We start from the raw sequence: 461,373 nt of genomic DNA on the forward strand, positions 1-461,373 counted from the left end.
CCGTGCGGCAGCAGCACCCTACACCCAACCATTCACATATCCATCATATTGTGAAGAAACAGCGTGGACAGCGACTGCGCATTTAGCTACCGTTGCCCATCGCATATTTCCTATACTACTATCTTAGCAGGTTCTCACATGGTTTTGCGTGCAAAAAAATGCGTAAATCATGCAGGCTCCCTGAATATCCACGTTGGATCAAACATGTGGTCAAAGTTTGTAATCTCCATTTCATCCTCACTCAGCGGCTCAAGTGCAATGGATAATTTACGTATAGACTCAGTATGCAGGCGTGAAATAGTACTGGGGTCTTTATGCATCTTTGTCGCTATCTCATGCAATGTTAATGTGTTTCTGTCCAGATACTTTTGATTGATGACCATTTGCTGATCGTCACTCAAAACCTCGCTGACTGCTCCTTTAACCATACTTACAATGCGTGCATACCTCAGCCCGTCCAATGAACCATGCTTAATCAAACGATTAGTCGATAAATTGGCTGTGTTTGGCACCAACTCGTCACGGCTAAGAGCTACTCGACACATTCTCTCTGCATACTCATATGATCTAAAGTCTTTCAATAACTCAGTTACCCTGTCCTTTTTCATGTCTTTCCCTCCTTCAGTTCAGTTAATGGCACAAAAGCAACTTCTCTGTACCCTTCATGCAGTTTGTATTCTTCGTATAAGTGAAATGATGGCTTTGTCCAACGTCCAATACTCCAACCTCGTCTATCAAAGTCGAAGTAGACCAGCAATGAACCTGTCGCCTCTTCGTCCTTTAGTTCAATCATCACCGCATATGGATGCTCTATACCCGGATGATTAAACCAATAATGCTGCATCACGCTTTTATCTCGCTCAAGCATGTGAGGAAAAGGCAGCCGTTAGGCTACCTCTCCTTTACCAAATACTATTGCTTCTAACGCCGCGACTCTTTCCTCAATTGTCTTTCCTGCCACTTGCTGACCAGCGTCCCCTTGAGCCACTCCGTCGGTTGTGTCCTCTTGCGTTTGAAACTGCGTAGGCAATTCTACGATGTCTGCCTTTTCCACACCGCCAGATTGTGCCAGATCCTCATTAGCACGTTTTTGTTCTTCGGCTTCTCTTCGAAACTGCTCGGCCTCTTGGGCCGTTACCTCCCGGTACTTACCTTTTTCCAACCATCCGAAGGTGATTTCTTCATCCGTTTCAGCCAATTTAGCCTTAAACTGTGACCCTTTATTATCCGTTTGTTGTACGTCATAGATAGCTGGCAATGATTTTTTATATACTTCTACAGCCTTGGCAAGTTCTCCAGATGTATTGCTATTAATTACTTTAATTGCTGCAGATGTACCCACAGCAGCCTCAGCTCGTAAGTCATCAATGTGACTGTTCAGACGTGCAATTTCTTGAGCAGCTGCATCCCGTTTTTGTCCAAGGTCTGCAATCTCCTCTTGAGCCGCTTGCAAATCCTTTTTAAGGCTGTCTGTTTGCTCGTAAAGATCATCATATTGCTTCTGCAGATCATCGCGTTCTTTCTTTAGTGATGCCGCATCTTCCTGCGTGCGTTTGAGTTCTTCAAGATATTTTGTGTCACGATCAGACATCATTTCTTGTACAGCAATTCTTAAAACCTGGTAAGCTCCTTCGTTACTGCAAAGCTGACGCATTTTCATGCCATCTACTTCAAGTCCGTCCAGTATATAAGCAATTTCAGCATGCGCTTCTTCCTCTCGCTGGCTATATTCAGCAAGCCGCGCTTCTTGCTCAATTTCCTGTTCAAGATCCGCTATTTGTTGAGTAAGCACTGCCACCTTGTTTTGGTCAGCTGCTGCGAGTTTTTGCTGTTCCGTCCGTAATTCATACCGCAAATTTTCTAGCTGTTGTTGTTTGTCCACCTGTACACACCTCGTTATCCGATTATTTTCATCTATATACTATGATTATACCACATCTAGTGCCGTTATAGTACATTTTTCGCACTATTACACAACATTTCGTATGCAGTTGGCACTTGACTATCTCAAATATTTACGTATGGCGACCATCACAATTGCGTAAATCAATAACGCCGCTATTAAATCCATGTTATGCTCCTACCTTATCCGGTGGTTTGCCTATGAATCTATGACCATCCGTTTTAAACCACGTAGCAGGCTCATAGAGACCTTTTAACTTTCGACCTAGTATTCGATCATCCATGACCGGTAACACGCCTATACGAGTCCCAGAATCGTCCAAAAGGGTATATCCGTCTTTGTGATTGATCCAACATGCTATCATGCTGCTTCTACCTCCCATACTTTGATAACGATTCGTGGTCGTTCGGAATAATACTTACGGGTAATGAGGGCAACAACTCGGTTATCATCTTGCCAAGCTATTTTATTTAGAGCATCAAAAATTCCTTTGACACAATTATCAATATCAGGCTTGACTATAGGGAATAGTTTTCCTTTCAGCGCTTCATCTCTTTTCTTCTTGCTCCAGCTTTGTGGTACTGGATAATAGAATGCGATCTCTGTTCCTACAGGTCCTGATAATGGCTTATCAAACTTCTTTCTCGCCAAGTAACCAATCTTAGTTTTGTAGGTGAGGTAATTTTGTGCTGACGGGTTTTCCCACTTGCTCCGTTGCGTCATACGAACTGCACCCATTGGCGTTATGTTTACCTCAAACGTTATCATGCTGCCTCATCCTCCTGTGCTTTCTCCCACTCTAACTCTGCTAACCCTTTACGTATGAATTCATCCCAGTCTTTGTCCATTAGGTCATAGTCGTCTATTGGATTCATGGGGTATCCTCCAGTAGTGATGGGTTTTCATAGATATTGCCAATGATTGAGCAATGTCGGGTTACCTCAAACCCTGTCCATCCTCCGTTACCTGCATTTGCCTTGTATAAACTGAGGGGTACTGCCTTAAACCTCGCTTGGTTTGAGTCATAACAGATGATTGCGACTTCATTTTGCCTAAGTGCGTAATCTGGTGGAATAACATCTCCCTCGTATATCTCTTTACCGTTACGGTCTTTTAGTCCGGTATATTGCATGATCACTTTTTCATCATCCGAGAAGCCACGTACATATTGCCCATCTAACGGATTAAATGCCGCCACCTTGCCTTCTGGATCAATAGTCACCTCATAGTCCATTTCCTTCACGAATACGTCCCACGCTCTAAATTTGATGGGTCTACTCACTTGTATCCTCTCCTTTCAAAGCTGCCGCGATTGAATTAATAACATCCGTCCCATCTTTCGCTATCTCTTCTAAATCCAAGTGACTGGCAGGTACAGTGTCGGCGGCTAATATTAATTCTTCGACGAACGTTTCCGCCTCTTTCAGTGCCTTATCCTTAATCTCTATCTGTTGTAGGAGGTAGGATATATATTCAGGAGCGTTCGCGACGAAGTTCGCGTTATTCTCATAGTTGGGGAAATAAGCCACACCATCAGGTACACTTTCGTATTCTTCATACATTTGACAAATATAAACAAACACTTCGCCATCAGCCGGAATAATCCGTACAGCATCGTCGGTTGAAAACCATTTCCCCGGTGTAGCTGCTGCCAGTGCTGTACGTATCTCTTTTATCTTCTTATCCATGGTTTAGACCTCCCACGTTCCATATGACCAACGCCCTACATGCCCACCACAATCTTTGCAGGAAGCTTCTTTTTCAACAACAAAATGGTCTTCGCGATAGGTATCCTCAATATTTATTTTTGCGGAATCACAATGATGGCATTTTAAAGGGTATCCATCCTCAGTGATGTACCCATCCGAACTCTGTCTGTTGATATATTCGCCGATATCTTCAAAAACTTCACTTTTATCTGACATATCCCTTATTCCTTTCCTTTTTCGGATAATCGAACCGTAATCGTCCCATTTACAAAATTAGAATCTTGGTTGATTACAAGCTTATGAAGCCCGTATTCATCACGCATTTCCTTAGCCAATTCAAAAATCTTCTCATCCAGTAACTCCGTAAATCTTTCGATTGTCATTTCCATATCCCTTATTCCTCTCCTTGCCCTTTAGGGGCTGTGATTTTATTCGGCTGCCGCTTCGCTGGGCTGTTCGGTCGATTCGGGGGCCTTCGGCCTTAGTAGTTCCTTCGCTGCTTTTTCGCCTTCTAGCGTGAGCCAACCCAAGTCCATAGTGACGCCCCATTCATACCAGTTCTTTCCTGACCATTTCTCTAATAGGTACCACGCTCTTTTATGATGCATATAAAAATCAGGTTCATTAATTAGCACTCTTGGAGTTGTACGTCTTCCTTGTGTACACGGATTATGAATAGCGTAGTTGGCGCATCGGTTATACACGTCCAACAAAAACCTTTTCTCATCCTCTTTCATTCCTCTATCCCCTCTCCTTGAGCTATTAGAGCTGCTAAACAGATGGCTTCCTGCGCCGTCGTGGCAGGCACTTCAATTGGACCCGAATCTGCATCATTCCAAAATGTGCAGCTGTACTCCGCTGGACTAATTTCGAAGATTTGTGTTCTGCTCAGAGTCATGATCGGATATTTTTGTGATACTTCCCATGCTGCGCCTATGTCAGTGCTGTACATTGCTGGTGACGTTGAATAACCTTTACTATTGATGATCATCCCCGGTCTGATTCGATCCGCCTTATATCCCATCACAGCCGTAGCAACCCATATATCTCGCTCTTGTGGTTTCATACTATTCCATTTAGCTATTACTTCATCTCTGGTCATAGGGTATCTTCTTCCCTTCTTATTGGAGTCTATAGTCAAAATCCTTGAATTTACAGTATTGCTTTAGGTTCATCATTTCCGCAGTTCCCACCGCCCCCTCACGATTCTTGGCGACAATGATTTCGATAATGTTCTTTTTCTCGGTATCTCGGTTGTAATAGTCGTCCCGGTATAAAAAGGATATGGTGTCTGCGTCTTGCTCAATGTTTCCTGATTCCCGTAAATCTGACATCATTGGGCGCTTGTCCTGGCGCTGCTCTACATTTCGGCTGAGTTGAGCCAGTGATATAACCGGACAATCATTTTCACGTGCCATCTGCTTAAGGCTGGAACTGATGTAACCAACCTCATCATTACGATTACTGAAATTTTTCCCGCCTTTAATTAGTTGCAGATAGTCGATATATACAATCAAATCTGGGTGCCTCTTTTTCAGCTTTCTGACCGCTGCACGTATTTCTTGAATGCTCAGTCCTGGACGATCGTCTATAAATACATTCATTTCAGTCAGCACTGATAATCCAAGAGTGTATGTCTCCCATTCGTCGTCTCTCAGTTGTCCGGTTCGGATGCGTTCACCGTCTATGTAGCACTCTGCGGCTATCATCCGGTCATACAATTGCATCTCAGGCTGTTCTAGGCTGAATATAGCGACTGCAAGGCCATCCTTACCGTTTCTAACGGCGTTGTTTAGGAGGAAGGCTGTTTTACCCATAGAAGGTCTTGCAGCCACTATATTGAGCGTCTGCTTCTGCCATTTGCCTGTTATCCTGTCCAACTCTGTGCCAACCGTACTGACTCCCAATGCTTGTCCGTTGTACTTCTTGTCATTCAAAAGTTCGAAGTGGTTCATGAGACCATCTTTAATATGCGAGAAGCCTTCTTTATCACGAGACTGGTCACCGATTTTCTCAGCAATGCTCATTAGCTCTGCTGCAAACTCGGTAGGATCTTCATGGCCACCGCTATATACTTCTTTGACAGCAATCATTCCGGTTCGCATTAAATACTTTTCCTTCACAATGCGTTCATGAGAAGCGAAGTCCGAAACGGATGGAACCGACTTGCTCAGGTCAACCAAATAGCTCATGCCACCAACATCCTGCAAGGCTTGTCCCATACGTGAAGTTATAGACACAACGTCTATCTTTTTATTTTCTTCTCGTAATGAGAGCATGTTTTCAAATATGACCCTATGACCCTCGTGATAAAATGCATCGGGCATTAGTAGAGACTCGTATATTAAATCTGGAGCTAACAGAATGGATCCAAGTACAGATTGTTCTGCCTCTAAGCTGAAATAACTCATTGAGCCTCAGCCCGTTTCTTTGCCAATAACCTCTGCGTCCAAGCCTGTCTGCTTATACCTTCTCTGACCCATGGCGGATCTTTCGGTATATCTTTGCGTTCTTCATCCTGCCTGCGGATCATCTCACGTGTTCTCTCAATTTCCTTATTAGCTTCAATTCTCTCATTCGCTTTTATTAAAGTAGGTATGCCAGGAGCGAAGTCTTTTCCCAAGCTTAGATAGTCACCCAAGTTAGCCATTACGGTTTCGTAGTCATATTGCTGTAGTTTATCCACCCAGATATCTACAACCGATTTATCAATCTTCCAACTTGGGAAATATGCTGCTGTTTTCTTTACGATATCAATAGCTTCCCTTTTTTCCATCTACCCCAGCTCCCTTTCTAATTCATCAAATATAGACATGCGACTGCTTTTTGCTCCTTTACTTTTATGCTTCTCTTTAATGGCATTGGTATAAAAGGAAAATGAATGAACCTTGCCGCCGTCTTCAACCTTTTTAGCATGTTTCTCTTCCATCACCTCTATAATCAGGTCAACCTGAACTCCTTTGTTCAGCAATTCAGTAACAGTAGGCCATTCTGATGGTTTCAAACCCATGCACTGATGAATACGCCCATATTCTTTATTCACTTTTTCAAAATCATTATTTTCGTCAGTAGTAATATCTTTAAGATTATCTTTAAAAGAATATATATCTTGGGGGGGTAAATAGCCCCCTGGGGGTGGTGACTGATTAGCCCCCACAGTGGGTTCTATTTCGTCACCTGGGGTCTTTTTAGCCCCCTGGGTACTTTTTTTGTTAGAATCCCATTCTGCAGTATTCGTATTAATTCCAATCACTCGTGCTTTAACGTGTGTACTTTCCTCAAACACTCTCACAATCTTCATATCAATGAGCTTATTAATCTCTCGTTTAACCTGATCCTTTCGGATGCCTGTTCCCTCTGCAATAAATGCATTTCCTAGTTCATGGCTTTTTCGATGGAATCCATATGTGAACCTAAAGATGAACATGATTATGTTTGCTTGGGATCCGTTTATCCTCGTTTTATAAAGTGCTTCTAATAGTTCATGCGCTATCAGGGTGTAACCATTCTCTAGCTGAGCAGCCATATAGGATCACCGCCTACATCGCTTGTTTGTCTTGATTACCTGAGTGGCACGACCATTTTTTCATGTACTCATTAACTGCCTTGTCTAAAAATTGCTGCATTGGTATTCCGTGCTCTACGCAGAATAATTTCAACTTTTTGTGTTCCTGCGGATCGAGACGGTAAGGGATGTTTTTTGTCTTGGTGTATCCTGCCATTATTATTCACTCCTTCAAGTCTCATTGACGTCATTATAACACGTTATCGTTTATTTTGTAACGTTATCGTTATATTTTAGTTTATACCGTTTACTTATCGCCTACTATACGTATGATAGGAATAGGTGATAAGTGATGATTAAAAGTAATTTGCCAATGCTTATGGCAGGTAAAAAAATTAGAAGTATAAACAAATTATCTAAGGAAACTGGCGTGAGTGCCCCGGCTTTGGGTCGCCTATACGATGGGACTAACATCCGCATTGACTATTCAACTATTGAAGCACTCTGCGCCTATTTTGAAATTGGTATTGGTGAGCTACTGGAGTACGTACCAGACGAGGACTAAGCCCCTCTATTCTCTAACCGGTCCATCTTTTGCTTAATGCGGTCTATCTGCCATTCGTAGTGCATGACATCTCCGTAATTGTTGTACTTTTCAGCCTCGTCCCGTTTCTCAATCGCGTGGGCGAGGTCAAATTTTAATAGTGTGTAATCGTTGTTAGCTGCCATCTTTACTTTCCTCCGAGTCTTTTATGAGGCGATCAAGGTAATATCTCGCCTTCTTCAAATCTTCCAATCCATTCTTATGTTCATAGCGAGAGATATATTTAATTACGTTGCCTGCTAGAAATCCTCTGTAAGCCACAGGAGACATTTTCGCATGCATGAAGTCAATTGGTTCAACGCCACCGAAGGAGTAGTGAGACGGGCGTATAGCGTCACTCATGGGCAACTCTCCCTATGCTCAAAGTGTTAGGTTCGATATGCTCAATCAACATATGCCTATCTATACTGACTACACCCACATATAACAGTAATGCGCATAATATAGAGGTATAGGCTCTTATCATGGGGTGTTTCCTTTATCTTGCAGGAGAGTGTGATACGCTTTGGTCATTTCGTCCAGCTTCTTCAATGTTGCTTCATACTCTCCACGGCTTACGCAGTTCGCTTGTAGTCCTTCATATGCCTTCTCAGCGGCGGTTAAATCATCATTCCAGCCCATTGCAGCTTTCTGGAACCGTTCGTATTCCCTTTCAAGTGCTGCATATTGTTGGAGCCAGTAAGGAAGAGCCACAGAAAACTCAGATGCATTATATGGGATATCGCTATCACCATACCTCTCTAACAGTTTCATATCCTCTTGCCAGTTACGTTGTTTATCTGTCATTGTTGTTCCTCCCCAGCCTTCAAATGCTCCTGCACCCTCACTTTAGGCACGCTCAATACTGCAAAGGCTCCAAACTCTCCCAGTGTGTCATTACCTTTAATCGCATCCTCAGGAATCCAAATCTCACATTTGATACGATGGTACCCTTTGTGTTTCCCTCGCTTAGATGGTGCGTATATTTGGGCTTGTCCTGAGAATGGAGCTACCACCCACAGACGGTCGTCACGGGGGTTCTCCTGCATGGACTCACTGAGATGCTTTGGATCAACGTCAAACATTACATTTCTGGTTTCGTTTATCATGGTATCTCTCCCTTATAGGTGTTATTTCTGTTCCATCCTTTTCATGAAATAAAGATGAAGCATTCTGTTTAGGTCCTTCTCAGTTATTTCAAACTCAATCATTTGTCCTGGAAGCTGTATGACCGCTGGAACATTGTCATTTTCGTTTAGCTTCAACTCATACATAAAGGTTCCATTTGGCATCTATATATCCTCCCTTAGTGGGTGACTGGATAATGTCATATAAGCAGCCTCTGCCCTCTGGCGTGGGCTGGCGTTAAGTAATTTTGCGATTGAATAAATATTGTAATGGTCGGCAGCACGATCACATATAAGTGCGCCTAAATGCCGAATGTATGTGTCTGTGTCTATTTCCAGCGCTTTAGCCTGTACCTCCAGAGAGGCGGCAAGATTGGAACAGTAATTGCGGTAACGCCCTGTTGAGTAGCTGCCATCCGGTTTAATCCATGGACCTGAGTCTCTGACCAACTTCCAACCGAGTTGTTGCATCTCAATAAGACTGAGTTCCTTATTAAGCTGCTGGTCTGTCATATCCTTTACCGACATATCTATCATCCTCTCATCCCTGACCCACCATTGATTCCAACATTTCGTTATCTACTTCCAGCATCTTGATTTTTGCCTGTTGTATGTTCAGGTTCCTCCGTGCCTCTTCCAGTTCCTTGGTAAGCCGGGCTATTGTCCGTTCCCTCTCTGCCAGTTGATCGCGGAGAATCTTATTTTGTTCAAGTAATAGTTCAGCCCACGCTGGTGCTCCTGCCAAAACCTCGCCTACTACTCCATCAGCAGCAGCTGACAACTCACACACAATCCAATCACTATCCAACTGGTAGATATCGTTATTATCTTGATCGTATGTCAGCCCTGAAATGTTGGCTTCTTTCAACTTCAAAGAGACAAGTTCAAAATCTATCTTACTCATGACTGTTCTTCCTCCTTAAATTCTTTTTTGAACGCTTGTGACAGCAACTTGTATTTATCCGTATCCCACGTGCAGTATCTATAGTGGATGTAGCCCTCTATATCCTCGTATAGGGCAAATACGGTATCTCCGTCCTCGTCCACGTAAAATCGCTCTATGCGGCGTTTGAGGTGTATTATCCCAACTTATTCTCTCCTTATAGGGGTATAGGGTAAGAGGCTGTTATGCCTCATCCTCCAAGAGTGGGGTAAATGCATTCCCAATCATAATCAGCAAACTTCACTTCTTGATATTTGATAATCTCACCCTTATGGACCTCAAAATCTTCGTTGAACTGCATCCCACTTTCGAAAGCATATATTTTCATATCAATCTGATATTCCTTCGATAATTTGGATAAACCTTCGACGTCCAGTCCCCAAGCAGCCTGAAAGCTCTCGAGCAACAAAATTGAATCATCAAAATACCATGTAATCCTGTCACTATCTATGAAGTTGCGGCGCGTTCCTTTCAAATGAAACCCTTGAGATGTACCGACAGCAGAGATATTTAAGCTATCTTCATCCTCTTCCACTTTAAGAGTTGGGGCTATACCTCCCATTATCATTGAAATAGAATGACCAATTGGTGTTAAAGCCTCTTTCAAAAACTTTGAAATGTTTTCTTTTTCCCCACGTACTTTTAATGTTCCAACAGACCAATTTGGCATGTGTTATCTCTCCTTTATAGGTAGTAGGATCACAAACTGTATTCTTTAATCCACAATCCGTCTTTGTACACCGCTACGCATGGATGATTATGAGAAAGCAAGTCTCGTGCCTTTCTCATCGCTAATCGCAATGTGTAATTACCTCTCACCGTCGAAACGTGCTCACCATCATCGTTGTACAACTTTAGTTCAAACATGTGTCTATCCCCCTTATGGAGGGCTGTTCCCTCCTTCTTATCCCCTATGGGGCTTAATCGTTAATGCCAGGCACCTTAATACCTGCTATTTCAAGAGCCTTTGCCATACCTTTTCGATATATTACGTTCTCCGTGTCATATTCAGCTAAATAACCTTTTGGTTCTTTGAAATGTGCAAGCATCCGTTCTTCCATCGTTAGTTGCACTTCATAGCCGATGTATAAAGCGCGGTTTAGCATGTCTAATGTAATGCCATCCATCGATCCGTTTTCTTTTGTTGCAGTTACGAAATCCCTTATCACACGTTCTCGTGAAAAGTTTTTAATTTTACTTTCAATCGACTCTGCCTGTGCTTTGGTTAAAATTGCTTTATCCATGTGTTTGTCCTCTCTGCCCTTGGGGGCTATAGATTTCTTGCTTGATATATTGGAGACATATCAGGTGCATATTTCATTGCTTTGATATGGTCTAGTAATATGGGTTGCCATACTCTCTTATTGCTGTGGATTCGTTCATGGCAGGCATGGCATACCAGTACACAGTTATCTACCTCATATCGGCCTCCACCGCCGCCCATGCCGCCGTATATGATGCGATGAAGGTGTAAGCCCGGTCCCGGCTTGCCGCACAGCAGACAGCAATTGTGTTCGCCTACGGATGTGTCACGATCGGATACAGCGGATCGTACCTTGTCCTTACTAATGGATTCTGGATCAATAAAACGTTTCTTCTTAGGTCGTTCTTTGCGGTTATGGTGAGCCAGAAGATTTTTGCGATGTTCTGGTATAGGTTTCTTGCGTTTCGCGAGTGCCATAACTACCTCCTAAAATGGTCCGTCAATAGGCTCGGGTAATGGGCCGCCATCGTCATAGAATGGATCTTTATCACGGTCATATTTGTTCATATCATCACGCTCCTGCTGGATAGTCGTTAAGTTGATTAATCAAGGTACTGGCTTCTTTTTTGGTTAGGTCTTTGATGCTCTCTTTGCCTGAGCTCACTTGTCTGATCATCAGCCTGAAATCTTCCTCTGATATCTTTTTTTCATTTTTTATACGGTGACTGTATTTAACTTGAGCTTCACTAATAAGCATGCTTGTAGGCGTTCTATTATCGTTGTTAGGCGATGAATTATTATTAGTTGTCGGCTCAGGTTCATCCTGAACTACAGATTGAACTACAGGATTTTGAGGTTTCCCAGAAGCAGTAAACCCCTCAGGTAATGCCCATTCCGGAAGTGTTGGAGTATCCCAGTACCCCTTGATGTATTCGTCTTTGCCGCCCGACACCTTCACTTTAACGTTGGCATAATTCTCGCCACGCTCTTTCAGCGGTATCCTATTTTGATCAAGCTTGTACAAGTAGCGACCTATGCCCCACTGTACAGCTGCTCGCTTCATAGCGCCTGACAATCCACCTTTAACGGCGTCCATATTGCTGTCGTCTGACCCGTCCCATTTGGTTATCCATTCATCACCGATTTTCACCGATATGCCGCAAAGCTGGCTTCCTTGTTTCCATTCTTTGAATTCATTTTTCCAGCCTGTAGGACCAAATATTTCATCAAGTCGATTCATAATGGCTCTGTTCGTCACATATACAAGGACAAATACAAAGTTACCATTTGAGGTTTTTTGTCCACGATCTACACGCCACTCAATTTCATCCGGTGGAAATGGAGCCTGTAGGGACTTCATTATCTCCTTCGAATCCATCTGTATCATCCTCCAATTCATAGGTGGCTTTTACTTTTCGAGGTATATAATTCTCTGGGTCCGTTGGTGCATAGTGCTTGCTTCTATAGAGATAGTCGTTTATTTCTTCGATATTGTGCCAGCGCGTGACACGCATAAAGTCAGTGCTCATATTCCCTGCTATGTCGATGAAGTATCCTTCTTTGTGCTGTAACACATAGTAGGTCCGTTCATCCGATTTTTTCATACCATTCGACCTTTCGTTGTGGTATAATCACGATACTTACTTTTGATGTGTGCTTGATCTGTGCTGCCGTTGCTTCGGCAGCTTTTTCTTTTTTATAAGCTATCGCCATGTTTTTCAGGTACACCCTCAGCAACGTTTTTGTTAGCGTCCCGCGTTGTTTTGCGATCTTTGCCAGTTCTAGAAACACCCTGCGATCCGTCATCCTTCTTCACCTCCACAAGTTTGACCTCACCTCCCCAACCGTAATGCTTTAAAATATCGTCTACATTGCGAAACCTCATGCTGTGCGTTTGCCCTCCCGGTCCTCTGGGTGAAACATCTTGTCCAATTCAAATGCGCGCTTCTCGTAAATCACGTCAGGTCGTTTCAAGTCGAAATCTACTGCCCACTGGCTGTCCTGTCTTCCGTTCTCCATTTCATCTGCTAGTTGATTGAGCCAGAATGACTGATCACGTAGATATGCGATGTACTCAGTTCTGGTCATGTTAGCAAGCCCCGCCATATACTCGTCTCCCTCCTGCTTCTTTTAGAACCCAGTTCGTCACGCACCCATCGTCAAGGAACAAATCACCATCTACAATGATGTAACTGTCTATGCTGGTATGAATCTCACAGCCGCATCCGCATTTGCACACCACTGCGTTGGTTGATTCAGGACGTTTAAACGGGAACGGGGTAACTACGCGGTTTTCAATCTCCTTTGGATGTTTAGCCACTTTTCTTCTCTCCCTCCAGGTTGGTTACTCGATGTCCGTATTTTTGGTTAAGCAATATAATTTTGCGTGTGAACTCTAACCGTGTGCGCTCACTCATAACTGGCATGCTTTTTAATTCACCATTGGTAAAATTATCTTTCATTCCGCAGCCTCCTAGATGTACAATGGGTTGTGGTTGTTCTTACATATGCGTCAAGATGTTGATATTTTTGACGGGCTAAGTTCTACTTAGGTCGTTCTGTAAGGGGGTAGATTTAACCAACGTCCTTTTACTGAGGTATTACCAAGTTAGGAATACCCTCATTTCAGATGTAAGCTTCTGGTTTGAATGAGCTTGCAAACTGTACAGCTTCTTTAAAGTCAATACGTCGAATGCAATTGTACTTAGGAACATCGAATTTACGCTTAAGTTGCTTCCAGATCATCCGACGATACTTACCTACAACCTTGCGGAATTCCATATCTTCATCTTGGTAGCGATCTTTAGCAAGAGAAGTCGATTTACTTGCTACTGCACTGTGAAGCATGGAGCATTCAGCGTTAGTCAAGCAGACAGAATCACGAACCTCTTGAACCATTTCTGTCATTTCGGCAAACCGTTCATCTACATGGCTTTCGATGTTCATCATGCGATTAAGCATTAATTGAAGTGACTTATTGGATTGCTCTTGTGATTCCAGCGATTTTTGAAGGAATCCGTATACAGGTACTAATTGTGTTTGCTCGATTGGTTTACTCATTTATAACGCCTCCGATTATTCGACCACTTAAGGCCGTTTTTATTTGGGTAGTGAAGCTTTCCAGCATTTCAATGCTTTCGCGAATCTTCTGTTTGGTAATGGGATCAGCCGCTGAGAGTGCACCTTCCATTAAGGTTGTTATAGCTGCATCTTCCAGAAAACGATTGATCTTGGATCGAATCTGTAGAACATTTACATCTGCTTCATGCTGTAATTTCTTCCGTTGCTTCTGCGCTTCGATTTCATCAAAGTCTGTTGTATCTCGAAGCTCAAATTTTTCGAGTTGTTGTCTTGCTTCTTGATAACCAGCGCGAAGATTATTGTTTTGAAACTTCAAGTCCTCCAGTTCACGTTTGATGGTTTCAGGGACCACTTCAACGGAATTAGTGATGACTTTAGGCGGCTGGTTCTTTGCCTGTTGCCACAGGTGTTCAAAATGATTGGCTGAGTTTTTCGCTGTCTCAGCTTGCTTCTGTACTTGTTGTAATGCTTTCTTCACTTCTCTAAGCTCACGAACGGTCATTTCATCAACTGTTTTTTGTTCGCCAGTTGAGGGTATTTCGTGTGCTTGTTTAGTGAATTCTTCGCGGTCAATGGATTCGGGAAGTGACAGCATTTCGAAAATCTTTCCAGTAGACAAATGCGACGACGTCGTCGCTTTTCCAAATTGTTCAAAAGCCTGAATCATTCTTTGTGCAGTTCTTGGAACAATGTCCAGTGATTGAAGCCATGCTTCCCATTGCCCATGTACAAGGTCGTTATCCCTGACATGTTTGAGTCTCTTTCCTATTTCAATCACAGCTTGTCCAGCAACTTGTTTGAAGCTGTTTATTTCAGCAGTGATTTCAATTAAGTCTGACGAAAGTGAAATTTGTGTCACTTGATCACTCCCTTTAAGCAGTTTTTCGTTTTTGCTTCATTTTGTGGCAATCATCTTCAAAAAAAAGATCTGGAAATATTTTTTCAGCTGGAATCTTGAAGTGCCTTTCCATTTTAACCATTAGCTTAGCTGTCGGGTTTCTTAAACCAAGTTCCATCATGCTCAGATATTGTCTAGAGATATCTAAGTTTTTTGCCACATCTTCTTGGGAACCTTCGGACTTACGTAGTTCAGCAAGCAATGACCTTTTCATAGTGACCATTTTACACCGCCTTTCATGTTTCAGCCACGTTTTGTGGCATTTCATGTTTATAATATAACTCTCTATTTTGTGGTTGTCAATATGTTTTTGCAACAAATTGTGGCTTTGTTTATCTAAAAAAACTTTATTGCAACTTTTCGTGGCATTAATTTTATTTGACACATTATGTGGAGTAAAATACAGGAGGGATTCAATAAATGAATATAATTAAAGGAGAGATAATCAAATTGCTGCCGGATCGCCTTATTAGCTTGAGGAAAGAGAAGAAATTGACTCAAGAGAAAATCGCGGAAAAATTGGGCATTACAAGATCCGCCTACTCACAATACGAACTCGGAACTAGGAACCCCGATCACGAAACATTAAATAAAATGGCTGACTTTCATAATGCCTCAATTGATTACTTAATGGGCAGAACTGATATTCGAACGCAGATATTAACAGAACCTTCAAGAGAACTAATTGATTCACTTGATTTAGCTGATGAAGACATAATTAAGAAATTTAATTTTCAAGTAGATGGAGTGGAATTAAAGGAAGACGAAGTTCACAGATTTATTGCGTTTGTCAGGGCAGAGAGAGCTATGAAGAACAAAAATCATGATTCTCAGAACGATGGAGATGATCTTTAACACATTCTGGTTTAACATTGGTGTTCCTAATGTTGTTAAGTACAAACTCAGGATTTAAACCAATTTCCTCCAATATTTCTTTTGTGATGTTAAAAACGATCCTCTTCTCCATGCGTATCAGCTCCCGTTGCATAATTGCTATCAGTATAATTCATTTTAAGGGAACGCGTGTTCTTATTCAAGAATAAAATAACAGTGAGGCATGATCATGGTATATAAGCCTGGTCGCTGCCTGCTAACTATACGTTTAAAGGAGAAACGTAAGACACAACAATGGTTATGCGAACAGATCGGAATGAGCAAATCTCAAATATCCGATTATGCAACAAACCGAACAATGATGTCTTACGGAACAGCCATGACCATTGCCGGGGCTATTGGCTGCCACATGGAAGATCTGTACGAACGCATAGATAGCAGTAGCAGATGAGTGACGAAAGTCGCTCTGACCGGGATAACAGTACACTCATTCACGTACTGTGAAGCGCTAATATTGCGCTACAGGTTAAACATATCATATATTGGTGAATTCTGGCGAGAAAAAACCTATTGGAAATATCGGGAAATGACGATAATATAGATGAATTGGTATATCATAATTTTTCAAAAGGTGGTTTATAAATGCGGCTCATCTTTTATACTTTGTCATTCGCTGTAATTTTTATGTTAGTTGGATGTGGTCAAAGTGAGTTTGAAAAAAACATGAATCAAGGAAAAGAATATTTAAAAAGTAAACAATACAGTTCAGCAATAGACAGTTTTAACAATGCCCTAATCGATAATCCTTCAAGCTCTGATGCAAAAACACTATTAGAAAAAGCAAAAGAAGATCAAATAGATTCCACAATGAAAGAAAAACTAACTCAGTATATGAATGAAAATAAAATGATAGTTTTAAAATTTGTGCTTGAGCGAAAACAACAGAAGATAGAAGATTTAACTGTAGAAAAACAGGATGAAAAGCTCCATAGACTTATAGATATTCAAGAAGAGGAAAGAAAACTAATATCAAAATATCAGGATTATAAGAGTATAACTGATACTCATGAGAAATTACTTGAATCAATTGCTGCGGCAATCGACCTTCAATCCGATACTGTCACACTTATGAAATATTTAGCTGATAAACCAAACGATTATCAAATAACTGACGAAAAAGCATCAGAAGCGCAGGCTAATTTAAAAACAAACTCTGATCTGAGTAATGAAAAATTAAAAATGTATACAAATTATTTAGGAGAGTTACAAACTAAGTATGAGGTCGATATTTCTGAGAAGAATGAGGATGTCAAAACTCAATAATATTTTATCAGTAATTCAATCACCATGAATAAAAGCTCTGCTAACCTTAATGGGTCGGCAGAGCTTCGTTATGTATACATAATATTTGAATGGAAATTGAATTGCAATGAATAAACTTCGTATGATACCATAAGAATAGAAAAAGGGAACGGTTGCAGCCGCTCCCCTGTACGACAAGTCCGCTATAAGAGCGGTCGGCATAAGGTTTTAGGTACAGGAATAGACCGTTGACCTTACCACAGGGCGGTCTATTTCCGTTTATGGAAAGAAAGTATCAGAATCACCAATGTTGCAAATTGAATCATCAACATCAGCGTGTCTTTAACTTCCATGGCTTCACCCCCTTTACAGGAGATTAGCCGACCGCCCTTGATAGCCGTTATGTCGTACAATCCAGATTATACCACATTAGTCCTCTATTAAGAGGGCTTTTTATTTTGCCATGTTAACCTTACAATCAAAGATAAGACAGTTAGGAGGCACACTATGAGAGTAGCAATATACATCCGGGTAAGTACCGACATGCAGGTTGAAGATGGCTTTTCCATCGAGGGACAGCGTACAAGGCTCACAAGCTATGCAGCGTCTCAAGACTGGGAAATCCACGACTTTTACATAGATGAGGGACAGTCAGCTAAGGACCTTAAACGTCCTGAAATGGAACGCATGCTTTCAGATATGGAAGAACATAAATTCGACGTGGTACTCGTTTATAAGCTTGACCGTCTCACGCGTTCTGTGAGCGATCTGCACGACCTTCTAAAACGCTTTGACAAGCATAGTGTAAAGTTCAAATCAGCCACCGAAATATTCGATACTACGACTGCCATGGGTCGTCTATTTATCACAATCGTTGCTGCGATGGCTGAATGGGAACGCGGCACCATCTCTGAGCGTGTACGCTTCGGCATAGAGCAAATGATATTGGAAGGTAAGCGGCCTGGTGGTGTCCTGCCATATGGATATACACAGGACAGCGAATTAATAGAGGAAGAAGCAGAAATAATCCGTTATGCCCGTAAGCTGTATATGAGCGGTCTTGGCTACCAGTCAGTTGCAGTCAGACTCAATCGTGAAGGAAAGCTTCGTCGTGGAAAGCTGTGGACGGCCGCAACGGTAACTTATACCTTAGAAAACCCTTTTTATGCTGGCATCCTACGATTGGGTTCCAAACTACCAGGAGGAAACTACGTTAACCACGGACGTGACGATAGGGTTAAATGTTTGTATGGTGATGGGGACCATCCCGTTATCTTTACGCGTCTGGAATATGAAGAGACAAAAGAATATATGAAGCGTAGAACTAGCGGAGGATTCAGCCGGGTACAAACCTATTGGTTTTCCGGCGTACTACGTTGCGGACGCTGTGGAGCAGCTATGTTTGGTAAGATGTCAAACAAGCGCAAAAGAACCGATGGCAGCCTTGTGCGCACGCCTTATTATATCTGCTCTAACAAACACGCCAATAAAAGCTGTGACATGCCTACATTTAGACAGGTACATGTGGAACATCTATTTATGGAGTATATTAAGCAAGTCACCACGGATCAGGAAACCGTAAAACAGGTTGCAGCTACAATGCAAAATGATGAGATTAAAATAGTAGATGAAATTGCTTTGGCTAAGAAAGAGTTAAAAAAAATTGCTGACCGACGCGAGAAGTGGCAATACATGTTCGTCGAAGGTCTTATAACTAAAGATCAAATCCGTAAAAGAATCACTGAAGAAGATGCGGCCGAAGAAGAAATTAAAAAACATTTGGCAGAAAATAAAAATATGATGTCTGCTGTACCTAAATCAGATGATTTAAAAGAGCTTGATCAATTGTGGCCTGAGATGGATGATGAAGAAAAGAAAGATATGATTTTTACATTGTGTTCTAAAATAGTGTTGCATACAGATGAAACGAATGTTAAAGGAGTAAAGAACAAATTTTTCGATGCTTATATTGGCGAGGTCCTTTATAATTAATTATGAATTTATAGCGCTCTTTTATGAGCGCTTATTACATATGAATACCACATTGTATTATATAGAGATCCATCATGTCCCGTGTTCATCGCTTGCAGCATATCCAACGCCTCACTCCCTCTGACCTCACCCACCACAATGCGGTTAGGCCGCATACGTAAGGATGAACGAATCAGATCACGAATCGTGATTTCTCCCTTCCCCTCGGTGTTCGCGTTCCGTGTTTCCATGGAAACTAGGTTGGGGACAGTCACAATTTGTAGCTCTGCCGAATCTTCAATCGTAATAATCCGTTCAGAAGAAGGGATGAACTGGGATAATGCATTCAGAAAAGTTGTTTTACCAGAGCCCGTTCCGCCGCTTATAAAAATGTTGTACTTGCTACGTACCAAGTCTTTGAGCATAGCGGCGACTTCTGTATTGAGTGCACCCATTCGTATCAAATCATCCATCGTCATGGGACGCTCGGGAAACTTCCGTATGGTCATCGTCGGACCCTTGAGAGCAACTGGCGGCAGCACGATATTTACACGTGATCCGTCCTTTAGTCGGGCATCCACAATGGGAGAAGCCTCATTCACAATTCGGTTCACCCCGGCTACAATCGTCTGGATCAAATCCTCCAGTCGTTCGCGGGATTCGAATTGATCGGGCACCTGAATCACCTCACCTGCCCGCTCCACGAAGATTTCCCGATGACTATTGATCATAATTTCCGTTACGGTCGGGTCGTCAATCAACGGCTGGAGCACATCCAGCCCACGGAAAGAGTTGAAAATTTTGCGGACAAGTGCATGCTTTTCTCGGGAAGTTAAGCTCGCCAGCTCTACGTCGTGTAAAATTCGCTTTTCGATATGCCGTACTAGATCTGTATCCTTTACCGAGGACGTTACGTCCAGCCCGTTACGAATATCCGCGCGCAATGCCTTAAATTGTTCCTCATTCATGTCATCATCCCCTTAAGACCAAGCAAGCGTCGACTGTGCTGCGCTCTCCATATCCAGCAGCTCGCGGCACAAATGACGAATTTCCCGCTGATAAATCGGTGAACTAAGCAGCAGCTCACGGTGCTGCATTTGTTTCCATGAAGGTATATAGGGTAACGCTCCGTTCAGTTCCATGAAGTCACGAGGTAACGAGTTGATCATAGTTCCCATGTAGCGATTCACCACAAAGCTGGTTTTGCATATCATGGCTTCAAGCCCTTCAGGCTGTGTAGTTTCTAAAACATCCAGCCATAATCCGCACTTGTGCATACTCATTAAATCGTCAGCCAGCAACCAGATCAGCTTATGACTAGCTTCAAGCACGGCTTGAGCCCGCTCACCATGTTCAGAATCGCAATCTACAATCACTACATCATACTGCCCGCTTTCAGCAATCGTTCGAATGAGCTCTTTCGCTTCATCACAAGTCATGTCTGTCAATTCCTTGCGATTATAGACAGGTTGAAACGTATCAGCCTGAATTTCAGGACAACGCACACAATACGAAGCCAAAGATAACGAAGTGCCCTCATTTCCCTCCGACTTGAGATCATACAGCAGTCTGGACAGTCCTTCTCCTTCTCCTTGTACTCCGCTAGAACTGTCTGAACCAGTGAACAACGAACTTGAATCCACCGTTTCCAGATTCAAATAGAATACCGAATATCCCTCATTCCCCAGCTGCTTGGACATATTGAGTGCGGCCGTTGTCTTGCCCAATCCACCTGAAGCTGCCACCATGCCGATAATCATTCCACCTTCCCGACTGTTTACGCTTTTCCGACCATTCGACCTCTGTCTCGCCGTTTCCAAAATAATACCGACCAGTTCAGATAAAGGCTGATATTTTAATACAGGCTGCCCATATTCACTTACTTGTTCTCCCTCATGTAATACCAAACAAGGAATATCCGCATCTTCCCGAGCTGTCCATAGATTCAGAAAGGGCATTTCACCTACTACCACATCTGGTCTTTTCATTCCGCTAGTTTCCATCATGTATTGATGAAATGCCTCCGGCTGCGAAAAAGCCGTTATTCTGAGCCTTCTGGCGTACTCGCTTCCGTGAACATAATTCAGCAGAGGCTCAATATAATCCCGGCCTTCTACGGCCAATACCACTTTTACCGGAACCAATATGCTCATCCCCTTTCCCAACACAACAACGCAAAAAAGCACCGTTCATCCATCCGTAAGTACATACGGTTGGTGAACGGTGCTTCCGTCACGTGCAATCTATTTATTGGTAGAATAGCATAGCACCTGTGTTAGAGCAAGTATTTTTTGCGCAAGTATTTTCTTAGAATTCTGGTACTAGGAGAAGGCGGGCAGTCTAGCCCCGCCTCCTACGATCTTCAACTTAGTAGAATTTGTGGTGACGACGATGACAGTCATGATGGCGATGATGACGACGTTTCCGGCAATGACATTTCTTATCAAAGTCTTCATGTTTCCAGTGGTCACGTTTAAATTTTGGTTTAAACTTAATGACAGTCACCTTAATGATTTTCTTAAAAACACGTTTTTTTGGCTTTGGAAAATGACAATCATGCTTACGATGTTTATACATTCAAACTCGCCTCCATTTCTTTGAGATAGAATATACTATGGAAGCAGTGAATAACCGGTAACCAGCATATGACTATTTATGAATGGATTGGGCATTTTAATAATCTGTCTCCAGCTTAATATCCGGATCATAATCCGCCACGATAAGAACATCCATATGACGTGCTTGACGGAGAATCCTCGTCACAACCGCAGTCTTCCCCCAACAGCTACTTCGGGAAGACTGTCCCACGATGAGCTGCGTACCTGAATATCCTTCTACTGGAGCAATCAAAATGTCAGCAATCTCGCGTCGGCTGGAAACAAGCCGAATTTCAAAGGTTCCCCCCAGTCGGTGGGTCAGCAGCTTTAGTTGTTCCAGACGAGGGTTCAATCTCTCCGGTATACGCTCACCGATATGAACATAAGTCACAATCCACACAGCCTTCAAACGAAATGCGATACGAAAACCGCGGCGAATCAACCTTTCAGCATTTTCGCTTAGCGTCACGCCTACAAAAATCACTTCCTCCCTGCGCCACGGTCCCCGAAGTGACTCGTGTCGATCCCAGGATTCCAGCCGCTCATCTACATCATCTGCCAATTCCCGCAAAGCAAGTTCTCGCAACGCTATCAGATTACCCAGCTTAAAAAAGTGGCTAAGTGCCTGCTCCACCTTCGCAGGAGCGTAAATTTTGCCCTCACGCATACGTTGCTGTAACGATTTGGGAGCCACATCAACAAGCTGGACTTCATCGGCCAGACGCATCATATGGTCGGGGACAGTCTCTCTCACCCGAATGCCAGTAATTTGTTCTACTGCGTCATTCAAGCTCTCCAAATGCTGCACATTCATTGTGGATATAACAGAAATACCTTGCTCCAAAATGGCCAGTACATCCTCATAACGCTTAGATCTCAGACTTCCCGGAACGTTGGTATGTGCCAGCTCATCAACTAGCACTACCTCAGGATTACGCCTGAGAATGGCTTCAGTGTCCATCTCTTCCAAATGTGCACCATGACGCTCGATAGACTGACGGGGGATCATCTCCAGAGATCCTACCTGGGCTAGTGTTTCTGCTCTTCCGTGCGTTTCCAGCAATCCGATAACCACATCAATCCCGCTTTCCAGCAGATCATTTCCCTCTCTCAGCATGGTGTATGTTTTGCCGACCCCCGGAGCAGCCCCAATATATACTTTGAGCTTGCCCCGCAAAATTTTGGCTTCCTCAGCCTGTACTTCCTCAACGCTCAAACGATGATACGGATCATTATCCCCTTCCTCCTGTCTCATCGTTGGCAAAATCCGTTCGCCCTCCTGCTCGGCTCGGTCTGCAATCAACAGCAAATCCATATTTTTCATTCGTTTTAAAATTCCGTTCACCAGTGAACCTTTGACCAACTCCTGCCACGGAGTCTGCCGAGAATGCCCCATAACAATTCGAGTAACATTGTGAGTCACCGCATAATGGATAAGTTGACGTGGCAGCCTTCTGCGGGAAAAGAGCGGGATTTCTTCAAATGTCGATCCGATCTTATCGGCCAACTGCTCAATGGAACGTTTGAAGGCTGCTGATTCCTTGGACAGCTTGCGCTTCGAGCTGACAAAAGAGACCACCAGCATATCTCCACCCAACCGCTTGGCCACCTGTTCTCCCCTACGTACATAAATGGACCCATTCCAATGATATTGGACAGGCACCAAAATACGCTCTGCTGCTCCTGACGCCCCGTGCAAGCCTAGCTCCTCCCGGTGCCGTTCCAGCGAATCATTCACATCCTCTGCCACCAATCGCAGAGCGAGCTCACGCAATTTACCCAGATTTCCCCGGTGAAACATCTCTGGATTGGGCGTATGCATGTAACCTTTCGCCAACCGTTCCAGAATCATCTCCGGGGTAGCATCAATTAGACGAATTTCATCCGCCAGCTCCAATGTATCAACCGGAACCGTATATTGCGCTTCAAAGCCTGTCAGCTGGTATACCCACTCCGTGATCCCTTCGAGTTCATAAACATTAACCGTCGTAATGACGCTAATTCCCATGTCCAGCAAATACCGAATATCCTCGAGCCTTGTTGGAAACGAGGCGTCTTTTCGGTTATGATGTGCCAAATGATCCACCAGCACCACCTCAGGATTTCGTGCCACCAAAGCTTCCAAATTCAGATCCTTTTGCTCTTCGCCATCCTTCATCCAATGAATACTGGGTACTCGCTCTAGCGAGCCGACCTGTTCCACGGTCTCACGCCGTTGCAGAGTCGATACCGCACAAATTACAACATCAATCCCTTCATGCTGCAGCGATTGTCCCTCCTGCAGCATATGATACGTTTTGCCAGAGCCACTGACCGCACCAATGTATATTTTGAGTCTGCCTCGATGCAATTTGTTAATGGAATCCAGTATCTCCTCTGGTGATTTACGTTTGAAGCTCTCCAATTTCGTTCCTCCCCGCAGCGTAACAGCTCGTTCCGAATCCTTCTGTGTGATTGTAAAGAATGTACTCCCGTGTCCCGGTTAATTCAAGATGACCCAACAAGCTTGCCTCAAAAAAAGCCGCACAGATTAGCATAAGCGTAAAAAAGCGTGCATTCAGGCACTTTATGCCCGTCTGCACGCTATTTTGAGTAATTCATATAGGATCACTTCCTACGAGACTCACTTGCTATTTTCGCCAACAATTCCCCGTTGTTGAAATAACTTTCGCCATACCACACCATGAGACGGGGAAAATAGAAAAGCCAAAAGCAGCAACACACCCGATACACACAGCATACATGCCGCAATAGAAGCATCTAACACAGTTGCTGTATAAAAGCCTACGATCGAGCTAATGGCTCCAACTCCCACGCTGTATGCAATCATACGGGACAGCTTCTCCGTCAGCAAATAAGCGGTAAGAGGCGGTACAACAAGCATGCCAACCACTAGAATTGCACCCACACTCTCAAATGACGCCACTGTCGTTAGTGATACGAGACTCATTAGCAGATAATGAAAAAAAACAACCGGAATACCCAATGAAGCTGCCAATGCGGGATCAAAGGAAGTGACTTTAAATTGCTTGAAAAAGCCCCCTACCACGAGCAGATTGATCAAAAACATTGCGCCCGTAATCCACACAGCCCTCGGACCTATATCGAAGCCAGCAATCTCTATCGTATTCCACGGGACATAAGCAATTTCCCCATACAAAACGTGGTCCATATCCAGATGAGCATTGGAAGCAAACACACTGATCAGTAAAACACCGATAGCAAACAATGTTGTAAACACCACGCCAATGGCAGCATCACTTTGCAGACCGCTTTGTTGGAATAGCTGAATCAGATACACCGTTAGAAGACCCAGCACGGCCGCACCAAACATCATCCACACCGAATCCCTCGATCCGCTGATGAGAAAGGCAATGACAATACCAGGCAGTACCGCATGACTGATGGCATCACCGATCATAGCCATTTTCCGAAGCACGAGAAAGCATCCGACGATACTACATCCCCCTGCCACTAACATTCCCGTCAGGATCACATAAAATGAACTCATAGGGCACGCTCCTCCCTGGGCTGTGTTCCAACTCCCTGCTCCAGACTTTTTCTGGCGTTTAACCGAACGATAGCCTTGGAAATCATTCCACGCTGCGGCGCAAAGATCAGACTTACACCAAATACCACAGTCGCACACAACACGCACAATGGTCCTGTAGGCAAATTTTGTCCCAGAGAGCTAATAACAGTCCCACCAAGACCCGCTATAGCACCAAACAAGCCTGACAGGCATACCATAACACCCAGCTTCTCTGTCCAGTATCTTGCCGACACGGCCGGGGTAATCAGCAGGGCAGCCATCATAATGACGCCCACAGCTTGAATGCCAGTCACCACCGCAATGACAATCAACAGCATTAACAACTTATCCAGTAAGCCTGCCGGAAAACCAAGTCCACGAGCAAAGCCGGGGTCAAAGCTGAGCAGCTTAAATTCCTTGAAAAATAATAAACATATTCCAATGAGCACCACCGAAATTACCGCCATTGTATAGACATCAGACAACACCATTGCCGCAGCCTGGCCAAATAAAAATTTATCCAGCCCACTTTGGTTGCCTGCGCCACTATGCTGAATTTCAGTCAACAACATAATGCCGAAGCCAAAAAATACGGACAGCACCGCTGCAATCGCTGAATCGCTTTTAATTCGCGAATACCGGGTTAACGCACTGATGGCAAAGGTAGCAACAATCCCTGCAATGGCTGCTCCAATCATAAATCCAAACACGGATTTTGTACCTGTGATCATAAAAGCCACACATACCCCCGGCAAAGCCGCATGTGCCAAAGCATCTCCCATAAGTGATTGCTTACGCAAATACATAAAACTGCCAATCACCCCGCTGCTTAAACCGAGTAAAATACATCCAAGCAAAATCCATTGCATGTTCGGGTCTGCCAAAAGCGCTGCCAAGCTTGTCATACTGCTCACCTCACTCCGAGTATCGTGCCGGATTCCGAACCTGTTTTGAGTATACTCAGACGCCCGCCATACGTACGTTGCAGATTTCCCTCGGTAAAAATATCTGCGGTCTCTCCAAATGCCATCAGATGCCCGTTCAACAGCATAACCTGGTCAAAATAATCCGTGACCGTAGATAAATCATGATGAACGACAAGCACGGTTTTCCCCTGCTGTTTCAGATCGTTAAGCAATGAAATGATAGCTTTTTCTGTTGCAGCGTCCACACCGACAAACGGTTCATCCATAAAATAAAGCTGAGCGTCCTGCGCAAGCGCTCTCGCCAAAAAAACGCGTTGCTGCTGCCCGCCAGATAATTGACTAATCTGCCTGTCTGCAAATTTGCTCATTCCAACCTTGTCCAAACTCTCCATCGCAGCCTGACGATCTGCTGCTCCCGGACGTTTAAACCAGCCCAGTCTGCCGTAACGTCCCATCATAACCACATCTAGAGCATTCGTCGGAAAATCCCAATCCACCGACTCCCGCTGCGGTACATATCCAACCTTGAGCAGCTGTTGCTTATAGGGCTTGCCGTAGACCAGCACCTCGCCCCTGAGCTTTGGAATCAGCCCAAGCACGGCCTTGATCAGTGTAGATTTGCCAGCCCCGTTGGGGCCGATAATACCAATCAGCTTACCTTCCGGCACCTCAAAGGAGACATCGAACAAAACGGGCTTTTTTTGATAGGCTACCGATAAATCACGAACAACAAGTGGTGAATGTCCCATGTGTCTACGCCTCCTTATTTAAGAGCTCTAACGATCGTATTCACGTTATGCTTGACCATTCCAATATACGTTCCATCTTCTGTCCCCTCTTCACCCATAGCATCCGAATACAGCTCGCCGCCAACCTGTATGGTATGACTTTGCTGAGCTGCACCCTGAATAACCGCATCTATGGCCTTTCTCGGAACACTTGATTCTACAAATATGGCTTTAATTTTATGCTCCACCAGATAATCTCTCAGCTTGGTCACATCTTGTGAGCCCGCCTCTGATTCTGTACTCATGCCTTGAAGGCCTCTTACTTGAATCTGGTAAGCGTCTCCGAAATAGCCAAATGCATCATGTGCCGTGACAAGTACGCGCTGAGCCTTCGGTATACTGGTAATCTGCTCTCTCGTGTAATCGTCCAGTTTTCGTAGCTCAGCGAGATAAGCTTCGGCATTGGCCTTATAATCCTCCGCATGAGCAGCATCAAGTGCCGACAATTCATCTCTGACGGTTTCTACCGCAGACATCCAGTTTTGTACATCAAACCAGATATGTGGATCATACTCAGATCCCATTTCTGGGCTAGCTGCACGCAATTGATTTTGGGCAATGTTTTTGGACACGGGTATAACAGGCTTTTGCTTGCTGATTTTCTCCAGAATGTCCTGCATTTTTCCTTCCAGATGCAACCCGTTATAAAAAATGATGTCGGCTTCATCCAGCTTACGCATATCTCCCTGAGACGCCTTGTACAAATGTGGGTCAACGCCTGACTTCATAATTCCCGTGACCTCCACATGAGCACCTCCGACCTTCCCGACAATGTCAGAGATCATACCGATGGTAGTGGTAGCCTTTATTTTCTGTCCCGCCTCTTTCGTAGCTCCCTGTTCTGTCTTCTTGGCATCTGTACATGCAGTCGCTAGAACCAGAACTAGAGACAACACTCCAACCGTCGCTACCCATTGTGGCAAAGCCTTCTTAAACTGCTTGTTCATGTTTTAAAATCCTCCTTTTAATATTTGTTTTAGGACAAACTATTTCCTTGAGACAATTATTTTTTATCTATACTATATTTTAGAGTATACACTAAAGTTTTTACCTAAGGAAACATTTTTGAAATATAAATCTTAACTATTCTTTTATATCGTTCGATTTTGGCTCTCCGAATGTGTAATATATAGAAGATATCCGGTCGTTATACCAAAGAAACCATACAAAGAAGGTGCAAGTCATGGACCCAACAGGATACAGCCCTTACCGGAACAAACGTCGGCAAATACAGTTACGAAAAATACTGCTCATTTTTATGCTGGTGTGTTGTCTGTTTGCCCTAACTTCCTGTGCTCGGGGTGACATTCATGTAGATGTTCATCTAGATCAAAGTGTAGATATGGATGCAACGTTCAGTGTAAACAACCAGACACTGATGATGTTGGACAATCCGGGGCTGCTCGATCGATTAGTTCAACGTATGCAAAGCAATAATGTAGACGTACAGCCGCTATCGGAACAAGGGAGAAAGGGATATCAAATAAAGGGGCATTATCAAGGGGATTGGGGTACAAACCAAAAAAATCCCGATCAGGGTTTAAACCTGCCTGAGGGATTAGAAATAAATCGCGCAGTGAGCCAGCATTTTTTCACAACCAATATGGATCTTACGCTTAAGCTCGATTTGCCTCGGATGCTTCCTGAAGAAGCTCGTGGCCTGAGTGATAAATTAGAACAAATGAATGTGTTCGCACGCAAATTACTAGAACGGCAACTGGATCTTAACTTCAGCCTATCCCTGCCCATCCAGCCTGCTTCCAGCAATGCGGACCGTGTGTCGGATGATGGGAAAACACTCTATTGGGACATTGCTCCATTAGAGTCAAACGAGCTAAAATTGTCGGTCAACGTACCCAATGTACGTCATATCGTGTATGTATCGGCTACGGGCCTCATACTGATCGCGGTAGCTGTGATATTACTGATTCGTAATTATCGTCGTAAAAATAAACATAAATAAAGCAACTAAAAAAATCGTTTCCTAATTTCTGGTGGGGGGATCTGACATTGATCCTCCTCATCCTTGCCAAACCAACGATATCGGTTACGCGCTACCCAGTTATAGGCTGCGTTGCGCACAAAGCGGGGAATCAAGATGAATACATAGGCCAGCGGGTATGGAAAACGAAGGCGTTTGGCAATCCGTAAAGCTGCAGTTGACCTTGTATAATACGTACCGTCTTCAATCAGCACGAATGTATCCAGTTGATCTGTAGACAGTCCACCTGCACGTAAAAGTTCTTGCCCTACCTCGGATTGCAGGGAACCAAAATGGAATATTCCCTTAGGATCACGTTTGATAATGAAGCGGGTTGCTCCCTGACAAAAGTGGCATACCCCATCCACCAATACAATGGAATGTTCGGTATGGACATGATCAGACTGGTTCATCAACGCATTTCACCTCCACAGAGAAATCAACGGCATGAAAACGCAACGGTTCGATTATAAACAAAAAAACGCCGAAAGTATCCGACGCTTGTCTAGAAATGTATAATCCTTGCCTGTTCGAAAAACTAGCTCAATGCTTTCTCAAACAGCTGTTTTGCATTAATTTGCTCTAAAAACTCATCATGGAACTGATCCATACACTTGCAGATAAAATCCTTATGGCATACCGGGCAAGGCGTCGTTAGCAGTCGACTAATATTCGTCAAAGTCCACTCCGGATTACGTTGAGAAAAAACGCGGCACTCCGTTCCATCGGCCAAACTCATTTTAAACTCATAAAGCCCTTCCTTTTCGTTGCTACCAGCCAGCGTGAAATTAACAATATTCGGTCTGTAAGACATCATATCACCCGTATTTTTCAAATTTGTTTCGTACCTGATGACCAGAATCACCTATGACATCTTAATGAATTTTGGCGATGATGTCAAATGGACGCCATTCTCAGCGAATCAAGATTTAGGTACAAAAGCCGCCGATCAATCGGCGGCCGTGTGTGAAATTTTTAAAAATGCGGTCAAATGACGTTGAGTTCAACATCAATGTTACCGCGAGTGGCTTTGGAGTACGGACAAAAATCATGTGCTTGGCGTGCCAAATCTTCAGCCTGGGAACGCTCAATCCCCGGTATTTTTACATCCAGACGCACCGCTAACTGGAAGCCCCCGTCGCTTGGGTCCTTGCCAATCGATACGTGGCTGGTGACCTCTACATTGTCCACCTTTACCTTGGCTTTACGGGCCACATTTGCCAACGCACTTTCATAGCATGCGCCATAGCCTGCCGCAAACAGTTGCTCCGGATTCGTAGCGTCCCCACCTGCGCCACCCAGCTCCTTCGGTGTGCTCAGCTTATGCTTCAATACCCCGTCTGAAGAAGCCACTGAACCGTCTCTTCCACCATGTACCGTTGCTGATGCTGTGTATAACGCTTCCATGATTTCATCTCTCCTTCTTCCATCTTATTGGCATTCCGCAGGAATCCTCGTCATGTTAATACATGATTTCCTTCTCGTATGTACTTTAAACGAGCCACGCAAAATGAATCATTTAAAAAGGGATGATAACTCGTTTATTTACCGTATTATTTACCGTTTAGTTCCACCTATTTTGTGTTTACACTATATGTTATAAGCCCCTAACACCTAACTTGATGGACCGCCTACATTTAGAAAATCCAAAACGACCAAGCTGCCCCTTGAGAGCAATATAGCTTGGTTTTTTCCATTGTTTAGTCTTAATTAAGATGGCCAATTGCTTCAAAAATACGATGATTTTGCTTGACCACACAAAAGTTGCACTAGACAAAAACTATTGTGGGTGTACAATAGGGATAACGCAATCGCTATGTCACTAATAATATATTTCAATATGAACAAAGAAGGTGAAGCGTATGAAAAATTCAAAGGGAAACTTCGCGGAAATCGCTTCACTATCAGAAGTGAATCGTTCTTTGAGCATCCCGAAGGATGGGACCTGGTTTCGGAAGTTTCTTGCCTTTGCTGGACCAGGCTATATGGTTGCTGTCGGCTATATGGACCCTGGCAACTGGGCTACAGACATCGCTGGTGGATCAAAATTTGGCTACACACTACTTAGTGTCATTCTAATCTCCAACCTGATGGCCATTCTGCTGCAAGCCTTATCTGGCAAGCTCGGTATTGCTACAGGTAAAGATTTGGCTCAAATGTGCCGGGATGCTTACAATCGCCCTGTCGCGATCGGCTTATGGCTTTTATGTGAAATTGCCATTGCAGCCATGGATTTGGCCGAGGTCATCGGTTCGGCCATTGCCCTGAAGCTACTGTTCGGTCTCCCGTTACTATACGGAGTCATCATTACCGCATTTGATGTTATGCTCATTTTGCTGCTGCAAAATAAAGGTTTCCGAGCATTGGAAACCCTCGTTATTGTATTAATGGCCACGATTGCCGGCTGTTTTGGCATTAATCTCATTTTGGCACAACCGGAATGGGGCGGCGTATTGGGTGGCTTTGTACCGGACTCACAAATATTGACGAATCCAAGCATGCTGTATATTGCCATCGGTATTATGGGAGCTACCGTAATGCCACATAACCTGTATCTGCATTCTTCTATTGTACAAACCCGCAAATATGAGCAGACATCAGCAGGTAAACGGGAAGCTATTACATTTGCAACTTGGGATTCCAGTATAGCGCTCATGTTCGCTCTATTCATTAATGCAGCCATCTTGATCGTAGCAGCTGCCGTATTCCATACAGCAGGAAGAACAGATGTAGCAGAGATTAGTGATGCCTATTATCTGCTTTCGCCATTGCTGGGAACCACACTTGCGAGCATACTGTTTGGAGTAGCGTTACTTGCCTCAGGTCAAAACTCGACCGTGACAGGTACTTTAGCCGGACAAATCGTGATGGAGGGCTTCTTGAATCTTCGTCTCTCACCTTGGTTGCGTCGTCTGGTGACCCGTCTTATCGCGATCATTCCAGCGGTCATCGTCACTGCGATTGCAGGTGAAAAAGGTGCGGAAGAGTTGCTTGTGCTGAGTCAGGTTATTTTATCCATCCAGCTTCCTTTTGCCATCATTCCATTACTGCTCTTTACCAGTGACAAAAAGATTATGGGTGAATTTGCGAATAAAATGTGGCAAAAAGTACTAACCTGGATCGTGACCGCTATCATCATTATCTTGAATGTAGTGCTTATTATTCAGACAATTACAGGTTGATAGACTGTTTGGATGTAACCAGTAAAAAAAGAGGTATTCCAGGAGGCAAAATAGCCATTGGAATACCTCTTTTTATCATCATTTATTTCTCCAGCATGCTTAGAATCAACTCTGCATTCTGTTCAACAAATGTAGCATCAAGCATGCTTTCATGATCCCCGTACCCATCACAAATGGAGTACTCCCCAATTGTAGAATGCTCCCACATTCGGATATCTCCACGGATATGTTTACTTTGACTCTGAAGAGATTTAATAACATGAATTTGAGCCGCAACTTGTCCGGAATTCTTTAAATTATCTAGATAAGCATAGTATCTTTGTATCTTCTCTCCAACATGGAGATGAAAAAATTCTCCTTCGCTTTGCAATTGTGGATATTTTTCCAACATAAGGTCTACCGTTTCTTTTGCATATTTACGACTCTCTTCCGTTGTAAGCCGCTCTGAATTTATTTCTGTAATGTAGAATGAGTCCAATAAAATGAGCTGGCCAACCTTATCTCCCTGTTTTTCAAGGGCCTTTGTAATCTCAAAAGCCAAATTCCCTCCTGCTGAAATCCCCAGAAATACGTAAGGCCCCTCAGGCTGAACTTCTTTTATAAGGTGGATATATTCTGCTATGAGACGGTCCTGTTCAATCTCAAGAAAATTAAAACTATACAATCGATAGGAACCAAGGAAATCTGCAAGCCTTTGATATACAACCCCTAAAGCCACTACCGGAGGGAAACAAAATATGTTCCTGTCTCTCTTTCCCTGTGGATTAAACAACATTCTTTCGTTAGAAAGGTCGCTAATCTGCGTCTCAGATGAAGAAACTAGGGAGGCTAATTCTCGAATAGTCGGTGTCACAAATATCTGTCGAATCGGAGGCTCTATTCCGTGCCCTGTAGCTAGTCTCGCCACAAATTTAATTACACTTGTCGAATCTACTCCCAGTTCAAATAAAGAATCGTCTACACTAATGGAACTACACTCCAAAATCTCTTCCCAAATTCGTACCATAATGTGCTCCATCTCCGTCACTGGAGCTTCATATTTCTTTTGAAATATGGTTTTACCCGATGGCTCTGGCAGTGCTTTCCGGTCTAATTTGCCATTAGGTGTTAAAGGAATTTGTTCAAGACAAATAAAATGGGTAGGCACCATATAATTTGGCAATGCACGACAAATACCTTCTTTAATATCCTGAATGCTCAAACTTGGTTGGGCCACAATATACGCACACAGTACTTTATTTCCTCTTGAATCAGGAGTATATAAAACCACTGCTTCCTTTACTCCAATAATTTGAAGAATTTGATTTTCAATTTCGCCAAGTTCTACACGATAACCGCGAATTTTTACTTGCTGATCGTTACGTCCCAAAAATTCAATATATCCCTTTGAATTCAAAATTCCTTGGTCTCCAGTGCGATATAATCTTCCAAACTTTGGATGATTAAAGAATGAGACTGCTGTTTTTTCTTCTTCATGAAGATAACCTTTGGCTAGACCAACACCTCCAATGTACAGCTCACCTTTTACACCTACTGGACAAAGTTCCTGATCGTAATTCAATACATAATAAGTTTGGTTGGCTAGTGGCATTCCGTAAGGTATGGAGGCCCAATCTTCATGGACTTCATATACAGGATAATAAATGGACCAAATAGAAGCCTCTGTTGCTCCCCCCATACTTACTACATTCGCGTGAATATATTGTCTGCGAATTTTATCCGGTAGACTGAGAGGTATCCAATCTCCACTAAGAATGGCCAAACGCAAAGAACTGTTTTTCTTACGTGCTCCAGACGACCGGTACATACTATTCCAGTAATGACAGCTTTCCTCTTCTTCTCCCAGCACATGGTCCAACATCAAGTCCATTATAGCGGGAACGGAGTTCCAAATTGTAATTTTATGTTCCTCTAGTGTCTTGGCAACTTCTGTAATATCACGTTGATCATCAATAAGCACTAAAGCCGCTCCAACCGCTAATGCTCCAAATAGATCATAAACCGATAAATCGAAACACATGGATGATAATCCAATAATACGGTCCTGCTCATTCACATTGAATTTACGATTTATATCTTGCACTGTGTTCGCTACCGCCCCATGTGAAACAATGACTCCTTTAGGCTGGCCTGTACTGCCTGAAGTATAAATCACATAGGCAACATCATTAGGATCATGTTCGACCTGAAGAGCTTCACCAGAATATACTGCTAATCCTTTCTTAACGTATAGATCCGGTTTCAACATTAATTTACAACCACTGTGATTCCTAATATATTCACAACGTTCCTTCGGATAATCAGGATCAATCGGTACATAAGCCGCTCCTGCCTTCAATATACCTATAATATTCACAATGGTTTCAATACTCCGATTGGCTAATACACTAATAAAATCACCACGGCATACGCCATATTCTTGTAAATAGCGTGCCACCCTATTCGAGCGTTCATTTAATTCCTGATAAGTGATATGACTATTTTTATAAATCACTGCAATTGCCTCTGGCCAGCGAACGACCTGCTGTTCAAACAAGGAATGGAGTGTAGTCCTTGGAATCTCTTCACAAGTATTATTAAAGGCTGCAGTCAGAAGATGATTTTCATGTCCCCAAGGAAAACGATTTCCGGCATCTGAGCTTAAGGAAAATTCCAGCAGCATAAAGTACTGATCAAACATCGCTTTAATGAATTCTGAATCAAACAGTTGTTCAACATAATCCCATGTGATCGTGAGTCCACCATCTACTTCCAGGACCTGATAATCTAAAAAAACTTGAGAGGTTTGAGAAACCGCTGTTTTTACATCACCCATATAATAAACAGAATCATCAGTACCTTTCCCTGTATCCAGTAACATGCTTGTGAATACAATGGGCATCGCTGCCTTATGAGTTTCAGCACCACGTTGACGTATTATTTCCCTGATGAATTGAATTCCATCGTAGTGCCTATGTTCGAGCGCCTCCATCAACACGTTTTGCACGGATTCAGTCTGTTCCCAGAAAGATTTCCCTCCTTCAAGCGTGATGTCAAGTAACATAACGGATGTAAAGTCCCCTATCATCTTATACACATCTTTATGAAATGGATAACGATTAAAAATGGTACAATTGAGCGCCAATTGGGATTGATTACTCCAGTATGACAACACTTTGGCAAATACAGTACACAGCACTGCAGTTGGTGTCACGTGATTTTTTTGTGAAACTTGCTTTAGCTTTTCGTAAAGCTCCCTATTGCAATGTTTGGTTACCCTTTTGAATCGCGGTTGTACAATCAGGCTCGGTGAGGAAACATACGGTAAAGCAGGAGGACCAGGAAAACATTCCAGTTTATCCGTCCAATATTGCCGATCCCTTTTATATATTTCCGAGGATTTGAAACCCGTATAAGCCATCATGTAGTCTCTGAAAGTAATGTCCACACCTTCCAAATCTAAATCTGGATCATGATAAAATTTCATAATTTCCTGATGAATGAATTGAAAGCTTGCCCCATCCGTTATTAACATGTCATAACCGATAAAAAGGTAAAACCTTTCTGCAGAACATTGATAAGCCTTATACTCAAATAGAGGCCACTGATCGGTCTTGAAAATGTAGTGAGACATGCGCTCTCTTTCCATCAGTATTTTCTTTTCCTGGGCTTCCTTGGAGAGATCCTGTATCGGGATAACCTCAATATGATATTCCGGAACATAATCTAATATTTGTTGCTGTCCGCTCGGCAGGATAATCGTTCGCAACATAGCATGACGTTCAATAACTTTTTGCAGTGCTCGATTAAACCGATCCATATCCAATGAAGTTTCCAACTCAATATATACATGTGTCGACACTCCGCCCATTTCAAAATGGTCCTCGCGTCCCATCAGATAAGCCATCTGCACATCCGTTAACGGAAACGGTTCATACATATGCTCTGGATCAGGTGTTAACTCCGGATACACGATGGCCTCTTGTGTATCTACACCTTCCTTGATCCGTTCCGACAGCTTCGCTATAGTATAATGCTGCAGGAAGTCTCGTAGATTCAAATCGATTCCCATTTCCCTGCTTATTCTGGTTCGGATTTGCACCATCAGAATCGAATTTCCACCTAGTTCAAAGAAATGATCATGGATTCCTATTCGTTCGACGCCCAAAACCTCTTTCCATATTTCCGTCAGTTTCTGCTCTGTTTCATTACGTGCTTCTTCGTATTTCGAATCCATTTGCTGCTCCACATCCGGGATCGGCAGCTCTCTTCGATTCACCTTGCCATTAGGAGACAACGGTAGTTTCTCAAGTTCCATATAATGCGACGGCACCATATAATTCGGTAGTTCCCGTTGTAAATATATTCGCAGCTCCTCTGGGGTCACTTCCTCCTCATCTGGAACATAGTACGCACATAGAAATACGTGATTGCGATGGTCCCTTTGTTCCATTACCACTGCACTTTGGATGAATTCATGTGCCAGCAGACGTCCTTCAATTTCCCCCAGCTCTACCCGGTACCCCCGGATCTTGACCTGCTGATCCTTCCGTCCCTGAAATTCGATATAACCTGCCGGACGCCATATGCCATAATCCCCCGTTCGGTACAATCGACCCAGCTCTGGATGTTCCACAAACGATTCACGGGTTTTCTGTTCATCATTCAGATAACCTGCCGCAAGCCCCATCCCGCCAATATACAGTTCCCCTTGTACATCCGCCGGGCAAGGCTTCAGTTCATAATTCAGCACATACATCTGCTGGTTCGCTAGCGGTCTGCCATAAGGTATCGAGGCGGTCTGACCATCCCATTCCCTGATTGGATAATAGATGGACCAAATCGAGGCTTCTGTCGCTCCTCCCAGGCTAATCACTTCTGCATGCGGGCAATGTCGTTTGATTTTCTCAGGCAACTGTAGCGGTATCCAGTCCCCGCTAAGCAACACCGTTCGAATTCTATCATTGTAAAATTCAGCCGTGACGCTGGCGAGCACCATTTCCATAATTGCCGGTACAGAATTCCATATAGTGATGCCCTGACGCTCTATCGTGTAGATTACGTCTTCCACATCCCGCTGATCGTCAATCAATACCAATGCCGCTCCGGCTGCCAAAGCACCGAACAGATCATATACAGACAGATCGAAACACATAGAGGACAAACCTATCATCCGGTCGTGCTCATGGATGCCGAATTTATGATTTATGTCCTGAATCGTATTAGCTGCTGCTCCGTGGGTTGTGATTACGCCCTTCGGTCGGCCTGTGCTGCCCGATGTATAGATCACATATGCCACATCGTCCGGATGATAATCCAGCGGAAGTGCTTCGTCAGAATATTTTGCTACGCCGGCTGTATCGTATAACTCCGGTTCTACAGTCAGCTTACATTGACTGTGCTCGTGGATGTAGTGACGCCGTTCTTCCGGATAGTCCGGATCCACCGGTACATAAGCTGCTCCAACCTTCAAAATACCTATAACATTAGCAACGGTTGCAATGCTTCGGCTTGCCAATACGCTGATATAATCACCACGACATACCCCCTGCTCTTGCAAATAGCGGGCAATCTGATTCGAACGTTTCTGCAGTTCTCCATACGTGAAGCTTTCATGCTTATACATTAAGGCCACTGCTTCTGGAGTACGTGCTGCCTGCTTCTCGAACAGCCCGTGCAAGGTGCTGTATGGTATCTGCATCTCTGTATTATTGTAACTCTCCAGCAGCTTTATTTCTTGTTCGGTACTTTTCACGCAATCGGTATGCAGAGTTAATGTATCAATATATTGCTTGAACATTGAATGAATTACATTTTCATCAAATAGTTGCTCAACGTAGTCCCAAACAAGCTTTAACGAACCGTTATCTTCAAAAAGTTGGTGATCCAAGTAAACTTGAGATGTCTGCCCAGCACCCATTTGTATTTCTCCTAATTCATACCAGCTAACTTCACCTCTTTCTTTGGTCCCCAGCAGCATGCTTGTAAAAACAATTGGCATAACAGCACGATTACCATAATTATGGTATTTAGATATTTCTCGTATTAATTCAATTCCATCATAATGCCGATGCTCAAGTGATTCTAAAAGACGTTCTTGGATCTGTTTCGCCCTATCCCAATATCCCTTTTCAGACCTAAAATCAATTTCTATAAGAATTACGGAAGTAAAATCCCCAATCATGTCGTTCACATCTTGATGAAACGGTAGTCTATTGAAAACGGTCAAGCTCACGGCTAAATGAGGCTGATTACTCCAAAAGACCATCACTTCTGCATAAGCAGCAAGAAGAGCCGCTGTAGGCGTGATGTTGTACTGATACGCCTGTTTTTTAATTTTCTCCCAGGTTTCTCTATCGATCTCTTGCTCCAGACGGCAAAAACGAGGCTCAGTCACACCGGAGGGATCTGCTTTCAAAGGCAGCTCCGGAGCTGCAGGAAAATCGTCTAATTTATTCAGCCAATACAGTTTGTCCTGCTTATAGGTTTCCGAATTTTTAAAATCCTGCAATGCCAGAATGTAGTCCCGAAATGTACTCTGCAACTGTGTTGGCATCCAATTGGGCTCATGATAGAATTTAACCAGCAGCTTACCTATCAGTTGGATACTTGCTCCATCCGTAATCAACATGTCGTAGCTGATAATCAAATAATGAATTCCTTCAGATAATTTAAAAGCTTTATATTCAAAGAGTGGCCATTGGTCTGTTGGAAATACATAATGAGACATTCGCTCTCTTTCTGACACTATCCGTTCTTGTTGCTCAGACGAACTCATATGGGTAAGGTCAATCACTGTTATTCGATATTCCGGTACGTTCTCCAGGATAACCTGCTCTCCGGTAGGAAATACGACTGCACGCATCATGGGCTGATATTGAATGACCTGTTGTAATGCAACATTAAGTCGGTCTATATCATAGTCGGTTTTAATTTCCGTATATCCATGAGTCGATACTCCGCCCATTTCAAAATGGTCCTCACGTCCCATCAGATAGGCCATTTGCACATCCGTTAGCGGAAATGGTTCATACATATGCTCCGGATCAGGTATCAATTCCGGATACACGATGGCCGCTTGTGTATCTACACCTTCCTTGATCCGTTCTGACAGCTTCGCTATGGTATAATGCTGCAGGAAGTCTCGTAGATTCAAATCGATTCCCATTTCCCTGCTTATTCTGGTTCGGATTTGCACCATCAGAATCGAATTTCCACCCAGTTCAAAGAAGTGATCATGGATTCCTACTCGTTCGACGTCCAATACCTCTTTCCATATTCCCGTCAGTTTCTGCTCTGTTTCATTACGTGCTCCTTCGTATTTCGAATCCATTTGCTGCTCCACATCCGGGATCGGCAGCTCTCTTCGATTCACCTTGCCATTAGGCGATAACGGTAGTTTACCCAGTTCCATATAATGCGACGGCACCATATAACTCGGCAGTTCCCGTTGTAAATATATTCGCAACTCCTCTGGGGTCACTTCCTCCTCATCTGGAACATAGTACGCACATAGAAATACATGATTTCGATGATCTCTTCGTTCCATCACCACTGCACTTTGGATGAATTCATGTGCCAGCAGCCGGCCTTCAATTTCTCCCAGCTCTACCCGGTACCCCCGGATCTTGACCTGCTGATCCTTTCGTCCTTGAAATTCGATATAACCAGCTGGACGCCATACGCCATAATCTCCCGTTCGGTACAATCGGCCCAGCTCTGGATGTTCCACAAACGATTCACGGGTTTTCTGTTCATCATTCAGGTAACCTACCGCAAGCCCCATCCCCCCAATGTATAGTTCCCCTTGTACATCCGCCGGGCAAGGCTTCAGTTCATAGTTCAGCACATACATCTGCTGGTTCGCCAGCGGCCTGCCATAAGGTATCGAGGCGGTCTGTCTATCCCATTCCTTGATTGGGTAGTAAATGGACCAAATCGAGGCTTCTGTCGCTCCCCCCAAGCTAATCACTTCTGCATGTGGGCAAGTTCGCTTTATTTTCTCAGGCAGCTGTAGCGGTATCCAGTCCCCGCTGAGCAACACCGTTCGAATTCCATCATTGTGAAAGTCAGCTGTTACGCTGGCCAGCACCATTTCCATAATAGCCGGTACGGAATTCCATATGGTGATGCCCTGATGCTCTATCGTGTAGATTACATCTTCCACATCCCGCTGGTCATCAATCAGTACCAATGCCGCTCCGGCTGCCAAGGCACCGAACAGATCATATACAGACAAATCGAAACACATGGAGGACAAACCTATCATTCGGTCGCGCTCATGGACGCCTAATTTATGATTTATATCCTGAATTGTATTGGCTGCTGCCCCGTGTGTTGTGATTACACCCTTGGGGCGGCCTGTGCTGCCGGATGTATAGATTACATACGCCACATCGTCCGGATGATAATCCAGCGGAAGTGCTTCGTCAGAATATTTTGCTACGCCGGCTGTATCGTATAACTCCGGTCCTACAGTCAGCTTACATTGACTGTGCTCATGGATGTAGTGGCGCCGTTCTTCCGGATAGTCTGGATCCACCGGTACATAAGCTGCTCCAGTCTTCAAAATACCTATAACATTAGCAACGGTTGCAATGCTTCGGCTTGCCAATACGCTGACATAATCACCACGACATACCCCCTGCTCTTGCAAATAGCGGGCAATCTGATTCGAACGTTTCTGCAGTTCTCCATACGTGAGGCTTTCATGCTTATATATTAACGCCACTGCTTCTGGAGTACGCCCTGCCTGCTCCTCGAACAACCCGTGCAAGGTGCTAGGCGGAAAAGTCTTGTTCGTATTGTTGTATAATCGGATAGCTTCCTCATTCTCTATTTCAATTTTCAAATTTGAAGAATTCATTGTATTTAACAAAAGAGAATCAATGATTTGCGTAAACTGCCTGAACATATCTTCAATCATTTCTGGCGCAAACAATTCCTCTACATAATCCCAAAATACCCATAATTCATCCGATACTAATGTTGCCTGAAAATCAATATAGACCTGTGAAGTTTGCGTTATTCCCGTTTTCAAGTTTCCTAATTGTTCAAGACCAGGTGTGCGCTCTGTCTTATTTTCAGAAAGCACAGAAGTAAAAACATACGGAATTACTGCCTTTCCATGTCTAATCCCATGATGTCTCACAATATCTCTAATAAACTCAACACCCTCATAGTGACGGTGCTCCAACGCATCAATTAAGACAGACTGAACGGCTCTGGCCTTCTCCCAGAATGACATACCCGGTTTAAATGAAATGCCAAGCAGAAGGTTTGATGTAAAGTCACCTACTATATGTTCTACTTGCTCATGAAAAGGGTAACGATTGAAGACCGTAAGATTAATGGACAGGTTCTCTTGATTGCCCCATGTAGAAAGAAGATATGAATAAATGGTCGCAAGCAATGCGGATGGAGTCACTCCATTTTGTAAAGCCAGCTGTTTTAAAGAAACCCACTGTTGTTGATTGTATATCTTCTCTTTTCTTTGGAATTTTGGTGTTTTTATTTGTTCTGGATCACATTGTAAAGGAAGAACAGGCGCTAATGGAAAATCTTCTACTTTATTAAGCCAGTATTTGCAATCCAGCTCATGTATTTCAGATTGCTTCAAATCTAAATAAGCAAGAATATAATCGCGGAAGCTGAAGTCCAATTTGGGCAATTCGGCATTTGGATTGTGATAGAAATACATCAGATCACGACCGATAATATCCATACTTGCTGCATCAGCAATGAGCAAATCTCTGCCCATACACAATAGATACTTATCATTCTCAAGCAGGAAAGCCTTAAATTCGAACATCGGCCACTGTTCAGGAACAAACACATGGTGTGACATCCGGCTTCGCTCCAGATGAATTCGTTCCTCTTGTTCTCTTCTTTTCAGGAATCGAAGGTCTTCTATAACCATTTGATACTCAGGCACATCTTTAAGAATAACCTGCTCGCCGCTTGGCATGATAATCGCCCTTAGCATTGGGTGTCTCTGAATGACTTTATTCAAGCATTCATTAAAACGCACCATGTCAACGTCAGTCTCCACCTCGGTATATACATGAGTGGAAACGCCGCCCATTTCAAGTTCATCATTTCGACCTAGAAAATATGCCATCTGAATATCAGTTAATGCAAAAGGAGCGTTTAATTGTTCTAAATCGGGAAGCACTATCGGGTATATTTTTTCACTAACCTCTCTTGTTCCACATGTTGCGCAATGATTGATAATTTCCAAGAGATGATTTTTAAAATTTAGGGCAACTTCGGCCAGGGTATCTTCATCATACTCATACTCATTGTATATAAAAGAAACTTTCAGCTCGTCTTCCATGACTGCTGCGGTTATATCAATGGAGTAACTTCGCTCTGATTGTGGATCAAGCATTTGGCCCTGAGGCATATTAGAAAGCGTAAAAACTTCCTGATCTATACTTTGGGAAAATTCCCCTAAATAGTTAAAGCAAACTTCTGGATTGAGTTTCCACTTCATTGATTTTTTGTGTTCCAGAGCAGTAATATATTTTAACAGACCATATCCGATCCCTTTTTTTGGGATTTGGCGTAATGTTTGTTTTACATGTTGAACAATATCCTGAACAGAACAAGATGGCGGAAGATCAATTACTACAGGATACATCGTTGTAAACCAACCGATCGTCCGGGAGACATTAATATCAGAAACTATGTCTTCTCTCCCATGCCCCTCCAAACCGATTAGAATCTGAGTATGATGTGTCCAATCTCGGAATGCACTCCCTAACGCAGCTAACAATAAGTCATTAATTTCCGTATTGTAAGCCTGATTAGAATGACGAAGCAGATTGTCTGTGTCCTGCTTGGATAGTTGAATATTTATCGATCTCGAATCCTTGATAAAGTTAGTTGGACATGTGTGATCCTTAGGCAGAGGCTCAATATGACGCTGATCCATATTCATCCAGTATGGAATCTCATCAAGTAGTACCGGACTGTTCGCATACTCCTCCAGTGCACTAGCCCAGCTCTTATAGGAAGTTGTCTTATACGGTAATGAAGGCTTTTCTCCAGAACTAAGCTGTTTATAAACCTGTGTGATATCTTCCAGCAATACTCGCCAAGAAACACCATCGATTACCAAATGGTGAGCAACAATAAGGAGATGATCTCCTTCTATGGTTTGGAACAGTCCCAACTTCAGTAGAGGACCTGTAGTTAAATCCATATTCTTTTGAATCTCTTCTGAAAAATTTGAAATACGCTCCCTTACATCCAGTTCACTTGATAGATCCACAACCTGCAACCAAGCTGACTCTTTCATGTCCTGATTTGTTTGTACAATAGAGTTTTGCTCGCTTGCATACACCATACGTAGAGCATCATGATGATAAATGATATAATTCATCGTTTCTTGAAGAATGTCAGGTTCAAATTCTTCTTTTCTATACAACATAAAAGACTGATTCCAGTGATGACGTTGTATCCCCTGATGTTCAAAAAACCACTTTTGAATTGGCGTAAGCGGAACGATCCCCTCAACAACACTCTGATCTACAACTTTTGTTTGTATAGCTAACACCTGATTTAATTGTGCAATCGTCGGATTCGCGAAAATATCTTTGATCCCGATATGCACATGATGACGTTGTAAACGTGACGACACTTGAATGGCTTTGATAGAATCTCCCCCGAGTGCAAAAAAATGGTCATGAATGCCCACTTTTTCTACCCCCAGCACTTCTTCCCATATCTCTGAAGTCACGGTTTCAATATGATTTCTTGGCGGTGTGTAGCTAGCAGATACCTTTACTTTGATGTCCGGTACTGGTAAATTCCTACGATCAATCTTTCCGCTTTGCGATAGAGGAAATCTATCTAACTTTATAAAATAAGACGGCACCATATAATCTGGAACCCGTTGGATAAGATATTCTTTTATAGAATTTTCATTGATAGATCGGGACTCCATAATATATGCGCATAAATGTCCATTATTTTTGGCATCCATATATACTGTGACTAATGCCTGCTGTATACCTGGATATTGATGCAGAACGTTTTCTATTTCTCCAATCTCAATTCGATACCCACGGATCTTAATTTGAAAGTCTTTTCTCCCCATGTACTCAATATTCCCATCACTCTTCCATCTTGCTAAATCGCCTGTTTTGTACATTTTTTGACCTACTCTAAATGGGTCCCTTACAAATTTCTCTTCAGTTGCTTCTGGAAGATTCACATATCCTGCTGCTACACCTGTACCCGAAATACATAATTCTCCTGCTACTCCAATTGGCTGCAATTGACCATCCTGATCTATTATATGCATTTGAATATTATCGATTGGCTTGCCGATTGGTATGGAATCCATCTCAAAATCAGAAGGACAATCAAAATAAGAATCATGTATAGTGCCTTCAGTCGGTCCATATAGATTAGAGAAAACAATGTTTCTATCTCTTCTCCATCTATCGTTAAACCGTTGAACATGCCAGCATGTCAGTGCTTCTCCACTGGTGAATACTTTTTGTATAGACGATAAACGCTGAATATGTCCCTCTCCATATTCCAAATAGTCTAAAAATGCATGTAACATGGATGGAACAAAGTGGATCACAGTTACTTTTTTTTGTTCAACTGTGCGGATTATGCTCTCAGGATCTTTTTCAGCTCCAGGCTCCAATAAACATAGGGTGGCAGCGCCCTGGAAATACCACCAGCACAATTCAAACACAGACACATCAAAAGTGTAAGTTGTTTTTTGCATAATAACGTCCGCTTCTGTGATCGAATACTTTCGTTGCATCCACAACATATTGTTGACAACGGACCGATGCTGAACTATAACCCCTTTTGGTTTGCCAGTAGAACCTGATGTGTACATAATGTAAGCAATATCCTCAGGTTTATTAACACAATTTAGATTGGTGTCATCCTCGTTATCAGACAAGCCTACATCCATAAGCAGGATTTCTGTTTCAAAACCTGAGAGGCATTCCTTCCACTTTGTCTTTGTTAAGACAAGGTTAGTTACGCTGTCTTGTAGCATATAACGAACCCGCTCTTTGGGATAATCGGGATCGATAGGTATATAAGCACCACCAGCCTTATGAATCGCTAGTATAGCTATGATCATTTCAAATGATCTTTCAACCATTATTCCAACGCTCCGATTACTACCTAACCCCTTGCCTCGTAGTATTCTGGCTAGCTGATTGGCACGTTTGTTAACCTCTTCATAGCTCATTTTTTGTTCACCCAAGATAAGGGCAGTTTTATTAGGATTAGCTATAACTCTATCTTCAAAGTATTCGTGTAAACATTGTTGACCAGAAAAAGCCTGGTCTGTGTTGTTGAATTCTGTTAATATACGTTCTTTTTCATCTGGTGTGAGAATTGAAATGTTTCTAACGAGTATGTGTGGATTTTCAGTGATGGCAGTAGTGACCGCACGAATATGTCCGGCAACCTTTTGCATATCTTCATGCGAATAGCAAAATGCATTATACTTTAAACATACAGATATTTCTTCGGAGGGGATAATAATGATATTGAAATCATAGTTTGTTTGGTCCTTTAATTCAAAATCATAAATTTTCAACTCATGCACATGCTGTCCGTCTAATAAATTGAATTCCAAAGGCACATTTTCAAAAACTACAATATGATTGATTAAATTCTCTTTCAATGGTGTAGCCGCTTGTATCTTCATCAGAGGATAATGACTGTGCTCATGGGAGTCAATCATTTGCTTATGGATGAGTATCAACAGGTCTTCAAAATCGATATCTTGCTCAAATTTTATTCTTACTGGATTGGTATTAATAAATATTCCGATCATTTGGTCGATTCCGGAAACTGCTGCATGCCTTCCTGAAACGACTGTTCCAAAAACCACATCATTGGTATCATTATATCTTTTTAGCACAATACTCCAGATTGCTTGAATGACAGCATTCATTGTTACACGATAGACAAGTGCCAATTCCTTAAGTTTTTTAGTCATTTCTCGATCGAAGGTAAACTTAACTTGTTCCTGCAAGTAGCCTTCCTTTTTCTGTTTGGGTTGCCATGGTAGAGCAGTGGACTGTTCAATCCCCTCTAAATATTGGTTCCAGTATAAACTTGCAGAATCTTGATCCTGATGATTAAGCCATTCGATATAATTTTGAAAAGAGTGAATTTCCCTTAGAACAGGAGATCTTTGCGCGGATAAGGCACTATATATTTCAAAAAGCTCTTGTACAATCGCGCTCAAGCTCCAACCATCTACAATAATATGATGAAAGCTTAGCAGTAATCGAAAATGTTGCAGATTCGTCTGGAATACCGCAAGCCGAACAAGCATTTCAGCAGTTACATCGAAGCCTTTCATTTTTTCCTCATCGGCATAATGAGAGATATACTCCATTTGGCAATCATGATTTTTTTCAGTTAAATCCTGAAAAACAATTTTATGTTCCAGATGGTCTACGACCATTTGAATGGGTCGCTTCGCTTTATCGACATTAAAAAGCGTACGGAAAACATCATGTCGCTGTACAAGCAATTGCATACTCTTATTCATAATATCTAGTGAGAGAGGCCCTTCCACACTGAAAAAAAGCTGAACTATAAAATTCCCCTGATTTTCTTCACGCAATGTATGATATAGAATTCCTTCTTGCATCGGTGTTAGCGAATAAATCTTTTGTAAAAGTTGTTTAGACGACATGACTAGTTCCCCCTGTTAATTGATCTTAGAATTCAACTCTGTTTGAAGTTCGTGCAGATCACTTGCGGAAATCCCTAATTCGTCATAGCCATTTTGGATCACAGTAGTATTCACAGACTGGGCCTGCTTAGATTGTCCCTTTATAATAAAGGTGCTTAAATCCGCTACGCTCGGATACTGGAATATATCTTTGGTAGTTACTGTAATATCTTTCACTCGGAGTTGCGCCGAAATTTGAATCGCTTTTATTGAATCTCCTCCCAATGTATAAAAATCCTCGACTACACTTATGTTTTCAATCCCCAACACCGTTTCCCATACACGGGCTATCGTCTCTTCAGTACTGTTCCTTGGACGTATCGCTTGATTCTGAAAAAGCTGGCTTGTATCAGGAATTGGTAGTTTTTTATGATCCACTTTGCCATTTGCGTTTAAAGGCAACTTCTTTACCTTTACAAAATAGGCAGGGATCATGTAATTTGGCAATCTTTCGGATACCCATTGCCTGATTTTTTCGGTATTCATTTCTTGATCTGCCGCAAAATACGCACATAAGCGCTTATCTCCTTGTTTATCTGCCTGCTCCATGATGAATACTTCTTTAATGGCCTGATTTTCAAGGATACACTTTTCAATTTCACCTAATTCAATTCGGAACCCCCTAATCTTTACCTGATGATCATTACGTCCTGTAAATTCAATTTCTCCGTTTGCAAGTCGTCGCCCTAAGTCACCTGACTTATATAATCGTTTATCATGCAGATAGAAAAATTTCTCTTGAGTTAATTGGTCATTGTTGAGATAACCTCGTGCGAGACCTTCTCCAGCAATACACAGTTCCCCAGTTGCCCCAATTGGCTGTTGCTGATTATCCGAATTAAGAACAAGCACCTCCGTATTCTTAATGGGTCGGCCGATCGGGATCGTAAACATCTCCTCATTAACTTCTTGAACTTCATGATACATCGCATAAACGGTACTCTCTGTGGGGCCATACATATGAATAATTTTCCCTTTACCCATCAACTGAAAAGCTTTATTTACATGTACTATGGATACTCGCTCGCCACCAAAAAGTACCTTTCTTACATTGGCCAAGCAATGAATTTCAAGGTCTACGAGTGTATTAAAAAGAGCCGTTGTCACAAAAAAAACGGAGACACTCTCTTTTAAAATCAATTGAGCTAACTCAGATACATTAAGCATTGTCTCTTTGTCTATTAAAACAAGTCTTGCTCCATTCAAAAGACTCCCAAATATATCAAAAATAGAACCATCAAAAGCAAAGTTGGACAATTGGAGAATGGTATCTTGTGGTGTAATTTGTACATAATCTGAACCCTTCACAACTCTCATTACATTGATATGTTCAATCATGATTCCTTTAGGTATACCGGTCGAGCCAGAAGTATACATTACATAAGCCAAATGGTTAGCCTCTGATATGCGTAGTGGGTTACTCTTATCACGATCATTTGTTTGTTCCAGCACGTCCTCAAGAACCAAAATCCGATGTCTTTCGGAACCTTCCAGTTGTGCTATTAGCTTTGTAATTAAAGAAACGTTTGATCGCGAAACTACAATGATTGATAAGTTCGCATCCTGCACAATAACCTTTAACCTCTCACTTGTATTTTCCGGATCAAGAGGAGTATAGCCTGCATTGGATTTCAAAATGCCTAGTATCCCAACAATCATCTCTGGTGAACGCTCAGTAAGCAGTCCAATTAGTTGATCAGGTTGAACACCTATATCTTGCAAAACATAGGCAAGCTTGTTGGCTTGCTTATTTAACTCACCATATGATATATGAGTTTCTCCATAGGTAAGGGCCGTTGCAAATGGCGCAACTTCAACTTGTCTTTCAAATAAATCTGCAAGTGTTTCTGTACCGCTGTGCTCCATACTCTTTGAGCTTCTCAGTGCAATAAGTTCGGTTTCCTCATCAGCACTCAAAATACAAATATTTTTCAAGCAAGCAGAAGGTTCACTATAGATTTTCATTGCGACATTATATATATGATTTGCCATTCTTCTCACAGTATCTTCAGAATGAATATTGGAATTATAGATAAATGTTATGTTTGTTTCATCTCCCGGAAGCACTGTAATACTTAAGTCATAATTAGTATGTTCTATAACATCAACTTCCTTAATATTTACATCCACTTCCGCTAACAGATGTTTCCATGAGGAATTTAAAGGCGTATTATCAAACACATAAATATGATTAAACAGGCTTTGTCCGATCGACTGATTTTGAATCTGTGAAAGTGACAAGTGCTCATAGGGCTTAGATTTTAAATTCAGATGATGAATATGCTGTATTAGTGAGGTAAAAGTTTGGTCTCCCGCTGATTGTATACGTAAGGGAACTGTATTAATAAACAATCCTAGCATTCGCTCAACTGCTGGGATCTCTGGTGGCCGTCCTGCAACAACTGAACCAAATACAACATCGTTACTATTATTATATTTTTGCAGCACAATCCCCCAAAGACTCTGATAGACCGCGTTTAATGTAACTTGGTTGTTTCGAGCCAATTCTTTCAAGAAATTGGACAGTCGACGCTCTAATTGAATAGAATGTTTACCCAAGCTATAATTTTGAACTGATTTTTTTCCATTACTGCGTGTCTGATCTGGTAGAATGGAGCATTCTTCAAATCCGCTTAAATAATCTTTCCAGTATTCAAGAGCACTGTCTTGGTCTTGTATTGCCAACCATTCTATATACTGACTATAAGGCTGCTCCATACAAATGGTTTGACTTTGTCCTTTAACTAAACCAGTATAGATTTCGAATAATTCGCAAAGGATTAAATCAGAGCACCAGCCATCCATTAAAATATGATGAAAAGTGAGTATACAAGTACTTTCACTAGAGCTTGTCTGGAGCACGGACAGCCTAATGAGCGGATCTACCGTTAGATTGAATCCTTGCTGACGATCCTTTTGTAAATAATGCTGAATCCACTGTTTTTTATCCAGATTTGATATATCAGCTCTGCTTTTATAAACAAATTGAAGAGGTCTTTCCGTCAGCACTACCTGAAGTGGCTGCTTGACCTTTTCCAATAAGAAAGTAGTTCTTAATACATTGTGCCGTTGGATAAGTGTCGAAAAACTTTGCTTCATAAGTTCAACATGAAGATGACCTTCCATGGTTAGAATTAGCTGTACTAAATAAGTGTTGGGATCTGTATCTGACAGAGAATGATATAATATGCCTTCTTGCATGGGGGACAGCGTATATATATCCTGAATTTGTTCTTTTGAAAACGGGTTCACTCTACTCACCTGCCTAATCTAGTGTTTAGAATTTAAGGAACTGCGAAGCACATCATAAATCATATCTAAATCCTCTTCCTTTAAATTTTTTAATGTAAAATCACTTGGAGTGCGCAACTGCTCCTTCTTGTCTATACAATGCTGAATAGTCCTGATAAGATGCTTTTCATATCTTCCCGCCAAATGTTGGATTTCTTGTCCACTAATCCGTGCACTATCATAGCCGATAGAAAGATGCAATTGATCTCTCGTGATATACCCTGTTATTTCAAGTGCATAACACAGTTCATTATTAGGGCTGATATTCCCTAATCCCTCGGGTCCAAAGGAAGCTGCACTGCTGTAAGAAGAGAGTTGGAAATATGGAGAACTTGAGATTGGGTCAAGTTGACCTAAATAATTAAAATTAATTTCTGGCTCAATAGAAAATACCAAAGGTGCCCTCAAACTTTCCGGGCTAAGATATTTGAGTACCTCATAGTCCAAACCTTTATTTGGAATACTTCTAAGATTCTCTTTGGTTTTTATAATCCATTCAGACAAATTGTCAGGCTCATACATACATAGAAGCACTGGGCACTGAGATGTGAACCAACCGACTGTACGTGTAATATTCATATCAGGTAAAATATCTGTACGGCCATGGGATTCCATATTGATTACAACTTGTTTGACTTTAAGCCAGTCATACAGAGCTATCCCTAAAGCAGTTATCAAAACATCATTTATATCGGTGTTATATGCATGATGGACTTGGCCAAGAAGCCTTTTTGTGTTTTCTTTTGACAGAGCAAATTTTAAATTACGTTTGTTCCTTTGTGTTGACACCTGTACTTGATCATTTTTCCACAGTAATAATTCTTGATTAACTTTTGCATTGAAATTCAGCCAATATGGGATGTATTTTACTATTTCCCTACTATCCGAATAATTTTCCAATGCTTCAGCCCATTTTTGGTATGAATCTGTTTTTTCTTGCAGTATAACCACCTGTCTGCCTTTAATAATTTGCTCATAGGACTTTGAGAAATCTTCGATTAATATACGTAAGGAAATTCCGTCCATCACTAAATGATGTATCGATAGCAGCAAATGATCTCCTGACTCGGATCTGAACAGTCCTAAATGTACTAATGGCCCCTTCTCCAAACTTTTACTCCCTTGAATCTCTGAAATTTGGTCAATAATAAATTTTTCTTCATCCTCATGCGGCACGTCGAATACATTGAAATTGAATACCTCGGGACTCACGTCCATGTTCACCTGTTTTAAATTACCGCTCTCCATCTGATAAGTCATTCTAAGCGCGTCATGGTGCTCAACCAGTGTTCTCAAAACTCTGAACAATGCTTCTGTTTCATAGCGTTCCGGATTATAAAACAGAACAGATTGATTCCAATGATGCTTATCAGTTAACTTTTTTGTAAAAAACCAATGCTGAATAGGGGTAAGGGGGACATTCCCCAAAATTTTGCCTTGGTCACTCTTACGGTGAATCCGTTGAATGGACTGGCCAAATTGTGCAATAGTAGGCTGTTTTAAAAGAAGATGACTACTGAGCTTTAGATTATGGGAGTTCAACTTTGCAGATAATTGAATGGCTTTAATTGAATCACCACCCAAATCATAAAAGTTATCATATATACCCACCTGGCCTACGCCAAGAACCTCGCCCATTAGTAGGCATAAAAGTTCTTCTAAATCAGTGCGAGGCTGCTGAAGATTAGGTTGCTCCGATAAATCCCTGGTTGGCATAGAAAGAGCTTTTCGATCCACTTTTCCATTAATGGTCATAGGAAGTTCAGATAAATAAATAAAATAGGTAGGCATCATATAAATCGGTAATTCTTGCTTGATAAACTGACGCAACTCCGCCGTGCTTATCGTATTTTGGGCTACATAATACGCGCACAACTGCAACTGATCCTGCTCATTCTGAATAGCCTGCACCACTACTTCTGTGATTTCTTTATGTTTAAGTAGAATCGCCTCAATTTCTTCTAATTCGATCCGATGTCCACGTATTTTTACTTGCTGATCTATCCTCCCACGATATTCCAAATTCCCGTCAGGAAGCATCCGAACTAAATCACCAGTTCTATATATTGTTATTTCCGGAATTGTTGGATGTTGGATGAATTTTTGTTTTGTAAGCTCTGGACGATTCAAATAGCCTCTTGCCAGCCCACAGCCGCTTATGAAAAGTTCCCCGATTTCTCCAGTATCAACAGGGTTCAGTTGCTCATCAAAAATAAAAAAATGCGTATTCGGCAATGACAAGCCAATAGGAACTGAATTACCTTCAAAATATGCTGAAGGAGCCATCCATAAAGAAGCACATATGCTCGCTTCTGTGGGCCCGTATGCATTCACATAAGTTGTACACGGACTCCATTGATTTACCAAATTACTGGATGATGACGATCCGGCTGTTATCAGCAACCTTAAATCCGAAATATGTGAAGCTTCCAGGTACACTGCATAACTTGGAGGCAGTGTTAAGACGGTAATCATATTTTCTGAAACATAAGTTTCAAAATCGATGGGATCATGTATTATTTTCTGAGGAATAATATATAAGGTTGCCCCATTAAAAAGTGCCATGAAAAGTTCCCATACAGAGGCATCAAATGAAAAGCTGGCAAACTGACCGATTCGATCTTTTGAAGTAATATGGAACTTATTTGTCCAAATTGACTGCAAATTTTCAATTCCCTTATGTTCTAATAAGGTTCCTTTAGGCTGTCCTGTTGAACCTGAGGTATAGATTAAATAGGCGAGATCGCTCGAGCAAACATTCCGCTCCAAATTATCAGTCGAGCGATTGGAATACAGTTGTTCAGTCACTACTAATTTACTTAATCCTGGATGATTAGGAGTTCCTAAATGCTGCTGTGTAAGCAGCAACTTCACATTGCTGTCACTTAGCATGAATCTAATTCTCTCCTCAGGGTAACCTGGATCAATTGCCAAATAAGCTCCTCCAGATTTAAGGACCGCTAATACTGCAATGATCATATCGACGGAGCGTTCCATCATAATGCCAACAATGCAACCAGTACAAACATTATGCTCAACCAGTACTTCAGCTAATTGATTGGATTTTTCATTTAATTCGCGATAAGTTAGGCATTTTTCACAACTGACAACAGCGGGATGATCTGAATTAGCTACTACTTGCTTTTCAAATAGACTGTGGATAGTCATATGTTATTCCTCCCTGCCGAGGTTCCATCTTCTATTTACTTGAGTCCAACTTCAATGGAGTGCAGCATAACCTGACTCGAATTTAGTTTGAAATATTTTTTGATTTTCCGGAAATTCATATCACCAATAGAACACAACCCCACCTGCTCCAGTTCAGCTACTTGAGTAAACAGTTGCACCATAATACCACAGTCGATAGCAGCATACAAATAGCCCATTCCCCCATATTTCGGCATCGTTACCTCACTGTCATAAACCATAAATACAGAAAAAGCTGATGTGCTAAATATTTCTTGATTTTGGGCATAATGAGCTTCTTGTGTGATAACACAGGCGCTGCTTACCATTTGTAGCATATTACGTACTGGATTATAGTAATATAAGCCTGCCTTCACCTTTTCTATGCGGGCCTCCTTAACATAAATGAATATATCGATTGGATACAATCCACCATCAGTTGCGTAAAAATAGCGAATCTCCCCATTAGTTATCGTCTGCTTAAAAACAGAGATTAGCTTTGAAAATGTTTTAAATGGAAGTTTGCGATTTATATCAAAATTACGATAAGATCTGCGATTTACAATCTCTTCTGTGAATGAAACATCCTCTAGAGGAAGTTCATACTCCATAACATTCGAAAATGAGCGTTCAAGCTGTTTTTGTTTGAAGTGATTGTAACGTTCCGGATCAATGAAAGTGTCTTCGTGGTGAGGATTGTGTACAAGATAATTATGCGGATAAAGGAGCTCTTGAGGGGATAAAATAGAATTTACTAATATGCGTTCATTAATTAAATGTTTAATAAAATCAACAAGGTGTTCCTGATTTAAATGAGAATAATGCTCGATAAGAGATTCCAGCTTTATGCCTTTTTGCGTTATGTAGTACAACTCAGGGAATAATTCAAGTGCTATACCAGAGAATATGGAATGCTCAATTTCAACAGCGTCCTCTGTTTTGCACCAACGAACGGATGGAGACCAGAAATACACAGTTTCATTCTGGATTAATTTAGATAATTGCACAGGGGCTTGCTTATGCATAATAGTTCCTCCTCTAAATATGATCATTTATGGTATCTGACCACTGACTTATTATGCTGGTTGTTTTTTATGATTGAATATCCATTCCATTTCACTATGCCTGCCGATACACCAACGACGGTACAATTGTCGGGAACATTTTTTAATACTACTGCACCTGCTCCTATTTTGGAGGAATTGCCAATTCTAATAGGGCCTAATACTTTAGCTCCCGCCCCTAAAACAACCCTGTTTCCAATAGTAGGGTGTCTTTTCCCCACATCTTTCCCAGTGCCTCCTAAAGTAACATTTTGATATATCGTCACATTGCTTCCTATTACAGCAGTTTCACCTATTACAACCCCAATACCATGATCTATAAAAATCCCATCCCCCATCTTCGCGCCTGGATGTATATCTATTCCTGTAAAAAATCGTCCCCAATTAGATAACATTCGCGCAAATAAATACAAATGAACCTCAAAAAGGAAATGGGATAATCGATAGAATATCAGATCATGAAAACCTGGGTAACATAATACTATTTCAAGCCAACTATTTGCCGCTGGGTCCATTTCTCTAATAAACCGGATATCCTTGATTACCTTGCTTAACATTTCGGATCACTCCCCTTGCAGAAAGTACCTTTCCGATGAAAATGTAAGCATCATTATTGACTGTTCATATATTTCCACCTCTCTAATAGAATAGAAAACATTAATAACTATACATTTTTTAAAAAATATAAAATACTAAATATTTAGTATGTTACACAAGAAATATTCTACCTCCATATTTTCGTAAAGTAAATATGGAATTAATGTTTCTCAGGCTAAATTTATAATCGCAAACTGTATAAATTTAATCAGATTTAATAAATAAAAAAACTTTATTTCGCCAATACGGCTTCTTTTGAAGAGACACAGTGAGGAACGCAAGTAGGCAATAAACCTTTACATCATTGGATTGTAATGATATAATCCGACTATAATCCTTTACTAAATATTTAGTATAAAACATTTAGCAATAAAGTTATGGAGGAGATATCATCATGAGTACAACACGTGTAATGGTTCTTGGGCTCTTGCTGCAATATGGAGCAATGTCAGGATATGAAATACAACAGAAAATGCAATCAGCACAAACGGATAAATGGGCTTATGTGCAACCAGCTTCCATATATCATGCTCTAAAAAAACTGGATTCAGAAGGAATTGTACGTTTAGAAACATTAGAACAGACAGGAAACCGGTCCAAAGCTATATATGCTATCACGGAGGCTGGAAAAAATGAGTTTAGTCGGCTTTTAATCGAATCATTTAAAGAAACTTCTGTTGTGTTTCCAACAGCCCTGTACACAGCTTTGACTTTTATGGATGAGGCTGGCCTCCATGAAATAGAAGAAGCTTTAAGTTTTCAGCATCAAGCCATTGAAAAAATTTATAAAGAAATGAAACTAGGCCAGGAGCAAAAAGCTGAACTTATGGATATCCCTGTAAACGTCATGTTAATTTTCAAAAATATTTATGATCAATGCGAGCTGCAATTAAAATTTGTTAAGCAAATTAAAGAGGAAATCAGAAGAAATTTATAGGAGGATGTAATGATGAAAATAAGTAAAGGAGCGCACTATAAACAAAAAGCTGCTCTAACGGTTGTCGGATTAGCTGTGTTCATTGACATGTTAATCTATGGATTAGTCGTCCCCATTTTGCCAAGATACGCAGATTCTCTTGGAGCAACTCAAACCGAAATTGGATTTTTATTCAGCAGTTATGCAATTGCACTGTTTATAGCTACTCCTATTTTTGGTCTGTTAACGGATCGAATTGGGAGAAAGACTCCTCTGTTATGGGGGTTAATTGGACTCATAGCTTCCACTTTAATGTTCGCCATAGCCCACACCTTCTGGCTGCTTGTACTGGCACGTGCTCTTCAAGGGGTCGCAGCCGCCATGACCTGGACAGCAGGGCTCGCTCTGCTGGCTGAGCTATACCCATCTGAAGGACGCGGCAAAGCCATGGGCTTGGCGTTGTCTGGGCAAGCCGCTGGAACCCTTCTCGGACCGACAATAGGCGGTTGGTTGTATCAATGGGGAAGTTACCAGTTCCCTTTTTACTTTGCCATCGCATTGGCCGTCGTCGATGCTGTACTTCGACTAGTACTCCTGCACGATATTCCGGAAGAGAAAAATGAAAAGTACTTATCTCCTTTTTCGTTCATGAAAAATAAAGATTTGCTTTTGGTTATCGGGGTTGTAATTATCGGTGCATCCGTCCCAAGCGTACTTGAGCCAACATTACCGTTACACCTACAGCATAATTTTAACGCTAATCCAGGAGTTATCGGACTGTTATTTGCTATTCCCACACTTGCTTATGGCCTGGCAACCCCCTTTATAGGTCAATTCTCCAGCAAGATCGGCTATAAAAATGGAATTCTCCTCGGTCTACTTATGGTATCCATTGCTCTTCCTCTAACTGCACTTCCAGCAATATTATCACTTCAAGCTGTTATTTTAGCTGTTTTAGGAGTTAGCATGGGTATGGTTCTTGCTCCCTGCTTACCTCAACTTGCTGATATTTCTCAACGAAGTGGAATTCATTCTTATGGAATTACTTTTGCTCTCTATAACACGGCATACTCGATTGGTCTAATGATCGGCCCTATTTTGAGCAGTACTCTCACCGATTTAATGAATATTAAATTATCTTACTTAGTCATTGGTATTATTGTATTAATATACATGTTGGTACTCGCTTCAGCCTTAAGGAAAGCCAAAAATTCATCAAACAATATAAAACTAAGTAAATAAGTAAACAACAAATTCATATCACCTATAAGAAATAAAATACTTCCTTTGCAGCTATCCATCCCAGAGCACCCTAATCCATAGAAAAAGGTATCCCTCCAAACTTATCGCTAGGGGATACCTTTTTCGTCCATCTATGACTTAACTGGCTTAACCTTCATTAGCGCTTCAAGCGCGAGATTCAGCTTGAGCACGTTCACACGCGGCTCGCCGAACACCCCGGCGCTGCGGCCTTCTGTCTGCTCCTGCACCAGCGTCTTCAGCTGGTCCTGACCAATCCCCGTCAAGCCACTAATACGCGGAATTTGAGCCTGTGCCGCCTGTGGGGAGATGTGCGGGTCTAGACCGGAGCCGGAGTTCGTAATCAGGTCCAATGGAACCTGACTGACGGGTACATCCGGATTATGCTTCTGCCAATCCGCAATAGAATCCTTGATCCGCTGCACCAATGCCGGGTTCGAGGGTGCGTAATTACTTGAGCCTGAACCAGCCCCATTGTAATCGATACTTGATACCCGACCTTGGAAAAACGCCGGATTGGTAAAGGACTGCCCAATCAGCTCAGAGCCGATTACCCGCCCCTCCGTGTCACGAAGCATACTGCCGTTTGCTTGCTGCGGAAACAGGACTTGCGCCACTCCTGTACTAACTAGCGGATATGCCAATCCGCATAATAGGATCATTAGCACAGAAGTTCGTAAAGCCACTCCAATAACCGCGCTTCCTCGCATCTCATGTCTCTCCGGTTGATTTTCCGGCACTGCCTCCGTCCCTGTACGCTTGTTATGACCTTGTCCGCCAGATCCGGCTTTCTCATGTGCAGCAAACCTGCGTCCAGACAACATCCGATAAAAACCACTCATGTCGCTCACCCTTTCTGCGCTAAATCCACAAATGTACCAGCAAATCAATGGCCTTAATGCCGACAAACGGTACCACCATACCGCCCAGGCCATAAATCAGTAAATTCCGTCCCAGCAAACGATCCGAGCTCATTGGCTTATACTTCACGCCCTTCATTGCCAGCGGAATCAGAAGTGGAATAATGACTGCATTAAAAATAAGCGCCGATAAAATAGCCGAGAGCGGGGAACCCAGTCCCATGACATTCAGTGCACTCATTTGTGGAATAGCCAGCATGAACATCGCCGGAATGATAGCAAAATATTTAGCAACATCGTTCGCAATACTGAACGTTGTTAATGCCCCGCGTGTCATAAGCAGTTGCTTTCCGATGGCGACCACCTCAATAATTTTGGACGGATCAGAATCCAGGTCCACCATATTAGCAGCTTCCTTGGCCGCGACCGTACCGCTATTCATGGCAAGACCGACATCTGCCTGGGCCAGCGCAGGCGCATCATTGGTTCCGTCTCCAGTCATGGCAACCAGCTTGCCCTGCTCCTGCTCACGGCGGATAACCGCAATTTTGTCCTCCGGCTTGCTTTCTGCTACAAAATCGTCCACACCTGCTTCACGTGCAATTGTAGCAGCGGTCAGCGGATTATCACCGGTACACATAATCGTGCGGATGCCCATTTCCCGAAGCTGATCGAAGCGTTCCTTCATGCCCGGCTTCACCGTATCCTTCAAATAAATAATGCCGTATATCCGATCATCCAGCGCCACCGCTAACGGTGTACCTCCTTCTGCGGCTACCTGATTTGCTTTTTCCTCCAGATCAGCCGGAACACTGCCTTTTTGCGATACAATCCACTGCCGGACAGAGTCCACGGCGCCTTTGCGTACTCTTCGTCCATCGCCGAGATCCAGACCACTCATCCGGGTTTCTGCCTTGAACTCGATAAAGGTCCCACCTGCTGCCAAGGATTCATCCAACGTGTACTCCTGCTTGCGCATCAATTCCAGCACCGAGCGCCCCTCAGGTGTCTCATCCTTTAGTGAACTCATCGCCGCCCATTTCGCTAACTCTGCCTTTTCTACACCATCTACCACCACGAATTCACTCGCCATCCGGTTTCCGAAGGTGATGGTACCCGTTTTATCGAGAATCATCGTGTTGATGTCCCCGGATGCTTCTACCGCCTTGCCTGACATGGCCAGCACGTTAAACTGGGTAACCCGGTCCATACCGGCAATCCCAATAGCCGACAAAAGCCCGCCAATCGTGGTCGGAATCAGACAGACTAGCAACGAAATCAGCACGGGAACAGGCAAATCAATCTTAAAATGACGGGCTATCGGAGCCAGTGTCACCACCACAATTAGAAAAATAATCGTCAAACTAATCAGCAATGTATTCAGCGCAATTTCATTTGGCGTTTTTTGCCGCTGTGCACCTTCCACGAGCGAAATCATTTTATCAATAAACGTCTCACCCGGCTCAGTCGTAATTCGCACCTTAATGCGGTCACTGACCACCCGCGTCCCGCCAGTTACCGAGCAAAAATCACCGCCCGATTCCTTAATGACCGGAGCTGATTCTCCCGTAATCGCAGATTCATCCACCGAAGCCAGGCCTTCAATGACCTCACCATCACTTGGAATCATTTCGCCCTGAGAGACGATTACCACGTCACCTTTACGCAATGCTGTCGAGCTGACTACCTGAATCTCATTTCCGACAAGCTTATTAGCTTGCGAGTCCTGCTTGGATTTTTTCAAGGAAGCAGCTTGTGCCTTCCCCCGTCCCTCCGCGAGCGCTTCGGCAAAGTTAGCAAAAAGCAGCGTGAACAACAGAATAATAAATACAGCCAAGTTAAAGCCCATTTCCTTGCCGACTCCAAAATAACCGGGAAGCAGCAGCATGAGCAACACAACCAATGTACCGATCTCTACGACGAACATGACAGGATTTTTCATCATGATCATCGGATTTAATTTTATAAAGCTATCCTTGACCGCCTGCTTCAAGATGCTTCTATCCAGCATGCGTTTGCGTTCTTCCTTCATGATCAAGCACCCCGTTCATCCATTCTCATTTTTCATCACATGGTCAAAAATTCAGCTACAGGACCCAATACGATCACCGGCAAAAAGGTTAACGCACCAATCAACAGAACAACTCCGATGAGGATGGCTCCAAACAGCTTGTTGTCCGTGCGCAGTGTGCCTATCGTCACCGGGGTCGGGGCTTTGGCATTCAACGAAGCTGCCACAGCCAGCAATGCAATCATGGATACATATCGTCCAAAGAACATAACTGCTCCTGTTGTAACATTCCAGAACACGTTGTTATCTGAAAGACCTTCAAATCCTGAACCGTTATTTGCCGCAGATGATGCATATTCATAGAGAACCTGAGTCAACCCGTGATATCCGGGGTTAGAGACCGCATCGTATCCCCAATGACTCATAAACGCAAGCGCAGTTGGAGCTAGAATAAGAAACGGATGTACCAAAATGGCAATCGCAATCAGCTTCATTTCCTTGCCTTCAATTTTCCTACCCATAAATTCCGGGGTTCTTCCGACCATCAAACCGCATATAAATACCCCAAGAATTGCATACATCAGCATATTCATCAGCCCGACGCCCTTGCCGCCAAAAATGACGTTTAGCATCATTTCTCCCAAAGCAGCCATACCACCTAGCGGGGTCAGTGTATCATGCATATTATTGACCGAACCTGTCGTTGCCGCTGTTGTAACCGCAGTGAATAGTGCCGATTGTCCAATGCCGAAACGAACCTCTTTCCCTTCCATGCTTCCCTGAGATGCATCCATACCCAGTGCCTGGATTAACGGATTACCTGTCTTCTCCGACACATACGTTATGGATAGAAAAATAAGGAACAAGACCATCATCGAGCTAAAAATAATCCAGCCCTGCTTGCGATTACGGGCAAACAATCCAAAAGTATACGGCAGCGAAGCCGGCATTACCCACATTGCTAAAATTTCCAGTACGTTCGTCCAAGGACTTGGATTCTCAAAAGGATGAGCAGAATTAGCTCCCGCAAAACCGCCCCCGTTCGTGCCCAAATGCTTGATGGATTCCAATGAGGCAATGGGTCCCATAGCAATCTGCTGCTGTGTACCGCTTAAAGTCGTAATATCCGCCGTGGACTGTAGCGTCTGTGGTACTTTTAGTCCCACCAGCACCAGCGTAAGTACAAAGGCAAGCGGCAGAAAAATCCGTATGTTGGCTTTAATAAAATCTTGAAAAAAATTACCCATTCCTTCACCGCGCCGCGTCAGTCCCCTCATAAAAGCCGCAGCAACCGAAAACCCCGAAGCAGCCGAAGTAAACATCATCATCGTGACGAACGCCATCTGTGTCAGATACGTAAGCCCGCTTTCTCCGCTATAATGTTGGAGATTCGTATTGGTCATAAAGCTGATTACCGTATTAAAGGCCAATGATGCTTCCATATTACTGTTTCCAACCGGATTGCCTGGGAGTATAGCCTGCAAGCGCAATAGCAGGTAGCTGATCCCCACAAGCACCACATTGGTTGCAATGAAACTCATAGCATACGTGGTCCAACGCATGCTGTCCTGTTTCTTCAAGCCTACAACCTTATAAATCAGCTTTTCCGTTTCACCAAAAATCCGATCCGTCCGATTCGGTTCATTCGAGAATACGTGATACATATAGGTGCCCACCGGCTTTACCAAGAGCAGCAATATGACGATCACAACTCCAATTTGCAGTAGCTCCATCCTCTATTCCTCCTTATAATGCTCCTGCATTTGGAACAACAGACCTGATTCAGAACATCCAATGAGTGCACACGTTTGCGAAAATCTACACCTCTGATGCTTCATTCTTGATCTGCTGTTCCCGCCTGCTCGATCCTATAGTTGACTAGAACTTTTCAGGATTCAGGAGTGCGTAGATTAAATACACGAACACAATAGCCGTGAGTCCTAGCACAACAATCATCCTCTTCGGCCTCCTTTTGAGGTCTGCGCATCACACCAGCGTACAAACAGCAGTATCACTCCATAACTCACAGCCATTATGAGCAGCATGTATAAATCCATCATGTTCATACCCTCCGTATCGCTCTTCAGATCGTCATTTCCGATTCCATCATAAAATCATAAACCAGCTATGTTATAAGTGCTTATCCGTTCAGCAGGAAACCCACCTCTCCGTTCAATGTGTAGATCACATGGTCCGCTCCCAATCCCCGATAAATTCCTTGTGGATTACAGCCGTGCGTAATAACATAGATCAATTCTGATGTTAGTGGCCGACATATTTGCAGGAAACGGCAAGTCAGATTCAAGCTGTTTTCGAACAAATACACACTACCAATTTCTTTTTTAGGAAAATTCCATTTTCCCGCTTGCATCGTATTGATGCGCACAATGTGCTCCACACCCATTTTTTTGAGCTGTCGTTCCTCCTGAGTGCTATTTGTGAGAACTGCAAACGCCAATTTTTTAAACATAAGCAATTTCACAAAACTTCTGCCCGCTTCATTCGGTGCAGTGACAATAATTAACCGACCTTCCATCAGTAGCTCCTCTCCCGGTATAAAAAGACAACAAAAAGAAGCCGAAGGAAAAAGGCTTCCTCCGGCTTCATACATTCCATGATAAAATAAACCATGGCTGCACACGGCGGTTTGTTGCCTCTCCCTGTACGCTTACGAGGTTAGCTGTCGGATTCGGACGTGAGAGTCGCCCTATTTACGGCACTTGGCCGGAAAATTCACCCCATGAGACACACACGGCTTGCAAAACCGTACATACTCGTTGGTTCCCCCGCTTTTGCAACTGCAAAATTCAGCGCTTTAGACAATTCGTTGTTGCTTCATTGGTGTTAATTTGAAATTACGTCTTGAATCATACACCCGTGCAAGGAAGACTGTAAAGCTCAACGGCGGGGCTATAAATCACCCTTTTGAGCATAGGAGATTAAGAATAACGCTTACAAGGCATCTATGCTTCTCGTATCTCTTTAAAACTCTGTATTTCACCCCTTTTTGAAAATGAAAGGCATGTCAATATTAGCGTAGGGTATGGCTTAGTTACTCCTTATTTGCAAAAAAGAAAGAAAATACGCTATATGTGCCAGATAATTACCGATTGAACCCGTTTTTATGAGAAGAAACACCTCAATTAGCTCCATTTGAAGTGCGATTTACCGTTTTGAACAAAAGACGATTTTACAATGGTCCAATGCCCGTATACTCTTCTGGACTTGCAACCCCTTGTTGAGTTGCTTACAATTTAATTGCAGAATATTGAATGAGGAGGGATATCTTGACCGTATATAAATATGATGCACAGACCCTACAAGGGGTACAAATTCCGTTATCCACATACGAAGGGAAAGTTCTACTTATCGTGAATACTGCCAGCAAATGTGGGTTAACCCCCCAGTACAAGGCGCTACAAGAGCTATATGACCAGTATCATGAACAGGGGCTCGAAATTTTGGGATTTCCCAGCAACCAGTTCGCCAAACAAGAGCCGGGCTCCAGCGAGGAGATCTCTGAGTTTTGCCAAATCAATTACGGTGTGACCTTCCCCATGTTCGCCAAGACAGATGTCAACGGTGATCAGGCACATCCTCTATTTCGCTACCTGACCCACACTGCTCCGGGAGTATTAGGCTCCAAAGCGATCAAATGGAATTTCACTAAATTCTTAATTACACGAGAAGGTAACGTATTTAAGCGTTATGCGCCGCAAACCACTCCAGATAAGCTTATAGGAGATATAGAGAAGCTTTTGCGGAAAAACTGACATCTTTCTTCATTAAAGTTAACGAGCGGTCCGCTGTCCATATGACCGCTTCTGTAACAGAATGATATAACGAAAAATATTTAACAAAAAAAGCACCCCTTCACGTAAAACGTGTCAGGATGCTTTTTCAACTGGGTATTACACATAATGCGGTCGAGAGGACTCGAACCTCCACGGGCGTACGCCCACTACCCCCTCAAGATAGCGTGTCTGCCATTCCACCACGACCGCATGTCATAATGTATTGAGGCAACAGATTTATTATACTCTCTCAGCAACAATTTGTAAACAATAATATTATAATTATTTTTAGTGTAACTTTATATAACATATATAAGCAATAAAATTATTTAATTTGACATGAAAGAGCTCAAAGTGTAAATATATACTACATAAATAATCGAACTATTATTATATAAATAAGATTAGAGTCAAATAAACTGACACAAATATTCACCTAAAGGAGGCGAACCATCCTGCATAAAGGTAACCGATTGCTAAACTACGCATTGTTGTTGGACCCTTCCCTACCCATTGGTGGTTTTACCCGTTTCTACGGACTGGATGAACGTTTCCGTAACGGAAACTTGAACAGTCTACAGGATCTGAAACATTTTATGCGAGACGATTGGTATCCTCAAATTACATCCCTTGACGGCATGGCCATCAAAAGTCTGTATTCAGCCATCCAGCAGAATGACGGTTGGCGGATCGCCCTTATTGATAAAATGCTGTACACCCAACATCCTTCCTCGCAGTATGTGAAAAAATCGCGACTTTCTGGCCAGCGTCTGCTCAAGCTCACCAAGGCTCTTTATCCTTGGCTTGCATTTGACCAACTGGAAGACACACTCACTCAATACAATGCAATTGGCACACTCGCTACTGTCCACACTTGGATTAACTTCCTTCTTGGAACCGATATAGAACAGACCATTCACGGCTATTTTGCCACAGCGGTATCCTTCTGTATCGAAGATGCCTTCAGACTGCTCAATCCTCCTTACGAGGAAAAGAATCCTCTTATCGATCACATGACCAGCGAGTTGCTCACCACCTGGAAGAAATTTAACGAACCTACGCCAAGCTTATTTCAGTCTCACCTTTTCCATAGCCATCAGACCAGTTCCTACATCACTCAGCCACCCTATATGAGCCATAGTAGCCAATTGAGTGCATCCAGGCCCTTTTCCTCCTCCATCCTATTCAAACGCCTTCCAGCCTCCCTCTGATGCGTCGTTTTACCAGTCTAGCAGTCACATTAAAAATACTCTGCCCTTTTCTCAAGCGGCAGAGTATTTTTAATTCATGTATCCAAATTCATACCACTCACAGACTATAGTCGGATTATTTTCACTTTTTGCACTTAATTAAGTAATTATTTTAATAAAATAACGCATTTAAGATTGTATAAACACGTATAAAAGTGTATCATAGTTTTAGATGGTTAATTCTAACATGTTTACTGATGATTATTATATCACACCAATTATTCTGCAAGAATCCGTAAGGGGCGATTTCTCTTGAACAACAAAATGCCTGTCACCTCCTTCGGGTGGGCCATCAAACAAAGGCTTGTCGAGCTTCGACTGGATCAGAAAACATTTTGCGAGACACACAATATTCCACCTTCACGCTTGTCCAATCTGATTCACGGCACCCGTAAAGCACAAAGGTACAGAAAACAAGTTGCTGCAATTCTGAATATCGACGATAACGATTATAAGGAGGCGACACCACACTAAACCCAACAAGCATTCCAGCATCCGACGCGCCGCCATATTATCAGGAAATCAAATAAACCCGTAAACCGAACCCCTCAGTCCGTTTTACGGGTTATCCACCCAGGCGCTTAGCCATAGATTATTCAAGTTTCGCTTTGTCCTTCTCCCTTTTTTGCTTACGGTATTTCACAAATTCAACATATTCTAAAATAAAGTTCTGTTCTTCTGTTTCAAGATCTTCAGCCTGGCAATTCAATGGCCCCATCACCCCAAAAAAATAAGCAGCCTTCTGCTCCTGAAGCACGCCTTCCCCCGGCTTAATTCCTTTCATCAACCAGTCGAGCGATACATTAAAAAAGTCCGAAATCTGAATCAAATGGGCGGTACCTGGCGTTGTTTTTCCTCTTCTCCAATCACCGAGATTCCCTGAGCTGATTTTAAGCTTTTCACAAAATGCCTTTTTGGTCATTCCCCGATCCTTAATTAAAGCTTCAATCCGCTGATAAATAGTTTGATCTCCCAAAACGTTTCCCCTCCGAAACTGTAGCTTTTTTCTAATTATTTTTCAATTGTACACATTAGGACATCCTTATCAAACCTCACAGCAAACATTAATCAGTAGTTGAATTATGCTGGTTTTTCTCTTTACGAAAACGGGTAAATTCAATATACTCAAGTATAAAATCTCTTTCCGCCTCACTTAGCGATTCCCCCTGGCAATTCAGTTGCCCTGAAGCTCCAAAAAAATAAGGGTCCTGCGACTCCTTTAGTACTTTACTCTGCACATCTCGACCCAGCATAATCCAATCCAGACTAGCATTAAAAAACGAAGCGATTTCAATGAGTTTATTCGTGCCCGGTGTCGTTTTTCCTCTTTTCCAATCTCCAAAGTTTCCTGTACTAATGCCCAACTGCTGGCAAAACGCCTTTTTCGTCATACCTCGTTCCTTAATGAGCTCCTCAATGCGTTGGTAAATAGATTGCATAGAAGTTCCTTCCTCCCTAGCAGGCTCTCCAAATAACGATATCATGTACCCTGTTCCCATTTCAAAGATCACGTATGCTAAAATTACCGAATTATGTATGTTGGTTTTCATTATACCACAATATGCAACAAAAACCGCCTGTTTTCCGAAGAAAGGGCGGTCTTTAAGTCAGTTCGCTTACGCCAATCAATCACGTAGCAGAGTTGTCGATTTTAAGTAAAATCTGCTTCAATTCGTTCAACGTTTCACTCAAGTGCAATAATTCTTCTTCCGGCAGATACACCAGTCTCTCTTGAATTTTATTAGAGAAGGTATGAAATACCTGTTCACAAAAAGCATCGCCTTCTTCTGTAATGGCTACGTTCACGACTCTACGATCCGAGTCACACGATTGGCGGTCAGCCAACCCATGCTCCACCAGCTTATCCAGAAGAGGAGTCATATTCGGGCGTGAGACATTAAGTTGTTTGGACAAATCGGATACTGTAGACGAACGCACTTCACGCAGAAGCATGAGCACCTGAAAGTTATTAGGCGACAAATGCAATGGAAAATCAAGCGGACCGTAGGTGAAAAATTTCTTCTTCACAATCGGAAACAAGCCCAAAATATTTTCTGATATATTTCCTAACAGTTGAGTGTCCATATTTTTCACCGTCACTTCATAAGTTTATATATTTATTATTCTATAACATTATGGCGTCATATTATACTATGGAATCATTATTTCATCATAATCATTGTTTAATTGCATCAATGCACAAATAAAAAAAGCCTCTAACGCGAGAGACTTTTCCGTTTATTCCATTGATGCGGTCGAGAGGACTCGAACCTCCACGAGCGTACGCTCACTACCCCCTCAAGATAGCGTGTCTGCCATTCCACCACGACCGCATAACAAAATATATATGGTGAGCCATGAAGGACTCGAACCTTCGACACCCTGATTAAAAGTCAGGTGCTCTACCAACTGAGCTAATGGCTCATGCTTTCATCCAAGCTGTCCGCCATTAGACCAGACCTCAGGAATTCCCCTTAAGCATGCAACATGTAGTCTATAAAGACAACAATGACCCGTAGGGGATTCGAACCCCTGTTACCTCCGTGAAAGGGAGGTGTCTTAACCCCTTGACCAACGGGCCTTATTAATGTACACCAACTTGGCGACAAGAAAGAGTATATCAAATAGAATTGTAAATGGCAATACTTATTTTTAAAAATTTTAAAAAAGCTATTTTATATATTTATAAAATGCATGTTCACTTACATTAACTTATATATGATCATTTAACCCCTGAAAAATCATGATAAATGATTGCAATATCACTTACAATTACTTATAATCACTTACGAGATACCGAAATGATTATATATCAGAGGAGCTTTCTATGTATCAGGAAGAACGAATGTTAAAAATCGTCGATTACTTACAGCTTCACAAGCGTATTTCGGTGGATGATATTTGTGAAATTTTTAATGTTTCACGGGATACGGCCCGTCGAGACCTGGTAAAACTTGAAGAGCATCAAAAAATTATTCGCACCCGCGGCGGCGCCCTACTCCCTAAACTGCATCACGATCCAATTGGAAATTATAACGAAAGACTGCTTACCGTATCTGAGGAGAAACAAGTGATCGGACAATTGGCTGCCAACATGGTACGGGACAGGGATCGTATTATATTAGATTCCTCTACCACCGTACAGGCGTGTGCAGAAAGGCTGAATGTGCAGGAATGTTCGGTTATCACCAATTCAATTAATCAGGCTGACGTACTATCTGGAAAAGACGGTGTCTCCATTCATCTGTTGGGAGGCCGCCTGCAAAAAGAACACCGATATGTATACGGCTCGTCCGTAATCGCCACTTTGTCTCACTATTTTGTAGACAAAGCTTTTATCGGGATTGGTGGTATATCAGCTCACGGACTAAGCCTGATTCATGAAGAAGACGGTATGCTGAAGCATCAGATGATGAAACAGGCGGATCAGGTGATCATCCTTGCGGACCATTCGAAATTCGGAATCAATTTCCCGTATCGTTTTGCTGATTTGTCTGAGGTTAATATCGTGATCACCGATCGCTTGCCAGAATCAGCGATGCTGGAAATTTTGCAACACCATGATATCGAAGTTGTTGTCCCCTCATAAATTTGAAGCCAATCGCTCTAACTAGACGCAATATGTATAACAGAGATATCAGAAGACAGGAGCTGGAGAGAAATGAAACTGTTTGCGATTGATATGGATGGAACGCTATTGAACGAGGAAGGAAAAATAAGCAAAGCCAACGCAGAGGCAATCCGCAAGACACAGCAGCAAGGTGTTCAAGTGACAATTGCCACTGGCAGAGCCGCTTATGATGCCTGGACAAAGTTAGAGGAAGCAGAGCTGGTTACTCCTGTCATTGGAGCAAACGGCGCCACTGTACACGATGCGCATCGTCGCCAGTTAACCTCTACTCCTATGGGCCGGAGCGAAACATTTGAAGTGCTGAGCTGGCTCGAGGGTAACGACTTCTACTATGAGGTCATGACAGACCGGGCCATTTATTCTCCACAAAAGGGACATCAGCTACTTGCTGTTGAAATGGACCGCTTGCTGAGCGCCAACCCAGATATTTCACTGGATACTTTATTACATGCAGCTGAAAAGCAATATGAACAGACCGGGCATACCCGCATCGCTTCATATGAGCAGATTCCACTGGATGTAGAGATATATAATGTGCTCTGTTTCTCCTTTGATCAAGCCAAATTGGAATGGGGGCGTGAACGTTACCGAGATTTTCAAGGTCTGAACATGGTCATTTCCTCAGATCGTAACTTTGAAGTCGAGCATAAGGATGCGTCTAAAGGTAATGCATTGCGTTATCTCGCGAATCATCTGAGCATCCCCATGCAGGAAGCGGTAGCGATCGGAGACAGCTATAACGATATTTCCATGCTGACGATGGCTGGGAGAGGTATCGCCATGGGCAATGCAAAAGACGATATAAAGGCAGTCTGCTCCGACGTTACCCTGACCAATGTGGAAGATGGCGTTGCTCATGCTCTGTTGAACTTACTCAAAACCGTCAAGGCTGACACTGTGAAATAGAAGGGATTGGCTGCTACGTTACTTAAAAAGCAGATCTAAACGAAAAGGACGCTCGCAAGCATCATTACCATGCATACGAGCGTCCTTATTCTACTTAAAATACCAACGGAGAGAGAGGGATTCGAACCCTCGCACCGCTTACGCAGTCTAACCCCTTAGCAGAGGGTCCCCTTATAGCCACTTGGGTATCTCTCCATGGCTCCCCGAACAGGACTCGAACCTGTGACAACTCGATTAACAGTCGAGTGCTCTACCAACTGAGCTATCAGGGAACATTACTGTAAATTATCATACAGTATGGTTAATTTACCATGAATCAGGGGGTTACGTCAAGTGTCAACAAGCGAAGTTTACCTCCACATTTTCCACAGCGATATCGCTGTGGGTTCATTTTACGCTTGCGCATATACTCCTGTTGACAGGAAACACACACCAGCTTGTAACGATAAGGCTGAGGTTTTCTTCCCACTCTTCCCGGCAGAGTCTGACAATGCCTGCTCCCTCCTACACGGGCCAGCCATGCTTTGAAATCAGCATCACGATGCTGATAGCCCATTCCGCGCAGATGTAGATGATAATGGCACAGCTCATGCTTTATTATTTTTTCCACTTCAGAGCGTCCATAAGCGGCGAGTTGATGTGGATTAATTTCAATATGATGACTTTTCATAAAATATCGACCGCCTGTAGAAGACAGGCGCGAGTTAAAGGTGGCTTGATGCTGAAACGGCACGCCAAAGCTCTCCAGCGAGATGCGCTCTACCCATTCTTGAAGTTCTTTATTACTCATGGAAGGGTTCATGGAAGGGTTCATTGAATTGCTCAGAGACTCGGACTCCATCTTTATGGTTTCCCTCCTTTGCTCCATACTGACAAGCATATTATAAAATAACGGCCGAAGTCTAACGCTGGTTCATTAAGCACACTTTAGGTATCCACCCCATATGCTAAACATACAGATGTAACGCAGAGGAGGAGATCGGCTTGCCTCAATGGCTTAGTAACCAGCTCATGCGGGCCTTTTACAAGAAGGACCGACGCCAAATTAGACTGTTGAATGATTGTTGGTTTTTTTATCATAAAGCACCTGGTATAGAATTTGATGCCAACAACGGATAGAATCAGAAACATCCAGAAATGGAAAACCGGAGTCTCCGATATGATTCGGAGATTCCGGCTTTTTTTATACCCTCACAAAATGTCATATAGCTTTATTTATAGCACTATGCCTGTGACTGCGCATCTGCGGGAGGTTTCATGGTCAGACCTACCCTGCCTTTTTTCAAATCAACATTCAACACCCACACTGTTACGTTATCACCAACAGATACAATATCCATTGGATGCTTAACAAAACCACTGCGCAGCTGTGAAATATGAACCAACCCATCACTTTTAATACCGATATCAACAAATGCACCGAAATCAATGACATTGCGGACAGTTCCTTGAAGTTCCATACCCGGTGCCAGATCCTCGATCTTCAACACATCCTTGCGGAATACAGGCAATGGCAGCTCGTCACGCGGGTCACGCCCCGGCCGCTGAAGGCTGTCCAAAATATCCCGCAATGTTGGCACACCAACTTCCAGCTTCGCTGCCAACTGCTCAATATTAGACACATTCAGCGCTTCTGTCGCAGCTTTCGAACCCAGATCATGGGCACTGATGCCCAGTTCCGCCAGCAGGCGGTCTACGACAGCATACGATTCAGGGTGGATCGGCGTGCGATCCAGTGGATTTTCGCCACCTGGTATACGGATAAAACCAATGGATTGCTCGTAGGTTTTTGCACCAAGACGCGGCACCTTCTGCAACTGACGACGGTTGCTGAATTTACCGTTTTCCTCACGGTACTTAACGATGTTCTTAGCAATGGTCGCGTTGATCCCTGCTACGTAGGACAGCAGCGCCGAGGAGGCTGTGTTCACATCCACACCAACGTGGTTAACAGCCGATTCTACAACGTCCTTCAAACTTTCATCCAGATGTTTCTGCGACACATCATGCTGGTATTGGCCTACACCAATGGCTTTCGGCTCAATTTTGACAAGCTCAGCCAGCGGGTCCTGCACACGACGCGCAATAGACGCCGCACTGCGCTCAGCTACGTCCAAATCAGGGAATTCTTCCTGTGCCAGCTTGGAGGCAGAGTATACGCTCGCACCTGCCTCATTGACGATCAGATACGCGAGGCTGCTGTCACCAATATCCGCGATAACTTCGGCTACGAATTGCTCTGTCTCACGTGATGCAGTTCCGTTACCAATGACAATCAACTCGATATCGTATTTGGCAATCAGCTGTTTGAACGTTTCTGCAGCCTCACGTTTCTTGTTGTTTGGCGGTGTCGGATACGTCACAGCCACTTCCAGCAGCTTGCCTGTGTCATCGACAACCGCCAGCTTGCAACCTGTCCGATAGGCTGGATCGACTCCAAGCACACGACGCCCCTTAATCGGAGCTTGGAGCAACAGGCTGCGCAAATTGCCTGCAAAGATAGAGATGGCCTGCTGCTCGCCCTTCTCCGTCATTTCAGCGCGCACTTCACGTTCGATAGATGGCGCGATAAGCCTTTTATACGCATCCTCAATGACACTGCGTAGCAGGTTCTCTACAACAGACGATCCTTTAATCACTTGACCTGCTACATAATTGTAAATGGAATCTGGCGCTACCTCCAAACCAACCTTAAGAATGCCTTCCCGCTCCCCGCGATTAATCGCCAGAATACGGTGAGGTGGCATTTTCTTAGCCAGCTCACGATAGCTGTAGTAATTTTCATACACAGACTCTTGCTCGGTATCCTTTGCTTCAGAGGTCAACATTCCATGATCCAGTGTATATCGGCGCACCCATTGGCGAATAGCCGCATCATCAGCTATATTTTCGGCCAAAATATCCATGGCTCCTTGGATGGCAGACTCAGGGGTTTCGACTCCCAGCTCAGCATTCACATAGGATTCAGCTTCTTTCAAAGCATCACCCTGCTTCGGCTGACCCCAAATCCAGATGGACAGCGGCTCCAACCCCCGTTCCTTTGCCACACTGGCGCGAGTCTTGCGCTTTTGCCGATATGGACGGTACAAATCCTCCACTTCCTGAAGCTTAACCGCAGAAGTGATAGCAGCCTGCAGCTCTTCAGTCAGCTTGCCCTGTTCATCAATAATGCGGATGACCTCTACCTTACGATCCTCCAGATTACGTAAATACAGCACACGATCTTCAATTTCACGCAGCTGATTTTCATCCAGCTCCCCTGTCATTTCCTTACGATAACGCGCGATAAAAGGAATGGTATTTCCTTCATCCAATAAACTGATCGTTGTCCGGATTTGCTTGAGTGCCAGCGACAGCTCTCTCGCCACTTGTTTGACAATCCGTTCTTGGCGTTCTGCTTCGTTCGGCTCCTGCCCAATTTCCGTCTTCATTTCCTCGTTAGACAAACCTATCCCTTCTTCCTCACAGCTCTTGTCATACATCATGTCTTTTATTATCACAAAAAATGATTCAAAGCGCCAGCAGGTGACGTAAAAGCAAGCCCTACCTGTACTTTTCTTCGGACATGCAAAAGGACAGCGCTAGAGCGCTGTCCTTTCCCGTTTCACTCGTCGTTCCATCATACTAAAAATCAATCAAACCGAGACTGATCTGTAGCGAGTCGCTCACTTTGCGCATGGTTTCTTCATCCAAATGGGTGATTTTGTCGGTAAGCCTTTGCTTGTCGATTGTCCGGATTTGCTCCAGAAGAACAACAGAATCACGATCAAAGCCATGCGTCGCCGCGTCGATTTCCACGTGTGTAGGCAGCTTTGCCTTCTGAATCTGTGCAGTGATGGCTGCTACGATCACGGTAGGGCTAAACCGGTTGCCGATATCATTTTGAATAATCAGCACAGGTCTGACGCCACCTTGCTCGGAACCGACTACGGGTGAAAGGTCTGCAAAAAAAACGTCGCCGCGCTTTACGATCAATATGGATTACACCCCGCTAACTGTACGGCCCAAGGTGCTGTTTGCATCTTCCTCCGCGTGAAAGGCTTCGGATGCCATGGTCAGGTTAATTTTAGCCATTTCCATGTATCCACGCTGCATAGCTTCACGAATGTAACGTTTTTTACGTTCACCTACATAAAGCTTCATTGCCTGCCTGATAAATTCACTGCGGTTGGAATTTTCCATAGCTACGATCCCGTCCACTTCCTGCAAGAGATGATCTGGCAAACTGATCATTATTCTTTTGGTGTTCTGCAAATTGGCCAACTTCTCTTCCACCCCCAAAACCTTGTCGCCATTGTACCATTATAACGTTATTCCCGGTAATTTATTCAAACGGAATATAAGAGAATGTATATGATATTCGTATATCATCTATGCTGCATTCCATTATAAACTACGCAGTTCGTTTTCGTACAGGCGTTTGATCCCCGAAATACAAGTGTCAGCGGAGCCTAATGCGTCTTTTGACAGTTATAGCGCTCTTTTCTTTCCTTTGTACATATTTCGGGACGTTCTACGAAAACTCCTGCTTTTATCCGGTAATTTGCGTTATGAAATTAATTCCAGTGGGTTGGAAGAAGCGAGTTCACCCGAACGACAGGAACATGATCTCGCATGTAAACACGCGGTACCCTGTCTGCGATCATGCAGATCACCTCATAGTGGATCGTACCAAGCTTGGATGCCAGCTCATCCGCCGCAATGATTTCGCCGGACTGCTGGCCGATGAGAACAACCTCTTCGCCGGTTTGGATTTCTTCCGCATCCTCTGCGAAAGATTGTAAGGATACCATACACTGGTCCATGCAGATCGTACCGAGTACAGGGACGCGACGACCGCGTATCAACACTTCAACCTTCCCACTTAGCATGCGAGAATATCCATCCGCATAACCGATTGGCAGTGTGCCGATCCGCTCTTCACTAGAGGTCACATACCGGGTACCATAACTAACTCCCCATCCAGGAGGAAGCGTCTTGGTATAAACCACCGCCGTCTTTAATGACAATACAGGCAACAGTTCAATGACTTGCCGGTTAACCTCATCAGACGGATACAAACCGTATATACTGATGCCAATCCGCACCATATTGGGGGAAAGGGAAGGGGTATCAATGGTGGCCGCGCTGTTGCCCGTATGTATAATGGGAATAGTAATACCTTGTTCCCTTAGCGCATCCGCCACGCCCCGAAACCGATCATATTGTAGCAGTGTATAGCTTTTATCTTCTTCATCCGCGCGGGCAAAATGGGTGTACATGCCTTCCAACAGCACCTGCTCTAATTCGTGAGCCTGGCGGACAAAAGCCAAAGCCGCTTCTCCAGGCAGCAGACCGAGTCTTCCCATGCCGCTGTCTATTTTGATGTGCACCTTCAGCTTGCGTTCGCTTCCTTGGCGGTCCAGTCTGCGGATACCCTCCAGCACTTCCTCACTAAACACAGTCAATGAGATATCATGCTCCCAAGCCGTTTGGACAGCTTCAGGCGAGGTATAGCCGAGTACTAGGATCGGCAGTCCAACCCCCGCATGACGAAGCTCCAGAGCCTCATCCAGAAAAGCGACGCTCAAATAATCTGCACCAAGGCGTTCCATTTCCTTTGAAATTTCCACGGCACCATGTCCGTAGGCATTAGCCTTGACACAGACCAGCATCAGCTTATCCGCAGGCAATGCCTTGCGAAAGGCTTCATAGTTGGCGCCAAGGTGATCCAGGTTGATTTCGGCCCGGGTCGATCTGTATTGTGCTTGCAAAATCCAGTCACCTTCTTCAATTGTTAGCCTGTAACGTAACCTTTTACCATTTGGAGTGTAGCAAAATCCTTGCTTCCAAAGGTTAATGGTAATGTTCAGAGACGTGGCTGTCAATGGCAGGGGGACTTTGCCAGCCTCCTCTACCATCTTTACAATAGAACAGGATATACAAGCGATGCACATCTTAGACTGCGAATGAACAAAAGACGGATACGGGCGGCAGCAGAGCTTTTTACACTCTAGACCGTCTGCATCCGTCTATAAAATTTTATTTACCCGATTGATCCTGTATAGAAGCGGCAATTTGTATCATTTCGCTCACAGGCAGGTCAGCACTGGTGATTCTGAACTCTATTCCATCATTCATCCAGGTCATCGTCTGTTGTTCGCTTCCTGTCAGCACGGCAAAGCTCCCTCCAATATCAACCAGTTCGCCTGCGGAAAGTGCGACCGCCCGATCTTTTGGACGCGCCTCCACAATGGTATAGTTATACGTTCCGCTATACCGCAACATCACTGCATGTGTACCATTATCCTCCAGCTCCGGCGTATCCTTAATCTGTACTCCGGCTGGCGTGTAGGACGGTTCAATCAAGCCGAATTCACCCAATACAGCTTCTGCGGCATCCGTTCCTGCTGACGTTCCGGTTGCAGCATCCGCTGTGCTCGGTGTTTGTTGCTGCGCCTCTGCGTTAGCTGCTGCTTCCGGCTTGGACGTATCGCCTGTGACAGCTCCGTCGCTCTTCGCTTCACCAGACGGTTGCTGAACATCGTTTCCTACGGTTCCCTGCTCTTGTCCAGATCCACTGGATGTCACGCCAGTCGTCCCTTCTAACGTACCGGAAGAATCGGGCAGACCGCTGGAATCGACTGCCCCTGAAGATGGCGATTCCTCGCTACCAGCACTCGTTTTTCCGGAAGCCATATTCCGCTCCATATCAAAGGAATCTTTGTCAAACTTCGTATCAAAAGCGAATTGATCGAATTTCAGATCAACAACCACCTTGGCATTCGCATCAGATACCTGTACCTGGGTAGGGGCATAGTTGTTTTTGGATAGCCAAATCTTTTGCCTTACCAGCGCATGGCTGTTGTAGTTCGCAGCCACATCAAACACATAGGATTTATCATCGGTAGCCAGCTGACGGGAGGCATCACCGATAATGCTGCGAACCAGCGTTTCATATAAATATACCTGACCCTGATTGTTTGGCCAGTCGCTTTTGAAACGGAAACTCTTGTTCAGGCTGGGGGTCAGTACAAATACACCCTCATCATTACGAAGCACAATTTGCGTAACATCCTTTTTCTCGTTCGTCATGGCAATGCGGTAATAGGACGGCTTGCGGTAGGAAATATCGACCTTGTATTCCTGCGGCGTGTCGCCGGTATGCAGCGTCATCAAAGCTGTACCGTGGTAGCTGTTCAGGTCGCTCACCACGTCACTCAAATCTTTAACCACATCGTCTGCGCTCTTCTTGCCGCACCCGGCCAGCAGCAACGTTACACACATGACCATGGCAAGCATCCATGAAATCCGGCGCATGTCATCAACCCCTTCAGCACATGTTTTAAATGAATTAGTACATGTCTATGAAGGACTTGTTCGATTTATGCAGACTGGCATGACAAGCTTGAGCGTATCCTTGTGTAATGCTACAAAATCTTTTGGAGACTAACCATAAATTCATATAGGAAATAAACCGAAAAACCAATCAAAACTACGCCGGCACAGATCGTAACCCACTTGATGGCAGTTCGGTTCATGGCTTTTCGTGTTGTTGCTACGAGGGTCATTAAGCCTAAATCATGGACAAGAATACCAAACAAAATACCTAAGCCAACAATCAAAAATTGACTTGTATTAGAACGATCAAACGAACTTGCCAGCACAGTCCCAAAAACACTTACCCAGAACACTAAATTCCCTGGTGAAACAGCTACAAGCAGCCCATTTTTATAGGAAGAAAATAATGACTTTGTCTTTTTCTCTCCTTCTAGCGTAATATCATGATCCGCATTTTTAATGCTGTCGTACCCTACGTAGCACAAAAATATGGCTCCAACCAGCCACATGATCACCTGTACAACAGGTAAGGACAGAACAGAGGCCAGACCAAAATATAAACCAATGATTAATAACAAATCAATGGTCATTCCCCCAAGCCCAACAATCCATCCATGCATGAATCCATTCTTTAGCCCTTGCTTCGTCATTTCAACCGTGATGGTACCTACAGGTAGTGCTATTGAGAAACCTAGTAAAACATATGTAATAAACAATGCCATTTCAAAACCCCTTTCAAATGTATAAAAATGATATTCTATACCCTAAAAAATGACAAATAAATAAAATTTGAAGAATAAAATGAGCTAGTAACACATGAGACTTATTTTGTACAAAATCGGATGCATGGACCAAGTTTGTCCATTGAGTATTGAGGGTTCAGCGCTTATCATTGCTTTTGTGATAATAATTCTCATTTGCAATATTATGAATCATTCTATTATACGGAGGTTGCTATGATCAACAAGAATTCTACGATTAACAAAGAACCTACTCGACAATACACTTCTCTGATCTGTCTATTCTCTCTTATGGGGGCATTGCTGCTGGGGTGCGGCGCATCAGACAACAATCAGACTGCAAACAGCAACACAGCAGCATCAACAAAAACATCGGAAGCAGCCACAACTCGTGCCTACACAGACTATAAGGGACATACAGTAGACATGCCCACGACTCCTGGGCGCATTGCTTACTTCGGAGAAAACTATGGGGATCTATTGGTTTTAGGCGTACAGGCTGTTGGTACATCGACTTCTATGATCGAGGGAAAGATATATGAAAAAAAAGTTCAGAATGTATCGGACCTAGGATTTCCCATTGATTTAGAAAAAACATTGGCTCTACAACCAGACCTAATCATCACCGCCGATACGGACGAAAAACAATACGCAGCGTTATCAAAAATTGCACCTACAATTATGTTCGATACCTTTGCTCCGCTGAACGAGCGTTTGGTACATCTCGGAGACATTGTGAACAAGAAAAAGACTGCTGAAGACTGGCTTGCCCAATATAAAATCAAGGAAGCAGAGATGTGGAGCAAACTTCAGGCGAAAGGTGTAAAACCGGGTGAAACAGCTTCGGTCTTTACCTACTATCCCGGTGACCGTTTGTTCGTCATGGCACGGACAGGCTTGTCGCAAATACTGTATGAAAAAAATGGTCTCAAGCCTACTCCTCTTATTCAGAAAGCACTGGATGAGGACAAAGGATTCGTGCAATTATCACAGGAAGTAATCGGACAATACGCTGGAGATCGGATTTTCATACTAAGCACTCCAAGTTCAGAAGCCCAGCAATCGACCGAACAATTAATGAAAAGCAAGCTGTGGCTTCAGCTCCCTGCTGTCAAGCAGGGACATGTGTACATGCAGGACATTGGCAAAACCGAAAGTGATGCTTCTACTCGAGAATGGCTGCTGGAGGAATTGCCCAAGCTCATAAAATAAGATTGGAGAAGCCTATCGCCCTTGTTGATAGGCTTCTTTTTTGTTGAACCTAAAGGAGGTATACTTATGCATATATGATAACCATTCTCAATAAAAGGAGTATTATACCGTGAATCAGCCTTCTTCGTCTGTAAATTCACCCCCTCCCAACTCACTGCTTTTTCATTTTAAGGAAATTGTGTTGGCTAGTGAGTCTAGTGATGGACTAACATCTTGTCCAAGTTCAGATCACTGTCTGCTTATGTTTATCGGCGGGGCTGGAAGGGTGGATATTGGTCAAGAACAATATGTATTCCATTCAGGTCATGGGTATTGGTTAACTCCTGGGGAATCCTATCGAATCGCTCCCTTGGAGGGAAGTGTTTCTGAATACTACAAAATCACGTTCAAGGTCATTGCTATGTCGTTGGAGACACAATCAGACATGACCTTGGCTGAAAACGCAACGGGCATGCCATCCATATATCTTGGCTCCGTCCTGCCAGAACCGCGTGAATACGTCGTTTCCTCTTCCTCCAAGCCTATTCAGTTGGCTGAAGAGTTATTTTATAGCACCCAACAAACAATACAGCCGCATAGCCAAACCTCTGCATTGCGTCAGCAAATCATGTTTCAAGAGCTGCTCTTGCTGTGGCAGGAAGCCCACGTCCCTATTAAGCATAGCGATGACTTTAATCTGACATTGCCCGCATCGGTGGAAAGTACCCTTGCATATATGGAAAAACACTACGAAAAGCCCATTACCGTCAAGCAGCTTGCCGAACAGGCGAACGTTTCCATATGGCAATACTCCCAGTTGTTTCGCAAAATAACGGGCAAAAAGCCGCTGCATTACCTCACTGAGCTGCGCCTGACTCATGCCAAGCGGCTGCTGCTGGAATGCAAACGGCCTTTACGTGAAATTGCCCGTCAGGTGGGTTTCTCTGACGAATATTATTTTAATCGGCGTTTTAGACAAATGACCGGGGTTCCCCCTGGCCAATATGCGCTATCCGCTCCCGGTTCTGTGTGCGTTAAGGATTGGACAGGCCACCAAATTCATATCCCGCGCCAAGCGAGCCGTATCATCTATCATGGAGAAACGATGGGCGATCTGCTCGCGTTAGGAGCCAAAGCCATCGGCGGAAGTCTGCGGCTTAGTGAATACAGCGTCTATAAACATCGTCTTGGGAACGTGACTGATGTAGGACTTCCGCTAGATACCCACTTGACCAGCGCTCTTGATCCTGATCTGATTATCATCGCCAACTCGGATGAACAGGAATATGAGCGCGTTGCAAGCATCGCGCCCACCGTCACCTTTAACTCCTTTGCCGCCCTGGAGGAACGGCTGCGTACACTTGGCGCCTGGCTCGGTAAGGAACGAGAGGCCGAACGCTGGTTAGCTACCTTTGCCGCTCGTAATCTGGCAATGTGGAACCAACTCAGTGCGCATATCACAGCCGGAGAAACCGCCTCTGTCTTTATTTTCGATCATGGCGATCGGCTCTTTGTCATGGGCATGTCCGGATTCTCATCGGCCCTTTACCACCCGCATGGCTTCCAACCCGCAGAGCCAATCCGTAAGGTGCTCGACGAGGGACTAGGCTTCGCAGAAATTGATCCGAACGAATTGCCTGATTACGCTGGCGACCGCATTTTTATGCTCGTCCCTACGGCACCAGACTCCAAGCATACGCTGGAATGCATGCTCAACAGCCCTCTCTGGCACAGCCTCCCTGCTGTGCGTCAAGGCCGGGTATATTTCGTAGAAGCAGACCGCTGGAACTGGAGCGATGCCATGACTCGGCAAAAGCTGCTCACTGCACTACCCAAACTGCTCGTTCATTGATACTGAAATGCTGCTATTTTTTCTAAAAATGCTACATGAGTCCTTGAATAGTCCCATCTGCCTCCAGCGACATATGCTCAGCTGCTGGAGATTTGGGCAGTCCTGGCATCGTCATGGTATTACCTGTTTCCACGACTACAAAACCTGCGCCTGCAGACAATGATACGCTGGACACGTGAATGGTGAACCCCTCCGGCGCACCTAGCAAGGAAGGTTGATCTGAGAAAGAATACGGCGTTTTGGCCATGCATACAGGCAGTTGTCCAAAACCAAGCTGCTCCATACCAGCCAACGCCCGTTTGGCGACAGGCGTGTAAGCCACCTCTGCCGCACCGTAAAGCTCCTTGGCAATGACACTAATTTTCGCTTGTAAATCAAGCGTATGATCATATAGCGGTGCAAAATGGGCTTTGTCCTTCTGAAGTAAGTTCAGCAGGCTTTGGGCCAATTTTTCTCCCCCTTGGCTTCCCTGCGCCCATACTTGTGAAAGCTCTGCGGGTACACCCAGCTTGCGGCATTCCGAGAAAATCAAATCCAACTCGGCTTCGCTGTCTGTTACAAAATGGTTAATCGCCACCAGTACAGGCACACCAAACTTTTGCAAATTCCGTACATGTCGGCTCATATTGGCTAATCCGAGTTGCAATTGCTCCAAATTTTCCGCATCCAGCTCATGTTTAGCTACACCGCCGTTATATTTCAGCGCTTTGGCGGTTACAACCAGCACAGCCGCATCCGGCTGCAAGCCGGACTGGCGGCACTTGATGTCAAAGAACTTTTCCGCTCCCAGCTCAGCCCCAAATCCCGCCTCTGTGACGACGACCTCTCCCAGCTTCAACGCCAGCTTTGTCCCCATCAGACTGCTACATCCATGGGCAATATTAGCAAAAGGTCCACCATGCACAATAACCGGAGTGCCCTCCAACGTCTGCACCAGATTAGGCTTTAATGCTTCCCGAAGCAGCACAGCCATAGCTTCCACCGCGTGCAGCTCCTCTGCTGTTACCGCCTCACCGGCTTCGTTATAGCCAATTACCATCCGACCCAACCGTACTTTAAGATCGTCCATATTTTCACTTAAGCATAGTACCGCCATGACTTCGGAGGCCGAGGTGATCAGAAAGCCGCTTTCTCTTACCGCTCCATTCCTCGTTCCCAATCCAGTTACAATACTTCGCAAGCTCCGGTCATTCATATCGACAGCCCGTTTCCACACAATTCGGTCTGGCTTCAGCCGCAAAGCATTTCCATGGAACAAATGGTTATCAATCATCGCTGCCAGCAAATTATGCGCAGCTGAAATGGCATGGATATCCCCTGTAAAATGCAGATTAATATCTTCCGCCGGAACAATCTGGGCCTGTCCTCCCCCGGTTGCTCCCCCTTTCATCCCAAAGCAAGGCCCAAGGGACGGCTCACGCAGTGCAGCAACGGTTTTATGCCCCATCGTATTTAGTGCCTGTGCCAGTCCGATGGTTGTCAGTGTTTTTCCTTCTCCAGCCGGGGTGGGATTCATCGCCGTAACCAGCACCAGCTTTCCATTCGGGCGATCCTTTAATTGCTCCCATAGAGTTGGATTCAGCTTCGCTTTATATTTGCCATACGTCTCCAGATGCTCTTCTTCAATTCCTGCTTCTTTGGCAACATCAATAATCCTCTTCATCCTTCGTTATGTACCCCCCGTTTTATAAGTCTGAACAATGGTGTCAAACCCTTTATCATTTCATTCTACCAAAGTGTACCGTTTATTGCGCTATGATTCATTTCATCGCAAGCGTTGCTATCCTGTGAGTTATAAAAAAAGGCATCCCCTGCCCGCATGAACTTTGAGGATACTCTTTTGGCATGTCCTAATCAGCATAAATCCTCTAAAAGTCAGGACAGCTTGGGACTACAAACCATCCATATGTAAACGCTCAACTACTCTCTACTTTATAATGCTTTTCTAGCAGTTCCTTAAAAACATCAATCGGGTACTTGTATTGATCCGTTTTGAACACAATTCGGTTATTCCATTGATTCTTTTCCAGCTCGCATCCATGCTCCATATCCAGTTCCTTCATAATAAATATAATCTCATCTAAGGTTACCATCACACTATGTCTGTTCGTCGTAGTCGCCAGCATCTGCTCGCCTTCCTGTATGTATGCCTTAACGATCTGTTCATCAAACCCTTCGCTGATCATTAATTCCTTCAAGGTTTGTACAAAAAGAGCTGGCAGATTTTTGTACTGCGATTTTTTAATTCCAAACAGCGTGACGCTTAAGCGGGAAATATCATGCATAAACACAATATTTTTTCTGCGATTTAGTAAGAACAATCTGGCATGCCAACTATTCAAAGGCGGATAAATATCAACTTGAAGTGGTTCAGTCTCCCATTCCTTCAGCAGTTTTTCTGTTCCCCGTATAACAAACATCATTGCTCTCCTTTATTGACGGTCCTGTACCGTAGCTCATGATCTGGCATACCTAGTCTCTCACATTAGGCATACCCCGGATATTATAACTCCGTATTCCAAACATCGGATTATAGACTATTTCAGTATGATATAGGAAGGCGGTGAATTTCCAGTAGCTTAATTGCATCTTACGCTGGGGATGGAGAAAAAAATCTACTTGAGTGCCTTCAGGTTGAGAATATTAATAGTAATTTTGGAGAAAGGCTTGCTTCTACAAGGTTTCCACTTTTATCTAAAAAAGAATAGTTAATTCTAACTGAGAAAAGAATGTAGTAGAGTTAGGTCACATGTCAGCAGATTAACTGCTCAAGCCAAAATCATAAGAAAATCTGTATTAAAAAGCTGACTTCACGGGATAAGAAGTCAGCTTTTTACAATTTAGGCCAAAGCCTTTTCTAATTATTCACAAATGTATTGCGGTTTAAATAGAGTTTTTTATTCTTGTCTACTAACTATACTTTTAATATTTTCTTTAAATGTACTTAGTTTTTGCCCATCAATATATGGATTGTTTTCTGCGTCAATACTATTAAGACTAGCTTGTTCTTTTAACGCCTGATTGACCGCATAAACGTTTCCGTTTTTAATGTCAAATTTACCTTGATATTCACCAGCCACAAAGTAAATTGGATTAATTTTAGGATCTTGTCCCTTTTTCAAAAATAAAACGAGTTCATCGCCTTGCTTAAGGTAGGGATTGTCTGTTTTTTCAACAATATTGTCTGTTTTTATTCCTAATTGGGTAATAACAATATTTTTTTCTGATTCTGTTCCTTATTAATAAAGATCATTAATACCAAACACATCTTCGCTAGGCTGTGGAGTGTAAATTCCCCAATTATCATAGCATTGTGGTGTAGTTAGATACATCAAGCATTTACTAAAGTCTTCATCTAGTCCTAAGACATGTCCTAGCTCATGAGCAGCTACTGATTGTGCCTTCTGAGAAGAATAACAACTAACATTATTGGACTGAGCAGAAAGATTCTGAAAACAAGAACTTGATTGAATTGGGCTGCGAGTTAGCAGAATCATAGGACCATGCAAAAAACCGAAAGACCTTCCTACATAGGAAGGTCTTCATAGGCCCTCTCGTACCCTGCCGGATCGGCAGAATGTATAAAAGGGGGCGGTGGATACGATTTTAACCTAACGTTTTTTCTCCTTACAAAAACAGCATTTTATTTACTGATTTTCTCTATCACTTCAAGTTCTTGCGTGGAATAATATTTCTTATCATATTCTGTTAAGTAAAATGCTTTTGGTTCCTCTGAAACTCTTAACACAATAGATTGAAAATCATGCTCGTGAAATTGAGTATAATTTTTATTATAAAAATAATCACTCTGTCTTAAATCGTGATTGATATGATATGGGTATAATCCGTGTTCCTTAGAAGCAAACCAAACGTTTTCCAACGTCATGCCCTTTTTTGTAGCTTGTCCATTTTGTTCTTTTTCCGTTTTCATTTGATCCTTCATATCCATTCCTAACACTCTCCTATTCTAAGCTATCGTCTATTCCTTTGGACTATTTCCCGAGCTTGGTCAATCGTGTAACCCTTACGAATATAATAATTCTCTTCCACATACTCCATGTGTCGATCAACCTTTTCTGGCATTGTTTCAGGACTCCAACCTTCTTGGATAGCTCTTCGAAGAAAATTTAACGGTGACTTAACTGGACGTGGTGACTGTCTCATAATAAGTAATAATTCCAATACTCGTTCAAAAGGTAACGGTCTTAGTCGTCCGTCCATTTGCTTGCTTAAAAGTTACATTTACGTATACGTAAATGTAATCGTATATGTATACGTAAATGTTTATAATTTGAGAAACAGACCGCCCCAGGTCAAAGGATGCGGTCTGCCCCATAAAGCCCACCTTGTAAGCCGCCGCCTTTATTTAAAGCGACTGCCCGAGAGCCGTGTTACCAGCACGGTTCTCCTGAAACAAGTATAACACCTCGCTCAAATGGAATAAATGCCTTTTGTGGGCGTTCATTTCAAATAAGGATTTGGATGAAATAGGTTTTGCATACACGCCCTAATAAAAGAGGCTATCTGCGATCCACGCAGATTGTGTTACGAACCCTATCCCAAGTATCAGGAAGAAACTGTTTACATATAATTGACTTAGCTAAAATACCATCAATTAAGCATTGGTTTGATCCAATGTTTCAATAGAAGTAAAGCTATTCAGAATCTCTTTAGCTATCAGCAATCCAAAGCAGAAAACAATCTCTTATAAAATTGTTACAAAAGTAGGACGCTTACCATGGTACAGCTGATTTTTCAAGAAATATAGCTAGCCTCCAAACAAGATGATGGACACAGGATAACTATTTTAGGTTTTTCAACTTTTCATCATGTTGGAGAGCTTGGAAACAAACAGCCTTTAACGCTCCTCCAAAAATTCCCCTATTCAAATTCGTTGGATATTTTTTATGGAAATCCCCTCCACCACTCTATATAATTCAGATACAGTTCGCCACACGAGCTAATCTAAAAATTAGGGGTGTTCCACACCTATGCCACAGCATATTTTACTTATTGAAGACGATCTATCTATTGCTGAAATGCTGCTTAAAGCACTCACCAAGGAGGGCTACAATTTAACCACCGCCTCTGACGGGGAAGAAGGGCTTATTGCCTTTGAAAGTCATACTTACGATCTGATCCTCGTGGATTTGATGATGCCGAAGGTTGACGGTATGGAGGTAATCCGGCAAATTCGTACCCGCAGCGCCGTGCCGATTTTGATTATGTCGGCTAAGGACAGCGATGTGGATAAAGCGCTTGGACTGGGCTTCGGGGCAGACGATTATGTTGCCAAACCTTTTTCAATGCTTGAGATGACAGCTCGTATTCAGTCCGCGATCCGCAGATCGACTACCTATGCCCGTCTGCAACAGCAGGAGGAACAGCCGCAAGCACAAGTTTTGACCTATGGAAATCTACGCATTGATTTTGATCATTTTACAGTCATTCGCGATGGAAATGAAATTCAGCTAACAGCCAAAGAATCCGATATTCTGAAGCTGTTTGCATCCAATCCGAACCGGGTATTTACGAAAGCTCAATTATACGGGTTTATTTGGAAAGACGATTATATGGGTGATGAGAATGTGATTAACGTCCATATTCGTCGCCTGCGTGAGAAAATTGAAGAAGATCCCTCCCACCCTGTGCACATTAAGACGCTGTGGGGCATCGGCTACAAATGGGAGAATGGTTGATATGAACATCGAAATCATTTCCGAATGGATTGTCGTCCTCATAATGTCAGTCGTTATCATATGGCTTTGGCGGGAACGTGTAGCCTATAAGCGCAAAATAAAGGATATCCGAATCGCCCTAGAGCGGATCGTGACCGTGAATCATGCGGAAAAACTGCTATATGTCACAGGTGACGTGGAACTGCAGCGACTCATGACGGAAATCAACCGACTACTAGACTTAAATCTGAGGGTATCAGCCGATTACAACCGGGGCCAAATCGCTATGCGCAAAATGATTTCGAATATTTCACACGATCTCAAGACCCCGCTTACCGTTGTGCTTGGATATGCCGAGATGCTGGATGGCGATCCGGATATTTTGCCGGAAGAACGTATAAAGCTGTTATCCAGAATTCATCAAAAGACAAGCGAAGCGATTGAGTTGATCGGAAGTTTTTTTAGTTTGGCGAAGCTGGAAGCCAACGATACGGACATTCCACTGACCCGACTGGAGATAGGAGAACTGTGCAGACGCAGCATTTTGGAGTTTTATGATCTGCTGACGGCTCAGGGTTTTACGGTACATATTGACATCCCGGAGCATCCCATCCATGCCTTGGGGAACGAAGGAGCCATTGGGCGGGTGCTGAGCAATCTGATTTCAAATGCCATTCGCTACGGGGCAGAGGGTCGAACGCTAGGCCTGACGCTGTCAGAACAGCAGGATACGGTGCGTATAGAGGTGTGGGATCGTGGAAAAGGCATACAGGAGCCGGAGCAGGATAAGGTTTTTGAACGCATGTACACACTTGAGGATTCGCGTAATAAAGCGGTACAGGGCAGTGGACTGGGTCTTACGATTGCCAAGCGCCTGGTTGAATGCATGAATGGAGAGATGCAATTGACCAGCAAGCCTTATGAGCAGACCGTCTTCTCTTTTACCTTGAAGAAGATCAACTATTAAGCGAACTGCTCAACTTAATAAATTTGTAAGGATTACGAAAGAAAAATGAACATTTCGCCCTTTATTCTTGAATTATCAATAGCACACGAAGGGAGAACACCCATGACTTACATATTACGTACACATCAGCTGACCAAAGCCATGAAGGGCAATGAAATTGTAGCAGGGGTCAGTATGAATGTGCGCAAGGGGGAAACCTATGGCTTTCTCGGTCCCAATGGAGCGGGCAAGACGACGGTGATGAAAATGATTACCAACCTGCTCAAGCCGACCTTGGGCGAGATTGAATTGTTCGGTGAAAAGCTAACGCCACAGTCTTATCATCTGCTCGGACGGATGGGTTCGATTATTGAATATCCGATTTTTTATGAAAGGCTGACAGCTCAGCAAAATCTCGAACTTCATTGTGAATACATGGGCTATTATAATAAGCAGGCTGTCCGGGATGCACTGGAATTAGTGAATTTGCGGAATGCAGATGACAAGCCGGTAAAAGACTTTTCACTCGGAATGAAGCAGCGTCTCGGGATTGCCCGAGCCATTGCGACCAAGCCTGAGTTACTCATTTTAGATGAACCGATTAACGGTCTGGACCCGGTGGGAATCAAGGAAATTCGGCAGTTATTCCATATGCTATGCAAGGAATATGGGATGACGCTGCTCGTGTCCAGTCATATATTAGCGGAAATTGAGCAGATTGCGGATACAATAGGCGTGATTAATCACGGACGGCTGATTGAGGAAGTTTCGATGGAACAGGTACGGGATACCAATACGGAATATATCGAATTTACGACCAATGATTGTAAAAAAGCAGCCTACATCCTCTCCCACCATCTGAGTCTAAATAATATAAAGGTGCTTAATGAACAGAGTATACGTATTTACGATACTAGTGTACCGCAGAAGCAAATTACGAAAACGCTCATTTTAAATGATGTAGAGGTCGATTCCATTCATCAGAAGAGCAGTACGCTGGAAGACTACTTTTTACGTCTGTTACATGGAGGGGATCACCATGCTTAAATTGATACAGTTGGAGATGAAAAAGCTTCATCTGGCGGGTTATATCCGTTCAGCGCTGATCGCCAACGCTTGCATTCTAGGGTTGCTCAGTACTATTGCACTGGACAGCCAAAATGAAGGAGTACCCGAATTTACACAGTACGCTCAGCTTCTCGATCTTATGGACAATATGGTGAGGGCAACGTTTATTGTATTTGCCTCCGTTCTACTGTGCCGTTTTATCGTAGGAGAATTTAAATCCAAATCGATTACAATCTTGTTCATGTATCCGATTCATCGTCAAAAGCTAATGATCGCCAAGCTCTTGATTGTGCTGCTGTTTACATTCTTGTCTATTGTAATCTCGGAAATCATCATTACGGCTGCGATCCATTTGCTCAACCAGTTTGTCATAATTGTTCCGGATAAGCTCACTCTTTCCATACTAGCCGAGCAATCAGCGCGCACGCTAATCAATGCCGTTGCCGCCAGTTTTATGGGATTGGTTCCGCTGTATATGGGAATGCGAAGATACTCTGTACCCACGACCATTGTGACCTCGATTCTGATTGTAGCACTGCTTTTCTCCAATAATAACGGTGCTACCCTTAGCTCCATTGCCCCCGTGCAAATCAGCTTCTCTGTGCTGGGAATACTTGTGGCTTATGCGGCAATTCGGCGCATTGAGTATAAGGATATTGCCTAGTAATCAGGATTAAACATAGAACGCTTTCATAAAAAGATGAAAATCCTTGCTTGATATACACACATTTTTCACTGGACTTCATTCCAAAACAGGTATATCCTATAGGAGAAATTAAAAAACGGAATAAGGATCTTCGGGGTAGGGTGAGATTCCCAACCGGCGGTATGGCTCATGGAGCTAAGCCCGCGACTCTGTATCTGGCAACAAGATACGGACTGATTTGGTGAGATGCCAAAGCCGACGGTAAAGTCCGGATGGAAGAAGATCGAAATATGAACATGCCGCAAAGTCGATGAATACTGCATTATGGTTGTGCAGTGACTTCATTTAACTTGCATCAAACGGCAAGTTTATTTGATCAACCCCCGTCTTGCATGGCCTTCGCCATGGACGGGGGTTTTTGTGCCACCGGTCCTGTATTCGCAAGGAGCTAAATAAGTATGAGTCAATCATCAACTGTACTAACATCCAAGGATTTTGATCGTAGCTCCCACATGAAAAGCGGTTTTTGGCTAGTCGCGATTGGAGCGGCCTTGTGGGGCGCAGACCCGCTGTTTCGTATTATTTTGTTAAAATCATTTACCTCAGCACAAATCGTACTGATGGAGCATGCGCTACTCTTTATCGCTCTGACGCCGATGCTGTGGAAGCATCGCGAGGAGCTTAAAACGATACGATTTCGTCAGGTTTTCGCTATTTTGTTTGTCTCATGGGGTGGCTCGGCACTGGCCAGTGTGATTTTCACCATGGCACTCAGCAACGGTGATCTGAATGCCGTACTTTTACTTCAGAAGCTTCAACCTTTGGTTGCTATTATTCTGGCCCGCGTGATATTGAAAGAAATGTTACCGCGTCATTTTGGAATATTAATTGTCATCGCTCTGTTCGGGACGTATCTTCTGACCTTCGGTTGGTCGCTTCCCTTTGGACATGTTCATGATTTTGTTCAAGTTGGTAGTCTGCTTGCACTGGGTGCAGCGATTCTGTGGGGCGGTTCGACCGTTATGGGCAGCTACTTGCTCCGTTCGATGAAATATGAAACGGTAACCTCCCTTCGCTTCATGGTGGCGCTCCCTCTGCTCATTGTTCTCACCTCTGTGGAGCATGCTCCGTGGAATATGCCTACAGGTACATGGGCGGGCGCAGCTGTAATTATCAACTTGCTGCTGCAGGCATTGCTTCCGGGTCTTCTCAGCTTATTACTGTATTACAAAGGCTTAAGTACAACCAAAGCTTCTTATGCTACGATGGCAGAATTGAGCTTTCCTATGGTAGGTGTTGTGATTAACTGGATCGCTTTCCAACAAATCGTTACCGTAGCGCAATTAACTGGTTTTATGCTTATCTGGGTTACACTCTTTATGATTTCTCGTCAGCAAAAAAATTAACAGATCCATTTGCTTTATACTCACCTCAAGCCTCAAGCCAAATCATGAAGGTGCTTTTGCATCTCTGATTTGGCTTTTTATGTATGCATATTCATACCGTGATTAGCCCTTAAGAACTATTTTTTAAAAAATGTACCTAAAACATGCCTTGATTCATCATTTTTTAAGATTACATCTATAAAATTAGTCGATTTTTGTCGAATAAAACAATGTAGTGACCATCAGACACAGAGGAGAAAAAACATGACTAAAGAAAAACAAACAGTTCCGTGGTGGAACAGGTTTCTCAAGCAGTTTTATTTAATGAGGACAAAATTAATCATTTCTTTTTTGGCTGTGTTATTGATTCCGAGCTTACTTATTGGATACTTTTCTTATCAGGGGGCTACGACACAGCTCAGTCAGCAAATGGCTAATTCCGTATACACGAATCTGTATCTGATCCAAAGCAATGTCAATCAGTATGTATCCCCGATCATGAAGGACGTGGACGTCCTTACCAGTGAAATCCAAGCTGATTCCATTGGTTCCGATCAAGAAGCCCTTCAGAAAAAATTGGATGACATCGTCAAAGCTCATCCTGAGTTAGATGCCGCGCTCCTTGGCAATGCGAAAGGAGAATATATCCGTTCTCCGCTAAAAAAGGAGGCTGATTATGATCCTAGGGAGAGAAAATGGTACAGAAATGCGATGCTACATAAGGGCAACATATTTGTCGGTGTTCCAGTTGCCAGCGTTACGACAGGGAACCTAGTAGTTAATGTATCGGCAACGCTGAAGAACGGTGAAGGGGCTGTTGCATTGGCTTTGAATCTGGACAAGATGGGGGACAGTCTGCAGTCTGTTAAGATAGGCGAACGCGGAGGACTCATCATTGTTGATTCTGATCATAAGGTTGTATCTGGAGCTGGAACAGCCTTTGACAAGACTGGCAAAAAACCGGCTGACACTATGGAGGGACTTCCCAAAGTGGCGGCAACCGGAGAAAATGATACTCCTTCCGTGTCGCAAATTAAATTTATGAATCGGGATGTGCTGGCCTTTACACTTAAGGACCCTCTCACTGGATGGAATATTGTTGCATTATCGGATCTGGAGGATTACAGTGATGCAGCCCAACCGATTCTGAGGCAAAGCCTGATTGTAATTGTTATTTCCATACTGGCCGCTGCGATCATCATAGTGCTGATGATCCGCTCATTCCTGATCCCTCTCAAGAAGCTGCAAGCAGGAACACGGATCGTCCGTGATGGAAATCTGACCGAACGTGTAAATCTGTCTAGGAAGGACGAGTTCGGCGAGCTGGCACAGAATTTTGACCAGATGACACATTCCTTGCATTCGATGGTCTCCGAGGTCAACCAAACGTCCTCCCGACTTGCATCCTCTTCCCTGATAATCAAGGAGAGCACAGAGCAAACGACGGAGTCCGTACAACATGTAGCGGAAACGGTTATGGAATCCGCGGAAAATGCAGCGACCAGCGCCGAAGCATCCGAGCAAACCGCCAATGCTGTTGAAGAAATGGCGAAGGGTGTCAGCACGATTGCCGAATCGGCAAGCTCCATCGTGGATTCAGCAGGACAAACCGAGCAGGACGTAGCTCAAGGCAGTCAAATGATTAGCCATGTACGGACACAAATGGACCGCATTCTGGAAGCTGTAAGCCAAACGGCTAGCCTGATGGATGAGCTATCCCAGCTCTCAGACGATGCGAAGCAAATGAATGCAGCTATAGCTGCCATTGCCAAGCAAACTAATTTGTTGTCCCTGAACGCATCTATTGAAGCCTCCAGAGCAGGCGAAGCTGGGCGTGGATTTGCCGTAGTCGCTATAGAGGTACGCAAACTGTCGGAACAGTCCAAGGAAAGCGCTGATTCCATCAGTCAGATCATTACGCAGATGCTCGATTTGATTCAACGCTCTACCGCCACGATGAATGGCAATGTTCGTAATCAGGTGGATGAAGGATTACGAATTAGCCAAGATGCAGAAGGTGCATTTACAAATATTGAACGCTCTACTTCTCATATCGTGGAACAAATTCAAAGTGTGTCCGCTGCTGCTGAACAAATCTCAGCCAGTACAGAGGAGGTTTCCGCCACTGTTACCCATTTGGCAAGCCTATCCCGCAATTCGGCGGACAGTTCGCAGACAACCTCCGCTGCCGCTCAAGAGCAGATGGCAGCCATGGAGGAAATCGCATCTTCCTCACAAGAGTTATCCAACATGGCACAGGATCTGCAAGAGCTGGTTAAGCGATTTAAGATTTAGCCTACACATTGCATCGTTGCAGTTTCATGCTAGTAAGATGGGCAGCAGTACATCTAATTACTAGAGGATTTTTCAAAAATCCAATAAGCGACTACCAATGAACAAGGTATAGATTGAAATGGTATAGTTCGTCAATATCTTTGCACTTTGGAGCGACTGGAATCGAATTTTCCAAAATCCTGACTAACAAAGCCTTCGTCCGCATACAAAATACGGGCGAAGGCTTTTTCGTTGGTTCCTTTAGACAATGTCTCGTATTTACCTATATGCTCATCTGCCCCGTTAGTTGGCGGCGTCTATCCCCTTCTGGATCATGTTCCACCATAATATTCTGATGAAAAATGGCTGTAGCTCGCTGTTGCCTGTCGTACATCGGCCATGCTCTCTCAGGTAGCATAGGCTCCCCATCACGTGCAAAAGCAACCCATGCCTGCTGCATATCATAAGCAAGCTTCTCCATGGAAGGTTGAATCTCTAAACCCAGCTTACCCAGCAGCTTCAGGTTATCGAAAACAAAAGCAATTTCTGCACCGTGAACCGCTTGTCCAAAGGTAGGATGGCCCGGCAGTGTCCAATCAAAACGATACATCCATACAGATGCATACACCGACTGTGCAGCGGCAAGAGCCAACGCCGGACGCCAAAAAATGAGATCGGTCAACATTTGTGCCTGTCCCTCAATGGTAACTGGAAAAGGTTCAATCAGGTCGCCAATGTCGGACATACCTGTCATCATTTCCAATGCCTGACGTGCTGTTAGCTTGTTCATCAGATGGGATTCTTTGCGGATAAAATAGTTCCCTTCATGCAAGTTCGTTCCAATCATAACAGATACCTGTTTTGCTGAACCTTGGGCGATTGCCGACAGAGGTACATCCGGCAAGGTCACCCCGTCTACAACGGGTTGATAAATCATCGCCATTCCTGGCCCGATGACTTCATGTGTTTTGGCCATAGCGAGCATCAGCGCTTCTGTCGGCAGCGTAAACAATCGCTCAGGATGCTGAGTGTCCACACCCAGTTGCTGCAAATACACAGCCGCCACTTGCTCGGCCTGTGCAGTTGGCAACACCTGCGCTGCCCCGCTCTGCAAAATTGCACGCTGGAACAATCCATCAGCAGCTGGCATCGCCAATAAAGCGGCAATACTCATCGCGCCTGCCGATTCACCGAACACCGTTACTTCATCCGGGTTGCCGCCAAAGGCAGAAATATGATCCCTAACCCATTTCAGCGCAGCGATTTGATCCAACAGTCCGGCATTTGAGGTCAGCCCATTTCCCTTTGGAGTCAAATGCAAAAATCCTAACGGCCCTAACCGATAATTGACCGTAACTACAACCACATCGCCGTTCTTCGCCATGCGTTCCCCGTCATATAAAGGGATAATCCCAGACCCAGTGACAAAGGCACCGCCATGAATCCACACCATCACCGGGCGTCCCTTCTCAGGAGCCTTCGAAGCTGGTGTCCAAATGTTCAGGTACAAGCAATCCTCGGACTGCTCCGGCGGTTCCACCAGATTTCCAGTCATACTTTCAGCGGAGGGCATGGGTTGCGGACAGATGGGGCCGAAACTCGTCGCAGTTCGTACACCCTCCCAAGGCTCCAAAGGCTGTGGCCCATGAAAACGTAGTTTTCCAACAGGAGGCTGTGCATATGGAACACCTTTCCACACATGATATCCATTCTCTGTTTCTCCACGTAATTGACCTAGACGAGTATGTACTGTATTACTTTCCATAATGAAACCTCCTTTATCTCGTATGTTCAACATAACGGTATAATATCAATCTTTACATATCTCTATTATACCCTTTGTGCAGGACCAAACCAAAAAATACCGGAAGCGCTTTTGCGCTCCGGCATTTTGTAAACAGGATGGGCGATCGTGATTAGTCCCGAACCTCTTCTTTTGGAATCAGCTTGTAAATTTCTTCGCTTTCCATTGAATCAATCAATCGGTCTAGCCACTTGTAATAAGCCACAGCCTGCTTCATTTTCATACGGTCTTGCTGTAGAATCGCCTTAAATTCCTCGTATTCTTCACCCTGCGCCATCAATTTGTCCAGTTCATCAATGGCTTTGCGCAGGACGAGTAAATTTGTTTCTACTGCTTTTCTCCATTTAATAGCGAAGAAGTCAGTAAATGTTTGATACCAATCATACTCGACTTCATACAAGTCCTTGCGTGAGCCCTTGCTCCATACCTTGTTCACCATTTTCAGATCCAACAACGTTCGAACTCCTGTACTCATGCTCGTTTTGCTCATTTCCATTTCACGGCCCATCTCGTCCAGCGTCATCGGTTTATCCGCAAAAAAAAGCAAACCGTACAAATGCCCCGCAGACAGAGTAATCCCATATAGGTCCATGTTTTTACCTATAGCTTCTATGACACGTTTGCGAATTTTTTGCAGCGAAGCCTGCTGCTCATCACCTAACTGGTACAAGCTCATGCTTGCAACCTCCTAATTTTAGAGCATTTTGCACAACCTAGTATGAACGACTTACCCGTAAAGGATTAGCTTTGACGCAATATATGAAATCTTTCAATACGCAATGAAATGTTTCAAAAGCAAAGCTTCTGTCTATATTACAACAGCATGATCGTTCAAAATCATAATTCGCAAAATTGCTAATGATAGTAAACTTTTAAAATTATGGATATACATAAATCTTTTTGTTATGGTCATATTTCATTGTCTATTTTAAAAAAAGCACTATCAGTTGTAAAGTTCCGAATGATTGAGCATTCTAAAGAACGAAGGAGCATATCGAAGAAAAGTTTGTACAGTTTTTTCTGTACGTACTTTACGAACAGTTTTTTTGTTTGAAATGTAAGCAATGCTTCTGTTACAATTAATTTTGTCATTAACCGTTCAGGATGTACAGAATTATGATTTTTATACTCAATCCATCATGCAACATGGGGTTAATACCAAGCAAAGTATAGAAAGAAGAGGTGTATGTATGACGATTTTGGAAGTCAAAAATGTCAGCAAACTCTTTGGTCCTCACGCAGAGCAAGGTGTTCCGCTCCTGGAGCAAGGCTGGGGCAAAGAAAAGCTGGCCAAAGAAAAACAGATTACTGTTGGTGTTAATAAGGCCAACATGGAAATTAAGCAAGGTGAAATTTTCGTAATTATGGGGTTATCAGGTAGCGGCAAGTCCACTTTGGTGCGAATGCTAAATCGCTTGATTGAGCCTACCTCCGGTGAAATTCTGGTCCACGGCAAAGATCTCCGTAAGATGAACAAAGAACAACTCCGCGAAGTTCGTCGTAAAACCATCAGTATGGTTTTTCAAAAGTTCGCCCTGTTCCCACATCGGACTGTATTGGAAAATGTAGAATACGGTCTTGAAATTCAAAAGGTAGATAAAGCACAACGCCAGGAAAAGGCACAACAAGCGCTGGAACTGGTTGGTCTTAAAAACTGGGGCGATAAGATGCCCGATGAGTTAAGTGGCGGTATGCAGCAGCGTGTCGGTCTGGCACGGGCACTCGCGAATGACCCTGAAGTTCTCCTGATGGATGAAGCATTCAGCGCATTGGATCCTCTCATTCGCCGTGACATGCAAGATGAGCTGCTGGAGCTTCAAGATAAAATGAAGAAAACAATTGTCTTTATCACCCATGATCTGGATGAAGCGCTGCGGATTGGTGACCGGATTGCATTGATGCGGGACGGAGTGGTCGTGCAAATTGGTACACCGGAAGAAATTATGATCCAACCAGCTAACTCTTATGTAGCCCGCTTCGTCGAGGATGTGGATCTGTCCAAAGTATTGACGGCTGCTCATGTCATGCTTCGTCCAGAAACCATCACTATGGACCGCGGTCCTCGTGTAGCTCTGGAATTGATGCGAGAGCGTGGGATTTCCAATCTATTCGTCATTGATCGCACCAAAAAGCTACTGGGTGTTATTAATGCCGAGGATGCTGTTCATGCTCTGCGCAACAATCTGAAGATTGAAGATATTTTGATCACTGACGGACCGCAGGTTACTGCTGAAACTGTCATTAATGATCTGTTTGAAATTACAAGCTCGTCCAAGGTGCCACTGGCTGTCGTCGATGACAAGCAGAAGTTGCTGGGCGTTATCGTCCGTGGAGCTTTACTGGGTGCACTAAGTGGAGATGTACCTACTACAAAGGAGGTGAATGCCCATGATACCGAAACTGCCAATCGCTGAGTGGATTCAATCCATTGTAGACTGGATGGGTATTCATCTGGCTGGATTGTTTAATATTATTTCTTCGGTTATAGAAGCCGTAGTTGGCTTCTTCTCTGGCTTGTTTATGCTTCCGCACCCTCTGGTGTTCATCGTGATCATCGGAATTATTGCCTTTATGATTGGGCGGGTGCAGCTTACACTATTTACTGTCATCGGCTTCCTGCTGATTGATAATCTCGGCTATTGGAGCGAAACGATGAATACGCTCGGACTAGTCATCACGTCTGCGCTTGTATCCATTGTTATCGGGATTCCGATCGGAATCTGGTGTGCATATAGTAAATCAGCATCACGCATTATCACGCCTTTGCTTGATTTTATGCAGACGATGCCTGCGTTCGTGTACTTGCTCCCGGCGGTTACCTTTTTCAGCTTGGGTGTTGTACCAGGTGTTATCGCATCAGTTATCTTTGCGATCCCCCCAACCATTCGCATGACCAACTTGGGGATTATGCAAGTATCGGATGAGCTGGTTGAAGCCTCTGATGCATTTGGTTCAACATCAGCGCAAAAGCTGTTTAAAGTACAGCTGCCACTGGCATTGCCTACCTTAATGGCTGGTATTAATCAGACGATTATGCTGTCACTGTCCATGGTTGTTATTGCTTCCATGATCGGTGCGGAAGGCATCGGTGCAGTTGTGTATCGTGCTGTGACCCAGCTGCAAATTGGTAAAGGTTTTGAAGCCGGCTTGGCTGTGGTCGTTCTAGCTATTGTGCTTGACCGCTTTACACAAAACCTGTTTAAACCGACGAAAAAAAGCAAAAGTCGTGTATCCAGCAAGCAAAAAGTATGGATCACCTCAGCAGTTACAGCAGTTATTCTGATCGCTGGCGCATCTCAATATTTTGTTGGAACTGATCATTCCGCTGCTGGTAAAGGTAATGCTGCCAATCCGATTGGCGCAGAGGTTGATTATAAAATTATTGGTATTGATGCCGGGGCAGGCATTATGAAGTCGACGGCTAAAGCAATTCAAGACTACAATTTGTCTGATTGGAAGCTAGTCGAGGGTTCTGGTGCGGCTATGACGGCCACACTGGACAAAGCCATCAAAGCGAAAAAACCGATCATTATTACCGGTTGGACTCCTCACTGGATGTTCAACAAGTATGATCTCAAATATTTGGAAGACCCTAAAAAGTCTTATGGTGAAGCTGAGGGTATTCATACGATTGCCCGTAAAGGTTTGCAGCAGGATGCTCCTACTGCTTATGAGTTTCTAAAACGTTTCAAATGGACAGCGGAAGATATGGGTGAAATGATGGTTGCTATCCAAGGCGGAACCAGTCCAGAGCAAGCTGCCAAGGATTGGGCAGAGAAACATGCCGACAAGGTTCAGGAATGGACTCAAGGACTGCAAACTGTCAATGGCGATACCTTTAAGCTAAGCTATGTAGCTTGGGATTCGGAAATTGCGAGTACGAATTTGCTGAAATATATAATGGAAAACAAATTGGGTTATAAAGTAACCGCACTGCAAGTTGAAGCAGGTCCTATGTGGACGGGTGTCGCTAGTGGTGATGTAGATGCCTCCCCGGCTGCATGGCTGCCGTTAACGCATGCGGATTACTGGACTAAATACAAAGATAAGCTCGACGACCTAGGTGCGAATATGACTGGTGTTAAAACCGGGTTGGTCGTTCCAGCTTACATGAATGTTAAATCAATTACTGAATTGCAGGGGAACGGAGCCGAAGCGGCTCCGGCTTCCGCCGCTACTGGGGACTTTGGCAAGGAGGTCGGCTACCGTATTGTCGGTACCGACCCTGGCGCCGGACTGATGAAGCTGACTGCTAAAGCTATCAGTGACTATGGATTGTCTGACTGGAAACTGCTTGAAAGCTCTGGAGCTGCTATGACCGCTACACTGGATAAAGCTATCAAAGCCAAGCAGCCTATCGTTGTAACCGGTTGGACTCCTCACTGGATGTTTAACAAGTATGATTTGAAATACTTAAAAGACCCTAAAAAAGCATACGGTGATAAAGAAGAAATTCATACCATTGCCCGCAAAGGCTTGAAACAGGATGCTCCTGTGGCTTATGAATTTCTAAGTCGTTTCAAGTGGACTGCTGATGATATGGGTGAAGTGATGATCGCAATTCAAGATGGTACTCCCCCACAGCAGGCTGCCAAGAACTGGGCTGATAAGTATCCTGATAAGGTACAGGAATGGATCAAGGGCTTGCAGCCCGTCAACGGCGATCCCCTGAAGCTGAGCTACGCTGCTTGGGATTCTGAAATTGCCAGTACGAACGTATTGAAATATGTATTAGAACAAAAATTGGGCTATAAAGTAACAGCGCTGCAAGTGGAAATCGGTCCTATGTGGACAGGCGTGGCTGGCGGAAGTGTAGATGCTACCGCAGCCGCCTGGCTTCCATTGACGCATGCTGATTATTGGGCTCAATATAAGGATAAAGTAGATGACATCGGAACCAGTATGACTGACGTTATGTCCGGACTTGTCGTTCCATCCTATGTACCGATTGATTCTATTGAGGATCTTAAAACGCAATAATACTTCTTCCACTTTTAAATCATACTAATAAATAAAAGGCAGATCAGGGTTACTCCTGATCTGCCTTTTTGATTAAAATTGCTCTCAGCCTTTAAGTGTAAATCCTTCTTGTACGGGCATATCGGCATGCTGCGCTGTCGTCTGATGCTGTCTAAAGAATAACGGATAGATCACGAAGGCCACCAGCAGACTCACACAACCAATGACGCCCAGAGCAATCAAATCCTTAAAGATGTAGGTGATATCCAGTCCCTTGAGAGTAATGTTCCGTACAGCGTCCAAATAATACGTTAATGGCAATATTTCAGCAAGCCCTCGCAAGAAGCCGGGCATTGCTTCCAATGGCCACGTATAGCCTGACAGCATAAAGGAAGGAACAGCAATGAGCATCAGGGTTTGTGTCGCGTCTACTCTGGTCTTGGAAAAGAGACTGAACAGGAAACCTAACCCACACAAAGCAAAGTTAAAGACCAACGATACCAAAATCAATGGCAGTACCTGTCCCCTAAACGGAATATCGAAGCATAGAGCGCTAATACTGAATACAGTCAGCACATTGAAAGCTCCCGCCGCATAATAGGGTGCCAGCTTGGCAATAGCCAAGCGCCAAGGGGTATTTTTCCATGCGCCAAATCTTCCCCAAGTCCCTGCTTCCTTATCCCGCGTGCAGGACAACGCAATACCTAGCAGCAAACACTGCTGGAGAGCCGCAGAAATAACCCCCAACGGCATGAAAAGCTTATAATCATATACCGGGTTAAATAGCACTCTGGATCGGAACGGGATGGTAGTTAGCGTCGAGGCAGCCTGATCGGCGTTCATCCCTTTTTGCTTCATGGAATTAAGCGACACTCCCGCGCTCACGCTACTAATGACCTGATTGGCAATCCGACTGGCACTATTGGAATACATCATATTACTGCCGTCAATCAGCGTAAGCACAGGTGGATTTTCCCCATGCTTAAGCCGAGTGGTAAAGTTGTCGGGAATGACAATTCCGACCTTAGCTTCCCCGGTCTCCACCTGGCGGACTACATCATCCTGATTGGTCACTTGCCGTGTAACGGCAAATGAATCAGTCGCATCGAACGCCTGAATAATCTGGCGACTAAGCTGTGAATTATCTCCGTCATATACTGTGACAGGCATCTCGGTAATCCGCTGATGCGAATACAGGAAGCCGAACAGTATCGTATACACAATTGGCGTAATCAACAGAATAGCCATAAAACGGCGGTCCCGGAAGATACTCAGCCATTCCTCGCGAAACACATCGCGGATACGAAGTCTTTCCTGTGAATCCTGCATATTACTGCGCCCCTTTGCCTGTAAACAGAACCGTGGAGCCTGTTGGAACCGAAGCCGCAAGATCCGGTAATGCTACCTTCACACCAAAGGAACGGACATCCTTATCACCAGAACTTTGGCTCGGTTTTTGAATGGCAAAGTCTGCAGCCGATTCTAACAGAATGACTTTACCCTTCAGCTCCTTGCCACCTGACAGTAATTTAATTTGAACTGTATCCCCTGCTTGAAGACCGTTCAGAGACGTTTCCGGTACATAGAATTTAGCCCAACGCTGTGTGGATGTTTCAATGGTATAAACCGGGAATCCTGCGCTAGCCATCTCACCCAAGCTAAGCGACTTGGATTTTATGATCCCATCCTCAGACGCACGCAGCGTAGTATAGCTCAAATAGGTCTGAGCCTCCTGAAGTGCAGCTTCCGCTTGGGCTACCTGTGCATTGGCACCTTCAACCGCAGATTGTGCCTGCTCTACCGTCGATTGCGCCGCCTTCACAGCGGATTGCGCTTGCTCTACTGAAGCCTGAGCAGCTTTGACATCTTCCTGTTGCACAGCAACTTTGCCTGCTCCTGCCTGTGCTTCCTTCACTGCAGCCAAGGCTTGACGGTATTGAGCTTCAGCTGCCGTAATTTCCTCCTTACGGCTTCCCTCACGTGCCATATCCAATTTTTGCGACTCTGCATTATACTTGGCCACTGCCTGTTGATGTTCCAATGTCGCTTGATCCAACGAGGCCTGAGTTGCTGCACCGGCTTCTTGAAGCTTTTTGGCACGCTCCAGATTTTTAACGGTCAGGTCCAGCGTTTCCTTAGCTACCTTCACAGATGCTTGCAATTGCTCAAGCTCCTGTGGTCTTGCCCCGCTCTTGAGGGCATCCAGTTTTGCTTTGGCGGCGTTAGAAGCTGCTTTGGCCTGTTCAATCTGGCTGGAGGAAGCCTCAGCGGTCACACTGACCGCTGTCGTGCCTTGGCTCTTCTTGGCCTGAGCGGCGCTCACGGTAGCCTGCGCCTGACCTACTCCTGCTTGAGCCTGCAATACGCTGGCTTTCGCTTTGGACACATTGCTCTTGGCTGCCAGCAATGCAGCCTGTGCTTGCTTCACCTTATCTTCCAGCTCACGGCTTTCCAAATGGGCTAGCACTTGCCCTTTTTTTACCTTGTCGCCCTCATTCACCAGCATCTGATCAATACGTCCTGCCATCTTAAAGCTGGCATTGAGCGTATCTGATTCTACATAAGCCGTCGGGATTGAAGAAGACTCATCTGCGGACAGGCTACTGCTCCCTCGTGGGAAGGCAGTCAAAGCATAGATTCCTACAGCGATTAAAATAATGAGTACGATATAAATCGCATATTTTTTAGCTTTCATGTTCTCATCACTCCACTTATCTATTTATTTAATGTTGCATACCCAGCGCGTTACATACAAATACTTCGATACTTTCGCGAACTTCCTGCGGATTCATCGTTTCGCCCCATACCATCGACCGCATCGGAGTAAAAATGTAAATGCCGAATAAACAATTTGCAGTCGTTTTTGCATCCAGCTTACTCGAAATTTTCCCATAGAACTTGCCGGAATCAATCTCTGCCTCCATAAAATCAAAATAGTCTGCCAGCACTTGCCTAATATTAAAATGCTGTTCCTGCGAGACCCATCCCTTACTGACTAATAGACGGCAAAAATCCGGCTCTCTCCCAATGAACTCAATATGTACTTGGATCAGCTTGTGAACCCTCACTTCTACCTGATCCATAGGAATCTGAGCCATCGCTTCATGGATATCCTGGACAAAACGCTCCATCCCCATCTTCAAAATGTAAATGTACAATTCTTGCTTGTTTTTAAAATTGTAGTACAGGGTTCCTTTGGCTATGCCACATACCTTGGCAATTTCCTCCATATTTGTTTCATTAAAACCTCGTTCGGAAAAAGCCTTGAGTGCACCGTTAAAAATAATTTCCTTCGTTTGCTGTTTCATGCTTCCTCCTTTTTTGAACTGACCGTCCAGTACAAAAATTATGTATTTATTATAAGCCCATTTTCAGTTATCCAGCAATAGGAAATGTGTAAAAATGACTATTTTAGACACTTCGTCTAAACGACCATTCTAAAATGGAAATGCAAAAACGGATCGAATAAGTGAGGGGGTCACTCATTCGATCCGTTATTTCATAAAATCGGCTAATAAGGGGGCACATCCTATGGATTATCAGCCGATTTTAAGGGAGGGCCGACTATTTCTTCACCGTTTGATTGTATTGCGCAATTTTGCCTGTAATTTCTTGTGCAGCTTGGTCCAGCGCCTGTTTTGGCTGCTGCTGGCCACTCAGAACAGCCTCGATCGCACCTTCGACGATTTGACGCGCTTCAGGGAATACGCCCATTACTGCGCCTTGTGTAGCAGTGGATTGTGCCGATGCGTGCAATTGGTCAACGGCCGTCTGGAATTGCGGATATTTTACCATGTTATCTTTGAGTACCTTCTCGTCATAAGCTGCTTTCGTAATCGGGAAGTACCCTGTGTTCACACTCCATTGTGCCTGTACTGCTGGAGAAGCGACGAATTTAATGAACTCCCATGCTGCCTTTTGCTGGGCTTCGGGCTTGTTGTTCATGATGTATAAGCTCGCGCCACCTACAACCACGCCGCCTTCTTTTGCTTCATTGGCTCTTGGCAGGAATCCTGTGCCTACTTCGAATTTATCGCCAACCTGCTCCACAATATTACGCAGCGAAGCGGTAGAATCCAGCGTCATTGCAATTTGTCCTGCGGAAAAAGCTTTCGCCGTATCGTCCGAGTTACGTCCTAAATTGGATACGACCTTTTCATCAATCATTTTCTTCCACCATGTCAGTGTTTTTACACCGGCATCCGAATTCAGCAAGGATTCTGTAGCTGCTTGCTCGCGTCCATTGCCATTATTCACATAGTCCGCGTTCTGATTGGCAAACAGTTGCTCCATAAACCAGCCGTAGATAGCAATGGATGCACCGGATTTACCATCCTTACTCAAGGCTTTGGCAGCTTTCTCGAATTCATCATACGTTTTCGGAGGATTAGCTGGGTCAAGTCCTGCGGCTTTGAAAGCATCCTTGTTGTAATATAAAATCGGGTTTGACGTATTGAACGGCATCGCGTTCAATTTACCATCAATCGTGTAGTATCGTGTAATATTCGGTTCAAGCTGCGACAAATCGAACTTATCTGCATCAATAAATTGTTGTACAGGCGTGATCATTTTAGAGTCGATCATGAATTTACTGCCGATTTCGTATACTTGAATGATGTCCGGTCCGCTATTAGAACCCAGCGACGCTTTCAGCTTGTTCAAGCTGTCATCATATTTACCTTGATATACTGGCTCTACCTGAATGTCCTTATGACTAGCGTTAAAGTCAGCAGCGATCTGCTTGATCGCCTTTTCACCGTTGCCGGACATTGAATGCCACCAAGTCAGTTTTATAGGTGAAGCCGCTGCAGCCCCATCATTACCATTACTCGGCTTCTCCGCCGCTGTATTGTTGCTACAACCTGCTGCAACTACCATAGCAGTCAGAATAAGCAGGGTCAAAGCACTTTTCAAACGAAAAAATCTCATAATCTCTCTTCTCTCCCTTTGATTAAATGATTCTTGAATGAAATGTTCGTACTCTTGTGCGTTAAAGCTTTGTATATAGGCTGCTTGCGCAGGTGTTGCTGTCTTTTGCATCTATGATTAGCCTTTAAGCGCACCCGCTGCCATTCCACGCACCAGCTGTTTGAGTCCAAAGATCAGCAGGAGCAGAGACGGTAAAATGACAAGTGCTGTACCCGCAAACACCAGATTCCATGAAGTCGATTCCTGAAACTCCAGCATGGATATGCCGATCTGTACGGTACGCATATTCTCGCTATTTGTGACCAGTAAAGGCCAGAGATATGAATTGTACATGTTCAGGAACGAATACACAGCCAGTGTTCCGAGTGCAGGACGCGATAACGGAAGCACATGGAACAGGAAATATCGGATATGTCCGCACCCATCCATACGAGCAGCCTCGAACAGTTCCTTGGGAAGCTGGAGGAAAAATTGTCTTAACAGGAATGTTCCAAATGCCGTCGCCAGAAATGGAACCGTCAATCCTTGATATGTATCAAGCCAGTTCCAGCTTCGCACCGTCAGATAGTTAGGAATAATGGTAACTTCCCAGGGGATCATCATTGTCGCGACAAACATGCTAAAAATGAAGTTTTTTCCCTTGAATTCCATTTTGGCAAAGGCATAGGCCGCCAGGCTGGCTGTAATCAGTTGTCCGATCATCGTCAGACCCGAAATGAGAAAGGTGTTGCCGATAAAGGCTGCAATCGGAACGATTTCGAACACTTCAGTAAAATTGGCCATATGAAAGGAATGCGGGAAAAAGCTTGGTGGGTAAGCGCTCGCTTCCTCGGGTGACATGACCGCCATAAAAAATGTATAAATCACCGGATACAAAATCAGAGCGGCTGCAATCGTAAGCAGCACATACAGTAATGTTGAATTCAGGTGTTGTTTCATTGGTAATGTACCTTTCTTTCCACCCATTTAAACTGAATCATCGTAAGCACCAAAATGACGGCGAACAAGACAATCGCCTGCGCACTCCCTGTTCCGAACCGGAAATTAACGAAAGCTTCCTGATAAATGGAATATACAAATACATTTGTACTGTTCACCGGACCGCCTTTGGTCAAGATATTAATTTGGGCAAAAGACTGGAAGGCACCAATGATAGAAACTACAGTCACAAAAAAGATCGTCGGTGATAGCAGCGGCATAGAGATACGCCAGAACGTGACCAACGGTCCGGCTCCGTCCATTTTGGCACTTTCGTACATGTCGTCTGGAATCCCTTGAAGTCCGCTCGATAAGATAATGTAATTGAAGCCAAGATTCATCCAGATGGTCATTATGGCTACGGAGAACAGCGCCCAATCCGGGCTGGTCAACCACGGAACCGGATTGATATGTAACAGGGAAAGCACATAGTTGAACATTCCCAGTGTGGGATGGAAAAGAAATTTCCAAATGACCGCAGATGAACCCACCGACAACACCATCGGTAGCGAGAAGGCAAATTGGAAGATACGCATCCCACGTAACTTACTGTGTGTAAGGGCAGCGAGTACCAGCGCCAGTAAAATACCCACAGGTACCGTCAATAGCGCAAAAAGCAGCGTGACCTTAATCCCCTGTAGAAACTGACCTGAGCTGAAAAGCATAGCAAAGTTATCGAACCCCACATAATCTGCAACGTTTCCTGCGGGATCTGTAGAATGTAAGCTGAGATAAACGGACTTTATCATCGGATAAAACATAAATAGCGCAAACAAAATAAGCGATGGAGCCAAAAAGGTATACGCCAGCGCGTTTTCGCGCAGTCTTTGAATTTTTAGCGAACCCGTGCGTATGCGAGCTTTAGACGATGTCCGTTGCTGGCTCCTCGTCCCCAGTCCCAAAGATTTGTTAAGTTCACCCAAAACGGAACGCCCCTTTCTTTTAAACCAACCTCAGTAAGTGTATCGTTTTGATGTAAAGGGAACATCAAGTGGACTGGAGTAAAATGTTAATGTTTTTACTCTTTGTAAAACCAATCCTAATTGGGTACTCGCACAAGGGCACAGGCTCCTGCATACGATATATCATTATTATGAGTATGGAGGTCAGAGGCGAATGTCGTACAATACCGTCAGTCCGCAAACTTTATATCAAGCTAGACCGGAATTCCAACAAGAACTTAAAAAAGTCCGCGATCAATTGCATTATCAATTGAGCCCCTACATGAATCACACGGTTAGGGTACAAACGATGGATCATCATGTGTATGAAGGAACGATTGTGCACATGGATGCGGATCATTTGTATCTGAGAGTCCCTCAGCAGTATCACTCACCCTCCTCAGGCACCCCAGCCCCTGATCGTTCCTATGCCTACAACAATGTCATTCTGCCGCTGGTGCTATTTAATTTGTTGGTTATAGTCCTGTTGAGCTAGCGCTTAATCCATGCAATCTGTCTAACTAAAAGACAAAAAACCTCCAAATCCGTAAGTAGCCTACCCTTGGCACATTACGTAGTTGGAGGTTTTAGTTATTTGTGTTCTTATAATCATTAGTTCTCACAGGAGATGCCTGCTTCCTGCTCTAGTACAGCTACAAAACGCTCTATACGATCTTCATTCGGCAGGTGGCAGAACACCTCATTTACACCCTGATTAATCAACAGGATGCTCCCCTTAGTATCTGACAAATCCTTTTCCAGCTTAGCCTGCGAAATATGGTGATAATTAATGAACTTGATCCAAGGAATACCCATAGTGGAGGAATAAAAGATGATTCGTTGGGACGTTACTGCCATTATCCCATGAAGCGGTATCTTCTCAGAGCTTTGTTGCAAATCATACGTACACCTAATACAGGATCGGATATGTTCGCCAGCTTCCAACGTTAGACTAATGGCTCGCAGCTCTTTTTCATCTGTTTTCATCCCGTCTCATCTCCTGTTCGAAGTTCAGGAACGAGTCGCAGCTCCATGAAACTTCAGATCAGCTTTAGCGGCTTATCTCGTTGACCTCTTCCATTTTTCGTCAGATTAAGAACTGGACAATGACCGATCTTCACTGCACATTAAAACCAAGGATGGATATGTACAACTTAACATGCGCACAGGATGTTATCAACAAGCAAGCTAGCACTGTTATTGAGCAAAATTCAGAAATGAGGAATGGTATACGCTTCTTCTTGGCAAGCTAATGTGAGAATACGTCAGAACGGAGAAGAAGCCTGATGAAATATAACCGTTTGCTATGCGCTGGAATCGCTGTTTCTTTGCTGTGTATCAGTTCTTGCCCCACTCCATATATGAATGCACAAAACACATCATATGCCTCCCCCGCTCCTACAAAGGGAAGAGCCTATTACGAAGAACGGGGCGACATTGTATGGGAAGTTCCTACCCATCGTAAGCTTATCGCTCTCACATTCGATGACGGACCGGACGAAAGCAATACGCCTGCCATTCTCGATTTACTTCAAAAATATGATGCGAAAGCGACCTTTTTTGTCGTTGGCAGTCGTGTAGAAAAGCTGCCACACCTTGTAAAACGGGAACGAGAGGAAGGACATGAAGTTGGCAATCATACCTTCCTTCATTCATCCTTTCAATATATCTCCCGCAACAAAGCTCTGTCCGAATTGGACCAAGGTCAGACGAGCATCGTTCAGGCAACTGGTGCGGGGACCCATCTATTTAGACCACCAGGCGGCTCCTATAACGATTCACTCGTCAAGTTATCCAAGGAGAAGGGGCTAAAAATTATTTTATGGTCCTGGCATCAGGATACTCTAGATTGGCGAAAGCCTGGTGTATACCGTATCGCAGATAAGGTGCTTCGTAACGCCCGTAACGGCGACATTGTCCTCATGCACGATTATGTACATCAAAGTACACAAACCGTTGAAGCCTTGAAGATTATTCTCCCTGAGCTCAAGAAAAGAGGTTATTCCTTCGTCACTGTATCTGAATTACTCTCTAATCGAGAAAAGCCGGATGGGCTGATTGAGGTGAATAAGTGAAAGAGCAAGGAAAGTGGGCTCGCCGTTGACTATGCAAAAAGTATGCAGGAACGAAATGGGAATTAGGTAATACAAGAGACCTCTCACAAGTTTATTTAACTTGTGAGAGGATAATCCCAACCTCAATAGTGAGCACCACATCTTATTTTACAGCTATACCGTTCAGTTCAATGTTTTGGAGGCCAGCCATTGCATCATCGTTGTTTTCTTTCCGTTAATCACCTTCGATACTTCGTTGTTATACACGTAAATCCAGGACCAGTGGCCATTGTATTCATACGGTGTTTTATCACTCTTCTTGTACAAACCAGAAGTATCCACTACGTTATCAAACAACGACATATGGACATCCTTTGCTCCGGCATTCACTAAACGGTTGTAGGTCGGAATCATATAATCGTTGGGTGGAACCACAGTATCGGTTTGGGCAGCCACAAACCAGATCGGCAGATCCTTCATATCGTTAATTTGTTCGTCGGTGATTAGGCTATCCTTTAAGGCTTCACACGCCACCACGGCTGCTGCAAAATAGTCTTTATAATCACGGATCAGCAACATAGTCATATATCCGCCGTTGGAGTCTCCACCAATGTAGATTCGATCTGTATCAATGTCTTTGTTTTTGGCCACGTATTCCTTAATTAAGGACATCAATGCTTGCTCATACTTCGAGGTTCCGTCTCCAAAGCCTGTAAAACCATCCATCCAGTAGGTTGGAGTCTGAGGTGCCAGCACATAAGCCCCGCCAAAATACGATTGAATATCCTTAGAAGCAAAATTCGCTGCTTTATTACCCGAAATCGGAATCGTCGGATCTGTACCTCCCTCTCCCATACCGTGCAGCCAAATCACCAAAGGGTTTTTCACCTTGTCTTTTGCCGGTGCATAGCTCGCGTAGGTTAAAGTAACCCCATCAGAAGTAGCTTTACCAGTGGTAAATTGATCAACCAGCTGCCGTATCTCTCCTGCAGAGGTATCAATCTTCAAGCCGGAAATCGTGCCTGATTTGGTTTTTATAGCTTTTTGCTGCGTGATCGTATATTTGTTATCATTCCATGCGTTAAACCCCGAACCCGCCGCATCATAATGAATGGCAGAGCTTAGAGTTACCGCTGGGCCGATTTCCATTTCCAACACAACGTAGCTTCCTGTTTTACTTACAGGGTTGCCACTTTTGTCCGATACATAGGCCTTGGTGACCTTCCGGTTGCCTTTCTCAACAAAGGCATTTACCAACCTATTGTCGCTTCTTTCCACATATACCTTAAATGTATCCTTGGTTATCGCATCTTTGGGTACCGGCTTACCCAGATTAACAATGATCTTCGTAATGGTTGCTCCCCAATCCTTCACCTCCGCAACCGTCCGGTATGAAGTAGGCTGCATCTTGGCATCCTTGGCAGCCCATGCACCGTTGCTGAATACAAGGGTCGTACCGACAGCTAAAGTGAATAACATAGTTGTTTTAGCAACCTTTTTAAACTGTTTAAACATGATGTCTTACCTCCCAGATCCATTGATAAAACGCTTACATTATTAATTTTAATGATTTTTTTATTTTCATCCTGCCTTTTTTTAGCCTAATTCAGGTCAATTACTGACTCCTTGCTTCAGAACGCCTCTTGTGCTTTTTACGATATTGATGCGGTGTCGCTTGATAAACCTTTTTAAATACCCTGGCAAAAGACTTCTCGTTTGGAAATCCGTGTTCCAGCGCAATTTGTATAATAGAATGGTCCGTATTCATAAGAACACGGAAAGATTTCTCCAGACGGATGGCATTGATATATTGAAATAGCGTCATACCTACATGCTTTACAAAAAAACGGGACAAATATTCGGGAGACAATCCAAAAACCTGAGCTATGGAATCCAGGGATAGACTCTGATCGTAATTTTCTTTGATATAATCGGTTATCAACGTCAGTCGCTCCAAATATTTATGAGTGTTAAAGCCAGGGATCGATTCGTTGTCAATTTTAAAATGCATTAATAAAAGGTACACCAGTTTATAAGATAGCGACGTTAGATGGATATGTACTAAAGGGTCATTGTGCTGGTTGAGGTAAGCTACAAATAATGTGTTTAACAGATCACGCAGCTCCTCAAAATGCTGTAATCTCTGCTCATTGGTTTCGAAAATGGATATACAATCGAATGAAATGGGATTACTGTCCTTAGTATTTTCTCGAATAAATCCAGAAGGAATCAAAACGGTTATAGCCTCTCTACCTTTGCCCTTAGCCACAGAAAAGGAATGAATAGCATTCGAATTAATGAGCACAATATCTCCTTCTTTGGAGCTATAATTCATGCCATCTATATAGATATTGTCAATTCTTCCTGAGAGTACATAAGATATTTCGATGCTGTCGTGCCAATGCCTAGGTATGTATGCTGGTTCATTGGAGGAATGAACTATAATTTTTAATGGAAAATGATTGTCTGCCTGGACCAGCTCATATTTGTATTCCAAGTTTGTCGCTCCTCTCAGATGTGAACATAATACCTCCCTCTCTCCATAAACAAAAAAAACCTAAGATAACAAAATACATAAGATCCTTGGATCTTAACATTTTGTTCCTTAGGTTTTGCCTGCGTAACAGTAACAATCCTAGTGCTATTCATTCTCATTTAACTAAGCTAAGTATATAGAGGGTTGAAATTCATGTCAACGCTTTCATGCAAGGCGTTCAACCTCCCAACAAAAAAGAACGAGCTTCTATAGCCCGTCCCTTTATTTATGATCCTGTTTTTTGAACTTTGAAGATCATATTTAAACCAAATCCAATCAGCACGAGTCCCGTGGCCTTATCGATAATATTCTGAACTTTGGGTGACATTAACCATTTTCTTATGTAATTTAACAATAATACGATTGTAGTAAACCATAAAATCGAAAGTAGAGCGTAAAGAGAACCCATCAGTAAAAACTGCAAACTGGGATTATAACCTGGTATTACACCCGCATATTTGACTACTTCAAATGCTACGGCTGACTTTATTAATATGAAAGAAAGCCATCAGCCATATTTCAATACCTAACATTCATCCTTTTGAAGCTAATGTGCAATTCGATCACTGTTGTATCCGACTCAAAAGGATGCTCCCAATAAAACTGGCGCGGATGCCATGGTAATGTGCTTCCATTTGCGGACCCGACTTTCAGGAACAGAAAGAGCAGCGGTGATATCCTTAAATCGCATCGTCCCGCTGCTCTCCAACTACATGTGTCTGACTTTGTCCCGTTCAGGACTTCTCTCTCTAGGCATTCTGCATTTCACTGCCTCTATAGCTTAGGTCTCTGAATAATTAGACAAACTGACTGGATAAAAGACATAAACCTTAAGCCATTTGCTGAATAAGCTACTACTAAGTAACAATATTAAGGCGTCAACTTTAATATTGTCATAGTTGTATTAATATTATTGTGCAACTGAGCAGGAGTTGCGTTGGCATTTACCAATTGTATTGTAGTTGGAACTGTTGTAACGGTTACAATAACCTCAGCAGCGGTAGGCCCCCCACCATTACCTGAGAAAGGTAAGGGTGTTATAGGAGTTCCGTTAACGGTGAGATTGAAGTCCGCATTACCTTGGTTGTGAATAGAAAATGAGATAAAGTAGCTCCCCGTCTCGTTAATTGTTATCGTTGGAGATGGAGGAGTGAAAGTAAATGCACCACCAACATTCGCTAAAACCCCAGTAAAGGTAATTGGTGAGTTACCCGGAACTGTGTCAGTTCCCGTACCAGGGTCAGCTCGGAAAACACTTAAGAAGTCTGATATCCCGGCGCCTGCTGGCCCTGCTGGCCCTGCTGGCCCTGTCGCTCCTGCTGGCCCTACTGCTCCTGCTGGTCCCGTTGCTCCTACTGCCCCTGCCGGCCCTATTGCTCCTGCTGGTCCCGTTGCTCCTACTGCCCCTGCGGGTCCGGGGATTCCTTGAAAACCTTGTAGCCCTTGCTGGCCTTGAGCACCTGGAACTCCCAGTGGACCTGGCAGTCCTTGGGGTCCCTGAGGTCCTTGAGGCCCTTGAGGTCCTCTAATCCCTTTAACAATGACCTTCGGCAAAACTTTGACCTTTTTAACTGCACATCTTCTAAATTTTCTCCGATGCATTCTCTTTTGCCAACAATAATGTCGAAACATAATTAATGGTCACCTCCAAAGTCTAGTCAAATTAGCTTATTGTGCAATTAACCAAAAAGATTGGGCTGTTGACTTCATCTAGGAAAAGATAGGCATAGGCCTGTCCGTATGCTCCAACTCGTTGACCATGATCTTGTACCATTGGTGACCGTCCACTATGTTCCCGGTGCGTTCGATCCAAATGATCGGGTCGATGTAACCAAACCGCACAATGGACTGCTTTAACTTCTCTTATTCAACATCTCCCGGCTAAAGGTCAACCCGTGGGTTATATGCTTTTTCAACAAAAAAGAACTAGCTCAACAGCTAGTCCTTAATGATTGGTTTGAAAAATACTACCTTCTATTATTTTTGGGTAAATGCGATTTTTAATCCGATAAGTGTAAATAACGAGCCTTGAATATAATTGATTTTTTTAGAAAAGGATGGATTTCTCCGTAGAAAGGAGCCTACTTTTCCAGCAAAAATACTTATCAAAATAAAAAGCACTAAAGTTTGCATTAAAAATACTACTCCAAGAACTAGCATTTGAGTAGAAACATTACCACTTTCTTGGTTTACAAACTGAGGGAGAAAAGCCAAGAAAAAAAGTGATATTTTGGGATTCAATACATTCATGATAACACCTTTTTTATACAATGACTTGTAATTTAAGGTATCTCCACTCTTAAGTTCAAAACTCGTATCTTTTGCTCTAAATGACTTATACGCCAAAAATAATAGATAAACTGCTCCAGCGTATTTGATTACTGCAAACGCCAAGGAAGATTGATAAATTATTGCCGCGAGGCCGAAGGTTGCTGCAAAAATATGAACCAACAATCCCGTGCAAAGGCCTAAAGTAGTAAATATCCCTGCATTCCTACCTTTTGCTATGCTCTGTGTCAGTGTGAACACGTTGTCGGGGCCCGGCATAATGGTGAGAACAATTGCTGCTCCCAAAAAAGCTAATATAGTTTGAAGCTCCACAAAACTTCCCCCTTTGGATAATTTGAATACATACTACACTACAATAAAGGGATCTGACAATTGAGTTGATCGCGAAAGGACGCGCCCATTGTTGTATTCTCTGGATTCGGATTGGGATCATTACAAAGCATACATATTCGTGCCCTGGGTTTTTCTTCATGAATCCGTTCCTATTCAAATATTAAAGAAAATCAAAAAGGCCGACACATTGGTCAACCTCTGCATACCAGAAAACCTATTTTCTTTTTAATTTTCACCTGTGCGAGTTATCAATTAGAGCAAATGATCGAACGTAAACTGCCGAATTACATAAAATCTGCTGTAAGTTGCTTGAGCACTCATGGTGTAGCAATGGTATAGAAAAGGGCTCCCTCTCGGGAGCCCTTTAAATAGCGGTATTACAGGGTTTTGAGACCCTTATTACATCATGCCGCCCATCTTTGATTTACTCGCGCAGAGGAACGTCATAAAACTTATCTTCTATTGTATAGCTTGTTTGGGCTTATCTTCAGAAAGTTTTATTCGTCTACATCTGCCCTCATTCGCCAGAACTGGTATTTTTCATGTGATTTTTTTGAGATTCAAGCAGCCATGTTGCCACACACCATTCGGTCTCATCAACAATTTCCTTTTATTGTATATTGAGGCATAGGAAGTAGCAATGATCTTTCTGAATTTTAATATTCTAAAAATATCTCACCTTCTCTTGGCGGCATAGGTATGCTCTATCCCGCTCCCAACTCTCCAGAATGACGATATCCCGTAGTGTAGACTTATCCGGCCCCAGAATATAGTTATTTTGCTCTAAAGCAAGCAACTAACTTTTTATGCTTTCTGTACACCTCCGCGTCTTTATCTCCAGATCTAATATAGTTACGGCAGCCTGCTGAAAAGTTGTAGACTGAACGGCGATGTTAAGCTAACGTGGCAGGTTAACCTAACAAGCAGACTGCCAATTACGTTTGAAAATACCCAAACGTGCTGCCGGGTTGACATTCAGAACTGGTCTTGTGAATCTGGTGGAGTTAAAGGGAGTGCTAGTTGTGTCTCATCTATTTTTTTGAACAAGCATTGTATTGAAGAGCCAGCGAAAATTCCATCTGAAATACTGAGCTAGATGCCAATCTTCATAGCCATTTAATACACCTTTATTTAACCAGTAAGACTCTGGTTTTCCGCTCGTCGCAGCTTCAGACACATAAGCGATCGTTTTTTCTAAAAAGCGAATGACATCTAGGATTTTATCTGGAGTGGACACATCTCCATGCCCGGGAATGACAGTATCTACCTTCAGATCTCTTTGAATGCGTCTAAGGATGCGTATCCAAGCGTATGGATTACCGTATGGCATGACCGGAATCGTCTTGTTGGTTATTAAATCACCAGCAATCAAGGTTCGTTCTTCAGGCACGTAAATAACGGCATCGCTTAAAGAATGGCCGCCTCCGTAGGATAAAACTTCGACAGTGTGTTTTGCTCCTTTTATAACTAGTTTATCGTCAAAAGTTATCGTGGGTATCACCCTACGAAGGGAAGGGATAGCATCATACAGGGCTCTCTGCACGGAAAGATCATAGCCGATTTCGGTTAACATGTGCGGATTTTTTTCTTGTGAACGTACTTGATGTAGGCTATTTATTAACTTCTGAATGTTTTGTTGCATTAGATCAATATTCACTTTACCCATTTCAGATAGCAAATCTCTTGTCCAAACGGTAGATATAAAATCACTTTCCATGAATTCCTGATTGCCATTGACATGATCTCCATGGAAATGAGTATTGATCACATATTTAATTGGTTTATTCGTTAATTGTTCTGCGGTTTGACGTAACAAAGCACCAGAATGCGGTAGGTTGGTTGTGTCCACAACAACGGTCAAATCCCCAATGTCAATAATTGCCGCATTCCCCAGCGAACCACTACCAGGTACCGAAATAGCACCCCAGATACCTTCCGCTGCTTGTTGAATCGTGAAATATTTGTTGTTCATTGTTTATGCCTCCATCAAAATAAGTTTGACACCATTTCCTTTTATCTTTAGTTTTTTTTATGTTTCATGTATATCAATTAGCAACTTTAGCTTACAAGTTAGAGTCAACTAGAAATCAAGCACAAATTTCTGAAATGAAGTTAGAGGTGCAAATATCGACTTCGAGTTGACTTAAAGATGTATAATAGTTTTAAATTTTGGTTTAGAAAAAAGGAGTGTCATAAAAAAACAATGCTTACTATAAGTCAAGTATCAGAAAGAACGGGGCTAACTCCTTATACGATTCGCTATTATGAAAAAATTGGAGTGCTACAGGAACCAAATCGAAGAAATGGAAGGACACGCATTTATACTGAAAGTGAGGTTTCATATATACAATGTTTAATTAGATTAAAAAAATTGGGATTGTCGCTTGAGGAGATTACGGAATTTACCCGTGACGGATGTGTACTGGATAAAATTCAAAAAGGGGCAGAAGTTGCTAATTTTACTCCTGCCTTACACATACGGATAGAAATTCTTGAAAAGCATCTGGTGGAACTGGAATCCAAGCGGCAGGAACTTGAGTGCATGATTTCCCTTGCTAACGAGAAGATAGCCCTGTACCAAAAACTTACGAAGACGATATAGTAATGTAGAAAACCTGGTTCACCACCAGCATATACGATGGCAACAGAATTGATTGAACTAACGGGAAACGTTAGTTCAATCAAATAGCGATAGTCTAGGGCTTTATTTTCCCGTCCTATTCTACCGTTGTTTCTTTTATTGTAGTTATCAAAACTTTATTTTCAACATACATTTAAAGTTGATTCATATCAGTTCCGCCTTAAATGTCCGTCTGTAAGCAATTTTTCAACTAAAAAGCTCTGCCGACCTTAAGGTTAGCAGAGCTTTTTAATTTATTTAGAGTATTCACTTACTTCAAACGTCAGGATACGATCATATAGCATATAATCTTTACGGCTGCTAAACGGGCCTTTATTGTTATCGTGCTTATTAATGGCATATGAAGCCGATCCAGAACCTGCTTGTTTAGCCTCATACCACGCAATAAAGTCATTGACCTCTTTCATACTCAAATCAAATTCCTTCTCTAAGCCAGTTGTCATGGTGACTACTAGAATTGCACGATCCCCGTTCGGAGTCGGTTCCTCTGTTCCTGGGTTAGGAGTGGAACTTGATAATTTAGACATCATCTCTAATTCGCCAAGATGTATATACTGACTTCCATTGTTTGCTGTAATATTAATTCTATAATCCTTGTATGAGTTAGAATTAGAAAAAGTGAATTTTTTTGGAGTGCTATCTACCCATTCAGTGATATTTGACTGAGTGTCTAGCACGTTCCAAGTAACCCCATCATTTGAGCCTTCAAAAGTCCAATCTTTAGGGGCGCGGTCGGTTGCCGTTGTCTGTGGATATATAACGTATTGTTCAATAACTTCAGGTTTAGGAAAGTCATATCTTAACCAGGCAGGATTTTCATTAGATCCCCAAGCACTAGAGATAGTTGCAAAATCCCCGTCAAAAGATCTATATGCGTATGAAAATTCGTTGCTCGCACTTGCCACTCCAGATGGCAAATTGTTAGATGTCATTTTAGGAATTAAATTTTCTGAATACTCTGCTTCAGCTGCAAAGACATTCGATAAGGGTAAAGATAATAGAACTAAAAATAAAATCGTTATACATGCTTTCTTCATTAAATAATCCTCCAATAGGTTTAATAGAACTAAGAATAATTTAATTAAGGAATTGTGTCTAAACATAAACTTGCTAATCTATAAATACATTCTAAATATTTTCATATTTATTTTTTATTGGGTATTAAAAAAGCTCATACCGGTCAAATACCAGTCGAGCCCTTCTTGACATCTACTCTAAATTCAAATTGATTCTGCATGTAATACGCTCCGGCAAATCTTAACCGAATCAGGTGAAAACTTTTCTATAGATCCTCCATAGTCTACAACCGATATTAAGTCTTCTCCTAACGACTCAACAACATACACCTTTACCTGGCTTAATACAGCTGTAAATAGTTCTATAACCGACTTTAACAAATTATATGTATGGTTCATGCTGATTACCTCAGTAATTCATTCGGTGAGTGGTGTTGTAATTCCTTCAATGTAACAAATCCCCGCCGACCAGTTAAGGGCAACGAGGATTTGCTTTACTTACGTTTAAGCTCCTCCAATAGTAACCTGAGGCTGGATACTATGGTGGTTAAAGGCTTGATCTGGCACAGTTATAATAAACAACAAAAAGCTAGCCGCGCTAATCAGCAGTACCGTTTTTTTCAACATTAGTGATCCACACCTTTTCAATAAGATTTAAAAAACCAGCTTTGGTTTCAGGAACTGCATGATCCCGAAAATGTGAAAATAGCCCCATACAATTAATGAAATAAGTCTCATTATTTAGTGTATGATAACTTACCATTGAATACATCAAATGTTTAAAACCATCATTGTAAGAGCCTCGATGTAAATAATAATAAGCTAACTCGTAACCAAACCACGCGATATAGTCCGGTATCACTTGCTGTGTATACATATCATCGGATAGAGGCTGTTCAGAAAACGAATTAATCTCTGATTCAAATCGTTTGAGTATATCGTCTACATCTATGCTATATTGGTTTGCGGCAATTATAACATTAAGTAGTTTTGATATCTTCTCGTTTTCGTTAGTCACTGATGTCGCTACAATATATTCAATATAATCATGCAGCACATTTATATCTCCTGATAAAAGTTTATATACGTAAGTATTACCTTCTGCCCAACTTTTGAACAAGCTAATCCAGTGCCGGGTATCTTCGTCAGTCTCCATTACCCAATCTAAATTAGCGTAGGTGTATGTATAGTCTAGGGCTCGTTGATAATCGCCTTGAGCTTCACAGACGCTTGCACACAACAGGTCAGCATAGCAAATGTATACAAACAATGGACGGCTTAGCTTATCAGTAGATTCAGTGTGGTTTCGACTGTCCTGTTGATGTTTCAGTGTATAGTGGATTTCGGCTTTAGCTCTCATTTTCTTCGCCATTTCGTCAACCTTGTCCCATTTACGCAAAGACCTGTACACATTAGCCAAATCCTTCAATGCGTCAAGTTGGTCTATTTCATCAAGGCGCTCAACAAAAACTTCAAAAATCGTAGCTGCACTAAGATTACGGCTTTGATCGTCTCCAACTTGAATCGTAAATATACGATATTGACAGACTGCCAAACGCTCAGAGTGTTGATATTTCTCCGCTTCAGCCACCCCCTCATAGAGCAGTAATGCAGCCGCGTGTCGTCCCTGTGCCAATAATTGCTCTGCAATGTCAAATAGTTTGGGCGAATAGAGTAGATTGTCCATGATGGCCCCCACCACTCGACGTATCACACCCAGCTTGTCTAACTCTGCACAACGATACAAAAATGGCTCGATTCGCCTCATATTCGGAGGGTGATCGATGATGTAGTTTTCCATGAACAAGTCGTAAAAGTGACCTTCCGGCAAACCCATAGCCTCAGTAATGAGGTCAAGCTGGTTAACAGACATAGACTTATTCCCTGTTACAATAGCACTTATTATTCCCCTATTCATGCCTGCAATTTGTCCAAATTGCGCTATGTTCAAACCCTCTTGCTGTAGATATCTGTCTAATTCTGCTCGAATCGTAGGTGTATGCTTCATGTCATAGCCACCCCTCGCATAAAAATTCCAGTATTTTATAATCATTTACTATTTTTGTCCAGCAATTAACCAGTTGTCAATATCTTTTTTTGGCCAGAAAAAGAAAAGAGGCTTCTCAAAAGTTCGGAGAACTAATGAGAGCCTCTATAAAAACGGACTGATTGTTAACAAATCAATATATCGATCACCTAAACCCTTGTTACAGCAAGGGATTTTGGATTTATTACATCATGCCGCCCATTCCGCCCATGCCGCCCATGTCAGGCATTGCTGCCTTTTCTGGTTCTGGCTTGTCAGCGATAACTGCTTCAGTAGTCAGGAACATAGCCGCTACGGAAGCTGCGTTTTGCAATGCATAACGAGTTACTTTCGCAGGGTCAACGATACCTGCGTCAATCATGTTTACCCACTCACCAGTAGCTGCGTTGAAACCAACGCCTACTTCTTCGCGTTTCAGACGCTCAACGATAACAGAGCCTTCTTCGCCTGCGTTAGCAGCAATTGTACGGATTGGAGCTTCCAGAGCGCGCAACACGATGTTGACGCCTGTTTGCTCGTCGCCTTGCAGCTCAACAGCAGCAACTGCATTGTATACGTTCAGGAGCGCTACACCACCACCGGATACGATACCTTCTTCAACCGCAGCACGGGTTGCGTTCAGAGCATCTTCGATGCGCAGTTTGCGTTCTTTCAATTCTGTTTCAGTAGCCGCACCGACTTTGATTACTGCTACGCCGCCAGACAATTTAGCCAGACGCTCTTGCAGTTTCTCTTTGTCGAACTCGGAAGTAGTTTCTTCCAGTTGCGTACGGATTTGGCTAACACGAGCGTCGATGTCGGCTTTGTTTCCAGCACCGTCAACCACAATCGTGTTTTCTTTTGTAATACGCACTTGACGTGCTGTACCCAGTTGGTCCACAGAAGCAGTTTTCAGGTCCAGACCCAGTTCTTCTGTGATTACTTGACCGCCTGTCAGGGCAGCGATATCTTGCAGCATTGCTTTACGACGGTCACCAAAGCCTGGAGCTTTAACAGCTACAGCATTGAATGTACCACGCAGTTTGTTGACAACGAGCATAGCCAGCGCTTCGCCTTCGATGTCTTCAGCGATCAGAACGAGTGGCTTGCCTTGTTGCACGATTTTTTCAAGCAATGGCAAGATTTCTTGTGTGTTTGTGATTTTTTTGTCAGTGATCAAGATATACGGATTGTCCAGAACAGCTTCCATTTTGTCCGTATCTGTAATCATGTACGGAGAAATGTAGCCACGGTCAAACTGCATACCTTCAACTACTTCCAGTTCTGTTGCAAAACCGCGGGATTCTTCAACTGTGATTACACCGTCTTTGCCCACTTTTTCCATAGCTTCAGCGATCAGTTCGCCTACTTCATCATCAGCAGCGGAAATACCAGCTACTTGAGCAATGGATTGTTTGCTTTCGATTGGTTTGGAGATAGCTTGCAGTTCAGCAACAGCTGCTTTAACTGCTTTGTCGATCCCTTTACGGATACCGATTGGGCTTGCACCAGCAGTTACGTTTTTCAAACCTTCAGTGATGAGGGCTTGAGCCAAAACAGTAGCCGTAGTAGTACCGTCACCAGCTACATCGTTCGTTTTGGTTGCTACTTCTTTAACCAGTTGAGCGCCCATGTTTTCGAACGCGTCTTCCAGCTCGATTTCTTTTGCAATCGTTACACCGTCATTAGTGATGAGCGGGCTACCGAATTTTTTCTCCAGTACAACGTTACGGCCTTTCGGTCCGAGTGTTACTTTAACAGCGTTAGCCAATGCATCTACCCCGCGCAGCATGGAGCGGCGAGCGTCTTCACTGAATTTAATGTCTTTAGCCATTTGTGATAAACCTCCCTATGGATTATGAATGATTTGTTTCAATTCCTATATTTAGGTCTTGTCCGGGTTCCGGTTAACCGATGATCGCGTGGATATCGCTTTCTTTCATAATCAAATATTCTTTACCTTCATATTTGATTTCCGTTCCAGCGTATTTGGAGAAAATGACACGGTCGCCTTCTTTTACTTCCAGAGGAATACGGGCACCGTCTTTCAATGCGCCTGCGCCAACCGCGATAATTTTGCCTTCTTGCGGCTTTTCCTTGGCAGAGTCAGGAAGTACGATTCCGAAGGAAGTCGTTGTTTCTTGCTCAATTGCTTCCACCAATACGCGTTCACCCAAAGGTTTGATCATGAAAAAATAGCCTCCTTATTAAGTGTTTTATCCTGTAATTTGGTTGTTATGTTGTATGTATTAGCACTCAACAGTGGTCAGTGCTAACAACCAACTTTATGATACTCAACTTGAGATTGAATTTCAAGTCCCTAATGTATTTTTTATGGGAATTTTTATGGGCAACCATTCTCGATTATATCCACCTATCTTAAAAATAACCGTTAACTCAAGGCTAATGGTTATTTTTAAGATAGCTATACTGATCAATTTTAGAGAAATTCGTTGTTGAGCCATTCAGGTCCTGTCTAATTATTCCGCAGCTACACGCAACTGGGCCTCCCGTTCCTCCTGTGCACGCAATTGCTTGCGATACACGACTGATGACAAATATACACTCGCTTCATACAGCACCAGCAACGGAATCGCCACCAAAAAATCGGATATAAAATCCGGCGGAGTGATAACAACGGCAACAAAAACAAGCAGGAAATAAGAAATCTTCCGCCATTTGCGAAGCCTCATCGGGGTTAACACACGAATCCCTGTCAGGAACATGATCAGCAGGGGGAGTTCAAACAGCAACGCTACAGGCAACACAATATTAAACATAAAGGTGAAATATTGCGCAATACCGTACGTTTCCTGCAATCCCATACTTTTGGTGACAGACGATGTAAACTGAATCGCCATCGGGAAAATAATGAAATAAGCAAAAGCTGCGCCAATCATAAACAAAAGCAGCACATAAGGCACATATCGCAAGGTTGCGCTCCGTTCTTGCGGCCTTAATCCCGGGCTGACAAACTTCCACAATTGGTAGCATGCAAACGGTAACGCCACTGCAAGCCCAATGATCATGGCGATTTTCATGTAGATGCCGATTCCGTCCCAAAAGGAAAATGCATTTAACTGAAAAGCTTTCGCCGAACCGGAGCGAATAAGCCAGTTATAGACAGAACCCGCTGCGAACAATCCACCAGCCAGTGCCAATACAAATACAATCAGCACATAAATTATTCGTCGGCGGAGCTCACCCAGATGTTCCATTAGCGGCATTTCATGCTCTGATGGGGTCAAGTCCATTCCTCCTTTCTGAACGGAACGCAGCAGCGCCTCCTAAAAAATAAAGCCCTTCACTAAAGAAGAGGCTCATGTTCATTATACAAGCAGCAAAAATAAATAACTAAATCTATGACAAGCGTTTATCCTCAGGCTGAGGTTGAACTTCTGAAGACGTTGTCTGTGATGCTTGGACCACACTATCTTTGCTTTCTTTACGCCCAGTCCGTTCATCTTCAGATAAAATATTGCGTGCCCCGTTTTTAAATTCACGGAATGTACGCCCTACAGCTCGGCCCAGCTCAGGCAGCTTGTTCGGACCAAATAGCAGCAGCGCCAGAATAATTAACAAAATATAACCCGGTGCTCCAATATTGGGCATGTGTAGTAATCCTCCTTATGTTGACGGACAAAATGAGAACCTCTGTCCGTATACGGCCTTATAAATTCTTACAGGTATCATACCACACACACGGGTTGCCTTCTACCGAAACTGACCTGTCACCATAAGCAACGCTTCCGGGAGTTGATCCATAATCGCTGCCAAATTTTCATGCACGCCTTTGGGCGTTCCTGGTAAATTGACAATCAACGTACGTCCACGTATCCCCACGATTCCACGAAAAAGCATGGCCGCCGGATTTTTCTGCATCACGATCATTCTCATGGCTTCCGCCATACCTGGCACTTCCCGTTCCACGACCCGTCTGGTCGCCTCAGGTGTCACATCACGGATCGCCAGTTCGGTTCCGCCTGTAGTAAGCACCAAGTCTGCATGAAAATAATCGGTCATTTCGATTAAAGCCGCAATAATCTCATCCGGTTCATCGGGAACGATCCGGTATTCCACAATCTCTCCGCCCAGTTCTTCTTCGACGAGTTCCCGGATGACCTGTGCGCTTGTATCCTCACGCTCTCCCCTTGCCCCTTTATCACTGGCTGTTAGGATCGCCGTTTTCCACACCATAAGATCACCCTTCTCCTATCATGAAAGAATACTTTCTCTTCTGAAAATCAGAAACAGCCACGCTGCATCCTCCATCACATCACAGTACCCTCTCGGCGACAATGTTGTCTATGTCAAGGTTTCTGGTGGTCCTCCCTTTGAAAATCACCATGCTTGCCACCCGTTTTGGATTGCAGCATGGTAGGGCCGATGATCATATCTTTTTGCAGCGCCTTGCACATATCATACACGGTTAACGCTGCGGCTGAAGCCGCTGTCAAAGCTTCCATTTCTACACCTGTCTTACCCTCGGTCTTCACTTCAACTTCAATATGAAGCACATCATGTCCATTATCGGAAAAAGTAATGTTCACGCCTGTCAGCGCCAGCGGATGACACATCGGTATCCAGTCTGACGTTTTTTTCGCACCTTGAATCCCTGCGACCTGAGCTACAGCAAGTACATCACCCTTGCCGATTCTTCCTTCTTTTACAGCCGTCAATGTAGCCGGGTTCATCGTAATCTGAGTCACGGCGACTGCTGTACGAACCGTAGACGTTTTGCCCGAAATATCTACCATACGAGCCCGTCCCTGTTCGTTAAAATGAGTAAAGGAATCCATGACTCCCTCACAGCTCCTTTCACATACCCAACTTTACTTCATTCATCTTTTGTGGATTTTGCATGATTACAATCTAAGCGTCCTTCCGGTGTAAACAGCACGTCCACTCGCAAATCTCCCGGCTCCATGGGTACTTGTGCCAACAATTGTCCCGGCAACAGCAGCGAGACATAAAGCGGACCTACGGAACCATTATTACGCTTCACTGCCTCTACCTGTGCGGTAAAGCGATCATAGTAGCCTCCGCCATAGCCGATCCTGCCTCCACGACGATCAAAGGCCAAGCCGGGCACAACAACCCAGTCGATTCCCGTCCACATTTCAGGCAACCATTCCTTGCATGTCAATGCAGGCTCAGGAATGTTCCATACGCCGGGTACCATATTTCCATACTGATCCATCTCCCTCAGCTCCATGGTTCGGGTTACCGAATCCACTCTCGGGGCCAGGACACGATCTCCCTGTGACCAACAATGCTCAATGAGGGGAGTCGTAGAAATCTCGCTGCCAAAAGAGAGATAACTAAATAAGGTTAGCTTATCCCCGTTTCTGTCTATTCTAAGCTGCTCCCATGCCTCGATTGCATGCCGACAGGCCACAGCCGATGCCTTCTGCCTTGTCAGCGGGTCCATGGAGTCACGCGCTTCCCGTTGCTGTACACGCAGCGCGTTCTTCACATTACAGACATCCACACATCCGCCCTCCCGCACAATCGTCGATAATCATCAAAACGTTACAATTGTCCCATTTGTCAGTAAGTGCTGTACGTTGCAAGTTTTTTTCATTCTTTTTCACTTCTCGTTTAAGTTTATCATTGTTTATACAAATTGACTACACGCGGCTCAAGGGTTTAGGGGGTGAAAGCAGTGCAATAGTGGGTAATTTCATGTAAACTGGAAGGAAGGTACCTGCGAAAAAGGCAGGAAGAACTGTGCAAAATGTAATGGAGGAACGATACGCTATGCTATTGCAAGTAACCGGAATTACTAAATCCTATGGAATTGAGCCCGTTCTGGACGGGATTAACCTTCAAATATTGGAACGTGAACGTATTGGACTGGTAGGTGTGAACGGTGCAGGCAAATCGACCCTGCTCAAAATCATTGCTGGTGAAATATCCTATGACAGTGGACAAATCTTTAAAGCAAAGGAAACCAGCATCGGTTATTTGGCGCAAAACAGCGGTTTGGATTCTGATCGTTCGATCTGGGATGAGATGATGCTGGTGTTCGAACCGCTGATTGCAGCAGAAAGGGAACTTCGGCAGATGGAGCAGGAAATCGCTGATCCGGCCAATGCGCAGAACGAAAAGCGTTATGCCGATCTGCTTGAACGCTATGCACGACGCTCAGACTGGTTCAAGGATCACGGCGGTTATGAAATGGAGACCCGTGTTCGCAGCGTGCTACACGGAATGGGCTTTGGTTCATTTGCACCCGAGACGCCTGTAGTCACCCTGAGCGGAGGTCAAAAAACCAGGCTTGCGCTAGCACGCATCCTACTGCTCGCTCCAGATGTCCTTATGCTCGATGAGCCTACCAACTATCTGGATATTCAGACATTGACCTGGCTGGAAGACTATTTGCGTGGCTACTCCGGCTCCCTGCTGGTCGTATCACATGACCGATATTTTCTGGATCGACTGGTGACGACGATTGTTGAAATCGAACGCCATCGCTCCACTCGCTATACAGGCAATTACAGCCGCTATATGGAACTAAAGGCTGCCGAGTACGAAACAAACCTCAAGCATTACGAAAAGCAGCAAGAGGAGATCGCACGGATGGAGGCATTTATACAACGCAACATCGTGCGAGCCTCTACAACCAAACGTGCCCAAAGCCGCCGCAAGCAGCTAGATAAAATGGATCGTATGGATCGGCCTATGGGCGATTTGAAAAAAGCCCACTTTTCTTTTGAAACCGCCTATATGTCGGGTAAGGAAGTATTAGAGGTGCGCGACCTTTCCGTAGCGTATGAGGGGAAAAAGCCTTTATTTCAGCATGCCTCCTTTGACTTAAAACGAGGAGATACGGTGGCACTGATTGGTCCGAACGGGATCGGAAAATCGACTTTACTCAAATGCCTGACCGGCTCACTTAAACCTGCTGCTGGGTCCATCCACTGGGGTACGAAGATCAAAATCGGTCTGTATGACCAGGAGCAGACAAACCTGAACCCCGCCAATACCGTACTGGAGGAGTTATGGAGCGAGTACCCTCATATGGAAGAAGCACGGATTCGGACAGTGCTGGGTAATTTCCTATTTAGCGGTGACGATGTACTGAAAAAGGTAGCTTCATTAAGCGGAGGAGAAAAAGCCCGCGTATCACTGGCCAAGCTAATGCTGCGTGAAGCCAACGTATTAATTCTCGATGAGCCTACCAACCATCTGGATCTGTTTAGCAAGGAAGTGCTGGAAGCGGCTCTGATGGACTATGACGGTACACTGTTGTTCATCTCCCATGACCGTTATTTCCTTAACAAAATGGCTGAACGTGTCATTGAGCTTCATCCTGAAGGGATAGAACATTTCCTGGGGAATTATGATGACTATGTAGCTAAAAAACAAGAGTTGGAGGAAATCGCACAGGAAGCTCTCGAGGCAAGTCAGTCCACTCGTGGCAAAACATCGTCTGCCTCTGCATCTGTAACAGACGAGACCACTCCCAAATCACGCGCGGCCACCTATGCGGCAGACAAACAAGCCAAAAGCGAGGAACGCAGCCGTCAACGCAAGCTGGAGGCATTGGAAAACAAGATCAAAACGCTGGAAGAACAAATTGTAGGGTTGGAAGAACAAATGACCCTGCCTGAGATTTATCAGGATTACACAGCACTTCAGAATATTCAGGCACAACTCGACACCCATAAACAGGAATTGACTGAAACCTATGCATCCTGGGAGGAACTGCTTGAGGCATAAAAGCTGCTGCATAAAATCTTAGCCATAAAAATTTCACATTTCCCTCTTCTATTTTTTGTACACAAGAATATCCACAGATTTTGTGCATGGACGATATTGGAAAATGGCCTTTTAGGCCATTTTTTTATTGATAAACCGCCAACTTCAAATGAAAACCAAATTTATCCACCATTTTATCCACATTATCCACAGATTTCACAATCACTATAGCTATGATATATCCCCCATCCAGCTATCTGCTAAAAGTCTTAGCCTGCTTGCTTTGAGCCTATTTATCCACATTTTGAACGGTATATGTGGATAACTTTGTTCACAACTTGACAAATCACATCATTATTCGGGCAGTATAAAATTTTGATAATTTTTTTGGTGGAACATGAAAAATCATGAACCATTGTGACGAATCATGCGAGGAAATAAGATACCGGCATTCATACGCTCAAACTCCTGTATTTCATCCTCTTGAAATTCTATTTATATATATGTATAGCGCGAAACAGAAAAGACACGACCCCAAAGATGTGTCGTGTCCTTCCTATTCGTTCAATTAAGTTTGGACAGACCACTCTTCCAGAGACAGCCCTGGATCAGCTTTCATGTCCAATGAGGTGAATTCTCCGCGCTTCCACTTGGCGTATGCTGCGGCACCGATCATCGCTGCATTATCTGTACAGTATTTCATGGATGGTACAAGCAGTTTGATGCCTTCACGCTCACAGCGTTCCCGCAATGCTGTACGTAGTCCACGATTGGCAGCAACTCCGCCGCAAAGCAGCAGCTGCTTCGCACCGTATTCACGCATAGCGCGAATCGCTTTTTCTACCAGCACCTCTACGACCGACTCTTGAAAGCCTCTTGCAATCGCTCCCGCATGAACGGTTTCTCCGCGCATTTTCGTCTGGTTAATTACATTCAGCACCGCCGATTTCAAGCCGCTAAAGCTAAAATCATAAGAATCCGGCTCCAGCCATGCACGCGGCAAAGTAACCACTTCCTCCGATTCATGAGCTACACGATCCACATGCGGACCGCCGGGATACGGAAATCCGATGGCTCGCGCTACTTTGTCGTAGGCTTCTCCAACCGCATCATCCCTCGTACGACCAATAAGCTGAAATTGCCCTTCGGATTCCATCAGCACCAGCTCGGTATGCCCCCCTGACACCACAAGAGCAATGCACGGATATACAATATCATGCTCCAACTGATTGGCATAAATATGTCCCGCAATATGATGCGTTCCGATTAGCGGTTTGCCGAACGCCATAGCCACACTCTTGGCGGCGACAATACCAACCAGCAATGCGCCAACCAGTCCTGGTCCTTGTGTCACGGCAACCGCTGAAATCTCGCGGGGGCTGATTCCCGATGTTTGCATAGCCTCATCCAGCATGTAGGTAATGCTTTCCACATGTTTACGTGATGCTACCTCTGGCACAACACCGCCAAAGGCTTTGTGTGTTTCAATCTGACTGGAAATCAGATTCGAAAGCACCTCTGTGCCATTTTTCACGACAGAAACTGCCGTTTCATCACAACTCGTTTCCACTGCCAGTATATAGCAAGGCTCGCCAGAGGCAGAGCCTGTACCTGCTTTTTCCGCTTGCGTCATTGCTCCTGCACGCTTCCTTCCTGTTCACCGGATGCCCCGTGTGCGGGAAGATCCGCCCACATGATCACGGCATCCTCGTTATTATCCGAATAATAGCCCTTGCGCACACCCGCGGGCTTAAAGCCCTTTTTCTCATACAAGCCCTGAGCGATCCGGTTCGTTACCCGTACCTCTAGGGTCATACGTTCCATCCCTAAATAAGATGCGGTCTGCATCAGCTCATCCAACAGCTTGTCTCCAAGCTTGCGTCCACGATAAGCCTCACGAACCGCAATATTCGTAATATGAGCCTCATCCATAATCGTCCACATACCTGCGTAACCAATAGCTCGTCCATTAAGCTCCATAATCATATATTTAGCAAAATGATTCATTGTCAGCTCATTGCGGAAGGCTTCCTCCGTCCACGGCAGCGTGAACGCTTCATGCTCAATCTCCAGCACATCGGGGATGTCATCCAGTTGCATTAAGCGAAACTCAAGTTTCTCTTCCCGCTGTATGTTCTTTGCCATGTTGCTCACCGCCTCTTCAGCGCTGACGAAGCAGATTGGCTTCCGCCTCCGCCAGCTGGGTATAATTCGGAACCAGCGTATGTAGCTCGTCATATTCCTGACGAAGCAGCTTATCCGCCCCAAGGCGGCCAACCCATTTTCCTTCCAGTTCATAAGGCACGATACGAAGCTCGCTCCATGCACGCAAGCGCTCGGCTGTTTCGGCGTGAACCGCCGTTTCACCGACAAGCCAAATCACCGCAGGACGCTCCTCGGCAGGCAAAGCCTCCAAACGTTGCAGCAAATCATCGGTCCACGCAGTCATCAACCGGATGGCATCCGGCTCTAACCGCTGCGGGCTACCGATGTCTTTAACTGTATTTGTGGCGAACAGTCCCGTGTACACCTGACCACGGCGCGCATCCAGCACAGGTACAATCCAATCTGCAGGCTGCGCCCCGGGCGAGTCGTTATTCACAGACTCATGTTTGCCTTCTTGCCCCTTCAGCTCGATACCACGGTTCCAACCACCCCACGCCAAAGCGTGCAAAGTGGAAATGGATGTCACCGGAACGCCCCAGGCCCAAGCTAGTGTTTTGGCTGCGGTCACCGCGATTCGGATACCGGTGTAAGATCCCGGTCCAACCCCTACTGCAAGACCGTCCACATCATCGCGTGTCAGTCCTGCTTCGCTCAAAAGCCGTTCCAGCTCCGTAATGACATGCACCGAGTGATTGCGTTCGCCATAAACGTTACTTTCTCCCAGCAGCTCTTTTCCGTTCATTAGGGCGGCCGCCATTACGGTCGTCGCTGTATCTAACGTCAAAAACCGCTCACGCGGCTTTTCATTTACATCTGTATGCTCTCTTTGCATGGTTCAAACTCCATTCTCCCGCAAAATGCGGCACCATTGTTCATAAGGCTCGCCGTACCCGGTCAGGTGAATCAAGCGCTCCCCTACATCCGTTGTTTCTATATACATGTGAAGCCGCTGATCCGGCAACATATCCGGTATAATACTACCCCATTCCACCAGACATACTCCTGTCCCATAAAAATATTCGTCCAGCCCAAGATCCTCCGCCTCGTCTTGGGAAATCCGGTATACATCCATATGATACAAAGGCAATCGGCCCTCGTACTCCTTAATGAGAGTAAAGGTTGGACTATTTACGATACCCGGTACACCTAAATGGCTGGCAAAAGCCTTGGAAAAAGCAGTCTTGCCCGCTCCCAGATCTCCATCCAGCACAATCACGGTTCCGGGAACCGCTTGGGCTGCCAAAAAGCCTGCTAATGTCCCGGTGTGTGCCTCTGAGACAGAACGGAATACAAACTGTTCCTGCGAAATTGTCATATCTTTTAATCACCTTTCGTCCGAATCGGACCGTTCCAACTTGTTCTTTATTATATAGTTCACCTTATGTCGCCGCAAGGCATGAAGACATGCTATTGTAAGTTAAGTGTTACACACAAGGAGGGAATCAAACTGATGGGACAAACCGTTTTACTCTTGATTGACGTTCAGCAGGCAATGTTCATGTATGATGATAAGCTGTATCGTGAGCAGGAAGTTGTAGCGCATTTACAGCAGCTTTTGACCGAAGCCAGAGCTACCGGCACACCAGTAATTTTCGTGCAGCATACCGATGAAGCGGATGAGGATTTCCGGGAAAACAGTGTAGGTTGGGCCATCGCCGACGTGGTGCGTCCTCTTCCTCATGAACGAATTGTCCGAAAATCATCCTGGGACAGCTTCTACCAAACTGAATTGCGTGATGTGCTCCAGGAATTGGGGGCGGAACAGCTGATTATTGCTGGGATGCAGACTGAATTTTGTCTCGACACGACTTGCCGAAGCGCCTATAGTCTGGGATACCAGAACAACGTGCTCGTATCGGATGCGCATAGTACATTTGATAGCGAGGTACTGAGCGGCGAACAAATCGTAGCTCATCACAATGCCGTGCTAGGTAATCGTTTTGCACGTTTGCTCACAACGGCAGATGTACATTTTTCATGAGATGTAGAAGTGAATTTTTTACGTTCCAAGCCGATTGCTTTCAAGCAGGTCGGCTTCTTTTTTTGTTCACGCGAGCAAATAAACAACACTGACGTTATAACGTCATTGCTATAGATGGCCCAGGCATATATGGATTGATGTTTATCCGAATTCCGAATGTATTCATTTGGATTGGCAACCTGCCTAGCTTTTTTAGATGCTATAAGTCAGTTACGAATTTACATATAAAGGGATTTCCTCCCTTGCGATGATCTAAATGAAATTTGCTAAGAAATCATTTTCACAGGTTGATTTGAAATTTCATATTTAACATAAAATTCAATTTTTGATCACAATTTTCAGAAAGATCAAGAAATTAACAGAAAACATTAGGATGGCCTATTTATTGTGGAAGATATGGCTCTATATTTGGATATATGTAAAGATTTGAACATTGAGCAAAATCTGTATTAGAACTATGATAATTCTGGTTTTAATTTCCAGAAAGGAAAGAAGGCGATCGGACCGTCATACTCACTGTCTTAGGCACCATGATATGCCCACATGTAAATGTATCTTGCAGTTTCTACGTTTCGCAGGTTAGGACCGGAAATTACGAATTGAAGTGCAGTCATGGATGTATTGTGTCTCGAACACAGCGAAAGGAATGTGAGTTTTTATGAAAAAAGTAGCTATAGTAAGCCCGTTGAGAACAGCGGTCGGTTCTTTTAACAAAACCCTTGCGCCTCTAAGCGCTCCTGAATTGGGAGCAACCGTGATGACAGCATGCCTTCAGCAAAGTAAATTAGAGCCTTCTTTGATTGATCAAATTTTTATGGGAAATGTTCTTCAAGCGGGCAATGGTCAAAATCCTGCCAGACAGGCGGCACTAAAAGCGGGTATCCCCATTGATGTACCCGAATCAACGATAAACACGGTTTGCGGTTCAGGACTTCATGCCGTCGCGTTAGCTTACGATTCAATATTGGCAGAGCAAGGAAACATCGTCTTGGCTGGAGGCATGGAGAGCATGTCGAACGCCCCTTATCTGCTAAAAAATGCAAGAAACGGCTACAAGCTTGGCAACGGTGAATTGGTAGACTCCCTGGTGGCTGACGGCCTAACATGCCCGATCAACCATTACCATATGGGAATTACCGCCGAAAATGTTGCCGAAAAATATGGAATCTCAAGACTGGAGCAAGATTCATTCGCCTATGAAAGCCAGATAAAGGCTTTCGAAGCAAAAAACAACAATATTTTTGAAGAGCAAATTGTTCCGGTCATGATCAAAAACAAAAAAGAAACTACTTATTTCACAGAAGACGAACACATAAGAGGAAATACGACGAAAGAAAAACTTTCAAACTTGAAACCTGCGTTTAAAGAGAACGGAACGGTTACTGCCGGAAATGCTTCGGGAATCAATGATGGTGCGGCGGCTATGTTAGTCGTGTCGGAAGATAAATGTAAGGAACATGCGTTAAAGCCGTTGGCATATATCAAGGGTTATTCGCTTGTTGGTGTTGACCCTGCATATATGGGAATGGGACCGGTAAAAGCCATTTCGTCACTGCTTAAGAAACAGGGAATGTCGATTGATGACATTGATCTCTTTGAAATTAATGAAGCGTTCGCTGCACAAGCACTAGCGGTGCAAAAAGAGCTGGGAGTCAGTCCGGAAAAGGTCAATGTCAATGGCGGCGCGATCGCAATCGGTCATCCTGTTGGTGCAAGCGGTGCTAGGGTATTGGTTACGTTAGTTCATGAAATGGTGCGCAGATCTTCACGTTACGGCGTAGTCTCGTTATGCATCGGAACGGGAATGGGAATAGCAATGCTGGTTGAAAATGCACTCATTTAAAGTTCGTTTTCAATGATTGTTGAAATACCTCTTAAAAAGGAAGGGAGAACGCTATGAATCAAAAAGATGTACTTTCACTTCAATCCATGCCTGCGGCCAGCGGCAGTTATGGACGCCCGCCATGCCGCTTCATCAACCGGGAATTCTTCATTATTACCTATGAATCCGATCCCGCTGCGATAAGACAGGCGGTCCCGGAACCACTTCAGCCAGATGGAAGTAATACGGTCTCCTATGAATGGATCAAAATGCCCGATTCATCCGGTTTGGGAAGCTATGAGGAAAGCGGTATTGTCATTCCGTGTACTTTTCAGGGAGAACCGTGTAATTTTGTTGCCCAAATGTATTTGGATAATGCACCTGCTATTCTGGGAGGACGTGAAATCTGGGGATTTCCGAAAAAATGGGCGAAGCCTCGCCTGGTCGTTGAGGATACAGAGACGCTGACGGGTACATTGCATTACAATAACGTCCTGGTAGCTATGGGAACCACCCCTTTCAAATATAACGTGCTTGATGAAAAGGAAACGGCTAAAGCCATCGCAAAAACGCAAGTTAATTTAAAATTAATTCCTGATGTGGACGGCACTCCTAAAATTGCTCAGCTAGTGGCATATAATCTTGAAAATATTACTGTAAAAGGAGCCTGGTCAGGGCCTGCCAGATTAAGCTTGATCCCCCATGTCAATGCTCCTGTGGCAGATTTGCCGGTTAAAACTTATGTTGGCGGAAAACATTTTATTGCCGATTTAACGCTTCCATATGGAAGAGTCCTATACGATTATCTCCAATAAAGTTTGCTTTCCTAAAAATAGATAAGGAGACGGAACCATGAATAAAAAAGTAAACTCCGCTGAAGAAGCAATTAAGAAAATTAAAGACGGAGACACGGTGATGGTTGGAGGTTTTATGCAAGGAGGCATTCCGGAGGAGCTGGTGCGTGCGCTTGTCGACTCAAATTCCGCTGATAATCTTACGATCATTTCCAATGACACAGGCACACCGGAATTATCTATTTATAGACTAGTGAAAAGTGGCAGAGTCAAGCGGATTTTTGCATCCTATATCGGCTCCAATCCGGAAACGGGAAGACTCCTGATGACGAAAGAAGCGGATGTTCAACTCTTCCCGCAAGGGACGCTCGCTGAAAAAATACGCGCAGGCGGAGCTGGTTTGGGTGGTATTTTAACCCCCGTAGGTGTAGGCACCATTGTAGAGGAAGGAAAAAAGAAAATCAAAATTGACGAAAGAGAATATCTGCTCGAACTACCGCTCAAAGCCGATGTGGCGCTCATCAGAGCCCATAAAGCTGATGAAGCGGGGAACCTTGTCATCAACGGCTCTTCACGCAACTTCAATTTGGTGATGGCTACCGCAGCCGAGTATGTAGTTGCTCAGACAGACGAATACGTGAAAGCGGGGGAAATCGACCCTAATCATATCAACGTTCCCGGAATATTTGTCGACGCGATTGTAAAGGTGGGTGGAGATAATGAATAATAGAGAATTGATTATTAGAAGAATAGCCCAGGAATTCAAAGATGGTGAAGTGGTTAATCTTGGTATTGGATTGCCTACAATGGCGGTGGACTACATCCCCGAAAACGTTAATATTATGCTGCAGGCGGAGAACGGAATCGTCGGCGTTGGCCCCAAAGCAGCTCCGGGAAAAGAAAGACTCGATTGTATCGATTCAGGCGGAAACTACGTTACAACCGTGAAAGGAGCCTGCTTTATTGACAGTGCGCTTTCATTTTCCATCATACGTGGAGGGCATGTGGACGTCACCGTTTTGGGTGCCCTGGAGGTCGATGAGAAAGGCAACCTTGCAAACTGGATGATCCCCGGGAAAAAGGTGCCAGGCATGGGTGGGGCCATGGATTTGGTGGTTGGAGCCAAGAGAGTGATTGTAGCCATGGAGCATGTGAACAAAAATGGGGCGCCGAAAATACTGAAACAATGCAAGCTGCCCCTAACCGCTGTAAATGTGGTAAAGACCATTGTAACCGAAAAAGGTGTCATTGATGTTATTCCGGGTAAAGGGCTGATGCTCAAGGAAATTGCTCCAGGTTTGTCGGTGGAAGATGTTCAAATGGCGACAGAGGCTGAGTTGATGGTTTCTCCACATTTGAAGACCATTGCAGTGTAAAAAATCAGTTCCACCTTCAAATTAACTTGTCTGGCGTTTAACTTGTCTTCACAATCGCATTCATTATATAAAATAAGGTTCGCTAATTGCTCATTGAGCAATTGCGAGCCTTTTTAGGTTGGAGCCTCTCTTCTATTGTTCTTCCAGTCGATCTACACGAACGGTTTGTGTATCACCAGGTCTGCTGCCGATCTGTACCGTTGCCATACCATTCGCTTCATCTACATGCTCAATCCAAATCGGTTTGCCATCCAATTGGACGGCAATCGTTTCGGATGAATCATAAATGGCTTTTGCTCGTTCCACGTTCATGCTGTTCTCCTCCTACTCTTTTTTTGTGCAAAATTCAAAATATAGGTCACCTAGTCTTCGTCTATAATCCGTTCCACATCCAATGAAGGAAAGCTATGAGAAGGCGATGTTGAAACTACCGCCTCCATATCCACATGAGCAACAGCTACGGGAAAAGGCGGCGGCGTTCCATGTGAAAGAGCAAACTCGGGCGGCAATGCATCCTGTTCGCCTCCAGCAGGCCCTCGAAAGGCAATGTGACTTTGCCCCACACGATGACTGATCTGCTGAGGATAGGGTTTTCTAGGCATCAGTTGTATACCTCCTTTTGAATCGGATATGGCTTAACATTCACCAAAAAAACCGAAACCATGCGCAAGTGAAAGCAATTGGCAGCCTTCATTTGCACCTCATACAATCCTTTGTACGAAGCATACTAAGTAAAAATGAAATGCTCACAGCCCGGGTACCCGGATCGAAATATGAAATATGCGGATTAAAAAAAGGAGGACTGGCGGTATGCATACGGTCTGGAAAGGCGCGATCAGCTTCGGGCTGGTTCATGTGCCAGTTAAAATGTTTTCAGCTACTGAAGACAAGGACATTTCCATGCGTTATATCCACAAGGAGTGTGGGAGTCCACTAAGCTATGTACGGAAGTGCCCTGTTTGTGATAAGGAGGTTGAATGGGAGGAAATTGGAAAAGGGTACGAATATGAAAAAGGAAAATTTGTCATGTTCGACAAAGAAGAACTGGAGCAAGTTAGCGGACAAGCCGATAAAAATATCGTAATTTTGGACTTTGTGGATTTACAGGAAATTGATCCGATCTACTTTCAAAAAACGTATTATTTGTCCCCGGATCAGGCTGGCTCGAATGCGTATAAGCTACTCATGAATGCAATGAAGGATACCGGGAAAATCGGGATTGCCCAAATCTCCATCCGCTCGAAAAGTAGTCTGGCAGCCATTCGCGTGCTGGAAGAATGCTTGGCGGTGGAGACCATGTTTTACCCGGACGAAATCCGTCCCATTGCTCAAGTTCCCAACTTACCTGGACAGGAGGAGGTTAAAGAGAAAGAGCTGACCATGGCAAAAATGCTGATTGAGCAGCTGTCTACCCCTTTTGATGCAACAAAGTATACGGATCAGTATCGCGAGCGTCTGCTGGATCTTATCCAGCATAAAGTGGCTGGTGAAGAGGTGCGAATTGCCCCAACACAGCCTCAGACCAATGTGGTTGACTTAATGGCTGCCCTTCAAGCCAGTATTGAGGCAGTGAAGCCTGTCGTTACCGATCCTGGTCCTGCTGCGAAAAAACGTCCTACGCGTAAACCAGCAGCCGTGACAGCACAGCAGGCTGTGGCAGGCGACACCCTCTCTCCGACTCCAGTCAAAAAGAGAAGAAGCACCACCAAACGTAAAGAAACTTGAGCTTTACAGAAAAGTCTGATTAAGGGGCGGCGCTGATACTGCTTTGATACGATAGTAGCTGACTAAACGCCCCCCGCTCCTCTTCTTCCAATTGGCGGTAGTTCCCCTGCTGTATGACCTCACCTTGATCCATTACAACAATTTGATCCGCATGTCTGATCGTCGACAGACGGTGAGCGATCACGATCAACGTCATTTGACCTTTCATCCGTTCCAATGCTGCCTGAATTGCAGCCTCATGCTCACCATCCAGCGCACTTGTCGCTTCATCCAAAATAAGTATAGGAGGATGATGCAAAATGGCCCGCGCTAATACCAGCCGTTGACGCTCTCCCCCGGACAGACGGATCCCGCGATCACCAATGACCGTGTCCAGCCCTTCAGGCAGTCTGGATACAAAGTTGTCTGCGGCTGCAAAATGTAGCGCCTCCCATAGCTGCTGTTCACTGGCATCCTTATCAGCCAGCTTCAAATTTTCGCGGATGGTCGCATGGAACAGAAATGGGTCCTGTGACACGTAACCAAACGACTGCCGCCACAGCGGCAGCAATTCGTCATCCAGCACATGACCATCGATTTTAATCTGTCCCTCAGTTGGGCGTAAAAAACCCATCAGGACATCAACCAAGGTGCTTTTGCCTGCTCCTGATTTGCCTACAATGGCGGTCATTCCCCGGGCGGGTATGAACAAATTAATATGACGTAGTGTAGGTTCTGCCGCACCCTCGTAACAATAATCCAAATGGCTGCATTCTATTCCATTACGAAGGGATAGGGGTTGCCGTGCAGATATAGATGGTAGATGATATACCGATGAATCGAAGGGGACATGAGCCTTAGAAGATGTAAGCCCGATCAACGAGGGGTCTGAGAAAGCCTCGCATTCTCGTTGCACTTTGGTTACACTCTCAAAAGCAGAGATCATAGACATGATGTATTCCAGGCTCGCTTGAATAAGGGCAAACCTGGGCCATAAGCGGGAAAATATAAGGATGAGCACAATCAATCTTTCAGGTGTAACATGCAGCCACTGGAGCGACACAAATAGGACACTAACGACAAAAACAGCTGCCGCTATGCGATGAAAAAACTGCGTGGTCGCATTTTGTCGAACAAACTGAGTCGTATTATCCTCCATACGCTGTGTCAGAGAGCGAAACCAATGGATATTCGCCGCTTCCAGCAGATTGCTTTTAATATCTTTCATCCCGTTCATATGATCCGTAATTCCGGCAAAATAAACCTGTGACAGTTCAGTGGTACGATCACCTAATTGTTTGGCATTTCGGATGGAGCGACGGAACACGACAAACAACACCAGTCCACTCAAAAACACCAGCCCGGTTAAAGAAGGGGACAACCAAAAAGCCAGCGCAATCTGGATTAGCGTAAACATGACGGCTGTGGTCAGTTGAAGAAGCAAATTCGTTCCCTGACTGACACGCGCCAGCTCGGTCGTCATCACGTGGCTAAAATCAGATTTACGCTGACGCAAATAAAAAGCCCACTGCGCCTTCATAAAGGAAGTGTATACGTCTATGCGAAGGCAACGCATAAAACGCTGCTGAATCCGCGAGCTGAGAATGGACTGGTAACGCTGAAGCCAAGCCTGCCCTGTAAGCAGCACTACGAAAAGCATTAACATCCCCGGCAACAGCCAGCTTTTAGGAATGTACGGCAAAAAATAATCAAATCCATCCGACAGAAATGGCATTTCTGAATGACCACCAAATACACCGATGGCCGCCAGCATAGGAATAAGCATATAAATGCCGACACCTTCCAGTAAGCTGACGATGATCATACATCCAATATTAAGAATTAACGCCCCGCCGTTCACAGCATACAGCTTGGTCATATATATTCGCAGGTGAGTCATAATGTACACTCCTTATCGGGTCAGTGCTTTGTAAATCGCCGCTTCAGCCAAAGTAATGGACGTAAAGGAAGATACAAAAAATGCAGCTGGCGAGGCAGTGGAAAAACGACTGAATCCCTCGTAGAAGGAAACAAACGGCTGATGAGATACCATAGTCTGTGCCTTGGCTCCTTTAAGGAAAGCAAGTAAGCGCGGCTAACCGGCTGAGGGGTAAACGCTGTTGTTGTAGCTCCAGCAATGGCTGGACTGGGGGCGACTGTAGTAGCACCTACAGGCTTGGAAAGGCTGCTTACAGCAGTGTTCACTGTATTCATCGGGTCACCAAGGATACTGCTGGCATCTTTCGGTATGTCAGCAGCATCCTTGACGGCGTAAAGAACAGCTTCGCCTACGGCTCCACTGGCTGAAATACCGCCACTCAAAGGGGCGGTATTCATCGACTCGGTCAAGGCTACGCTGGGCAACAGCTCTGACCGAACGAGTCTGCCTGTACCCGCCCGATTGGCAACCGGGTACGGCGCGGGGACGCTGGCCTGCATAAAGGCCAGTGCGCTCAGCGCAAGCCTGTGCGCCTGCCGGGTAGCCGATATCGGACGCATCGGCTCCGGGATCGGCGTACCCAACAGCGCAGCGGCCAGCGCCCAAGCCTGCCCGCCCGCAGGCAGGCCCCCGTAACGGCGCATTAGCGGCAGTAGCGCCCCCCAATCGACAGCGCGTACCGCAAGCCTGTCGATGTCTACTAACCAGCGCAGCCTGAACCAGCCGTGACGCGCTCCGTGTGCGCTCAAGTATAGAAATTGATGCTCGCTGCCAAGCGTATACATACAGGATGTCATCACATTCCTGTTGTCGGCAGAAGTCGCCGGTGCCATCTGACTGGCTCGAACTCCTGCGGCCTTCCCTATTTGCCGACAGTCCCAAAGCTCGTCAAAGGAGGGCTCCCGCCCTCCATCCGGGTGAAGCCGCCAGTGCAACTCGATTTCTACCCTCTTTTGCGGATGTAGGAAGGAGGCATGATGATCCTTCCACTTCCAGCTACCAAGGACGCGTACTTCTCCGCTTTTGGACGCATATCCGGCTTCCTTCATCCAACGCTCCGCTTCATCCATGTCATCCGGGGCAATAAGTAAATCAATGTCTTTAGAGGTACGCAGGGAAACATCCCCGTATAATTGCTGCGCCAGAGCAGGACCCTTCAGCATCAGCACACGGATTCCATGAGCTGTGAGCAGCCTGGTCAGACGCTCGGCTTCTGCTTGAAGCTGGAGCATGCGTAGCGTGTTTCGTTGATATTGTTCCTGAAGGTTTCGCAGCAATTCTGCGGGGATGAACGGGTGATTCAACGTTTTCAGCTGGAGATACACTGTAGGTACCACACGATGGTGTTCTGTCAGACGCAGCAAGCGGGACCAATCCATCTCCTGCAGCTGGAAAGCAGTCGCCGTATCCTGCCATAGATTGACGTCTTTACGAAGTAGAGAGAGTAATAACGTGAATTCTTGATCCTCATTCCAATTCGCAAGTTCCAAAATAGACTTGGTAGTCATGGATTCTTCTCCTTCGATTCTTTGAACACTCTTTTTTTCTCACACTAAAACAAAGAACTGCCTTTATCCGCTGTCTTCGTATTTGTAGCTGTCCCAGCACGTCTCCCGAATATTCCCACTACGGTAAACGCCCCCATCTCCCGTTCTCCCGTAACATAGATCGGCCCACTGCGTACCCATGCATGTGCGGCCAGTTGTCCCGCAGCATTTTTGGCTGTGCCCAGATACAGTGTGCAGTCCAGTTTTCTGCGTACCAGCAACGTCATAGCGGCAGCGGCTTGTACAAGACAGCTACTGCGCCAAGGAGTATAACGGCTGGCCAAATCCACAGCTTGTGAAATGTGACGGATAGACTTCTCCTGCCCGATCTCGCACTGCCAGGGGGTTTCTTCCATGCATTTTCCCCAAGCCCCCGAGTAATCTCCAAAAGAACGACGCTGGCGAAATCTCGCGCATCCCAGCTCCAGCCAGGCTTCCGGGAACAATCTCCTGACCTCTGGAGGCAAGAGAAGAAGCCGTTGTATCCGCATGTTAGTCCAACTCCCGCAGGAGTCTCAGCAATCCTTCCCGCTCCAATTCAGCTACAAAGGTATGTACCTGCTGTCTGCACTGTTCCTCGTCCACTTCATATTCATTTATCAGGACAGTTACAATATCTCCAAGTGAAGGACTGGATTCTGCCAGTTCCCAGATCCGTCCTCCGGTGAAGCCCAAATTATAATACTTTCCAGTATGAATACTCATCATCACTTTTTCTCCGTCCATATCACTTACATAGACCTCTTCACCATACGTGACGCGATAATGATCCTTAGCTGGATTAGTGGCTGCCATAACTCTTTTCCTCCTTATGAATGAGTTCAAGTACCCGTTGTACAACCTCGGACGCCGTAAAAAAGGAGCTATCCCTCAGCAGTCGCCAGCCTTCCACTTTCCGAGCCATCCGGGCCGCTGTATCAAAATACCATTCACCCAAACCCATTCGCGGAATGATCACCCTACGATATGTATGCTGTAGTAAAGTATGCAAGCACTCCAGTTTGTTCAAGGGCTGTTCCGTAACGGCCACTGGCTCCCCTTCCCGCATCAACTCACGGTTGGGAGAATCGCTCACAAGCTCGAATACGCCGCCCAGGGGAAGCGGATCGTTATAAAATTCGTCCACAGCAGGCACAGCGTATTTATTGAACTCACCTGCAATCCTACGCAAATCTCGGTATTGTGCCCTTACAGGATTGTCGTCAGTTAGGGAAAGAACGTGCTTTCTTTGTCGTACATGCCTGTTCTCCCGTAATGCCTCCAGTTGAAGCAAGCTTTCCAGCCCCAGCTTCTGCTGCGGATAGGCCGGATATACGATAGCTGCGGAAGCTGTAACGTTTATAGCAATCACGTCATCACTGATCATCTGATAGCCAGCCTGTCTAAAGGCAGCAGCCAGCGTCGATTTTCCCGTGCCGGATTCACCTACAAATGCGTAGGCCCGACCTCCGATGGCAACCGCACTTCCGTGAATAGGCAAAATCCGTTTTTGCAACAGTAGAACACCCATGCATGTGCCCAGTACAAACAGCCGCACGGTGTCAGGATCAGCCCCAGGTAACATACTTACCTCGATTTCCTGGCCTCCCCTGATGGCATAAATGGCCGTGCCCGGTATTAGGAACATAAAGCGTTCACCCTGCATTACAAAATTGGTCTGCTCCAGTTGGTCCCTCCATGCTGACAAATCAACCTGTCGAATGACCACATCCTCTACCAATCCCGGTTCTGCCGGGATCAGCTCAGGCAGAGTCAGCTCACTGGCAATCCTGAGTCCAAAGGCTGTATATTTCACCCAACTGATTTGGGCACTCCTGTCATGCACGCTAGAACCACTCCCCTGTTCTTAAAATCCCGTCTTTATTTCTTCCGGTCCAACCTAACCCGAAAGAAATAAAGACGGCTCGTGATCGGTGAGCTTTCTGGATCTCAGCCCAACATCGGCTCATGTATAATTATCCGTTAGCTGGGATTATACAGATCGGCATCATGATCTGACACCCAATCAATCTGTTTCCAGCCTTTACCCGCCATAGTCTGGTTAATATCCAGCACCTCAATCGTCGGTTCCTGCCATTCTTTTTTACTCATCTCATCACCTCCCCTCCCACGAATGGCACACCGTCCGATCGGATAGATCCAAATCAGTTCAAACCGCAGAGAAAACGGTACACGATCAGGCTGTGCATAAACAGTCGTATATTCGGATCAGATGCCTGCTCCGGACGGGGATGTCGGTATTTCGCCATAGCCGTCTTAATGTAGTCCATATTGAGATATTCGGCAGCTCGCAAATCATGACACATCACTTGCAGTTCTCCCATAAACGTGTCCCAGCAAGGGAGCATACGATGTAGCCAATCAGCAGGCTGTACGCCGCGTACCCGCTGGTTCAACCGAACATCATCAGGGAGATGATCACGCATAGCTTTACGAATGAGAGCACGGTCCCGACCGTTTTGTACATATTGTTCAAAAGGCACCGATAAGCAAAAGCGAATTACACGGCTGTCCCCGGTCGGATCACGTTCCCACAGGCCATAACGAAGTGAAAGTTTGGTCGCCATAACACCATTTTTGTTGGCAATCGCCAAATTCGAAAACTTCTCTTTTCTTGTCTGATCGGCATTTTTCCTCCAACCTGTTCCACTCAATACAGGAATATCTTCTACATTCATCCGTTTGGCAAACTCCGGGTGAATCAGTGAAGGAATCGGACTTCGATTGCCGCGTCGCAACCATGTACGGGCTTCAAGTGAAGTGGCTTTTTTCAACATCACAGGTAGTAGATGAGACATACGATTGCCCGTAAGCTTGCTGTATCGCCACACCCCCTGCAAGGATTGCAGCCAATGTAAACGACGAAACTGACGGGAGTAATAATCCATTGCAGGTCCCCACGATACGGTAAAATTACCACGTGCCCCAGTCAACAGAACACCGACATTATGTTCCTGTGCTTTCTCATAAAAACCTCTGATCCAAAAGGAGTTTTCAAAATATTTGTAGGGAGCCTCCATCAGCTCCAGCCAAATATCAATTTCAGAAAACGGACTTTTCCCCTCAAAATCCATATAATTTTCATGAATGTTGCCCACATAGCGAGCTGTGGACTGTATATAGCTGCGTTCGTTCGCCAGCAATGTAGGCGGTGTCCAATCTGTAAAATCTTGAACAGGTACATAGCTGTAGGCATGTAGCGGCTTGTGTTGTAAGTGCAGCGCTGGTGCGGCAAAGCTGGCAACCGCTCCGGAATCCAATCCCCCACTCAGGGCAGCCCCTACGGCGCGATGCGTCCGTAATCGGGCAGTTACCGCCTGTGAGAATACCTCGCGGAAAGCTTCTATGTATTCGCCCCCTGTTTTGAACCGCAGCGGCTCTACCTCATCCAGACATGCATATTTACGGAGCGATCGCTTTCCCTCTTCCATGGTGAACCAATGTGCAGGAGGCAACTGATTGATATGCTTGTAGGCGGTCGTTCCAATATCGACGGATTCCTGCATTGCACGGATCGATAAAAATTCGGCCAGCCATGGTTCATGCAGTTCTTTTCGCAGAGAGGACAGAACCCATAGCGGAGCGACTACCGTGCTAAACGCAAATCCTCCGTCATATTGGTAGGTGTACAGCGTACGATTGCCTGTCATATCTCTAGCACCATATAACCGATGTTTCTTAGCATCCCAAATGACAAAGGCAAAATCGCCTATCAGATAGCTTGCTGCATCTACACCCCATTTGTCATATGCCAGCAAAATCAGCTCGCTGTCCGTGATACCTTGTCGCCGCCCCTGCTCAACTGCTAGCCGTTCAAACAGCTCAGAACGATTGTCAATGATCGCATCGGCCGTAATGGCCAAATCTCTCAGCTCATCATAGAAGGGAAGACGCTCATGGACAGATTCGGGGGTCACATGCTGGGCATGACATCCCAAAAAAATGGAACCTTCACACCAAGTGCACACGCGGTCAGCGGGATATTTTTGCAGAGTTTGCATCATTCTCTCGCCTTCTTCAGCATATACAGACTCATGCCCAAATCTATAGATTCCGGCAATTGCACTCACGTTCTCCCCCCTTTTTCTTTTCCGATACTTGATAACACTACAGACGCCCAGCGCCCGAGCTTACGGGCAAATAGGCGGGATCCGATACCTTGGCTAGGGCGCTGATAGCTTTGGAGCTGCTCGATAAGCCGGTTCCGCTCTTCAAAGCTATGTGCCAGTCTGTTTTCCAGCGATTGAATTCGTCTATCACTCACGACCTGTGATATATCCATCCTTGCCGGGTTGTGAGGTGCTGCATGACGGGTTGCATTTGTCATGAATACTCTGTTATCCGCATCGTGTTCTTCCATCATCCGATAAGCTGCCTTCCATTCAAAGCCACTTTGTTGGAGGAATTGGTGTGTACGTCGACTCAACAGCTCTACATCCGGATCATCTTCAAAACGGACTCCAGTCATCTGCTCAGCCTGTTCCAGCGCCTCCCCGTAACCAAGCTGCCTAAACAAGCGAGCTCCAACACTTCTGCAATACAGTTCAATTTCCATTTTACTTAACAGATGTTGCCAGCTATGTACCGAATTCTGATGCGCCTGTTCATGCTCCATGACAAACGGATCACCCGCTCCCATGCTATAAAAAAGACTGGATTGAGGCGTATTCGCAAAGTTCCCGTACCTTTCCATTCCCGACTCATAATGGATCCCCAGAAAATGACACAGCTTCTCGATCTCCATCCTTGGATTGGCTACGAGCTGTTCATACATCAGCGGGTATGCAAGTGGATGAGGTGTGGCAAAATAATGAGCGTAACGGAACAAACCAACCGTAATATCTGTCATTTTCATATTAAAATGCGGACTCCCCAGTTCCTTCAGCAGGTGAAAGTGTCCGCCCCGGAGCTGATTAACCTTTTTAAACGAGGCGACGATGGCTAAAGGATTGCGGATAAGCCATACTCGGCGGGCAGCCGGGAACAAACGGTCTAAAAATTCAAGCACTGTATAGTAACGCGGTGATTTGTCGATAAGCATATCAGCGGTCGTCCCTTGAAGCAGGCCATTATATATTTCAAGTGCATACGAACGAGAGGCCTGCTCCAATACCTGTGGAGGGACCATGCCTTTAAAAAATTGCCGGAGTATTCCTGTTCCTCCATATGGCCGGGCATGTGACTGAGGAAGATCATATAAACTGAGCAGAAACCACATTTCCTGCGTGGCAAACAGACGGGAATGGTTTTGCAAAATGGCGGTTAGCAGCGAGCTTCCACTTCGAGGGACACTCAACAAAAATACTAGCTTTCCGCCTTGCTTTTCAATCAAGCACATTCCTCCTCTACCTCTGCTCAAGACGTTTTAATAGATACACATCGTATTTTTATTATAATTTATGATACATAGTGTATCTTGTCAATCCCCTTAATGGATAAATTCTGTGCTGCACGTTCATCTTAAACCTTATGTAGATTTAGAAGTGCAGCCAGCTGTCTGTAAATAATGATCTTGCTGCATGTTAGCCAAAGGAGCATAGCACTATGGGACGAGCTGTTAAAGGTACGATTACGATTGAAGGTCATGAAATTGCGATCACAAACCCGGATAAACCGCTGTGGCCCGAAGCAGGTGTAACTAAGGCGCTATATCTTCGCAAGCTTGCGGTATTGGCCCCCTTCCTGCTTAAATATTGCCATCAGCGTCTACTGACTGTCATCCGTTGGCCACATGGGATTCATGGGGACTTTTTTTATCAGAAAAATGCCCCACATCCTCGGCCAGATTATATTGAAACCGCTCTGCATGATGGCATTGAGTATATCGTGCTTGGCAAGCTGCCCCAACTACTCTGGCTCGGTAATCAAGCTGCGTTGGAATTTCATCCCTCTCTGCACCTAGCAGGAAGCCAACTGCCCTGTGAATGGATGATTGATCTTGATCCATCCAGAGAGGTCGAGCCACGCATTATGGAGGCTGCCTCCATTGTAGGCGAAGTATTAGCTTCGCTTGGGTTGGACTCTGTCCCCAAAACCTCCGGGGCCACGGGTGTACAAATTATCGTCCCGATCCGTCCAGGCATCACCTTTGACGAGCTTCGCAGCATCGGACTGTTGGTTGGACAATTTGTAACGGAAAAGCACCCGCATCTATTCACACTGGAACGATTAAAGAAGGATCGCGGAACAGCCATCTATTTTGATTATTTGCAGCATTATCAGGGAAAAACCTTAGCCGCTCCTTATACTCCACGGGCACGTCCCGGCGCTACGGTCTCCACTCCACTAACCTGGGAAGAGGTACGGCAGGATGTGTCACCACTTGATTACCATTTGCTGAATATTGAGGAACGGTTAAACCAGATAGGCGACTTGATCGACAAGGTTCCTCCCCAGCCTGTAGAGGACCTCCTCAAGCATATGCGTTCCAAAACACACCCAACCTGATCCATGCTTTGAAGCACAAAAAAGGGGACGAACCCCGCAGCCATAGGCTGAGAAATTGTCCCCTTGCGCTAGTGTATTCCTTTTTTCTTAAAACGTCCGCCCTTCACATCGTGAATATTACCAATCGCAATGAAGGCGTGCGGGTCCCAATCCTCAACGATGCTCTTGAGCTTCGCTTCCTCCAGTCGGGTAATGACGACAAAAATCACTTTCTTGCTCTCGCCTGTAAAGCCGCCTTCACCTTCCAGGTAAGTTACACCCCGTCCAAGACGGTCCGTCAGGGCATCTCCGATATCACGATATTTATCACTAATAATCCAGACCGATTTGGACTGATCCAGACCCTCAATCGTAATATCAATCATTTTCATAGCAATATAATAAGCAATCATGGAATACAGGGCATTCGGCCAACCGAACACAAAACCCGCACTTCCCAGAATGAAAATATTAACAAACAGTACGATCTCACCGACCGAAAAAGGAGTTTTTTCACTGACGAGAATAGCTACGATTTCTGTCCCATCCAGCGAGCCGCCGGACCGAATCACAAGACCCACCCCAACGCCGAGAATGACACCCCCAAAGATAGCGCCAAGCAGCGGTTCCCCAGGAGTCAATGCACTTACATTGTGAAGTAACGCAGTTCCGATGGACATAACGACGATACCGAATAATGTGGATAAAGCGAAGGTTTTACCGATTTGTTTGTAACCGATAAGTAAAAATGGAAGGTTCAACAGGGTCAGGAAAATACCGAGCGGATAACCAGTAATCTTGGAGGCCATAATGGAGATACCTGTAACGCCTCCGTCAATAACGCCATTAGGAACCAGGAATATTTCCAATCCCACGGCCATCAGCGCTGCACCAACCACGATCATGGCTGCACGCTGTAATAAGCGTTTTACTTTGTTCTTTGGATTAGCTGGAATTTTGCTGATCTTGGTCAACTCTCCGGTTACATCTGTGATCTCAGACAGATTTTGGACTTCCTTGCTCACTACACTCATATATAAATCCCCCCGTTACAGTATGGTATATTAGACCGAAAAAGGGGCTGCTCTCCGCAGTCCCCTCTCCTTTACGGCGCTTAGTTATATGATTAGTATATCATAAAACTGTGATTTTGCGCAAAAAAGTTAGCAAAGAGCACATAAATCACAATAAAGCGGGATTATATTGATAAAAACGTCGAAAACCGCCTCTAAAGGAGGGGAGAGAGCATGCGAGTTAGAATTTCAGCTATTTTCTGAGATCGAGGACGTCTGCGGAACACGTTCAAATCTATTTTTGAAGAGTTGGAAATGTCCTCTACAAAATCTGCCGAAAGCCGTTTTAACGCAGAAGTCGCAAAAAGTACAGCGGTCAACTCAAAATTATAAAAAAAGCTTCGCATGTCCATATTGGCGGTCCCAACCGAGCCGAGCAAATCGTCCACAATCACCACTTTGGCGTGAATAAATCCTTTTCGATATTGGTAGAACTCCACTCCTGCCTCCAGCAATTCTTGTACATAGGACAGTGACGCCAAGTGAACCAGTTTTGAATCTGATTGGTAGGGAATAATAATTTTCACATCTATGCCACTGACGGCCGCCAGCTTCAGCGCCTCATAAATCCCCGGATCGGGAATAAAATACGGCGTCGTTATCCAAATCCGCTTTTTGGCAACCGTGAGCGCTCCAAAGCACAATTCCTGAATCGTGTCCCATACCTGATCGGGACCACTGCTCAAAATCTGTACTTCCTCATCCCCTGTGCAGGTATGTGGAGGAAATAAATTCACGTCCATCAGCCTCTCTCCCGAAGCCAGCTTCCAATCGCTAAGAAACACATTTTGCAGAAAATAGACACCATCTCCTTCAATCTGCAAATGCGTATCCCTCCAAAACCCCACTTTTGGGTACTTTCCGAGATAATCGTCGCCTACATTGATTCCCCCCACAAATCCGATCGTGCCGTCCACCACTACGATTTTCCGGTGATTACGATAGTTAATCCGGCGGTCTAGCGTGGCGAAAAACGGCGGTAGAAAATAATGAAATTCGACCCCAGCCTCATTACAGGTGCGAATAAATGAATAGGGTAAATTGTAACTCCCTACGCCGTCCACAATGAATCGTACCTTAACTCCCTCGCGTGCCTTACGGATCATGACCTCCTGAAATTTTTTTCCGATTTCGTCTGCCCGAAATATGTAAAACTCCACATGGATATGATGTTGTGCCTGTTCCATCGCTGTCAGCATAGCCTCAAAGGTTTCTTCCCCATTCGTCAGCACACGTGTACGGTTGCAGCCTGTCAACGGGTTTTCCGACATACGAATTAACTGGTTAAACAGACGCTCCTGATGCTTAAAATGGGGATTGTGCATTTGCTCTACATTTTCAATCACCTTGGTTTGCGCCCACAGACGTTCACGGAATTCACGAAATAGCTGTGATCCTGCTTTACGAACCACTTTGCGCTTCTGGTAATCCTGTGCAACAAAATAGTACACCACAAAACCAATAAGCGGGAAGCAAAACAAAATAAAGAGCCAGGCTACCGCTTTGGACGGCTTGCGAAATTCAAAGAGCAGAATCGTCCCGGTCTGAAAAATAAAAATAATTAAAACCAACAGCAACCACAGCATGTCTAAGCCTCCTTATATATCTACGTTTTATACAAAGTTCCAATTTTTTTTGACATGTTTGCCTCTTAAGCTGAATAGATAGTAACCAAGCACTATAGGAGCGATGTCCGGAAAGGAGCGATTATGAAAAAAGGAAGCCTAAATCGCCGGATGACCCTGCTTGTCATTCGGGATGCACAGCAACCGCCCAAGCAGCTACAATGCTCCGCAGCCGCTGTCATTCTCGTCCCGACCCTTGTGATCGCATCAATCTCTACGCTCGTGATCGGGCTGCAAATCCGTTCTTCCCATATTATTTCCCAAATGGAAACCAATCTTGCTGTCCAGAGTTTGCAGATGGAGGTCACAGTAGCAGACAAAGACGCAGCCATTGGGCGACTGCGGCAGGAAGTCATGGAGCTGACGAATCAAGCCACCAGTATTCGCGAACGTCTCCAGCGTGTAACAGAGCTGGAACAACAAATGCAGCAATTCATTCGTAAACACGGAAATTCCTCCAGCGCAAGCAGCAATAAATCAACCATAACTCCGCTCTCCTGGGATACTTCCGGCCATACCGGGGGTGAATTGATCGCAGTGCATGAAAATACAGCTCTTCTAGCCCGCCAGGTCATGGATGATTTTCAGGAAATCGAAGCTCTGCTAGACACTGTGGAGCGTACGGTTCCGCGCTCTATTCAACAGGCAAACGCCGTCCAGCAGAACCTGGAGCGCCAACAAGCCGCACAGCTGCTCCAGACCCGCAGACTGGCACTTGCTGAACAAGGGAGGCCCTCCATTTGGCCTGTTGGTTCGCGGCGCATGACCTCCAGCTTCGGCTACCGCAGCGACCCATTTACAGGTAGATCCGCTTTTCACTCTGGCGTGGACATTGCCGGTCAATCCGGTGATCCTGTCTATGCGGCAGGGGCAGGCACTGTGCTGGAGGCCGCTTCCAGCGGAGCCCGTGGCAATTGCATCATCATTCAGCATCCTGACGGACTCCAAAGCTGGTATATGCACCTAAGCGGGATGCAGGTAGCTCCCGGGGACCGTGTTCACAAAGGACAGACCATTGGCCTGCTGGGAAGTACAGGGAGAAGCACGGGACCTCATCTTCATTTTCAGATCGTCAAGCATAACCAACCTGTCGATCCATTGCTGTATGTACAATAAGGATTTTGCAAAATACTTACCATAAAGGATTGGAGGAAAACGTTCATGTTCAAGGAATCCAAAAAAAAGCTCTCCACCCCGGCGACGGATACACTGCTCGCGAACGGCACCAGCTTTGAAGGTACGATTGAGGCAGAGGCCAACATTCGCATTGACGGTCATTTCCAGGGCGATATCTACAGCACTCGTACTGTCGTCATTGGGGAATCAGCAGTTGTACGTTCGGACATCATTGCACGGGACGTCATTCTTGCCGGCAAGGTATTCGGCAGCATCACCGCGGAAGGACGGCTGACCATTACACCGACAGGCGAACTGTATGGAAATACGGCGACCCCCACATTGGTCATTTCAGAAGGCGGCATACTGAACGGCACGAGTCAAATGAACCAAACTATGGAGGCAGAGTCGCCAGCTGCTATAGAGAAATCAGATGATGAAAATCAATCCAGTTTCAGCCAAGACAATGAGGACAGCCAAGCCTCCCTACAACCCGAAGCGGGATAGAGCGGCTTACACTCCTTATATTTCCAGCAAAGCCTCCATTTACTCCATAATATCCTCCACTCTGCGTTCCAAAAATAAATGGTATACCTTGCGTATGACGATTTTGCCACACATATACAATGGAATAACCAAAATGATACCCAAGATCCCAAGTAGATCGCCACCAACTAGCAATAAAATGACGACAGTCAACGGATGAATGTCCAGTTGCTTGCCAAAGACAATCGGTGACAGCCAATTATCCTGAATTTGCTGTGCAACGATCACCACCACCAGCGACCAGAGCGCCATAGAAGGCGATTCGAGAAATCCAATGATAACCACAGGTATAGAAGCAGCTACTGCCCCCACATAGGGTATAAAATTAAGGAAAATCGAAATAACGGCAAGTAGCAAAGCATAAGGCAAACCAATAATCAAAAATCCAAGGAACATCATCAAGCCCAACGCGACATTGATCAGCACTCGACTGACGATAAAGCTGCTGAGTGCACTATCAATATCCTCCATCACTTCCAGCGCGTCCTTATGATATTTTTTAGGAAAGAAGTTAAGCATTTTAGGACCAAACTTGCTTCCTTCCTTCAGCATGTAGTAGAGCAATATGGGAAAGGTAGCCAATACGATAAAAAAGTAGGATACGAACGATACCAGCTTTACCGAATAATCTGACAGCGTTGAAAAAGCTTCGTTTAACGTATCTGACAGTTGTGACAGCGGGTCTTCACCCGGAGGCAGCACTTGTCTCAAGGATTGATTATGCCGCCATTGGCTTAATTGATCAACCAGACTTTTAATGAGCTTCGGCGCATTCTCAAATAAATTGGTCACCTGATCACGGAGCGTAGGCCATACTCCCCATGAGAAGAGGAACAGTAACATGCCAATGACCAAATAAATCAGTAATATGGAAATTGATCGTTTGATTTTTCTACGTTCCATGACATCTACGATCGGTCTCAATAAATAATAGAGGAAAAAAGATAGCATCAGCGGTACAACCAGTAAGCTGACCAAGGATACGAGAGGACTGAATATAAAGCTTACTTTGGTGCCCAAGTAAATAATGAGCAATAGCATGACGATTCCTGAAGTCAGACGAAAAAAACGATTATTTTGCAGCATATCATGCGCCCCCTGTTCTGTTTCTCTCTACTTCTTTAAACGCAAACCGACCCTATTGATTGATTCTTGCTGAAAATAGATTACAATATACCCCCACTTACAGAATATATAGCAAAAAAGGAAGTCCAAATGGCTAGGCATTGGACTTCCTTTTTGTGATCTTAGCATTTTGCCAAAATCCTCGTATGATTAAATCACACATTCTAAGAGATACGTGTTTAGGTTGAAACATCGCGTTTTACGAAAACCACCCAGGCAATTGCGATAAAAACCACATAATAAGCAGCCAGCACGGTGAGCGAAAAGGTTAGATCGGAAGTTACTGTACCCGGCGGCATATCTAGATATTTTTTCAGATCCATATGCGTAAAGAGTACGTATTTGGTCCATTCAAAACGATCTGTGCTGAACAAACCAATCGAGTTATACACTGTTTTGGTGAACATCATAAACAAAGACAAACCAATCGCCAAGGCGCTCGAACGAAACACCGCAGATAACATAAATGCAAAAGCCATGGTCACGAATAGGGCGATATAGCTATACAAAAAGTTCAGCGTTACGTAAGATATCGGATCACTGAACAGCGGAACAGAGCCCGCTGGTGCGTCCTTCGATAACATCAGCCAGGAGGACAGCGTAACCATCAAGACCAAAACGATTGTTCCAAGCAAGCTGAACAAAATCACCGATATATACTTGGACAACAGAATTTTGCTGCGAGTCCAAGGACGGATGAGCAGCAACTTAATCGTTCCCCATGTAAATTCGCCAGCCACCGAATCAGCAGCTACAATGACTGTAAACGTCGTATTGAGGAAAAATGTAAACAACGTTGTCAATGCGATGCCATCCCACACACTAACCTGATCAGAAACTAGAGAAATCAGCATCGGAATCACAGCGGTGATGACCGCCAGCAGCCCCAGCATGATCCATGTGCGCACACGCAAGTAGATTTTGAGATTTTCATTATGTACCAGCTTGAAGAAATCAGCCAATGGACCCGCCTCCCGTCACTTCCAAAAATTGATCTTCCAACGTACGGGCAACCGGGCGAATGGCATACACCTTGACTCCATTTGCAGCCAGCAGACTGTTCATCTCTGCAATCTGTTCCCGCTCCAGGTGAAGCAGTAGTTGATTGCCTTCGACGCGCCCTGCTCCAGCAAGCGTATAAGCTTGCTCGGCATCATTGACTTCAAAAGCAATTTCCGCCGTCTGCACTTCTCCCTCTGTATTCTTCAACTGCTTGATATCTACCAACCGCCCGCTTTGAATAATGGCCACGCGGTCGCACATCAGCTCCATTTCGGACAACAAATGACTCGATACAAACACCGTAATTCCTTCCGTACGGGTTAATTGACGCAAATAATCCCGCAGTTCACGAATACCCTGCGGGTCCAAGCCATTGGTCGGCTCATCCAGCACGAGCAGCTTCGGACGATGCAAAATCGCCTGAGCTACTCCGAGTCGCTGTCGCATCCCGAGCGAGTAGGTTTTGACTTTATCGTGAATTCGGTTTCCAAGTCCCACCAGACGAATCGCTTCATCTATACGCTCTTGGGTCACCCCTGGAGACATGCGCGCAAAATGCTGCAAATTTTGATAGCCTGTCAGAAACTTGTACATCTCCGGGTTCTCAACAATCGCACCGACATGGGAAACAGCCTTTTCAAAATCGGTATTGATGCTGTCTCCGCAAATATGAATATCACCCTTGCTGATCGAAATCAGGCCAACCATCATACGAATGGTGGTCGTTTTTCCCGCACCGTTGGGTCCGAGAAAACCAAATACCTGTCCGGCCGGAACCTCCAGTGTCAGATTGTCCACGATCGCTTTTGAGGAAATGATTTTACTCACACCCTCCATACGTATGACGGGAACCTGCCCTGTCGCTTGCTGCATGCTATGAAACTCCTTCCATCCGGAGTGAAGCTGTCAGCCATTTTACTGTACATTTCCGGTTTTGGAAGTATTGTACCATATTTATCCTTTCAGAAACACCTTTGGGAACACCATATCACGTCTGTTCCTTTTCCTTGTATATCCAAAGCACCCTCCACTCCTCATCTTCCTGCGTCACATAACAAGGCTGTACGATATCAAAATTACCGAATCGGGTCTTGTAATGCTGAGTGACCGTAATACGGTAAACCTTCCCTAAATCTTCCCCATTCGGATCGGTACGAATGTCATATTCAGCCTGCGGCTCCCCCAGTTCAAACGTAAACGTATCCGTCCCCATATCCTGCATAAAAACGTGCGCACGCTGCTGTACATACGTGGACTTCTCGAATTTCTTCTTCATTTGGGAATGAAAAAGCTCCCAGGAGCCGCCAAAATTCCCCGATTGCTCCATCGTGTAGAACTCGTTCAGCGCTTCTACGGCTTGATCCCCTTCCCCCGTAGACATTACCCCACGCAGACCCATCCACAGCAGCCATAGCAATCCACATAGGATTGCAAAATACAGTAGCTTACGGACGAACGCCGAAGCCGCTCTCCTTCTAAGCAGCACATATGTCCCTCCCTCTGTTGGACTATACCAAATACTCTACAGATGTATGTAGGACAAGATGAGTTTAGAAGAGAATAGCAGGTCCTCCCTATAGGACATTTGCCTGCATAAGGGATGTCTAAGGCGATGCAGAAGTGGTGACCAAATGTTTCTCCAGCACTCCATGGATACGTTGGCGTTCCTGCTCATCTACGATGTAATAATACACGCCGTTGATTTTGCTCCCATGTCCCTTCACCTCAACGGTATCCATCTGCTTAAGGGACGGACCGATCCGGGTCAGAAAGGTCGTCATATCATTAAAGGTAATGTCTGTGCGAATCTGCTCCCCCGCTGCCTCCAGTATCGGTTTTACTCGCAACAGCCCTTCCTTGCTGATGGACTGGGCAAGAATTTGCTTGAGCAGCTCTCGCTGGCGAGCATTTCTCCCGAGATCCCCACGCGGATCATCAAATCGCATACGGGCATAGGCCAATGCTTCTACTCCGTTCAAGTTCAAATTCCCCTGCGCAAAATGATGCCCCTCATACTGAAAATCAAGTGGATTGTAGACCTCCACTCCCCCCACAAGATCCACCATTTTCGCAAACCCTTCCATATTCATTTGTACATAGTAATCTATCGGATGGTTCAAAAAATGCTCTACCGTACGGATCGACATATCCACGCCCCCAAAAGCAAACGCGTGATTGATTTTGTCCTCACGCCCTCTACCGATCAACTCTGTTCGTGTATCACGCGGAATGTTGAACATTAACATCGAACCCTTGGCGGGATTCATAGATAGAACGATCATCGTATCGGATCGTCCTGGATCGTGCGGTCGCCGATCTACACCCAGCACCAGCACGGTGAACGGCTTAAACTGAGAGATGGCTGCCGGATTGGGTGTACTTGTTCCAGTGTTTGTTCCTGCGGAGCGCCCTGCTCCGCCTGTCGCAAGGGTAGAGACCACTCCGGGCTGCACGATGCTGCGCGGATGATACATCGCATCAGCCGCTGTTTTAAAGGAATGATACACATAGACGGTATAGGCAGCACCTCCTACAATCAATAACGCCACAGTCCCCAATGTCATCTTCAGCCATCGTTTCATAGTCAGCCTCCCTTTACGGATTCACTACAGACTGATGACGATCTATATCCAGATTGTTCATCTGTGGTCTGCCAACAGAATAGTATGCAAAGGCAGATTGTCTAATTTGTTCTTCCCTATACACATTGCGCCCGTCAATCATAATGGGATACTTCATCAGCTCATTCAGTTCACCCAGTCCGACCTCACCAAACTCCTCCCATTCCGTCAAAAGACACAATGCATCGCATCCTTCTGCTGCTTCCCGCGCGCTATCGGCCCACTTTATTTCCGGGCTGTCCAGCAATCGGCGGAAGTTAGCAGTAGCAATCGGGTCATATGCACGAATATGCGCCCCTGCCTCCAACAGCGACTGCATAATATCCAGTGCCGGGGCATCTCTTACATCATCTGTGTTCGGTTTAAATGCCAGCCCCCATATGCCAATCGTAGCCCCTTCCAGCTCACCCAGTGCCTCTTTCAGCTTGCGAATCACGTTAAAACGTTGTCCCTGATTCACCTCCACCACGGATTTCAGCAGCTTAAATTCATAATCCACATTGCCTGCAATTTGAATTAAAGCCTGCGTATCCTTGGGAAAACACGAACCACCATAACCGATGCCAGCAGACAAAAAGGAGGAACCGATCCGCTGATCCAGCCCCATACCGTGTGCCACGCGTGTAACGTCTGCACCCACCTTTTCACAAATATTTGCAATCTCATTAATAAACGAAATTTTGGTCGCCAAAAAAGCATTCGACGCGTACTTGATCATCTCGGCCGAATGGATATCCGTGGTTAAGATATTCGTGGTCAGCGGCTCATGCAGAGTAGTTAGTACTGCGGATACATGCGGATCGGAAGCTCCAATGACGATTCGATCTGGCTGTAGGGTATCCATGACCGCCGAGCCTTCTCGTAAAAATTCAGGAACCGAAGCAACACCAAAAGGATAGTTCGTGCGACTAGCAATCCAATTTTGAATACGCTCGTTCGTTCCGACAGGAACCGTGCTTTTGGTAACAATGATCTTGTAGCCATTCATGGCAGCTGCCACCTCGCACGCTGCTTCTTCAATATAGGACAAGTTGGCTTCACCACTCGGCAATGAAGGCGTACCTACCGCCAAAATAACAATATCAGCTGCCTGCACCGAAGCTGCGGTATCTGTTGTAAAGCTCAACCGTCCCTGCTCCACATTATCTTTAATTAGAGCCTTTAAGCCTGGTTCATAAATCGGTACCCCTCCTGCACGCAACTGCCGAATTTTATCTTCATTCTGATCGATACAGACGACGGTATTGCCAAGCGCGGCAAAACAGACCCCTGACACCAGTCCGACATACCCGGCACCTATTACACATAGCTTCAAAGCAATTCCCCCTTTTTACATGCTGTCTTATTTCACTGTACTTTTGCCCCGCTTTACTTCTCTATGCCTCTCCCTGTATGCCGATTATGATAGAGCGTGAGCCTTTTATTAAGTCGATAGGATTTGAGAAAACGATAGATATACATTGGATTGTTATAGGCATACCTCTTCCACAAACGCTTTGGCTCACAGATCAGACGGTACAGCCATTCCAGTCCCAATCTTTGTATCATTAGCGGTGGCCTACGAACCTTGCCTGTAATATAGTCAAAGGCAGCCCCTACTCCAATCATCACGCCTCGGATACGATCTTTGTTGCGATGCATCCAGACTTCCTGCTTGGGGCAGCCCAGACTGACGAATATGATATGCGCACCTGAGGCATTGATTTCCTCAATGATCCGCTTCTCCTCATCTGGCTGAAGTTCACGAAATGGCGGTGAAAAGCTGCCCGCGATACGAATTCCAGGGTAATCCTGTCTTATCCTGTCTTTTAAGCTATCCAGCGTATCCGGCGTACTGCCGTAAAAATATACGCTCACCTCCGTCTGTGGCGCACGTTCACACAACTTGAGCATCAAACTGGGGCCATCTACTCGATCCTGACGCTCGAATCCGTACAGCTTGAGTGCCCAAACCAGTGGCATACCGTCTGGAGTACACAAATCAGCCTGAGTGAGCGCTTCGTGGAATTCGGGAAGATCCCCGGCCGTGACAATGGAATGAGTGTTGCAAATACATACATAGCTGTCCTTTCGTCCGACTGCCCATTGTTCCAGCGTATGTACCGTCTCCTGAAACGTCAGCGCTGCAACATCTGTGCTCGCAATCCTTCCGACTCTACACTGGGGCAGCTGCTTCATAATCACATTCCTCCATGGCCTCGCTATATATCGCTAGCAGTTGCTTCACATTCACTTCTTCCGTATAGTGTGCAGCATAGTTTTGCGCCACCTTCTGTCTCATAGCTGCATAGTTCTCATAGGCTACTGCACGGCGAATCACGGTCTTTATATTTTCCAGATCATCATGTTGAAAATGGAAACCCGTCACCCCGTCCTCCACAATTTCCTCCAATGCGCCGATTCGGCTGCACAATACCGGCGTTCCCACGGAATAGGACTCTACAATCGTCATCGGAAAACCTTCATACCAAATAGAAGGCACCATCACATACATGGCCCGGCTCATGCAGTCCAGCACCGTGTCTCCATCTTGCTTGCCGAGAAACCGAATATCTTCCTGCTGATGAGCAGCCGCCAGTTCAGCCTTTTCTGGACCATCTCCAATGATGACCAGTCTCAATCCGCCCCGATCTTCCAGCTGTGACCAGGCTTGCAGTAGATTGCGAACCCCTTTTTCAGCTGAAATCCGCCCCACGAACAACAAATAACGATCATTGGGATCATACTTGGCTTTCACCGTTTGATGATGGACAAAATTCGGTTTTACTGCGATGCGGTCCAGCGGAATGCCGCTTTCGGCAAATTTGTCCCGTGCAAACTCCGTCAGCGCAATATAGCGACTTACCTTGTGCTGCCATGTGCCGATCAGCTCGTTGAACTTAATCATCGCCGCCACCGGAATCGTCTGCAGCTGCGAGCCTCGGTAACATCCATGACGGATGGAGTGCAACAGCGTGCCGTGCAGGCATTTTTCACAAACTTCATTCCCTCGCATAAAGGTTGCCGCCGGACAGATCAGCCTGTAATTATGCAGGGTCTGGACAACCGGAATCCCCAGCCGTTCACAGGCATGATAGACCGAAGGGGATATGACCGGGAAAAAATTGTGCACATGTACCACATCCGGTTTCACTCGCAAAAGCAGCTCTTTGATCCTTTTGAATTCTGGGAAGGACCAGGTTGCCTCTACCGCCAGCTTTGCCATGTTGGCCAATCCTTTGCTTTGAATGCTGTCGTTATGCACATAGTAATGCTCCGTCTCTATTCCTCTGGAACGCAGCATAGCCGATTCCTGCTCGACAACCTTGTCTTCTCCCCCACTTTGCTGATAAAAGTTATGGATGATCAGTACTTTGCTTACAGGCGGGATCATTCGTCTGCTAACCTGTTGACTCACGTGGCCGCCCCACTTTCCTGTGTTGATTGCCTAGCGTGATTGGAGCTCATGGGTTTGATCCGTTGCTGGCTTACGATTTCATCTGCAATCCGATCCCACGACATACGCTCGATCGTAAGAAATGCTTTCTCGGCTAGGCTTTGTCTAAGCTCAGCATCCTCCAGCAACGTGCCTATACGGCCAGCCCATTCCTCTTCCGAAAAGCTTCTCAGCATCACTCCGCTTACTCCGTCCTCAATCAAGGTAACCGAGCCACCGTTCACCGAAGAAATAATCGGGACGCGGAACAACATGCTTTCCAGCAGTACCATGCCAAAAATATCGTATTGGGTCGGAAACAGCATCACATCCGCTGCTCCGTAAATCTGCCACAGATGACGTTGCTCCACTCTTGGAAAATGTATAATTCTATCCGTCAACCCCAGTTGCTGAGCATAAGCCCAATAACGATCCGTATCTATCTTCCGTCCATTCCCAACCATTAACAAAAGGCAGCCAGGATGCTTTTGGAGTACTCTTTTGAACGTACTCAGCATAAAACGTATATTTCTCCGTTCCTCCAGCACACCGACATACAGCAGCACCGGGCGATCTCCGATCCGACGCAGCTCATTCGCAACCTCACGGTTTTCCTCGCGCGCTCCACTGTTGTCGTCACTGTTGAATCCTCTCTCTACATTGCTGCGATCCAGTCCGACCCCAATCGTTATCACGTTGTCAAAGCCTTTATTCTCCAGATAGCGCTTGGCAAGATCGGATTTGACATAGGTTCGGCGTAGAGACTTTGTCACCTTAGGCAGCAGCATAACATCGTACAGTTTGCGGATCAGCGCATGCGTATTATCTCGGTATGGACCGTGATACAGCGCCAGCTTATCGGGACATTTACGGGAAAGCAGGTAGGTCATGATCTGGTTGTATTCTGTAGTAATGACCAGATCATAAGCTGCCAGAAAAGAATCTTTGAGAACATCCCTGTAGATACTGTTGCTTAAGAACTTGAACCCGTGCAGCCAGATTATGCGCAAGGTGCAGCCTGCGTGGCGGTAGACCTGTTCCAGATGGGTCTCCTTACGATCATTGTAGTAAACAATATCGCAATCGTAGCCTTTACGGACGAGCGCTTTACCCAAGCCGACTTCCTGCAAATTGTATGAGGCTCCATTCACCTTGCTGGCAAAGTTGCGAAGATACAATATTTTTGGAATCATCATCAGTACTCCTGCCATTTCATATTGGGTGAGTTATGGCATGCGGGGTTTAGAGCCCGCTGCGTGGATGGATCATTCTTCCGATCGCTGTTACCTCCGGATTTCATCTGATTTATATACCCCTTTAAAGGTTAAAATCCGGGGATAAAGGCGAACGCTATCGCTTCTTCAGAACGATTCCATCCACTCCGCTGCTGAGCCCCGTTTCCATAAAGTCACCCATCTTAAAAAAGGGGATGCTGGGCATAAAGTGCCATCGCTGCGCGATGTACGCGTGCGAATACATACAGGGCGTTGTTTCGTCAAACAACTTGTAAGCTTGGCACGTTATGGCACGCTCACAAGCAAGCATGGCTATACTACCGCTAAGCTGAGCAAGATGCTTTAACTAGGCTTGACTGTCGCTTGCCGTGATTACTATTCACCAAGTTCTTTCGCCTTGAGAGAGAACTAAGCAGAGCATTAATTACACCGGTTGCATGCTCGGTGTGAAGTTCGCGGCGATAGGGCGCAGCTATCGCCAGGCGGCTCTTACCTCCCCCACCTTATAGGCTGGGGGAAATTCTTTTGGGCGGCGGTGGATAGCGGAGGGTAAGGGTTTGAATCTGGAGAAGCGTCAGCGATCGGAAGATCAAACCCGTCCCGTAGCGGCCTTTCCCCTCCAACTTGAATGTTCCCCTTGCCGCTGTCTTTCCTCCATCATCTGCATATTAAAATGGTCTGCCCCTTTAAGCTGGGCTACTGCCATATCCGCTACCAAAGTCACGCTCGATTCCATCGGTACAAAGCGATATTTGTAGGCTGTAAGCCGATGATCCGTTTCGTGAAATAAAATGTCCTGGGCATAATTGCCCCATCGGTCCTTAGGCATCAAATCAATCGTCATACCTGCATGTGCAGAAGGCAGCAGCATATTGGAGCCGTGAATGCCAATGACTAATCGGCTGGCTGCGTACACCTCACATACCCGCATTTCACTATCCCGATCAAAGCGTGAGACACGCTCGTCAGAAATCCATGCCGGGAAGCTTCCCGTGCGTCCAAGTCCCGCAACTGTAAAACGATGATCAGGGAAGCTTTCTCTCAGTCTGCGGAACAGTCCAATGATTTTGCTGCGTTGATGATAAATTAGCGGTTTCAGGCCACGTTTGAGCTGTGGGAATTTTTGTACCGCTCTGGCAATATGATGGCTGCCGCTCCACAAGCGGTCTTCCCTCCATACAAAGGTAATGCGTGGCTTCAACTCACGCTCCTCGTCATAACGGGAGACCCCTGTAAATTGCTCAATTTCAAACTGGCTGGGATGTGAATATGCCGGGCTGACATACACCTCATCAAAACGTATCAATTCCTCAATCATCCGATGATGTAGCAGAGGATAAAAGTTTCGTGCCTTGCTGAACGGCACATCGACCGTCCAAATTTCAGACACATATGCCGGCACCATCCACTCCAGCGACTTTTGCACAATAACGATGATCCCCACTTCCGGTGATTGCTCGTATTCGCGCTGAACATTCAGCAGCTTAAGCAACGCATGACCATATAAATAATCTATGGTGTTGACAATAATTACACGCGAAGAAGCTTTCTTTTTATGCACGGTCATACCGACTGCTAAATCATAGGAAGGATTCATCAAGGATTGCCGCAAAGGCTCTCCGAGCCATTTTCTTGACTTCGCATCACCGGTCAGGATATAGTCAGGCATTTCTACACGATAAGGTGAATACGTCGCATGACCGACCCTCATATCCTCAAGATATTCACGTCCGCAACCCTCACACTTAGTACTGACACATACGTGGATTCCCTGCCACAGCACCTCTCCACCATGTAACGTGTCTCCACAATGCGGGCACTGTCCCTCATGCCGAACAAACGGTTTAATCGGTATCATGATTGTTCTCTCCAACTTTCGGTACTGTAATATGAACATGCCAGAAGGTCAGGATTGACTTCATCATCCAACCCAAATTGGCTTTGACTTCCTTAAATAACAAATCCATTAGAAATACAGATATCGTAAAGGACAATATCGTCGCCACTAAGGACCCTCGAACCCCAAGCCATGGGATCAGCGCGTAATTGAAGGCGATATTCGTAACCGCACCTATTACCGAGGTCAGCAACGTGTATTTGAACAAATTTTCATTGGTGATAAACAAGCTTTTGGCGACACTAAAGTTGGTGAAAAATAGACGAATGGCAAACAATGACAACAGCGAGCCTGCTTCAGCAAACTCTCTCCCATACAGCACAACTACTACCCATTGGGATAGAAAAAATAAGGGGACTGATGTCACAAGAAAGCATATAAACATCAGCCGATACACGTTAGACAACGTCCGTCTGTATTCGTCGCTTCCTTTCTGCTTGGAACGCGTCACCACCGGGGCATAGGCTGTCGTTAGCACGACCGGGATAAAGCCCAGCACCTCGATGAGTCGGAGTGCAACGGAGTAATGCCCGACTGCTTCGTTTCCCAACAATTCACCGATAATGACCTGATCAATCCGTGCCTGTACATATACAGCGGAGGAGGACAAAATAAGCGGCCAGCTGTGATTCATGATTCGCCGAGCAGTTGTGAAGCGGAACGTCCACTTGTTCACACGCCGTCCTTCCTTATGGAAGAAATACAGCAGCAGCAGGCTTCCGAGCAGAAACTCTCCATGAGCACACAACGCCACTGCCCAGATTGGAATACCGGACAACAATAATATGATTTTGACGGTGGAACCGAGGACAAAGGCGGTGTTCTTGGCAACAACCGTATATTTGGACAACATCTGCGCACGAAACCAGTAGTCGATAATATCAAACAACTGAAAGACCGAGGCCGTAGCCAGAATCAGATTAATTAACCGTACTGAGCTGTCTTCCGGTCTGAGCAGTGAAATAAAGGAATAGGACAGTACAATGGCTACCAAAGTACCTAACAACTTCAGCAGAACCGCCGTACCCAATAGCTCGTGCTCATCCTTAGGGTGTTTGACAAGATCGCGTACTAATATAGAATCAAAGCCAAGGGTCGTGAAAATCAGGAACATCCCGAAAAAGGATTCCGCATAATTCCATTTTCCCAGTTCCTCTGGTCCCAACACTCTCGCCATGATGATGCTAACCGCCAGCCCGAATACCATGCGAATCATTTTGTCACCGAACAGCCAGGATGTATTCACCAGCAAACTTCTGCGCGGTTTGGCACGTTTCTTGACTAATGTCATATGTTCTACTCCATCTTGAAAAATGACCTTAAGCATTGCTTTATGATCTGTTGAGCTGTCATACAGCTGAAATCATGTACAACGAAGAGACCCCCCGGCCAGGCGGGTGGCCTCTCCACCTCTTACACGACGACAGAAGCTTCGACTGCAGCCTGCCTTTTTACACGCTCCAAGTCTGCATCCACCATCATACGAACAAGCTGCTCGAAGCCGACTTCCAATCGCCAGCCCAGCTTTTCCTTCGCCTTGGCACAATCGCCAAGCAATAGATCTACCTCTGCCGGTCGAACAAATTGCGGATCAATCACGACGTAATCCTCGTAATTTAAACCTACATGAGAAAAAGCAATTTGCAGCAGTTCACGCACAGAATGCATTTCTCCCGTGGAAATCACGTAATCATCTGGTCGATCCTGCTGAAGCATCAGCCACATCGCCTTTACATAATCCCCTGCAAAACCCCAGTCTCGCAGGGAATCCAAATTCCCCATACGCAGCTCCTGCTGCAATCCCAGCTTGATACGAGCTACTGCATCCGACACTTTGCGTGTTACAAACTCCAACCCTCGGCGGGGCGATTCGTGATTGAACAAAATACCGGAGCAAGCAAACATATCAAAGCTTTCGCGGTAGTTGACTGTAATCCAATGGCCGTACACCTTGGCGACACCATAAGGACTACGTGGGTAAAACGGGGTCATTTCTGTCTGCGGCGTCTCCAGTACCTTACCGAACATCTCGCTGCTTGAAGCCTGATAAAAGCGCGCCTCCGGCTTGGCAATTCGAACCGCCTCCAGCATATTGGTGACAGATAATGCTGTAATTTGCCCTGTAGCCAAGGGCTGCGGCCATGAGGCCGCTACAAAGGATTGAGCAGCCAAGTTGTAGACCTCATCCGGGTTGGACTGACGGACGGCTTCGATCAGCGAAGCCAGATCGGTCATATCACCAGAAAGCCAGTGAATGTCATTCTGGATATGCGCTACATTTTCAAAGTTCGGTGTGCTGGTTCGTCTGCGCACCCCGTACACCTCGTAATCCTTGGACAGCAGCAACTCAGCCAGATAAGACCCGTCTTGTCCGGTAATCCCAGTGATCAGCGCTTTTTTCATTCCAATTCCCCCACCGTTATTTATTGTTCAACCAGATCCAGACCTTGAAATGCCTGGTATACAGACCTTAATCCTTCTTCTAGTGAAATACGCGCCGACCAGCCCAGCCCGGAAATCCGAGATACATCTACCAACTTGCGCGGCGTTCCGTCAGGAACGGAAGTATTAAAAGTAATTTCGCCCTCATAGCCGACTACATTTTTGACTCGTTCAGCTAGCTCACGGATGGAAATATCCTCACCCACACCAATATTTACAATCTCATTTCCCTCATAGTTATTCATCAGGAATAGACAGGCATCAGCCAAATCATCCGAATGAAGAAATTCTCGCCGAGGCGTACCGGAGCCCCATACTTCTACAGTCGGAGATTGATTCAGCTTAGCCTCATGAAACTTGCGGATCAGCGCAGGTAGCACATGAGAGGTTTGGAGATCAAAATTGTCGCCCGGACCATATAAATTCGTAGGCATCACCGAAATAAAACGGGTTCCATACTGACGGTTGTAGGACTGACACATTGTGATCCCGGCAATTTTAGCAACCGCATAGGCCTCGTTGGTAGGCTCAAGCTCACCTGTAAGCAGATATTCTTCTCGCAACGGCTGTGGAGCAAATTTGGGATAGATACATGTAGAGCCTAGGAATAACAGCTTGCTTACATTCTTCCGGTATGCCGCATCAATCACATTTGTTTGTATAAGCAGATTGTCACGGATAAAATCAGCCGGATATTCGTTATTGGCCAAAATTCCGCCCACCTTGGCTGCTGCCAGAAATACATAATCCACGGGCTCTGTATCAAAAAAATGATCTACGGCCTCTTTATTGCGCAGATCCAGTTCACGGCTTGTGCGAGTAATAATATGACGATATCCCGCTTTCTGAAGCGCTCGGACAATAGCGGAACCTACCAGTCCATTGTGCCCTGCTACATAAATGTTGGAATGAAGCTCCATTCTTCTCTCCTACCCCTCTTTGTTAAAATGACTTTAATATGCATCCTTGGAGCCCAGCAGCACACGGAATGTTTTCAGCATGATGATCATATCCGTGCGAAAACTGCGTCTAGATATGTACTCCAAATCCAGTTCTACCATCTGGTCAAAGCTTAGATGATTACGACCGCTGATCTGCCACAGTCCGGTGCAGCCCGGTGTAACCGTCAGACGCAGCTTATCCCTCATAGTGTAATCATGGACTTCTCTTGGTAATGGGGGTCTGGGCCCTACAAGGCTCATATGCCCACGCAGTACATTGAAGAGTTGCGGTAGTTCGTCAATGCTCGTTCGGCGAAGAAAGCGACCCACACGGGTAATTCGAGGATCGTCCCGCATTTTGAACATCGCACCCTCAATTTCATTTTCCACCAGCAATGCAGACAATCTGGCTTCGGCATCAGACACCATGGAACGAAATTTGATCATGCGAAACGGCCGCTCATGTTTACCAATACGGATTTGATAAAATAATGCACTTCCTTTGGGGTCCTCCAGCTTGATCAACAAAATGACGAGCAGAAATACCGGGCACAGTACGAGGATTCCAATAAAAGACAGTATAATGTCCATACTTCGCTTCACGAACGGATATACGCTCCATCCTTGTCGTCGTTCAAGCCCATGAGCGACCGGATATACATCCACTGACGCGCTCAGCACTTTGGCCTTGTTCGAGCGGGAAGAAGACACGTCTCATCACCTCACTCCTTATTGATAAATATTATTTATGCATTGTTAAAAGAATCTTATATACTCTTATTCCCCCCGATTTATTCATGTCAGATTGCGTTCCTCCATACCACGCTCGGCGCGGCGCTTCACGTTATTGAGCACTACACCCAAAATGCGCGCCTTTACTCTTTCCAAATTTGCCTTCGCCTTCTTAACGACATCCTTTTTGACCTTCCCTGCCTGCACTACCAAAATGACACCATCACACATGGCACTTACAATGAGGCCATCCGGAAAAGACAGCAGGGGTGGCGTATCCATCAGAATCACATCATAATGTTCTTTGAGCTCAACCAGTAGAGCCTTCATTCTACGGGAACTGAGCATCTCGGACGGATTGGGTGGATTCGGTCCAGCCGTGATCGCATGCAGATGATCAATCCCGGTTTCCTGAACCACATCCTGCCATGTCTGTTGATTGGCAAGTACCCGTGTCAGCCCTGTATGATTGCGCAAACCAAACATATGATGCAAGGAGGACCGACGCAAATCCATGTCCATAACCAGCACCTTTTTTCCCTCTTGCGCATAGGTTACAGCCAAATTGCTAATCGTGACTGTTCTGCCTTCACCCGCCTGAGCGGACGCCACCATCATCACCTCAATCGGCTCGTCTATAGAAGAAAACTGGATGTTAGTGCGGAGCATGCGGTACTCCTCCGACACGGAAGACTGAGCATGCAAGGATGTAACGAGCTGATTATTGATTAATCGCGGCATATTGTCCCTCACCTACCTGTTTAGGAGTTGTAGTAGAGCTGTCAGAGCGTCTATCTTCTTTTTTCATTTTTGTAATCAGGGATAAGGTAGGCAGACCAAGTTCTTTTTCAATATCTTCCTCATTTTTAAATGTATCATCCAATACCTCCAGCAAAAACGCCAAGCCTATTCCCAGCAATAAAGAAATGGCAAAAGCAATAAAAATCTGTATAGCGGGATTATTGTTCACGGGAACTGCTGGATCATTCAGGCTGGCTTCGCTTAGGATGGTGACATTGTCCATTTTCATGATAGAGGGGATTTGCCGTTTGAATACTTTGGCTACCGCATTGACGGTTTTCACAGCCTTCGTATACGATAAGTCGCGGACTGTAACATCCATGACCTGTGAATCACCTGCGGTGTTTACTCTTAATTTTTGCGCCAAAGCTGACGGAGTAACCTTAAGATCGGGGAAGCTGGCGACCACCTGATCCATAATCGCCGAGGAGATCATAATTTGCTTATAGGAGTTCGTTAAGGCTATGTTGGTTTGCACCACACTGTAATCGACGACACCTGCACGGTCCGGTCGTGGCGTCTGATTAATAATGAGCTTGGCGGTAGCTTCATAAACTTGCGGGGTAAAATATACATTTTTTATGCCTACTACAGTACACACCAGCAGTACAATGCTACCAATTAACCACATTTTTTTGCGAATCAAACGGATGTACTCTTTCAACTGCACAAGACCAGTCCTCCCTGATTGACTTGTTTTCGATGGAATAACGCTTGTACTGATCCTCTGCATGACGGGGAAAAGAACGATGCATGACCCTCTAATCTATAGTAGAATGTTGTATAATAGCGCATAGAAGGTCTAGCCAGCGAATAAGCACAAAATGCTCAATCATCGTTGGCCTCTTAAGGGTATATAAATGAAGATATCAGTGAAAACTATGAAATATAGATACGTTATGTAACTTGCATAATTAATTTATGATACAAATTGTATCTTGTCAAGCGCAAAATTGCTTTTCTTACCTCTCTTAACCTTGCCTTCAGGAGGAAAAATAGATGAATTATGGAACCCGCATCGCTGAATTACGAGAACATAAGGGACTAAAACAAGAGGAATTAGCGCAATCCCTCGGAATTACGCGGGCGGCTCTTTCTCACTATGAAAAAAATAGACGCAAGCCAGACTTTGAGACCCTGACCAAGCTCGCTGATATTTTCGAGGTAACCATCGATTATTTGGTGGGACGTACGAGCCACCCGACAGCAATATTGGATTCAGATGTGAGGGAATTTGTGGATCAGCTTGAACTGTCCGACGAGAATATCCTGCAACGTTTTAACCTGACGATTGACGGACGCACCTTGTCTGAGGAAGAAGCCAAACGTTTTATCGCGTTTGTTCGAATGGAACGAATGATGGAATAAGGAACGCGCCGCTGCTTGATGTTTTGCTCAAGTAGGATCAGCAACTGAAAATTACACGCGCTTGTCTTTCCGGTACTTCGTTCTATCAGCATCGCCCTCCAGCCATTCTGGTGTCGTGATCCCACATTGGAGCAAAATGTTCCGGATGTCCAAGTGGATGGCTGCTTTGCCTGCTTTCCGTGCGTTGTCTCGAAGAAGAGGGCCATTCCCCCCTAATTCTGTTTCCTTGTTCATTCAGCACTAACCTCACTTTATTAGTCTTGGTCACCGGAAAGAAATTCCCTACAAACCATGTATGTATAGTCATGAACAAAACTATTATATATGAATACATACCTGCAATGTTGTCGTCTTATGACGAGAATATAAAAGGATTTTCTTATTTTTTTCTCCATTATACGTAAAGTATTGGCAATTCAGAACGATTTACAAATAAAAAAGAACCTGTCAGGTCCTATTTTCTCCTGATAGGTTCTTTTTTGCTTTCTTTCGGAATGATGTTAGATATTCATGAGGTAAGGTCCTATATGCATTCCGGTGTAACTAAGCAACCTCGGCTGCCTGAGAAACCTGAGTACCTCCGGTCGCTCGGACTTTGTAGACATAATGACTTCCAGCTTTTACGGTGCGGTCCGTATACGCGCTTCCTTCTACTTGCGAGGCAATCACCTGATAGGCACCGTCTGTCCGGTCAGCACGCAGCACATCATAGGAAGTTACGCCTTCTGCTTGAAGCCAATTAATCTTCACCGCTCCATCTTGAATAGAGGCGGCTTTGACCTCTGTTGGAGCAGAGGCTGCGGCCTGATCTGTGCTTTTTAATTCCAAAATATATTGTACCGATTCGCCAGGCCCCAGCTTTTCTTCGAAATCAAGGGCAGGAGAAGCCTTGAGCCCTGATATGGATCGCTGCGCCTGAGAGTAGGTGGAACCCGCTCCGAAACGTTCCCCCGTGTACAAGCCAGCTTTCGGCATCGTTACCCGCACACGAACGGTCTGCGTTGTGGATTCAAAATTCACTAGGTTCACCAGCAATTTGTTCGAGGTAGCGCCGCTACCTGCCAGTGGTTTAAGCTTGGATGTATCCACCGCGCGAACATAGACCATCTTATCCTTCGTCTCCTCTGGATTCAGTATGGTATAAGTCAGCGGTTTACCATGCGTAGCATACGCTAGACTCAAGCGTCTCATGATCTTAACGCGAGTGTCCTGTCCTTGCCCAAACGGATAAATTTCCGTGTTAGCCGGGTTGTGACTTTGCAGATCAAAGCCCGTTTTAAACAGCGTATAATCCTTATAAAAAGCAGCGTGCTGGATAAACATATCGGCAAACCCGATTTGCGATCGCATAATCCGATCGAATGCAGCTGCTTGTGGCTGACTAGCCCCGTAATCAGGATTGTCTCGATGCGTATCGTTAGTACCAAACTCCGTGTTTAGCATCTTTTTCGCTAGTCCGTTGCTCGAACCACCGAAGGTTTTCAAATTCTGAACGAAGCTGCCCCCGCCCTCTTCATTATACGATTCACCGTAGGCATGTCCGTTGGTCAGGTCGGTGACTTCTTCCAGCTGTTTACGCTGCGCCGGGTCCCGTTCCCATCCATCCGGATCACCGCATTTTTGCGTACCTCCGGTTTGATTTTTGCACGCCTTGGTAGAGTATGTCGGCCAGTAGGCCCAACCCGGCGCTACGGTTTTGAGATGCGGTGCCAATTGCTTGCCTTCCGTATTCAACCACTTAGCCACAGCCAGGTCTACCGCCTTGGAACGGTTAAACAATCCAGGTTCGTTATCTACTTCATAATATTGAAGGTATGAACCGTATTTTTTTACATAATCACGCAACTTTTGCTTGGCCGTCTCTGGCAGAGTACCATCTTTTTGCAGCTTGATATCACCTGTGTATAGATACAAAGCAGACGATTGCATATTATACTGCTTTAACGTTTGATAGTAATCATCCACATCTGTGCATGCCTTGCCTACATTACTGGCACAAGTTACCCTCATGACGTTGCCACTATAAGCAATTCCCAGCCATTTGAGAACGTAAGGTAGATGCTTAACTGCACCCTGATCATAATAAAATTCTTTATTATTCACATTCGTACCGGTCAGTATATATTTCCCATGTACTGGTTCGGCCGCAGGGGAAGCTAACGTCTCCAAGCTCAAGTCATCCCAAGTCCACCACACATTTTTATCTTCTGCAGAGGAGCAGTATAGGCAGCGCGCTGTCTTTAGCTTGAGTACGTTAACACCACTTTGCAATTGTTCTTTGGGGATATACAGCTCGTAGTTATTTTTGAAGTTATAGGTACTCCCAGTACCGGATACCCCGGCAATCTGAATAATTCCGGACAGCTGATGATTTGAAAAGACTGCCATCTGCGGCACCGCTTTGCCCGCATCCAAAATCCGAACACGGAATATCATACCATTGGGAGGAACCTGATTCAGTTTATACTGAAGTGACAGTTCTGGATTCGTGGATGCATTCAAACCTGGAGGAATATCACCACTGCTGAGCAATACCGGAACTGTTGTACTCTCTGCTTCCGACAACGCCGAGAATGTTCCTTTAGCAGAGGATTCAGTAGAAGCTGCTGCTGCAGAAATTTCGATATTATCCCTACCGACTACTCCTTTAAATTCCGCTGAAGAGTCATCCCTCTGGCCCAGCTTCCATACTGGACTGGCCGCCGCTACCTTATCCGTCTGCAATTCTGCACTTTTTGAAGGCGTGTATATAAACCAAGCGATCATGGCTAGAGCTGCGACACCTAGTAATCCGGATAATACGACCGTATACCTATGGGTCAACCATTTTTTCATCATATGATACACCCTCTCTCCTCAAAATTTATGACCGGGAAAGAGTATCTATCAAGGAAGAAACAAAGCGTTTCCGGGAACCACCGCTTTCGCTTCATGCTGACTTTCCCACATCAGACGAGCCATCGCATCGCCTTTTTCATCATAGTATTCCACTTTTAGATCTACCATTTTACCTGCTTCCAAAGCAATACTGCCTTTACGCTCTGTCCAGCTTTGTTTGAACCAACTGTCAATCACCAGCTTGCCGTCTACCCATACGCGAATACCATCATCGGATATAGTTGTAAATGTATAGGTCTCGCTGTATTGTGGTTTGATTTTACCTGTCCAGCGAACCGAGAACTGGTCGGCATTTACCTTGGGATCAGCAGCAACGGCGCGCCAGTTATAATCCAGCTTGCTGTCTGTACGGATCAAAACAGGACTGCCGTTCACATTCATATTGTTAAAATATTCGCCCCGCAGCCCGTTCACATATACTACATCAGGAACAGAAGGAGGAGTCGGAGCTGGGGGTACGATTACTACTGGCGGAACCGGGATAGGCTCACTTTGTCCCTCATCCGGTAAAGTCGGCACATCTGCCCCAGGTTGTTGGATTGCTGCCAGCCCATTTTTCACATCATCCCGTGTCAAACTCCTCGAATCGTTCATATAATCCTGTATTTGATTGGTTGTGTTATTCTCAGTCAGCATCTTGCCCCAAGTCATGGAATACACCCATTTGGGCTGTGCCTGCAGCACCTCAGAGCTAGGCATCTCACCATGCTCGCCAATGGCAATCGGCTTATTCCGTGCCAACCCGAGCAGTCCTTCATAATGACTTTGCTTAAAATCATTGTTGTAGATGTCTACTGCCAAAATATCCACTTTGTCATCCCCCGGATATTTCGGGGTATACGGGACAGTGTAGGAATTGGGAGCATTGGGACTCCACACCCACAGCAGATTGTTCAACTGATGCGTGTTTACAAAACGGTCGTACATGATATTCCATAGCTGATTGAAATTGTTTTTGTTTCCCCACCAGAACCAGTCACCATTCATTTCATGATAAGGTCTCCACAATACTGGAACACCTGCATCACGAAGCTGCTTTAACGATACAGCGACCTTATCCAGATCGGCAATGAAGAGGTTATACTGCGTAGTGCCTGGTGTCACGTATTTATTGAACTCCGCCTGACTTACTTTCGCCTGCACATTGGCCCAAGTCAGCGGTCTACCCGGCAACGCTTCATGAAAAGTCATCGTCACAATGCCACCAGCTCTGCTCCAACGAATAGCGCTATCGACGACATTTTTACGTTGTGCTGCTTCTGTAGTGTCGGATTGACCAGAGATGGCTCCCATCTCATAGCCGTGCAGACCCACATACGCCTGGCTGATTTTTTGGACCTTGTTGCTTAATTCATCTGGACTTTCCAGATAATCATGCTGACCAGTGACTGTTTTCTTTCCAGAGATGCTGAGTAAATAATTGTATAGTTCACGGGCCTGAGTAGAAGCGTCCGAATTAACAGGTTGTAATGAAGCGGCATTCACCACAGACAGAGAATCACCAAAGCCGACGGGAAACAAAGAAAAAAGTATAACAACGGGGAGTACATGACGTATCAGTCGATACAGAGGAATAAAATTGAATCTCACTTTAGCTCTTCCTTTCGGTAGCCAGGCTGCCATCCTTACGGGAAGGCCCTTTAGCTTTGCGTACCAGTCTTTCGACAGGGCTGCGTTTATCGTTGGAAGGAGTTTGGATTCCTTCTTACCCTAAGTATCGACTTTTTTTTACCAAAATTTAATAGGTCATGTTCATGAATTTACAGGTTTTCGCCCAATTTCGACAGTTTGGGCCATTATTTTTCATCAAATCTTCTTTTTTACGTTTTTACGCAAATAATTACGAGATAAATTGATGACGAGAAATTTCATTCCAATCCATACAAAAGCGTACAATATCCTCTTCAACCAACTCAGAGCCAGTCTGAACTTCAATCAAATCCACATCGGTTACAGCCAAAATGCTATGCTTCGTCCCTTCAGGGATGCGAACTACGTCACCGGCCTTCACTTTATGTAGCTTCTCATTCAAAATAATTTCCGCTTCGCCGCTAATAATGGTCCAGATTTCACTTCGTTTGAAGTGAAGCTGGTAGCTGATATTTTTACCTTTGTGTACGCGGATTCGTTTGGTCAGTACCTCATTACCCTCGTCATACTTTACATAGTCTACAACCCGATACTGTCCCCAACGACGTTCTTCATACATTGGACGCTGATCATGAGCCTTGAGCACTTCCTTGATGCGTGGACTTTCTGCCTTATTGGTCACAAGAATGCCATCTGGGCTAGCGGCTACAATCAGATCATTCGTTCCAATGATCGCCACAGGAATGTCCAACTCATTAATAAGACTCGTATTGACGCAATCTTCCGTTACTACCCCTCTACCCACTTGCTGATGAGACATCTCTTCTGTGAGTGTATTCCAAGTTCCTAGATCCTTCCAAAAACCATCGTACGGAAGCACCACGATGTCTTTTTCCTTCTCGACTACTTCGTAGTCAAAGCTGATTTTTTCCAGAGACGCATATTGTTTTTGCATTTCTTCATAATTCAGCGGCAGGCCCTTTGATGCCAAAATATCCAGCAAATAGCTTAATTTGAATGCAAAAACCCCGCAGTTCCATAGAGCATTGCGTTCTATTAGACGCTCCGCCTGCTCCCGGTCGGGTTTCTCTTGAAAATGGCTCACTTCGCAGTAGCCTGTGCTACCTTGGGTGGCATCGTTTTTCGGAATAATATAACCGTATTTCTCTGAAGGATAGGAAGGGACAACCCCGATTAGTGCAAGCTTTCCTTCACTCTCCTGAAGTGTATGTTCGAGTTGGGCTACGGAAGCAAAGAAAGCATCCTCTACATAAGGATCTACAGGCAATATAGCTATAATTTCATCAGGCGAAACACCCGCAATGGAATATAGATAAGTCGCTGTCAGCGCAATCGCAGGAAAAGTATCTCTGCGTTCCGGCTCAACAATGATGCGCGTATTCGATCCGACTTGACTCTGGATCATTTCGACCTGCGCTCTCCCTGTCGCAATAAACGAGGATTCGGATAATCCGTTGTCTCCCAATTGTCTCCATACCCGCTGTACCATGGATTCCGAAATCCCTTCTGGGCTCTCCAGTACCTTCAAAAATTGTTTGGAACGGGAATCGTTGGATAACGGCCATAATCTTTTACCGGAACCACCAGACAAAAGTACGAGCTTCATAAATCTCCACTTCCTCTCTATATTGGTTGGTGATCGAATGGGGCAAGGTTGAGTGACCCGCTACGGGCTGGATTTGATCTTACGATCGCTGTTGGACCGGGATTCATTCGATTGTATAATATCGTATCAAGGTTTGAATCCCGGTCCAAAGGCGAACGCTATCGCTTCTCCAGATTCAAATCCATTCCTGCGCTACTCAAAAATGCATCATATCGATCATACCTTGTGGTGCAAAAGGCACGACCGGACATTATTAAGTCCGGTCAGCCTGTAAAAATCTCACGCTTTCGGCGCTTGCCCGCTGGGCTTGCAAGCTTCTAGTAATCGAGGTTTCGTAACGCCTTGCCAAGATTACTGCGACAACTGCAATGGCGTCTTAATCGGAAGGAGCGGCTTCAACTGTGCCGCTCCTTCTGATACGCCCTTCTACTCCCATCCCATAAGGTGGGAGATTAAACATCGTGACTTGGTGCGGCAAAAGCAGCGGAGCGGGCAGAATTGTTCTGAAGAAGCGTCAGCGTTTGCCTTTATCCCCGGATTTTAACCTTTGAATGTTTTATACAATCCAGAAAATCCGGGGGTAACAGCAATCGGAAGAACAATCTGGACGCGCAGCGCCTTCAGCGCCTCCCACATCACCACAGTCACTTTTTAATCTGTCACTTTTTAAACTTCCACTTTATCTCTGTTCCATCCACTCATCCGCGGACGACCCACGGAGTAGTATTCCAGCCCAGAGCCTTGGATCTGTTCCTCGGTGAATACGTTGCGACCATCAATCAGCACTGGCTTGTGTAGAATGGAGCCCAATTGCACGAGATCAACTTCTTTGAACTCTTCCCAATCCGTCAGCAGGCACACAGCATCGCTTCTTTCGGCGGCTTGCTGCGGGGAGGAGCACCATATAATATTCGGGTGATCCACGCGCTCCTTGAATTTATCCATCGCAATGGGATCATACAGCTTGACAATAGCACCTGCCTGAATGAGCGTTTCTACGATTTCCAGTGCTGGAGCTTCGCGGATATCATCTGTATTGGGCTTGAAGGCGAGGCCCCAAATGCCAATCGATACGCCGTTTAGCTGACCCAGCGATTCACGCAGCTTGGATACAATCATAAAGCGCTGGTCGGTATTTACCTCTACCACCGATTTTAACAACTTAAATTCATAGTCTACATTACCCGCAATTTGGATGAGCGCATTCGTATCTTTCGGGAAGCAAGAGCCCCCGTATCCGATCCCTGCTTGCAGGAAAGAGGAACCAATCCGTTTGTCCATGCCCATACCTTCAGCCACACAGGTAACGTCCGCGCCAACCTTTTCACAAATATTAGCAATCTCGTTAATAAACGAAATTTTAGTTGCCAGGAACGCATTGGAGGCATATTTGATCATTTCAGCACTGCGGATATCCGTCACATAGATTTTATCCGTGAATACCTGATGCAGAGTGACCATTGTTTCACGCAAACCTGTATTGTCCAAACCAATAATGACGCGATCTGGATGAAGCGTATCATTGATGGCTGAGCCTTCTCTCAGGAACTCCGGCGCGGATACAATATCAAAAGACAAACTCGTATGACGAGCCACTACGTCCTTAATCTTTTCGTTTGTTCCGACAGGTACGGTACTCTTAGTCATAATAATCTTGTACCCGTTCATGGCTTTCCCGACATCGGCGGCCGCCTGTTCAATGTAGGACAAATTCGCCTCGCCGTTAGCCAGTGAAGGCGTACCTACTGCTAAAATGACGATATCCGAGCGACGTACCGCATCGGCCAAATCCGAGGTGAACTCCAAACGGCCAGCTTCCAGATTCAACGCGATCAATTCCTCAATACCCGGTTCATAAATCGGAGATTCTGCCCGGTTCAACATGTCGATTTTGTACTGCTCCAGATCGACACAAATCACCTCATTACCTTTTTGCGCAAAACACACACCCGAGACGAGTCCAACGTATCCAGTACCGATTACAGCCAGCTTCATTCCGTTCATCCTCCTTTTAGAAAGTTCACATAGGCTTGTTCTACATACTTTTTCAATTGATCCTTGAAGTTATCTTCATCAAATTTGCGAGCATGGGTAATGATATCGTCCACATTCCATGCATGTTGCTCAACTTTTGCGACGGCCTCCAGCACATCGTCTACTTGATGCTTGCGGAAAAATACGCCGTTCACCTGAGGAACAATCGTATCCAGCGCTCCCCCGCCCTGAAAAGCGATAACTGGCCGCCCGGCCGCATTCGCCTCCAAAGGCGTAATACCGAAGTCCTCTTCCCCCGGAAAGACAAGCGCCCGACATTCGGCCATCAACTTGTTAACCTCTTCGTCCTCAAGTCTGCCGAGGAACTCAATGTTCGGGGCAGCCATACCTTCGAGTCGTTTACGATCCGGTCCTTCGCCAACGATGCGCAGCTTGAGACCGTTACGTTTGAATGCCTCGATCGCGAGATCAATGCGCTTGTAAGACACCAATCGGGATACGATCAAATAATAGTCACCGATGCTTGTAGCACGTTTGAAACGGGATGTATTGATAGGAGGGAAAATAACATCTGCCTCCCGTTGGTAATAGTGCAGAATTCTCCGTTTGACGACGGAAGAATTGGCGATAAACTGGTCTACGTTGCGAGAAGTTTTGGCATCCCATGTTTTCAGCCTGTTCATGTACAGCTTTAGCATATTTTTGAGCAGGTTGGATTTGGACTGCCGGGCCATATATGTATCGTAATCCCAGGCAAACCGCATCGGTGTGTGACAGTAACAAATGTGAAACGTATGTTTGGGTACCTGGATGCTTTTCATAAATGCGCTGCTGGAGCTTAAAACAATGTCGAAATCCCTAAAATCAAAATCACGGATAGCGATGGGATACAGCGGCAGCACTCCTTTGAAATTGGTCTTCACTCCTGGGATGTTTTGTAGCCAAGTGGCTCTAATATCCGCATCCTTCAAGTTGCGCGACAGGCGCTCGTCGCTGAACACCGTTGTGAAGATGGGAGCCTCCGGATACATATCATGGAATACCTCTACTACCCTTTCCGCTCCGCCCATTTGGATTAGGTAATCATGTGCTATCGCTATTTTCATCTGAATCATCCTTTAACGCGAATGTCGGTCAGACTCCTGCCAACAAACCCTTATAGTAATGAACTATATCCTTAACAGTGTTCTCGATGACAAAATGTTTCTTGACCCGTTCCATCCCTCTCTCACCCATCTGCTGACGTTCCTGTGGATGCTCCAGCATCCAGCGGATGGCTTCTTCCAGCTTGGCCGGGTCTCCCGGTTCAATGAGCAGCCCGGTTTCATTAGGTACCACCGTTTCCTTGGGACCACCTTCGTTTGAAGCGATCACTGGTAAACCTGCAGCCATGCCCTCAATAATGACTTGACCGAATGGCTCCGGTGTAATGGAAGTATGAATTAGCAGGTCACAGCGCTGCATCAGACCCTGAATGTCATCGACGTGTCCCATCAGATTGACGTTGGTCAACCCATATTCGCGCATCGTGGATTCCAATCGTTGTTTGTATTCCTCTTCTCCGAACAACGCATCTCCAGCCAGCCAGAATTTCACACGCTGATCTGGTAAAAAAGAACGTGCCGCTTCCAATAAAATATGTTGTCCCTTCCATTCCGCCAATCTGCCGACCAATACGACGTTAAACGAGTCATCGCCACGCAAATGCGCAGCCGTATCACGAGCCGTAATTGCTTTGGCAAAAGCGGAGTAGACGACGAGCGTCTTTTTGTCCGGGGGTAATTCCAATGCACTCAGCGTGGATTTGGAATTGGCAATCACACCGTTAGGCAAAAAGCGGGACATGAGCCGAATCCCTTTGGCTACAATCGGCTTCAGATACGGTGGACCGATGTGGTCACGGATATGCCAGATCAACGGCAGCTTCGCCGATTTGGCGGCTACTGCACCATACAGTGCAGATTTGAGTGAGTTTGTGTGCACACACACGACTTTTTCCTCACGCAGCAATGGCGCAAGTTTTCTGCCGTAAGCCAGCAACCGAAAGGCTGCTGCAGGTGCACCCAGATTAACGGCATTTCGTCCCCGATTGCGAATCGAATCATCTAGTGGAACGATACGCACATCAATATCACGCTGCCGAAGCCGATCTGCCAAATCGCCCTCCTCCGCCAAAATAACGAGCGGGTCGATATGTTCCCCGATATTCGTCAGGATGTTATACAAAGCGACTTCGCCGCCGCTCCATCTTGCCGTATGGTCAATATAAGCTACTCTCATCATTTCGCCGCCGCCTTTCTGTCAAGGACCTGTCGGAACACCTCTTCTACCTGTTCCGCTACATGTCCCCATGTATATCTGCTCAGGACATGGTCCCGGCATTCCCGTGCATTCGGTAGAAGTTCACGATGATCCAGCACACGTAGCAACCCTGCAGCAATAGCTTCACTGTCCGTCCCCTGGAACAATAGCTCAGGACGGAATCCTCTTAAGATTTCCTTGTTGCCGCCTACAGGAGTGGCCAGCACCGGTAGGCCCGAGGCCATCGCCTCAACTGTGATCAGACCGAAACCCTCTAGTGCCTGTGTTGGCACAACAAACAAGTTCGAGGCTTGATGGTACAGGGGCAGCTCCTCATCCGACACATAACCAAGCAACCTTACATGGTTATGAAGATTGTATTCCGCCACCTTGGAAGCCAATTCCTCCATCAAGGGACCCTTTCCACCAATCAGCAGCAGATGATCAGGGTGTCGCTCGGTTACTCGTCGCCATGCTTCGAGTAGCTGTAGCAGTCCCATGCGATTAACAAGACGACGAACGGTTAGCACAATCGTCGCATTTTGCGGCAAATTCAGCCGCTTACGTACAGCCTCCTGATCCTCTGCCGGATGAAACCTTTCTACATTCGCCGCACCAGGAATAATATGAATTTTGCTAAGTGGTACTTTATAGTGCTCGTGCAAAATATCCCGAAAAGTCTCGCTTAGCACTATAAATTTATCCGCCAGACCATAAGCTTTCATTTCAATGGATTTGGCCAACGTCGTTTTAAGAAAATGCTTAATTCCCTGTCCTTCAATCTTCATTTCCTCCGTCCACGGTCCGTGGAAGGTGGTAACGACCGGGATTCCTCTTTTTTTCGCCTCCAGTGCCGGTCCGACACTATAAGGAGCAAAATGGGAATACAGCACATCGATCGGTTGCTTGTCGAACAGTTCTGCTGCATATTTTTGCATCAGCTCTCGGCGCTTCCAGATGGATTGCTGCTTGCTGCCAATCGAATGAATACGAATACGTTCAGCCTGAGGCTGCTCATCACTACAAATTAGAGCATCCAGCGTATTGCGCTCTAGCGTAAGCTGCTCACAGATGGATTTGAAATATGTGTTGAGACCTCCTGGCTGTAAGGACGGCCAGCTCAATCCCGTTGCCGCGATACGAAATCCGTTATTGTACGACATAGCTGGTTTCTCCTTTCTGCTCGGTCTGTCCGCCATCCACGACTTCTATCTTTTTTCGCCGCTTGGTTAACTCATAATGCTTGAAACAGACGAGAAACTCATACATCACCCAGAAAACGGCTACAGCAAAACCCGCTAACCCCTTGCGGTATAAGCCTTGAACAAAATACTTCTGTACAAAGCGGGCGGGGGGCCTCCACAACAGTCTGGTAATTCGAAAGGATCTTCCTTTGTTAAATGCCGTCTCTGCTTCCAGATCTGTATATTTGTTAAAACGGGTCATATGATCACTGATGCTGCGGAATCCATAGTGCCATAACACGCCCTCCAGATGGATGATCTGAGAAGAGGCTACATCTGGCATTTCATGAACAAGACTATTCGTAATGCCATAAATTCGCCGATTGTACAAACGAACCAAATACTCGCCTTTGTTCATCCATTTGCCGAGAAAATCGCCAATGCGAAATACGGAATAGGCTTTGGCCGGATCGTGGAGCGTTTCCTTTACTTTCAATAAGTCACCAAGCAACTCTGCATCCACTACTTCGTCTGTATCAATCAGGAAAATCCAATCAAATTCCGCTTTATCAACACCAAACATGCGCTGTTTGGCATAACCGGGCCATGGGTTGGAAAACACCCGACAGCCCAATGATTCAGCTACCTGAATCGTATTGTCCTTGCTCCCTCCGTCAATGACGACGATATCGTCCGCAAAGGGCTGGCAGGATTTGATGGCAGCAGTAATTCGAATGCCATCATCCTGAGCGATAATAACTACGGATATCCGGTTGTCCGCGGGAACGCTAGACATGTGGTTCATTAGCGGGTGCCTCCTTCTTTATCTAACCGTTAACTGGCTTTTTCCGGATGTAGTGTGACATCGTTGATCGGAGCCATTGAAAATCTTGTTTGGAAATAACCAGTCTTGGAATTTTCATTTTCAGAACGAACTTAACATTACATAAAATGAAAACGAACCGTAAAATCCCCGAAGACAGCATTGCTATCCCTGCACCCGTCAATCCATATCTCGGCACGAGTATGGACAGCAATGGAATGACGAGCGCCAATCCGACACCCTGTAGAATGGTAACCAGTTTGGGCTTACCCAACGCCATAAATTGTTGTGCCAGCACCATGGTACCTCCACTGATAGCAACCTCAAGCACCAGAAACCGGAATACCGTAAGCGCTTGTTTAAACTCTTGACCATATAACAAGGTGAATACGAACGGAGCAACCAGCATTAACATCACCGCAGCCAGAAAGGTTGCCGTTGAAGTCACTCGAAATGCCCGAAATGTTATGGCCACCGCCTCTTCCTTATCCAGTCCGGAGGCTTTGGGAAACAGCACGACAATGATCGAGGTTGAAAATACATTTACCATCCGGGCCAGGCTGACCGCTACCGCATATAAACCGAGATCAGCGGGTCTGAGCAGACCCGCAATCAAAATCTGGTCAATGTAAGTGGAAACCTGCCCCATGAGATCATTCCCGTATGAACCCATACCGTAGGTAAAGAGATTTTTAAATTGCGTCCAGCTGTTCTTCACCTTTGGTTTGTACAGCCGAATCATTCGTATCGTGACACCGATATAGATCGGCAAGCCTGGCAGTAAGTAGGCCAATGCTGAGGTGTACGGATTCATCGTCCCCGTCAGGATCAGAATCGCCAGTCCAAGCAGCGTACTAAGTGGTACCAGATACCGAAATAAATTGTACTGTTTATATTCCGAGCGAACTTGAAGCAATGCATTATTGATCTGTGAAATCGCTATGAGTGGACACATCATCATGGAGCACTGCGCGAAAAGTATGACCGATGAAGAAAAAGAGCGCAGCCAATAAGGAATTAGAAATACTCCGATGAGTGTCGCCATCCCCCCGAACACCGTAGCCAGCAGCAAGGCCAGACCATACAGCTTACCCGTTTCCTCAGGTTTCCTTTTGGCATTGTAAATCAATGCAGATGGAACACCGAAGCTCATGCAGAAGGCAAGAAATTGGGACCAGTTCACCATCGCTGTCTGTTCTCCGCGTCCAGTAGGACCCAAGAATCGTGCCGTCAGCACACCAGTCAACATATTCACAACGAGAATCAGCATACTGAATATCATCGTTTTTACTGCTGCAGAGCTGTTATCCTTGCTTTTGGCAAACCGAATCACCGTGGACCATAGTGTCCGGACAGGTGCGGATAATGCTTGTAAGTTTTGCACAGCCTTTACCTTCTTTCCGCGATGACATCTTTTGCCCATAGTCCTATTCCGATCATCATCCAGATCAAATAGCCGCGCATACCGGGGAAACCATTATCCGATATGAGACTGGCTACAGCTCCGGCCCATGTAGCCAACGCCAGTCTGATATAAGGCTGACTGGAATTCCGTTCGGCAATACGGACGAGAAGGCGCTTGATGATAACGATCAGACCACCGAAGAAAAAGAATGCTCCGCAAATACCGAAGGTGAGGAAAATGGCAATATATCCATTATCCATAATCCCAAGTTCACCGAGATCGCCGCCGTTATCAAGCTTGGTTCCGATTCCTACACTCCCGATCCCCTGCCCGACCGGATTGCTAGTAATCGCCGGAAGCATTGTATGCAGTAGATCCAAACGTTCATTGTACGAATGATCCTGTTGAATATCTGTCAACGTCTGCATGCGAGCCACCAAACCTTCTGCCCCCGGAAGTTTTGGAACGATGATGTAGAGAAGAAGGCCGACGATAGCAAGTTGAAACAGAGTCTTCCACTTTCCTTTGGAGGATGAGCTGAGAATGTAAGCCAGCAACATGACGAATGCAATCAGCCAGGCTGAACGTACGAGCGTGACCAAAAGACAAACAACTGTTAGCAGGACTCCAATCCATCCCAAAGTGCCTCGCCACCGTTTCTCCATCAGCATCGGTACAAGTGCCATTGCCAGGAAAATAGCGCATGGGCCGGGCGAGTTCATGGAAGAAAACACTCTGATTTGAAGCGGTTCTGGCATCCCAATGGAATTCATTTCCACATGATTCATCCAAAATGCATCCCAAGGAGGCACCGTCAAGTACTGAATAATGCCGTATATCGCTACAAGAACAGCAATGTTGGCGTATGAATACAGCAGTCGGTCCAGCTCCTTTGCTTTCATTGGCTTAATCGCAAGATAAGGCAATAGAAGCAATGGAACCACATAATTGGCCAAATCATAAGCAAAAACAATACCATTTTTGAATAACCCGACCACACTTCCGTAGGCCAATTCTATGCCGAAAAATACAGCAATTCGGGTTAATGGCTTTTCCGCCAGATGAATACCCCGCAGCACAGGAATGATCAGCATGCTGCTTACCAGCAGCGGCGCCACGCTCAACAAGGAAACCGAGTGATACGTTCCCTCCAACCAATCTGCAATGCGGCGGATTTCCGGGCCTACTGCCCACACCACCAGTGTGTAAGAAATCAGTAACCGTGATTGCAAGATCGCCAGCAGGAAGGCCGGAAAAACGATCGCCAGCAATATGGCTCCCTGCTGGCTCGTGGTGGGATTCATCTTGGCGCTGACAAATCCGATGGCGAGTGGCAGCATACAAGCCAGCACCCCCATACCAATCATGCCGATTCCACGCCGGCTTCCTAGCCAGAAGGAAATCTGCTGATCTGCCAACCGACTCATGTTTCTCACCCCTGGCCTCCCTTCATCTGCTTCCGCTTGAACATCTCTTTAAACAGCAGAACGAGGAACTGGGAATCCTCAATCAAATATCTTTTCCACAATCGTTTAGGCTCCTGAGACAACCTCCAAAACCATTCAAATCCTGTCTTCTGCATCAGCTCCGGTGCTCTCTTTACATTCCCCGACAGGAAATCAAAGGTCGCTCCCACCCCAATCGAAACTGGAGCGCGGTAAGTCTCATAATATCTGTAAATCCATTTTTCCTGCTTTGGTGCTCCTACACCTACAAAAACGATGTCTGGGCGAGCCTCTTGAAGTAACTGGATAATGTATCTGTTCTCCTCTTCGTTTTTCTCAAAGCCATAAGAAGGAGAATAGCAGCCCACCACATTCATGTTTGGATAGGATTCCTGGAGATTAAGCATAGCCTTCTCAGGAATACCGTCAGCTGCACCCAGAAAAAACAAACGATAGCCTCGATCCTCAAAAGCCTCTCCCAGCCGGGTGAACAAATCGGAGCCTGACACCTTTTGTTTGAGGGGCTTTTTCAGTAACTTAGACGCCCAAATGATAGGCATTCCATCAGCCACTACAGCTCCGGCATCCGAATATACCTTACGGAATTCATCATCCTTGCGGAGCTTGATCACATGATCGACATTACAGGTCAAAATGTAGGAATGACGCTGATGCTCAATAGAAGTATCTATAAATTCGAGTAGATCATTAAAATCGTAATTATCAAAGTTGACATCGAACATGTTCACTCTGCTCATCGTATCACTTCTCTTTGCGAAAATCGGTTTGAGTAGATGTTTGGTATAATGCATTCAAATACCAGCAAAACGGAATAATCATCTGAACCGTCGACAACGTATTATCTGAAAACGAGTAGATCAAAAAACCTGCAATTAAAGTTGCAAAATAAGGTTTAATAGACTTGGCAAGTGACCGGTAAATAAGAGCGAACACGATCAGTAATGAAAGCATTAAGAGCCCACAACCGATATATCCGGTATCAAAATAAAAGCGTATATACTCGTTATGCGGTACAACAAAACCATTAAATAACGTCCCGTCGTTCGCAACCGTTACCGCGCCAAGTCCTCTGCCTGACCAAGGGTAATCATGTACTCTGTTCAAAAAATATTCCCATGCCTCCGAGCGTCCCGATAGGTCAATGCCTGTGTCGGTCTCCCGTTCGAAGGAGCGTTTTTTTAAATTGTTCCATTGCAGGGCCACCGCCCCCAGAGCAACCAAAAACGATCCGGCCAGCGGTAGCAAATAATTGACTTTTCCCTTGAGGTATTGACGGGCAATATCAAACAGATACACAGCAAACATTAATAACAATGCCAGAATCGGCCCACGTGTACCGGTGGCGATCAGGATTAAAAAGTTCAGTGCCAACACCGTGTAATAAAAGGCAGCTTGCCTAGGTTTGCGCTTGACCTCAATCAGCGAGACGGCAATTCCGAGAAAGGAGAGCATTGCCAAATGCGGCGGTATATTCGCTCCTTGTACTCTGACTGCGCCCGTAAATTCCACATCCGTAAATGAATGCAACCCTAAAACCTGCAAGCCTAATCCAATGACCACACTAATAATCGGCAACAGGCTGATCAACCGAATATGCTTTTCCGCCACATCCTTTTTCCACTGGATCAGTAAAAAAAAGAAGGGCAGTGATAGTCCCACGAACGCCTTGACGGCAATCGAGGTCGTTAACAAAGGCAGCCATGCTGAAAATCCAAATGTAATCCCCAGCATGATCACCAATGCCAAGACTGGATAGCTGAACTTGAGACGAATGCCATATACGAGCATGCAAGGCACTAGCAGAGCCAAGATGCCCAATTTGTACAATGACAATATCTCAATGCCGAACACGCCACCCTGATACAGAGAATCGACCGAGACCGCTGTGCTTAGCAAAACTGCATAGCTGATGCGCTCTGGATGATGGATAGAGACAGCCAACAAAAGCAGTAAGCATACCGCTGCAATACTGACCACAGGTTGATAGGTAGCTGCAATTCCTACAGCAAGAGCGCCTAGTAGAAAAATAAAAACATGCTGTATGGTGTTTATTCTGGAAGTCCAAGGATAGTTACTCATGTTCAATCTTTCACCCCGCAGCTGACTCGCTTTTCCGGTTGCGCAGTGTATCCAGCGTTCCACGGATATTTTCAAGCCTGCACCGGTTCAACAGCTTCCTGCCCTCAGTACGTGCCAGCAGGGAATCCACCGTGATGTATAACACTTTGGCTGCCACTTTTGCCATCAGTATCGCGTTGCCGCGCAGACCTGCAGCCTGAGCAGCATTAGACATACCCTGACAATAGTAGCGATTCATAATCCATTCTCTCGTTAAGCGTGAAGCCGGAACAAAATGTTCTACAGCCATGTGTGGATGATACATAATCGTTCCACCATTTTTACGGATTTGCTCGAATACCCACGATTCTTCACCAGATAGTAGGATATCTCCCTTTCTGCCCAGGTGAAGCGGGAACATGACGGCGGCGAAAGCCGTTTTGCGCATAGCCATATTCGCTCCAAATGGATTCAGGCCCGCTGGATATTCCCGAACGGATTCCCCCAGATCAATAATCGTGTAAGGCAGTTCAAGCGGCCCTGTCAACCAGTTCGGGCGTTCCGTCTCAAACTTAGGATCAATCTTCCCACCCATAGCCGTCAGCTCGGGATTGTTCCCAAAGGCCGACATAATCGTTTGCAACCATGTAACACACGGAATTGCATCATCATCCAGAAAAGCAATGACGTCTGCTTTTGATAACGTAATGCCGGCATTACGAGCGGCAGACAGTCCTTGTTCGCGCTCATAATGATACCGAAGATGAATATGCTGACCATGCGCAACGGTGAATCTTTTGATCGTCGCTGCTGTATGATCGGTGGATCGGTTGTCGACCACAATGATCTCAGCCAGTGCAAGGTCTTCCAGCTTCAGTAGAGACATTAACGTTTTCTCCAGCAGGTCCGCCCGGTTATAGGTGCAAATAACGACGGACACTGCGGGACATCGCTTAAATGCATCCATCAGTAAGCATCCTTGGAGAACAGCATTTTAACGCCTGTTTTCATGATGATTTTCAGATCGAGCCACGTATTGCGAACATGAATATACTTCAAATCCATTTGCACCATTTCTTCGAAGCCTACACTGTTACGTGCGCTCACCTGCCAGTAACCCGTACATCCCGGTGTTACAATCAGGCGCTGCTTGTCATAATCGGAGTATTGCTCAACCTCGCTGGGTAACGGCGGGCGCGGACCGACTAAAGTCATATCTCCAACCAACACATTCCACAGCTGCGGAATCTCATCAATACTCGTCTTGCGTAGAAAACTGCCAATTTTCGTGATCCGAGGATCGTTTTTAATTTTGAACATGGCGCCGCTCACTTCATTCAGCTCCATCAAGTCCTTTTTCAGCTCCTCGGCATTGGACACCATTGAACGGAATTTATACATATCGAATAACTTCTCATTCTTGCCCACCCGAGTTTGCTTGAAAAACACACTTCCCTTTGGGTCCTCGAGCTTAATCAGAATGGCCACCACTGCAAACAGCGGGAGCAAGACGATTAAGCCCACGAAAGACAGCAGCATATCAAGGAGGCGTTTTGTGACCAGGTAGGACGTTTTATCCTGAATTTGTGTATTTCCGTATGGCATGTAAAACGCTTTACCTGACATGACAGCCTCGCCATCCTCCGGTAAATTTTCCATGCTCATGCTGACGTACCTCCTCTCAACCCGCTGTAGTTGCTTTCTCGGTCTTTTTCAGCCATTCATTCATGGCCTCCATAACCGGATACTTCAAATCATCGCTGGCAAGTGCAAATTCAAGAGTGGTTAAAATATATCCAAGACGTTCACCTACGTCATAACGCGTGCCTTCAAAGTCATAGGCGTATACACGTTCACTCTGATTCAGCTTTTGGATCGCATCCGTCAACTGAATTTCGCCGCCAGCTCCTTTTTCCTGAAGATCAAGATATTTGAAAATTTTCGGCGAGAACACATAACGACCCATAATAGCCAGATCGGATGGGGCTGTGCCTGGAGCCGGTTTTTCAATAAAATTATTCACTCGGTACAATCGTCCGTCCTGTTGGTCCGGTTCAATGATGCCATACCGGTTCGTGAATTCCTGTGGTACCCGCTGAACGCCAATCACAGAATTTTGTGTTTCCTCATATTGATCCATCAGCTGGCGCAGGCAAGGTTTTTGACCTGTTACGATATCGTCGCCCAACAGCACACCAAATGGCTCGTCCCCGATAAAGCGTCTTGCGCACCACACCGCATGTCCCAGACCTTTCGGTTCTTTCTGGCGAATGTAATGGATTTCCACTCCCGAAGAACGCTGTACTTCCTCCAGAAGCTTCAGCTTACCGTCCTCGAGCAGCTTTGATTCCAACTCAAATGCGTTGTCAAAGTGGTCCTCAATGGCACGTTTACCTTTACCCGTAACGATAATAATGTCCTCGATACCAGAAGCAATCGCTTCTTCCACGATATATTGAATCGTAGGCTTATTGATAATCGGAAGCATTTCCTTAGGCATTGCTTTGGTAGCAGGGAGGAAGCGCGTTCCCAATCCTGCTGCTGGAATAATGGCCTTTTTCACTTTTTTCATCATCGCACTCATTCTCCTTGCTTCATCGAATTTGGTGTTGCTTACTTCACCTGATTCATCACAATTCCAACCAGCGTCGCGCTAGCCTGCTCCATGAGTTGCTTTGTTTTGCGTAGATCTTCCCGTTTGGTCCGGCCATGCTTGGCAACGAGAATCACACCATCCGTCAAGCCTGCAATCAGGCGAGCATCCGTATAATTCAGCGCTGGCGCCGAATCAAGTAAGATGATGTCATATTCACGTTTAAGCTCTTCCATCAGCTCTGCCATACGTTCGCTACCGAGTAAATCTGCTGCGTTATACAGACTGTCCCCACCAGGAACAACCGATAGCTCCAGTCCACCATGCCTAACGATAGATTTGGAAGAAGCCCCACCGCGCAAATAAGCCGATAGACCTCCGGCATTCTCCATACCGAATATCTCGTGCAGCGCTGGTCTATGCAGATTGCAATCCACCAGAGCCACCTTCTTGCCTTCTTGAGCAAAGGAAACTCCGATGTTAGCGATCATTGTTGTTTTTCCCGCTCCGCTTTCCGGCGAGGTTAACAAAAGAACCGTCCCACGGTCCTTTTGCCCGATCACCTGCTGCCGGATGTATGTACGGAGGGATCGAAATGATTCCGAGATATACGATGATGGATTACTTTCTGTAATCAACATGTCATTCAATCGCAGCATATTTACGCTCCCCTACCCGTTCTTTGGAATTTCCGGCCACTCCATCGATGTCCTTCTTGCGAATGACGGGAATCGATGCAATTACAGGAATGCCGATGTCTGCATCCGCTTCTTTTTCCGTACGTAGCGTGCCGTTAATGCTTTCTAGGAACACAATCGTGCCCAGCGCAATCATCAGCGATACGAGAAAACTAATCGCAATATTCATGAGCGGATTCCCATTAATCGGGTCAGGATTGGCCTGCGGGTCCGCTTCATTTAAAATTTTCACATTATTTAATTCCATCAATCCAGGAACCGTCTGCACGAATTTCTGGGTTACTGCGTTTACAACCGCTGCGGCCTGAGGATAATTCCCCGCCTCAAACGTCAAGCCAATCACCTGACTTTTATCCGAGGATTTAATCTGCAGCTTCTCCGCCAACTTTTGCGACGTCAAATTGAACTCAGGATGAGTCGCTACCACAGCGTCCATAATTTTAGGCGAAGTGAGAATTTGCTTGTAGCTTTCCACCAAATTAAGACTTGTGTTGACGTCGTTCAGATTGTTACTCCCCTGCTTGGCAGAAATATGATTAACCAGCAGTTGGCTTGAAGCGGAGTAGACTGGCTTTACGACATTGTCACTCACAATGTAAGTCGTTACGCATGAGAGAATGACAAAAATCGCAATCAGCCACAATCTTTTTTTGATTAGAACTAGATAATCCAAAATGGTTTTCTCCACAAAAATCCTCCCTCCCACACAATTTCTCTTCTTATTTTAAGTATGATCTAATTGTAACAATCCGTTGTATAGACGACATGGAACCGAACGGCACTTTCTCCCTCACTACAGAGGAAGGGGGATGTATACTTTTGGACACGGCATGGTATACTTTTGTACCATACTTTGTCGATTATGGTAAATAGAAATGAAAAAATCCTCAAAACCACCAAAGTTGGTGATTTTGAGGATTTTTTTATGCCACTTGCATATGAAACTACTGCGTAGCTTATGGGGTTAGCGCATCATCATATTGGTTGGCTCGTACTTCGCTAGACCAATCGCATTGGCATATAATGCTGCCTGCGTACGATCTGCCAGTCGCAGCTTGGCCAAGATCTGACTGACATGCTTTTTGACGGTGAACTCACTGATAAATAAACGGGATGCTATTTCACGATTGCAAGCCCCTTGCCCCAGCTCGACCAGCACTTCTTTTTCCTTTGGTGTCAGGTCGTCCGTGAGATTGCCCGCATCTTCACGTAGCTTATTTTCGAGAATAGCCGGATCATAATATTTGCGTCCTTTGTTGACAAGATGAATCGCGTAAATTAATTCCTCAGGCAAAGCCTCCTTAAGCACATAACCGTCCACAGAGGCTTCCTCCGCTTTCAGAAAATCTTCACGTGTTGCAGAAGAGGTCAGCAAAATAAATTTGCTTCTGAACCCGCGTCCGCGCGCTATCTTGATAATATCCAGACCTGATTCATCAGCTAATTTTAAATCCAGCAGCACCAAATCTGGATCCGTTTCCTCGATCACTGCAAGTGCTTCCTGTTGATTCTGGGCCTCTCCCGCGAACTGAACATTAGGCTGCATGGATATAACCGCAGCGAGTCCTTTCCGTACTAAAGGATGATCATCGACAATGACAATTTTCATGATTCGGCCTCCTGTCTACAGTTCAGGATTTGCATAATCCCTATGTATCCGATTGTTACCGCAGATTTTGTATTGCAGAATGTTCACACATTGTATTCAAGGATTTTATAAAATCCTCATTCATAAGCATTTACCGGAATGGACAATCGAATCTGTGTTCCCTCTCCGATTCGACTTGAAATATCAAATTCGCCTCCCATCGATTGAGCTAAATATTCCATATTCATCATGCCCAGGCCCCCGCCTGCACTGACCGCCTCACCTCCTGCTACCATTCTCGCCGTCTCAAACCCTACTCCGTCGTCATGAATAGACAGTCTAATCACTTGGGGCGTCAATTTTAACTTCACATCAATTCGCTTGGCCAATCCATGACGGATTGCGTTCCCCGCCGCTTCGGAAATGATGCGGAACAAAGCCTTCTGGTACAAATACGGAAGTGAATAATGATCACCATGGATATCAAAATCAATTTGTACATGGTTCAGCTTGGAGAGTGTATGCAGATGGCTTTTCACCGTACCCAACCAAGTTGAGCCTCCGCTTTTTTTCGAGCTTAGGCTATGAATTGCCCCCTTCAGCTCTCTAACCGCTTGATTGGCCGATTGCTGAATTAAATCAATTTGCTCCTCCACCTGCTCCTTAGGCTGATGGCACCAAGTCTGCCGGAGAGAATGGGTTGCGTACACAATACCAAAAAGACTTTGTGAAACATTGTCATGCATTTCATTTGCAATCCGGTTCTGCTCATTCGTCACAATCAACTGATTCTCAATACGCTCCAGCTCATAGCGTTCCAAAAACACAGCACTCAGCTCAGCTAAGAATATCAGTTGTTGCACAAGCCAGCGTCTTCCTGTCAAACTCTGATCCGGTCCCAGCTTGAGGCCAATCGTCGCTACAAAGCGGGTCGTCATCGGTACGGTGATCATGAGAAAGTCGCCCCATTCCGGCAGATGTCTGAAAAATGGTTCGCGCTCTTCCCTGAACTCCTCCCGGTAATTCTCCAGTTCTTCGAATAGCTGCTCCTCTTCTTCTACCGTCCAGCCTGTCTGGCTGCTTGCCGGTGCATCTTCCTCCTGACTATCCAGCCAGAAAAATGCACGGCTCTGCTTGGTTAGCTTGACAGTGTAATCCGAGATGACCTGACCCAGATTTAATGCCTCATTATGGCTGGTCGTCTCCATGATGTGATAAATCGACTTGATATGATCCATCGTCTCATTGGCTTGTTCTTTAGCCACCTTCAGTTCGTCCTTCATGACGCGAATAACCTGCATTGCCATTGTGGTTACGATCAATACCAGAAACAGATTAATGTTCTGCAATATAAGATCCCACAAAAAATATTGACCTGGTGTAAAAAAGATATAACAAAATGTGAGCACCAAACCGATATAAGAAAGTAGGAGCGTCCAGCTGTACCTCATGGATAGATGAGCACAAGCTACCAGCATGGGAGTAATCACATACCATTTGAACGGGCTATTTATCCCTCCGGTTGGGAATAACAGCAAAATGATCCCTGCGGTTTCTAGCGCAATACTGCATTTCAATACCATATCATGAAGTCTGTATTTACGGTAAATCCAAGTAAATGCTGTAACGGATAAAAATAGAAAAACAATCAGTAATAGCTTCTGCCATACCATTAATCTAGATGTTTCGAACAGAAAAACAAGTGATGTTAAAGATAATGATACATAACGGTATAAAAAAATCATTTTGTCTTCTGCTGACTTCTTCAACTTCATCCTGTCACCCTATTCTGTGTTTTGAAGGGACGATGGGCATATTAGGTTTGTTTGCGTACTCTAAAAAAATCATAACCAATCCAAAAATAAATAACAAGACATAAACTCTTACGTAAACGGTTACATTCCAAAAAATTTGGTACTTTTTATAACATATTTACCGTTTCAGGAAAACATTTTGGGGGTAATGTCAGAATTTATGACGTTTGTCAAGGTAATAAATCACATTTTTGTTAGCCTGAAAAAAGGACTTGCTGGTACCGCCGTGACTATAACAGCGGTATTCAGCAAGTCCTTTTAGTGAATTTGGCGATCTGCTTTTTAGCCCCCGGTACGCGCCAATTCACGCATATTGGCTTCAAATGCTGCCAGTAGAGCTTCATCCCCGCTCAAACCGGTCGCCTCTTCTTTTTGAATCTGTTCAACCATACGCTTGTAATCCTTTGGAATCACCCGTACAAATTGCTGAATCGCAGTCTGCCATTCATCCAAAATACGTTGTCCCGCTTCACTACCCGTGTAAGTGACATGGCGCTGGATCAAGCCGCGCAAATCCGCTGCTTCTCCAGGATCTTCCACATCTTCCAGCAACACCATTTCCAGATTACAACGGCTCAGGAACGTCCCCTCAGGATCATAGACGTATGCAATACCTCCGGACATCCCGGCTCCAAAGTTCCGTCCGGTTCCACCCAATACAGCTACACGTCCGCCCGTCATGTATTCGCAGCCATGATCACCAACGCCCTCAACAACAATACGTGCGCCGGAGTTCCGAACAGCAAAGCGCTCGCCTGCGATTCCGTTAATATAAGCTTCACCACTAGTCGCTCCATACAAGGCTGTATTTCCGATAATAATGTTCTCTTCAGCCTTAAAGGTCGCTTTGTGAGATTTCTTTACAATAACTTTACCGCCAGATAGCCCTTTACCGACATAGTCATTGCTATCGCCTTCGACGCTCAACGTGATGCCTTTCGGAATAAAGGCTCCGAAGCTCTGCCCTGCCGATCCAATGAAGTTAAAGCGAATTGTATCCTCAGGCAGACCTGCCGCCCCATACTTACGTGTAACCTCGCTGCCCAGAATCGTACCTACCGCCCGATTCACGTTAGTAATAGGCAAGGTACCCTCCACAGGCGTTCCGCTCTCCAGTGCTTCCGCAGCCATCGGTACGAGCTTCTGCATATCAAGTGTTTCTTCCAGTCCGTGGTTTTGGCGCTGCACGCGGTAACGTACACTTCCGTCTTCCAACTCAGGAACATGCAGCAGCAAGCTCAGGTCTACGCCTTTCTTCTTCCAATGCGAATCGGCGTTCACGGTATCCAGACAATCCGTACGGCCGATCATTTCCTGAATTGTGCGGAATCCCAGCTCCGCCATAATTTCACGGACATCTTCTGCGATGAAACGCATAAAATTCACCACATGGGCTGGATCACCCATGTAATTTTTACGCAACTCCGGATTCTGCGTAGCCACACCCACCGGACAGGTATCCATTTGGCATACCCGCATCATAATACAGCCCAACGCTACGAGCGGCGCTGTGGAGAAGCCGTATTCTTCCGCACCCAACAGGGCAGCTACGACCAAGTCACGTCCAGACAGCATTTTACCGTCTGTCTCCAGTACCACGCGGTCGCGCAGGTTGTTCAGCATGAGCGTCTGATGCGTCTCAGCCAGCCCTAGCTCCCAAGGCATACCCGCATGGCGGATGGAGCCTTGCGGGGAAGCGCCTGTACCACCGTCATAACCGCTGACCAGAATAATGTCAGCACGGCCTTTGGCTACCCCTGTAGCAATCGTGCCCACGCCTACCTCTGATACCAGCTTTACGTTAATGTCAGCACGTGGATTGGCGTTTTTGAGATCGTAGATGAGCTCTGCCAAATCCTCGATAGAATAAATATCGTGATGCGGTGGTGGCGAAATCAGGCCTACTCCTGGCGTGGAACCGCGTACCTCGGCGACCCAAGGATACACCTTGCGTCCTGGCAGTTGTCCACCTTCGCCCGGCTTCGCACCTTGCGCCATTTTGATCTGAATTTCGTCGGCGTTCACCAAGTAGTTCGACGTTACACCAAATCGGCCAGATGCCACCTGCTTGATCGAACTGCGACGTGAATCGCCATTAGCATCCGGGGTAAAACGCGCAGGGTTCTCCCCGCCCTCGCCCGTGTTGCTTTTGCCACCGATTCGATTCATTGCAATCGCCAAATCTTCATGCGCTTCCTGGCTAATGGAGCCGAAAGACATAGCTCCTGTTTTAAAGCGACGCATAATCGATGCAGCAGATTCCACTTCATCCAGCGGCACAGGCTCACCAGCAGGCTTCAACTGAAGCATGGAGCGAATCGTCAAATGTTGTTCAGATTCACCCTGTACCAGCTTGGTGTACTTCTTGTAAAGCTCGTAGTCTCCCGAGCGAACCGATTGCTGGAGCAAATGCACCGTTTGCGGGTTAAACAAATGCTCTTCTCCATCGTTGCGCCATTGGTATTCACCGCCCGAATCGAGCACCTTATCATTGCCGTCCTTATCAGTGAAAGCACGGTTATGGTGGGCCAGCGCTTCCATCGTCACTTCCTCCAGACCAATACCGCCAATGCGGGAAGGTGTCCAGGTGAAATAACGATCAACAAACTCCTGCTTCAAACCTACAGCCTCGAAAATTTGCGCTCCACGGTACGACTGAATCGTGGAAATACCCATTTTGGACAATATTTTAACGACGCCCTTGGTTGCCGCTTTAATATAATTTTTAACTGCCTTTTCGTGCGAGATGCCGCGCAGCAAGCCTTGTTGAATCATGACATCCAGTGTTTCAAACGCCAGATACGGATTAACCGCACTCACACCGTAGCCCAGAAGCACCGCATAATGGTGAATATCTCTTGGCTCTCCGGATTCCAGCAAAATGCTCACACGTGTGCGTGTACCCTGCTTAATCAGATGGTGATGCAAGCTGGATACAGCTAGCAACGCCGGAATGGCTGCATTTTCCGCATCCACTCCACGGTCAGACAGAATCAGAATATTATGACCTTTGTCAATGACACGGTCAGCTGCCTCAAACAGTCCTTCCAGCGCCTTGTATAAGCCCTCAGCACCTTCTTTTGCTTCAAAGAAGATCGGAATGGTCATGGATTTGAAGCCTGGACGGTGTACGTGACGAATTTTGGCAAACTCTTCATTCGACAGCACCGGCGAATCCAATCGAATCTGGCGACAGCTTTCCGGTTCTGGGTGCAGTAAATTACGCTCTGGTCCAATCGTCGTTGCAGTTGACGTCACTATCTCTTCACGAATGGCGTCAATCGGCGGGTTGGTAACTTGGGCAAACATTTGTTTAAAGTAATTGTACAAACGTTGCGGACGGTCAGACAATACCGCCAGTGGAGCATCATACCCCATTGAGCCAATCGGTTCCGCACCTGTAAGTGCCATCGGCTCCAGAAGTTTGCGCAGTTCTTCAAACGTATACCCGAAAGCGAGCTGCAACTGATTTACATTTTCATGTTTCGGCTCTGGCTGCTCCAGTGCTTCAGGTAGATCATCCAGATCAATCAAATGCTCATCCAGCCACTGCTGATAGGGTTCTTCGGATGCGATACGTTCCTTTAACTCTTCATCAGAAACGATGCGGCCTTCTTGGGTATCCACCAGTAGCATACGCCCTGGACGGAGACGATCCTTATAAAGCACATTTTCAGGAGCAATATCCAATACACCCGCCTCAGATGACAGTGCGATCAGATCGTCCTTGGTCACATAGTAACGTGCAGGACGCAGGCCGTTGCGGTCAAGAATCGCCCCGATTTGGATACCGTCTGTAAACGCCATCGCAGCAGGTCCGTCCCACGGTTCCATCATGGTGCTGTGATATTCATAAAATGCCCGCTTCTTCGGATCCATGGTTTCATGCTTGTTCCAAGGCTCAGGCACCATCATCATAGCTACATGAGGAAGCGAACGGCCACTCAGATACAGAAACTCCAGCGTATTATCAAACATGGCTGTATCCGAGCCATCTGGGTTGATGACAGGTTTTACCTTCCTGATATCGTTACCAAACGCTTCACTTTCAAACTGTGTCTGACGCGCATGCATCCAGTTTACGTTGCCACGCATGGTATTAATTTCACCATTGTGAATCATAAAACGATAAGGATGCGCACGATCCCAGCTCGGGAACGTATTTGTGCTAAAACGGGAATGGACCAGCGCAATCGCCGATGTCACTCGCTCATCCTGCAAATCCAGATAAAATTTGCCTACCTGCTCGGTTGTCAACATTCCTTTGTATACAACCTTGCGACATGACAAACTTGGAATATAGAACGACTCACCATTCATATCCTCTTGGTTATAGCGAATAGCAAGCTCTGCACGTTTACGAATGACATACAGTTTCCGTTCAAAGTCTAGTTCTTCCTTCAAATCGCTACTGCGGCCGATGAACACCTGACGCACACCTGGTTTAGCTGCTTTTGCCGATTTACCCAGCATTTCGTCATAAGTTGGAACATCGCGAAAGCCCAAACAGTTTTGACCTTCGTCCATAATGATTTCTCTGAGTTTCTGCTCATGCATCTCACGAACTTTTGAATCATTGGATACAAAAAGCATGCCTACGCCATAATGTCCGGCCTTTGGCAATTTGAAGCCCAATCGCTCTGCTTCCTCTTGAAAAAACAAATGAGGAACCTGAATCATGATCCCTGCTCCGTCACCGGAGTTTGGTTCACTTCCCTGACCGCCCCGATGCTCCATGTTTACGAGCATGGTCAAAGCCTGACTTACAATATCGTGCGATGGTTTTCCCTTGATGTGGGCAACAAAGCCCATGCCGCAGGCGTCTTTTTCGAATTGGGGATCATATAGTCCCTGTTTGGGTGGTAAACCTGTCTGTCTCATGGAACGCAACCTTTCTGTTATAAAGTCATGCTGGCCTGAAATACAGGCGGCCGAATAGAAGACAGTGGCAACAAGAGGTAAATCAAAGAACAACTACGAGGAATGGGGGACAAAAACATAAAACGTATTCAAGGCGGTACGGTCCGCCGAATGCGTATGTTTTTCAATAATTATGCAATGGCTTGACTTGAAAAACACGTCGATTCCACTGATGAATCTAATTAGTTCTATCATTTTATCATTGACCTATTGTGTTAGCAATTCAAAGTTTTTATGATTGTGATAATAAATCTTTTACATTACAGCTTCAACGTAACAATGCAAGAATATATCATTTTTATGTATAAATATTCATTAAAAAAGTCAGCCTTTTCTATCCCTTAAAGAATAGAAAAGGCTGACAAAGGAATTCTGATGTACATACGGACCATCATGTATATTCCCACAAAGCGATAAACCGTATTAAAATTCGAGACTTTCGCCGGGCTTCAATGCTTTCCCTTCAATACCTTCTTTATGAAGACGGTCACAGAAGCCATCTCCGTCCTGCTCTATACCGGGAAAAGTATTGTAATGCACCGGTATCACGCGGCTTGCCCGCAGCCATTTCGCTGCCAGCAAGGCATCCTCCGGTCCCATTGTATAACCATCTCCGATCGGCAATACTGCGGCATCGATGGAGTTGGTTTCTCCAATGAGACGCATATCGCCAAACAAGCCAGTATCCCCTGCATGGAAAAATGTTTTGCCTCCCATGGTCAATAAAATCCCCGCTGGCTCTCCCATGTAGATGGTTTGTCCGTTCACTGTCAAAGAGGAGCTGTGGAACGCCAGCGTAAACTTCACATGAAAACCGTCAAATTGGTGACCACCACCCAGGTTCATACCGTGAGCTTTGGTTCCCAAGGATGAACAATATTCAGCCAGTTCCGCCACCGCGATCACGGGGCAATCATTGCGCTTGGCAATTTCAACTGCATCCCCAAAATGATCGGCGTGACCGTGTGTCAACAGCACTGCATCCACCTGAATATCTTCGGCCTGTATGGTTGCTTTAGGATTCCCCGTCAAAAAAGGATCGATAATAATCCGTTTCCCCTCTGCCTCCACCAACACAACTGAATGTCCATAATATGTGATTTTCATAACATTTACGCCTCCTTTATCACTTTCATTATTTAGGTTACTTTCCTTTACCAATTATACCTCTTTTGCATACTGGCTTCACCTGCGCACACAAAATACGCTCACAAAGCTGAACCCTGTTGTTTAGAAAGGGCTGTTATTTGTCGCTTTTGGGATTTATACAAAGTGCTCATTTATAAAAGGTATGATGACCGATTGTCTTCACCTTGGTACGCGAATGATGAACCGTAAGGTCCTGGGCCAACGTAAGCGAAAGGAAAAAACAGGTGTTATCAGGCACGGCTTTATGACCATTCAAAGCGGCCGTAACTGCACGGATGCAGTCCTGGTTAGGCTGAACACGACGAAGACGCCCGTTCGCAACCGGACTAAATTGCGCTTTTTGATAAATCACTGCCTGAATCGTATCGGGAAATGAGGCTGACCGCAGCCGGTTTAAGACAACGTTGGCAACTGCCACTTTGCCTTCGTACGGTTCGCCTTCTGCTTCTGCCATCACTATTTTTTGCAGCAGGAGCAGTTCTTTAGCGGAGACAGGATAGCTCCAGGTAGACAACGCCTTGTCATCCTGAGTGAGCATTTTTGTCTTCGTAAAGTAGATGGTTGTAGGAGGGGTTAGGATTGCGGACTTGCTATGCTGGACCTCAGGCTTTTTCTTGCCTGTAACAGCGTTATTCCGAGCTTGTTCCACCTGCTTCATCTGGGAAGCGGGTAACGGAGTCGGCATGATTTCTTTCCAGCTTGGCTGCCCATGAGCAGCGACAAAGATGGGGCTTGTCCTGTTTGACCCGTTATGGGTCCCCATCCTGTCACCATATGTAGGAACCGAAGTGTTCCCTGACCAGCTCAGAGATTGCATAGGTGCATTTTTATGATTATTCTGTGTTTGCTGAACCTCAGCGTAGAGGCCTATCCCCAATATACAAACAAGCAGCACACTCAAAAGAGGTGCAAACCAACGATGTTCTTTAACGATTTCCATAATGTTCCTCCCGTTAACTTTAAGCACATTCCTCAGATATGTAACCCAAAATGCGCTTTTTGAATAACGCTGAAACACTATATCACTAAATTTGCTGATAGATCAAGGGTTTCACCTCATTAATGGGAATGTTTGAATTATTTGGTACATTGGTTTTTGCCCCATTCGTGTTGCATATAACACAAATTCCCCCACTTCCCAAGGCTCGCCGCTTCGGTCATTTGACTGCCACACAGACGCTGAAACAGGCTCCCCTCCTGTATACGAACGTGCTACGGTGATATGGGGTCGATAAGGTCGTTCCTCGGGTTTAAAACCCAGCGGCTCGGTAGCTCGAAGTATCGACTGGTGCAACTGATCCAGCGACTCTCGCTGTCCGGTCACCCCCCTCCACAGTACACGCGGAAAGTCTTCACGTCCAAAAAAGCCCGCTTCACCCATGCCAAGCGTGAACGGGCGATGCTCAGCTGCAGCATGAACTAAAGCCTGCTCAAGTTTTGGAATAACCGAGGTCTCCACATCACCCAGAAACTGAAGTGTCACGTGATAATCTCTGAAGTCACTCCATTTGCGAAAAGACAAATTATTCAAATGCTGCTCCACCCAATGACGTAACTTCTTCTTGTGCTCGTCCGGGAGAGCGATCGCTGTAAAGAGCCTTTGCGATTCATCTTTCATCAACCTCTTCTCCTTTCTTATAAATATCCTGTACCTATCCCAAAAAGTAGCTGTTTGGTGGGTCCCTGATCAGGGTAAAGCCACTTGTTGTTATATATAATGACACCGCGAGCTTGTTTCTACCCTTATTATGCAAATTTTCCGGCAATCTGTTATCCTTGAAGGGATGGTTCGCCAGAATATATTGGAAACTCCAAGGAATCAAACATCGAGGAGGCTATGAATCATGGGAAGCATTTTAAGTTTACATCAACTGACGGAAGATCAAAAAAAACAGGTTCGTGCAGCGGCTCCGGGCTACGAGTTGATTATTGGCAAAGCCCAGGAATTGGAGTCTGAACAAATCCGTGAGGCCGAGGTTATTCTAGGCTGGTCCAAGCATATTGCCGAGGAGGCATTACATCCAGACAGCAAGCTGAAGTGGATACAAACCTGGTCGGCTGGGATTGACAAGCTCCCGCTTACCGAACTGGAACAGCGCAACATAGCACTCACGAATACGAGTGGTGTGCATGCGATTCCAATCACAGAGCAGATCTTTGGAATGCTGCTATCGCATACTCGTTATTTACAGCAAGCGGCTCTCTTGCAGCGTCAGAAAACATGGCAGCCACCGGAAGGTCAACTGACGGAATTACGTGGCAAAACGCTGTTGATTACAGGTGTTGGCGAAATTGGCCGTGAAACCGCTCGAATTGCAGAAGCCTTTGGCATGCGGGTGATCGGGGTTCGCCGTTCCGGCAAGGAAGCGCCCCATGTAGAACACATGTACACAAACGAACAATTACATGAAGCATTGGGCGTTGCGGATATTGTAGTTAATATTTTACCATTCACTGAAGAGACCCATCACTTTTTTGACGAAAAAGCATTTGCAGCGATGCGTAAAGGAGCCTTCTTCATTAATGTTGGTCGCGGCAAGACTGTTCATACAGATGCGCTGGTACGCTCGCTGGAACAAAAACATATTGCCTTTGCCGGACTGGATGTATTCGAGGAAGAACCGCTACCTGCGTCACATCCACTATGGGGCCTAGAGCACGTCCTGATTACGCCGCATATTGCGGGGGATACAGACCGATATGCTGAACGAGCGGTAGATATTTTTCTTACTAATTTGAAAGCCTATGCTACTGGTCAGGAGCTGCCGCTGAATTTGGTTAACTACAAAACCCAGTATTAACAAGCTACTTACAGATCCAGATTTCCCGACTCATACCTGTCTTATATATACGGCATTGCTCCGTAACGGTCCAGCCTGACTCGGATAGCAATGTTGCCATCGGCTCCGTGCTCACGATCACTGCCCGCGCGGCCAGGCGTCTCAGACTGCGCAGCATCTTTTTTTGTTCTTCAGCAGGGAGCACGGAGCACAGGTTATAGGGCATGTCCAAGATAGCCGCATCGTATGTGCCTGCGAGCATATTCATATCCCCCAGTTTCACCAGATCTTCTTCATACCCATAATGACGTAAATTTACTCGTGCCCCACGTACCGCCAACGGATTGATATCACAGCCGCGAATATTCTTGTCCATACTCAATGCCTCAATCATCACATTGCCCATACCACAACACGGGTCCAGCAGTTTCAAGGAGTCTGACTTTCCCTTAGATGCAAATTGATCATTTGCTGCCAAATTCACAAGTGCTCTAGCTACCAGAACGGGTAGGCCAGTAGAATAGTTTTGCGGCTTCTGACGACGTTCCTGCCACGATCTGTCGCTATACTCGCATATGCCCATTAGCCATCGCTCTCCTACTCGTATGACTCCTAGGATTACATCCGGTGTCTTCATTTGCGCCTGCCCCTGAATACGTGCGCCAATCCGGCGTTCTATCCCGCGCCGCTCGTCATAGTCAGCCTCATTGTCCCCTTCTTTAAGGCACAGCACCTTAAAGGTCTTTCCTTCCTCAAGCTGTAACCTGGAAGCCGCTTCGCATAGCTCTTCCAGCGTGTCCGCATCGGTGACGATATCCAGACGAAGATGGATAAACGGACTGGTCCCCGGCTCCAGCCGAAGATGGGACAACAGCATGGAACTATGCACAGTCTGCTGACCGAACAAGCATTTTAGTTCCAATAGACACAACTCACGCTCGGTTTCATGATACGCATAGGTATATATGTAGCTTGGTTTCATTTCATCTGTATTAATTTTGTGTTTATTCATGTCAGATCTCTTTTCATCTTTTCATTTGGAATCAAGACTACAATTCACAGCCTCCGCTATCAGTTGGTAGGAATGAAGCCGCTGCTCATAATCGGGAATGGGCGTGACCAACAGAAACTCATCATTATCATATTTGACCTGCAAGCTACGCAACCGTTCGGCAATAAGCGATGGTGTTCCCACCAGCCAACTGGCCCGTATCGCCGGATCGCCTAATGAAATCTGAGCAGCCCATTGCTGCGCCAACTCATCTGTCGAGGCACATACTGCTCCTACAGCAACCATAGTACGTGGTTTGTCCATCCGTGTGGATGGCTGAAAGCTGGAGCGGTAAATACTTAGCATTTCTTCCGTATGTTGTTCACTCATAAATTGGCCGAATACATAGCCCGTTGAATACTGCGCAGCATATTCGGCACTTTTTCGATTGGTACCCAGCATCCACAGCGCTGGCGGCTGTTCTGGCATTGGACGGGCAAACACGGGGGTCTGTTCATATTCATATGAGCCTTCCAACAAAGCCAATAGAGCTTCCATCTTCTGTGGCAGCTCGGTCACATGTTGAAGAAAATTGCCGCTTAGTGCCATCGAAGCATGAGGTCCCCCACCAGGGGCCCTCCCCAGGCCCAATTCGACTCTGCCCGGATAGAGAGCTGCCAGCAGATGGAACCATTCGGCGACCTTGACTGGACTATAATGCGGGAGCAAAATAGCACCCGCACCCAGTTGGATGGTCGTCGTCACCGCCCCGATATGAGACAACAGCACTTCTGGACTGGAAGAAGCCAGCCCCTCCATGTCATGATGCTCGGAGGTCCAGTAGCGTGTATATCCCCATGCTTCCGCCTGTTTCGCCAGCTTTACCGCCCATTGAACTGCTTGCTCCGGGCGATTGCCGGACAGCAGCGGTACCATATCAAGCACACCGAGATTCAACGAGTTAGTAGCTAAAGACTGAGGTTGCATATGCGCCTTTTTCTCTCCCTTCTATCCGTTCTAAACAAGTTTCTTCTACTATATAGGGTTAAATTAAAACGTTAGTCCAGGTCATAGATAGAACCTACCTTCAGGCCATATAACTCATTATAAATTTTTTCAGCAAAAGCATCGGTCATGCCTGCAATATAGTCAATGACCATATGCTCCCATGTCCAGATCGGTTTCGCCTTGGCCTGGTCGCGCTCATAGCGCTGGAGCCAGTCGCTTGGAATAATGGACTTGGATGTCTCAGGGTCCAGAAAAGCCAACCATAACCGTCTGAGCATCCATTCACTGCGTTTTTGCAGACGCTGTACGCGCAGATCGCGGATCATGGTGACCCAAGCAAAGCTTTTCAATACACTCACCGTGCGCAGCATATCCAAATCTTCGCTTAAATCCCGTACGAAGGTTACCTTTTTCCAGTTTCCATCATCAATTACACCTAAGCTGCTGACAAACAGGCTAACCCAGTATGCCTTCACTTCACGGCGGGTGCGAGAATAATCGTGTTCACACATCGGCATCTTGCCATTCCACACCTTCAAAAATTCGCTCAGCACTGCCGCTACCTTCTGCTCAATCTCAGCCAGCTGCCAGCCTTGCCAGAAGCTATCCTCCAACGTGGTGATTTTCTCCGTAATCAGACGAATCAAATATGGATCATATAAGAAATGCTCGTGTACCTCAATTTTCCCTGCCTTAATCCCATCCTCCAGATCATGCGCGGAATAAGCAATATCGTCGCAGAGATCCATGAGCTGGGCCTCCAGCGTTTTTTTTCCGTCAGGGATGCCCCAATCCTCGCGAATAGAACGTATATATTCCCACTCATGCAGATACAACCCTTTTTTGTTCAGAATTCCTGGGTACGGGTATTTGTTGATCCCGAGCAGCACAGCGTCCGACAAATTCAAGCCATCCACATTCTCACGCTTCTCCAAAAACATAATCAGCCGGAAATTGTGTGCATTTCCTTCAAAATGCTCATAAATTTGTCGCTCGCGTGCATAGGCCTCCTGTCCACGCTTGGACTCTGGCGTAAAGCCACCAGCAGCGGATATCTTTTCTACCTTCGTCTCAATCAGTTGATCCAAAATCCCGTCCAGCACCTCTTCTCCCTTGTGTCCGAACGGTGGATGTCCAAAGTCATGTGCTATCGATGCACACTCCACCACCTCAGGGTCAATAATCAGTCCTGCGTTATCCGCCTGTTCCAACTCTACCTCTGGATGACGGCGCAGCAAGCTTCGTGCTGCCTCACGCGCAATTTGCGCTACCTCCAAAGAATGTGTCAGCCGTGTGCGATAATAATCGCCTGTGCCTGCGCCAAATACTTGTGATTTCCCCTGCAATCGACGGAAAGTCGGTGAATGGATCAATCGGGAGTAATCCCGTTCATATGCTGCCCGTGAAGCGTCGCTTCGTGTCTGTTCCGCGAATTGCCGATGCTCTCTCTTGTCCTGCCATGTCATAAAGCTCACTCCCTACGTACTCAATTGGAGTGATTATACATTTTTTTCACGCCTCAGGAAAGCTCACATGAGTTTCATTTATATGTAAGCGTCAAACTAGCGCATTATCGCCTATCAAGCCAAGCCAGTGGTCAGACGATGAGTAATAAAAAAGCAAGTCCAAAAAAACTTAATATAGGGTAAATAGTATAATAAAATAAAACTAGACTTTATATTTAATGGTTTTGAGTTTGATTATTTTCTACAACGTTACTTCATAAACGCACCCGATTGTTGAAGATTATTTATTAACTAAGACCTGTTGAATCGCCCCCTAATGCTATCATTTTAACTATGTACCTAATTATCAGGCTTGTTGTTGAGAGAGATTTTGAAAAATTTAAAACGCCTATCTAGCAAGATAGACGTAAAGTATAACAAGCTTTAAAGAGGTTGATAACTCGCCTCATGCGTTTTTACTTTCACACTAATTTTTGTAATATAATCTTTTTCCTCTTTTGCTGCAATCGAGTGCAGTAAATATTCCTCATAAATATCACCATCTAACGCCAACTGCTCCTGTTCTAAATAAGCGAGTAGCGTATTATAAGTCTCAGTCTGTGAGATTTCATCATAAGGTCCTTGATGATAAATGACCGCGTAGTGTCCAGCTGGTTTCATTCTTGCTAACGGGTCATCTAGGCGACAAAATAGGTAGCTTACGCCTTCAAACTTCTTATTTAAAAAATCTTCTTTTGTATACACAGTACCATATGCGGCTGTGCTTTTAATCCCAAGCTTTTTTAAAAATGGCGTAGTTTGCTCGTAAAGTTCCTCCATTGATAACGACGACCAATCTATTTTCTCGTCGCTATACACAACAGGTTCGGCTGGTAATTGCTTCATCAATACTTCTTCAAATGATACTTCTTCCATCTCTTTTGTCAGGGCAACCGTTCGTTCTAGGAAAAACTGAATATCTTGTAACTTTTGAATTTCCATTGCTACTTTTTCTTGCTGTTCCATTGCTAATTGTTGTAACGCTTGTACGTTAGGCGCGTCAAAATACGTTTTGAGTTCTTTAATCGGCACCTCAACTGCACGAAGCGATTGAATCGCTACAAATTGATCGAACTGCTCAAATGTGTAGTAGCGATAGCCATTATCAAAGGTGCCTGCAGGCTTAAATAAATCGATTTTATCGTAATAAAGCAATGTATCTTTATTGATTTCAAGTAACTTGGCAAATTCGCCTGTCAAATATGTTTTTTCGAATGTATTTTTCATCTCTTTTCACTTCTTTCTTTACTCTGGAGTTACTCCATACCTTACACTATTCCTTGCGAACATAACACTAAAACATAAATGAGACAAGCAATTACTAAGGTGTTGAACGCACTTAGGTTGATGAGGAAGAGTGCCCTGGGGTTTATTGATCAATTAATTGAAAACTACGGGTACGCAGCGGTTTTTATATATGCCTCTAAAATCGTACATGCTATATGCTGGGGTGAGTGCTTTACTTTGGAGTCTACTATTTTTAACAATCGGACGAATATTTTAATCAGTTTAAGAGAAAGGTGTTTTAGCGATGACAAAACAAAATGAACAAATTACGATAGCCCCTGTACCGCAGGAAGAGCTAGCAATATTTAAGGAAGAATTACAAGAGGCATTTATGAAAGGGTTACAAGATAGTTTTCAAGAAGCAGAGGATCCAACAGAAATGGGACCAATCCCATCCGATGAGGATTTCGAGCATTCACTTACTGCAAAAGATTCAGTTGTGCGTCAAATTGTACTAAATGGCGAAAGAATCGGTGGCATCGTATTAAAAATTAATCTCGACACACAGCGAAACGAAGTGGACTTCTTATATACAAAGGCTAATGCACACGGCAAAGGTCTTGGTACAAAGGCATGGGAAGCGATAGAAGCAGCGTTCCCAAAGACGAAGGTTTGGGAGCTACATACACCGTATTTTGAAAAGCGGAACATCCATTTTTATGTGAATAAATGTGGCTTTAAAATTGTGGAGTTTTATCACCGAGGCAATCCAGGACCGAGTATTGAAGGAGAAGAGCCTGAATCTGATGCAGATTATGAGTTTTTTCGTTTTGAAAAGGTCATGACAAAAGAAAGCAGTGAAGCGTAATGCAAGGAAAGGTCTCACAGCTTTGGGCATTGATGAATCGCAGTCAAATGGCGAAGGGGCAATTAGTATTTTTATTTTTCATTAGTTTAGTGGAGGTTGCAGCTGGGCTTGCTGTCCCCCTGTTAACGATGAAGCTCATTAATCAAATTTCAGATGCGGGTTTTGCCGTAACATCACTCTTGCCAGTCATTGCGATTTTAATTGTGCAAGCGATGTTAAGTGCCATTGCGTTTTATCTGATGCGCCGTTTAGGTGAAAAGGTTGTCGCGAATTTAAGGACAGAAGTATGGGAACATATGCTGCATTTACGTTTATCGTATTATGATGCGCATGAATCAGGCGAAACGATGAGCCGCATTACGCAGGATACAAATGTCGTGAAGGAGTTTGTGACCGAGCAGCTCGTGTCCTTTGTGTCAGGACTATTTGCGATCCTCGGTGCCGTTGTTGTTTTACTATGGATTGACTGGAAAATGACATTGCTACTCCTGATTGCTGTGCCACTGACAATTTTTGTGACGTATCCATTAGGCGAAAAAATGTATGCCATCTCAGTAGAAAATCAGGATGAGCTAGCAGGCTTTGGCGGACGATTAGGACGTATTTTATCGAATATTCGTCTTGTGAAAGCGTCGCAAACGGAGCAGCAGGAGCTAGCAGGCGGTAAAAAGCAAATTCAGCAGCTGTACAAGTACGGTTTAAAGGAAGCGAAGATTGTTGCGATTCTTTCGCCACTGATGACGCTACTCATGATGGTCGTATTGATTGCGATTTTCGGCTATGGCGGCTCACAGGTAGCAACAGGAGCAATCACTTCAGGCGAGCTTGTTGCCATTATGATTTATTTAGTGCAAATTATTATGCCATTTACACAAATGGCGACGTTCTTTACCAATTTACAAAAAACACTTGGTGCGACAGAGCGTATTGTTGAAGCACTCAATGTGAAGCGTGAAGTACAAGACGGGAAACCAGTATCTGCTACACCACTACCTATCCACTTCCAAAACGTATCGTTTAAATATAATGAAAAGTATGTATTAAATGACATCACATTTACGTTGGAACCGAATGAAACGACCGCCTTTGTCAGCCGAAGTGGTGGTGGGAAAACGACGATGTTCTCCCTTATTGAACGATTTTATGACGTGACATCAGGTGCGATACTGTATGGTAACGAAAACATTGAGCAATTTAACTTAACAGAGTGGCGTGGGCTGTTTGGCTATGTAAGTCAGAATGCACCGTTATTAAATGGAACGATTCGTGACAACGTCATGTACGGGACGAATGGAACAAGCGAACAAGAGGTACTTGCCGCATTAAAAGCAGCCTATGCCTATGATTTTGTCATGCAGCTGGACAAACGCCTCGATACAGAGGTTGGTGAAGGAGGTATTAAGCTTTCAGGTGGTCAAAAACAGCGTATTGCGATTGCTCGTGCGATTTTACGAAATCCGAGAATCTTATTACTTGATGAGGCGACATCGAACTTAGATAACGAATCAGAGCTTGAAGTGCAGCTTGCCCTTCAAGCGTTAACGAAAAACCGGATGACGATCATCATCGCCCATCGATTATCCACGATTACAAGTGCAGACCAAATCCTTGTCTTTGAAGAAGGACGCCTGTCAGGTCAAGGCACACATGAAGCATTACAAAAAACACATCCGTATTATCAACAACTTTGGCATAATGTTCGTTTGACTGAAGATTAGACTATAGGATCATTGCTTCCTTCCATTCCCATACGCTGCGAAGCAGCGGGGAGAAGGTTAGTAGCGTCTCCAGTCGGGTACGGCTCTCCTCTACCAGCGATTCCGCAGGCGGATTGAGTAAGCGATGGTGGGCTTTTAGGTAAGTCCTTCATCCTCCCACTATGGGATGGTCGTCAAGGTAGATATAAAAAGGGGTGTACGCCGCTATTCAAGTCCGCACCGAGATACGCAACGTTGGAAAGAACTATACAACAAAAGAACGAGCGTGGAACGTTGTAATTCTCGGATGAAAACCTATTTGACCGCAGATGCCATGCACATCTGGGGGATTCAAAAGGTGACCACTCACCAATACCTAAATGCCATTGTGTTGCTTGCTTCTGCGTTAGCCATGGCCCGTCCATTAAAGAAAGCTACCGCTTAAATTTTTGATTCAACAGAAATTCTGCAGGTCTGTCCATTTTTTGAATTCAAAGGAGAAACCGAGCTAAAATGCTGTTCGCTCAGGCTTAAGATACTGATGCCTAATTTTCAAAAACGGAATTATGCAAAATGCTCATGTAAAAAGGTGTCCCCCAGCCATTTGATTCAGGCCAGAGAACACCTCTTTACTCAACTTTATATACCTCACCACTTTTGCCCTAACGCTTCGCTCTTGGGTCCAAAACATCCCGCAGGCCATCCCCCATCAAATTAAAGCCCAATACGGTCAGCATGATAGATATGCCTGGGAAAATAACTGTCCACGGCGCATTTTGGATATATTGCCGCGAATCGGACAACATTTTGCCCCACTCGGGCTCAGGAGGTTGTGCACCCAAGCCCAAGAATCCGAGCGCTGCCGCTTCAATAATGGCCGTTCCGATCCCCAACGTCCCCTGTACGATGATCGGTGTCAGGCTATTAGGCAGAATATAACGGAGTATGATGCGCCGATTATTAGCCCCAAGCGCCCGCGCAGAAGTAATATACTCCTCCGTTTTAACACTCAGCACCTTGGAGCGAACCAATCGCCCATACGTTGGTACATTGACAATGGCAATGGCGTATAACGCATTTTCCAACGAAGGCCCCAGAATGGCCACAATAGCAATTGCCAGCAAAATCCCCGGAAATGCCAGTAAGATGTCGAATAGGCGCGAAATGATCATATCAGCCCATTTTCCATAAAATCCGGCAATTAATCCTAAGGCCGTTCCTACAATCATTGAACCAATAACGGACAAGAAACCGACCCACAACGAGATTCTGGCGCCATACAGCGTACGAGTCAGCAAATCACGACCAAGATCATCGGTACCGAACCAATGCTCTGCGGAAGGAGACTGCAAGCGGCTCACCAAATTTTGCTCTTTATAGTCAAAAGGAGCGATCCAGGGCGCGATCAAAGCAATGATGACAAAGAAGATAATAATGCTCAGACCGACGAATGCCATTTTATTGTGACGGAAAGCTCTCCACGCATCTCTCCAAGGGCCTGACACCGCAGGCAAATGCGCCAATGTACTACGTGTCGTCGGTATGTTATTGGGTTCGATTGAAAATTGTGACATCGGACATGCTCCCCCTTGACCAATTGACGACTTGATTACTGATAACGAATACGCCGGTCGAGAACAGCGTACAGCAAATCGACAATCAGATTAATGATGACGAACAGGAACGCAATGATTAAAATTCCGCTTTGGATAACCGGATAGTCACGCGAGCTGATCGCTTCAAAAATGTACCGTCCGATGCCAGGCCAGGCAAATATGGTCTCTGTCAGTACGGCGCCTCCCAGTAACGACCCAGTCTGAAGACCGATGACAGTAAGCACAGGGATCGCAGCATTTTTAAGCGCATGTTTGTACACGACTTGAAAAGATGCCAGCCCCTTCGCCCGAGCCGTGCGGATATAGTCCGCATCCATAACCTCCAGCATGCTGGAACGGGTAATACGCGCTATGACCGCCATTGGAATTGTTCCTAGTGCGATACTGGGCAGGATCAGATGCTTAATGACGGTCCATACCTGATCCATACGTCCACCTATGACCGCATCAATCACGGCTAAATGTGTCACAGCTTCTACCGGATCACGAGAATTCATACGTCCAATGGAAGGGAGCCAATGCAGCTTATTAGCAAAGATCCACTGCTCCATCAAGCCCAGCCAAAAAATCGGCATCGATACTCCGACCAGGGCAATGACCATGCTGACATAGTCAAACCAGGAGTTACGCTTCCAGGCACTCACGATGCCTGCATTCATTCCCACGACAACGGCAAAAAACATGCTTGCTACCGTCAACTCCAGCGTAGCCGCCAGATAAGGGACCATTTCCCGGGCAATCGGCTGCCGGGTGCGAATGGAATCGCCCAAGTCCCCTCGTGCCAGTTCACTTAGATAGGTCCCATATTGCTGTAGCCACGGCTTATCCAGCCCTAATTGCTCACGCAGCGCCTGTTTGGACTGTTCCGTGGCCTTGTCCCCGAGTATCGTTTCTGCCGGATCACCGGGAATAGCATGAATAATCGAAAACACGATAAGCGTCATCCCCAGCAATACGGGAATCAATATGGCCAGCCTTTTTACAATATATGAATTCATATGCTATTCACCGCCTGCTTGCGTTTAGGCTATTCAAAATAAATATTACTATACGCTTCAATACCTGCCGGAGAAGGTACAAAACCCTTAAGATTGGCTTTGCCTGCCATCAACGGTGTGCTGTGAACCAAGGGAATCCAAGGTGCATCCTGTTTAATAATGACTTGTGCTTGTTTATACAATTCCGCACGCTTATCTTGATCAACCTCAACCTGCGCCTTCACCAGTATTTTGTGAAGTTCCTCATTCACATAAAAACTGCGGTTATTGCCTGGGATCGTATCCTTGTCCAGCAATGTGTAAAGAAAATTATCCGGGTCGCCATTGTCCCCATTCCATCCCAACATGTACAGATCATCCTTCTCTCCAGCTTTAAGATCATCCAGATACGTAGCCCATTCTGGAGATTGGATGTTGACTTTGACTCCTATTTTTTCAAAATCAGCTTGAATGGCCTCTGCTACCTTTTTACCGTCAGGCATGTATGGACGAGATACAGGCATTGCATAGAAGGTTAACGGCTCTGGAAGTCCGTTAGGGAAACCCGCTTCCGCTAGCAAAGATTTAGCCTTATTCAGATCATAAGTGTAGTCCTCAATGCTTTCGTCGTATCCCCATAACGTAGGTGGCATCGGATTGACCGCAGGCTTGGCCTCCCCCGCAAACAATGCATCAATAATGGCCTGTTTGTTCACTGCGTGATTCAGCGCCTGCCGCACCTTGGGATTATTAAATGTCTTTTTCTTCAAATTAAATCCAATGTATGCCACATTAAAGGAGGGACGTTCGATTTTTACCAACTCGCTGTTACCTTCCAACTGCTTCGCATCATCTGGATTCAAGTCTTCCATCAGGTCAATTTCCCCGTTTTGCAGAGCATTAAATCGCGCAGTGTTGTCTGGGATAGAACGAACGATGACCTTAGCCAGCTTTGGCTGTCCTTCTTTCCAATAAGTTGGATTCTTTTCTAATGTGATCGTATCGTTTCGTTTCCATTCCTTAAATACAAACGGCCCTGTGCCGACCGGATTACTCTTAAAATCAGCCTTTTTCTCCTTAATAGCCTTGGGACTTGCAATACTAAAGGATGGCATAGCGATATTTTGTAAAAAAGGAGCCTGCGGCTTGTTCAGTGTAAACTGAACGGTACTCGCATCCACCGCTTTAACCTCCTTAATCACTCTACTTCCATCGGGCCCAAACATAGAATCATAATAGTCAAACGAGTCACCCTCAAATTTGTATGGACTTTTCGGATCAACCCAGCGGTCAAAGTTAAACACAACCGCTTCTGCGTTAAAGTCACTTCCGTCATGGAATTTTACGCCCTGACGCAGCTTGAACGTATAGACAAGTCCGTCCGGTGATACTTCCCAGCTCTCTGCGAGCCCCGGCTGAATCTCCGTGGTACTTTCCTTGTATTCCAGTAGTGTATCAAACACCTGCATTCCGATTTTTAACGACTCACTTTCAGTCACAATGGCAGGATCTAGCGCCACGGAATCCCCGCCACGCCCATAAATCAACGTGTCCTGCGCGCCTTCTCCCGCTCCACCTGAAGGTTGTCCTGCTTCTGGTTTTGCTCCTTCACCTGATCCCCCACAACCGGAAAGCACCAAAACAGTTCCTAGCACAAGTACCAGCAATACGGTCCAGATTTTGTATTTTACGTACTTTTTGCTCATGCAGCGAACCCCTTTCACACCTTATATATTGTTAATTCGTTGATACCCGATAAATACCAATTCTTTGGATTGACATGACAAGCTTGTCCTCAAGCTGTAGCCCCAAGTTCCGAGTTCATCAAATAGGTGTAGTAGTAGGGAAGGTATGAAGGTTCTGGACAGGCTTTTATTGAAGAATACAGGCACAGACAGCATTCATAATCTAGTGGTGTTAGAGGTGCAGTAGGGTAATGGAATAGATGTAATGTCATAAAAGGGAAGAGGATTGTGTTAGGTCATGGAGAATGTGTGATAAATACTCACAGATAGTGAATATTAGTTTCATACAAAGTTGATTATTGGATACTTTACTATAAAATCTGGAAGCAGACAAGGGGGTTTTTCATACATTACCATATGTTTTTATACATCATGTTAATTAATGTTACAAATCAACTCACACGTTCATATCAAATAAAAGCTCCTGCCTGTGGTCCTCAACCTCCAAGCAGGAGCATGTTCTTAGCTCAAAAATGTATTCAGCACCAAACCTACAGATACGGCTTGAGCACCTTTTACGATGGAAAAATGATCGCCAGGCACTTTATGGGTATACATTTCCCCTTTACAATACAATTCCCATCCTTTATATCCTAATTCCCAGGTATGTTCTGAAATAAACAAACATACAAGGGCTGTTACAGCTCGATCTGGCTGGTAGATATGCTGCAGTGACAGCGTGTCAGAATTACCAAAAGCTCAACGCGTTCTTCTTGCTCTTCCAATTGGCGGGTCATTTCAAAAACAATCGTCCTCATTCCGAATATGTATGTCCAAGCTATAATTCAAATCATTGATTTTACGGTTCGTCAGCAGAATGTTCATTTCACACCTTCGGACTTTGAAACTGCTCAGATTAGTCAGGAGGATATTGAGTTGCTTTTCGAATAAAGGTTACATTTTGCAGTTACCCTTTTTCGGGATTCAGCATATTTGGAGGTCATGAAGAACATTACTTAACCATAAGGGCAGGCGGCCGCATTTAACCGCCTGTCTATTTAGGCTTCGAGCGTAGCTGCTTTACTCATTTCATATTAAAAGTGGATTTTGTAGTGTATGAGTTCTTTTGAAGATTACTTGGTTGTTTTAAACGCACCCAGACGGTTCAGCACGACCAGTAAGCGATAAAAATCATAACTGCTTGGCAGCTTCGCATCCACAATCGGGCTTGCCGGATTAACTGCAACGGCAGCAACCATCGCTTCCTTGGCCCAGGCCGGTACAGGCATAGCCTGACGCGCCTCCAGTTCAGCTACTCGCTGATCCACCTTTTTAATGTAAGCACTCTGTTCATTTAATGTTTGCTTGAGCACATCTCTACTATCTTCAAGGGCGGTGACCTGCTGCTGCAAGGCCTTAAATGCCGCTTTTTCCTCTGCTGTCATTGGCTCTTCCCCCTCTTCTCCTGCAAATGCTTGGCGTAGCTCAGCCTCTGTTCCAGCATATACATTCAGATCAACAGGCCCTTGAATGCCATCAACCCGTCCACTGTCGCTGTATTGCCAGAAGTCCCAGCGCTTCCATGCTGTGGTATCACTGGGCACTCGTGTACTATAACGTGCAATCCACAGTTTATAACTACCCAGTAGGGCTTTAAAATGGGCAGCAAAAGCATTGCCCGTATATACCATCGGCTTGCGGCCGCTTACTCGTTCAAATTCCGTCAAAAATGCCAGCGCTACCTCATGAATCGCGGCCGAATTAAGCTTTCCCGGATTATTTTCATAATCCATCACCGCTGGCAAGTCCAGCGCTTTCGCACCACCCATCTGATCCAGCACCTCGGCGAAATGTCTGGCTTCCGCTTTGGCTGCGTTTACACTGGTCGCATCTACAAAATGATAAGCTCCCAGCAGAAGCCCGGCAGCCCTGATCCCTTTTGCATTTGTGATAAATGTCGGATCAACGTAACGCTGTCCTTGACTTGCTTTAATAAATGCAAACGATTTACCATCGGCTCGCACACGTTTCCAATCAATCGTTCCCTGATATCGGGATACGTCAATGCCTTCGGCAGCATTAGGGCTGCGATTTTGCATAAGGCGCTCCCTCCTTGTCATTCATAATGTTGTAGCACTCTGTCTCTGTTGTATATGCTTGGACCATGGAAACGGTCTGGGCTTTTCCACTTTTACGCCGAAAAAAGGCGAAAAGATCGTCTTCCTTTTTTTTGTAATGGCGACAGTCAGCACTTTATGAGGCTTTATTTTCTTTGTCAGAGGGGTCGGTTGGCTTTATCTTTTTCCCACTCGATTTGGACTCAAAAATGGCTACCGCATTCCGCAAAATATCCGGCATCGGCACTCCCATTCTGCCCACATTTTCTATAATGGACAACAGCTCGTTCGCCAAATAAAAGAAAACGACGGCATCCCGGAAGTAATGTGCATCCCCGAGAATACCGTCGATTAGATGGGCTACCGTAATGAGCAAGAACACGGTAACCTTGCGAAAAATACCGTAATACCCTTGGCGGCTTTTCAGCTCCCCATTAATCCAGGCCGCTGCCCATCCGGTGAAAAAGTCGATCACGACCATCCACCACAGCAACGTCAACATTGTAGTCCACCCCCCGAAAAAATAACCGATCAAGGTCCCCGTGGAAAACCCCAGCCAAATCTGATCGATCTTTTCATGCATGTTTGTTCCCCCTTTTGAACCTAAGTGTAAAGTGAATGCCCTTGGTTGATCCAAGGGCATAAAAACAATGAATTTTATTTTGTTCTCTATACTGTTTTCTTACGGAAAATAGAGTTATACCATTTAACCGTTTCTTCCTGTTCATTCGGAGCATCGGTTGATAACGAGTTATCTACATTGCCCCCTACTAGATCAGAACGCTTGGATAAAATAATCTTCATTACTTGTTCACGCTCTTCTTCATTTAAAGCGTAGCTTCCCATGATCGTTGCTATATCGCCTTCTCCGCGCTCATAGCGAGTGATGCAAGCATGAGCACAAATACGTATTTGAGCCTCTGTTAAAGCTACCATGGTTATGACTTCACCTCTTTTTTATAAAGATTGTTGTTACATATAATCGTCAGTACACGTCATTTCCCTTTGTTACCAAGCATGATTTGGGTCAGCGTCACTTCGAGATCTGCAATACGTTGCTTCAATTGATCTGTCTCGCTTGGCTGTTGCTCTGCTTTTTGTGTCAGTTCCTTAATTGCTTCATCACTCAACCCTTCACTCCAGAACGTCATCGGCTCTCTTCGTTCCGGAGCCGTGAATGTCTGAACAGAATATACAGGTTCGTCTCCACGTTCGTTTTCCAGCTTGTTTTTCCATTCATCATGCTGCTTCTGAAATAAAGCTTGGGATTCGTTGTTCAACTGCTCATAGGCTTTTTGTGCTTCTATCAGCTTTTGATTATATTCCGCTTCATAGGTCAGCCAACCTTGGATGTCAAAACAAGGATGGTATAAACCAGGTGGCACTGAAATCCCTACTGTATAACCAGCAAGGGTGTTTTCTGAACTTGTTCCATCTGTGGTACTAGAGCTACTGTCAGCAAACCGATGGGTGTCTAGTTGCTGGTTTGTATCAGATAGCGTAGGCGAAGATGGAGTATAAAAAGGGACGATACCTGAAAAGGTATCGTCCACAAGCTCGTCCTCTAGATAGAGGCCGTTTGTATTTACTTTAGGTACTGCTTTCATGTGTTAGACCTCCTTATTGTTCGGCTAGGAACACAATACCACTTAAATCTACGACAGTTAGGGAACCAAATGATAAAAAGCAGTCGCCACTAGCGCCTACAAGGAATTGACCAAAAGCCTGATTTGCCGAAACTACAAAACGCATTGATTTAAGCGGACGGTATCCGACAGGCAAACGGAAAGCCATTGTATTTAAAGCGGCTATGTTAAGCACACCGCGCAACATGACATAACCGTCAGAGGTCTTGAGATACTGTACCGCTTGCTCATTGGCACTTGTATTCGCAGCACCGTTAAGCAGCGTAGGCGTAAGCCATGCAGTATTATCTTTGTCAACCTTCTTATTCTCCAGCACAGACACGCGCGACGCATTCTGTTGTACACTATTCACCAAGTCCGCAAGTAGCGTTTTTTCATTGGCTGCATAAGAGCCTGTGAACGGCACAACTGGAGATGCGTCCGTCATAAGGTAGGTTGTTGAAAAGCTATCAGCGGGGTCATACAGCCCCTCAACTAACCGTGCAAACGCTATTCCTATCGGTGCGAATACGTCAGACCCCGGTCTAATAACAATTTCCCACCGTGAATCCTTTTTACCATTCTTGTACACAGCAAGGATATCCCTCGGCTTGTATTTTAAAGGGAACTCGGCATTCACGTATGCGTAAACACCAGGCATAGTATTAATACCTGATCTTTCGCGCAGCACAATCCCCGTACCTACTTCAACCTGATTATCTCCCTCTACAAATGATAACTGCCCCTCGGATACGATAGGCTCCACGGTAGGTGATGCAAGTTGATAAACGAGTTGGTAAGGTGTCCACGAGGTCTTACGTGTGTACGCTATCCCACTTTTGTCCGCTGTCACCGTAGGTACTGAGGTGGTAGCGCCATTGTAGCCAGATCCGTTAAAACTATCCAACGGTGTCCAAGCTTTATTAATACCGTCCGTTCGGTTGTACGCGGATACTCCGGTAGGGTCTACACTGTCGTATATCTTCCAGCCCATGAAGTACGCCTTAATCTCATCTACTGTCGGCGTGTAGCTGTCTCCCCATCCACTATCCGCGGTGGGAATAGATACATCAAACGCATCCTTGGTTGGCTGTTGTCGGAAATAGGCGTTATCTGCCGCTGTCATCGCTCCGGTTTTAGTGAGTATCTTACCATCAAATTTAGCGACATACAGCGAATCAAAAGCCTGAGCTAAAGGTAGGCCGGAAATCCCTACAACTTTATACCCTGTGTAACTCCCGAACAACCCCCATGAAAACGACCCATCAAGCGCCAGCCTGTGCCATTTCTTAGACTTGAAGTATTGCCCGTCCCGTTCGAAAACGGTATCTGTATTAGATCCTGTAACTGGATCGGCGTACAGGTCTGTTTGCAACGCTAACATTGAGTCTTCGCGCGGCTTAAAAGGCTTGACTGTGCTGCCGATGTTAAGCATGGGGTTTGACATTGTAACGGCTGTCGATGACGTGCCTAGTAAACGGATATTAGCAGCTCGGCTCGTTGCCGTGAATGTGGCACTCAACAACCCTGAGCCTGACGCTTCAACAACAATAGCAGATTCTGGTTCATCCGTTACTGTAATTCTACCAGTCGCCCCGCCCGACTGGACTGATACAGTGTACTTTTGTCCAGACACTAGCGGCGATACAGTGTGTACTATTTTGTTGTCTAACGTGACAGTAACACTTTTTTCACTTACTACTGCTGGCGTCCCCTGCTTGGCTGACCACTCATAGAAGCTCGGTAACAAATTTTCACCGTACCGTATCGCATATGGATTACGTACAGGCATTACACTATCAACATACGGATACTTAGCTGCGGCCTGTGCAGGCGTAAGACTTGCGGCTACTGCATAATCTGCATCGCTGATCTCGTATATGCGCACACTATCCATATTAAACGTATTACCAGTCGCACCCGTGCCTGTGATGGTCAAGATGTGAAAATACTCCTTCGCCGTGAACCGTACAACAGACGGCGCAAAAACAGAACCAGAAGTCACCTCATTACCCACCGCACCAGCAATACCATTTATTGATATCGCCACCTTGCTGGTATTACCACTTTTTACGTCTGCTATTGCGATATATTTTCGTCCAGGTGTGGTCAAAAAACTTGCAGACGCGGTTGCCGGCACACTACCCAGCGTAATTTTAAACGAGCTACTACCGTTGGTCTTGTTATTATTATCAATTGCAATAGCTACGTTTGAGGACCAGTCGCTTACGGTCTCGCAGCTTCCCATCCGCCCCAACAAATTCACCAACGTACGCCCGCTCAGCCCCGTCAACGAAAATGGCGCGGCCTTTTCCGCATGAACAATCTGTACTCCGGGTTCCAAAGTTACCGCCTTACGTTCCGTCGTATCCAGGCGCTTCTTAATCTCATTTACACTATCATCCACACCACCAGCAAATTCATCAACAGACCGCCAGTTTTGATCCAGATACTTTTCCAAATCAAAATACGTGGTTTTGGGTGATGTGCGGTCAATTTGATTTAAACCAAGATTCGGTGTTTTTTCGCTTGCCATGTTATGCGCCACCTCCTAAATATCTATCCTGTGTTGTATGTTCATTTTCATAGAGAGTCATAGACTCCACTTCGGCAATGGTCAGGTAACGTAATTTATACTCCACTGCCATGTGAGCGGGCTTGATCTCCTCAATGGCTGCTTTCAGGTCCTCTACGTTGGGGGGAATTCCGATGGTATCTATAAATTTGACCGTAAATCCCCATTCGGCAGGATGAAAAGTAACCTCTACCGTGCCTCCGTCATACGCTTCAGCTACATTTTTAACAAGTCGGCCGGAAAAAGTCCCTGCCCCTCGCAGCTTCGATTCCACCACGGCACGCCGTTGATCCAATGGCTTCGCCAGGTCGGTTTCGATCCCCAGCTCCATTTCCCAGCGTTCCAACCCCCAGGTGGCAGTACGTACGAAAAACTGTCCCACCGTTGCGTCCATTGCCAGATACAAAGCGTCCAATTCGCTTCCTTTAGCATCCATATCAGAACGCATCACACGTGAGGTTTCATAATAAGCTGGCAAATAGGAAAGCAGCTCGCGTCCCCGCTCGCTGCTCATTTGACCCATTGCATCTTCCGCTAGAGTTACTCGATTAACAAAAGTGTCACTACGGTTTGCACGTTTTCCCTCGTCTGGGTTATTCAATAAATCTTCAAAACTGTTCGTTTCATTGTTACTCACCAACGTTCACCGTCCCCAGCACGGCCACCTGACCTGATCCAATCTCAATATTCTGATTGCTCAGTCCATTAATTTTCAGCTCAGAGAAATCAATAATAATCGGAATGTCCAGCAGCACAGCAGAGATCCGGGTATACCGTACCAACGGGTCTGCCTTGTAAAAAGCAAGCTGCTGCAAATACGTCCGCACACCGTTTTCGATCAGCTTTTTGATTTCATCCAGCGTGGACGGCTTCTCTTTGGTGCGCTGTACCTTGACCGAAATGTTTATTTCTACTTCGGCCGCTGGCATGACCGTCACCACGGGGCCTGCTGGTGCTAGCCCTTCGCCTTGCCCATCCTGGGTCGGATCAATATACTTTTGCACTGCAGCCACGATATCCGGGCTGGCTGCTCGTTTATCCGTATCCAGCACATATAACCCCACTGTTCCTGGCCCTTTCCAGAGCGGAACAACCTCCACGCCACCAACGCCAGCTATCTCATTCGCCCACTGGGTATACTGCGCCTTGTTACCGCTTGTGCCCTGGTTCCGCACCTTGGCATAAAAACGCTCCAGCAACAGTTGGTCGCTCTCAACGTCTGTGCCGCTTTTGGTTTCCTCCGTGTTGATCACGGAGGAAACCCCGCTAATTGGAGTAGCCATCACCTGAATGACACCCGCTGGCACGTTGCCCCTGCGTCCGGGATTAACCGCCCGAATGACTGCTTCTCCTGTACCCTGTTCATCCAGCGTGACCGAGGCCGTGGTCGCATACTCAATGGAGGCTTCTCCGGATACATCATCTGCCGGAGTCGCCACCAACGTTCCCGCTGGGACAGTTGTCCCCGCTGTACCTGTGAACGTAACCTTACCTGAGGCCGCAACGGCTTCCCGCCGTGTCACTCCATGCTCTGCTGTCCGCAAATCCAGCTCCGGCGAGCGAAAATCTGGGTTATCGCTGGCTGCTGTGCTGGCAAAGCCTCGACGCAGCAGCTCCTGCGCCCAGATTGCCGCTTCGGAAAGCATAAATGCCACCGGCGCCTGTGCATCCCAAATAAAAGAGCCCTCGGACTTATCGATGTCCGAAGGCACTTTTTCCAGCATCCGATTTAAAATTTCCTCTTCCGTCTGGTCTACCAAATATTCCGGCAAGTCTGCCATTAGATCACCACACTTTCCACAATTTCCGTTTCATCCCGCACGTTCGTAATCTGGCAGCTAAAATAGCATGCCTCACCTTCCCAGCGAAAAGTGAACTGATCCACACTAACCGTACGTGCATCTGCTAGCAACGCCTCTGTGACCATGCGTTTAATTTCACTTTCCTGCACACCGTGCCCATAGCTGCTGCCAATCAGCTCCTCCAGCTCGCTTCCATAGTCGGGTGAATAGATCACATGACGGTAGCGAGGAGTGCGAATCGCTTTTTCACACCACTGTACCCAAGCTTCTTTCTCGCCTGTAGTCACGATTTTACGGCTAGGGCTCATAACAAACTCGCCGGCTTCAAAATCAAACCTCCAACTTCGCCCAAATACCGTGCGGTTATCCTCCAGCACATCTGGATTGGTCACATCTGTGTCTGTCCAAATCATATCGTCTGTTTCTGGAAACAAATTAGCCACGTCCATTCACCACCTTGCACACGACCACCACATCGTTGCCACTATTCACCCGCACCGCCAGTACACGATTCCCAGGCTTAAGTCCTTTGTTCAGACTCAGATTTACATCCTCCAGCTCATCTTCCCCGATATAAAAGGAAGTTTTCAGCTCTTTGCCTTCCCAATTTTCTGATTCCACCGAGGTCGAGGTACCTTTGTACATATGGCGTGGTACAGATAGCAATCCAGGTAATTCCGCGACTAGATAATCCTGAAGCTCATGTTTAAAATCGTCCAACTTGAGTCCTGTGGAGGTGATGGTACCTAATACTGCACCAACTCCACTCAGCGCTTGCCGGGTGTGTCCCACCATGGACGACTGCATTACACTTACAAATGCACCATAAGGATCTTTACTCAAGAAAATACCTCCTTTTAACCATATCGAAGGAAGCGAGCTCTAAAGTCATATTCCCCGGATTCCCCAAATCCCGACTGACTGAAGTAACAATCAGTTTTAGTCCTTGTAACATCACAGCTTCACCAGCACGTATGGTATTAATATCTGGTAAATTAACCGTAAAAGTTTCCTGGATCCCAGTTAGGTGACTTTTAGCTAGCTTACTGGCTCCACCAGCTGCTTTAACTTGATCATCTTCCACCAGTTTTTGCAAAGTACCTAGCGCTTTAGTATCCCCTTCTGCTACAGCTAGTATCTTTGACGGCACCTCTTGTCCGCTTCCTGCGTTTTCATCAGCTGTCATTACTTTGACTTTAGTTACGGCTCCCTCAAGTGTCCGTAACTGCGTAAGGTCAATAAATCGGTCTAGCACGTAAGGGGAAGGATTACTACCGATTTTAAACAACTCCAGCCCAGAACTTGTCATACGTAACTGATACAAGTCTCCGCCCAATTTTGCTGTCTCTTTCAAATCAGCAAGCATCATGGAATATAGGGTCTGGGCACGATAGATACCTTTTCCTAACTGCACCTTCGTATCGGGTATTGAAGCAATCTGAAACTCCCAATCCTTTGAGTATTTCCGCAACCTTTGCGTGGCTGTCTGTCCTTTGGGAAATAAATATTCATCTTCAGATTTATCCAAATAAATTGTCCGATCATATACCACCAGAGAGAAACGTTTTGTGCCGCTGTTAGAGCTCTCTACTTCCCACACAACAGCAGGGTGGAGAAGTGGTACCTTCGCGTTTTTTCCAAATGGAATTCCACTGACGCGAATAGGCATTCCTGGGGTAATTGAGGGTATATCTTGAGAAGCAGCTACACGGATACTCGCCTGATATGCAATTTGGTTTAGAGCATCTTTTAAAGTTATTTTCTCAACCAGGGGGGTAAGATCATATTTATCTTGGAGTATTACTTGGTAGCTCATGGCATCACCAGCTTTTGGCCCACTTTAATCCTATTCGGATTGTTGCCTATGGTCTTTGTATTCAGTTGATATATACTTTTCCATTTGGAGCTATCCCCCAACTCCAGCTTGGCAATTTTAGAAAGCGAATCTCCAGTTTTGACAGTGTACGTCTTAGATTTGGTTTTAAGATTCGTACGTGGAAGCTTACTAGAGTTTACTTTTTGGGGGGAATCCCCTTTTCGCAACACTATTTTGGGTTCACGCCATGTACGCAAAGTAATTTCAAAATATATATCTCCTACCTCTCCTCCCCGAAAAGTGGTATTATGGGCAATAATAAAAACAGGAACATTAATGAGCGTATTTGTAATAATAAATTGACAAGGATTCTCTGCTTTTAACATTGCATTCAACCTGTTCATCGCTTCGTTAGGGTCTGGAATATTTTTATATCGACAATAAGATGCATCATACACCTTAGGAAAAAAAGAAGAAAAGGTGATTTCTTTCACCTTTTCTCCTTGTGGAAAATCAAATTCTCCATGTGTAAGCATCGTAACTGTTTCATACCCTTTTTGCCGTGAAATATTCACCTCTTCGGGATTAACTGGGAATTGAAACACGCTTTGACCATTAATCAGAAAAAAGTCTATACCCATAGCCTCCCTCCTTTCTGCTGTGATAGATTTACATTAAACTAGTACGGCTTTACCTTTTTTAAGAGAGCTACTATCTCCTCCTCCCTTTCTATTAATAATCGCCTGCCGGACTTCATTGACGATTCGGTATCCAACTTGAAGTGCCATCGTGTCGAAATCAATAGAATCTTCTTGAACTGTTACCTGTACTGCTCCAGGAGGTAACGTTACACTAATTTGGTTGTTCGTTTCTGTCTTGAAATCCTTGAGAAAGCCTGAAAAGCTACTCATTTGTTCATCCGTTATTTGCACGAATTGAGGAGCTGGTTTTCCTCCTTTCACCGTAGGAATCTGTGAACCACCTGGCCCCATGCCTTGAATTACCTTGGAGCGGTTTTGGGCATCCTGAATAAAAGATGGTAATGGAAGCCCCGGATCAACCGAAGGAAATCTTGACAGAGCTAACGACGCCACAGGTATAGTGGAAGCGGGATTATAAGATTGTGATGCATTAATTACAGAACCAGCAGGTTGTGATTTCTCAGGCTTATTTGAATAACCAAATATATTGGAGAGGTCATTTTTCAAACTTTCTGTTTGATTAGAAAACCAATTACTTACATCAGATGCTTTATTACTCATCCAATCCGTTGCTTGTGAAGCTTTTTCTCCAACCCAATCTTTTGCAACACCGGCTTTCTCGCCAATCCAGTCCTTTGCACCAATAGCTTTTTCTCCAACCCAATCCATTGCAGAAGTAGCCTTTTCTTCGACCCAATTACTCATTTCAGAGAACTTTTGACTCAGCCATTCACCTGCTAAACTATCTATTATAACACTTGCAATTGCACCAATAAGGCCACCGATTAAAGTACCTATACCTGGAGCAATCATTGTACCAATGGCTGCGCCAGCTGCCGTAAGACCGCTTCCTAAAACTGCTGATGTAATGACAGCCGGACGTTCTTCTGGCGAAGCAGTAGCAATGTCAGCAATATCTAAAACAATACTAATCGGGCCAAGTATCTTCTTGCCCCCCTTCATAGCTCCCTTAGCTAATTTTTTTAGTGTACTGCCAGGATTTTTGCCAAGCAGCTTTTTTCCGAAATTTAAAATTTTCCCAAGTGTCCCCGCATTCCCACTCGGTTGTCCCCCTGGAACTGGCTTAGATCCAGGTTTCGGGCTGACAATACGTTTTACCTTTTCCCACAGCTTAGGAATTCCTCGTTTTTTGCTAGGACTTTTTTTGTTGCGCTTATTTTTCTTTTTGCTTTTGCCATCAGGCCCATCTTGTTCAGCAATGTTTTTTTTACTTTTTCCTTTTTTCCCACAACAGCAACAATTACAGATCACCTTAATTTTTGGAGAAACTCGAATAGGACCTGTTTTTACGTTGATTTTAGGCGCATATTTAGGAGCTGCGACTCTAATATTCAATCTTGGTGGTTTAACTTTGATATCGTAATTAAAGTTAAAGTCAAATTTAGGATCCTTAATTTCTACCTTTGCAGTAACACTGATAGACTTGTTCACAATATTTGAAACATTTAAATTATTTCCTCCGTTGCCGCCGCTAGCCTTTTTCTTATTCGTTCCTTCTTGATCAATGCCTGTTTTAGCACGTGCAACAATATAGGCATCCCTTAGACTTTTTAACTTTCTGATAAGCGCTTCAAGCACTGGGGTGGCCTTGTCAATGAGAAAGACTTTTGGCCTAATGCGTAGCCGGCTAAGACGAACAGCTAGGCTGTAAATATTCCCAAGATGCCTATGCATATACTTAAGTTCCGTATTCAGCTTAATCAAGCTCTGATAACGGGCACGTCCTAGGCGATCAGAAAGCCGTTGTATCTGCTCAATATAGCGACTTGTTGCTTTAAGTTCCCGGTTTGTAATTATCAAATCCTCTACATCTGTAACAATATTAACTCTATAGTTACTTGATCCTGCCATTTACTCACCTCCTTACGTATCTATCATTGCTGTATTTGCTTGGATAATGCGTCTAGTTCCTCTTCAGCAAATGCAATTAACATGGATTTTTCACCTCTGTTTAAGGCCCAAAACTCTCCGGGACGGAGATGATGCCGTATCCACAGATGATACAGCACCGATGTCATTCCGCCGGAGCGAATCAGTTTTTTAGATCATCAATTTCCACACCGAAGCCGGACAATTCCAGCACCTTATCCCCTACTGCATCCAGTTCACCTGCCAGAAGCATTCGACGCACTGCTTGTTCACCACCAGACAATTTAAGTCGGCTAGTAATTCGCGGATCACCCCATCCGTTAATTTGCAGACTTTTTACTTCTAGACCAGCCGTAGCTTCTGAGATAAGCAGTGCATTGAATGTTTCTGTATCTACTTTTTCATCCACACGGCCTTTAATCGTTTTACGAATTGTGCACCGTTCACGGATGCTATCTACTTTGTTGGATGTCAAACCACGAAGTGTCAGAAGCATATCCAGGCGCTGAATACGAACAGTTTCCTCTGGTAATTTATCTGCAGCTTCAAAAAGACTATCCAAAATTTGTTCCTCTGACATATTTTCAGGCAAACTCATATTAAATCCCCCTAATAAATTTTTGAAAATTGGGCCCGGATTACTCCAGGCCCACCATAACCAATAAATTATTCAGCAACGATAGGATCAAGCAGCTCATAGCCTTCGAAGGTGAAAGTAGTTTCTTCTGGCACTTCTTCCCCTGCAGTCCAGTTAGCCAATTGAATTTTATCCGGCATGCAGCGAATCAAACGGACACGTTCATGTCCAAAAGATTCGGGATCGTCCAGTTTGGAAATAATATCGAATTTCTCAAAACCACGACGAATCATATCAGAAGTTACTTTGTAACCACTCATCGTCCCAGTACCTTTTTTAGCTCCATTTTTATGGACTTTCCACGTATTACCTACCAAATTCAGTTCTCTTTTATCAATTTCCACGCTAGCTTCCAGCTTGTTAATATGTGTCTGCCATACCCCATCAATATACGCCTGACCAAACGTACCTAAAATAACTCTTGAAGCATCCAACATTTCTTTTTCCTCCTCAAAATAATTCATAATATAGTTCGGGATTTCACAAAATCCTCGTTGTTAAAAAGCTACTTTATTTCTGCTGATTGCATGCGAAATGCTTATACGCGTAAAATGCTTATTTATTGCACGTAAAATGTGCCGAACAGCTGCTCCATCACGTCGGTGAGCTTCACGTTCCATTGCAGGAACACTTGATCCGGCTCCGGTTTGATGACTGGCGCATCACCGTAGTAGGCTGGGTCGAGAATGACATCGTAGCCATCTGCCTCGATCACGTTGCTCAGCGACAGCTGTGCCAGGTATTCTTTGATCGCACCGATGAGTGCCAGACGGCCTTCCACCGTGTTGTTGATTTTGCCAATGTAAGTCTCTTCGGCTGCACGCTGCAAGTCAGCGTTAATGGCATCCATAACACGGATGGAACGGATTTTCTTCCATGCGTTGTTTTGTCCGGCAGACGGGTTCACCAAGCTGTTGATTCCACGCAGCGCTTTGACCTGACGGCCGTCGAAGAACAGGAGGAACACCCCGTTACGGACAGCCTGTTCCTGCTCGGAACGTGTCCAGCGGCGGGTTACATCCTCAAAAGGCGTAACCGCGTACGTTGCGGATTGGTTCAAACGTTGGCCTGCAATCAGCCCGGCTACATAGGCAGCCGTTTGGGCGGAGCTGTAGTCCGTACCTGCCAGGCGTACACCTGTACCCACATTCACGATGCCTTCATGGTTCAGCGCCAGGGAACGTGCAGAGGCCAAGCTGACAGCTGTTTTGGACACATCGTCTGCCGCAGAACCGCCGAATACAGCGATGACGCCTTTGCCTTCGCTCCGCACACGTTTGATCCAGGCAGCAAAGCTTTGCAGCAATGCCAGATCGGCTGCATAATCGAGGGCCAGCACATTAAACTCCTGTCCTTCCAATGCTTCCTGCATGGCGATGTAATCGGCATTAACCAGCTTGCTATTGCCGCTATTGCCGCCTGTCAGATGCACGCCGCTAACATCCGCTGGAATGCCACCTTCGCCGACAACCTCGGCCTTCACCCATACGTTTTCGCTATTTTCGTTCAGCGCTTTGGCAATCGAAGCAGCCGTACCGTCACTGCCTTTGTACGTACCCAGCAGCTTGGTTCCTTCATAAAGGCGCACCTCACGAGCTTGCTCGTCACCCAAAGTCGGCTGTACCGTTACGGCAAAACCATTACCGCGGCTTCCTGTGTACAAAGCCTTCAAACGCAGCACGTCGGTCGGGGTCTCGCCACCGCTTTTCAGCGTTACAGACGCTTCAGCAGCCGTGTCATCTGCCAACCGGTAAGCGAGCAGTTTTTTCGGACCTCCCAGCAAAGCCAGATACAATGTGGAATATGCTGTCGCACCGTTCTCACTGTCGCCGGAGAAGATTTGGCTAATAGCCGTTTCACTGCCAACCTCTACAAACTCACGTACAGGGCCCCAATTTGCCTTGACAGGTACAACGACCGTACCACGTGATCCACCTTGAATCGCTGAAGCTGCTGCTGCCTGAAAATTCATATACAAACCCGGCAATACCGGTTTATTCGTGTTTTCCCATGTTCCGCCTGCCATAATTAATCCACCTTCGCTTTCATAAATTGTTCGATTTTAGTGTGTGCTTCTGCTACCGTGAACAGCTTGTCTTGTGCGCCAAAAAAGGCGCCTGCCAGCACTTCTTCTTTCACAGAAAACAATGATTCTGCGTGCTCCTTTAGTTCCTCCAGCGTGTAGCGTGGGCCACTCGCTTCCTGCCCGTCATGTACCGGGGCCTTTTCTTGGTTTTCCAAGGTCACTCGGACCACCTCATTTCAAAATAGGATGAATTTCCACTCTGCGAATCAATGCCGCTTCCTCAGCCGGACGCATACGCCGCTGTACCAGCGTCAGCCGAAGCTGACCGTCTAAAATGGCATCTGCCTGCAAATCGGCTGATGCTTCAGCCGTAGACATATAACGGCCCTTGTCCTGCTCCAGAGGAAGCTGGATTTGAGCGGCAAAGCCTTCGACCAGCGCGGAAGCTGCACGATTCTCTTCGGTGGTATCCGGGGCGGTGATATGCCCGATGAACCGTTTGCGGAGCTCATACATGGAAGCTCCCGCCATCCGGGTTTCGCAGCCGCTCAGCCGCCATAATACCGCGTGACTTCCCGGCTGTGCAGGCCATGCGTCGGCGTATACCGACCACGATTCGCCCAGTTGCTTCTGCGTCCAGCGGACCAGCGCTGCCAGCCATTCTTCTGGCTGTGCTGCACCAGGTGCTGGAGTAGCCGAACCGCCTTCCGTTTCAGGCACATACACGCCAAAACGCAGCGTTCTATAGGCCTTGCCCGTAACCGTGTCCAGCTTTTCTGCATCCCGCACGCCCAAATAATGTGCGGTAAAAGCCGACGTGTCCTCACCTTTGCCTGTCACCGATGCCCGGTGCAGTCCGGCAATCAAGGCATTCGCCCATACATCGGCCTGCGCCAGCCCCGCTTGTCCTGCGTACAGCTTGATACGAACAACCTGCCGGTAACCGGCCCAGGAAGACTTCCAGATTTCCTCGCCTAGCGCCATAACAGCATACGGTTCCTCTGCCGTCTGCGACGGGGGCTGAACATCGTATACACGCCCTTGCAGTGCTGGAATAATGTCAATGAGCTTTTGCTTAAAGGCTTGTCTCATCCTGTGGCATGCCACCCTTGCGTATCCTGTGCTCGCATGTTGTGGCTGTTTAGCCAGGCTTTTTTCCACTTCCATGTTCTCATCCGGCGCAGTCTTGTACTCATGCATTGCAGCATCCCTTGCTTAGGCAACACGACTCCTCCTTTCTATCAATGAATTCCCGGGAAGTGACAGAGACGATAACCGCATGAAAAAAACCGGCCCTATTGGCCGGCTAACGTTTGACTGTGTGTGTCTTCGATATGTCCTCTTGTCTTGATTCCCGATGATATAATCTTACACCCTTATAACGAATGCGTTGCCGGAGAAATGGACGATAAAAGTAGAGACTAGGGATGAAGTTAGACGACATTTCGCGAACGTTTGTTCTTATGTTTAAAAATGCGTTTAATCTGATTATTGATGCTGTACACAAAAAAATAACCGCCCTTTAAAAAGGCGGTTATTATATCGTTCAATTCAATGAATTATAAATATTTACAGTGTACCTAGTAATGGCTTCATCGTATTCTGGATACTCATATTTCAAACTGCTTGCCACAGCCTTAGCGTATGTTCTAAACAATGAATAACAAGTAAGTAAAGACTGCCACATTTCTCGATAGCCGTTCTCTGAGTAAGTCGATAGTAGGCTTTTCCAATCTTCATTAGGAAGATACTGATTTATAAATTTATAGTTTTTTCCTACACTAAAGGTGTACCCTTGCTCTGATCCAATCTTCCAAGCCATCATTCGCAACAAATTAGGTCGTGCAATCTCGTGCAAATGGTCAATAGCAAACAGGATTTCTTTTCTCGCCAATCCTTTTACGATATAAGTTGAAACCATCCAAAATTCATTACAGCAATCATCAAATTCCCTTGCAGTGGGCTTTTTAATCCAATATTGATGATCGTTTGCGATCACTTCCTCTTGGATCAGCACATCCTTGTCGAGCAGAACCTCAACTAAACCATCGCTATTCGTAAAATAATCCTCTACCTCATTTATAGGGATCAGTGTCAGATCTAATTTGTTTCCATCCTCAAAAAGAATGATATATGAAAACCAGTTACCTAGTTCTGATGGAAAAAGCTCCATATCCTCGGGTTTTTGCATCATAAGCCTATCCCCAAACACGTTCAGCCATTGATCACTTTCCTTGAAAGAATCCATATTTGTTACAAAGTAAGAAATATCATAATCTTGAAATGAATCAGGAGGAACATTGAAGTTTGTACGTGATCCTTCCATCGTGACCAATCGTATTCTTTTATCGTTCATAGCAAACTTTACAAGCATATTCATCATTTCTGGTTCACTTCTCACTACATCCGTCCTCCGTTCCCATTTTAATTGAGACCTATGCTTCTTATTCACCTTTATGGTTCATACTCCTTGCTGTCTAAGTTAATAGAGCCACAGACTGTGACCCCTATGCATTTACCTACCCCAGTCTTCGATCCGCACCCTTTTGCAAGCTTGCCAGATTCAGAACGCCTTGGTCTGCCAGCGCTAGCGCCATTTTGTAAAAAGCACGTGTGCGAAGCTTCGTGTACGTATCCTTGCTGACTGGTGGGTCCAGCACATAATTGTAAACCTTGTAATCGAACACGTCGTCATCCTTTAAATAACGTTCACGGATGAGCAGCTGTTCACGTTCATTCAAGCGGCTCACTACGGCATCCACCATTTGGCAATAGGCCAAGCGGGCGGCAGGAGCATCTACATTATATACAGCAGTTCGGGCCGTTGGGTCGCTTGTTACATTCGTGGGTCCGTTCGGGCGATCCGTATAGCCAGCAGTAATAAAGCTTTCTCGATCCATAAAGGTTATTGTTTTATAAATCCGGTATTTCTCAAATACACCCTCCAATGCATTCTGCGTTTTGCGACGGTCTAATTCGGGTAAGTTATTTCTCATGAAAAGCAACACTCCTTATATTATGCCTTTTGACAATGATGTATTTTTAAATAAAAAACGCACTTGTTTACATTGTGTTCCCCTTTTGTTCGTATCTTGAGTATAACATAACATTATTTAGGATAGGTATCCATCGTGAAAAAAAGCAATATAGCCCCAAAAACAGGATATTCGCTCTACTTTTCTATGCCTTTTGGCATATTACGTGCTTTTACTATTTACCTAATGGTATAATAGAGCTGAATCTATGATTCTATTGCAGAAAGGAGCTCCATTGTGGAACAGCCAGCATTCGGAACCTACCTAAAACAGCAGCGTGAGCACAAGCAATTGAGCATCAACCAATTGGCAGATGCCGCAGGTATTAGTAATTCACAAATTTCCCGCATCGAAAATGGACTGCGTGGAGTTCCCAAACCCTCCACCCTCCGCAAAATAGCGGACGCGCTCAGCGTATCCTATACCGAAATGATGAAGGCCGCCGGATATTGGGCAGATGATGATTCTATAGAGCAAAATCCGCATGAGCTTTATCGTTCTACTGTACCAGAATGGGCAAACTCCAAAGACCGCCGGGATTTTAAAAAAATGCTGGAGGAAGACGACGAATTAATGTTTGATGGCATTCCGCTCGATGAAAAAGACCGTCAACGGATCAAGGACGTACTGACAGGCCTGTTCTGGGAAGCCAAGCAAATGAACAAACATAAAAAGCCCGCAGATCCCGGGGCGAGAAAAGATTAGGGATAGCAGGTGAACGCATGAACGAACTCATTCACAAACTTGTCCGAAAATACCGTACCAATTGTCCCTTTGATATTGCGAAAGCCCTAGGCATCCATATCCGATATTGCGATCTGGGTTCCACAACCAAAGGGTTGTATTATCACAAGCTGCGCAGAAGATTTATCGTCATCCACAACGGCCTTACACCAGAATGGGAACGGTTCGTCTGTGCGCATGAATTGGGACATGACCGACTGCATAAAGGCATTAGCCGCTTTTTTATGGAGGAACATTCCTACTTTTCTCCAGGAAAATTTGAACAACAGGCTAATCGCTTTGCTGTGCTGCTGCTGAGTGCAGGGAATCCACCGTTGGCTGACGAAACATTGGATCACTATTTACCCCGGATCGGGCTGCCCAAAGAGACTGCCCATTTTTTTGATCACAAAACAGAACAATAGTTCCTATTCTATGAGTTGATTGTCTATTACTGCCTCTATAATATAGGTAACTAGACAGTGGATTTAACAACCGATATCTCAAAAAAATGTAGTGCTTTGATATAAAATAAGAGTTATTTTTACAATCATCTGATAAAATGTGGACGTAAGCGGTTTCTCTAATTCATTCATTTTATGGGAGGTTGAAGGAACAACATGAACTCATGGAAAAAACTCTCGTCGATCTTGACGACCGCCGCGCTTCTACTTGGTTGTCTCGGCACAGCAGCAGCGGACCCAGTTGCTAATGCGGGAACAGCGGGAACAGCAGGAACGGGAACAACACCGTCTCCAGTCAGCGGTAAACACATCACCATCCTACATACGAATGATACCCATGCCCACGTGGTCGCCAACGACAAGGAAATGGGCTTCGCCAAGCTGGCGGGCATTATCGATCAATATCGCGCCGCCAATCCTAATACATTACTGCTGGATGATGGGGATACCGTTCATGGAACGACCTTCGCTACTTTGGTCAATGGTGAAAGTATCGTAAAAGTAATTAACAAGCTGCGCTATGATGCAATGGTTCCCGGTAACCATGAGTTTAATTACGGCTGGAAGCATCTGGTTGAGCTGAGTAAAGAGATTCAGTTCCCTGTACTGAGCGCCAACATTAAGCAAACGGACGGAACACGTTTGTTCCAACCGTATACTATTAAAGAAGTGGATGGCGTTAAAATCGGTATTATCGGCCTAACTACGCCTGAAACGGCATATAAAACCAATCCTAAAAATGTGGAAGGCATTCAATTCACCGACCCTGCGGCTGAAGCCAAAGCGGCCGTAGACGAAATCCGCAGCAAAGTGGATGTTGTTGTTGCTCTGGGTCACCTAGGACAAGATGCGTCCAGCAAAGACACCAGCCTCAAGGTCGTGAAGGAAGTGCCTGGCATTGATATTTTCATCGACGGACACAGCCATACCGTGCTGGAAAAAGGCTTGTTCGGTGACAATGGCACGTTGATCGCTAGTGCAGGTGAATACACCAAGTATCTGGGTGTAGTGGATCTATGGGTAGACGGCGGTAAGGTTGTCCAAAAGCAAGCGAAGCTGATCGATTCGACTCAAGCTGCTGACGTTCAGCCCAACGCTGAAATTGCTGCATTAATCGCCTCCATTCAGAAAGAACAAGAACCTATTCTTAAAGAGGTTGTAGCACAAACAAGTGTAGATCTTGAAGGAGCGCGCGAAAAGGTACGTGCGGGTGAAACCAATCTCGGCGACCTGCTCACCGATGCTATGCGTGACGTTTCGGGAGCAGACGTGGCTTTAACAAACGGTGGCGGCATCCGTGCTTCCATCAAAGCAGGCACGGTTACCAAGGGAGACATCATCACCGTACTGCCTTTCGGCAACCAAATCGTTACCCTGAAAGTGAAAGGCTCTGACCTTCAGGCCGCACTGGAAAATGGCGCAGCCTCCTACCCGGAACCGAGCGGGGGCTTCCCACAAGTATCCGGCATCTCGTTCAAAATAGACACCTCAGCAGCCAAAGGCGGCCGTGTTCACTCCATCCTGATTGGTGGAAAGGCCCTTGATCCTGATTCAACATACACACTGGCTACCAATGATTTTACTGCTGTAGGCGGTGATCAATATACGATGTTCGCTAAATACCCACAGGCAGGTATGTTCGGATCGCTGGATGAAGCGTTAATCCGCTATATGCAAAAAGTGGGCTCTGCTAGCCTGCAAGTACAAGCGGCCGGCCGTATTCAAGAAGCCAAGGCAGACGGAAAAACTTCTGTCCCTGCCACACAAGCTGTGCCGTCTGCTCCGACCACGACGCCAGCATCTCTGCAGGAGATACCGCAATCCGATTCCATAGCGGCTGCGAAACCAGCACCTGTGAAACCGGCACCTGCAAAGTCTCAAACTAGCAAACCACAGCAGGCATCGACCACTGCACAAGCTGCAAATAGCCATGTGTATGTTGTGAAATCCGGGGATACACTGTATGACATTTCCCGCAAACACGGCACTACCTGGCAACAGCTTCAGCAGTTGAATAAGTTGAAGAATCCTCACCGCATTTATCCGGGGCAAAAGTTAGACCTCCCGGCCTAATTCAATAGCTAGCAACATCAGCGTTCGGAATCCAAGTGGTTTCGGATGCTGCTATATGTTAGGAGTTTTTAGATATGCGATAGTCCAAGCCCATTTGGACATCGCATATTTTTTTTGAAAGCAAGCCTTTTAACCGCTGACAAGTTGTGAACCGAGAGGTATGATGGAGAAGAGTTATTCGGGCAGAGAACATTTGTCCCGGTATCCATCGGGATCAGTTATGTGTGTGGAAGGAGTCCTTTAAAATGCAATACATTATTTATGATCTTGAATTTACCGTTAGCCGTAACGCCAGATATTCCTCCGAAATCATTGATATCGGTGCCGTCAAAGTTATTCATGGAGAAGATGGTCTATTCGTGGCGGATACGTTTCACAGTTTTGTGAGACCATCAAATCGGCCTGTAATCTCTACAGATACTGTTCAATTTACGGGTATTACTCAACGAGACATTGATGCCGCTCCACTCTTTCCTGAAGCTGTGAAGCAATTTATTGCCTGGCTAGGCACGGATTCGACCTATTATTTATGCGCATGGGGCCCGGATGACCGTCAGAAGCTGGTATCCCATTGTCGTACTCATCATGTAGATCTCGGTTGGATTCATAATACAAATGATATACAGAAGCAAATTTCCCGTCTGTTTAGTTCCAATGGAAAGTATCGTCAGTTGAGCCTGTCTCAGGCGTTGGAATTGTGCAACATTGAGTTTGACGGTCAACAGCATCGAGCACTGGATGATGCCGTGAATACTGCTCAGGTTTTCATGCACCATTTTGATCGTCTTACATTAGTTCATAATGCTGCCGATGATGAAGAAAGTCGCGGCTCAAAGCTCGTCTACTCTTCGCCAGAAGAAGAACAGGAGCAGTACAGTCCCTTCGGCAATCTCGCCAACCTGTTTAAGGACCGTTAAGCAGATAGCTCCCCGGCCCGTCCCGGGGGATCTTCCCCCCTGTTATTCTTGATTTCCAGCCTTCTTATCGAAGTAAAACGCCCCCCAGGTTCGCAGCATTTCTTGCATACGTTTGCGGTACCGTAAAGGTTCCAGAATCTCGGCTTCAGCTCCATAGGATGTGAGCCAATCCAGAAATTCACGGTCATGATTGACCGTCACCTCAAACAACAAACTTCCATCCGGCAAATCCTTGAGAAGAGGCTTGATGAACAGTTCCTCTTCTTTGACCCGATATACAGAATCGGCAGAAAAACGTACCACAAACCGAATATTTTGATTTCCTTTGGTCACCGACCAGGTGCCTTTAAAAAACATTTCCATTTCAGATGTATTTTTTTGAAACGTATACGGCAAAATCCTCATATTCCGAAAGCGGCTGATCCGAAAGGTTCTCATGGCGGATTGCTTATGACAAAAACCAAGCATATAGAACCGCCGGTCTTGAGGAACCAAACAATAAGGATCTACTTGCACCAATGACACATCTTCATTTTGAGGCGAGCTGTATTCCGCTTCAATTGTCTGCTGCGTAAGACTCGCCAAAACAATCAGCCTGAGCAGATAGGGCTGGTTTTCCCGATCAAGTGTCGAGCCGAGCCGGATGATATTTTTCATTTCCTGCGCGAAGCTCGTCTGGTCCATCTTTTTTTTCTGACTAGAGGCCATCACTTTCTCATAAGCACTTTCAAAAGCTGGCGGTAAAAGAGGCTTTATCGTTTCCATCATCTCTCCCAGCTTGGTAAAAGCCTCTGCCTCTTCTTCTGTCCAATTCAGAGGATACAAAGCAAAATTGCTAATAAAAATGTATCCCTTGCCATGCCCCATATTCGCGATCGGAATATGCATAGCGCTTAGCGCCTCCATATCTCGGTATATGGTACGTTCTGATGTTTCACAACGTTCGGCAAGCTCTCTTGCCAATATCCCCGGATTTGCCTGAACAATAGTAATAATCCGCATTAAACGTATCAACCGATCAGTCAAGGAAGTCTCTCCTTTACAAAAAGATAGTAAATTAGACTCACTAATTTGCTCAAATAAACTAGCATAATTATCTATCTCAGCCTATCATTCTCCGTAAAATGAACATCTCCTATCGATATTTCCTTATTAAAAAAGACCTTAGAGCTATACGCTTTAAACGATACAAAAGGCCCACTCCATTTATTGCGTAGGGACAAAAGTAACTCGGCTTCCTCCAGATAGTCCATGTCTTCGCTTCTGGCTGCACATATAAGCAATTCATCTGCTTGTCTCGTAAGGATGAACGCTCCTCGCTCAGGTTCCCCTTTCTCGTACATACGCAATGCCTTTTTCACAATTGGGGACGTCTCATTCAGCTTTATGTATTTTTCCACCTTCGGGTTGGATGGCATGCTCAGCAAACCAAGATGATGCGTGTAATGGATATAGAGCTGGTCCGTCCGGATCAGCGTTCGCTTTTCCTGCGATGGCTTGCGCCAGCTCCACTCGATCATTCCAATCGTATGTCTTCCGGACGCGTGAGCAGGGATAGAAAACGTCAAAATAGCTTGTCTATATTTGCCCCGCCATACATCACCACAGTGAACAAACATGCAATCACCGTTTTCTGATTCTTTAAACCCGAGTCTCACCCCTTCAACTTTTAATAGATTTACCCCGTTTTCTGGATTGAACTGAAGTTGAAGGTCACATCCCGCTGCCTTCGGTATTAGGTTCCCTTTTCTTTTACGTATAGCTCCATAGCCCCATTCTATCAGTAGATTTACTTGTTTGGACCCATTCGCCGATATAGACTCTCTGTCCCATGTGTACGTTACATTGAGCATTGACTTCACCACTGGTAAATTCCCCCTAAAAGAACATGTAACTCTAAATTAACAGTGTTATCTGACACTATATTGTCAGGGAACATATGTTTGATTGTGAAAATTATACATGGTAATCTTTATGAAAGGGGACCTAATTCGCGAAATAACATTTTAATCCTTTCCAATTGCATAAATACGCAAAAATAGCCCGGCGTATGCCGGGCTACATGATAGTCTACTTCATATATTTAAACTTATGAAATTGAAGTTTCCGTTAAAGAAACATTCGTCTTTGTGCAAACATCGGATATAGGAGCAAAAGTAGTGCTGTCCACGATGAGCTCCTTTGATAATGGCTTTCCATTAACAGTAATTTTTAAAATGGTATAGTTTTGCTCTCTGTCGTTCATCTTTCAAAATCTCCTTCTATATCTATTTTTAATATATTTCAGCTCATATATTCCTATTCAAGCCCTGATCAGGTGCGGGTTGTTCTTTACTCGTTTGTTGGGAAAACTGCCGGAATGTTGCCGCTTCCTTGATATACCCGTTTTAAGGTACACTTAAACTAATATATCGAGTTTTTTTGATCATCTTTTCCCGTATTTGTCGTCTGTATATTCTAAAACCTGCATCCAAATCATTATATTGTACGTAACCATGTGTTATGGGTAATGATCTGTAACATCTAACATCTTGGTTTATCAAAAGGGGGACATCTCTTGGCACGAGCAACTTGTCGCTTGGCTTTGTACCGCCGCATTGTCTGCGCTGCTATAGCACTTTTGTTTATTTTTGGGGTAACTCGTGTACCCGAAGTTCATGCTGCTTATTGGGATGATGTATATCAAGGCTTTGAGCAGTTTTCGCGGTTGCCCGGCGATGTGTACCAACTCAAGGAAAGCTACCGACAAACACAGGAAGATCTGGAAAAGGCCCGCACCAGCATTGAAACCTATCAGAAGCAGAACGCCCAACTGCTGGAGCAAAACCGCAAACTGAACGACACTGTTACAGAATTAAAAAATCTTCAAACCCAGCGCGATCAGGCTTCACACCGAAATAAAATGCTCATCATCACGGCTATCATTCTGCTGGCCGGTTATTTTATCGGTATCCGACTGTTGCGTTACGGGATGCGTCGACGTTCGGGAAGATACTAACTGCCTGAAAGGATGAAAGGTCTGAATGGACATACAAGCAGGACAACACCATGATGAAAGCGTCGGTTCAGTCGTAACGCTCGACCTGACTGAAGGGGAAAAGCTGCACGTTCTGCATCCGCAGCAAATTATCGCCTATCGCGGCCCCAGTGCAGGCCGTAGTGATAAGCTGATGAATATTAAAGGCATGTACCGCAAGCACAAACTGATTCAGGCCGATTTCACAGGGGCTTGCCGACTAATTGCCGCACTTCCTCCTGGCTTTAGTCTGAAGATGATCAAGCTTGAAGGAAGCGATGATCTGTTATACGATTTTCGCAACCTGTTCTGGTACAGCGCCGGCATCCAAATGCGTACCAAGCTACTAAGCATGAAAAACATGTTGTTTAGCCGTGATGTCATTAAAATGAAATTTGACGGTATAGGTCACATTGGTATTTTGACACAGGGATTGGTATGTCAAGAACAACTTCATCCGTCAGAGCCGATCTATGTCGATGCGAGCAGCGTCATAGCCTATCCAGAAAATGCCAAGCTGGAGTTAACCGTATACGGTAACCATCTGGCCAGCCAGCATATGAACTATCATTTTAAAATGACTGGACATGGTACTGTATTATTTCATGCCGGTGAGCATCATCGGCGGCTTCAGCAGGATATGAACGACGATGGCGTAATCAAACGACTTTTAAGGGAAATCATTCCGTTTGGTGGAGTGTTTATCAAATAGTCCTACCATGCTATAATGGCAATGCTATTAATGAAGCTGTCTGTCCTCGTGGCAGATGCTAATGAAGAAAATCCATGCATAACGCATGGGAGAGGTTCGCGAACTCCCTCTATAAAAAACTAACGATGCTTTGTCCTCCGCATTTGAAAATGAACTTGCGGGGCAAGGCCTGTTTTTTGTTGAAGCCGGTTCAAGAACTCTCTTTCTTCCACGTGACAAGACGCTGTGTCTTACACCATTCCAAGAAGATCGAGAGGTTTTTTATGTTTACAAACGAAAAAGCAGTCGTCGTATTCAGCGGCGGCCAAGACAGTACAACCTGTTTATTTTGGGCAAAAAAACATTTTGCCGAAGTAGAAACTGTGACGTTCGATTACGGTCAACGCCACAAGCAGGAAATCGAAGTTGCCGCCGGAATCGCCAGCGAGCTGGGTGTTCCGCAAACGGTACTGGATATGAGCCTGCTCAACCAACTTGCCCCGAATGCCCTCACACGCACCGACATTGACATTACTCAAGAGGAAGGCGAACTGCCTAGCACATTTGTAGACGGTCGTAATCTATTGTTCCTGAGCTTCGCAGCAGTTCTCGCCAAGCAAAAAGGAGCGCGCCATATCATTACAGGCGTTTGCGAGACAGATTTCAGCGGCTATCCCGATTGCCGGGATTCCTTTATTAAATCGCTGAACGTCACACTGAACCTTTCGATGGACTATCCCTTTGTGATTCATACCCCGCTCATGTGGTTGAACAAGGCCGAAACCTGGCAAATGGCCGATGAGCTGAAAGCTTTTGAATTTGTAAGAACCCGTACACTAACGTGCTATAACGGCATCATTGGCGATGGCTGTGGCGAATGTCCTGCTTGTAATCTCCGTCGTGCCGGACTAGAGCAGTATCTCGCGGTGCGCGGAGCTTCCTCCCAAGGAGTTGAAGGTCATGCGTGAGCCAGGTACCTTTCGCATTGTCGACAAGCTCCAGCAGTTCGGGACAGACATTGAGCGCTCTCAGCTGCGCTATCACCGCAAGCGTGTACTTGTTAGCAAACAATTTACGTTCGATGCAGCACACCATTTGCACTGTTACGAAGGCAAATGCAAAAATCTGCACGGACATACTTATATCGTCGTATTTGGCATAAGCGGAATACCGGGAGAAACAGGTCTAACGCTGGATTTTGGTGATATCAAAACAATCTGGAAAGAGCGAATTGAGCCTTTTCTGGATCACCGTTACTTGAATGAGACGCTTCCTCCAATGAATACAACGGCGGAAAATATGGTCGTCTGGATCTTTGAACAAATGGAGTCTGCCTTGACCTCGGATGCATACTGCAATCGTGTTGAAGGTGGACGTACCGAATTTGTAAGGTTGTTCGAGACACCTACCAGCTACGCCGAGTTCCGACGGGAGTGGATGTTCGATGAGTAATACCGTAAATGCTAATACCGTAACTACTCACCAACCTACGACAACTCTCGATAGGGCTAAAGCAGCCCCTATTCCTGTACTTGAGGTGTTTGGTCCCACCGTTCAGGGTGAAGGTATGGTCATTGGTCGTAAAACGATGTTTGTTCGTACCGCAGGCTGCGACTACCATTGCTCATGGTGCGACTCCGCCTTTACCTGGGACGGCAGCGCCAAGGATCAAATTCGACGTCTCAGTGCCACAGATATTTGGCAGGAACTAAAGTCCATCGGCGGCGAACGGTTCTCGCATGTGACCCTTTCCGGAGGCAATCCTGCCCTGCTGCCACAGCTTGGGGCGCTGATTACCCTGCTACGCAGTCAAGGCATTGCCACCGCTGTCGAAACACAAGGCTCCCGTTGGCAGGAATGGCTGTACGATATCGATGAAGTGACCTTATCCCCGAAGCCGCCCAGCTCTGGCATGACGACCAACTGGGAGGTGCTGGATGATATCGTGGCCCGTCTGACCAACCGGAAGATGGCTGGAGAGTCCAAGTCTACAACAAACGTCTCCATCACAACGTCCGCAAAGAAATCAGAGGATGAATCGGTCAGACTATATGCTGGAGCATGCAGCCTAAAGGTCGTCATCTTCGATGACACTGATCTTGCCTATGCCCGCACCATTCACGAGCGCTATCCACATATACCGTTGTTCCTCCAGACGGGTAATCCAGATGTGAATACGGAGAACACCGGACAGATTGCGGAGTCTCTGCTCCATCGTTATGAATGGCTTATCGACCGTGTCATGGACGATTCCAGACTAAACGATGTAAGAGTACTCCCGCAGCTCCACACCCTCGTATGGGGCAACAAACGCGGCGTATAACACGTATATACAATATATTCTATGCGAGCTGTATGTGATACACAAGATACACCAAATTAGTCGAAGTACACCCTCGACACCCAAAGCCATATAAAAAGAGAGAAACCCTCGTCCGCAAGGACGGGGTTTCTCACAGAATATCGCTCCTTTCATATAGGAGCGCGCATTATTCTCTTCTACACCAATCTATAAGTAAACGGGTAGTGACTTTATGGTGTTGACGGCGGTCGCAGCGGAGCGGAGGATTTGAAGCTGGAGAAGCGTTAGCGTTCGCCTTTGAAATGGGATTCTAACCTATAGATCTTTTATCAGAAAGAATCCCATTTCAACAGCGATCGGAAGCTCAAATCCTTCGCGAAGCGTCGCCTAACCGAACCTCCCCACCATAACTCCCTCTCCCTTTTACCAAACTAAACCAACTTTAAGGAGCCTCACTCAACATGACCGGAAGAAAACCAGAAGAAATGACCGACGTTACCCTACTTGGCAATCAAGGCACACAATACACTTTTGCCTATGATCCCGCCATTCTCGAAAGCTTTGATAATAAACACCCGTACCGCGATTATTTTGTAAAATTCAATTGTCCAGAGTTCACCAGCCTGTGCCCGATCACAGGACAACCTGATTTTGCAACCATCTACATCAGCTACATTCCTGATATTAAAATGGTTGAAAGCAAGTCCCTTAAGCTGTACCTGTTCAGCTTCCGCAACCACGGTGATTTCCATGAAGACTGTGTCAATATCATCATGAATGACTTGATTAAGCTGATGGACCCTCGCTACATTGAAGTATGGGGCAAATTCACGCCACGCGGCGGCATCTCGATCGACCCGTACACCAACTATGGCAAACCGGGAACCAAGTATGAGCAGATGGCAGAGCATCGTATGATGAACCATGATATGTATCCAGAGACGGTGGATAATCGTTAGGCTGATCCTCTCTGTGCACTTGCATACACATAAACAAGGGGCTGTCCCAAAGGTCATAAAATGACTCAGGGACAGCCCCCATTTTCTAGTCTGTTGAAATCATCCATAAAAGGATTACGCTTGTGTCGTTTACACACTCAGATCAAATTTTGATTTTTTATATTCATAAGGGGTTTTACCCATAACTTCCTTAAAAGCTTTTCTAAACGATTTTTCGTTGGGAAAGCCCGCCTCGTAAGAAATTTCTGTAAGTGACTTATTCGTTGTTTCCAATAAATCGATTGCTTTTTCCAGACAAAGAATTTGCTTGTACTCCGTAAATGTCTGACCTGTATATTCATGAAACATTCTCGACAAATACGCCTCTGAATAGCCGCAGATTCGGGCTGTTTTCGCCAGACTAATATTTTCAGCGTAATGCTCTTTAATAAAATCCATGATCGTCTTTATCTTTCGCTGCTTTTCGCTAAATACCTCTGGCTGTATGTCTGCTGCCTGACTAAAATGATTAACGAGCAAATACTTAAGCTCAATAATTCGGCTTTGCTCTAAAATATAGTCATATTTCCCTTTGGAAATATGCAGGTTATATATGTCCATAAATAACTCTCTTAATTTAGAAAGTATAGTACGTTCAACTTGTCTCTCTTGCGTGTTTAATTGGATGAATACTTGTTCATTGGCAAAAAAGGTAGCTGGAAATTGCAATACAACAACTTGGTTTTCCGTAATACTTTGTGTGGAGTGCGGTACATTGCTATTAATAAAAAGTGCATCCTTTTCCTTCAAAATGGTTATCTTTCCTTCATGCCACACTTTGAGGCTTCCACTTGTACAATAGATTAATTCCATATTGCTGTGAAAATGCATGGGGATGACTCTTTCTGTATCTGTCGATTGAAACATAAAGAGGTTAATCATTTTTCTTCTGTCTATTTCAATATGTTCATAAATTTTTTTCATACGACACCTCATCAACCAGCTATGAGTAATCAACAGTAATTTATATTCAGTCATATACTCTAATACTCATACTATACCGATAGTAAAATGCCTACACAAGCTGAAATCTCTTCAGTCGACAAAAACAAAAAAAGGCAGTTCTTCTCGCAAACGGAGAATAAACAGCCTTTCCTTGCCTGCTTGTAGCTCTTACAGGTGAAAGATACTAATATCGTTTTAATGATTGATTATGGCTCCACATTCCTGCAACTGATAAATCTCAATTTCTCCTTCATTATCTCCTGCGTCAAGTATCACACTGCGCTGTTCCGTATCTTCCAAAAAATAACGCAGAGAAAATACTTCCTCGCCTTCGTTCATAAAAATCTCCAGACTTGAGCTTTCTATAAATATTTGCATGTCTACAAGTTGATTGACTAATGTTGCTTTTCTGTACTCCCTCTGGTTCGTTAACCAATTGGTTCTCCATACGGTTAAACTGTTTTCTTCTGAATCATAGTCAATTTCCACAGCATTTCTTACTATCATTTTGAAGTTCTCTGTAAGCTTCGAAAAATGAATAATGCATTCCACCTGCAAGGAAGGCAGCATCCAAACCCCATTTTTGTGAATGTTCTCCTTAGAATGCACACCATCCAATCTTAACAACTGTAATTCCGGCAATGGTTTCTGGTACAGCACACCGTTAGACAGCACTATTTCTCTAGGTAGAGTCAGCGCATGAATCCAGCCTTCCTGAATAGTTGGAACAGCCCTCTCTGCTTCTTCATTCATAGCGCTCATCCATCCGAACATAATGGTTCTATCATTCACCTTAAATGATTGTGGCGCGTAGAAATCAAACCCCCGATCAAGCTCTTTAAAATGGGCAACGTTCCCGCTGAATTTTCCTGTATCCATGAATTTTCCAACAATATATCCCGATTGGTTAGGGTTTCTATAATATTCGCCTGCCCCTGGTAAACCCTGAGGAGAGAAGACAAAAATATCATTTTCCGCAAATTGAAGTAGATCAGGACATTCCCACATATATCCGAATTCATGACCATGATCCAAAAATGATCCTTGGTATTCCCAATCAGACAAATCTGTAGATTTGTAGATAAGCGTATCTCCAGTCAAATCCTCTCTTTGAGCGCCAACGATCAGCCACCAGCTCCCGTTCCGGTCTCTCCATACTTTCGGGTCTCGGACATGTCTAGTATAGCCTTGTGGATGTTCAAACAAAGGACCTATTTTATGGAAATTATCCCCATCTTCCGAAATGGCTGCGCATTGATAGCTTTCCTTGACTCCATCATTTCTGATTACATTTCCTGTGTAAAACAGATACAGCTTTTCATCATGAACTATAGCGCCTCCAGAATAAATGCCATCCTTGTCATACCATTCCGAAGGCTCCAGCGCTACACCCTTTCTTTGCCAATGCACCAGATCGCTCGAAGCAACATGGCCCCAGCATTTATTTCGATGTTCGGTCCCTTTGGGGTTCCACTGATAGAAGACATGATATTGTTGATTGAAAAAGGCAAGTCCATTAGGATCATTTAATAGTCCGTAAGGAGGAGTAATATGATATTTAAGATGATAAGCGTCGCTTTTATTCATGTTTATCCTCCGGTAACAAAGTAAAACTAAAGCTTAGCAAAATGTCTTGTGAGCTTGAACCGATATAAACCTCAAATTCGCCTGGCTCACTCTTATACTCCATTTCACGTCCATAAAATTTAAGCATGTCCTCATCCACTGAAAATTCCACAATTGTAGTCTCGCCGCTTTGTAAAAATACTTTTTTAAAGTCTTTTAATTCTTTAACGGGTCTTGCAACACTTGCAAATTTATCGCGAATATATAATTGAATCGTTTCTTTCCCAGCATACGTTCCAGTATTGGATACAGAAATACGGATATCCACTGACTCATTTGTTTTCATTTCCTTTTGGCTGACGGTTAACAGACCGTATTCAAATGAGGTATAGGATAGGCCATAGCCAAACGGATACAAGGGTTCGTTCACTTCATCTATATATCGGGACGCAAAGCGATAAGAGCCATTTTCCTTTAAATTCGGTCTTCCTGTATTCAGCTCATTGTAGTATACCGGAATTTGTCCGACGCTACGTGGAAAGGTCATCGCTAATTTCCCAGACGGATTTACTTCCCCATACAATATATTGGCCAGCGCTTCTCCCCCCATCGTTCCCGGATACCAGGCCTGAACAATGGCGTCCACTTTTCCAGCAACATCGGTAAGAATCAGAGGTCTTCCACTATATATGATCAGAACAATCCTTTTGCCCAATAAGCTTAATTCATGAAGTAGTCTCAATTGCGGCTCTGGAAGCGTCGGATTCGTTCGTGATCCACCTTCTCCGCTCTGATAAATACTTTCTCCCAAGGCAAGGACTATGATTTCTGCTTCATTTGCATTCCTAATGGCTTCTTGCAGTAGAACTTCCTCGGAACCTGTTTCAACAGCCAGCTTGTCCGCATATTTATCGAACGTTTCCCTTGCATCAGGAGGTAGCAGATAACTGCCTCTGCATACCGAGAGATTGTCGGAGCCAACAAGCTGTAACAACCCTGTTTTCAAATTTATAGTGTCTGTCTGCTCTCCCTTAATCGCCCACATGCCCAAGGTAGAATTTTCTTCTGCATAGGGGCCAATCAAAGCTACCTTCGTTTCCTTTGACAACGGCAATACATTATTTTCATTTTTCAGCAGCACAACGGATTCTTCTGCCAAGGACAGTGCCGCTTGTTTATGTTCGTCTGACAGAATACTGCTTGTTGAACGTTTAACAATTTCCTGTAATCCGCGGTATGGGTCCTCGAACAGCCCCAAATCATTTTTCAGCTTTAAGACACGATATACAGCTTCATTCAGAAGCTCCAACATATAGTCATTATTAGAAATTACATCTTTCAATTGATTAGCGTACACTGCCGTCTTCATATCCACATCTACACCTGCCAACAGTGCTAGCCTGGCAGCGGAAGCCTCGTCTTCGGCATAACCATGCATGATTAACTCTTCAATAGCGGCGTAATCCGAGATCAATACACCGTCAAAGTTCATTTCCTGTCTTAATACATTACGGTTAAGCCACTCGTTTCCAGTCGCAGGGATACCATTCAACGTATTAAAAGCCGTCATAACAAGCTTGGCACCCGCTTCTATTGCAGCTTGATATCCAGGCAAATAATATTCTCGCAATGCATGCTCCGATAGATCCACGGCATTGTATTCACGTCCAGCGACAGGCGCTCCATAAGCAGCAAAATGTTTGACGCAAGCGGCAATTTTATTGGCTGGCACGGCTGTGCTTTCCAAGTTGCTGCCCTGGATTCCCAGAACTACGCTCTGGGCATATTTCTTTGCCAACAATGTATCCTCTCCGGGCGATTCCATCACCCGCCCCCAGCGAGGATCTCTAACCATATCTACCATAGGAGAAAAGGTTACATGAATGCCTTCATCGTAGCATTCCTGAGCAGCAATCGAAGCCGCACTCTCTATCTCCTCATAGTTCCAGCTACATGCTTGAGCAATCGGAATCGGGAAGATGGTTCGGTATCCATAGATAATATCTGCCATGAATAACAGCGGAATTTTATGAACCGATTTTTCCAAATAATCGGTTTGCAACCGGATTATTTTTTCCGGGTTGGTGATGTTTAATATGGAGCCCGTATTATAAATATTATAATCCGTATTTAGCCCTAGTTTTTTCAAAGGGCCCGTCACAACCGTATCCATGTCACCTTCAAAAAAATCACCGGTTAGTTGGATGAGCTGGCCGATTTTCTCTTCTATTGATAGGCTGTTCAATTTTTCAAGCAATGTTTTGTTGTCCATGATTTTCTCCACTAAATTTTATTTGTTCTCTATTTTTTCTTTAAATCCAAAGATCCACGTCAACGCAAATGCTACACCAAAACCGATTACACAAACTAAAGCATACAGAAAAATTTGATTATTCAGATACAATAACAAACCAGGTATAGCTGTAATCGACATACCTGTTGCTTGAACATTAAAGATACGTGCGAAGAATCCTCCAACCGCTCCCCCAATCAAGCCCATCACGAATGGTTTGCCATATCGAATGTTCACCCCAAAAATAGCGGGTTCTGTAATGCCGAGCAGTGCAGACACGGCAGACGGGTAGGCAATAGATTTGGTTTTTAATCTTTTGGATTTCAAGCCGACAGCTAACGCCGCACCCGCTTGTGCACAAATGGATGCTGAACTGATCGGGTTAACCATATTCCAGCCGCCATCCACCAGCATCTGTATTTCGATCAGGTTCAACGCATGGTGCAGTCCGGTAACGACAATAATCTGATTAATGCCTCCATAAATAAATCCGCCAATGCCAAACGGCAACTTCAAAATAGCTGTAACTGCCGATAATATTAAAACCTCTACTTCATGGAAGATGGGACCAATCACGAACAAGCCCAGTACCAGTGTGAGCAATAATGTCAGAAACGGTGTCAAAATCAAGTCCAGTGCTTCGGGAACGGATTTCCTGATTCTCTTCTCCATCATCGCTCCCACGATCCCTATAATGAACGCCGGCAGAACTGAACCCTGATAGCCTGCGATTTTGATGAAGCCCAAAAATAAAAGAGGTTCCTTCACATGTTGAGCGACATCCCAGGATGTAGGTAAAGAAGGACTTACCAGCATGAGTCCGAGCAATATCCCCAAGATCGGCGACCCGCCAAATACTCTGAACGCTGACCAGCATACCAGCACAGGCAAAAAGGCAAACGCGGTATCGGTCAGTATTTGTGTAAATAATATGAAATTCGCAGAAATATCATCCGGTGTAAGTCCAAATAACTGAAGCAGTGCAGGCTGAGTTACCAAGCCCCTAACTCCCATAAACAATCCGGTAGCTACCAATGCTGGGATAATGGGAACAAATACATCTCCGAAAACCCGAATCATTCTTTTGAAAAAGTTGTCATCTTGTGTTGAGGCCTTCTCTTTCAGCTCTGCCTTTGATGTAGCAGATACGTTCTGGCCGACCATTGCTTCGTAAACCTTGTTCACGGTACCGGTTCCAAAAATAATTTGATATTGTCCGGAGGTAAAAAACACCCCTTTTGCCTTATCAATATTCTCAATAAATTCATCATCAATAATGTCCCTGTCTTTTACAATCAATCTCAACCGTGTAGCACAATGTGCCATAGAAATAATATTGTCTTCTCCGCCAAGCCCTTTAATGACATCCTGGGCTATTTTAACGTATTCTTTCTCAAGACTCATCAGTCTTCTTCCTTTCCTCTGTTCCTCTTAGTTAGTCTGTACCTTTAAAACTTGGACTAATATGCTTCTTAAGAATAACATGACTGCGCTTTCAAACAGCGCGATTATTTTACTACATTAAGGTCAAATTTTGACCTCTTTATACCCTTGGCTATAAATAACTCTGAGAAATGGACTTTTTACGGGAACAAAAAATGCACCTTAAGAATGGGCACTGGATAACTTCATGGTTTATCCGGTGTATTCCAAAGGTGCACCTTAAATTGTCCTATTTGGTTACTTCGTGACTTTTAACTGAACACTATTGGCTGTATAGACAACCTTCACTTTATAATTGCTTGGTAGACCTGCTGCTTCAATGGAAGAGAATGCCCCATTGCGTTTACCATAGGTTAAAATGGTGGCACCGCTAGCTGGTACATATTTGTTAGAAAAATTCAGGCGTAATTTCCCGTTAAGTTGGGCTGTTCCCTTAATTTTAAGTACGTCATTTTTACTGCCTAGGTTGAGTTCAAGTTTTCCCTTGGCAGTTTGTTTGTAATTCCCGCCAACAATCAGCTTTCCAGAATTGTTTTTAAGAAGAGTTCCCCCGTTATTCGTAACTTCACCACTTCCGAAAGCTGTCTCCGAATTACCTTCAAGTATGCCTTGATCGATCTGTGTACCGCCGGAATAAATATTGCTACCCATAAGCTTCAACGTACCTGCTCCCTTTTTAGTCAGCTTTCCAACACCAGAAATATTGTTGCGCCAGCGATCCAATGCATTGAAACCGCCTTTGGAAGCATCCATCTTCACCGTAACATGATTGACAAAAGCACCGTAGCCATCCGCAGCGGAATACAGGTTTAATCGTCCCCATCCCTCAGCATCATCCAGCACAGGATAGCCGGAAGGAATCCCCGTGGTAGCCAATACCCAACGGCGTTGTGTGCTATCAAGGTAAGGTAGGCGTGTCTCCAACAGCACCTCCGCTCCTTTAGGCACTGTCATTGGCTTCGTCGTTGGATTAATCGGGCTGAATCCGTACGTTAATCGTTGATTATAATTTTTCTTGTTTGTAGCATAGTTGCTGAAACGATCTGGGGCTGTACCTTTTTGGGACAGCAATTGTTTATGAGCATCCTGATAAGCTGCTTTCTTCAAGCTGCTATTGGCTGGATCAGACAGGATGGCAGCAGCCAGCGCTGTTGCCATGACACGCCCTCCCATAACATCAAGCGGGGAATGCATACCAGCAACAACACGATTATTGCCCAGCTCCGAAGCTCGTGTCAGCAATTCCTGATAACGCTCCGGCATGGCATAGGCCATAGCAATAGAACTGAGATACGCAGCATTGGTATGACCGCTAGGAAAGCCGCCATCATTAGTAGCATCAGATTTGAGCGCAGGGACCAGGCTCGGGACAACCACTGAATTATCGCTCCAGCGAAACGGACGAGGATAACTAAAGTAAGACTTAGCCGGGTTCGTCGTAGAGTAGTCCCCGCGCAAGGTATTGACCAAATTCACGACGTTGCCGAGACTGGAGCTTGTATCCCCTGCGTTTGTTCCCTCATCTTCATATTTTTTAGTTGTAGCATCGGCCGGGACGTCGTTGATTGTTGTCGTGGCGCCTGCCTTCTTTCGATATACATCAGTGAGCGAACCCAGACCGTCGATTACACTGTAGCTCTGATTTCGACGATCATCCAAATAAGCCGCATCGGCCTCACTGGAAGTGCGACGGGCAGCGATATCAATCACTTTTTGAATATTAGCATCCAGTACACTGCTGTTTAATTTGGTGCCTGTGTCCCAGGTAGCGCCGGGAGTCCAAAGCTTATTAAATTCAGAGAGCAGCCCGAGAGTCGGATTGGAGCTTTCCGTCTTATTAGCGGCACTATTATTTTTATAATGATCTACAAAATATCCCCATGACGGTTCTGTTGGAGTTACTGTTGTTGGCAGCGTTGCCGCACTCGCATAACTTCCACCTAGAGAACCTAGAAGTAAAGGTAAAGATAATAATGCAACTGATAGTGGTTTCCTTAGCAATTTCATTCTCAAATCAGATCCTCTCTTTTCTTGTACCTTTATACTTTCTCTACAAAGCTATCACCTAAACAACCAAGTTGTATGACATAAAAAATCATATCTTAAGTTTGTTAAATAAAGAGCTTAGTTTTGTTAAATTCTTCTTGCTTATTTATATGTAAAAAGAATATCAGCAACATTCAGCATAGAAATAGTTTTATGGTGTTTGTAATACTTCCACCATGTTGATATGTCCTTATGATCAATATAGTTGGAGCAGTAGAGCATAAAATTTAATTAAGGTAGGTTGTCTTATGAACGAGGAAACTATTGCTTTCAAGTGTGGAGCGTGTCAACAGGTACCAGACAAACCCCTATTAGAAAACAAAGATTTTGAGATTGTAGCCATCGAAGATGCTATGGATTGGGCAGATTTCAAACATGATATTCCAGATCTAAACAGTGAAATATGGGAAAGAGCATTGATACCTCCCACAAAAGGTGACTTAAGAAAAGTACAAGTATATTTTCCTTTTCATATGTCCGTTGGAGAAACTTTTTGGACTTTATTCAGACCTGCTTATTCACATTTTAATGGTTGGGAAGAGCAGCCTGATGAGATCAACTTCTCTGCGTTTATTAAATGTAGATTTGAAGACATCATATCCAAAAATGAAAAAAGAGCTTGGATCCATGTCAGAGTGGAGCAAGTCCTTTTTTTGAAAAATGTATGTAATGAAATGCCACCCCGTGATGGAACAGGCTATCTGGATTCATTTCATATGTTTGGAGAGCCTCAGCTATTGCAATACAAGGATTGGATTCTTCTTGATGCAAACGCACAAAGTAATCTTGGGATTTGGGCATTAATTAAAAGAGTTAAGGATGATAACCATTTGGTGGCATATGGCGAATGGGAATTTCATTCCAATATAGTCTACTGTGGAAATCTAATAATCCCTGAAGACGAGTTGAACCCATTCATGCATGTTAGAGAGTAAAATGATAAGTAAAGGATATCATATACAGATACAATGCACTCAGAGCAAGATAATCTATTGTGAATTAGAGGATCGAGTAATAAAGAGTATCCAGCAGAATGGGCAAGCAGCGATGAGTAAAGGGGGACTTTATCCCACTTTCAGCCATTTGCTGCAAACGGATTGCTTCCTATATCTTAAAATATACATACATATCCGGAGGTTGCCATGACTACTAAATCTGCTACAAAAAAAGAAACGGGCCAATCGCTCCCCCTCCAGGGGCCGCAAGCGAAAGGCACCGTTTTTGCGATTCTGATTGCGATCAGTTTCGTCCATCTGTTCAATGACTCGATTCAATCGGTCATTCCAGCGATCTTTCCGATCTTGAAGGAATCTATGAGCCTGAGCTACACGCAGATCGGCTGGATTTCATTCGCCATCAACTTTACAGCTTCAATTATGCAGCCTGTAATTGGCTTGTTTTCGGACAAACGGCCTACGCCCGCTATCCTTCCTATCGGTATGGGCTTTACGCTCACTGGTATGCTGCTGCTCGCCTATGCAGCCGATTATAAAGCGGTGCTGATCGCAGTCATCTTCGTGGGTTTAGGCTCAGCTGCCTTTCACCCCGAAGGCTCGCGTGTATCCCATATGGCGGCAGGATCACGCCGGGGATTGGCACAATCCATTTTCCAGGTCGGCGGCAATGCAGGTCAATCGCTGGCACCGATGCTCACAAGCTGGATTTTTATCCCGTTGGGGCAGTTTGGCGCCATCTGGTTCACAGGCATTGCGGCAGCCGGAATTGTAGTGCAATCGTTCATTGCCCGCTGGTACGGTAACGTCCTGCGTACAGAAGGCATTGCACGCAAAAAAACGGCGACACGCCGCATGAAACTCGAAGTGCGCAGCCGTATTATGTTTGCCATGATTGTCCTCATTCTGCTGGTATTTGTTCGTTCGTGGTATTCGACCTCGGTCGGCAGTTACTATTCGTTTTACCTGATGGAAGTATTTAAAATGCCATTGGCTGACGCACAGCTGTACATTTTCCTGTTCCTCGGAGCTGGAGCGCTGGGCACCTTTTTTGGCGGCCCGCTGGCAGACCGTTTTGGTAAACGCAATATGATTTTTCTGTCCATGGTATTAGCTGCACCGCTGGCGCTGCTATTGCCTTATGCCAACCAATTCTGGACGGCGATCCTGCTGGCGATTATCGGATTTATTATGTTGTCCAGCTTTTCGGTCACAGTCGTATATGCACAGATGCTCGTGCCTGGCAAAATCGGGACGGTGTCCGGTCTCATTACAGGCCTGGCTTTTGGTCTGGGCGGTGTGGGCGCACTCGTGCTCGGCAATTGGATCGACAAAGTAGGCATCACCAACATCATGTTCCTGTGTGGCTTTTTGCCACTGCTCGGCATTTTAACCTTCTTACTTCCTACAGACAAAACCCTGAATCGCTGGGCGGAAGAAAATGGAGCCGAAGTGTAACAGGCAACCGTGTGGCGGCCATCATTGGCCGCTGCACACCTTCATAAACAACTAACTCAAGCTCCATTCCTCATTTCTACCCCACTCTTCATCTCTCCTGCATTCCTTACTTCTACTCCAACCCATTCTCTACTTCTGCTAAACGCTTTAGAATACGACGCTTCCGATACAGCATTTTCCCCGCTTCAGCTACGTCACTAATCGCACTTCGATTGGCAATGGAGCCAAACAAAATGCCTGCAATCGGGACCATTTGCAGCAGCTTTTTCCATCCAAACTGATCGCGATAGGTGTTAATGACCTCTTTCCATCCCTGCATCTGGGAAAAAACCTGTGCCTGACGTGAAGGGTCATCGAACAAGGCCAGTTCCTCTAATACAGCCTTTTTACCCACAATATCAGATGAAGCAAATTGCATACATTTAATAATAAAAATGCGTTCCTGCTTATCATGGGGGTTAAAGCCATAGCACAAAGCGATTTCCTGAAGCACCTTGAGTGACAAGCCGAGCAAAATAGGGATATCCGCCGCAATCGTAAACACACCGCCAATCCCCGTGGTTGCTCCCTGAGCGGCGGCAAAGGTAATGCGTCCCGACGTCATATCGTCCGCCGTCTGATCCATGATCGTTAGTGGGAGCTCTGCCGCCTGCTTCAAATCCCACGTGGATTCCTCACTATGCTCCGCATCTGCATTTTCCCCGGCACGGAGCTGATCCTCCGGATCCGAGACGAAATCTGCACCATTTTGCTGAATCATATATTCACGGACCTTCTTGTTCAGCTTGCTCAGAACTGTTTCTTCTTTCACCAAATATTTGCCGCCATTCTGAATGAAGCTGCCCATCTCATTAAGCAGTTGCTCCAGCTTGTCTTTAATGATTTTGGGCGTCAGTCGATCCAGCAGCATAAAGGGCCATCTGCCGATTTTTTCCCAGAAAAAAATATCCTTCTGCTCCTTCTCCCACTTCTCAATATGCTTCAGCTCTTGGTGCAATACATCCTGACTTTCCCGATATTCTATAAGCGGCTTCATAAGCGTAGACGCCTCCTTTTGACTATGCTAGTTTATGTATGGATAATACGTAAGTAAGACGAGTTCAGGTTTCTTTTTTAGTAAACGAGATTGATATAGTAGATTAAAATTTGTCCAGATCGGAGTGTAATGATGAATAATGTAGAGCTTGTCCCTTACCATTGTGAGCATGATGCTATTTTACATACCTTTTATCTGCCTGAGGAGCAGAAGCAATTTACTGGAATGCCAGCTGAAATGCTGACACTAGCCAAGGAAGATCCACACCGCCATCCCGTCGTCATTACGGCTACTGGAAGACCGGTTGGATTTTTCATTTTATACGATGGAGATGAATTAGCAGACTATACGAATACTTCTGAGGCACTGTTGCTACGTGCGTTTTCTATTCATTATACAGATCAAGGACAAGGGTTCGCTAAACATGGGCTGCTTCTGCTACCACAGTTCATCTCTAGACACTTTCCACATATTCGCGAGATTGTACTGGGCGTCAATGCCCGTAATCAAGCTGCCCAAAATCTGTATCTCAAATGCGGCTTTATCAATGAAGGTAACACTAAAATGGGACAACACGGCTTACAGCATATTTTTAAAATGAGCCTATAACGCTGACTTCAATTGCCCTCGTAAACAAAAGCTTTCGGCACAAATGCCGAAAGCTTTTATTATTAAATTACGCCAATGGAAAAGCTCAATTTGTAGTTACCAAACTTCGTAAGTTCATCCAGCATGGTATTTAACTCTGACTGTGATGACATGCGAACCCGCATCCAATAACAGCCCTCCCCACTTACCCGATGGATTTCGACAATAGAGGGATGCTCCCGTGCAAAAGTCTGAAAAGCACTGTGAGTCGTGCCTGAATTCAGAAAAACCGTAATAAAGGCATGAATCGTCTGCCCAATTTTCTCCGGGTTCCAGCGCAGTGTATAGCCTTCAATAATACCTGCATCCTGCATTTTTCGAACACGTGTCCCTACTGCTTGGCCTGTCAAATGAACAAGCTGACCAATCTCCTTGTGCGTTAAAGAGCTGTCTTCAATTAAATGATGAAGAATGCGCAGGTCGGTGTCATCAGGTACGAATAGTTCCATAGTTATTTTTCCTTTCATGATGAAACGAGAATGCTGGTTTTCCTTTCAGCAGGCCGTAGCCTGCATCTTCTTGCGTCAGATATGATTGTAGCAGAAACAAAGAACGGCCGAAAATACACTCGGTCAAAAAACATTTACGATTAAAGGAGCTTCTATATATGAAAATCACACTAATCCGCAACGCAACCTTATGGATCGAATACGCTGGAGTAAAATTTCTGATTGATCCGATGCTGAGTGATGCTGGCCTAAATCCACCAGTTCCCAATACGGAAAACACTTTCCGCAATCCGCTGGTTCCCTTGCCACCACAATGGCAGACGCTTGGACAGCCTGAAGTGGTCATCGTCACGCATTTGCATCCAGACCATTGGGACCCGGCGGCAGTACGCTGGCTGGACAAACAAATTCCTGTCTTCTGCCAGCCCGGAAATGAAGAACAAATCATGGCTGACGGTTTTACACAGGTTACTCCGATTTCGGTGGCTGGCTCAGTCGGGAAAATCGAGATTACCCGTACAACCGGGCATCATGGTACCGGAGAAATCGGGGAACAGATGGGACCCGTATCTGGCTTTGTATTTCAGGCTCCAGGTGAGCCTGTCGTCTATGTGGCTGGGGATACCATTTGGTGCAGTGAAGTCGCGGAAGCACTGGATAAATTCCGCCCTGACTGGACGATCGTGAACGCTGGAGGAGCGCGGTTTACGGTGGGTGATCCCATTATTATGACTGCCCAAGATGTAACGGCTGTTGCACAGCATGCCCCTTACACACAAGTCGTTGCTGTCCATATGGAAGCCATCAACCATTGTGTACTGACTCGCTCCGAGCTTACGGAACATATCAAACGTGAAGGTCTGGAGAAGCGTGTCCATATTCCGGCAGATGGAGCAACGATTTCGGCATAAGGTGATAACTCCCGATTCACCGTTTGCGCCTATTTCGAATATATTGGATTTCAAAACGCCTAAAAGAAGGGATTATTAAATGAATTGCCAATATCAATATCCTTATTATGGTACAGAAACCCAATGTAAAGAAGTTCCGATTGCTTTTCCTCCCCAGCATCAATATAGACAGCCGGGGTTGGAATACCTGGTGGTTCCACGCCCTATATTTGATAATCCAAAGTATATCGGCACGGGAAAGCTTCAGGATCGGGTGGCTATCATTAGCGGCGGGGACAGCGGCATTGGTCGCGCGGTTGCAGTGGCTTTTGCCAAGGAAGGAGCCGATGTGGTCATTGCCTATCTCGATGAGCATCGAGATGCTATGGAAACCCGTGATGTCATTCACAGGCTTGACCGACGTTGTTTGTTAATTCCGGGTGATCTAAGGCTAAGAAGCAACTGCTGTCTGGTTGTTCAAAAAACGATGGAAACCTTCGGTCGTATTGATATCCTCATTAATAATATGGGTGTTCAGTTTGTGCGCGAATCGTATCTGGATATCAGTGAACAGCAGCTTCGTGATACGTTTGACACGAATATTATTTCGTTCTTCCATATGACTACAGAAGCATTGCCGTATATGCGGGCTGGGGCAAGCATCGTCAATACGGCATCGGTTACAGCCTATGTTGGACAAAAAAACCTGATTGACTATTCAGCTACTAAAGGAGCCATTGTCAGCTTCACGCGTGCTTTGGCTAATAATCTGGTCGATCAAGGTATTCGCGTGAATGCCATTGCTCCCGGTCCGATCTGGACTCCGCTGAATCCGGCCACACAGTCGCCTGAAGTCATTCGTACCTTCGGCAGCAATACACCAATGAAGCGTGCCGGGCAGCCTTATGAATTGGCTCCTGCCTATGTGCTGCTGGCTTCGGATGACGGATCCTACATTACGGGCCAAACGCTGCATGTGAACGGCGGACAAATGGTGACGACTTAGTTGGGCTGGCTAATAGCCATAAGGCCTAACATACAAGCAAACCTCCAGCATCCACAAGTTAAGTGGGACTGGAGGTTTGTTTATTTTACAATATTGAATATGATCTTAGACTGATCTTTTGTTTTTGTTGTAAATATCGAAGGCAACCGCCAGCAGCAGTACCAAGCCCTTGATGCCTTGCTGCCAGTCAATACCGAGGCCGATCAGAGACATACCGTTATTCAGTACGCCCATAACCAAACCACCGATAATCGCTCCAAAAACCGTTCCGATCCCGCCGGACGCCGAAGCTCCACCGATAAAGCAAGCTGCGATGGCATCCAGTTCAAAGTTCGTACCCGCTCTCGGCGTAGCCGCGTTCAGACGTGCAGCAAAGATGAGACCGGAAATGGCAGCCAGTACACCCATGTTGACAAATACCCAGAATGTCACTTTTTTCGTTTTGACACCGGACAGACCCGCTGCCTTTTCATTTCCACCCAGCGCATACACATGACGACCCATAATCGTACGGTTCATGACAAAGGAGTATACCACGATCAGGATGAACAGCAGGACAAGAATGTTCGGTATCCCCGCATAGCTCGCGAGCATGAAGGTGAACAGATTAATCACAGCAGCCACTACGATCAATTTGAGTATAAATAACGCCTGTGATGGAACCTCAAATCCATATTTAAGCTGAGAACGGCGTTCACGAATTTCATTCACGATAAACCATACTGTAAGTGCAATGCCGACAATGATGGATACCAGGTTATAACCGGTAGCTGAGAAATCCGGCAGGAAGCCTGAACTGATTTTCTGGAATCCCCCCGGAAAAGGAGAGATCGATTGGCCTTCCAGCACGATCATTGTCAATCCGCGGAAGAGCAGCATCCCCGCCAAGGTCACGATAAATGCCGGAATACGTACATAAGCGACCCAGAACCCTTGCCATGCCCCAATTAACGCTCCGACCAGTAAAGCTGCAATCACAGCGACCCACGCTGGAAGCTGCCAATCGACCATCATAATGGCGGCAACCGCACCGACAAAAGCGGCTATGGAGCCGACGGACAAGTCAATATGCCCAGTGATGATAACCAGCACCATCCCGATCGCCAGTACGAGAATGTAGCTATTTTGCAGAATCAGATTGGTAATATTAATCGGCTTCAATAGCAAGCCGCCTGTCAGCACCTCAAACAAGATCATAATGACGACCAGCGCAATCATCATGCCATATTGGCGGATGTTACTTTTAAATAGTTTAGTTATGGTTTCCATGCTTCACGCCTCCTGACTTGGTCATATATCTCATCAACGTTTCCTGCGAAGCGTCCTCACGGCTAACCTCTCCGGTGATCCGCCCGGCATTCATAACATAAATCCGGTCACACAAGCCCAGTACCTCTGGCAGCTCGGACGAAATAACCAGTACCCCCTTACCCTCAGCAGCAAGTCGATGAATAATCGTATAGATTTCATATTTGGCACCCACATCTATGCCGCGTGTTGGCTCATCCAGAATCAGAATATCCGGTCCGGCAAAAATCCATTTGCTCAGTACTACCTTCTGCTGATTGCCGCCACTCAGATTACCGGTTTTCTGTAAAATGCTCGGCGCTTTGATGTTCATGCTTTTTTTCATTTCCTCTGCAACGACGACTTCCTCCTGCTCATTGACCACAGCACCCTTCGTCAGCTTGCTCAGACCAGTTAACGAAATATTGCGCTTGATATCATCCATTAAAATGAGGCCATACTCCTTGCGATCCTCCGTCACATAGGCAAAGCCATTGTTAATCGCGTCCGTAACCGTGTTGTTCTGGATCGGCTTACCGTCCTTAATCAGTTGACCCGAGATATTGCGTCCGTATGACTTGCCAAAGATACTCATCGCCAGCTCGGTCCGTCCTGCTCCCATCAGCCCGGCAATACCGACAATTTCACCGCTGCGAATATTCAGATTTACCTGATCCAGCACCTTGCGGTCTGCATGATGCTCGTGATACACCGTCCAATCCTTCACTTCCAACACAACTTTGCCAATCTTGGCATGACGCTCTGGATAACGGCTGGTCAAATCGCGTCCAACCATCCCGCTAATGATCCGATCCTCTGTGACCTCATCCTTTTTCATATCCAGCGTCTCAATCGTCTTCCCATCTCGCAAAATCGTAATCGAATCCGACACCTTTGCGACCTCATTCAGCTTGTGGGAGATGAGAATACAGGAAATGCCCTGTTTTTTAAATTCCAGCATCAAATTAAGCAGATTTTCACTATCATCCTCATTCAATGCCGCTGTTGGTTCATCCAGAATAAGCAGCTTTACCTTTTTAGAGAGCGCTTTCGCAATTTCGACCAGCTGTTGCTTGCCGACCCCGATGTTCGTAACCAATGTATTGGGATTTTCACTCAAACCGACCTTAGACAGCAGATCGCGTGTCCCCACAAAAGTCTCTTTCCAATCAATCACGCCGCCGCTAGCGCGCTCGTTGCCCAGATAAATATTTTCCGCAATCGAGAGATACGGGATCAATGCCAGCTCCTGATGGATAATGACGATGCCCAATTCCTCACTCTGCTTGATATCCTTGAACTCACACGTTTTGCCTTGGAAAATAATATCCCCTTCGTAGGTTCCATGCGGATATACACCGCTCAGTACCTTCATTAGCGTCGACTTGCCCGCACCGTTCTCGCCGCACAGCGAGTGAATCTCGCCTTCCTTGACCTTGAGATTTACATTTTCCAATGCCTTTACGCCAGGAAAGGTTTTGGTAATTCCCTTCATTTCCAAAATTATTCCAGTCATGGGATACGCTCCTTTCAGTTGGATTCTTACTCTTATTTGAGACCAATTTGCTCTTTGGTGTAATAGTGACTGCCGACAATATCCTTCTCCACATTCGTCCGATCCACCGAGATAGGATCAAGCAAGTACGCAGGAATTACCTTTTTACCGTTGTTATAGGATTTAACGTCATTCACTTCCGCTTGCTTGCCCTGTAAAATGCTGTTGGCCATCACGACCGTTTGCTCAGCCAGCTTGCGGGTGTCCTTAAATATGGTTTGGGTCTGCTCACCAGCCACAATAGATTTAATTGAAGCCAGTTCTGCATCCTGTCCCGTGATGATCGGCAGTGGCTTATTCGCAGATCCATATCCGACCCCTTTCAGGGATGAAATGATACCGATGCTAATGCCGTCATACGGGGAGAGCACCGCGTCCAGATTGGCCCCTGAATAGTAGGCACTCAGCAGATTATCCATCCGCGACTGTGCTAAAGCTCCATCCCATCGCAGTGTAGCGATCTGCGCCATCGTCATCTGTTTGCTGCGCACGACCAGCTTACCTGAATCGATGTATGGTTTAAGTACGGACATCGCACCATTAAAGAAGAAATAGGCGTTATTGTCATCCGGCGATCCGCCGAACAGCTCGATATTGAAAGGGCCCTTGCCATCCTTGAGACCCAGCTTTTTCTCAATATATGCCGCCTGTAGCACGCCTACCTTGAAGTTATCAAAAGTCGCATAATACGTCAGATACGGTGTGTTGCGAATCAGACGGTCGTAAGAAATGACTTGAATCCCTTGGTCGTGTGCCTTCTGAATTACATCCGTCAGCGTGTTTCCGTCGACCGAAGCGATGACCATGACATTGACGCCCTTGGTGATCATATTTTCGATTTGGGAAATTTGATTTTCCACCACATCCTCGGCATACTGTAAATCCGTTTTATAGCCTTGCTCCTGAAACAACCGAACCATATTCTCCCCGTCCCCTACCCAACGCTCGGACGATTTGGTCGGCATGGAAATACCCACATAGCCTTTTTCCTTGCTGCCCGTTCCACTCTCCGCCAGGTTGCAGGCCGAAAGCATCAGGGCCAAAATCAGAAGCCAAACGACAACAGCTCCTTTTTTCATATGAAGTTCCCCTTTCCTCATGTGATGCAGGTCATTTGAAGGTAAGGATTTTGTAAAATCCTCAGGTCAGTGCTAATTAGACTAAAGTTAGATAGCGCTTACATAAGTGAGGCAATGAGCACCTCTCCTTTTTTTATGTGCAAACACATGGTATCATTCCAGGCCGGGAAAGGTCTTTGCAGGTTTTGAACTTTTTTTATAAAATTTTAACCTTTGTGATGGGGGAGGGTATTACTTTAATAAAAAACAATGAGGGGCAATGGAGGGTAGTTGCAATTGATTGAAAAGCTATTTTTAGATGCGGAGCCAACAGCTTTACCCCGGAGGCATGTTGTATTCCAGCTATAAGCTCATCCGCTAAGTTATCCGAATGAGCTTGACGTTAAACTTCATCGACATCAATTAAGAACACCCGCTCCTGGAATCCGCCTCGGGCCTCGGCTTTGTCCGCCCGCAGCTTGTCCAGCTCGGGTACATTCGCTCCATGTACTTCTGCCAGCGCTCGGATGACTTCCAGCATATCCGCCAGCTCTTCCAGCGCATCCTGATCTTTGTCCGTTGCAAAATATTCCTCAGTCTCTTCACGAAGCTTCGTTCGCAGTTCCTGCTTATATTCCTCTGGGTCCAAAATGCGTGTCCGACATTCCTTGCCCTGAGACATAATGATATGCGGAATCCGGTCCCGCACCAGCTTGTTGTATGTAGGCATATCAAATAACATCCTTTCTGATGTGGAGATTAAAAAATTTAACAATTTAATTGAACGGGTTTTCTTTAAAAATAGACGGATACCTCTTCGATGGATTAGCTACAATGCGCCGCGACAGACGCTCTAGAATAGAGTCTGTTTTATAAAGCAACATGTCTACTTCCTCCAGCTTCATCGTCTCCCTGGATGCTTCTTCCTCTCCGGAAACCAGATAATGCACGGTGCCCATAAACAGCACCACATCTAAACACGGCTCCGCATCCGAGCGAATTAGCCTGAGCAGATCGTTCATGGATAGGCTAGTGGATAAAGGTATGATTTGATTTCGATGCACATATATAGCCTTCGCCATAGAAAACATGGCACGATCACAAAGAATGAGGCAGTTTAGCCATTGATTATGGTCACGCATCATCTGGGCAAGCTTGATCTGGTATTCGGCAAGCTTTTGAAAATCCAGCATGCAATTCAATATGTGGGTGTCGCTATACTTAGGCAATTTGAAATCAGCTTCACTATGTAGTTGGTTGCTTAAGGAGTAATGTTTCATGGGGGGAATCAACTCCTGAATTAGAATTTCATAAACAGTGTGAGCAACGTAGCATATCAATGGACCACTAAAATGTATAATTTTCTAGCTATCGGACAAGCTTCATAATGAATATTACTATATAGTAGTTTTTAATTCAATTTACTTACTAACGCATATTAATTAGATGTAACTCTTTCTCTACACTTCTAACTATAGAGAGGTGTATTCATGTCAGAACTTTTAGAATTAGTCGGTACACGTATCCGAGATATTCGAAAGTCCAAAGGGCTTTCGCAAGAAGCTTTAGCCGAACAAGCAGGATTCAATTCGAGTTATATTGGTTTCATCGAGCGTGCGGAGAGAAATATATCTTTGAAAAATCTGGAGAAAATAGCGAAGGCATTGAACGTGGGCGTCTATCAATTGCTTACATATGTGAAGGAAAATGATGAGCTTACCGAAGAAGATTCGAGTATAAAAGCCATTTTGTCTCTCCTAAGAACTCGTGAATCCAAAGATACTGAGCTGGCCTTAAAGATTCTTACGGATATATTTATTAGAATGGATGAACGATGAAACAAAAAAAAGGAACTGCACTCTGCAGTTCCCTACCTACCTCTTAAGACAACGCCAGCATCGCTTTCATATCTTCCTCTGCGGTCGTAATTAGCTTCAAGCCAAACATCTCCACCAACACATCCAATACACCAGAAGAAATAAACTCAGGCGGTTTCGGTCCGATACGAATATCCTGGATGCCAAGACTGAACAAGCCTAGCAGGATGGCAACCGCTTTTTGCTCAAACCAGGACAGCACAATGCTGACAGGCAGCTCATTCACTGTGCATCCGAAAGCATCCGCTAATGCCAGAGCGATTTTCACAGTAGAACCCGAATTGTTGCATTGCCCCAAATCAATATAACGCGGAATGCCAGTATCTCCAACGGTGCCGTAGTCCACATCATTAAAGCGGAACTTACCACAAGACGTGGTCAAAATGACCGTGTCGTTCGGCAAGGATGTAGCCAGCTCGCGGTAATAGTTACCGCCTTTGCCTGGTGCGTCGCAGCCTGCGATGACGAAGAAACGGCGGATATGTCCGTCTTTAACTGCCTGAATGATCTCAGGTGCCAGCCCAATGACTGTCTCATGATGGTATCCTGTCGTAAGCACCTGTTCAGAGTCTACATCTGCGGCTGGCAGAGCCAACGCGCGTTCAATCAGTGGAGAGAAATCGTCGTTCACAATTTTGGCAACACCCTCCAGCCCTGCTACTTCATAAGAGAAGAAGCGGTCTGCATATGTGCCTTTAATCGGCATAACACAGTTCGTCGTGGCAAGAATTGCACCCGGGAACTCTTCAAACAATCTGCGTTGATCGTACCAGGCCTTGCCGATATTGCCCTTGAGATGTGCATATTTCTTCAACGCCGGATAACCGTGGGCAGGCAGCATCTCCGAGTGAGTGTAGATATTGATGCCCTTTCCTTCGGTCTGACGCAGTAATTCTTCCAGCGCGTACAAATTATGTCCGGTCACGACGATGCATTGACCTTCGATTTTATTTTGGCTGACGGTAATCGGCTGTGGAATGCCAAAACGATCCGTATGCGCACGATCCAGCACATCCATGATCCGTACAGCTGCATTTCCGACCTTCATCGCCATCTCCAAATGCTCTTGTACATTAAAGTTAGAATTGGTTAAGGTCATATATAACGCTTCATGCGTGATCCGATCCACCTCAGGATCGGTATATCCCAACTGACGAGCATGTGTCGCATAGGCAGCAATCCCTTTTAATGCAAAAATCATTGTATCTTGCAAGCTTGCTACCGTCTCATTTTTCCCACATACTCCGATGACTTTACACCCGCCGCTCGGCGTCTGTTCACACTGATAACAAAACATATCGTTTTCCTCCAAATATTGATAGATATTTGTTCGTTATCTACAGGGTAACAAACCCCTGAACGTGCTGGTGTGATTACACACACACTTTTTAGTACAGATTATAATGAGACGGTGCAGGCACTTCGCAATCCAATCATTCCTATTCCGACGAATTTTCCTGAATTCCCCCGCCCTTACGGTACTGCACAGGGGACACGCCCATGGTCTTTTTAAAAGCAGTGCTAAAATAATGCTGACTGTCGTATCCCGTACGTTCTGCTATTTCAAGCACAGATAACGTCGTAGAGTCCAGCAGCTGTGCTGCTTTACGGATACGGGCACGCGTGACGAGGGTCACGAAGCTGTCGTTGAGCTCCTTTTTGAGCACACGGCTGAGATATACAGCGGACACCTGTAGACGCGAGGCCAGAGCTTCCAGCGTCAGCTCCCGATCGGCATAACCTTCCTGAATAAGCTGCCGGGCCCGGCGTACGATGGGAGATAGCTGCGATTCACCATATACCCGATCCCGGCTCACCCGGTACGCATCGATTGCGCCTTCCAGCCCACCCGTGTTGGGCTCCACATGTGTGTGAACCGCTATATTCAGATAGCGTCCAATGGCCTGCTCTATGGAAGCACCGATCGTCTCGGGTGCCTCCTGCCACAGGCATATGCCGATCAGCCCGTTCGCATCGCGGAACAACACATGCGATAGGTTCTCCAGCAATTCGCCAATAATATTTTCTGCGGCGAAAAGAAACAACTGGCGATCATTCTCGCGCATAATCGTCTGCCGCGCCTCTGCCGCTGGCCACCGTACCACACCGATCTGAGCAGGTGGCCGGGATGGAAGACGTAAAAACGTCAATTGCTCCATAACGTCCTTTCCCGTGTGCTGTCCTTCCAGCCATTCCAGGCAAAATCGCTGGCGCAGCAGCGGAATATTCCGTTCAATCTGCCCGGCGGCTTGTTCTACATAGGCGGCACGTTTGTACTCCTCGTCCAGTCGCTGACGAAGGCGCGACAACGCAGCGTGAAGCTGATTTGCATTTACCGGCTTCAGAATATAATCCTCTACGCCAAGTCGGACAGCCTCCTGCGCATAAGCAAACTCATCATGCCCGGAAATGATCAGGCAACGGCATTCCGGACGTTCTTCCCGCAGCCGCCGAATCAGTTCAATCCCATCCATGAACGGCATATTCATATCGACCAGCAAGATGTCGATGCTAAGCTGATCAACCAGCTCCAGCGCTTCTTCACCGTCCTCGGCCTCGGCTACAACCTCCATGCCCAGAGCTGCCCAGTCCAGGCAATCCCGAATCCCCTCACGAATGATCGGCTCATCATCTGCGATCAATAATTGATAACATTTGGCCGTGGCTATGCTTACTTCTGGTATGGCCTGGTCAATCAGACTCGCCGTTGTCGCGTTGTCTGTTCCCTTGAATTTCGTCATCCTGACCCTCTCCTCTGTCATAAGGCTTCTTCAGTTGCGCCATATCCAGCAGCAACGGATGAGTGATTGTAACGCAGGTACCTGTCCCTTCTTTACTGTCCAATGTAATTCCATATTCCTCGCCAAAAGACAATCGGATACGCGCTTGTACATTCAGCATGCCGTAACTTCTGCCATTTGTACGAACACCCTTTTGTTTCTGTCTTCCTTCCATCGCCTCCAGTGGTCTTTCCAGCCATTCACGCAGCTCACACAGACGTTCCGCCGTCATCCCTGCACCGTCGTCACGTACCGACAGCAGCAGCTTGCCGTCCTCGGCTTTAGCTTCTACCCAAATTGTGCCTGGACCGCGTCTGGCCTTAATACCATGGTAAATCGCATTTTCCACTACAGGTTGAAGCATCAGCTTCAATACAAACAGATCCTTCAGCTCGTCGGGAACATTCAATTCCCAGCGAAGTCGATCACGATAACGGGTTTGCTGGATTTGCATATAGCTCGTGATATGCTCAACCTCAGAGCGCAGCGGAATAAAGTCATCCCCTTTGCTGAGTCCAAGGCGGAACAATCTCGATAACGCCCCCACCATGTCGGATACGTCGTCTGCTCCATTTTTCCGAGCCATCCAATGAATTGTATCTAGCGTATTGTATAGAAAATGCGGCTTAATATGCTCTTGGAGACTGCGCAGTTCGGCATCCCGTTTTTGCCGTTCCCTCAGTTCACTAAGCAACATGAGACGGCGGATCTGCTCCAGCATCCGGTTAAAGCTACGGCCCAGCATTCCGATTTCATCCCCGCGCTCACTCCACTGACGAACCGTAAGATCCCCTGTCTCTGCCTTACGCATATAAGACATAAGCCGGAAAATCGGCTGCGCGATGGAACTGGACAATCGCAAGGATGCCGTTAAACCAAACAGACATACAATGAAAACAAAACAGACGACGTAGAACTGAATTTGCCGCACTTCCAGTGTAGATTCGCGTGCCGGGAATACTCCCACTGTTCTCCAGCCCGTGAACTCGGAAGCCTGGAACATGAAGAGCAATTCCCTACCTCCGGCTTCACGGGTAAACATTCCGCTATCCTCTGTCCCGAACCATTGCGGCGGAATGCGCTCAATCAAAGGCATATCTGGCATATATACACTGCGTCCCTTGGCATCTGTCACCATGACATACCCGCTTTTGCCCAAGGTTACATCTCTGGCGGCTTGCGACACAGCCCGCAGCTTGAGATCGATCATAATCACACCCAGTACATGTCCTGTCTCTGGGTCCGTGACCGAGCGAACGACAGAGACAATTTCACTGTCCTTATACCGGACATGAGTGGTCACATTACGGTGACTTGGCTGTCCCAGCACAGTGAATATCCCTGCATGCTGCGCCGCCTGTGTGTACCAGTCTTCTTCCGTCAGGCTGCGCGTGCTTCGAGCATACATTTCATTGCTAATATAATCGCCTTTTTCGTTCACGATCAGAATCCCGGCAATTTCAGGATATAAGGTGGTAAAGCCCTGCAAAAATTGCTTCATTTTATACAGCGTATCCTGCTCCTGTACGGAACTTACTGCCTGCTTGGAGCCAGGAGCCTGGTTAAGGAGAGGCTGCTGTGCTTGCTTCCCTTGATTTTCTGGCGTTGCACCACTTGTATGACCCGCGTGGCCATCGGCCAGCGTCCGCCCTTTCCAAAACTCGCCAATATCAGGGTTAAAGGCAACCAGATACGTCATGTTCTGCAAATTTTCCATTTTGGTATCCAGTGCTTCGTTCACCTTGCCAATCAACTGCATCGTATGATTTTCCACCTGCCGCTCAATAATCCGTTCCACCGTCCAATTCACCAGCAGGCCTAGTCCCAGCGAAGGCACGATGCCAAACAGCAAGAACAGCACCATGAGCTGATAACGTAAAGGCATATTACGCAAGCGAAGCCGTGGCATCATTTGGTGCAATCCTAAGTAGAAACGCTTCCAAAATTTATTTTGCATAATAATCATCTACATTCGCTTGGGTGACGACGGAAATCCCAGTATCTACCCGCACGGGCAGCGGAGTATTGTCTCCAGAGGATGAAGGTGCAGGAATCGTCAAATGATGATGCAGATGGAACAGATATTGAAGTGACCAATAGCCCATATTCCATGTCCCTTGGGCAATTGTGGCCGAGATCGTCCCATCACGAATCATATCCAGTGTCGCTTTATTCGTATCAAAAGAAATAATCTTCAGCGGATGACTGCTTTTTTGGCTCAGTGCTGCCTCACCCACACCTGTTCCTCCGGTGGCTTCGGTCACAAAAATACCCGCCAGTTTCGGATAAGCTTTCATTAGCCTTTGCGATTCATCCCTAGACACCATCACGTCAGCACGACCATCTACCACTTCCACCACCTTCATGGCAGGATATTGCCGCTGAATGGTATCGCGAAAGCCGCGCGAGCGTTCCTCATGATTTTGCTGCCCAGGCAGTGTGAGAACAGCGACTTGGCCTTCACGTCCCAACAGCTCTGCCATTTTTTCCGCAGCGGTCACGCCTGCCTTATAATTATCTGTGCCCAAAAAAGTATATGCCCGGCTCCCCGGCGCTCCGGCGTCAAACAGCACTACAGGGATGTCGGCATCCAGTGCCTTATTAATGACCGGGATCAGGGAGTGAGGATCAATCGCTGATATGGCAATGCCTGCGGGTTTACGGGCAATCGCCTGCTCAATGACCGTCGTCTGCTCCTGTGCATCATACCGGGTAGCCCCCCGATACTCCACTGTCACCCCCAAGGCATCCCCAGCATCCTCGAAGCCCTTGAGCCCGCTTTTCCAATACTCCAAACCGGACTGGAACGTAATCATCATATACGTTTCTCCGATACTGCCTCGTAGCCCTTTTTCCTCCCAAGCTCCATTCAACCGCCCGGTTTGTTCATATCTGAACACATAGAGAGCAAAGGCTGCAATCAGCAGCATGTACACCAGCAGCGTTTTCTTCATCCTTCCTCTCCTCTTCCTGTGCGTATCCTTAAGTTATAAATTCACTTTAATTTATTCTGGTTTCACTTAGATTGTAAACGCAATCATATTAAATTGGAACTACTTCGCTCTTCTTACTTTCAGGTGGCGTTAATCCTGCACTAATGTTTCTACGTTACAATACCTACAATTGTGCTAGGGAAAACATGTGCGAATCTTGAGGAAAAGGAGTGATATGGATGAGCAAGCCACGTATTGCGGAATGGACAGAACTACGGGGTCTTGCCTACCTCGCTGTCGTGCTTCAGCATTGCATTGGCGAATATATTTATCGCAGCGACATCCAACAGCCGGATTCCGTTATGCTCGCGATGCTGTACCATTTGACACGTTTTGGCACACCCACGTTCGTCTTCCTGTCTGCGGCGCTGCTATTTTATAATGGTAACAAACCGATTGGCTATTCCCGTTATATTGGCAGACGGTTTCGAGATATTTATGTTCCTTTTCTCTGCTGGACCATTGTTTATTGGGTATGTACTCAGAACTGGTCAACAGCGCAGTGGGGAAATATATATTTTTACAAAGGCATGTTTGAAGAAATGATCATCCCCGTCAGCGGATATCATCTATGGTTTGTGGTCATGATCTTTCAGTTTTATATTTGGTTTCCTTTATTTGCAAAAGCAACCGAACGGATTCGGACGCTTCTACGTCGTTTTAGCACCAAAAGGCGCAAGCAGCTTGTTTTGGCTGTGATGCTGATTGCTGCTGTGGCTTATGCGTTGCTGTTACAATGGTCCTACTATGACATGTCTGCATGGAGCGCTTGGTTGCCATCCTTTGGACAGACCCTGTTAGATTACCGCACTTATAACTTTGTTATGTACTTTTTCTATTTTATGCTGGGCGCAGTATGCGCCTATATGACGGACACCTGGCGGGGATTGGCCCAACAGACGTTGCCGTGGAATGTATTTATCTTTATTGGTCTGTTCATGCTCATGGGTCACACGATGCTGATCCAGTCTGGCGATACGATCAATCTCAATATTTCTACTTATCTGAAGCCAAGCACCTTCGTGCTGATTGTCTCGCAGTTGCTTTTGTTGTACGGACTGCTGCTTCATTTGCAAAAAGACCCGCGTACCGAGCCGTTTCGCCGTATGCTTAACTGGATTGGACGCTACTCCTTCGGAGGATATCTGGCCCATGCACTCGTGCTATCCTTCATATCCTATTACACTCGTCCGCTTGCACTGGGTGATCATCATTTTACAGCTACGCTCATTACGTTTGTCGTCGTGGCAAGTGTTTCTCTGGGCATCAGTTGGCTCTTTGCCCATCTGCCTGGCGGCAACTGGATTGTTGGTTCCAAAGGTAGACAGCGCTTGAACTGGCGACTTAATTTTCAGTTCCTCTCCTCCAAACGTGCTTCCAAAAGCACACAGGAGCTTGGCTAATCTTCTGCTTCAGCGTTCAATATGGGGGATTCGAACACCCTCAAGGACTTTCGCAGGGCTCACGTATTGAGCTCTGCTTTTTTTTGTCTAAGCATGCTGAATCATGTCCGTAACTGATTAACATTTTATGACATGGATATGTATTTTATTTTAAAATAAGTCATTATATAGAATAATTATAAGCATTACGTGGGAGAAGTCACATTTTTGCATAAAAAGAATGGGGGGATAAACTGAACATACCATCGTCGTTGTTAAGGATCTGGTCCAAAACTGGGTGAGGCTGCTTCCTGGTCTGAAACATACGGTTGAACTGATTAATCAGTTCATCCAAAAGCATAGACTGCTCCAGTACACAAGCATGTCCTAAGCCATACTCTGCGTAAAGATCATGCATGTGTTGTCTGGCGTGTTCCATTTGTTGAATTAACGTTACCTTTTCATCCTTGTTCATCCTACATACCTCCTCATGAATTTCATTTTAAGAAGGGATGTACAAATATGTCAGGATCAATTTTGAAGCAAAAAATTACAAAATAATACAAAAAGAGACCAGCAATAAGCTGGCCAATGAAAAAAACAAAAAAATTGACTAAGCTGTGCCAATATGTCCTTGAACTTGGACTGTGTTAGCGCTTGGGATTTCAGTTGGAACTGGTAATCCAACTACCAGTAAAAAGCTAATTGTTGCCAAAATTAAAACTGTCTTCTTGATCATTTTTTTCCCACACCTCCTTATAAGCAGAATAAAATTGTGCCTGCATTTCAGGAGTAGCAAGCTCACTGAAACAGAAAAATAAGCCTGCACAATTGGAAATAAGTAGTGCGTGGTTAATTATACCAGCTTTTTTCAAAGCTTCTATTAAGCATTTAAACCCATAAAGGTATCTCCCTTTATATAGGTTGTATTTAGCTAACTTATACCAGAATCGTACAGTTTCTTCGAGTATGACTTGTTGCTCTGTTAATGTACTCGTATATTCTTGATCACGATAAACTGTAATTTGGGGTTCAAACTGCTGAAGAATATGATCAATATCGATGTTGTAACGATTAGCTACTTCTATGACATTTAAAAGTTCTGCAAATATATGTTGCTCTCCAGATATATGTTCAACGTAATCTGGCAGCACACTAATATCTCCAGACATAAGCTTATTAACACAGGTATTAATTTTTGCCCAATGCTCAAATTTTTCTAGCCAATGGAGTGTATCTGGATCATTTTCCTTCACCCAGCTTAGATCGGAATAACCACGAAGATGTGCTAATGCTTGTGCATGATCGCCTTTTGCATCACAAGCATTAGCACACATCAATTCGGCGTAGGCTATGTATACAAACAATGGTCTGCTTAGCTTTTTTCGTGGCTCTGTTCCTTTTCGCTTGGAATTGTGAACCAAATGATATTGAAGCTGTCCTAACTGACCCATCCGATGTGCAAATTCATACACCTTGTCCCACATGCTTAATGACCTATAGACATTCGCTAAATCTTTTAGAGCATCTAATTGCTCTATCTCGTCTAAGCGATCCACAAAGGGGGCAAATTCAATGGCAGCTTGAAGATTTACAGCCCGATCCTGTCCAACTTTGATTTGGAACAAGCGATACTGGCAGATTGCCAATCGCTCTGAATGCTGCTGCTTCTCACTTTCAGCTACCTTTTTGTATAAGTAAGCGGCTGCTTCGTTGTAACCGTCTTTGTATACATTTTCGGCGACTTCAAAGAGCGATGGCAGATAATTAGGGTTATCCAATAACAGAATGACAACTCGCTGCAAGCAGTCCAATCGCCCTAGCTCAATGCATCGGTACAGGAACGGACTGATTTTTTTCCAGTTGAGCGGACATTCCTCAATGCATTCTTCAATGTATCGTTCGTAAAAATAATCCGGTGGTAAATTCATTCCCGCAGTAATACTATCCAGTTGGTGAACAGACATAGACCGGTTGCCCGTCACAATACCACTAACTGTACCTACATTCAAATCGATCGTGTGACCAAATTCGGTCATGGTTAAGCCTTTTCGTTTCAGATAGGTTTGAACTTCTGCCTGTATCGTAGGTGTGATTTCCATGGATAAACCACCCTTTCAGCATCTTCATAGATTCCCATTTTCAATAATTCATATAGTTTTGAAACAAATAGTATAATTACTGTTTTTTCATTCATGATAATACCATCTTTTGGAACATTGATAAATACTTTTACTTTATAGATTTTTATATTTTTATTAGGAGATCATTGGATGATAGATTATTATGATAGGAGAAGGTCACTTGAAAAATACAGGTATGACACGTCCCTTGGACACGTTAGGCCGGATTGTTATTCCAAAGGAATTGCGAACCTCTATGGGTATTCAAGCTGGCGAGTCTTTAGAATTTTATTTGGATGTTGAAACCGGATTGTTAAGTATGCGGAAGTATATTGGAGTCTGCTGCCACTTATGCCATTCGGTCCAGGATTTAAGCTATTTCAGACATTCATTTTTATGTAAAAAATGTATACAAGATTTGAAGGGAAACATCGAGGATTGTCCAATACCTGCTCTTGCTGTTAAGGAAGCTGGAGATAGTGAGAAAAGCATAAAACGATCGTCTTCACAACATTTGGTTGAACATCTTAGAAGACTTATGCGTGAGTATCCAACAGCCCAGCAAGGCGAATATGCTGAATGGCTTGGCGTGTCACAAAGCCGTATTTCCCAGCTTAAAAAGCTATTATAGGTATCGCTTCACTCGCATCCCAGCAAAACTCAATAACCAGTCGCTGTTTATTTCAAGCGACTGGTTATTTTTTAACTTTGAATCCGTACTGACCAAAATTCAACAAATTAGATTCCAAAACTTCCAGATGATATTGCTATAAAATATGGATTTAAACTCTTTAAGATGATATATTCTGACTATATGTAAACTTCCTAAAAACGCTTTAACGGACTTAAAACAAAAAAATGGTTAGTGGGTGTATAAATGAAGTCACATGTTCTAATTTATGATGGGTATGTTAGTTTTGAAATTATGCTAGCAACCTATTTTATGAAAACCAAAGGGGACATTATTACGATTGGAGTAACCAAAGATCCTGTCATTTCCTATGAGGATTTTAAAGTTACGCCTTCGGTAGCCCTTGATGAAGTGTCTGCGGAGGACATTCAACTTCTGATTATACCTGGTGGAGATAACACTCAATTAAAGACAAACAAGCAACTTCTAGCTCTCATTAAAGCACTGAATAATGATCATAAAGTAATCGCGACCATTTGTTCTGCCACTGAACTATTGGAGCTAGCAGATATATCTTCTAAAAACCATGTGAGTCATCCATCGGGTCTGGAGATACACAAGAATATCATATCTGCTAAACCCAATAAGTATGTAGATTTTGCAATCGAAATAGGCAAGGTCATGAACATTTATACGGATGATGAAGATTTTAATGAAACCATCGATTTTTTTAAGCTCTTTAAAGATAGCTGATTCTCCTCACAACAATCACTTTATGCATGGTGGCATTTGGGATATTATTAATAAATAAATTTACATACATAAAAGGGGTAATTAGAATGAAGGACAAATTAAAGGGGCTATTCGTGGGCTTAACCGTGGGTATGATGATTACGGGCGCAACCGCAATGGCTGCATCTGGAACAAGTGTAAATGCTGTTGTGAAAAAGTTTGATGTATTTTTAGAGGGTACAAAAAAAGATACTGCCGAGGGCTTGATTTACAATGGAAACACGTACATCTCTGTTAAGGATATTGGAACTGCCGAAAGCAGACCAATCAGCATCAAGGGTAATAAACTGTATTTAGGGAAACAGCAAAATATTATTACAGAAAATCAAGCACTCGATATTCTTTTGGATAAAATAAAAAACGAAGCTACTAAATATAATTTACACGTAATGGTTGAAGGGATCGAAGGAACAAAATACTCTTTAAGAGCTTACGAAGATTTTCCTGATCACATTTCAACTTATGGATTCTATTATGTAGATAAATACACTGGTAAAGTAACTAAATATGACATCGTAAATGATAAGGAAGTTGAAATATAAGGATGGGTTCTCCCCATCCTTTTTTATTGTAAAACGATCCTACTCCCAGACTATCGCTTCAATTGAGCTTCATTCGAAGTTCCAGATTTACGGTCGAATGTAATCGGGCCTTTACGGTTCACAAGCCTTTTCAAATCCACGGTCATTTCGTTCTTCAATTTATCAATGAGCTGATCCTCTTGAATTCCTTTGCTTTTAGCAACCTCGGCCAACGATTTCCCCTGTCCCAGCTCTTTCTCTAACTGGACAGGAGTGATGCCCAGCAGCCTAGCTACTTTCTCGTTGAGATGGTGATTCAAGCCGCCAGGCCTTTTGCCATGTCTATGTCTGTGCACATGTCTATGTCTGTGCACATGTCCGTGCCCGTGATCGTCCTGTGGTTCAACATTCCACTGTTGGGCTTCCCCTTGGACTGAATTATTGGGAGTGCGAGCTTGCAACGAATGCTCTGATTCCATACTGGATGCTCCTGCGGCACTTGTAGCACCAAACATCATTACTCCTCCATATAGGATAGCAGCGGTCAATTTCCATTGTTTTTTCATGTTGTGGACCCTCCTTTCACCCTTTTTCATCTATATTTTCTCTTTCAGCTTTTTTTATTCGTATTTCGCCTGTTAAGTAACCATAAGACGGGAAAAAGAGCCCATGAGCATTGCTATCACAATTACACCCAACCTTCGATCTTCACGCGCTCCTTGAGAACCCTATCGTGTAGAGTGAGCAAAAATAAACAACTAAACTTTCTACAATATAACTTGAAGTTTTTCAGGTTAAATATGAAGGGTAACATGATAATATTAATTTGTAATCGATTACAACTATATTTTTTGGAAATAAATGTTGTATCAAGCTACTACAGAATGCATTGCATCACAGTCAGCATTATTCCGTAAAGGCAAGAAATTCGACGAAACCAAGACACACCAGCAAATCGGAAATATTTCTGTAAACTACAGCGCCAACTACCAACCAAATGGTAATTCTTATTTATGCGTCTATGGATGGGCAGTTGACCCGCTCGTAGAATATTACATCGTCGATAGCTGGGGAAGCTGGCGTCCACCTGGTGCAACACCAAAGGGCACCTTTACCGTTGACGGGGGAACATATGATATTTATGAAACCACTCGGGTTAACCAGCCTTCTATAAAGGAGACATTACAACTTTTCAACAGTATTGGAGTGTCCGGACATCCAAACGCACAAGTGGAACCATATCGGTCAGCGAGCACTTCAAAAAGTGGGAAAGCATGGGCATGAAAATGGGCATGATGTATGAAACTTCACTTACTGTAGAGGGATACCAAAGCAGCGGCAGTGCCAATGTAACTAATAATACCATTACGATTAACGACAGATAATCCTAAGGGCGGAACGACTCTAAAATCAACTAACCTTACTGTTTATTAAAATTGTTAGGAGGAAGAACCTTGTCTATAGCTAAATTAGGAAAATGGACGGCGATTATGTCAATCACCGTGTCTTTATTCACAGGGTCGCTGGTAATCTCCAACAATCAGGCGCATGCGGCTGATTGCTCGAACGGTTATGTAGCGTTAACCTTTGACGATGGCCCCAATCCCTCTAATACCAGAGCACTGCTTAGTGCCCTGAAGCAAAACGGATTACGCGCAACGCTCTTTAATCTTGGACAAAACGCGCAAAATAATTCTTCGCTCGTACGTGAACAACAAGCAGCAGGCATGTGGATCGGTAACCATTCATGGTCACATCCGCATATGACGCAACTGAGCGCATCACAGATGTCATCGGAAATTACACGCACACAGCAAACAATACAGTCTATTACTGGCACGGCACCAAAGTTGTTCCGTCCTCCGTATGGCGAGACCAATGGAACCCTCAGATCCATTGAGAACCAAAACGGTCTTACCGAAGTGTTATGGAACGTTGACTCCCAGGACTGGAACGGCGCCTCCACCGCACAGATCGTAGCTGCCGCAAGCAGACTTAAAAACGGCGATGTGATCCTTATGCATGATCAGTATCAGACTACACTCCAAGCGATCCCACAAATCGCACAGAATCTCAAAAACCGCAACCTTTGCTCTGGTATGATCTCTCCAAGCAATGGCCGGGCGGTAGCGCCTGACGGCAAAAACAACGAAACACCGCCAAACACGAGCACAAAAATCGAAGCAGTAAATATGACGAAGAGCGGTCAGTACACTTCAAATATCAGCTCGCCGTTCAACGGAGTGGCTTTATACACGAACAATGATTCGGTGAAATTCACACAGAATTTCACCAGCGGTACCCATAGTTTTTCACTCCGGGGTGCTTCAAATAATTCCAACATGGCCAAAGTTGACTTGAAAATTGGTGGACAAACGAAGGGTACCTTCTACTTCGGCGGGAGCAGTCCTGCGGTCTATACTTTAAAAAATGTCAACCATGGCACCGGAAATCAAAAGATTGAGCTTGTTGTAACAGCCGATGATGGGACATGGGATGCTTATCTTGACTATTTGGAGATCATCTAATTTTAAAAAAACAAAATCCCGGCGGGATCTTCCCGACCGGGATTTTTGTTGATATCTTTTTCACATAACTCTCAATGTAAAAATAACATAATATTGCAATATCGCAATCTCTTATATAATGGCGGGTAACAACTAGAAGTCGCTACAAAAACATTCATAAGAGATGCGGGTGGTAGCCATGGAATGGTATTTTGCATACAAAGAAGAATTGGAAAAGGTATTCCGCCAAGCGGAGGAACGGACGGCGGCATTACCGGTTCCCTTTCAGCAAGAGGGGTTAGACTACCTGGCGCGGTTTAATCCGTTGCGGGAAGACAGTACGCGTAATTACATATGCTATTTGCTTCCATTTTGGCTGCAGGAACTGACCGGACTGTCTCCCGAAACATGTCGCAAGCTGTCACTCGGCAACGTGTTCGTCATGGCTCATTATTTAATTCAAGACGACGTGATGGACACAACAGTAGACAACCGCAAAACGCAACTTGCCTTAAGTCAGCTTTTCTATACCGAGTGTCTAAACATTTATCAGGAGCTTTTTCCGGCAACCTCTCCTTTTTGGTCATATGCCCGGACGTATGTGGACGAATGGGCCGTTAGTGTGATATCCGAAGGAACAGAGGACTATTTTCAAGGTGAAAGAAATAAGGTCGCACTAAAAGCCAGCCCATTAAAAATGGCCGGGACGGGTGCCTTATTGCTCGCAGGTCATGCCGATCTGATCCAGACTGTTACCCATATGACAGATTTGAGCTTGCTCGTGCTCCAAATGTCGGATGATTGGGCAGATTGGTCAGAAGACTTGGTGGAACATAGCTATAACTGCCTATTGTCCCATATCAGCGCCGAACAAAAGACGGCGTACTGTGAAGGACTAGGACCACAACAAATTCAGGAAGCGATTTATGTACGCGGGGCGCTCGCCAGCTATGTGGACATTGCGAATCAAGCAGTCCAGGAGCTAGAGACGATGGAGCCTTCCATCCACGGTCTGCATAGGTTCGCACATTCCATCGCAACAGAGCTCAGCGAAGAGGCAGCAGAAATTGAAGGCGGACGCTCACATTTGCGAAGAGGCGGGCTTGATTATTGGCTCTCCAAAAATATGAAATAATGCTAGATTTTTCTGAGTCTTACGTGGTATACTGACTAGGTAATTATAACCAATTGAATGAGAGGGTGATTTTTGATGGCTACTGAAGTTCTTCAAACACAAGTCATTCAAAAAGCTTGGGAGGATGCCAGTTTCAGAGAGAAACTGATGGCAGATCCCAAATCTGCAATTCGTGATGTGTTAGGAGTCGTGATCCCCGATCATATCCAAATCAAAACGGTAGAGGAAACGTCTGATCAATTTTATCTGGTTATCCCTCCAAACCCTTCAGGCGTGCTCGCTGCATCCCAGAAACCTCGCGCGATGTGGTAGATTGGTTCTTGTAGCTTATTTAATCTATACTTTTTAATCTCAAGCGGGTGGGCTCAGCAAGCTTCCCTCCGTTTTCTCCGAACGCAAAAAAGCCGGATGTTATCCGGCTACGGGGAAGCGGATGGTCGCTTCTGTTCCCACCCCTTTTGCACTTGTAAAAGATATTTTACCATTCATCGTTTCAATAATCCGAAAGGTCACCATCATCCCCAAACCCGTGCCTTTAGTCTTATTCGAAAAATAAGGCTCACCTAGTCTGGATAAGGTCTGAGCATCCATCCCTTCACCATTATCCCGAATATGAATGACTGCTTCTCCATTGTCCACATAAGCCCATATATGAATATGTCCCTGTTCTCGCAACGCTTCAATACTGTTTTTGATAATATTGATAAATGCCTGCTTGAATTTGGAGGAATTCCCGCGCACTTTGATTTCCTGGGGAATATCCAGCGAAATTTTACCACCTTGCAGATTTGCCATTGGACTGATAATTCCTTCTATATGTTTGAACTCATCCAATATGGTCAACGTTTTGGTATGGTCAAACTCCGGTTTGGCGAAAGTCAGAAAATCAGTAATAATCGCGGACGCTCGATCCAACTCCTCCAGAGCGATATGCAGATAGTCTTTGTTCTTACCATCCTCCTGCTTGCTCATCAACTGAAGAAATCCACGTGTAACCTGAAGCGGATTGCGTACCTCATGAGCTACAGATGCAGCCAAATCGCTAATAATCTCCATTTTCTCTGAACGTTGAAGCTCATTATTGAACATCTCCAGTTCTCTGGAATACCGAACCACCTGCTTGTGCTTTTCCGCCAGCCTTCTGCCCAAGATCGCAATCAATGCCAGGACAAAACCGAACACGCCCCATTTCCATAAAAACATATTGTAGTGTCCGTCCCGGATAAAGAACCAGCTGAGTTCTGCGATCGTGATGACTGCAAAAAATGCAAAGCCTGTCGATAAAATGATCGCTTCGTGGTCTCCCTTAAGCGCCATGCGAATCGAAGCAAATACCAAAAGTACCATCAAAGCTACAAGCAATATACCGAGGACGATGACACTGAAGAAATAATATACATCGTTGAGTCGCTCCTGTGCTCCTAAATTCACAATCATGATGATGAAGCAGAACAAAGAGTAGGCGGTTAACAATTTTCTGAATTTCCGAATCAGTAAAATTGAATTGATATTTTGCTCAAAAAAGAAGGCTAATGAAGGCAACAGAATAAATAGCGCCACATCAAAAAGTTGTAAATACAGCTTGCCATAGCCGCGATAGAACGTATATAAAAACGGTGAATACGTTACAATCATCAGACCGATCGACAATACAATCGCGCTTAGGGACAGCCACATGGCCATACTTGGACGGAACAGGAAAAACGAGCAGATCAATAGCACCAGGGCGATAAAGATAAATGTACTGCCCAGTACAATATCCAAGACATCCATTCTGACCAAGTTTCCCAACAAGTCACGATAATCACCAGTCATCACATTTCCGATAATGCCCAGTCTATTTTTACTGCTTTCCGTCCATATGTATAATGTTTTACCACTGTCTTCTGGCTTCAGCGGAATCAGAATACGATTATTCTCATAATTATAGCCACGGTACGATTCATAAAAATTGGTGCCATCCTTATACAGTGTAATGTGCCTGCCATAAATATTTTCAAAAAGCACCGCTGGTGTTTCATCATTTAACGAAGGTAGCTTAATACGAATCCAGGCGGTGCCTCTATTGCCCGGCTGCTTGAGCAGCTGTGTATCATCTTCAATATGCATCCAGACCTTACTGTGATCAGTTACCTCATCTAAAGAGCCATCCTCGTCTTCTGCTCCCCATCTCATATCCCAGGAGGGTATCTTATACTCCCTTTCCGGGGTCATTTTGGCCGCATAGCCGATGTGGTCCAGCGACAATAGTATCACAATGACCGCTAGCAGAGCGGCGACAGCTTTGGGCACATGCCTCATATTAAGCACCTCAAAGTTACGTAGTAGGATTTACAAATTTGTATATGTTTTAACATTTTTATCTTCCTGAAACTATATTATTCTATACGATGATGTTCATACCTTCTTCAAAATAAGGGTATCATGTTCTTTTTAATCATTATTTGTAAAATCTTCATATTGGTTAATGATCATTTCCTGTTCGCGTTGCTCCATCTGCTCTCTAAGCCCTATCCAAGGTTCACATTCTTCATCCTCATAGATCGTCCAAATATCGGAGAATAAATAATCGCGTATTTCTACTATTTTTCCGGCCTGTCCGCCGTCTGTCCAGTATAAACCATCCGGACGCCGAATAACGGTACGCGAATAGCCTGGAGTAGATGCCTTTTGACCTACTCGGATCCGGCTAATCATCGGACCAAACATGTACCATTCCAATTCATATCCCTCCAACTCCTCTTTATCATATCACAGCAGTTACCAAAAAAACGCTTATTGGGAAAGAGCATATCCCTATTCGCATGATTTTAACTTTTTACAGACACACTAACTCTAAGTTTAGCCGTTCTGCGGTTTGGGTAAGGTCGAAATAAGCAACAAAAAGCAAAGGAGCTGAGTTAGATGGCAAATCGCGACAATCAAAAGACTGAGCTACAGGATCATGATTTTGAGCCTTCCCTGCAAAATGCAGAAACAAACTGGGAGAATCTGATCGAGGGGCCTGATACTCCTCTGGAGGACGTACCTGATGCCGATGAACTGACACCGAACAGTCCTGTTGATCCCTCTGCGCCTGCTGAATTCCTGCATGGTACAGATTTGCTGAACGGTACCGATGGGGATGAAGAAGAGCAACTGGACAGTGACGATATTCTGGATTAATTACTGCATGTTATAGGAGATAAGAAAGCGGTTTCTCATCTTGCTATGCGGGTAATGAAGTGTATATACCGAAAGGAGTTGACTAATCTCCTATGTATAAAGATCCGATGTCTCAAGCTGATATGGAGTACAAACGCTATAAAACCTTGAATCCTGTAGAAGAGGATGACCGCAGGACTGCGGACAAGACTCATACGGACGATGGCATAGAAGATAACCCACGAGGAGTCGCATCAGCGAAGCCCGAACCCAGAGATCAAGCAAGATGATAGCACAGATAGGGAATGCAAAAACTAGAATCGGAAATCAGGGCTTGCCTTCTGCATCCACTTTGTTTAAAATAAGGTCAAATCTTTTGAATACCATGAACAAAGACATAGACGGAGACAAGTAAGCGTCATTGGATTCCCACAGAAAGGTACGTATTGCTGAGAGCGTACCGCAATCCCGCGTTGAAATTCACTCCCGAGTCGAGCCTTGAACCGACGACAGAAGGATTCATTCCTTTGACCGCAGTAGAGGTTTCCGGAAGCCCCCGTTACGGGCATCAAGCTCAGAGGTTACTGCCGTCGATTGAATGACGTTGACGACTTGCATGTATACTTCTGTAATTAGGGTGGTACCACGGCATTCGTCCCTTGCGACGAGTGCCTTTTTGTGTTATTTTCTGCAAAAGTCTATGGGCTGAAAGAAAAACAATTTTTAAATCGGGAAGGGTGTACTGTATGTCAACCAATGAAAATTCTTTGGAGCTGTTGCGGGAACAGCTCGATGCTACAAACTTGCAATTGCTGGAGCTGCTGTCCCAACGCGCTGAACTGGCAGGACAGCTAGGAAAATTGAAAGAAGCTCAAGGAGTACCTGACTTTGATCCAGTGCGTGAGCAACAAATGCTGGACAAGCTGATCGCAGCTAATCGCGGACCTTTCGACGATGCTACGATTCGCCAGCTATTCAAAAATATTTTCAAGGCTTCTCTGAACTATCAAAAAGAAGAACACAAAAAACATCTGATTGTCAGCCGCAAAAATCAGCCGGATAGCACGGTTATCAAGGTTAAAGATACACTGGTGGGCGGCAAAGCCTCCATCATGGTTGCAGGTCCTTGCTCGGTGGAAAGCTACCAACAAACTCGCGAGGTAGGTGCGGCCCTCAAGGAAGCCGGTGTGCCGATTCTGCGTGGTGGCGCGTTCAAACCGCGTACATCTCCGTATGATTTCCAAGGGCTGGGTATTGAAGGCCTGCAAATTCTCAAACGCGTTGGCGACGAGTTCGGGCTGGCTACAATCAGTGAGATCGTCGATCCAAGACATTTGGAGGAAGCCATCCCATACATCGATATCATTCAAATTGGCGCGCGCAACATGCACAACTTTGAATTGCTTAAAGCTGCGGGTGAAACCAGAACTCCGGTTCTGCTCAAACGCGGATTGGCTGCCACAATGGAAGAGTTCCTTCATGCTGCTGAATACATCGTTTCCCGTGGCAATACACAAGTCATGCTGATTGAACGCGGTATTCGTACGTATGAAAAATGGACACGTAACACGCTGGATATTTCCGCTGTTCCGATTTTGAAAAAGGAAAGCCATCTGCCTGTACTGGTGGACGTAACTCACTCTACAGGACGTAAGGACATCCTGGCTCCTTGTGCCAAGGCTGCCCTGGCAGCTGGTGCCGACGGCATCATGGTAGAAGTTCACCCGAACCCGGCAGTCGCTTTGTCCGACGCTCAGCAACAGCTAAACATACCTGAGTTCCACAACTTCCTGTCTGAAGTCAAAGAATCCGGTTTATTCAAAGCGTAAAATCAATTTTATGCCTAAAACCTTCAATAAAAAGAATGCCATAGTGGTTATCATCCTAAACACAGCATTCAATAAATTAGGCTCATGGAAAATACTCCATGGGCCTTTTTATTTTTGCATATCGGACCTCAAACAATCTCTATACACGTTTAATGCTCTTTTCAGTCAAAGGAACATAATATCCTTTTCCATTCGGGCCCATAGCAAATTTATTGCGAAGATGGATTAGATTAGGGCCAAATTTTGCCTCCAATTCTTCACGGAACTCATATAGGATTTCCATGATATAAATATCATGAATAATCACTTCCGTAATCGGCATTACAAGGCCCGGGTGTAGCGTCCATGCAGCACGGCTGTCATCACCAAGTGAAAGTATGCCAGCTACAACCTCCCGGTCATCCACACTAAGCACAATCCACCGACCACCGATTTCGGATGTAATCTCCTCACTCATATCATGGCGGTAAACAGTAGCAAAATCAAAGTTAAGATCACCATATGCTACAATGATCACCTCAATTCCTTGCTGAGCAGCTTGCTTTAAGGCATCCCGGAACACCTCGGCATCCTCTTTCCAAATTTCCAGTAAAATTCGGTGTTTTGCTCCCTTCACACCTTCGTTGATGCGATTGATAATGGCTTCATAACCCGAAATATTCCAAATATTCTCTCTATTTTGAAACGATGCTGTGTACTGCTCCAAACTCTCTTGCGCCACATTAAAAATCTGTTCTGCTTTGCGTTTTCTCTGGGCAATCAATTCATGTGGAGGAAGCGGCACATACAGAGGTGTATTTTCTTGACTTACCATGATGTCCCCACGGTTGACCATCCCCGACAAAACCTCATAAATTTTCGATCTCGGTACTCCAGAGTTCAATGAAACGGCATATCCCGAAAGTGGAGAGCTTTCCAATAAGGTCACATAAGCCTTGGCTTCATATTCACTAAAATTCAAATCACGTAGAATTTCTAATATGTTTGGTTTTGATTTCATGACGTCTTCTCCTCAATTCATGTTCTTCCTTACTATATCACTTCCCCTTGACAAAAACTGATATACAAATTATCTTTTTAGTAGTATTTTCATAGTAGTGACTATAGTAGCTACTATGATACTTTCATAGGGGATGAACTCAGGGAGGATACAACTTGAACAAAGTCATAGCTCATCACAGCGAAAGCAACCGGATTTACTATACTTCTACGATTCTAGCCCTATTGATCTGGAGCACATCGTTTATTGCCACCAAAGCAGCCTATACGACGTTCCCTCCTCTTACCTTGGGTCTATCCAGATTTATCATAGCTTCCATCGTACTAGGTATCGTTTTGCTAATCAAAAAAGAACATGTCAAAGTAAAGCCAAAGGATTTGGCTACGATTTCGTTTAGTGGGGTTCTTGGAATCACTCTTTATTTCTCAATGGAGAATATAGGGGTTAGCCTGACAACCGCTTCCAACGCAGCATTAATTGTCGCATCGTATCCGGCAATTACATCGCTGCTTGAATTTATTTTGTATAAAGTCAAATTATCCAAATTTAAAATCTGCGGCATAGCACTGGCCATGATCGGGGTATATTTCTTAACCTCAGTTGGCGAAAGCTCGGATGGTAAGAATCAACTCATCGGAAATTTAATATTGATTGGAACCGGATTTGCGTGGGCGTTTTACACTTTCATGACGCGCAAGGTTGTGGACAAATATCCGCCGGTGACGTTATCTTTTTATCAAACCGTTGCAGGTAGTATCTTTTTCATACCGTTAGCCTTATTGGAAAAGGATAGTTGGCAGGCTCCGACAACGGGATCATTTATGTTGCTCATGTATCTGGGTGTGTTCTGCTCTGTTATCGCATTTTTGCTTTATAATTACGGATTAATCAAGCTGTCACCGAGCAGTTCCGTTTCTTTAATGAACTTGGTTCCGATATTTGGGGTGTTGTTCTCTGTCTTACTATTGCACGAAACGATTACATGGCGCCAAATCATTGGCGGTTTGGTCGTTATTCTAGGGGTCTTGATGAGTGCACACCAAACAAGCCGTACCTAAAGATATTGCAGTCCTACAATACTAGGGCGAGTGGCCTTTCTAAAAGTTCTCGCCCAGTCGGCTATATCTAGGCAGTCGGCTTTTTTTCTTTTATATAAAAAAGGTGGTTATATTGATTGATGAGGTTATCCATAATTACAGACTGTTTGAGCACACTAGCATGATTAAAACCATGTTTTGCTTGCAAAATATACAGCTTTTGACGAGCATTCTCAAGCTGTTGACGCAAAATGTCGTCTCTTATCATAATATATCCCTCCCTGTCATATGATCAGTGTAAAGGGTTATGAATAATATACTAAAAATAAGGGTTTGGGATAATTATCTAATTGGCCTAACCGGCAGAATGAATATTCTGCTCCGTAGCGTTATTTTTGGCTGAAACCGGGAAAACGTTTTTTCCCTTCGCCCATAGCAACAACGCTGCAACCAGCAAGATGCCACCGTTTAATACGAAGATCCAGCGAATGGGCATCCAGCTACCAAGCATGCCGCCAATCAGCGGTCCCGCCATCGTCGCGAGCTGGGTAGCTGATTGATTCAGGCTAAAGGCTCGTCCGCGAAACTCCGGCTTGGTGACTTCCACAGTCATTGCATTGATCGCCGGCATGACAGACGCATAAAACAATCCATATCCAAACCGAAGCGCACCAAAACCAATAAAGTTGGTTACAAAAAACTGCAAGATGTTCCCGATTCCCGAACCGATCAGTCCAATCAGCAGCACTTGGGCAAAGCCGATTTCCCCTCCAATCCGGCCCCATCGGGGAGCCATCAGCACCGCCGCAATGCCTACAGCTGAGAATACAATCCCGGAACTTAAAGACGCATGGCTGCGATCCACACCCATTTCAAGCACATACACCGTAATTAACGGTTCCAAGATCATGACGGAAAAGGTACTTAATCCAGCCAGAATAAGCAAAAAGTACAACGGACGATTAGCAATAGCCTCTTTGATATCATCACGAACATGCGAGCGGGTACTGGTGCCCTTGAAGCTATCCTCTCTAGCGCCAAACGTCGCGATGAACGCAGATACCAATACAAGTGCCGCAGAGAAATAAAAGGCATTCCGATTGCCATAATAATGGCTCACCACACCGCCAATCAGCGGCCCTATAATGCTGCCCGTCGCTGCAGCAGTCGCCATAATGCCAAGGGCGTAGCCCGTTTTTTCTTCAGGCGAGCCCGTCCCGACCAGCGCAATCGCCGCAGGAATAAATCCGGAGAGGAGTCCTTGAAACAAGCGAACTCCTACAAATACATATGGGTCTGTCACCAAAGCACATACCAGATACAATACAGCCAGGCTGAAGCCTGATCGAATCAACATCGGCTTACGCCCATACTTATCTGCCAGCGAACCCCAAAACGGAGCAATCAACGCGCTCGCTAAAAAAGTAACTCCAAAGGCAATCCCCGACCATAGTTCCAGGTGATCGTTAACACCCAATTCCGTATTCAGAAAAATAGGTAAAAACGGAATCGACACGGAATAGGCCATGCTGCAAAACAATACTCCGATCCACAAAACAATCAGGTTTCGCTTCCAATATAGATGCATGCTGCCACACGTCCCTTCTGTTCATTCCATTATTACCCTCTAAATTAGAAAAGTCTACCGTAGACCTTAGCCTTTCATCGTGGAACAACCACGAAGAAGCTGATATAATCGAATGGAATGGAGATGATGACATGGCTAAAAAGAGAAATTCGTCTTTCGCTGCTCCTGCGGCTCAGGACAAACCTGCTACGTTAAAGGATCTGTTGAGTCAGGACGTGCTGAACAAGCTTAAGGCTCAAGCCAATGAAGCGCAAGCAGAACAGGACAAGCGTAAAGAAGACGAACGGCAACGTGCCCTCGAAGCAAAAAAAGCTGAACAAAAGAAGCTGGACAACAACTTTGAACACCTGTTGAATAACAGCGATTTGGACTGGCACAAATATAAATAAGCCAAAACCATTGCGGTTTTGGCCTATCTTTACACTTTATGTTATAGCCAGTCACGAATATGTTGTACTGAATACAGCACCCCTACCCAAACCGGCAGACTGAACGCCATACCCCATATGAGACCTTTAGCCAGTTTTTTGTCTACCTCCATCATGATCCTGCCCCTTTCCTTGGGAATAGCAGCAGTATGGGTCAAGAATACGGCTTTCAAACCCGTATTTCCTTATCCCCAGCAAAAAAGGTATGATAGTAAATGGAAAAGTGTTCTGCGCTGTCCCCAAACTATAAATTAGGATGTTACACCATCCAACCTTTCAGGAGGAATATTAATGAACCGAAAATCGATACGCCCATGGTACACATTGTGCCTGCTAGCCATCATGCTCGTGCTGGTTGCCGGATGTGGCACAAAAGCGGCCGATGTGGAAGCCGCAAGCCGGACAAGCACTACAACGCCCGCTGCAACTAAAGACAAAAGCAAGACTGTTTCACATCCAGTTGTCACGATTGTCATGAACGATGGCAAGAAAATCAAGCTTGAGCTGTATCCGGAAGTAGCACCGAACACGGTTAACAATTTCATCTCCTTGGTGCAAAAGGGAGCTTATAACGGTACCATTTTCCACCGCGTCATCCCAGGCTTTATGATTCAGGGTGGTGATCCGCAAGGTAACGGTACAGGCGGCCCCGGCTACAGTATCAAAGGGGAATTCAAGAGCAACGGCGTTAACAATACACTCAAACATACACGTGGCGTATTATCCATGGCCCGCTCGGCGGACCTGGATTCGGCCGGATCGCAATTTTTTATCATGGTTGCCGATGCGGACTACCTCGACGGTCAATATGCCGCTTTCGGTAAAGTAACGTCCGGAATGGACGTGGTCGACGCTATCGTCAACTCCAAACGGGATAGCAATGACAAACCTACCAAACCAGCTACAATGAAAAAAGTTACTGTAGATACGCTGGGTAAAAAATATCCAGAACCCGTCAAAGTAAAATAACCTGTTTTTCAAAACGGGATAACAGCAACGACCTTGTGCATACGCATGAGGTCGTTGTTGCTTATCCCCTGATGCTTTCTAAGCTGCTGACTCTGTGATGTAGTAAGAGTATATACACAAAAGGAAGCGTTTTCAATCATTATTTTTAAAGTATTTTACTGTTAAATGAGTCTGTCAGCGTTCGACAAAAAAGATACTAAATGAGCCGTAAAGTCGTCTAATTGGATTTGGTCTCGACTGAACGGATACCTTCCATCTCTTGCAGCAGTGACAACAATTCCTCCACTCCCTCTGACCGGGACAGCTTTAGAAGCATATGAACCATCAACTGCTCACCGTTATTGATACGCTCGGCGTGAAAGCTGTGAATGGTCAGCTTTTTGTTCTCCAGCAGTTCTTTAATTTGATTCAGTACACCCGGCTCATTTTCAACTTGAACAACCACTTGCCGTGTGGACGGGGTAGCCATCTGATAAAAACGACTATGGAGCAAGGACTGAGCCGCCAAAATAAACAGCGTTACACCCGCGCCAAGCCCATACATTCCTGCACCGACAGCAATACCAATGCCAGCTGTAGTCCAGATGCCCGCAGCGGTGGTAAGCCCTTTGATTCTATTTTTTTGTGTAAAAATCATTCCTGCGCCGATAAAGCCGACTCCACTTATAACCTGCGCTGCTATTCTGGAAGGGTCCAGCGACAGGTTAGACCATACAGTCTGATCCTGAAAACCATATTTGGATACCACCATCATAAGCGACGCCCCGATCCCGACAATGAAATGCGTGCGAATGCCAGCCTCCTTCATTCGACTTTTACGTTCATAGCCGATTAATGCGCCGCACAATCCGGCAAACATGACCCGAATCAGGTAATCCCAATCCCACATACCTTTTTCACTCCACTATTGTTGATGTTATGAAAAGATGTTGCCTTAATATATAATTCATGATGCTCCGGCAAATGAGCCGTTATACAGCTGTTATTTTGTTATTACCCAAATTTTAAGGAACCTTCACTTCATGTTCGGGAAGATTGCGATGTGCCTTTCTTCCCTTGAGTAGCCACAGCTCTGGTGTATCCTGCACACCGTCTATACGCATACTAAATGCCATTGATGGTAAATTGCGTACACGGAGCAATAGGCGGTTTCCGTCTGCTGCTGCATCTACAAGCTCTAGCAGTGTTCGTGAATCCTTTGCTGGCTTGCGATTTAAAGCGCGAGTTGAATCTGCGTTGTCCTCCCGGCTCCAAATACGCAGCTTATCTAAAGACGGCGTAGCAATTCGCTTATTGAAAGAAATAATCACCTCATCTTCGGCGGAACGCTCCGCCTTAAGAGGTACGGGAGGCTCATCGTACATGTAGCCTCCCAGATGGTATTCATAGGCAGTCCAGGCGTTGTAGTCGCCCTCCAGGGCGGTAGCCCCGAATTGCCGCGTCCACTCGCGGTCCCGAACCATCCGCGCGAGCGAACCGATATCTGCCTGCACTCCGAGGGGCAAGCCCGGATAAGCGGCGCGTATGGACTGCGCGATGCGAGCATAGCCACGAATATACTGTGGCGGCAGGCGGCGGCGCATCCAGTCTGGCCAATGGGTCTGGAGTACGTGCATATCCGGAGCTACGCTCCCGATCATGGCTACCGCATCCAGGCCCTGCCATTCCCGCAGCTGACCGGGAATATCGCCACGCCCGCTCACAGCGAGCGACCATGTCGACACGCAGATGTCCGGCCGGACATCACGCACACCGCCTGCGCCGTTCACCAGCTCACAAATGAGCCCATTCACGGCGTCCACGCGCAGATCGACCCACTGCGCGTACAGCTTCGGGACCTTCCGGTAGTAATTCCGCGCATGCTTATCGCGGAAATTCGGAATGTCCTCACCGCAGCGCGCACGGAAGGCACGTTGTGCATGCGGCCCAATATCCCCGTACACTCCACTGCGTAGCCCGTTCCATTCGGGGAAATAAGGCTCCGCCACCTCAAAGCCGTCAAACGGAATATCGGTGACGAGCCGGGCAGCGGCTTTCTTTTTCCATTCCACATATTCGTGGGCAAAATGCGAAAGCCGCTGAAAGCCGTCGTTGGGCTCGCGCAGCAACTCCATACGCCATTCCTTCCACGCTGGCGGCAGCTGGGACACGCCAAAAGAACCGTTGCCCAGCACCATCGCCCACACCGCGATGCCTCTGCGCTGAAAAGCAGCAACAAGCGCTCCATCCACTTCATTTTCACGTACAACAAAATAATGCACGGTCTGGTAGCCCGCAAGGGCGATCTCATCCGCTATGCTATCCCGCGACCGATTGGCGTAATAGGGAAACAACGGATCAATTTGAATACTGGGACCGTTCAGAGCCCATGGTTTCATTTTTCCGATTTGTGCTATAGAGTCTGTCGATTCGGATCGCTCATCTCTCTTATTGTCCAATTCGATCCACCTCCGTCACTCACGTTTTTCCGATACTTGCTCAGAATCTACAGGTTTGGGCTATATGTTCCTACTGGTTCGCCTATGTTACCATATTTCGCAAATGGGGTGAAATGCAGCAGCTACTGTTTCATCATTAGCGTTCAGAGGTATTGGAATAACGAGTCAGGTTTAGCTTATGAACGGAATGGGAGGAATAGTCAATGGCAGAGCAGAGATTGCAAGGAAAAATAGCAGTGGTCAGTGGTGGAGGTTCAGGAATCGGCAAGGCAACCGCAATTCGTTTTGCAGAACAAGGCGCCAAGGTGGTCATGCTGGATCGGACACCTGAGCATGCAGAGGAGACCCAAGCAATCATTGAGCAGGCCGGCGGTGAAGCACTTGTGCTGGAATGTGATATTTCCAAGCCAGATATGATTCAGCAGGGGTTCGCTAAAGTCGTAGAAAGATACGGAAAGCTGGATATCGTGTTCGCCAACGCAGGCATTAATGGCACCATGGCCCCTATTGAGACCATGGAGCTGGAAGAATGGGACCGCACGATGAACATTAATCTACGCGGCACCTTCGCTACCGTTAAATATGCCGTTCCATACCTGAAGGAACGCGGCGGCAGCATTATCATCACCAGCTCCATCAACGGTAACCGAACCTTTTCGGGTATTGGGTTCTCAGCTTACGCTTCCACCAAAGCGGCGCAGGTTGCTTTTATGAAAATGGCAGCGCTGGAACTGGCACGTTACAAAATTCGGGTTAACGCGATATGCCCAGGAGCCATCGACACGAAAATTGATGATAACACGTACCCTACCGAAGACTTGAAGAAGGTACAAATTCCAGTCGAATTTCCGAAGGGCGGAGAGCATCCGCTGGAGGATGCTCCCGGTGAGCCAGAGCAGGTCGCCAATCTGGTTCTGTTTCTCGCCTCAGATGAATCATCCCATGTATCGGGTACGGAGATCTATGTAGACGGAGCAGAATCGCTGCTGCGCTAAGCATAAAGGGGATCGTTGTCCCCATATAAACTACTGTTTAGTCATTCCTAGCAGCCTTATCCCAAGTCATTACTAGTGGAAAAGGCTGCTTTTGCATGACTTGTGCATCGTTTCACAACAATTCTATAGCGCCCTGTCAGCACCATGCACAGCTCCTTTGCGAAGGCGGACATACAATCTCCCTCCTGGCAGCACCTCAAACAACAACATCAGAAGAGAAAAGAACAGCAGCGCAATGGCTTCTTCTGCCAAAATATAAACAGGGTATGGTCCCAAAACATCCAGTATCGATGGTGTCGACGGCTTTCCGGTCAGAAACATGTAGTTGGCACCGAGAGCACGGTCTACAATCCACACCATCAACGCCAAGCCATTGAGAAATAGCATAACTTTCCCTACACCCTTCCACGTCGGTCGGAGCCCTGCGATCCAGGTCATATATAGGGCAGCCAAAATAATAGCACTATGAGCTACGAAAAAATGGATAAAACGATAGTGAGGAAAGGCATAAGCCAAATTAGGCGTGAGTACGGCTTGAAGCGCTCCTCCAATTCCGGCAAAAAGGACCACCGGGTATAACCAGCGGCTGCGGAAAATAAGCATGAGGATGGACAACAGCAGTGTCACACTGCACAGTTCCAAGGGCAATGATGTCTGGACATCCCAAATATGCTGTGCCACATACCATATATTCAAAGTCACCTCTGAGAGAACGAGGACCGTAATTAATAGCCAGCGAATTCCCTCACTTACAGGCTTATTCGACCGAATCCAGCCCCGCGTTAGCCACAACAGCACAGCGCATACAATGAGTCCCAATATAGCCAAACCATGTGACGGAGTAAAAGCCTCGAACCCTTCCGGCGCGTACGCATCGAACCAAGACCCTGACCATAGCCAGTCCATAGAAAGCCCCCTTCGATCTCTTTCTTTTTTCGCACCTTCTATTTTATACCAAATAGTCGAATATGTTCTAGCCATCTTTCTTGCTTGTTCAATACCTTAACCTTTATGATAAAAGATATTATATTCAAAGGAGAACACTCATGCCGATTAATCGCCGACTAATTACAGATCAGGATTTCAGCGAGGCACTGGAACGTCATCTTCGTATCCGGGTATTTCAAGATGACCAATTGATTGGCTCAGGCGGGACTATAATCCGTTTTGACGATCAAACCATCGTTGTGCAGTCTAGCGTCAGTGATCTGGCTTACCATCCCAGAAAACAATGTGAGTTTTTTGAAATTAAAAAATAGCCACCACGCACCGGAGAACCCGTTTGCTTCGTTTTCCGGTGTGTAGCGGCTAAGTTTTATGGGTATTCGTCATATCTTACATGACGGTTTTAGTTATAGTTGATTCCACGTGTTTTCATCATGAGTTTATTCGTAAGCACTTTCAAGTCCTCGGAAGAGGATGAAATTTCCTGCATAATAGCCGTCTCCTCATGAGCAGCCGTATAAATTTTGTGAGCACCTTCAGAGAATGCCCCTGACATTTGCTGAATACGATGAATCTGCTCAAAGGTTTGATCCACCCGATTCGTCTGCTCTGTTACGGCTTCTTCCATAGTACGAATGCTTTCGACAAATTCACGTACAATAGCGTTCAAACGGTTCAGTGTCTGATCGACAGAGCTTGTCCGTTCCGCCTCAGCACTGACCAAAGACGTTTGCTGATGCATCAACTCCACGGTCTCTACGATTTGTGACTGTACACGGCTAACGATAGCATTAATTTGCTGTACAGACTCCGTACTTTGGGCGGCAAGTGCGCGAATTTGGTGCGCTACTACAGCAAAGCCGTTCCCTTCTTCTCCCGCACGTGCCGCTTCTATGGAAGCATTCAGCGCCAACAGATGGGTCTGTTCGGCAATATCCTTCACGGTGCTTGTAATCGCTTCAATTTGTGAAGCTTCTTTTTCCAGTCGTGCAATCACCTGCTGCGAACGACTATGTGAAGCTGTCAGCTCTCCCATTCCATCCATCAGGGATGAAAATACAGTCTGCGTCGAATCCACTGAATGCTCCATATGGCCTGACAATTTCAGCATATGTCCCGATTTGTTACGCATCATTTTAAAATCGCCCAGCATTCGATCTGCTGTTTTAATTGATTGGGCAGATGCTTGCTTTTGCTGCTCCACGCCATCCAAAATATCTTCTACCACCGTAGACATGGACTCGATTTGCGCCGTAGCTTGTACAATAGCCAAGCTCAGATTTTCTGCACTTTGCGAAGTTGTTCTGGTGCTATACGAGATCTCATTGAACATATCTTTAATGTTCAGCATCAGATGCCGAAATGCATCGTACAACACTTTGATTTCATCATCTGAACGGCGCTCTGGAATTACGACAGACAGGTTGCCCGACGAAGCTTCCTCTGCCGCCTTGGCCAATCTAACAATTGGCCGTGTAAGTAATTTTGAGATCAACCAGCCCAAAATGCCACTCCACAGGACACCCAATAACAAAATGATCGAGGTGTATACCCATTCCTGTGTACCATGAGCAAGCCAGTCCTTGAGTACAAAAATAAAAAAAGCGCTTGTTCCATAGGTTATTGCTGAAATTGAGACAAATGCAGTAACCATTTTCGTACCTAGTGACATCTTCATGTACTGTAGCCCACCCCAAAAAACTCAAATTTGATTCCATTTTACCATAAAATTGCTACATTTCTAGTAGTATTTTTCACAGACACCTATATTTATAAGCATAAAGATGCAGAGCCTTAAGTCCCCTGACCTAACTACAAAAACAACATGCTATTCAGGCAGCAAACTGCGTCAAAAAAAGTGGACGAATCGCGCTGCCGCTTACGTTGCAGGCCATTCGTCACATCTAAAGTAATCTATTTCTTCGCAATCCCATTTTCCATCATTGAGAATAACTGTCATCCTTTTGTTCAACAACTGCCTTTTTAACCGCTTCAATTGTGTCTATTTGGTGACTGTTTTTTTCCAGTACAGTAAACTCCCATAATCCGCTGGTCAGCTTGTCTCCTTGCTGGATATCAAAACGTTCTGAAAGCATCCAACCGCCAATCGTATATACGTCCCCGGCCTCAATATCTGTCTCCAAGCGCCGATTGACCTCATGGATAAGCGCCTGTGATTTGAGTATGTAACGATGATCATCTGTTTTTGTAATGAGTGGTGTTAGCGCTGCGGGGGTTTCGGTATCCGTATAGGAAGGAATGTCTCCAACAATCTCTTCCATAATGTCCTCTAGGGTGACAAGCCCAGACGTTCCACCATATTCATCCACCAGCACCGCTACTGGAATACGTCGTTTTTGCATCTGAATCAGCAGATCCCGAGCCTGTACCGTCTCAATCACCTGAAGTACCGGATGAATGTAAGAAGCCATCGTTGTATTTCCTGTACTATGCCCACGGGCCAAATCATGCAGAGCTTCCTTAACGCGAATCATCCCGATAATACGATCCCGGTCCCCATGTTCAGCTACAGGCAGAAAATTGTAGACCTTGTCCTCGATCAGCTCCATAAACTCGGCTACCGTTGCCTGATGAGAGATGGAACGGATGTGGATGCGTGGTACCATAATTTCCTGCGCCGCACGGTCATCAAAATCAAATACATTATTCAGGTATCGATATTCTGTCGGTGTAATTTCACCACTACGAAAGCCTTCAGATAACGCTAGTCGAAGCTCAGCTTCACTGAGTGCTGCATCTTCTTCAGATACCTTTTTCAGCCCAAAAAGCCCCGTAATGACACGTGAAGAACGACTGAGCACCCAATTCAGGGGATACGTTATTTTATAGAATACCGTAATCGGACGGGCAAAAAACAATGCCATCGGTTCGGCAATTTGTATGGCAAAGGTTTTGGGTACCAGTTCCCCAACGACCACCTCGAAATAGGTCAAAATCAGAAAAGCCAGCAAAAAGGAGAGCACTCCCGTTAGTCCAGCTGGAATATGCGCCAACACAAACAGGGGATGTAGCAGCTTCTCAACTGTAGATTCCCCTAACCAGCCTAGCGCCATTGAAGTTAATGTGGTTCCAAGCTGACAAGCGGATAAATACTCGTCGAGCCGAGACAGAATATTTTTAACAGCTTTCGCATTTTTGTTGCCCTCAGAGGCCAATTGGTTGATACGAGATACCCGAACACGGATAATGGAATACTCTGAGGCCACAAAAAAAGCTGTTAAAGTGATAAGTAAAATAACTAGAATGATATTTATCGTTTCCATAGCCCTCTCTTGCTCCGTTGATGCCGAAGCAAGAAGCACCCCCTTTGACATTCATTTTTGGTTGGAACCATAACATAAGTAATGATGTCCATAATCGTGTATTACCCAAAAATGACAAGGAGTAGACTATGTACGACTTGGTTAACGAATCGCCAGTGGACTCTTTTGCACAATATCTATCCATTGATCAGCTATCAACTGATGCCCAACCGCTGTCGGATGAACCCCGTCATGCAGCCAATAGGAGGCGTCCGCCTTGGTAGCAGCTTCGTTCAACATGCTCTGGAGCGGCACAAATACGGCCCCATATTTGTCGGCAAGTTGACGTACAATACGCTGGTAACCCGTTATTTTTTCTTGCCAAATGTCCCAGCGCGCCTCGGTAGCTCCCGTTTTCAAAATAAACGGCTCACACAGCACCAGCCCGGTATCAGGCATCACTTCACGTGTCTCCTCCAGCAGGTGGCAATAGGCTCGTTCAAATCGGTCCGTCACCCCGGACGGCTCCTGCTCCACGATCCGCCAGGCATCGTTCACTCCGATTAGAATACTGAGCAAGTTCGGCTGTAGACTAAACGTGTCTTCATTCCAACGTGCATACAAATCCGAAACCCGATCCCCCGAAACTCCCCGGTTGACAAATTCCGGCTGTGTATCAGCCAGTCGACTCCCAAGTGCCCCAGCGATCAGATACACATAGCTCTGACCCAGCCAATGGTTCGCGTCCTCATTCCGTCCCCTTCCTCCGTCTGTAATGGAATCTCCTTGAAAAAGAATACGTGTGTGTCCTGTACTCGACATTTTCGATTGTCCTCCTCGTAATTTCCAATAATACCCTTATCATACCTCTTATTTTTCGAATTGGAAAGCGGTTTCAGGAATTGGGAGAGTTATAGCCACTATGCAGGTGGAATGGTGCTTTCCATTGCTTGTACAGCACCATTCCACCTACTCCGTTTTTATATTGATTTTTCGATTTCAGACCGCTCGGTACTTACACACTTCGCGAAAATTACAACCCCCGCATACTCTGCGAGAAGGCATCGGTGTGAAGAAAGACTCGGGCTTGGGTCGATTATAGTAATCGTCATCAAGGCAGGACTTCATTTCCTCGATGTAACGTCCTACATTGCCAACTACCTTGTCGATATCCTCTGGTGTGGGGCGATATACTTCATGCTCTCCTGTCATCAAATACTCCACACGTACCTCGATCTTCTCCAAAGGAAGCTGATAGTGCTCCTGTACATAGGAAGCATACAAAAAAAGTTGGTCGGAAAAATCGCCTTCCTTACCTGTTTTCCAATCCACGATGACCATGTCTCCATTGTCTCTACGGTAGAGCAAATCCATTTTGACATATACTTTCGTCTCATGAAGGAGCATCGTATCCCACTTCTCCACTTCTACAATTCGGGCCTTTCCCTGTTGCAGTTCACGCCAAACCGCAGTACGGTACAAATTGTGTACCACCGCGTGCTGTCGCTCCTTAATCCGGGCAATCCGTTCCGGAAGCACTTCATCGTCGTAATAAATCTCTGCCAGCATAACCCGATTTTTGGGATCTTGCAGCCATACCTCACGGTGTAATGATTCCTTGTAGCTGTCATTCAACATGTTCTTCATAGCTGTCTCCAGAAATGCTGTGCGCGGGACAGCCCCTTTTTCCATCCACCCGCGTATGACCGATTCACACATTTGGTGCGTAATATTCCCGAATAAAATATATAAGTTGCTCAGTTGCTTAAGCCGATACAACGTAACTTGCTCTTCAGTGCCCTGTGCCGAATTCCATCCGTTATGCGAGCCGTAATAATGATAATAGTATTTGCGTAAGCATTCGTCGAACGTTTGGGCCCTCGATTGTGAATAGGACCAGGACGGATATATTGCCATGACAGGCCCTCCTTCATTAGAACTTCCATCTCTTTATTATAACGCATGCCTAAGCTGTATCGGTCATAAAAACGACAAAAGACTTTAACCCATAGGTTAAAGTCTTTGACTGACTAGTTAGTATTCTCGCTACGAGTCCGTTCAGCATTGATCAATTCACTTACATTAACAGCACCATCCTCACGGACGTTGACTACGAGTACTGGAGTTCCCAGCATTCCGCTGATCCACTCCTTGTAATCATCCACATGATCATTGGGAAGAATCGTCAAGATCACACCAGCAAAGCCACCACCATGTACCCTGCATGCGCTATTATCAATTGATTTTAAATACATTTCCGTTAAAGCCAGGGCAACCGATACGTCTTGTTCCCGATCAATCCCACTTCTATATACATTCTGTAGCCATTTCCATGAAGAATTACCGGATTCGGTAATGAGCTTTAAGAAATCAGAAAAGCGCCCTTCCTCCAGCGATTTCACCTGCTCATCCACACGCTTATTTTCTTCAAAAAAATGCAAAGCACGAAGCACTGCCCGATCCCCAGCTTTTTCCCTGACCATCTTGAGATTGGCATACAGATTCTCAGGCGATAAGTCACGGCAAACCGAAGCGCCCAAAGACTGAGCCACTGCACGCATTTCGTTCGGCACCGCTGCGTAATCATCGGTTAAATCAGCATGATTTCCACCTGTATTTACAATAACCAGGGAGTAGCCGTTTTGTTCAAAATTCCAATGGACTGGATTGATGATCGGTTCCTTGGGATTTTCAAAATCAATGGAAATCAAACCGCCATATGCGCAAGCCATCTGATCGAGCAGCCCTGAAGGCTTGTTCCAATAGACGTTTTCCGCATACTGACCAATTTTGGATTTAGCAACAGTATCTAACGCTCCCTCGTTATAAAAATGATTTAATATCGTGCATATCAACATTTCAAACGAAGCGGAAGAGCTTAATCCTGAAGCAGAGAATACATTACTTGATATATAAGCTTGGAAGCCTCCGATACGATACCCGAATTCAAGCAGACCAGCTGCAATACCACGGACCAGCAACATCGTACCGTCATCCTCCGGTTTTGGTGCCAAGTCGTTTAAATCAATGACGTATTTCGTTTTGTAGCCTTCAGAAAAGAATGTTATAACGGATTCCTCTACTTTAGCAGCTACAGCGATCGTATCAAGTGTAATACTGCCTGCCAGCACCTTCCCGTGGTTGTGGTCTGTATGATTCCCTCCAATTTCGCAGCGCCCCGGAGCACTAAACAGTTCAATATCCCCTACACCAAAATGCTCCTGATACGCCTGTATAAGTGATTGATATCGAGAGGTTTGCTCGGAAATTTGTTGTTGGCCGTACATCCGTGCGAGAACAATCTGTCCCTCGCTAGAATTCAATAGCTCCATATCTTTCATCGTATATCCCCCTACTTGTATGTCTGTTTCCACGCAGAATGATGCTTTAATTATCTCAATTTTCCGTGTGTAAAAGTATGGCACAATTTTAATCTGTAAGCGCTTATTTTAATCGCTTTTATGAGCATTTTACCAATATAACTAAAAAAGAACCAGCCCCTAATCGGGGCTGGTTCCTGTATTTACACCTGATTCATTCCATACACTAACCGTTAAGAAGAAGAAGGGTGTTCTGGATTTCTTTTTTAATCGCGTTTCAGCACATATTCTCCAGCATTGTTACGAGTTACAGTAGCGCCAAGTGCCTCTGCAACAGATTTGAAAGGAACATACAATGTGCCATATTCATCCGTATATGGAGCTTGCGGCAACGTCAATGTGCTTCCTTCCAGTACAGCCTGCTTGGAGCCACTTTTTAGCTTAATCGTCTTACCAGTAATATCATCAATTACAGTTGTTTGTTTGGCAGCCGCATCCCATTTTAATTCTGAGCTCAATTCGCCTGTCAGTTCACGCAATGGGATGAAAGCCGTACCTCCACGATTCTCCAATACGTAGTAATCGTCTTTAGGATCGAAAATTGTTTCTACTTTTGTAATTTCCAAATCATTTTTTAAAATGTTGTAGATCGGAGAATTCGCTTCAAAATTGCGCAGTGTCGCTCCCGGTGTTAATTCAGCTTGTGCATTCAAGTCAATAACGCCGTTAGAAAGATCTACTTTATCGGCCGTTACACTACCATTGACGTTCCAGGATTGGGTCTCGGTCAGAACGGTAAAGGACTTCACCGGAAGATCGTCTACATCTGGCAATGCAACTGTCAGGTCTGTCAGCGCTTTGCGAACATTTCCTTTTTCATCAAAATACATGTCGCTTTTCAGCACAGTGTTTGCACTCAGAACTGTTTTGATTTCAGGTGCCTCTGCATACATAGTGCTGACTCCTACATCATACTGTGCCACAGCCAGGTCCAAATACTTTTTAACTTCAGTGTAAGCCTCGTTGACCAGCTTTTCTTTGTTTTCATTCAGTTCCGTTGTTACTTTATCACTACCCTCAATAGCTATGCTGGAAGCGATAGTTTTAGTCATATCAATAGCTTGACCGATCAATTCTTTTAAGCCAGCTTCATCCTTGGCCAGATTCGCCAGGAATGGTTTTACCAATGCAACCAGTTCATCACCGCGCAGTTCTGTATGGAGACGAGTCAGTTTCACCTTGTCTTTTTCACCGTATACTTCTTCGGTTACAGACGTTGCAGAAATGGTCGAAGGGTTAGGAGCATGCTTGAGCATAAGTGCAGCAGCTGTTTTGGTCAGATCTCTCACGTCTTTGGAATATACATACGGATCAAACCCGGCAGGCAGACCACTCAAACTCTCTTGCGAGTTCAAAGATATGTAATAAGGTTTTTTGGCACCTTCCAGATGAATAGCCATACCTTGGCGATCCAAAGCAAGCTCAAATGGCAAATTATACTTATCAATGTGCAAAGTACCCTTGGCGGAAGCAACTTCCTCCGATTGTACCTTGGCTTCATCTACAGTCACCGAAATCGAATTAATCAAATCTATGATTTGTTGATCTCCTTGCGTGATACCTTCTTTTGGAGTCAATTTAAGAGAAATTTTCTCCGTTGACTGCTGGGATTTCACATCAAGTGTTCCCAATAAATTTTTACTTACATCAAATCCGCCTACTGCCTGGCAACCTGTCAAAGCTACCATTAACAGAATAAGAGGGACGGCAATCCATTTTTTTATATTCATATTAATCCCCTTTCAAGATATTTCCGTTATCTCTTCTATTATCTCAGTGTTAATACGCATTGTAAATGAGTAGATTGGAAAATAGAGCTAGTTATTTAGGATCAATTTTCAGCCTGAAGCATCCGGTAAGCCAGAAGTGCCATTTCCAGACAGCGACGTTTGTCAGAGTCTGCCAAATTCCCTTCTACGATTTCATTAATTTTATCTAGTCGATTATAAAGAGTCTGCCTATGAATATACAAAATTCCGGCGGTATCACGCTTGGAGCCATGGCATTGAAAGTAGGCATCCAGGGTATCCAGAAGCTGCATATGATGCTCACGATCATGCGCAATCAACTCACCCAAATGGTCCTGTACAAATTCTTGTAGAAAAGGAATGCGAGGCACCGCCTTCAACAATTGATAGATTCCGATGCTGTCGTAAAATAGCCGATCCTTCATGACCGGAACGCTTCGCGCGACTTCAATGACCTGATATGCCTCTTCAAAACTGCGGTCCGTCCCTGTCATGCGGTGCCTTACCTTACCAAAGCCTGCATGAATGCGCACTTTATCAAGCTGTCCTGCGGCATAGTTCTGAATATATTGAACCGTATGGGCCAGCACTTTTTTCATCTGCGCTATGGAACGCAGCGTTAATTCCTCCTTGGCACAAAGGATGTAGCATTGACTTCCCTTCATCATCAACAGATTGTGCAACGCTTCTTTTTTCAACAGAGAACGAAGCAGCACTAATACATCCTGATTGATGGATTCCTTGCGCACCTGACTTGCTTCCTTGTCCTGATGCTCTACCTCGATAACCCCTGCCCAAAATAAATACCGCCCCTTCGTTAACAATCGCAGTCCCATCCGGGTCTGGGCCTGTTCTTCATTGGGAAGCTGGCCGTTCAATACATCCTGAATCAGTTCATTTTGATTACGTAGCAACCGGTCTTCAAGAAACTGTGTTCTCAGTACCAATGTAGCGGCCGCCTTGGCTGTGTAATCAATGAGCAGCGACATTTCTTCCGTCGGCATTTCATTATGCAGTACCACTCCTACAGCGGAAAACACCTGACCGAAGCATACAACAGGCTGAAACAAGACAGCAGTGGATTCATTCAAGTGAAACAGCAGGTGTCCTTCACGATCGGCAGTCATACTTGATTCCACTTCATTGGCATAAAAATCTGCAATATGGTCTGCCACATCCGGCTGGACGGAGGGCACAAATCGATTGGTATCAATGGAGGACATGTAGATGACCTGCCGGGCAGCATAGTCATGAAGCACACGCAAGAGGGCGTTCATATCGGTGCTGCGTAGGGTTTCCTGCTGAAGCTGACGTGAAAATCGCTCCAGATCTTTTAATAGTTCATGATGTCGGTTAATAAGTAGAGAGTGAATATCTTGTGTAATTTCAACAAAACGCACCGGCTGCTCAAATACGATGACCGGGAAGTGATGCTGTTCCGCCAACTCCAGTATTTCAGGGGGGATCTCATAGATGCTCGTGCCCAGCTCCACACACAATCCCGCGGCTTCCGAGCGGATCAGCTGCTCCATATACTCGGCGCGCTCTTCCCCCTTCCGGATCAACCACAGGCCGGTCGTCAAAATCAGGTCATGACGGCTCACAAAGGGGGATACATTTGTGATTTCTAGCACATGAACCCAACCCACACGGCGGTTTACGCCCTGTTCCCCCGCTGCCAGCTTCGCCCGCCGGAAAACAGGACGTTCCAGCACATCCGCAATGGTAAATGTTTTTTTACCTTTCATCGGCATTCTCCTTATGTGTATGTTTCTATGTCATTTTATATGACATATATTCATCAAAAAGTCGAGCCTTTAAGTCAGATAATCCGACAAAATGTATGATGCGAAGGAGTCGCACCCCTTGTAAACTGTACCTAATCTAACATGAATTGCCTTTATCGGCTTGAGTCCATGTAACTAATCAGCAGACTGCATACAAATGATAGTGCCATTTTCTACGCTCGTTTGGTCGCATCCAACACTAAAACATAGCAGGCATAGCTGCCCTAGAACAATGCTTGGCTGTTGGACAACACGATCAACAAACATTGATTCTGCAGCGTAGCTGCCCTAAAAACAATCATTTGCCGTTGGATAACAATTATTTTTAGGAGAGGTGAGACGAATGAGAATTGGGATTCCAAAAGAGATTAAGAACAATGAAAATCGTGTCGCTCTGACACCTGCGGGTGCTGCTCAAATGATTCAACACGGACATCAAGTGTTTGTAGAAAGCCATGCAGGGATTGAAAGCGGCTTTACAGACGGAGATTATGCCACTGCGGGTGCAACCCTTGTACAGCAAGCTGCGGATGTATGGTCCCAGGCGGATCTGATTATCAAAGTAAAAGAGCCGCTCCCCTCTGAATACGGGTATTTTCGGCCAGGTTTGATTTTGTTCACCTATCTGCATCTGGCTGCCGAGCCCGCACTGGCTCGGGCTTTAACAGACAACGGCGTAGCCGCCATTTCCTATGAGACGCTAGATGTGGAAGGAAGCCTGCCGCTACTTACCCCCATGAGCGAGGTTGCAGGCCGAATGGCTGTACAAATCGGAGCACAGCTGTTGGAAAAACCAAAAGGCGGTAAAGGCATCCTACTGGCAGGTGTGCCGGGGGTCAAACGCGGTAAAGTGACTATTATTGGAGGAGGGGTGGTCGGCACCAATGCTGCCAAGGTCGCTATCGGTCTCGGGGCAGATGTGACACTAATCGATCTGAGCCTGCCAAGATTGCGCCAACTGGACGATATTTTTGGCAATCAGCTCCATACGCTGGTGTCCACCCCCTCCAACATTGCTGAAGCCGTGGCGCAAAGTGATTTGCTAATCGGTGCTGTCCTGATTACCGGTGCCAAAGCCCCGCGGCTTGTCACAGAGGCCATGGTGCAGACGATGCAACCCGGTTCAGTGATCGTCGATGTCGCCATTGACCAAGGTGGCATTGTTGAGACGGTTGACCACATCACGACACATGATCAGCCAACCTATGTAAAGCATGGCGTCATTCACTATGCAGTGGCGAACATGCCAGGCGCGGTACCGCAAACTTCTACGCTCGCTCTGACCAACGCAACGCTCCCCTTTGCTCTCCAACTTGCAGATCTTGGTGTGCAAGAGGCGCTTCGCAGAAGCAAGCCGCTGCTTAGCGGTGCCAATGTCCTGAATGGACATATTACCTACGAAGCAGTTGCCCGTGATCTGGGGTATCCTTATGTTCCTGTGGAACAGGCATGGCAGACTAAAACCTTGCAATAGAAAAAAAGCAGCACAAAGAACCATACACTTTTCCCAGTAGGGATTGAAGTGTATGGTTCTTTGTATGCTAACTGCATCTAACATATTTAACCGCATTTAGACGGCTTCTGACGAAAGGAACATTTGGAGACGGCGATAAATATCCGTGATTTCTTCCAACGACATGCGCACCAGTCCACTAGACGAAGGTGCCACAAATTCATGCATTTCGGGGATTAGCGGTTCAGGCTGGAATCCCCAATCCGCTTTGGATTTTTTACTATATTCGGTGTACACGCCTTTGCCGACAAAGCAAGCGACCTTCGGGCGGTATTCCATTAGCTTTGCATGCAGCTTCAGACGTCCTTCAGCGTATTCCTCACGGGTAATGTCCTCCACTCCCCTGGTGGGGCGGGAAACAATGTTTGTAAAACCGAAACCCAGCTTCAACAGCTCCCGATCTTCCGATGGATCGTATAAGCGAGGCGTCAAGCCGGCCCCCTCCAGTATGCGCCAAAAGCGGTTGCGCGGATTAGCGTAATGATGTCCTACCTCGCCTGATTTCAAGCTGGGATTAAAGCCGATAAATACAACGGATAATCCATAGTCGAGATGATCATCTACCTCGTGTAGTTCTGTCTCTGGTTCTGTCATCGGGCCCCTCCTTCCTCAAACCATATCCAGCGGCTGCTTCCTCGTTGGCGGAGGAAAAGCTTCGTCTATTTGTTGAAGTTGTTCAGGGGTGAGCTGAATGCTCGCCGCCGCTGCATTTTCTCGTACATGCGATTCTTGTACCGCCTTGGGAATTGCCCATACATCACCGTCCCGTATGACCCATGCGAGTGCGATTTGCGATGGAGTTACTCCGTGGCTGGCAGCAATGTCTACCATAACAGGATGGTCCAGCAGTCCTCGACGCAGGCGTCCCCCTTGAGCAATCGGGCAATAGGCCATTACAGGTACTCCATGCGTACGGCTCCAAGGAAGCAGATCATATTCGATACCTCGCGAAGCCGCGTGATACAGCACTTGGTTGACAGCACAGGCTTCGCCATTACTCAGGCTCCATAGCTCCTCCATATCGGACTTGTCCAGATTGGACACGCCCCAGCTACGGATTTTGCCTTGCTCACGCAGTTTTTCCATGCCTTGTATTGTTTCTTGCAGTGGAATATTTCCGCGCCAATGCAGCAGATACATATCCACGTATTCGGTTCCCATTCGGGTTAGGCTCGCTTCGCAGGCTTGATCCAATCCTTGACAGTCCGCATGATGAGGGTAGGCTTTGCTGACGAGGTACACATCATCCCGGCGGCCCCGAATGGCCTCCCCGACGATCTCTTCTGCGCCGCCCTCCGCATACATTTCAGCCGTGTCCACCAGCGTCATACCCAGCTCGAAGCCAAGTTGAAGCGCACGCACCTCCTCCTGCCGAAGTGAGGCTTTTTCGCCCATATTCCACGTCCCCTGCCCGATGAGTGGTACTTCACGACCGTCCGTCCATGTAATCGCACTTTTCTTATGTTGACTCAACTACATTCCCTCCTTAGGAGCCTGGTGTCACAGGCTTGTCAAATACATGACTCTGCGTCCAGTGCTGACCGCCATCCGAGGTGGTATATAGGATCGGGGCCTGCTCTGAATCCGAGAAAATAGCCCAGCCTTCCTTGGCATTGGCCATCCCGATTTGCTGATTGCCATAACCCTCAAAGCCTTGCTTGCCATTGTTCCACGTCTTGCCACCGTCAGTTGTCCAACCAATCGTATTAGGCTTGTCGCACGGTGCACAATAGCCTCCCATCAATGCGGTACTGCTGTTAACTGCATAGAGCATGCCTGGTGCCGTCCCTACATTTTTGGGAACCTGATTGTCTTGCTGGCCAATACCCGGTGCCGGACCGCCGCCAGCGGTGGAATTTGCCAGTACAGTACGCCAGCTTTGTCCGCTATCAGCCGTATGCCAAAGCGAATACGACGTCTGATTCATCCCCGTGTCTCCAACCAGCTCAATCCATGCGTTGCCCCGTTCTACCGAACGAATAGTTACTCCGTTCAGAGGCCCTTCGGTTGTTCGTGACATGACAGGGGTCCAATTTTGGCCCCCGTTAACGGTGTGTAAAATCTGGAATGAGCGTTCTGTGCTCTGAGTTACCGCCCAGCCGTTTTGCCGATCATGATAATATGGCTGTCCTACTATGTGGCTAGGTACGGGGAGCGAAGACCAGCTTTGTCCACCATCTTTGGTATATTGATTGCCACTGAATCCTTCCTTGGATGATACGAAGTGTAAAAAGCCCGCTTGTCCTTGCTCAGGCACAGTCCCGACAGCTTCCCAACGCTTGCCGCCATCGAGAGTTGCCAGCAGTGAACCGCTATCTTCCATAACAGCCCAGGCCTGCTGTCCATTCAAGGCAAAAATCTGTTGAACCGTACCTTTTCCTTGATACTGCACATTCCAAGCTGAACCGACTGAACCGGATGGAGCCGCATCTGTTCGGGCAATCCATCCATTACCGCCGATCCAGCCGGATTGGCCGTCGATTAATCGCAGCGCGGTAATATTGTCCATGCGGACGTTCGCTATACTAGCATCTGTCGTTGATTGCCCTCCTGTCTCCACTGATTTGTCAGTGCTGGACGGAGATGTGCTATTTTTACCGTCAGAAGTAGTCTGCTGTTCCGGTGTATCCACAGTGGCTCCCGAACCATTGACTTGTGACGCTGCAGAATCCTTTGGTTTGTTCTGAGCTGTTTGTCCTGTTTGTGAATTTGATTCACACCCCGCTGCTACTAGGGCTACGGCGAGCAAAAGCACCCAAACCGATGTTTTTTTCTTCATTTTGTTCATCCCCTTATGTTGTTGATATACTTGCTGCGCGGGTATGGTACTCACAGCAAAGCATATTCTATGTATTACTCTGCTGTATTGGTTTCACTCTTGCGGTGAATATACGATACTGACTGCATGCGAATCCTGTATGCGAATCGTTATAGGATTACGAGTTTACAGGAACAAAGCCGCCTTTTTCAATAGCCCGAGTTCCTTCTTCGCTTTGCAGCCATTCAAGTAATCGTTGCATCGAAGCACGTGGTTTCTCACCTTCGCGTGTAACTACAAACAGTTGGGCTGTGAATGGATATTGTTTCGAACGAATGTGTTCTTTGTCAGGCTCCACTCCATCAATAGATAAAAATTTGACCTCTTGACGATTATGCATCACATTTGCGAAATAATAAAATGAATAACCGAGCGCATTGTGATCCTTGTTAAAATCAGCAACTGCATTAATCATTTCACCCATTATACCAATTCGGAGTTCCCGAGGTGGTTCAGCCATGTCATGACCTTTCATCACTTTCTTCTTCATATATGTTTGACTTCCTGAATTTTCCTCTCGCTGATAAGCAACGATCGGCTGATTCTTTCCCCCTACTTCACTCCAGTTACGAATAGATCCTTCATATATGCTGCGTACCTGCTCCGAAGAAAGTCCGTTAACCGGATTGCCTTTATGAACGAGAAAAATAAACGCATCCCACCCGATGGGTGTGAGCTTCATTTGAATTCCCCGACTTTTCGCCAGGCGCAATTCCTCATCGGATGGACCCGCCACCAGTATCAGATCCGCCTTCTTTTCAATCAGATTGACATAAGCCTGATGTGTTGTGTTGAATCTCAGTTCGTGAGCCGCACGAACCTTGCTCATTCCGGTCAATTCATGCAGCATATCCTGCGCGAATGGAATGGCCGCTGTAGCTCCATCTACTACCGGGAAATCCCTTTCCGCAATGTACGGACGTTGAGGAAGCATGAGCGTAATCGTCAGTACAATGATGAGCGCAGCAGATATCGCGGCAACAACCCATTGCCATCTATGATCCACCTTACCATTCTTGTCGGTTAGCGCTGGATAACGATTCACCCCAACTCCTACTACCATGCCAACTATCGGCAGCAGTGCAGCCAGTAGAAACCAGAATTCACCATGCTGTGTATATGGGCCCAATACCTCTAACACAGGCTCCGCCCAAGCATGATAGAGTGAAAAGAGCCCCCACGCCCCTCCCGACACTTCAGCAGGTTGACCACCTGACCCTTGTATTCCTACAATCCACAACCACAGCCCACATAATAATGATAATAGCCCTGTCAGCATCAACGGAAGCTTGCCCATGTTGCACATACGCGCACTCAAGGCACCATAAGCTGCAAAGATGAGACCGATAATCCATGCATATAGAAGCAGTATTACAATCACAGTTGTATCCGTTACACCTTCATGCCTCAGCAGAAGCTGCACTTGGGGTGCCACAACCATACTCCAAACTATATTAAACATGACTGAAAACAATCCAAACATAAAAGTACCGCCCAGCCATGGCCAAAACCATGCGAACCGCACAGACTCATCCTTTTTCGGCTTGCTTATAACTTCCTTTGGTTCAGACATGTACATCCCCCTATATCTTAAAAATGAAAATGAGACTGTAAGCCATTGCTTCTTCATTGTACAATTATGGTAAAGATTAGTATACGAAAGGATGGTAAACATGGCAAAAAGGCCTCCCCTACAGGAAAGGCCTCTTTGGTATCGAATCTTCTCTATATCGCTCTGGCATGGATCAAAAAACGATGCTGCTTCACGTCCCAATACCCATCACGTTTAATGTCCAAATACAGACCATACAGCTGTTCTATATATTTCTCTGGCTGGAAGTCTGCAATCTGCCATTCAATGACTTTTAAGTAATAGACAATCGCTCCAATATCGTAAAATCGCTGTATCGGAAACTGTTCCCGCTGCTCTACGATTTCAAAACCATTGCTTTTCAAACCTGCAAGTGCCCGAGGAAGAGTCCAGTCCGCATACACGTAATCAGGTGCTCCCAAGCGAGCGTTAAGGCCTGCACAATCCAGGCCTCCCGCCTGTTGAGTCAAAAACGTACCTCCAGGACGCAAAATACGGCGCACTTCCGCTGGCGAAAATGACTCATGCTTGTTCAGCACAAGATCGAACCCGGCATCGCCAAACGGAAGGGAATCGTCATCATGTATAGCCATCACGTGCACACCCAGCGGCTCCAATCTTTGCTTGGCAATAGATATGTTCGGTGCATATGCCTCTGTCGCACATATGATCTCTGGAAAAGGGCGAAACTGCGACAAGAGCTCTCCCCCGCCTGTTCCCATATCCAGCATCGCCTTGGTGGAATGGATCAACGCCAAAGCCTTGCTGGCATAAGACCAGTCCAAAGGCTCGCTCGCCACTCGTCCCGTATCCGAGATGAATGAAAAATCCCATCCGGAAAACGACTGTTTATGATGCTCCAACAACTGTAGAAATTCATGATCTTCTGTATATTTCATATTTTTTGCTCCTCCACTATTGAACTGTACACGCATTGGTCTCTATTTATATCAGTTCTAATGTGGAGGAGCTCTTGCCCGTCGATCAGGTTGTTATATGTCGTGTCCCAACCATCCCATGTTCATCTACCTCCGTCCATTTGCCATCTAAACCAGACGCTCTCCCTCGTTAGAGCTTAAGGAATTGCCGGTAAAGCCTTTGCAAGCTCCGGTGTCATGTCGCTTGGAGTTAAATAGTAATAGCCTGTGTGGGGATCTGAGCTAAATAAAGGTTTGATCTTGACCTGAAGCAGGTAAGTACCCTTCGCCATATTAGGAGTAAAGTTATAGGATCTACGCTTTTCCAGTACAGTACTCCAGAGCTTCGGATCTTCAATCGTTATTGCTTTGTGCTTCTGTTGGATTCTTCTAAATAGCTTATAGTCTTCAATATACTGATTGGGTTGATAAGGTTCAAGCTCTTCAGTAATAATAGGAACAGCCCGTATCGAAAAAATATCCTTGGCATCAATGATGACCTTATCCGCATAACCTTTTTGCTCTAGCCAACCTGTAAGCTTGTGATAGGAAGCCGGCCAACTAAATGAAATTTCACGCTTCCAGCTCGGTTCGTTATTGGTAGAGGATGACTCTTTATTTGTAATAGAAACATTCCCCAGAGGATATCGATGTGATTGCATTTCGCTATAACTCATATTTAATACTTCTTCTCTGAGTATATCTTCAAATTCACGAGTTTCTTTGGGATTGGTCAAAACCACTCGTCTTTCATTATCATCTATGGATTGGATATTAATCGTCTCTGCTTTTCCTTGCAGCTTATCCAGTTCATATCTTACCGTTTTATAAGGCTCTGCTTCCATCACCTTAGTAAGTTCTGTCCTGAAAGGCTTTTCCGGGAATGTATAACGCCTAGTCATAGTGGAACCATCATCCAAACGGTAGACTATGACTGCCCTTTCAACGGCCAGGTTTTTGGACAACGATTTCTCGCCAGCTGCATGTGCACGTACGAGTTCACGATGTAAATTCAGCACAGAGGCGATATAGGCCCTGTCTTGGGAGTAATAAGCTTCTTTTTCTGCATCTCCCCCTAGAGGCTCCTCTTGCCCCACATAAACTTTTTCTACGGAGTGTGCTGTTGGAATCCGTCCCTCATAACCCAACCAACCTGAAATCGGGATATATAGTACTAGCCCCATGATCACACCGTAAACGACCATTTCCACCAAAGCACGAACACGCACAATTTGCCACGTCTTGCGGACGACCATCTCTACAACGATATAGCCTAGAACAGCTCCAAGTGCATACCCAAAAATCGACCAATTTGCTCCTCTTGTACCTGCATTATAAAAATAATCGCCTATTACAAGCATGGCGCATAATGTGACTCCTGCCTTGAACAAAGGCTGTAAGAAAGGAAATGCTATGGCCTGAGTCGCCTTCTCGACCAAGCGTTTACGATACAAACCATAACTCAAGGCAACAAATAACAGAGAGACACCTAAATAGGCAAGTAGCTCCATGTAGGAAAAGGCGCGCTGCGGCAAATTGTCCATAATGCGTACAAACGGCGATAAGTTATCCCAAACATTATTACTGCTGCGAAACTCTCCACCATTAATATATTGAACAACGGTTTCTCGCACTTGCACATAACCGTATAAATTACGTTCCAGAAAACGCCCTATCATCATGGATAGAAACTGAGGCAATAGCAGCAAAACATACACTACTACGGTCTGTAGCAACGATTGCCCCACACAAATCCCTACAAACACAGTAAAAGTAAACAGGAAAATCGTAAGGACAGATACGACCAGTGCCCATGATCCAATATCATTAATATGAAAAATATAAGGCAGTTCGACTGACGTGTTAACCCAAGCAGTTACTCCCGCAGTCAGCCATACAGGTACAAGTAAAAGAATAAGACCGCTAATTACATGTGATGTTAATAAATGCTCCCTACGCAAAGGTAGGCTGTGATACAAATCGGATGGCCCCTGTCGCTGAACAAAACGAAGCAGCATCACACCTGCCAGCACGGGTACGGTCGTTAAGATTAATTTTTGCAATTCATTACCTGAGCTTGTGCTATCAAACAAGCTTTTTAAAACCACTCGTGGTTGTTCATCACCAATGCTCATAAACAATGGCAGCAGTACTGTAAACAGCAATCCTACCAAGTACAATAGACCGATCCAGCCATGCTGTCTCAGGCATTGGCGAATTACGCCGCCGCTACAGAAGAATCGGTTGGATGTCATAACCTGCGTCCTCCATTTCATAAATGAAAATTTCTTCAAGCGTCAACGGCAGCAAATCGAATACATGCGGCTCATACGCTTCAATCGTCTCCGCAATCCGCTCTCGCTCACCCCGGATAATAAGCAGCAGAACACTGCCCCTTCGCTCCTTATGTACGACCGAAAGTTGGCTACAGACAGCTTCCTCATGCATGCTGTCCCGAAAAGCAACCTGTACCTTATGCGTATCGGATTTGAGGTCGTCTACCTCTTTTTCCAATAGCATCCGACCTTGGTGCATAATGCCGACATGATCACACATGTCTTCAATCTCACGCAAATTATGCGATGAGATCACGACGGTCATCTCACGTGCAGCGGTTTCTTGGAACAAGAGATTTTTGATCATTCTACGCATCACCGGGTCCAGACCATCAATGGGTTCATCCAAAACCAGCAGCTCAGGCATGCAGCTCAAGGCAAGCAAAAAAGCGGCTTGGCGCTTCATCCCTTTGGAAAAACGGTGAAGTTTGCGCTTCGGGTCCAGCTTGAAAATATCCGTAAGCTGTGTGTAGCGTTCCTCACTCCAACTTGGATAAATGGAGCGGTAAAACCGGGCCATCTGACGAATTGTCGCTTGCGGGAAAAAATAAGGGGTATCCGGTAAAAACAGAATGTGCTGCTTGACTTCAGGCTGCTCATACACTGGCTGACCACCGATTAGCACCTTGCCAGTATCCGGTCGGTAAATCCCGGCAATGATTTTGAGCAAGGTCGTTTTCCCTGCCCCGTTCGAGCCCAGCAGTCCAAAAATGGAGCCCTTCTTTACCGTAAGGGCAAGCTGATCGACAGCCTTTTCTTCTGTAAATGTCTTTGTGACTTCCCTTAATTCAATCAAGGGACATCCCCCTTTCCTTTGTTTGCATAGCTTCCACGTATATGTCGTCCACTTCCTGCTGTGTAAAACCGAAATGGACAGCTTCGATCATCAGTTTTAACAATGCCGCCCGAATCTCATCCCGCTTTATTTGTTGCGGCTGCTGCTGGGTAGGCGTGACAAAGCTGCCTTTGCCCTGAACGGAATAAATATATCCTTCGCGTTCCAGCTCGCGGTACGCCTTCTGAATCGTATTCGGATTCACCGTAAGTTGAGCGGACAATGCCCGTACAGAAGGCAATTGCTCATCCGGCTGAAGCGATCCGTACACGATCATTTCCTTGACCTTCTCCATAAGCTGTTCGTAGATCGGCTTACGGCTGCGGATATCCAGCTCGAACACATGGACTTCCTCCTTTCAACACTGGCTCAAATTCATTTATACATGTTCAACTGTTCTAACTGTACTATCATTAATAGTACTGTTAGAACAGTTTGTCAATCTTTTCTTTGGACATTTCTTACAAAAATAGCCGTGATGCAGGATGCATCACGGCTATGTCTTTTTAGCCTTCCTTTGAATCATAAGGCTGATCACGGCTTATATTGGCAAGCTTTTGCCCTTCCGGCAGTTTAAGATCCAGCTGGAACCGGAATGTTGCTCCTCTGGCCTCGTCGCTATCCACACCAATGGAACCTCCCATTAGCTTGACCAGGTTTTTGCAGATGGACAAGCCTAGGCCTGTCCCTCCATATTTCCGGTTCAATGCCGGATGAAGCTGGGAAAAAGGCTGAAACAACAAATGCTGACGGTCTGCCGGGATGCCGATTCCAGTATCAGTTACACTAAACTCAATCAGGCATTTCTTTTTACGGCGGCTGTAAGCCTTTCTCTCCACAAAAATATTTACATGCCCTCGCTCCGTAAATTTGATCGCATTGCTCACCAAGTTCACCAATATCTGTCGGATACGCACATGATCACCGACCAGCATCCCTGGCATTTCCTGATCTACATGCCATTCTAGCTGGATGCCTTTTTCCATAGCCTGTGTCATAAATAGGTCAGCTACACTGCCAACCACATCCTCCAGTACAAAAGACTCATGCAGCAACGACATTTTGCCAGCTTCGATTTTGCTCAAATCCAGTATCTCATTCAATATCTGCATTAAAGCGTTGCTACTGCTGGTAATAATATCGATATAGCTACGTTGCTCCTCATCTAATTCCGTGTCTGCCAGTAACCCGGCCATGCCTATAATGCCGTTCATCGGTGTACGGAGCTCATGACTCATCACAGACAGGAATTCTGACTTGGCCCGGTCGGCGCGTTCCGCAGACTCCTTGGCCCGAATAATCTCCTTTTCATTCGTCCTGTCTACAAAAACCATCACAGCTCCTTTTCGCTCGCCGTTATCCATCAAAGGGCTGATTCGATAAGAAGCCAGAAAACTGGACCCGTCTTTTTTCCAAAATACAGCTTCCTCTGCCTGATAAGAAGCGCCGCTGCGAATCGCTTGGAGAATAGAAGCCTGCTCGTCCGGAAAATGGCTGCCTATTTCGTCAGCATGGCGAATCACGTCTATACATGAACCGTTCAGCGGGTTGGCTGATCCTATGCCGAACATCTCAACGGCTGCCGGGTTCATAAAGCGGACATGTCCTTCGGTATTCAAACCCACAATTCCTTCGGATACTGCATTCAAAATAAGCGAATGCTCGTTACTGAGCTTTTCAATCTGAGCAATGTAGTTTTTAAGAGGGGTAACATTCTCTATAATCCCGTAGCAGCCTACAATTTCTTCTTGCACGAAAATCGGGATATTAGTCATCTTGATGAATAGACGCTCCCCCTCCTTATGTATGAATTCCGATTCATAGGTTTGTGTCTCCCCCTGTTTGGCCATTTCAATATGTCGTTTGATTTTGTCCTGTTCCTCAGAGGAAGCCATTACAAGTATTTCAGTTCCAAGCAGCTCATCCCTCGTATAACCCGTAAGCTTCTCCAAACTCGGATTCACGCTCAAAATATGACCTTCCATATTCATGGCGCATATCCCGAGTGGATTATGCTGAAATAGTGACTTATAACGGTTTTCACTTTCACGAAGACGCTGCTCGATTTCCCGGTGCTCTGTAACATCCTGTATCATCCCGACTACTTGAACAGGCTTGCCTGCATGCTCGTCCATCTCAGCTTCCCAGATCGAACGCAGTACCTTCTGTTCCCCATTGGGCAATACAATCCGGTAAAAGGTTTCTTCGTGAATTCCCTTTAGGATGACGTTGTTGATAATCTGCTTCATCCGTTCAGTATCTTCGGGATGAACTGCCTTCATGAAAGCGTCAATACTTGTTTCAACCGGCTTGACACGATAGCCAAATATGCTGCGAAATTCCTTGGAAAAATGCATAACATTGTTGACCAGATCCCAGTCCCATGAGCCGAACATCGCCAACTGTTGAGCTTTTGCCAGGTTCTCCTCGCTCTTCTGGCGCTCTGTGATATTTCGTCCGATGGATAGAACTCGCTTGATCTTGCCCTGTTCATCCCGAATAATACGGTACGATACTTCCAGCCACAAATAATGCCCGTCCTTATGACGTACACGCCGCTTCATGATGCCTGTTTCCTTGAACATTCCATGTACACGCATGTAATCGGCATCTTCGATATGGTAAAATTGAAGCCGTTTTTTGCCGAGCATTTCCTGCTTCGTATAGCCAAGGAGTTTTTCCACCGAAGGGGAAATATATTGAAGTATGCCGTCTGCCGTGCTGTAAGAGATGACATCCGGCGTATTTTCGGTAATCAACATGTACAAATCCTCATTGTCCGAAAGCACCTGCTCCATGTCCTTTTTCTCCGTGACATCCATTGCATACGCAATCAAATAAGATTGTTCGGTAGCCTCATCATCAAATATGGTTAATTCCAGCGATAGCCAGACAGTTGTTCCCCGTTTATGCTTTAAACGCAGCTCTGTCTTGTAGACTTGATCCGTAGCCTTTAGCCAACCTGCATAGGCCTCCCTCAGCCCTTGCTGATCCTGAGCCTCATTATACAAGAGATGGTAATATCGGATATCCAATAATTCCTCCTGCTCATATCCGACCATTTTGCAAAAGGCGGGATTGACATACAGACACTTCCCCTCCCTTGACAAAATCACGATTCCTGTCGGGGCATGATTATACATATGTTCCAGCAAAGGCAGTCGTTGAGCAGCAGAAAACACAATGAATCTCCTCCTCTGTGGTCCGGCAGTTTTTCTAACTATACCTATTCTAACATGATATGGGATTTTTACTGAGGAGAGCCCTCCTCTAGATGAAAGCCATCAAAACATGTATGCACAAAAGATTGCCGATGCAGGTTCATCGGCAATCTTTAGATTATTTTTTTATACCACCCGGTTAAGAAAATGACGCAAAAATCGCTCAGCGTCTACTTTAAGTGCCACATCAATCGTAGTCAGCGTTTGAGCTCCAGTCTCATTTTGTACCTCTCGGGTGCGACCAACCTCGGTGGAATCCCCTACCTCAACGGCAATGTGCATTGGACGCGTCTCCACAAAACTGGAGTCAATAGCTAACCCTACGGCTAGTGGATCATGCAATGCACAGCCTGCAATACTAGGTCTGAAATTGCGATAGGCTTCCATATAAAAGTCGGTCATATCCGCCATAAACATACCAAGCTCAGTCCCTTGCTCACGCCACTTGTCCACTTCCTGCTGGGGAAGCAGGGTTTGCATGGTAACGTCCAGCCCAACGAGCGTAAGCGGAAAACCTGCTCCCAGCACATAGGCTGCTGCCTCTGGATCGGCATAAATATTGGCTTCTGCCGTTGGAGTTACATTCCCTTTCACCGTGACCGCGCCGCCCATAATAATGAGGCGGTCAAGTAATTGAGGCAATTCCGGACAACGATCCAGAGCAATCGCTAGATTGGTGAGCGGTCCAACAGCTACAAGTGTAAGCTTGCCTTCATAGCGACGAGCCTGTCCAATGATAAAATCAGCCGCATCTCCAGACGCTGCCTGACGGGAAGGCGCTCCTTTTAGCTGGTTGCCAATGCCGTCTTCACCATGAATATGACGGGAATATGGCTTGAACAGCTCACGGGCATACGGCTTGTGAGCGCCCGACACGACCGGAGCCTCTACCCCCAGTTTTTCCAGCAGGATCAGTGAGTTACGTGTTGCCTCCTCCACCGAGATATTGCCAAAGGTGGTTGTAATACCAAGTAGCTCCAATTCCGGCGAATGGACCGCGTACGCAATAGCAAGCGCATCGTCAATGCCAGTATCTACATCTAAGATTAACTTTTTGCTCATGATGACCTCCACAGTAGAACAGCATTCTTTTTTTCATTATACACAATTTGAATGCTTATTCCCTTGGTCATCGAATTCTTTATTTGAAGACGTTAAAAAAAAAGGCTACGACAGTTATGCCGTAGCCTTCTTTTACCACTTTTTAATCACTCAAGGGCACATGTTCTGGCCAAATCCTAAGGCTCGATTCCCCATACCAGCTTATCGTTGTGGAACAACGTTACTTTGTTCCATTCAGCATAAGAAGTTTTGGTTGGATCGAAGGAATAGTCATTGGATTCATTCAGATTAGACCAGTCGCTATTGTTCATGCGGATCTGAATATCACCTGTTTGCGCTCCAGCAGCAAGCGTCCCGGCAGCCGCACTGAATCCAATTTCAATATAGTTGTCTTTAATGGTGCGCAGCACATTATCATTACCTACTTGCGCCCAGTCTACCGCAGATTGCAGCTCTTGGCTGCCATCTTTCGTGAAGTAATAGCGGATTTTCAACTCGCTCAGCTTCACGGGTGTTGTACCTTTATTTTTCAGGTTAAAGAAAGGCTTGGCAGCGTTATTCGCTGGATCCGTGTCCCCAGCACGATACATTACAACCAAATCACCCGCTGGATCTGTAGGGTCGGTTGGATCTGTCGGCGTACCTTTTGGTTCAGCGCTTACCGTTGCTGAATCCTTACTTGTTCCTTTCGCATTCGTAGCACTTACAACATAGAAGTACGTTGTTCCGTTCGTCAGTCCCTTATCCGTGTACTCTCTTGCCGTTACAAGAGGCGCCACGGCTGTAAAAGGGCCTGCTTCGCTAGTCGCGCGTTTTACGGTGTAGCTGTCGGCACCCGTAGACGCATCCCAAGTCAGCGTTACTTGTGCATTACCTACAGTAGCCTTTAAGCCTGTAGGCACAGCTGGAGCTGTAGGCGCTGGGTCCACACCACCAGTGGAAGGCACGATTGCAGGGTACGCATTTTGTACCAGCATCACAAACTGATCATGGAACCATGCTCCTGAAATAGGTGCATTCGGCAAAGCATCTGTTAATGTGCCATCCTTGGTTGTATAGGTAGGATCACACATACGGTCAAAGCCTTTACCCTCATCGTTCGGAATGAGTGAGCTGGAACCATCGGAATCACCCGGAGGTTTCGCCCAAACATAGGCATCGATATGGCCAGCTGGAGCCGTTTGTGGCGGTGTTCCCATCCCTGCTCCACTGCTATTACACCAGTTACCACGGTGCGAACGTTTGTCCACACGACCTGAGTTTACATAGGAGTTAATATCATTGCCGACTGCGGAAGTCGGACGGTTAGGTCCTCCCCATCCATTACGGCCGGTATCAATTAACATGCCGAGCGAGCTTGGCCAGCCTGCATTGACAAAATCTCTATGCAAGGACTCAGCGAAATCCGATTCATCGAAATTAGGATTCCATTCGTAGAATTTGGACGATTTGATCGGCTGCCCGCCAATATTCAGGTTGGGATCAGGCAGATTCGGTTCTGTCAACGGTGAAGTATTGGCTGTATTCGTGATAAAGCCATCCACACTGGCCAGACCTTTGCTAGTATCTTTGAAGATAGTTGTAAACAGAGATACCGTTGCTGCACGGTTGTTATCCCAACCTAACCAGCCAGAGTGACCGATATCCACGTATTTGTACACATTCGGAATCTCGTTCAGCTTATTCATTGTGTATTTAACGCCAGCCTCATAAATTCCTGTAGATTTGGCTTGTCCACATTGGGGAGTATCCAGATTGGTTACCAGATTTGGCAAACTGTCCGGTTCAATGATCGCTACGATGCGAATATCCTTATATTTGGGATTCGCAAAAATAGAAGCAATTTTGTCAATATAATCCTTTTTGTACGTTTCCAGACCTGCCTGGGTCAACGGCAATTCACCATTGGAAGCCAAGGCATGACAATCTCGTCCGGGTAGATCATACACAATGAATTCCGCCGTAATCGGTGTGTTGCCTTTCTTTTGCGCCAATACTTGGTCCAAATGCGCTTCCAAGCCAAGCTTGCCCCCACCGCCGTTAATAGCAGCAATACGATCAAGCCATACGGCTGTCGGGAACGTTTTGACCGTTTGCATTTTTGCCTTCAGGTTCGCATCCGTAACCTTGGCAATCGATGTGTCGACACTAGCCGCATAATCAGGGTTAACGTATTTTGTCGCTCCTTGGTATGGATTATCGACATGGGATTCTGCATGTATTTTATCCGTAAATCCTGCACCTGGTAGAAAGCTGCTTGCGACGAGTGATAGCGCAAAAGCATACTTCATTCCTTTACGAAGCACTTGCTTTGTTTTCAATTGCTTCACCTATCTTTCCGTAGATTTTATTGAATCTTCCTATGTCGGCACCTGATTGTTATATGATTAAATGTGTGTTACGCCTACTCTCTCCCTAGAAAAAGTAGCGTTCATAGCTGTGAAAGGTAAGCGCTTTCTATTTGTTCATGCGCTCACATTTTCCCCTTTTTGTCACCTCCTATGTTAGATTATAGTGAGCTGGAAATCTGCTGTAAATTGAATAAATTAAGGACTACAATTATTAATTAGGCATATGAATTGCCACAACGACGGTCCGGCAGGGTGCCTCTTTTTCTAAGATCGGTTCTATCACTTGTTGAACTTCCCTGCTATGACAAGCTCTCAGGAGATTCAGAGTCGACAGTAAAAGAGTGGATTCATAAAAAACAAGACTGTATTCTTTAATTTCCGCCAGCCCAAATCGACAATGATAAACCTCAGGTTGCCAGCTACGCCAAATCGTTAAATCTATCGACAGCAAAAAGGGTGTTCCAGACCTACGGTCATGAAAACACCCTATTATTGTTGTTCCATCCGTCTCTGCTCATTAACAGGCCATAGAATGAGCGTTACTGCAATTGTACCAAGTAGCTGTTACGCCTTGCTGTTCTGCACTTTTTCGCGATCCTTGCCTTTGTCGGATTGTCCTGCATTTTTATTAGCAGCATCCCGGTCCAGCTGCATTTCTTCAACCGTCTTCACCTTAAGCCGCGCTGCTCCCTCATAAGGTCGGGTTGGAATCAGATCGCCTGCAGCCAAACGTTGGCGCGCCTCGGCAATCGCTGCTCCATATTGCGGCAACCATGCCTCCTGTACCACCAGCATCTCATCGACCATCTGCCAAATTTCTTTCGGATTACACACCGCACCCACTAACGGGTCCATCATAAACGCTTGGCGCAGCAGCTTGTCGTCTCCATGTACAGCCGCTTCGACAGCCAAACGCTGAACGGAAATACTAACATTGCACACGGCAGCAGGACCCAGCGGCAGTTCTCCAACTTGCGGCATAGAAATACCGTTCCGATCCACATATCCAGGAGCTTCAATAATCGCATCTTCCGGCAAGTTAGAAATTACACCGTTATTCACAACATTAAAGTGCCCCCGGTATATACGTCCTGTTTCCAGGCTTTCGATAATGTATGAGCCGTGCTCTTCACCGCGATTTTCCGCCTTGTACTCCAGTGGGTCTTCCTTCATCCAGTTGGGGAAATCTGTTTCAAACCAGTTGCGCCCTTCCGTACATACACGCAGATAACCGCCCGTTTCTCCGTTGATCCAGCTACCCAGATCAATCCAGTCCAGAATTTCATTCGGACGCTTCCGATACCAAGGCACATATTCACTAAGATGACCATTCGATTCTGTGCTGTAGTAGCCAAAACGACGAAGCATATCGATGCGTACCTTTTCGGTGCGGCTAAATTCAGGATGTTGTTCAAATGCCTCCAGCAGTCCGGCTGTCAGATCCTTGCCCTTATGTGAGGCCTGAATGTACCATGTTTGGTGATTGATTCCGGCGCATACGATGTCCACATCCTGCTTCTCCAGACCGTACACCTCGGCAATTTGGTGATGCCCATTCTGGACGCCATGACATAGACCAACCGTGCGCACGCCGCCGTACTTGTTGCAGGCCCAGGTCATCATTGCCATGGGGTTCGAGTAGTTCAGCAGCAGCACATCCGGTGCACTTAACTCGCGGATATCCTTGCAAATCTCCAGCATTTCAGCGATACCACGCTGACCATACATGATGCCTCCTGCACATAATGTATCGCCCACGCATTGATCCACACCGTATTTTAGCGGAATATCCACATCGGTCGCAAAAGCTTCCAGACCGCCGACACGGATTGTACAAATGACGTATTTGGCATCCTTCAAAGCTACTTTTCGATCCGTAGAGGACTGTATTTGTATGGACAAACCATTCTCACGAATATCCCGTTGACACAGTTCAGTAACCATATCCAGATTGTGCTGACTGATGTCCGTAAAAGCCACTTCAATATCGTTAAACTCCGGTACCGATAACAGATCTCGCAAAATTCCACGGGTAAAACCGATGCTCCCTGCTCCAATAAAAGCTACTTTAAATGACACGGCATTCAACCTCCGGTAATTAGAATTGTAATATACCGTCATTTTAACAATATGCCTGTAGAAAGCGTTATCAAAATCATGACCAGTTTCGTACTTAAGTGTCAAAAATCCTAACTTTCGCGTTAGCAGAGGGTTTCCCTTTTCCACTTCGTTCCATCCCGTTTCTCTCTTTCTGTGTAATGTTTCTTCAGTTCAGTATGTACTTTAAGTGCGGTAAATGTAGTAACATAAAAGAAAACATTGGAGAGCAAGGAGCAGCCCTAAAATGAACAAAAAGATTATCTTTTTAGATATAGATGGAACGCTAGTGGATGATGACGGTATGATTCCCGAATCTGCAAAAACAGCATGTATCGAAGCGAGAAAAAACGGACATCTGATTTATTTATGCACTGGCCGATCCAAAGCGGAGATTTATGATTTTATCATGGAGATCGGTTTTGACGGGATCATCGGAGCTGGCGGTGGCTTTGTAGAAATTGAAGGTGAGATGTTATATCACCACAAAGTATCGGATGAAGATGTTAGACATATGGTCGATTACTTTGATGAGCATGATTTGGACTTTTATTTGGAATCGAACGGTGGGTTGTTTGCGAGTAAAAACTTTTTGCCCCATGTAGAACGGCTTATCTATGGAGATGTGGACAATGATCCCGTAGCCAGAGAAAAAAAAGAACAACGCCCGCATCCTTTTATCACCGGCCTAACTATAGGCGAGGACAACCTATACCGTAGCGACGTGAACAAAGCATGTTTTTTGGAAAACAAAAATGTTCCTTTTGAACAAATCAAAAAGGAATTCGCAGGGAAATTTGAGGTTATTCAATGTACTGTATCTGCTTTCGGGCAAGACAGTGGTGAGCTAATGGTTCCCGGTATTCACAAAGCCGTAGCTATTGAAAAGCTTATTGAACATTTGGGAAGATCCCAAGAAGACACCATTGCTATCGGAGACGGAATGAACGATGCTGAAATGATTGAATATTGTGCACTAGGAATTGCCATGGGAAATGCCAAACCGGGCCTCAAAGCCATTGCAGATGACATTACAGATGCTGTGGATGAAGATGGACTGTTTCACAGCTTTAAAAAGCATAGTCTGATTTAGCGATGTTATTTTTTAATGAGTTGTGTCTCTAAATATTCCCAAAGGAGCAAGACATGTCAAACCGTAAATGGACATTTATCCTTATTCCCGTCTTCCTGCTATTTGCCTGGCTGCTCTTTCAGTTCACTCTGTCTTCTCTTCAAATTCACCAATTTGCAGAACAATTGAAGACGGTTTCACCAAACGACAGGGGTTCCGATACAAAAGTGGTATTGATATCGCAAGAGCTGGACAATTATTACTGGCGGTCAATCGAACAAGGAGCTCGAAAGGAAGCGGAGCAGTACGGTATGAGGCTCGATTATATCGGACCGGACCGCATTAATCCGTCCGAGCAGATCAAACTGCTGGATAAAGCGATCGCCGCCAAGGCGGATGCGATTCTGGTTCAAGGGATAAATGATCCGGAGTATCGCCGATTAATCGACAAAGCGGCCGGACTTGGCATACCTGTTATCACGATCGATACGGATGAGCCGGACTCCCGAAGACTGGCTTACGTTGGAACGGATAACGAAGGAGCAGGAAAACAGATGGGCATGCTGTTGGCGAAGGCCTCTGGGGAGCGTGGCGATATTGGAGTGATGATCAGCAGCGAGCGCGTCGAGAATCAGCGGCTCAGGCTTGCCGGATTTCGTTCCGTGATCAGCCGCTATCCCAAGCTCCGCATTGTGGAGATTCGCTCCTCAAATATTTCACGGCTTCAGGCAGCCCAGCAAGCTCAGAACATGCTCACCCATTATCCGCAGATTCGCTACATGGTCGGATTCAGTGCGCTGGACGGCCTTGGCATTCTGGAGGCTTCGGAACGGCGCGGAGCACAGAACTTGCAAATTTTCGCTTTTGACGATATGGCCGAAACGTTGAAAGCTATTAAAGATCGCAAAATCGAACTGACCATTGTGCAACAGCCAGAGGAAATGGGGGCCAAGGCCATAAAATCGCTGAATGATTATCTCAAGGGGAGTCATCCTCAGGAATTAACATATACCAGAGTTTATGAAGTGCATGCAGACACTCCCGATGACATGTCTGGAGATGACAGGCGATGACGATCAGAACGAAGCTGCTTCTGTTCATCCCTCTTCTAGTTGTGTTTGCCAATATCATCGCTTATTTCGTATTCCAAAGTGGAAAGGTTGTACAACAGAGCTACGATGAAATGCTTGGCCGCATTCTCCTCATCGAGCAAACCTCCGAATCGGCGGAGGGCAACTTAAATCTCCTATATGCCTATCTGCTCAATCCAAGAGACGATAAGGATGTGCAGGGCCTGACAGAATACCAATTGAAACAGCTAAAAGGCAGAATCCAGGAAGTCTCCGACTCAACCGATCCTTCTTTTGCCGAGGAGGACTACATGAATCTGTTAGCCACATTTCTTGAACAGAAGCAAGCTGCAGTTCTGGATGCAAAGGCACAAGATCCTCAATCGGCTTTTGAGCATTACATTGAAGCGGAGAAAACCGTCGGCTATATTCATGAGGAGGGCCAGCGACTGATCGATGCTGAACTGGCTTATTACCGGCCGCTCATCGAGAACATTCGGAACAAGAATGAGCAAATGAACGGATTGGGAGTGGCGTTGTTCGGCATGAACGCGCTGATGGGGGTTTTGCTTGCCATCTGGGTCTCGCGCAGCATTACGGGCCCTGTCGGCAGACTGGTCGGACTGGCGAAGCGAATCGCCACAGGTGATCTGAATATCGAGCCCCAACCGCGGCGAGATGACGAGCTAGGCGTATTGGCAGACGCCATTTTGCAAATGTCTGCTGACTTGAGCATCCTCATTGAAAAGGATAAACAAAGTCTGGAAATGCGGCGACTTGTGAAGGAGCTAGAGCTTTTGGCCCTGCAAAATCAAATTAACCCGCACTTTTTGTTCAATACCTTAAATGTGCTCTCCAAATTGGCGATCCTGGAAGGAGCGGAGAAGACCAGCGACCTGATCGTTTCGCTGTCCAATCTACTACGGTACAGCCTGCAAAAGCTGGACAAACCCGTAACTCTCCAGGAGGAACTGGATCATATAAGCGAATACGTGACCATCCAGCAGGCGCGCTTCCGGGACAGAATTCGCTTTGATCTTCACTTTGACGCTTCCGTACTTCAGCAGCAAATTCCGGCCTTGACGATTCAGCCATTTATTGAAAACGCCTTTCTTCATGGTGTAGCTGATATGGAAAACGGAGCCATTATCACATTGACGCTGTCGAGAGCGGGCGAGGATGTGCAAATTGAAATTTCAGACAACGGAAAGGGTATGACGGAGGAAACCCGACTGTCCGTGCTCCGTTTAGAAGGTGGAGCTGAAAGCAGCAGTTCAACAGGACTTGGAATGCAAAACGTGTTTAGGCGGCTGCAATTGTTCTACGAAAAGGAAGGAATGGTTGAAATCCGAAGCCATATCGGATTAGGTACTATCATAACAATACGAATTCCAGTCAAGAAGGAGAGTGAGCAGACGAATGTATCGGTTGTTGATCGCGGATGACGAAGCTTTGGAGAGGGAAGGACTGGAATTGATAGTGGAACGGGCAATGCCGGGGGTATTTCGGTTTATTCATGCCGACAACGGCCGCATGGCGATCGAATGTGCGGAAGAGCACCGGCCTCATATTGCCATTCTGGATATTAATATGCCCGGAATTGACGGGCTTGGGGCGCTTCGTGAATTAAAGGAGCGTCTTCCTGATACCCGTTTCGTGCTCGTCACCGCCTATGATTATTTTGCTTATGCACGGGAGGCGCTCTCTTTGGGCGTAAAAGAATACATTCTGAAGCCAGCGAAGCGAGAACTAATCATCAGTACACTGAAACGACTGATTGAAGAAATTGAATGCGAGAAGCGAGCACGCACGGAAGAATTGGAGCTTAGGCACAAAATCTCACAGCTGATGCCGCTCGCAGAAAATGAGCTGGCTTTAATGCTTATGGTCGACCAGACGGTGGATTCGAGCGCTTCTCAACTGTCGGAATGGCTGGACTTTCCTCTTGATCAGGGAAGCGCCATCATTGCTGCCTTTGAAGGATATGCAGACGAGCAGGACAAAAAGAAAATTTACGATCATTTCCGAAGCTATGTAAAAACACATGGTCCAAATTCCATTGTGAGCTCCCTGATTGACCATCATGTAGCCACTTTTTTACAAAAGCCAGCTGCCACCAGCGAAAACGACTGGCGCCAACTGATTAAACACCTTGTTCAGCAGCTCTCCGAGCTGGCCCAGCAGCAATTTGGCATGAAGACGGCTATTGGAATCGGCTCATTGCATAGCGGCGAGGAAGGACTTCGCAAGTCCTATTTTGAAGCCGTTTTTGCCTCCACACTACGCAAGCGTGATGGAGGTTACTGCCACTTTGACGAACTGAAGTCGTCAGAGGCTGGAAACGCCTCTGAGCTTGCCGTCAAAGCGGAGAATGGAATGCTTCAGCAGACGTACGTCATGTCAGCACTGCAACGGATACGCGAACAGCGGGAGGTTCAAACACTGACTATGCTGGGCAGAGCAAAGATGTATATCGAGGAACGGTTCAACGATGACCTTTCACTGGAAGAAGTGGCTGATTTCGTCCACTTGAATCCTCACTACTTCAGTAAAATTTTCAAACAGGAATATGGAGAAACGTTCATCGACTTCGTAACCCGGCTACGGATTAATAAAGCTATTTCTCTGATCAAGGAGGGCAACCTTGCTCTGAAGGAAATCAGCTTTGAAGTGGGTTATAAGGACCCGAACTATTTTAGCCGCGTCTTTAAGAAGATCACGGGCGTTCCTCCCACAGAGTTCAAAGGCCAAAAATAGCAGAGATTCATCCATGTCGACCATCGACATGGATTTTTTTAAGCTCGAATGACAAGGTAATGCTAGGTTTAGCCCCTTCATCTCCAATTCGGGAATCGAAGTCAAAATCGTGCATGAAAAGGTCCGTTTATTGAAGACGATCACCGACCTTTCTTTTACAGGTGCATGTTATACTTCTCCTCGAAGAACGGAATGAGGTTCTGGAATCTGAGGGGAGATGATCATATGGGAGTAATCATCCATAATGAAAGCGCTCAACAGAAAGCGCTTCAATCAGAAAAACCCAGTATGCTGTTTGTGACGCTGGTATCCATCGTAGCCGCGCTTGGAGGCATACTGTTCGGTTTTGATATCGCGGTAGTTTCGGGAGCAGTTGAATTCCTACAGCAGCGTTTTTCGCTGAGCGAATTTCAGGTTGGTTGGGCGGTGTCGAGTCTGATTGTAGGGAGTATCACGGGAGCGGCTCTCTCCGGCTACATGAGTGAAAGGATCGGTAGAAAAAAGGTATTGCTGGCCGCCGGATTTTTATTCGTCGTCGGCTCAATCTGCTCTGCACTTCAAGATACGTTCACCGGGTATGTTATCTTTCGCATGATCGGCGGCGTCGGCATAGGAATCACTTCCACCATTTGTCCGGTATACAATGCGGAGATCGCTCCTGCCAAATACCGAGGCCGTTTGGTTGCTTTAAATCAGCTGGCGATCGTAACGGGCATTTTCCTGGTTTATTTTCAAAATTCATGGATCGTCAGCCTGGGAGATGAAGCTTGGGGTGTCTCAACAGCCTGGCGCTGGATGTTCGGTGTGGGAGCTGTTCCGGGACTGATCTTTATGCTCCTGATGCTCTTCATACCCGAAAGCCCGAGATGGCTTATCAAAAAGAATCGGCCTTATGAAGCGCTGCCAATTCTGCTGAAAATTCACGGTGAAGAAGCCGCTAAACAGGAAGTACTTGATATCAAGGAATCGTTCAAAAATGAGAACGACTCATTAAAACAATTGTTCGCTCCCGGTATTCGGGTCGCTCTCTTTATCGGTATTATGCTCGCCATTATGCAGCATATTACCGGCATCAATGCCATTTTGTATTATGCGCCGGTTATCTTTAAAGGAATGGGACTCGGTACGGACGCGTCTTTGACCCAGACCATCTGGATCGGGTTGATCAATGTGTTGTTTACCATCGTATCCGTATGGCTGATCGACAAAGCGGGACGAAAAGTTCTGCTGATGATCGGTACCTCGTTGATGACCCTCTGCTTGGTCATTATTGGAGCCGCATTCAAAATGGGTTTAACTACCGGACCGCTCGTGCTGATCATGATATTAATCTACGTGGCCTCCTACGCTATATCGCTTGGGCCAATCGTATGGGTCATGATCTCGGAGATCTTTCCGAACCGCATTCGCGGCAAAGCTGTCGCCATTGCTTCGATGGCATTATGGGCCGGCGATTATCTGGTCTCCCAGGCATTCCCTCCCCTGCTAAGTTCAGCAGGTCCCTCCAATACCTTTTGGATATTCGGAGCCATCTCGTTGTTCGTCGTAGTCTTTATATGGCGCAAGGTTCCCGAAACCAAGGGGAGATCACTTGAACAGATGGAAAATATGTGGCTCGGAAAATAATCCAACTTTAGCTCTCAAGAAGCCCAGCACCTGTTATAATGCTTCAAAACATACGACCTCTGAAGCCATACCGACCTAAATCGGCAATGGTTCAGAGGCTTTTTATGATCAGCTCCCACCCTCCTCCGCGTAATTCCTCACATCGCGCTCCACAGCAGAGCGGTATTCAACAGGGGTTTGACCAGTGTGCTTTTTGAACAACATATGAAAATACTGTCTGCTGGCCACGCCAACATAATCGGCAATTTCTTGAATGGGAATGTCCGTTTGCTGAAGCAGCATACGGGCCTTGTCCATTCGCAACATCGTTAAATACGCGGTAAGCGTTAGCCCCGTATGTTTTTTGAAAATTCGATGCAAATACCCCGGATGCAGATTGACGGCTGCGGCCATGTCCTTGACTGCAATATCCCGGTCATAGTTCAGATGGAGAAATTCAATGCATCGCTTGATGTATACATCTGTTTGCTGCGTATTGCTGCGCTCTGCCTCTTCCCGCAGACGTGCAATTCGTACTAGCAATTGCATAAAAAGCATTTCTGCCATGGCACCCGGCTGTTCTTTTCGTTGATCCAGCTCCAGCACGAGACTTTTCAGCGCATAATATACCTCTTCCGGGTCCGATAGCACCAGATACGGGAATGGGCGGGACATAAAGGCCGTGACCTCCTGTTCCTCCGCTGCTATTTGTTGGATAGACGGTCCTACCCTCACCCCTTCCTTAAATCCAAACTCTACATTCAGCATCCGGCACGGTTGTTCACCTTCCACCACCAATCGATGTGGGATGCCTGCATCCAGCATAATAAACTCGCCTTTGCGCAGCGTAATGCTTTCTTCCGTATCTTCTCCGGTTTGTACATCTACCCTGCACAAACCAGAAATCATATACATAATTTCAGTGGAATAATGATCGTGGTAAGACATCGTATAGTCACGCCATTGCTTGTAATAGTAAGCAAAAAAACGGGGAATATAATCCCCGTCCCGCAGTCCTGGCTCAAACAGACTTCCGTTCATCCCCGCACCTCCGCGAAATAGATCAAGCTAATATGGCAACGTATATGTAACCCGTTCTATTTTCACAGTTTAACAGACTGAGCCGTGTTATTCTATTTCGCTTTATCGGACACTGAAATCCCTTGGAATACGGTGAGCGACTCCTACCTAATCACTTTCTGGACTTAAATACTGAATCAGCATCCCTACAAATCGGTTTGCAATTTGTACATCCTGAAATTCACTATTCCAATCTTCCTTGGAAGTTAGGCTCATTTTCTGGAGTAAACCCATCATAGACGTGAAGATAAAATGCGCAGTCTTTAGGGGTTCAGCATCCGACTTTAATGATCCATCCTGGATTCCAGCTTCCAGAGCATCTATCAGGAAATGTTGTTCCTTTTCGCGGCTAACAAAATTTTTGTACTGTTCTTTGAGTTCTTGATTTGAATCATAAGCTTCATAATGCAGATCGAATAACAGAATAAACTTGATGTAATCTGGATGTTGCCAAGCATAATCAATCCATGCATCAAGCATCGAAGTAAGCATCTGCTTACCATTCATTTCGGCTGAAGGTGCTCTTCTAACAAATTCGGTCATACTCTCAAGGATTTCCATTTGGACCTCAAAAATCAGTTCGTTCATGGACTGAAAGTGCTTATAAAATGTAACCCGACTTACACCGGCCACATGGCATACATCCTTAATATTAACTTTGAGAAAGCTCTGCTTCATAAAAAGTTCCTTCGCAGCCGCAATGAGTTCTTCCCGATTTTTGTTTTTCAAATTCTGGTGCCAGTTCTCAGTCATTAGCAACCATCCGTTTCTCATTTTTTGATTTTTGAAAGGTTAAGAAAAGGGCAGATGCAAGGATTAGTGCACCAAAAATATAAGGAATATGAATGTGTTTGTCAAACAATAAACCTGCTAAAATGGGTCCCAAAATATTGCCTAGGCTGGTATACGTCGTATTCAGTCCGGCGGCATATCCTTGACGATCACCAGCCGAGTTGGCGATCATCGTACTTACTGTTGGCCTTAAGAAAGCATTAAAGGCAAAAAACAGAGCCGATACCACCAGCAGATAACCTAAATTGATCTTAATGAGCATGAACAGTAAAGCAATGGCTGTCATGATCAAAGAGAGGCGTATGAGCTTCATCTCGCCAAGTCTCTTGATGAGATAATCAAGCAGCCATACTTGCACCACGATGCCTATTATGGCACCAACCGTAATGATCATTGAGATTTTAGTGGCATCAAAACCGTATTTTCGTTCCACAAAAAGAGCATACACCGTTTCGTAATTCATCAAACCTAATGTCATGATCAATATGAGGAGAAGATAACGAAAATAGGACGTCCGAAATGAATTCAGGATTTGCTTTCGAATGGGCTCCCGTCGGACCCATTGGTCAACTGATTTTCGTTGTTCCTTAGGCAGTGTCTCTGGCATATATAAGCTAAGCAGCGTTGCTACAAGTCCAAGTCCACCAGCAAAAAAATAGGGCACCCTTATACCAAACTCAGCGATCATACCGCCTAGCCCCGGACCAAGCACCATCCCCAAATTCATGGAAGCACCCAAGTACCCCATTCCTTTAACGCGGGTTTCAGGAGTGGTAATATCAGCGACATAGGCCATATTGGAAGGTACCATTAATCCAATACCCATCCCCCCAATAAACCTGGCAATATATAGAAGGGGCAATGTCGTAGATACCGCAAACATCAAATCCGAAATGACGGTTAAAAACAGACCAATAATAATCATCGATTTTCGCCCGTATCTATCTGAAAGCTGACCACCTAGAGGTGAAAAAATAAACTGTGCTGCTCCAAAAGCGGCAATAAGATACCCCGCAGCAGCTCCTGCCGCATTAAATTGTTTCAGATATTCAGGCAAAATGGGAATTACCATGCCTTGACCCAATAAAGCAATAAACAGATTCAGCATCAAAATGAAAAGTGGAAATTTAGCAGACTTAGGTAAGCTGCTCATGTTTGTAGCCCCCTCCAACGATTTACACTATGTAATCCTTTACTATGTGTAAACCATATTAGTTGAACTAGGGGCCATTGTAAATAAATATATAACCTAATTGAGCCAAGCTAATATGGAAAGAGACCTTTTTATGCTGGATTTACACATGAGGCTCCCGTTTTGCAAACTCTTGCAGCATACCTCTTATTTGTTCTACCAATATAGCAGATGCTTTCTTGGGTGAACCTGTGTCAAACGGAGGCTGAGGATCGTATTCCAAAATCAACTGGACTCCCTTACTCATATCTTCTCCCAGTTCCCATGCGATTAGCTGGAGTGCCATATCGATACCAGAGGAGACACCGGCTGCTGTAACGATTTTGCCCTGACGAACTACTCTCTCATCTGTTGGAATGGCTCCAAGGTATTGGAGCAGGTCTAAGGAACCCCAATGACTTGTGGCTATGATTCCATCTAACAAGCCTGCGGCGCTTAAAATCAGAGAGCCATTACAAACCGACGTGGTCCATCTTGTAGTTTCATGTATTTGACGAATCCAATTTAGCGTTTCTTCGTCATTCATTGGAGTTTTATAATTTGGCGGACTGCAACCTGGAACAACAAGAATGTCAGCTGAAGGTACTTCAGAAAAACTGTAATCGGCATGCAAATAACCCATGTTTGAGTCCAGTTTGACTAACCCTTTTTTCTTAGCGACAAACTTCACTTCACATTTCAGTGTAGCAGCAAATACATCATATGGACCTATGGCATCTAACGCTGTGATTCCATCGAAAAGCATGATTGCGACTTTCATGATGATATCTCTCCTTTGATGTAGTATTTTATTTTTGACACCTCAATACTAACATACATATACGGGGTATGGGTATATTTAACGTTACGTAGCTGTAAAAAAGGCATACTTAGAAAAGGAGTTCCAGCGTAGTCCTTTCTAAATATGCCTGTAAATCTGTTGATCAAGCCAGCTTATGAGCTTTGTTTTCTCAACTGACCATAATATAAATCACTATAAAAGCCTTTGTGAGCCAGCAACTCCTCATGGGAGCCTTGCTCGTCCAGACGGCCGTCCTTTAAGACCAAAATCCGGTCAGCCTGACGAATGGTATTCAACCGATGCGCAATAACGAAACTTGTTCGGCCCTGCATGAGCCGTTCCAGTCCTTCCTGGATTTTCATCTCGGTAATGGTGTCGATACTGCTGGTCGCCTCGTCGAGTACCAGGATGGAAGGGTTGGCCAAAATCGCACGGGCAATCGCCAGCAGCTGCTTTTGACCTTGGCTGATACCGCTGCCGTTCGCTTCCAGCACCTTGTCGTACCCGTCCTTCATCCGCATGATAAAAGAGTGGGCGTTGGCCAGCTTCGATGCTTGTTCAACCTCCTCATCAGTGGCATCCAGCCTGCCGAAGCGGATATTTTCACGAATGGTCCCTTGAAACAGGAAGGTGTCCTGTAGCACAAACGCCATACGGGAGCGCAAGCTTTCACGCTCTATGGTAGTAATGTCACGCCCGTCCAGTGTAATCGTTCCCTTGTCTGGGCTATAGAACCTGGAAAGAAGCTGGATCAGTGTCGTTTTTCCTGCTCCGGTCGGGCCGACCAGCGCGATCATCTCACCAGGTTTAGCTTCAAAAGAGATCGCTTCTAGCGTAGCGCTGCCCTCATCATAACCAAAGGAAACATCCGTAAACCGCACAGCTCCCTCTACATGCTTCAGCTTTACTGCGCCACGTTCATCCTTGGACTCTTCATCTTCGTCCAATATTTCAAATACGCGCTCAGCGCCGGCAATAGCGGACAACAGTGTATTCCACTGGTTAGCCAAATCGTTCAGCGGCCTAGTGAACTGGCGAGCATATTCTACAAATACGATAATCGTTCCTATCGTAATCGAGCCGCGAATGGCCAAAATGCCACCGATCCCTGCTACAATAGCAAAGCTGAGATTATTCAGTCCGTTCATCAGCTTAGGGATAAAGCCTGAAATCGTTTGTGCCCAGAAACCTGACAGCCGAATACGGTCATTACGCTCACGAAAATCACGAATAACCCTCTTCTCCTGTGAAAATGCCTTAATAATCTGCTGACCGGACAGCGTTTCTTCGATGTATCCGTTCAGTTCGCCCAAGTTCTTCTGTCGTTCCTTATATAAAGGCCCGGTGCGGCGTGTAATCCAGCGCATCCCGGCTGCCATTAACGGCACCACGATAAAGGTTAGCAGAGTCATCAACGGGCTTAACCACAGCATCACTGTGAGTGTACCGATGAGCGTCAATATGCTTGAAAAAATCTGAATGGCCGAGCTGTTCAGCGTAGAACTGACATTTTCGATATCATTGGTCAGACGACTCATAATTTCTCCCTGCTGACGTTTGCCGTAGAAAGGAATGGGGAGTCGATGCAAATGTGAAAACAGATCGAAACGCATGCGGTATACCGTCTCTTGGGCAATCTCAATCATCCAGATATTTTGCAGCCAGGAGGTCAGCGAGTTCAGTAAATATACAGCCCCTAAACCTATGAGAAAATAAATCCACGTGCGTCCACCCGGACCTTCGAGAAAATCATCCACCGCTACGCCAACCAAATATGGTCCCAGCAGCGACAGCCCGGAGCTGAGCAACACCATGAACAGTACCAGCATTAGCTTGGCCTTGCGACGGGCCAGATAAGCCCATATTCGCCCTACCGTGCCAGACCAGTTCTTCGCTTTGGCCTTGCTTCGTCCCTCAGCACCTGCCGGATTTCGCAACACACCGGATTCTGGTGTAGACTGACGGAACGGTTCAATGAGTTCCTTGAACATGCGACTCCTCCTTTCCGTATTGTGATTCATAGATACGCCGGTACAGATCCGAGCTATCCATGAGATGCTTATGACTTCCACTTGCGATCAGACGCCCCTCATCCAGCAGTAAAATCTGATCTGCTGATGCAGTTGAGCTGATCTTCTGCGTGATGAGAAATGTCGTGCAGGACAGGCCATCAAGTGCATTCAGCAATGCTGTTTCCGTCCCCACGTCCAGCGCACTTGTGCTATCGTCCAGAATCAGCACTGCCGGCTGGCGCACCAGTGCGCGGGCAATCGACAGCCGCTGCTTCTGTCCGCCAGACAGATTAACGCCACGCTGTCCGAGCATGGTGTCATAGCCTTGTGGCAAGCGTTCAATCATATGATGGATTTGCGCCATGCGCGCGGCTTCCTGAATCTGCTCCAGACTGGCATGCTCCAGCCCCCAGGCAATATTATCCCGAATCGAGCCAGTGAATAGCAATACCTCTTGAGGGACATAGCCAATCGCCTCACGTAGTATGGAACCATCCAATTCACGAGCGTCCTTTCCGTCAAAGCGCACATGACCTTCATCTTCTTCATACAGACGTGTAATCAACTGTACAAGTGAGGATTTGCCCGAACCAGTAGCTCCCATAATAGCGATCCGCTCACCCGGCCGTGCCTTAAAGAATATATCCTTTAATACAGCCAAATCACTGCCCGGATAATGAAAGCTCACCCCATCCATTTCCACCTGTCCCTCAATCCGTATGTTAGGTGTTGGAACAGCCTCCAGCTCACGCCCCTCTTCATTAGGTGTTTCCAAAACCTCTCGAATCCGTCCTGTGGATGCAGTAGCCCGGGAAAATACCACAACGATACCGGACAAGGCAGACAAAGCTCCAATCGTCCGCAGGGAATAATTGACGACTGCCACCACCTGTCCTACACTGGCATCTCCAGTGAAAATTTGACCGCGCCCAAACCAAAGTACTGCAATGATCCCTGCATTCATCGTAAACAAAATGAACGGCATCGTCGTTTCTGTCCAGCGTAAAGCGGACACCGTCCCTTTCATCAATTCGCTTCCATAATGGGCAAAGCGTTCAATTTCATGCCGCATCCGCACAAAAACCCGGATAAGCCGAATGCCTGTCAGATTCTCCTGAATTACTCCATTAACATCATCCAAGCGCCGCTGGACACCCTTAAACAAAGTGACAGTCCTCCGCATCGTCACCAGCACAAATACGAACAGCACCGGGGCCATAACCGCCAGTAGCAGCCCAAGCCTAAAATGTACAATCAAGGCCATCACAATACTGCCGATGACCACCAACGGAACCCGTGTCATAAATCGCAAGCTCATAAACACCGTATCTTGTACTTGCGTGACATCTCCCGTCAGGCGCGTAATCAGCGACGAAGTAGCAAACCGTTTGAATACCGGATAGGAAAAGGATTGCACCTTTTGATACAGCTTTTCCCGCACATCATAGCCAAAACCCTGACTTGCATGCGAAGCAAAAAAGGAGCTCGATATCCCTGCCATAAAAGCGATAACGGCACTGCCCACCAGTACACCGCCCCATAACCAGACGACAGGCAAATCCTGCTGCCGAATGCCCTCATCTATAATTTTGGAGATCAAATACGGCTGCGATAACTCTACCGTCAATTCCAGCAACATCATCACGAGCGCCGCGATGGCTGGAACCCGATATTTTTTTAGAAAAGAGAACATCATCCCCACAAGCATTCCTCCAATTGCCTTAGCCGTCCTTCCAGATCAGCGTCTAATGGTTATATCAATCAAAACCTGCTGTAACACCATATATACGCACTTTATATAGCACTATATTTTATTATACCCTCCTGCAGGTCTTCGTTTAACCAGCAATTTGCAGGCTCCGGCTAAAAAAGACGCAAAAAAGAGAGCTCGTAAAATACAGCTCTCTTTCAAAAATACGAAATTCAAATCAGACTTTTTCGACCCTTACATTTTGGTAAAAAGCTTGCCCTCCAAATACATTAATGCCAAAATGCCCTGCGGCAAACGTACCATCTTCCAAGTCGATTACCTGTTCATCGTCTATCTCTATACGAAGGCGTAATCCTTTTGCTTGGATTTTGATATGATAGGTTACTCCCGGAAGTACAAATCTTGGAACCTTGGTCAGCACCTGTTGTTCCTCGAATCGCCCTTCTTTTTTATAAAAAAGGCGAATGGATTTCATGTTCGGATCCAAATTCAAATAATAGCCACTCGACCCGTCCGCATTGGCACGGAAAATCATGGAGCCAGCACTCCCATTTCCATGCAGCTTCATATCAGCCTCATACGTAAAATCTTTCGCCTGTTCAGAAGCCATATAATTCGCATCACTGATATAGCTTCCGCGCATACCATCTGCCGTCACCATCCAGCGGGACGCAGAGACATCCGGCTTCCAACCTGAAAGGTTGGTATAAAACATCCCGCCGTGTACGGTAACAGAGGTACTTGCTCTTACCGTATCTCCCGGGATGGAGGCTGTAACAACGGCTTCTCCAAGGGAAAGTGCCTCAACGATCGCGCTACCCTCATTTGACACGATTACCTTGACGACTGCGGGATTGCTGGATTCCCAATTCAGCAAATGTCCTTTTCTCCCGGAATGGTCCTCCACACTCGCATACAGACGTTTCGACTGTCCTTCCGCAAGCTCCAGCTGAGTGTAATCCATCATCAGTCTGATGGGTGAAGCCTCTGTAACCCTCCAGCTATTGCGTAGCGCATACACTCGAAGAGAAACAACTTTTACTTCACCACCTTGGGTATAGAAGCTCATCCCTCTACGCGCCGAATCTGGAAAAATGAGATCAGAAAATACGACTTCCCCATGATTACCAAACACCTCAACTGAGGATTCGTCCACAAATATACGCATTTGAATCCGATTCCCGACGGGTGCCAGCGATGCTTCATGAAACGTTGAAAACAGGGGAGAGAAATCGGCAAGCCCTGAATCAGCACGGTTTACAAACATCTGTTGTACATCTGTTTTATAGCCGACTGCCGTTCTTTGCTCACCGCCTTCCCGTACGTAAAATCCAAAAGTCGATGCCATCCCAACGGAAGGGAATTCGAACTCTGCTTCAATCTCATAGGCCCCCGCATTCAAGCCTTCCAGTATATTCGGAGAAGATTCCGTGATACTCTCATGGTCTAGTGAAAATAAATGGGAACGCAGCGAAGTCAGTTCGGATATCGGATGCTGTATCAAGCGGATACCTTCACGGGTCGTTTTTAGCGATAACTCCCTCGGGATGCTGAACTGCCCCTTCCAGGGCGAAGTCGGAAAGCTGAACGGGTAGTCCCAATTCGTCATCCATGCCAGCTTGATACGCCGCCCGCCGGGTACATTGGTGAAGGACATCGAGGCATAGAATTCCTTGCCCCAATCGGTTTTCAACACCTTCCCCGGCGGAAGATCATTTTGAAATTTGCCATCAGACGTCAGTTCACCGATAAAATATTCCGCATCCGAGCCTTGAGTGTTCGTGCTGGCTCCAGTGCTAATCATCAGCACCCATTTAGAGGTGTTGCCTTCGTCTACCAGAAGCGGGAATAAATCAGGGCACTCCCATACCCCACCCCGTATATAATCACCGTAGCCAAAGTTATCCGTCCAGCTCCAATCTAATAAATTGGCGGAGGTAAAGAAACGGATATGGTCACCTCCCGACACGACCATAATCCAGCGCTGATGCGCTTCATCCCATACTACTTTCGGATCACGAAAATCCCAGTTGCCAGGATCGTTTTCACTTTGGCCCGGATTCTCTATTACAATCGAACGGTCTTCTGAGTATTGCCATGTCCGTCCCCGGTCTGTGCTGTAAGCAAGGCCAATTCTCTGGTTTCCCCTGGGCTGATCGGGATTATAGGAGGTGTAATAAGCAACCAGCCCTTTCCCGCCATAGTCGCTGAACAAGCCGGAAGTATTGGTGAGATCAGCTACAGCCGAGCCGGACCAGATATGGCCCAAATCATTCCACTTTAATGCCAAAGGAAGCCTTCTCCAATTCAGCAAATCCACACTGACCGCATGTGCCCACTGTCCACCATCCTGATGGAACAGGTGATATTCCCCCTCGAAATAAACCAATCCGTTCGGATCACTGGCTGAACCTCTGGCAGGAGAATAATGATACTGCGGACGATATTTTTCGGTATAGTAATTCGAGACAGGGGTAAGGTAGATATCCTGAAAATAAGCCGTTCCCCCAGTTGCCTTTATACCTATAAAACCACTGGAATAACTGTTATCCACGATGTCAATCGCCGCAGGCGTGTAGCCATCTACAAACACGCGAATCCGCTCTCCATGTGCGATGATTTCCAAACTGTGTTTACTGCCCAATGTATCCAGATACGGCATAGCCGAGCTTGCAACCAACGTTCCGTTCGCCTTTTTCAGATGTATCCGAACCTGATGACCCTCACCTTGCACAGAAGTAACATAACCCTTTGTTCCCTTCTGATTCCCTCTGAAAAATAGTCCCGCTTCCATTCCCGGTTGAGAAGAATTCAGCGTCACACTGCCTTCCATCACCAGGTCAGCAGCTGCGGTATCGTATATTTTGAGCGCACCTTCCATACTTGTTTCCTCGGCTCTCTGCCCTTTTAGGTCCGGTTGCCATTTCCCACGGATCAAAAGCAGTTCACCTACATTCGTATCCATATCACTGACTTGAATGTTCTGAAATAATGCCGCCCCATTCCAGACATTCAGTCCCAAATATCCTGATGCATACGTCGTATCGACCACATCTATAATCGGGTGATATCCTTCATCCCAGTACACTTTAAGATGAGGACCTTCCACCTTCACCCTTAGATGGTAAATATCCCCTTTTTGTAATTCTACTGGCCGTTCCTCTTTGAGCCTTTCGATATCTCCAGCAGCATCCCGTAGCCGCACCAACCCGGCGGACGGCACAATTTGAAGCATATAGGAAAAACATCCATCCCTACTGGAACGAAATACTAGGGCAGCATCCGCCTGTAGGTCTGTGACCATTACATCTGCTTCAAAAGTAAAATCCTCAGACATGGTTGCAGACATAGCCAGCACATTTTCCTGTGGCTCCGATCTTAGCAACAGTCCCTGAACGTTATCTTCAATATGTCCCTGTCCTTTAATCTGCCAGTCCGTCAGGTTCGTTCGCGTGTTTGTGAGCTTTATCCTCATCGCCAATTTCCTACCTTCCAGTATGGATTATGAAGAAAATCTCATTTCAGCGCATAAAGCTCCAGCGAAAATAAAGTGACCTGCTCTTCCGATGGGAATATTTCAAGCCCCTTAGCTTCTGCGTCAGGAAATATTAAATCGGTAATGGCTACCTGTCCGCGATCGAAAAACACTTCAATAGACGAGCGATCCACATAGAGGCGGATGTCCATTCGATCTGGTAAGATTCCTAGTGAGGTCCCATGTCTGACTGCAAAGTCTTCATGAAAATCCGAACAGCCTGACCGTGTCCGGTCGACGTATACTTCCTGCGTGGCGGAAGTATAACCGACGAGTGTCTCTTGTTCATCCGATACCCGCACCTTAAAGCCAAAGTCTCCGGTAGTTGCAAATTCAGCCACAAGTTCGTAGCAATCCAGTTGCAAAGCAGACAATGCGTTCCGCACTTCCTCCCAAGATGGCTCTGTGAGTGACAGGACAGGAGTTCTTAATCCCTCCAGTTCCCGAACAGGGCGCTGAATAAGTGCCACTGTGCCCTTTCTCGTTTCCAGTGCGAGTTCACGCGGAATGGACATGGCACCTCTCCAGCGTTCCGTCGGGGTCTGATTAGCATATCTCCAGTTGCTCATCCAGCCCATAAACAGGCGTCGTCCGTCCTCTGCCGGGATATCCGACCAGCACACACCTGCGTAGTTATCTCTGCCATAATCAAGCCAGCGGACTCCTTCACTTTCCACATCCGCCACAAATGTCGTCCCATCAAATTCACCCGTAAAATACTGTGTTCTCGACCCTTCCCGAATCTCCGGATGATCACCGATACTTACGAGCATAACCCACTTTACCTGTGACCTCTCCCCATCAACCCATAACGGAAATAAATCCGGACATTCCCACACCCCGTCATGGCTACCTATGCCGTGTCCAAATTCACTGGCAAACACCCATTCCTTCAGATTCGGAGAATGATAGATTCGAACCGTCTGACCACAGGCCAGCACCATCACCCACTGCCCTGTAGGCTCATGCCAGAACACTTTGGGGTCACGAAAATCAACGCAATGCTCATCTTCCAGCACAGGGTTGCCCGCATATTTAATCCAGCTTTCACCTGAATCTGTACTATAGGCGAGGCTCTGGTATTGGCGTATCTGATCCGTGTTTGGAAGCGAATAATGATGAGTGTAAATAGCTACCAAACCCGGCTTGCCTTCAAAAAAACCGGACGTATCCTGCTCATCCACCACGGCGCTCCCGGAAAAAATCGTTCCTAGCCCATCCGGCTCCAAAGCAATCGGCCGCTCCTCCCAGTTCACCAAATCAGTACTGACCGCATGCCCCCAATGCATAGGACCCCACGTTGTGCCGAATGGATGATGCTGATAAAACAAATGATAACGTCCTTCAAAATAAACCATTCCGTTCGGATCATTCATCCATCCGTTTTTCGGTGAAAAGTGATAGGATGGGCGGTATTTCTCTTGCCTAACAACGTTCATATATTCCATCTCCCTCGAAAAAAGAATCATTTACTTGCGTTTCTGTCATAGCCCGCCTGTTTGATTTGCAACCATTCCTGTAATCCCAGACTGTTCAGTTCCTGCAAATATTCCGGCCACTCCTCTTCGACCTTGCCATTCTGGTACCATTCCGTACGTTTGCGGAGAACGTAGGCGAATAGATCGGTTTCAATGGTCGATAAGCGGTCCAGCTCATCTATAGAGAAAAACACCTTAGGGTAATTATGATCTGCTTGCATATGGGGAACCATCACCTTTTTGAGCAAACCCAATCGCCATGTGGCATCTTCTGGCTGGGTTGTGTATTTTCCGTAGTATTCATCCAATACAGCTAACGGTCCGCCAATGTTCGTCTTTTGTCTGATTTCCACCGGAGCCGAGCCTTCCAGCGGCAGATGCTTCAACATTCCCTTTGCCTCATCATACTCAAAGATATTTTTCTGCTTCGTATCCCCATAAGTTCCCCAGTTGTTCTGTATGGACTGGATCGGATCATACAGCTGGTCAATCCACTTGGCGGTCGCTTCCAGCTTCTTATTAGCACTGGTGATCACCATGCGCCCGCGATCGAAGCCGATGCCATTCGTCCGTGTAACATTCACACGTCCATCCGGTCCAGCCAGCGGCGGCATGAGATCGTATTTTTTATTCGGGCCTGTAATATTAGCCTTATCCCATGTAAAGTACAGACCATAGCGGTGATCCTTCCCTTTGGCCAGATAAGTGTTCCAATCCTGCTGGGAAGACTCTATGTCCACCAGCCCTTCCTTGTATAAATCATGAATATATTTGATGGCTTCCTTATATCCGTTATCCGCTGCCGTAAAAACGACTTTCCCATCGTTCGTCACTACTGTATGATCCCAGTTCTCTCCAAGCCCAAACGCCCCGTATAAAAAGGCCAAATCCTCGCCGCCGGGTTTATCTATAAACGATAACGGAATCTCGTCCGCCTGCCCGTTGCCGTTGGGGTCCTTTGTTTTAAAGGCAATCAAGACTTGCTTCAGCTCTTCGGTTGTTGTCGGCATGGACAAGCCCAGCTTGTTCAGCCACTCTACATTAATCCACGGCAAATCATCTACGGACTGGATCGCTTCTTTTCCTGTTCCCAATTCTTCAATCCACGGAAAGGAATAAATATGTCCATCCGGCGCAGTCAACATCGCTTTATATTCCGGGGATTGCTCCAATACCTTTTTAAAATTCGGCATATGTTGTTCAATCAAATCCTCCACCGGAATAATGACACCGTCTTTGGCCAGCTTGAGTAAGTCGTAATCCGAGTAGCCCGCATCGAACACTGCATCTGGCAAATCACCGCTGGCAATAGCCAGATTTCTCTTTTCCACAAACTGGTCACTGGTAAAATTTTTCCAACGGATATGAATGCTTGTTTTTTCTTCCAGCCGTTTGTTGATCAGCTTGTCGTTCGGGTCTGCCGGAGCGAGTGGAGAGCTTTGGGTTAAAAAGTTGAGCGTCACTTTTCCATTCACATCTGTTGCATCGCTCTCATTAGAGGAATTGCTGCTGCCGCAGCCGGAAAGAACTAAGATCGCCGCCAGTGCGGCAAATGAGGCAGTTTTGACTATTTTCATCTGGATGACCTCCATCGGATAAAGGTAAAATGCACGTGTAGCAAATGAAGTTCGCGGCATCTTTTATTTTAAGGAGCCGACCATAACGCCCTTTTCAAAATACTTTTGGAAAAAGGGATACATCACAAGTAGCGGAAGACTGGAGATGACAATTGATGAATATTTGATCATTTCCGAAAGACGTTTCAGTTCTGCCATTGCTAATTGATCACTAATCATGCCAGGCATCGTCTGATTTTGGATCAGGATCGATCTCAACACCAATTGAAGTGGATGCAGCTGTGCATTATCCAGATAAATCATGGCATCAAAATAAGAATTCCACTGACCGACAAAGGCATATAGCGCAATGACAAAAATAATGGGTTTGGACAGCGGGAGCACGATTCTGAAAAATATTGTCCAGTCCGAGGCTCCGTCCACGTTGGCAGCTTCTTTTAATTCATTGGGTACACCTTTAAAGAACGTTCGTGCCAAAATCAGATCCCACACATTGATTGCACCGGGAAGAAGAATGGCCCATACGGTATCCAGCATCCCTAAATTTTTGACCAGCAGGTAAGTTGGAATCAGCCCTCCACTGAAAAACATGGTGATGATAAACAATGTCATAAAGAAATTCCGCCCTACCAAGCTGTTCACCGATAAGGCATAGCCAGCACAAATCGAAACCGTCACAGAGATCAAGGCAAAGCATGAAGAATAGAACACCGAATTGGCAAATCCACGGAGCATCGCCGGGTTGGACAAAATTTTCCGATATCCCTCCACACTCCAATCCGAAATACGGAAGGATAGCCCTTTGCTTAACAAAACGGTCGGGTCCATAAACGATGCTATGACGATATAACCTAAGGGAACTACGATAATCAATACAGCCAGAGTGAGTACAATATAATTCACACCTAGGATGAAGCGGTCCAGATTGGAATGTTTGACATGCATAAAGAGGCTCCTTTCCTAATAAAGCCCTTCTCCCTCATTGAGCTTCTTGACGATAAAGTTAACGGTCAGCAGCAAAACCACATTAATCACCGAATTGAACAGCCCGACCGCTGCAGAATAGGCGTAATTACCGGATTGCAAGCCGACTTTATACACATAGGTAGGAATGATTTCAGAAGTAGGCAAGTTCATGGATGTCTGCATGAGATACGCCTTCTCAAACCCGATCGACATGATTCCTCCTGCTGCCAAGATAAAAACAATCGCCATAATGGGTTTAATCGTCGGCAAATCAATATGCCATATGCGCTGAAGCAGGTTGGCTCCGTCCAGACTTGCTGCATTATGCAGCTCGGGATCAACATTAGCTAGCGCAGCTACATAAATGATTGAAGACCACCCCGCCCCCTGCCAAATTCCAGACAGGATATAAATCCAGCGAAAATATTCAGGCTCTGTCATAAAGATCACACGGTTGCCGGTCACCGACGCAATGATTTGATTCAGGGGCCCTGTCGGGGACAAGAAAATAAACAGCATACCCACGATGACAACGACCGAAATAAAATTAGGGGCGTACAAAACAAGCTGGATATTCTTTTTCAATCCCGCCTTGCGGATTTGATTCAGCATGACCGCCAACAGGATCGGTACAGGAAATCCGAGTACAAGTCCATAGAAGCTCAGTTTCAGCGTATTGAGGAAAATATCCGTAAAATTGGGCGAGTCTAAAAATTTAGTGAAGTATTTTAGTCCAACCCAGTCACTTCCCCATATCCCTTTAAGCGGGCTAAAATCCTTGAATGCAATAATGGCCCCATACATCGGAACATACTTGAAAAGAATCGTAAGAATCAGTGCAGGCGCCAGCAGTACGTAAAGAAAATAGTTTTTGCGAATATAGTCTAACTTGCTGCGAATGGACTTTTGCTCCCCCAGTGCGGCATTCCTCTGAGCTGCCTTAGCCAAGTTTGCCATTTGCATTCCCCCCATCTGTAATAGCCGTCTGTACAACATATTTGAAAAGGCTTACAATTTTCATCTTCAATTTACCAAATTGATTTATCATTCGTCAACAACTTTTGTAAAATAATTTATTTACATTTGACCAAAATAATATTGTCAATTTGAACCTTTGTAACAAAAAACAAAATAATCACACCCTATAATCCAAATATGAAATTTCCTTATTCACAATGACCACTTCACTTATACGGCACTAATCTTCCCTCTCTGTTTTAATGAGCATTTTTTTATCCAGTTTATATAAATTTGAATTTCAGTTCATTTTTTGATCCGATGAAGATAAATATAGGCTATTAAGCAAACTTCACAAATGTAAAAATGATTTAGTCATTCGTAATGTTAACATTGCTATTTTATGCGAACTATTATACATTTAGGATACATTTTAGGTCTGAACGGGGAGCTGGCAGAGGCAACTGTACCTCTCAGGCAATCCATTTATTAAGTGAAGGTGGAACCTGTCTATGAAGAAAGAAAAAGTCACCATTCAAGACATTGCTGACGCTTTGGGAATCTCCCGAAATACCGCCTCCAAAGCGATTAACGGTAGTGACAGCATCCCGGTTGATACTCGGAACAAGGTCATTAAAAAAGCGATCGAGCTCAAATATAAGCAATTTGCCTATGTGGAAACAGACAGCATCATCCCTAAGAACCAAGGTAACATTGCCCTGTTTACATGCAATCTGCCGAACAGCTCGCATTTTGGCTCCTTTCTGATCAGTGGGCTGGAAAAAAGAATAAGTGCAGAAGGGTATAATTTGTCGATTCATATTGTGCGGGAAAACGAAATCCAAGCGAGAACACTTCCTAATAATTTTGAAGCCTCCAAGGTTGACGGAATCATTTGCATTGAAATGTTCGATCCACAGTATAGTGAGCTCGTTACGAGTTTGGGACTACCCACAATCTTTATTGATTGCTCGGTGGACATTTTTTGTCTTGATTTGAAAGCGGATTTATTGTTGATGGAAAATGAACATAGCGTTTATTCTGTTACCAAAAGCCTGATTGATCGTGGATTTGCGCGGATTGGTTTTGCTGGGGATTATAAACATTGCAAAAGCTTCAACGAGCGGTGGGTTGGATATAACCGTGCTTTAATCGAAGCAGGCCTAAGTGTGGATTTATCTTGCTGCATCGTTGATCAGGACCGAAATTTTTTCTCTGAATCAGATTGGATGGATAAACAATTGGAAGGTATGAGCGCGCTTCCGTCCGCGTTCGTATGCGCCAATGATTTTATCGCCGTCAGTGTCATGAAAGCGCTCAAAAATAAAAACTTAAAAATCCCTGAAGATATTGCTGTGTTTGGGTTTGATAACGCTCCTGAATCCCGGATTGTGGAGCCTCATTTATCCACCGTGCATATCTACAACAACGAAATGGGGATTACGGCGGCTGAGATGCTATTAGCACGGGTCAAAGATCCTTCCAGACCTTATCAGATTACGCATATCAGAACAGAGCCGATATTTAGAGAATCGACTCCGACATTGCAGTAGATGGTGAGTGTAAAAGAGGTATTCTTGCGAGGCTCCGCGAACGGAACGTTGCTTCAATCGCCGTTGTATCTGGATTTTATTGAATAGCTTAGTGGTAAAAATCTGGATACAAAGGAGACCCTGACGCTTTTTCGCAATCGTTCCGTCCTCTCCGTTGCTTTCAGCAGATTGCTATTTTTGAAGATGTTCTAAAAACCATCCATACAGACCTTAGATAAACCGTCTATACTCTTCAACTTTAATAATACAAAATGGCAAGCCTCTAAATCATCAGAGACTTGCCATTTTTCTAAGTCTATTAAACTGATAGATGCGGAGATAGAGTCTTAGTCTTCAGCTAGTCGTTTATAGACCCTCTGCTGGAACTACAGGAACTACTGGAGTTGCTGACTCTCCCTCTATTTCCTTCGCTCCTATTTCCGTTTCATCAACTTTCGTTTCATCGATGCTCGTTTCTTCAACTTTCATTTCATCGACTTCTTTTTCATCTACCTCCGTTGCCTCTACCCCATCCACTTCGTCACTGCTCTCTTCATTCATCAAGGCTCTTGGTGTGTAGAGCTTGGGAATGGGCACGTTCGCCCAATCCATATCGGATGCAAAGTAAAAGCTTGTGTAGGACGGCTGGTTATAGCCGGTATTTTGACGCGCCACATCCGCACGATACTGCGGGTCATGCATCAACGTGTACAATTTATGCGTTGTGGGCTCGGTGCTCAAATAGATACGAATCGCCGAGCTATCCGCTGTACGGACAAGCATTTCCTCACGCCAATCTCCGAAAATGTCAGCGACCAACGATGGCGTTCCTTTGGTATAATTGTTCGTTTTGGTGCCTGATGCGGTTAGTAATGTGCCTCGTTTCCAATCTTCAATGGTTGGGGTTACGTCGATCGCCCCGTTCACGATTTGTGTGGTCATATCAGCCGCCCATTTGATACTCATATTGGTACCCGGCATCTTCGTATCCAATTGTTTGCCCGCAGCGGTCCACAAGCCTATGGCCCAAGTCTCCAGTCCTCGCTGTTCAGGGTCTACGTCCCCAACCATCCCCCGGCCTGTATCCTTGCCGGAATATCCACCGTAGATGACTTTGCCCGTTTTGGCATCCCGCAGCGAATAACCATACGGGGCATAGGTGCCGCCTTCATGCACCATAAAGATTTCTTTTCCTGGCCGATCAGGGTCAATATCGGTCACATGCAGTGCGTCGCCGTGTCCCAATCTGGCGGTTTGGCCCGGAATTGCGCTTTCAGGAGGCATAACATCAAATGAGCTGTACAGTAGGCTACCATCATGGTCAATCGTGGCGGAGCCATATACAATTTCGTCTTTGCCATCTCCATCCACGTCTGCGACACTCAGCGAATGTGCTCCTTGTGTAGTCAAAGTGCCGAATTTCGGGTCCGTTCCATCCCGTCCGTGTGGGCTATCATTAAACGGATTGGTCATTGGCGCCCAACCACTGTCCACCATCCAATGTTTTTGGAGATGACGACCATCCCACGTGTAAGTGACCAAGGTGGAACGCGTATAATAGCCACGTGCAAATACGGCATATGGTTTACGTCCGTCCAGATATGCTACCCCTGCCAGAAAACGATCCACGCGGTTAGCAGGTTCAATCCGGGCCATAGCATAGTCTCCCCACATAAGACCGTCGTCATGGCGCTCTGGCTCATAGCGAATCGTCTCCAGCTCAGTCCCCGTTTTTCCTTTGAAAATGGTCAAATACTCCGGCCCATCCACAATGAAGCCTTCAAATTCTCTCAGCTTGTTTTTGTCGCTCCGCGCAGGAGCATACACATCCATAAAGTAATCCGTCAGGCTTTCCGCATCCTTTCGGGATAACGGGTAGCTGTACTTTGGAGAAATACCAAAGCACTCCTCCAGCGTAGCAGGCCACTGCCCCTTGACCACTTCTTCATGCTTCGTCCAATTCATAAACATGTTCACCACATGCTCATAATAATCCGTGCGGCTCAAACGATAATCATCCTTATGTGTAATTCCAGCTTTGCGATCCTCACGGGGCAGGGTAATATATTTTTCTTTCTTGGGTTTGCCCTTTTTATCAAAAGTAATCGTTTTGGTCCCTGGAGCCGTCTTGAACATCAGCTCGGCTTTACCATCGCCGTCAAAATCATACACCATCATCTGTGTATAGTGCGCACCTGAGCGAATATTCACACCGAGGTCAATTCGATAGAGCAGCTTGCCCTCGAACGTATACGCATCGACATACGTATTTCCGGTATACCCCTTCTGAGATACATCTTTGGAGTTGGATGGGTCCCATTTTACAAAAAACTCATATTGTCCGTCTCCGTCCACATCCCCCACACTCATATCGTTGGCCGAATACGTATAGGACTCACCTGCGGGTGTTACGCCATCGGCAGGCTTTTGCAGAGGAAGCTCATAATAACCTTGCTGCCATGGCTTCACTTTGGCACTGCGATCCTTCTCTTTCCCTTTAACGACTGAAGCGACCCTGTACACCGCATTTCCGGTTCCTTCCTTATCCAGATAATTGGTGCTGTCCGTCACCGTTGCGATTTTCTTGCCATCACGGTATACGTTAAAGTCCGCTCCTGTCAGCCCTGTTGAACCGTAGCCGTTCACTTCTTGGGCCAATAACCGCCAGCTTAAAAATACACCCTCTTGCGTCGCCGCAGCCACCATTCCGCGATCCAGCTTTTCCAACTGAATGCTGCCGCTACGATTCTGTTCTACTGCGATTGATGATTCTGCCTGCAGCGTGGGTTCGGACAAGTCTTCCGCAGCCACTCCCCCAGTCGTACCCGTCATCGCCAGCATTGCTGCCAACGCGGCGGTCAAGGTTCCCTTTCGCCATGCGCCTTTCCTTTGAGCCATCCAATTCGTCCTCCTCAATTGTATTGTGATGACAAGCAAATACAGAAAATGATTGCGCTTACATAATTTAAATTCCTTATTATTATAGTTTTGCTGTTCCTCCAAACGCGTTTAAATATCCGTGCATTTCTCTACACAAATCCGTGTTATTGTTCGTTTCCATTGAAATGTCCCCATTAGCCCCCGTACTAACGGTTCATTTCGTGAAACGACCATGTTAGTTGAAGTGGGCATATCCGAATATCATAAGATGATAAAATGGACGAGCTGTGATCAAAACATACATACCTATCAAGGTTTCACAAAAATGATGTCACAAAACGCCCCGTTGCGATTGTTATATAGACATAAATACAAGGAGGTGAGCTCTTGCAGGCAACCATCCCCGGGGATCAACAGGATAAACACAGCCAGATTGAGCTGGCCGTAGAGCGCGTCAAGGCTGGTGAACAGCAGGCTTACGAAATCATTATTCGACAATTCGAGCGGCAGATGTACACCTACTGCTTCTATATTTTGAAGAATCATGAAGCAACAGAGGACGCTGTTCAGGACATTTTCATCAGAGCCTATGAGAATCTTCATCAATACAGCAGACAAACCAGCTTCTCGGCATGGCTATACAAAATGGCCTACCATCACTTAATGAACATCAAAAAGAAGCACAGCCGCTGGCTCAGACTGGTTCAACAAGTCAAGGAACAAAATCCAATCGTCCAAGCATCACCTTATAAAAGCGTAATTGAAGAACTCCTGACTTATCTTACACCGGAAGAGCGTCATATTCTGCTACTGAAGGCTGTTGAGCAATACAGCTTTGAGGAGATTAGCAACATCATGGGTTTGAAGTCGGCAACCATCCGCAAAAAATATGAGCGGCTTCGGCGCAAGCTGCTGGACCACAGAAGCAAAGGAGGACTTGTTAATGGACAAACGCCCAACACCACCTTATGAACGCGAAATGGACCAGTTGGAGGATTGGATCAATGAATCAGTCATGCCCAGAGGCAGTATGAGTGATCAAATTATGAAGCAGATTGAAAAAAGAGCCATGCAAAGAAAGACGACGAAATCGAAATTTGCAAAACGGGCTGTTCTGGCGGCATCCGTAGTTGGCATATTAGGGGCAGGAGTGGTAGGCGCCGGGTTTGTATCACCCACAATGGCGGCCACACTCAAGCAAATTCCCGGAATCGGCAGTATTTTTTATGGATTGAGCTCGGATGAAATTCAGACTGCTGTAGATAAGGGCATTCTCAGTCATCCTAATGAAAGTGTGACGCATGACGGAATTACGCTGACATTAAGCGATGTTTTGTATGACGGTACACGCCTGTCCTTCTCCATTGAGCGTCAAGGCGAGAATATGCCGGAAGGCTCTGTGAGTCCCTATCTGCCTACAGATGTCAAAACTGAAAGTAACGATAAGGAATGGTTAAAGAAGCATAAAGTGCCTGAGAAGGATCAGCTTAAGGGGTACTTTAAATACTTCCCCGAAGTCTTGATTAATGGAAAAAAAATAGACTCTCACCTAAACTCGTATGGTGATGATCCAGAAAAAAAGAATTCAGTCGTAGGGGAGTTCATGAAGTTGGACTCCCTGCCGGACGAGTTTGAGTTGACGATCAGAACTTCGATGACGGGTGTTGACGAGCCCTATGAATTCAAGGTTCCGGTGAAAATAGACAACACCATGATTACTGTCCAGCCGAATGAGACAAAAACCAGTGGCAGCTTCAGCTATACCGTGAAGGAGCTGAAATCCACCTCAACTACGACTCGTCTGGTGCTGGACAGTAAAGGTGAAGTGCCTGCTTCTCCGGAGCAAACGGGAGAGTATGCGCCAACAATGATGTATTACGACATTGTAGATGATCAGGGCAACATGCTTAAGCAGCGCCAATTCGGTTATTTCCACAGCAAGCCTAGGACAGAATACCATGTGGATGAGCTGTATGATGCTCTTAAGCCGGGTACGAAATACGTGACGATTAAGCCATTCACCTTGACCGTCAAGCCGGCTGATTGGAGCATTGTTGGTGAAGGCAAGGGAGCTGATGGAAAGCTTAAAAGAGGAGATAAAACGTACATCAAGGAACTCGAAATGAAGATTCCTCTGAATAACTAATCGCCAATTTTTTCAATACATGAATTTCATTTCATGAGAGGAGAACATATCTAATGAAACAAACAAACTTAAAATTAACATTCCTAAAACGGGTATTACTTACAACTTCGGCTTTCGCGATAATAGGAACAGGAGCAGCCATACCAAAAAACATATCCCCCATTGCAGCAGCCACTAGTGACGCGAAATCTGCGCAAGCCGCTTCTTCCGATCTGAGCCTAACGCAGGACGGAGTTACACTGAAGCTTGGCGATGTGTTTTATGATGGCACACGCTTGTCCTTCTCCATCGAACGTGAAGGCAAAAATTTACCTGAGGGAGTCATGAGCCTGTACCTCCCAGTAGATGCCAAGGCCAGTAAAAGCCTCAAGAAGTATATGGTTCCTGAGAAAGATCAAAAGAAGGGCTATATCAAGAGGCCTGAAATTCTGATTGATGGGAAGGCATTTAAAGGCTTTGGCTCGTTCGGAGACAAAGTATCTCAAAAGAACACCGTAGAAGCTGAATACAACCAGTTGGGTTCACTCCCAGACGAATTTGAAATGACTATCCAGGTAGGGGTTACCAGAATCAGCAAGCCTTTTGAGTTTAAAGTCCCTGTTAAAAAGGACGGTAATATGGTGAGTATCAAGCCGAATAAAACCCAAAAGAGTGGGGATTTCAGTTATACAGTCAAACAGCTCGATATTACCTCCCATACAACCCGGCTGGTGCTGGATAGCGAAGGTCAAGTGCCTGCATCTTCCAAGCAGACAGGAAAATACGCTCCATCCATGATGTATTATGACATCGTAGATGATCAGGGGAAAACGCTTCAGCAACGGAAAGTCGGCTTTTCAAACAGCAAGCCTAGAACGAAGTACCATATTGATGAACTATACAGTGCTATAGGCAGCAGACCCCAATATGTGACGATCAAGCCATATACATTTACAGTCAATCCCACTAATTGGAGTATTATAGGTCAAGGTAAAGGAGCGGACGGCAAATTTAAAAACGGAGATAAAACATACATCAAAGAACTAGAAATGACCATTCCCGTGCCAGCCCAATAACATCGATGCAAGAAGCGAGCAAGCCTGAAAGAGAATCCAGGCTTGCTCGTTTTGTTTACTTTACGTTAAGCCATTCCTTCCCCTGCTTACTTTACTGGTTCTACTGGTTATACTAGTGCTGAAGTGGCTTCAATTATCCGCTCACATTGCACCTGCACAGTAAGGGAGCATCGGTAAAAAAGCTGGAAAGTGACCGATCGCTCTACACAGGAGCTTGTCAAGCTTGTACAACATCGTCAAGGATAGGTTTAGTTTACCCAATAATTGGTATATCTCCTAATTAGTGAGGGACAAAGGAATTGAAGTCGTCCCGACTAGACTGGTCTGCATGATAAAATACTATATCCCCATCCTGTAAATGAAAGGTGTGTCCGTATGGGTCCTTTATCTCTCTGAGATATCCTTCCAGTTGCCATTGGTTCAAAAGCGGGCCATTGATATATTGCAAATGTGGATGCTCGGTGTCCCCCTGACGGAGCGATTCCAAATTAAAACGAACCACTATAAAGCCTGTCTTCTTGAATAGATCTGTATGTTCGTTTAACTCCCTCTCTCGGCTTACATTACGTAAGTCCGTCCCTTTGGTGACCGCGTACACATCGGCAGGCAGACTATACTCGCCATACCAGCGCTGAATCGCCGCATTCGCACGATCGGCATCCACCCCCTCCGGCAGGTCTGTCTTTGGACCGATCAAGGTACGTACAGCCGCAGGCAGCACCAGCCAGTCGTAGCGTCCAACCCAGGTCTTGCTGCGTGTGATACGCTGGGCATACAGCGCCACATAACGTTCCAGCGTTAACTGACTCCGCTCTGCTTCACTCAGTCCATGTTGATATTGGTAGGCTGCTGTATTCTGCATTTCCTCCATAGGGACATTGCGTAGTCGTTCATTCAAAATAACATATCGCTTCTCCCGGTCCTCCGCCGATCCTACACGGATAAATTTTCGACTGCCTGCATGTGTATACAGATCTACCTCTTCCCGCTGTCGCCCATTTTTGCTCACCCAATAAAATGAAGGGGTAATGCGAATTCCATCCCGGGCGCTGAACATATTGCCTTTGGTTTTGAGGTCAAACTTGAAATGATAGCCTGTCTTGACCGCCACATTTGCGTAACCTTCAAATGGGTGACTGCCGGGGCGAATGGGCAATGTGAAGGGCTCCGGGTTCCCTCTAGGCAACCCGTCAATATTGCCAAGCCCTGTCCAATAGGACAGGCCGCTATGCAGTGGGCTTCCTTTTTGCAGTCGAAATACACGCTCCCAATGGTAATCTGCAATATCCGTGATATGAAAATCATACATCCGTCCGATGACCTCAATATTCACCACATCATTGGCAACATGATGGGCGAGATCCGTGTTGGCATGGCGCTGCTCGGTGAATCCATCCGGTGCATTTTCGGCAATGGTGCGGAACTCGACTGTATAATTGCCTTCATCGACCCATACGGGCAAATAAAAGTCTGTGTCCAGTTGTAGCACCGGAATGTCGATCCAGGTACCTCGCGGATAAAAATGCGTCTTTCCTTTGTTGTACACATCGAACGGAAAGCGCACCTGCTTGATTCGTACATATTTGGCATACTCCCGATCACCATAGCCGGGAATATTCAAATGCGGACCTGCTGTCGAAATCGTCACCCGGAAAGGACGCTCCAAAATAAGTGCGGATCGTCCCTTCGTAGGTTGGGTTTTCTGATTATGAGCAGCATCATCCGACACTGTAGACAGATTCACTACGGGAGTGTGGACAGTCACTGTATTGATCCCCTGTATCGGCAACGTTTTATCCGCACCTCCATTGATATTTCCTTTGAGAATAGCGTAAGTGATGTCACCACTGCTGGGCGTGTTGGGCTTATTCATCTTATGCTTATTAATCACATGATTCAGACTGTACAGCACATCGGCCCCAATCGCTCCAGAAGAGGGAATCACACCTGGTTTAGGGCCATTTACCTTGACGCGCTCTGGATTCATAATGATCTTGTTTTCAAAGGTCAGAGTATCGTTCTCCACTTCGATTTCCTTAACAGCCTCCTCTGCCTTAGATTTCAGTACACTGCGATCATCAGGCACACTGGGCTTGCTGCTACCGCCGTTTTTGCTACGACTACCTCCATCCACTGTGCCTGGTGCAGGGGGCGGATAAAAGTTGCCCTGGGTCGCCGCAATATAAGAAGGGGGAGTATAGGATTGCGGACGCAGGGTGATTGCTTCATTGGGTAACGCATAGTTTCGGAGCGTAGCCTCTTTAATGCCATATACCTCCAAATTGTCTATCTTCCAATAGGAGTACGGACGGACGATTTGGTAAGTATAAGTTCGCTTCACCGTCTCATTCCGCCGAGATTTTTTCTTAGGCCGCCAGGTCAACCGATATTCCCGTTTTACGTTCACCGTATATGTACACTGACCCGTCATGTTTACAAACTTATGTTGAAAAAGGTATCTCTTGGCTTGCACATGACCATACAGGCTTTCAGAGGTAGGAATACCTTTGGATACGTCAAATCGTTCCCGACCACGCTGGTCCGCTTTGATCACGGCAGATACTACTGGGTCCAACTCGGCAGTTTCCAAGCGCAGACCTGGAACGGGACGGGAGCAGACAACACCTTTCGTTGGCTGTTCATTATCTTGGCAACTTGAGGGCGCTCCCTCTTGGCTTTCTCCAGGCTTCGGACAGCCCTGAGCTTCTTTGTAATACAAATAAGCGGTAAACTGCTCAAAAGAACCGTCGTAGGTAAACCCAGGTACAATCCCCGGCAAAATATCTCCGCTTGGCGGTTTACCTGTCGTGCTCTTCTTGTAACCCACATATTCATATTTCGGGTTGGTTGGCGGGATGAAGTCATACGGTTGATTAGGTTTTAGTTCATCTTCTATTGGTGTAAATACGTTGTTAAGTGACTTTCCGTCAGTTGTAAAATGCTTGATGATGAGTGCGCTCTCTAGTTCGATTTTGAACAGGATGGGCTGGTAGATGCGGTATGCTTCTACTTCCTTGGCACAATTCGCACAACTATCCAGCTTTATATCTCTAGGATTATAAGCATTCAGCCGTATATTTACTGAAATTGGGATAACAGCAGTATCAGTTCCCAACCCCTTGTATTGAGGAGGCTGAATATCTGACTCCTTAGTCCCCCCTTTAGGCCCACCACTAATTGAATCCTGGTAGTCCTCATATTTATCTGACCGGGAATTTTCGAAATATTCAACGTTGTCAGTTTGTGTGTACAGTCTAGCCTCAACTTTTTTGATTTTTCGACCGGGAAACCTAAATTTATAAGTGAATTTTGCCATACCCTGCATGTTCTTATTGGGTTCTTTGCCGCCATCAGTAACCCAAGTCCCCCCGGTGTTCTTCCACATGTCGAAGTACATCATCCCGACAAAGTAGCGATCATTCTTGTCTGCATAGTAAGACAGCGGTGTGATTTCTGTATCGGCTGCCACCGCCGCCTTTTCGGTGGAAAAAGAAAAAGGTGGGAGCTGCAACAAGAGCAGTGCCCCCACCAGCAATACGGTCAGAATACTTTTCGTATTCTTCATATCGTTAATTTTCCTTCCACGGATTAATCATTAACGGTATGTAATCCATGGATCCGCCATAGAACCCAATGTATTGAACGTCTTGAAGTTTGAATGATTTATAGTCCTTAATTCCATAGTATATTTCGTCAGCCGAAGAATAAATTTTATAGAAAATCATCTTCGTTCCATCCCCGTTATCTTGGGTTAGTTGGTCCATAGGATAACGATATCTTGTATCATTGTTCTTAGTAATATAGAACAATGGACTTGCTGTAGATGCAGTTTTAATTCTGATTTTCAAATATGGTACCCCTTGTAAGGATGAAGGCTCAACTGAATAAACATTACGCAGTAATTTAATGGGAAGATCAGTATACTTAAAAATCATAGCTTTGGTGTATTCCTGACCTTTTCGATTTTTAAGCAAGTTTTGGTCTTTAGCAAATAGTTTCTTATACGGCTCAATACTCACCGCCTGATGCCCTGTATCCTCTAACGCAGCGATTTCCTTCTTCCCAATCCAGACCCAGCGGCCGACCTTATCCCACTCTACCGTTTGCCCCAGACCCTCACTCACTAACCGCAGCGGCACAAAAGTACGGTTTTGCTTCAAAATAATCTTCGTTTCATACGTTTTGGTTTGCCCATCCACGGTAGCGGTGTTTTGCCCCACTGTCATATTAACGGCATGTGCATCATTTTTTATCGACACAGCTAATTGGCCGCCTGTTTTCTCCCAGCCCACCTTAGCACCCAATGCCTCGGATACAAACCGGATTGGAACCATTACATAATCGTTACCATCCTGAAAAGGTTTGGCATCCGGGAACTGTATTTTTTTCGCATTTAATAAGACTTCAATTGGTTTGGTGCTACTTGCCGCCTCCGTCGTTGGAATCGTACTTGTCCCGCCCCATAGCAACGCGACTGCGGTCAAACTCAACACCCATTTTTTCATACTCATCTCTCGATCCCCTTTGTCTGCTTAAACTTTCAAACTATGTATATCATCTCTAATCTCATAAACTGTTCGCATCCCCACTTTCGGAAAATACTGGATACAACTTATATATTATAGGGTTTCCCAATTACAAAATCTATAAGAAAAATAACTAATATAACTACTCTAAAAGTCATTTCCTATGAGAAACCTCTCCCTCTAAATCATAGAATTGCCTCCTTATTTAACTTATATCTTCCGCAAAATCTCAACAAAAAAGGGCTGCCTCTCCCCTATGAAGGAAGAAACAGCCCGTGTGCTTCACGCGCAAAAACTATGAAAATATCAGTTCATATCCTATGGATTGTTCCAGCATCATCCAATATTTCTTACATCATAAATCATTACTGGTTAAAAATCAAACATTACTTTTTTCTCACGAAACAGCTCAAAAAATCATTCATGTACACCTGAACTCCCAGCTTGATATTGCTGCTCATACACGTCCTTGTTGACCATCCTCAGCCCAAACAATCTGCGGATACGCTGTCCCGGCTTGGCTTTGAAGGTCACTGTGGCCATATCCTTACCCTCCAGATATGCAGCGGGAATAGCGGCATTCACGTTGTAAAACTTATCAGCCTCATCAAAACCTTCACTAAAATGCTCAAGCAGATGACCGTTAATCAAAATGTCAAAATCACAGTTTGGCATTTCCAGCGTAGCCGTGTAGGTGATCACCAGCAGCATCGGAGCAACCGGATCTGTCTTCAAATCGAAAGAGAACCAGCCGTCAATTCCCGCATTCCGGTAAGGTCGGTTATTCACATATCCGGTGCGAGTCGAAGCATCTCCTTGAAAGTTATGATCCCGTTCCGGCTGCATTTCTCCGGGTTGGGCAAAGTCAATCGTGCACTGCTCCAGAATCGCCAGCTTTTCGCGTGCTGCTGTGTATTCCTTTTCCGCCTCCTGCCACGCTTCTTTCGTAAAAATGTCCCAATAGACAGAATACGTACGGTCATGCATTTTATACAGAGGAGACAGTTCCACATCTCGGGGATGCCCTGTATTCAAGGTACGGAATGTATTCGTTTTGCCCTCCACAGGCTGTATCCAATCATCCAGTTCTTCTATTGGAGGAATGAATACCGGGGTGTACAGGAACTCTTTGGCTTTAGGATCTTCTAAGGGGCCTAGATCGCCTGCCAGCACCAGCGGTCCATACATGACAGCCGACCGATCCGGGTTATCCGGCATCTGCTCCAGTCTGAGCGACATCGGAATTGTCACCTTTACAACATCCCCATCAAGCCAGGTTCTAGCGATTGAGACAAAACTGCCCGGTTCTGATTTAACCGACTGTTCCTTGCCGTTTACACAGATAGTGATCCCTTTTTCGGCCCAATAAGGATAGCGGATGAGCAGCATAAATGATGCAGGTTGATCGCATTGAATTTTCAGCGTAGTATGATCCGTGTCTGGATAGGACGTAGTTTGTTTTAGAGTGACACCTATATCCTTCCATTCCAGCGTGGAAGCAATGAACTGATTGACATACAGCTTATCGTGATCGTGAAAATATATGCCACTGCCGTAGCTCGCATGGTTTTCCATTCCTGTGCCGACACAGCACGTAAAATCATCGAATTTACTTTCAAAATGCTTGTGTCCGCCCATAGCGAGCGACAGAAAATAAGTAACGCCCCCGTGGACCGGGTCCTGCGAGGCTAAAATATGATTGAATAGACCCCGCTCATAAAAGTCCGCTTCCTTGGCGGAAACATTCCACTGGAACAGATGATTAGTCAGCTTTAGCATGTTATAGGTGTTACACGTCTCCGTCGTATGCGGTCCGATTCGATCATTCAAGCCATCTGGCGCGCCAAAATATTCCCCAAAGCTATTGCCCCCAATGACATATGAATGATGATCCACCACCCGCTCCCAAAAAAACTCCACTGTCTTCCGGCGCTTCGTGTCATTCGTGAGCTCATATTCCTTGGCAAGTCCGATTAGCTTCGGAATCTGTGTATTGGCGTGAATGCCCTGTAAACAATCCTCCTGTGAGCTAAGTGGGTCCAGCACCAGCTTGTGCCAGAAGCTCTCAGCCAGCTGCAAATAGCGCTCTTCCCCGGTATCTGCATACAAATCCGCCAATACCTCATTCATGCCTCCATATTCGCAAAACATCATCTGCTGCAGCTGCTCATCGCTCATCGGCTTCAAAATTCCTTCGAGCCAGTCCGCCAGTTTGCGCTCTACACCTAATGCCTTGTCACAGCCTGTCAAATGATAGGCGTCACGCAGGCCAGCGAATAACTTGTGTAATGTATACAAAGGAGCCCAGGCACCGTTCAGGTCAAATCCCTTCGAACGAATATTTCCGGCAGATACCTCTTCAAAAAGTTCCTTTCCCCCGGGAATACCGGATACATATCCGTCACCATGCGCCGCCTGGCAAACATTCAGTTCATCCGTAATGTAATGTGCGATCTCCTTAAAACGCTCATCGCCCGTTGAAGCAAACATCATAGAGCAAGCGGACAAATAATGTCCCAGCGTATGCCCGGAAATAGTCATCGCTTCCCAGCCTTCATATTGAGGCGCTTTGGGCGCAAGCCCGGCATATTCCCGAAACCGCGCCAGCAGACGATCAGGCTGAAGCTCCAACAGATAAGATCGGTTGAGCTCCATCGCCTGTTTGAATGGACCTTCAGCCAATACCACCTCGTTCAATGCGAACGGCCTCGCTTTCATATGGGCCTTTGCTTTAAGAGTCATCTTCCGTTCCTCCCTTTAAGGCGAATTTGGGATAAAAAACGTATATCCAACCTCACGAGCCGTTACGCACCGCTGCCAGAAGAGAAGTGCTCCCACTGCTGGTACAGCTGTGTTCTCGCTTCTGTTATGCCGGGATGAAACTGAATCAGCGCATGTTTCCGTGCAAAATGAACCCCACGGATCGCTTCCTGTAGCCGTTGTTCCCCGCCTGCTCCGCCAAGTCCAGCGGCATGGATCATAGAAGCGGCTGCTAATCGCCCTTGAGCCATGGCGACCAGCCCGCTTTCGATACCGGTAATATTGCCGGCAACGTACAGCCCTTTGAGCGAGGTTTCCATTCGCTCACCATGTAGTGGAACATGCCCGCCCAGTTCAGGGCTGTACACGAATTTGCATCCAGCTACCGCCGCCAGCTCGGCGAGCGGATACAAACCGCCGCTCAGCGCCACAAAGTCGGCGGGTTCGACGCGCTCGCTGCCGGCAATCGGCGAGCCATCTGGTCTTACATGGACCAGGGTCACGGATTCGACCCGGTCTTGCCCGTTGACGGACTTCACTGCTGTCCGCAAACGGATCGGGATATCCCACAGACGGAAACCTCTGTGGGGATAGCAGCGCGCGATGAGCTTCTCCATCCGCATCGTCGCTGCCAGCTTGCCGCCGGCGCGCATCCAGGCGGCCGGGGCCAGCCCCGACAGCTGAAGCAGCAGCTTCGCGGAGGCTGTCGGATCTGCTGCTGCACCAGCCAGCGGACCCGCGCACGGCAGTGTAATCGCCGCCACCTTCACCCCGGCGACGGACAGCTCGCGAGCAATCGCCATAGACAATACGTTCATTCCTACGATGATGCCGCGCTCTCCCGGTTTGACGTAATGAACGTTAGTCAGCACCTGCGCAGCCCCGATGGACATTACACCCGGCAACGTCCAGCCATCCAGCGGAACAGGAATCTCAGCAGCTCCGGTCGCCAGCAATACGTACTCAGCAGTGAACAATCCATAGGAAGTGGATATTTCCCACGTAGTCGTATATTCCATACCATGTACGGACACGCCACAGCGAATGTCCACCCCAAGCTCCTCGCAACGGGTAATCAGCTCATCTGAAACATGCTTTCCGATCCACCAGCCTTGACTGCCTTCCTCATGATATTGCCCGGGCATACGTCCACCCGGCTCAGTAAACTCATCCAGTACCGTGACTGGCAATCCTTGTTCAGCAGCCGATGCCGCTGCGGATAGTCCTGCCGGACCTGCGCCAATGACGATGAGATGTGCCATTTTATTCATGTCACAATTCTCCCTGTGATTTCATTCGAAAGCTGCCGTCCGGTTTCCACCACCATACCTTCTTCCAGCTTGGTCAGGCAGGAACGAACCGTACCGAACGGATGAACCGTCAGACGGCATTCGTTACAATGCCCAATGGCGCAGTATACGCCCCTGGCTGTACCGGATTCCTCATGCCTTCTCAGCAAACGGACACCGCTGGCGAGGAGCGCTGCCGCTAGCGGTTCTCCAGCCAATCCCTGCATGGGACGACCATCAAACATGAAAGATACCTGCCGCCGCTCTGGCTTGGGTCCCAAAATCGGATGATTTACGATACGTGCACGGCTCATGGGGAACCTCCTTCTGCCAGCTGACCGAACGTTACGGGACGCACCGGAGGCCTTTGTGATAACAGCTCTGCCTCCCGGCGGGCGGCAGGAACCTGATTGTAAAACCATGACTCCACCAATTGTCGGCATACCCTGCCCTGGCATGCCCCCATGGTCACCCGTGTAACCATTTTAAGCTGACGCACGGTGTCCACGCCCATGCGGCAGGCCTGCTCCATCTGTGCAATACTCACTTCTTCACATCGACACACAAGCACATGACCTGACGCGCCAAACGTTTTTGATTGCACATCCGGAGATTCAGCATACTGATTTTCTGCGTATTGATTTTCTGCATACTGGGTCTCTTCCCCCTGCACTTCCGTCCCAACCGTTTCACTTTGTCCCGTCGTGCGTTTACGCATAGCTGATAGCACAGGTTTTAATCACTGAATAAAAATCCAGCGCCGCCTGACCCTGTTCCCGGGTATGTGAGCTTGACTGCTTCAGACCACCAAACGGAGCCTGATATTCAACACCTGCCGTCTCCTGATTGACTCGTACCATTCCCGCATCCGCTTCATCCAGAAATCGATGAGCAAGCCGCAAATCGCGGGTGAACAGGGAAGCGCTTAGCCCGTAAATAGAATCATTGCACAGCCGAATCGCATCCTCGAAGTCGCCCGCCTGCATGACACTGGTGACTGGGCCAAAAACCTCCTCTTGAATCAAAGGGTGGGACGAATCTAGTCCAGTCGTCAACAATGGACGCACATAATAACCGTTATCTGTCCCAGTGACGGCTCCACCTTCCGCCAAAATGTCGGCTTCCCGGCGGGCCAGCGATACATAAGACATGACCTTCTCGTACTGACTCTTCGATGCCACAGGTCCAAGATAAGCACCGGGGTCGAGCGCTGGGGCGACCTGGATTTTTTCTACCGCTTGGCATAACGCTTCCGTGAACGTCTCATAGACAGACCGTTCCACAATCACTCGGCTGGTGGCTGTGCATTTTTGCCCAGCTGACCGAAAGGCACCGCTGACAATCATCGCCACTGCCTGCGACACATCTGCGTCCTTCAGCACCACAGCGGCATTTTTACCGCCCATCTCGGTCTGGTATTTAATATTCCGACGTGCGCACCGTTCGGCAATGCCCAAACCTGTAGCGGTAGAACCCGTGAAGCTGACCGCCTCCAGCGCTGGATGCTCCAGCAAGGCATCGCCTATACGATTCCCCTGCCCAATGGCGAGATTCAATACGCCAGGCGGAAGCTGCACCGCCTCGAATAGCTCAGCAATCCGTACTGCGGTTAATGAAGCATGTTCAGCAGGCTTCCAAATGACCGTATTACCGCACAAGAGTGCAGGGGCTATTTTCCACAGCGGAATCGCTACCGGGAAATTCCACGGCGTTATGACAGCCGTTACGCCCAGCGGAATGCGCTTTGTGTATTGGAGCACTCCCGACTCATTCGAAGGAATAACTGTACCGATGGTACGTACACCCTCTGCCGCATAGTATCGGAGCAGGTGGACACCTCGCATCACCTCTCCGCGCATCTCGGTAATTGGCTTGCCCATTTCCCGGCTGGCCAGCTCAGCCAGTTCAGGTACGGCTGTCTCCAGTAATCCGGCTGCTTTGAACAAATAAGCTCCCCGTGCTGCCGGACTTAATGCTGCCCATCCTGCTTGCGCCAGTCGTGCCGCTTCCCCGGCCTGTGTAATATCGTCCTTACTGGAAAAGTGGACAGCCCCCACCTCCTCCTTCAAAGCCGAAGGATTACGAACCACCATTGTGTCGCCGGAAGGACTTAGCCACTCACCGCCAATCCAATTTCGGCTCTCCATCGTCTTCACCCCCATTCAAGATGAAACCCCGCTCGGACGGACCGCCACCTCAAAAGCTTCGCGAATACGGTCATAATCCGCCTGTGGCAACGCAAGTCTGGGTGGACGTGTCGGGCCGACCGGAAATCCAGCCAGCTCCATCATATATTTGATGGACTGCACCAATTGCGGACTGGCATCATAGTGGAACAGCGGCAATAGCCTGCGGTACAACGCGGACGCTTCCGCCACATTTCCCGCCTGCGCAAGCCGGAACAGCTCTACTCCTTCTTTCGGTAACGCATTAGGTACCCCCGAAATCCAACCTGTCGCGCCGAACAATGCTCCCTCCATCGCCAGATTATCTACTCCGACCATGACCTCCAGCTCTGTCTGGTCCAAAATAGCGTGAATACGCCGTACATCACCGGAAAATTCCTTGACTGCTACGATATTTTCAATTCGCGACAAGTCTGCAAGAATATCTGGAGTCAAGTCAACCTTGTAATCATGGGGGTTGTTATACGCAATGATCGGCAACCCCACCTTCGACAATTCTTCATAATGAGCCGTTACCTCATGGGGCAGTGGATTGTAATTAATGGGCGGCAGCGCCATGACACCCGCTGCTCCGGCATCCTTGGCATGCTGTACCCAATGCACCGCCTGTTTAGTGGATGGAGCGGCCGAGCCGACTACAACAGGAACACGTCCCGCCGCAGCGTCAATGACCGTATGCACCACCTGCGACCGTTCCTCTGGCGATAAAGCAGCATACTCTCCCAGCGAGCCTGTAGGTACCAGGCCGCTAATGCCGCTTGCAATCAGATAATCGCACAGCTCGGTCAGACGCTTGTAGTCGACCTCCAGCTCTGCCGTGAACGGTGTAACCAAGGCCACATACACACCTTCAAAACGTGCCATATGCTCACCTACCCTTTCCCATTTTTATTTTCTTATTTAATTGCAAAATGCTCATATCAGCAAAAATCCTTCTCTCAGCGGGTCCTCAGGGTCCAGCACAAATTGATGATGTCCCGTCACCCATGCCGAACCTGTAATTTGCGGAATCACTGCCGGGTAAGGACCTACCTGCGTCTCGCCCATAATTTCAGCCCGAAACATGGAGCCTGTGATGCTTTCATGCACAAACACCTCATGCAAGCCTAGCTTTCCCTTGGCATGCAGCACCGCTACCTTGGCCGAGGTTCCTGTACCACAAGGAGAGCGGTCGATACCCCCTGGCGGAATGACGACAACATTGCGACAATCAGCCTGCGAGGCGACGGGTTCCCCGTAAAATTCAATATGTGTCAATCCTTGAATAACCGGATTTTCAGGATGTACTGCCTCAACAACTGCATTCACTGCCTCCCGAATCTGTACCGCTGTTCGTACAATTTTTGCTCCATTGCTCTGATTCAGTACAAGACCGATAGAAGCCGCCTCTATAATGCCGTAAAAGTTGCCTCCATAGGCAATATCAAGGGTAACTCGACCGATGCCCTCTACCTGAACCTTCACCTCACGGCGGTACACAAAGGAAGGGATGTTTGTGAACGTTACTTGTCTCACCTTACCCCCATCTACATCCAGCCGTGCTTGAACCGGGCCTGCCGGAGTGTCCAGCAATATAGATTTTTTATCCGCAGCAATTAGTCCGCCTTCCACTAGTGCCGTGCATACGCCAATCGTATCGTGACCACACATTGGCAAATAGCCGCCTGTTTCTATAAAGACCACACCAATATCTGCATCTGGATGACAAGGTTCTGTTAAAATGCAGCCTGACATCACCTCATGACCACGCGGCTCGAACATCAGCAGACGGCGAAAATCATCATGATGCGTTGCCATATAAGTCATCTTTTCCAGCATCGTATGACCTACCAGTTTAGGCGCACCGTGGATGACTGTCCGCGTCGGATTGCCTCCCGTATGAGTATCAATCGTAGTAATTCTGCCCGCTACGCTCATCCTGTTACCTCCCCATGAACCTCGTGGCTGGTAAAAGCCTCTCCAAATCGGTCATAACGCAGCGGCTCTACCGGAATACAAGTGGGTTCGCCGCGTACCATCTCGGTCACCAGCTTCCCCGTAACCGCCGCAAGACTAATACCATCTCCTTCATGGCCTGAAGCGATGAATAGCCCCGGCACTTCATCCACTGCGGATACGATGGGCAAATGATCAGGGGTCCATGGACGCAACCCGTTATACGCCCTCATCAGCGGTACATTGGCCAAAGCAGGAAAAAAGCGAATGGCTCTGCGAGCGATTAAGCGAATCACCTGTTGATCGACACCTGTATCCATACCGACAAACTGACGGCTGCTGCCAATCAGAACGTTCTGTGATGCGGTGGGCTCGAATACCAGCGCTATACCGTATTTTTCATAAACCTCATCTACACTCCGCTGACCTCCGAACTTGCTCATCAGATAACCGAACTCCATCATCTTGCGGTTTCCGATTGAAGGCATTCGGGCAGACACCAGTATATGTCCTTTGCGCGGTATAATCGGAAGGTCTAAACCTAGCAAATGACCGATGCTGCGTGTCCATACACCTGCGGCCAACACTACTGCATCAGCATGGATCACACCATTAGGCGTCTCCACTCCGCAGGCGTTCCCCCTTTCGTCCTTGAGAACCGACCGTATCGGCATGCGCGGTAATAATCTGGCTCCCCTCCGACGCGCGGCCCTGGCCAGTGCATACGTCATCTGCACCGGATTCACGGTAGAATCTGTCGCACACTCCAGCCCACCCGGTAAATCTTTGGCCAAATGCGGCCATTCCTCTCGCAAATCCTGCTGATCCAACATGCGAAACGGAAGCCCTTCCTGCTGCTGGCGGGTGACCCATTGCTCTGCGGCCTGCATCTCCTGGTCATTTTCACAGACTAGAATACTTCCAGGCGCACGATACTCGAATTCATCTTCCAGTTCCATAGCCAACTCTGCCACCAGCTTCTGCGATAGCAGTGACATCCGACTGTCAAACCCAGGCTCTTTGTCGATTGCCAGTATATTTCCGTCACAACGGGAAGAAGTGCCTCCAGCAATTTCCCCTCGTTCAGCCAGCACGACCTTCATACCAGATTTAGCCGCATAATAAGCGATGGCTGTACCGATGATTCCGCCGCCTACAATGACCAGATCCGCCGCATCGTGTTTCATTCGTTTCCCCTCCCTTCAACCATTTCAATCAGAATGCAAAAACAGTCAGATGGCTTGCCCCTAATGTCAGCCGCGTATAGGGGCACTCATTACAGCTTGAGCATAAAACTTTGTGTCACAGGCTTGCTCAGCTCGTCATAATCCCGCAGCTGTATGGTGAACGTATACGTCTTGTTGGCTGCTCCGCTGTCTGCTTTTCCGCTAATCGTTCCTGTAAAGCGGTCCAGTGTGAAGCCTGCGGGCAGTTGACCGCCTGTCACCGTCCAATCGTAAAAAGGTACGCCTCCCTTGGCTTCCAGCTTGGCTGTGTACGTTTTCCCTTTGACGGGTGCTGGCAGTTGCTTCGTCAAGATTTCTGGCGCGAGGAAAGGAGTGAGGTCCTTGCGCAGCGGCCAGCCTGCCTTTTCTGCTACGAGCAGCGAAAGCTTCGTGTTCATCCAGCGCCGGGTCGGGAACAGATGGCGCCAGCCTCCATTTTGTCCGCTCAATCTATCGACTTCTGCAAGCTCTCCGGAGAGATGATAGCTGTCGTCCAATGCAGCCGGTCTGTGCTGATAAGCCATAATATCCGGGTCATTGCCAGCGGCTTCCTTCAGCGCCTTGACGCCTGGGAACGTGTCACTGAACACAATTGCATGACCGAATTCGTGCATGATCAGCCCATGCACATCCGTCACCTTGGACAGATCGGATTGATACCATTCTTCATCGTCCACCGATGTAAATGGAATGGCATCATCATAGAAATCCAGAATCAGACTATAGGAACGGTTTAAGTTCCCCGGAACGGTCACACCGTTACGTGTATGGTAATGACCGTTAGCTGCCGGAAAGCCCGTAGAATACGGCCCGTTCAGGCCTCTCATAAATACCCACATGCCTTTGTAGGGTTTATCATTCGTCACCTGTATTTCATTTTGCCAATCATCTCCTGGCAGATGGTTTACTTCCGCGTTGGCAGGAACCTCATCAAACGGCTCCAGATCAAAGAAATAGAACCAGTCCTTCACCGCCAGCTCTGCGGCTTTTTTGGTAGCTGCATCATTGAAATAAGGCCTGATCGTATCGAATCTGTAGTCAAAATGGAGGGGGATTGTGGGTTCTTCATTATCGTCCTGATCCAGCACACGAATCGGAATGGACTGAGTGGTCGTGTGACCATCATTTCCGGCAACGGACATGGACAGTGTATAGTTCTCTGTTTCACCGTTTCCTCCAATCCGATCAGGATGGATGGCCAGCCGGAAATCCTTTTCCTCCTGCGCATTGGCAAAGGTCAGCGTTTTGCTTGCTCCTTGGGCCGACAACGTACTTGGCAAATCCATCATCAGCCGGGACGTGCCTTGCGCTTTTAACGTAACGGTTAACGGAAAAGCGGCATTTGCAGGCGGCTTCACTTTTAGCTTCACATAGGGGTTTGCCAGATACCCTTGCCAATCGACCAGATCTATACCATAATCGTTCACCGTCCGGCTAAAGATGTCGATGACTTTTACATCCGACTCTGCCTCGGCATAAGCCTGTGGACCCGGAAGAGCTGGTGTCAAAGCCACAATGAGAGAAGTTGCCAGTGTGGTCAGCCATACTTTGGTTTTCCTTTTATGCGTGTTCATTTGATCCCTCCATATCGTTTTGGGTTGACTTGCAAACTATCGATAGTTTTATAACAAAAGCAGCTCCTTGGGCGAGGAAGTCAGCACCTGGGCACCGTCATCTGTGATCAGTACATCGTCCTCAATCCGAACTCCGCCGAAACCCGGAATATAAATGCCCGGTTCCACGGTAATCACATGTCCCGGTACAAGCACAGATTGGCTCTCACGGGACAGCCGCACCTGCTCATGAATCTCCAAGCCAAAGCCGTGGCCCAATCCGTGACCAAACTGCTCTCCATAGCCATAGGAGGCAATCACATTCCGTCCCAGACGGTCTCCCTCCCGACCGCTCATGCCAGGCCGAAGTCCTGCAATCGTCGTCATATTTGCTTCCAGCACAATAGCATACAATTCCTCATGACGTTCTGACGGATTGCCGACAAATACGGTACGCGTAATATCAGACAGATAACCGCACACATTGGCACCAAAATCCATCGTGACAAACTCGTTCTGACCAATTTCCTTGTCGCTGGCCAATCCATGGGGCAGTGCCGAGCGTTCACCTGAAGCGACAATGAACGCAAAACCGCCTGATTCCGCGCCTGCGAGCCGGAGCTGATATTCCAGTTCCGCCGCAATCCGCCGCTCTGTAACTCCAGGCTGAATATAATTCAGCACTTCCGTAAAGGCAGCATCGGTAATGCGCGCAGCTTCACGGATGGTGCGAATCTCTTCCTCGTCCTTCACATCACGCAGCCGTTCAATTACATCCTCCGTTTGCACGTACTCCAACGAGCCTATTGCGGCTTGAAGCTGTCCCGACTGTTGAAGTGAGACATGCCGGCTCTCCAACCCCAGTCTACGAACACCCAATTTACTTGTGAGATCAGCGATGGTCTGGAAGATTTGTGCCTCATGCCGAATAACTGAATATTCTGCTGCTTGATCTGTTGCCTGCAACATATAGCGGAAATCCGTCACCAAAAAAGCCTCTTCCTGCGTAACGAGCGCAATTCCGGCTGAGCCTGTAAATCCGGTCATATATCGTCGGTTGGGACCATGTGTAATAAGCAGTGCATCTATCCCTAGAGCCGGGAATTCCGAGCGTAACTGAGCCAGTCTGCCCGGAACACCCTGTAACCGTTTTGCTGAACCGTTGGGTTTATCCAAAGCTACATCAGCCTCCTTTTAGCCTTTAATTCCTGTCAGTGTGATGCCTTCAATAAAATAGCGTTGTCCGATAAAAAATATCAGGACGATCGGAGCCAAAATCGTGCTGGATGCTGCCATCAAGTAAGGCCAATTGGTATTGTTCAATCCCCGAAAAGTCGCCAGCCCCAGCGCCAGTGTAAAATGCTTTTCGTCACTCAAATAAATAATCGGGCCCAAAAAATCGTTCCACGCATCAATAAATGTAAATATCCCGATCACGATCAATGCAGGCGAAGATAAGGGAACAATGACGCGCCATAATACAGTTAGCGGTGTACCTCCATCCATATAAGCTGCTTCGTCCAGATCGCGCGGAATCGTCAGCATGAATTGTCGCATCAGAAAGATGTTAAATGCCCCTCCACCAAACCATGCAGGAACAATCAGCGGCAGAAATGTATTCAGCCCACCCAGCTCACGCCACATAACGAAAGTAGGTATGAGCGTCACCGCATAAGGCAACATCATCGACCCGATCAGCAGGGAAAAAATCAGATTGCGGCCTGGCCAGCGCAGACGGGCAAAAGTAAAGGCCGATACAATCGAGGTCAGCATCACTCCTGCCAGTACACACACCTCAATGAGGAACGTATTCAGAAAATACCTGCCGAACGGTACCGAAGTCAGCGCTTCCGGGTAATTGCTCCATTGAAAAGGAGAGGGTATCCACTCTGGAGGGAACACGAAAATTTGCGATGTCCCCATCAAAGAGCTGCGAATGAGCCATACGAATGGCAACAGCATTAAAACACTGCCCATAATTAAAACGATATACAGCACGATACGGCTGATTTGGAATGGTTTGGAACGGGTGGCGGTAGCAGGACTTCGGGAGCGTTCAGGCTGTGGAAGTGGATGTTGCGGTGTATCTGAAGGTTTGACAGAAGAAGTGACCTGATTCATGAACGTTCCCCCCCTTCATAGTGAACCCACTTTTTGGACGTGGAGAAAATCAGAACAGTTAGAACCATAATGACGAAAAATAAAATCCAGGCCAGCGCTGAGGCGTAACCGATTTTAGTCTCCGTAAAGGCTGTTCGCCACAAGTAGAATACATAGAACAGCGTTGAATTGTTAGGTCCCCCGTTGGTCATGACATACGCCTGATTGAATGCCTGAAAGGTGCTGATTAAAGACATGACAAGATTGAAGAAGATGGTTGGTGTCATCGAAGGAATCGTAATATGAAAAAATTTATGCAGCCTATTGCCGCCGTCTACCTCAGCTGCTTCATACAGATGGGTGGGCACCGACTGAAGTCCTGCCAAAAAGATAATGACCGTGTTCCCGATTCCCCAAGTGCTCATCATAATCAGCGAGGGGATCGCAGTCTTCTCGTCATAAATCCATTTGCTCCCCGGTAGTCCAACACTCTCCAGCAGTGAATTCAACAGACCAAAATCCGGATTGAACATCCACAGCCACAGCATCGTGTTGGCAATACTCGGCACGATGGTAGGTAAATAATAAATCGTGCGAAACACCGATAAACCTTTTACCTTTTGATTTAATAACAACGCAATGATAAAAGCCGCCGCCAAGCCCAGAGGTACGCTGCCCAGTGCATAATACGTGGTCACAAACATGGACTGGGAAAAGGTAGTATCCTTGGTCAAAATGGTTCGGTAATTATCTAATCCAATAAAGGTCATCTGTCCGCCAATTGTCCAATCGGTTAAGCTGAATACGAACGAGGCCACGATCGGTCCAATCGTAAATATCATTAATCCCAGGATGGCAGGTAGCGCGAATAGCAGACCCCAGTTTCGCTCCATGCGCATCATTCCTGATTTTGGTCGCTTCATGGGCTGTTCTCCTTTCGCAGCTGTCCTGCCGCATTATTCATCCGGGTATACTCCTTGAAGCAGTGGCTGAATAATGGGTTCCAGTTCATCCAGCGCCTGCTGCGGTGTCTTCTTGTTCGTCCAGATCAGATCCAGCCCTGGGGTCAGCTTGGAACCAATATCAGGCCAGTTACGCAGGGTAGAAGTTGACGGCTTGATTGCATAATCTCTGGCATACTTGATGCCAGCCTGCTGAAATTCCGGTGGATGTGCGGCATTATTCGTCCACGACTGGATAGCCTGCTCGTCGGTATAATATTTCTCTTCGATAGGCATCCACAGACCGGACTTGAACAGATCCACCTTTTCGGGATTGTTATGGTACAAATAAAATTCGAGCACTTCTTTCGGGTGCTTGGTGCTCTGGAAAATGACTGTGGCCCCCGCAACGATCATCGTTTTGGGCTCTTTAAGCTTTGGTAAAACGCCAATACTCCATTGCAGCTGCTTGTTGTTTGAAAAATCGAGCAGAGACCATGTTCCGTCTACCACCATTGCAACCTTTCTCGTCTGGAGCCGAATCGTATTGGACGGCATGTCCTGCTGCTGGATCAAATCAGGAGAAACATGCTCCTTGAAAACTAAATCCTGCAGCTTCTGGAATACCTCCACCGACTCAGGACGGTTCAGGGTGTACTTCTTGCCTGTTTTGTCGGTTAAACCTCCGCCATTGCTCGCTAAGAGCGGCCCCCATGAACTGCGGTCGTTGCCGAAGGCAAAGCCGTATTGCACAATATTTTTTGGATCAAATCCGCTGTCTCCCGGATGCTTGCCGTTCTGATCCTTGGTTAGCTTTTTGGCAATCTCCAGAAATTCATCCCATGTCCACGCTTTTTCAGGATCAGCCGGAGGAACGGGTACCCCTGCTTCTGTAAACAACTCCTTGTTGTAAAATAGCTGCATCACTTCCAAGGCAGTGTAATTACCGATAGACTTGCCGGGTTCGCTGTAAAGATAGGAGGATTTGAGCTTGTTTTTTAATTCGGGATATTCGTCATAATAGGAGGATAAATCTAGGAGTCTGCCTTCACTTGCCCATTTCATCGTGAGCGAATCGCCCAGGTAGGCGATATCAGGAAGCTGATTGGCAGCCATTAACGTGTTAATTTTCGTAGTGTAGTCACCAGGGACATGCTCGCCCTTCACCCGAATGTTCGGATGGGATGCATTAAAGCTTTGAATCATCTTTTCCATCGCTTGCTTCTCGTCATTGCTCCCCCAGTACATAAACTTGAGTTCGACCGCATTGGGATTAGCCGGTTCGCCAGCGTTACCACTGCAAGCCGTCAGCCCTGTCAGCATCGCCGTCATCACCAGAGCCATCCATGTCCGTAACCTTCGTTTCCGCAAATCAACCGGCCCCTTCCTGAACTGGTTTCTCCTTACAAGCCTATTATGCGCCGAGAGCCCGTAGCCGACCACCTAACGACTCCAGACTCTCTTTGTTTTGGTATGATTTTTTTAACAGCGCGTTTACAAAAATGTTTTTCGGAATTCTGTTGGCGTTAATCCGGTATGCTTTTTAAAGGCAATGCTAAAATAGTTCGTATCTGCGAAGCCCACGGCTTCCGCTACCTCCGCTACCTTGCGATTCGGGTCCAACAGCAGTTCTCGGGCTCGCTCAAAGCGCACACGCGTCTGGTAGTCAGCGAAGCTTTCACCTGTAACCTGCTTAAAACGGGCACTCAAATATTTGGGACTCATGTTCATGTACTCTGCAAGACGGTTCAATCCGCCATCCTCCTGAAGGTGCTCACGAATCCATTCCTTGGCGCGTTGGAATTTGCGCGGAATCCCCTTCTCGCGCGATTCCCGGACTTGGCGCCCCACCCGGACAAAATAGCGCGACACGTAATCAATCATCTCAGGCCCGTGCCGCAATCGGGACAGTTCCAATAATGGGTCCTGCTCCTGTATGGATGTTTGTCCTTCGAATGCATCGCTCTGAACGATGCGCATAACGAACAGGACGAGCTGAGTGACGATCATTTTCACCTGATTGACAGGCAAGCCCGCTAATTGTCCAGACCATTCCTGCAAAATCGCATGTACGGCAGCATCATTGCCTGCTCGAATTTCCGTAATCATGAGCAGTTCCTTCTCCAGTAATTGACTGCTGTTCGGCTCGGCCGCCTGAATACTCTCATAGGGGATGATCTGGCTATAGCCCACCCACCCCCGATGCTCCGCCGCTTGCACAGCTTGCTCATAAGCTTCGGAAAGTTGCTCCATCCGTTGTACGGGACGGCTAATCCCGATGGACATCCCCTGGCTCAATCGTTCCTGCACCGCCTGACGAATCTGCTGTGCCGTCCGCTCCGCCGCCCTGCAAGATGCCGTCGCCAGCAGCACAACACGCCGATCGCGGGAAACCGCTGTACTGTGCGCCTTCGCCCCGGCTGCTACCGCAGCCTCTTCCGCCAGTCCGGCGAATACATGGCTGCTTCCATACATGGAACCGTGTGGTGTATTGCTAGTAGCGGCTGTCTCCTGCTGCGGCGCCTCCTCTAGCTCGCAACACAGCACAGTATAAGGCGGCCCACTCGCCTCGGCGAAAAATCCTAGCCCGTCCATCTCCTGAATGACCTCGGCTGCTGGGCGTCGCTGCTGGAGCAGATCCAGCAGCAAGTGCTCCCTGTACAATGGCTCCAATGAACGGTGACGGTGAATAGCTTCCTCCTCGCTTCTTCGCCATTGCGCAATGCGATCCTCAGACCGTCTCAGAGCCGCTTCAAAATCCTCGCTTGTCACCGGCTTGAGCAAATAATCAACCGCTTGAAGCGAAACCGCCTGACGTATATACGTCATAGATTCGTACCCTGTCAGGAATAATAATGGGGTCTGTTGATCCTTTTCCCGAATGGTTTTTGCTATGTCCAGCCCACTCATATCCGGTAAATTAATATCCAGTAAAATGATGTCCGGTCGCCGCTCCATATACAAACGTAATGCCGTTGCGCCGTCCCCCGCCACATCACTGACTTCCACTGACAGGTCACTTTCCGCCACCATCAGCCTCAGTCCTTCCCGAATATGATATTCATCGTCCACAATCAGCAGCCGGTACATGCCATCCTCCCCTTTCTTATTCGGTTCGAATGGGTGCCAGTAAGGTAACCGAGGTGTACTGACCCAGCTCGGTTGTCACAGACAGACCATATTGGGGACCATAATGTCGAAGACGTTCATGCACATTACGCAGTCCAAAGCCAATCGCACTCCCCCGCTCGGCATCTAGCGACTTCCGAATATCGTCCAGACGCTCGGCTCCAATACCGCCCCCATCATCACTGACCGTTAAACGCAAAGCATCGCCTTCCCTAGCACCGGATAACATAATATAGCCGCGGTCGGTACGACCTTTTAAACCGTGGTAAATAGCATTTTCAACGAGTGGCTGGAGAATCAGCTTGGGTACGTAAAACCCGCAAATATCCTCCTCGACTTCGCAAATCCATTCGAACGAATCTCGAAACCTGAACTGCTGTACCTTCACATAGGCGCTTACATGCTCGACTTCCTGTCCCAAACTGATTTGCTCTCGGCCATAACTTAGCGAAATACGAAAGCATTTACCGAAGGCACCGATTACCTCTGCCATATCCCGTTGCCCATTCGCCAATGCCATTCCCTTCAGTGACTCCAGCGTGTTGTACAAAAAATGCGGATTAATCTGCGCCTGAAGCGCGCGAAACTCGGCCTGCTTGCGCGACAGCAACGCTTCGTAAACCTGCCCGTACAGCTCATGATTTTTTTGCATCATATGAAGAAATCGCTCCCCGATCTGCCCCACCTCATCCTTAGGGTTAAACACAACGGAAGCAGGAGCTTCAAAAGTTTGGGCTGAGGCTGTGGTGGTCACACTCCCATCCACCGCCATTAATCGGCTCAATTGAAGCAGGGGGCGGCGAATCGTATCACTCAGCCGATAAGACAGCATCCAGCCCAACACCAGTGCAATCAAAAAGGTCCAGATGGTCCAGGCCCCGATTTGCCGCGCATCCTCGAATAACACGGACTGATCGACTTTTTGCAGGAGCGTCCATTGTCCCTCATTTAACGGGCCATAGGAAATCATCGTCTGGCGGCCGTTCCATGTTCTCCAGTCCTTCGTAAGCACGGGTCTATCTACAGCAGATTGGGCGATTTGTCGCAATAGCGATGGGTCCGCAGCACTCTGCTCCGGCAATCGGTATACAGGCTCGCCCTCCTGATCCAGCACCCACATCTGGGTATTGCTATCTGTTTCATGAAAAGCAAGCCCCCGAAACAGACTGGCCTTATCGATTTCTAACAGCAAAAATCCAAGCGGCTCATAGTCTCCAGTCGTTTTTCGCAGCAGCTTCCCGACGTATATACGATCCTCCGCCATCCCGCGTCCTGATTTAAACGGCGGATGAGCCATCCACATCATAGGTCGCTCAGCGAGCAGACGGCGGTAGTACACACGTGCTTCCTCTAATGTAGGAAGGCCGCCAAAACGGACCGAAACATTCCCTTGATAGAGTGAATGTTTGAGTCCGCCATTGGCGGCATAGATGAGGGAGGACGTGATATACGGCTTGGTCTGGGTTTGCGTACGGACGACCATGCTGAGTGTTTCGTCGTTCCGTAAGTATTCATAATCATCTTCCGGCTTGGTCTCCAGTGTGGACTGCACATCAGGATTGCTGAGAATGGCATTGGTTAGATCATTCAGATCGGAGAGTGTCGCATTAACATAATTCTCGCTCATTTGCCGGGACTGCATTGCTAGCGCTTCCGACTTCTCACCAAGAGAATGGGCCGCGATCCGGTAAAAGGTAAAGGTCAGCACTACCATCGGAATGACGGTCAGCACCAGCGTCAATACGATAAATTTCCCACGGATCGTAGGAATCCCGGCGAACTTTTGACGCCCCCTGCCCCCCATTCATCTGCCTCCCCTACACATAAGCTGGAAGCCACGTCCCGTGCGCTGCAATCAGGTCGTCGCACAGAGAAACGATATCATCCATGGATAATTCAGCCGAGGTGTGCGGGTCCAGCATAGCGGCGTGGTAAATGTGTTCTTTTTTTCCCGTCATTGCAGCTTCAATCGTTAACAGCTGGGTATTAATATTCGTCCGGTTCAGTGCAGCACATTGAGGCGGCAAATCCCCGACAAAGGTCGGTGTAACCCCATTACGATTGACTAGACAAGGTACCTCTACACAGGCTTCCTTCGGCAGATTGGTAATCAAACCTGTATTCATCACATTCCCGCCAATGGCAAAGGGCTGATTGGTTTCGATTGCCTCAAATATATAAGAAGCATATTCATTCGACCGTTCATGGCGCAGATCCTGATCGCCCAAAAGTTCCTCACGCATTGTCTCCCAGCGTTCAATCTGGCTCACGCAGCGGCGCGGGTATTCATCCAAGGGAATATTGAAGCGTTCAATTAGCTCAGGATATGCCCGTTTGATAAAATACGGATGATACTCTGCATTATGCTCGGACGATTCCGTAATGTAATAGCCGAATTTCAGCATCATTTCAAAGCGTACCATATCATGATGCTTTTCCCGCTGCTTGGCGACAGCCCGTTTTTTAATCTCAGGATACAAATCCACCCCATCCTTGCTCACTTCGAGCAGCCACGCCATATGATTGATGCCTGCGATCTTTGCCTTTACACCTTCCTGCTCCAAGCCGAGGCTTTTGAACAACTCGGGTATACACGCCTGTACGCTATGACACAGCCCTACTGTACGGACACCACCGTGTACGTTCATCACGTTCGTCAACACAGCCATCGGATTGGTATAGTTGAGAAACAGTGCACCCGGGCACACCTCGCGCACGTCTGCCGCAAAATCGAGCATCACCGGAATCGTTCTTAAATTGCGGAAAATACCGCCAATACCAACCGTATCAGCAATCGTTTGGCGCAGTCCGTATTTTTTGGGAATCTCAAAATCTGTAATCGTACACGGATCATAACCGCCCACCTGGATGGCATTTACTACATAGGCCGCTCCACGCAGTGCTTCCTTGCGGTCAGTGTAGGAGCGGATCACACAGGTACTCCCCGTTGTTTTTTTCAAATTGGATAAAATATTTTCCGAATCCTTCAGCCTAACAGGGTCAATATCGAACAACGCCAGTTCAAAGCCCTGCAAAGCAGGTGTCAACATACAATCGCCAAGCACATTTTTAGCAAACACCGTACTGCCTGCACCCAGAAATGTAATCTTGCTCATACTTTGTCCCCCATTCACATTTTGTTCGCAGCTGTGCACCTCAAATGCAAGGATACCCATCGCCCCTCTCCCCCTTTGCAGGAAGAAAGTGACGATGGGAAAGATTAGCCATGACTATGCGTTGTTGCCTCTTATTCAGGATACTCCCACTGATTTAGCTGGGCTGATAAGCCGAGACGGTAAGACAGATGTTACCGGGGATGTCGTAGTTGGCGGGGTTACTGAAGTCTCAGGGCTAACCGAAGTTGCCGGTAAAACCACGGCCCCTGCCTCAATCACAGTTACCTTGGCCAATGCCTTCAACTCTGTCCCTTCCACTTTGCCCTTCAATTCAAACGAACCTGGAGCAGCATATTGTGCAGGGTCTATATCCTCCCATTCCACAGCCACCCATTTGGTGGAGCCTTCTCCATACGTAGCTTCCACTACGCTTGGCAGTTCAGGTTTTTCACCGACATGAGTTGTTACATTCACCTCTTTTAACGCAGTGATGTTCTCAGTTGCCGTCAGACTCTGTGCTGTACCGGAGGCCAGACCTGCCACCTCGTTTGCATTCAAAGCACGGCTATAGATCCGGAATTCATCCACCAGACCATTGAAATACGGATCAGGGTACTGGGACTTACCGATAAAATTATTTTTCGTCTGTCCCAGACTGGTTGGATTCAAGGTCAGGTTGGTATTGCGTCCCACTTCTTTCCCATCCACGTACAAAATACCTGTGGAGCCCGAAAGCGTGACTGCAACATGCTTCCATACGCCTGTCGGCAATACAGGGGCATCAATCGTCTGCTCCTGTCCTTGCCCGTTACCTTGATTCGTAATGGCAAATAGCATCCGGTTCCCGGCTTTAGGAGTCAGGAACATATATTCATTGGTCCCGGAGCCGAAGTCAAAAATCCGCACATAGTCGCTCAGGCTGTTCGCTTTGACCCAGCCGGATACGGTCAATTGCTGTGCCCGGCTGACAATCCCCGCCGGAAGCTGCACATAGCTGTCCTTGCCGTTCAGGCTCACAGCGTTGCCTCTTTTCCCCGCAGCCCATGCCGCAGTTCCCTTAACGGTAGCATCATTGCCGCTTTCCGATGAATCCGCAGCAACAGCACCGCTGGCTTCGTCGAACTTGTAAACTGCAAGCTGTTCAGGTAACGGTGCCGCCGGTTCAGCTATCACAGTTACTTTAGCCTCTCCTGATAACTGGGAGTCGCTGGCTGTCAGCTTGAATATATACGTTCCTGGTTCGGAAACGTTCACCTTCGAGCGTAGTGATGTTTTGCTGCTGAATGTAACCTTCGCATTCTGTGGTCCTTCAACCAGACTCCACTCGCTGGTCACCTTTCCTTGCGGAAGTCCATCATCTGTAACTGTACCTTTCAGAATAATCTGATCGGGCAGCTTCACCTTGGAATCCTTGCCTGCATCAACGACAGGTGCTTTGTTGGGATCAGGTGTGGTTGGTGTCAGCTCTACTGTATAGGAGGATGCTGTACCCATTTCCAACTTAAGCTTATTGGTTGGTGCATACGCATTAAACTTGCCTTGTGATTGACCACCCACTTTAACCAGGTACGTTCCTTTCTTTAAGCCATCAAATGTAACGTACGTAGAATGAGCTTGGCCCGGCGTTTGATTTTTCAATTGGAGCCATACATAATCCTTGGATGTTGCCAGCTTGGCTTCTGTATACTGGTCCTTTTCCAGCTCGATATACAGCTTTTCCGTAATCAGGTTGACTCGTTTGAACAAACCGTCCAGCGGCTTGATCGTATACACGTTACCGCTTTTACTCACCTCTGCACCGTAGCCCGTCAATCCAAAAATCGGATCAATCGCGATATCCGCGCTTAAGGTTTTAAGTGCACCAAACAATCCGAGGTCAGCCTCACCGCTCATGCCGCGCCAGCCGTTAAAGAGCGGAACATTTTTACCGCCGCCGGTGCCGTTTGTACCGTTATTGCCTTTTTCTGCTTGATACGTCCATGCAACCGCCCCGATGTTCTCAGGGTCCGAGCTGATTTGCCCGGAGTTAATCGCTCCAACATTGGCAATTTTGGCTGCATAGGACAGCCGTTGTTGCTCCTCGCGATGATTGTCCTCATGATGACGAATCCAGTCATCCATCGCATATCCCGCAAGTGAAGTCGTGTACTGGAAGTTAAACCAGTTCTCCCCGGTAATCGTCACCGGATCGGTATAGTAGTACCATACAGGCATATGGCCGCGTGATGCACGAGTTTTGGCATTGATTTTACCCATCATTTCCAGGGCTTTACTTTGCTCACCCTCTGTATCTATATTCTGCTTGGCTAACGTATATACAGCCTCTTCGCCTGTATTGTCGTAGCTATATTCAGAACCATAAGGATACTTTGTATTTTTAAAATTGTTATATTTGCGGTCCATTTTTTCCTTGAGATCGTTCGCTTCATCATCGTAGCCTTCATTATGAAGGGCCTGAATAATATCCGGCGTGGTCAGCTCGCCCATCAAACCTGTTTCCCAGTTGTACGCAACCGGTCCTTCATACAATGCTTTGAAAATGTTATAAGCCCGCAGCAAATAGGTTTCCTTCGGATGCTTGTAAGTGACTAGGTCCGGGTATTCCTTGGCAATCTTATACATGCTGAAATACGTGTTGTATACATGCGGGTATGCATATCCCCGATAGGTCGGTGTATCATTGGGCTCCGGCATCAGGAAATCATGAATTAAATAATCCTCATGATGTCCATTCATCAGATTCGTCCAAATTGCCGTCTCCAAATAATCGTCTACGGCCCGCACCTCTTTGGCGACTGGAGAGAGCGTGTTTTTTTCAGCCAGGAACTGTCCGTGGGTCAGACCCCAATCGTCCCCCCAGCCCCAATAGCCATTGAAAATGTTGCGTTTGGATTTGGTATGCATCATCCAATCGTCAAATACCTTATCACGCAGATCACCTGGCACGTTCCACTGGGTTTTGTCTACCATAAAGGTAGCGTGCCGTTGCAAAGCCTGATCAATCGGCTCGATGGCATAGAATTGTAAAACCGTTTTGCTGCCATTGCCGTATTCCACCGTAATGAAATTCGGGCCCAGCTTAGTAAATTTCAGTTCATAAATGTGGTGTCCTCCGGCCTTGCTATCCGTCTGCGGAATAACGGTTCCGTCTGGATAGGTCACCTTGTTGATCGTTTGCTTGGTACGCAGATCCACCTTCGCCTTTTGATTCGTAGGCACAATCATGCCCGGTACGACTGTAGTATCCACCAAGTTTTCTTGATACAACGTATCTTTTACATCATGCTCGTCCTTTACCGCCAGGAACTTGAAGCCATAGTTTTTGCTTTGTCCTGGATTCAGGATCAGGCTTGTATTGGGCAAATACCCACGGTTGGTAGACTTGATGACATTGGAATGAATATAAAATACATTCAATCCCTCCAACCACTTGCCTTCGTTGGCCGGGTTCCAGGCCCACTTGCTACCCGGATGCTCTTCATCCCGCCAATGGTCCTGATACTCAAACCCAGCGCCTGTTGTGGAATCAGGGATCAATAGCAGGGAAGACCCGATACCGCTGGGACGCCCAGCTGTAATATAGGAGCTGTTATTGCCGACAAAAGAATGCGTCACGACTCTCGTTTCGTAAATTGCATCACCATAAGTCCACTGTTCATTAAAAGGTAGGGGCAATCCAAAATCGCCAATCTCCAATTTTTTGCCGCTGGTATTCTGTACCTGTATATTCCACAACACTGAACCATTCGACTCCGCCGAATAGGTTTCAATAACTTTAAAATTGCGTATGCCTTCTGCGTTACTTGAGTTCTCGTACGTGACCGTAACGCGGTTGCCGCTGGTCGTGATCTTACGCGCGTCTGCCGACTTATTCGTCCATGCCTTCGTCCAGCTACCTCCATCCAGTCGATACGTGAACATCAGCTCCCCTAGCCACTGATGATCTGCCGTGTTCTGCTCAGGTGTCACCGTTGCGTTCATGACATATTCGGTCGGAAAAGCATCTCCCTTGATACGGATAGATGAAATCTCGCCATGCTCGCCTGTCTGAATCGTCAGCTTGTCATTGGATAGTTCATGGGCCTCTGCCGTATGCGTCCCAAACAACACGGACGCTGTGGTTAAAAACAAAAATGCCGCCAATATTCCCTTAAATTTCATCAACACGGCCTCCTTTTCGATCTCGGGGTCCTGATTTGCTTGTCAATCAGCTGAAGTCTCTTCATTTCGCCGCAACCTCCTTGGAAATGTAAGCGCTACAACTCTATTGTACAAATCCTTGTCCATTGGTAAAATCAACATTTTCAACCGATTTATATAGGATTTCAACCTAATCGGGGGATGAATCATTTATACCAACAGACACCATGTTTTGGATTAATGAATGGACAAATCGGAAATAATTCACTCATACCGTCTGTAGGAGGGAACAACTTCATGAATTCGAATGATAATCCACCAGAGCAAAACGCTTATTTGAAAGAGCTGAATGCATTATTTATCCCATTGGATGGAATGGAGAATCTGGACCGCATGGTTAAGGCCATCGGAGATGCAGATATTGTGCTGCTCGGTGAGGCGAGCCATGGGACTTCTGATTTCTACCGAGTTCGGGCCGAGCTTTCGAAGAAGCTAATTACAAGCAAGGGTTTTAACATTATCGGTGTGGAAGGAGACTGGCCCTCTGCTTATCGGTTGAACCGGTATGTTAAAGGGATGGAGGGGGCCGATTCCTCGGCAGCCGATGCACTGGGTGATTTTACCCGCTGGCCGACATGGATGTGGGCGAATACGGACATTCGTGATTTCGCGGAGTGGCTCAAGGAGTACAATGAGGCGAATCACGGCGGCGGCAGTGTCCGTGCGAAGGTTGGATTTTATGGCATTGATATGTACTCGTTATGGGAATCGATGGAAGCGATTATCGGTTATTTGGAGGAGACCAATTCTCCCCAACTGAAACAGGCCCGCAGGACATACGCCTGTTTCGATCCATATAGCAGGGACCATCAGTCTTATGGCATTGCGGCAGGACTGCTCTCGGAGAGCTGTGAGAAAGAAGTGGTTGAGCTGCTACAGCAGATGCAGAGCCGGCGCATGGCGTATCCGGGAAGTGAGGAAGAGCTGAATGCAGAGGTGAACATGCTCGTCACCTCCAGCTCGGAGGCCTACTATCGTACGATGGTCCGGGGCGGCCCACAGTCCTGGAATATACGGGACAAACATATGGTTGAATCCCTCAAGCGAATCATGTCCTATTACGGGGCCTCGGCAAAAGCCATTGTCTGGGAGCATAATACGCATATCGGTGATGCGCGGGCAACGGATATGATGGCGGATGGCATGGTTAATGTGGGTCAGCTGCTGCGGGAGGATCCAGAACATCGGGTGTTTGCCATTGGCTTCGGGACCTATCAGGGCGAGGTACTGGCTGGAAGAGCTTGGGGATCTCCGGTTGAGAAAATGACCGTCCCGCCCGGACAGCCAGAAAGCTGGGAGTATTACATGCACCAGGCGGGAGGCGGCCGAAATGGCATGATAATGCTCTCCGATGCATCTTCCATGCTGCATACGACCATTGGCCACCGTGCCATCGGTGTGGTATATGAGCCTGCTCATGAGCGGTTCGGCAATTACGTGCCTTCCAGCATGGCGGATCGTTATAATGCGTTTGTTCATCTCGATCGGACCACCGCCCTTCAGCCACTGCCTATCCTTCAGCCGGTTGCAACGGATGCTTTATTTTCAGAATAACAGCTCGCAAGAAACGTCTGTGGGATGCTGGATGGCTGGGTAACGTTTACCGTCAGGCTTCGGATAATAACTATGAGATTGGCTCCAATACAAAAAGTGGCAGGCACGGACTTTATTTTTATTAGTCTGGGCCTGCTGCTTTTTTATTGAACTAAACGGTCCGTTAGTTTTTATGCATCTATCAAAAAAGGGATGTCCCCATCACGGAAATCTGGAGAAACACCCCCTATCTCCTGGCTTTCCGTCTGGTGCATATGGCGGCCGGACGGATGTGCCTGATTCCTTGCTCATTCCACAATTTCCGGTCCTGTCGGTCTTGGGAAGTGATCGCCCGTTACTTCAATGAAAGAGGGAACATTTGCCGCGACAGTGTATCATTTCCCGTTAGTTGAATCATTTCTGTGATAAATACAACAAAAATCGTCTCACGACTATATCGAATACCGCATAGATTTGGCTAGGAACATGAAGGACGGTAAATTCATCTGGAACCTGCTTTCCATTCTTTCTCCTACAGTGTAAAAGAACCACTGAATATCTTCTTGTTTAGAAATGCCTCCATTTTGTCTAGAAATTCAAGTACCACAACGAAGAGATCTAGTAACGCTTCAATTCCTCTTCAGACATGTATCCTTCCTGACCGATAGAAGGATTTCACTATCCTTCTTTTTCTTTGTCTTTCACTTCACTTTTTTTAAGTAGAATTACGTATAATCAACGAAGTCTTGTAGATTTTCGTTATAGGAGCAGATCGCATCCCCTTCAATCGCCGGGTAAGACATTCCGTAACATCCCTTACCATATCAGGAATACAATTGGTTAATGTGGTCAGTTCCGGATTAGTCATTAATCCTACAGGATGGTTATCAAATCCGATGACGGACATTTCTTGAGGCACGGATATCCCCTTTTGCTTTGCTGCTTTCAATAAACCAGTAGCTACAAAGTCACTACCTGTTATCATTCCATCCGGCAATTGATCAGAAGTAAATAATTGTTCTCCCAAGGTATAACCATCTTCCATAGTCATCAGACCCGTATAACATTGTGATTTCGTACAGGCAAGACCGAATTGTTGGTGAGCCAGTTGAAACCCATTCCATCTTTTCTCTTGCAATTGTGTCAGGTGATCCATACAGAAAAACAGATGACGGCGCCCCTTGGACAGCAAATATGCTGTCGCTTGAAAGACCGCATCTTCTTCATCCAATCGAAAGACATCAAGAAACTCTCCATCCATCGCTTCGTTGCATATGATTCCTATGTGAGAACCTATATATTCTTTAATTTCTCTCTCCGAGAAATGGGAATGAGCAATAACCACAGCATCCATTTCTCGACGTGCCAATCGGGCATACACTTCACGTTCATACTCCCGGGATAATTCGGTCTGATAGATGACAAGTTGATACCCCATTGAGCCTAAAGATCGACTTAATGTACTGACAAGCTGACTGAAATAAGGATGTTCCACATCCGGGACAAGCACACCGATATGATTACTGGCCTGTAGACGCAACTGAACCCCCCGCGTATTGCGGACATATCCCAGCTCCGTAATGGCTTTCTGTACTTTTTGTCTGCTTTCAATAGATACATGAGGATGGTCATTTAACACACGTGATACCGTCGACTTGGAGAGACCGCTTACACGTGAAATATCAATTATGGTGGGCAAAATTAACACCTCATCTAAAGTATTGACCTGGGAACGTTCCCTGCAACTATGATATCGTTAACAAACTATAGGAGGAGCTACACTCATGAAAGTCATATATACCCCCGCTGTAACCGAATATCTGATATTGTTTGATTTTGACGAAACGTATTATCCGCATGAATGTTTGCCTGAACAACTCAAAATGGTGTACGAACTGGAACAATACCTCCAGCAGCTTGCCAGAAATCATCAGGTAAAGATAGCTTGGGTCACCGGAAGTAGTGTTCAGCAAATACAAGCAAAAATGAATATAGCCGGTATGACGCAGCTCCCCCATTTTATAGCGAGCAATCTGGGCACAGAGTTGTGGGAAGTCGAGCCTGACGGACAACTGGTCGCTGTTCCATCATGGGCAAAGATCATAAGGGCCTCCGGATTCTCTCGAAGAGATATAGAAGATTTAATTAGCGAATTAAAATCAACATTCAACATTGTTCTTCACGAACAGACTCAATTGGGTCAATCGCGATACAAAATGAACTACTATTATTATCCGGTATCAGCGGTCAAAACCCAATATGATATAAGTATCATCAGGCATCTGGCTGCAAATCATGGGATCGGAATTAATATCAATATTTGCAATCCCAAGGCGGGTGATCCGGAGCACGCATATGATGTCGATTTTATCCCCGCAGGAACTGGAAAGAAAGCGGCTGTGCAATTCCTGATGGATTATAGTCAGGTACTCCTGTCCAAAACATTGGCTTTCGGTGACAGTGGAAATGACATCGAGATGCTTCAGATGGTTGCCCATGGATATCTTCTCCAGAATGCAACGGCAGAGGCAAAGTCATGCCACAACAACGTTGCCCCTTACCCTTACGCCGAGGGAATTTTGCATGTATGCAGAAATTTCTTTGGGGAGTAATTCATATGGCGTTTGCCCAGCTATATTTAGCCGATCTAAGTCTCGGTAAATCGTGCGAACCGGCACTTCAAAGCGCATCGCTAGATCTTGCGCACGAACTTGATTTGTTCGTTTTTAATTTTCTACACAAAAGTCACTCCATCCTGCCCATTAGTTAAACAAAGGCAGCCAATCACTTTGATCGGCTGCCTTCTTGTTTGTATTGAACTATCGTATCCCGTTAGCGTAATGGGTTCATTGTCATTAGCCTCAACCGCTTACCTGTTTGCTCAGACTCCTGGCAACAGCTGGGGCATGATGCTTTTGCCATAATCCAAGACGTACTTATTAATCTCTGAGACAAGTTTTGTGTCCTTAGTTTTGTAGTGCACCTTATTAATTACGAAGTAACCTGTACTAGAATATTGCTCATCACTCGAAAACATCAACGTAAAACGATAAAACAAAAAAGCCGCTAAAATAGCGACTTCAAATGGGACTATGCTCTTGTCCCCCGACAGTTAATCCAGATACAAAATCTCAATCTCGCCCGGAGCGAAGGATTGCTCTGCGTAATTCCCCCCCCAATCACAAAGCGATCTCAAAATGGGTTCAAGTGATTGACCCAGTTCCGTCGTTGAATATTCCACCTTAGGCGGTACCTGATTGTACATCTTTCTGCGAATTAATCCGTCTGTTTCCAGTTCCCGAAGAGTTTGAATCAGCATCTTTTGCGATATATTATGAACGAGTCGCTTAAGCTCTCCCGTCCGTTTAGGTCCTTTTATTAAATAGTACAGAACAAGCCCCTTCCACTTTCCTCCGATAACCTCTAGTGTAACTTCCAGTTCACAGAAAAATGTTTTCATATCAATGCACCATCTCCCGATCTAAGAATATCCCCTTCATGTATCGCTTGATCCTTCAAGGATCACTGAAGGAAAAATTGAACGTTACATGGAGGGGATAATACAATCGCATTTAAGTTGATTTAAAAATCTTTGTCGTTAGAAAATTATTATGTCCTGGTTAAACTTGAGCTACTCCGCCATCTACGAATAATTCAACGCCGTTCATATAGCTGCTTTCATTAGAGGCTAGGAACATGACAGCATTGGAGATCTCTTCAACCTGCCCCACTCTGCCGAGCGGAATATCATTTTTTGCCTGTTCCAGGAAATGATCTAGTTCAGAGCCAAATAACTCATCGTACGCCGGCGTTACGATTGTTCCCGGACTAAGGATGTTTATACGAATTTCGGTCCCTCTCATATCAAGAATCCAGCTGCGGACGAGCTGTCTGATCGCTGCCTTGGATGCACCATAGATACTAAACGCTGGCATCCCCGTCGAGCCAGCAGTGGATCCCGTTAGAATAATCGAACCTCTTTTATTTGGAAACAAAGCTAATGCCTTTTGTACTGTAAAGATGGTTCCTTTCACGTTGACATCGAAAGTCTTGTAGTATTGTGCTTCTGTAATTTCTCCTAATGGAAGAAATGACCCTAGTCCGGCATTTGCAAAGAGAATGTCCAAGTGTCCCTTTTCTCGCTTAACTGTTTCGAATAATATATCTAGATCTTCCGATTTAGATATGTCACCTCGGACACCTGTAACATTCTTTCCGATCTGCTTTACTGCTTCATCCAGTTCACGTTGTCTGCGTCCCGTGATAAAAACGTAAGCCCCTTCTTTTACGAACTGTTGTGCCGACGCGAGACCGATGCCGCTTGTACCTCCGGTTACAACTGCTACCTTCCCGTCAAATTTCCCCATTCTATTACACTCCTTTTATAATGATTTATATGGTATAGGATGCTCTGTCTGCTTCATGAACCTCCTATGAACGATAGTATGGGGGAAAAGTTACAAGAAAAACAGTACCCACTTTTTTGTGATATAGTCACCAAAAAGTGATAATTGAGGCGGCACAAGCGTTTGTTTTTACAGCCTAACAGATGGAAGTGAGCTCCATTAAGTTTGAGATTATATATGTGCTTTTAATTTCTGCCGGACTTATTTGTCCGGTTCTGTTGACCCAACAGGTGTCAATGCCCGACTGAAGACCACCTTTGATATCCGTATTTAATGAATCTCCAATGACAAGCGCATCCTTTCTATTAAATTCTGAAATATGACTTATGACGTAATTGAAAAATTCTTCCTTCGGTTTTTGATAACCAATGCTTTGCGAATCAAAGATATCCTCGAAAAACTTATATAGCCCAGACTGCTTCAAGCGTTTGATTTGCGTGTGAGTGATACCATTCGTGATTACGAACATTCGATGGGTCTTTGATAAGCGATGACAGACATCCATTGCGCCTTCCATAAGCAATTGGTTTCCATCTCCCAACAATTCTCTATACAAACCTTCCCATTCCAAGCCGACCACGATTTCCCCCATTCTCAACATTGTAAAAGAGGGCTCCATTAATTACTCACCACATGATACCACGTATTTGAACTATCCTGCCCGTTCGTATTATGAGATCAACCAGTTCTTTCTGGTTGATCCTTTTTTCATTTGCATAGAGGATTAAGGTAGCCTGGTCGAACGTACCTGCCCGTGGGACTTGATCCCGAGCGCTATAGTGTTCGCCCTACTTGTCATGACCATGATTGAGGCTGGTTGGGACGTAAGATCCCGTATAACAAGCGATGCTATGGAGCGACAAGAAGAACCTTAGGGATGCCGGGGAACCTAAACTTACAGGGAGAGATGAAATGAATCCAGTTGTCGGTCTAGATATTTCAAAAGAAGAAAGTCATGGACAAGCCTTTTTAGCGCGCGGAAAGCCCTTCAGAGGGACATTCCACTTCGAGCACACTCGTGATGGCCTAGCAAATTTACATCAAGTTTTGAAGGATGTTGAGACTGCATCCAAACTACGTCCTCTGCTTATTCTAGAAGCAACCGGCCATTACCAAAGTCCCGTTGTTCAGTTCCTAGAAGAACATCACTACATTTACATTATCATTAATCCGCTCATCTCAAATCGGCTTAGAAAGTCTCAACTTCGTAAAGTAAAGACGGATGCTGCGGACGCTTACCTATTGGGAGAGTTGTACTACAAGGAAGAGTTTGAACCTTTTAAAAAAAGAGGTGTGCAACTTCTCAATCTGCGCTATCTTACAAGACAGTATGAGTCCCTTTCAAAGATGTGTGTACAGACGAAGCTGCAATTCCAAGCCGTTTTAGATCAGGTTTTCCCAGCTTACAAAGGCGTCTTTGGAGCTATGTATTCCCGTATTTCACTACGGTTTTTAAGTAAATTTCCAACCTCATATTCAGTTTTGCAGACGGATGAAATTACACTCAAAGCTAAGATGAAAGAACTACTTTCTTCGAAACGGGGGCGTTCAGAGGGCTGGATTAACCAACGGGTTCAGCGACTGCTAGACGCGGCAAAGCAAAACCCATTTCAGCAAACCATGTATGCAAGCCACTTAATCAATTTTAAAGTTCTTATCACCCTTATTCTTCAGTACCAAGAGCATCTTGCTGAACTGGAACAGAACATAGATGCTCTGGCTGAAGAAATTGAAGAGTATGAATTAATTCAGTCGATTCCCGGTATTGGGCATAAAATTGCTGCAACAATTTTATCTGAAATTGGAGAGATCGACCGATTTGATCATCCTAAAAAGCTAGTAGCTTTTGCAGGCATTGACCCGAGTGTCTTTGCTTCCGGTAAATTTACAGCAACTCGAAACCGAATCACGAAACGTGGTTCCAGGCAGTTGCGTTACGCACTGGTAATGGCTGTCCAGTGTGGGCTTATACGCTCCCGAAATATGCGACTCAAAGCGTTCTATGATCGCAAGAGAGCAGAAGGAAAACCACATAAAGTAGCTCTAATCGCATGTGCAAATAAGCTCATCCATTGGCTTTATGCAATCTTGAAAAACAAAAAGGAATTTCGTCCAATTTAAAAGATTATCATTGGCATAACCTTCCAAGGCACAACGGAAATTGGAGGGTTATTTGGCATGCTCATTTTAACTATACCACATGATTTAGAATCACTTTACTGGTAATCTTGACAAGCTATTAGCTGGTATAGCTTAATGATTCGTCATCAGTCTAGAATTTTATTTTCTTCTGACACCGATATAATAAAAAAAGCCGCTTAAATAGCGACTTTCAATAGGAAATGTCTATGTACATACTATTTTCAATCTTCCCTTTTTACCGGATAGCCTATTTCCCGGATATCCTCTTCAAGATCAGCGAGTTCTAATTCTTTATCTAGACCTTTAAGCATTTTCCCATCCAAAGGCTCTATATCGAATATTCGCTGTACGAGCGACCGGTCCAGTGAAATCTCGTAATACTCCGTTGCCCAAGCATAGTAATAATCCGATTTGCCGTTTAAAACATGTAACAGTTTGTAGGCCTCGGCATCCAGTTCCTTACTTGTGGACCATGCCTGGCTGCCTTGCAACTTCCATGTACAAAATGTAGTCACATCCATAATAAACGCTGGTTTCCTTAGAAATCCCTCAAATTCGTTAGGCACACTTGCAGCACATCATGTGGCCCATGCACCCGATTAAAACGCTGGTCAAACCCTTTGATGATCAGTCCGGTTGGCTGAAACAGCGCAAAATAGTGATCCCCTTCGCCGTCCCTCATCGATGCCATTTGTTCATTCTCATCCCAATGAGCGTTGTACGAATAATATCGGTATTCCCACTCCGGCATAAGGATAGCGTCCAGGATGATTTTTCCTGCGACTTTTGATTTTATGGTGATTATTAGGCCCCGTTAGAGCCTCATGAACGTGATGTAATCGACTTGGGCAGGCTCTGCCGATTCGATTCGAAGTGCCCGGTTGATCTGTCCCCGGTGATATTGCCCATGTAAGAGGACCTGCAACAGGATGTCTCGGACGGACGTTCGGAACGGAACCCCACTCTGATTCTCATAGTCAATCATCTCATCCAGCTCGAATTCCTTGAGCCCTTCGATATAGACGCGATATTGCTCAGCGTTTTCTTCGAACATCATCCGGATCGCCGTCAGGTCTTCCGTTTCCTCCCACAACGAATATTGCGCGCTGCCCTTGCCCTGCAATCGGTCCAGCCAGACTCGTTCCGCGACTGCAACGTGCCGAACCAGCTTCAGAAGGTCCTTGTTCTTCGTCTTACTCTCCTCGAGCGCGTCCAAGATGCGTCCGTCCGCCCAGTATAGGTGGTCCATCATGTACTTGATTGTCTTCATTTCGGTCTCCCCCTCTTCTTTTCATCGATTACTTGAACCTAGTGTATCTCGTTAGTTTAGCGACTTCAAACTTTTAAATACTTATCACACGCCATACAGATTTGCCAATGAAGTTACAGACTTACCTGTAACGTTTAGGATAAGGTTGTTTGTGAGATTTGTAAAAAGTCGGCACCAAGTGGAACAAGAACGAAAAGTGAATCAAAAAATCAGTGAGTATATGGAGGTGCTGAAGAATAAGCGAGTCAACTTCCCTACACTCCGCAGCAGCGTTCATCCATGGGTATCAAAGCCCTACTTATCAATCATCCATTTTTGATCTTTTGTAGGCTAGTGGTGTCATAGTCATCGCTTTTCTGAATCTTTCTATAAAATAGCTCGTACTGTTAAATCCGACCTTATAGGCAATTTCTGTAACGTTAGATTCTGCTTGTTGCAGTAAGACTAAACTTTTTTGAATCCGATAATCCATTACATAATTCAACGGAGTTACCTTTAAAATTCGTTTGAAATATCGGCAGCACTCCGAACGGCTCAATTGACCCGCTTTTGCAATATCATCTAATGTGACTTTTTCAGCATAATGCAAATAGATCCAATTTAACATTTGCTTGATCCGTTGGCTCTTTACCATTTCCATCTGGTCGTATTCTAATTGAAAGCCATTAATAACTAAGTTTTTCCAAATCAGTGTTAAGTGCACGGTAATATCCATCTCAAAGTATGGTGATTTTTGTTGAATATATTGATTCATTTTCAAAATAGCATCTAAAATGTTTTTACCCCAAAGCTCGTCAGAATCTATGTATACATAAGGTAAATTAGTCGCTTGAATATAAGGAGCTACGTAGGGTGTGTAAAGCTCTTGTGATAAAACGAAATGAGGAGAAACATTTAGACAGATATAGACGCAACCCGATTCATTCTTATCTTCCGCCATGTGTAGGCAGCCACTATTTATAAATAACCCATCACCTTGTCGTACGATTCGTTTATCCTCATTTATTTGAAAGATCGCTTCCCCTTTTTCAACCAAAACAAATTGAATTTCATCATGCCAATGAAGTGGTACATATCCATGTATATTTTGGTTAATTGTTGTTTCATAACACGCCACCGGTAGTATGACCGTCCGATGCTCAGTTAGTTCTTTTAGGTTTTGGTCAATCATGAAATTTTTTATTTGCAAATCACCACAACCTCAATATATTTATATTTTATCATCAAATTCAAGTATAATTTAAAATATTTTTCACCTATTATAACACTATTATTATATTTCAAGGTGGAGAATATTCATGGATAAATCAACTAGAAGAACAGGATTATTTCTTGTTATCACAGGAGCTATATTCTGGGGGATCAGTGGGACCGTTGCAAAAAAACTTTTTCTACAAATCGATGTAAATTGGCTTGTAACAACACGCTTGCTCATAGCTGGTGTTTTACTCTTGGCCCTTCAATTTTTAATAAAAGACCGTGAACAAATATGGGGTGTATGGAAAAATAGAAAGACCGCTTTCCAACTCATTGTCTACGGTTTGGTTGGTATGCTAGCGGTTCAATATACGTATATGGCATCCATTCAAAGTGGTAATGCCGCTGTTGCGACATTATTACAGTATTTAGCACCTGTAATGATTATCATCTATTTAGTTCTGCGAAAGCACCTGGTCTTCACACGAAAGGATCTGTCAGCTATTTTCCTGGCTTTAGTGGGTTGTTTTTTCTTGTTAACAAACGGCTCTATTTCTCAACTATCCGTTCCGAAGATCGCAATCGTGTGGGGCCTTTTATCAGCAATAGCCCTGGCTTTTTATACCTTATACGCAATTCCTCTTTTGAAGCAATACGATTCCCTGGTTATTGTGGGTTGGGCGATGGTCATTGGCGGTTTTGGATTAAGCTTAATCCATCCACCCTGGCAGATCGATTTTAAAAGCTTGACCTTAGAAACCTATTTATATCTAGCATTCGTTATTATATTCGGCACAATGATAGCATTTTGGTTCTATATAGAAAGCTTACAAAGCCTTTCACCTAAAGAAACAAGCTTTCTAAGTAGTTTGGAACCACTAGCTGCTGTTTTAACAACTGTATTTTGGTTAAAAGAACCCTTTGGTTTTTTCCAATGGATTGGTGTATTATGTATCATCGGACTGATATTGTTACTGGCATTCAATAAAAAGTCTTCTTCATAAATCCTGCCTTCATGTGTACGTTATGCACCGGTCCCTCAGGCTGAATCAAGGCTACTAACCTCAATCTTGAATATGGTTTCTTCTATTAAGTAAAAGAGGCACATCAGTGTAGATGTGCCTCTCTCATTTTGCCTAGAATCATTCGTTATTCATTCTCCATCGTGCTGATGTCGATCACAAATCGATACCGTATGTCTGAAGCTAGTACCCGCTCCCAGGCTTCATCAATCTGGTTAGCCGAAATAACCTCGATCTCTGGAGTGATAGAGTGTTCAGCGCAAAAGTTAAGCATTTCCTGCGTTTCGCGGATACCACCAATCATCGATCCAGCAAACGACCGACGATGACCGATAAGAGATAAGACTTGAACAGGCAATGGCTCCGCTGGCGCACCAACATTGACCAATGTACCGTCCAGTGCCAGCAATGAAAGGTAGGCGTTAATGTCGATTTTCGCGCTGACCGTATTCACAATCAGGTCGAACGAACCGGCCAGTTTCTTAAACGTTTCCGGATCGTTCGTGGCATAATAATGATCCGCACCAAGCCGCAAACCGTCTTCTTTCTTATTCAATGTTTGTGATAAAACCGTAACCTCTGCCCCCATGGCATGAGCAAGCTTTACAGCCATGTGTCCAAGCCCGCCAAGTCCAACAACAGCTATCTTTTTGCCAGGAGCGGCTCCCCAATGGCGCAGCGGCGAATACGTTGTGATGCCGGCACACAGCAAAGGAGCAGCGACATCAAGCTCTATACCATTAGGAATGCTAACTACGAAGTCTTCAGTTACGACGATGTGAGAGGAGTAACCACCTTGCGTATATTGCCCGTATCTGTCGTAGGCTCCATAGGTGCCCGTATTACCATTTAGACAATACTGCTCTTCTCCCTGATGACAGTTAACGCACTCTCCGCAGGAGTCAACCATACAGCCTACCCCCACTCGGTCGCCAACGGCAAACTTTCTGACCTCCGAACCAACCTGGGTGACAATTCCGGCAATCTCGTGCCCTGGAACGAGCGGATAGTTCACCGGTCCCCACTCGCCGCGAGCTGTATGAATATCAGAGTGGCAAATACCAGCGTACTTAATCTCAATGAGGACATCATGGGGCTGGAGATCCCTGCGTTCTATCGTAGTCAGTTTGAATGGACCTTCTGGACTGAATGTAGCGCGTGCATTAGTAGTTATCATCGTTATAACCTCCTGCAATTCATGAATTATTGGTTATTTTAATCGTGTTACTTAGCCTATTTAAACATGGAGACAATTCCTTATCTTGAAAGTGATCGAGTGAGAGTAAACATGTAGTTTCTTAGTAAAATGGCTACAAAACTTAAAACCAATGATAGTAGTCCCACAAATATGACGTATTGTGTACCCATTTCTGCTATAAAGAATCCACCGACTGTGGCACCAAATGTTACTCCCAAGTTAGCAGATGTTAAAAATAATCCATTAGCGAAATCAGGCGCTTCAGGAGTTGAAGACGTCATCAAATATTGATTCATATTCCCCCCGAAACCGGCTAATATTCCCCAAATTAATGTTATGATCGCCATGGGTACGCTAAGCTGTCCTGTGAAGAACATAATGATGTAAACAGCTCCCAGTACAAAAGGGAAAGATACGACAGATTTGATCGCACTATTAATAAGTAGCTTTCCTGCGACTACATTTCCAATAATGTTGGCTCCACCGTATATAAACAACATTAAGCTAATTGTATTCGAAGACATATTCGTAACAGTTTTCAAATATTCAGCAAAATAACTGTAAACACCGAATATTGCTGAGTTCATTAAAATAACAGTCACAATGGAAAGCCAAGTAGCTGGTTTTTTTAATACAGATAATTGTGCTCCGTAAGAAAGTCTTTCCTCAACAGGCATCGATGGTACAAATAGTAATGTAGCGATAAATACCATAATGTTTACGGAAGCAAAGAATACCATCGACATCTGTAAAGAAGCAGCACCTGCAATCAAACTTGCGATTGGTACACCGATTACCATACCGGCAGATACTCCAATAAAAACTTTCGAAACAGCTTTTGGAGCTTCTTCCTGACTAACCGAGGCCGCTGCTACAGTAAATGCCAATGAACAATATACAGGATGAAAAAGTGCAGGTACTACACGAGCGACAAGTGCAATCGTAAAATTAGTCGTAAAAATTGAGACGACATTCCCTAAAACGAAAACACCAAGCACAAGTAACATGACCTTTTTCCGATTTATACCCGAAAACAATAAAGGGAAGATGGGTCCAGACACTGCAACCGCAAGTGCAAAAGAACTTACCAACCATCCTACTGTTGATGCACTCACATGAAAGTGTTCAGCAATGGAGGGCAATAAGCCGATCACCCCCATTTCGGTATTTAAAATGCCGAAGACTCCTATGGTTAATATAAATACAAGTAAATTTTTCTGATTAACCAAAATCAAGGTTCCTCTCTTCACTTTTGAAATTACCTATACAACACGAAGTTGATAAGCAAAGCAGATTGTTTAATCAACTCATGTCTATTATTATATGATTAAGAAGCGTAAAAACAATGGTTAAAAATCCGCGATATGTTGATATATCAACACATGAATCAAAAGTGTTAATTATCGCAGAAGGCTAGGTGACATTTTCGATGACCAAAGTGGATCGGAGAATTCTTAAAACTCAAGAATCCTTGAAAAAAGCTGTTATTGAACTGATGACTGAAAAAAACTTTGATGAGATTACCATTCAGGATATTGCGGACCGGGCAAATGTAAACCGCGGAACCATTTATCTTCATTATCAGGACAAATATGATTTATTGGATAAACTCATAGAGACACACCTTAACGAATTAGGGGAGATGGATAAGTGGGCATGTGAGTTGGATTGGACCGATGCTCTTGTACCTTACTTTGAATATTTTAAGGAAAATTATTTATTTTTTTCGACCATGTTAGCAAGTAAAGGGACACCATCATCTTTTAGAACTCGGCTTTTTGCCTCTTTTATTGAAGGATTTAAAGGTGAGATCGACAGAGAAAGCAGCAGGAATACTGAATTAAGTGAAGATGTTATGTTGCAATATGCTGGAAACGCCTATGTAGGAATAATTGAGTGGTGGATTCGGAATGGAATGCCATATCCGCCGCAAGTTATGGCCAAACAAATCGGGGTTTTGTTAGAGAGAAGTCTATAGTTTATAACAAGAGCGTACTGCATAATTTGCCAGGACGCTCTTGAACTGTAATCATATTTTTCCATTCAGCTGTAATTCAACCCAGCTTGATGAATTAAACAGGAACGAATTATCACCCAATAGGTGTTCCATCAGGCAGTTTAATATCTGGTTTCAATAGAACCACGTCCCCCTTCTCGGGGATTCCTCCAAGGACTAATACTTCTGAATTAAAGCCTGCTATCCGTCGAGGAGGAAAATTGACCACACCTATGATTTGTTCCCCTATAATCTCTTCAGCCACATATCTTTTTGTAATTTGTGCACTCGATGTTTTTATTCCAATATCTTGTCCAAAATCGATTTCAAGTTTAATAGCAGGAACTCTCGCTTCTGCAAAAAACTCAGCTTTAATTATAGTTCCAACCCGAATATCGAGTTTCAAAAAATCATCAATCGTTGCCATGTAAACATTCTCCTCATCGATTGTATTCTTAAAAATTTCGCGATAATCAGTAAACAATTTTAATATTTTGCAACTGTATACTTTAAGGATTTTGCCCAAAAATACATCCCCATACCGAATAAAGTCATGATTCCACCTATGAATTGAAATGCAGACATGATTTCTCCTAAAAATAAGTAGGCGAGAAGTATGGCGAGAACCGGCTCTCCAATAATACCCACTGACACAGTAGTTGCCCCCATTGACTTCAACAGCAGATTAAAAATATATTGACCAAAAATAGTTGGAATTACTGCAAGTAATAAAAAATACGTCCAATCCGACGAGTCATATTCGGTCAAGGAATAATGATTCACCAAATTGTAGACTAGCAGGACACTGCCGCCAAGAAAAAAAACAATCACACTATAAAAATTTGCATTTATTTTGTGACTTACCTTCTGTCCTGCCAGCATATAAGCTGAAATCAAGATTGTTCCTAATAAAGACAACCCATCTCCGATTAGTGCCTCTTTCGAAGTCCCAATGTCTCCCCAAGCTATAATGATTGAACCGATAAGAGCAGCGATCAAACAAAAAATAGTGAATAGGCTTGCTCGTTCTCTAAACATAAAGTAGGAACCAATCATTACAAATAAAGGCTGTAAGGATAAGATGACCATGGAGCTCGCAACTGAGGTATACACCAAAGATTCCATCCAGAATAAGAAATGTAACCCGAGAAAAAGACCAGCCATAAAAACGGTACCCCAATCTTTTTGGGTCATTTTTATGGAACGGAGCATTTTCCAGGGTACGAAAGGAAGCATTAGTATGACTGACATATACAATCTATACATTCCAGCCACGGAGGTTGGAGTGTCTGAGGATTTTATCATGATGGAAGAGATGGAAACCGACAAAATACTGATGAACAGCAAAAAGTATGGATGCAAGGGTAGAGACGTTTTATTTATTTTCATAATGATCCTCTCAGTTGTTTTTGAGCAATTCTCTGTGCACAGAAAATTTGAATAATAAACTGAACTGAGTATAATAATATCACCGCTTTTATTTATTTTGTGTAATTATATCTTTTATTTATATAGGAATATCGTCATAAGAAAGGACCTTCATTTCAATGGAAAAACAATTGCACGAGACCATTCTCTATCCCGATGTTTCATTTCCATACATCATGTACACCCATACAATTCAGGAAAGTTTTCCTAAAGGTAGAGGATTTAACGATTTACATTGGCATGAAGAACTACAGATCACTTTGGTTACTAAGGGAAAACTTGTTATACAAGTGAATGGGGTTGATCATGAATTAGACACAGGCCAGGCCATTTTAATTAATAAGGGTGTTCTTCACGTGACTACCCAGCTTTCACATCACGGCCAATATGTCAGCTTTAATTTTCCGGAGAAGCTGCTTGCCTTTTATGCAGATAGTGCGATGGAAAAAAATTATGTACTGCCTTATACAAACTCTTCCTTACTGTCACTTGTAATTAAAGGAGATGCTGAATGGCAAATTCAAATACTACAAATGCTGTGGGATATGAAACAGAAGTTTGATATGAAAAAAAAATGGGGTTGGGAATATGAGGTATCCATCAAAACGGCACAATTATGGTTAATCTTAATATCTAATATTACTCTTTCTTCTGAGGAAGCACCTAAATACGTGAAAATACAACAGGAAAGACTTCAATTGATGCTTAGCTTTATCCATCAAAACTACGCAAACAACATAACACTACAAGAAATTGCCGCTATAGCACATTTAAGTGTTTCAGAATGCACTCGTAGTTTTAAGCGAACCATTCATATGACACCTTATGATTATTTGATCAAATATCGCATCAAGAAAAGCAGCGAGTTATTAACCTCAACACAATATACCATAACTGAAATAGCCCACAAAGTGGGCTTCAATCATGTAAATCACTTCATTCAGTCTTTTAAAAAACATTATACTAAAACACCTAAAGAATTCCGCAAATTTAGAAATGATTCATGAATTAAGGAAAGAAGTAGCCAGTATTTTGAACTGCAAAAAAGGAGATAGCGCTCGCCATCTCCCTTGCTCTTTCTACTTACACTTCCTGCTTAAAAACATAGTACCTACACAGGTGGTCGGTGAGCGGAGCGGGCAGAATTGTTCTGAAGAAGCGGAGCGTTCGCCTTTGCAACGGGATTTTAACCTTACCAGGTGTCATATAAATGAAAAAATCCCGTTGCAACAGCGATCGGAAGAATAATCTGCACGCGTAGCGCCTCCCCGACATACTCCCAAACAAACAACTATGTTTTTAATCCCCCACCCGATTCAAAAACACCTTCGTCCGCTCCAACTGCGGATTGCCAAAAATCTGCTCCGGTGTACCGGATTCCGCAATTTCTCCATTGTCCATAAAAATGACGCGATCCGCCACATCTCTCGCGAAATTCATTTCGTGGGTCACGATGACCATTGTCATATGCTCTTCAGCCAGCTTTTTGATCACTCGCAGCACCTCGCCCGTCAACTCGGGATCAAGGGCCGAGGTCGGCTCATCAAACAGCAAAATATCAGGGTTCATCATCATTGCCCGGGCAATCGCCACCCGCTGCTTCTGTCCCCCCGACAATCGGGACGGATACGCATCCGCTTTGTCCGCCAAGCCGACTTTAGCGAGCAACTCGGCGCTCTGGCGTCGCAGCTCAGCCTTGCTCACCTTTTTCACCAGCTTTGGAGCCAGTTCCAGATTATCCTGCACCGTCAAATGAGGGAAGAGATTAAAATGCTGAAACACCATGCCCATTCCGGTAGTAATGCTCTTAATGTCGCCTGCCGGAGCATAGTGACCGTTTTCCACCAGGGCTTTATCATGGATGCGAATCGTCCCGCCTGTCACATCCTCCAGATGCACCAAGCTGCGAAGCATGGTACTTTTCCCTGAACCTGAAGGACCGATGACAGCTACAACCTCGCCCGACTTCACGTTAAAGCTCACTCTTTTCAGAACGTCGAGCTGGCCGAATGATTTTTTCAAATCGGTTACTTCTATTGCGTTAGTGTTCATATCCCGACATTCCTTTTACTCGAATTTAAAACGTTTTTCCAGTGCTCTGAAGAATATTGTAAGCACCAAAGCCATCAACAAATAAATAACTGCCGCTACAACATAAGGCACAATCGTGAAATCACGATTTACAGCCGTATTGGCAAAATGCAAAAGTTCCGGTACTGCTACCGCATACAGCAAAGCCGTATCTTTCACCAGGGTCGTCGCCTCATTGGTTACCGCAGGCAAAGCAATCCGTACCATTTGCGGCACAATAACTCTAATCAACGTCTGCGACTTGCTTAAGCCCAGCACTTGCGAAGCCTCGTATTGCCCTTTATCAATCGACAACATCCCGCCTCTAAAAATCTCTGCAAAATAAGCCGCATAATTCAGTACAAATGCCAGTACCGCAGCCGTTGTCCGGTCCAGTACTAGATATTCCCCAATGACAGGCAACATCGGCAGACCAAAACAAAAGAACAATAATTGCAGCAAAAGCGGCGTGCCTCTTATAACATAAATGTACGTGTGCATCAGCCAGGCAATAGGCTTAAACCGACTTTTGGCCAGCAGCGTAACGATAAACCCGAGCGGAATAGACAAGATGAGCGTAATGAAAAATAAAATAACCGTCATCTGTGCCCCTTCAAGCATAGGCTTCATAATTCGTAAAATATATTCCATACTCATAACCTTCGACTCCTAAACCCTTAGTTCATTACATTACGTATTAATTTAATACTTTATCTTCACCGAACCATTTTTTCGAAATCTCAGCCGCTTTTCCGTTCTTGTGCAGCTCATCCAAAGCAGATTGCAGTTGCGTCAACAGCTCTTCATTCCCCTTTTTCACGCCGATGCCATATTCCTCAGGAGCCAGTGATTCATCAAGCAGCTTATACGTCCCTTGTTCCTTGGACATATAATACTTGGCAACAACTTCATCAATGACAACTGCATCCAGACGACCAGTTTTCAGATCTGTCAAAGCAAGAACGTTATCCGGGTACTCCGACACTGACTTCAATTTACTTTTGATCGGATTCGCATCCAGTGCGTCGGCTGCTGAGGACAACGTTTGGAGGCCCACCGTTTTGCCCGCCAGATCAGCCAGCTTGGAAAGACTAGAAGTGGCCGGAACGACAATGACCTGACTATTTTTCAAATATGGCTTCGTGAACAGCACCTTTTCCTTACGCTCATCTGTAATGGTGTATCCATTCCAAATGAGATCAATACGTCCACTGTTCAGCTCGGATTCTTTGGCAGACCAGTCGATCGGCTGGAATTCCACTTGCTTGCCCATTTGTTCCCCGGCCGCCTTCGCATAATCAATATCAAAACCGGTCAGCTCATTATTTTCATCTCTAAAGCCCATCGGCGCGAATTTATCATCAATTCCAATAATCAACTTGCTGTTATCCTTACCGCCGGAACATCCGGCCAACACGATCATAATCAAACCAATCATCATCGTAAACATGGCTGCTTTTCTCATCTTATTCCCCTCCAACAATGGTGACCCCCATATTCAAGAACAGGTGGCAAACGCTTTAGTTCGTTAACACGTTATCAGAGTATCATCATAACATACCGCAGGATACTCGTCGAGAGGGATCAGCGGATTCTTAGCCTTATAAAAATGGAAAACTTGTGACGAAAATTTGACCTGTGTTCTATAATGTAAAACCTTACCTTGACATGTTACCTTATCCGTTTTATTATTTCCTAGTATTCTTATATACTTTTATTTATTTTAAAAATTCAACAACAATAGAATGAAAATCAGCTTGATAGACAGGAGAAATAAAGTCCCATGTACATTTTAAAACGTCTTTTCACGATGCTCATTACGTTATGGATTATCGTCACTTTAACGTTTATTATCATGCACATCATTCCGGGTGATCCGTTCTCGAACGATTCCAAGACTATTCCGGAGGCTGTATTGCAAAACATGCGTGCCAGGTACAATCTGGACAAGCCGCTCGCTGTGCAGTATGTATTGTATCTCAAAAATCTGCTCGTGCTGGATATGGGGCCGTCTATTCAATCGAAAACAACCGACGTAAATATGCTTATCGCCAGAGGCTTTCCACCTTCTGCACTGCTGGGTATTCAATCCATCGTGGTTGCGATTATAGCCGGTATTTCACTCGGAACATTGGCTGCTTTACACCATAATCGACCACTGGATTATATTTCAATGTTTATCGCCATTGTGGGTATTTCCGTCCCCAGCTTCATATTAGCGCCATTGTTAATCAAGTATGTTGCCGTCAAATGGCATCTGCTTCCGGTCGCCTCATGGGGAACCTGGCAGCACACGGTGCTTCCATCGCTAGCTCTCGCTGTTTCACCTCTTGCTGTTATCGCCCGTTTTATGCGGACAAGTATGCTGGAAGTCATGCATGAGGAATACATACGCACCGCCAAAGCGAAAGGGTTGTCCTCTTGGGCAATAGTCATTCGTCACGGACTACGCAATGCATTAATTCCGGTGCTGTCCTTCATCGGACCGCTATTCGCTTCTGTGATTACAGGTACCTTTGTCGTTGAAAAAATATTCGCCATTCCCGGCATCGGTAAATATTTCGTAGACAGTATCTTTAACCGGGATTATCCAGTCATTATGGGTACGACCATTTTCTACAGTGCCATTCTGGTCGTTACCTTATTTCTAATTGATATATCCTATCGCCTTGTCGATCCGCGAATCAAATTAGTCAGCAAAGGAGATTAACATGAAAGCAGCACCTACTGTCGAAAAGGACAGTCTATTTAGTCTTGTAGACCGCAGCCAGATACCCACCCCCACGTTGACCAGACCCCAAGAGTCACCATGGCGGGATCGGCTTCGCAGACTTTTTAACAACAAGCTTGCTCTGTTGGGGTTTTCTCTACTTATCATTATTATTGTGCTAGCGATTGTCGGACCTTCCATGGTTCCTTATGCACCCAGTGATCAATCCCTTTTGAAAACGAACCTCTCTCCTTCGAAAGAGCATTGGTTTGGCACGGATGATCTGGGGAGAGACGTATGGGCACGGACATGGGCCGGAGCTAGAATTTCACTTATGATTGGTTTTGCTGCTGCTGCCATTGATTTGTTGCTTGGCATTCTCGTAGGCTGTGTAGCTGGTTATTGTGCGGGACATGGTAAAACGGGCGACCGAATCGACAATGTCCTGATGCGTATTATTGAAATTTTGTACAGCATTCCTTATCTACTGGTCATCATTCTGTTGCTCGTCATTATGAAGCCCGGCCTGCTCACGATGATTATTGCTCTATCTATTACCGGATGGGTCGGCATGGCTCGGGTGGTACGTGGGCAAATCCTACAGCTCAAGCAGCAGGAATATGTGCTAGCCGCCCGCAGCTTGGGGACATCTCATTCACGCATTATTTTCAGGCATCTGCTGCCGAATGCAGCGGCCATCATAATCGTGAACCTGACGTTCACTATCCCGTCGGCTATCTTTGCCGAATCGTTCCTGAGTTTTCTCGGTCTGGGGATTCAGTCACCTTCAGCAAGCTGGGGAACAATGGCCAACGACTCGCTCGGCGTTATTTTAAGCGGTCAATGGTGGCGCTTATTCTTCCCCGGTCTGATGATATCGCTCACCATGCTAGCGTTCAACACACTTGGAGACGGGCTTCAGGATGCACTTGACCCGCGTTCACAGCATTAACAACACAGATATCCAAATTGGACAAGGAGGGGTGTCACCATGATCCGCAGCTTCTCGCCTAACCGCAGAAAAAACGGCTGTTCCTTTATGGAAGTGCGCACACGCGGCATACCTGCCGGAAAGGAGGTTGAATAAATCCCGGCTGATCGTTTAACTAACCATAATAATGGAGGAAAACCACGATGAAAAAAATGCATTGGATGACGATCATCTTACTTTTAGCCGTAACGGCTTTGGCAGGATGCTCTGGCACTGCAGACAAGACAGCAAGCAACGACTCGTCCGCTGCGTCTCAAGCAGATGTCCCGCAAGAAATTACAGCCAATCTGGCAGGTGGCGAGCCTTATACGCTGGACCCTGCCTTCGCATCAGATACAACGTCCTATTTTGTCATTGATAACCTGTATGAAGGGCTGTATACATACGACAAAGCCGGTAAAATCGTAGAAGGCGCTGCCAGCAAAGTAGACGTGTCTCCTGACGGCAAAACATATACCTTTACCATTCGTGACGGCGCAAAATGGTCGAATGGTGACCCGCTGACAGCTAAGGATTTTGAATACTCCTGGAAACGGGTCCTGAATCCGAAAACGGCTGCCTACGATCCTTCTGCCCTCTACTACATCAAAGGTGCCGAAGCGTACAACACAGGCAAAGGTAAAATTGAAGATGTAGGTGTTACAGCTAAAGATGATAAAACGCTTGTCGTTGAGCTAAAATCACCGCTGAGCTTCTTCCCAACGATTGCTGTCGGTCACGCCTATTTACCCGTGAACCAAGCTGTTGTGGAGAAAAGCGACAAATGGGCAGCTGAAGCTAACACGATTGTCGGCAACGGCGCGTATGTAGCCAAGGAATGGAAACATAACGAGCAAATTACGCTGACGAAAAACGATCAATACTGGAACAAAGATGCCATTACAATGGCAACGATTAACTTTAAAATGGTTCAAGACTCCACAACCTATTATCAAATGTACAAAACAGGCGATTTGGATCTGATCTTGAGCCTTCCCGTGGATACACTGGATCAGGAAAAGAGCAGCAAGGAATTCCTGTCGCACCCATCCTTCAGTGTGTACACGTATTCTTTCAACGTAAAACAAAAGCCGTTTGACAATAAAAAAATCAGACAGGCCATTGCCTACGCCATTGACCGTGAAGCACTGGCTACCAACGTAACCAAAGGTGGCGAAACTCCTGCATACGGATATGTTCCATACGGAACAACAACACCGTCCGGCAAGGACTTCCGTGATGAAGCGCCGAAAAAATACTATGAGTTTGATGCAGCAAAAGCAAAACAATTGCTGGCTGAAGGACTGAAAGAAGAAGGTTTGACCAAGCTGCCACCGATCACCTTCAAGTACAACACGTCGGACAAGCATAAAAAAGTAGCTGAAGCCATTCAAGAAATGCTAAAAACGAACCTGGGCGTTGAAGTGACGCTAGAGAATCAGGAATGGAAAACATACATTGATACCTTTAAGCAAAAGAACTTCCAGATCGCCCGTATGGGCTGGGAAGGAAACTTCCTTGATCCGCTTGGCGTATTGGGACACTATACTTCCAAAAATTCGAACAACTTTACCAACTGGAGCAACCCGGAGTATGACAAGCTGATTGAATCCTCAACCTTTGAGCTTGATCCGGCAAAACGCTTTGAACAGCTTCATCAGGCAGAAGACGTATTGATGGAAGATCTGCCGATTATTCCGATCCAGTTCTCTGCGGATACCGCATTAATCAGCCCTAAAATTCAAGGCATCGTATTTGACGCTCGTTCGAACCCAGATCTACGTTTTGCAAAACGGGTTGAAAAATAATGATATTACGTTTCGGGATCACTGCCCTGATTGTCGGTACCTTAGGATTTTTATACGCCGTCCCCCATCTCATGTATGGTCGTGAAAACCTGGCTACCGCAAATCTGCTATTTCTGTTAGGATTGCTGGGCTTGGTGATCAGTGCGATCTTCCATGTTCTGCAAAGTGGCTTTCTCACCCTCTTTCTGCGGGGATTTGCCGACATCGGGCAGTTATTCATTCGTCAATCCAAGGCATTACAGGAGGAAAATGAACATTTGCGTTCCGATGAATCTCTGTCTGCCTGGAAAACATCCATGTTCCGCCACCTCAAGGTATATACTTCGGGGTGCGGGACGGGACTTTTACTTTGCTCGATAGTATTAATGGGGATGAGTTAAGGAAATGAGAAGCTTTCTTGCGGTTGGTGGACGCTGCGCGTGCAGATTGTTCCTCCGATCGCTTCTCCTGAACAATTCTGCCCGCTCCGCTAGCAACCGCCAATAGAGCTTCTACATGTTTTAGTGATTGGTAAAATGAAAAGAGAGAGTTCCGCAAAGCGTTTGCTAGCAGAGCTCCCTCTTTTTCATTTTTTATATTAACTTTGAAAAGTTTCTCATAGTACTACAAGACTTATTAGTCTTAATAAATGCGCTTTTCCTTCGCTTCTTGCAGCCATGACGGGAACTCGTTAAGTAATAGTTCGTACAGTTGATTGTCTTCCATAGATTCGATATCTTGTATTTGAAAGAAATTGGCGTTATCTACCACACGACCTTCTATGTTGTCGAGCTTTTTTAATACGCCAAAATCGGATTCACCCACACCGATAAATTGCCAGAAAATTGGCTCTCCTGATGAATCAATGACTGCGTTGTCAATATTGTCCCCTTTTCCACGCTTCACACCGCCATCATTAATAAAAATAACAAAAGCCGGATCTGAAGAGGGTTCTTCCTTGGTGTACTTGGCGATGACATCACGCATCACTGGAGGCTCATCATTTCGACCAAACTTGGGCAAATAATCATTGGACAAAATATGTTTTTCAACATAGTTGTCAACGTCATTTTCGGTAACGGATGGCAACCGTGAAAAACGGTGATCATACACCCATACATCCAGTACACCATCATCATCCAAAGAACTTGCTACCGCAACAATTCGCTCCAACACTTTTTGAACGGTACCATTTTTGTACAAACTTCTCATAGATCCTGAAATATCGAGCACTAATCCAACTCTCGCGGTCACATTCGTTAGATTCTTTTTAGTCAGTACCAATTGCGCATTCTTTTTAAGTAAAGAAATACCGCTCATGTTCCCCACGCTCCTCTATGATGTTTTCACTAGTCCATTTAATCTACCATCTGCGTCGTCGCTCGTCGCCACTTAGGGGAAAGTCGCTCAATTCTCCGAGTTGGTCATGTGCAGCCTTATAAATGCGGAGGATAGCTTGCACCTTGTTAAAATCATTGTCTTCCGGTCCGAATCCTTCCATATACATCCTTTGGATGATGTTTTGGAAAAAATCGATACGTTCGCGGACAGAATCCTGCTCGATTTGCAGCACATCTTCAAAGCTGTGTGTCTCAGCAAATTCAGACAGCTCATCAAATTCCTGTTCCTGATATCGCTCTCCCCGAGTTTCGGGATTGAGGTCAATAGAGGTACGCAGGGTTGACAATAAAATATTTTCGCGTGCCAGCATGACATGAAAATCTTTGTTCTTAAACAGATCTGTAACGATCAGACGGCACATTTCCTTGTTCTGCAACAGAATCCCATCAAAGGGATGCAGCGTCCACACACCGTAATTAAAAAATAAATTAAAATTGAAGCTACTGCTCCCATACTGATATACAATGTTGATTTTCGATTCATCGATGATTTCAAATGAAAATTCCAGCATGCATTCTCCTTTGGGATTCCAATATTTAACTCTATCCTATCAGAAAATGCATGATTTTCAATAAAAAATTTTATTTCACAGTTTCATTTAACTCCACAATAGAGTCTGCTTTTTCGCTACTGGCAGCCACGAGTAAAAAGACAATCACACACCCTAAAATAAAGGACATCATACGCTCATTCTCTCCTTTGTCATTTCACTTTTTAAGAGTTTATGCACGAGAATGCTATATATGTTCATCATGTCCTTTATTGTCCACTGCCAAACCAAAGAAAGACGCCCTTGGGACTCACCCTGGCGTCTTTTTTCATAGATTATTATATTATTGTATATTAGCTATCAGTTCAAAAACGAACTTAGACCCTCAGAAGAATGGTTATCCTTCAGTGGTTTGGATTGTTCTTTCCCTTCGATGCCCAAACGTTGGCTAAGGTTGGCATTGATTGCTGTCATTTTACTTGTATAATCATGGCAGCTTTCAATAATCCGACGGTTTGATTTTTCAGACAGATCCAAAGCAGATACCAAATCGCCAATCGCCTGATTCACAGCTTCCAATGACATCGATGGCTTGCTAAGCAGATCTGTCGTTCTTTCGGTCGTCGTTTTGAGAAGCTTCGCATTTTCCTTGAATTGATCCTCAATCGTACGGTTAGTCGCATCAACGGCTGAAATAATTTTATCTTGATCGGCCAGTGCCATCGCGATCATAGCCGATACGGTGATTAGATTCGATGTTTTATCAATCGCATTATTGACAGAATCAATCAGTTTATCATTGTTATCATTAATAATATCCGTTGCTGCAATGGCCTGATTGTATAACAGGATCATTTCAGTCATCGACTGTGTACGAGTAACTACTTTGCGCAATCCCCGTTCCAGATGAGGCTTGCGATTTTCATTTTCCGGCTTGGCAATCTCGGCTTCGAACAGCTCTTTCAAGCGATTACCAAAGGCAATCTTCGTCTGCAAATTGTAGATTTCTTCAATGGAAGCCTTCTTCAACTGTCTCATGCTGACGATGTTTTCTTCCAAATTATCCTTGCCATCTCTCAAGGCAGTAATGATTTTTTCGATGTTGGTCTTCACCGACTGATACTTATAAATGTAGTTTTTCAACGGACTTTTACGCAGGAGCTTGCCAAAAAAACCTACATCTTTACTCTGCTGAAGCGTTTCGCATTCATCTCGGAGTTTTAAGATCATATTCGAGACCTCAGCCCGATCACCGGACATGAGATCGTTTACCGGACGATCCAACATTTTAAGGGTTTGTCCCGCCCGTTCCTGCGTTTTAACCCCCAGCTTACCAATGTCATCCATTAAGGTATCCAGACTCATAACATCGCTTTGCGATACCTTTTGAATCAGCTGCGAAGCCTCCTCAGTCACCTTTTGTTCATCTTCTTTTCTCAATTCAGCCCATGGGGTCGCCATCATGCTAACCTCCTATTCTGAAAACAACTGTTGCTGAGAGCTAATAGTTATTGTTCAGAGCAGCTATGCTGCTGATTTTTATTCTTTAAAGTAACCTACAGTTCGGAACTGCTGTATCGCTGGTGAATAAGCTCTGCTTTGCTCTGTAATTCCATCAGATCCTTATGCTCCACCGTGGATACAATCACAGATATTTTGCTATCCACATCTCGCAATCCGTTTAGTAGCGTCCTCCGGTTGGTCCGTTTCGCATCGCCACTAAGCCGAAGAAACGGGTTAATCAGTCCGTTCAAGTCCTTCAAAATCAATCTCCGAACCGTGTGATTCACTTCACTGTTGTTCAATTCATGCAAAAGCGGGATGACCCGCTGCAAACGTGCAAATAGAGCCAGCGCCTTCTCGACAATCTCGTTATCTAGCGCATCTTTCTGTCCCTCGGAGATCACCATATCCTCCAGTACCTCCAAATACTCCATCACCTGAGCAAATTCACTGCTCACCTGATCTGGTTGACGTACTTGTCCTGTTATAGACTCCGGTCGAACGGCATCTTCCTTTTCATGCTGCTGTGTCTCACCGACCTGCTCCTGCACCACCGGAATCACGGAACCAGTCAGATTAGGTCGAGGATGGCGAACAGCCATGATAAGGCTGTATCCTCCCAGACCAATGATCGGAATCGCCAAACACACAAACAACGGCAACCAAGAACTTAGTAAAAGCGCAATCAGGTAGCTGACCACAGCAATCGTGGCACCCCACATTTTAGAAGTCATAGCTTGTACCTCCTGACGTAAACCCTTACCATATTGTAGAAAACAATATTTGCCTATGTCAATGTAAGGATTGGCGTATCGTGATTGGCTGCTCGATATGACTGGCTAGAATGTCGTATTGCGGGTGCAGTGAACCGATTTCATGACCCAAAGCCGATTTCACCGCCAGGTAAGGAAAATTGATACCTGACAAGCATGATACATGAAGACCTCCCGACATCCGTGGATTGATCTCTAACAGCTTAGCCCGCTCGCCGTTATATTTCACTTGAATGTTATAATTGTACGGAATGTGATACGCCTCAGCGACCTTCTCTGCCACCTTCAACAGCTCAGGATGCTGCTCCAGTAGCCGTAATCGCCCTCCTGCCTTCCTACGCGGAACTGCTGCTAACAATTTTCCGTTTCGGTCAGCCAAGCAGTCGATACTGTATTCGTATCCCTCCAGCAGTTCCATCACCATCAAATTGGGAAACGTCTCTGTGGAAGACAATACGCGATAGGCCTCCTCGAACGAAATATGATTCAGCGCATGACCGAACAGTTCCTCCAGTGGATTGCGTTCATTATCGATGATACGAAAGCCCATACCGCCTTCTGCATTACATGGCTTGAAGCATACCTTGTGCCCAAGCGCTATTAATGACTCATACGCCTGTCTAAACTGCTCGGCATTACTGGCAATGGCATAATCGGGAATGGTGACAATATCTTTTTGACGAATGGATTCATAAAATAGGTCCTTCTCCATCAATTGCTCCAGCAGTTCGGTATCCCGGCACACCATTACTTCTGTACCAATATCGTCGAACAAATAAAGATGCTTGCTAATATCGAGCATATTCCACCGTGGAATAAAGACATCAATTTCATGTCGCCTGCAAAAATCAGCACAAAACTGTGCATACTCGACACCGCTCGTGCGCGGCTCAACTTCAGCTACATCACTGGCCTGTAGTGCCATGTGCTGCGGATCCGAATGTGTGGTATAGATCTCGAACGGAATACCGTCCTCATTGTTACGAATAGCGTTCATATAATGATACACCACCGAAAACCAGCGGTTAAAATACACTTTGACCTTCTTCACAGCGCCACGTCCCCTACTATTTTAATCATGAAGTACGAGCCGCTGATATGCTCCCGTGCACTTCATAGACATATTCCATAATTTCATCCGCTGCATAAACCCCCGACACTTCCGTAAATCGGTAGTTGACCTCTAGCTTATCCCGCAGCTGTTCCCGATACAATTCACCATGACGCGGAGCAATCGCATAGTCGGCATAATCCAGCAGACAACGGTCCAGTAAAGAGTCACCGGATGCAACCACATCTCCCCCATTGGTAAGGTTGCGGATATGCTCCACAGCTGCCTGTTTATTCACGGCCGCAGGCACCAGATATACTTTACGGCCTTGAATGGATACCTCCCAGCCCATTTCATGCATCATCCGCGCCTTCTCCAGCACCTGTTCCAGCGGCATACGATCCCGTTCAATCACGAAAGCATAAAATAGTTCATCGCAAAAACGTTCGCTTACGACCCAGTCCTCATGCAGCACCTGTCCGAACACCTGACGTGCTTCTTCCGCATGAGCACCATCGCGGCGTACTTGTTCGTGAATACGCCGATTCCACTCTCGGTCCACCTCGCCTCCGACGATGATGTTTCCGCCATTACTCGTCACGGCATATGCGGGAATCAGCTCCGTCTGAAACACGGTGATTCGTCTATACTGTTCCATGGTCCGAGTCGTCACAGGCATAAACATGACATCTGCCGGTAGTGTCTTGAGCCATTGCAAAGCTTGTGCAGAAATAAAGGCCGACGTCGCCCCTTCGATCTGTTCCGCAGGCAGCAGACCAGAGGACTCCAGTGGCACGCCAAGCGAACGTTTGGAATAAATTAGTGTCTGATCCAGATCACTTGCGTAGATCATTCTTGTCCCCCTTTAAGCGGTTTGATGATCCCGCAACAGGAATAGGTCAATCCTTTAAATACCTCTACAGGCACTCCACGATCTTTGGCCAGCAGCATAATATGCTGAAGATTCGGATTATCTTCACGGTCAATCAGAATTTTCCACGGCACCCTGCGGAGCAATACGCGAGTCGTCTCCCCCACTCCCGGCTTGACCAGATTGATATCCCGAATACCAAATGCCTGCTGAATCGCCTCAATATCCCGTAAGCCCTGCCACGTCACTACAGGCGGATTCAATGTCATCTGTTCCGCATATGCAGCCGCCGTTTCAGCCACGGCTTGAAAGTAACCGGATACCGTATCCACAAACGTATTGGACTGATCCACCGACCGCCAGGATTCATAAAATTTAGCCCCATGAAAATCGTCCGGACCTATCAGATCGTCGCGTAATACCGTCCGGCTCATCAGACCCGATACCGTTGAATTCAGACAAGCGCTCGGGATCAAATAATCTTCTCGTGTACCAAAGGTCTCCGAGCAGCTGCCTGGATCAGCCAGCACTGCCAGATCATCATTTAGGCGTAGCCCGTAATCTGCATTCATTTCACGGCAGGCCTCGATCAACACCTGACGAATGGCGCCTTTCCCCGTCCAGCCATCGACAAACTGAAGTTCAATCCCCAGTCCATGCTGCTGTAAAATGTACAAAATAGCATTCCGGTCAATACCTTTGCCACGAATAATAGAAATACTGTAATGCGGCAAGGATACGCCATACTTCCAGTCAATATAACGCTTGGTCAGGATGCCAATGGGCGTTCCCGCTCTGGCAAGAGAAACAATCGCCGTGTTCAGACCTCTTTTTCTCACAATCATCTCAGCCACAGAAGCTGCCGCTAATGCAACCTTTTGGGCAGATTGGGCAAGCGTTTCGTGAAACAATCCAATATACTCTGCTGTGGGCTGGTATTCCACAGGCAGCATTTCTGAATAATGGACTCCAGACTGTATCGCCTCTTCCCGATCCTCTGTCCCTTTTTCCAACGCAACCCGGCTCAAATCCTTCAATAAAAAAGTGACATCCGAGGCAGGATAACTGCCTAGCGGTACGGGCGGATGAATGTTCTTCTGCTGTATTTGCTCCATGAGTGCTTGCTTCATATCCGCGCTCCTTTACTCTCCTGCTTAGTTAAACTGTTAAAATAAACGACATGCACTTTATCACAGCCCAGACAGCTCAATGCATCCAGCATGGGCTTCATTCGCTCTGGGTCCGACTCTCTTTCCAGCAAAACGAATATTTCGTCATACTGACCGGGCTCTACATTATAAATAAAATTGCCTACCGTACTGTCCTCAGGCGAGGGATAGGTCACACCACAAGCGACGCCATACTCTTCTTCCCGGTGGGGATACACCGGGCTGCGTGTCGTCGATTGGTAATAAACATCCGGGCCTAACTCCGCAGCAATGCGCATAGGAATGTACATGAATTCACCCGTACCCATTACCAGTGTGCGTTGCCCTGAACGAAGTTGGTTCAGTCGTGCAGCTGTACGCGTGATTTCTGCATCCAGCGCTGAGTTATCAGCGGATTGTAGACCAAAACGACCTGTATATTTAAGATAAGGAGTTGTATTGGCATACCCGTCAGTTGATAGGGAGCTATGTGATACTCGCTCAAAAGCGGAAGCATCCTTTTCAAGACAGTGGTCATCTACTGAAAAATCTTTGTTAATCTCTACGGTGCTAGTGGCTGCATGCTCAGCGTTTCCAGTCTGTCCGGCATATTCTGTGTGGTCCAGTATCGGTGCTCCCTGTATTTCTATCTTTCCTTTGAGTAAACTTAGAGGTGTAATCCTAATACCTAGCTCTGCTTCCAGATCGGCAAAAGCCTGCTCATCGCTGTCTGTCCGCCAGTCCAATAACGAAGCTATCACATATTGTTTGCGCGGAAAATGCTCCTGAATATCCCGTATAATATTAAGCGTTGTTTTTCCTGTCGTAATCTCATCATCTACCAGCACAATGGGTCCATCTCCGGCAAAAGCATCCTCATTCAGTGCATAACAACGATGATCAACAGCGTGCGAATGCTCTTCTTCAAACCGAATAATAGGCCGAAGGCCCGGAATATCCTCGCGTGTCGTATGAATATATGTAGCACCGTCATCAAACAACCGATACATGCTGTGCCCCAGTGCTGTAGCCGTCTCGGCAAAACCTACAAACTTAATTGGCTCTGGAAAAGCAAAAGCCAAACGTTCATCCATCAGCTTTTCATAGGCCTCTTTCGCATAATTCGAATCAAGAAGTCCTCTCACGGCCTCTCTAATCAGTTTATCCATCTGTTGTCCTGACTGTGGGACAAGCTCTTTATATAGCAGGATTGCCAGTGCTGCCCCACTTAACAGAGAGGTGTATGGATTTACCGGAATATGCTTACCCAGCACCTTGCTGACAAACAAAAACGAACGCTTTTTGTTGACCCGTGCCGCCATCGCAAACAGCTTATCCACAGGAAGACGGAATGGATTATGAGTCTCCCTAATTTTAACGCTGAACTGCTCCAGAATTGGCAGCAGATGTGTTTTCGTGGTTGGGTAAGAGACTGACAAAATGTTGTTGTTCATGTAACACCCCGTATACTTTAGATCTATTTATAATACGATAAGCCCAATTCAAATGAGGCTTAATTTCATTCATTTTGTTGGCATAGGTGCTCTTGAATACACCCAGACTACCGTCGTTACGTTCAACAATCTCAAGTGCATCCATATACTCTTCATGAGTCACCGCATACATGGCCTGTACCGGCTTAATGTGGGACGGATGAATGATCGTTTTGCCGATAATCCCATTCTCTTTATCCATCATAACTTCGCGAATCAGCCCATCCACTGCATCTGAGATGAAGTCCATTCGCAAGTAGCGCCCCGGCTTCCCAAATGCGTCTTCAAAAGGCGACACTCTTAATTGAGGTTTAAAGATACGTTCCCGGTGAGAGAAATATTCCCATACAGGACCGGAAATGACATAGTCCGAGTCCACGCGTCCGAACAAGTTAATAATATCTGCGATGCAGTCCCGAATGACGGCAATCTCATAAATCGTAATATCCGGGCTGCGTCTCAGCCCATACAGACTGGAGAAATCAGTGGCCCCAATTCGTACATTCAGCACATATTCCTGAACCTCGTCCAAAATTTCTTTTATCGCCAGCAGCTCTTTCCAACGGGTTTCCCGATAAATAATTTTAGAGCTTTCAAGAATCGGCAATCCATACAACACAGGCGTGCGGCTTGCGTCTCCTGCCCCTGTATGCATAGTCCGGTTATACTCAGCAATGAGTGCAAAATACGCCCGTCCATTATCAGAGGAGAACTTGGGGAGGACAAAGCCCGTAAGCAGCTCCAGGGTTTCTCCCAAACTGTTCAGCAGTCGTTCCAGCTGTTCCACAGATCGCACACGTACAAACAGCAAAGGTAATTGCTGTTCACTCATCATCCCTGTCCGTACATAGGACAATAGTTGAAACAGTTGCTGTGCCAGCGATTCTTCAGCCTGTCCGACCTGCTGATCCCCTATAGCATCCTCCAAATCCAGAATGACCGTTGTTAGTCCTTCATGCTTTCCATTCTTGATCTCTTCCGCTACTTCCAAGCGAGTCGCCGGCATGTACAAAGCCGCTCCTATGGCATAAGCCAATATACTTTTGGGTGAACGGTTATGAAACTCCATCGGTGGAGTACAAAAGATCGCTTCTACTTCCTCAGAGGTTAAATCATTAAAATATTTCAGGGCCCTTCCCCTCCTCTTGCTCTTTCTTGCCTGACTGAAGCCCTGTGCCTCGGGTATAAAAGAAATCCCCCCTTAGTTTCAGGAGGGATTTCGCTATACTTTGTACATTAAGCCTCTTTGTCGGCCTTTTTCTTTCTTTTCGCCGAGCTAAGAATCATTGTGCCTACAAAGACGGCAATCAAAATGCCGAAGAATAATACTTGCGACATGTGAAAGCCAAAAGCAGCAGCCAGCATTTTACCCCCGATAATGGCGATCATAATAAAGGCTGTCTGTTCCAGTTCCGGAAATTTATCAATGAGCTTGAGGAACACTTGTGCAACACCACGCATCATCAGAACGCCGAGTATACCACCCAGGAACAGAACCCATACTTTCTCGCTCACACCAAAAGCGGCAATGACACTGTCAATACTGAAGGCAATATCCATCAGTTCGACCATTAATACGGTTTTCCAGAAAGAAGTAGGTTTGTTCTTCACTTCTCCATCACCCTCGGACTTGAATAAGCCCTTATAAGCGATGTAGAGCAGATAAGCCGCACCCAGTACCTTAATCAGCGTGAACTTAATCAGGAATGTACCCAAGCCGATGGCCAGGAATCTGAATATATACGCACCTAAAATCCCGTAAAATAAGGCTCTCTTTTGCTGCTCCTTCGGTAAATGCTTAACCATAACTGCGAGAACCAAGGCGTTATCCGCCGACAAAAGACCTTCCAGCAAAATGAGAGTTCCAATAATCCCCCAACTCACCGGGTCAGTAAGCGTACCTACCACATCACTCCATGAAAAGAAATGGCCGTAGTTCTCGCTGATATTTTTAAATAAATCATTCAACATGAAAAGAGTGCCTCCGATAATTCAATTTATTTACTCCCCTGCGTCCAGCGCATGCCCCAGTTATATGCCTGATCCATTTCACGATGACCGCCATAAAACTGTACGAGTCTCTCAATACTAAACGTTTCATCGTTCACATTTTGGATCATTGCAATCGCACACATCCCTTTGCGATTGTCATGTTCATTCATATGAACGATAATGTCTGGCCCGTCCTTCTGGTACAGCGTGACTACCCCGTCTGCTTGTGACCAGTTCGTGACTCCTTCATAAATGAAGGTAAACACCAAAATTCGCTTAATTTCAGAAATTTTGGCACCGTTAATACGAAGATTCTCCCCTGTTTTCACAGAGCCTGTACGGTCGTCACCATCCAGAGCAATGTACGGGAAGCGATTCAGAGAACCGAAAACTTCCCCAAGCGCCTGAACGACACCTTTATCCCCGTTCTTCATCTCATACAAGCAGCCCAGGTCCAGATCGACACCCTTGGAGCCACGACTGAAAAAGCCCTTACTCTGCTGTACCTGATTCCAGTTCAGATTGATTAGGATTTCACCTAATCCGCCTGAGCCTTTTTTCAGGTTAATGGTGTCGCCCTTTTTCTTCAGCTCAATTTTCCGCAGATTCAGATTCACCGGAGTTGCAGATGGCTCTGGCTTTGGAACAGGAGGTGCAGGTGGCGGTGTTGGTGCTGGCCGAGGCGCTGGAGGTGGTGTAGGCCCTGGCGCCGGAGGAGCCGGATTATTTTCCACTTCAATGCCGAAATTTTCACACAACGCATCCAATCCACCGGAAAAGCCTGCGCCTATCGCGTTAAACTTCCATTCACCGTTATGGCGGTACAGCTCGCCTATCACAATGGCCGTCTCGACTGTAAAGCCACTATCCAAATTAAATCGTAAAACCTCTCCATTAACCGGATGAACAAAACGTATAAATCCGCCTTGAACCTGTCCAAAATTTTGCCGTTTCTGATCCGCATCATAAATGGTCAGCGTAAACGCAATCTTCTCGATATGGGAAGGTATTCTGGTTAGCTCCAGCGAAAACTGTTTCTTGTCACCAAACTGTTGTCCATCTGAATAGGTGATAAAGGGTGTGGTCGGATTATTGTAGAAGATCAGATCCTCATCGCCCGATACCTTCCCTCCAGGGCCTAACAAAAATGCAGAAGTATCGAGTTCCAGAGCCGCTGAGGACTCCCAACCGATCCCTATGTTGACATGGCTCAGGCCCGGATTCGTTTTGGTCAAATCCACCTTCTGTCCTTTTACTACGATAACAGCCATGATTGTGTCACCTTTCTGTCCGTTTGTCGTGTTCAGCGTACGTTCTTCAATGGCTTAAAAAGAAAGGGGTAGCGCCCTTTGGACACCACCCCAAGTGGATATTATTGAGCGTCCAAGCCATAGTTTTTAGCAAGCGCACCCAATCCACCAGCAAAGCCACTACCGATAGCCTGGAATTTCCAGTCCGCATTGTGACGGTAAAATTCACAGAATACCACAGCTGTTTCGGTGGAGAAATCTTCTCCCAAATCGTAGCGCAACACTTCACGATCCGTTGCCGCATCTACCACCCGTACAAAAGCATTGGACACTTGTCCAAAGTTTTGCGCACGGGCCTCATAGTCATAAATCGTAACTGTAATACCGATACGATGGATGTTTGCAGGAATCTTTGCAAAATCAATAATAATTTGCTCGTCATCCCCGTCGCCCTCACCTGTGCGATTATCGCCTGTATGAGTAACAGCACCCGCACCACCTGTCGGGTTATTGTAGAATACAAAATCGTCAGCTGCCTTCGCTTTACCATCCTCATATAGCAGGAAAGCCGAAGCATCCAAGTCAAATTCAGCGCCACCACTGTATTTATTGGTATCCCAGCCAAGACCTACGACCACACGAGTCAAGCCTGGATTCGTTTTGGTCAGATCAATCCGTTGTCCCTTAGAAAGACTAATCGTCATACTGCATACCTGCCTTCTTCGTGTAGATTTTTTTAAGCTAAGCCGTAATCACGTGTCAACCCTGCAAGACCATCCTGGTAGCCGCTACCAATGGCATTAAACTTCCACTCACCGCTATGGCGATACAGCTCGCCTACCACGACGCCTGTTTCGATCGAGAAATCTTCTCCCAGATCAAAGCGAACCAATTCTTCGTTGTTTGCTTCATTTACAATACGCGCATAAGCACGGGACACTTGTCCAAAGTTTTGGCTGCGTTCTTGTGCATCATAGATCGTAATCGTAAAAGCGATCTTTTCTACGTTAGCAGGTACATTGCTCAGATCAACTTTAATTTGCTCGTCATCTCCGTCACCTTCACCTGTGCGGTTATCTCCGGTATGAACGACAGAACCGTTCTCGTTTTGTGGATTATTAAAGAAAACGAAGTTCTTTTCCGTTTCTACTTTGCCGTCCGCATTCGCCAGAAATACGGATACGTCCAAGTCAAAATCCTTACCACCATCGTACTTATTGGTGTCCCAGCCGAGACCAACCATAATTTTGGACAAACCTGGGTTTGTTTTCGTCAAATCAATTTTTTGACCTTTAGATAAGTTAATTGCCATGAGTAAGTACCCCGTTTCTCATTAGTTTTGTATGAGCAACCTAAATTACATGTAACGCTCAGCCAGCACATCAATATGTACGGCATGGGTGCCTGCACCGATTGCAGCAAACTTCCATTCGTCATTGTGGCGATAGAGCTCCCCGCAGATCAGCGCAGTCATTCCCTCAAAATTATCAGATAAATTAAACGTCACCAGTTCCTTGGAGTTGGCACCGTCCAGAATGCGGATATACGCTTTCTCGATCATGCCGAAATCCTGTTTCCGGTTTACGCAATCATATATATTCACAACAACAAGCACTTTATCGACATTGGCCGGAATCCGTGCCAGGTCAATCATAATTTGTTCATCATCGCCGTCACCTTGTCCGGTCAGATTATCACCGGAATGCACGACTGAGCCGCACGGGCTTTTTTTATTATGGAAGCATACTACATTGTCAGACTGAGTTAGTTTCCCGTTAGCATCCAGCAAAATGGCAGAAGCATCACAATCAATATTGGGTTGCTTCTTGAAGCCAAAAAATCCTTTGGACTGCACTGGGTCCCATCCCAATCCGGCTATAACCTTGGTTAGTCCTGTGTTTCCCTTGGTTAAATCAATTTTCTGGCCCTTGACCAGATTAATTACAGCCACTGATTAACACACCTCCCTTCCGTAAAATTTACAGACTAAATTCAGACGGATTCAAACCAAGCGCGCCACAAATCTCAGCAACAATCCGTTGCTCATTGGCATCAAAGTCACCGTCAGCTGCACCAATCGCACTGCATACGCCGACGACAAGTCGACCTACTTCAGGCTTGCCTTTCAATTTACCAATCGCTTTCAATGCTTCCTGTTTGCCGATTTCAGGTGAAAATTCAAAGTTCGCTACATAGTGATTGAAACGGTTGATGACCTCACCCATATCAAACACTTTCAATTCTTCACTAATATTTATGTATCCGGCCATTTTTGTTTTCTCTTCCGGACTAATAGTACCGTCGGCAAATGCTACTAATGCACAACCTGCAACAACAGCTTCCATAAAATCTTTATTCTTAAATTTCTTAACCTGGTCTCCAAGTCCTTTTTTAGTTGTATTCAACCAATTTTTAAATGTACTCATATTTCCCTCCACAATTACGTATTTGGGTATAATCTATCCTAGTTAATTTCTTCCTTTACTATAACCTGAATTACGATCTTATTCTACAATAATATACAAAAATGCGGTAAATCTGATCTACCTTTTATAGGTATACTCTCTATCTTTAGCCCTATTTTCTGTCGAAAGTATCCCTTCCATTATCCCCCATTAGATAGTGCAATTGCAAGTTTGTAGAATGGTAGACTTCTATGGATATGCAACAAAATACAATTGCTGTTCTACATATACGGTTTTGCTAAGGTAAACGTTGCGCATACTTGCGGATCAACAGCATACAAAAATAGCGTCGACCAAATTTAGGACGACGCTATTTTCACTTCAATTTATTAGGTTCGGTGGTACTATAGCTACTCTTTTAATTCCGAAGCTGAAAAACTCTGTCTAATGCAGGATATCTCTTTCACGTTGTTTAAACAAGTGACACACGCTGTCTACACATTTTATTAAGAGTCTGTAAGCAACTCTGTTTTAGCTTTTTCAATTGCTTCGTCACGGCTCTGCACTTGCATTTTTGAGTATATGGTCGAAATGTAGTTTCGAACAGTTCCTTCAGACAAGTGAACCTTGCTTGCAATTGCTTTATAACGGTGTCCTTCAGTTAAACAATGTAGAATTTCCAACTCCCGCTCTGTCAGTCCATAAGGATTCTTCATCGTCCCCGTCATTTGCTGAAACAGTGTACCTGCTACTTCTTGGGTAATCATCGTTCCTCCGTGATGCACTAGCCGTATCGTATTAGCCAGCTCTCTTGGATCAATTGTTTTTAGTACATAACCTTCAGCACCCAAAGCAAGTGATTTCGTAGCATACGAAATGTCATCAAAGGTTGTGATCATAATTACACGTATGTTAGGCCAGCTTTCTTTAATTAACTTCGTCGCAGTAATACCGTCCATCTGGGGCATATGTACATCCATTAATACAACGTCTGGGGGATCGCTGGCACATCGATCTACAGCAACGTTCCCGTCTTCTGCCGTTTGAATTCGAAAATCAGGTTCGTTTTTGAGCAACAGGCCTAAACTGTCCCGAATGAGTAATTGATCATCCACCAACAATACCTTGATCTCTGGATTACTAACATCTGTATCCTGAAGTAATGGTATAGAACAGGTCACAATCGTTCCTTCGCCTTCTTTGGAATGAAGGTATAGCTTGCCTTGAAGGGACGAAAGCCGCTCTTTCATTCCTGAAAGACCAAACCCGAACTTAATTTCGTCACTTCCCTTCCCATTGTCCTGCACCTGCAAAATGATCTGGTTATGGTCGTAGTGAAGAAGCACCTGAATAGAATTGGCATGCCCATGTCGGCTGGCATTAGTCAATAATTCTTGTAAACAGCGGTACAAGGTCAGTTTTGACTGTTTTAGTACAGGAAGCGGCTCCCCCATCGTTCTGAACACAACACGAATGGCAGTATTTTTTTTGAATTCATTAATTATATTGAGCAAGGATAAATCCAAAGAGGGATCTTCCTCCATAGGGTCCATCTGATGAACTTGCTTTCGGATATCTTCGAGCCCTGTTCGACCAAGTTGAAGAACAGATTGCAATCTTTCTATCCCCTCTTCAGAAGAGATATAAGGACGTAATGTTTCCATACTTAAGATAATGGAAGTGAATGTATGACCAATCGAGTCATGAAGCTCGCGTGACATGCGATATCTTTCTTCCAATAGTGTCATCTGTTCAACCTGTGTTGAATACTGCTCAAGAGTCTGATACTGCTTTTTTATTAATTCGAGTTTTTGTTTGATCCGATCTATAGAACGAAATGCCATTTGTAATCCGAAACCAATACCGTATACAAACGAAGCATCCACTAAGTTCTGGAATACGTCCTCTATCGTCCAATGAAACGCCCCTCTTCCTCCCAGACAAAACATCAACAACGCAAGAGGAAAAGTTACCGCATGTGAACGGCCGCGGCTATAAAACGCAATCGTAAAAACAGCTGGCAAAAATAGCCGGACAAGCTCATATTGATGAGCAAATAGCAAAGAAATTCCACCCACTAGAAATACTTCAGCCAACAAATACCAGAGATAATGGCTTCGATCAATGAACAAAGGTAGTGAATAGCAAACGAGAACAGTGATAAATACAACAGTGAAAGGGAAAGATGGGCGGTCTTGATACGATAGCAAAACAAAGCAAATCAACCACAAGATTCGGAATACAGCAACAATCCATTCCTGCCAAGACCAGCGCATATTGCATCCAAACATGTAAGTACCCCATTCTTCTTAAATTAAGGTAATTTTTTCAATCTTTTCACATCATAACAAGGTCATGACATTTTGTCACTAGGGAGTATGACTGCACTCCTGATACTTTATAGACAATCAAACTGCTGGCGGGGAGGGAATCGTTGTTGTCACTATTACAGATTCGTAATTTAAGTAAAAAGATTGGGAAGAGAACCATTGTTGAAGGATTGTCCTTGGATGTGAAGGCGGGAGAAATCATGGGTCTTGTTGGCCCAAATGGAGCGGGCAAGACGACCACTATTCGGATGATCGTAGGTTTAAGTTCAAAATCAGGAGGCCAGGTATTTATCCACGGCCAAGATATCGATCGCTCCTTCGAAAAGGCAATGAGACATGTAGGGGTTATCGTCGAAAATCCAGATCTGTACAAATATCTATCCGGCTATGACAATCTGATTCATTTCTCAAGAATGTCTCCAGGGGTTTCTTCGGAACGTATTCAGGAAGTAATCTCGCTCGTTGGACTTGAGGACAGCATTGATAAGAAAGTGGGAACTTATTCTCTTGGCATGAAGCAGCGACTGGGATTAGCCGTTGTACTGGCCCACAAACCTTCCTTACTTGTGCTTGACGAGCCTACCAATGGTTTAGACCCAGCAGGAATAAGAGAGCTTCGGGAACATTTAATCAATCTGTCTCAAAAAGAAGGCGTTGGTGTTCTTATTTCTAGCCATCTTATGGCTGAAATGGAACTGATGTGTGATCAGGTAGCGATTTTAAATAAGGGAAAACTGATTGGTATCCATAATGTAGCTGAGATGATGGATAATCGGCTTGCTCCTGTTCGGTTTGAAGTAGATAGACCCGAATTGGCTCTTCCGGTATTCCAGTCCATGCTGGCGGGGAAAGAAATTATTGCAGATCAACAAACTCTACAAGTTGACATTACAAAGGATCAAATTCCGGGTATTACAAAAAAACTTATGGATACGGGGGTGAACATATACAGCGTTCAGATCACGAAACAGACACTAGAGGATAAATTTATTGAAATCACAGGGGGAATTGAAAAGTGATTCAGTTAATTCGCAATGAAAACATGAAGATTTATAAGCGTAAACGCACCTGGTTTATCATCATACTGCTTATTTTGTATGTATTAATCCAGATGGCCAATTTAAAAAGTTCTGGTATGACTGAGTACAATGAAGGCTGGAAAACACTTTTACAGCATGAAAATTCGAAGCTAACGAGAGATGCAGCAAAGTCAGACGCTCTACCCATTGAGAAAAAAATGGCAGCAGAAAAAATTTTGATGAATCAGTATTATTTGGACCATAACATCGCTCCTCAATCCAATGCTTGGAGTTTTACAGTGAGTCAATCCAGAAATTTAATTGTAGGTATCTCTCTTTTAGCTCTTATCGTGGCTGGCGATATTGTAGCCTCTGAGTTTTCTGCCGGTACAATCAAATTTTTACTGACACGTTCAGCTACACGCTCGAAAATTTATTTTTCTAAATATATTGCAACTCTCTTGTTTGGGATATTTTTGGTTCTGCTCACTTTTCTGGCTGCCATATTTTTCGGCGGTTTAATGTTTGGCTTTAAGGGGATCGGCGATCCCTACTTATTCGTCAAGGATCAAACCATTCAGCAGGCAGATATGATTCAAGCCTTGTTAGGTGGTTTTTTATTTAATATACCTTTTATGGTTATCGTGTTGACATTTGCATTCATGATTTCTGCAGCATTTCGCAGTGTTACATTTTCTATTGTATTCTCTATGCTGGCAGCTATAGCAGGATTCGTCTTGAGTATCACCATGAATGGATGGCCTTGGACAAAATATTTTGTGTTTTCCAGCACAGATCTCAATCCTTATTTTTTTGGAACGACGCCAGTGGAAGGAATGACCCTGGGCTTCTCACTGTTCCTCCTTCTACTTCATCTGGTCGCTATGCATCTCGTTTCATATCCTATTTTTACAAAACGGGATGTAATCTAAATCTATACTAACTATTCTGAAATGGAGTGATTGAAATGAAATGGCTCACTACTTTAGTGATGATCTCAATGTTACTGTTAACTGCGGCCTGTTCATCCAAACCTGCAACATCTTTAAACAAGGAACTTGAACTATCATCTGCCGGTATTTCCAGCTTAGTTTTAGATAATAGCAACGGTCAAATTGAAGTTGTCGGAAAAAACAATACAGATAAAATACAAGCCAGTGTCGTTGCTAATGGCAGCAACATGGATAAGCTAAAATTAAGTCTGGAGGGAAAAGATGGTGTAGCTACGCTTAATACTTTTTTCGAAGGCCAATTCATGTCAACAGGTCCCCAAACGGTTGATGTCAAGCTCACCATTCCGGAACAAATGAAACTAGAAATTAAACATCCGCATAGAGATGGAGATATTCAAGTAACCAATTTAGCCTCGGATGTAAGCATTGAAAATGTGAATGGTAATATCACGCTTAAAGAAATCGGTGGAGCCATTGATTTAACCAACAGAGATGGGGGAATTACTATTCAAAATAGCTCATCCGACGTCAATATTGAGAATGTAAACGGACATATTCAAGCAGATAAAATAGGGGGTACTGCATATATTGAGTTAGGTGACGGCTCTCTGGATATTGATCAAGTTGCAAAAGATGTTGTCATTATTCAGAGCGGCAATGGAAAAGTAAGCATCGGTGATGTGAAGGGGAAAGTAACTCAAAGCAAAAAATAACTGAAAGACCAAAAGGCCAACTTAAGTTGGCCTTTCCATTAACATCAGGTCCTTCAATCACATCATAAGCAGAAATTCAGTTTATAATGCTGATACCCGTTCTTTTTCACCTACGCTATTAAGGACTGGTTCGGCATTTTGACTGAAAAAGTTACGTAATTCTTTGTTCTTATGAGCCATGATACCCATCACCAGAGCAACTATTCCCGAAGCCAGAGGAAGGTATACCCAATGGATTCTATCCAATAGTATTCCGTACAACCCGATTCCGAGCGGAGTTGCTAGCATAGTGATCGAGCTGATTACACCAAACACCCCGGCTCTAATATGTTCTGGAGTATACAGTTGCACATAAGATATCATGGGGACATTACTCATCGAATTAAAAAATCCGGTTACTGCCAAAATCATAATGAAGATGAACGTCATCTGTATCAGGCTTCCTGCTGTTGAGGGAAACAACAATGGGAAACACCATGTTAGGAATAAGATGGCTTGAAGCTGAAACAGCATAAATATTTTGGTAATAACAAATTGATGTACTTTCCGACGTGAAACCACAATGGCTCCTGCAATGACTCCTACGAACCAGGCTCCTTGAATAACAGACAGTTGTTGAGCTGAAAGTTGAAGTTCCTGATAAGTCACATACGGCAGTACAACCTGGATTAACGGAGCCAGCATAAAATTGATGCCAACAAAGATGACAAGTAAATACATGATGGCTTTTTGCTTGTTTATATACGCAAACACGTCTTTTACGCTGTCTAAATAACTTGAGGATACCGTTTGTTCATCAGATTTCCTGAATTGTAACCATAGTTGCATTAATCCAGCCGAAATAAATGTTATTCCGTTAATCATTACAATCGTTTCCAAGCCCCAAGCTCGATAAGTAATTGCACCCAGGATCGGGCCAAGTACATTTATGATTGCTCCTATGCTTTGATAAGAAGAGTTTGCGCTATGAACTTTTTCCCTTTCCACTAAGTTAGGAATTGACGCATTCAGCGTTAGGAACGTAAATGATTGAATTAAGCTTAATATAACGGAAAACACAGCAAGCAACATAACATTGGTTGAGTCCAACAAGAAAATGGGTAAAAAGATTAGTAGCGCTATGCCGCTTAATATTTCGGTTATGACAAGCACTTTTTTCTTATTACTCCGGTCTATAACTACACCTGCAAAAATATTGACAAATACTCCGGGCAGAATGGACAAGCCTAACACCATTGAAAATACAGTGGCCGATCCGGTGATGTCCAAAATATATAGACTTAAAGCAAACTTAAAAATCGAACTTCCTAGCTCGGATATAAGCCTGGTCACAGAAAAAATAAATAGATTCCGGCGAGCATAAAACGAGAATTCCTTTGGCTGATTCATGAGATCCCCCTATTCGGTTAGGGCAAGAGTTACAGAACGGTTGCCCAGCGTCTTTCCAATTGCTCCAAGGCACTTTGTAAATGATTCCGTACTATACTTTCGTCTTCTGGAAAAGGTAGAGTTAGTGCCATAAACAGATTAGACTCGCTATCATGCCAAACTTCGCATAAGATTCGTGATCTTCCTTCAACATTGACATTACCCAGATCCACCGTTTGTAGGAGTTGATGCTCACTTCTCAGCTCACCAAGGAAATTAAATACAATTGGCATTCTATCCAAAGCCTGCTGCAAGTATCCTCCAGATAAAGGATAATCGTTCTGTACATCCGGGTTATACATTAAGTTAGCAAAGCTGATATTATGTTCAGCTGCCCATTGAACACTTTGGCGAACCTGCTGTTCTAGAGATACCAGGTTTTGGTCTAAATTTGTTAGTATCGGGATATGATCCACAAATTCACCAATAACATCATAGTAACGCTTCTCTCCAAAGCTTCGGCCATACTGCGTTACCCAAATGGGTACCTGACTAAGCTCGAAATACATTTTACAAAAAGCAGTAAACGTAAAGAATGCGATCTCCCAATGACTAGTGTTGTCCAAGTGAACTGCTCTCTCGGAAGATTTTAAATCCCACATAACGGTTGTATGCCCTTCAAGTACTGCTTTTTGATCGACAAAATTGGTTATACGACCCATTGCACGATCAAACTTATCTAGACTATAGGTAGTTACTAGTTCCAGATCGTCAACACCCTGAGGTCCTTCCATAATATGAGCTGTAAAATCAGAGTAACGATTTTTGCTCCCTTCAGGCGTTTCCTTTCCAGCTCGAACACATTCATAATAAGTGTTGAACTGGTGCTTAATAATCTCACTGCTCATAAAGTCAAAGATCGAGTGCGAAAAAGGTAATATAAGCAGGTAGTCTTTCAGATTCTTTTTCACAATCAATATCCGATATAAAAGTGAATTGCTCAATTCATGCTTTTTGTAAAAATAAGGCCAGATGATATTATTCAGAATCACTTGCTGTGCATCTTCGTCATACATAGAGATATCCACCAGTGGTACAGGAAGATGATCCGGTGCTTCCCTTACTTGCCATTGCAATTCTCCGTTTTCTTCACACAGCGTACTTCTCATCAAATCTTGATCTCGAATAATCTGCAGAATCGCTTCTCCCACATACTCCATGTTCATATGTTTTTCTAGCGGAATAATCGTGCCAGAAATATCACTGTGTTGGAGATGGTAGCGTTGTGTTGGAGAAACTGGCAGTCTCTCGATCACTCCTGGGCTTAGAATAGCTTTGGAGAAAATGTCCAAATCATTGTCAATTCTTTCTGTCCATATGCTCTTAATGTCTTCAAGATTGACCTTTTCTAGTCTCAGGGTTTCTTCTCCATGCCAAGTGATGTAATGAGGCTGGATCGATTCATCGCAATTCATGTCCAACAGTTCCATAATCTCTTTTTCGAAAGAAATGGCTCCCTCTTCTAAATGCAGAACAATATAAGATTTTCCATTGAATTGCTCTTGTTGTATCCAACCCTTAACGTTCAGCTTTTGATGCAGCAACGCTATAATCTGATCAAATTGTTGGGCAAGTGCAGAATGTTTCTCTTCCATTCTTTCCACATGTAGTGCCAACTCTCTGACCGTAGGGTATTGATAGATACTGCTCAACCGTAATTCACTACTCAAAATCCCCTGTAACCGAGATGCAAGCTGAATAGCCGTTAAAGAATGTCCTCCCAGTTCAAAGAAATTGTCGTCGATACCCACATGTTCAACACCGAGTACACTCATCCAGATCTCGACTAATTCCTTTTCCAGCTCGTTGCTGGGCTCTACATATTCTGTTCCGGTACCAAACTCCAGCTCAATTTCTAATAGCATACGACGATTAATCTTACCACTCGACGTGAGCGGCATCTGATCCAAGAATACAAAATAAGCTGGAATCATATACTCTGGAACTGAGACAGATAGATTTTGTCGCAACATTGCCGTTGTCACATGGGGTTCGGCAACAAGATACGCACCCAAACTAGGCGTCCCCGTTCGGTCATCAGCACGGGCAAGCACTGCCGCTGCCCGAACTCCATCATGTGCAAGCAAAGCCGCCTCAATCTCACCCAGTTCGATCCGATACCCGCGGATTTTCACCTGATGATCGATTCTGCCCATATATTCGATATTCCCATCCGGCAACCATCTGGCCAGATCTCCTGTTCGGTACATCCGTCCTCCCGGCTCGTATGGATCTTCTACGAATTTCTCTTCCGTCAATTCCTCCCGGTTGACATATCCTCGCGCTACACAGTCGCCCCCAATATGCAGTTCCCCCGGTATCCCTATCGGTTGCAAACGGTCCTTCTTGTCCAAAACATACAATTTTACGTTATCAATCGGCTTCCCGATCGGAATACTCTCCGGTTCATGCTCGGCAGGACAGTCATAATACGCCACCTCCACGGTCGCTTCCGTTGGGCCATACAGATTATGCAGCGTGGCACCGCCGCCTCCTATCAGGCGGTTAAACCGACGAACATGCTCTGTCATCAGCGCTTCTCCGCTGGCAAATACACGTCTTACACTGTGCATTTTCCCCGCAGCTCCGCTGTGTTCCATGTATTCCAGAAACGCTCCCAGCATCGACGGCACAAAATGCAATGCCGTTACCCGGTTAGCCTCAACCGTTTCAGCTATTGTTGCCGGGTCCTTCTCTCCTCCTGGCTCCAAAAAGCATACCGTTGCCCCTTGGATGGCCCACGAGAATAATTCCCACAACGATACATCAAAGGTATACGGTGTCTTTTGCAGGATCACATCCTCCGCTCCAAACGGAATCCGCTTTTGCATCCAGTGCAGACGATTGATCAGCGAGGCATGCTCAATCATGACTCCTTTGGGCTTACCCGTAGATCCCGAGGTGTAAATCACATACACCAAATCCGTCGAGCGATTGATCGATTCCGGATTCTTTTCTCTTCCTGTTTGCTCCTTTTTCTGTACCAGCATATCTTCGATAGCGATCAGTTCCCGGGTTGTTCCATGACAACGAAGCTGCTCCGCTAACTCTTGCTGGGTCAATAAAATGGATGCTCCACTGTCCTCCAGCATGAACGCCAGTCGTTCTTCAGGGTCCTCTGGATTCAGCGGCAGATAGGCTCCACCTGCTTTCAAGATTCCTAGTAGTCCGATAATCATCTCCAACGACCGGTGAACCGCGATCCCCACCACACGATCAGGTCCTACTCCTTTTTCCCGCAGCACATGAGCCAACCGATTCGCTTGGGCATTCAGCTCCTGATACGTTAGTTGCCGTCCTTTATAAAGGGCTGCCGGATGTTCCGGTGTTCGCTCCACCTGCTCCTCAAACAATTCATGGATTGTCTTCTCTCGCGGATAGATCGCCGTCGTATTGTTAAATTCATTCAAAATCACTTCTTTCTCTGGTAAAGAAGTTACTTCAATTGAGGATATACTCATCTCCGGATTATCCACGATTTGTCGGACCACGCCATTTAAATGATTTTTTATACGTTCCACAAATTCTCTACTTAAGGTATCAGCGTTGTACAGAAATTTAATGTTCAGTTCTTCTTTTAGGGAAACAATAAGATTAAAGTCATAGTTTGTCTGTTCATAAAAGGCCATATCTCGCACGTGAATTTTCAGATTGTGCTTCTGCAGCGCCTCTTCTTCGCCATACTCAGGGTAATTTTCAAACACAATAATATGATCTAACAAGCTTTGCTTCAGTGTAGATATGGATTGAATGTCAGCTAATGATGTGTACTCATACTTAACCGATTCAATGGAGCTTTGTTGAGCTCTCTTGGCCATTTCAATGAAGCTTTCATTCTCCTCGCCATAAATTCGCACGGGAATCGTATTAATGAAAATACCTACCATGCTCTCAATGTCCGGGATTACTGGCGGTCGCCCTGAAACAACTGCTCCAAATACTACATCGTTGGTATTGTTATATCTTTGAAGCAATGCCCCCCACATGGATTGGAACAACGTGTTGACCGTAATCCGATTATGAGATGCAATCTCTGTTAATCGTCGTGTCAGTGTTTGGTCTAACGAAAATTCCAGCTGACTCGTCTGATAACCACTTTCTTTAGCCTGCAATTTGGACGTCTTTGGTATAACTGCACATTGCGTATATCCATCCAAAGCCTGTTTCCAATATTGCATGGACTCCTCTTTGTCCTGCTTTTCCAGCCAACGAATATAAGTTGAATAAGCAGGGGCTGTTTCAGACTTAAGCGGTCTACCATCTTTCAATTCTAGATACATGCTCATAAAATCGTGGTAGACAATTCCTACGCACCATCCATCCATAATCATATGATGGAAGGTCCACATCATAAGGAACTTATCAGGAGTTGTTTTTAATACATTTATACGTATTAGTGCCTCATTGGATAAATCAAATCCACGCAGAAGATCTTGTTTTTTGTAATCCTCTAGATAAGCGGTAATTTCTTGCTCATTCATCCCGGTAAGGTCATAAAACTGAAACTCTGCATGTTGATGTTTACGCACGATTTGCCGAGGTTCATGTATACCGGTAAACACAAAATTCGTACGCAATACTTCATATTTTGCCAACAATTCTTGAAAACTCTGTTCCAGAAGCTCCTGCTGTAGTTCACCTTCCATTTCAATCGCGACTTGTTCCACATAAGCTGTAGTTTCCGGCTCCATCATGTAATGGAACAGCATTCCCTGCTGCATAGGTGTTAACGGGTAAATATGCTCTACCTGTTCAGTCCCACCAAACTGTGTGAGAATCTGGTCTAATTCAGGAATAGAGAGAGTATGGTCTTGGTAATCAGATGGTGTGAGAACCTTCTGTGAAATGCTTGTACAGTGATTAATTAACATTTTTAAATGCTCAATATACATAAGGGATAATTGTTCAATAGCATGGTCTTCATGCTCGCCGCGAATATATCCAAATTCAAGTAACAGTTGGTCTTGGGAAACAATACTGTTGATGTCCAGTGTAAAATGGCTTTCTGCCCCTTCACCAACAGAACGTCCCGGAGATAACGGTGACGATTCAAAGCTTCCCTCTTGCGTACCATCCATAAATTGTCCCAGATAATTAAAACTGATTTGTGGCTGTATGTTAAAATCTAAATCTTGAATATGCTCCACATCGGTCAAATACTTCAGAACTCCGTATCCAATCCCTCGATTAGGGATATGCCGAATCATTTCCTTAGTTCGCCGAATAACAGATGAAATATCTTCACTATCCCTCATATCCAGCACAACAGGAAACATCGAAGTAAACCAGCCTATGGTTCGAGTAACATCAATCTCCTCCATAATCTCTTCCCTGCCATGTCCTTCAAGATTAATAGCGAAGATTTTACTACCCGCCCATTGCTTAATAGCCAATCCAAGTGCTGATAACAATAAGTCATTAATTTCGGTATTATAGGCCTGATGAGCAGTTCCAAGCAGTAGCTGTGTATCTTGCTTGTCCAACCGGACAGCTATACTCGTTCTTTCTTTTTTCACTCCACCCTCTTCAGTAACTGCTCTCTTCTGAGGAAATGGAGACTCACATTGAACACCTTCAATTTGCTGCCAATATGCCTTCTCCTTTAGTAAAGCCCGACTATTCGAATACTCTGCAAGCCGGTCAGACCAATACTGAAAAGAGTCCGTTTTATCCGGCAAAGTGATAGTCTCACCTTGTAATGCCTGGGTATATGCGCTCTCCAAATCCTCTAATAAGATTCGCCAGGAGACTCCATCAATAACTAAATGGTGAATAGCAATCAGCAAATGCTGACCTTGATCTGTTTGGAACAAGCCAACCCGGATAATCTCGCCTGCTCTTAAGTCCATGGTAGCCTGTAGCCGACTAGCCTCTTCCTCAATCTTGCTTTCAGCATCGTTATTTCCTTGTAGATTATAAATATTTAAATGAAGAGGCTTTAACTGCGTTTCCTTATGGTATTGGCAAACAGAACTCTGACCGATCTCATACACCATTCGTAGGGCGTCATGGTGAATAATAATATTCTCCAAAGCAGTTTTTAGGGCTTCTTCATCAAACACACCACTAGTAAACAACATAACCGCTTGATTAAAATGGTTCCGATCATCCTGTACATTTTCGAAGAACCATTTTTGGATTGGAGTTAGCTGTACCTCACCTGTTACCGCCTTCTGGTCAATGATTCTGGAACGACGTTGGACATATGGTGCTACTTGCTGAACAGTAGGGTGCTGAAATATGTCCTTCATATCCAGCTTTAATCCCTCTTGACTCAACCTTGCGATCACTTGAATGGCCTTAATAGAGTCTCCTCCAAGGTCAAAAAAACTGTGACTAATTCCAATTCCCTCTTGTCCCAGTACGCCTTCCCAAATTTTGATCAACTTCTCTTCCGTAGGGCTTGTCGGTGGTTCATACAGCGTGCTTAAGTCTAAGTTGATATGAGGCTCTGGCAATTTCTTCTGATCCACCTTGCCATTAGCGTTCAGCGGCAAACTGTCTAGCAGTATTAAGCTGGATGGCAACATGTAATCTGGTAAATACTTCGCCAAGTAACGGCGAATAGCTGAAGTATTTAATCCCCCGTCTGTCACCATATATGCAGAAATACGATTTTGGCCGGATTGATCCGGTTTAGCTACAACTATTGCCTCTTTAATGCGTTCATGGGATAGTAGTTGATTTTCAATTTCTCCAAGCTCTATACGGAACCCCCTAATTTTCACCAGATGATCTTGGCGGCCTACAAATTCAATATTTCCATCTGGAAGCCATTTTGCAATGTCACCTGTTTTGTACATTTTCTCGCCTGGATTAAATGGATTGTCTATAAACTTTTCTTTTGTAAAATCAGGTAGGTTCAAATAGCCCTGGGAAAGTGCATCGCCTGCTATACAAAGCTCTCCCGGAATACCAATAGGCTGCAATTTAAGATTTTTATCCAGAATATACACAGTAGTACCTGTAATCGGGGCTCCAATCGGAATTGTACCTTTCCGTTCATGAATCTGATCTACACCATAACAGGTAGCAAAGACCGTGCTTTCGGTAGGACCGTACATATGCAGCATTTTATGGGGTCCGATATGTTCAAACAACTTACTCACATGCGGAAGTGAAACCCGCTCTCCACCAAAAAGTACTTTGCGAATTGTAGTAAAACATTCAATATTGGTTTCTATCAACGTGTTAAACAAGGCGGTAGTAATAAAAAATACCGAGACATTTTCATTTCGAATTAAGAAAGACAGTTTTTCTGGATTCAGCATATTCTCTTTACGTAAGAGAACCAGCTTAGAACCATTGACCAGAGCGCCGAATATATCGAAGACTGACCCATCAAAGGCATAGTTAGATAACTGCAAGAGAATATCCTGTTCTGTAAGATCGATATAATTGGAGTTTTTAATCAATCTTCCCACGTTATAATGCATGGTCAGATTCCCTTTTGGTTTACCTGTTGAGCCAGAGGTATATAGCACATATGCCAAATCATCCGGTTCATTCACATAAGGTAAGTTACTAGAATCTGAATCCTTAACGATCATATCGAGCTGATCCAAATCAAGGATTTCCCCTGCAAATCCATCTGCTCCTGCCTCTTTTATGAAAGTTGATTCAGTCAGAACATGATGGGAAGCCAATAATAGTGTTATCTTGCAATCGTATAGCATCAGACTAATTCGCTCCGCAGGATAATCTGGTGCCAGAGGAACATATGCACCCCCAGCCTTTAAAATCCCTAGGATTCCGACTATCATTTCAAAAGATCGCTCTACCATAATGCCAACAAGCGTATTGGCCTGTACTCCTTTTTCTCTAAGCACTCTGGCAAGCTGATTCGCTTTATCGTTTAACTCGCTGTAAGTCCATTGTTGTTCCTCGAACGATACTGCGACACGCTCCGGCGTCTTCGCTACCTGCTCTTCAAAGAGCTGATGCAGCAATTTTCGGTTCTCTTTCTCGTTAGAAGCGGGTACCGTATTAAATTTCGTTAACAGGATCTCTTCTTCGGATGCAGTTACCATGTTTACGTCGCTAATCCGGAGATCCGCAGAGTCCACAATAGTCTGCAAAATCTGCAAATAATGCTTCGACATTCTCTCAATACTTTCTTTGTGAAACAGCTTGTTACAATAATCAATTCGAAAAGAGAGTCCCTCTTGATCCGCTTCTGCTGTTAACGTTAAATCAACTTTGGCAATGCCAGCTTCAACAGAATACGGTGATATGGATATCCCGTCAGCTTGCAGGCTTACCGAATCGGTATTTTCTAGAGAGAACATCGTATCAAACAGAGGATTTCGGCTTAAATCCCTGTGAAGTTCGAGCTTATCTACAAGATCTTCTATTGGATAATCCTGATGTTCGAAAGCTTCCAGGCTGCTTCTTTGCACCTCCAGTAAAAATTGCTTGAGCGTTTTGTCAGCAGCTGGACGGTTGCGCAGCACTAGTGTGTTAACGAACATCCCCATAATATTTTCTAAATCTGTATGATTACGACCTGCTATTGGAGACCCTACCACGATATCTTCCTGGCCTGAATACTTATGCAGCAATACGTTATAAGCCGATAACAGTACCATAAATAAAGTGGTCCGATTTGCTGCAACAAATTGCTGTAGACTTTCACGAAGTGTCTTGTCAGCTTGAAAAGAATACCGGTCACCTTCAAAGCTTTGTACTTGAGGCCTCGTGAAATCAGTTGGTAGATTAAGGACAGGAAGCTCATCCGAAAACAAGTCTAACCAGTACTGTTCCTGCTTCATCAAGTGTCCTTCTTTGATCCACTCACTGTTCCAAACGGCGTAGTCTTTATATTGAATACGCAATGGTGGCAGCGAGTTCCCGTGATACAATGTCGTGAAATCATTAGCCAAAACGCTCATGGAAACGCCATCTGCAACAATATGGTGCATATCTACCATCAAAATATGCCTATTGTCCGAAATACGCACCAGCTTCGCCCGCAATAATGGAGCCTGACCTAAGTTAAACGGTCTTACGAACGATTTGAATATCGCTTGAATCTGTTTGTCCTGTGCTTCTATTTCGATATCATCAGCCTGTTGGAAACTTAGTTGAAATGGAACCTCACTATGAATTTTTTGTACTGGCTCCTCTGTGCCCCACTCAAATGATGTCCGCAATGCCTCATGCCTATCTATTAGATCCCTGAACACTCGCTCCAGCCGCTGGATGTCCAGTTCTCCCTCCATCAGTAAGGCAAAGGGCATATTGTATGCTGTTTCTGCTCCTTCAAACTGATGTAAAATCATTTGTCTCTTTTGAACGGATGTCACTGGATAAGAATCGCGTAGCTCGGCAGGAGCAATATCCATCATCGTCCCAGCTGCAACCTCTGGTCCGCAGATCAAAACACTCATTTCTTCGATGGTCGGATGTGCAAAAATATCACGGAGTGGAATTTCAACTTGCAGCAACTTATTGATTCGAGACATAAGTCGAGTCGCCGTTAGTGAATGTCCACCCAGTTCAAAAAAGTTGTCATGTATACCGATGGACGATATGTCCAGCAACTTCTCCCAAATCTCGGCTAGTTTTCTTTCCGTTTCGTTTCTTGGTGCAACATAGCTGGTGGCTCGCATCCCATGATCTGGTTCGGGTAACGCTTTACGGTTAACCTTGCCACTGGACAGGTGCGGCATAACATCTAGCCGAACGAAATGACTTGGCACCATGTAATCCGGTATGAGTGCCTTCAAGTGCGCCCTTAAAATAGATGTGTTCAAACCTTCTCCGCTTTCGAAATATGCGCATAAATATTTACCACCATCTCGATCATCAAGGGCAAGTACTGTAGCCGCCTTGACACCTTCGTACGCGAGTAAGGCCGCTTCAATCTCACCCAGTTCGATCCGGTAGCCCCGAATTTTCACCTGATGGTCGATCCGACCCATATATTCAATGTTTCCATCCGGCAGCCATCTCGCCAAGTCTCCCGTCCGGTACATCCGTCCCCCTGCTGCATAGGGGTCCGCTACGAATTTCTCCTCCGTCAGTTCTTTCCGATTCACATATCCTCGGGCTACGCAGTGCCCTCCAATGTGCAGCTCGCCCGGTACACCTATCGGCTGCAATCGGTCTTTACGGTCCAAAATATACAATTTCACATTATCAATCGGCTTCCCGATCGGAATGCTCTCTGGTTCCTGCTCGGCAGGACAGTCGTAATACGCCACCTCTACCGTTGCCTCTGTCGGTCCATACAGGTTGTGCAACGTGGCTCCTTCGGCTCCCAGCAAACGGTTAAACCGGCGGACATGTTCTGTCATCAGCGCTTCCCCGCTGGCAAATACTCGCCGGACACTGCGCATTTTCCTAGCGGCTCCGCTGTGCTCGATGTACTCCAGGAATGCTCCCAGCATGGATGGTACAAAATGGATCGCTGTTACCCCGTTGGCCTCCACCGTTTCGGCTATCGTTGCCGGGTCTTTCTCGCCTCCCGGCTCCAAAAAGCATACTGTCGATCCCTGAATCGCCCATGAAAACAGCTCCCACAACGATACGTCAAAGGTGTATGGCGTTTTTTGCAGGATCACATCCTCTGCTCCAAACGGAATTCGTTTTTCCATCCAGTGCAGACGGTTGATCAGTGAAGCGTGCTCAATCATAACCCCCTTCGGCTTGCCGGTGGAGCCTGACGTATAAATCACGTACACCAAATCGGTTGAGCAGTTAACGGGTTCCGGGTTCTTCTCGCACTCTTCTCCTGTAAGCTCCATCCCCTCCATCAGCAGATCTTCGATAGCGATTAGCTCGCGATCGACTCCGTGTGGACGAAGGCGGTCCAACTGATCCCGCTGGGTCAGCAGGATAGATGCCTCGCTATCCTCCAGCATGAATCCCAGCCGTTCTTCCGGGTCCTCTGGATGTAGCGGCAGATACGCCCCGCCTGCCTTCAAAATCCCCAGCAGGCCGACGATCATCTCCAGCGATCGATGAACTGCGATGCCCACCATTTGGTCGGGCCCGATCCCTTTCTTCCGCAGGACGTGAGCCACCCGATTCGCTTGGGCATTCAGCTCCCGGTACGTCAATTGCCGATCTTTGTATAGGGCTGCCGGATGTTCCGGTGTTCGCTCCACCTGCTCCTCAAACAATTGATGAATCGTCTTCTCCCTTGGATAAGGCGCAGCCGTCCCGTTGAATTTATTCAAAATCAATTCTTTTTCTTCTGGCAGAATAATATCTATTTCGTTCAAAACTACATCAGCAGATGAAACCACAGTGCGGGCGATTTCTTCAACATGTCGACCTAATCGATCTATATATGCTGGTTCGTATAATAGACCGTTATAGCTGAATTTCATCCGCAGTTTCTCACCGGGGACAACGTTAAGGTTGAAGGAATAATTAGTTTGTTCAAAGCCAGCCATCTCCGAAACCGCTAAACTGTTTTCGTCCGCGTGATCGGGGGCTTCCTCCATACCCGGAAAGTTTTCAAAAGCCAAAATATGGTGTATCAGATTACTCTTCAACAAACTCCCCGCCTGAATATCAGCAAGAGGCACATAATGGTGCTCTCCCGCCTCCATAACCGAATGTTGTACATGCTGGACGAATTCCGAAAAAGCAAGATGATCCTCTTCACTTGATATACGCACTGGAATAGTATTGATAAATAGGCCCACCATATTTTCTGCTCCCGGAATATCTGACGGACGACCGGAAACGACAGAGCCAAATACCACGTCGCGGATGTTGTTGTATTTCATCAATAGCAGACCCCAGATGGAGTGAAACAATGTACTCAAAGTAACCTTGAGTTCTTTGGCCAGTGATTCCAACTGACCTGTTAATTGCGAATCAAAGCTAAAGATTTGCTGCTGTGGATCGTAATCAACGTGGCTCCCTTTACCACTCGTAGGCAAGATGCTTTGCTGTTCAAAACCATCCAAATATCGCTCCCAAAACATAAGCGCTGTATCTGTATCCTGCTTGTCCAGCCATTTGAGGTATTTTTCATAAGAAGGAGCTTCACCTAGCTGAACTGGCTCATTTTTTTTCAATGATGTGTAGATCTGGAACCATTCTTTCAGAACGATTTCTAAGCACCATCCATCCATAATGATGTGATGGAAGCTAACGATCAGCTTGTATACATCAGACGCACACTGCAATATGGAGACCCGGAATAACTCATCCCGGGTGATATCAAATCCGTTGGCCTTATCACGTTGAACAAACTGTTCTATATAGGCCACCTGGTCAGATTGCGTTAGTGAAGAAATGTCTTCAAAGTGAATGGATGGATGCTTCTGCCGGAATACGATCAATTTAGGCTCTTCAATATTGACGTGAAAAACATTGCTGCGCAATATCTCATGGCGCTCAAATAGAACAGAAAGACTTCGGTCCAGAAGCTCTACCTCGAGTAAGCCGTTCAGGGTAAGACTCACTTGTTCAAAATAGGCGTACGAAGTTTGATCTAGCAGGCTATGGAACAAGATTCCTTGTTGCATCGGAGTTAATCGGAATATACTTTGAATTTGCAGATCTTTACTCATAATCCACCGCCTAGGAAGATGTATTATTTTTATAGTAGGCCATAATCTCATCCAAATCGTTAATTGAAAGATGCTCATCGCTCACATCTGCGGGAGTCCATTCCTTCTCCTTCTTTTCAGAGCAATGCTCAATAATTTCTAGCAAACGACTTTGCAAGAAATTTCCCAATTTTTGAATACTCGATTCAGCATATTCACGACTGCTATACTCAATCCCGAGGGTTAATATCCCCTGTTCGATACTTCCATTAATATCAAGCACAAATGGTGTCTCGGTCTCCTCACTTACTGTTCGACCCGCAGAATACTTTGATTCGACAAATAAAGGCGCAACGGAGCCTGAATCAATCTGGCCGTGATAATTAAAGCGAATTTCAGGTGCAAAATGTCCCTGGCTAGTACTTTTCAAATCGTGTAGGGTCATATATTCCAGAATTCCGAAGTCAATGCCCTTATTAGGAACACGTCGCAACGCTTCCTTGGTCAGCTTAATTTGGTAAGCTAAATCGGTATTATGCTTCATATCCAGATGAATAGGATACATCGTAGTAAACCAGCCGACCGTTCTGGTTATATCTATATCATCAAAAATCTGTTCCCGTCCGTGCCCTTCCAACAAAATGGTAAATTCGTCATCATCAGTCCAGTCTCTCAATGCCAGCCCAAAGGCTGTCAACAGTAGATCGTTTACATTCGTACTATAAGCCTTGTGTACATCCTTCTGTAGACGATCTGTTTGTTGCTTGGAAAGCCTTACGTTGCAGATTTCCAGGTCTTTCCCTCTTCTGTCAGCGGCCGGATAGTCTTTATGAAGCGGTTTACTGGAATGACGGATTACATTCTCCCAATAACGTTTGTAACGAGCTGGACGCCCACCCTTTGCATCATCACCAAGGCGATGGGTCCAATCCTTCCATGAATGGGTCTTCGCCTGAAAGAGGATTTCTTCATTATTAAGTGCCTGCATATACCCCTGCTCCAAATCTTCCAATAGAATTCTCCAAGAAACTCCATCTACCACCAAATGATGAATCGCGAGTAGTAAGTGATCACCTTGAGCGGTGTGAAACAACCCCGCTTGCACAAGCGGACCGTTTTCTAAATTCATGCGCCGCTGAATCGCTTCGCTGAGGGTCTGGATTGCTTCTTCAATGGATGACTCATGGCTTACATCCAGAGCAGTAAGAGCATATGCCTTTCGATTCGTACCATGAATGATGGGAATAATTTTGTCCTGATTCGCTGTATATGTCATTCGTAAGGCATCATGATGCTCAGTCAGCTTACACAACACCTGATCGACCAGTTCTTCCTCCCACCCATTTTGGCTATACAACATAACGGCCTGGTTCCAATAGTTGGATTCCGTGAACTTTTGTTCAAAAAACCATCGTTGGATAGGGGATAGCTCAGCCTCTCCTTCAATAATCCCTTGCTCGGCTTGAACACTGACTGCTCTTAGATCTGGAGTCAGGCTACCTATCGTTTGATGACGGAAAAGGTCCTTAATTTCCATGCGATATCCGTGCTTACTTAGACGTGTGGAAATTTGAATAGCTTTAATCGAATCCCCGCCCAATTCAAAAAAGTTATGATTCGTTCCGATAGGAGCATAGCCAAGAACCTCTTGCCAGATTTCCGCCATCAACGTTTCAACCTTATTGGATGGAGGAATATAATCTACCTCAATCGACAGACTGTGATCAGGCTCAGGCAATGCTTTTCTGTCGATCTTACCGCTCGATAGATAAGGCATAGCTTCCATAGATACGATATAAGCAGGCACCATATACTCGGGAAGGACTTCTTTAATACGAGCCTTTAATGCTTGTACATTGAATTCCTGGGCATGTTCAACATAGGCGCATAAATAACTTCCCCCAGAACGGTCATCACGAGCAAGCACTACTGCCGTCTGTACCCCTTCGTAGGCCAGTATTGCCGCTTCAATCTCACCCAGTTCGATCCGGTAGCCCCGAATTTTCACCTGATGGTCAATCCGACCCATATATTCAATGTTTCCATCCGGCAGCCATCTCGCCAAATCTCCCGTCCGGTACATCCGTCCCTCTGACGTATATGGATCTTCTACGAACTTCTCCTCCGTCAGTTCTTTCCGATTCACATATCCTCGGGCTACGCAGTCCCCTCCAATGTGCAGCTCGCCCGGTACGCCTATTGGCTGCAATCGGTCTTTATGGTCCAAAATATACAATTTCACGTTATCAATCGGCTTCCCAATCGGAATACTCTCCGGTTCCTGTTCCGCAGGACAGTCGTAATACGCCACCTCTACCGTCGCTTCCGTCGGTCCATACAGGTTGTGCAGCGTGGCTCCTTCGGCTCCCAGCAAACGGTTAAACCGGCGGACATGCTCTGTCATCAGCGCTTCCCCGCTGGCAAATACTCGCCGTACACTCCGCATTTTCCCGGCGGCTCCGCTGTGCTCGATATACTCCAGGAACGCTCCCAGCATGGATGGCACAAAATGGATTGCCGTTACCCCGTTGGCCTCCACCGTTTCGGCTATCGTTGCCGGGTCTTTCTCGCCTCCTGGCTCCAAAAAGCATACTGTCGCTCCCTGAATCGCCCACGAGAACAGCTCCCACAACGATACGTCAAAGGTGTAGGGCGTTTTTTGCAGGATCACATCCTCCGCTCCAAACGGAATTCGTTGTTCCATCCAGTGCAGCCGGTTGATCAGTGAAGCGTGCTCAATCATGACCCCCTTCGGCTTGCCAGTGGAGCCTGACGTATATATCACGTACATCAAATCGGTTGAGCGGTTAACGGGTTCCAGGTTCTTCTCGCACTCTTCTCCTGTAAGCTCCATCCCCTCCATCAGCAGATTTTCGATAGCGATCAGCTCGCGATTGGCTCCGTGCGGATGAAGGCGGTCCAACTGATCCCGCTGGGTCAGCAGGATAGATGCCCCGCTATCCTCCAGCATGAATCCCAGCCGTTCTTCCGGGTCCGCTGGATGTAGCGGCAGATACGCCCCGCCTGCCTTCAAAATCCCCAGCAGGCCGACGATCATCTCCAGCGATCGATGAACTGCGATGCCCACCATCTGGTCGGGCCCGATCCCTTTCGTCCGCAGGACGTGAGCCACCCGATTCGCTTGGGCATTCAGCTCCCGGTACGTCAATTGCCGATCTTTGTATAGGGCTGCCGGATGTTCCGGTGTCCGCTCCACCTGCTCCTCAAACAATTGATGAATCGTCTTCTCCCTTGGATAAGGCGCAGCCGTCCCGTTGAATTTATTCAAAATCAATTCTTTTTCTACCACTGTTAACAAATCGGTATCACCTATGGTTTGTGTGCTATTAGCTACAAAAGACCTTAGCACCACCACCATATGATCCAAGAAGCGTTCGACAGTGTCCTTTTGGAACAAAGCACTGTTGTACTCCAAATTTAAATGAAGGTAGCTGCCTGTTTCTTCCGCGCTCAAGGTTAAATCAAATCGGGAAACACCTGGATTGAACGGAAACGGTTTGAATTCCAACCCACTAGATTGTAGGGGTTGCCCTTTTGTATTTTGCATAACAAACATGGTGTCGAAGATCGGGCTTCGGCTCACATCTCTCCGCAGCGCAAGCTTTTCGACCAATTGCTCAAAGGGATATTCCTGATGCTCAAAAGCAGATAAAACCGTTTCCTTAACTTCGTCCAGAAAAGCTGAAAGACTCTTCTCCGCTGAAGGGCTAGTACGTAGTGCCAACGTATTAACAAACATGCCGACGATCTTTTCTGTATCTGGATGTCTTCTCCCAGCAACCGGTGTACCGATGACAATGTCGTCTTGTCGTGCATGCTTGGACAAAACAACGTTATATACAGCCAGTAAAATCATGAACAATGTACTTTGAGTTTCAGCTGCAAGTTTGTGAAGCGGCTCTGTTATATCATCGCCCAGGATTCGGGATACCGTGTTACCTTCATAGCTTTGAATAGACGGTCTTGGGAAATCCGTTGGTAGCTCCAGTACAGGCGGATCATGTTTAAAGAGATCCAGCCAGTAGGATTCCTGCTCTTTAATAAATCCATGATTTATTTGCTCATTATGCCAGTTAGCATAATCTTTGTACTGAACGGATAGAGGCGGAAGCGCCTGTCCATCATATGCTTTTACAAATTCATCCATAATAATAGACATAGAAACGCCGTCCGAAATAATATGGTGTAAATCAACCAGCAGCATATTTTTGTTCTCTGCCAACGGGATCAGCTCGCCTCTTAATAAAGGGGCACGACTCAGGTCAAACGGTTGGACGAATTCACTTAGCACCGTTTCTATATGCTGTTCCTCTGAATCCTCTTTGCTGGTCAGACTATGAATTTTCAACTCAAATTCTACTTCGTCATGTACGCTTTGAACCGGCTCTCCGTTGATCCATGAGAAAGAAGTGCGCAATGCTTCATGCCTGTGAATCAGAGTGTTGAAAGCCATTTTCAACCGTTCCTGATCCAGATGGCCTTGAACGAGCATGACAGAAGGCATATTGTAAACCAGTTCCGCTCCTTCAAGTTGATGCAATATCATCTGACGTCTTTGCGAGGAGGAAACTGGATAATAGGTTTGATCAGAAAGTAGAGCAATTTCCGTAAATGTACCTGCCCCTCTCCCGATTGTACGTTCAATGAGTTTGCTCATGCTTTCCACAGTTGGGTACTCAAATATTTCACGCATAGGCAACTCGACCTGGAATTCTCGAATAATTTTCCCGATCAGTATTGTAGCCTTCAGCGAATGTCCACCCAGTTCAAAAAAATGGCTGTGTACACCTATGGGGCTCACATACAGAATATCCTCCCACAAACGTACTAGACGAGTTTCTGTATCTGTTCGAGGAGCTACAACCCCCTGCTCCCGAATCACATGATGGGGCTCAGGAAGCACTCCTCGGTTCACCTTTCCATTAGGCGTAAGAGGTATCGTAGCCATCTGTATCAGATGAGCAGGTACCATATACAAGGGCAGAGACGCTTTCAAAAAAGATCGTATTTCCTGTGTTAAGAGTTCATGGTCAGAAACAATATAAGCGCATAAATACGTTTCGTCCTCTTGGTCTTTTCTAGATAGAACAACGGCTTCTCTGATGTCATGATGAGAGAGCAGGACCTTTTCGATTTCTCCAGTCTCAATACGATATCCACGGATTTTCACCTGGTGGTCTGTTCTTCCGAGATACTCCACATTGCCGTCGGGGAGCCACTTTGCCAAGTCCCCTGTCTTATACATACGCTCTCCGAAAACGAAGGGACTATCCGTGAATCTTTCGTCCGTTAGATCGGGTTGATTAATGTAGCCTAGGGCTACTCCTGTACCAGCAATATAAAGTTCGCCCGGAATACCAACAGGAAGCAATCTCCCCTCCTGATCCAAAATGTACAACCGGGTATTGTCAATAGGCTTACCAATTGGAATACTCTGCAAATCATCTCCATCCGGGCAATCAAACCATGTTGCATCCACTGTTGCCTCCGTTGGTCCGTATAAATTATGCAGAGTTGTGCCATTCGGCTTTCGAAGCAGAGTATTAAACCGTCTGGCTTGCTTTACTGTTAGTGCCTCCCCGCTAGCGAAAACTCGTTTAATACTGCTGAGTTTCCCCTCTGCTTGGTGCTGCTCAACATACTCCAAAAAAACAGACAACATGGAAGGCACAAAATGAAGGGTTGTAATTTTCTGTTCTGCCACCGTGTCCACCAGTAGCTTGGGATCCTTCTCCCCATCAGGCGGAAGAAAGTAGACTGAAGCTCCGGCTATAGCCCACCAAAATAGTTCCCATACAGAAACATCAAAGGTGTAAGGCGTTTTCTGTAAAATGATATCGTCCACACCAATCGGATACTTTTTTTGCATCCAATGAAGTCGATTCACTATAGAGGTGTGACGAATCATAACTCCTTTAGGCTTACCTGTAGAACCGGATGTATAAATTACGTAAGCTAAATCTTCCGGCCCACTGTAAGGTTCAAGATTAGTTTTTTCAGTTGGCCAGTCTGCTCCGATCGCAAGCACGCTGATATTCGCTGAAATATCCTTCAATGTAGTTTGGATTTCCTGTTGCACCAGCAGGATGGAAGCACCGCTGTTACCCGCTATATATTGAATTCGTTCCAGAGGATCCTCTGGATTGATTGGCAAGTAAGCTCCCCCTGCCTTAAGAATAGCCATGATTCCGACTAACATCTCCGGTGAGCGATAGGCTGCAATCCCAACAATCTGGCCGGTTTGCATCCCTTTCATCCTCAAAACGCGAGCCAAACGGTTAGCCCGTTCGTTCAATTCCAGATAAGTTAGCCGCTCATCAGCGAATGCTGCTGCCAAACGATTCGGCGTCAGTGCCACCTGCTCTTCGAATAGCTGTTGAATCGTTTGACTTTGAGGATATAAGGCATCTGTATCATTAAAATCTCGCAGGATTCTGTGTTTTTCCTCGCCAGAAAGCAAATCAATATCATCCACATTCATATGCGGATTAGAAACTACCTGTTCAGCTATTTGTTTTAGGTGCAGTTCAATTCTTTCAATATCTGAAGCTTGATAAGCAATACTGTTATAGCCAAACTTAACTTTCAATTCTTTACCAGGAATGACTCCAATATTAAAATCATAATTCGTTTGCTCAAAGCCCTCGGTTTCCACAATTGAAACAAGCTGTTCTCCTTCACCACCAGCAAGCTCTTCAGTAATTGGGTAGTTCTCGAATGCTATGATATGGTGGATTAAGCTCTTGCCCAGTGGGGTTAGCATCTGAATATCAGCCAAGGATAGAAAATGGTACTTCCCCGATTCCATCATATTCTGCTGAAATTGCTTGATTATCTGGGAAAATGTTTGTGCTTCTTTATGACAAATACGTACAGGAATCGTATTAATAAATAATCCAACCATTTTCTCCGACCCTTCCAGCTCAGCTGGACGGCCGGAAACAACGGAACCAAATACCACATCTTTGGTGTTATTGTATCTTTGCAGCAACAGACCCCATATCCCATGAAATACAGAACTTAAGGTTACCTGATTTTGTTGTGCTATCATTTCCAAACCACGGGTTAACTGCCCGTCCAAGGTGAAAATATGGTTGTTCAGCTTGTAGCTTCCATCCTCAGTTGACTTGCTGCTAAGAGGTAAGCCACTTTGCTCTTCCACACCTGATAATTGTTGTTCCCAATAAGCAAGAGCTGTCTTCTTATTTTGCTGCCCTAACCAACTGATATACCGGCTATATGGAAATACTGCGTCCAATTCTGGCTTCTTCCCGAGGGAATAAGCCCTGTAAATTTGGAACAGATCCTTCGCAATTGTACCAATACACCAGCCATCCATAATGATGTGATGAAAGCTTAGAACCATTTTGCAGCTTGTATCACTTAATGCAAGAACACTTATCCGAATAAGGAGATCCTTTTCCAGATCAAAACGCATTTTCCGATCATTAATCGTAAAATTATCAACATATAAACGTTGTTCTGCTTCATTTAATTCCGTAATGTCTCTATAATCAATCGTTGCCTCTTTATTAGCCAGCACGACTTGTAACGGTTGGTCTGTTTCTTTATAAACAAACACAGTCCGTAACACATCATAACGGTCAATTAGGGTTTGGAAGCTTTCATTCAGCGTCTCTGCATTCAACCGTTCATTTAAGGTAATGACCGTTTGATCAAAATATGCTTCTGAGTGCTCGTCTAAAATGGAGTGATATAGAAGCCCCTCCTGCATGGGTGTCAATGGATAAATGTTTTGAATGAGTGCGTTTCTCATACGGCTCACCACTTTGCTACAAGTTTAGTTTGTTACTTAAAAGTTGGGACAGGTTCTGAAACTCATCGATTGACAATTTGTCATAGAGAAAATCAGTTGGACTTTGTTCCGTTACTTGTTTGCTGCAGCAATGGTCAATTAGATTCGTCAAATGTTTTTGGAATAAAAACAATATTCGTTCAATGGTTTGTTGCTGGTATTCTTGCTTGTTATAGTTGCATGTAATAATTAACTGTTTATTCTCATTAATAATGCAGTTGATATCTAACGCTACGGATCTTTCCGTAAAGGGACTAGCCTCTTCTCCTGAGGAAAATTTAGAAAGTGTAAATACATCTGTATCTAGTTCCGTATCAAAACGCCCCATATAATTAAAGGCAATTTCAGGAGCGGCTTGAAAGGCAGTCACACCAGACTCATTCACTTGAGCATAGTTTAATACCCCATACCCAAAGCCCTTGTTCGGTATCCTTCTAAGGCTATCTTTGATGTTCTTAATCTGATATGAAAGATCATGCGCATTGTCCACTTCCAGTAAAAATGGATACATTGTTGTGAACCAACCAACGGTTCTGGAAATGTTCATTTCCTGAAACACTTCTTCTCGCCCATGCCCTTCAAGATAGATCAACACACGAGACTGCTGAGTCCATTCTTTGATACTTAATCCAAGAGCAGTGAGCAAAATGTCATTAATTTCAGTATTGTAGGCCTGGTGCACCTGTTTTAATAATTTACTAGTGTTCTCATTATCAAGTGAGACACTTACATTTTCGCTATCACGCAACATATTGGTTTCATAGGAGTTATCTTTAGGTAACGTTCCAGACTCGGTTTGCTCCAGCTGTGTCCAGTATTCCAGTTCTTGTGCCAGCTCCTCGCTTGTTGCATATTGGCTTATTTCTTGTGCCCAAGAGCGGTACGAATCTGTTTTGTCTGGCAAGAGTAGTGCTGCCCCCTGCTGATATTGCTGATAAAGGGACGTAAAATCTTGTAAAATAATTCTCCACGAAACCCCATCAACTACCAGGTGATGAACCGCAATGAGCAGGTGATCTCCCTCAACAGTCCGGAATAATCCCAGCTTCATTAAAGGGCCGGTTGTGAGATCGAAGCTACTTTGAATAGCCGTTGCTTCTTGCTCAATCCATGCTTCTGCTGGTAGACCTTCAGGCAGTGATTTTATCGCCAAGGATAGTGGTTGATTGTTTAGCCCTTCATTGTATTGAACGATGCGATCTTCTCTCTGACAGAATGTCATTCTTAAGGCATCATGCTGTTTAATGATGCAGTCAAATGCAGCCACAATCCCTTGCTCATCAAAACCGTCTTCAGAAAATAGCATGACGGACTGATTAAAATGCTGAGGACTTATCTTCTGTAGATGGAAGAATCGCTGCTGTATTGGCGTTAAAGGCAGCTCTCCCTCAATAGCTTCCTGACTAATTTTCCGACGGATCACCTTAACGAATGGGCTCAATTGTCTAATCTGAGGGTACAAAAATAATTCTTTAATGCTTAGCTTGTAGCCATGTGTGTTCAAACGCGAGACGATTTGCAGACCCTTAATAGAGTCTCCGCCCAAATCAAAGAAGTTGTGAGTTGCACTCACGCCTGTTACGGCAAGCACTTCCTCCCATATTTGGGCCAGCAATACTTCAGTCTCACCTGTTGGTTCCACATACTCCACTTCTAAGGCACCGCTCCAGTCAGGTTCAGGTAATGCTTTACGGTTAATCTTTCCGCCAGGTGTAATGGGGATCACGTCAAGCGGAACATACACCGAAGGTATCATGTAATCAGGAAGCTCCTTAGCCAACTGCATTTTGATATGATCCGTATCTAATCGATTAGCTGAAACCACATACGCGCATAAATAAGAACTTCCCTTATTCTCTTTGACCATTACGACAGTTTCCTGAATATCAGCTATGCCTAAAAGATGATATTCAATTTCACTAAGCTCAATCCTATAGCCGCGAATTTTGACCTGAAAATCGGATCTACCCAAGAATGCAATATTACCGTCGGGCAAGTATTTAGCTAAATCTCCTGTTTTATAGAGCTTATCATAGCCAGGCATTGAATAAGGATTATCTATAAAGCTGGCCTTCGTTTTAGTCGGATCATTCAAATATCCAATCCCAAGTGGTGTACCTGCAATATACATTTCTCCTGCGATTCCTACGGGAACCCTTTTTAGTCCAGGGTCCAATATATAAATCTTGGTATTGGCAATTGGCTTTCCGATAGGAATTCTGTCTTCATCTCCTGTCACTCGATAAGCAACACAGCCTATACTTGCCTCCGTTGGACCATACAGGTTCGTGATTTGAACATGAGGAAAAATGGTTAAAAACGTATGAACCGTCGATGGCGTAATTTCTTCACCACCAAGAATAACTTGTTGAAGAGAATCCAATTGCTTGGTTCGAGTTGAATTTTGGTCCAACTGGTTGACAATAGCATTAAATACGGATGGAACGAAGTCTGTAAAAGAAATACGCTCCTGTTCAATGATATTCGTCATGTACGTAGCATCCACGGTCATGCCTGTTTCCGGCAACACGGTCGTTCCACCGTTCATTAATGGCCAAAACAATTGCCATACCGCGCTGTCGTATACATGATGAGTCGTCTGGAGAACACTTTGTGCAGCCGATGTTCCAAAATAGTCGTTCATCCATAGAAAACGATTGGTGATTCCTTTATGGGCAGCAATAACCCCTTTGGGTTTGCCAGTTGAACCCGAAGTAAAGATTACATAGATTGGTGATTCCATATCTACATCTACTGCCGGGTTACTGATAGCGTTACTCCTCTTTTCGACTACAGAGCAGTCTATAACTAGATACTCTTCAGCATTTATTTCTGAACTGATAGGTGTACTTGGATTGACCAATAGGGTAGAACTTCCCAAATCCTGCAGGGCGCTCTGTAAGCGGTCAATAGGCCACTCTGTATCAAGAGGCGAAAAAGCAGCACCTGTTTTCATAACAGCCAGTATGGATACTACCAGTTCCAAGCTCCGTTCCATGAGTATAGGCACATAACTTCCAAGTCCAATTCCTCTAGCCAACAAATTGCTTGCTATCGCGTTCGCCTGATCATTTAACTCCTTGTAGGTCAGCACCTGATCTTGATAGATAACAGCTTTAGCATCCGGTCTTCTATCAGCCTGCTCCTCAATATAATGATGTATGGGTCTTGGCTGTGGATAAGCTGTATGAGTGCTGTTATACCGTTCCTCCATAGCAGCCGCTTCTGTTGCGCTTAGAAGATTAATATCAGTCAATGCCATATCAGCGTTTTGGACTACTTCCTCCAATACATTCAGGTAATGCTCGACGAGAAGCTCAATTGTTTCTTTTTTATACAGTTTTGTACTGTACTCAAATTCCAGATGAACTCTCTCAGCCTTTTGTTCGGCATTCAGTACAAGATCGAATTTGGAAATACCCGTTTTGAACGGATATAGCTCAAAATTAAGGTTATCGGCTTGCCACTGCTGTGCATCCGTATTCATAAAGGAGAACATCGTGTCAAACAACGGATTTCGACTCAGGTCTCTCTTGATGGACAGCTTATCAACCAGTTCGGCAAATGAATACGATTGATTTTGCAGAGCTTGCAGCGTGTTTTCTTTTACTTCGTTCAAAAAGGTTTTGAAGCTCTTATGACTAGCCGGATGGTTTCGAATAGCCAGGGTATTGACGAATAACCCTACGATCCCATTGGTATCTGCATGCGTTCGTCCAGATGTTGGAATGCCGATTACGATATCTTCCTGTCCCGCATATTTCCCCAGCAGCACATTATAGGCAGCAAATAGAAGCATAAAGAGTGTGCTATCTGTTTGAATACACGTGAGATTCAACTGTTCTATAAGCTTTTCGGACAGTTCGACTTTCACCATATCTCCAACAAAACTCTGCAATTGTGGCCGCTGATAGTCTGTAGGAAGATCTAGTACGGGAAGTTCTCCTTTATATTGATCAAGCCAATACTGTTCTTGCTTTGCATGAATTTCTGTATTCGATCTGAGCCAAGCAGAGTAATCTTTGTATTGAAGCGGTAAAGCGGGAAGTTCTTCTCCCTTGTACAGCTTGTTCCATTCGTTAATAATAGTGTCGATAGAAGTACCGTCAGCTATCAAATGGTGCATATCAATAAGAAGCATAAATTTATCACGATCCATTTGAAGAAGCTCTGCCCGAAATAGTGGGGCTTTACCAACATCAAAAGGACGGATGAAATTATGGATCAATGTATCTATGCCCTTTGGCGTAATATCACCAGCAGCCCGGGCAAAGCCAAGTTCAAAGCTTACCTCTGGTTGTACAAATTGCACCGCTCTATCATCCACGTATCCGAACGAGGTCCGAAATGCTTCATGCCGGGCTAATAATTGTTCAAAGGTACGCTCCACTCTTCTTCGATCTACATGACCTTCGATCATCAATGCTGCCGACATGTTGTAAGCCACACCCGTCTCATCTAGCGGTAGCACGGCCAACAATCTGGATTGTGCTGGAGAAACCTCATAATAAGCTCCCTCAGTCACTGCCTCAATTCGTTGGTAATCTGTGGGTTTGGCAGCAAGAATCTTCTTGGAGAGCGCTTCGATTGTTGGTGCCCCAAATATATCTTGAGTTGAAATTTCGATATGAAAGACCTCGTTGATTTTCGCAGTCAACAGGGTCGCTTTCATCGAGTGCCCACCTATTTCAAAAAAATGATCGTGTATACCAATCGGAGAAATCTCCAGCAGATCCTGCCACATTTCGATCAATAGCTGCTCCGTTTCATTATTGGGCCCAACGTGCTGTAATTCTTTGCTAGAATGCTCCCCTGGTTCAGGTAATGCACTTTTACTAACTTTGCCGTTTGCTGTCAGCGGCATCGCATCCAACAAGAATACATAGGCTGGTACCATATAATGAGGCAGGCTTGACGACAGATAGTCTTTCAAAACATCTACTGTAACCGATTCCCGCAAAACGGCATAAGCGCATAAATACGGATTGTCATCTGTTCCTTTAATCACTACTGCTGCCTCTTTTACCGCTCTATGAGCCAACAATGTGTTTTCAATTTCACCTGGCTCAATCCGGTAGCCCCTGATTTTAACTTGTTGATCTGCGCGGCCAAGATACTCTAGCGTTCCGTCAGGTAACCATCTCGCTAGATCTCCTGTTCTGTAGAGCTTCATATTGTCCAAATAAGGGTGTGGGATAAATTTCTGCGTCGTAAGCTCAGGACGATTACGATATTCTCGCGCCATTCCTTTACCCCAAACGCATAATTCTCCTGAAAGCCCTATTGGCCGCAACTGCAAGTATTGATCCAGAATGAGAACGCCCGTATTAGGAATCGGCTTTCCAATACACCCCACTTCTTCAGGCCCCATATCTCGTAACATCGTTGTAACTACACTATTTTCTGTTGGACCATACTCATTGAACAATTGAATGCCAGGATGTTTGGCTTGGCTGGCTTCTATCAACCGTTTCGTTGCTTTCTCACCGCCTAACGTTACAACCTTGAGAGACTTGGCTTCATCTGGAGTCAGACCCTCTATAATAGACATGTACATGGAAGGAGTACACACGAGATGTGTAATATGATTTGATAAAATTAAGGTCTTCAGAGCCGATAATTCACTCAGTTCCTCATTTGTAGGCAGCACTACCGTACTTCCAGACAGCAGCGGAGTAAAAAAGGCACCCACAAAAGCATCAAATGAGCTAGACAGCATTGGCAGGATACGGTCTGTTGCTTCTAGTGCATATTCATTTATTCTCCAAGATAACGTATTTAATATCGCTCGATGCTCAATACAAACTCCTTTAGGAGTACCGGTTGAGCCTGATGTATAGATCACATATGCCAAATGACTTGAATCCGATTCCCACTTTGAAGACAACTTGCTTTCTGTTTTATACCACTCATCATCGTCCATATTTAGGACTAAACCTTCATAAGTTGTAGCATTGTAATTAGATGAGTCATTCAACAACAGGAGAGCAGCCCCGCTATCCTCAAGCATAAAGTGAATTCGTTCTTCTGGATAAGAACTGTCGATTGGAAGATAGGCGCCACCGGCTTTTAAAATAGCCAACATACCAACGGCCAAATCTAATGAACGGCCCGCCATTAAGCCGACTACAGTTTCTGCCCCTACTCCCCGCTTCATTAATGCCCTCGCCAGCTGATTTGATTTCTCGTTCAGCTCTTTATAAGTAATCACATGTCCCTGATGAACTACAGCTACATGATCCGGACTTTTGAGAGCTTGCTCTTCGAATTGCAAGTGCAACGTTTCTTGTTTCTCCACTATAGATGAAGAGGACAGATCAAAAGTGTTAAAGCCGTGTATTAGCTGCAACTTCTCTTCCTCAGGTAACCATTCCAACTTCCCAATCTCGCTCCAAGGTTGTTCTAAAATGGAGCGTAATATTTGTATATAGAGACTAGCAAGGCGATCAATCGTTTCTGATCGAAACAATTGGGTACAATAATTGAAGCGTAAGGCTAGACCCTCCTGCCATTCGTCAGCACTTAGTACCAAATCGAATTGGGAAATCCCTGGATTGAATTCACTTGGATGAAATTTTACTCCATTGGCTTCAAGAGAACTCATTTCAAAATTCTGCATGACAAACATCGTATCAAACAAAGGATTGCGTCCTTGGTCACGGCGGATATCCAGTCTCTCAATCAACGCTTCAAAAGGATAGTCTTGATAATCCATAGCTCGCAGAGTCGTTTCCTTGACCTCTTGCAAAAACGAATGAAAACTCCGCTGAGGAGACGGACGGTTCCGCAAAGCTAACGTGTTAACAAACATTCCTATCATCGTTTCCGTGTCCGGATGCTGGCGTCCTACCACCGCTGTTCCTACAATAATATCTTCCTGACCCGTATACTTTGCGAGCAGTATATTGTAAGCCGCAAGCAGGATCATAAAGGCCGTAGTCCCCGTATTTTTGGCAAGTTTCTTTAATTCCTCTGTCATTGCTGAAGTGATGTTATACGATAATACAGCCCCTTCGTAGCTTTGATGTAATGGTCTAGGGAAGTCCGTAGGCATTGCCAGTACAGGTAATTCTCCGTTCAAAACATTTTTCCAATAATGTTCCTGTTCAAACAAACGGTTGCTGGTATATTGTTCCTTTTGCCATGCAACAAAATCTTTATATTGAATTTGGATCGGAGCTAACATTTCACTCCGATACAGCTGTACGAGTTCATTAAGGAAAATGGATAACGAAAGCCCATCTGCAATACTGTGATGCATATCCATGACCAACATATGTTTATTAGCTTCAAAGCGAAACAATTCTGCTCTGAAGAGTGGCCATTGGCGCAGGTCAAACGGACGGACAAACAATCGACTCATCTCGTCTGCATCTTTCTCCAATATTTCGGTGACTTTGATTTCAAAAGCCGGCTCATCATGAATGACTTGTACAATTTCGCCATCCACGATATTAAAAGAAGTACGAAATGATTCATGACGCCGAATCAAATCCAGGCAAGCCTTCTGAAGACGGGGGATGTCTAGATCCCCCTCAATACGCACCTGGCCCGTAATATTGTAAGCTGTACCTATCCCCATATCCTGCAAGACAAACATACGTCTTTGGGCATCAGATACTGCATAATGCGTACATTCTTCGAGCTTTTTAATAGAAACGGCTGTACCTTGTTTGGCTCCTTCGATCACCTTGGTCAAGGCCGAAACTGTCGGTGAATGAAAAAGTACATTCAAGGGGATTCGTTTGCCAAACTCTTGATGAACTCGGGAAAGCAAGAGAGTCGCCTTCAACGAATCTCCTCCTAGATCAAAGAAATTGTCATCAGATCTTACACGATTCAATCCCAGCACCGTTCCCCAAATTCCCCCTACTTTTCTCTCCGTGCTACTAACTGCCTCAACAGGTTCTTTGCTAACAGCTTGTTTCATAGTAGAAATTTGCGACAAGTCTACATATCCCTGCGAATTTAAGGGCATGTTTTCAAGCTGAACGATCTGTTGAGGTACCCATTGGTCTTGCAAATGATTTCGCAATTGCTTGCGTAGGATTTCCTCTATTCCATCATTAATACTCGTAACATATGCAACCAAATGGGTGTCTGCTCTGTCCTCTGTACTCTGAACTATCACTTGGCACTCGCTAATTTGTGGAATAGAGGTAATAAATCGTTCAAGCTGTTCAGTATATATGGCATGTCCTTTTATATAGGCTCGCTTCTGAACAGGTCCCAACAGTCGCAATTCACCGTTTGCGGTTCGCAAAGCCAGGATTCCTGTCGGTAAATACACTGAATTTTCGGAAGGAGAATCGTTTTCCTGTACTACATGCAATTCCCCGATCGTCCCCACAGGCGCAGGTTGCAGATAATGATCCAGTAAATAGATGGCTCTTGGTGAATCGTTGTCCGTGATGCCGCTGGATTCGAGTTCCACATAGTCCCTGTAGTTTTTAACCCCATATTTCAGTTCATCCTGATTTAAGAGGGAGATATCTACAAAATCCCGTTCCTGCCCATCAGCAATCGTATTCAGGATGTGTAAAAAATACTCTGCCCAAATCTGCATTGTTTCCGGTGCGGCCAAGCTGGCTTTAATATCAAAATCAAACCAAAGCTCTCCCTCGACCTCCATCACATTGAGAAACATGTCATATTTGGAGTACAGGATCGGCGTCGGTATCAATTCGACGTCCAGTCCATGAAAATGAAAATTCTGCATTGGTCGATCCATATTGAAGATGACATTCATCTCAGGTATCCGTATGTTCTCAATACGCTCAATCAGATCAGCAAAAGAGTAGCTTTGAAGCGGTTCGACCTCCTGCATGACTTGCTTAACTTGTGCCATATACTTAAATAAAGAATCTTTACTGGTAATATGGCTCACAATCGGCAGCATGTTAACACAGTTACCGATCAAATTAATTTGTTCCATTCTAGACTGTCCAGAGGTAGGAATACCTACTACTATCGTTGTGTTTCCAGTTAAGCGGTGCAGAAACACCTTATATGCACTCAGCAGTGTAACAAACAAGCTGTTACCCGCTTTAATGCTAAGCTTTTTCAACTTTCTCGCCAGCGTACTGTCTGCCCGAATATTTATTCTTCTTCCTCTATACGATGCTTTCTTCATGCCACCGTCCTCAGACGGAATGTCCATGGCGACAGGGACGGAATCCAATGTCCGTGCCCAGTAAGAAACTGCCTCACTCACTCCTGCATGTTCTAGCTCCAACTGTTGCCAAGCTTGAAATTCTCTGAATTTTGGCGGTACAGGCAACGTGACTATATTTTCACCTTTGCAGAAAGAAGTGTAGGCTTGCTCCCATTCACGGATAAATACTGCCATCGACCAACCATCAGCAACAATGTGATGAAATGTGAACACCACAATATGTTCTTCCGGTTGTAAACGTAAAATGTGAGTTCGGAACAGCGGATCTTTGGACGTCAAATCAAACGCCCTTTTCCCCTCTTCCTCAAACCATTGCTTGACCTTTTCTTCGTGCTCTGATGGAGGAGATCCTGAGAAATCACTCAGTGAGATGACCACATTCACGTTGTCAAGAACATGCTGTTCTTCGCCATCGAGGTCAATAACCGTCCGTAGCGAATCATGCCGGTTCACAATTGCTTGAACTGAACGTTTTACAGTATCAAGCTGCAGTTGACCCTGCATCCGCAAGGCTGCTATTTCATTGAATGCAGTGGATGAATCACTTCTGGATTGCGTAGCAAACCAAATTTGCTGCTGCTCCTTTGTTAAAGGGAACGATGAGGATTCGATGGGAACCACATTATTTTTTCGGTTTCCATTTCCATCCGGTGATGGCGTATTGTCAGGTAAGAATCCCCCTTTTCTCAATTCCTCCACGCTTTCCTTTACAGCCTGTGTAATTTTTTGAAGGTCCCCATCTGTATGAGCAGTCGATAAAAAGCAATTGCGACCTTCCCAAATGTAAATTCCCTTGTCAATCAGCAGATGGAAAAAGAGCTCAATGTCGCCAAACGAAACAAACCGGAATAGTGAGCCATAGTTCACCATGTGGATAGGTACACTATTTTGTTTAAAATAAGTATTCAGCTCTGCTACCCATTCGTTGGTTCTTCGGTTCAGTTGTTCCTGAAGATTCGGCCCTTCAGACTTCAAATATTTCAAAGTCGCTAGAGCCGTGTGCATGGTCAGCGGATGTGTGCAGAAAGTACCGCCTACGAATGTTTTAATATTCGTATTTTCCGGATAGGAGTCGTCTCCGAACGACCACACACCTCCATCTACAGTGTCCATAAACTCTGAGCTTCCGGCGACAATGCCAACAGGCATACCTCCACCCGCCACTTTTCCGTAAGTAACTAGATCAGCTTTAATTCCAAACCAGGCCTGAGCACCTCCTGGATGAATTCTAAATCCTGTAATTACTTCATCAAAAATAAGTGCCGTTCCCGAATTTGCTGTGATCTCGCGAATTTGCTTCAAGAACTCCTTTGGTTGCAAATCCGGTCTGCGACTCTGTACAGGCTCAACCAATACGGCAGCAAGTTCATGTGCATAATGTTTGATAGCTTTTATAGAATCCGGGTGATTATAAGGGAGTACAATAACATCCTCCATCATGCTCGAAGGAATTCCCGGTGCCATGGGTAACGCCTCTCCTCCGCTTGAGTTCGGATCGGACACAGCCAGTACACCATCGAACGTTCCATGGTAAGAACCAGCAAACAGCACTATTTTGGAGCGTCCTGTAGCCGCTCTAGCCAAACGTAAAGCAACCATAACAGCTTCTGACCCCGAATTATAAAAGGCAACCCGCTCCACACCTGTCAGCTCGCTAATCAAGGCAGCAACCTCACCTGCTGTATTTGACATAGGGCCGATCGAAGGCGTACGGTCGTGCACATTGCTCCGCAAAGTATCGGTTAGCCAAGCTGGGTTATGACCCAGTAAATGAACCCCGAAGCCCATAGTTAGATCAATGTACTCATTCCCATCTACATCCCATATCCTTGAACCCGAAGCGCTCTCTGAAATGATAGGATATACGATTTCTTTCCAATAGGACCGGAACCCAGACACATGACGATTATTAGCATGAACCAATCGACTATCCTGTGTGTATTTCTTGGACCCGCGGGTTCGTTGAGTATATCGTTTAATAAAACGCTGTAAGAAATCATTTTGCCGCCCACTGTATCCACTTTCCTCACCGATCAGTAGAGGTTGATAGGGTACAAAGGGTTTGGATTCAGTAGTTGTATTCACTTTAATTGTAGAAGTGATAGGCACGTCAGTTGCCACAGCATGCAGAGTTGTAGGCTGAACACTGACTGTGTCTTTGTTTGTTGTTAACGGTGCAGCCTGAATAGTTCCCCCTTGACCGCCACTAAGCATCTCTAGTTGTTTGGTCAACACTTGAGTAAGTCCAAGCTGTTGGTTGTTCAGTAATTCAATTTGTTGAGAGAGTAACTTTTCCAGGCCACCAAACTCGGACGAAGACTTTGCAGCAACCGTATTTTCTGGATTGACTTCTGTCCGATCATCGACCGTACTTAGAGCATCAGCAGCCGCTACCGATTGGGTGGTATATGTCAAATCTGAAATAAACGTTGTTAGACGATCCAGGTTTGTAACACTTTCAAAGAAGTGGTTCATGGGAACATCCACATTAAATTGTTCTCTAATTTCTTTTTGAACTTGAACTAGCATAATTGAATCCAAGCCCATTTCGAGAAAATGCATCTGTTCATCCAGTTGTTCCACCGTAAAACCGGAAACTTTACTGATTACATCTTTTAATACTTTGGAAATCTTCGCTGTGTAGTCTAGCTGATCTGTAGCTTGCAGTTCTTTTGGATACGCGGACTCCATACTTTTCTCCTCCCTGCCTACGTTACTTATCTGCACTACTTTTGGAGTAAACCAGCAACGATTTCGTTCAAAAGGGTACAAAGGCAGCGACTGGATTATTTTGATATCATCCGCATAAAGCGCTTGCCACGGAATAGCCATACCTTTGACGTACAGTTCACCCAATTGGCGTAGAGCGTGAACATCTGTATGTGCACTTGCTCTAATGGCTGTAATCAATCGACCTACCGTATCATCTTTTTCCCGTTTATGATCAACGCTCTGTTTATGAGAACCTATATACATATCAGGTGTATTCTCTCGTTTGTTCCCGGAAGTCCATCGCTCCAACTTGTGTAATAAATCCTCTGGACTGGAAGTAATAACTGCTAATTTATGTTCCATATGAGCTCTGCCGATATGTGTGGTATAGCACATCTGCTCCAAGGAAACCGCTGGATTTTGGCGTAAATAGTCCACATATCCCTCAACCAAATGATGCAGACTTCGCTCATTTTTTGCAGAAACCGTAAAAAGATGAATGCCATCCGGCGTGTTTACAGAATCATCATCTGTTCGCGTTTCTATAAACTCTTCCATAACAACATGAGCATTTGTTCCACTGAAACCAAAAGAACTTACTCCGCAGCGAAGTGGGGCATCATTTGAACTTAAATCCGCTACTTCTGTCGTTAAATAAAACGGCGACAATTCAAAATTAATACGGGAACTAGGCCTCTTAAAATGAACCAACGGAGGATTCTTCCTCGTTTGCAGCATCAGAACTGCTTTAATAAGACTGGATATTCCTGCTGCTTCAAATAAGTGACCAATATTGGGTTTGACAGAACCGATTGCACAAAATTGTTTTTTATCCGTATATTTTTCAAAGGCTTGTGTCAATCCCGCGATCTCAATAGGGTCCCCCAGTTTAGTTCCCGTTCCATGAGCTTCGATAAATGATAGAGTTTCCGGGTGAATAGCCGCATCATTCCAAGCGGCCTCTACCACTTCTGCCTGTGCGGAAGGACTAGGTGCAGTAATACCTACCGTTGTACCATCCTGATTCACCGCACTTCCTTTAATCACAGCATAAATACGATCTCCGTCTTGCAATGCTTGATCGAGAGGCTTCAACAGGACCGCTGCAACCCCTTCTCCCACACCTGTTCCATCCGCCTCTGCATCAAAGGTACGAGCTCTGTAATTTGGCGATTCCATATCTAGTCCCAGCTTCACTGGCAATAGCATCGTTCGGATTCCTCCAGCGATCGCCATCTTGCAATCCCCCGTCGCTAACGCCTTACAAGCCATATGAATCGCGACAAGTGAAGAGGAGCACGCCGTATCTACTGTTACTGCTGGACCTTTTAAATTAAGAAAGTACGAAATCCGACTTGCCAGCACTGACGGCAAATTTCCAACAATATACTGGTGAAATTTGTCCGGTTCTCCTTTAGAGAGCATCCGCTCATAATCGTAGCCCACTTTTGAGAAGCCGACGTAAACTCCTACCTTTTGTCCATGAATCCGATCCCCTGCATAGCCCCCATCCTCAAGTGCATGCCATGCAGTCTGAAGGAATGATCTCTGATTTGGGTCCATATAGCTTGCTTCCACAGGACTCAGCTTGAAGAACGCATAATCAAATTTATCAATTTCTTCTAGGAAGCCGCCTTCTATAAACTCTTCTTCTCCCTTCCTTTGATCCACAACTGATAAATAATCGATGGCGTCTTGCTTACGTTGAGAGCTTAAGTTCCCGATACAGTCATCGCCCTGAACAATATGATCCCAATACTGTGACACAGATGAAGAACCAGGTAAGTCCAAAGAAAGCCCAATAATAGCCACGTCCTTGCTATGGTTGTGATCCGTATCATCTGTAGGAATATGCTGTTGTTCAGAATCGGCAGGGCTCGCCAAAAATTCTGCCAAGTGAGCTATTGAGGGGTGATCAAACAAATCGGTAACTGCAAGCTTAATCCCCAGCTGATTTTCAATTTTGTCTGTAATCTGAACCAGTTGTAGGGAATTGGCTCCTAAATCAAAATAGCTATCTCTCGTATCAACCTCTTCCCTAAGTAATACCTCGCAGCAAATATCGTGAAGTACTTTTTCGATCTCAAACGAAAGTGTAGGCAATTTTTGATTTTTGTTTTCTTGCTCCATGATCCCTTTTAAAACTATCGAAGTCTCCTGATAATGTCCCGCTTCATACTGAGCCGCAAGCTTATACCTCTGTAACTTCCCACTGGTCGTTTTGGGCATTTGCTTAATAGGTATAATATCGTGAACCGCCCATCCTCCATGACGATACAAATGTTTTTTTAATTGAGATGCAATTGGAGAAAATTTTTCTATCGTCTTTTTGGATACGACAAATACCACAATTTCCTCTGATTCCATCCCATTTACACGAACTCCACACGCCGCCACACGATTAAGTTCGACTCCTTCTACTTCCTCAGCGATACGCTCGATGTCATGAGGGTAAACGTTCTGTCCATTTACAAATATGATATCCTTTGCTCTCCCTGTGACGACTAATTGACCTTCACGGAAGAACCCCAGATCGCCAGTTCTCACCCATCCATCTAACGTCAAAAGTTTGGATGTCGAATCTTCGTTGTTATAGTATCCTTTTGTAACATTTTCACCTTTGATTTGTATGTGCCCAATAACGCGATCTGCGACTTCTGCATCCTCGTCATTGCATATTCTGATTTCACAATAATCTAACGACTGACCGACCACAACAAATGGCAGAGCATTATGAAAAGTCTTGTCTACCTCCAAGACGGACTCTCCAATGTTTAAGTGCTTACGATCAACATAAACGGTTATATATTCAGTATCGATTGGCGGGATAGCAACTGCAACCGATGCTTCTGCTAAACCATATGATGTTCGCATAGTCGTTCTTTTTAATCCAAAAGGAGCTAATTTGTCAAGAAAGGTGTCACACAATTCAGGAGAGATAGGTTCAGCACCATTGATGATGGCACGGATCTTGGACAGGTTCCAGTTCTTCACTTTTTCAGGTTTGAAAAATTGCATGAAATACTTATATCCGAAGTTTGGCGATGAAATAATGCTTACTTGATGTTCACTAGCTTTTTTTATCCAAAGTACTGGCTGACGAATGAACAGCGAAGTTGGCATAATATACTGATTCACTCCAGCAACTAATGGGGTAATATGATTGTAAATTAAACCCATATCATGGGTTAGAGGCATCCACTGCAAGAACGAATCTTGCTCTGTGACGACTGTCCTATTTATAATTCCACTTGTGTTATGAATGAGATTATGATGTGTAAGGATGACTCCCTTAGGATCACCTGTGGAACCGGAGGAAAACTGAATAAATGCTATATCCTCCAATTGAGGGGTGTGTATCTTTGCAAAGGATTGCTTGGGTTGTTCATGGTCTTGAAGAAGTAATTGATGACGATGACGAATGTTTTCGAATAGGTCATCTTGGTTGCTTTTCAATGTATATTTCTCAAGGTCTTTTAATATTTTGGGCTCGATGAGTAAAAAAGGATCGTTAAGAACATCCCAAATTTTAAAAAGTTTCATTCTATGCTCATCATTGTTACCGATGCTGACAGGTACCGGGATCATACCACCAAGAATGCAAGCCCAAAACGCTTTCACAAAATGATGATTATTTTCTATTTGAAATACGATTTCCTGTCCCTGCTTAACTCCTGCATCCTGAAGATTCCCCAGAAATGCTAGAGCTTCCCAATATAAATCTTTATAAGTAAGTGTTGTTTCGTTTTGATCCGATTCAATAAAAGTAATAAATTTATGATCACACTTTCCCCGTTCTGTAATAACATCAACCAGTGTTTTGAACCTATTTGTATACATGCTATTCCCCCGTATATCGTAAGATTTATTAGCTTCCAGTTAATAAATTTACAATCTCCAACATCATTGATGAATCTTATTTAGAACATATTAAGAATCGTCTGTTGTTCTTGCTCGGGCACTTGCTTGGTAGTGAGAATAGTACGAATTAGCTCTAACACCTCTGTATTAACCGCATTATAAACGGTGTCATTTTTATGACTTTGAAGTTGATTGATCCGATTTCGAATCTGCTGACTAGGGTAAACAACCCCCTCCATATGTTGTTTGTAATCCCCATTTCGATTTCGTGCAATAAGCGCTGCTGCAAAGCCTTCCTCCAGACGCTCAAGTGTAACTTTGCGTGTAGTTTGCTGCTTACTTAGCCACTTGTCCACCTCTTTTAAAGAAGAACTGGTATTAACAGAAAAAGTGGAGATACTCGGATATCTTTCTTTCATCAGCTGTCCAAGTACTTTTCTCGGACCTAATTCTAACGCAACGGTAATACCGTTCTGATATAA

393 protein-coding genes, 6 tRNA genes, 5 pseudogenes, 4 riboswitches and 1 other annotated feature (1 of these 409 running past the window's edge) are annotated in these 461,373 nt (G+C 45.4%); of the genes and pseudogenes, 100 read left to right on the forward strand and 304 right to left on the reverse strand.

Annotation, left to right across the window (positions count from 1 at the left end):
- Nucleotides 1-167: 167 nt before the first annotated feature.
- The 15 genes from ACXHJ2_RS16500 to ACXHJ2_RS16570 form a co-directional block, all read right to left on the reverse strand.
- Nucleotides 168-608, reverse strand: a complete 441-nt coding sequence (locus ACXHJ2_RS16500) for a sigma-70 family RNA polymerase sigma factor (RefSeq protein WP_165081285.1) — start codon at nt 606-608, stop codon at nt 168-170.
- On the reverse strand, nt 605-868 hold the full coding sequence (locus tag ACXHJ2_RS16505; RefSeq protein WP_238791374.1) for a hypothetical protein: 264 nt from the start codon (nt 866-868) through the stop codon (nt 605-607). The genes ACXHJ2_RS16500 and ACXHJ2_RS16505 overlap by 4 nt, the downstream gene beginning before the upstream one ends.
- 18 nt (nt 869-886) lie before the next feature.
- Complete coding sequence (locus ACXHJ2_RS16510) at nt 887-1,882, reverse strand: coiled-coil domain-containing protein (protein WP_165081281.1); 996 nt, start codon at nt 1,880-1,882, stop codon at nt 887-889.
- 190 nt (nt 1,883-2,072) lie between these two features.
- Nucleotides 2,073-2,267 (reverse strand): hypothetical protein, encoded by a 195-nt coding sequence (locus tag ACXHJ2_RS16515; RefSeq protein ID WP_165081279.1) that lies wholly within the window; start codon nt 2,265-2,267, stop codon nt 2,073-2,075.
- Nucleotides 2,264-2,671, reverse strand: a complete 408-nt coding sequence (locus tag ACXHJ2_RS16520) for a RusA family crossover junction endodeoxyribonuclease (protein WP_165081277.1) — start codon at nt 2,669-2,671, stop codon at nt 2,264-2,266. The genes ACXHJ2_RS16515 and ACXHJ2_RS16520 overlap by 4 nt, the downstream gene beginning before the upstream one ends.
- A gap of 103 nt (nt 2,672-2,774) precedes the next feature.
- Nucleotides 2,775-3,185, reverse strand: a complete 411-nt coding sequence (locus tag ACXHJ2_RS16525; RefSeq protein ID WP_165081275.1) for a YopX family protein — start codon at nt 3,183-3,185, stop codon at nt 2,775-2,777.
- Nucleotides 3,178-3,591: a hypothetical protein gene (locus tag ACXHJ2_RS16530; RefSeq protein ID WP_238791034.1), complete on the reverse strand. Its 414-nt coding sequence runs from the start codon at nt 3,589-3,591 to the stop codon at nt 3,178-3,180. The genes ACXHJ2_RS16525 and ACXHJ2_RS16530 overlap by 8 nt, the downstream gene beginning before the upstream one ends.
- Nucleotides 3,592-3,594: 3 nt before the next feature.
- On the reverse strand, nt 3,595-3,828 hold the full coding sequence (locus ACXHJ2_RS16535) for a hypothetical protein (RefSeq protein ID WP_165081273.1): 234 nt from the start codon (nt 3,826-3,828) through the stop codon (nt 3,595-3,597).
- Between the two features lie 5 nt (nt 3,829-3,833).
- Entirely contained in the window at nt 3,834-4,001 is a 168-nt protein-coding gene (locus ACXHJ2_RS16540; RefSeq protein WP_165081271.1) for a hypothetical protein, read from the reverse strand.
- Nucleotides 4,002-4,040: 39 nt separating this feature from the next.
- Nucleotides 4,041-4,349 carry a hypothetical protein gene (locus ACXHJ2_RS16545; RefSeq protein WP_165081269.1) on the reverse strand — a complete coding sequence of 103 codons (309 nt, stop codon included), beginning with the start codon at nt 4,347-4,349 and terminating at the stop codon, nt 4,041-4,043.
- On the reverse strand, nt 4,346-4,678 hold the full coding sequence (locus ACXHJ2_RS16550; protein ID WP_238791375.1) for a BC1872 family protein: 333 nt from the start codon (nt 4,676-4,678) through the stop codon (nt 4,346-4,348). Before ACXHJ2_RS16550 ends, ACXHJ2_RS16545 begins: the two co-directional genes overlap by 4 nt.
- A gap of 55 nt (nt 4,679-4,733) precedes the next feature.
- Nucleotides 4,734-6,023, reverse strand: coding sequence for a replicative DNA helicase (dnaB, locus tag ACXHJ2_RS16555; RefSeq protein WP_165081265.1), 1,290 nt, complete (start codon nt 6,021-6,023; stop codon nt 4,734-4,736).
- Nucleotides 6,020-6,388: a replicative helicase loader/inhibitor gene (locus ACXHJ2_RS16560; RefSeq protein ID WP_165081263.1), complete on the reverse strand. Its 369-nt coding sequence runs from the start codon at nt 6,386-6,388 to the stop codon at nt 6,020-6,022. Before ACXHJ2_RS16560 ends, dnaB begins: the two co-directional genes overlap by 4 nt.
- Nucleotides 6,389-7,138, reverse strand: a complete 750-nt coding sequence (locus tag ACXHJ2_RS16565) for a replication protein (protein ID WP_165081261.1) — start codon at nt 7,136-7,138, stop codon at nt 6,389-6,391. It lies immediately after the preceding gene.
- Nucleotides 7,139-7,151: 13 nt separating this feature from the next.
- Nucleotides 7,152-7,334, reverse strand: coding sequence for a hypothetical protein (locus ACXHJ2_RS16570; RefSeq protein ID WP_165081259.1), 183 nt, complete (start codon nt 7,332-7,334; stop codon nt 7,152-7,154).
- Nucleotides 7,335-7,469: 135 nt separating this feature from the next.
- Here ACXHJ2_RS16570 and ACXHJ2_RS16575 point away from each other — a divergent pair, with 135 nt between their 5' ends.
- Nucleotides 7,470-7,682, forward strand: coding sequence for a helix-turn-helix domain-containing protein (locus ACXHJ2_RS16575; protein ID WP_165081257.1), 213 nt, complete (start codon nt 7,470-7,472; stop codon nt 7,680-7,682).
- On the opposite strand, the gene ACXHJ2_RS16580 is transcribed toward ACXHJ2_RS16575, so the two are convergent.
- The 21 genes from ACXHJ2_RS16580 to ACXHJ2_RS16680 form a co-directional block, all read right to left on the reverse strand.
- Nucleotides 7,679-7,846, reverse strand: a complete 168-nt coding sequence (locus ACXHJ2_RS16580; RefSeq protein ID WP_165081255.1) for a hypothetical protein — start codon at nt 7,844-7,846, stop codon at nt 7,679-7,681. The two genes, ACXHJ2_RS16575 and ACXHJ2_RS16580, sit on opposite strands and share 4 nt — an antisense overlap.
- On the reverse strand, nt 7,836-8,063 hold the full coding sequence (locus tag ACXHJ2_RS16585; protein WP_165081253.1) for a DUF3310 domain-containing protein: 228 nt from the start codon (nt 8,061-8,063) through the stop codon (nt 7,836-7,838). Before ACXHJ2_RS16585 ends, ACXHJ2_RS16580 begins: the two co-directional genes overlap by 11 nt.
- A 120-nt stretch (nt 8,064-8,183) precedes the next feature.
- Nucleotides 8,184-8,507, reverse strand: coding sequence for a hypothetical protein (locus tag ACXHJ2_RS16590; protein WP_165081251.1), 324 nt, complete (start codon nt 8,505-8,507; stop codon nt 8,184-8,186).
- The gene (locus ACXHJ2_RS16595; protein WP_164964745.1) at nt 8,504-8,809 is read right to left on the reverse strand and encodes a hypothetical protein; all 306 of its coding nucleotides are present in this window, start codon (nt 8,807-8,809) and stop codon (nt 8,504-8,506) included. The genes ACXHJ2_RS16590 and ACXHJ2_RS16595 overlap by 4 nt, the downstream gene beginning before the upstream one ends.
- A 21-nt stretch (nt 8,810-8,830) precedes the next feature.
- Complete coding sequence (locus tag ACXHJ2_RS16600; RefSeq protein ID WP_165081249.1) at nt 8,831-8,992, reverse strand: hypothetical protein; 162 nt, start codon at nt 8,990-8,992, stop codon at nt 8,831-8,833.
- Nucleotides 8,993-9,355, reverse strand: a complete 363-nt coding sequence (locus tag ACXHJ2_RS16605; RefSeq protein ID WP_457874208.1) for a hypothetical protein — start codon at nt 9,353-9,355, stop codon at nt 8,993-8,995. It lies immediately after the preceding gene.
- A 13-nt stretch (nt 9,356-9,368) separates the two neighbouring features.
- A complete protein-coding gene (locus ACXHJ2_RS16610; protein ID WP_457874209.1) occupies nt 9,369-9,731 on the reverse strand; it encodes a hypothetical protein in 363 nt (120 codons plus the stop codon).
- Nucleotides 9,728-9,874, reverse strand: a complete 147-nt coding sequence (locus ACXHJ2_RS16615) for a hypothetical protein (protein WP_238791033.1) — start codon at nt 9,872-9,874, stop codon at nt 9,728-9,730. Before ACXHJ2_RS16615 ends, ACXHJ2_RS16610 begins: the two co-directional genes overlap by 4 nt.
- Nucleotides 9,875-9,960: 86 nt before the next feature.
- On the reverse strand, nt 9,961-10,440 hold the full coding sequence (locus ACXHJ2_RS16620) for a hypothetical protein (protein WP_165081245.1): 480 nt from the start codon (nt 10,438-10,440) through the stop codon (nt 9,961-9,963).
- Nucleotides 10,441-10,469: 29 nt separating this feature from the next.
- A complete protein-coding gene (locus ACXHJ2_RS16625) occupies nt 10,470-10,637 on the reverse strand; it encodes a hypothetical protein (protein WP_165081244.1) in 168 nt (55 codons plus the stop codon).
- Nucleotides 10,638-10,690: 53 nt separating this feature from the next.
- A complete protein-coding gene (locus ACXHJ2_RS16630) occupies nt 10,691-11,014 on the reverse strand; it encodes a hypothetical protein (protein WP_165081242.1) in 324 nt (107 codons plus the stop codon).
- Nucleotides 11,015-11,040: 26 nt separating this feature from the next.
- On the reverse strand, nt 11,041-11,451 hold the full coding sequence (locus tag ACXHJ2_RS16635) for an HNH endonuclease (protein ID WP_165081240.1): 411 nt from the start codon (nt 11,449-11,451) through the stop codon (nt 11,041-11,043).
- A gap of 94 nt (nt 11,452-11,545) precedes the next feature.
- Nucleotides 11,546-12,334: a Rad52/Rad22 family DNA repair protein gene (locus ACXHJ2_RS16640; RefSeq protein WP_457874211.1), complete on the reverse strand. Its 789-nt coding sequence runs from the start codon at nt 12,332-12,334 to the stop codon at nt 11,546-11,548.
- The gene (locus tag ACXHJ2_RS16645; RefSeq protein WP_165081236.1) at nt 12,300-12,578 is read right to left on the reverse strand and encodes a hypothetical protein; all 279 of its coding nucleotides are present in this window, start codon (nt 12,576-12,578) and stop codon (nt 12,300-12,302) included. The genes ACXHJ2_RS16640 and ACXHJ2_RS16645 overlap by 35 nt, the downstream gene beginning before the upstream one ends.
- Nucleotides 12,562-12,780, reverse strand: a complete 219-nt coding sequence (locus tag ACXHJ2_RS16650) for a hypothetical protein (protein ID WP_165081234.1) — start codon at nt 12,778-12,780, stop codon at nt 12,562-12,564. The genes ACXHJ2_RS16645 and ACXHJ2_RS16650 overlap by 17 nt, the downstream gene beginning before the upstream one ends.
- A gap of 75 nt (nt 12,781-12,855) precedes the next feature.
- Entirely contained in the window at nt 12,856-13,062 is a 207-nt protein-coding gene (locus ACXHJ2_RS16655; protein ID WP_238791376.1) for a hypothetical protein, read from the reverse strand.
- Nucleotide 13,063: 1 nt separating this feature from the next.
- A complete protein-coding gene (locus ACXHJ2_RS16660) occupies nt 13,064-13,294 on the reverse strand; it encodes a hypothetical protein (protein ID WP_165081230.1) in 231 nt (76 codons plus the stop codon).
- Entirely contained in the window at nt 13,287-13,436 is a 150-nt protein-coding gene (locus ACXHJ2_RS16665; protein ID WP_165081228.1) for a hypothetical protein, read from the reverse strand. The genes ACXHJ2_RS16660 and ACXHJ2_RS16665 overlap by 8 nt, the downstream gene beginning before the upstream one ends.
- Nucleotides 13,437-13,599: 163 nt before the next feature.
- Complete coding sequence (locus tag ACXHJ2_RS16670; protein WP_165081226.1) at nt 13,600-14,034, reverse strand: ORF6C domain-containing protein; 435 nt, start codon at nt 14,032-14,034, stop codon at nt 13,600-13,602.
- Nucleotides 14,027-14,914: a DUF3102 domain-containing protein gene (locus tag ACXHJ2_RS16675; protein ID WP_238791032.1), complete on the reverse strand. Its 888-nt coding sequence runs from the start codon at nt 14,912-14,914 to the stop codon at nt 14,027-14,029. Before ACXHJ2_RS16675 ends, ACXHJ2_RS16670 begins: the two co-directional genes overlap by 8 nt.
- Nucleotides 14,915-14,927: 13 nt before the next feature.
- Nucleotides 14,928-15,176, reverse strand: a complete 249-nt coding sequence (locus ACXHJ2_RS16680) for a helix-turn-helix transcriptional regulator (RefSeq protein ID WP_069010848.1) — start codon at nt 15,174-15,176, stop codon at nt 14,928-14,930.
- 197 nt (nt 15,177-15,373) lie between these two features.
- Here ACXHJ2_RS16680 and ACXHJ2_RS16685 point away from each other — a divergent pair, with 197 nt between their 5' ends.
- The 3 genes from ACXHJ2_RS16685 to ACXHJ2_RS16695 all read left to right on the forward strand — a co-directional run bounded on the left by ACXHJ2_RS16685 (nt 15,374) and on the right by ACXHJ2_RS16695 (nt 17,110).
- Nucleotides 15,374-15,808 carry a helix-turn-helix domain-containing protein gene (locus ACXHJ2_RS16685; protein ID WP_069010845.1) on the forward strand — a complete coding sequence of 145 codons (435 nt, stop codon included), beginning with the start codon at nt 15,374-15,376 and terminating at the stop codon, nt 15,806-15,808.
- A gap of 208 nt (nt 15,809-16,016) precedes the next feature.
- Nucleotides 16,017-16,238 (forward strand): helix-turn-helix domain-containing protein, encoded by a 222-nt coding sequence (locus ACXHJ2_RS16690; protein WP_081317535.1) that lies wholly within the window; start codon nt 16,017-16,019, stop codon nt 16,236-16,238.
- A gap of 191 nt (nt 16,239-16,429) precedes the next feature.
- Nucleotides 16,430-17,110 carry a hypothetical protein gene (locus ACXHJ2_RS16695; protein ID WP_165081224.1) on the forward strand — a complete coding sequence of 227 codons (681 nt, stop codon included), beginning with the start codon at nt 16,430-16,432 and terminating at the stop codon, nt 17,108-17,110.
- 248 nt (nt 17,111-17,358) lie between these two features.
- Here the strand turns inward: ACXHJ2_RS16695 and ACXHJ2_RS16700 are convergent, their stop codons facing one another.
- Nucleotides 17,359-17,442: a putative holin-like toxin gene (locus ACXHJ2_RS16700; protein ID WP_223822117.1), complete on the reverse strand. Its 84-nt coding sequence runs from the start codon at nt 17,440-17,442 to the stop codon at nt 17,359-17,361.
- 154 nt (nt 17,443-17,596) lie between these two features.
- Here ACXHJ2_RS16700 and ACXHJ2_RS16705 point away from each other — a divergent pair, with 154 nt between their 5' ends.
- Nucleotides 17,597-19,081: a recombinase family protein gene (locus ACXHJ2_RS16705; RefSeq protein ID WP_165081222.1), complete on the forward strand. Its 1,485-nt coding sequence runs from the start codon at nt 17,597-17,599 to the stop codon at nt 19,079-19,081.
- Nucleotides 19,082-19,143: 62 nt separating this feature from the next.
- Here ACXHJ2_RS16705 and ACXHJ2_RS16710 read toward each other — a convergent pair.
- The 7 genes and pseudogenes from ACXHJ2_RS16710 to ACXHJ2_RS16740 form a co-directional block, all read right to left on the reverse strand.
- Nucleotides 19,144-20,028 (reverse strand): annotated as a pseudogene (locus ACXHJ2_RS16710) (CpaF family protein); the annotation flags it as partial.
- Nucleotides 20,029-20,040: 12 nt separating this feature from the next.
- Nucleotides 20,041-21,213, reverse strand: coding sequence for an AAA family ATPase (locus tag ACXHJ2_RS16715; protein ID WP_165081218.1), 1,173 nt, complete (start codon nt 21,211-21,213; stop codon nt 20,041-20,043).
- Between the two features lie 520 nt (nt 21,214-21,733).
- Nucleotides 21,734-24,061 carry a histidine kinase gene (locus tag ACXHJ2_RS16720; RefSeq protein ID WP_165081216.1) on the reverse strand — a complete coding sequence of 776 codons (2,328 nt, stop codon included), beginning with the start codon at nt 24,059-24,061 and terminating at the stop codon, nt 21,734-21,736.
- Between the two features lie 219 nt (nt 24,062-24,280).
- Nucleotides 24,281-25,168, reverse strand: a complete 888-nt coding sequence (locus ACXHJ2_RS16725; RefSeq protein ID WP_016820689.1) for a metal ABC transporter permease — start codon at nt 25,166-25,168, stop codon at nt 24,281-24,283.
- Nucleotides 25,165-26,094, reverse strand: a complete 930-nt coding sequence (locus ACXHJ2_RS16730; protein WP_058829176.1) for a metal ABC transporter permease — start codon at nt 26,092-26,094, stop codon at nt 25,165-25,167. The genes ACXHJ2_RS16725 and ACXHJ2_RS16730 overlap by 4 nt, the downstream gene beginning before the upstream one ends.
- Before the next feature lie 5 nt (nt 26,095-26,099).
- Nucleotides 26,100-26,864: a metal ABC transporter ATP-binding protein gene (locus tag ACXHJ2_RS16735; RefSeq protein ID WP_013369953.1), complete on the reverse strand. Its 765-nt coding sequence runs from the start codon at nt 26,862-26,864 to the stop codon at nt 26,100-26,102.
- A gap of 14 nt (nt 26,865-26,878) precedes the next feature.
- Complete coding sequence (locus tag ACXHJ2_RS16740; RefSeq protein WP_058829175.1) at nt 26,879-27,850, reverse strand: metal ABC transporter solute-binding protein, Zn/Mn family; 972 nt, start codon at nt 27,848-27,850, stop codon at nt 26,879-26,881.
- Between the two features lie 236 nt (nt 27,851-28,086).
- On the opposite strand from ACXHJ2_RS16740, the gene ACXHJ2_RS16745 reads away from it, so the two are divergent.
- Complete coding sequence (locus ACXHJ2_RS16745; RefSeq protein ID WP_058829174.1) at nt 28,087-28,866, forward strand: DUF3153 domain-containing protein; 780 nt, start codon at nt 28,087-28,089, stop codon at nt 28,864-28,866.
- Between the two features lie 5 nt (nt 28,867-28,871).
- Here ACXHJ2_RS16745 and ACXHJ2_RS16750 read toward each other — a convergent pair whose 3' ends face one another.
- From ACXHJ2_RS16750 to ACXHJ2_RS16760, 3 genes are all read right to left on the reverse strand, one after another.
- Nucleotides 28,872-29,297, reverse strand: coding sequence for a thiol-disulfide oxidoreductase DCC family protein (locus ACXHJ2_RS16750; RefSeq protein ID WP_058711850.1), 426 nt, complete (start codon nt 29,295-29,297; stop codon nt 28,872-28,874).
- Nucleotides 29,298-29,422: 125 nt separating this feature from the next.
- Nucleotides 29,423-29,749: a hypothetical protein gene (locus ACXHJ2_RS16755; RefSeq protein ID WP_013369949.1), complete on the reverse strand. Its 327-nt coding sequence runs from the start codon at nt 29,747-29,749 to the stop codon at nt 29,423-29,425.
- A gap of 122 nt (nt 29,750-29,871) precedes the next feature.
- On the reverse strand, nt 29,872-30,291 hold the full coding sequence (locus ACXHJ2_RS16760; RefSeq protein ID WP_013369947.1) for an organic hydroperoxide resistance protein: 420 nt from the start codon (nt 30,289-30,291) through the stop codon (nt 29,872-29,874).
- A 455-nt stretch (nt 30,292-30,746) separates the two neighbouring features.
- Between ACXHJ2_RS16760 and ACXHJ2_RS16765 the strand changes: the two genes are divergently transcribed.
- On the forward strand, nt 30,747-32,066 hold the full coding sequence (locus ACXHJ2_RS16765) for an Nramp family divalent metal transporter (protein ID WP_058829172.1): 1,320 nt from the start codon (nt 30,747-30,749) through the stop codon (nt 32,064-32,066).
- Nucleotides 32,067-32,148: 82 nt separating this feature from the next.
- Here the strand turns inward: ACXHJ2_RS16765 and ACXHJ2_RS16770 are convergent, their stop codons facing one another.
- Genes ACXHJ2_RS16770 through cysE form a run of 5 tightly spaced genes read right to left on the reverse strand, consistent with a single transcriptional unit; the run spans nt 32,149 to nt 54,877 of the window.
- Nucleotides 32,149-46,740, reverse strand: coding sequence for an amino acid adenylation domain-containing protein (locus tag ACXHJ2_RS16770; protein ID WP_457874214.1), 14,592 nt, complete (start codon nt 46,738-46,740; stop codon nt 32,149-32,151).
- A 15-nt stretch (nt 46,741-46,755) separates the two neighbouring features.
- Complete coding sequence (locus tag ACXHJ2_RS16775) at nt 46,756-50,031, reverse strand: non-ribosomal peptide synthetase (protein WP_058829170.1); 3,276 nt, start codon at nt 50,029-50,031, stop codon at nt 46,756-46,758.
- Between the two features lie 18 nt (nt 50,032-50,049).
- A complete protein-coding gene (locus tag ACXHJ2_RS16780) occupies nt 50,050-53,238 on the reverse strand; it encodes a non-ribosomal peptide synthetase (RefSeq protein WP_058829169.1) in 3,189 nt (1,062 codons plus the stop codon).
- Between the two features lie 35 nt (nt 53,239-53,273).
- A complete protein-coding gene (locus ACXHJ2_RS16785; protein WP_058829168.1) occupies nt 53,274-54,281 on the reverse strand; it encodes a SagB/ThcOx family dehydrogenase in 1,008 nt (335 codons plus the stop codon).
- Nucleotides 54,282-54,304: 23 nt separating this feature from the next.
- Complete coding sequence (gene cysE, locus ACXHJ2_RS16790; protein WP_081317829.1) at nt 54,305-54,877, reverse strand: serine O-acetyltransferase; 573 nt, start codon at nt 54,875-54,877, stop codon at nt 54,305-54,307.
- 434 nt (nt 54,878-55,311) lie between these two features.
- On the opposite strand from cysE, the gene ACXHJ2_RS16795 reads away from it, so the two are divergent.
- Both ACXHJ2_RS16795 and ACXHJ2_RS16800 read left to right on the forward strand, forming a co-directional pair.
- Nucleotides 55,312-55,854 carry a PadR family transcriptional regulator gene (locus tag ACXHJ2_RS16795; protein ID WP_058829167.1) on the forward strand — a complete coding sequence of 181 codons (543 nt, stop codon included), beginning with the start codon at nt 55,312-55,314 and terminating at the stop codon, nt 55,852-55,854.
- A 12-nt stretch (nt 55,855-55,866) separates the two neighbouring features.
- Complete coding sequence (locus ACXHJ2_RS16800; protein ID WP_165080586.1) at nt 55,867-57,075, forward strand: MFS transporter; 1,209 nt, start codon at nt 55,867-55,869, stop codon at nt 57,073-57,075.
- 131 nt (nt 57,076-57,206) lie between these two features.
- Here ACXHJ2_RS16800 and kdpC read toward each other — a convergent pair whose 3' ends face one another.
- The 5 genes from kdpC to ACXHJ2_RS16825 form a co-directional block, all read right to left on the reverse strand.
- Entirely contained in the window at nt 57,207-57,935 is a 729-nt protein-coding gene (gene kdpC, locus ACXHJ2_RS16805; protein ID WP_165080561.1) for a potassium-transporting ATPase subunit KdpC, read from the reverse strand.
- 19 nt (nt 57,936-57,954) lie between these two features.
- Complete coding sequence (gene kdpB, locus ACXHJ2_RS16810) at nt 57,955-59,985, reverse strand: potassium-transporting ATPase subunit KdpB (RefSeq protein ID WP_165080559.1); 2,031 nt, start codon at nt 59,983-59,985, stop codon at nt 57,955-57,957.
- A 35-nt stretch (nt 59,986-60,020) separates the two neighbouring features.
- A complete protein-coding gene (kdpA, locus tag ACXHJ2_RS16815; RefSeq protein WP_165080557.1) occupies nt 60,021-61,697 on the reverse strand; it encodes a potassium-transporting ATPase subunit KdpA in 1,677 nt (558 codons plus the stop codon).
- A gap of 145 nt (nt 61,698-61,842) precedes the next feature.
- The gene (gene kdpF, locus ACXHJ2_RS16820; protein ID WP_080561203.1) at nt 61,843-61,920 is read right to left on the reverse strand and encodes a K(+)-transporting ATPase subunit F; all 78 of its coding nucleotides are present in this window, start codon (nt 61,918-61,920) and stop codon (nt 61,843-61,845) included.
- A gap of 184 nt (nt 61,921-62,104) precedes the next feature.
- Nucleotides 62,105-62,500 (reverse strand): hypothetical protein, encoded by a 396-nt coding sequence (locus tag ACXHJ2_RS16825; protein ID WP_016820703.1) that lies wholly within the window; start codon nt 62,498-62,500, stop codon nt 62,105-62,107.
- 113 nt (nt 62,501-62,613) lie between these two features.
- A riboswitch (cyclic di-AMP (ydaO/yuaA leader) is annotated at nt 62,614-62,787 on the reverse strand.
- 464 nt (nt 62,788-63,251) lie between these two features.
- Here ACXHJ2_RS16825 and ACXHJ2_RS16830 point away from each other — a divergent pair.
- Nucleotides 63,252-63,737, forward strand: coding sequence for a glutathione peroxidase (locus ACXHJ2_RS16830; RefSeq protein WP_165080555.1), 486 nt, complete (start codon nt 63,252-63,254; stop codon nt 63,735-63,737).
- Nucleotides 63,738-63,885: 148 nt separating this feature from the next.
- Here ACXHJ2_RS16830 and ACXHJ2_RS16835 read toward each other — a convergent pair.
- Nucleotides 63,886-63,968: transfer RNA gene (locus tag ACXHJ2_RS16835), tRNA-Leu, on the reverse strand.
- A gap of 263 nt (nt 63,969-64,231) precedes the next feature.
- Between ACXHJ2_RS16835 and ACXHJ2_RS16840 the strand changes: the two genes are divergently transcribed.
- A complete protein-coding gene (locus ACXHJ2_RS16840; RefSeq protein ID WP_165080553.1) occupies nt 64,232-64,969 on the forward strand; it encodes an urease accessory protein UreF in 738 nt (245 codons plus the stop codon).
- A gap of 291 nt (nt 64,970-65,260) precedes the next feature.
- Complete coding sequence (locus ACXHJ2_RS16845) at nt 65,261-65,482, forward strand: Rha family transcriptional regulator (RefSeq protein WP_013369935.1); 222 nt, start codon at nt 65,261-65,263, stop codon at nt 65,480-65,482.
- Between the two features lie 118 nt (nt 65,483-65,600).
- On the opposite strand, the gene ACXHJ2_RS16850 is transcribed toward ACXHJ2_RS16845, so the two are convergent.
- The 6 genes from ACXHJ2_RS16850 to ACXHJ2_RS16875 all read right to left on the reverse strand — a co-directional run bounded on the left by ACXHJ2_RS16850 (nt 65,601) and on the right by ACXHJ2_RS16875 (nt 67,589).
- Nucleotides 65,601-65,984, reverse strand: coding sequence for a helix-turn-helix domain-containing protein (locus ACXHJ2_RS16850; RefSeq protein WP_165080552.1), 384 nt, complete (start codon nt 65,982-65,984; stop codon nt 65,601-65,603).
- An 88-nt stretch (nt 65,985-66,072) separates the two neighbouring features.
- Nucleotides 66,073-66,447, reverse strand: coding sequence for a helix-turn-helix domain-containing protein (locus ACXHJ2_RS16855; protein ID WP_013369933.1), 375 nt, complete (start codon nt 66,445-66,447; stop codon nt 66,073-66,075).
- A 190-nt stretch (nt 66,448-66,637) separates the two neighbouring features.
- Nucleotides 66,638-67,093, reverse strand: a complete 456-nt coding sequence (locus ACXHJ2_RS16860) for a MarR family winged helix-turn-helix transcriptional regulator (RefSeq protein ID WP_014599548.1) — start codon at nt 67,091-67,093, stop codon at nt 66,638-66,640.
- A gap of 165 nt (nt 67,094-67,258) precedes the next feature.
- Nucleotides 67,259-67,341, reverse strand: a tRNA-Leu gene (locus tag ACXHJ2_RS16865).
- A 15-nt stretch (nt 67,342-67,356) separates the two neighbouring features.
- Nucleotides 67,357-67,432 (reverse strand) — tRNA-Lys (locus tag ACXHJ2_RS16870).
- Nucleotides 67,433-67,517: 85 nt separating this feature from the next.
- Nucleotides 67,518-67,589, reverse strand: a tRNA-Glu gene (locus tag ACXHJ2_RS16875).
- A gap of 246 nt (nt 67,590-67,835) precedes the next feature.
- Here ACXHJ2_RS16875 and ACXHJ2_RS16880 point away from each other — a divergent pair.
- Nucleotides 67,836-68,597: a DeoR/GlpR family DNA-binding transcription regulator gene (locus ACXHJ2_RS16880; RefSeq protein ID WP_165080550.1), complete on the forward strand. Its 762-nt coding sequence runs from the start codon at nt 67,836-67,838 to the stop codon at nt 68,595-68,597.
- Nucleotides 68,598-68,669: 72 nt separating this feature from the next.
- Nucleotides 68,670-69,545 carry a Cof-type HAD-IIB family hydrolase gene (locus ACXHJ2_RS16885; RefSeq protein ID WP_165080548.1) on the forward strand — a complete coding sequence of 292 codons (876 nt, stop codon included), beginning with the start codon at nt 68,670-68,672 and terminating at the stop codon, nt 69,543-69,545.
- Nucleotides 69,546-69,651: 106 nt separating this feature from the next.
- Here the strand turns inward: ACXHJ2_RS16885 and ACXHJ2_RS16890 are convergent.
- From ACXHJ2_RS16890 to ACXHJ2_RS16900, 3 genes are all read right to left on the reverse strand, one after another.
- Nucleotides 69,652-69,740: transfer RNA gene (locus ACXHJ2_RS16890), tRNA-Ser, on the reverse strand.
- Between the two features lies 1 nt (nt 69,741).
- Nucleotides 69,742-69,817, reverse strand: a tRNA-Asn gene (locus ACXHJ2_RS16895).
- Nucleotides 69,818-69,861: 44 nt separating this feature from the next.
- Nucleotides 69,862-70,386, reverse strand: a complete 525-nt coding sequence (locus ACXHJ2_RS16900) for a SprT family protein (protein WP_165080546.1) — start codon at nt 70,384-70,386, stop codon at nt 69,862-69,864.
- Between the two features lie 143 nt (nt 70,387-70,529).
- Here ACXHJ2_RS16900 and cmpA point away from each other — a divergent pair, with 143 nt between their 5' ends.
- A complete protein-coding gene (cmpA, locus tag ACXHJ2_RS16905) occupies nt 70,530-70,664 on the forward strand; it encodes a cortex morphogenetic protein CmpA (protein WP_013369928.1) in 135 nt (44 codons plus the stop codon).
- A gap of 104 nt (nt 70,665-70,768) precedes the next feature.
- Here cmpA and ACXHJ2_RS16910 read toward each other — a convergent pair whose 3' ends face one another.
- The 6 genes from ACXHJ2_RS16910 to ACXHJ2_RS16935 all read right to left on the reverse strand — a co-directional run bounded on the left by ACXHJ2_RS16910 (nt 70,769) and on the right by ACXHJ2_RS16935 (nt 77,587).
- Nucleotides 70,769-72,991 (reverse strand): Tex family protein, encoded by a 2,223-nt coding sequence (locus ACXHJ2_RS16910; RefSeq protein ID WP_185156509.1) that lies wholly within the window; start codon nt 72,989-72,991, stop codon nt 70,769-70,771.
- A 178-nt stretch (nt 72,992-73,169) separates the two neighbouring features.
- Nucleotides 73,170-73,520, reverse strand: a complete 351-nt coding sequence (locus tag ACXHJ2_RS16915) for a type II toxin-antitoxin system PemK/MazF family toxin (protein WP_007429335.1) — start codon at nt 73,518-73,520, stop codon at nt 73,170-73,172.
- Between the two features lie 6 nt (nt 73,521-73,526).
- Nucleotides 73,527-73,808: a CopG family ribbon-helix-helix protein gene (locus ACXHJ2_RS16920; RefSeq protein WP_007429334.1), complete on the reverse strand. Its 282-nt coding sequence runs from the start codon at nt 73,806-73,808 to the stop codon at nt 73,527-73,529.
- A 293-nt stretch (nt 73,809-74,101) separates the two neighbouring features.
- A complete protein-coding gene (alr, locus tag ACXHJ2_RS16925) occupies nt 74,102-75,298 on the reverse strand; it encodes an alanine racemase (RefSeq protein WP_165080542.1) in 1,197 nt (398 codons plus the stop codon).
- 268 nt (nt 75,299-75,566) lie between these two features.
- Entirely contained in the window at nt 75,567-76,844 is a 1,278-nt protein-coding gene (locus tag ACXHJ2_RS16930) for an outer membrane lipoprotein-sorting protein (protein WP_165080540.1), read from the reverse strand.
- Between the two features lie 110 nt (nt 76,845-76,954).
- Entirely contained in the window at nt 76,955-77,587 is a 633-nt protein-coding gene (locus ACXHJ2_RS16935; protein ID WP_165080538.1) for a LysE family translocator, read from the reverse strand.
- 234 nt (nt 77,588-77,821) lie between these two features.
- On the opposite strand from ACXHJ2_RS16935, the gene ACXHJ2_RS16940 reads away from it, so the two are divergent.
- Both ACXHJ2_RS16940 and ACXHJ2_RS16945 read left to right on the forward strand, forming a co-directional pair.
- Entirely contained in the window at nt 77,822-78,817 is a 996-nt protein-coding gene (locus ACXHJ2_RS16940; protein WP_165080536.1) for an ABC transporter substrate-binding protein, read from the forward strand.
- A gap of 109 nt (nt 78,818-78,926) precedes the next feature.
- The gene (locus tag ACXHJ2_RS16945) at nt 78,927-80,648 is read left to right on the forward strand and encodes a helix-turn-helix domain-containing protein (protein ID WP_165080534.1); all 1,722 of its coding nucleotides are present in this window, start codon (nt 78,927-78,929) and stop codon (nt 80,646-80,648) included.
- Nucleotides 80,649-80,679: 31 nt separating this feature from the next.
- Here ACXHJ2_RS16945 and ACXHJ2_RS16950 read toward each other — a convergent pair whose 3' ends face one another.
- The 5 genes from ACXHJ2_RS16950 to ACXHJ2_RS16970 all read right to left on the reverse strand — a co-directional run bounded on the left by ACXHJ2_RS16950 (nt 80,680) and on the right by ACXHJ2_RS16970 (nt 84,597).
- Nucleotides 80,680-82,311, reverse strand: a complete 1,632-nt coding sequence (locus tag ACXHJ2_RS16950) for a formate--tetrahydrofolate ligase (RefSeq protein WP_165080532.1) — start codon at nt 82,309-82,311, stop codon at nt 80,680-80,682.
- 253 nt (nt 82,312-82,564) lie between these two features.
- A complete protein-coding gene (locus tag ACXHJ2_RS16955) occupies nt 82,565-83,068 on the reverse strand; it encodes a DUF6933 domain-containing protein (RefSeq protein WP_013369916.1) in 504 nt (167 codons plus the stop codon).
- A gap of 477 nt (nt 83,069-83,545) precedes the next feature.
- On the reverse strand, nt 83,546-83,770 hold the full coding sequence (locus ACXHJ2_RS16960) for a hypothetical protein (RefSeq protein ID WP_013369915.1): 225 nt from the start codon (nt 83,768-83,770) through the stop codon (nt 83,546-83,548).
- Nucleotides 83,771-83,887: 117 nt separating this feature from the next.
- Entirely contained in the window at nt 83,888-84,145 is a 258-nt protein-coding gene (locus ACXHJ2_RS16965; RefSeq protein ID WP_165080530.1) for a matrixin family metalloprotease, read from the reverse strand.
- A gap of 146 nt (nt 84,146-84,291) precedes the next feature.
- The gene (locus ACXHJ2_RS16970) at nt 84,292-84,597 is read right to left on the reverse strand and encodes a hypothetical protein (RefSeq protein ID WP_013369914.1); all 306 of its coding nucleotides are present in this window, start codon (nt 84,595-84,597) and stop codon (nt 84,292-84,294) included.
- 1,042 nt (nt 84,598-85,639) lie between these two features.
- Here ACXHJ2_RS16970 and ACXHJ2_RS16975 point away from each other — a divergent pair.
- The 6 genes from ACXHJ2_RS16975 to ACXHJ2_RS17000 all read left to right on the forward strand — a co-directional run bounded on the left by ACXHJ2_RS16975 (nt 85,640) and on the right by ACXHJ2_RS17000 (nt 92,666).
- Nucleotides 85,640-86,347 (forward strand): response regulator transcription factor, encoded by a 708-nt coding sequence (locus ACXHJ2_RS16975; RefSeq protein WP_165080528.1) that lies wholly within the window; start codon nt 85,640-85,642, stop codon nt 86,345-86,347.
- Between the two features lies 1 nt (nt 86,348).
- A complete protein-coding gene (locus ACXHJ2_RS16980) occupies nt 86,349-87,293 on the forward strand; it encodes a sensor histidine kinase (protein WP_165080527.1) in 945 nt (314 codons plus the stop codon).
- Between the two features lie 102 nt (nt 87,294-87,395).
- A complete protein-coding gene (locus ACXHJ2_RS16985) occupies nt 87,396-88,319 on the forward strand; it encodes an ABC transporter ATP-binding protein (RefSeq protein WP_165080525.1) in 924 nt (307 codons plus the stop codon).
- The gene (locus ACXHJ2_RS16990; protein ID WP_165080523.1) at nt 88,312-89,004 is read left to right on the forward strand and encodes an ABC transporter permease; all 693 of its coding nucleotides are present in this window, start codon (nt 88,312-88,314) and stop codon (nt 89,002-89,004) included. The genes ACXHJ2_RS16985 and ACXHJ2_RS16990 overlap by 8 nt, the downstream gene beginning before the upstream one ends.
- Before the next feature lie 125 nt (nt 89,005-89,129).
- A riboswitch (FMN riboswitch) is annotated at nt 89,130-89,274 on the forward strand.
- A gap of 170 nt (nt 89,275-89,444) precedes the next feature.
- Nucleotides 89,445-90,392 (forward strand): DMT family transporter, encoded by a 948-nt coding sequence (locus ACXHJ2_RS16995; RefSeq protein WP_013369909.1) that lies wholly within the window; start codon nt 89,445-89,447, stop codon nt 90,390-90,392.
- Nucleotides 90,393-90,635: 243 nt separating this feature from the next.
- Nucleotides 90,636-92,666 (forward strand): methyl-accepting chemotaxis protein, encoded by a 2,031-nt coding sequence (locus tag ACXHJ2_RS17000; RefSeq protein ID WP_165080521.1) that lies wholly within the window; start codon nt 90,636-90,638, stop codon nt 92,664-92,666.
- Between the two features lie 262 nt (nt 92,667-92,928).
- Here ACXHJ2_RS17000 and ACXHJ2_RS17005 read toward each other — a convergent pair whose 3' ends face one another.
- Together ACXHJ2_RS17005 and ACXHJ2_RS17010 are read right to left on the reverse strand one after the other, a co-directional pair.
- Nucleotides 92,929-94,410: a carboxylesterase/lipase family protein gene (locus tag ACXHJ2_RS17005; protein ID WP_165080519.1), complete on the reverse strand. Its 1,482-nt coding sequence runs from the start codon at nt 94,408-94,410 to the stop codon at nt 92,929-92,931.
- 151 nt (nt 94,411-94,561) lie between these two features.
- On the reverse strand, nt 94,562-95,125 hold the full coding sequence (locus tag ACXHJ2_RS17010; protein ID WP_013369906.1) for a GbsR/MarR family transcriptional regulator: 564 nt from the start codon (nt 95,123-95,125) through the stop codon (nt 94,562-94,564).
- A gap of 514 nt (nt 95,126-95,639) precedes the next feature.
- Between ACXHJ2_RS17010 and ACXHJ2_RS17015 the strand changes: the two genes are divergently transcribed.
- Nucleotides 95,640-96,863, forward strand: coding sequence for a quaternary amine ABC transporter ATP-binding protein (locus ACXHJ2_RS17015; RefSeq protein WP_014599546.1), 1,224 nt, complete (start codon nt 95,640-95,642; stop codon nt 96,861-96,863).
- A complete protein-coding gene (locus ACXHJ2_RS17020; protein ID WP_165080517.1) occupies nt 96,838-99,429 on the forward strand; it encodes a glycine betaine ABC transporter substrate-binding protein in 2,592 nt (863 codons plus the stop codon). The genes ACXHJ2_RS17015 and ACXHJ2_RS17020 overlap by 26 nt, the downstream gene beginning before the upstream one ends.
- An 84-nt stretch (nt 99,430-99,513) precedes the next feature.
- Here ACXHJ2_RS17020 and ACXHJ2_RS17025 read toward each other — a convergent pair whose 3' ends face one another.
- The 6 genes from ACXHJ2_RS17025 to ACXHJ2_RS17050 all read right to left on the reverse strand — a co-directional run bounded on the left by ACXHJ2_RS17025 (nt 99,514) and on the right by ACXHJ2_RS17050 (nt 106,238).
- On the reverse strand, nt 99,514-100,737 hold the full coding sequence (locus ACXHJ2_RS17025) for an ABC transporter permease (RefSeq protein ID WP_013369903.1): 1,224 nt from the start codon (nt 100,735-100,737) through the stop codon (nt 99,514-99,516).
- A 1-nt stretch (nt 100,738) separates the two neighbouring features.
- The gene (locus tag ACXHJ2_RS17030) at nt 100,739-102,103 is read right to left on the reverse strand and encodes an HlyD family secretion protein (protein WP_058710868.1); all 1,365 of its coding nucleotides are present in this window, start codon (nt 102,101-102,103) and stop codon (nt 100,739-100,741) included.
- Between the two features lie 28 nt (nt 102,104-102,131).
- Complete coding sequence (locus ACXHJ2_RS17035) at nt 102,132-102,716, reverse strand: TetR/AcrR family transcriptional regulator (protein ID WP_013369901.1); 585 nt, start codon at nt 102,714-102,716, stop codon at nt 102,132-102,134.
- Between the two features lie 256 nt (nt 102,717-102,972).
- Nucleotides 102,973-104,337 (reverse strand): ABC transporter substrate-binding protein, encoded by a 1,365-nt coding sequence (locus tag ACXHJ2_RS17040; RefSeq protein ID WP_014599545.1) that lies wholly within the window; start codon nt 104,335-104,337, stop codon nt 102,973-102,975.
- Nucleotides 104,338-104,454: 117 nt separating this feature from the next.
- Nucleotides 104,455-105,276 (reverse strand): carbohydrate ABC transporter permease, encoded by an 822-nt coding sequence (locus tag ACXHJ2_RS17045; RefSeq protein ID WP_013369899.1) that lies wholly within the window; start codon nt 105,274-105,276, stop codon nt 104,455-104,457.
- Nucleotides 105,273-106,238, reverse strand: a complete 966-nt coding sequence (locus ACXHJ2_RS17050; protein WP_165080515.1) for a carbohydrate ABC transporter permease — start codon at nt 106,236-106,238, stop codon at nt 105,273-105,275. The genes ACXHJ2_RS17045 and ACXHJ2_RS17050 overlap by 4 nt, the downstream gene beginning before the upstream one ends.
- A gap of 193 nt (nt 106,239-106,431) precedes the next feature.
- On the opposite strand from ACXHJ2_RS17050, the gene ACXHJ2_RS17055 reads away from it, so the two are divergent.
- Nucleotides 106,432-106,752, forward strand: a complete 321-nt coding sequence (locus ACXHJ2_RS17055) for a hypothetical protein (protein WP_165080513.1) — start codon at nt 106,432-106,434, stop codon at nt 106,750-106,752.
- A 116-nt stretch (nt 106,753-106,868) separates the two neighbouring features.
- Here the strand turns inward: ACXHJ2_RS17055 and ACXHJ2_RS17060 are convergent, their stop codons facing one another.
- Nucleotides 106,869-107,243 carry a PH domain-containing protein gene (locus ACXHJ2_RS17060; RefSeq protein ID WP_165080511.1) on the reverse strand — a complete coding sequence of 125 codons (375 nt, stop codon included), beginning with the start codon at nt 107,241-107,243 and terminating at the stop codon, nt 106,869-106,871.
- A gap of 299 nt (nt 107,244-107,542) precedes the next feature.
- Here ACXHJ2_RS17060 and ACXHJ2_RS17065 point away from each other — a divergent pair, with 299 nt between their 5' ends.
- Nucleotides 107,543-108,331: a polysaccharide deacetylase family protein gene (locus tag ACXHJ2_RS17065; protein ID WP_165080509.1), complete on the forward strand. Its 789-nt coding sequence runs from the start codon at nt 107,543-107,545 to the stop codon at nt 108,329-108,331.
- 162 nt (nt 108,332-108,493) lie between these two features.
- Here the strand turns inward: ACXHJ2_RS17065 and ACXHJ2_RS17070 are convergent, their stop codons facing one another.
- The 7 genes from ACXHJ2_RS17070 to ACXHJ2_RS17100 all read right to left on the reverse strand — a co-directional run bounded on the left by ACXHJ2_RS17070 (nt 108,494) and on the right by ACXHJ2_RS17100 (nt 115,440).
- The gene (locus tag ACXHJ2_RS17070) at nt 108,494-109,825 is read right to left on the reverse strand and encodes a prolyl oligopeptidase family serine peptidase (RefSeq protein WP_165080507.1); all 1,332 of its coding nucleotides are present in this window, start codon (nt 109,823-109,825) and stop codon (nt 108,494-108,496) included.
- 100 nt (nt 109,826-109,925) lie between these two features.
- Nucleotides 109,926-110,807 carry an AraC family transcriptional regulator gene (locus ACXHJ2_RS17075; protein WP_165080505.1) on the reverse strand — a complete coding sequence of 294 codons (882 nt, stop codon included), beginning with the start codon at nt 110,805-110,807 and terminating at the stop codon, nt 109,926-109,928.
- A 265-nt stretch (nt 110,808-111,072) separates the two neighbouring features.
- Nucleotides 111,073-111,342, reverse strand: coding sequence for a LysE family translocator (locus ACXHJ2_RS17080; RefSeq protein ID WP_457874898.1), 270 nt, complete (start codon nt 111,340-111,342; stop codon nt 111,073-111,075).
- An 84-nt stretch (nt 111,343-111,426) separates the two neighbouring features.
- Nucleotides 111,427-111,537, reverse strand: a complete 111-nt coding sequence (locus ACXHJ2_RS17085; protein WP_225683736.1) for a phage terminase small subunit-related protein — start codon at nt 111,535-111,537, stop codon at nt 111,427-111,429.
- 179 nt (nt 111,538-111,716) lie between these two features.
- The gene (locus ACXHJ2_RS17090) at nt 111,717-112,478 is read right to left on the reverse strand and encodes a collagen-like protein (RefSeq protein ID WP_165080503.1); all 762 of its coding nucleotides are present in this window, start codon (nt 112,476-112,478) and stop codon (nt 111,717-111,719) included.
- Nucleotides 112,479-112,823: 345 nt separating this feature from the next.
- Nucleotides 112,824-113,447 (reverse strand): LysE family translocator, encoded by a 624-nt coding sequence (locus ACXHJ2_RS17095; RefSeq protein ID WP_090736303.1) that lies wholly within the window; start codon nt 113,445-113,447, stop codon nt 112,824-112,826.
- Nucleotides 113,448-114,495: 1,048 nt separating this feature from the next.
- Nucleotides 114,496-115,440 (reverse strand): MBL fold metallo-hydrolase, encoded by a 945-nt coding sequence (locus ACXHJ2_RS17100; protein ID WP_090736306.1) that lies wholly within the window; start codon nt 115,438-115,440, stop codon nt 114,496-114,498.
- Between the two features lie 177 nt (nt 115,441-115,617).
- On the opposite strand from ACXHJ2_RS17100, the gene ACXHJ2_RS17105 reads away from it, so the two are divergent.
- Nucleotides 115,618-116,070, forward strand: a complete 453-nt coding sequence (locus ACXHJ2_RS17105) for a MerR family transcriptional regulator (protein WP_238791360.1) — start codon at nt 115,618-115,620, stop codon at nt 116,068-116,070.
- 272 nt (nt 116,071-116,342) lie between these two features.
- Here ACXHJ2_RS17105 and ACXHJ2_RS17110 read toward each other — a convergent pair whose 3' ends face one another.
- The 10 genes and pseudogenes from ACXHJ2_RS17110 to ACXHJ2_RS17155 form a co-directional block, all read right to left on the reverse strand.
- Complete coding sequence (locus ACXHJ2_RS17110; protein WP_025677648.1) at nt 116,343-117,146, reverse strand: discoidin domain-containing protein; 804 nt, start codon at nt 117,144-117,146, stop codon at nt 116,343-116,345.
- A 143-nt stretch (nt 117,147-117,289) separates the two neighbouring features.
- Nucleotides 117,290-117,524, reverse strand: a pseudogene (locus ACXHJ2_RS17115) (hypothetical protein).
- 199 nt (nt 117,525-117,723) lie between these two features.
- Nucleotides 117,724-119,133, reverse strand: a complete 1,410-nt coding sequence (locus tag ACXHJ2_RS17120) for a helix-turn-helix transcriptional regulator (RefSeq protein ID WP_165080500.1) — start codon at nt 119,131-119,133, stop codon at nt 117,724-117,726.
- A 223-nt stretch (nt 119,134-119,356) separates the two neighbouring features.
- Nucleotides 119,357-120,985, reverse strand: a complete 1,629-nt coding sequence (gene groL / locus ACXHJ2_RS17125) for a chaperonin GroEL (RefSeq protein ID WP_016821196.1) — start codon at nt 120,983-120,985, stop codon at nt 119,357-119,359.
- Nucleotides 120,986-121,058: 73 nt separating this feature from the next.
- The gene (gene groES, locus ACXHJ2_RS17130) at nt 121,059-121,340 is read right to left on the reverse strand and encodes a co-chaperone GroES (RefSeq protein ID WP_007429271.1); all 282 of its coding nucleotides are present in this window, start codon (nt 121,338-121,340) and stop codon (nt 121,059-121,061) included.
- Nucleotides 121,341-121,631: 291 nt separating this feature from the next.
- Nucleotides 121,632-122,399 carry a twin-arginine translocase subunit TatC gene (gene tatC, locus ACXHJ2_RS17135; RefSeq protein ID WP_165080498.1) on the reverse strand — a complete coding sequence of 256 codons (768 nt, stop codon included), beginning with the start codon at nt 122,397-122,399 and terminating at the stop codon, nt 121,632-121,634.
- A 112-nt stretch (nt 122,400-122,511) separates the two neighbouring features.
- On the reverse strand, nt 122,512-122,763 hold the full coding sequence (locus ACXHJ2_RS17140) for a twin-arginine translocase TatA/TatE family subunit (RefSeq protein WP_165080496.1): 252 nt from the start codon (nt 122,761-122,763) through the stop codon (nt 122,512-122,514).
- Nucleotides 122,764-122,865: 102 nt separating this feature from the next.
- Nucleotides 122,866-123,348: a MogA/MoaB family molybdenum cofactor biosynthesis protein gene (locus ACXHJ2_RS17145; RefSeq protein WP_013369877.1), complete on the reverse strand. Its 483-nt coding sequence runs from the start codon at nt 123,346-123,348 to the stop codon at nt 122,866-122,868.
- A 113-nt stretch (nt 123,349-123,461) separates the two neighbouring features.
- The gene (gene moaC, locus ACXHJ2_RS17150; RefSeq protein ID WP_013369876.1) at nt 123,462-123,950 is read right to left on the reverse strand and encodes a cyclic pyranopterin monophosphate synthase MoaC; all 489 of its coding nucleotides are present in this window, start codon (nt 123,948-123,950) and stop codon (nt 123,462-123,464) included.
- Nucleotides 123,951-123,988: 38 nt separating this feature from the next.
- Nucleotides 123,989-124,642, reverse strand: a complete 654-nt coding sequence (locus tag ACXHJ2_RS17155) for a 5-formyltetrahydrofolate cyclo-ligase (protein ID WP_013369875.1) — start codon at nt 124,640-124,642, stop codon at nt 123,989-123,991.
- A gap of 269 nt (nt 124,643-124,911) precedes the next feature.
- Between ACXHJ2_RS17155 and ACXHJ2_RS17160 the strand changes: the two genes are divergently transcribed.
- A complete protein-coding gene (locus ACXHJ2_RS17160; protein WP_017426495.1) occupies nt 124,912-126,876 on the forward strand; it encodes an ABC-F family ATP-binding cassette domain-containing protein in 1,965 nt (654 codons plus the stop codon).
- A 547-nt stretch (nt 126,877-127,423) separates the two neighbouring features.
- Here ACXHJ2_RS17160 and tsaD read toward each other — a convergent pair.
- Genes tsaD through tsaE form a run of 4 tightly spaced genes read right to left on the reverse strand, consistent with a single transcriptional unit; the run spans nt 127,424 to nt 130,336 of the window.
- Complete coding sequence (gene tsaD, locus ACXHJ2_RS17165) at nt 127,424-128,488, reverse strand: tRNA (adenosine(37)-N6)-threonylcarbamoyltransferase complex transferase subunit TsaD (RefSeq protein WP_137078055.1); 1,065 nt, start codon at nt 128,486-128,488, stop codon at nt 127,424-127,426.
- Nucleotides 128,485-129,000: a ribosomal protein S18-alanine N-acetyltransferase gene (rimI, locus tag ACXHJ2_RS17170; protein ID WP_013369872.1), complete on the reverse strand. Its 516-nt coding sequence runs from the start codon at nt 128,998-129,000 to the stop codon at nt 128,485-128,487. Before rimI ends, tsaD begins: the two co-directional genes overlap by 4 nt.
- Before the next feature lie 16 nt (nt 129,001-129,016).
- The gene (tsaB, locus tag ACXHJ2_RS17175; RefSeq protein ID WP_165080494.1) at nt 129,017-129,853 is read right to left on the reverse strand and encodes a tRNA (adenosine(37)-N6)-threonylcarbamoyltransferase complex dimerization subunit type 1 TsaB; all 837 of its coding nucleotides are present in this window, start codon (nt 129,851-129,853) and stop codon (nt 129,017-129,019) included.
- 3 nt (nt 129,854-129,856) lie between these two features.
- Complete coding sequence (gene tsaE, locus ACXHJ2_RS17180; protein ID WP_165080492.1) at nt 129,857-130,336, reverse strand: tRNA (adenosine(37)-N6)-threonylcarbamoyltransferase complex ATPase subunit type 1 TsaE; 480 nt, start codon at nt 130,334-130,336, stop codon at nt 129,857-129,859.
- A 135-nt stretch (nt 130,337-130,471) separates the two neighbouring features.
- Here tsaE and ACXHJ2_RS17185 point away from each other — a divergent pair, with 135 nt between their 5' ends.
- From ACXHJ2_RS17185 to ACXHJ2_RS17205, 5 genes are all read left to right on the forward strand, one after another.
- The gene (locus tag ACXHJ2_RS17185; RefSeq protein ID WP_165080490.1) at nt 130,472-131,002 is read left to right on the forward strand and encodes a cysteine hydrolase family protein; all 531 of its coding nucleotides are present in this window, start codon (nt 130,472-130,474) and stop codon (nt 131,000-131,002) included.
- Nucleotides 131,003-131,660: 658 nt separating this feature from the next.
- Entirely contained in the window at nt 131,661-132,845 is a 1,185-nt protein-coding gene (locus ACXHJ2_RS17190) for an acetyl-CoA C-acetyltransferase (RefSeq protein WP_165080488.1), read from the forward strand.
- Nucleotides 132,846-132,898: 53 nt separating this feature from the next.
- Nucleotides 132,899-133,639, forward strand: coding sequence for an acetoacetate decarboxylase (locus ACXHJ2_RS17195; protein ID WP_013369867.1), 741 nt, complete (start codon nt 132,899-132,901; stop codon nt 133,637-133,639).
- Nucleotides 133,640-133,676: 37 nt separating this feature from the next.
- A complete protein-coding gene (locus ACXHJ2_RS17200; RefSeq protein ID WP_013369866.1) occupies nt 133,677-134,345 on the forward strand; it encodes a CoA transferase subunit A in 669 nt (222 codons plus the stop codon).
- Nucleotides 134,338-134,994, forward strand: coding sequence for a 3-oxoacid CoA-transferase subunit B (locus tag ACXHJ2_RS17205; RefSeq protein ID WP_013369865.1), 657 nt, complete (start codon nt 134,338-134,340; stop codon nt 134,992-134,994). The genes ACXHJ2_RS17200 and ACXHJ2_RS17205 overlap by 8 nt, the downstream gene beginning before the upstream one ends.
- Nucleotides 134,995-135,126: 132 nt before the next feature.
- On the opposite strand, the gene ACXHJ2_RS17210 is transcribed toward ACXHJ2_RS17205, so the two are convergent.
- Together ACXHJ2_RS17210 and ACXHJ2_RS17215 are read right to left on the reverse strand one after the other, a co-directional pair.
- The gene (locus ACXHJ2_RS17210) at nt 135,127-135,306 is read right to left on the reverse strand and encodes an H-type small acid-soluble spore protein (RefSeq protein WP_013369864.1); all 180 of its coding nucleotides are present in this window, start codon (nt 135,304-135,306) and stop codon (nt 135,127-135,129) included.
- A 50-nt stretch (nt 135,307-135,356) separates the two neighbouring features.
- Nucleotides 135,357-135,596, reverse strand: a complete 240-nt coding sequence (locus ACXHJ2_RS17215) for a hypothetical protein (protein WP_013369863.1) — start codon at nt 135,594-135,596, stop codon at nt 135,357-135,359.
- Between the two features lie 208 nt (nt 135,597-135,804).
- On the opposite strand from ACXHJ2_RS17215, the gene ku reads away from it, so the two are divergent.
- Complete coding sequence (ku, locus tag ACXHJ2_RS17220) at nt 135,805-136,719, forward strand: non-homologous end joining protein Ku (RefSeq protein WP_165080486.1); 915 nt, start codon at nt 135,805-135,807, stop codon at nt 136,717-136,719.
- 19 nt (nt 136,720-136,738) lie between these two features.
- Here ku and ACXHJ2_RS17225 read toward each other — a convergent pair whose 3' ends face one another.
- From ACXHJ2_RS17225 to ACXHJ2_RS17260, 8 genes are all read right to left on the reverse strand, one after another.
- The gene (locus tag ACXHJ2_RS17225; RefSeq protein WP_165080484.1) at nt 136,739-138,598 is read right to left on the reverse strand and encodes an ABC transporter ATP-binding protein; all 1,860 of its coding nucleotides are present in this window, start codon (nt 138,596-138,598) and stop codon (nt 136,739-136,741) included.
- Nucleotides 138,599-138,618: 20 nt separating this feature from the next.
- Nucleotides 138,619-140,145, reverse strand: a complete 1,527-nt coding sequence (locus tag ACXHJ2_RS17230) for a nucleotidyltransferase domain-containing protein (protein WP_165080482.1) — start codon at nt 140,143-140,145, stop codon at nt 138,619-138,621.
- A 44-nt stretch (nt 140,146-140,189) separates the two neighbouring features.
- Nucleotides 140,190-140,675, reverse strand: coding sequence for a lasso peptide biosynthesis B2 protein (locus ACXHJ2_RS17235; RefSeq protein ID WP_013369859.1), 486 nt, complete (start codon nt 140,673-140,675; stop codon nt 140,190-140,192).
- Nucleotide 140,676: 1 nt separating this feature from the next.
- Nucleotides 140,677-140,979, reverse strand: a complete 303-nt coding sequence (locus ACXHJ2_RS17240) for a lasso peptide biosynthesis PqqD family chaperone (protein ID WP_165080480.1) — start codon at nt 140,977-140,979, stop codon at nt 140,677-140,679.
- Complete coding sequence (locus ACXHJ2_RS17245) at nt 140,966-142,009, reverse strand: dephospho-CoA kinase (protein WP_165080478.1); 1,044 nt, start codon at nt 142,007-142,009, stop codon at nt 140,966-140,968. Before ACXHJ2_RS17245 ends, ACXHJ2_RS17240 begins: the two co-directional genes overlap by 14 nt.
- 137 nt (nt 142,010-142,146) lie before the next feature.
- Nucleotides 142,147-142,275 carry a paeninodin family lasso peptide gene (locus ACXHJ2_RS17250; protein ID WP_013369856.1) on the reverse strand — a complete coding sequence of 43 codons (129 nt, stop codon included), beginning with the start codon at nt 142,273-142,275 and terminating at the stop codon, nt 142,147-142,149.
- Between the two features lie 53 nt (nt 142,276-142,328).
- Entirely contained in the window at nt 142,329-144,254 is a 1,926-nt protein-coding gene (locus ACXHJ2_RS17255) for an asparagine synthase-related protein (RefSeq protein WP_165080476.1), read from the reverse strand.
- Entirely contained in the window at nt 144,251-145,522 is a 1,272-nt protein-coding gene (locus ACXHJ2_RS17260; protein ID WP_238791016.1) for a sulfotransferase family protein, read from the reverse strand. The genes ACXHJ2_RS17255 and ACXHJ2_RS17260 overlap by 4 nt, the downstream gene beginning before the upstream one ends.
- 206 nt (nt 145,523-145,728) lie before the next feature.
- Here ACXHJ2_RS17260 and ligD point away from each other — a divergent pair, with 206 nt between their 5' ends.
- On the forward strand, nt 145,729-146,631 hold the full coding sequence (gene ligD, locus ACXHJ2_RS17265) for a non-homologous end-joining DNA ligase (RefSeq protein WP_013369853.1): 903 nt from the start codon (nt 145,729-145,731) through the stop codon (nt 146,629-146,631).
- Nucleotides 146,632-146,699: 68 nt separating this feature from the next.
- Here the strand turns inward: ligD and ACXHJ2_RS17270 are convergent, their stop codons facing one another.
- The gene (locus ACXHJ2_RS17270) at nt 146,700-147,644 is read right to left on the reverse strand and encodes a YitT family protein (protein WP_013369852.1); all 945 of its coding nucleotides are present in this window, start codon (nt 147,642-147,644) and stop codon (nt 146,700-146,702) included.
- A gap of 194 nt (nt 147,645-147,838) precedes the next feature.
- Nucleotides 147,839-149,269 (reverse strand): cardiolipin synthase, encoded by a 1,431-nt coding sequence (cls, locus tag ACXHJ2_RS17275; RefSeq protein WP_165080472.1) that lies wholly within the window; start codon nt 149,267-149,269, stop codon nt 147,839-147,841.
- Between the two features lie 123 nt (nt 149,270-149,392).
- Here cls and ACXHJ2_RS17280 point away from each other — a divergent pair, with 123 nt between their 5' ends.
- Together ACXHJ2_RS17280 and ACXHJ2_RS17285 are read left to right on the forward strand one after the other, a co-directional pair.
- The gene (locus ACXHJ2_RS17280) at nt 149,393-150,424 is read left to right on the forward strand and encodes a M23 family metallopeptidase (RefSeq protein WP_014599540.1); all 1,032 of its coding nucleotides are present in this window, start codon (nt 149,393-149,395) and stop codon (nt 150,422-150,424) included.
- 45 nt (nt 150,425-150,469) lie between these two features.
- The gene (locus ACXHJ2_RS17285) at nt 150,470-150,931 is read left to right on the forward strand and encodes a bactofilin family protein (protein WP_137078044.1); all 462 of its coding nucleotides are present in this window, start codon (nt 150,470-150,472) and stop codon (nt 150,929-150,931) included.
- 39 nt (nt 150,932-150,970) lie between these two features.
- Here the strand turns inward: ACXHJ2_RS17285 and ACXHJ2_RS17290 are convergent, their stop codons facing one another.
- From ACXHJ2_RS17290 to ACXHJ2_RS17365, 16 genes are all read right to left on the reverse strand, one after another.
- A complete protein-coding gene (locus ACXHJ2_RS17290; protein ID WP_165080470.1) occupies nt 150,971-152,056 on the reverse strand; it encodes an AI-2E family transporter in 1,086 nt (361 codons plus the stop codon).
- A gap of 218 nt (nt 152,057-152,274) precedes the next feature.
- Nucleotides 152,275-153,057, reverse strand: a complete 783-nt coding sequence (locus tag ACXHJ2_RS17295) for an ABC transporter permease (protein WP_165080468.1) — start codon at nt 153,055-153,057, stop codon at nt 152,275-152,277.
- On the reverse strand, nt 153,050-153,970 hold the full coding sequence (locus ACXHJ2_RS17300) for an ABC transporter ATP-binding protein (RefSeq protein WP_031463077.1): 921 nt from the start codon (nt 153,968-153,970) through the stop codon (nt 153,050-153,052). Before ACXHJ2_RS17300 ends, ACXHJ2_RS17295 begins: the two co-directional genes overlap by 8 nt.
- Nucleotides 153,971-154,085: 115 nt before the next feature.
- Complete coding sequence (locus ACXHJ2_RS17305; protein WP_013369844.1) at nt 154,086-154,583, reverse strand: hypothetical protein; 498 nt, start codon at nt 154,581-154,583, stop codon at nt 154,086-154,088.
- A 118-nt stretch (nt 154,584-154,701) separates the two neighbouring features.
- On the reverse strand, nt 154,702-155,679 hold the full coding sequence (locus ACXHJ2_RS17310) for an LCP family glycopolymer transferase (RefSeq protein WP_165080466.1): 978 nt from the start codon (nt 155,677-155,679) through the stop codon (nt 154,702-154,704).
- Between the two features lie 13 nt (nt 155,680-155,692).
- Nucleotides 155,693-157,033, reverse strand: coding sequence for a UDP-glucose dehydrogenase family protein (locus ACXHJ2_RS17315; RefSeq protein WP_165080464.1), 1,341 nt, complete (start codon nt 157,031-157,033; stop codon nt 155,693-155,695).
- A 53-nt stretch (nt 157,034-157,086) separates the two neighbouring features.
- A complete protein-coding gene (locus ACXHJ2_RS17320) occupies nt 157,087-157,896 on the reverse strand; it encodes a WecB/TagA/CpsF family glycosyltransferase (protein ID WP_185156508.1) in 810 nt (269 codons plus the stop codon).
- The gene (locus ACXHJ2_RS17325; protein ID WP_165080462.1) at nt 157,874-159,115 is read right to left on the reverse strand and encodes a glycosyltransferase family 4 protein; all 1,242 of its coding nucleotides are present in this window, start codon (nt 159,113-159,115) and stop codon (nt 157,874-157,876) included. Before ACXHJ2_RS17325 ends, ACXHJ2_RS17320 begins: the two co-directional genes overlap by 23 nt.
- Nucleotides 159,112-160,326, reverse strand: a complete 1,215-nt coding sequence (locus tag ACXHJ2_RS17330) for a glycosyltransferase family 4 protein (RefSeq protein WP_165080582.1) — start codon at nt 160,324-160,326, stop codon at nt 159,112-159,114. Before ACXHJ2_RS17330 ends, ACXHJ2_RS17325 begins: the two co-directional genes overlap by 4 nt.
- A gap of 631 nt (nt 160,327-160,957) precedes the next feature.
- The gene (locus ACXHJ2_RS17335) at nt 160,958-162,226 is read right to left on the reverse strand and encodes a hypothetical protein (RefSeq protein WP_165080460.1); all 1,269 of its coding nucleotides are present in this window, start codon (nt 162,224-162,226) and stop codon (nt 160,958-160,960) included.
- Nucleotides 162,213-163,556, reverse strand: a complete 1,344-nt coding sequence (locus ACXHJ2_RS17340; protein ID WP_165080458.1) for a flippase — start codon at nt 163,554-163,556, stop codon at nt 162,213-162,215. The genes ACXHJ2_RS17335 and ACXHJ2_RS17340 overlap by 14 nt, the downstream gene beginning before the upstream one ends.
- Before the next feature lie 122 nt (nt 163,557-163,678).
- Nucleotides 163,679-164,668, reverse strand: coding sequence for a GDP-mannose 4,6-dehydratase (gene gmd, locus ACXHJ2_RS17345; RefSeq protein ID WP_013369836.1), 990 nt, complete (start codon nt 164,666-164,668; stop codon nt 163,679-163,681).
- Nucleotides 164,669-164,688: 20 nt separating this feature from the next.
- Nucleotides 164,689-165,627, reverse strand: coding sequence for a GDP-L-fucose synthase family protein (locus ACXHJ2_RS17350; protein WP_064962383.1), 939 nt, complete (start codon nt 165,625-165,627; stop codon nt 164,689-164,691).
- Nucleotides 165,628-165,660: 33 nt separating this feature from the next.
- Nucleotides 165,661-166,359, reverse strand: a complete 699-nt coding sequence (locus tag ACXHJ2_RS17355; RefSeq protein ID WP_165080456.1) for a sugar transferase — start codon at nt 166,357-166,359, stop codon at nt 165,661-165,663.
- Nucleotides 166,360-166,443: 84 nt separating this feature from the next.
- Nucleotides 166,444-167,121, reverse strand: coding sequence for a CpsD/CapB family tyrosine-protein kinase (locus ACXHJ2_RS17360; RefSeq protein ID WP_025678062.1), 678 nt, complete (start codon nt 167,119-167,121; stop codon nt 166,444-166,446).
- A complete protein-coding gene (locus ACXHJ2_RS17365; protein ID WP_165080454.1) occupies nt 167,102-167,851 on the reverse strand; it encodes a YveK family protein in 750 nt (249 codons plus the stop codon). The genes ACXHJ2_RS17360 and ACXHJ2_RS17365 overlap by 20 nt, the downstream gene beginning before the upstream one ends.
- A 329-nt stretch (nt 167,852-168,180) precedes the next feature.
- Here ACXHJ2_RS17365 and ACXHJ2_RS17370 point away from each other — a divergent pair, with 329 nt between their 5' ends.
- Complete coding sequence (locus tag ACXHJ2_RS17370) at nt 168,181-168,549, forward strand: helix-turn-helix domain-containing protein (RefSeq protein WP_013369831.1); 369 nt, start codon at nt 168,181-168,183, stop codon at nt 168,547-168,549.
- 51 nt (nt 168,550-168,600) lie between these two features.
- On the opposite strand, the gene ACXHJ2_RS17375 is transcribed toward ACXHJ2_RS17370, so the two are convergent.
- The 4 genes from ACXHJ2_RS17375 to ACXHJ2_RS17390 form a co-directional block, all read right to left on the reverse strand.
- Nucleotides 168,601-168,783, reverse strand: a complete 183-nt coding sequence (locus ACXHJ2_RS17375; RefSeq protein WP_013369830.1) for a hypothetical protein — start codon at nt 168,781-168,783, stop codon at nt 168,601-168,603.
- A 309-nt stretch (nt 168,784-169,092) separates the two neighbouring features.
- Nucleotides 169,093-171,387: a hypothetical protein gene (locus tag ACXHJ2_RS17380; protein ID WP_165080452.1), complete on the reverse strand. Its 2,295-nt coding sequence runs from the start codon at nt 171,385-171,387 to the stop codon at nt 169,093-169,095.
- Nucleotides 171,388-171,435: 48 nt separating this feature from the next.
- Nucleotides 171,436-173,037 (reverse strand): glycosyl hydrolase, encoded by a 1,602-nt coding sequence (locus ACXHJ2_RS17385; protein ID WP_013369827.1) that lies wholly within the window; start codon nt 173,035-173,037, stop codon nt 171,436-171,438.
- 13 nt (nt 173,038-173,050) lie between these two features.
- A riboswitch (cyclic di-GMP riboswitch) is annotated at nt 173,051-173,132 on the reverse strand.
- A 155-nt stretch (nt 173,133-173,287) separates the two neighbouring features.
- Nucleotides 173,288-174,664: a sugar phosphate nucleotidyltransferase gene (locus tag ACXHJ2_RS17390; protein WP_165080450.1), complete on the reverse strand. Its 1,377-nt coding sequence runs from the start codon at nt 174,662-174,664 to the stop codon at nt 173,288-173,290.
- Nucleotides 174,665-174,712: 48 nt separating this feature from the next.
- Between ACXHJ2_RS17390 and ACXHJ2_RS17395 the strand changes: the two genes are divergently transcribed.
- Nucleotides 174,713-174,985, forward strand: coding sequence for a hypothetical protein (locus ACXHJ2_RS17395; protein WP_165080448.1), 273 nt, complete (start codon nt 174,713-174,715; stop codon nt 174,983-174,985).
- Between the two features lie 345 nt (nt 174,986-175,330).
- Here the strand turns inward: ACXHJ2_RS17395 and ACXHJ2_RS17400 are convergent, their stop codons facing one another.
- From ACXHJ2_RS17400 to thpR, 20 genes are all read right to left on the reverse strand, one after another.
- Complete coding sequence (locus ACXHJ2_RS17400; RefSeq protein WP_013369825.1) at nt 175,331-176,659, reverse strand: UDP-glucose dehydrogenase family protein; 1,329 nt, start codon at nt 176,657-176,659, stop codon at nt 175,331-175,333.
- Between the two features lie 5 nt (nt 176,660-176,664).
- Nucleotides 176,665-177,765 (reverse strand): glycosyltransferase, encoded by a 1,101-nt coding sequence (locus ACXHJ2_RS17405; protein ID WP_165080446.1) that lies wholly within the window; start codon nt 177,763-177,765, stop codon nt 176,665-176,667.
- Nucleotides 177,766-177,793: 28 nt separating this feature from the next.
- Nucleotides 177,794-178,942, reverse strand: a complete 1,149-nt coding sequence (locus tag ACXHJ2_RS17410) for a glycosyltransferase family 4 protein (RefSeq protein WP_165080444.1) — start codon at nt 178,940-178,942, stop codon at nt 177,794-177,796.
- Nucleotides 178,939-180,123 (reverse strand): glycosyltransferase family 4 protein, encoded by a 1,185-nt coding sequence (locus ACXHJ2_RS17415; RefSeq protein WP_165080442.1) that lies wholly within the window; start codon nt 180,121-180,123, stop codon nt 178,939-178,941. The genes ACXHJ2_RS17410 and ACXHJ2_RS17415 overlap by 4 nt, the downstream gene beginning before the upstream one ends.
- The gene (locus ACXHJ2_RS17420) at nt 180,110-180,949 is read right to left on the reverse strand and encodes a glycosyltransferase family 2 protein (RefSeq protein ID WP_165080440.1); all 840 of its coding nucleotides are present in this window, start codon (nt 180,947-180,949) and stop codon (nt 180,110-180,112) included. Before ACXHJ2_RS17420 ends, ACXHJ2_RS17415 begins: the two co-directional genes overlap by 14 nt.
- A gap of 22 nt (nt 180,950-180,971) precedes the next feature.
- A complete protein-coding gene (locus tag ACXHJ2_RS17425; RefSeq protein WP_014599533.1) occupies nt 180,972-182,351 on the reverse strand; it encodes a lipopolysaccharide biosynthesis protein in 1,380 nt (459 codons plus the stop codon).
- 5 nt (nt 182,352-182,356) lie between these two features.
- On the reverse strand, nt 182,357-183,799 hold the full coding sequence (locus ACXHJ2_RS17430) for an O-antigen ligase family protein (RefSeq protein WP_013369819.1): 1,443 nt from the start codon (nt 183,797-183,799) through the stop codon (nt 182,357-182,359).
- Nucleotides 183,800-183,804: 5 nt separating this feature from the next.
- Complete coding sequence (locus ACXHJ2_RS17435; protein ID WP_165080438.1) at nt 183,805-184,575, reverse strand: WecB/TagA/CpsF family glycosyltransferase; 771 nt, start codon at nt 184,573-184,575, stop codon at nt 183,805-183,807.
- 4 nt (nt 184,576-184,579) lie between these two features.
- A complete protein-coding gene (locus ACXHJ2_RS17440) occupies nt 184,580-185,917 on the reverse strand; it encodes an O-antigen ligase family protein (RefSeq protein WP_165080436.1) in 1,338 nt (445 codons plus the stop codon).
- Nucleotides 185,918-185,927: 10 nt separating this feature from the next.
- On the reverse strand, nt 185,928-186,863 hold the full coding sequence (locus ACXHJ2_RS17445) for a glycosyltransferase (RefSeq protein WP_165080434.1): 936 nt from the start codon (nt 186,861-186,863) through the stop codon (nt 185,928-185,930).
- The gene (locus ACXHJ2_RS17450; protein ID WP_013369815.1) at nt 186,863-187,561 is read right to left on the reverse strand and encodes a sugar transferase; all 699 of its coding nucleotides are present in this window, start codon (nt 187,559-187,561) and stop codon (nt 186,863-186,865) included. Before ACXHJ2_RS17450 ends, ACXHJ2_RS17445 begins: the two co-directional genes overlap by 1 nt.
- A gap of 16 nt (nt 187,562-187,577) precedes the next feature.
- Nucleotides 187,578-188,468: a UTP--glucose-1-phosphate uridylyltransferase GalU gene (gene galU, locus ACXHJ2_RS17455; protein WP_025364257.1), complete on the reverse strand. Its 891-nt coding sequence runs from the start codon at nt 188,466-188,468 to the stop codon at nt 187,578-187,580.
- Between the two features lie 41 nt (nt 188,469-188,509).
- Nucleotides 188,510-189,148, reverse strand: coding sequence for a CpsD/CapB family tyrosine-protein kinase (locus tag ACXHJ2_RS17460; RefSeq protein ID WP_165080432.1), 639 nt, complete (start codon nt 189,146-189,148; stop codon nt 188,510-188,512).
- Nucleotides 189,132-189,875, reverse strand: coding sequence for a YveK family protein (locus ACXHJ2_RS17465; protein WP_013369812.1), 744 nt, complete (start codon nt 189,873-189,875; stop codon nt 189,132-189,134). Before ACXHJ2_RS17465 ends, ACXHJ2_RS17460 begins: the two co-directional genes overlap by 17 nt.
- Nucleotides 189,876-190,151: 276 nt before the next feature.
- Nucleotides 190,152-190,796 carry a response regulator gene (locus ACXHJ2_RS17470; protein ID WP_013369811.1) on the reverse strand — a complete coding sequence of 215 codons (645 nt, stop codon included), beginning with the start codon at nt 190,794-190,796 and terminating at the stop codon, nt 190,152-190,154.
- Between the two features lie 116 nt (nt 190,797-190,912).
- Nucleotides 190,913-192,550, reverse strand: coding sequence for a sensor histidine kinase (locus ACXHJ2_RS17475; RefSeq protein ID WP_013369810.1), 1,638 nt, complete (start codon nt 192,548-192,550; stop codon nt 190,913-190,915).
- A gap of 321 nt (nt 192,551-192,871) precedes the next feature.
- A complete protein-coding gene (gene gltB / locus ACXHJ2_RS17480) occupies nt 192,872-197,470 on the reverse strand; it encodes a glutamate synthase large subunit (RefSeq protein ID WP_165080430.1) in 4,599 nt (1,532 codons plus the stop codon).
- Nucleotides 197,471-197,932: 462 nt separating this feature from the next.
- Nucleotides 197,933-198,616, reverse strand: coding sequence for a metal-dependent hydrolase (locus ACXHJ2_RS17485; RefSeq protein WP_040101915.1), 684 nt, complete (start codon nt 198,614-198,616; stop codon nt 197,933-197,935).
- A 169-nt stretch (nt 198,617-198,785) separates the two neighbouring features.
- Nucleotides 198,786-199,598: a cell wall hydrolase gene (locus tag ACXHJ2_RS17490; RefSeq protein WP_016821264.1), complete on the reverse strand. Its 813-nt coding sequence runs from the start codon at nt 199,596-199,598 to the stop codon at nt 198,786-198,788.
- Between the two features lie 111 nt (nt 199,599-199,709).
- Nucleotides 199,710-200,276 (reverse strand): RNA 2',3'-cyclic phosphodiesterase, encoded by a 567-nt coding sequence (thpR, locus tag ACXHJ2_RS17495; protein ID WP_165080428.1) that lies wholly within the window; start codon nt 200,274-200,276, stop codon nt 199,710-199,712.
- 226 nt (nt 200,277-200,502) lie between these two features.
- Between thpR and ACXHJ2_RS17500 the strand changes: the two genes are divergently transcribed.
- Nucleotides 200,503-201,459: a D-2-hydroxyacid dehydrogenase gene (locus ACXHJ2_RS17500; protein ID WP_165080426.1), complete on the forward strand. Its 957-nt coding sequence runs from the start codon at nt 200,503-200,505 to the stop codon at nt 201,457-201,459.
- A 4-nt stretch (nt 201,460-201,463) separates the two neighbouring features.
- Here ACXHJ2_RS17500 and ACXHJ2_RS17505 read toward each other — a convergent pair whose 3' ends face one another.
- The 4 genes from ACXHJ2_RS17505 to ACXHJ2_RS17520 form a co-directional block, all read right to left on the reverse strand.
- Nucleotides 201,464-202,450 (reverse strand): methyltransferase domain-containing protein, encoded by a 987-nt coding sequence (locus tag ACXHJ2_RS17505; protein WP_165080424.1) that lies wholly within the window; start codon nt 202,448-202,450, stop codon nt 201,464-201,466.
- A gap of 21 nt (nt 202,451-202,471) precedes the next feature.
- Complete coding sequence (locus ACXHJ2_RS17510; RefSeq protein WP_040101919.1) at nt 202,472-203,416, reverse strand: MsnO8 family LLM class oxidoreductase; 945 nt, start codon at nt 203,414-203,416, stop codon at nt 202,472-202,474.
- 71 nt (nt 203,417-203,487) lie between these two features.
- Entirely contained in the window at nt 203,488-204,903 is a 1,416-nt protein-coding gene (locus tag ACXHJ2_RS17515; RefSeq protein ID WP_165080422.1) for a deoxyguanosinetriphosphate triphosphohydrolase family protein, read from the reverse strand.
- A 423-nt stretch (nt 204,904-205,326) separates the two neighbouring features.
- Nucleotides 205,327-206,169, reverse strand: coding sequence for a MerR family transcriptional regulator (locus ACXHJ2_RS17520; RefSeq protein ID WP_165080420.1), 843 nt, complete (start codon nt 206,167-206,169; stop codon nt 205,327-205,329).
- A gap of 304 nt (nt 206,170-206,473) precedes the next feature.
- Between ACXHJ2_RS17520 and ACXHJ2_RS17525 the strand changes: the two genes are divergently transcribed.
- Entirely contained in the window at nt 206,474-207,037 is a 564-nt protein-coding gene (locus tag ACXHJ2_RS17525) for a GNAT family N-acetyltransferase (protein WP_165080418.1), read from the forward strand.
- Nucleotides 207,037-208,755 (forward strand): ABC transporter ATP-binding protein, encoded by a 1,719-nt coding sequence (locus ACXHJ2_RS17530; RefSeq protein WP_165080416.1) that lies wholly within the window; start codon nt 207,037-207,039, stop codon nt 208,753-208,755. The genes ACXHJ2_RS17525 and ACXHJ2_RS17530 overlap by 1 nt, the downstream gene beginning before the upstream one ends.
- Nucleotides 208,756-208,768: 13 nt before the next feature.
- Here ACXHJ2_RS17530 and ACXHJ2_RS17535 read toward each other — a convergent pair.
- Nucleotides 208,769-208,903, reverse strand: a pseudogene (locus ACXHJ2_RS17535) (ISL3 family transposase); the annotation flags it as partial.
- Here ACXHJ2_RS17535 and ACXHJ2_RS17540 point away from each other — a divergent pair.
- Nucleotides 208,904-209,179: pseudogene (locus ACXHJ2_RS17540) on the forward strand (transposase); the annotation flags it as partial.
- 217 nt (nt 209,180-209,396) lie between these two features.
- Here the strand turns inward: ACXHJ2_RS17540 and nikC are convergent.
- The 23 genes from nikC to ACXHJ2_RS17655 all read right to left on the reverse strand — a co-directional run bounded on the left by nikC (nt 209,397) and on the right by ACXHJ2_RS17655 (nt 231,197).
- Entirely contained in the window at nt 209,397-210,308 is a 912-nt protein-coding gene (gene nikC, locus ACXHJ2_RS17545) for a nickel transporter permease (RefSeq protein ID WP_090736398.1), read from the reverse strand.
- Nucleotides 210,309-210,343: 35 nt separating this feature from the next.
- On the reverse strand, nt 210,344-211,348 hold the full coding sequence (locus tag ACXHJ2_RS17550; RefSeq protein ID WP_017426444.1) for an ABC transporter permease: 1,005 nt from the start codon (nt 211,346-211,348) through the stop codon (nt 210,344-210,346).
- 29 nt (nt 211,349-211,377) lie between these two features.
- The gene (locus ACXHJ2_RS17555; RefSeq protein WP_165080414.1) at nt 211,378-213,033 is read right to left on the reverse strand and encodes an ABC transporter substrate-binding protein; all 1,656 of its coding nucleotides are present in this window, start codon (nt 213,031-213,033) and stop codon (nt 211,378-211,380) included.
- Between the two features lie 1,112 nt (nt 213,034-214,145).
- Nucleotides 214,146-215,111, reverse strand: coding sequence for a glycoside hydrolase family 25 protein (locus tag ACXHJ2_RS17560; protein ID WP_165080412.1), 966 nt, complete (start codon nt 215,109-215,111; stop codon nt 214,146-214,148).
- A 154-nt stretch (nt 215,112-215,265) separates the two neighbouring features.
- Entirely contained in the window at nt 215,266-215,712 is a 447-nt protein-coding gene (locus ACXHJ2_RS17565) for a phage holin family protein (protein WP_013369788.1), read from the reverse strand.
- Nucleotides 215,713-215,798: 86 nt separating this feature from the next.
- Complete coding sequence (locus ACXHJ2_RS17570; protein ID WP_165080410.1) at nt 215,799-216,065, reverse strand: hypothetical protein; 267 nt, start codon at nt 216,063-216,065, stop codon at nt 215,799-215,801.
- A gap of 59 nt (nt 216,066-216,124) precedes the next feature.
- Nucleotides 216,125-216,736, reverse strand: coding sequence for a hypothetical protein (locus tag ACXHJ2_RS17575; RefSeq protein ID WP_165080408.1), 612 nt, complete (start codon nt 216,734-216,736; stop codon nt 216,125-216,127).
- A gap of 13 nt (nt 216,737-216,749) precedes the next feature.
- Entirely contained in the window at nt 216,750-219,290 is a 2,541-nt protein-coding gene (locus ACXHJ2_RS17580) for a hypothetical protein (protein WP_165080406.1), read from the reverse strand.
- Nucleotide 219,291: 1 nt separating this feature from the next.
- Nucleotides 219,292-219,966, reverse strand: coding sequence for a YmfQ family protein (locus tag ACXHJ2_RS17585; RefSeq protein WP_165080580.1), 675 nt, complete (start codon nt 219,964-219,966; stop codon nt 219,292-219,294).
- Nucleotides 219,959-221,110 (reverse strand): baseplate J/gp47 family protein, encoded by a 1,152-nt coding sequence (locus ACXHJ2_RS17590; RefSeq protein WP_165080404.1) that lies wholly within the window; start codon nt 221,108-221,110, stop codon nt 219,959-219,961. Before ACXHJ2_RS17590 ends, ACXHJ2_RS17585 begins: the two co-directional genes overlap by 8 nt.
- Nucleotides 221,110-221,580, reverse strand: a complete 471-nt coding sequence (locus ACXHJ2_RS17595) for a DUF2634 domain-containing protein (RefSeq protein ID WP_165080402.1) — start codon at nt 221,578-221,580, stop codon at nt 221,110-221,112. Before ACXHJ2_RS17595 ends, ACXHJ2_RS17590 begins: the two co-directional genes overlap by 1 nt.
- Entirely contained in the window at nt 221,567-221,974 is a 408-nt protein-coding gene (locus tag ACXHJ2_RS17600) for a hypothetical protein (RefSeq protein ID WP_165080400.1), read from the reverse strand. Before ACXHJ2_RS17600 ends, ACXHJ2_RS17595 begins: the two co-directional genes overlap by 14 nt.
- The gene (locus tag ACXHJ2_RS17605) at nt 221,967-222,947 is read right to left on the reverse strand and encodes an XkdQ/YqbQ family protein (RefSeq protein WP_165080398.1); all 981 of its coding nucleotides are present in this window, start codon (nt 222,945-222,947) and stop codon (nt 221,967-221,969) included. Before ACXHJ2_RS17605 ends, ACXHJ2_RS17600 begins: the two co-directional genes overlap by 8 nt.
- A complete protein-coding gene (locus ACXHJ2_RS17610) occupies nt 222,944-223,582 on the reverse strand; it encodes a LysM peptidoglycan-binding domain-containing protein (RefSeq protein WP_165080579.1) in 639 nt (212 codons plus the stop codon). Before ACXHJ2_RS17610 ends, ACXHJ2_RS17605 begins: the two co-directional genes overlap by 4 nt.
- Nucleotides 223,583-223,621: 39 nt before the next feature.
- Nucleotides 223,622-225,520 (reverse strand): phage tail tape measure protein, encoded by a 1,899-nt coding sequence (locus ACXHJ2_RS17615; RefSeq protein WP_165080396.1) that lies wholly within the window; start codon nt 225,518-225,520, stop codon nt 223,622-223,624.
- Nucleotides 225,521-225,701: 181 nt separating this feature from the next.
- On the reverse strand, nt 225,702-226,136 hold the full coding sequence (locus tag ACXHJ2_RS17620) for a phage tail assembly chaperone (RefSeq protein WP_165080394.1): 435 nt from the start codon (nt 226,134-226,136) through the stop codon (nt 225,702-225,704).
- Nucleotides 226,137-226,204: 68 nt separating this feature from the next.
- Entirely contained in the window at nt 226,205-226,612 is a 408-nt protein-coding gene (locus tag ACXHJ2_RS17625; RefSeq protein ID WP_025678602.1) for a phage tail tube protein, read from the reverse strand.
- A gap of 122 nt (nt 226,613-226,734) precedes the next feature.
- A complete protein-coding gene (locus ACXHJ2_RS17630) occupies nt 226,735-228,201 on the reverse strand; it encodes a phage tail sheath family protein (protein ID WP_025678600.1) in 1,467 nt (488 codons plus the stop codon).
- 2 nt (nt 228,202-228,203) lie between these two features.
- Entirely contained in the window at nt 228,204-228,422 is a 219-nt protein-coding gene (locus ACXHJ2_RS17635; RefSeq protein WP_013369774.1) for a hypothetical protein, read from the reverse strand.
- Between the two features lie 10 nt (nt 228,423-228,432).
- Nucleotides 228,433-229,293 carry a hypothetical protein gene (locus tag ACXHJ2_RS17640; RefSeq protein WP_013369773.1) on the reverse strand — a complete coding sequence of 287 codons (861 nt, stop codon included), beginning with the start codon at nt 229,291-229,293 and terminating at the stop codon, nt 228,433-228,435.
- Nucleotides 229,290-229,424, reverse strand: coding sequence for a hypothetical protein (locus ACXHJ2_RS17645; RefSeq protein ID WP_267127955.1), 135 nt, complete (start codon nt 229,422-229,424; stop codon nt 229,290-229,292). Before ACXHJ2_RS17645 ends, ACXHJ2_RS17640 begins: the two co-directional genes overlap by 4 nt.
- A gap of 323 nt (nt 229,425-229,747) precedes the next feature.
- Nucleotides 229,748-230,602, reverse strand: a complete 855-nt coding sequence (gene ant(6) / locus ACXHJ2_RS17650; RefSeq protein WP_165080391.1) for an aminoglycoside 6-adenylyltransferase — start codon at nt 230,600-230,602, stop codon at nt 229,748-229,750.
- A gap of 118 nt (nt 230,603-230,720) precedes the next feature.
- Nucleotides 230,721-231,197, reverse strand: a complete 477-nt coding sequence (locus tag ACXHJ2_RS17655; protein WP_090888190.1) for an ArpU family phage packaging/lysis transcriptional regulator — start codon at nt 231,195-231,197, stop codon at nt 230,721-230,723.
- A gap of 276 nt (nt 231,198-231,473) precedes the next feature.
- On the opposite strand from ACXHJ2_RS17655, the gene ACXHJ2_RS17660 reads away from it, so the two are divergent.
- The 4 genes from ACXHJ2_RS17660 to ACXHJ2_RS17675 all read left to right on the forward strand — a co-directional run bounded on the left by ACXHJ2_RS17660 (nt 231,474) and on the right by ACXHJ2_RS17675 (nt 235,413).
- Nucleotides 231,474-231,941, forward strand: coding sequence for a helix-turn-helix domain-containing protein (locus ACXHJ2_RS17660; protein ID WP_165080389.1), 468 nt, complete (start codon nt 231,474-231,476; stop codon nt 231,939-231,941).
- Nucleotides 231,942-231,958: 17 nt separating this feature from the next.
- The gene (locus ACXHJ2_RS17665) at nt 231,959-232,384 is read left to right on the forward strand and encodes an ImmA/IrrE family metallo-endopeptidase (protein WP_165080387.1); all 426 of its coding nucleotides are present in this window, start codon (nt 231,959-231,961) and stop codon (nt 232,382-232,384) included.
- Nucleotides 232,385-232,579: 195 nt separating this feature from the next.
- On the forward strand, nt 232,580-234,496 hold the full coding sequence (locus tag ACXHJ2_RS17670; RefSeq protein ID WP_165080385.1) for a 5'-nucleotidase C-terminal domain-containing protein: 1,917 nt from the start codon (nt 232,580-232,582) through the stop codon (nt 234,494-234,496).
- A gap of 245 nt (nt 234,497-234,741) precedes the next feature.
- Nucleotides 234,742-235,413, forward strand: coding sequence for a 3'-5' exonuclease (locus ACXHJ2_RS17675; RefSeq protein ID WP_013369766.1), 672 nt, complete (start codon nt 234,742-234,744; stop codon nt 235,411-235,413).
- A gap of 42 nt (nt 235,414-235,455) precedes the next feature.
- Here ACXHJ2_RS17675 and ACXHJ2_RS17680 read toward each other — a convergent pair whose 3' ends face one another.
- The 3 genes from ACXHJ2_RS17680 to ACXHJ2_RS17690 form a co-directional block, all read right to left on the reverse strand.
- Entirely contained in the window at nt 235,456-236,439 is a 984-nt protein-coding gene (locus ACXHJ2_RS17680; protein ID WP_013369765.1) for a helix-turn-helix transcriptional regulator, read from the reverse strand.
- Between the two features lie 71 nt (nt 236,440-236,510).
- Complete coding sequence (locus tag ACXHJ2_RS17685; protein ID WP_013369764.1) at nt 236,511-237,278, reverse strand: hypothetical protein; 768 nt, start codon at nt 237,276-237,278, stop codon at nt 236,511-236,513.
- Between the two features lie 224 nt (nt 237,279-237,502).
- Complete coding sequence (locus ACXHJ2_RS17690) at nt 237,503-237,658, reverse strand: hypothetical protein (protein WP_013369763.1); 156 nt, start codon at nt 237,656-237,658, stop codon at nt 237,503-237,505.
- Between the two features lie 312 nt (nt 237,659-237,970).
- On the opposite strand from ACXHJ2_RS17690, the gene ACXHJ2_RS17695 reads away from it, so the two are divergent.
- The 6 genes from ACXHJ2_RS17695 to queF all read left to right on the forward strand — a co-directional run bounded on the left by ACXHJ2_RS17695 (nt 237,971) and on the right by queF (nt 242,381).
- A complete protein-coding gene (locus ACXHJ2_RS17695) occupies nt 237,971-238,411 on the forward strand; it encodes a hypothetical protein (RefSeq protein WP_013369762.1) in 441 nt (146 codons plus the stop codon).
- Nucleotides 238,412-238,436: 25 nt separating this feature from the next.
- On the forward strand, nt 238,437-239,141 hold the full coding sequence (locus ACXHJ2_RS17700; RefSeq protein WP_025679469.1) for an AIM24 family protein: 705 nt from the start codon (nt 238,437-238,439) through the stop codon (nt 239,139-239,141).
- 85 nt (nt 239,142-239,226) lie between these two features.
- A riboswitch (PreQ1 riboswitch) is annotated at nt 239,227-239,270 on the forward strand.
- 134 nt (nt 239,271-239,404) lie between these two features.
- Nucleotides 239,405-240,088, forward strand: coding sequence for a 7-cyano-7-deazaguanine synthase QueC (gene queC, locus ACXHJ2_RS17705; RefSeq protein WP_013369760.1), 684 nt, complete (start codon nt 239,405-239,407; stop codon nt 240,086-240,088).
- A complete protein-coding gene (gene queD, locus ACXHJ2_RS17710; protein ID WP_013369759.1) occupies nt 240,081-240,572 on the forward strand; it encodes a 6-carboxytetrahydropterin synthase QueD in 492 nt (163 codons plus the stop codon). Before queC ends, queD begins: the two co-directional genes overlap by 8 nt.
- Complete coding sequence (gene queE, locus ACXHJ2_RS17715) at nt 240,565-241,443, forward strand: 7-carboxy-7-deazaguanine synthase QueE (RefSeq protein WP_165080383.1); 879 nt, start codon at nt 240,565-240,567, stop codon at nt 241,441-241,443. The genes queD and queE overlap by 8 nt, the downstream gene beginning before the upstream one ends.
- A 440-nt stretch (nt 241,444-241,883) precedes the next feature.
- Entirely contained in the window at nt 241,884-242,381 is a 498-nt protein-coding gene (gene queF, locus ACXHJ2_RS17720) for a preQ(1) synthase (protein WP_007429143.1), read from the forward strand.
- A gap of 129 nt (nt 242,382-242,510) precedes the next feature.
- Here queF and ACXHJ2_RS17725 read toward each other — a convergent pair whose 3' ends face one another.
- The 5 genes from ACXHJ2_RS17725 to ACXHJ2_RS17745 form a co-directional block, all read right to left on the reverse strand.
- Nucleotides 242,511-243,344 carry an AraC family transcriptional regulator gene (locus ACXHJ2_RS17725; protein WP_165080381.1) on the reverse strand — a complete coding sequence of 278 codons (834 nt, stop codon included), beginning with the start codon at nt 243,342-243,344 and terminating at the stop codon, nt 242,511-242,513.
- A gap of 216 nt (nt 243,345-243,560) precedes the next feature.
- Nucleotides 243,561-244,952 (reverse strand): glycoside hydrolase family 32 protein, encoded by a 1,392-nt coding sequence (locus ACXHJ2_RS17730; protein WP_165080379.1) that lies wholly within the window; start codon nt 244,950-244,952, stop codon nt 243,561-243,563.
- Complete coding sequence (bglX, locus tag ACXHJ2_RS17735; protein WP_165080377.1) at nt 244,945-247,203, reverse strand: beta-glucosidase BglX; 2,259 nt, start codon at nt 247,201-247,203, stop codon at nt 244,945-244,947. Before bglX ends, ACXHJ2_RS17730 begins: the two co-directional genes overlap by 8 nt.
- Before the next feature lie 18 nt (nt 247,204-247,221).
- Entirely contained in the window at nt 247,222-248,628 is a 1,407-nt protein-coding gene (locus ACXHJ2_RS17740; protein ID WP_013369753.1) for a sucrose-specific PTS transporter subunit IIBC, read from the reverse strand.
- A 276-nt stretch (nt 248,629-248,904) separates the two neighbouring features.
- Nucleotides 248,905-250,674, reverse strand: coding sequence for an acid phosphatase (locus tag ACXHJ2_RS17745; protein ID WP_165080375.1), 1,770 nt, complete (start codon nt 250,672-250,674; stop codon nt 248,905-248,907).
- A gap of 287 nt (nt 250,675-250,961) precedes the next feature.
- Here ACXHJ2_RS17745 and ACXHJ2_RS17750 point away from each other — a divergent pair, with 287 nt between their 5' ends.
- Together ACXHJ2_RS17750 and ACXHJ2_RS17755 are read left to right on the forward strand one after the other, a co-directional pair.
- Nucleotides 250,962-251,648, forward strand: a complete 687-nt coding sequence (locus ACXHJ2_RS17750) for a hypothetical protein (RefSeq protein WP_165080374.1) — start codon at nt 250,962-250,964, stop codon at nt 251,646-251,648.
- A gap of 207 nt (nt 251,649-251,855) precedes the next feature.
- The gene (locus ACXHJ2_RS17755; protein WP_165080372.1) at nt 251,856-253,124 is read left to right on the forward strand and encodes an MFS transporter; all 1,269 of its coding nucleotides are present in this window, start codon (nt 251,856-251,858) and stop codon (nt 253,122-253,124) included.
- Nucleotides 253,125-253,236: 112 nt separating this feature from the next.
- On the opposite strand, the gene ACXHJ2_RS17760 is transcribed toward ACXHJ2_RS17755, so the two are convergent.
- On the reverse strand, nt 253,237-254,160 hold the full coding sequence (locus ACXHJ2_RS17760) for an EcsC family protein (protein ID WP_165080370.1): 924 nt from the start codon (nt 254,158-254,160) through the stop codon (nt 253,237-253,239).
- Between the two features lie 132 nt (nt 254,161-254,292).
- Here ACXHJ2_RS17760 and ACXHJ2_RS17765 point away from each other — a divergent pair, with 132 nt between their 5' ends.
- Nucleotides 254,293-254,769: a GNAT family N-acetyltransferase gene (locus ACXHJ2_RS17765; RefSeq protein WP_165080577.1), complete on the forward strand. Its 477-nt coding sequence runs from the start codon at nt 254,293-254,295 to the stop codon at nt 254,767-254,769.
- 62 nt (nt 254,770-254,831) lie between these two features.
- Here ACXHJ2_RS17765 and ACXHJ2_RS17770 read toward each other — a convergent pair whose 3' ends face one another.
- Complete coding sequence (locus tag ACXHJ2_RS17770) at nt 254,832-255,257, reverse strand: Lrp/AsnC family transcriptional regulator (protein ID WP_165080368.1); 426 nt, start codon at nt 255,255-255,257, stop codon at nt 254,832-254,834.
- 158 nt (nt 255,258-255,415) lie between these two features.
- Between ACXHJ2_RS17770 and ACXHJ2_RS17775 the strand changes: the two genes are divergently transcribed.
- The gene (locus ACXHJ2_RS17775; RefSeq protein ID WP_165080366.1) at nt 255,416-256,168 is read left to right on the forward strand and encodes an MBL fold metallo-hydrolase; all 753 of its coding nucleotides are present in this window, start codon (nt 255,416-255,418) and stop codon (nt 256,166-256,168) included.
- A 79-nt stretch (nt 256,169-256,247) separates the two neighbouring features.
- Nucleotides 256,248-257,153, forward strand: coding sequence for an SDR family oxidoreductase (locus ACXHJ2_RS17780; protein ID WP_165080364.1), 906 nt, complete (start codon nt 256,248-256,250; stop codon nt 257,151-257,153).
- Between the two features lie 105 nt (nt 257,154-257,258).
- Here the strand turns inward: ACXHJ2_RS17780 and mmsB are convergent, their stop codons facing one another.
- From mmsB to ACXHJ2_RS17805, 5 genes are all read right to left on the reverse strand, one after another.
- Nucleotides 257,259-258,422: a multiple monosaccharide ABC transporter permease gene (gene mmsB, locus ACXHJ2_RS17785; RefSeq protein WP_165080362.1), complete on the reverse strand. Its 1,164-nt coding sequence runs from the start codon at nt 258,420-258,422 to the stop codon at nt 257,259-257,261.
- Nucleotides 258,406-259,956, reverse strand: coding sequence for a multiple monosaccharide ABC transporter ATP-binding protein (mmsA, locus tag ACXHJ2_RS17790; protein WP_025678894.1), 1,551 nt, complete (start codon nt 259,954-259,956; stop codon nt 258,406-258,408). Before mmsA ends, mmsB begins: the two co-directional genes overlap by 17 nt.
- A gap of 32 nt (nt 259,957-259,988) precedes the next feature.
- On the reverse strand, nt 259,989-261,074 hold the full coding sequence (gene chvE / locus ACXHJ2_RS17795; RefSeq protein ID WP_058829081.1) for a multiple monosaccharide ABC transporter substrate-binding protein: 1,086 nt from the start codon (nt 261,072-261,074) through the stop codon (nt 259,989-259,991).
- Nucleotides 261,075-261,456: 382 nt separating this feature from the next.
- Nucleotides 261,457-261,783 carry a nucleoside triphosphate pyrophosphohydrolase gene (locus ACXHJ2_RS17800; protein ID WP_165080360.1) on the reverse strand — a complete coding sequence of 109 codons (327 nt, stop codon included), beginning with the start codon at nt 261,781-261,783 and terminating at the stop codon, nt 261,457-261,459.
- Between the two features lie 46 nt (nt 261,784-261,829).
- Nucleotides 261,830-262,333, reverse strand: a complete 504-nt coding sequence (locus ACXHJ2_RS17805; RefSeq protein WP_165080358.1) for a hypothetical protein — start codon at nt 262,331-262,333, stop codon at nt 261,830-261,832.
- 210 nt (nt 262,334-262,543) lie between these two features.
- Here ACXHJ2_RS17805 and ACXHJ2_RS17810 point away from each other — a divergent pair, with 210 nt between their 5' ends.
- Nucleotides 262,544-262,891: a helix-turn-helix domain-containing protein gene (locus ACXHJ2_RS17810; protein ID WP_025678887.1), complete on the forward strand. Its 348-nt coding sequence runs from the start codon at nt 262,544-262,546 to the stop codon at nt 262,889-262,891.
- A gap of 43 nt (nt 262,892-262,934) precedes the next feature.
- Here the strand turns inward: ACXHJ2_RS17810 and hcp are convergent, their stop codons facing one another.
- From hcp to ACXHJ2_RS17830, 4 genes are all read right to left on the reverse strand, one after another.
- Nucleotides 262,935-264,227: a hydroxylamine reductase gene (hcp, locus tag ACXHJ2_RS17815; RefSeq protein ID WP_017426382.1), complete on the reverse strand. Its 1,293-nt coding sequence runs from the start codon at nt 264,225-264,227 to the stop codon at nt 262,935-262,937.
- Between the two features lie 142 nt (nt 264,228-264,369).
- Nucleotides 264,370-265,671: a response regulator gene (locus tag ACXHJ2_RS17820; RefSeq protein WP_165080356.1), complete on the reverse strand. Its 1,302-nt coding sequence runs from the start codon at nt 265,669-265,671 to the stop codon at nt 264,370-264,372.
- Nucleotides 265,622-267,622, reverse strand: coding sequence for a cache domain-containing sensor histidine kinase (locus ACXHJ2_RS17825; RefSeq protein WP_165080354.1), 2,001 nt, complete (start codon nt 267,620-267,622; stop codon nt 265,622-265,624). Before ACXHJ2_RS17825 ends, ACXHJ2_RS17820 begins: the two co-directional genes overlap by 50 nt.
- 34 nt (nt 267,623-267,656) lie before the next feature.
- Nucleotides 267,657-268,664, reverse strand: a complete 1,008-nt coding sequence (locus ACXHJ2_RS17830; RefSeq protein WP_165080352.1) for a substrate-binding domain-containing protein — start codon at nt 268,662-268,664, stop codon at nt 267,657-267,659.
- Nucleotides 268,665-268,882: 218 nt separating this feature from the next.
- Between ACXHJ2_RS17830 and ACXHJ2_RS17835 the strand changes: the two genes are divergently transcribed.
- Nucleotides 268,883-270,106 (forward strand): acyltransferase, encoded by a 1,224-nt coding sequence (locus tag ACXHJ2_RS17835; RefSeq protein ID WP_165080350.1) that lies wholly within the window; start codon nt 268,883-268,885, stop codon nt 270,104-270,106.
- Between the two features lie 199 nt (nt 270,107-270,305).
- On the opposite strand, the gene ACXHJ2_RS17840 is transcribed toward ACXHJ2_RS17835, so the two are convergent.
- Together ACXHJ2_RS17840 and ACXHJ2_RS17845 are read right to left on the reverse strand one after the other, a co-directional pair.
- Nucleotides 270,306-270,560 carry an aspartyl-phosphate phosphatase Spo0E family protein gene (locus tag ACXHJ2_RS17840; protein WP_025678866.1) on the reverse strand — a complete coding sequence of 85 codons (255 nt, stop codon included), beginning with the start codon at nt 270,558-270,560 and terminating at the stop codon, nt 270,306-270,308.
- 226 nt (nt 270,561-270,786) lie between these two features.
- The gene (locus ACXHJ2_RS17845; RefSeq protein WP_025678864.1) at nt 270,787-272,187 is read right to left on the reverse strand and encodes a helix-turn-helix domain-containing protein; all 1,401 of its coding nucleotides are present in this window, start codon (nt 272,185-272,187) and stop codon (nt 270,787-270,789) included.
- A 202-nt stretch (nt 272,188-272,389) separates the two neighbouring features.
- On the opposite strand from ACXHJ2_RS17845, the gene ACXHJ2_RS17850 reads away from it, so the two are divergent.
- From ACXHJ2_RS17850 to ACXHJ2_RS17860, 3 genes are all read left to right on the forward strand, one after another.
- Nucleotides 272,390-272,839, forward strand: a complete 450-nt coding sequence (locus tag ACXHJ2_RS17850) for an AbrB/MazE/SpoVT family DNA-binding domain-containing protein (RefSeq protein WP_238791015.1) — start codon at nt 272,390-272,392, stop codon at nt 272,837-272,839.
- A 246-nt stretch (nt 272,840-273,085) separates the two neighbouring features.
- Nucleotides 273,086-273,592, forward strand: a complete 507-nt coding sequence (locus tag ACXHJ2_RS17855; RefSeq protein WP_165080346.1) for a DJ-1/PfpI family protein — start codon at nt 273,086-273,088, stop codon at nt 273,590-273,592.
- An 86-nt stretch (nt 273,593-273,678) separates the two neighbouring features.
- Complete coding sequence (locus ACXHJ2_RS17860) at nt 273,679-274,173, forward strand: hypothetical protein (RefSeq protein ID WP_165080344.1); 495 nt, start codon at nt 273,679-273,681, stop codon at nt 274,171-274,173.
- A gap of 50 nt (nt 274,174-274,223) precedes the next feature.
- Here the strand turns inward: ACXHJ2_RS17860 and ACXHJ2_RS17865 are convergent, their stop codons facing one another.
- On the reverse strand, nt 274,224-274,718 hold the full coding sequence (locus ACXHJ2_RS17865) for a hypothetical protein (protein WP_165080342.1): 495 nt from the start codon (nt 274,716-274,718) through the stop codon (nt 274,224-274,226).
- Nucleotides 274,719-275,052: 334 nt separating this feature from the next.
- Between ACXHJ2_RS17865 and ACXHJ2_RS17870 the strand changes: the two are divergent.
- From ACXHJ2_RS17870 to ACXHJ2_RS17885, 4 genes and pseudogenes are all read left to right on the forward strand, one after another.
- Nucleotides 275,053-275,537, forward strand: a pseudogene (locus ACXHJ2_RS17870) (glycoside hydrolase family 11 protein); the annotation flags it as partial.
- Between the two features lie 105 nt (nt 275,538-275,642).
- A complete protein-coding gene (locus tag ACXHJ2_RS17875; protein ID WP_413985688.1) occupies nt 275,643-276,680 on the forward strand; it encodes a polysaccharide deacetylase family protein in 1,038 nt (345 codons plus the stop codon).
- Between the two features lie 178 nt (nt 276,681-276,858).
- Complete coding sequence (locus ACXHJ2_RS17880; RefSeq protein WP_165080340.1) at nt 276,859-277,794, forward strand: hypothetical protein; 936 nt, start codon at nt 276,859-276,861, stop codon at nt 277,792-277,794.
- 75 nt (nt 277,795-277,869) lie between these two features.
- Nucleotides 277,870-278,106, forward strand: a complete 237-nt coding sequence (locus ACXHJ2_RS17885; protein WP_025678851.1) for an NHLP leader peptide family RiPP precursor — start codon at nt 277,870-277,872, stop codon at nt 278,104-278,106.
- 99 nt (nt 278,107-278,205) lie between these two features.
- Here the strand turns inward: ACXHJ2_RS17885 and ACXHJ2_RS17890 are convergent, their stop codons facing one another.
- Together ACXHJ2_RS17890 and ACXHJ2_RS17895 are read right to left on the reverse strand one after the other, a co-directional pair.
- The gene (locus ACXHJ2_RS17890; protein WP_013369722.1) at nt 278,206-280,095 is read right to left on the reverse strand and encodes an ATP-binding protein; all 1,890 of its coding nucleotides are present in this window, start codon (nt 280,093-280,095) and stop codon (nt 278,206-278,208) included.
- 132 nt (nt 280,096-280,227) lie between these two features.
- Nucleotides 280,228-280,515, reverse strand: coding sequence for a hypothetical protein (locus tag ACXHJ2_RS17895; protein WP_013369721.1), 288 nt, complete (start codon nt 280,513-280,515; stop codon nt 280,228-280,230).
- 183 nt (nt 280,516-280,698) lie between these two features.
- Between ACXHJ2_RS17895 and ACXHJ2_RS17900 the strand changes: the two genes are divergently transcribed.
- From ACXHJ2_RS17900 to ACXHJ2_RS17910, 3 genes are all read left to right on the forward strand, one after another.
- Nucleotides 280,699-280,959: a hypothetical protein gene (locus ACXHJ2_RS17900; RefSeq protein ID WP_013369720.1), complete on the forward strand. Its 261-nt coding sequence runs from the start codon at nt 280,699-280,701 to the stop codon at nt 280,957-280,959.
- A 92-nt stretch (nt 280,960-281,051) separates the two neighbouring features.
- Complete coding sequence (locus tag ACXHJ2_RS17905; protein WP_165080338.1) at nt 281,052-281,228, forward strand: hypothetical protein; 177 nt, start codon at nt 281,052-281,054, stop codon at nt 281,226-281,228.
- A 99-nt stretch (nt 281,229-281,327) separates the two neighbouring features.
- Nucleotides 281,328-281,601 (forward strand) — a binding site (T-box leader).
- Between the two features lie 83 nt (nt 281,602-281,684).
- On the forward strand, nt 281,685-282,767 hold the full coding sequence (locus ACXHJ2_RS17910; protein ID WP_013369718.1) for a bifunctional 3-deoxy-7-phosphoheptulonate synthase/chorismate mutase: 1,083 nt from the start codon (nt 281,685-281,687) through the stop codon (nt 282,765-282,767).
- 139 nt (nt 282,768-282,906) lie between these two features.
- On the opposite strand, the gene ACXHJ2_RS17915 is transcribed toward ACXHJ2_RS17910, so the two are convergent.
- On the reverse strand, nt 282,907-283,767 hold the full coding sequence (locus tag ACXHJ2_RS17915; protein WP_165080336.1) for a TrmB family transcriptional regulator: 861 nt from the start codon (nt 283,765-283,767) through the stop codon (nt 282,907-282,909).
- A gap of 155 nt (nt 283,768-283,922) precedes the next feature.
- On the opposite strand from ACXHJ2_RS17915, the gene ACXHJ2_RS17920 reads away from it, so the two are divergent.
- Nucleotides 283,923-284,825: a DMT family transporter gene (locus ACXHJ2_RS17920; protein ID WP_165080334.1), complete on the forward strand. Its 903-nt coding sequence runs from the start codon at nt 283,923-283,925 to the stop codon at nt 284,823-284,825.
- Between the two features lie 67 nt (nt 284,826-284,892).
- On the opposite strand, the gene ACXHJ2_RS17925 is transcribed toward ACXHJ2_RS17920, so the two are convergent.
- Entirely contained in the window at nt 284,893-285,072 is a 180-nt protein-coding gene (locus ACXHJ2_RS17925; protein WP_013369715.1) for an aspartyl-phosphate phosphatase Spo0E family protein, read from the reverse strand.
- Between the two features lie 87 nt (nt 285,073-285,159).
- The gene (locus tag ACXHJ2_RS17930; protein ID WP_165080332.1) at nt 285,160-286,392 is read right to left on the reverse strand and encodes an MFS transporter; all 1,233 of its coding nucleotides are present in this window, start codon (nt 286,390-286,392) and stop codon (nt 285,160-285,162) included.
- A 131-nt stretch (nt 286,393-286,523) separates the two neighbouring features.
- Here ACXHJ2_RS17930 and ACXHJ2_RS17935 point away from each other — a divergent pair, with 131 nt between their 5' ends.
- Together ACXHJ2_RS17935 and ACXHJ2_RS17940 are read left to right on the forward strand one after the other, a co-directional pair.
- Nucleotides 286,524-286,781, forward strand: a complete 258-nt coding sequence (locus ACXHJ2_RS17935) for a YqkE family protein (protein WP_013369713.1) — start codon at nt 286,524-286,526, stop codon at nt 286,779-286,781.
- 330 nt (nt 286,782-287,111) lie between these two features.
- On the forward strand, nt 287,112-287,789 hold the full coding sequence (locus ACXHJ2_RS17940; RefSeq protein WP_013369710.1) for a peptidylprolyl isomerase: 678 nt from the start codon (nt 287,112-287,114) through the stop codon (nt 287,787-287,789).
- 217 nt (nt 287,790-288,006) lie between these two features.
- On the opposite strand, the gene ACXHJ2_RS17945 is transcribed toward ACXHJ2_RS17940, so the two are convergent.
- Together ACXHJ2_RS17945 and ACXHJ2_RS17950 are read right to left on the reverse strand one after the other, a co-directional pair.
- Nucleotides 288,007-288,678 (reverse strand): MgtC/SapB family protein, encoded by a 672-nt coding sequence (locus ACXHJ2_RS17945; protein ID WP_025678842.1) that lies wholly within the window; start codon nt 288,676-288,678, stop codon nt 288,007-288,009.
- Between the two features lie 115 nt (nt 288,679-288,793).
- Complete coding sequence (locus ACXHJ2_RS17950) at nt 288,794-290,227, reverse strand: N-acyl-D-glucosamine 2-epimerase (RefSeq protein WP_165080330.1); 1,434 nt, start codon at nt 290,225-290,227, stop codon at nt 288,794-288,796.
- A gap of 203 nt (nt 290,228-290,430) precedes the next feature.
- On the opposite strand from ACXHJ2_RS17950, the gene ACXHJ2_RS17955 reads away from it, so the two are divergent.
- The gene (locus ACXHJ2_RS17955) at nt 290,431-291,222 is read left to right on the forward strand and encodes an SDR family oxidoreductase (protein ID WP_025675500.1); all 792 of its coding nucleotides are present in this window, start codon (nt 290,431-290,433) and stop codon (nt 291,220-291,222) included.
- A gap of 123 nt (nt 291,223-291,345) precedes the next feature.
- Here the strand turns inward: ACXHJ2_RS17955 and ACXHJ2_RS17960 are convergent, their stop codons facing one another.
- Nucleotides 291,346-292,128 (reverse strand): YwaF family protein, encoded by a 783-nt coding sequence (locus ACXHJ2_RS17960; RefSeq protein WP_064962449.1) that lies wholly within the window; start codon nt 292,126-292,128, stop codon nt 291,346-291,348.
- A 140-nt stretch (nt 292,129-292,268) separates the two neighbouring features.
- Here ACXHJ2_RS17960 and ACXHJ2_RS17965 point away from each other — a divergent pair, with 140 nt between their 5' ends.
- On the forward strand, nt 292,269-292,481 hold the full coding sequence (locus tag ACXHJ2_RS17965; RefSeq protein WP_025675499.1) for a hypothetical protein: 213 nt from the start codon (nt 292,269-292,271) through the stop codon (nt 292,479-292,481).
- Between the two features lie 89 nt (nt 292,482-292,570).
- Here the strand turns inward: ACXHJ2_RS17965 and ACXHJ2_RS17970 are convergent, their stop codons facing one another.
- The 7 genes from ACXHJ2_RS17970 to ACXHJ2_RS18000 form a co-directional block, all read right to left on the reverse strand.
- Complete coding sequence (locus ACXHJ2_RS17970; RefSeq protein WP_165080328.1) at nt 292,571-293,845, reverse strand: methyl-accepting chemotaxis protein; 1,275 nt, start codon at nt 293,843-293,845, stop codon at nt 292,571-292,573.
- A gap of 262 nt (nt 293,846-294,107) precedes the next feature.
- The gene (locus ACXHJ2_RS17975; RefSeq protein WP_058711162.1) at nt 294,108-295,451 is read right to left on the reverse strand and encodes a hemolysin family protein; all 1,344 of its coding nucleotides are present in this window, start codon (nt 295,449-295,451) and stop codon (nt 294,108-294,110) included.
- 141 nt (nt 295,452-295,592) lie between these two features.
- Complete coding sequence (locus ACXHJ2_RS17980) at nt 295,593-296,252, reverse strand: SGNH/GDSL hydrolase family protein (RefSeq protein WP_040101980.1); 660 nt, start codon at nt 296,250-296,252, stop codon at nt 295,593-295,595.
- Nucleotides 296,253-296,429: 177 nt separating this feature from the next.
- Nucleotides 296,430-297,347: a RecB family exonuclease gene (locus ACXHJ2_RS17985; protein WP_025675495.1), complete on the reverse strand. Its 918-nt coding sequence runs from the start codon at nt 297,345-297,347 to the stop codon at nt 296,430-296,432.
- A gap of 113 nt (nt 297,348-297,460) precedes the next feature.
- Nucleotides 297,461-298,771 carry a galactokinase gene (locus ACXHJ2_RS17990; RefSeq protein WP_025675494.1) on the reverse strand — a complete coding sequence of 437 codons (1,311 nt, stop codon included), beginning with the start codon at nt 298,769-298,771 and terminating at the stop codon, nt 297,461-297,463.
- 245 nt (nt 298,772-299,016) lie between these two features.
- Nucleotides 299,017-300,540, reverse strand: a complete 1,524-nt coding sequence (locus tag ACXHJ2_RS17995) for a copper amine oxidase N-terminal domain-containing protein (protein WP_013369695.1) — start codon at nt 300,538-300,540, stop codon at nt 299,017-299,019.
- A gap of 101 nt (nt 300,541-300,641) precedes the next feature.
- Nucleotides 300,642-302,306, reverse strand: a complete 1,665-nt coding sequence (locus tag ACXHJ2_RS18000) for a PucR family transcriptional regulator (RefSeq protein WP_165080326.1) — start codon at nt 302,304-302,306, stop codon at nt 300,642-300,644.
- A gap of 382 nt (nt 302,307-302,688) precedes the next feature.
- Here ACXHJ2_RS18000 and ald point away from each other — a divergent pair, with 382 nt between their 5' ends.
- On the forward strand, nt 302,689-303,819 hold the full coding sequence (gene ald / locus ACXHJ2_RS18005; protein WP_165080324.1) for an alanine dehydrogenase: 1,131 nt from the start codon (nt 302,689-302,691) through the stop codon (nt 303,817-303,819).
- A 96-nt stretch (nt 303,820-303,915) separates the two neighbouring features.
- On the opposite strand, the gene ACXHJ2_RS18010 is transcribed toward ald, so the two are convergent.
- The 12 genes from ACXHJ2_RS18010 to melA (ACXHJ2_RS18065) form a co-directional block, all read right to left on the reverse strand.
- Nucleotides 303,916-304,452, reverse strand: coding sequence for a mismatch-specific DNA-glycosylase (locus tag ACXHJ2_RS18010; protein ID WP_040101983.1), 537 nt, complete (start codon nt 304,450-304,452; stop codon nt 303,916-303,918).
- A gap of 15 nt (nt 304,453-304,467) precedes the next feature.
- Entirely contained in the window at nt 304,468-305,331 is an 864-nt protein-coding gene (locus ACXHJ2_RS18015; RefSeq protein ID WP_165080322.1) for an aldo/keto reductase, read from the reverse strand.
- A 13-nt stretch (nt 305,332-305,344) separates the two neighbouring features.
- On the reverse strand, nt 305,345-306,637 hold the full coding sequence (locus tag ACXHJ2_RS18020; RefSeq protein ID WP_165080320.1) for a WD40/YVTN/BNR-like repeat-containing protein: 1,293 nt from the start codon (nt 306,635-306,637) through the stop codon (nt 305,345-305,347).
- A gap of 157 nt (nt 306,638-306,794) precedes the next feature.
- The gene (locus tag ACXHJ2_RS18025; RefSeq protein ID WP_165080318.1) at nt 306,795-308,249 is read right to left on the reverse strand and encodes a PstS family phosphate ABC transporter substrate-binding protein; all 1,455 of its coding nucleotides are present in this window, start codon (nt 308,247-308,249) and stop codon (nt 306,795-306,797) included.
- 152 nt (nt 308,250-308,401) lie between these two features.
- Nucleotides 308,402-309,166, reverse strand: coding sequence for a class I SAM-dependent methyltransferase (locus ACXHJ2_RS18030; protein WP_165080316.1), 765 nt, complete (start codon nt 309,164-309,166; stop codon nt 308,402-308,404).
- A 176-nt stretch (nt 309,167-309,342) separates the two neighbouring features.
- Nucleotides 309,343-311,439, reverse strand: coding sequence for a DUF6449 domain-containing protein (locus ACXHJ2_RS18035; RefSeq protein ID WP_165080314.1), 2,097 nt, complete (start codon nt 311,437-311,439; stop codon nt 309,343-309,345).
- Nucleotides 311,414-312,316, reverse strand: coding sequence for an ABC transporter ATP-binding protein (locus ACXHJ2_RS18040; RefSeq protein ID WP_029516088.1), 903 nt, complete (start codon nt 312,314-312,316; stop codon nt 311,414-311,416). Before ACXHJ2_RS18040 ends, ACXHJ2_RS18035 begins: the two co-directional genes overlap by 26 nt.
- Nucleotides 312,309-312,698, reverse strand: a complete 390-nt coding sequence (locus ACXHJ2_RS18045) for a GntR family transcriptional regulator (protein ID WP_016821396.1) — start codon at nt 312,696-312,698, stop codon at nt 312,309-312,311. The genes ACXHJ2_RS18040 and ACXHJ2_RS18045 overlap by 8 nt, the downstream gene beginning before the upstream one ends.
- 163 nt (nt 312,699-312,861) lie before the next feature.
- On the reverse strand, nt 312,862-315,537 hold the full coding sequence (locus ACXHJ2_RS18050; protein ID WP_165080312.1) for a PAS domain S-box protein: 2,676 nt from the start codon (nt 315,535-315,537) through the stop codon (nt 312,862-312,864).
- A 165-nt stretch (nt 315,538-315,702) separates the two neighbouring features.
- Nucleotides 315,703-316,638, reverse strand: coding sequence for a nucleoside hydrolase (locus tag ACXHJ2_RS18055; protein WP_165080310.1), 936 nt, complete (start codon nt 316,636-316,638; stop codon nt 315,703-315,705).
- A 176-nt stretch (nt 316,639-316,814) separates the two neighbouring features.
- Nucleotides 316,815-318,968 carry a glycoside hydrolase family 6 protein gene (locus ACXHJ2_RS18060; protein ID WP_165080308.1) on the reverse strand — a complete coding sequence of 718 codons (2,154 nt, stop codon included), beginning with the start codon at nt 318,966-318,968 and terminating at the stop codon, nt 316,815-316,817.
- 585 nt (nt 318,969-319,553) lie between these two features.
- A complete protein-coding gene (gene melA, locus ACXHJ2_RS18065; RefSeq protein WP_165080306.1) occupies nt 319,554-321,068 on the reverse strand; it encodes an alpha-glucosidase/alpha-galactosidase in 1,515 nt (504 codons plus the stop codon).
- A gap of 265 nt (nt 321,069-321,333) precedes the next feature.
- On the opposite strand from melA (ACXHJ2_RS18065), the gene ACXHJ2_RS18070 reads away from it, so the two are divergent.
- From ACXHJ2_RS18070 to ACXHJ2_RS18090, 5 genes are all read left to right on the forward strand, one after another.
- Nucleotides 321,334-322,179, forward strand: coding sequence for a Cof-type HAD-IIB family hydrolase (locus ACXHJ2_RS18070; protein ID WP_013369679.1), 846 nt, complete (start codon nt 321,334-321,336; stop codon nt 322,177-322,179).
- A gap of 53 nt (nt 322,180-322,232) precedes the next feature.
- A complete protein-coding gene (locus tag ACXHJ2_RS18075) occupies nt 322,233-323,231 on the forward strand; it encodes a substrate-binding domain-containing protein (RefSeq protein ID WP_165080304.1) in 999 nt (332 codons plus the stop codon).
- Nucleotides 323,228-324,673, forward strand: a complete 1,446-nt coding sequence (locus ACXHJ2_RS18080) for a sensor histidine kinase (protein WP_165080302.1) — start codon at nt 323,228-323,230, stop codon at nt 324,671-324,673. Before ACXHJ2_RS18075 ends, ACXHJ2_RS18080 begins: the two co-directional genes overlap by 4 nt.
- Nucleotides 324,648-325,985, forward strand: coding sequence for an AraC family transcriptional regulator (locus ACXHJ2_RS18085; protein WP_165080300.1), 1,338 nt, complete (start codon nt 324,648-324,650; stop codon nt 325,983-325,985). Before ACXHJ2_RS18080 ends, ACXHJ2_RS18085 begins: the two co-directional genes overlap by 26 nt.
- A gap of 225 nt (nt 325,986-326,210) precedes the next feature.
- A complete protein-coding gene (locus ACXHJ2_RS18090; RefSeq protein WP_165080299.1) occupies nt 326,211-327,611 on the forward strand; it encodes a sugar porter family MFS transporter in 1,401 nt (466 codons plus the stop codon).
- Nucleotides 327,612-327,719: 108 nt separating this feature from the next.
- Here ACXHJ2_RS18090 and ACXHJ2_RS18095 read toward each other — a convergent pair whose 3' ends face one another.
- The 11 genes from ACXHJ2_RS18095 to ACXHJ2_RS18145 form a co-directional block, all read right to left on the reverse strand.
- Complete coding sequence (locus tag ACXHJ2_RS18095) at nt 327,720-328,631, reverse strand: helix-turn-helix domain-containing protein (protein WP_102163326.1); 912 nt, start codon at nt 328,629-328,631, stop codon at nt 327,720-327,722.
- A 147-nt stretch (nt 328,632-328,778) separates the two neighbouring features.
- On the reverse strand, nt 328,779-329,423 hold the full coding sequence (locus ACXHJ2_RS18100) for a TetR/AcrR family transcriptional regulator (RefSeq protein ID WP_165080297.1): 645 nt from the start codon (nt 329,421-329,423) through the stop codon (nt 328,779-328,781).
- The gene (locus ACXHJ2_RS18105; protein WP_165080295.1) at nt 329,416-330,615 is read right to left on the reverse strand and encodes an MFS transporter; all 1,200 of its coding nucleotides are present in this window, start codon (nt 330,613-330,615) and stop codon (nt 329,416-329,418) included. The genes ACXHJ2_RS18100 and ACXHJ2_RS18105 overlap by 8 nt, the downstream gene beginning before the upstream one ends.
- A gap of 142 nt (nt 330,616-330,757) precedes the next feature.
- The gene (locus tag ACXHJ2_RS18110) at nt 330,758-331,414 is read right to left on the reverse strand and encodes a DJ-1/PfpI family protein (RefSeq protein WP_165080293.1); all 657 of its coding nucleotides are present in this window, start codon (nt 331,412-331,414) and stop codon (nt 330,758-330,760) included.
- Nucleotides 331,415-331,587: 173 nt separating this feature from the next.
- Nucleotides 331,588-333,426 carry an ABC transporter ATP-binding protein gene (locus ACXHJ2_RS18115; protein ID WP_025675780.1) on the reverse strand — a complete coding sequence of 613 codons (1,839 nt, stop codon included), beginning with the start codon at nt 333,424-333,426 and terminating at the stop codon, nt 331,588-331,590.
- Nucleotides 333,407-335,143, reverse strand: coding sequence for an ABC transporter ATP-binding protein (locus tag ACXHJ2_RS18120; protein WP_185156510.1), 1,737 nt, complete (start codon nt 335,141-335,143; stop codon nt 333,407-333,409). The genes ACXHJ2_RS18115 and ACXHJ2_RS18120 overlap by 20 nt, the downstream gene beginning before the upstream one ends.
- A gap of 232 nt (nt 335,144-335,375) precedes the next feature.
- Nucleotides 335,376-338,633 (reverse strand): GH32 C-terminal domain-containing protein, encoded by a 3,258-nt coding sequence (locus ACXHJ2_RS18125; RefSeq protein WP_165080289.1) that lies wholly within the window; start codon nt 338,631-338,633, stop codon nt 335,376-335,378.
- Between the two features lie 41 nt (nt 338,634-338,674).
- Nucleotides 338,675-340,132 (reverse strand): glycoside hydrolase family 32 protein, encoded by a 1,458-nt coding sequence (locus ACXHJ2_RS18130; protein WP_165080286.1) that lies wholly within the window; start codon nt 340,130-340,132, stop codon nt 338,675-338,677.
- A 26-nt stretch (nt 340,133-340,158) separates the two neighbouring features.
- Nucleotides 340,159-341,748: an ABC transporter substrate-binding protein gene (locus ACXHJ2_RS18135; protein WP_165080283.1), complete on the reverse strand. Its 1,590-nt coding sequence runs from the start codon at nt 341,746-341,748 to the stop codon at nt 340,159-340,161.
- Between the two features lie 63 nt (nt 341,749-341,811).
- Entirely contained in the window at nt 341,812-342,693 is an 882-nt protein-coding gene (locus ACXHJ2_RS18140) for a carbohydrate ABC transporter permease (RefSeq protein WP_013369666.1), read from the reverse strand.
- Nucleotides 342,694-342,708: 15 nt separating this feature from the next.
- A complete protein-coding gene (locus ACXHJ2_RS18145; protein ID WP_165080280.1) occupies nt 342,709-343,671 on the reverse strand; it encodes an ABC transporter permease in 963 nt (320 codons plus the stop codon).
- Nucleotides 343,672-344,183: 512 nt separating this feature from the next.
- Here ACXHJ2_RS18145 and ACXHJ2_RS18150 point away from each other — a divergent pair.
- Nucleotides 344,184-345,224 carry a substrate-binding domain-containing protein gene (locus ACXHJ2_RS18150; RefSeq protein ID WP_165080277.1) on the forward strand — a complete coding sequence of 347 codons (1,041 nt, stop codon included), beginning with the start codon at nt 344,184-344,186 and terminating at the stop codon, nt 345,222-345,224.
- Nucleotides 345,225-345,569: 345 nt separating this feature from the next.
- On the opposite strand, the gene ACXHJ2_RS18155 is transcribed toward ACXHJ2_RS18150, so the two are convergent.
- Entirely contained in the window at nt 345,570-348,101 is a 2,532-nt protein-coding gene (locus tag ACXHJ2_RS18155) for a rhamnogalacturonan lyase (RefSeq protein ID WP_165080274.1), read from the reverse strand.
- A 369-nt stretch (nt 348,102-348,470) separates the two neighbouring features.
- Between ACXHJ2_RS18155 and ACXHJ2_RS18160 the strand changes: the two genes are divergently transcribed.
- Genes ACXHJ2_RS18160 through ACXHJ2_RS18170 form a run of 3 tightly spaced genes read left to right on the forward strand, consistent with a single transcriptional unit; the run spans nt 348,471 to nt 351,284 of the window.
- On the forward strand, nt 348,471-349,055 hold the full coding sequence (locus tag ACXHJ2_RS18160; protein ID WP_165080271.1) for an RNA polymerase sigma factor: 585 nt from the start codon (nt 348,471-348,473) through the stop codon (nt 349,053-349,055).
- On the forward strand, nt 349,027-350,229 hold the full coding sequence (locus ACXHJ2_RS18165; RefSeq protein WP_165080268.1) for a DUF4179 domain-containing protein: 1,203 nt from the start codon (nt 349,027-349,029) through the stop codon (nt 350,227-350,229). Before ACXHJ2_RS18160 ends, ACXHJ2_RS18165 begins: the two co-directional genes overlap by 29 nt.
- A 53-nt stretch (nt 350,230-350,282) precedes the next feature.
- Nucleotides 350,283-351,284: a DUF5643 domain-containing protein gene (locus tag ACXHJ2_RS18170; RefSeq protein ID WP_165080266.1), complete on the forward strand. Its 1,002-nt coding sequence runs from the start codon at nt 350,283-350,285 to the stop codon at nt 351,282-351,284.
- A 280-nt stretch (nt 351,285-351,564) separates the two neighbouring features.
- On the opposite strand, the gene ACXHJ2_RS18175 is transcribed toward ACXHJ2_RS18170, so the two are convergent.
- From ACXHJ2_RS18175 to ACXHJ2_RS18265, 19 genes are all read right to left on the reverse strand, one after another.
- A complete protein-coding gene (locus ACXHJ2_RS18175; RefSeq protein ID WP_165080264.1) occupies nt 351,565-354,849 on the reverse strand; it encodes a DUF5704 domain-containing protein in 3,285 nt (1,094 codons plus the stop codon).
- 4 nt (nt 354,850-354,853) lie between these two features.
- Entirely contained in the window at nt 354,854-355,795 is a 942-nt protein-coding gene (locus ACXHJ2_RS18180) for a copper amine oxidase N-terminal domain-containing protein (protein ID WP_165080261.1), read from the reverse strand.
- 432 nt (nt 355,796-356,227) lie between these two features.
- Entirely contained in the window at nt 356,228-358,552 is a 2,325-nt protein-coding gene (locus ACXHJ2_RS18185) for a glycoside hydrolase family 127 protein (protein WP_185156506.1), read from the reverse strand.
- 62 nt (nt 358,553-358,614) lie between these two features.
- A complete protein-coding gene (locus ACXHJ2_RS18190) occupies nt 358,615-359,832 on the reverse strand; it encodes an NAD(P)/FAD-dependent oxidoreductase (RefSeq protein WP_165080571.1) in 1,218 nt (405 codons plus the stop codon).
- Between the two features lie 5 nt (nt 359,833-359,837).
- On the reverse strand, nt 359,838-360,173 hold the full coding sequence (locus ACXHJ2_RS18195; protein ID WP_017426336.1) for a (2Fe-2S)-binding protein: 336 nt from the start codon (nt 360,171-360,173) through the stop codon (nt 359,838-359,840).
- A complete protein-coding gene (locus tag ACXHJ2_RS18200) occupies nt 360,170-360,589 on the reverse strand; it encodes a (2Fe-2S)-binding protein (RefSeq protein WP_238791357.1) in 420 nt (139 codons plus the stop codon). Before ACXHJ2_RS18200 ends, ACXHJ2_RS18195 begins: the two co-directional genes overlap by 4 nt.
- A complete protein-coding gene (locus ACXHJ2_RS18205; RefSeq protein WP_165080257.1) occupies nt 360,570-362,006 on the reverse strand; it encodes an aldehyde dehydrogenase family protein in 1,437 nt (478 codons plus the stop codon). The genes ACXHJ2_RS18200 and ACXHJ2_RS18205 overlap by 20 nt, the downstream gene beginning before the upstream one ends.
- Nucleotides 362,007-362,021: 15 nt before the next feature.
- The gene (locus ACXHJ2_RS18210) at nt 362,022-362,909 is read right to left on the reverse strand and encodes a dihydrodipicolinate synthase family protein (RefSeq protein ID WP_165080254.1); all 888 of its coding nucleotides are present in this window, start codon (nt 362,907-362,909) and stop codon (nt 362,022-362,024) included.
- A gap of 51 nt (nt 362,910-362,960) precedes the next feature.
- On the reverse strand, nt 362,961-363,962 hold the full coding sequence (locus ACXHJ2_RS18215) for a proline racemase family protein (RefSeq protein WP_129548788.1): 1,002 nt from the start codon (nt 363,960-363,962) through the stop codon (nt 362,961-362,963).
- Nucleotides 363,959-365,167: an NAD(P)/FAD-dependent oxidoreductase gene (locus ACXHJ2_RS18220; protein WP_165080253.1), complete on the reverse strand. Its 1,209-nt coding sequence runs from the start codon at nt 365,165-365,167 to the stop codon at nt 363,959-363,961. The genes ACXHJ2_RS18215 and ACXHJ2_RS18220 overlap by 4 nt, the downstream gene beginning before the upstream one ends.
- Before the next feature lie 89 nt (nt 365,168-365,256).
- On the reverse strand, nt 365,257-366,780 hold the full coding sequence (locus tag ACXHJ2_RS18225; RefSeq protein WP_165080250.1) for an Ig domain-containing protein: 1,524 nt from the start codon (nt 366,778-366,780) through the stop codon (nt 365,257-365,259).
- A 48-nt stretch (nt 366,781-366,828) separates the two neighbouring features.
- Nucleotides 366,829-367,935, reverse strand: a complete 1,107-nt coding sequence (locus ACXHJ2_RS18230) for a M24 family metallopeptidase (protein WP_165080248.1) — start codon at nt 367,933-367,935, stop codon at nt 366,829-366,831.
- 18 nt (nt 367,936-367,953) lie between these two features.
- Complete coding sequence (locus tag ACXHJ2_RS18235) at nt 367,954-368,880, reverse strand: carbohydrate ABC transporter permease (RefSeq protein ID WP_165080246.1); 927 nt, start codon at nt 368,878-368,880, stop codon at nt 367,954-367,956.
- Nucleotides 368,877-369,782, reverse strand: a complete 906-nt coding sequence (locus tag ACXHJ2_RS18240) for a carbohydrate ABC transporter permease (RefSeq protein ID WP_129548783.1) — start codon at nt 369,780-369,782, stop codon at nt 368,877-368,879. The genes ACXHJ2_RS18235 and ACXHJ2_RS18240 overlap by 4 nt, the downstream gene beginning before the upstream one ends.
- A gap of 33 nt (nt 369,783-369,815) precedes the next feature.
- Nucleotides 369,816-371,144 (reverse strand): ABC transporter substrate-binding protein, encoded by a 1,329-nt coding sequence (locus ACXHJ2_RS18245; protein ID WP_457874257.1) that lies wholly within the window; start codon nt 371,142-371,144, stop codon nt 369,816-369,818.
- A gap of 150 nt (nt 371,145-371,294) precedes the next feature.
- Nucleotides 371,295-372,890, reverse strand: coding sequence for a response regulator (locus ACXHJ2_RS18250; RefSeq protein WP_165080243.1), 1,596 nt, complete (start codon nt 372,888-372,890; stop codon nt 371,295-371,297).
- 16 nt (nt 372,891-372,906) lie between these two features.
- Nucleotides 372,907-374,733: a cache domain-containing sensor histidine kinase gene (locus tag ACXHJ2_RS18255; RefSeq protein ID WP_165080240.1), complete on the reverse strand. Its 1,827-nt coding sequence runs from the start codon at nt 374,731-374,733 to the stop codon at nt 372,907-372,909.
- 13 nt (nt 374,734-374,746) lie between these two features.
- Nucleotides 374,747-376,045 (reverse strand): alpha-glucosidase/alpha-galactosidase, encoded by a 1,299-nt coding sequence (gene melA, locus ACXHJ2_RS18260; RefSeq protein WP_165080567.1) that lies wholly within the window; start codon nt 376,043-376,045, stop codon nt 374,747-374,749.
- A 135-nt stretch (nt 376,046-376,180) separates the two neighbouring features.
- On the reverse strand, nt 376,181-380,206 hold the full coding sequence (locus ACXHJ2_RS18265; protein WP_165080237.1) for a DUF5695 domain-containing protein: 4,026 nt from the start codon (nt 380,204-380,206) through the stop codon (nt 376,181-376,183).
- Between the two features lie 276 nt (nt 380,207-380,482).
- Here ACXHJ2_RS18265 and ACXHJ2_RS18270 point away from each other — a divergent pair, with 276 nt between their 5' ends.
- Entirely contained in the window at nt 380,483-381,799 is a 1,317-nt protein-coding gene (locus tag ACXHJ2_RS18270) for an erythromycin esterase family protein (protein ID WP_165080235.1), read from the forward strand.
- A gap of 694 nt (nt 381,800-382,493) precedes the next feature.
- Here the strand turns inward: ACXHJ2_RS18270 and ACXHJ2_RS18275 are convergent.
- On the reverse strand, nt 382,494-383,477 hold the full coding sequence (locus ACXHJ2_RS18275) for a LacI family DNA-binding transcriptional regulator (protein WP_165080232.1): 984 nt from the start codon (nt 383,475-383,477) through the stop codon (nt 382,494-382,496).
- An 85-nt stretch (nt 383,478-383,562) separates the two neighbouring features.
- On the opposite strand from ACXHJ2_RS18275, the gene ACXHJ2_RS18280 reads away from it, so the two are divergent.
- Complete coding sequence (locus ACXHJ2_RS18280) at nt 383,563-384,390, forward strand: HAD-IIB family hydrolase (protein WP_165080230.1); 828 nt, start codon at nt 383,563-383,565, stop codon at nt 384,388-384,390.
- 500 nt (nt 384,391-384,890) lie between these two features.
- Here the strand turns inward: ACXHJ2_RS18280 and ACXHJ2_RS18285 are convergent, their stop codons facing one another.
- The 3 genes from ACXHJ2_RS18285 to ACXHJ2_RS18295 all read right to left on the reverse strand — a co-directional run bounded on the left by ACXHJ2_RS18285 (nt 384,891) and on the right by ACXHJ2_RS18295 (nt 386,776).
- The gene (locus ACXHJ2_RS18285) at nt 384,891-385,238 is read right to left on the reverse strand and encodes a winged helix-turn-helix transcriptional regulator (RefSeq protein ID WP_019685981.1); all 348 of its coding nucleotides are present in this window, start codon (nt 385,236-385,238) and stop codon (nt 384,891-384,893) included.
- Nucleotides 385,239-385,398: 160 nt separating this feature from the next.
- Nucleotides 385,399-386,145 (reverse strand): SDR family NAD(P)-dependent oxidoreductase, encoded by a 747-nt coding sequence (locus tag ACXHJ2_RS18290; protein WP_063213926.1) that lies wholly within the window; start codon nt 386,143-386,145, stop codon nt 385,399-385,401.
- Between the two features lie 175 nt (nt 386,146-386,320).
- Entirely contained in the window at nt 386,321-386,776 is a 456-nt protein-coding gene (locus tag ACXHJ2_RS18295) for an HAD-IA family hydrolase (protein ID WP_457874259.1), read from the reverse strand.
- A gap of 320 nt (nt 386,777-387,096) precedes the next feature.
- Between ACXHJ2_RS18295 and ACXHJ2_RS18300 the strand changes: the two genes are divergently transcribed.
- Nucleotides 387,097-388,305, forward strand: a complete 1,209-nt coding sequence (locus tag ACXHJ2_RS18300; protein ID WP_165080223.1) for an IS110 family RNA-guided transposase — start codon at nt 387,097-387,099, stop codon at nt 388,303-388,305.
- A gap of 242 nt (nt 388,306-388,547) precedes the next feature.
- Here ACXHJ2_RS18300 and ACXHJ2_RS18305 read toward each other — a convergent pair whose 3' ends face one another.
- The 4 genes from ACXHJ2_RS18305 to ACXHJ2_RS18320 form a co-directional block, all read right to left on the reverse strand.
- Nucleotides 388,548-388,841, reverse strand: a complete 294-nt coding sequence (locus tag ACXHJ2_RS18305) for a hypothetical protein (protein ID WP_238791356.1) — start codon at nt 388,839-388,841, stop codon at nt 388,548-388,550.
- Nucleotides 388,842-388,864: 23 nt separating this feature from the next.
- Nucleotides 388,865-389,077 carry a hypothetical protein gene (locus ACXHJ2_RS18310; RefSeq protein ID WP_238791010.1) on the reverse strand — a complete coding sequence of 71 codons (213 nt, stop codon included), beginning with the start codon at nt 389,075-389,077 and terminating at the stop codon, nt 388,865-388,867.
- A gap of 63 nt (nt 389,078-389,140) precedes the next feature.
- The gene (locus ACXHJ2_RS18315; protein WP_165080221.1) at nt 389,141-389,596 is read right to left on the reverse strand and encodes a DinB family protein; all 456 of its coding nucleotides are present in this window, start codon (nt 389,594-389,596) and stop codon (nt 389,141-389,143) included.
- 301 nt (nt 389,597-389,897) lie between these two features.
- Nucleotides 389,898-390,785 carry an AraC family transcriptional regulator gene (locus tag ACXHJ2_RS18320; protein WP_457874261.1) on the reverse strand — a complete coding sequence of 296 codons (888 nt, stop codon included), beginning with the start codon at nt 390,783-390,785 and terminating at the stop codon, nt 389,898-389,900.
- 109 nt (nt 390,786-390,894) lie between these two features.
- On the opposite strand from ACXHJ2_RS18320, the gene ACXHJ2_RS18325 reads away from it, so the two are divergent.
- On the forward strand, nt 390,895-391,797 hold the full coding sequence (locus tag ACXHJ2_RS18325) for a DMT family transporter (RefSeq protein WP_165080218.1): 903 nt from the start codon (nt 390,895-390,897) through the stop codon (nt 391,795-391,797).
- Between the two features lie 145 nt (nt 391,798-391,942).
- Here ACXHJ2_RS18325 and ACXHJ2_RS18330 read toward each other — a convergent pair whose 3' ends face one another.
- Together ACXHJ2_RS18330 and ACXHJ2_RS18335 are read right to left on the reverse strand one after the other, a co-directional pair.
- The gene (locus ACXHJ2_RS18330) at nt 391,943-392,992 is read right to left on the reverse strand and encodes an NAD(P)-dependent alcohol dehydrogenase (RefSeq protein WP_165080216.1); all 1,050 of its coding nucleotides are present in this window, start codon (nt 392,990-392,992) and stop codon (nt 391,943-391,945) included.
- A gap of 80 nt (nt 392,993-393,072) precedes the next feature.
- On the reverse strand, nt 393,073-394,242 hold the full coding sequence (locus tag ACXHJ2_RS18335; protein WP_165080214.1) for an MFS transporter: 1,170 nt from the start codon (nt 394,240-394,242) through the stop codon (nt 393,073-393,075).
- A gap of 200 nt (nt 394,243-394,442) precedes the next feature.
- Here ACXHJ2_RS18335 and ACXHJ2_RS18340 point away from each other — a divergent pair, with 200 nt between their 5' ends.
- Nucleotides 394,443-394,991, forward strand: a complete 549-nt coding sequence (locus ACXHJ2_RS18340; protein WP_025676170.1) for a TetR/AcrR family transcriptional regulator — start codon at nt 394,443-394,445, stop codon at nt 394,989-394,991.
- A gap of 112 nt (nt 394,992-395,103) precedes the next feature.
- Here ACXHJ2_RS18340 and csaA read toward each other — a convergent pair whose 3' ends face one another.
- Both csaA and ACXHJ2_RS18350 read right to left on the reverse strand, forming a co-directional pair.
- A complete protein-coding gene (gene csaA / locus ACXHJ2_RS18345; RefSeq protein WP_165080212.1) occupies nt 395,104-395,436 on the reverse strand; it encodes a chaperone CsaA in 333 nt (110 codons plus the stop codon).
- 59 nt (nt 395,437-395,495) lie between these two features.
- Entirely contained in the window at nt 395,496-396,338 is an 843-nt protein-coding gene (locus ACXHJ2_RS18350) for a DMT family transporter (RefSeq protein WP_457874264.1), read from the reverse strand.
- Between ACXHJ2_RS18350 and ACXHJ2_RS18355 the strand changes: the two genes are divergently transcribed.
- Nucleotides 396,250-396,453 (forward strand): hypothetical protein, encoded by a 204-nt coding sequence (locus ACXHJ2_RS18355; RefSeq protein WP_230493775.1) that lies wholly within the window; start codon nt 396,250-396,252, stop codon nt 396,451-396,453. The genes ACXHJ2_RS18350 and ACXHJ2_RS18355 overlap by 89 nt on opposite strands.
- Nucleotides 396,454-396,556: 103 nt before the next feature.
- On the forward strand, nt 396,557-397,444 hold the full coding sequence (locus ACXHJ2_RS18360) for an AraC family transcriptional regulator (RefSeq protein WP_165080208.1): 888 nt from the start codon (nt 396,557-396,559) through the stop codon (nt 397,442-397,444).
- 292 nt (nt 397,445-397,736) lie between these two features.
- Here ACXHJ2_RS18360 and ACXHJ2_RS18365 read toward each other — a convergent pair whose 3' ends face one another.
- The 3 genes from ACXHJ2_RS18365 to ACXHJ2_RS18375 are packed head-to-tail and all read right to left on the reverse strand — an operon-like array spanning nt 397,737 to nt 399,972.
- Entirely contained in the window at nt 397,737-398,489 is a 753-nt protein-coding gene (locus ACXHJ2_RS18365; RefSeq protein WP_013369637.1) for an amino acid ABC transporter ATP-binding protein, read from the reverse strand.
- A 15-nt stretch (nt 398,490-398,504) separates the two neighbouring features.
- Nucleotides 398,505-399,164: an amino acid ABC transporter permease gene (locus ACXHJ2_RS18370; protein WP_017426315.1), complete on the reverse strand. Its 660-nt coding sequence runs from the start codon at nt 399,162-399,164 to the stop codon at nt 398,505-398,507.
- 40 nt (nt 399,165-399,204) lie between these two features.
- Entirely contained in the window at nt 399,205-399,972 is a 768-nt protein-coding gene (locus tag ACXHJ2_RS18375; RefSeq protein ID WP_013369635.1) for an amino acid ABC transporter substrate-binding protein, read from the reverse strand.
- Between the two features lie 318 nt (nt 399,973-400,290).
- On the opposite strand from ACXHJ2_RS18375, the gene ACXHJ2_RS18380 reads away from it, so the two are divergent.
- The 4 genes from ACXHJ2_RS18380 (at nt 400,291) to ACXHJ2_RS18395 (ending at nt 404,375) form a co-directional block, all read left to right on the forward strand.
- Nucleotides 400,291-401,217, forward strand: a complete 927-nt coding sequence (locus ACXHJ2_RS18380) for an ABC transporter permease (RefSeq protein WP_013369634.1) — start codon at nt 400,291-400,293, stop codon at nt 401,215-401,217.
- A gap of 1 nt (nt 401,218) precedes the next feature.
- A complete protein-coding gene (locus ACXHJ2_RS18385) occupies nt 401,219-402,169 on the forward strand; it encodes an ABC transporter permease (RefSeq protein ID WP_025676164.1) in 951 nt (316 codons plus the stop codon).
- 182 nt (nt 402,170-402,351) lie between these two features.
- Nucleotides 402,352-403,995 carry a peptide ABC transporter substrate-binding protein gene (locus tag ACXHJ2_RS18390; protein ID WP_017426313.1) on the forward strand — a complete coding sequence of 548 codons (1,644 nt, stop codon included), beginning with the start codon at nt 402,352-402,354 and terminating at the stop codon, nt 403,993-403,995.
- Nucleotides 403,995-404,375 carry a DUF3899 domain-containing protein gene (locus tag ACXHJ2_RS18395; protein ID WP_165080206.1) on the forward strand — a complete coding sequence of 127 codons (381 nt, stop codon included), beginning with the start codon at nt 403,995-403,997 and terminating at the stop codon, nt 404,373-404,375. The genes ACXHJ2_RS18390 and ACXHJ2_RS18395 overlap by 1 nt, the downstream gene beginning before the upstream one ends.
- 241 nt (nt 404,376-404,616) lie before the next feature.
- Here ACXHJ2_RS18395 and ACXHJ2_RS18400 read toward each other — a convergent pair whose 3' ends face one another.
- From ACXHJ2_RS18400 to ACXHJ2_RS18475, 16 genes are all read right to left on the reverse strand, one after another.
- The gene (locus tag ACXHJ2_RS18400; protein ID WP_064962505.1) at nt 404,617-405,294 is read right to left on the reverse strand and encodes a vWA domain-containing protein; all 678 of its coding nucleotides are present in this window, start codon (nt 405,292-405,294) and stop codon (nt 404,617-404,619) included.
- 43 nt (nt 405,295-405,337) lie between these two features.
- On the reverse strand, nt 405,338-405,886 hold the full coding sequence (locus tag ACXHJ2_RS18405; RefSeq protein WP_013369629.1) for a hypothetical protein: 549 nt from the start codon (nt 405,884-405,886) through the stop codon (nt 405,338-405,340).
- Between the two features lie 339 nt (nt 405,887-406,225).
- On the reverse strand, nt 406,226-407,326 hold the full coding sequence (locus ACXHJ2_RS18410; protein ID WP_058711024.1) for a toxic anion resistance protein: 1,101 nt from the start codon (nt 407,324-407,326) through the stop codon (nt 406,226-406,228).
- 95 nt (nt 407,327-407,421) lie between these two features.
- Nucleotides 407,422-408,102: a hypothetical protein gene (locus ACXHJ2_RS18415; protein WP_058829016.1), complete on the reverse strand. Its 681-nt coding sequence runs from the start codon at nt 408,100-408,102 to the stop codon at nt 407,422-407,424.
- Nucleotides 408,103-408,160: 58 nt separating this feature from the next.
- Nucleotides 408,161-409,192, reverse strand: coding sequence for an ATP-grasp domain-containing protein (locus tag ACXHJ2_RS18420; protein WP_165080203.1), 1,032 nt, complete (start codon nt 409,190-409,192; stop codon nt 408,161-408,163).
- 25 nt (nt 409,193-409,217) lie between these two features.
- Nucleotides 409,218-410,045, reverse strand: coding sequence for an HAD family hydrolase (locus tag ACXHJ2_RS18425; RefSeq protein ID WP_165080201.1), 828 nt, complete (start codon nt 410,043-410,045; stop codon nt 409,218-409,220).
- Nucleotides 410,042-411,193, reverse strand: a complete 1,152-nt coding sequence (locus ACXHJ2_RS18430; protein WP_165080199.1) for a cysteine protease StiP family protein — start codon at nt 411,191-411,193, stop codon at nt 410,042-410,044. The genes ACXHJ2_RS18425 and ACXHJ2_RS18430 overlap by 4 nt, the downstream gene beginning before the upstream one ends.
- On the reverse strand, nt 411,190-412,533 hold the full coding sequence (locus ACXHJ2_RS18435; protein ID WP_165080565.1) for a phosphoribosyltransferase family protein: 1,344 nt from the start codon (nt 412,531-412,533) through the stop codon (nt 411,190-411,192). Before ACXHJ2_RS18435 ends, ACXHJ2_RS18430 begins: the two co-directional genes overlap by 4 nt.
- Before the next feature lie 52 nt (nt 412,534-412,585).
- Nucleotides 412,586-413,773: an HpcH/HpaI aldolase/citrate lyase family protein gene (locus ACXHJ2_RS18440; protein ID WP_165080197.1), complete on the reverse strand. Its 1,188-nt coding sequence runs from the start codon at nt 413,771-413,773 to the stop codon at nt 412,586-412,588.
- A 167-nt stretch (nt 413,774-413,940) separates the two neighbouring features.
- Nucleotides 413,941-414,675, reverse strand: coding sequence for a TerC family protein (locus tag ACXHJ2_RS18445; RefSeq protein ID WP_013369621.1), 735 nt, complete (start codon nt 414,673-414,675; stop codon nt 413,941-413,943).
- A gap of 26 nt (nt 414,676-414,701) precedes the next feature.
- Nucleotides 414,702-415,967 (reverse strand): TerD family protein, encoded by a 1,266-nt coding sequence (locus tag ACXHJ2_RS18450; protein WP_040102025.1) that lies wholly within the window; start codon nt 415,965-415,967, stop codon nt 414,702-414,704.
- Nucleotides 415,968-416,068: 101 nt separating this feature from the next.
- Nucleotides 416,069-416,650: a TerD family protein gene (locus ACXHJ2_RS18455; RefSeq protein WP_013369619.1), complete on the reverse strand. Its 582-nt coding sequence runs from the start codon at nt 416,648-416,650 to the stop codon at nt 416,069-416,071.
- Nucleotides 416,651-416,682: 32 nt separating this feature from the next.
- Complete coding sequence (locus ACXHJ2_RS18460; RefSeq protein ID WP_013369618.1) at nt 416,683-417,258, reverse strand: TerD family protein; 576 nt, start codon at nt 417,256-417,258, stop codon at nt 416,683-416,685.
- A gap of 45 nt (nt 417,259-417,303) precedes the next feature.
- Nucleotides 417,304-417,897, reverse strand: coding sequence for a TerD family protein (locus ACXHJ2_RS18465; protein WP_013369617.1), 594 nt, complete (start codon nt 417,895-417,897; stop codon nt 417,304-417,306).
- A 28-nt stretch (nt 417,898-417,925) separates the two neighbouring features.
- Entirely contained in the window at nt 417,926-418,372 is a 447-nt protein-coding gene (locus ACXHJ2_RS18470; protein WP_013369616.1) for a tellurite resistance TerB family protein, read from the reverse strand.
- Nucleotides 418,373-418,857: 485 nt separating this feature from the next.
- Nucleotides 418,858-420,642: a hybrid sensor histidine kinase/response regulator transcription factor gene (locus ACXHJ2_RS18475; protein ID WP_025679829.1), complete on the reverse strand. Its 1,785-nt coding sequence runs from the start codon at nt 420,640-420,642 to the stop codon at nt 418,858-418,860.
- 146 nt (nt 420,643-420,788) lie between these two features.
- On the opposite strand from ACXHJ2_RS18475, the gene ACXHJ2_RS18480 reads away from it, so the two are divergent.
- Genes ACXHJ2_RS18480 through ACXHJ2_RS18490 form a run of 3 tightly spaced genes read left to right on the forward strand, consistent with a single transcriptional unit; the run spans nt 420,789 to nt 423,366 of the window.
- A complete protein-coding gene (locus ACXHJ2_RS18480; protein WP_025679827.1) occupies nt 420,789-421,700 on the forward strand; it encodes an ABC transporter ATP-binding protein in 912 nt (303 codons plus the stop codon).
- Nucleotides 421,697-422,632, forward strand: a complete 936-nt coding sequence (locus ACXHJ2_RS18485) for an ABC transporter permease (protein WP_016821476.1) — start codon at nt 421,697-421,699, stop codon at nt 422,630-422,632. Before ACXHJ2_RS18480 ends, ACXHJ2_RS18485 begins: the two co-directional genes overlap by 4 nt.
- Before the next feature lie 35 nt (nt 422,633-422,667).
- Nucleotides 422,668-423,366 (forward strand): DUF4097 family beta strand repeat-containing protein, encoded by a 699-nt coding sequence (locus ACXHJ2_RS18490; protein WP_040102028.1) that lies wholly within the window; start codon nt 422,668-422,670, stop codon nt 423,364-423,366.
- 81 nt (nt 423,367-423,447) lie between these two features.
- On the opposite strand, the gene ACXHJ2_RS18495 is transcribed toward ACXHJ2_RS18490, so the two are convergent.
- The 5 genes from ACXHJ2_RS18495 to fabD form a co-directional block, all read right to left on the reverse strand.
- Entirely contained in the window at nt 423,448-424,755 is a 1,308-nt protein-coding gene (locus tag ACXHJ2_RS18495; RefSeq protein ID WP_165080192.1) for an MFS transporter, read from the reverse strand.
- Between the two features lie 29 nt (nt 424,756-424,784).
- Entirely contained in the window at nt 424,785-437,327 is a 12,543-nt protein-coding gene (locus tag ACXHJ2_RS18500) for a non-ribosomal peptide synthetase (RefSeq protein WP_165080189.1), read from the reverse strand.
- 10 nt (nt 437,328-437,337) lie between these two features.
- Complete coding sequence (locus tag ACXHJ2_RS18505; protein WP_457874271.1) at nt 437,338-445,104, reverse strand: amino acid adenylation domain-containing protein; 7,767 nt, start codon at nt 445,102-445,104, stop codon at nt 437,338-437,340.
- 16 nt (nt 445,105-445,120) lie between these two features.
- Nucleotides 445,121-460,870, reverse strand: a complete 15,750-nt coding sequence (locus tag ACXHJ2_RS18510) for a non-ribosomal peptide synthetase (protein WP_165082675.1) — start codon at nt 460,868-460,870, stop codon at nt 445,121-445,123.
- Nucleotides 460,871-460,950: 80 nt separating this feature from the next.
- A protein-coding gene (gene fabD, locus ACXHJ2_RS18515; protein ID WP_238791090.1) for an ACP S-malonyltransferase crosses the window boundary here: on the reverse strand, nt 460,951-461,373 show its 3' portion. Its footprint extends 834 nt past the window's final position; the window shows 423 of its 1,257 coding nt (coding positions 835-1,257); the start codon falls outside the window, past its right edge; its stop codon occupies nt 460,951-460,953.

The organism is Paenibacillus sp. ALE3 (assembly GCF_054113405.1).

What these genes read in the sequence shown, in the direction of transcription:
- ACXHJ2_RS16500 (WP_165081285.1), bottom strand. Translation starts at nt 608, where the DNA reads ATGAAAAAGGACAGGGTAACTGAGTTATTGAAAGACTTTAGATCATAT.
- ACXHJ2_RS16505 (WP_238791374.1), bottom strand. Translation starts at nt 868, where the DNA reads ATGCTTGAGCGAGATAAAAGCGTGATGCAGCATTATTGGTTTAATCAT.
- ACXHJ2_RS16515 (WP_165081279.1), bottom strand. Translation starts at nt 2,267, where the DNA reads ATGATAGCATGTTGGATCAATCACAAAGACGGATATACCCTTTTGGAC.
- ACXHJ2_RS16520 (WP_165081277.1), bottom strand. Translation starts at nt 2,671, where the DNA reads ATGATAACGTTTGAGGTAAACATAACGCCAATGGGTGCAGTTCGTATG.
- ACXHJ2_RS16530 (WP_238791034.1), bottom strand. Translation starts at nt 3,591, where the DNA reads ATGGATAAGAAGATAAAAGAGATACGTACAGCACTGGCAGCAGCTACA.
- ACXHJ2_RS16535 (WP_165081273.1), bottom strand. Translation starts at nt 3,828, where the DNA reads ATGTCAGATAAAAGTGAAGTTTTTGAAGATATCGGCGAATATATCAAC.
- ACXHJ2_RS16540 (WP_165081271.1), bottom strand. Translation starts at nt 4,001, where the DNA reads ATGGAAATGACAATCGAAAGATTTACGGAGTTACTGGATGAGAAGATT.
- ACXHJ2_RS16545 (WP_165081269.1), bottom strand. Translation starts at nt 4,349, where the DNA reads ATGAAAGAGGATGAGAAAAGGTTTTTGTTGGACGTGTATAACCGATGC.
- ACXHJ2_RS16550 (WP_238791375.1), bottom strand. Translation starts at nt 4,678, where the DNA reads ATGAAACCACAAGAGCGAGATATATGGGTTGCTACGGCTGTGATGGGA.
- dnaB (WP_165081265.1), bottom strand. Translation starts at nt 6,023, where the DNA reads ATGAGTTATTTCAGCTTAGAGGCAGAACAATCTGTACTTGGATCCATT.
- ACXHJ2_RS16560 (WP_165081263.1), bottom strand. Translation starts at nt 6,388, where the DNA reads ATGGAAAAAAGGGAAGCTATTGATATCGTAAAGAAAACAGCAGCATAT.
- ACXHJ2_RS16565 (WP_165081261.1), bottom strand. Translation starts at nt 7,138, where the DNA reads ATGGCTGCTCAGCTAGAGAATGGTTACACCCTGATAGCGCATGAACTA.
- ACXHJ2_RS16570 (WP_165081259.1), bottom strand. Translation starts at nt 7,334, where the DNA reads ATGGCAGGATACACCAAGACAAAAAACATCCCTTACCGTCTCGATCCG.
- ACXHJ2_RS16575 (WP_165081257.1), top strand. Translation starts at nt 7,470, where the DNA reads ATGATTAAAAGTAATTTGCCAATGCTTATGGCAGGTAAAAAAATTAGA.
- ACXHJ2_RS16580 (WP_165081255.1), bottom strand. Translation starts at nt 7,846, where the DNA reads ATGGCAGCTAACAACGATTACACACTATTAAAATTTGACCTCGCCCAC.
- ACXHJ2_RS16585 (WP_165081253.1), bottom strand. Translation starts at nt 8,063, where the DNA reads ATGAGTGACGCTATACGCCCGTCTCACTACTCCTTCGGTGGCGTTGAA.
- ACXHJ2_RS16590 (WP_165081251.1), bottom strand. Translation starts at nt 8,507, where the DNA reads ATGACAGATAAACAACGTAACTGGCAAGAGGATATGAAACTGTTAGAG.
- ACXHJ2_RS16595 (WP_164964745.1), bottom strand. Translation starts at nt 8,809, where the DNA reads ATGATAAACGAAACCAGAAATGTAATGTTTGACGTTGATCCAAAGCAT.
- ACXHJ2_RS16600 (WP_165081249.1), bottom strand. Translation starts at nt 8,992, where the DNA reads ATGCCAAATGGAACCTTTATGTATGAGTTGAAGCTAAACGAAAATGAC.
- ACXHJ2_RS16605 (WP_457874208.1), bottom strand. Translation starts at nt 9,355, where the DNA reads ATGTCGGTAAAGGATATGACAGACCAGCAGCTTAATAAGGAACTCAGT.
- ACXHJ2_RS16610 (WP_457874209.1), bottom strand. Translation starts at nt 9,731, where the DNA reads ATGAGTAAGATAGATTTTGAACTTGTCTCTTTGAAGTTGAAAGAAGCC.
- ACXHJ2_RS16620 (WP_165081245.1), bottom strand. Translation starts at nt 10,440, where the DNA reads ATGCCAAATTGGTCTGTTGGAACATTAAAAGTACGTGGGGAAAAAGAA.
- ACXHJ2_RS16625 (WP_165081244.1), bottom strand. Translation starts at nt 10,637, where the DNA reads ATGTTTGAACTAAAGTTGTACAACGATGATGGTGAGCACGTTTCGACG.
- ACXHJ2_RS16630 (WP_165081242.1), bottom strand. Translation starts at nt 11,014, where the DNA reads ATGGATAAAGCAATTTTAACCAAAGCACAGGCAGAGTCGATTGAAAGT.
- ACXHJ2_RS16635 (WP_165081240.1), bottom strand. Translation starts at nt 11,451, where the DNA reads ATGGCACTCGCGAAACGCAAGAAACCTATACCAGAACATCGCAAAAAT.
- ACXHJ2_RS16640 (WP_457874211.1), bottom strand. Translation starts at nt 12,334, where the DNA reads ATGAAGTCCCTACAGGCTCCATTTCCACCGGATGAAATTGAGTGGCGT.
- ACXHJ2_RS16645 (WP_165081236.1), bottom strand. Translation starts at nt 12,578, where the DNA reads ATGAAAAAATCGGATGAACGGACCTACTATGTGTTACAGCACAAAGAA.
- ACXHJ2_RS16650 (WP_165081234.1), bottom strand. Translation starts at nt 12,780, where the DNA reads ATGACGGATCGCAGGGTGTTTCTAGAACTGGCAAAGATCGCAAAACAA.
- ACXHJ2_RS16655 (WP_238791376.1), bottom strand. Translation starts at nt 13,062, where the DNA reads ATGACCAGAACTGAGTACATCGCATATCTACGTGATCAGTCATTCTGG.
- ACXHJ2_RS16665 (WP_165081228.1), bottom strand. Translation starts at nt 13,436, where the DNA reads ATGAAAGATAATTTTACCAATGGTGAATTAAAAAGCATGCCAGTTATG.
- ACXHJ2_RS16670 (WP_165081226.1), bottom strand. Translation starts at nt 14,034, where the DNA reads ATGAGTAAACCAATCGAGCAAACACAATTAGTACCTGTATACGGATTC.
- ACXHJ2_RS16680 (WP_069010848.1), bottom strand. Translation starts at nt 15,176, where the DNA reads ATGGTCACTATGAAAAGGTCATTGCTTGCTGAACTACGTAAGTCCGAA.
- ACXHJ2_RS16685 (WP_069010845.1), top strand. Translation starts at nt 15,374, where the DNA reads ATGAATATAATTAAAGGAGAGATAATCAAATTGCTGCCGGATCGCCTT.
- ACXHJ2_RS16690 (WP_081317535.1), top strand. Translation starts at nt 16,017, where the DNA reads ATGGTATATAAGCCTGGTCGCTGCCTGCTAACTATACGTTTAAAGGAG.
- ACXHJ2_RS16695 (WP_165081224.1), top strand. Translation starts at nt 16,430, where the DNA reads ATGCGGCTCATCTTTTATACTTTGTCATTCGCTGTAATTTTTATGTTA.
- ACXHJ2_RS16700 (WP_223822117.1), bottom strand. Translation starts at nt 17,442, where the DNA reads ATGGAAGTTAAAGACACGCTGATGTTGATGATTCAATTTGCAACATTG.
- ACXHJ2_RS16705 (WP_165081222.1), top strand. Translation starts at nt 17,597, where the DNA reads ATGAGAGTAGCAATATACATCCGGGTAAGTACCGACATGCAGGTTGAA.
- ACXHJ2_RS16715 (WP_165081218.1), bottom strand. Translation starts at nt 21,213, where the DNA reads ATGAGCATATTGGTTCCGGTAAAAGTGGTATTGGCCGTAGAAGGCCGG.
- ACXHJ2_RS16725 (WP_016820689.1), bottom strand. Translation starts at nt 25,168, where the DNA reads ATGAGTTCATTTTATGTGATCCTGACGGGAATGTTAGTGGCAGGGGGA.
- ACXHJ2_RS16730 (WP_058829176.1), bottom strand. Translation starts at nt 26,094, where the DNA reads ATGACAAGCTTGGCAGCGCTTTTGGCAGACCCGAACATGCAATGGATT.
- ACXHJ2_RS16735 (WP_013369953.1), bottom strand. Translation starts at nt 26,864, where the DNA reads ATGGGACATTCACCACTTGTTGTTCGTGATTTATCGGTAGCCTATCAA.
- ACXHJ2_RS16740 (WP_058829175.1), bottom strand. Translation starts at nt 27,850, where the DNA reads ATGAACAAGCAGTTTAAGAAGGCTTTGCCACAATGGGTAGCGACGGTT.
- ACXHJ2_RS16745 (WP_058829174.1), top strand. Translation starts at nt 28,087, where the DNA reads ATGGACCCAACAGGATACAGCCCTTACCGGAACAAACGTCGGCAAATA.
- ACXHJ2_RS16750 (WP_058711850.1), bottom strand. Translation starts at nt 29,297, where the DNA reads ATGAACCAGTCTGATCATGTCCATACCGAACATTCCATTGTATTGGTG.
- ACXHJ2_RS16760 (WP_013369947.1), bottom strand. Translation starts at nt 30,291, where the DNA reads ATGGAAGCGTTATACACAGCATCAGCAACGGTACATGGTGGAAGAGAC.
- ACXHJ2_RS16765 (WP_058829172.1), top strand. Translation starts at nt 30,747, where the DNA reads ATGAAAAATTCAAAGGGAAACTTCGCGGAAATCGCTTCACTATCAGAA.
- ACXHJ2_RS16770 (WP_457874214.1), bottom strand. Translation starts at nt 46,740, where the DNA reads ATGTCGTCTAAACAACTTTTACAAAAGATTTATTCGCTAACACCGATG.
- ACXHJ2_RS16780 (WP_058829169.1), bottom strand. Translation starts at nt 53,238, where the DNA reads ATGACTATCCACAGTCTATTTGAAAAGCAAGTAGTAGCTAATTCAGAT.
- ACXHJ2_RS16785 (WP_058829168.1), bottom strand. Translation starts at nt 54,281, where the DNA reads ATGCATAAGCAAGCCCCTGTGCAATTATCTAAATTAATCCAGAATGAA.
- cysE (WP_081317829.1), bottom strand. Translation starts at nt 54,877, where the DNA reads ATGTTAAGCAAGGTAATCAAGGATATCCGGTTTATTAGAGAAATGGAC.
- ACXHJ2_RS16795 (WP_058829167.1), top strand. Translation starts at nt 55,312, where the DNA reads ATGAGTACAACACGTGTAATGGTTCTTGGGCTCTTGCTGCAATATGGA.
- ACXHJ2_RS16800 (WP_165080586.1), top strand. Translation starts at nt 55,867, where the DNA reads ATGAAAATAAGTAAAGGAGCGCACTATAAACAAAAAGCTGCTCTAACG.
- kdpC (WP_165080561.1), bottom strand. Translation starts at nt 57,935, where the DNA reads ATGAGTGGTTTTTATCGGATGTTGTCTGGACGCAGGTTTGCTGCACAT.
- kdpB (WP_165080559.1), bottom strand. Translation starts at nt 59,985, where the DNA reads ATGAAGGAAGAACGCAAACGCATGCTGGATAGAAGCATCTTGAAGCAG.
- kdpA (WP_165080557.1), bottom strand. Translation starts at nt 61,697, where the DNA reads ATGGAGCTACTGCAAATTGGAGTTGTGATCGTCATATTGCTGCTCTTG.
- kdpF (WP_080561203.1), bottom strand. Translation starts at nt 61,920, where the DNA reads ATGATTGTTGTGCTAGGACTCACGGCTATTGTGTTCGTGTATTTAATC.
- ACXHJ2_RS16825 (WP_016820703.1), bottom strand. Translation starts at nt 62,500, where the DNA reads ATGGAAGGTCGGTTAATTATTGTCACTGCACCGAATGAAGCGGGCAGA.
- ACXHJ2_RS16855 (WP_013369933.1), bottom strand. Translation starts at nt 66,447, where the DNA reads ATGCAATCTATTTACCAACGCATTGAGGAGCTCATTAAGGAACGAGGT.
- ACXHJ2_RS16860 (WP_014599548.1), bottom strand. Translation starts at nt 67,093, where the DNA reads ATGGACACTCAACTGTTAGGAAATATATCAGAAAATATTTTGGGCTTG.
- ACXHJ2_RS16880 (WP_165080550.1), top strand. Translation starts at nt 67,836, where the DNA reads ATGTATCAGGAAGAACGAATGTTAAAAATCGTCGATTACTTACAGCTT.
- ACXHJ2_RS16885 (WP_165080548.1), top strand. Translation starts at nt 68,670, where the DNA reads ATGAAACTGTTTGCGATTGATATGGATGGAACGCTATTGAACGAGGAA.
- ACXHJ2_RS16900 (WP_165080546.1), bottom strand. Translation starts at nt 70,386, where the DNA reads ATGGAGTCCGAGTCTCTGAGCAATTCAATGAACCCTTCCATGAACCCT.
- ACXHJ2_RS16930 (WP_165080540.1), bottom strand. Translation starts at nt 76,844, where the DNA reads ATGCGCCGGATTTCATGGATGCTTGCCATGGTCATGTGTGTAACGTTG.
- ACXHJ2_RS16935 (WP_165080538.1), bottom strand. Translation starts at nt 77,587, where the DNA reads ATGGCATTGTTTATTACATATGTTTTACTAGGTTTCTCAATAGCACTA.
- ACXHJ2_RS16940 (WP_165080536.1), top strand. Translation starts at nt 77,822, where the DNA reads ATGATCAACAAGAATTCTACGATTAACAAAGAACCTACTCGACAATAC.
- ACXHJ2_RS16950 (WP_165080532.1), bottom strand. Translation starts at nt 82,311, where the DNA reads ATGAAGAGGATTATTGATGTTGCCAAAGAAGCAGGAATTGAAGAAGAG.
- ACXHJ2_RS16955 (WP_013369916.1), bottom strand. Translation starts at nt 83,068, where the DNA reads ATGTTTGTTATACGGGGAACAGAAAAACTGCTGAAGGAATGGGAGACT.
- ACXHJ2_RS16965 (WP_165080530.1), bottom strand. Translation starts at nt 84,145, where the DNA reads ATGATTCTGCTAACTCGCAGCCCAATTCAATCAAGTTCTTGTTTTCAG.
- ACXHJ2_RS16970 (WP_013369914.1), bottom strand. Translation starts at nt 84,597, where the DNA reads ATGGATATGAAGGATCAAATGAAAACGGAAAAAGAACAAAATGGACAA.
- ACXHJ2_RS16975 (WP_165080528.1), top strand. Translation starts at nt 85,640, where the DNA reads ATGCCACAGCATATTTTACTTATTGAAGACGATCTATCTATTGCTGAA.
- ACXHJ2_RS16980 (WP_165080527.1), top strand. Translation starts at nt 86,349, where the DNA reads ATGAACATCGAAATCATTTCCGAATGGATTGTCGTCCTCATAATGTCA.
- ACXHJ2_RS16985 (WP_165080525.1), top strand. Translation starts at nt 87,396, where the DNA reads ATGACTTACATATTACGTACACATCAGCTGACCAAAGCCATGAAGGGC.
- ACXHJ2_RS16990 (WP_165080523.1), top strand. Translation starts at nt 88,312, where the DNA reads ATGCTTAAATTGATACAGTTGGAGATGAAAAAGCTTCATCTGGCGGGT.
- ACXHJ2_RS16995 (WP_013369909.1), top strand. Translation starts at nt 89,445, where the DNA reads ATGAGTCAATCATCAACTGTACTAACATCCAAGGATTTTGATCGTAGC.
- ACXHJ2_RS17000 (WP_165080521.1), top strand. Translation starts at nt 90,636, where the DNA reads ATGACTAAAGAAAAACAAACAGTTCCGTGGTGGAACAGGTTTCTCAAG.
- ACXHJ2_RS17005 (WP_165080519.1), bottom strand. Translation starts at nt 94,410, where the DNA reads ATGGAAAGTAATACAGTACATACTCGTCTAGGTCAATTACGTGGAGAA.
- ACXHJ2_RS17010 (WP_013369906.1), bottom strand. Translation starts at nt 95,125, where the DNA reads ATGAGCTTGTACCAGTTAGGTGATGAGCAGCAGGCTTCGCTGCAAAAA.
- ACXHJ2_RS17015 (WP_014599546.1), top strand. Translation starts at nt 95,640, where the DNA reads ATGACGATTTTGGAAGTCAAAAATGTCAGCAAACTCTTTGGTCCTCAC.
- ACXHJ2_RS17020 (WP_165080517.1), top strand. Translation starts at nt 96,838, where the DNA reads ATGATACCGAAACTGCCAATCGCTGAGTGGATTCAATCCATTGTAGAC.
- ACXHJ2_RS17025 (WP_013369903.1), bottom strand. Translation starts at nt 100,737, where the DNA reads ATGCAGGATTCACAGGAAAGACTTCGTATCCGCGATGTGTTTCGCGAG.
- ACXHJ2_RS17030 (WP_058710868.1), bottom strand. Translation starts at nt 102,103, where the DNA reads ATGAAAGCTAAAAAATATGCGATTTATATCGTACTCATTATTTTAATC.
- ACXHJ2_RS17035 (WP_013369901.1), bottom strand. Translation starts at nt 102,716, where the DNA reads ATGAAACAGCAAACGAAGGAAATTATTTTTAACGGTGCACTCAAGGCT.
- ACXHJ2_RS17040 (WP_014599545.1), bottom strand. Translation starts at nt 104,337, where the DNA reads ATGAGATTTTTTCGTTTGAAAAGTGCTTTGACCCTGCTTATTCTGACT.
- ACXHJ2_RS17045 (WP_013369899.1), bottom strand. Translation starts at nt 105,276, where the DNA reads ATGAAACAACACCTGAATTCAACATTACTGTATGTGCTGCTTACGATT.
- ACXHJ2_RS17055 (WP_165080513.1), top strand. Translation starts at nt 106,432, where the DNA reads ATGTCGTACAATACCGTCAGTCCGCAAACTTTATATCAAGCTAGACCG.
- ACXHJ2_RS17060 (WP_165080511.1), bottom strand. Translation starts at nt 107,243, where the DNA reads ATGAAAACAGATGAAAAAGAGCTGCGAGCCATTAGTCTAACGTTGGAA.
- ACXHJ2_RS17065 (WP_165080509.1), top strand. Translation starts at nt 107,543, where the DNA reads ATGAAATATAACCGTTTGCTATGCGCTGGAATCGCTGTTTCTTTGCTG.
- ACXHJ2_RS17070 (WP_165080507.1), bottom strand. Translation starts at nt 109,825, where the DNA reads ATGTTTAAACAGTTTAAAAAGGTTGCTAAAACAACTATGTTATTCACT.
- ACXHJ2_RS17085 (WP_225683736.1), bottom strand. Translation starts at nt 111,537, where the DNA reads ATGCGATTTAAGGATATCACCGCTGCTCTTTCTGTTCCTGAAAGTCGG.
- ACXHJ2_RS17090 (WP_165080503.1), bottom strand. Translation starts at nt 112,478, where the DNA reads ATGTTTCGACATTATTGTTGGCAAAAGAGAATGCATCGGAGAAAATTT.
- ACXHJ2_RS17100 (WP_090736306.1), bottom strand. Translation starts at nt 115,440, where the DNA reads ATGAACAACAAATATTTCACGATTCAACAAGCAGCGGAAGGTATCTGG.
- ACXHJ2_RS17105 (WP_238791360.1), top strand. Translation starts at nt 115,618, where the DNA reads ATGTATAATAGTTTTAAATTTTGGTTTAGAAAAAAGGAGTGTCATAAA.
- ACXHJ2_RS17110 (WP_025677648.1), bottom strand. Translation starts at nt 117,146, where the DNA reads ATGAAGAAAGCATGTATAACGATTTTATTTTTAGTTCTATTATCTTTA.
- ACXHJ2_RS17120 (WP_165080500.1), bottom strand. Translation starts at nt 119,133, where the DNA reads ATGAAGCATACACCTACGATTCGAGCAGAATTAGACAGATATCTACAG.
- groL (WP_016821196.1), bottom strand. Translation starts at nt 120,985, where the DNA reads ATGGCTAAAGACATTAAATTCAGTGAAGACGCTCGCCGCTCCATGCTG.
- groES (WP_007429271.1), bottom strand. Translation starts at nt 121,340, where the DNA reads ATGATCAAACCTTTGGGTGAACGCGTATTGGTGGAAGCAATTGAGCAA.
- ACXHJ2_RS17140 (WP_165080496.1), bottom strand. Translation starts at nt 122,763, where the DNA reads ATGCCCAATATTGGAGCACCGGGTTATATTTTGTTAATTATTCTGGCG.
- ACXHJ2_RS17145 (WP_013369877.1), bottom strand. Translation starts at nt 123,348, where the DNA reads ATGGTGTGGAAAACGGCGATCCTAACAGCCAGTGATAAAGGGGCAAGG.
- moaC (WP_013369876.1), bottom strand. Translation starts at nt 123,950, where the DNA reads ATGGATTCCTTTACTCATTTTAACGAACAGGGACGGGCTCGTATGGTA.
- ACXHJ2_RS17160 (WP_017426495.1), top strand. Translation starts at nt 124,912, where the DNA reads ATGCTATTGCAAGTAACCGGAATTACTAAATCCTATGGAATTGAGCCC.
- tsaD (WP_137078055.1), bottom strand. Translation starts at nt 128,488, where the DNA reads ATGACGCAAGCGGAAAAAGCAGGTACAGGCTCTGCCTCTGGCGAGCCT.
- rimI (WP_013369872.1), bottom strand. Translation starts at nt 129,000, where the DNA reads ATGGCAAAGAACATACAGCGGGAAGAGAAACTTGAGTTTCGCTTAATG.
- tsaB (WP_165080494.1), bottom strand. Translation starts at nt 129,853, where the DNA reads ATGCAAAGAGAGCATACAGATGTAAATGAAAAGCCGCGTGAGCGGTTT.
- tsaE (WP_165080492.1), bottom strand. Translation starts at nt 130,336, where the DNA reads ATGACAATTTCGCAGGAACAGTTTGTATTCCGTTCTGTCTCAGAGGCA.
- ACXHJ2_RS17185 (WP_165080490.1), top strand. Translation starts at nt 130,472, where the DNA reads ATGGGACAAACCGTTTTACTCTTGATTGACGTTCAGCAGGCAATGTTC.
- ACXHJ2_RS17190 (WP_165080488.1), top strand. Translation starts at nt 131,661, where the DNA reads ATGAAAAAAGTAGCTATAGTAAGCCCGTTGAGAACAGCGGTCGGTTCT.
- ACXHJ2_RS17195 (WP_013369867.1), top strand. Translation starts at nt 132,899, where the DNA reads ATGAATCAAAAAGATGTACTTTCACTTCAATCCATGCCTGCGGCCAGC.
- ACXHJ2_RS17200 (WP_013369866.1), top strand. Translation starts at nt 133,677, where the DNA reads ATGAATAAAAAAGTAAACTCCGCTGAAGAAGCAATTAAGAAAATTAAA.
- ACXHJ2_RS17205 (WP_013369865.1), top strand. Translation starts at nt 134,338, where the DNA reads ATGAATAATAGAGAATTGATTATTAGAAGAATAGCCCAGGAATTCAAA.
- ACXHJ2_RS17210 (WP_013369864.1), bottom strand. Translation starts at nt 135,306, where the DNA reads ATGAACGTGGAACGAGCAAAAGCCATTTATGATTCATCCGAAACGATT.
- ACXHJ2_RS17215 (WP_013369863.1), bottom strand. Translation starts at nt 135,596, where the DNA reads ATGCCTAGAAAACCCTATCCTCAGCAGATCAGTCATCGTGTGGGGCAA.
- ku (WP_165080486.1), top strand. Translation starts at nt 135,805, where the DNA reads ATGCATACGGTCTGGAAAGGCGCGATCAGCTTCGGGCTGGTTCATGTG.
- ACXHJ2_RS17225 (WP_165080484.1), bottom strand. Translation starts at nt 138,598, where the DNA reads ATGACTCACCTGCGAATATATATGACCAAGCTGTATGCTGTGAACGGC.
- ACXHJ2_RS17230 (WP_165080482.1), bottom strand. Translation starts at nt 140,145, where the DNA reads ATGACTACCAAGTCTATTTTGGAACTTGCGAATTGGAATGAGGATCAA.
- ACXHJ2_RS17235 (WP_013369859.1), bottom strand. Translation starts at nt 140,675, where the DNA reads ATGCGGATACAACGGCTTCTTCTCTTGCCTCCAGAGGTCAGGAGATTG.
- ACXHJ2_RS17240 (WP_165080480.1), bottom strand. Translation starts at nt 140,979, where the DNA reads ATGGCAGCCACTAATCCAGCTAAGGATCATTATCGCGTCACGTATGGT.
- ACXHJ2_RS17250 (WP_013369856.1), bottom strand. Translation starts at nt 142,275, where the DNA reads ATGAGTAAAAAAGAATGGCAGGAACCGACGATTGAGGTGCTGGATATT.
- ACXHJ2_RS17260 (WP_238791016.1), bottom strand. Translation starts at nt 145,522, where the DNA reads ATGTGCTTGATTGAAAAGCAAGGCGGAAAGCTAGTATTTTTGTTGAGT.
- ligD (WP_013369853.1), top strand. Translation starts at nt 145,729, where the DNA reads ATGGGACGAGCTGTTAAAGGTACGATTACGATTGAAGGTCATGAAATT.
- ACXHJ2_RS17270 (WP_013369852.1), bottom strand. Translation starts at nt 147,644, where the DNA reads ATGAGTGTAGTGAGCAAGGAAGTCCAAAATCTGTCTGAGATCACAGAT.
- cls (WP_165080472.1), bottom strand. Translation starts at nt 149,269, where the DNA reads ATGCTGTGGTTGCTGTTGGTTTTAATTATTTTTATTTTTCAGACCGGG.
- ACXHJ2_RS17280 (WP_014599540.1), top strand. Translation starts at nt 149,393, where the DNA reads ATGAAAAAAGGAAGCCTAAATCGCCGGATGACCCTGCTTGTCATTCGG.
- ACXHJ2_RS17285 (WP_137078044.1), top strand. Translation starts at nt 150,470, where the DNA reads ATGTTCAAGGAATCCAAAAAAAAGCTCTCCACCCCGGCGACGGATACA.
- ACXHJ2_RS17290 (WP_165080470.1), bottom strand. Translation starts at nt 152,056, where the DNA reads ATGCTGCAAAATAATCGTTTTTTTCGTCTGACTTCAGGAATCGTCATG.
- ACXHJ2_RS17300 (WP_031463077.1), bottom strand. Translation starts at nt 153,970, where the DNA reads ATGCAGCAAGCGACAGGGCAGGTTCCCGTCATACGTATGGAGGGTGTG.
- ACXHJ2_RS17310 (WP_165080466.1), bottom strand. Translation starts at nt 155,679, where the DNA reads ATGAAACGATGGCTGAAGATGACATTGGGGACTGTGGCGTTATTGATT.
- ACXHJ2_RS17320 (WP_185156508.1), bottom strand. Translation starts at nt 157,896, where the DNA reads ATGAAGCAGCTGCCCCAGTGTAGAGTCGGAAGGATTGCGAGCACAGAT.
- ACXHJ2_RS17330 (WP_165080582.1), bottom strand. Translation starts at nt 160,326, where the DNA reads ATGATTCCAAAAATATTGTATCTTCGCAACTTTGCCAGCAAGGTGAAT.
- ACXHJ2_RS17335 (WP_165080460.1), bottom strand. Translation starts at nt 162,226, where the DNA reads ATGATACCGATTAAACCGTTTGTTCGGCATGAGGGACAGTGCCCGCAT.
- ACXHJ2_RS17340 (WP_165080458.1), bottom strand. Translation starts at nt 163,556, where the DNA reads ATGACATTAGTCAAGAAACGTGCCAAACCGCGCAGAAGTTTGCTGGTG.
- gmd (WP_013369836.1), bottom strand. Translation starts at nt 164,668, where the DNA reads ATGAAAAAAGCGCTGATCACTGGGATTACCGGACAAGACGGGTCTTAT.
- ACXHJ2_RS17350 (WP_064962383.1), bottom strand. Translation starts at nt 165,627, where the DNA reads ATGGAGCTTCATTCCAACATTTATGTAGCAGGGCACAATGGACTGGTA.
- ACXHJ2_RS17360 (WP_025678062.1), bottom strand. Translation starts at nt 167,121, where the DNA reads ATGCCGCGATTAATCAATAATCAGCTCGTTACATCCTTGCATGCTCAG.
- ACXHJ2_RS17370 (WP_013369831.1), top strand. Translation starts at nt 168,181, where the DNA reads ATGAATTATGGAACCCGCATCGCTGAATTACGAGAACATAAGGGACTA.
- ACXHJ2_RS17375 (WP_013369830.1), bottom strand. Translation starts at nt 168,783, where the DNA reads ATGAACAAGGAAACAGAATTAGGGGGGAATGGCCCTCTTCTTCGAGAC.
- ACXHJ2_RS17380 (WP_165080452.1), bottom strand. Translation starts at nt 171,387, where the DNA reads ATGATGAAAAAATGGTTGACCCATAGGTATACGGTCGTATTATCCGGA.
- ACXHJ2_RS17390 (WP_165080450.1), bottom strand. Translation starts at nt 174,664, where the DNA reads ATGAAGCTCGTACTTTTGTCTGGTGGTTCCGGTAAAAGATTATGGCCG.
- ACXHJ2_RS17400 (WP_013369825.1), bottom strand. Translation starts at nt 176,659, where the DNA reads ATGAAGCTGGCTGTAATCGGTACTGGATACGTTGGACTCGTCTCGGGT.
- ACXHJ2_RS17405 (WP_165080446.1), bottom strand. Translation starts at nt 177,765, where the DNA reads ATGAAAATAGCGATAGCACATGATTACCTAATCCAAATGGGCGGAGCG.
- ACXHJ2_RS17410 (WP_165080444.1), bottom strand. Translation starts at nt 178,942, where the DNA reads ATGATGAGAGTAGCTTATATTGACCATACGGCAAGATGGAGCGGCGGC.
- ACXHJ2_RS17415 (WP_165080442.1), bottom strand. Translation starts at nt 180,123, where the DNA reads ATGTCGTACAATAACGGATTTCGTATCGCGGCAACGGGATTGAGCTGG.
- ACXHJ2_RS17420 (WP_165080440.1), bottom strand. Translation starts at nt 180,949, where the DNA reads ATGAACCACATGTCTAGCGTTCCCGCGGACAACCGGATATCCGTAGTT.
- ACXHJ2_RS17430 (WP_013369819.1), bottom strand. Translation starts at nt 183,799, where the DNA reads ATGAGTCGGTTGGCAGATCAGCAGATTTCCTTCTGGCTAGGAAGCCGG.
- ACXHJ2_RS17435 (WP_165080438.1), bottom strand. Translation starts at nt 184,575, where the DNA reads ATGAGCAGAGTGAACATGTTCGATGTCAACTTTGATAATTACGATTTT.
- ACXHJ2_RS17440 (WP_165080436.1), bottom strand. Translation starts at nt 185,917, where the DNA reads ATGAGTAACTATCCTTGGACTTCCAGAATAAACACCATACAGCATGTT.
- ACXHJ2_RS17445 (WP_165080434.1), bottom strand. Translation starts at nt 186,863, where the DNA reads ATGGATGCATTTAAGCGATGTCCCGCAGTGTCCGTCGTTATTTGCACC.
- ACXHJ2_RS17450 (WP_013369815.1), bottom strand. Translation starts at nt 187,561, where the DNA reads ATGAGCATGGAAAATTTACCGGAGGATGGCGAGGCTGTCATGTCAGGT.
- galU (WP_025364257.1), bottom strand. Translation starts at nt 188,468, where the DNA reads ATGAAAAAAGTGAAAAAGGCCATTATTCCAGCAGCAGGATTGGGAACG.
- ACXHJ2_RS17460 (WP_165080432.1), bottom strand. Translation starts at nt 189,148, where the DNA reads ATGCTGCGATTGAATGACATGTTGATTACAGAAAGTAATCCATCATCG.
- ACXHJ2_RS17470 (WP_013369811.1), bottom strand. Translation starts at nt 190,796, where the DNA reads ATGAAAATTGTCATTGTCGATGATCATCCTTTAGTACGGAAAGGACTC.
- ACXHJ2_RS17475 (WP_013369810.1), bottom strand. Translation starts at nt 192,550, where the DNA reads ATGAAGTTGAAGAAGTCAGCAGAAGACAAAATGATTTTTTTATACCGT.
- gltB (WP_165080430.1), bottom strand. Translation starts at nt 197,470, where the DNA reads ATGAGACAGACAGGTTTACCACCCAAACAGGGACTATATGATCCCCAA.
- ACXHJ2_RS17485 (WP_040101915.1), bottom strand. Translation starts at nt 198,616, where the DNA reads ATGAAAATCACATATTATGGACATTCAGTTGTGTTGGTGGAGGCAGAG.
- ACXHJ2_RS17490 (WP_016821264.1), bottom strand. Translation starts at nt 199,598, where the DNA reads ATGGAAATCGTTAAAGAACATCGTTGGTTTGCACCTCTTTTGAGTGTG.
- thpR (WP_165080428.1), bottom strand. Translation starts at nt 200,276, where the DNA reads ATGAAAGATGAATCGCAAAGGCTCTTTACAGCGATCGCTCTCCCGGAC.
- ACXHJ2_RS17500 (WP_165080426.1), top strand. Translation starts at nt 200,503, where the DNA reads ATGGGAAGCATTTTAAGTTTACATCAACTGACGGAAGATCAAAAAAAA.
- ACXHJ2_RS17505 (WP_165080424.1), bottom strand. Translation starts at nt 202,450, where the DNA reads ATGAATAAACACAAAATTAATACAGATGAAATGAAACCAAGCTACATA.
- ACXHJ2_RS17510 (WP_040101919.1), bottom strand. Translation starts at nt 203,416, where the DNA reads ATGCAACCTCAGTCTTTAGCTACTAACTCGTTGAATCTCGGTGTGCTT.
- ACXHJ2_RS17515 (WP_165080422.1), bottom strand. Translation starts at nt 204,903, where the DNA reads ATGACATGGCAGGACAAGAGAGAGCATCGGCAATTCGCGGAACAGACA.
- ACXHJ2_RS17520 (WP_165080420.1), bottom strand. Translation starts at nt 206,169, where the DNA reads ATGAAAAATACATTCGAAAAAACATATTTGACAGGCGAATTTGCCAAG.
- ACXHJ2_RS17525 (WP_165080418.1), top strand. Translation starts at nt 206,474, where the DNA reads ATGACAAAACAAAATGAACAAATTACGATAGCCCCTGTACCGCAGGAA.
- ACXHJ2_RS17530 (WP_165080416.1), top strand. Translation starts at nt 207,037, where the DNA reads ATGCAAGGAAAGGTCTCACAGCTTTGGGCATTGATGAATCGCAGTCAA.
- nikC (WP_090736398.1), bottom strand. Translation starts at nt 210,308, where the DNA reads ATGTCACAATTTTCAATCGAACCCAATAACATACCGACGACACGTAGT.
- ACXHJ2_RS17550 (WP_017426444.1), bottom strand. Translation starts at nt 211,348, where the DNA reads ATGAATTCATATATTGTAAAAAGGCTGGCCATATTGATTCCCGTATTG.
- ACXHJ2_RS17555 (WP_165080414.1), bottom strand. Translation starts at nt 213,033, where the DNA reads ATGAGCAAAAAGTACGTAAAATACAAAATCTGGACCGTATTGCTGGTA.
- ACXHJ2_RS17560 (WP_165080412.1), bottom strand. Translation starts at nt 215,111, where the DNA reads ATGCAAAATCGCAGCCCTAATGCTGCCGAAGGCATTGACGTATCCCGA.
- ACXHJ2_RS17565 (WP_013369788.1), bottom strand. Translation starts at nt 215,712, where the DNA reads ATGCATGAAAAGATCGATCAGATTTGGCTGGGGTTTTCCACGGGGACC.
- ACXHJ2_RS17570 (WP_165080410.1), bottom strand. Translation starts at nt 216,065, where the DNA reads ATGGTAGCTTTAACAGAGGCTCAAATACGTATTTGTGCTCATGCTTGC.
- ACXHJ2_RS17575 (WP_165080408.1), bottom strand. Translation starts at nt 216,736, where the DNA reads ATGAAAGCAGTACCTAAAGTAAATACAAACGGCCTCTATCTAGAGGAC.
- ACXHJ2_RS17580 (WP_165080406.1), bottom strand. Translation starts at nt 219,290, where the DNA reads ATGGCAAGCGAAAAAACACCGAATCTTGGTTTAAATCAAATTGACCGC.
- ACXHJ2_RS17590 (WP_165080404.1), bottom strand. Translation starts at nt 221,110, where the DNA reads ATGGCAGACTTGCCGGAATATTTGGTAGACCAGACGGAAGAGGAAATT.
- ACXHJ2_RS17595 (WP_165080402.1), bottom strand. Translation starts at nt 221,580, where the DNA reads ATGGACGTGGCTAATTTGTTTCCAGAAACAGACGATATGATTTGGACA.
- ACXHJ2_RS17605 (WP_165080398.1), bottom strand. Translation starts at nt 222,947, where the DNA reads ATGAGCTACCAAGTAATACTCCAAGATAAATATGATCTTACCCCCCTG.
- ACXHJ2_RS17615 (WP_165080396.1), bottom strand. Translation starts at nt 225,520, where the DNA reads ATGGCAGGATCAAGTAACTATAGAGTTAATATTGTTACAGATGTAGAG.
- ACXHJ2_RS17620 (WP_165080394.1), bottom strand. Translation starts at nt 226,136, where the DNA reads ATGAGTTTGCCTGAAAATATGTCAGAGGAACAAATTTTGGATAGTCTT.
- ACXHJ2_RS17625 (WP_025678602.1), bottom strand. Translation starts at nt 226,612, where the DNA reads ATGTTGGATGCTTCAAGAGTTATTTTAGGTACGTTTGGTCAGGCGTAT.
- ACXHJ2_RS17630 (WP_025678600.1), bottom strand. Translation starts at nt 228,201, where the DNA reads ATGGCAGGCGGAACATGGGAAAACACGAATAAACCGGTATTGCCGGGT.
- ACXHJ2_RS17640 (WP_013369773.1), bottom strand. Translation starts at nt 229,293, where the DNA reads ATGAGACAAGCCTTTAAGCAAAAGCTCATTGACATTATTCCAGCACTG.
- ACXHJ2_RS17655 (WP_090888190.1), bottom strand. Translation starts at nt 231,197, where the DNA reads ATGAGAAATAACTTACCCGAATTAGACCGTCGCAAAACGCAGAATGCA.
- ACXHJ2_RS17665 (WP_165080387.1), top strand. Translation starts at nt 231,959, where the DNA reads ATGAACGAACTCATTCACAAACTTGTCCGAAAATACCGTACCAATTGT.
- ACXHJ2_RS17670 (WP_165080385.1), top strand. Translation starts at nt 232,580, where the DNA reads ATGAACTCATGGAAAAAACTCTCGTCGATCTTGACGACCGCCGCGCTT.
- ACXHJ2_RS17675 (WP_013369766.1), top strand. Translation starts at nt 234,742, where the DNA reads ATGCAATACATTATTTATGATCTTGAATTTACCGTTAGCCGTAACGCC.
- ACXHJ2_RS17690 (WP_013369763.1), bottom strand. Translation starts at nt 237,658, where the DNA reads ATGAACGACAGAGAGCAAAACTATACCATTTTAAAAATTACTGTTAAT.
- ACXHJ2_RS17700 (WP_025679469.1), top strand. Translation starts at nt 238,437, where the DNA reads ATGGACATACAAGCAGGACAACACCATGATGAAAGCGTCGGTTCAGTC.
- queC (WP_013369760.1), top strand. Translation starts at nt 239,405, where the DNA reads ATGTTTACAAACGAAAAAGCAGTCGTCGTATTCAGCGGCGGCCAAGAC.
- queD (WP_013369759.1), top strand. Translation starts at nt 240,081, where the DNA reads ATGCGTGAGCCAGGTACCTTTCGCATTGTCGACAAGCTCCAGCAGTTC.
- queE (WP_165080383.1), top strand. Translation starts at nt 240,565, where the DNA reads ATGAGTAATACCGTAAATGCTAATACCGTAACTACTCACCAACCTACG.
- queF (WP_007429143.1), top strand. Translation starts at nt 241,884, where the DNA reads ATGACCGGAAGAAAACCAGAAGAAATGACCGACGTTACCCTACTTGGC.
- ACXHJ2_RS17725 (WP_165080381.1), bottom strand. Translation starts at nt 243,344, where the DNA reads ATGAAAAAAATTTATGAACATATTGAAATAGACAGAAGAAAAATGATT.
- ACXHJ2_RS17730 (WP_165080379.1), bottom strand. Translation starts at nt 244,952, where the DNA reads ATGAATAAAAGCGACGCTTATCATCTTAAATATCATATTACTCCTCCT.
- bglX (WP_165080377.1), bottom strand. Translation starts at nt 247,203, where the DNA reads ATGGACAACAAAACATTGCTTGAAAAATTGAACAGCCTATCAATAGAA.
- ACXHJ2_RS17740 (WP_013369753.1), bottom strand. Translation starts at nt 248,628, where the DNA reads ATGAGTCTTGAGAAAGAATACGTTAAAATAGCCCAGGATGTCATTAAA.
- ACXHJ2_RS17745 (WP_165080375.1), bottom strand. Translation starts at nt 250,674, where the DNA reads ATGAAATTGCTAAGGAAACCACTATCAGTTGCATTATTATCTTTACCT.
- ACXHJ2_RS17750 (WP_165080374.1), top strand. Translation starts at nt 250,962, where the DNA reads ATGAACGAGGAAACTATTGCTTTCAAGTGTGGAGCGTGTCAACAGGTA.
- ACXHJ2_RS17755 (WP_165080372.1), top strand. Translation starts at nt 251,856, where the DNA reads ATGACTACTAAATCTGCTACAAAAAAAGAAACGGGCCAATCGCTCCCC.
- ACXHJ2_RS17760 (WP_165080370.1), bottom strand. Translation starts at nt 254,160, where the DNA reads ATGAAGCCGCTTATAGAATATCGGGAAAGTCAGGATGTATTGCACCAA.
- ACXHJ2_RS17765 (WP_165080577.1), top strand. Translation starts at nt 254,293, where the DNA reads ATGAATAATGTAGAGCTTGTCCCTTACCATTGTGAGCATGATGCTATT.
- ACXHJ2_RS17770 (WP_165080368.1), bottom strand. Translation starts at nt 255,257, where the DNA reads ATGGAACTATTCGTACCTGATGACACCGACCTGCGCATTCTTCATCAT.
- ACXHJ2_RS17775 (WP_165080366.1), top strand. Translation starts at nt 255,416, where the DNA reads ATGAAAATCACACTAATCCGCAACGCAACCTTATGGATCGAATACGCT.
- ACXHJ2_RS17780 (WP_165080364.1), top strand. Translation starts at nt 256,248, where the DNA reads ATGAATTGCCAATATCAATATCCTTATTATGGTACAGAAACCCAATGT.
- mmsB (WP_165080362.1), bottom strand. Translation starts at nt 258,422, where the DNA reads ATGGAAACCATAACTAAACTATTTAAAAGTAACATCCGCCAATATGGC.
- mmsA (WP_025678894.1), bottom strand. Translation starts at nt 259,956, where the DNA reads ATGACTGGAATAATTTTGGAAATGAAGGGAATTACCAAAACCTTTCCT.
- chvE (WP_058829081.1), bottom strand. Translation starts at nt 261,074, where the DNA reads ATGAAAAAAGGAGCTGTTGTCGTTTGGCTTCTGATTTTGGCCCTGATG.
- ACXHJ2_RS17800 (WP_165080360.1), bottom strand. Translation starts at nt 261,783, where the DNA reads ATGCCTACATACAACAAGCTGGTGCGGGACCGGATTCCGCATATCATT.
- ACXHJ2_RS17805 (WP_165080358.1), bottom strand. Translation starts at nt 262,333, where the DNA reads ATGAAACATTACTCCTTAAGCAACCAACTACATAGTGAAGCTGATTTC.
- ACXHJ2_RS17810 (WP_025678887.1), top strand. Translation starts at nt 262,544, where the DNA reads ATGTCAGAACTTTTAGAATTAGTCGGTACACGTATCCGAGATATTCGA.
- hcp (WP_017426382.1), bottom strand. Translation starts at nt 264,227, where the DNA reads ATGTTTTGTTATCAGTGTGAACAGACGCCGAGCGGCGGGTGTAAAGTC.
- ACXHJ2_RS17820 (WP_165080356.1), bottom strand. Translation starts at nt 265,671, where the DNA reads ATGACGAAATTCAAGGGAACAGACAACGCGACAACGGCGAGTCTGATT.
- ACXHJ2_RS17825 (WP_165080354.1), bottom strand. Translation starts at nt 267,622, where the DNA reads ATGATGCCACGGCTTCGCTTGCGTAATATGCCTTTACGTTATCAGCTC.
- ACXHJ2_RS17830 (WP_165080352.1), bottom strand. Translation starts at nt 268,664, where the DNA reads ATGAAGAAAACGCTGCTGGTGTACATGCTGCTGATTGCAGCCTTTGCT.
- ACXHJ2_RS17835 (WP_165080350.1), top strand. Translation starts at nt 268,883, where the DNA reads ATGAGCAAGCCACGTATTGCGGAATGGACAGAACTACGGGGTCTTGCC.
- ACXHJ2_RS17840 (WP_025678866.1), bottom strand. Translation starts at nt 270,560, where the DNA reads ATGAACAAGGATGAAAAGGTAACGTTAATTCAACAAATGGAACACGCC.
- ACXHJ2_RS17845 (WP_025678864.1), bottom strand. Translation starts at nt 272,187, where the DNA reads ATGGAAATCACACCTACGATACAGGCAGAAGTTCAAACCTATCTGAAA.
- ACXHJ2_RS17855 (WP_165080346.1), top strand. Translation starts at nt 273,086, where the DNA reads ATGAAGTCACATGTTCTAATTTATGATGGGTATGTTAGTTTTGAAATT.
- ACXHJ2_RS17860 (WP_165080344.1), top strand. Translation starts at nt 273,679, where the DNA reads ATGAAGGACAAATTAAAGGGGCTATTCGTGGGCTTAACCGTGGGTATG.
- ACXHJ2_RS17865 (WP_165080342.1), bottom strand. Translation starts at nt 274,718, where the DNA reads ATGAAAAAACAATGGAAATTGACCGCTGCTATCCTATATGGAGGAGTA.
- ACXHJ2_RS17875 (WP_413985688.1), top strand. Translation starts at nt 275,643, where the DNA reads ATGTCAATCACCGTGTCTTTATTCACAGGGTCGCTGGTAATCTCCAAC.
- ACXHJ2_RS17880 (WP_165080340.1), top strand. Translation starts at nt 276,859, where the DNA reads ATGGAATGGTATTTTGCATACAAAGAAGAATTGGAAAAGGTATTCCGC.
- ACXHJ2_RS17885 (WP_025678851.1), top strand. Translation starts at nt 277,870, where the DNA reads ATGGCTACTGAAGTTCTTCAAACACAAGTCATTCAAAAAGCTTGGGAG.
- ACXHJ2_RS17890 (WP_013369722.1), bottom strand. Translation starts at nt 280,095, where the DNA reads ATGAGGCATGTGCCCAAAGCTGTCGCCGCTCTGCTAGCGGTCATTGTG.
- ACXHJ2_RS17900 (WP_013369720.1), top strand. Translation starts at nt 280,699, where the DNA reads ATGGCAAATCGCGACAATCAAAAGACTGAGCTACAGGATCATGATTTT.
- ACXHJ2_RS17905 (WP_165080338.1), top strand. Translation starts at nt 281,052, where the DNA reads ATGTATAAAGATCCGATGTCTCAAGCTGATATGGAGTACAAACGCTAT.
- ACXHJ2_RS17910 (WP_013369718.1), top strand. Translation starts at nt 281,685, where the DNA reads ATGTCAACCAATGAAAATTCTTTGGAGCTGTTGCGGGAACAGCTCGAT.
- ACXHJ2_RS17915 (WP_165080336.1), bottom strand. Translation starts at nt 283,767, where the DNA reads ATGAAATCAAAACCAAACATATTAGAAATTCTACGTGATTTGAATTTT.
- ACXHJ2_RS17925 (WP_013369715.1), bottom strand. Translation starts at nt 285,072, where the DNA reads ATGATAAGAGACGACATTTTGCGTCAACAGCTTGAGAATGCTCGTCAA.
- ACXHJ2_RS17930 (WP_165080332.1), bottom strand. Translation starts at nt 286,392, where the DNA reads ATGCATCTATATTGGAAGCGAAACCTGATTGTTTTGTGGATCGGAGTA.
- ACXHJ2_RS17935 (WP_013369713.1), top strand. Translation starts at nt 286,524, where the DNA reads ATGGCTAAAAAGAGAAATTCGTCTTTCGCTGCTCCTGCGGCTCAGGAC.
- ACXHJ2_RS17940 (WP_013369710.1), top strand. Translation starts at nt 287,112, where the DNA reads ATGAACCGAAAATCGATACGCCCATGGTACACATTGTGCCTGCTAGCC.
- ACXHJ2_RS17945 (WP_025678842.1), bottom strand. Translation starts at nt 288,678, where the DNA reads ATGTGGGATTGGGATTACCTGATTCGGGTCATGTTTGCCGGATTGTGC.
- ACXHJ2_RS17955 (WP_025675500.1), top strand. Translation starts at nt 290,431, where the DNA reads ATGGCAGAGCAGAGATTGCAAGGAAAAATAGCAGTGGTCAGTGGTGGA.
- ACXHJ2_RS17960 (WP_064962449.1), bottom strand. Translation starts at nt 292,128, where the DNA reads ATGGACTGGCTATGGTCAGGGTCTTGGTTCGATGCGTACGCGCCGGAA.
- ACXHJ2_RS17965 (WP_025675499.1), top strand. Translation starts at nt 292,269, where the DNA reads ATGCCGATTAATCGCCGACTAATTACAGATCAGGATTTCAGCGAGGCA.
- ACXHJ2_RS17970 (WP_165080328.1), bottom strand. Translation starts at nt 293,845, where the DNA reads ATGAAGATGTCACTAGGTACGAAAATGGTTACTGCATTTGTCTCAATT.
- ACXHJ2_RS17975 (WP_058711162.1), bottom strand. Translation starts at nt 295,451, where the DNA reads ATGGAAACGATAAATATCATTCTAGTTATTTTACTTATCACTTTAACA.
- ACXHJ2_RS17980 (WP_040101980.1), bottom strand. Translation starts at nt 296,252, where the DNA reads ATGTCGAGTACAGGACACACACGTATTCTTTTTCAAGGAGATTCCATT.
- ACXHJ2_RS17985 (WP_025675495.1), bottom strand. Translation starts at nt 297,347, where the DNA reads ATGGCAATATATCCGTCCTGGTCCTATTCACAATCGAGGGCCCAAACG.
- ACXHJ2_RS17990 (WP_025675494.1), bottom strand. Translation starts at nt 298,771, where the DNA reads ATGAAAGATATGGAGCTATTGAATTCTAGCGAGGGACAGATTGTTCTC.
- ACXHJ2_RS17995 (WP_013369695.1), bottom strand. Translation starts at nt 300,540, where the DNA reads ATGAATATAAAAAAATGGATTGCCGTCCCTCTTATTCTGTTAATGGTA.
- ACXHJ2_RS18000 (WP_165080326.1), bottom strand. Translation starts at nt 302,306, where the DNA reads ATGAAAGGTAAAAAAACATTTACCATTGCGGATGTGCTGGAACGTCCT.
- ald (WP_165080324.1), top strand. Translation starts at nt 302,689, where the DNA reads ATGAGAATTGGGATTCCAAAAGAGATTAAGAACAATGAAAATCGTGTC.
- ACXHJ2_RS18010 (WP_040101983.1), bottom strand. Translation starts at nt 304,452, where the DNA reads ATGACAGAACCAGAGACAGAACTACACGAGGTAGATGATCATCTCGAC.
- ACXHJ2_RS18020 (WP_165080320.1), bottom strand. Translation starts at nt 306,637, where the DNA reads ATGAAGAAAAAAACATCGGTTTGGGTGCTTTTGCTCGCCGTAGCCCTA.
- ACXHJ2_RS18025 (WP_165080318.1), bottom strand. Translation starts at nt 308,249, where the DNA reads ATGTCTGAACCAAAGGAAGTTATAAGCAAGCCGAAAAAGGATGAGTCT.
- ACXHJ2_RS18030 (WP_165080316.1), bottom strand. Translation starts at nt 309,166, where the DNA reads ATGAAATATACAGAAGATCATGAATTTCTACAGTTGTTGGAGCATCAT.
- ACXHJ2_RS18035 (WP_165080314.1), bottom strand. Translation starts at nt 311,439, where the DNA reads ATGACATCCAACCGATTCTTCTGTAGCGGCGGCGTAATTCGCCAATGC.
- ACXHJ2_RS18055 (WP_165080310.1), bottom strand. Translation starts at nt 316,638, where the DNA reads ATGAGCAAAAAGTTAATCTTAGATGTAGATACTGGCATTGACGATGCG.
- ACXHJ2_RS18070 (WP_013369679.1), top strand. Translation starts at nt 321,334, where the DNA reads ATGAACAAAAAGATTATCTTTTTAGATATAGATGGAACGCTAGTGGAT.
- ACXHJ2_RS18075 (WP_165080304.1), top strand. Translation starts at nt 322,233, where the DNA reads ATGTCAAACCGTAAATGGACATTTATCCTTATTCCCGTCTTCCTGCTA.
- ACXHJ2_RS18080 (WP_165080302.1), top strand. Translation starts at nt 323,228, where the DNA reads ATGACGATCAGAACGAAGCTGCTTCTGTTCATCCCTCTTCTAGTTGTG.
- ACXHJ2_RS18085 (WP_165080300.1), top strand. Translation starts at nt 324,648, where the DNA reads ATGTATCGGTTGTTGATCGCGGATGACGAAGCTTTGGAGAGGGAAGGA.
- ACXHJ2_RS18090 (WP_165080299.1), top strand. Translation starts at nt 326,211, where the DNA reads ATGGGAGTAATCATCCATAATGAAAGCGCTCAACAGAAAGCGCTTCAA.
- ACXHJ2_RS18095 (WP_102163326.1), bottom strand. Translation starts at nt 328,631, where the DNA reads ATGAACGGAAGTCTGTTTGAGCCAGGACTGCGGGACGGGGATTATATT.
- ACXHJ2_RS18100 (WP_165080297.1), bottom strand. Translation starts at nt 329,423, where the DNA reads ATGACTGAGAACTGGCACCAGAATTTGAAAAACAAAAATCGGGAAGAA.
- ACXHJ2_RS18105 (WP_165080295.1), bottom strand. Translation starts at nt 330,615, where the DNA reads ATGAGCAGCTTACCTAAGTCTGCTAAATTTCCACTTTTCATTTTGATG.
- ACXHJ2_RS18110 (WP_165080293.1), bottom strand. Translation starts at nt 331,414, where the DNA reads ATGAAAGTCGCAATCATGCTTTTCGATGGAATCACAGCGTTAGATGCC.
- ACXHJ2_RS18115 (WP_025675780.1), bottom strand. Translation starts at nt 333,426, where the DNA reads ATGTTCAAGGAACTCATTGAACCGTTCCGTCAGTCTACACCAGAATCC.
- ACXHJ2_RS18120 (WP_185156510.1), bottom strand. Translation starts at nt 335,143, where the DNA reads ATGATGTTCTCTTTTCTAAAAAAATATCGGGTTCCAGCCATCGCGGCG.
- ACXHJ2_RS18125 (WP_165080289.1), bottom strand. Translation starts at nt 338,633, where the DNA reads ATGAGGATAAAGCTCACAAACACGCGAACGAACCTGACGGACTGGCAG.
- ACXHJ2_RS18130 (WP_165080286.1), bottom strand. Translation starts at nt 340,132, where the DNA reads ATGAACGTTGTTAGGCAAGAGAAATACCGCCCATCCTATCACTTTTCA.
- ACXHJ2_RS18135 (WP_165080283.1), bottom strand. Translation starts at nt 341,748, where the DNA reads ATGAAAATAGTCAAAACTGCCTCATTTGCCGCACTGGCGGCGATCTTA.
- ACXHJ2_RS18140 (WP_013369666.1), bottom strand. Translation starts at nt 342,693, where the DNA reads ATGCATGTCAAACATTCCAATCTGGACCGCTTCATCCTAGGTGTGAAT.
- ACXHJ2_RS18145 (WP_165080280.1), bottom strand. Translation starts at nt 343,671, where the DNA reads ATGGCAAACTTGGCTAAGGCAGCTCAGAGGAATGCCGCACTGGGGGAG.
- ACXHJ2_RS18150 (WP_165080277.1), top strand. Translation starts at nt 344,184, where the DNA reads ATGAAGAAAGAAAAAGTCACCATTCAAGACATTGCTGACGCTTTGGGA.
- ACXHJ2_RS18155 (WP_165080274.1), bottom strand. Translation starts at nt 348,101, where the DNA reads ATGGCTCAAAGGAAAGGCGCATGGCGAAAGGGAACCTTGACCGCCGCG.
- ACXHJ2_RS18165 (WP_165080268.1), top strand. Translation starts at nt 349,027, where the DNA reads ATGGACAAACGCCCAACACCACCTTATGAACGCGAAATGGACCAGTTG.
- ACXHJ2_RS18170 (WP_165080266.1), top strand. Translation starts at nt 350,283, where the DNA reads ATGAAACAAACAAACTTAAAATTAACATTCCTAAAACGGGTATTACTT.
- ACXHJ2_RS18175 (WP_165080264.1), bottom strand. Translation starts at nt 354,849, where the DNA reads ATGAAGAATACGAAAAGTATTCTGACCGTATTGCTGGTGGGGGCACTG.
- ACXHJ2_RS18180 (WP_165080261.1), bottom strand. Translation starts at nt 355,795, where the DNA reads ATGAGTATGAAAAAATGGGTGTTGAGTTTGACCGCAGTCGCGTTGCTA.
- ACXHJ2_RS18185 (WP_185156506.1), bottom strand. Translation starts at nt 358,552, where the DNA reads ATGACTCTTAAAGCAAAGGCCCATATGAAAGCGAGGCCGTTCGCATTG.
- ACXHJ2_RS18190 (WP_165080571.1), bottom strand. Translation starts at nt 359,832, where the DNA reads ATGGCACATCTCATCGTCATTGGCGCAGGTCCGGCAGGACTATCCGCA.
- ACXHJ2_RS18195 (WP_017426336.1), bottom strand. Translation starts at nt 360,173, where the DNA reads ATGAGCCGTGCACGTATCGTAAATCATCCGATTTTGGGACCCAAGCCA.
- ACXHJ2_RS18205 (WP_165080257.1), bottom strand. Translation starts at nt 362,006, where the DNA reads ATGGAGAGCCGAAATTGGATTGGCGGTGAGTGGCTAAGTCCTTCCGGC.
- ACXHJ2_RS18210 (WP_165080254.1), bottom strand. Translation starts at nt 362,909, where the DNA reads ATGGCACGTTTTGAAGGTGTGTATGTGGCCTTGGTTACACCGTTCACG.
- ACXHJ2_RS18215 (WP_129548788.1), bottom strand. Translation starts at nt 363,962, where the DNA reads ATGAGCGTAGCGGGCAGAATTACTACGATTGATACTCATACGGGAGGC.
- ACXHJ2_RS18220 (WP_165080253.1), bottom strand. Translation starts at nt 365,167, where the DNA reads ATGAAACACGATGCGGCGGATCTGGTCATTGTAGGCGGCGGAATCATC.
- ACXHJ2_RS18225 (WP_165080250.1), bottom strand. Translation starts at nt 366,780, where the DNA reads ATGAACACGCATAAAAGGAAAACCAAAGTATGGCTGACCACACTGGCA.
- ACXHJ2_RS18235 (WP_165080246.1), bottom strand. Translation starts at nt 368,880, where the DNA reads ATGAATCAGGTCACTTCTTCTGTCAAACCTTCAGATACACCGCAACAT.
- ACXHJ2_RS18240 (WP_129548783.1), bottom strand. Translation starts at nt 369,782, where the DNA reads ATGAAGCGACCAAAATCAGGAATGATGCGCATGGAGCGAAACTGGGGT.
- ACXHJ2_RS18245 (WP_457874257.1), bottom strand. Translation starts at nt 371,144, where the DNA reads ATGGCTCTGGTGATGACGGCGATGCTGACAGGGCTGACGGCTTGCAGT.
- ACXHJ2_RS18250 (WP_165080243.1), bottom strand. Translation starts at nt 372,890, where the DNA reads ATGTACCGGCTGCTGATTGTGGACGATGAATATCATATTCGGGAAGGA.
- ACXHJ2_RS18255 (WP_165080240.1), bottom strand. Translation starts at nt 374,733, where the DNA reads ATGGGGGGCAGGGGGCGTCAAAAGTTCGCCGGGATTCCTACGATCCGT.
- melA (WP_165080567.1), bottom strand. Translation starts at nt 376,045, where the DNA reads ATGAGCAAGATTACATTTCTGGGTGCAGGCAGTACGGTGTTTGCTAAA.
- ACXHJ2_RS18265 (WP_165080237.1), bottom strand. Translation starts at nt 380,206, where the DNA reads ATGAAATTTAAGGGAATATTGGCGGCATTTTTGTTTTTAACCACAGCG.
- ACXHJ2_RS18270 (WP_165080235.1), top strand. Translation starts at nt 380,483, where the DNA reads ATGAATTCGAATGATAATCCACCAGAGCAAAACGCTTATTTGAAAGAG.
- ACXHJ2_RS18280 (WP_165080230.1), top strand. Translation starts at nt 383,563, where the DNA reads ATGAAAGTCATATATACCCCCGCTGTAACCGAATATCTGATATTGTTT.
- ACXHJ2_RS18285 (WP_019685981.1), bottom strand. Translation starts at nt 385,238, where the DNA reads ATGAAAACATTTTTCTGTGAACTGGAAGTTACACTAGAGGTTATCGGA.
- ACXHJ2_RS18290 (WP_063213926.1), bottom strand. Translation starts at nt 386,145, where the DNA reads ATGGGGAAATTTGACGGGAAGGTAGCAGTTGTAACCGGAGGTACAAGC.
- ACXHJ2_RS18295 (WP_457874259.1), bottom strand. Translation starts at nt 386,776, where the DNA reads ATGGGGGAAATCGTGGTCGGCTTGGAATGGGAAGGTTTGTATAGAGAA.
- ACXHJ2_RS18300 (WP_165080223.1), top strand. Translation starts at nt 387,097, where the DNA reads ATGAATCCAGTTGTCGGTCTAGATATTTCAAAAGAAGAAAGTCATGGA.
- ACXHJ2_RS18310 (WP_238791010.1), bottom strand. Translation starts at nt 389,077, where the DNA reads ATGCCGGAGTGGGAATACCGATATTATTCGTACAACGCTCATTGGGAT.
- ACXHJ2_RS18315 (WP_165080221.1), bottom strand. Translation starts at nt 389,596, where the DNA reads ATGAAGACAATCAAGTACATGATGGACCACCTATACTGGGCGGACGGA.
- ACXHJ2_RS18325 (WP_165080218.1), top strand. Translation starts at nt 390,895, where the DNA reads ATGGATAAATCAACTAGAAGAACAGGATTATTTCTTGTTATCACAGGA.
- ACXHJ2_RS18330 (WP_165080216.1), bottom strand. Translation starts at nt 392,992, where the DNA reads ATGATAACTACTAATGCACGCGCTACATTCAGTCCAGAAGGTCCATTC.
- ACXHJ2_RS18340 (WP_025676170.1), top strand. Translation starts at nt 394,443, where the DNA reads ATGACCAAAGTGGATCGGAGAATTCTTAAAACTCAAGAATCCTTGAAA.
- csaA (WP_165080212.1), bottom strand. Translation starts at nt 395,436, where the DNA reads ATGGCAACGATTGATGATTTTTTGAAACTCGATATTCGGGTTGGAACT.
- ACXHJ2_RS18355 (WP_230493775.1), top strand. Translation starts at nt 396,250, where the DNA reads ATGACTGACATATACAATCTATACATTCCAGCCACGGAGGTTGGAGTG.
- ACXHJ2_RS18360 (WP_165080208.1), top strand. Translation starts at nt 396,557, where the DNA reads ATGGAAAAACAATTGCACGAGACCATTCTCTATCCCGATGTTTCATTT.
- ACXHJ2_RS18365 (WP_013369637.1), bottom strand. Translation starts at nt 398,489, where the DNA reads ATGAACACTAACGCAATAGAAGTAACCGATTTGAAAAAATCATTCGGC.
- ACXHJ2_RS18370 (WP_017426315.1), bottom strand. Translation starts at nt 399,164, where the DNA reads ATGAGTATGGAATATATTTTACGAATTATGAAGCCTATGCTTGAAGGG.
- ACXHJ2_RS18375 (WP_013369635.1), bottom strand. Translation starts at nt 399,972, where the DNA reads ATGAGAAAAGCAGCCATGTTTACGATGATGATTGGTTTGATTATGATC.
- ACXHJ2_RS18380 (WP_013369634.1), top strand. Translation starts at nt 400,291, where the DNA reads ATGTACATTTTAAAACGTCTTTTCACGATGCTCATTACGTTATGGATT.
- ACXHJ2_RS18385 (WP_025676164.1), top strand. Translation starts at nt 401,219, where the DNA reads ATGAAAGCAGCACCTACTGTCGAAAAGGACAGTCTATTTAGTCTTGTA.
- ACXHJ2_RS18390 (WP_017426313.1), top strand. Translation starts at nt 402,352, where the DNA reads ATGAAAAAAATGCATTGGATGACGATCATCTTACTTTTAGCCGTAACG.
- ACXHJ2_RS18395 (WP_165080206.1), top strand. Translation starts at nt 403,995, where the DNA reads ATGATATTACGTTTCGGGATCACTGCCCTGATTGTCGGTACCTTAGGA.
- ACXHJ2_RS18400 (WP_064962505.1), bottom strand. Translation starts at nt 405,294, where the DNA reads ATGAGCGGTATTTCTTTACTTAAAAAGAATGCGCAATTGGTACTGACT.
- ACXHJ2_RS18405 (WP_013369629.1), bottom strand. Translation starts at nt 405,886, where the DNA reads ATGCTGGAATTTTCATTTGAAATCATCGATGAATCGAAAATCAACATT.
- ACXHJ2_RS18410 (WP_058711024.1), bottom strand. Translation starts at nt 407,326, where the DNA reads ATGGCGACCCCATGGGCTGAATTGAGAAAAGAAGATGAACAAAAGGTG.
- ACXHJ2_RS18415 (WP_058829016.1), bottom strand. Translation starts at nt 408,102, where the DNA reads ATGACTTCTAAAATGTGGGGTGCCACGATTGCTGTGGTCAGCTACCTG.
- ACXHJ2_RS18425 (WP_165080201.1), bottom strand. Translation starts at nt 410,045, where the DNA reads ATGATCTACGCAAGTGATCTGGATCAGACACTAATTTATTCCAAACGT.
- ACXHJ2_RS18430 (WP_165080199.1), bottom strand. Translation starts at nt 411,193, where the DNA reads ATGAAGCAAGCACTCATGGAGCAAATACAGCAGAAGAACATTCATCCG.
- ACXHJ2_RS18435 (WP_165080565.1), bottom strand. Translation starts at nt 412,533, where the DNA reads ATGGCGGCACGGGTCAACAAAAAGCGTTCGTTTTTGTTTGTCAGCAAG.
- ACXHJ2_RS18440 (WP_165080197.1), bottom strand. Translation starts at nt 413,773, where the DNA reads ATGGAGTTTCATAACCGTTCACCCAAAAGTATATTGGCTTATGCCATA.
- ACXHJ2_RS18445 (WP_013369621.1), bottom strand. Translation starts at nt 414,675, where the DNA reads ATGTTGAATGATTTATTTAAAAATATCAGCGAGAACTACGGCCATTTC.
- ACXHJ2_RS18450 (WP_040102025.1), bottom strand. Translation starts at nt 415,967, where the DNA reads ATGGCTGTTATCGTAGTAAAAGGACAGAAGGTGGATTTGACCAAAACG.
- ACXHJ2_RS18455 (WP_013369619.1), bottom strand. Translation starts at nt 416,650, where the DNA reads ATGACGATTAGTCTTTCTAAGGGACAACGGATTGATCTGACCAAAACG.
- ACXHJ2_RS18460 (WP_013369618.1), bottom strand. Translation starts at nt 417,258, where the DNA reads ATGGCAATTAACTTATCTAAAGGTCAAAAAATTGATTTGACGAAAACA.
- ACXHJ2_RS18470 (WP_013369616.1), bottom strand. Translation starts at nt 418,372, where the DNA reads ATGAGTACATTTAAAAATTGGTTGAATACAACTAAAAAAGGACTTGGA.
- ACXHJ2_RS18475 (WP_025679829.1), bottom strand. Translation starts at nt 420,642, where the DNA reads ATGTTTGGATGCAATATGCGCTGGTCTTGGCAGGAATGGATTGTTGCT.
- ACXHJ2_RS18490 (WP_040102028.1), top strand. Translation starts at nt 422,668, where the DNA reads ATGAAATGGCTCACTACTTTAGTGATGATCTCAATGTTACTGTTAACT.
- ACXHJ2_RS18495 (WP_165080192.1), bottom strand. Translation starts at nt 424,755, where the DNA reads ATGAATCAGCCAAAGGAATTCTCGTTTTATGCTCGCCGGAATCTATTT.
- ACXHJ2_RS18500 (WP_165080189.1), bottom strand. Translation starts at nt 437,327, where the DNA reads ATGAGTAAAGATCTGCAAATTCAAAGTATATTCCGATTAACTCCGATG.
- ACXHJ2_RS18505 (WP_457874271.1), bottom strand. Translation starts at nt 445,104, where the DNA reads ATGAGAAACGCACTCATTCAAAACATTTATCCATTGACACCCATGCAG.
- ACXHJ2_RS18510 (WP_165082675.1), bottom strand. Translation starts at nt 460,870, where the DNA reads ATGTATACAAATAGGTTCAAAACACTGGTTGATGTTATTACAGAACGG.